Origin of the sequence: Pseudomonas sp. MF6776 (assembly GCF_016613125.1) — a bacterium.
GTDB classification, from domain to species: domain Bacteria; phylum Pseudomonadota; class Gammaproteobacteria; order Pseudomonadales; family Pseudomonadaceae; genus Aquipseudomonas; species Aquipseudomonas iridis.
In genome coordinates this window covers 1-372311 of sequence record NZ_JAENSQ010000003.1, presented here as the reverse complement: position 1 = coordinate 372311, position 372311 = coordinate 1, and the positions used below count along the sequence as shown (strand labels likewise).

Annotated in this window: 319 protein-coding genes, 4 tRNA genes and 12 pseudogenes; 175 read left to right on the top strand and 160 right to left on the bottom strand. The window is 59.0% G+C overall.

Annotation, left to right across the window (positions count from 1 at the left end; all coding sequences use genetic code 11):
• Nucleotides 1-245 precede the first annotated feature (245 nt).
• Complete coding sequence (locus JJD74_RS05450) at nucleotides 246-1814, top strand: sensor domain-containing diguanylate cyclase (RefSeq protein ID WP_115147318.1); 1569 nt, start codon at nucleotides 246-248, stop codon at nucleotides 1812-1814.
• A gap of 192 nt (nucleotides 1815-2006) precedes the next feature.
• On the opposite strand, the gene JJD74_RS05445 is transcribed toward JJD74_RS05450, so the two are convergent.
• Nucleotides 2007-2294 (bottom strand): hypothetical protein, encoded by a 288-nt coding sequence (locus JJD74_RS05445; protein WP_200612050.1) that lies wholly within the window; start codon nucleotides 2292-2294, stop codon nucleotides 2007-2009.
• Between the two features lie 178 nt (nucleotides 2295-2472).
• Between JJD74_RS05445 and JJD74_RS05440 the strand changes: the two genes are divergently transcribed.
• On the top strand, nucleotides 2473-2913 hold the full coding sequence (locus tag JJD74_RS05440; RefSeq protein ID WP_042560104.1) for a carboxymuconolactone decarboxylase family protein: 441 nt from the start codon (nucleotides 2473-2475) through the stop codon (nucleotides 2911-2913).
• Between the two features lie 46 nt (nucleotides 2914-2959).
• Here the strand turns inward: JJD74_RS05440 and JJD74_RS05435 are convergent, their stop codons facing one another.
• The gene (locus tag JJD74_RS05435) at nucleotides 2960-3724 is read right to left on the bottom strand and encodes an AraC family transcriptional regulator (protein WP_200612048.1); all 765 of its coding nucleotides are present in this window, start codon (nucleotides 3722-3724) and stop codon (nucleotides 2960-2962) included.
• A 98-nt stretch (nucleotides 3725-3822) separates the two neighbouring features.
• Between JJD74_RS05435 and JJD74_RS05430 the strand changes: the two genes are divergently transcribed.
• The 6 genes from JJD74_RS05430 to JJD74_RS05405 all read left to right on the top strand — a co-directional run bounded on the left by JJD74_RS05430 (nucleotide 3823) and on the right by JJD74_RS05405 (nucleotide 15593).
• On the top strand, nucleotides 3823-4956 hold the full coding sequence (locus JJD74_RS05430; protein ID WP_200612046.1) for a multidrug effflux MFS transporter: 1134 nt from the start codon (nucleotides 3823-3825) through the stop codon (nucleotides 4954-4956).
• Nucleotides 4957-5064: 108 nt separating this feature from the next.
• On the top strand, nucleotides 5065-6792 hold the full coding sequence (locus tag JJD74_RS05425) for a ShlB/FhaC/HecB family hemolysin secretion/activation protein (protein ID WP_200612044.1): 1728 nt from the start codon (nucleotides 5065-5067) through the stop codon (nucleotides 6790-6792).
• A 107-nt stretch (nucleotides 6793-6899) separates the two neighbouring features.
• A complete protein-coding gene (locus JJD74_RS05420; protein WP_200612042.1) occupies nucleotides 6900-11369 on the top strand; it encodes a hemagglutinin repeat-containing protein in 4470 nt (1489 codons plus the stop codon).
• A gap of 186 nt (nucleotides 11370-11555) precedes the next feature.
• Nucleotides 11556-12047 carry a sigma-70 family RNA polymerase sigma factor gene (locus JJD74_RS05415; RefSeq protein WP_047300659.1) on the top strand — a complete coding sequence of 164 codons (492 nt, stop codon included), beginning with the start codon at nucleotides 11556-11558 and terminating at the stop codon, nucleotides 12045-12047.
• Between the two features lie 37 nt (nucleotides 12048-12084).
• Entirely contained in the window at nucleotides 12085-13068 is a 984-nt protein-coding gene (locus JJD74_RS05410; protein ID WP_200612040.1) for a FecR family protein, read from the top strand.
• Between the two features lie 98 nt (nucleotides 13069-13166).
• Complete coding sequence (locus JJD74_RS05405) at nucleotides 13167-15593, top strand: TonB-dependent siderophore receptor (RefSeq protein WP_200612038.1); 2427 nt, start codon at nucleotides 13167-13169, stop codon at nucleotides 15591-15593.
• A gap of 911 nt (nucleotides 15594-16504) precedes the next feature.
• Here JJD74_RS05405 and JJD74_RS05400 read toward each other — a convergent pair.
• A complete protein-coding gene (locus JJD74_RS05400) occupies nucleotides 16505-17656 on the bottom strand; it encodes an MFS transporter (RefSeq protein ID WP_115147256.1) in 1152 nt (383 codons plus the stop codon).
• Between the two features lie 248 nt (nucleotides 17657-17904).
• Here JJD74_RS05400 and JJD74_RS05395 point away from each other — a divergent pair, with 248 nt between their 5' ends.
• Nucleotides 17905-18885 carry a diaminopimelate epimerase gene (locus JJD74_RS05395; protein ID WP_200612026.1) on the top strand — a complete coding sequence of 327 codons (981 nt, stop codon included), beginning with the start codon at nucleotides 17905-17907 and terminating at the stop codon, nucleotides 18883-18885.
• A gap of 152 nt (nucleotides 18886-19037) precedes the next feature.
• On the opposite strand, the gene codA is transcribed toward JJD74_RS05395, so the two are convergent.
• From codA to JJD74_RS05370, 5 genes are all read right to left on the bottom strand, one after another.
• Nucleotides 19038-20285 carry a cytosine deaminase gene (gene codA, locus JJD74_RS05390; protein ID WP_042560094.1) on the bottom strand — a complete coding sequence of 416 codons (1248 nt, stop codon included), beginning with the start codon at nucleotides 20283-20285 and terminating at the stop codon, nucleotides 19038-19040.
• Between the two features lie 14 nt (nucleotides 20286-20299).
• Nucleotides 20300-21571, bottom strand: a complete 1272-nt coding sequence (gene codB / locus JJD74_RS05385; RefSeq protein ID WP_200612021.1) for a cytosine permease — start codon at nucleotides 21569-21571, stop codon at nucleotides 20300-20302.
• Between the two features lie 295 nt (nucleotides 21572-21866).
• Entirely contained in the window at nucleotides 21867-22679 is an 813-nt protein-coding gene (locus JJD74_RS05380) for an alpha/beta fold hydrolase (protein ID WP_200612004.1), read from the bottom strand.
• 199 nt (nucleotides 22680-22878) lie between these two features.
• Nucleotides 22879-23235, bottom strand: a complete 357-nt coding sequence (gene queD, locus JJD74_RS05375; RefSeq protein ID WP_003223505.1) for a 6-carboxytetrahydropterin synthase QueD — start codon at nucleotides 23233-23235, stop codon at nucleotides 22879-22881.
• Nucleotides 23236-23320: 85 nt separating this feature from the next.
• A complete protein-coding gene (locus JJD74_RS05370; protein ID WP_200612000.1) occupies nucleotides 23321-24400 on the bottom strand; it encodes a patatin-like phospholipase family protein in 1080 nt (359 codons plus the stop codon).
• 261 nt (nucleotides 24401-24661) lie between these two features.
• Here JJD74_RS05370 and JJD74_RS05365 point away from each other — a divergent pair, with 261 nt between their 5' ends.
• From JJD74_RS05365 to JJD74_RS05350, 4 genes are read left to right on the top strand one after another with little or no spacing between them, the layout of a single operon-like run.
• On the top strand, nucleotides 24662-24970 hold the full coding sequence (locus JJD74_RS05365; protein WP_042560090.1) for a PepSY domain-containing protein: 309 nt from the start codon (nucleotides 24662-24664) through the stop codon (nucleotides 24968-24970).
• Nucleotides 24970-25281, top strand: coding sequence for a PepSY domain-containing protein (locus tag JJD74_RS05360; protein WP_200611997.1), 312 nt, complete (start codon nucleotides 24970-24972; stop codon nucleotides 25279-25281). The genes JJD74_RS05365 and JJD74_RS05360 overlap by 1 nt, the downstream gene beginning before the upstream one ends.
• 3 nt (nucleotides 25282-25284) lie before the next feature.
• Complete coding sequence (locus JJD74_RS05355) at nucleotides 25285-25953, top strand: response regulator transcription factor (RefSeq protein WP_200611976.1); 669 nt, start codon at nucleotides 25285-25287, stop codon at nucleotides 25951-25953.
• Entirely contained in the window at nucleotides 25950-27263 is a 1314-nt protein-coding gene (locus JJD74_RS05350) for a sensor histidine kinase (protein WP_042560087.1), read from the top strand. The genes JJD74_RS05355 and JJD74_RS05350 overlap by 4 nt, the downstream gene beginning before the upstream one ends.
• Nucleotides 27264-27378: 115 nt before the next feature.
• Here JJD74_RS05350 and JJD74_RS31350 read toward each other — a convergent pair.
• Nucleotides 27379-27972, bottom strand: a pseudogene (locus JJD74_RS31350) (methyl-accepting chemotaxis protein); the annotation flags it as partial.
• Between the two features lie 264 nt (nucleotides 27973-28236).
• Nucleotides 28237-29205, bottom strand: a pseudogene (locus JJD74_RS31345) (PDC sensor domain-containing protein); the annotation flags it as partial.
• A 577-nt stretch (nucleotides 29206-29782) separates the two neighbouring features.
• Here JJD74_RS31345 and JJD74_RS05340 point away from each other — a divergent pair.
• The 3 genes and pseudogenes from JJD74_RS05340 to JJD74_RS31335 all read left to right on the top strand — a co-directional run bounded on the left by JJD74_RS05340 (nucleotide 29783) and on the right by JJD74_RS31335 (nucleotide 32974).
• Nucleotides 29783-31099 carry a Na+/H+ antiporter family protein gene (locus tag JJD74_RS05340; RefSeq protein ID WP_042560084.1) on the top strand — a complete coding sequence of 439 codons (1317 nt, stop codon included), beginning with the start codon at nucleotides 29783-29785 and terminating at the stop codon, nucleotides 31097-31099.
• Between the two features lie 33 nt (nucleotides 31100-31132).
• Nucleotides 31133-32116: pseudogene (locus JJD74_RS31340) on the top strand (cache domain-containing protein); the annotation flags it as partial.
• 36 nt (nucleotides 32117-32152) lie between these two features.
• Nucleotides 32153-32974, top strand: a complete 822-nt coding sequence (locus JJD74_RS31335; protein ID WP_395593806.1) for a methyl-accepting chemotaxis protein — start codon at nucleotides 32153-32155, stop codon at nucleotides 32972-32974.
• Between the two features lie 114 nt (nucleotides 32975-33088).
• Here the strand turns inward: JJD74_RS31335 and JJD74_RS05330 are convergent, their stop codons facing one another.
• On the bottom strand, nucleotides 33089-34024 hold the full coding sequence (locus JJD74_RS05330; protein WP_200611968.1) for a LysR family transcriptional regulator: 936 nt from the start codon (nucleotides 34022-34024) through the stop codon (nucleotides 33089-33091).
• A 112-nt stretch (nucleotides 34025-34136) separates the two neighbouring features.
• On the opposite strand from JJD74_RS05330, the gene JJD74_RS05325 reads away from it, so the two are divergent.
• From JJD74_RS05325 to JJD74_RS05315, 3 genes are all read left to right on the top strand, one after another.
• Nucleotides 34137-34622 (top strand): DMT family transporter, encoded by a 486-nt coding sequence (locus tag JJD74_RS05325; protein WP_042560081.1) that lies wholly within the window; start codon nucleotides 34137-34139, stop codon nucleotides 34620-34622.
• A 3-nt stretch (nucleotides 34623-34625) separates the two neighbouring features.
• Entirely contained in the window at nucleotides 34626-35081 is a 456-nt protein-coding gene (locus JJD74_RS05320; RefSeq protein WP_042560080.1) for a DMT family transporter, read from the top strand.
• A 219-nt stretch (nucleotides 35082-35300) separates the two neighbouring features.
• Nucleotides 35301-35468 carry a metallothionein gene (locus JJD74_RS05315; RefSeq protein ID WP_080896040.1) on the top strand — a complete coding sequence of 56 codons (168 nt, stop codon included), beginning with the start codon at nucleotides 35301-35303 and terminating at the stop codon, nucleotides 35466-35468.
• Nucleotides 35469-35492: 24 nt separating this feature from the next.
• Here the strand turns inward: JJD74_RS05315 and JJD74_RS05310 are convergent.
• The 3 genes and pseudogenes from JJD74_RS05310 to JJD74_RS05300 all read right to left on the bottom strand — a co-directional run bounded on the left by JJD74_RS05310 (nucleotide 35493) and on the right by JJD74_RS05300 (nucleotide 37120).
• Nucleotides 35493-35764, bottom strand: a pseudogene (locus JJD74_RS05310) (hypothetical protein).
• A gap of 39 nt (nucleotides 35765-35803) precedes the next feature.
• On the bottom strand, nucleotides 35804-36031 hold the full coding sequence (locus JJD74_RS05305) for a DUF6555 family protein (protein WP_034154602.1): 228 nt from the start codon (nucleotides 36029-36031) through the stop codon (nucleotides 35804-35806).
• Between the two features lie 132 nt (nucleotides 36032-36163).
• On the bottom strand, nucleotides 36164-37120 hold the full coding sequence (locus tag JJD74_RS05300; RefSeq protein WP_042560077.1) for a nucleoside-specific channel-forming protein Tsx: 957 nt from the start codon (nucleotides 37118-37120) through the stop codon (nucleotides 36164-36166).
• Between the two features lie 439 nt (nucleotides 37121-37559).
• Between JJD74_RS05300 and JJD74_RS05295 the strand changes: the two genes are divergently transcribed.
• Entirely contained in the window at nucleotides 37560-48086 is a 10527-nt protein-coding gene (locus JJD74_RS05295; RefSeq protein ID WP_200611964.1) for an autotransporter-associated beta strand repeat-containing protein, read from the top strand.
• A gap of 134 nt (nucleotides 48087-48220) precedes the next feature.
• Here JJD74_RS05295 and JJD74_RS05290 read toward each other — a convergent pair whose 3' ends face one another.
• Entirely contained in the window at nucleotides 48221-48460 is a 240-nt protein-coding gene (locus JJD74_RS05290) for a DUF6124 family protein (RefSeq protein WP_042560075.1), read from the bottom strand.
• Between the two features lie 581 nt (nucleotides 48461-49041).
• Here JJD74_RS05290 and selD point away from each other — a divergent pair.
• Together selD and mnmH are read left to right on the top strand one after the other, a co-directional pair.
• Nucleotides 49042-50076, top strand: a complete 1035-nt coding sequence (gene selD, locus JJD74_RS05285; protein WP_042560074.1) for a selenide, water dikinase SelD — start codon at nucleotides 49042-49044, stop codon at nucleotides 50074-50076.
• Nucleotides 50076-51179, top strand: coding sequence for a tRNA 2-selenouridine(34) synthase MnmH (gene mnmH, locus JJD74_RS05280; protein ID WP_200611948.1), 1104 nt, complete (start codon nucleotides 50076-50078; stop codon nucleotides 51177-51179). Before selD ends, mnmH begins: the two co-directional genes overlap by 1 nt.
• Before the next feature lie 362 nt (nucleotides 51180-51541).
• Here mnmH and JJD74_RS05275 read toward each other — a convergent pair whose 3' ends face one another.
• Nucleotides 51542-52216 (bottom strand): histidine phosphatase family protein, encoded by a 675-nt coding sequence (locus JJD74_RS05275; protein WP_200611945.1) that lies wholly within the window; start codon nucleotides 52214-52216, stop codon nucleotides 51542-51544.
• A gap of 343 nt (nucleotides 52217-52559) precedes the next feature.
• Here JJD74_RS05275 and JJD74_RS05270 point away from each other — a divergent pair, with 343 nt between their 5' ends.
• Complete coding sequence (locus tag JJD74_RS05270; protein ID WP_042560071.1) at nucleotides 52560-53258, top strand: glutathione S-transferase family protein; 699 nt, start codon at nucleotides 52560-52562, stop codon at nucleotides 53256-53258.
• 245 nt (nucleotides 53259-53503) lie between these two features.
• Nucleotides 53504-54478, top strand: a complete 975-nt coding sequence (hemB, locus tag JJD74_RS05265) for a porphobilinogen synthase (RefSeq protein ID WP_047300672.1) — start codon at nucleotides 53504-53506, stop codon at nucleotides 54476-54478.
• Nucleotides 54479-54608: 130 nt separating this feature from the next.
• Here hemB and JJD74_RS05260 read toward each other — a convergent pair whose 3' ends face one another.
• Together JJD74_RS05260 and JJD74_RS05255 are read right to left on the bottom strand one after the other, a co-directional pair.
• Nucleotides 54609-56144 (bottom strand): FAD-dependent monooxygenase, encoded by a 1536-nt coding sequence (locus JJD74_RS05260; protein ID WP_200611942.1) that lies wholly within the window; start codon nucleotides 56142-56144, stop codon nucleotides 54609-54611.
• Nucleotides 56145-56230: 86 nt separating this feature from the next.
• Entirely contained in the window at nucleotides 56231-57106 is an 876-nt protein-coding gene (locus JJD74_RS05255; RefSeq protein WP_200611939.1) for a LysR substrate-binding domain-containing protein, read from the bottom strand.
• A 198-nt stretch (nucleotides 57107-57304) separates the two neighbouring features.
• On the opposite strand from JJD74_RS05255, the gene JJD74_RS05250 reads away from it, so the two are divergent.
• The gene (locus JJD74_RS05250) at nucleotides 57305-58072 is read left to right on the top strand and encodes an NAD-dependent epimerase/dehydratase family protein (protein ID WP_200611937.1); all 768 of its coding nucleotides are present in this window, start codon (nucleotides 57305-57307) and stop codon (nucleotides 58070-58072) included.
• Nucleotides 58073-58080: 8 nt separating this feature from the next.
• Nucleotides 58081-59289: an MFS transporter gene (locus JJD74_RS05245; protein ID WP_200611934.1), complete on the top strand. Its 1209-nt coding sequence runs from the start codon at nucleotides 58081-58083 to the stop codon at nucleotides 59287-59289.
• Nucleotides 59290-59557: 268 nt separating this feature from the next.
• Here the strand turns inward: JJD74_RS05245 and JJD74_RS05240 are convergent.
• Nucleotides 59558-59875: pseudogene (locus JJD74_RS05240) on the bottom strand (hypothetical protein); the annotation flags it as partial.
• A 167-nt stretch (nucleotides 59876-60042) separates the two neighbouring features.
• Here JJD74_RS05240 and JJD74_RS05235 point away from each other — a divergent pair.
• On the top strand, nucleotides 60043-61134 hold the full coding sequence (locus tag JJD74_RS05235) for a DUF1615 domain-containing protein (protein ID WP_200611931.1): 1092 nt from the start codon (nucleotides 60043-60045) through the stop codon (nucleotides 61132-61134).
• 86 nt (nucleotides 61135-61220) lie between these two features.
• On the opposite strand, the gene JJD74_RS05230 is transcribed toward JJD74_RS05235, so the two are convergent.
• From JJD74_RS05230 to JJD74_RS05215, 4 genes are all read right to left on the bottom strand, one after another.
• Nucleotides 61221-61817 carry a hypothetical protein gene (locus JJD74_RS05230; protein WP_200611928.1) on the bottom strand — a complete coding sequence of 199 codons (597 nt, stop codon included), beginning with the start codon at nucleotides 61815-61817 and terminating at the stop codon, nucleotides 61221-61223.
• A gap of 113 nt (nucleotides 61818-61930) precedes the next feature.
• The gene (locus tag JJD74_RS05225; protein ID WP_200611925.1) at nucleotides 61931-62623 is read right to left on the bottom strand and encodes an anti-sigma factor; all 693 of its coding nucleotides are present in this window, start codon (nucleotides 62621-62623) and stop codon (nucleotides 61931-61933) included.
• Nucleotides 62620-63147: a sigma-70 family RNA polymerase sigma factor gene (locus JJD74_RS05220; RefSeq protein WP_042560064.1), complete on the bottom strand. Its 528-nt coding sequence runs from the start codon at nucleotides 63145-63147 to the stop codon at nucleotides 62620-62622. The genes JJD74_RS05225 and JJD74_RS05220 overlap by 4 nt, the downstream gene beginning before the upstream one ends.
• 155 nt (nucleotides 63148-63302) lie before the next feature.
• A complete protein-coding gene (locus tag JJD74_RS05215) occupies nucleotides 63303-63824 on the bottom strand; it encodes a DUF3455 domain-containing protein (protein ID WP_042560063.1) in 522 nt (173 codons plus the stop codon).
• A 235-nt stretch (nucleotides 63825-64059) separates the two neighbouring features.
• Here JJD74_RS05215 and JJD74_RS05210 point away from each other — a divergent pair, with 235 nt between their 5' ends.
• Nucleotides 64060-64683 carry a glutathione S-transferase gene (locus JJD74_RS05210; protein WP_047300678.1) on the top strand — a complete coding sequence of 208 codons (624 nt, stop codon included), beginning with the start codon at nucleotides 64060-64062 and terminating at the stop codon, nucleotides 64681-64683.
• Nucleotides 64684-64752: 69 nt separating this feature from the next.
• Here JJD74_RS05210 and JJD74_RS05205 read toward each other — a convergent pair whose 3' ends face one another.
• Nucleotides 64753-65193, bottom strand: a complete 441-nt coding sequence (locus JJD74_RS05205) for a CBS domain-containing protein (RefSeq protein ID WP_042560061.1) — start codon at nucleotides 65191-65193, stop codon at nucleotides 64753-64755.
• Nucleotides 65194-65198: 5 nt separating this feature from the next.
• Nucleotides 65199-65498: a hypothetical protein gene (locus tag JJD74_RS05200; RefSeq protein ID WP_200611922.1), complete on the bottom strand. Its 300-nt coding sequence runs from the start codon at nucleotides 65496-65498 to the stop codon at nucleotides 65199-65201.
• A 121-nt stretch (nucleotides 65499-65619) separates the two neighbouring features.
• Here JJD74_RS05200 and JJD74_RS05195 point away from each other — a divergent pair, with 121 nt between their 5' ends.
• A complete protein-coding gene (locus JJD74_RS05195; protein ID WP_200611919.1) occupies nucleotides 65620-70347 on the top strand; it encodes an NEL-type E3 ubiquitin ligase domain-containing protein in 4728 nt (1575 codons plus the stop codon).
• A gap of 47 nt (nucleotides 70348-70394) precedes the next feature.
• Here JJD74_RS05195 and JJD74_RS05190 read toward each other — a convergent pair whose 3' ends face one another.
• A complete protein-coding gene (locus JJD74_RS05190; protein ID WP_200611917.1) occupies nucleotides 70395-73112 on the bottom strand; it encodes an RHS repeat-associated core domain-containing protein in 2718 nt (905 codons plus the stop codon).
• Nucleotides 73113-73294: 182 nt separating this feature from the next.
• Here JJD74_RS05190 and JJD74_RS05185 point away from each other — a divergent pair, with 182 nt between their 5' ends.
• The gene (locus tag JJD74_RS05185) at nucleotides 73295-75655 is read left to right on the top strand and encodes a DNA polymerase II (RefSeq protein ID WP_200611913.1); all 2361 of its coding nucleotides are present in this window, start codon (nucleotides 73295-73297) and stop codon (nucleotides 75653-75655) included.
• Here the strand turns inward: JJD74_RS05185 and JJD74_RS05180 are convergent.
• The 3 genes from JJD74_RS05180 to JJD74_RS05170 all read right to left on the bottom strand — a co-directional run bounded on the left by JJD74_RS05180 (nucleotide 75620) and on the right by JJD74_RS05170 (nucleotide 78276).
• The gene (locus tag JJD74_RS05180) at nucleotides 75620-76090 is read right to left on the bottom strand and encodes a DUF1810 domain-containing protein (RefSeq protein ID WP_200611910.1); all 471 of its coding nucleotides are present in this window, start codon (nucleotides 76088-76090) and stop codon (nucleotides 75620-75622) included. The two genes, JJD74_RS05185 and JJD74_RS05180, sit on opposite strands and share 36 nt — an antisense overlap.
• A 24-nt stretch (nucleotides 76091-76114) precedes the next feature.
• Nucleotides 76115-76936: an aldo/keto reductase gene (locus JJD74_RS05175; protein ID WP_047300682.1), complete on the bottom strand. Its 822-nt coding sequence runs from the start codon at nucleotides 76934-76936 to the stop codon at nucleotides 76115-76117.
• 191 nt (nucleotides 76937-77127) lie between these two features.
• Complete coding sequence (locus JJD74_RS05170) at nucleotides 77128-78276, bottom strand: aldose epimerase family protein (protein WP_047300683.1); 1149 nt, start codon at nucleotides 78274-78276, stop codon at nucleotides 77128-77130.
• Nucleotides 78277-78615: 339 nt separating this feature from the next.
• Between JJD74_RS05170 and JJD74_RS05165 the strand changes: the two genes are divergently transcribed.
• From JJD74_RS05165 to JJD74_RS05150, 4 genes are all read left to right on the top strand, one after another.
• Nucleotides 78616-79365 carry a hypothetical protein gene (locus JJD74_RS05165; protein WP_042560055.1) on the top strand — a complete coding sequence of 250 codons (750 nt, stop codon included), beginning with the start codon at nucleotides 78616-78618 and terminating at the stop codon, nucleotides 79363-79365.
• A 206-nt stretch (nucleotides 79366-79571) separates the two neighbouring features.
• A complete protein-coding gene (locus JJD74_RS05160; protein WP_200611907.1) occupies nucleotides 79572-80786 on the top strand; it encodes an MFS transporter in 1215 nt (404 codons plus the stop codon).
• Between the two features lie 1109 nt (nucleotides 80787-81895).
• Complete coding sequence (locus JJD74_RS05155) at nucleotides 81896-82681, top strand: sulfite exporter TauE/SafE family protein (RefSeq protein ID WP_042560052.1); 786 nt, start codon at nucleotides 81896-81898, stop codon at nucleotides 82679-82681.
• A gap of 9 nt (nucleotides 82682-82690) precedes the next feature.
• Nucleotides 82691-83017, top strand: coding sequence for a hypothetical protein (locus JJD74_RS05150; protein ID WP_200611905.1), 327 nt, complete (start codon nucleotides 82691-82693; stop codon nucleotides 83015-83017).
• A 34-nt stretch (nucleotides 83018-83051) separates the two neighbouring features.
• Here the strand turns inward: JJD74_RS05150 and JJD74_RS05145 are convergent, their stop codons facing one another.
• Nucleotides 83052-83522, bottom strand: coding sequence for a GNAT family N-acetyltransferase (locus JJD74_RS05145; protein WP_047300687.1), 471 nt, complete (start codon nucleotides 83520-83522; stop codon nucleotides 83052-83054).
• Nucleotides 83523-83728: 206 nt separating this feature from the next.
• On the opposite strand from JJD74_RS05145, the gene JJD74_RS05140 reads away from it, so the two are divergent.
• Nucleotides 83729-84298 (top strand): DUF4174 domain-containing protein, encoded by a 570-nt coding sequence (locus tag JJD74_RS05140; protein ID WP_047300688.1) that lies wholly within the window; start codon nucleotides 83729-83731, stop codon nucleotides 84296-84298.
• A 98-nt stretch (nucleotides 84299-84396) separates the two neighbouring features.
• Here JJD74_RS05140 and ampC read toward each other — a convergent pair whose 3' ends face one another.
• Entirely contained in the window at nucleotides 84397-85563 is a 1167-nt protein-coding gene (gene ampC / locus JJD74_RS05135; protein ID WP_200611903.1) for a class C beta-lactamase, read from the bottom strand.
• Nucleotides 85564-85723: 160 nt separating this feature from the next.
• On the opposite strand from ampC, the gene JJD74_RS05130 reads away from it, so the two are divergent.
• Nucleotides 85724-86590 (top strand): LysR family transcriptional regulator, encoded by an 867-nt coding sequence (locus JJD74_RS05130; RefSeq protein ID WP_200611901.1) that lies wholly within the window; start codon nucleotides 85724-85726, stop codon nucleotides 86588-86590.
• 117 nt (nucleotides 86591-86707) lie between these two features.
• Here JJD74_RS05130 and gudD read toward each other — a convergent pair whose 3' ends face one another.
• A complete protein-coding gene (gene gudD, locus JJD74_RS05125; RefSeq protein WP_115147281.1) occupies nucleotides 86708-88051 on the bottom strand; it encodes a glucarate dehydratase in 1344 nt (447 codons plus the stop codon).
• Between the two features lie 28 nt (nucleotides 88052-88079).
• Entirely contained in the window at nucleotides 88080-89426 is a 1347-nt protein-coding gene (locus JJD74_RS05120; protein WP_200611899.1) for an MFS transporter, read from the bottom strand.
• Nucleotides 89427-89794: 368 nt separating this feature from the next.
• Here JJD74_RS05120 and JJD74_RS05115 point away from each other — a divergent pair, with 368 nt between their 5' ends.
• Both JJD74_RS05115 and JJD74_RS05110 read left to right on the top strand, forming a co-directional pair.
• Entirely contained in the window at nucleotides 89795-90508 is a 714-nt protein-coding gene (locus JJD74_RS05115; RefSeq protein ID WP_042560044.1) for a FadR/GntR family transcriptional regulator, read from the top strand.
• A 92-nt stretch (nucleotides 90509-90600) separates the two neighbouring features.
• Nucleotides 90601-90831 carry a hypothetical protein gene (locus JJD74_RS05110; protein ID WP_042560043.1) on the top strand — a complete coding sequence of 77 codons (231 nt, stop codon included), beginning with the start codon at nucleotides 90601-90603 and terminating at the stop codon, nucleotides 90829-90831.
• Nucleotides 90832-90958: 127 nt separating this feature from the next.
• Here the strand turns inward: JJD74_RS05110 and JJD74_RS05105 are convergent, their stop codons facing one another.
• Nucleotides 90959-91861, bottom strand: coding sequence for a DMT family transporter (locus JJD74_RS05105; protein WP_115147284.1), 903 nt, complete (start codon nucleotides 91859-91861; stop codon nucleotides 90959-90961).
• A gap of 100 nt (nucleotides 91862-91961) precedes the next feature.
• Between JJD74_RS05105 and JJD74_RS05100 the strand changes: the two genes are divergently transcribed.
• Complete coding sequence (locus tag JJD74_RS05100; RefSeq protein WP_200611897.1) at nucleotides 91962-92825, top strand: LysR family transcriptional regulator; 864 nt, start codon at nucleotides 91962-91964, stop codon at nucleotides 92823-92825.
• 147 nt (nucleotides 92826-92972) lie between these two features.
• Here JJD74_RS05100 and trhP read toward each other — a convergent pair whose 3' ends face one another.
• The gene (gene trhP / locus JJD74_RS05095) at nucleotides 92973-94310 is read right to left on the bottom strand and encodes a prephenate-dependent tRNA uridine(34) hydroxylase TrhP (RefSeq protein ID WP_200611895.1); all 1338 of its coding nucleotides are present in this window, start codon (nucleotides 94308-94310) and stop codon (nucleotides 92973-92975) included.
• A 156-nt stretch (nucleotides 94311-94466) separates the two neighbouring features.
• On the opposite strand from trhP, the gene JJD74_RS05090 reads away from it, so the two are divergent.
• A complete protein-coding gene (locus JJD74_RS05090; protein ID WP_042560039.1) occupies nucleotides 94467-95528 on the top strand; it encodes an AI-2E family transporter in 1062 nt (353 codons plus the stop codon).
• On the opposite strand, the gene JJD74_RS05085 is transcribed toward JJD74_RS05090, so the two are convergent.
• The 3 genes from JJD74_RS05085 to JJD74_RS05075 form a co-directional block, all read right to left on the bottom strand.
• Nucleotides 95525-95707, bottom strand: a complete 183-nt coding sequence (locus tag JJD74_RS05085) for a hypothetical protein (protein ID WP_042560038.1) — start codon at nucleotides 95705-95707, stop codon at nucleotides 95525-95527. The two genes, JJD74_RS05090 and JJD74_RS05085, sit on opposite strands and share 4 nt — an antisense overlap.
• Before the next feature lie 102 nt (nucleotides 95708-95809).
• Nucleotides 95810-96004 (bottom strand): hypothetical protein, encoded by a 195-nt coding sequence (locus JJD74_RS05080; protein ID WP_016984641.1) that lies wholly within the window; start codon nucleotides 96002-96004, stop codon nucleotides 95810-95812.
• Between the two features lie 227 nt (nucleotides 96005-96231).
• Nucleotides 96232-96591, bottom strand: a complete 360-nt coding sequence (locus JJD74_RS05075) for a hypothetical protein (RefSeq protein WP_200611893.1) — start codon at nucleotides 96589-96591, stop codon at nucleotides 96232-96234.
• A gap of 255 nt (nucleotides 96592-96846) precedes the next feature.
• Here JJD74_RS05075 and JJD74_RS05070 point away from each other — a divergent pair, with 255 nt between their 5' ends.
• Both JJD74_RS05070 and JJD74_RS05065 read left to right on the top strand, forming a co-directional pair.
• Entirely contained in the window at nucleotides 96847-97665 is an 819-nt protein-coding gene (locus JJD74_RS05070) for a shikimate 5-dehydrogenase (protein WP_042560036.1), read from the top strand.
• 197 nt (nucleotides 97666-97862) lie between these two features.
• Entirely contained in the window at nucleotides 97863-98381 is a 519-nt protein-coding gene (locus tag JJD74_RS05065; RefSeq protein ID WP_200611891.1) for a cupin domain-containing protein, read from the top strand.
• 70 nt (nucleotides 98382-98451) lie between these two features.
• Here the strand turns inward: JJD74_RS05065 and JJD74_RS05060 are convergent, their stop codons facing one another.
• Nucleotides 98452-99099, bottom strand: coding sequence for a YceH family protein (locus tag JJD74_RS05060; RefSeq protein ID WP_047300698.1), 648 nt, complete (start codon nucleotides 99097-99099; stop codon nucleotides 98452-98454).
• Nucleotides 99100-99224: 125 nt separating this feature from the next.
• Here JJD74_RS05060 and JJD74_RS05055 point away from each other — a divergent pair, with 125 nt between their 5' ends.
• The gene (locus tag JJD74_RS05055) at nucleotides 99225-99734 is read left to right on the top strand and encodes a DUF1993 domain-containing protein (RefSeq protein ID WP_042560033.1); all 510 of its coding nucleotides are present in this window, start codon (nucleotides 99225-99227) and stop codon (nucleotides 99732-99734) included.
• A gap of 141 nt (nucleotides 99735-99875) precedes the next feature.
• Here JJD74_RS05055 and sstT read toward each other — a convergent pair whose 3' ends face one another.
• Nucleotides 99876-101108 carry a serine/threonine transporter SstT gene (gene sstT, locus JJD74_RS05050; RefSeq protein WP_200611889.1) on the bottom strand — a complete coding sequence of 411 codons (1233 nt, stop codon included), beginning with the start codon at nucleotides 101106-101108 and terminating at the stop codon, nucleotides 99876-99878.
• A 335-nt stretch (nucleotides 101109-101443) separates the two neighbouring features.
• Here sstT and JJD74_RS05045 point away from each other — a divergent pair, with 335 nt between their 5' ends.
• Nucleotides 101444-102607 carry an MFS transporter gene (locus tag JJD74_RS05045; RefSeq protein WP_042560031.1) on the top strand — a complete coding sequence of 388 codons (1164 nt, stop codon included), beginning with the start codon at nucleotides 101444-101446 and terminating at the stop codon, nucleotides 102605-102607.
• Here JJD74_RS05045 and nhaR read toward each other — a convergent pair.
• Nucleotides 102602-103501, bottom strand: a complete 900-nt coding sequence (nhaR, locus tag JJD74_RS05040; RefSeq protein WP_200611886.1) for a transcriptional activator NhaR — start codon at nucleotides 103499-103501, stop codon at nucleotides 102602-102604. The two genes, JJD74_RS05045 and nhaR, sit on opposite strands and share 6 nt — an antisense overlap.
• A gap of 136 nt (nucleotides 103502-103637) precedes the next feature.
• Between nhaR and JJD74_RS05035 the strand changes: the two genes are divergently transcribed.
• Together JJD74_RS05035 and JJD74_RS05030 are read left to right on the top strand one after the other, a co-directional pair.
• A complete protein-coding gene (locus JJD74_RS05035; RefSeq protein WP_042560029.1) occupies nucleotides 103638-103880 on the top strand; it encodes a hypothetical protein in 243 nt (80 codons plus the stop codon).
• Nucleotides 103881-103909: 29 nt separating this feature from the next.
• Complete coding sequence (locus JJD74_RS05030; RefSeq protein ID WP_200611884.1) at nucleotides 103910-104659, top strand: TerC family protein; 750 nt, start codon at nucleotides 103910-103912, stop codon at nucleotides 104657-104659.
• A 156-nt stretch (nucleotides 104660-104815) separates the two neighbouring features.
• Here the strand turns inward: JJD74_RS05030 and JJD74_RS05025 are convergent, their stop codons facing one another.
• On the bottom strand, nucleotides 104816-104983 hold the full coding sequence (locus JJD74_RS05025) for a hypothetical protein (RefSeq protein ID WP_200611882.1): 168 nt from the start codon (nucleotides 104981-104983) through the stop codon (nucleotides 104816-104818).
• A 179-nt stretch (nucleotides 104984-105162) separates the two neighbouring features.
• On the opposite strand from JJD74_RS05025, the gene JJD74_RS05020 reads away from it, so the two are divergent.
• The 3 genes from JJD74_RS05020 (at nucleotide 105163) to JJD74_RS05010 (ending at nucleotide 106400) form a co-directional block, all read left to right on the top strand.
• On the top strand, nucleotides 105163-105888 hold the full coding sequence (locus JJD74_RS05020; protein WP_200611880.1) for a peptidase C39 family protein: 726 nt from the start codon (nucleotides 105163-105165) through the stop codon (nucleotides 105886-105888).
• 89 nt (nucleotides 105889-105977) lie between these two features.
• Nucleotides 105978-106184, top strand: coding sequence for a DUF6021 family protein (locus JJD74_RS05015; RefSeq protein WP_200611878.1), 207 nt, complete (start codon nucleotides 105978-105980; stop codon nucleotides 106182-106184).
• Nucleotides 106185-106196: 12 nt separating this feature from the next.
• The gene (locus tag JJD74_RS05010; RefSeq protein WP_042560024.1) at nucleotides 106197-106400 is read left to right on the top strand and encodes a hypothetical protein; all 204 of its coding nucleotides are present in this window, start codon (nucleotides 106197-106199) and stop codon (nucleotides 106398-106400) included.
• A 55-nt stretch (nucleotides 106401-106455) separates the two neighbouring features.
• Here the strand turns inward: JJD74_RS05010 and pbpG are convergent, their stop codons facing one another.
• Both pbpG and folD read right to left on the bottom strand, forming a co-directional pair.
• Entirely contained in the window at nucleotides 106456-107394 is a 939-nt protein-coding gene (gene pbpG / locus JJD74_RS05005; RefSeq protein WP_042560023.1) for a D-alanyl-D-alanine endopeptidase, read from the bottom strand.
• Between the two features lie 230 nt (nucleotides 107395-107624).
• Nucleotides 107625-108479 carry a bifunctional methylenetetrahydrofolate dehydrogenase/methenyltetrahydrofolate cyclohydrolase FolD gene (folD, locus tag JJD74_RS05000; RefSeq protein WP_042559951.1) on the bottom strand — a complete coding sequence of 285 codons (855 nt, stop codon included), beginning with the start codon at nucleotides 108477-108479 and terminating at the stop codon, nucleotides 107625-107627.
• Nucleotides 108480-108754: 275 nt separating this feature from the next.
• On the opposite strand from folD, the gene JJD74_RS04995 reads away from it, so the two are divergent.
• The 4 genes from JJD74_RS04995 (at nucleotide 108755) to JJD74_RS04980 (ending at nucleotide 109233) form a co-directional block, all read left to right on the top strand.
• Nucleotides 108755-108831, top strand: a tRNA-Arg gene (locus JJD74_RS04995).
• 32 nt (nucleotides 108832-108863) lie between these two features.
• A tRNA-His gene (locus tag JJD74_RS04990) sits at nucleotides 108864-108939 on the top strand.
• A gap of 57 nt (nucleotides 108940-108996) precedes the next feature.
• Nucleotides 108997-109081 (top strand) — tRNA-Leu (locus JJD74_RS04985).
• Nucleotides 109082-109157: 76 nt separating this feature from the next.
• Nucleotides 109158-109233, top strand: a tRNA-His gene (locus JJD74_RS04980).
• 45 nt (nucleotides 109234-109278) lie between these two features.
• Here JJD74_RS04980 and JJD74_RS04975 read toward each other — a convergent pair.
• Nucleotides 109279-109491, bottom strand: coding sequence for a hypothetical protein (locus JJD74_RS04975; protein ID WP_042559950.1), 213 nt, complete (start codon nucleotides 109489-109491; stop codon nucleotides 109279-109281).
• Nucleotides 109492-109635: 144 nt separating this feature from the next.
• Between JJD74_RS04975 and tig the strand changes: the two genes are divergently transcribed.
• The 7 genes from tig to JJD74_RS04940 all read left to right on the top strand — a co-directional run bounded on the left by tig (nucleotide 109636) and on the right by JJD74_RS04940 (nucleotide 119485).
• A complete protein-coding gene (tig, locus tag JJD74_RS04970) occupies nucleotides 109636-110946 on the top strand; it encodes a trigger factor (protein WP_042559949.1) in 1311 nt (436 codons plus the stop codon).
• 92 nt (nucleotides 110947-111038) lie between these two features.
• Complete coding sequence (gene clpP / locus JJD74_RS04965; protein WP_042559948.1) at nucleotides 111039-111674, top strand: ATP-dependent Clp endopeptidase proteolytic subunit ClpP; 636 nt, start codon at nucleotides 111039-111041, stop codon at nucleotides 111672-111674.
• A gap of 113 nt (nucleotides 111675-111787) precedes the next feature.
• Nucleotides 111788-113071 (top strand): ATP-dependent Clp protease ATP-binding subunit ClpX, encoded by a 1284-nt coding sequence (gene clpX, locus JJD74_RS04960; RefSeq protein WP_200611876.1) that lies wholly within the window; start codon nucleotides 111788-111790, stop codon nucleotides 113069-113071.
• 162 nt (nucleotides 113072-113233) lie between these two features.
• Nucleotides 113234-115630, top strand: a complete 2397-nt coding sequence (gene lon / locus JJD74_RS04955) for an endopeptidase La (RefSeq protein ID WP_042559946.1) — start codon at nucleotides 113234-113236, stop codon at nucleotides 115628-115630.
• Nucleotides 115631-115777: 147 nt separating this feature from the next.
• Entirely contained in the window at nucleotides 115778-116050 is a 273-nt protein-coding gene (locus tag JJD74_RS04950; RefSeq protein ID WP_008077714.1) for an HU family DNA-binding protein, read from the top strand.
• 229 nt (nucleotides 116051-116279) lie between these two features.
• Entirely contained in the window at nucleotides 116280-118151 is a 1872-nt protein-coding gene (locus JJD74_RS04945; RefSeq protein ID WP_042559945.1) for a SurA N-terminal domain-containing protein, read from the top strand.
• Nucleotides 118152-118618: 467 nt separating this feature from the next.
• Nucleotides 118619-119485: a DUF2242 domain-containing protein gene (locus JJD74_RS04940; RefSeq protein ID WP_047302024.1), complete on the top strand. Its 867-nt coding sequence runs from the start codon at nucleotides 118619-118621 to the stop codon at nucleotides 119483-119485.
• Between the two features lie 358 nt (nucleotides 119486-119843).
• On the opposite strand, the gene JJD74_RS04935 is transcribed toward JJD74_RS04940, so the two are convergent.
• The gene (locus JJD74_RS04935; protein WP_042559942.1) at nucleotides 119844-120884 is read right to left on the bottom strand and encodes an AraC family transcriptional regulator; all 1041 of its coding nucleotides are present in this window, start codon (nucleotides 120882-120884) and stop codon (nucleotides 119844-119846) included.
• Nucleotides 120885-120887: 3 nt separating this feature from the next.
• On the bottom strand, nucleotides 120888-122015 hold the full coding sequence (locus JJD74_RS04930) for a carbon-nitrogen hydrolase family protein (protein WP_200611873.1): 1128 nt from the start codon (nucleotides 122013-122015) through the stop codon (nucleotides 120888-120890).
• Between the two features lie 208 nt (nucleotides 122016-122223).
• Between JJD74_RS04930 and JJD74_RS04925 the strand changes: the two genes are divergently transcribed.
• From JJD74_RS04925 to JJD74_RS04915, 3 genes are all read left to right on the top strand, one after another.
• Nucleotides 122224-124263, top strand: coding sequence for an NADPH-dependent 2,4-dienoyl-CoA reductase (locus JJD74_RS04925; protein WP_200611870.1), 2040 nt, complete (start codon nucleotides 122224-122226; stop codon nucleotides 124261-124263).
• A gap of 165 nt (nucleotides 124264-124428) precedes the next feature.
• Entirely contained in the window at nucleotides 124429-125349 is a 921-nt protein-coding gene (locus tag JJD74_RS04920) for a 1-aminocyclopropane-1-carboxylate deaminase/D-cysteine desulfhydrase (protein ID WP_200612059.1), read from the top strand.
• A gap of 369 nt (nucleotides 125350-125718) precedes the next feature.
• Nucleotides 125719-126324, top strand: a complete 606-nt coding sequence (locus JJD74_RS04915; protein ID WP_200611867.1) for a hypothetical protein — start codon at nucleotides 125719-125721, stop codon at nucleotides 126322-126324.
• A gap of 112 nt (nucleotides 126325-126436) precedes the next feature.
• Here the strand turns inward: JJD74_RS04915 and phnX are convergent, their stop codons facing one another.
• Nucleotides 126437-127264, bottom strand: a complete 828-nt coding sequence (gene phnX, locus JJD74_RS04910; protein ID WP_200611865.1) for a phosphonoacetaldehyde hydrolase — start codon at nucleotides 127262-127264, stop codon at nucleotides 126437-126439.
• A gap of 140 nt (nucleotides 127265-127404) precedes the next feature.
• Nucleotides 127405-128514: a 2-aminoethylphosphonate--pyruvate transaminase gene (locus JJD74_RS04905; protein WP_042559937.1), complete on the bottom strand. Its 1110-nt coding sequence runs from the start codon at nucleotides 128512-128514 to the stop codon at nucleotides 127405-127407.
• A gap of 112 nt (nucleotides 128515-128626) precedes the next feature.
• On the opposite strand from JJD74_RS04905, the gene JJD74_RS04900 reads away from it, so the two are divergent.
• Nucleotides 128627-129487, top strand: a complete 861-nt coding sequence (locus tag JJD74_RS04900) for a LysR substrate-binding domain-containing protein (RefSeq protein ID WP_042559936.1) — start codon at nucleotides 128627-128629, stop codon at nucleotides 129485-129487.
• A gap of 121 nt (nucleotides 129488-129608) precedes the next feature.
• On the opposite strand, the gene JJD74_RS04895 is transcribed toward JJD74_RS04900, so the two are convergent.
• Complete coding sequence (locus JJD74_RS04895) at nucleotides 129609-130481, bottom strand: LysR family transcriptional regulator (protein ID WP_200611863.1); 873 nt, start codon at nucleotides 130479-130481, stop codon at nucleotides 129609-129611.
• Between the two features lie 269 nt (nucleotides 130482-130750).
• On the opposite strand from JJD74_RS04895, the gene JJD74_RS04890 reads away from it, so the two are divergent.
• Nucleotides 130751-132076: an MFS transporter gene (locus tag JJD74_RS04890; protein ID WP_200611861.1), complete on the top strand. Its 1326-nt coding sequence runs from the start codon at nucleotides 130751-130753 to the stop codon at nucleotides 132074-132076.
• 73 nt (nucleotides 132077-132149) lie between these two features.
• Complete coding sequence (locus tag JJD74_RS04885) at nucleotides 132150-133541, top strand: FAD-dependent oxidoreductase (protein WP_047302008.1); 1392 nt, start codon at nucleotides 132150-132152, stop codon at nucleotides 133539-133541.
• Between the two features lie 61 nt (nucleotides 133542-133602).
• Here the strand turns inward: JJD74_RS04885 and JJD74_RS04880 are convergent, their stop codons facing one another.
• A complete protein-coding gene (locus tag JJD74_RS04880; protein WP_200611859.1) occupies nucleotides 133603-135018 on the bottom strand; it encodes a type VI secretion system Vgr family protein in 1416 nt (471 codons plus the stop codon).
• 221 nt (nucleotides 135019-135239) lie between these two features.
• Between JJD74_RS04880 and JJD74_RS04875 the strand changes: the two genes are divergently transcribed.
• Nucleotides 135240-135944 (top strand): YebC/PmpR family DNA-binding transcriptional regulator, encoded by a 705-nt coding sequence (locus tag JJD74_RS04875; protein ID WP_042559931.1) that lies wholly within the window; start codon nucleotides 135240-135242, stop codon nucleotides 135942-135944.
• A gap of 125 nt (nucleotides 135945-136069) precedes the next feature.
• Here JJD74_RS04875 and JJD74_RS04870 read toward each other — a convergent pair whose 3' ends face one another.
• The gene (locus JJD74_RS04870; RefSeq protein WP_200611847.1) at nucleotides 136070-137383 is read right to left on the bottom strand and encodes a leucine-rich repeat-containing protein kinase family protein; all 1314 of its coding nucleotides are present in this window, start codon (nucleotides 137381-137383) and stop codon (nucleotides 136070-136072) included.
• Nucleotides 137384-137509: 126 nt separating this feature from the next.
• Entirely contained in the window at nucleotides 137510-138640 is a 1131-nt protein-coding gene (gene zapE / locus JJD74_RS04865) for a cell division protein ZapE (RefSeq protein WP_200611844.1), read from the bottom strand.
• Nucleotides 138641-138713: 73 nt separating this feature from the next.
• Between zapE and JJD74_RS04860 the strand changes: the two are divergent.
• Nucleotides 138714-138875 (top strand): annotated as a pseudogene (locus JJD74_RS04860) (Csu type fimbrial protein); the annotation flags it as partial.
• 43 nt (nucleotides 138876-138918) lie between these two features.
• Here JJD74_RS04860 and JJD74_RS04855 read toward each other — a convergent pair.
• Nucleotides 138919-139674 (bottom strand): anti-sigma factor family protein, encoded by a 756-nt coding sequence (locus JJD74_RS04855; RefSeq protein ID WP_047301998.1) that lies wholly within the window; start codon nucleotides 139672-139674, stop codon nucleotides 138919-138921.
• A complete protein-coding gene (locus tag JJD74_RS04850) occupies nucleotides 139671-140177 on the bottom strand; it encodes a sigma-70 family RNA polymerase sigma factor (protein WP_042559927.1) in 507 nt (168 codons plus the stop codon). The genes JJD74_RS04855 and JJD74_RS04850 overlap by 4 nt, the downstream gene beginning before the upstream one ends.
• 269 nt (nucleotides 140178-140446) lie before the next feature.
• Between JJD74_RS04850 and JJD74_RS04845 the strand changes: the two genes are divergently transcribed.
• The 5 genes from JJD74_RS04845 (at nucleotide 140447) to JJD74_RS04825 (ending at nucleotide 145944) form a co-directional block, all read left to right on the top strand.
• A complete protein-coding gene (locus JJD74_RS04845) occupies nucleotides 140447-142027 on the top strand; it encodes an amino acid adenylation domain-containing protein (RefSeq protein WP_234451657.1) in 1581 nt (526 codons plus the stop codon).
• Nucleotides 142024-143358: a membrane protein gene (locus JJD74_RS04840; protein WP_042559925.1), complete on the top strand. Its 1335-nt coding sequence runs from the start codon at nucleotides 142024-142026 to the stop codon at nucleotides 143356-143358. The genes JJD74_RS04845 and JJD74_RS04840 overlap by 4 nt, the downstream gene beginning before the upstream one ends.
• Nucleotides 143359-143410: 52 nt before the next feature.
• Complete coding sequence (locus JJD74_RS04835; protein WP_200611830.1) at nucleotides 143411-144175, top strand: enoyl-CoA hydratase-related protein; 765 nt, start codon at nucleotides 143411-143413, stop codon at nucleotides 144173-144175.
• Between the two features lie 120 nt (nucleotides 144176-144295).
• Complete coding sequence (locus JJD74_RS04830) at nucleotides 144296-145402, top strand: catalase family peroxidase (protein WP_047301989.1); 1107 nt, start codon at nucleotides 144296-144298, stop codon at nucleotides 145400-145402.
• Nucleotides 145399-145944: a cytochrome b gene (locus JJD74_RS04825; RefSeq protein WP_042559923.1), complete on the top strand. Its 546-nt coding sequence runs from the start codon at nucleotides 145399-145401 to the stop codon at nucleotides 145942-145944. Before JJD74_RS04830 ends, JJD74_RS04825 begins: the two co-directional genes overlap by 4 nt.
• Here JJD74_RS04825 and JJD74_RS04820 read toward each other — a convergent pair.
• The 3 genes from JJD74_RS04820 to JJD74_RS04810 form a co-directional block, all read right to left on the bottom strand.
• Entirely contained in the window at nucleotides 145941-147140 is a 1200-nt protein-coding gene (locus tag JJD74_RS04820; RefSeq protein WP_200611828.1) for an MFS transporter, read from the bottom strand. The two genes, JJD74_RS04825 and JJD74_RS04820, sit on opposite strands and share 4 nt — an antisense overlap.
• 152 nt (nucleotides 147141-147292) lie before the next feature.
• Nucleotides 147293-148444, bottom strand: a complete 1152-nt coding sequence (locus JJD74_RS04815; protein WP_200611826.1) for a M14 family metallopeptidase — start codon at nucleotides 148442-148444, stop codon at nucleotides 147293-147295.
• A 468-nt stretch (nucleotides 148445-148912) separates the two neighbouring features.
• Nucleotides 148913-149251, bottom strand: coding sequence for a DUF6124 family protein (locus tag JJD74_RS04810; protein ID WP_042559920.1), 339 nt, complete (start codon nucleotides 149249-149251; stop codon nucleotides 148913-148915).
• Nucleotides 149252-149381: 130 nt separating this feature from the next.
• On the opposite strand from JJD74_RS04810, the gene JJD74_RS04805 reads away from it, so the two are divergent.
• A complete protein-coding gene (locus JJD74_RS04805) occupies nucleotides 149382-150041 on the top strand; it encodes a LexA family protein (RefSeq protein WP_200611823.1) in 660 nt (219 codons plus the stop codon).
• 39 nt (nucleotides 150042-150080) lie between these two features.
• Here the strand turns inward: JJD74_RS04805 and JJD74_RS04800 are convergent, their stop codons facing one another.
• The 4 genes from JJD74_RS04800 to JJD74_RS04785 form a co-directional block, all read right to left on the bottom strand.
• Complete coding sequence (locus tag JJD74_RS04800) at nucleotides 150081-152030, bottom strand: acetyl/propionyl/methylcrotonyl-CoA carboxylase subunit alpha (protein WP_200611820.1); 1950 nt, start codon at nucleotides 152028-152030, stop codon at nucleotides 150081-150083.
• Nucleotides 152030-152845: a gamma-carboxygeranoyl-CoA hydratase gene (locus JJD74_RS04795; RefSeq protein WP_200611817.1), complete on the bottom strand. Its 816-nt coding sequence runs from the start codon at nucleotides 152843-152845 to the stop codon at nucleotides 152030-152032. Before JJD74_RS04795 ends, JJD74_RS04800 begins: the two co-directional genes overlap by 1 nt.
• Before the next feature lie 118 nt (nucleotides 152846-152963).
• Nucleotides 152964-154568 (bottom strand): carboxyl transferase domain-containing protein, encoded by a 1605-nt coding sequence (locus JJD74_RS04790; protein ID WP_200611815.1) that lies wholly within the window; start codon nucleotides 154566-154568, stop codon nucleotides 152964-152966.
• Between the two features lie 104 nt (nucleotides 154569-154672).
• A complete protein-coding gene (locus JJD74_RS04785) occupies nucleotides 154673-155836 on the bottom strand; it encodes an isovaleryl-CoA dehydrogenase (protein WP_042559915.1) in 1164 nt (387 codons plus the stop codon).
• A 297-nt stretch (nucleotides 155837-156133) separates the two neighbouring features.
• On the opposite strand from JJD74_RS04785, the gene JJD74_RS04780 reads away from it, so the two are divergent.
• Nucleotides 156134-157831, top strand: coding sequence for an AMP-binding protein (locus tag JJD74_RS04780; protein WP_200611813.1), 1698 nt, complete (start codon nucleotides 156134-156136; stop codon nucleotides 157829-157831).
• Nucleotides 157832-158501: 670 nt separating this feature from the next.
• On the opposite strand, the gene JJD74_RS04775 is transcribed toward JJD74_RS04780, so the two are convergent.
• The 3 genes from JJD74_RS04775 to JJD74_RS04765 form a co-directional block, all read right to left on the bottom strand.
• Nucleotides 158502-159401 (bottom strand): hydroxymethylglutaryl-CoA lyase, encoded by a 900-nt coding sequence (locus JJD74_RS04775; protein ID WP_042559913.1) that lies wholly within the window; start codon nucleotides 159399-159401, stop codon nucleotides 158502-158504.
• A gap of 145 nt (nucleotides 159402-159546) precedes the next feature.
• Nucleotides 159547-159945 (bottom strand): MerR family transcriptional regulator, encoded by a 399-nt coding sequence (locus JJD74_RS04770; protein WP_150688774.1) that lies wholly within the window; start codon nucleotides 159943-159945, stop codon nucleotides 159547-159549.
• Nucleotides 159946-160142: 197 nt separating this feature from the next.
• The gene (locus tag JJD74_RS04765) at nucleotides 160143-161072 is read right to left on the bottom strand and encodes a LysR family transcriptional regulator (RefSeq protein ID WP_042559911.1); all 930 of its coding nucleotides are present in this window, start codon (nucleotides 161070-161072) and stop codon (nucleotides 160143-160145) included.
• 171 nt (nucleotides 161073-161243) lie between these two features.
• Here JJD74_RS04765 and JJD74_RS04760 point away from each other — a divergent pair, with 171 nt between their 5' ends.
• Nucleotides 161244-162473: an acyl-CoA dehydrogenase gene (locus JJD74_RS04760; RefSeq protein ID WP_042559910.1), complete on the top strand. Its 1230-nt coding sequence runs from the start codon at nucleotides 161244-161246 to the stop codon at nucleotides 162471-162473.
• Between the two features lie 131 nt (nucleotides 162474-162604).
• On the opposite strand, the gene JJD74_RS04755 is transcribed toward JJD74_RS04760, so the two are convergent.
• Complete coding sequence (locus JJD74_RS04755) at nucleotides 162605-163939, bottom strand: substrate-binding domain-containing protein (RefSeq protein WP_200611811.1); 1335 nt, start codon at nucleotides 163937-163939, stop codon at nucleotides 162605-162607.
• Nucleotides 163940-164128: 189 nt separating this feature from the next.
• Nucleotides 164129-164941, bottom strand: coding sequence for an exodeoxyribonuclease III (gene xthA / locus JJD74_RS04750; protein WP_042559908.1), 813 nt, complete (start codon nucleotides 164939-164941; stop codon nucleotides 164129-164131).
• A gap of 328 nt (nucleotides 164942-165269) precedes the next feature.
• Here xthA and JJD74_RS04745 point away from each other — a divergent pair, with 328 nt between their 5' ends.
• From JJD74_RS04745 to JJD74_RS04715, 7 genes are all read left to right on the top strand, one after another.
• Complete coding sequence (locus tag JJD74_RS04745; RefSeq protein ID WP_007912451.1) at nucleotides 165270-165920, top strand: GNAT family N-acetyltransferase; 651 nt, start codon at nucleotides 165270-165272, stop codon at nucleotides 165918-165920.
• A 66-nt stretch (nucleotides 165921-165986) separates the two neighbouring features.
• Complete coding sequence (locus JJD74_RS04740; protein ID WP_042559906.1) at nucleotides 165987-167714, top strand: autotransporter assembly complex protein TamA; 1728 nt, start codon at nucleotides 165987-165989, stop codon at nucleotides 167712-167714.
• Entirely contained in the window at nucleotides 167711-171385 is a 3675-nt protein-coding gene (locus JJD74_RS04735) for a translocation/assembly module TamB domain-containing protein (protein WP_200611809.1), read from the top strand. The genes JJD74_RS04740 and JJD74_RS04735 overlap by 4 nt, the downstream gene beginning before the upstream one ends.
• Before the next feature lie 261 nt (nucleotides 171386-171646).
• Nucleotides 171647-172129: a MarR family winged helix-turn-helix transcriptional regulator gene (locus tag JJD74_RS04730; protein ID WP_047301963.1), complete on the top strand. Its 483-nt coding sequence runs from the start codon at nucleotides 171647-171649 to the stop codon at nucleotides 172127-172129.
• A complete protein-coding gene (locus JJD74_RS04725) occupies nucleotides 172119-173588 on the top strand; it encodes an efflux transporter outer membrane subunit (RefSeq protein WP_200611807.1) in 1470 nt (489 codons plus the stop codon). The genes JJD74_RS04730 and JJD74_RS04725 overlap by 11 nt, the downstream gene beginning before the upstream one ends.
• Before the next feature lie 15 nt (nucleotides 173589-173603).
• Nucleotides 173604-174806: an HlyD family secretion protein gene (locus JJD74_RS04720; protein WP_042559902.1), complete on the top strand. Its 1203-nt coding sequence runs from the start codon at nucleotides 173604-173606 to the stop codon at nucleotides 174804-174806.
• 137 nt (nucleotides 174807-174943) lie between these two features.
• Nucleotides 174944-176473, top strand: coding sequence for a DHA2 family efflux MFS transporter permease subunit (locus tag JJD74_RS04715; protein ID WP_115147421.1), 1530 nt, complete (start codon nucleotides 174944-174946; stop codon nucleotides 176471-176473).
• Nucleotides 176474-176598: 125 nt separating this feature from the next.
• On the opposite strand, the gene lpxH is transcribed toward JJD74_RS04715, so the two are convergent.
• Complete coding sequence (gene lpxH / locus JJD74_RS04710; protein ID WP_200611805.1) at nucleotides 176599-177351, bottom strand: UDP-2,3-diacylglucosamine diphosphatase; 753 nt, start codon at nucleotides 177349-177351, stop codon at nucleotides 176599-176601.
• A complete protein-coding gene (locus JJD74_RS04705) occupies nucleotides 177348-177854 on the bottom strand; it encodes a peptidylprolyl isomerase (RefSeq protein ID WP_042559899.1) in 507 nt (168 codons plus the stop codon). The genes lpxH and JJD74_RS04705 overlap by 4 nt, the downstream gene beginning before the upstream one ends.
• Before the next feature lie 252 nt (nucleotides 177855-178106).
• Here JJD74_RS04705 and JJD74_RS04700 point away from each other — a divergent pair, with 252 nt between their 5' ends.
• The 3 genes from JJD74_RS04700 to JJD74_RS04690 all read left to right on the top strand — a co-directional run bounded on the left by JJD74_RS04700 (nucleotide 178107) and on the right by JJD74_RS04690 (nucleotide 182865).
• Nucleotides 178107-179804, top strand: coding sequence for a glutamine--tRNA ligase/YqeY domain fusion protein (locus JJD74_RS04700; RefSeq protein WP_042559898.1), 1698 nt, complete (start codon nucleotides 178107-178109; stop codon nucleotides 179802-179804).
• 21 nt (nucleotides 179805-179825) lie between these two features.
• The gene (cysS, locus tag JJD74_RS04695; RefSeq protein WP_042559897.1) at nucleotides 179826-181208 is read left to right on the top strand and encodes a cysteine--tRNA ligase; all 1383 of its coding nucleotides are present in this window, start codon (nucleotides 179826-179828) and stop codon (nucleotides 181206-181208) included.
• Between the two features lie 448 nt (nucleotides 181209-181656).
• Complete coding sequence (locus tag JJD74_RS04690; protein ID WP_115147419.1) at nucleotides 181657-182865, top strand: MFS transporter; 1209 nt, start codon at nucleotides 181657-181659, stop codon at nucleotides 182863-182865.
• 120 nt (nucleotides 182866-182985) lie between these two features.
• Here the strand turns inward: JJD74_RS04690 and JJD74_RS04685 are convergent, their stop codons facing one another.
• Nucleotides 182986-184824, bottom strand: coding sequence for a sigma-54-dependent Fis family transcriptional regulator (locus tag JJD74_RS04685; RefSeq protein ID WP_200611802.1), 1839 nt, complete (start codon nucleotides 184822-184824; stop codon nucleotides 182986-182988).
• Between the two features lie 383 nt (nucleotides 184825-185207).
• Between JJD74_RS04685 and JJD74_RS04680 the strand changes: the two genes are divergently transcribed.
• Genes JJD74_RS04680 through JJD74_RS04655 form a run of 6 tightly spaced genes read left to right on the top strand, consistent with a single transcriptional unit; the run spans nucleotide 185208 to nucleotide 191164 of the window.
• Nucleotides 185208-186302 carry an ABC transporter ATP-binding protein gene (locus JJD74_RS04680; RefSeq protein WP_200611799.1) on the top strand — a complete coding sequence of 365 codons (1095 nt, stop codon included), beginning with the start codon at nucleotides 185208-185210 and terminating at the stop codon, nucleotides 186300-186302.
• Nucleotides 186302-187417 carry an ABC transporter ATP-binding protein gene (locus tag JJD74_RS04675; RefSeq protein ID WP_047301953.1) on the top strand — a complete coding sequence of 372 codons (1116 nt, stop codon included), beginning with the start codon at nucleotides 186302-186304 and terminating at the stop codon, nucleotides 187415-187417. The genes JJD74_RS04680 and JJD74_RS04675 overlap by 1 nt, the downstream gene beginning before the upstream one ends.
• The gene (locus JJD74_RS04670; protein WP_042559892.1) at nucleotides 187414-188280 is read left to right on the top strand and encodes a carbohydrate ABC transporter permease; all 867 of its coding nucleotides are present in this window, start codon (nucleotides 187414-187416) and stop codon (nucleotides 188278-188280) included. Before JJD74_RS04675 ends, JJD74_RS04670 begins: the two co-directional genes overlap by 4 nt.
• A 9-nt stretch (nucleotides 188281-188289) precedes the next feature.
• On the top strand, nucleotides 188290-189090 hold the full coding sequence (locus JJD74_RS04665) for a carbohydrate ABC transporter permease (RefSeq protein WP_003232361.1): 801 nt from the start codon (nucleotides 188290-188292) through the stop codon (nucleotides 189088-189090).
• 10 nt (nucleotides 189091-189100) lie between these two features.
• Nucleotides 189101-189373, top strand: a complete 273-nt coding sequence (locus JJD74_RS04660) for a DUF2160 domain-containing protein (protein WP_042559891.1) — start codon at nucleotides 189101-189103, stop codon at nucleotides 189371-189373.
• A 48-nt stretch (nucleotides 189374-189421) separates the two neighbouring features.
• The gene (locus tag JJD74_RS04655) at nucleotides 189422-191164 is read left to right on the top strand and encodes an ABC transporter substrate-binding protein (protein WP_042559890.1); all 1743 of its coding nucleotides are present in this window, start codon (nucleotides 189422-189424) and stop codon (nucleotides 191162-191164) included.
• Nucleotides 191165-191292: 128 nt separating this feature from the next.
• Here the strand turns inward: JJD74_RS04655 and JJD74_RS04650 are convergent, their stop codons facing one another.
• The 4 genes from JJD74_RS04650 to JJD74_RS04635 form a co-directional block, all read right to left on the bottom strand.
• The gene (locus tag JJD74_RS04650) at nucleotides 191293-191670 is read right to left on the bottom strand and encodes a type II toxin-antitoxin system VapC family toxin (RefSeq protein WP_042559889.1); all 378 of its coding nucleotides are present in this window, start codon (nucleotides 191668-191670) and stop codon (nucleotides 191293-191295) included.
• Nucleotides 191667-192020, bottom strand: a complete 354-nt coding sequence (locus tag JJD74_RS30730; protein WP_395599707.1) for a type II toxin-antitoxin system Phd/YefM family antitoxin — start codon at nucleotides 192018-192020, stop codon at nucleotides 191667-191669. Before JJD74_RS30730 ends, JJD74_RS04650 begins: the two co-directional genes overlap by 4 nt.
• A 202-nt stretch (nucleotides 192021-192222) precedes the next feature.
• Nucleotides 192223-193629 carry a heavy metal sensor histidine kinase gene (locus JJD74_RS04640; RefSeq protein WP_047301951.1) on the bottom strand — a complete coding sequence of 469 codons (1407 nt, stop codon included), beginning with the start codon at nucleotides 193627-193629 and terminating at the stop codon, nucleotides 192223-192225.
• Entirely contained in the window at nucleotides 193626-194300 is a 675-nt protein-coding gene (locus JJD74_RS04635) for a heavy metal response regulator transcription factor (protein ID WP_042559886.1), read from the bottom strand. Before JJD74_RS04635 ends, JJD74_RS04640 begins: the two co-directional genes overlap by 4 nt.
• A 454-nt stretch (nucleotides 194301-194754) precedes the next feature.
• On the opposite strand from JJD74_RS04635, the gene JJD74_RS04630 reads away from it, so the two are divergent.
• The 6 genes from JJD74_RS04630 (at nucleotide 194755) to JJD74_RS04605 (ending at nucleotide 202103) form a co-directional block, all read left to right on the top strand.
• Nucleotides 194755-196002: a TolC family protein gene (locus JJD74_RS04630; RefSeq protein ID WP_200611796.1), complete on the top strand. Its 1248-nt coding sequence runs from the start codon at nucleotides 194755-194757 to the stop codon at nucleotides 196000-196002.
• A gap of 49 nt (nucleotides 196003-196051) precedes the next feature.
• Nucleotides 196052-197248: an efflux RND transporter periplasmic adaptor subunit gene (locus tag JJD74_RS04625; RefSeq protein WP_200611792.1), complete on the top strand. Its 1197-nt coding sequence runs from the start codon at nucleotides 196052-196054 to the stop codon at nucleotides 197246-197248.
• Nucleotides 197249-197263: 15 nt separating this feature from the next.
• The gene (locus JJD74_RS04620) at nucleotides 197264-200413 is read left to right on the top strand and encodes a CusA/CzcA family heavy metal efflux RND transporter (RefSeq protein ID WP_200611788.1); all 3150 of its coding nucleotides are present in this window, start codon (nucleotides 197264-197266) and stop codon (nucleotides 200411-200413) included.
• 212 nt (nucleotides 200414-200625) lie between these two features.
• Nucleotides 200626-200826 (top strand): co-regulatory protein PtrA N-terminal domain-containing protein, encoded by a 201-nt coding sequence (locus JJD74_RS04615; RefSeq protein ID WP_042559882.1) that lies wholly within the window; start codon nucleotides 200626-200628, stop codon nucleotides 200824-200826.
• Between the two features lie 68 nt (nucleotides 200827-200894).
• Nucleotides 200895-201224 (top strand): DUF2790 domain-containing protein, encoded by a 330-nt coding sequence (locus JJD74_RS04610; RefSeq protein ID WP_200611772.1) that lies wholly within the window; start codon nucleotides 200895-200897, stop codon nucleotides 201222-201224.
• A gap of 498 nt (nucleotides 201225-201722) precedes the next feature.
• Nucleotides 201723-202103 (top strand): DUF6124 family protein, encoded by a 381-nt coding sequence (locus JJD74_RS04605; RefSeq protein WP_042559880.1) that lies wholly within the window; start codon nucleotides 201723-201725, stop codon nucleotides 202101-202103.
• Between the two features lie 212 nt (nucleotides 202104-202315).
• Here JJD74_RS04605 and JJD74_RS04600 read toward each other — a convergent pair whose 3' ends face one another.
• On the bottom strand, nucleotides 202316-203641 hold the full coding sequence (locus JJD74_RS04600) for an OprD family porin (protein ID WP_200611768.1): 1326 nt from the start codon (nucleotides 203639-203641) through the stop codon (nucleotides 202316-202318).
• Between the two features lie 488 nt (nucleotides 203642-204129).
• Between JJD74_RS04600 and JJD74_RS04595 the strand changes: the two genes are divergently transcribed.
• Nucleotides 204130-204594 carry a GNAT family N-acetyltransferase gene (locus JJD74_RS04595; RefSeq protein ID WP_042559878.1) on the top strand — a complete coding sequence of 155 codons (465 nt, stop codon included), beginning with the start codon at nucleotides 204130-204132 and terminating at the stop codon, nucleotides 204592-204594.
• 280 nt (nucleotides 204595-204874) lie between these two features.
• On the opposite strand, the gene JJD74_RS04590 is transcribed toward JJD74_RS04595, so the two are convergent.
• From JJD74_RS04590 to JJD74_RS04470, 26 genes are all read right to left on the bottom strand, one after another.
• Nucleotides 204875-205801 carry an alpha/beta fold hydrolase gene (locus tag JJD74_RS04590; RefSeq protein WP_200611764.1) on the bottom strand — a complete coding sequence of 309 codons (927 nt, stop codon included), beginning with the start codon at nucleotides 205799-205801 and terminating at the stop codon, nucleotides 204875-204877.
• Nucleotides 205798-206766, bottom strand: a complete 969-nt coding sequence (locus tag JJD74_RS04585) for a class I SAM-dependent methyltransferase (RefSeq protein ID WP_200611753.1) — start codon at nucleotides 206764-206766, stop codon at nucleotides 205798-205800. Before JJD74_RS04585 ends, JJD74_RS04590 begins: the two co-directional genes overlap by 4 nt.
• Entirely contained in the window at nucleotides 206763-207995 is a 1233-nt protein-coding gene (locus tag JJD74_RS04580) for a YcaO-like family protein (protein ID WP_200611750.1), read from the bottom strand. Before JJD74_RS04580 ends, JJD74_RS04585 begins: the two co-directional genes overlap by 4 nt.
• A gap of 48 nt (nucleotides 207996-208043) precedes the next feature.
• Nucleotides 208044-208172, bottom strand: coding sequence for a hypothetical protein (locus JJD74_RS31120; protein WP_261736161.1), 129 nt, complete (start codon nucleotides 208170-208172; stop codon nucleotides 208044-208046).
• A 471-nt stretch (nucleotides 208173-208643) separates the two neighbouring features.
• A complete protein-coding gene (gene nuoN / locus JJD74_RS04575) occupies nucleotides 208644-210107 on the bottom strand; it encodes an NADH-quinone oxidoreductase subunit NuoN (RefSeq protein WP_042559875.1) in 1464 nt (487 codons plus the stop codon).
• Between the two features lie 7 nt (nucleotides 210108-210114).
• Nucleotides 210115-211647 (bottom strand): NADH-quinone oxidoreductase subunit M, encoded by a 1533-nt coding sequence (gene nuoM / locus JJD74_RS04570; RefSeq protein WP_042559874.1) that lies wholly within the window; start codon nucleotides 211645-211647, stop codon nucleotides 210115-210117.
• A gap of 39 nt (nucleotides 211648-211686) precedes the next feature.
• Nucleotides 211687-213540 (bottom strand): NADH-quinone oxidoreductase subunit L, encoded by a 1854-nt coding sequence (gene nuoL, locus JJD74_RS04565; protein ID WP_047301931.1) that lies wholly within the window; start codon nucleotides 213538-213540, stop codon nucleotides 211687-211689.
• The gene (gene nuoK, locus JJD74_RS04560) at nucleotides 213537-213845 is read right to left on the bottom strand and encodes an NADH-quinone oxidoreductase subunit NuoK (RefSeq protein WP_003223790.1); all 309 of its coding nucleotides are present in this window, start codon (nucleotides 213843-213845) and stop codon (nucleotides 213537-213539) included. The genes nuoL and nuoK overlap by 4 nt, the downstream gene beginning before the upstream one ends.
• Before the next feature lie 3 nt (nucleotides 213846-213848).
• A complete protein-coding gene (gene nuoJ / locus JJD74_RS04555; protein WP_042559872.1) occupies nucleotides 213849-214349 on the bottom strand; it encodes an NADH-quinone oxidoreductase subunit J in 501 nt (166 codons plus the stop codon).
• A 9-nt stretch (nucleotides 214350-214358) separates the two neighbouring features.
• Complete coding sequence (nuoI, locus tag JJD74_RS04550; protein ID WP_007920177.1) at nucleotides 214359-214907, bottom strand: NADH-quinone oxidoreductase subunit NuoI; 549 nt, start codon at nucleotides 214905-214907, stop codon at nucleotides 214359-214361.
• 11 nt (nucleotides 214908-214918) lie between these two features.
• A complete protein-coding gene (gene nuoH / locus JJD74_RS04545; RefSeq protein ID WP_042559870.1) occupies nucleotides 214919-215926 on the bottom strand; it encodes an NADH-quinone oxidoreductase subunit NuoH in 1008 nt (335 codons plus the stop codon).
• Nucleotides 215923-218637 carry an NADH-quinone oxidoreductase subunit NuoG gene (gene nuoG / locus JJD74_RS04540; RefSeq protein ID WP_042559869.1) on the bottom strand — a complete coding sequence of 905 codons (2715 nt, stop codon included), beginning with the start codon at nucleotides 218635-218637 and terminating at the stop codon, nucleotides 215923-215925. Before nuoG ends, nuoH begins: the two co-directional genes overlap by 4 nt.
• 135 nt (nucleotides 218638-218772) lie before the next feature.
• On the bottom strand, nucleotides 218773-220128 hold the full coding sequence (gene nuoF, locus JJD74_RS04535) for an NADH-quinone oxidoreductase subunit NuoF (RefSeq protein ID WP_042559868.1): 1356 nt from the start codon (nucleotides 220126-220128) through the stop codon (nucleotides 218773-218775).
• Nucleotides 220125-220622 (bottom strand): NADH-quinone oxidoreductase subunit NuoE, encoded by a 498-nt coding sequence (nuoE, locus tag JJD74_RS04530; protein WP_042559867.1) that lies wholly within the window; start codon nucleotides 220620-220622, stop codon nucleotides 220125-220127. The genes nuoF and nuoE overlap by 4 nt, the downstream gene beginning before the upstream one ends.
• A gap of 2 nt (nucleotides 220623-220624) precedes the next feature.
• Nucleotides 220625-222409, bottom strand: a complete 1785-nt coding sequence (gene nuoC, locus JJD74_RS04525; protein ID WP_047302093.1) for an NADH-quinone oxidoreductase subunit C/D — start codon at nucleotides 222407-222409, stop codon at nucleotides 220625-220627.
• Between the two features lie 73 nt (nucleotides 222410-222482).
• A complete protein-coding gene (locus tag JJD74_RS04520) occupies nucleotides 222483-223157 on the bottom strand; it encodes a NuoB/complex I 20 kDa subunit family protein (RefSeq protein WP_042559865.1) in 675 nt (224 codons plus the stop codon).
• A 10-nt stretch (nucleotides 223158-223167) separates the two neighbouring features.
• Nucleotides 223168-223581 carry an NADH-quinone oxidoreductase subunit A gene (locus JJD74_RS04515; protein ID WP_003223812.1) on the bottom strand — a complete coding sequence of 138 codons (414 nt, stop codon included), beginning with the start codon at nucleotides 223579-223581 and terminating at the stop codon, nucleotides 223168-223170.
• A gap of 581 nt (nucleotides 223582-224162) precedes the next feature.
• Entirely contained in the window at nucleotides 224163-225488 is a 1326-nt protein-coding gene (gene aceA, locus JJD74_RS04510; protein ID WP_010458877.1) for an isocitrate lyase, read from the bottom strand.
• Between the two features lie 474 nt (nucleotides 225489-225962).
• Nucleotides 225963-226715, bottom strand: coding sequence for a secretin N-terminal domain-containing protein (locus JJD74_RS04505; protein WP_200611748.1), 753 nt, complete (start codon nucleotides 226713-226715; stop codon nucleotides 225963-225965).
• Between the two features lie 243 nt (nucleotides 226716-226958).
• The gene (locus tag JJD74_RS04500) at nucleotides 226959-227384 is read right to left on the bottom strand and encodes a GNAT family N-acetyltransferase (protein ID WP_042559863.1); all 426 of its coding nucleotides are present in this window, start codon (nucleotides 227382-227384) and stop codon (nucleotides 226959-226961) included.
• Complete coding sequence (locus JJD74_RS04495; RefSeq protein ID WP_200611746.1) at nucleotides 227377-228546, bottom strand: ribosomal protein uL16 3-hydroxylase; 1170 nt, start codon at nucleotides 228544-228546, stop codon at nucleotides 227377-227379. The genes JJD74_RS04500 and JJD74_RS04495 overlap by 8 nt, the downstream gene beginning before the upstream one ends.
• An 86-nt stretch (nucleotides 228547-228632) precedes the next feature.
• Nucleotides 228633-230003 (bottom strand): adenylosuccinate lyase, encoded by a 1371-nt coding sequence (purB, locus tag JJD74_RS04490; protein ID WP_042559861.1) that lies wholly within the window; start codon nucleotides 230001-230003, stop codon nucleotides 228633-228635.
• 126 nt (nucleotides 230004-230129) lie between these two features.
• Nucleotides 230130-230753, bottom strand: a complete 624-nt coding sequence (gene hflD, locus JJD74_RS04485; RefSeq protein ID WP_042559860.1) for a high frequency lysogenization protein HflD — start codon at nucleotides 230751-230753, stop codon at nucleotides 230130-230132.
• Nucleotides 230750-231874, bottom strand: coding sequence for a tRNA 2-thiouridine(34) synthase MnmA (gene mnmA, locus JJD74_RS04480; RefSeq protein WP_047301920.1), 1125 nt, complete (start codon nucleotides 231872-231874; stop codon nucleotides 230750-230752). The genes hflD and mnmA overlap by 4 nt, the downstream gene beginning before the upstream one ends.
• A gap of 59 nt (nucleotides 231875-231933) precedes the next feature.
• A complete protein-coding gene (locus JJD74_RS04475; RefSeq protein ID WP_200611744.1) occupies nucleotides 231934-232380 on the bottom strand; it encodes an NUDIX hydrolase in 447 nt (148 codons plus the stop codon).
• 202 nt (nucleotides 232381-232582) lie between these two features.
• A complete protein-coding gene (locus JJD74_RS04470; protein WP_042559857.1) occupies nucleotides 232583-234808 on the bottom strand; it encodes an NADP-dependent isocitrate dehydrogenase in 2226 nt (741 codons plus the stop codon).
• Nucleotides 234809-235289: 481 nt separating this feature from the next.
• Between JJD74_RS04470 and icd the strand changes: the two genes are divergently transcribed.
• Entirely contained in the window at nucleotides 235290-236546 is a 1257-nt protein-coding gene (gene icd, locus JJD74_RS04465; protein ID WP_042559856.1) for an NADP-dependent isocitrate dehydrogenase, read from the top strand.
• Between the two features lie 80 nt (nucleotides 236547-236626).
• On the opposite strand, the gene JJD74_RS04460 is transcribed toward icd, so the two are convergent.
• Nucleotides 236627-236908 carry a cold shock domain-containing protein gene (locus JJD74_RS04460; protein WP_042559855.1) on the bottom strand — a complete coding sequence of 94 codons (282 nt, stop codon included), beginning with the start codon at nucleotides 236906-236908 and terminating at the stop codon, nucleotides 236627-236629.
• A 224-nt stretch (nucleotides 236909-237132) separates the two neighbouring features.
• Here JJD74_RS04460 and clpS point away from each other — a divergent pair, with 224 nt between their 5' ends.
• Together clpS and clpA are read left to right on the top strand one after the other, a co-directional pair.
• Nucleotides 237133-237516, top strand: a complete 384-nt coding sequence (clpS, locus tag JJD74_RS04455) for an ATP-dependent Clp protease adapter ClpS (protein WP_042559854.1) — start codon at nucleotides 237133-237135, stop codon at nucleotides 237514-237516.
• A gap of 30 nt (nucleotides 237517-237546) precedes the next feature.
• Nucleotides 237547-239817 carry an ATP-dependent Clp protease ATP-binding subunit ClpA gene (gene clpA, locus JJD74_RS04450; RefSeq protein ID WP_047301913.1) on the top strand — a complete coding sequence of 757 codons (2271 nt, stop codon included), beginning with the start codon at nucleotides 237547-237549 and terminating at the stop codon, nucleotides 239815-239817.
• Nucleotides 239818-240803: 986 nt separating this feature from the next.
• Here the strand turns inward: clpA and infA are convergent.
• The 3 genes from infA to aat all read right to left on the bottom strand — a co-directional run bounded on the left by infA (nucleotide 240804) and on the right by aat (nucleotide 242580).
• A complete protein-coding gene (gene infA, locus JJD74_RS04445) occupies nucleotides 240804-241022 on the bottom strand; it encodes a translation initiation factor IF-1 (RefSeq protein ID WP_002553999.1) in 219 nt (72 codons plus the stop codon).
• 112 nt (nucleotides 241023-241134) lie between these two features.
• Entirely contained in the window at nucleotides 241135-241842 is a 708-nt protein-coding gene (locus JJD74_RS04440) for an arginyltransferase (RefSeq protein WP_042559852.1), read from the bottom strand.
• 57 nt (nucleotides 241843-241899) lie between these two features.
• Nucleotides 241900-242580, bottom strand: a complete 681-nt coding sequence (gene aat, locus JJD74_RS04435; RefSeq protein WP_200611742.1) for a leucyl/phenylalanyl-tRNA--protein transferase — start codon at nucleotides 242578-242580, stop codon at nucleotides 241900-241902.
• Nucleotides 242581-243130: 550 nt separating this feature from the next.
• Here aat and JJD74_RS04430 point away from each other — a divergent pair.
• The 6 genes from JJD74_RS04430 to cysG all read left to right on the top strand — a co-directional run bounded on the left by JJD74_RS04430 (nucleotide 243131) and on the right by cysG (nucleotide 250662).
• Entirely contained in the window at nucleotides 243131-245539 is a 2409-nt protein-coding gene (locus JJD74_RS04430; protein ID WP_042559850.1) for a DNA translocase FtsK, read from the top strand.
• Between the two features lie 67 nt (nucleotides 245540-245606).
• Complete coding sequence (lolA, locus tag JJD74_RS04425) at nucleotides 245607-246227, top strand: outer membrane lipoprotein chaperone LolA (RefSeq protein ID WP_042559849.1); 621 nt, start codon at nucleotides 245607-245609, stop codon at nucleotides 246225-246227.
• Nucleotides 246228-246274: 47 nt separating this feature from the next.
• A complete protein-coding gene (locus JJD74_RS04420; RefSeq protein WP_042559848.1) occupies nucleotides 246275-247597 on the top strand; it encodes a replication-associated recombination protein A in 1323 nt (440 codons plus the stop codon).
• On the top strand, nucleotides 247597-247971 hold the full coding sequence (crcB, locus tag JJD74_RS04415) for a fluoride efflux transporter CrcB (RefSeq protein WP_042559847.1): 375 nt from the start codon (nucleotides 247597-247599) through the stop codon (nucleotides 247969-247971). Before JJD74_RS04420 ends, crcB begins: the two co-directional genes overlap by 1 nt.
• Before the next feature lie 15 nt (nucleotides 247972-247986).
• Nucleotides 247987-249267, top strand: coding sequence for a serine--tRNA ligase (gene serS, locus JJD74_RS04410; RefSeq protein WP_115147409.1), 1281 nt, complete (start codon nucleotides 247987-247989; stop codon nucleotides 249265-249267).
• Nucleotides 249268-250662, top strand: coding sequence for a siroheme synthase CysG (gene cysG / locus JJD74_RS04405; protein ID WP_042559845.1), 1395 nt, complete (start codon nucleotides 249268-249270; stop codon nucleotides 250660-250662). It abuts the gene before it with no gap.
• A 176-nt stretch (nucleotides 250663-250838) separates the two neighbouring features.
• On the opposite strand, the gene JJD74_RS04400 is transcribed toward cysG, so the two are convergent.
• The 8 genes from JJD74_RS04400 to JJD74_RS04365 all read right to left on the bottom strand — a co-directional run bounded on the left by JJD74_RS04400 (nucleotide 250839) and on the right by JJD74_RS04365 (nucleotide 255555).
• Complete coding sequence (locus JJD74_RS04400) at nucleotides 250839-251840, bottom strand: glutathione S-transferase family protein (RefSeq protein WP_115147408.1); 1002 nt, start codon at nucleotides 251838-251840, stop codon at nucleotides 250839-250841.
• A gap of 91 nt (nucleotides 251841-251931) precedes the next feature.
• The gene (locus JJD74_RS04395; protein ID WP_042559843.1) at nucleotides 251932-252933 is read right to left on the bottom strand and encodes a glycosyl transferase family protein; all 1002 of its coding nucleotides are present in this window, start codon (nucleotides 252931-252933) and stop codon (nucleotides 251932-251934) included.
• The gene (locus JJD74_RS04390; protein WP_200611740.1) at nucleotides 252930-253265 is read right to left on the bottom strand and encodes a TusE/DsrC/DsvC family sulfur relay protein; all 336 of its coding nucleotides are present in this window, start codon (nucleotides 253263-253265) and stop codon (nucleotides 252930-252932) included. The genes JJD74_RS04395 and JJD74_RS04390 overlap by 4 nt, the downstream gene beginning before the upstream one ends.
• Nucleotides 253262-253555 (bottom strand): sulfurtransferase complex subunit TusB, encoded by a 294-nt coding sequence (tusB, locus tag JJD74_RS04385; protein WP_200611738.1) that lies wholly within the window; start codon nucleotides 253553-253555, stop codon nucleotides 253262-253264. Before tusB ends, JJD74_RS04390 begins: the two co-directional genes overlap by 4 nt.
• Entirely contained in the window at nucleotides 253555-253911 is a 357-nt protein-coding gene (gene tusC, locus JJD74_RS04380; RefSeq protein WP_042559840.1) for a sulfurtransferase complex subunit TusC, read from the bottom strand. Before tusC ends, tusB begins: the two co-directional genes overlap by 1 nt.
• 1 nt (nucleotide 253912) lies before the next feature.
• A complete protein-coding gene (gene tusD, locus JJD74_RS04375) occupies nucleotides 253913-254305 on the bottom strand; it encodes a sulfurtransferase complex subunit TusD (protein WP_200611721.1) in 393 nt (130 codons plus the stop codon).
• 190 nt (nucleotides 254306-254495) lie between these two features.
• Nucleotides 254496-255200 carry a YoaK family protein gene (locus tag JJD74_RS04370; RefSeq protein WP_042559839.1) on the bottom strand — a complete coding sequence of 235 codons (705 nt, stop codon included), beginning with the start codon at nucleotides 255198-255200 and terminating at the stop codon, nucleotides 254496-254498.
• Between the two features lie 25 nt (nucleotides 255201-255225).
• Nucleotides 255226-255555 carry a DUF6388 family protein gene (locus JJD74_RS04365; RefSeq protein WP_200611718.1) on the bottom strand — a complete coding sequence of 110 codons (330 nt, stop codon included), beginning with the start codon at nucleotides 255553-255555 and terminating at the stop codon, nucleotides 255226-255228.
• A gap of 134 nt (nucleotides 255556-255689) precedes the next feature.
• Between JJD74_RS04365 and JJD74_RS04360 the strand changes: the two genes are divergently transcribed.
• Entirely contained in the window at nucleotides 255690-256040 is a 351-nt protein-coding gene (locus JJD74_RS04360; RefSeq protein ID WP_200611716.1) for a hypothetical protein, read from the top strand.
• A gap of 123 nt (nucleotides 256041-256163) precedes the next feature.
• On the opposite strand, the gene JJD74_RS04355 is transcribed toward JJD74_RS04360, so the two are convergent.
• Nucleotides 256164-256589 carry a GNAT family N-acetyltransferase gene (locus JJD74_RS04355; protein ID WP_115147403.1) on the bottom strand — a complete coding sequence of 142 codons (426 nt, stop codon included), beginning with the start codon at nucleotides 256587-256589 and terminating at the stop codon, nucleotides 256164-256166.
• A gap of 148 nt (nucleotides 256590-256737) precedes the next feature.
• Here JJD74_RS04355 and JJD74_RS04350 point away from each other — a divergent pair, with 148 nt between their 5' ends.
• A complete protein-coding gene (locus JJD74_RS04350; RefSeq protein WP_042559835.1) occupies nucleotides 256738-257175 on the top strand; it encodes a hemerythrin domain-containing protein in 438 nt (145 codons plus the stop codon).
• On the opposite strand, the gene JJD74_RS04345 is transcribed toward JJD74_RS04350, so the two are convergent.
• Complete coding sequence (locus JJD74_RS04345; protein ID WP_200611714.1) at nucleotides 257167-257325, bottom strand: hypothetical protein; 159 nt, start codon at nucleotides 257323-257325, stop codon at nucleotides 257167-257169. The genes JJD74_RS04350 and JJD74_RS04345 overlap by 9 nt on opposite strands.
• Nucleotides 257326-257396: 71 nt before the next feature.
• Here JJD74_RS04345 and JJD74_RS04340 point away from each other — a divergent pair, with 71 nt between their 5' ends.
• The 3 genes and pseudogenes from JJD74_RS04340 to JJD74_RS04330 all read left to right on the top strand — a co-directional run bounded on the left by JJD74_RS04340 (nucleotide 257397) and on the right by JJD74_RS04330 (nucleotide 259819).
• Nucleotides 257397-258032, top strand: a complete 636-nt coding sequence (locus JJD74_RS04340; RefSeq protein ID WP_042559834.1) for a lytic polysaccharide monooxygenase auxiliary activity family 9 protein — start codon at nucleotides 257397-257399, stop codon at nucleotides 258030-258032.
• Between the two features lie 43 nt (nucleotides 258033-258075).
• Nucleotides 258076-259077 (top strand): annotated as a pseudogene (locus JJD74_RS04335) (chitinase); the annotation flags it as partial.
• A gap of 151 nt (nucleotides 259078-259228) precedes the next feature.
• A complete protein-coding gene (locus tag JJD74_RS04330; RefSeq protein WP_047301891.1) occupies nucleotides 259229-259819 on the top strand; it encodes an NUDIX domain-containing protein in 591 nt (196 codons plus the stop codon).
• Nucleotides 259820-259893: 74 nt separating this feature from the next.
• Here the strand turns inward: JJD74_RS04330 and JJD74_RS04325 are convergent, their stop codons facing one another.
• Complete coding sequence (locus tag JJD74_RS04325; protein ID WP_200612056.1) at nucleotides 259894-260409, bottom strand: methylated-DNA--[protein]-cysteine S-methyltransferase; 516 nt, start codon at nucleotides 260407-260409, stop codon at nucleotides 259894-259896.
• 151 nt (nucleotides 260410-260560) lie between these two features.
• Here JJD74_RS04325 and ggt point away from each other — a divergent pair, with 151 nt between their 5' ends.
• The 3 genes from ggt to JJD74_RS04310 all read left to right on the top strand — a co-directional run bounded on the left by ggt (nucleotide 260561) and on the right by JJD74_RS04310 (nucleotide 263931).
• Nucleotides 260561-262288, top strand: a complete 1728-nt coding sequence (gene ggt, locus JJD74_RS04320; RefSeq protein ID WP_042559831.1) for a gamma-glutamyltransferase — start codon at nucleotides 260561-260563, stop codon at nucleotides 262286-262288.
• Nucleotides 262289-262354: 66 nt separating this feature from the next.
• Complete coding sequence (locus JJD74_RS04315; RefSeq protein WP_042559830.1) at nucleotides 262355-262894, top strand: cysteine hydrolase family protein; 540 nt, start codon at nucleotides 262355-262357, stop codon at nucleotides 262892-262894.
• Nucleotides 262895-263295: 401 nt separating this feature from the next.
• Nucleotides 263296-263931 carry a hypothetical protein gene (locus JJD74_RS04310; RefSeq protein WP_042559829.1) on the top strand — a complete coding sequence of 212 codons (636 nt, stop codon included), beginning with the start codon at nucleotides 263296-263298 and terminating at the stop codon, nucleotides 263929-263931.
• A gap of 42 nt (nucleotides 263932-263973) precedes the next feature.
• Here the strand turns inward: JJD74_RS04310 and JJD74_RS04305 are convergent, their stop codons facing one another.
• Nucleotides 263974-264519 (bottom strand): hypothetical protein, encoded by a 546-nt coding sequence (locus tag JJD74_RS04305; protein WP_200611697.1) that lies wholly within the window; start codon nucleotides 264517-264519, stop codon nucleotides 263974-263976.
• 104 nt (nucleotides 264520-264623) lie between these two features.
• On the bottom strand, nucleotides 264624-264923 hold the full coding sequence (locus tag JJD74_RS04300; RefSeq protein ID WP_200611694.1) for a DUF7693 family protein: 300 nt from the start codon (nucleotides 264921-264923) through the stop codon (nucleotides 264624-264626).
• Nucleotides 264924-265096: 173 nt separating this feature from the next.
• Between JJD74_RS04300 and JJD74_RS04295 the strand changes: the two genes are divergently transcribed.
• Nucleotides 265097-266542 carry a SulP family inorganic anion transporter gene (locus tag JJD74_RS04295; RefSeq protein ID WP_115147401.1) on the top strand — a complete coding sequence of 482 codons (1446 nt, stop codon included), beginning with the start codon at nucleotides 265097-265099 and terminating at the stop codon, nucleotides 266540-266542.
• 375 nt (nucleotides 266543-266917) lie between these two features.
• On the opposite strand, the gene JJD74_RS04290 is transcribed toward JJD74_RS04295, so the two are convergent.
• Nucleotides 266918-267430: a carboxymuconolactone decarboxylase family protein gene (locus JJD74_RS04290; RefSeq protein ID WP_200611691.1), complete on the bottom strand. Its 513-nt coding sequence runs from the start codon at nucleotides 267428-267430 to the stop codon at nucleotides 266918-266920.
• Between the two features lie 132 nt (nucleotides 267431-267562).
• Here JJD74_RS04290 and JJD74_RS04285 point away from each other — a divergent pair, with 132 nt between their 5' ends.
• On the top strand, nucleotides 267563-268378 hold the full coding sequence (locus tag JJD74_RS04285; RefSeq protein WP_042559824.1) for an AraC family transcriptional regulator: 816 nt from the start codon (nucleotides 267563-267565) through the stop codon (nucleotides 268376-268378).
• Nucleotides 268379-268381: 3 nt separating this feature from the next.
• Here the strand turns inward: JJD74_RS04285 and JJD74_RS04280 are convergent, their stop codons facing one another.
• Nucleotides 268382-269275 (bottom strand): DMT family transporter, encoded by an 894-nt coding sequence (locus tag JJD74_RS04280; protein ID WP_200611688.1) that lies wholly within the window; start codon nucleotides 269273-269275, stop codon nucleotides 268382-268384.
• 91 nt (nucleotides 269276-269366) lie between these two features.
• Between JJD74_RS04280 and JJD74_RS04275 the strand changes: the two genes are divergently transcribed.
• Complete coding sequence (locus JJD74_RS04275) at nucleotides 269367-270698, top strand: aminotransferase-like domain-containing protein (RefSeq protein WP_200611685.1); 1332 nt, start codon at nucleotides 269367-269369, stop codon at nucleotides 270696-270698.
• A gap of 81 nt (nucleotides 270699-270779) precedes the next feature.
• Nucleotides 270780-271166 (top strand): c-type cytochrome, encoded by a 387-nt coding sequence (locus tag JJD74_RS04270; RefSeq protein WP_042562127.1) that lies wholly within the window; start codon nucleotides 270780-270782, stop codon nucleotides 271164-271166.
• 228 nt (nucleotides 271167-271394) lie between these two features.
• On the opposite strand, the gene JJD74_RS04265 is transcribed toward JJD74_RS04270, so the two are convergent.
• Both JJD74_RS04265 and JJD74_RS04260 read right to left on the bottom strand, forming a co-directional pair.
• Nucleotides 271395-272246, bottom strand: a complete 852-nt coding sequence (locus tag JJD74_RS04265) for an NAD-dependent protein deacetylase (RefSeq protein WP_200611682.1) — start codon at nucleotides 272244-272246, stop codon at nucleotides 271395-271397.
• 88 nt (nucleotides 272247-272334) lie between these two features.
• Entirely contained in the window at nucleotides 272335-273381 is a 1047-nt protein-coding gene (locus JJD74_RS04260) for a class I SAM-dependent methyltransferase (protein ID WP_042562126.1), read from the bottom strand.
• A gap of 538 nt (nucleotides 273382-273919) precedes the next feature.
• Here JJD74_RS04260 and JJD74_RS04255 point away from each other — a divergent pair.
• Both JJD74_RS04255 and JJD74_RS04250 read left to right on the top strand, forming a co-directional pair.
• Complete coding sequence (locus JJD74_RS04255; protein ID WP_200611679.1) at nucleotides 273920-274759, top strand: HvfB family MNIO-type RiPP peptide maturase; 840 nt, start codon at nucleotides 273920-273922, stop codon at nucleotides 274757-274759.
• Nucleotides 274752-275501, top strand: coding sequence for an HvfC family RiPP maturation protein (locus JJD74_RS04250; protein ID WP_200611677.1), 750 nt, complete (start codon nucleotides 274752-274754; stop codon nucleotides 275499-275501). The genes JJD74_RS04255 and JJD74_RS04250 overlap by 8 nt, the downstream gene beginning before the upstream one ends.
• A gap of 129 nt (nucleotides 275502-275630) precedes the next feature.
• Here JJD74_RS04250 and JJD74_RS04245 read toward each other — a convergent pair whose 3' ends face one another.
• Nucleotides 275631-276932, bottom strand: coding sequence for an ATP-binding protein (locus JJD74_RS04245; protein ID WP_047301871.1), 1302 nt, complete (start codon nucleotides 276930-276932; stop codon nucleotides 275631-275633).
• Nucleotides 276929-277669, bottom strand: coding sequence for a response regulator (locus JJD74_RS04240; protein WP_047301869.1), 741 nt, complete (start codon nucleotides 277667-277669; stop codon nucleotides 276929-276931). The genes JJD74_RS04245 and JJD74_RS04240 overlap by 4 nt, the downstream gene beginning before the upstream one ends.
• Before the next feature lie 295 nt (nucleotides 277670-277964).
• Here JJD74_RS04240 and JJD74_RS04235 point away from each other — a divergent pair, with 295 nt between their 5' ends.
• Entirely contained in the window at nucleotides 277965-278228 is a 264-nt protein-coding gene (locus tag JJD74_RS04235) for a DUF2790 domain-containing protein (RefSeq protein WP_042559815.1), read from the top strand.
• A 73-nt stretch (nucleotides 278229-278301) separates the two neighbouring features.
• Nucleotides 278302-279513, top strand: coding sequence for a cytochrome c biogenesis protein DipZ (locus JJD74_RS04230; protein ID WP_200611662.1), 1212 nt, complete (start codon nucleotides 278302-278304; stop codon nucleotides 279511-279513).
• Between the two features lie 17 nt (nucleotides 279514-279530).
• On the opposite strand, the gene JJD74_RS04225 is transcribed toward JJD74_RS04230, so the two are convergent.
• On the bottom strand, nucleotides 279531-279992 hold the full coding sequence (locus JJD74_RS04225) for a GNAT family N-acetyltransferase (RefSeq protein WP_200611659.1): 462 nt from the start codon (nucleotides 279990-279992) through the stop codon (nucleotides 279531-279533).
• 208 nt (nucleotides 279993-280200) lie between these two features.
• On the opposite strand from JJD74_RS04225, the pseudogene JJD74_RS04220 reads away from it, so the two are divergent.
• Nucleotides 280201-281008, top strand: a pseudogene (locus JJD74_RS04220) (class I SAM-dependent methyltransferase).
• 150 nt (nucleotides 281009-281158) lie between these two features.
• Here the strand turns inward: JJD74_RS04220 and pcsA are convergent.
• Nucleotides 281159-281881, bottom strand: coding sequence for a phosphatidylcholine synthase (gene pcsA, locus JJD74_RS04215; RefSeq protein ID WP_042559811.1), 723 nt, complete (start codon nucleotides 281879-281881; stop codon nucleotides 281159-281161).
• 259 nt (nucleotides 281882-282140) lie between these two features.
• On the opposite strand from pcsA, the gene JJD74_RS04210 reads away from it, so the two are divergent.
• The 4 genes from JJD74_RS04210 to ligD all read left to right on the top strand — a co-directional run bounded on the left by JJD74_RS04210 (nucleotide 282141) and on the right by ligD (nucleotide 287977).
• On the top strand, nucleotides 282141-282893 hold the full coding sequence (locus JJD74_RS04210; protein ID WP_200611656.1) for a tellurite resistance TerB family protein: 753 nt from the start codon (nucleotides 282141-282143) through the stop codon (nucleotides 282891-282893).
• Between the two features lie 124 nt (nucleotides 282894-283017).
• On the top strand, nucleotides 283018-284394 hold the full coding sequence (locus JJD74_RS04205; protein ID WP_200611654.1) for an iron-containing redox enzyme family protein: 1377 nt from the start codon (nucleotides 283018-283020) through the stop codon (nucleotides 284392-284394).
• An 11-nt stretch (nucleotides 284395-284405) separates the two neighbouring features.
• On the top strand, nucleotides 284406-285359 hold the full coding sequence (locus JJD74_RS04200) for a methyltransferase (protein ID WP_200611652.1): 954 nt from the start codon (nucleotides 284406-284408) through the stop codon (nucleotides 285357-285359).
• A gap of 17 nt (nucleotides 285360-285376) precedes the next feature.
• Nucleotides 285377-287977, top strand: a complete 2601-nt coding sequence (gene ligD / locus JJD74_RS04195) for a DNA ligase D (RefSeq protein ID WP_200611651.1) — start codon at nucleotides 285377-285379, stop codon at nucleotides 287975-287977.
• Here the strand turns inward: ligD and JJD74_RS04190 are convergent, their stop codons facing one another.
• The 3 genes from JJD74_RS04190 to sodC form a co-directional block, all read right to left on the bottom strand.
• Nucleotides 287978-288379, bottom strand: coding sequence for a hypothetical protein (locus JJD74_RS04190; protein WP_196304164.1), 402 nt, complete (start codon nucleotides 288377-288379; stop codon nucleotides 287978-287980).
• Nucleotides 288380-288459: 80 nt separating this feature from the next.
• Nucleotides 288460-288774, bottom strand: a complete 315-nt coding sequence (locus tag JJD74_RS04185) for a DUF2388 domain-containing protein (RefSeq protein WP_042559656.1) — start codon at nucleotides 288772-288774, stop codon at nucleotides 288460-288462.
• Nucleotides 288775-288903: 129 nt separating this feature from the next.
• A complete protein-coding gene (gene sodC, locus JJD74_RS04180) occupies nucleotides 288904-289425 on the bottom strand; it encodes a superoxide dismutase family protein (protein WP_042559655.1) in 522 nt (173 codons plus the stop codon).
• A 244-nt stretch (nucleotides 289426-289669) separates the two neighbouring features.
• Between sodC and JJD74_RS31330 the strand changes: the two are divergent.
• The 3 genes and pseudogenes from JJD74_RS31330 to mqo all read left to right on the top strand — a co-directional run.
• Nucleotides 289670-290425, top strand: a pseudogene (locus tag JJD74_RS31330) (MCP four helix bundle domain-containing protein); the annotation flags it as partial.
• A complete protein-coding gene (locus JJD74_RS31325; protein ID WP_395602939.1) occupies nucleotides 290420-291283 on the top strand; it encodes a methyl-accepting chemotaxis protein in 864 nt (287 codons plus the stop codon). The pseudogene JJD74_RS31330 and the gene JJD74_RS31325, both read left to right, overlap by 6 nt.
• A gap of 539 nt (nucleotides 291284-291822) precedes the next feature.
• On the top strand, nucleotides 291823-293469 hold the full coding sequence (gene mqo / locus JJD74_RS04170) for a malate dehydrogenase (quinone) (RefSeq protein WP_042559653.1): 1647 nt from the start codon (nucleotides 291823-291825) through the stop codon (nucleotides 293467-293469).
• 81 nt (nucleotides 293470-293550) lie between these two features.
• Here the strand turns inward: mqo and JJD74_RS04165 are convergent, their stop codons facing one another.
• Complete coding sequence (locus JJD74_RS04165; protein WP_047301847.1) at nucleotides 293551-293979, bottom strand: nuclear transport factor 2 family protein; 429 nt, start codon at nucleotides 293977-293979, stop codon at nucleotides 293551-293553.
• Between the two features lie 510 nt (nucleotides 293980-294489).
• Here JJD74_RS04165 and JJD74_RS04160 point away from each other — a divergent pair.
• Nucleotides 294490-294936: an NUDIX hydrolase gene (locus JJD74_RS04160; protein ID WP_200611644.1), complete on the top strand. Its 447-nt coding sequence runs from the start codon at nucleotides 294490-294492 to the stop codon at nucleotides 294934-294936.
• Nucleotides 294937-294945: 9 nt separating this feature from the next.
• On the opposite strand, the gene JJD74_RS04155 is transcribed toward JJD74_RS04160, so the two are convergent.
• Nucleotides 294946-295128, bottom strand: coding sequence for a hypothetical protein (locus tag JJD74_RS04155; protein ID WP_042559650.1), 183 nt, complete (start codon nucleotides 295126-295128; stop codon nucleotides 294946-294948).
• A gap of 339 nt (nucleotides 295129-295467) precedes the next feature.
• On the opposite strand from JJD74_RS04155, the gene JJD74_RS04150 reads away from it, so the two are divergent.
• Entirely contained in the window at nucleotides 295468-301320 is a 5853-nt protein-coding gene (locus JJD74_RS04150) for a DUF3320 domain-containing protein (protein WP_200611642.1), read from the top strand.
• A 137-nt stretch (nucleotides 301321-301457) separates the two neighbouring features.
• Here the strand turns inward: JJD74_RS04150 and JJD74_RS04145 are convergent.
• Nucleotides 301458-302363, bottom strand: a pseudogene (locus JJD74_RS04145) (amidohydrolase family protein); the annotation flags it as partial.
• A 24-nt stretch (nucleotides 302364-302387) separates the two neighbouring features.
• Between JJD74_RS04145 and JJD74_RS04140 the strand changes: the two are divergent.
• The 3 genes from JJD74_RS04140 (at nucleotide 302388) to JJD74_RS04130 (ending at nucleotide 305121) form a co-directional block, all read left to right on the top strand.
• Nucleotides 302388-303110, top strand: coding sequence for a LysR substrate-binding domain-containing protein (locus JJD74_RS04140; RefSeq protein WP_200611638.1), 723 nt, complete (start codon nucleotides 302388-302390; stop codon nucleotides 303108-303110).
• Between the two features lie 121 nt (nucleotides 303111-303231).
• Nucleotides 303232-304728: a helix-turn-helix transcriptional regulator gene (locus JJD74_RS04135; RefSeq protein ID WP_200611636.1), complete on the top strand. Its 1497-nt coding sequence runs from the start codon at nucleotides 303232-303234 to the stop codon at nucleotides 304726-304728.
• A 135-nt stretch (nucleotides 304729-304863) separates the two neighbouring features.
• On the top strand, nucleotides 304864-305121 hold the full coding sequence (locus tag JJD74_RS04130; protein ID WP_200611633.1) for a DUF1652 domain-containing protein: 258 nt from the start codon (nucleotides 304864-304866) through the stop codon (nucleotides 305119-305121).
• Nucleotides 305122-305882: 761 nt separating this feature from the next.
• Here JJD74_RS04130 and JJD74_RS04125 read toward each other — a convergent pair.
• From JJD74_RS04125 to JJD74_RS04115, 3 genes are all read right to left on the bottom strand, one after another.
• Entirely contained in the window at nucleotides 305883-306650 is a 768-nt protein-coding gene (locus JJD74_RS04125; RefSeq protein WP_042559635.1) for an SDR family oxidoreductase, read from the bottom strand.
• A gap of 38 nt (nucleotides 306651-306688) precedes the next feature.
• On the bottom strand, nucleotides 306689-307756 hold the full coding sequence (locus tag JJD74_RS04120) for a phosphotransferase family protein (RefSeq protein WP_200611631.1): 1068 nt from the start codon (nucleotides 307754-307756) through the stop codon (nucleotides 306689-306691).
• Nucleotides 307757-307919: 163 nt separating this feature from the next.
• Complete coding sequence (locus JJD74_RS04115; RefSeq protein WP_115147370.1) at nucleotides 307920-308888, bottom strand: 2-hydroxyacid dehydrogenase; 969 nt, start codon at nucleotides 308886-308888, stop codon at nucleotides 307920-307922.
• Between the two features lie 289 nt (nucleotides 308889-309177).
• On the opposite strand from JJD74_RS04115, the gene JJD74_RS04110 reads away from it, so the two are divergent.
• From JJD74_RS04110 to JJD74_RS04095, 4 genes are all read left to right on the top strand, one after another.
• The gene (locus tag JJD74_RS04110; RefSeq protein WP_200611629.1) at nucleotides 309178-309351 is read left to right on the top strand and encodes a hypothetical protein; all 174 of its coding nucleotides are present in this window, start codon (nucleotides 309178-309180) and stop codon (nucleotides 309349-309351) included.
• Nucleotides 309352-309408: 57 nt separating this feature from the next.
• Nucleotides 309409-309603, top strand: coding sequence for a hypothetical protein (locus tag JJD74_RS04105; RefSeq protein ID WP_042559632.1), 195 nt, complete (start codon nucleotides 309409-309411; stop codon nucleotides 309601-309603).
• A gap of 24 nt (nucleotides 309604-309627) precedes the next feature.
• Nucleotides 309628-309810, top strand: coding sequence for a hypothetical protein (locus tag JJD74_RS04100; RefSeq protein ID WP_200611627.1), 183 nt, complete (start codon nucleotides 309628-309630; stop codon nucleotides 309808-309810).
• Between the two features lie 253 nt (nucleotides 309811-310063).
• The gene (locus tag JJD74_RS04095) at nucleotides 310064-311344 is read left to right on the top strand and encodes an HAAAP family serine/threonine permease (RefSeq protein ID WP_047301827.1); all 1281 of its coding nucleotides are present in this window, start codon (nucleotides 310064-310066) and stop codon (nucleotides 311342-311344) included.
• Between the two features lie 400 nt (nucleotides 311345-311744).
• Here the strand turns inward: JJD74_RS04095 and acnB are convergent, their stop codons facing one another.
• Entirely contained in the window at nucleotides 311745-314354 is a 2610-nt protein-coding gene (acnB, locus tag JJD74_RS04090) for a bifunctional aconitate hydratase 2/2-methylisocitrate dehydratase (RefSeq protein WP_042559629.1), read from the bottom strand.
• Nucleotides 314355-314824: 470 nt separating this feature from the next.
• Between acnB and JJD74_RS04085 the strand changes: the two genes are divergently transcribed.
• Complete coding sequence (locus tag JJD74_RS04085; protein ID WP_047301825.1) at nucleotides 314825-315295, top strand: DUF1289 domain-containing protein; 471 nt, start codon at nucleotides 314825-314827, stop codon at nucleotides 315293-315295.
• Between the two features lie 87 nt (nucleotides 315296-315382).
• Here the strand turns inward: JJD74_RS04085 and JJD74_RS04080 are convergent, their stop codons facing one another.
• Entirely contained in the window at nucleotides 315383-316246 is an 864-nt protein-coding gene (locus JJD74_RS04080; RefSeq protein ID WP_042559627.1) for a universal stress protein, read from the bottom strand.
• Between the two features lie 159 nt (nucleotides 316247-316405).
• Here JJD74_RS04080 and JJD74_RS04075 point away from each other — a divergent pair, with 159 nt between their 5' ends.
• The 3 genes from JJD74_RS04075 to JJD74_RS04065 all read left to right on the top strand — a co-directional run bounded on the left by JJD74_RS04075 (nucleotide 316406) and on the right by JJD74_RS04065 (nucleotide 319241).
• On the top strand, nucleotides 316406-317014 hold the full coding sequence (locus JJD74_RS04075; protein ID WP_042559626.1) for a tRNA-(ms[2]io[6]A)-hydroxylase: 609 nt from the start codon (nucleotides 316406-316408) through the stop codon (nucleotides 317012-317014).
• Between the two features lie 232 nt (nucleotides 317015-317246).
• Entirely contained in the window at nucleotides 317247-317954 is a 708-nt protein-coding gene (locus JJD74_RS04070; RefSeq protein WP_042559625.1) for a response regulator, read from the top strand.
• The gene (locus JJD74_RS04065) at nucleotides 317955-319241 is read left to right on the top strand and encodes an ATP-binding protein (protein WP_200611625.1); all 1287 of its coding nucleotides are present in this window, start codon (nucleotides 317955-317957) and stop codon (nucleotides 319239-319241) included.
• Between the two features lie 313 nt (nucleotides 319242-319554).
• Here the strand turns inward: JJD74_RS04065 and JJD74_RS31320 are convergent.
• Nucleotides 319555-319662: pseudogene (locus JJD74_RS31320) on the bottom strand (GFA family protein); the annotation flags it as partial.
• A 139-nt stretch (nucleotides 319663-319801) separates the two neighbouring features.
• On the opposite strand from JJD74_RS31320, the gene glsB reads away from it, so the two are divergent.
• Nucleotides 319802-320710, top strand: a complete 909-nt coding sequence (gene glsB / locus JJD74_RS04055; RefSeq protein WP_200611621.1) for a glutaminase B — start codon at nucleotides 319802-319804, stop codon at nucleotides 320708-320710.
• Between the two features lie 201 nt (nucleotides 320711-320911).
• Nucleotides 320912-322414, top strand: coding sequence for an aldehyde dehydrogenase family protein (locus JJD74_RS04050; protein WP_200611618.1), 1503 nt, complete (start codon nucleotides 320912-320914; stop codon nucleotides 322412-322414).
• A 93-nt stretch (nucleotides 322415-322507) separates the two neighbouring features.
• Here the strand turns inward: JJD74_RS04050 and JJD74_RS04045 are convergent, their stop codons facing one another.
• Both JJD74_RS04045 and cynS read right to left on the bottom strand, forming a co-directional pair.
• Entirely contained in the window at nucleotides 322508-323161 is a 654-nt protein-coding gene (locus JJD74_RS04045) for a carbonic anhydrase (RefSeq protein WP_115147428.1), read from the bottom strand.
• A 60-nt stretch (nucleotides 323162-323221) separates the two neighbouring features.
• The gene (cynS, locus tag JJD74_RS04040) at nucleotides 323222-323689 is read right to left on the bottom strand and encodes a cyanase (protein ID WP_042559621.1); all 468 of its coding nucleotides are present in this window, start codon (nucleotides 323687-323689) and stop codon (nucleotides 323222-323224) included.
• A gap of 121 nt (nucleotides 323690-323810) precedes the next feature.
• Between cynS and cynR the strand changes: the two genes are divergently transcribed.
• Nucleotides 323811-324698 (top strand): transcriptional regulator CynR, encoded by an 888-nt coding sequence (gene cynR / locus JJD74_RS04035; protein WP_200611615.1) that lies wholly within the window; start codon nucleotides 323811-323813, stop codon nucleotides 324696-324698.
• Between the two features lie 229 nt (nucleotides 324699-324927).
• On the opposite strand, the gene JJD74_RS04030 is transcribed toward cynR, so the two are convergent.
• The 3 genes from JJD74_RS04030 to JJD74_RS04020 form a co-directional block, all read right to left on the bottom strand.
• Complete coding sequence (locus JJD74_RS04030) at nucleotides 324928-325257, bottom strand: hypothetical protein (RefSeq protein ID WP_042559618.1); 330 nt, start codon at nucleotides 325255-325257, stop codon at nucleotides 324928-324930.
• A 509-nt stretch (nucleotides 325258-325766) separates the two neighbouring features.
• On the bottom strand, nucleotides 325767-326270 hold the full coding sequence (locus JJD74_RS04025) for a GNAT family N-acetyltransferase (protein WP_200611612.1): 504 nt from the start codon (nucleotides 326268-326270) through the stop codon (nucleotides 325767-325769).
• A gap of 48 nt (nucleotides 326271-326318) precedes the next feature.
• Nucleotides 326319-328265 carry a DNA topoisomerase III gene (locus JJD74_RS04020; RefSeq protein ID WP_200611601.1) on the bottom strand — a complete coding sequence of 649 codons (1947 nt, stop codon included), beginning with the start codon at nucleotides 328263-328265 and terminating at the stop codon, nucleotides 326319-326321.
• 278 nt (nucleotides 328266-328543) lie between these two features.
• Between JJD74_RS04020 and JJD74_RS04015 the strand changes: the two genes are divergently transcribed.
• A complete protein-coding gene (locus JJD74_RS04015) occupies nucleotides 328544-329950 on the top strand; it encodes a serralysin family metalloprotease (protein WP_200611599.1) in 1407 nt (468 codons plus the stop codon).
• 186 nt (nucleotides 329951-330136) lie between these two features.
• Nucleotides 330137-330505: a DUF427 domain-containing protein gene (locus JJD74_RS04010; protein WP_042559614.1), complete on the top strand. Its 369-nt coding sequence runs from the start codon at nucleotides 330137-330139 to the stop codon at nucleotides 330503-330505.
• 55 nt (nucleotides 330506-330560) lie between these two features.
• Here the strand turns inward: JJD74_RS04010 and JJD74_RS04005 are convergent, their stop codons facing one another.
• Both JJD74_RS04005 and JJD74_RS04000 read right to left on the bottom strand, forming a co-directional pair.
• On the bottom strand, nucleotides 330561-332183 hold the full coding sequence (locus tag JJD74_RS04005) for an MFS transporter (RefSeq protein ID WP_047301808.1): 1623 nt from the start codon (nucleotides 332181-332183) through the stop codon (nucleotides 330561-330563).
• 176 nt (nucleotides 332184-332359) lie between these two features.
• Nucleotides 332360-334006: a GMC family oxidoreductase gene (locus tag JJD74_RS04000; protein ID WP_200611597.1), complete on the bottom strand. Its 1647-nt coding sequence runs from the start codon at nucleotides 334004-334006 to the stop codon at nucleotides 332360-332362.
• 132 nt (nucleotides 334007-334138) lie between these two features.
• Here JJD74_RS04000 and JJD74_RS03995 point away from each other — a divergent pair, with 132 nt between their 5' ends.
• The 5 genes from JJD74_RS03995 (at nucleotide 334139) to JJD74_RS03975 (ending at nucleotide 338189) form a co-directional block, all read left to right on the top strand.
• Complete coding sequence (locus JJD74_RS03995; protein WP_200611595.1) at nucleotides 334139-335023, top strand: LysR family transcriptional regulator; 885 nt, start codon at nucleotides 334139-334141, stop codon at nucleotides 335021-335023.
• Between the two features lie 208 nt (nucleotides 335024-335231).
• The gene (locus tag JJD74_RS03990; protein ID WP_200611592.1) at nucleotides 335232-335579 is read left to right on the top strand and encodes a metalloregulator ArsR/SmtB family transcription factor; all 348 of its coding nucleotides are present in this window, start codon (nucleotides 335232-335234) and stop codon (nucleotides 335577-335579) included.
• Nucleotides 335580-335605: 26 nt separating this feature from the next.
• Complete coding sequence (locus tag JJD74_RS03985) at nucleotides 335606-336076, top strand: arsenate reductase ArsC (RefSeq protein WP_200611589.1); 471 nt, start codon at nucleotides 335606-335608, stop codon at nucleotides 336074-336076.
• 12 nt (nucleotides 336077-336088) lie between these two features.
• Complete coding sequence (gene arsH / locus JJD74_RS03980) at nucleotides 336089-336787, top strand: arsenical resistance protein ArsH (protein WP_047301804.1); 699 nt, start codon at nucleotides 336089-336091, stop codon at nucleotides 336785-336787.
• 142 nt (nucleotides 336788-336929) lie between these two features.
• Nucleotides 336930-338189: an MFS transporter gene (locus JJD74_RS03975; RefSeq protein ID WP_200611586.1), complete on the top strand. Its 1260-nt coding sequence runs from the start codon at nucleotides 336930-336932 to the stop codon at nucleotides 338187-338189.
• A gap of 14 nt (nucleotides 338190-338203) precedes the next feature.
• On the opposite strand, the gene JJD74_RS03970 is transcribed toward JJD74_RS03975, so the two are convergent.
• The 7 genes from JJD74_RS03970 to JJD74_RS03940 are packed head-to-tail and all read right to left on the bottom strand — an operon-like array spanning nucleotide 338204 to nucleotide 344501.
• Entirely contained in the window at nucleotides 338204-339574 is a 1371-nt protein-coding gene (locus tag JJD74_RS03970; RefSeq protein WP_200611583.1) for an ATP-binding protein, read from the bottom strand.
• Nucleotides 339571-340233: a response regulator gene (locus JJD74_RS03965; RefSeq protein ID WP_042559606.1), complete on the bottom strand. Its 663-nt coding sequence runs from the start codon at nucleotides 340231-340233 to the stop codon at nucleotides 339571-339573. The genes JJD74_RS03970 and JJD74_RS03965 overlap by 4 nt, the downstream gene beginning before the upstream one ends.
• Nucleotides 340234-340244: 11 nt before the next feature.
• Nucleotides 340245-340889 carry a tetratricopeptide repeat protein gene (locus JJD74_RS03960; RefSeq protein ID WP_200611579.1) on the bottom strand — a complete coding sequence of 215 codons (645 nt, stop codon included), beginning with the start codon at nucleotides 340887-340889 and terminating at the stop codon, nucleotides 340245-340247.
• Nucleotides 340886-341695, bottom strand: coding sequence for an SDR family oxidoreductase (locus tag JJD74_RS03955; RefSeq protein ID WP_115147359.1), 810 nt, complete (start codon nucleotides 341693-341695; stop codon nucleotides 340886-340888). The genes JJD74_RS03960 and JJD74_RS03955 overlap by 4 nt, the downstream gene beginning before the upstream one ends.
• Complete coding sequence (locus tag JJD74_RS03950) at nucleotides 341682-342356, bottom strand: TenA family transcriptional regulator (protein ID WP_042559603.1); 675 nt, start codon at nucleotides 342354-342356, stop codon at nucleotides 341682-341684. The genes JJD74_RS03955 and JJD74_RS03950 overlap by 14 nt, the downstream gene beginning before the upstream one ends.
• Complete coding sequence (locus JJD74_RS03945) at nucleotides 342353-343834, bottom strand: AMP-binding protein (RefSeq protein WP_200611568.1); 1482 nt, start codon at nucleotides 343832-343834, stop codon at nucleotides 342353-342355. The genes JJD74_RS03950 and JJD74_RS03945 overlap by 4 nt, the downstream gene beginning before the upstream one ends.
• Nucleotides 343824-344501 carry a thermostable hemolysin gene (locus tag JJD74_RS03940; RefSeq protein ID WP_200611565.1) on the bottom strand — a complete coding sequence of 226 codons (678 nt, stop codon included), beginning with the start codon at nucleotides 344499-344501 and terminating at the stop codon, nucleotides 343824-343826. Before JJD74_RS03940 ends, JJD74_RS03945 begins: the two co-directional genes overlap by 11 nt.
• Nucleotides 344502-344710: 209 nt before the next feature.
• Here JJD74_RS03940 and JJD74_RS03935 point away from each other — a divergent pair, with 209 nt between their 5' ends.
• The 6 genes from JJD74_RS03935 to JJD74_RS03910 all read left to right on the top strand — a co-directional run bounded on the left by JJD74_RS03935 (nucleotide 344711) and on the right by JJD74_RS03910 (nucleotide 349552).
• A complete protein-coding gene (locus JJD74_RS03935; RefSeq protein WP_200611562.1) occupies nucleotides 344711-345265 on the top strand; it encodes a cytochrome b in 555 nt (184 codons plus the stop codon).
• Nucleotides 345266-345435: 170 nt separating this feature from the next.
• Complete coding sequence (locus JJD74_RS03930; protein WP_200611558.1) at nucleotides 345436-345651, top strand: DUF4287 domain-containing protein; 216 nt, start codon at nucleotides 345436-345438, stop codon at nucleotides 345649-345651.
• A 13-nt stretch (nucleotides 345652-345664) separates the two neighbouring features.
• A complete protein-coding gene (locus JJD74_RS03925) occupies nucleotides 345665-346144 on the top strand; it encodes a GNAT family N-acetyltransferase (protein WP_200611555.1) in 480 nt (159 codons plus the stop codon).
• A 710-nt stretch (nucleotides 346145-346854) separates the two neighbouring features.
• Nucleotides 346855-347217, top strand: a complete 363-nt coding sequence (locus tag JJD74_RS03920; protein WP_200611551.1) for a DUF6124 family protein — start codon at nucleotides 346855-346857, stop codon at nucleotides 347215-347217.
• Between the two features lie 137 nt (nucleotides 347218-347354).
• Complete coding sequence (locus tag JJD74_RS03915) at nucleotides 347355-348896, top strand: phospholipase effector Tle1 domain-containing protein (protein WP_200611548.1); 1542 nt, start codon at nucleotides 347355-347357, stop codon at nucleotides 348894-348896.
• Nucleotides 348896-349552 carry a DUF2931 family protein gene (locus JJD74_RS03910; RefSeq protein ID WP_200611545.1) on the top strand — a complete coding sequence of 219 codons (657 nt, stop codon included), beginning with the start codon at nucleotides 348896-348898 and terminating at the stop codon, nucleotides 349550-349552. The genes JJD74_RS03915 and JJD74_RS03910 overlap by 1 nt, the downstream gene beginning before the upstream one ends.
• A 248-nt stretch (nucleotides 349553-349800) precedes the next feature.
• On the opposite strand, the gene JJD74_RS03905 is transcribed toward JJD74_RS03910, so the two are convergent.
• The 4 genes from JJD74_RS03905 to JJD74_RS03890 form a co-directional block, all read right to left on the bottom strand.
• Nucleotides 349801-350250, bottom strand: coding sequence for an NUDIX hydrolase (locus JJD74_RS03905; RefSeq protein ID WP_200612053.1), 450 nt, complete (start codon nucleotides 350248-350250; stop codon nucleotides 349801-349803).
• A 179-nt stretch (nucleotides 350251-350429) separates the two neighbouring features.
• The gene (locus JJD74_RS03900; protein ID WP_200611543.1) at nucleotides 350430-350909 is read right to left on the bottom strand and encodes a YbaK/prolyl-tRNA synthetase associated domain-containing protein; all 480 of its coding nucleotides are present in this window, start codon (nucleotides 350907-350909) and stop codon (nucleotides 350430-350432) included.
• A 16-nt stretch (nucleotides 350910-350925) separates the two neighbouring features.
• The gene (locus JJD74_RS03895; protein ID WP_047301774.1) at nucleotides 350926-351684 is read right to left on the bottom strand and encodes a sulfite exporter TauE/SafE family protein; all 759 of its coding nucleotides are present in this window, start codon (nucleotides 351682-351684) and stop codon (nucleotides 350926-350928) included.
• A gap of 3 nt (nucleotides 351685-351687) precedes the next feature.
• Nucleotides 351688-352773 carry a TauD/TfdA family dioxygenase gene (locus tag JJD74_RS03890; RefSeq protein WP_200611541.1) on the bottom strand — a complete coding sequence of 362 codons (1086 nt, stop codon included), beginning with the start codon at nucleotides 352771-352773 and terminating at the stop codon, nucleotides 351688-351690.
• A gap of 109 nt (nucleotides 352774-352882) precedes the next feature.
• Between JJD74_RS03890 and JJD74_RS03885 the strand changes: the two genes are divergently transcribed.
• The 12 genes from JJD74_RS03885 (at nucleotide 352883) to JJD74_RS03835 (ending at nucleotide 367556) form a co-directional block, all read left to right on the top strand.
• A complete protein-coding gene (locus tag JJD74_RS03885; protein WP_200611526.1) occupies nucleotides 352883-353815 on the top strand; it encodes a LysR family transcriptional regulator in 933 nt (310 codons plus the stop codon).
• Nucleotides 353816-354741: 926 nt separating this feature from the next.
• Nucleotides 354742-355257: an Hcp family type VI secretion system effector gene (locus tag JJD74_RS03880; RefSeq protein ID WP_007919523.1), complete on the top strand. Its 516-nt coding sequence runs from the start codon at nucleotides 354742-354744 to the stop codon at nucleotides 355255-355257.
• A gap of 128 nt (nucleotides 355258-355385) precedes the next feature.
• On the top strand, nucleotides 355386-358292 hold the full coding sequence (locus JJD74_RS03875; RefSeq protein WP_200611524.1) for a type VI secretion system Vgr family protein: 2907 nt from the start codon (nucleotides 355386-355388) through the stop codon (nucleotides 358290-358292).
• Complete coding sequence (locus tag JJD74_RS03870; RefSeq protein ID WP_234451642.1) at nucleotides 358289-362968, top strand: RHS repeat-associated core domain-containing protein; 4680 nt, start codon at nucleotides 358289-358291, stop codon at nucleotides 362966-362968. Before JJD74_RS03875 ends, JJD74_RS03870 begins: the two co-directional genes overlap by 4 nt.
• The gene (locus JJD74_RS03865) at nucleotides 362958-363434 is read left to right on the top strand and encodes a DUF4265 domain-containing protein (protein ID WP_200611523.1); all 477 of its coding nucleotides are present in this window, start codon (nucleotides 362958-362960) and stop codon (nucleotides 363432-363434) included. The genes JJD74_RS03870 and JJD74_RS03865 overlap by 11 nt, the downstream gene beginning before the upstream one ends.
• 358 nt (nucleotides 363435-363792) lie before the next feature.
• Nucleotides 363793-364389: a hypothetical protein gene (locus JJD74_RS03860; protein WP_200611522.1), complete on the top strand. Its 597-nt coding sequence runs from the start codon at nucleotides 363793-363795 to the stop codon at nucleotides 364387-364389.
• Between the two features lie 92 nt (nucleotides 364390-364481).
• On the top strand, nucleotides 364482-364799 hold the full coding sequence (locus JJD74_RS03855) for a hypothetical protein (protein ID WP_200611520.1): 318 nt from the start codon (nucleotides 364482-364484) through the stop codon (nucleotides 364797-364799).
• 79 nt (nucleotides 364800-364878) lie between these two features.
• Nucleotides 364879-365067 carry an immunity protein Imm33 domain-containing protein gene (locus tag JJD74_RS31315; RefSeq protein ID WP_442793277.1) on the top strand — a complete coding sequence of 63 codons (189 nt, stop codon included), beginning with the start codon at nucleotides 364879-364881 and terminating at the stop codon, nucleotides 365065-365067.
• A gap of 21 nt (nucleotides 365068-365088) precedes the next feature.
• Nucleotides 365089-365352, top strand: a complete 264-nt coding sequence (locus JJD74_RS03850) for a PAAR domain-containing protein (RefSeq protein ID WP_128614860.1) — start codon at nucleotides 365089-365091, stop codon at nucleotides 365350-365352.
• Between the two features lie 136 nt (nucleotides 365353-365488).
• A complete protein-coding gene (locus tag JJD74_RS03845; RefSeq protein ID WP_200611518.1) occupies nucleotides 365489-366484 on the top strand; it encodes an ankyrin repeat domain-containing protein in 996 nt (331 codons plus the stop codon).
• A 53-nt stretch (nucleotides 366485-366537) separates the two neighbouring features.
• A complete protein-coding gene (locus JJD74_RS03840) occupies nucleotides 366538-366933 on the top strand; it encodes a hypothetical protein (RefSeq protein WP_200611516.1) in 396 nt (131 codons plus the stop codon).
• Nucleotides 366934-367211: 278 nt separating this feature from the next.
• On the top strand, nucleotides 367212-367556 hold the full coding sequence (locus tag JJD74_RS03835; protein ID WP_200611514.1) for a hypothetical protein: 345 nt from the start codon (nucleotides 367212-367214) through the stop codon (nucleotides 367554-367556).
• Nucleotides 367557-367668: 112 nt separating this feature from the next.
• On the opposite strand, the gene JJD74_RS03830 is transcribed toward JJD74_RS03835, so the two are convergent.
• Nucleotides 367669-368010 (bottom strand): GGDEF domain-containing protein, encoded by a 342-nt coding sequence (locus JJD74_RS03830; protein WP_200611511.1) that lies wholly within the window; start codon nucleotides 368008-368010, stop codon nucleotides 367669-367671.
• 127 nt (nucleotides 368011-368137) lie between these two features.
• Here JJD74_RS03830 and JJD74_RS03825 point away from each other — a divergent pair, with 127 nt between their 5' ends.
• On the top strand, nucleotides 368138-369319 hold the full coding sequence (locus tag JJD74_RS03825; protein WP_200611508.1) for a hypothetical protein: 1182 nt from the start codon (nucleotides 368138-368140) through the stop codon (nucleotides 369317-369319).
• Nucleotides 369320-369608: 289 nt separating this feature from the next.
• Here the strand turns inward: JJD74_RS03825 and JJD74_RS03815 are convergent, their stop codons facing one another.
• Complete coding sequence (locus JJD74_RS03815; RefSeq protein WP_234451641.1) at nucleotides 369609-370787, bottom strand: IS1182 family transposase; 1179 nt, start codon at nucleotides 370785-370787, stop codon at nucleotides 369609-369611.
• Between the two features lie 124 nt (nucleotides 370788-370911).
• Between JJD74_RS03815 and JJD74_RS03810 the strand changes: the two genes are divergently transcribed.
• Complete coding sequence (locus JJD74_RS03810; RefSeq protein ID WP_200611505.1) at nucleotides 370912-371187, top strand: hypothetical protein; 276 nt, start codon at nucleotides 370912-370914, stop codon at nucleotides 371185-371187.
• 362 nt (nucleotides 371188-371549) lie between these two features.
• Here JJD74_RS03810 and JJD74_RS03805 read toward each other — a convergent pair whose 3' ends face one another.
• Nucleotides 371550-371846 (bottom strand): hypothetical protein, encoded by a 297-nt coding sequence (locus tag JJD74_RS03805; RefSeq protein WP_200611502.1) that lies wholly within the window; start codon nucleotides 371844-371846, stop codon nucleotides 371550-371552.
• Nucleotides 371847-372187: 341 nt separating this feature from the next.
• Nucleotides 372188-372311: pseudogene (locus tag JJD74_RS03800) on the bottom strand (IS30 family transposase); the annotation flags it as partial.

Sequence of the window (372311 nt, the reverse complement as noted above, 5' to 3'; positions counted from 1 at the left end):
TCAGGCCGGACGCGTAACTGGGAACCGATCGGCACCGTGTTGTTGAACCCGGATCGAGAGCAACAGAACGAGAAAATGGCGGCATAGTTAGACGGTTGACGCGACAACTACCTTGAAAAATGCCGATTGCGCCGATACAACTGGGCGGGAGCGGGGCGTTTGCCCCTTGCACCCCGGTGGACTAAGCTCACAATTCATAAGGGTTTCGGGCTCGCGCCCCTGTCGTACCTGCCCAGGACATGCTTTTGCCAATCCCCATTCACGATCCACATCAGGCTCCCGGCACGCTAAAGCGTCTGCCGCTGCGCAAAGCGGCGGTGCTGTTTATCGTTGCGGTGAGTTTGTGCCTGTTTGGTTTGCTGTACCTGCAACTTGAGCAGTCGCGGCGCCAGGATCTGGCGGTTGCGCAAATGGCCTCGAGCAACCTGACCCGGGCGATGGCACAGCAGGCAGAGGATACGTTTCTGGCGGCGGACCTGGTGCTGACCAGTCTGGTCGACTGGGTTCAGGACGACGGTTACGGTACGGCGCTAAAACCGCGCTTGCAGAAAACGTTCTCCCGACGGGTGCAGCAGCTGGAGCAGTTGCACGGCATGTTTCTGTTCGACGACCAAGGGCACTGGGTCGTTACCTCATTCCCTGATCTGCCCCATGGCAACAGCGTGGCTGATCGCGAATATTTCAAGTTTCATCAGCAGAACGTCTCGGCGGTAGCGCATATCGGCCCGGCGATTCGCAGCCGCGAGAACGGCGAATGGATCATCCCGATCTCCAAACGCGTCAACGATCGTGCCGGCAACTTTCAGGGTGTGTTGCTGGCCGGGATCAAAATGTCGTATTTCGAGCAGTTCTTTAAAAGCTTCAGCCTCGATGAAAACGGGATCATGTTTATCGGCCTGACTGATGGCACTTTGCTCGCCCGCCGGCCGTACGATGAATCCCTGATTGGCACTTCACTGGCCAAAGGCGAAATTTATCAGTCGCTGTTGCCCAATGCCTCTGCCGGAACGGCGATGTTCAAATCGGTCGTCGATGGTGTCACCCGTTTGTACGGCTACCGGCAACTGTCGGCGTATCCGCTGGTGGTGTCGGCCGCGACTTCGCGAGACACGATTCTCAAGGGTTGGTATGAACGCGCGTTTCAGTCCAGCGTGATTGTGGCGTTGGTGATGCTGGGTATCGGTTTGTTCGGCTGGGTGTTTATCCATCAGGTGCGCGACGGCGAGCGGATCGAGAAAAACCTGCGCAAGGCGCAACGGGCGCTGGAGCAGATCGCCACTCACGACAGCCTCACCGGGCTGGCCAATCGGCGCCTGTTCGAGCGATCGCTGGAGATCGAGTTTGCCCGTGGTGCGCGGCAGGTCAGTCCGGTCAGCCTGATCATGCTCGATATCGATTTCTTCAAGCGTTACAACGACGCTTATGGGCATGTGGCGGGGGATCATTGCCTGACGCAAGTGGCCCAGGTGCTTAAGAACTGCTGCCAGCGCAAGTCCGATCTGGTCGTGCGTTACGGGGGCGAGGAGTTCGCGGTTTTATTGCCCGACACAGACATCAATGGCGCATTGGCGATTGCCGGGCAGATTCGCCGCAGCGTGATCGACAAACGCATCACCCACAGTGGTTCGCCCACCGGTTATCTGACAGTCAGTTTGGGCTGCTACTCGTTTGTCCCCAGCGGCAATGACAGCATTGAAGTGTTTATCCAGCGCGCGGATGCGGCGTTGTATCAGGCCAAAAATGCCGGGCGCAATCGGGCGGCGGTGCTGTCTACGGATGACGGCACCGGTGAGCTGATGCGCTACGACCGCTGACACAAAGACCACCACAAAAACCTGTGGGAGCTGGCTTGCCAGCGATAGCGGTCTGTCAGCTTGAGAAGAGGCTGACTGTAGTGACGCCATCGCTGGCAAGCCAGCTCCCACAGGTTTTTTCAGCGAGCACAGATTGTGTGAATGTCTAGAGAGCACGTGGAAAGATTTTTACCACGGATGGCTCTTGTTCGTTCAGCCACCCGTGCCACCGCCCGCACCGCCGGTACCACCACCCGCCGAACCGGTGCCACCACCAGCACCGGAGCCCGATCCGGTGGCGCCGCCATTGGTGCCGGTGCCGTCGGCACCGTTACCGCCCGATGGCGCGCCCGGCGTGTTGTCCGGTGGCATGGTCGAGCCGCTGGTGGAACCCGATTTGGTGCCCGTTGCATCGACGCCGTCGTTGGCAGCGAAGCTGGCAGCCGATGCCGTGGCCAGCAGGCCAGCGAGCAGTAACGAGGTAAGTTTGCGCGTCATCATGGTACGTCTCCAAAGAGGGGATTTACCTGATATTGGTCTGAGGCCCCCAACGCTTTGTGCCGTCCGAGTGACGAGCGGTCGATGGAGTGGCCTACTGTTCTTCAGGAATATTGGCTATTTGCCGAGCGCTGCACCGGGGCTAACGTAGCCACACATTCACTTGCCCCGGAAAACCACCATGCAACCTCGTATCGATTTCTACACTGCTTCCCCGGACGCCCTGAAAGCGATGATCGCCCTGGAAACCGCCGTCTCAAAGCTGCCGCTGGAAAAAACCCTGATCGAACTGGTCAAGCTGCGCGCCTCGCAAATCAACGGCTGCGCTTTCTGTATCGACATGCACACCGCCGATGCAATCAAGGGTGGCGAAACTCCACGGCGCCTGTTCGCGGTGACCGCATGGCGTGAAGCGCCATTCTTCAGTGACCGTGAGCGCGCCGCGCTGCTGTGGACCGAATCGCTGACCCAGCTGAGCCTGACCCACGCGCCGGACGAAGACTACGACGTCGTTGCCGCGCAGTTTTCGCCCAAGGAAATGGTCGACCTGAGCGTCGCGATCAGCACCATCAACAGCTGGAACCGCTTGGCGGTAGGCTTCCGCAAAACGCCTCAGGCCTGAGGCCACATCACAATTTGCGTGGTGGCGTGCGACGGTCTTCAAATGTTTATTTGAGCCACTGGCCGGGTGTGCTGCCGGTCATGGCTTTGAAGAACGCGATGAACGCGCTGTCACTGGCGAAGCCCAGTTCGAAGCTGCAATAACTGAGGCTGCGTCCGGTGGCGAGCAACTCCATGGCGCGCATCAACCGCCATTGCTGGCGCCACTGCTGATAACTCATGCCGGTCTCGCGCTGGAAGATTCGGCCGATGGTGCGGCTGCTGGCGCCGATCTGGCGTTCCAGCACCTGCAGTTCCGGCGGCAATTGTTCCGGTGTTGCGAGCAGTGGCCGCAAACGCTTGTCCCGTGGCAACGGCAACAACATCGGTTGTTGTGCCGCTTCAACAATTTCGCTCAGGCACAAGCCAAGTAGATGGGCGAATTTGCCCTGTTGCCAATCAGTGTCGAAATCCGCCGTGGCCATGGGCTCCAGCACGGCGCGCAGCAGAGGGCTGACTTCGATAACGCAGACCTGTTGCGGCAGCTCGCGGCACAGTTCCGGGATCAGGTAAATAGAGCGGTAATCGACGCTTTGCTGCATCACCGCGCGATGGCTCACCCCCGCCGGAATCCACGCCGCGCGCGACGGTGGCAGCAGACACAATTGTTGCGCGAGGGTGATGCGCGTGCAGCCCTGGCGGGTGTACAGCAGTTGCCCGTGCAGATGCTGATGTTGTCCGGAATCGTGATCACCCAGTATTGCTGCGATGCCGATCACCGGCGCCGAGTAATGGTTTGCATCAAAGAGGGTGTGGGCGTCGATCCAGGCCATGGGTTGTCCGATTTGCGCGATAAATTGGCAGGATTGGGATAATACGCCAGCCAGCAGTTCTTAAACTCCCCGACGGTTTACTCGAGGAGTCATAAACAATGAACAACAGAAATCTGTTACCGCTGGCGATAGCGTTGCTGATGTTTCCGCAGATTGCGCAGACCCTGTACAGCCCGGCGCTGGGGGATATCGGTCGGGTGTTTAAAGTCAGTCCTGAGGCGGCAGCGCAGACTTTGTCGGTTTACTTTCTCGCCTTTGCCGTGGGCGTGGTGGTGTGGGGGCGATTGTGTGATCGCATCGGCCGGCGTCCGGTCATGCTTGTGGGGTTGGCGATCTACGCGGTCGCCACGGTTATCGCGCTGCGGGTCAGCAGTTTCAACGGTCTGCTGCTGGCGCAGGGTTTGGCGGCATTCGGCGCGGCGGTGGGCTCAGTGGTCACGCAAACTTTGCTGCGTGACCGTTTCAAAGGCGCAGAACTGGCGCAGGTGTTTTCCCAGGTGGGCATCGCGTTGGCGGCCAGTCCGGCGATCGGTTTGTTCAGCGGTGCCAGTCTGGTCGAAGCATTCGGCTATCGCGGCGTGCTGATTGCGCTGGTTTTAATCGCTGCGACGCTGTGGTTCTGGAGTTGCTACGCCTTGCCGGAAACCCGCCCTCAGCAAACGCCCCACGTTTGTGTGTGGGAAACCCTCGCTCGCATGCTGCGCGACTTGGGCGTCTGGCGCTCGGCGTTATGGATTGCTGCGTTCAATGTGGCGCTGTTCAGTTATTACAGCCTTGGCCCGTTCATTTTTCAGCGTCTGAATCTGGACGCAACATGGTTCGGCTACAGCGGCGTGATCCTCGCGCTGGGCTCAGGTTTTGGCGCATGGGCCAACAGGCGTTTGTTGCAGGCAGGGTGTGCCGCGATGCAGTTGATCCGGCTCGCCGCCGTCACCGGTTTGCTCGGTGGCATTGGCGTCTGGTGGCTGCAGGACAGCGGCGCGTTTGTGCTGCCGATGCTGCTGATCGTGCTGGCGTTCGGCATGGCAATCCCCAATATTCTTGGCCTGGCGCTGGTCAATTACTCGGATCGTCTCGGCACTGCCGGAGCTTTGTTGGGACTGATTTATTACCTGCTGATCGGCGCGGGCATGATGCTCGCCGGGTGGTCTCAGGCCCTCGGGGAAACCCTGATAGCCTGCAGTGCCGTGGCGTTGCTGCTAACAATAAGAGCAACAAAAGCAATTGTTTAAGAAATGTAAGCGCTGTAGGAAGCGTCTTGCATTTGTGTAGGAGGGCTCCGACTATCACGATCATTGATGATGTGGCATTACGCCATTCAATGATCGCAAGGATGTTGCGTGCCGTATTCGATTCGCGCTGTTTTTCCTCGTTATGTCACGGGTTGGCCGCTGTGGTCGGTCGTTGTGTTGAGCGTGGTTGCGTCCTCGCTTGAAGCGGCCGAACCTGTCGCACCGGGCCAGGAAGTGCTGCGCCAGCAGCAACAGCAACAGCGCGATTTGCAACAGCTGCAACTTGAGCAAAGAAAACGTCAGTTGGAGCGCGGCGCGTTCGGCCCGGCGCCGGTCACTCCGGCGATTCCCCAAACCGTTACTCCCGATGAGCGCTGCTGGCCGTTGAGCGGCACGCGCATCGGCGGCGTCACGCTGATCGACAGCGACAAACTCAATGCCCGCATCAAGCCGCTGCTCGCGCCGTGCATGGGCGTCGGCCAGATCAATCATCTGCTGGCGACCATCACCGCGATTTACGTCGAGAAGGGCTACATCGCCAGCCGTCCCTACCTGGTGAGTGCACCGGCGGCGGGGCAGTCGCTGGACATCCGGATTGACGAAGGCTACATCGAGTCCATCGAACTGGCCGATCAAAGCCTGCCGGTTTCCCTCGGTGGTGCGTTCCCGGGCATGCTCGGTGGGCCGTTGAACCTGCGCGATCTGGAGCAGGGGCTGGATCAGTTGAACCGCTTGCGCTCGGTTGACCTCACCGCCGACATCGCCCCCGGCAGCCAGCCCGGCGCCTCACGGATCATCCTGCGCTCGCGCACCACCGGGCACTCGCGCTGGGCCTTGAATGCAGGGATCGACAACCTCGGCAGCGCCAGCACCGGGCGCGACCGCGATACCCTCAGTCTGAGCCTCGACAGTCCGCTGGAACTCAACGACCTGTTGAGCCTCAGCGCCAGTGACACGTTGAATCAGGGCGACCGCTATAGCCGCAACGCCAGCCTGTATTACGCGATCCCCTACGGCTACTGGACCTTCAGCGTGTTCGCCAGCCACGCCGAATACCGCGCGCCGTTCAAATTGCCGAGCACGACTTTTCACAGCACCGGCATCACTGACCAGGTCAGCCTGCGCGCCGACCGCGTGTTGTGGCGCGACCAGAGCCGCCAGCTCAGCGCCAATCTGCAACTGGCGCACAAGGACGTCGACAGTTATCTGCAACATGTCCGTCTGGGCATCCAGAGCCCGACCCTGACCGTGGCCGAAGCCGGGCTCAATCTGTTCTGGCTCGACCGCGCGGTGTGGAATCTCGACGTCAATTACGCACAAGGCCTGCGCTGGTTCGGTGCCGATGACGATTCCCGACAGGCGATCAACAACCTGCCGAAGGCACAGTTTCGCAAGTACCGCGCCGGCCTCAGTCAATGGCGCAATGGCCAGTTCGGCGCGCAAGTCTGGCAATGGCAGAGCCAACTCAATTTGCAGTACAGCCCTGATCCGCTGCCAGCCATCGAGCAACTGCTGGGTACCGACGATTCGGCGGTGCGCGGTTATCGCGTCAGCAGTGCCTCCGGTGCCAGCGGTGCGATCTGGCGCAACACCTTGCGCCTGCCGCTGCGCAGCGAATGGCCGGTGCAGATGACCCCGCGTGTCGGCCTCGACCACGGCTGGATAAAGGCCGATCACGGCGCTCAGGGTCAACGCCTGAGCGGCGCCAGTGTCGGCCTGAATCTGGGCTGGAAGAACCTGCAAGTGGACGTCGATTACCAACGCGCCCTCAACACCCCAAACGGACTGCAACACGAGCCCGAAACCTGGCTGATGCGGGTCGGGGTGCAGATATGACTGATACGAACAATGCAGTGAACAAACAGCCGTCGGATCTGAGCGCGACAGCCACGGCCAACACCAAAACGCGCGACGTGATGCCGTACTTACATGGAGACGTTCTTATGCCAGCACCTACCTTTGCATTTCATCTTTCCCCACGGGGCAAATTGCGTTGGGCGATCGCCAGTCTGTTCTTCGCCGTGCACCTGCCGAGCGCTTTGGCCGGTGGTGTAGTCGTCGCTCCCGGACCGGGCGGCACCGCGCAATTGCAGACTCAGGGCGGTGTGCCCATGGTCAATATCGTCGCGCCTAACGGCTCGGGCCTGTCGCACAATCAGTTCCTCGACTACAACGTCGACCGCCAGGGTCTGGTGCTGAACAACGCCTTGCAGGCCGGGCAATCGCAACTCGCCGGGCAACTGGCGGCCAACCCGCAACTGCAAGGGCAAGCGGCGAGCGTGATCCTCAACGAAGTGATCAGCCGCAACCCGTCGGCCATCAACGGCGCACAGGAAATCTTCGGTCGCGCCGCCGATTATGTGCTGGCCAACCCCAACGGCATTTCGGTGAATGGCGGCAGTTTCATCAACACGCCGAACGCCAATCTGGTGGTCGGTCGCCCGGAGTTGAACGACGGCAAACTGCAAGCCCTGAACACCCGCGACGCCAGCGGCCAGTTGCATATTCAGAACGGCGGCCTGCGTAACGGCGAGGGCTCGATCAACCTGATTGCCCCGCGTATCGACAGCCAGGGCGCGCTCACTGCCCGCGATCAACTCAACCTCACCGTTGGCCGCAATCAGGTCGATTTCGCCAGCGGCCAGGTGAAGACTGTGGACCCGGCAGGCAACACCACCGATCAACGCATCGACGCCAGCCTGTTCGGGGCGATGCAAGCCGGACGCATCAACATCGTCAGCACCGCTGAAGGCGCTGGCGTGCGAGTTGGCGCGGTACAAGTGGCCGGGCGCGATGGCGTGCAGATTCGTTCTGCCGGCGACCTCAGTGTCAGCGGCGATGCAGTGACGAACAGTCTCGACGTGACGCGCGCGGGTATCCGCAGCAGCCAGGGCGATGTCGGCCTGCACAGCGGCAAGGACCTGACATTGGCCGCCACCGATGTCAGTGGTCGTGACGTTAGCGTCGATGCCAAGCGCAATCTGACCCTGAGTACAGTCGAAAGCCGCAAGCTCCAGGAAAAGCGCGAAAACTGGAGTAACAGCACCATCGGCATCACGTGGGAAACCTACGACCGTACCCAAACTGACAGCGAGTCGCGTCAGCACGGCAGCCAGATTATCGCCAGCCGTGACGCGACATTGTCGTCCGGCAAAGACACTCAACTGAACGCTGCAAAAGTCGAAGCGGCGAAGAATCTCAGCGTGCAAAGTGGCGGTGATCTGCGTCTGACTGCCGCCACCGAAAGCCACACCCAGGCCGATCAGGGCAATCACCGCAAACACTTGTGGAAAGCCAACTGGAACACCAGCAGCGAAGAGCAGCGCAGTGTCACCAGCCAGTTGAAGGCTGGCAATATCGCCCTGCAAACCGCAGCGCTGTTGCGTTCCGAAGGTGCCGAGTTGAACAGTTCGGGCGACCTGCAACTGGCCGGCAAACAGGTGGAAATCACCACGGCCACACGCACCGATCGCAGCAACGACAATCGCTATTCCGGCGATCTGGTGGGCGGTGGTTTCTTTGGCAAAACCGGTGATGCCGACAAAGGCCAGACCCAGCATCAGGGCAGCAAGGTCAATGCGGCGGGCAAACTGATCGTCAAGGCTGACGACGTACGCATCAGCGGCAGCCAGGTCCGTGGCGGCACCGACGCAAGCGTGATCAGCGACAAGGGTTCGCTGATCGTCGACGGCGTGCAAGACACCTCGCACAGCAACAATCATGACAAGGACAGCAAGTTCTTCGGCATCAGCAAGGACGAGTCGCGCCAGAACGCCAAGGACAGCACCACGGTGCGCAGCGAACTGGTGTCCGACAGCAACCTCAAGCTCAAAAGCGCCAAAGATATCGAAGTGGCCGGTTCGACCGTCAAGGCGGGCGGCGCGTTGACGGCGGATGCGGCGGGGGATGTGAACGTGCACTCCGCGCAGAACAGCCACGACAGCAGCGCCACGACTGAAACCCGTGGCTTCGATGCCTACGCCAAAGAGCAGACGCCAGAGCAATATCGCGCCGGGATTCATTACGAAGACAAGCAACAAACCGTGACCCGTAACGACGTGACCCAGCAAGGTTCCAGCCTCAGCGGCGGTAGCGTGCAAGTGAAGGCGGGCGGCGACGTGACCCTCAAGGGCGCGGACGTTAAATCCACCGCGGGCGACACGACGTTGAGCGGTAAAAACGTGTCGTTGCTGGCCGAGCAGGACAGTCACAAAACCTCCACCGACCAGTCCAGCACCGGCGGCGGTTTCTATTACACCGGCGGCCTCGATCGCGCCGGCAGTGGCATCGACTTCGCCCACAGCACCTCGCAGGACACCAGCAGCAAAACCACTGCGCAAACCACCAGCGTGCAGAGCAACGGTAGCCTGACGATCAACGCCGGCAAGCTCGCCACCGAAGGCGCGCAAGTGAAGGCTGGCAACGGTTTGAACATCGCGGCCAACGAAGTCGATAACCGCGCGGCCAGCAACACCGAAAGCAGCACCCATAACCAGAGCAACTGGTCGGCGGACATCGGTGCCAACGTCGAGTACAAAGACATCGCCCGGCCTATCGCTGGTGCGGTTAAAGATGTGCTGAACGCCAAGGTGCCGGACAAGGATGCACTGGCCAATCTCGGCCAGCCGAACGTCGGTATCGACGTCGCGGTCGGTCACGGCAGCGCCGAGAAAACCGAGCAAGCCAGCAACGCTGTGGTCAGTCGTTTTGACGGCGGCACTGTCGACGTGAACGTCGCCGGAACGCTGCACGACCAAGGCACGCAGTACAACGCCAGCGCCGGTAAAGTGAACATCAGCGCCGACAAACTGGTTGCCGATGCCGCGAGCAATACCCACGCCAGTACCGACAGTTCGGTGGATGCCAAAGTCGACGTGCGGGTCTACACCAAAACCGGCGAAGACGTGAATGTCGCCGGTAGCGGCGCGGGAGGCAGCAGCCAGTCGAGCAAGGACAGTTCCACGGCGGTGGTCGGCGCTTATGCCGGCAGCCAGGGTGTGAACATCAAGGTTGGTGGTGACGCGCAGTTCGAAGGCAGCCGTTTCGACGGCGGGCAGGGCGGCGTGAACATCAAGACCGACGGCGATCTTGCGCTCAATCAGGCCAACGATCGCCAGAACAGCAGTGATGCCAGTCTGCGCGGCAATGGCTCGCTGACGGTCGGCACCTTGCCGGGCAGCGATGGCACCAACGTCGATCTCGGCGCCGGGTTCCAGCTCGACCACACCGGCAAGCAGACCTCTGACACTCAGGCCCATGTCGCAAGCATCACCGGCAACGGCCCGGTACAACTGAGCAGCGGCGGCAATCAGGTCCAGCAAGGCACCACAATCGACAGCGCTGGCGCCATCGATCTGCATGCTGACGGCAAACTCGATCTGCAAGCAGCCACCGACACTCACACTGCCACCGGCAGCAATCTCGGCGGCGGCTTGAAGGGCGGCGGCAGCAAATCCAGCAGCGAGAAGAGCCGCGATCAGGGCGGCAATCTCAGTGGCAACTTCAACATTGGTCGGGTCAATGAGCACTCACAAACACTGACCGGTGGCCAAATCACCAGCCAGAGCGGGATCGCCCTGAGCGGTGACGCTGTTCACCTGCAAGGCACGCAAGTCAGTGCACCAAACGTCAACGTCGATGCACAGAAGGGCGGCTACGTTCAGGAGTCGGCACAGTCCACTGAAAGCCGTAACAACTGGAACGTCGCACTGAATGCTGGCGGCAACCTGAGCAGCAAGAAACCGACAGCCGCCGATGAGAAGGCCAGCAGCGATCACGGCTTCAATGCCGAGGCCAAGGTTGGCGTGGATTACCTGCAGAGCACCACGCAGCAGAACAGCCAGATCAAGGCTGACAGTGTGGTGTTGAACAGCGCAGGTGATGCAGAGTTGGCTGGCGCGCGAATCGATGCGAAGACTGTCAGCGGGAATATCGCCGGTGATCTGGCAGTCGACAGCCGTCAAGACTCGAAGACAAGCGCCAAGGTTGACGTGGATCTGGGCCTGACCGCCAAGAAGAACCCACCGAACGACAAGGAAAAACTCGCCGGCACCGACTACAAACCGACGCTGAAAGCGCAGGGCGAATACGCGCGAAAGAACAGCGTCGCGCAGGCGTCCGGCATCAGCGCCAGTCAAGGTGTAAAGCTGAATGTAGGCGGCGCGACACAACTGACCGGCGCGCGCATTTCGGCGAGTGACGGCAAGGTTGATCTGGGTGGTTCGAAGGTCAGCAGCACCGACCTGAACAATCGCGATTACGGCATCAAGGCTGGCCTGGATCTGCCACAAAAAACCGAGGAAAACGCGCCGAAGGTGTCGTTTGAGAACGGTGATCTGAAAGTCGGTCCTGTCACTTTGAGCGGGCATCTCGATACCCAAACCCTGCAGGCCGGAATCGACGAAAAAGGCTGATCCCGATAGTCCCGTGTAGGAGCTGCCGCAGGCTGCGATCTTTTGATCTTGCAAAACCAGGATCAAAAGATCGCAGCGTGCCGCAGCTCCTACAGGGGGATTTGCTTATGATCGGAATGATTTGCCGGTATTAATAGTAACCATTACTATTCGCGCTCATTTCCTCAGCACACCACCCATACCCCCATGCGTCCCCGCAGACCCGGCTTTTTCGAGCATTACGAAGAGTTGATCGGCACCTGGACTCGTCGCCTGCGCAATCGCGCGCAGGCCGAGGATCTGGCGCACGACACCTTTGTGCGTGTGCTTGAATCCGATTCGGCAGAGGTGCAGCAACCCCGGGCGTATTTGCACCAGACCGCGCGCAATATCGCGGTTGATGGCTATCGGCGGGAAGATCGGCGCGGCGCCATGGAGTCGGAGGCGATCGATCACAGTGCGTCGTCATCCGGCGACCCGGAGCATTACATGCATGCGATCCAGTTGGCTGACTCCATCGAACGGGCGCTCGCGGAGCTGCCAGTCAATTGCCGGAAGATTTTTGTCTGGCAGAAGATCGAAGGCCTGACCCAGGCGGAAATCGCAGAACGCCTGGGGCTGTCCAAGAACATGGTCGAAAAGTATATGATCCGCACCCTGCGGCATCTGCGTGATCGACTGGACGGGTTGCAGTCATGAGCAGCAACTTTTCATCCCCGGCCAAACAGGACATTCCATGATGGATACTCGTGATTGCGCGTGCGGGCAAACGACGGTGCGCGATGACGCGGCTCGCTGGTTTGTGCGTTTGCAGGAGCCGGCCGTCAGTGCCGACGAGCAGCAGCGCTTTGACGCCTGGCTGAATCAACATCCGCAACACCGTGATGAATTCCAGCTGCTGCAAGGGCTGTGGACGGCGGCTGACCTGCTGCCGGCGCCACGCCTCAAAGCCCTCGCTGAAACCCCACCGGCGCGCCGTGAGCGGCGTCCGCTGCTGCGTTATGCGGTGGCCGCCAGTGTGCTGGCGGTGGCGCTTGGACTGGGGCTGTTCAGCGGCCTCAATCACCCCGGCAGCTACAGCGCCGAGTTTTCTACCGTGCCCGGTGAGCGCAAGCATGTCGCATTGCCGGACGGCTCGGTGATCGACCTCAACAGCCGCAGTCGCTTGCAGGTGCATTATGAAAAGGATCGCCGGCTCATCGAGTTGAGTGAAGGCGAGGCGATGTTCAGCGTCGAGCACGACGCCTCGCGACCGTTTGTAGTCGAGGCCGGCAGCGGCAAGGTCACGGTCACCGGCACGCGCTTCGATGTGCGCCGCGACGTGACGCAGACACGGGTGGCGGTGGAGCAGGGCACGGTGAAGGTCCAGGGACACGATGCGCCGGACAACGAATTTATCAACCTGACCGCCGGCCTCGGCACCCACGTCGATGCGCAAGGCAAAGTCGCGGCAGCCTACGCGGTCAACCCGGCGGAGCTGACGGCGTGGCGCAGTGGCAAACTGGTGTTCAACAACGCCCGCCTCAGTGAAGTAGCCGCTGAAGTGTCGCGTTATCGCGAGCAACCGCTGACCGTCGGCAACCCCGGCGTGGCCAATCTGCGCCTCACCAGTGTGTTCAAATCCGACAACACCGACGCCTTGCTCAAGGCCTTGCCGAACATTCTGCCGGTGGCCATTCGCACTCTCGCGGATGGCAGCCAGGAAATAATTTCAAAATAACATTCAGGTTTTTTTCGAGTTCATCGTCTTCCTGTTCAACTGCAACTGGTTTGCATTAACAGCCGCACACTCTTGCGATCCACAGGACTACGTTCGACGTGAAAACCATCACTGCCAACAACAAAAAATCTCCTTGGTTGCCGCTGGCCCTCGCGCTGGCGGTCAACGCTGCCGTGCCTTTGGCGTTCGCTGCTGAAGCTATTCATATTCGCGCGCAGCCGCTGGGTCAGGCCTTGAGTGAACTGGGCCAGCAAACTTCGCTGCAAGTGTTTTTCAGCCCGGACCTGGTCGCCGGCAAACAAGCCCCGGCCGTCGACGGTGATCTCTCGCCAGAGCAGGCGCTGCGCCAATTGCTGCAAGGCAGCGGTCTGGATTATCAGATCAACGAAGGCTCGGTGACGCTGGCGCCCGCCGCGACTTCCACCGCCACCAGCGGCCCGCTGGAACTGGGCGTGACCGATATCAAAGTGGTCGGCGACTGGCTCGGCGATGCGAATGCGGCCGTGGTGCAAAACCACCCCGGCGCGCGGACGGTGATTCGCCGCGAAGCGATGGTCGAGCAGGGCGCGATGAACGTCAGCGACGTGCTCAAACGCGTGCCCGGCGTGCAGGTGCAGGACTCCAACGGTACCGGCGGCAGCGACATTGCTCTGAACGTTGGCGTGCGCGGTCTGACGTCGCGTCTGTCGCCACGCTCCACCGTGCTGATCGACGGCGTACCGGCAGCGTTCGCGCCGTACGGTCAACCACAACTGTCGATGGCGCCGATCTCGTCGGGCAACCTCGACAGTATCGACGTGGTGCGTGGTGCCGGTTCCGTGCGTTATGGGCCGCAAAACGTCGGTGGCGTGATCAACTTCGTCACTCGCGCAATCCCGGAAAAAACCACTGGCGAGATCGGCACCACGCTGGAAACCACCCAGTATGGTGGATGGAAGCACATCGACACGGCGTTCCTCGGCGGCACCGCCGACAATGGCATGGGCGTGGCGCTGTTGTACTCGGGCGTCAACGGCCACGGCTACCGCGAGCGCAACAACGGCAACGACATTGACGACGTGATCCTGAAGACGCACTGGGCGCCGACCGATCAGGATGATTTCAGCCTCAATTTCCATTACTACGACGCCAGCGCCGACATGCCCGGCGGCCTTACGCAGAAGCAGTACGACGACAATCCGTATGAGTCGGTGCGCGACTACGACAGCTTTACGGGCCGACGCAAGGACGTATCGTTCAAGTGGATTCGCCAGATCGACGAGCGCACTCAGGCTGAAGTGCTGACCTACTACACCGACAGTTTCCGTGGCAGCACCATCGCCGCACGCGACCAGAAAACCCTCAGCTCGTATCCGCGCTCTTATTACACCCTGGGCATCGAGCCGCGTGTGTCGCGCGTGTTCGACGTCGGCCCGACCACCCAGGAAGTCAGCGTCGGTTATCGCTATCTGAAAGAAGCGATGCACGAACAGTCGAGCCGACTGGCGCTGGTCAACAACCAGCCTGTCGTCACGCCGACTTCCGACGGCCACGTGTTCCAGGATCGTACCGGCGGCACCGAGGCCAACTCGGTTTACGTCGACAACAAAATCGACGTTGGCAACTGGACGATCACGCCGGGCATTCGCTTCGAACACATCAGCACGGATTGGCACGATCGCGCGGTGCTCGACACGGCCGGCAGACCGGTGCCAGAGAAAAACCGCAGCATCGAAAGCAATGAGCCGCTGCCAGCGTTGAGCGTGATGTATCACCTGTCGGATGCGTGGAAGCTGTTTGCCAACTACGAAACCTCGTTCGGCAGCCTGCAATATTTCCAGCTGGGGCAGGGCGGCTCGGGCGATAGCACCGCCAACGGTCTGCAACCGGAAAAGGCCAAGACCTACGAGATAGGCACGCGTTACAACGATGACGTGTGGGGCGGGGAAGTGACGCTTTTCTACATCGACTTCGACGACGAACTGCAATACATCAGTAACGACGTGGGCTGGACCAACCTCGGTGCGACCAAGCATCAGGGCATTGAAGCCTCGGTGCACTACGACATTGCGGCGCTGGATCCGCGCCTTGATGGTCTGACCGCGAATGCCGGTTTTACGTATACCCGTGCGACCTATGAAGGCGAGATTCCGGGGTTCAAGGGGCGTGATCTGCCGTTCTACTCACGTCAGGTGGCGACCGTTGGTTTGCGCTATGACGTCAATCGCTGGACCTACAATCTTGACGGTTTTGCCCAGTCGAAACAGCGTTCGCCGGGCACCGGTGTGAATGCGGACGGCAGCTTCAACGGCAACTACATCACTGACGGCACGGCGGATGGGCAGTACGGTGATATTCCGGGTTATGTGACCTGGAACGTTCGCGGCGGTTATGACTTCGGGCCGCAGGTGTCGAACCTGAAGCTGGGCGCCGGGGTGAAGAATGTCTTCGACAAGCAGTATTTCACCCGCTCCAGCGACAACAATTCGGGGATGTATGTGGGGGCGCCGCGGACGTTTTTTGTGCAGGCCAGTTTGGGGTTTTGAGGCTTTTGGGGGGCGGATCCGTTTTTTGGGTGAAGGCTGAGTAGGGTTCCGCCCTTACGGCGGGTCACTTTTGGCAAACGCCCCAAAAGTAACCAAAAGGTCTGTGCCCTGACGTTCGGCCCTCGCTGTGGCTCGGGTTCCTTCGCTCCGGGATCCATCCGGGGCATCGATTCCGGTTTGCTTCGCTGCACCTCCTTTCGATGTCCTCCCCGGATGAATCCCTCCACTCAGTCTTCCGACGGGCCTTCGAGATCAAGAGCTGCACTCGAGCTAACGCTCATTGTGTTGAGTGGGGCGGACTTCGCCGCATTGGGTGTTCGCAAATCAAAATTGTGGGAGCTGGCTTGCCAGCGATAGTGGCCTGCCAGCCGACCAGGCTCTGGCGGGTGTACTCGATCCCATTGTGGGAGCGAGCTTGCTCGCGACGGCGGTCTGACAGCCGACCAATCTCAGGCAGATGTAATCAACTCACCTGTAGGAGCTGCCGAAGGCTGCGATCTTTTGATCTGCTTGGCTTTGGCTTTGGCTTTGGCTTGGGTTTTTGATCTTCTGCCCCATCGGCAGGCCGAGCAAAGGTGTTCATCCGGGGGGTAGGCGCGTAGCGCCGTGCGGCGAAGCCGCATACATCGAGAGGAGGTGCAGCGAAGCAAACCGGAGGCGATGCCCCCGGATGGACACCGTAGCGAGGGAACACTGAGCCTCAGCGAAGTGCCGTACGCCGGGGCAAAGCCTTTTGGTTCCTTTTTGGCGTTTGAAAAAGGGACTCGCTGTAAGAGCGAAACCGCCAGCGGCAGCACCCGCACCAACGGATATGCCCCCAAACCCCAAACCCACCCCCCAAAAAACCAAATCAAAAGACCGCAGCCTTCAGCAACCCCCACACAGTTCGGGATCTGGCAGCTGCACTCGGTTCAGACTTTCAACACCTTCCCGCCAATCGCCACCGCCACCAACAACACCGCCATTAGCCCAAACGCGAAGCTCAAACTGCTGGCATGCGCGACAAACCCGATCACCGCCGGCCCCGCCAGAATCCCCGCATAACCCAGCGTAGTGATCGCCGGCACGGCAATGCTTTCCGGCATCACCGTCTGCTTGCCCACCGCCGTGTACAGCACCGGCACGATGTTCGAACAACCGGCACCGACCAGCGCATAACCGACCAGAGCGAGTTGCCAACTTGGCGCGAACGTCGCCAGGAACAAGCCTGCCGCCGCCAACAGACCACCAAACAGAATGATCCGCGTCGCCCCGACACTGCGCACAATCCGGTCGCCCATCAAGCGGCCGGCGGTCATGGTCAGGGCAAATGCCGCGTAACCCAAACCCGCATAGGCCGTGTCGATCCCGCGTTCCTGAGCGAGGAACACCGCGCTCCAGTCCAGCGCCGCGCCTTCGGTGAGGAACACGATGAAGCACATCCCGCCGATAAACAGCACGATGCCGTGCGGCACCGCGAAGGCCGGGCCCGAGCTTTCGCTGCCATACGGCAGCATGTGCGGGACGCATTTGAACAGCGCGCCGATCAGCACCGCAACCACCACCAGCATCGCACCCAGCGGCGACATACCAAGGCCGAGCAGGGCGCTGACGCCCGCCGCGCCGACAATCCCGCCGAGGCTGAACAAGCCGTGAAAACCCGACATCATGTTCTTGCCGCTGGCGCGCTCGACGATCACCGCTTGCAGGTTCACCGTCGAATCCACCGTACCCAGCCCGGCGCCGAACATGAACAGCGTGGCAATCAGCGCCGGAACCGACGACACCGTCGCCAGCAACGGCAACGCCGCGCAGATCAGTAACGTGCCGCCAGTTGCCACGCGTCGGCAGCCAAACCGCGTGGCCAGAATACCCGCCAATGGCATCGCCAGAATCGAACCGACGCCGAGGCACAACAGCAGCAATCCCAAGGTGCCCTCATTGAGCCCGGCGCGGGCCTTGGCGTACGGCACCAGTGGCGCCCACGCGGCAATACCGAGGCCGGCGATGAAAAAAGCGATGCGGGTGGACATCTGTTGCATGCGTCCGGGGACGAACGTGTCTTGGGGGGTGAGGCTGGTCATATCGATCCTTGGCAAAAATACATCGCGTCCTCGAGGGACAGTGATTGAGCGTCGAGGTTCGATCACAGGACTTGGTGGAACGCAGGAGGATATCGTTGCACAGTCCAACCCGTGGGAGCGAGCCTGCTCGCGAAAGCGGTGTGTCGGTAGACATATTCTTTGACTGAGCCCACGCATTCGCGAGCAGGCTCGCTCCCACAGGGGATTGCGTTTTACAGTGCCATTTTCGAAACGATGAAGGGCAGGTGATGACGCAGTTCTACGATGCTCGGGGCAACATCTATGGGGTGGTTTCTCCGGCGACGTTGCGTGAAGCGGGGATTGATTTGCCAGCGAGTGCGACCGAATGTGCGTCATCGCGCAAGGCATGGAGTAAAGCGGCCATCGCGCTGTGCTGCGACTGGCCGGAAGGTCAGCGCCCGCCGAACAGCAAATCCCACCGCAGCGATGGCCTGCTGATTGGCCCTTTCCAGAACTCGCCGCCGTTTGACGTGCTGATCGTCAACACCGACGGCACCCTCGCCGAGCGCAGTGGCAACGGCCTGACGATATTTTCTCAAGCGTTGACCGAACAGGGATTGATGCCGGAGCAGGGGGCGCGATTAAGCGTCCACCACGACAAGGGTGATGCGCTGCAAACTTCGGTGAAACCGGCCGAAGTCGAAAGTGTGAACGGTTTTTGGCTGGATCTCGGCCAACCCGAATTCGGCGCGGATGCGGTCGGAGCGCAGAACATAGAAAGCGGCGAGTTCAATGGGCGTGCCGTGAGCCATGTGCAGCTCTTGGCGCAACTCGATCCGACTTGGAGCCGCAGCCAGTTTGTACGCATCGGCAATCCGCATTGTGTGACGTTACTGACAGACGTTGACGCATTGCCGAGTAACGAGCAAATGCGCGAATCACCGCTGAGTGAAGGCTTGACCCGGATTGCTTACGCGATGCCGACGGGTGAAGGTGATCCTTGCCCGGCGGGCGTCAATCTGCAGTGGGCCGTGCGCGAGTCCGAGCAGCGAATTGTCGCGCGGGTGTTCGAACGCGGCGAAGGGCCGACCGCTTCCTCCGGTACCAGCGCCAGTGCGGTGGCGTGCGCGGCGTGGCGAGTCGGTTGGGTTGACGCGGGCGAGGTGCACGTCGTGATGCCAGGCGGCACCGCTCCGATTTTGCTTGAAGAAGAGCACGGGGAATTGGTCGGGGTCAGATTGTTCGGTACGGCGCAGTTGATGGGTTGAATTTGAAACCGCCATCGCTGGCAAGCCAGACTCCCACAGGTTTTTGTGCTGAGCACTGCGTCTGTGTACACAGCAGTCCTAGGCCAGACACACACACTGTGCTCACCGAAAACCCTGTGGGAGCTGGCTTGCCAGCGATGGGGCCCTCAGCCTCAGCTCAAACTGCTGCTGAACTCCACCACCGGCATCTGCCGCTTCATCAACACCTTGCCGCCGCGAATCGAATACAGCGGCAAGCCCTGGCTGCGAATGACCTCGTAATCGCTGTCCGCCGAGAGGATCAGCAGGTTTGCCGGTCGCCCCTGTTCCAGGCCATAGCGCTCGCCCAGATTCATCGCTTTGGCGCTGTTATCGGTGACCAGATCCAGCGCACTTTGCAGGTTGCGGTAACCGAGCATGTGGCAGATGTGCAGGCCGGCTTCAAGCACGCGCAGAATGTTGCCGTTGCCCAGCGGATACCACGGGTCGACGATCGAATCCTGGCCGAAACACACGTTCATTCCGGCTTCGAGCAGCTCATTCACGCGGGTTACGCCACGGCGTTTCGGGAAGTTGTCGAAACGCCCTTGCAGGTGAATGCTCTCGGTCGGGCACGAGACGAAACTGATCCCGGAATGGCCGAGCAGGCGGAACAGTTTTGCGCAGTAGGCGTTGTCGTAGGAGCCCATCGCCGTGGTGTGGCTGGCGGTGACGAGGGCGCCCATGTCACGGCTGCGTGCTTCTTCGGCGAGCACTTCGAGGAAGCGTGAGTGCGGGTCGTCGGTCTCGTCGCAATGCACGTCGACCAGGCATCCGGTGCGTTCGGCCAGGTCCATCAGAAACTTCACCGAACTCACACCCTGATCGCGGGTGTACTCGAAATGCGGGATGCCGCCGACCACGTCGGCGCCCATGCGGATGGCTTCTTCCATCAACTCGCGACCGTTGCGGAACGACTCGATGCCTTCCTGCGGAAAGGCGACGATTTGCAGGTCGATCAGGTGTCGACTTTCCTCGCGCACTTCGAGCATGGCTTTGAGTGCGGTGAGTTGTGGGTCGGTGACGTCGACATGGGTGCGCACATGCTGGATGCCGTGAGCCGCCAAGGTCTGAATGGTTTTCTTGGCGCGGGTCTTGGTGTCTTCTTCGGTGATGGTGACCTTGCGCTCGCCCCAGCATTCGATGCCTTCGAACAGCGTGCCGCTCATGTTCCAGCGCGGTTCGCCGGCGGTGAGGGTGGCGTCGAGGTGTATGTGTGGCTCGACGAAGGGCGGCACTACCAGATTGCCGCCGGCGTCGAGGTCGTCGGGGCCCAGGGTCGGGGCTTCGGTCTGGCGGGCGATGCTGCGGATCAGCCCGTCTTCAAGGTGCAATTCGTGCAAACCTTCCTGGTTGCGCAGTCGGGCGTTGATGATGTGCATCAGGCAAATCCTTCTTATAAGTCTTGAAGTGGCGCGCTGGCGCTGCGGGCGCCGAGTATGGCGGTGAAGATGACATACGTTAGCGCGGCAGCAGCGATCCCTACCAGCGGCGCGACCCACGGCGAGCTGAACGCCGCGACGGTGCCGATCCCGTAGGCCCCGAGGCCCGGCCAGTTGAAGGCCGGCAGCCGTGCGTCGGCCAGACGCGGATAGCGCCCGCGCCAGCGGTAGAAGAAGTCGGCCATGATCACGCCGCCAATCGGTGGGATCACCGTGCCAAGCAGAATCAGATAAGGCACCAGCATGTCGTACATGCCCAGCAGGGCGAGCAGGGTGCCGATCACCGCACCCGCCAACGTCACGGTCTTGCGCCGCCCGGTGCGCAGCAGGTTGCAACCGGCGACGGCGAAGTTGTAGATGGTGTTGTCCTGAGTGCTCCAGATGTTCAGCAACAGCATCGCCATTGCGGCCATGGCGAAACCCTGCAACAGCAGCACTTCAACCACGTCCGGTTGCTGATAGACGATGGCGCCATAGGCGCCGATCAGCACCATCAGGCCGTTGCCGATGAAGAACCCGATCAGGCTCGCCAGTACCGCAACTTTTGCCGAACGCGAAAAGCGCGTCCAGTTGGTCGCCTGCGTCGCGCCACTGACGAAAGTGCCGAACACCAGAGTGATGGCGGTCGACCAGCCCAGCGAACCAGTGGGCACAACACTCAGCAGTCCCTCGAAACCGCCGACTTTCACCGTCGCGGCCCACATCGACAGCATCAGCAGCAACATCATCGCCGGCACCGCGATGTACGACAGAATCTCCAGCCCGCGATAACCGACATACGCCGTGGCGCAGAACATCAGGCCGAACAACACCATCAACCCGAGAACCGTGGCCTCATCGAGGTTGAAATACTTGCCGATCACCACCGCCGCCGTCGCCGTGCCCCAGGCATACCAGCCGATCTGGGTGAAACCGAGGATCAGGTCGCTGAGCTTGCTGCCGACTTCGCCAAAGCAGAAACGCCCCATCAGTACCGAATTGAGACCGCTCTTGAAGGCGATATAACCCAGGCCCGCTGCGTACACCCCGAGCAGCAGATTGCCGACGATGATCACCGCCATCAACTCGGCAAAACCGAACGCCACGCCGAGCTTGCCGCCGGCAAACATGGTCGCGGTGAAGAAGGTAAAACCCAGCAACACCATCGCCGTGGAGGCCAGGCCTTTGCGCGCATGCAGGGGGACTTCGCTGAGGGGGTAATCGTTGCCGGAATCGTTTTGCGTCATGGGGCGGTCCTTGCTGAAAGAGGAAGACGCGAGGAGGGTTGCAGTGCTCGTGCCAAACCGGGCGCTGTGGCTATGTATAGACGAGACGGTGGTTTTCGGCGCGAAAGCGGTGCACCTGAACACAACCAGGCCCCATGTGGGGGCCAGCAGTCCAGCGCTCGCACAGTCTTGTGCTGACCCCCATCCAGGAGCTGCCGCAGGCTGCCATCTTTTGATCCTGTTTTTGCGGATCAAGAGCAAAAGATCGCAGCCTGCGGCAGCTCCTACAGAGGATGTTTGTGATCGTATTGTGGGGTCAGAGGAAGCGCAGGAGCGCGGCGACAATGGCTTCAGGGGCGTCTTCCTGGACGAGGTGGCCGGCGTTGGGGATTGGGTGGAATTGTGATCCCGGGATCATGTTGTGTAACGCTCGACCACGTTCGATGGGAATCCACTGATCTTCTTCACCCCAGAGAATCTGCAACGGGCAGCGGATGTTCGGGTACTGATTTTCAGCGTCACGGGTATAGCGCTCATCCATCTGCGCAATCTGCCGATAGAACGCCGCTTGGCCCGGATCGCCGAGCCAGGGCTGCACGTAGGGCGCCAATTCATCATCAGGAATCTCGCGGTGAATCGCCCCGCGAATGTAGGTCGGTACGATGGCGCGCTGAATGTAGTCGGGCAATCCGCTGAAAGCTGCTTCATGCAGGCGCACATGCTGCACAAACGGCGAACCCCAGGGCGTCAGCGCCACCGGATCGATCAGCGTCAGGCTGCGGTAGTCCTTGCCATCGAGCAGATGTGTGCGCAACGCGGTGGCGCCGCCGAAGTCATGGGCGACCACGTCGGGACGTTGGATATTCCAGTGATCAAGCAATTGCGCGAGGAGTTGGTTTTGTATGCCGAGGGACACATCCGCATCAGGTTGCTCGGAACGCCCGTAGCCGAGCAGGTCGAAATAATGCACCCGGTGCGTCGCGAAAAAATGCGGCGCAATGCGGTGCCATACGTAGGAAGAGAAGGGCGTGCCATGCACAAACACCAGCGGCGGGCCGTCGCCGCGCACGGCATGACGTACCTGTCGGCCATGGAAATCAAAGACCTGATCGAGCAGCCAGTCCGTCATGGGCCTGTCCTCTTGGCGGGGTTGAGCCAAGAAGCATAGGCGTAAAAAAACAGCCATGGCGGCTGTTCTCTATTTCCCTGGATAAACACAAATCCCCTGTAGGAGCTGCCGCAGGCTGCGATCTTTTGACTTTCTTTGTCAGGACCAAGATCAAAAGATCGCAGCCTGCGGCAGCTCCTACAGGGGGATTTGTGTTGAATCATTCACCGCGATAAATGCAACCGCTGGTGCAGGTCTCGTGAATGCGGATCGCGCTGAGTTCCGGCAGCAGTGGCTTCATTTCATTCCAGATGAATTTGGCCAATACTTCGCTGGTCGGGTTTTCCAGACCGGGAATATCGTTCAGGTAGTTGTGATCCAGACGCTCGTACAAAGGCTTGAAGATCGCCTTGATCTCGGAGAAGTCGCGGATCCAGCCGGTGTGCGGATCGAGGTCACCGCTGAGGTGAATTGCCACTTTGAACGAGTGACCGTGCAAACGCCCGCACTTGTGGCCGTCCGGGACGTGCGGCAGGCGGTGGGCGGATTCGAATGTAAATTCCTTGAAGATTTCCACAGTGTTTTCAGCTCTGTTCAGATGGCGTTCGCCGCAGCGATTCGGGCAGGCGGCGAGTTTACCAGCTTGTGTTTGGCCGTGCTGACTAAAGGGTCAGCAAGCGCTCGGCGAGGCGACCATTGGCAGCCAGTTCGAGAAACTCGTCGCCCAGTCGGCGGCTCTCGTCCATCGCCGCGTGCCAGTATTTCTGCCGGCTCGGTGCATCGCCCATGAAGCGCTTGAAGTCGTTGCGGTCGGGCAGTTTGCCGTAGGGCAGGCGCGCCAGGTATTCCTTCGAAGGCGCGAGCAACAGCACGTCCTGCAAGCGCTGCACCGAAGCACGGCGCCACGGCAACGTCTTGTCGAACCAGCCCGGAATCACCCGGTCGGTGAAGTGCGGATAGAGCACGATACCGTCGCCGTTGTAGGGCAGGTCGAGGTGATAGTCGAGCAGGCCACCGTCGCGAAAAGTCCCGGCACCGGCGCCCGGCAAATCACGCACGCCTTCCATGACCATCGGGATCGACCCCGACGCCAGCAGCGCCTGACGCAGATTGCCGGCATTGAGCGCGACGAAGCGTGACGGAAAGTCATTCAACGCATTGACCGGCGGTGCCAGGCGCGGATCGTGGATGATCAGCCGTTCGAAGTGCCGCGACAGCCGTGCGCGGCCTCGCAAGTTATCAGCAATCACGGAGCCCAGCGCCAGACCGAGACGACCACGATGATCATCGGCCAGACGCCCCTGGCTCTTCACCACCATGATGTTCAAGCGGTAATCGGCGTTGGTGAGGATGCTCGCATCGCGGCCGTCGAGCAGTTCGTTGAGCATGCGCTGCGAGCTCTGGCTGATCTCGGCCATGGTCACGCCTTTATTGAAATTCTGCTCGGCGTAGAGCTGGCCGAGGCGACGGATGCCTTCGGCGGCGTCCGGCAGGCAGGCGCTGGCGAAGCGCCAGGAACCGACCGATGCCCCGATCAGCGAACGCTCGCGCGGCGCACTTGGCAGCCACTCACCGAACAACGCCAGATCCAGCCCCTGAATCCCCAGCGCCTTCGGCCCACCGGCCGCGCCGGGCAGGGTGCCGACGTCGGCAGCGTTCAGGCCTTGCGCACGAATGCGCGCCATGGCCCGTGGGCCAGCCTTGAGGGTGAGGGCGGGAAACTTGATGTGGATGGCAGTCATACCGGTCTCGATCGTTAGCAAGCGAAGGATTATAAGCGTTTCCCCAAACCCTGTGGGAGCGGGCTTGCCCGCGATGACGGCGGCAAAGCTTGCATCCATTTGGCTGAAAGGACGCCATCGCGGGCAAGCCCGCTCCCACAGGGGTTTGCATGAATCTGCGATGTGGCGTTGCCATCAGCAATGATGGCCATTCAGTTTCAGTTAAGTTCATCCCGTTAAGGTGCCCTCCGTAGGCAACACATAAAAAATACGGAGATACCCATGAAAACCCTGACTGCCCTGTCCCTCGTCTCGATCATCGGCCTGACCGCCAGCCTCGCCCATGCCCGCGATTTGGGACCTGATGAGGCCCTGCGGCTGCGCGACGCTGGTACTATCGTCTCCTTCGAGAAGCTCAATGCCACGGCACTGGCCAAACACCCGGGTTCGACCATCACCGAAACCGAGCTGGAAGAGGAGTACGGCAAGTACATCTACCAGGTCGAACTGCGTGATCCTCAAGGGCTGAACTGGGATCTGGAATTAGACGCGGTCAGTGGGCAGGTTCTCAAGGATCATCAGGATACGTAATGAAGGTTAATGTTCGCGCCACCAGCCTTGCTGCGTTGGCGCTTGTGATTTTCTGGTCGTCGGCGATGGCTCGCGACCTCGATCAGGACGAGGCACTGAAGCTGCGTCAGCGCGGGGTGATCCTGCCGCTGGAGCAAGTGTTGCAGCAGGCCATGGATCGTTATCCCGGGGCAAAACTGCTGGAAGTCGAGCTGGAAGAAAAACACGACGTCTACATTTATGAAGTCGAGTTGCTGACGGCCGAGGGGGTGGCGCGCGAGCTGCACCTGAAGGCCGATACCGGTGAACTCGTGAAAGACAAGGAAGATTGATCGATGCGCTTGCTTCTGGTGGAAGACCACGTACCGCTGGCTGACGAGTTGATCGCCGGCCTGCAACGCCAAGGCTACGCGGTGGATTGGCTGGCGGACGGACGCGATGCGGTGTATCAGGGCAGCAGCGAGCCCTATGACCTGATCATCCTCGACCTCGGCCTGCCCGGTGTGCCGGGGCTTGAGGTGCTGGCGCAGTGGCGCGCGGGCGGGTTGGCGATCCCGGTGTTGATCCTCACGGCGCGCGACTCCTGGGCTGAACGCATCGAGGGCCTCAAGGCCGGCGCTGACGATTACCTGACCAAACCGTTCCACCCGGAAGAGCTGCACCTGCGGGTGCAGTCGCTGTTGCGTCGTTCCAAGGGGCAGGCCAATCAAACCACGCTCAAGGCTGCCGGCCTGCATCTGGACGAGGGCCGTCAGTGCGTGACGCGCGAGGGTGCCGATATCCAGCTGACCGCCGCAGAATTCCGTCTGCTGCGCTATTTCATGCTGCACCCGGAGCAGATCCTTTCCAAAAGCCACCTCGCCGAACACCTCTACGACGGCGAGACCGAGCGTGACTCCAACGTCCTCGAAGTCCACGTCAATCACCTGCGCCGCAAACTGGGCAAAAGCGTCATCGAAACCCGTCGCGGTCAGGGTTACCTGTTCGGCGGGCAAGCTTCATGAGGTCGATCCAGCGCCGCTTGAGCCTGGGTTTGATCAGCGTGATGGTGGTGGTGGGGCTGGTGTTGGCACAAACCAGTCTGTGGTTGTTCGAAATGGGCTTGCAGCGCTACCTCGAAGCCGGGTTGCGCAACGACAGCGAAAGCCTTTTGGTGGCGCTGGTGCGCGGCCCGCAGGGTTTGCAGCTGGATGAGCGCCACCTGTCGCCAGCCTATCAGCGGCCGTTTTCCGGGCATTATTTCCGCATCGATTTTGCCGACAGCCACTGGCGCTCGCGCTCACTGTGGGATCAGGATCTGCCGCTGCTCGAGCATCCGGGGCTGCACAGTAATCTGCAATTGGGCCCGGACGGCCAGAAATTACTGGTGCTGCGTTCGGACTATCGCCGGTTGGGCCAGTCGATCTCCATCAGCGTCGCGCAGGATTACACGCCGGTGAGCGACAGCTTCGAGCGCATGCGCCAGATCGGCCTCGGTCTCGGTCTGGCCGGTTTGCTGCTGATTCTGTTGTTGCAACGCCTCACCGTGCGTCGCGCGCTGCGGCCGTTGGAAAAGGCGCGTGAGCAAATCGCTCAGTTGCAGCAGGGCCAGCGCTCGCAACTGGACGATCAGGTGCCGGTGGAGCTGGAGCCACTGGTGGCGCAGATCAACCATTTGCTCGCGCACACCGAAGACAGCCTCAAGCGTTCGCGCAATGCGCTGGGCAACCTCGGCCACGCGCTGAAAACGCCGCTGGCGGTGTTGCTGAGCCTGGCGTCGAGCGAAAAACTCGACAGCCATCCCGAGCTGCGCAAGATCCTCAAGGAACAACTGGAACAGGTGCAGCAACGGCTCAATCGTGAACTCAATCGCGCGCGACTGTCCGGTGATGCGTTGCCCGGGGCGCTGTTTGATTGCGATGCCGAACTGCCGGGATTGCTGGCGACGCTGAACATGATCCACGGCGAGCATCTGGCGCTCAGTTACGTTGCGCCCAAAGGGCTGCAACTGCCGTGGGACCGTGAGGATTTGCTGGAGCTGCTCGGCAACCTGCTGGATAACGCCTGCAAGTGGGCGGATGCCGAGGTGCGTTTGAGCGTGGTCGAGAGCGCTGACGGGTTTGCCTTGAGCGTCGAGGATGATGGCCCGGGGATTCCTGCCGAACAACGCGCTCAGGTGTTCAGTCGCGGGACACGGCTTGATGAGCAGACTGACGGCCATGGCCTGGGGCTGGGGATTGTGCGCGATATCGTCGATACGTGGGGCGGGACGTTGGTGTTGGGCGAGAGTGAGTGGGGCGGGTTGAAGGTAGAGATTCAACTGCCTCGGCGATAACCTGAACCCTTGCACAAACCCTGTAGGAGCAGCCTTCGGCAGCTCCTACAGGGGGAGTGCGTTTCTGGGTGAACCGCTGTAGCTCGAACAAGCAAGCCGCAACAGGTTCTTCGAATCAGACGCGAAACTGATCCATCAAACTCTGCTGCTGATTCGCCAGGCTGTTCAGCGACTGGCTCACTCGCGCCGATTCGTTCGCTTGCCCGGACAGCGATTCAGTCACATCGCGAATCGTCGCCACGTTGTTGTTGATCTCTTCCGCCACCGCGCTCTGCTCTTCAGCGGCACTGGCAATCTGCAGGTTCATGTCGCTGATCACCGTCACCGCATCACCAATCTGACGCAGCGCCGTCACCGCTTGGCCCACCTGCTCGACACTGCCCTGCGCCTGACGATGGCTGTTGCTCATCGAGCCGACCACATCCTGCGTGCCGCTCTGCAACTGTTCGATGACCTGACGGGTTTCCTCCACCGACTCCTGCGTGCGGCGGGCGAGGTTGCGGACTTCGTCGGCGACGACGGCAAAACCGCGCCCGGCTTCACCGGCACGAGCCGCTTCGATCGCGGCGTTGAGGGCCAGCAGGTTGGTTTGTTCGGCAATGGCGCGGATGGTTTCCAGCACCGCGCCGATTTTCTCACTGTTGGCGGCCAGGCCTTCGACTTGCACCATTGCCGCGCTCATGTCGGCGGCGAGGGTGTCGATGCTGGCGGTGGTGCGGTCGATCACGGTCAGGCCCTGACGGGTGGCACGATCAGCATCCTTGGCCGCTTCGGCCGCCTGAGCGGCACTGCGAGCCACGTCCTGCGCGGTGGCGCTCATTTCGTGGGATGCGGTCGCGACCTGATCGACCTGACGGTATTGCTGTTCCATGCCGGCGCTGGTCTGCGTAGCGATGGCCGAGGACTGGTCGGCGGTGTTACGCGCGTCCTGCACCGAGCGTTTCACTTCGGCAATGATCGGCTGCAACTTGTCGAGAAACTTGTTGAACCAACCGGCCAGTTGACCGAGTTCATCCTGCTTGTCATACGCCAGTCGGCGGGTCAGATCGCCTTCGCCGCTGGCGATGTCCTCGAGCATGTGCGCCACGCCAAGGATCGGTCGGGTCACGCTGCGCGCCATCAGCCAGACCAGCACCAGGCCAATCAACGCCGCCAGAACGCCGAGGCCCAACTCGATCAACGTGCCGGTGTTGTTGCTCGCATCCAGTTGCTGCTTGAGCGCTTCGGCGCGTTCCACCAGCACTTTTTCAGGGACATCCAGCAACACTGCCCACGACGGCCCGCCGGGAATCGGCTGGAACGGCGACAGCACTTTCAACTGGCCGTTGCTGTGCAGGCTGCTGACACTGGTATTTGAAGCAAGTTGGCGCAGCAGTTCGGCGCCGCTGGTTTTATCCACGGCGTCAAGACGCTGGCTGAGTTTGCCGGCATCCGGGCTGTAGCCGGCGAGCAGGCCGACCGGGCTGATGATGCTCACGGCGGTCTGGCCGTCGTAGAGTTTTTTGCTGGCGCTCTGGCTGATCGCTTGCAGGCTGTTGAGGTTGATGTCGACCGACAGCGAAGCGATGACTTTGCCGTTCACCATCAGCGGGAAAACGATGCTGGTCATCAGCACGTTCTGGCCGTCGATCACATAGAAGTACGGTTCGATCACACAGGGTTTGAGCGTGGCGCGCGGGCAGGTAAACCAGGCGTTGGCAGCCTGACCGCTGGGGCCGGTGCTGGTGTCGGCCATGTCGCTTTCCGGCAGGGCCATCGAGGTGATTTTGCCCGGTGTCGGCTGCGACCAGTACAGGGCGAAACGGCCCTTGTCGTTACTGCCCAGCTCGGCTTGGCCGGCAAACAGTTCATCCTTGCCGTCCAGCGCGTTGGCTTCGAACACCAGCGACAGACCGAGCAAATCCGGGTTGGCTTGCAGCGCGGACTTGACCTGACGGGTCATGTCTTCGCGCAGGTCGAAGGCATCAAGGAAGCGCTTTTCGGCCTGCTCGCGCAGGAACAGCACCTGACGCGAGAAACCATGGCCGTATTGATAGGCGTCCATGAACTGCTGGCGAATGCCCGCCGCTTGCACTTCGCCCTGGGATTCGATGCGCGCCTGGGCCGATTCGGTGAGCATCTCCATGCTGGAGGCTTTCACCATTTCGGAGCTGTGCTCCATGCGATACAGCGAAAGACCCACCAACAGGGTCACGATACCGGCCAGGCAAAGCCCGGCGAGCAGGGTGATTTTCCATTGGATGGAAAGTTGTCTCAGCGACATGGACACGTCCTTATTCGATAAATATCTTAGACTTTGCACTGTAGCGGCCTGACAGCAGCTTTCTTGAGCTTCCAGCCGCAAGCTGCAAGCGAAAAAACGCAAAAGCTTGCAGCTTGTTACTTGCAGCCTGTCGCGGCTTCATTCACAGTGCGCGCCCTTCTAATAAGACCCTCTTTGCAATCCGCCGGTTAACCTTTGGCGGGCTCATCCTGTCTGGCGGTCGGTTTTCCACCGCAGTGTTTTTTGAGGTAGTGAAATGAATGCAGTCATAGCGGCGGTTGGCATCATGCTGATTCTCAGCCTGTCCCGCGTGCACGTGGTGATCGCTTTGATCGTCGGCGCGCTGGTCGGCGGCCTGACCGGTGGTTTGGGCATCGATGCCACGCTAAAGGCGTTCAACAGCGGCTTGGGCGGCGGGGCGACGGTGGCGTTGTCCTACGCATTGCTCGGCGCTTTCGCCGTGGCGATTGCCAAGTCGGGCCTGGCCCATGCGCTGGCCGACAAGGCGCTGGCGATGGTCGACCGCCAGCACAGTACCGGTGGCGGCAACGTCAAATGGCTGCTGATCGGCCTGTTGTGGGTGGTGGCGATTGCCTCGCAGAACATCCTGCCGATCCACATTGCGTTCATTCCGTTGCTGGTGCCGCCGCTTCTTTATGTATTGACCAAGCTGCAACTCGACCGCCGCTTGATCGCCTGCGTCATGACGTTCGGTCTGATCACGCCGTACATGTTCCTGCCGGTGGGTTTCGGCAATATCTTTCTCAATGAAATCCTGCTGGCCAACGTTGCGCGCAGCGGCGTCGACATCAGTGGCATTAACGTCACCCACGCCATGGGCATTCCGGCGTTGGGCATGGTGTTCGGTCTGGCGATGGCCTTCATCAGTTACCGCAAGCGGCGCGTGTACGACCTGGCGAAGATCGAGCAGGTAGAGCAAGCGGCGGTGCAGTACAACCCGCTGAGCCTGATGATTGCCGGTGTGGCGATTGCCGCAGCGTTCATCGTGCAGTTGCTGCTCGACTCTATGATTATCGGCGCGCTGGTGGGCTTCCTGATCTTCTCGGTATCGGGCATCGTCAAATGGCGCGACACCGATGATCTGTTCACCGAAGGCATGAAGATGATGGCGATGATCGGCTTCATCATGATCGCTGCCTCTGGTTTTGCCGAAGTGATGAAGGCCACCGGGCAGATACAGACACTGGTCGAGTCGTCGGCTTCGTTGATCAATCACAGCAAGGGCGTGGGCGTGCTGTTGATGCTGCTGGTCGGGTTGCTGGTGACCATGGGCATCGGTTCGTCGTTTTCCACGGTGCCGATTCTGGCGGCGATTTTCGTCCCGCTGTGCGTGCAACTGGGCTTCAGCCCGCTGGCCATCGTCTGCATTGTCGGCACTGCCGGTGCGCTGGGTGATGCCGGTTCGCCTGCCTCGGACTCGACCCTGGGCCCGACCTCCGGCCTGAACATCGACGGTCAGCATCACCATATCTGGGACACCGTGGTGCCGACGTTCCTGCACTACAACCTGCCTTTGCTGGCGTTCGGCTGGGTGGCCGCGATGGTCCTGTAACCGCTGAACCCTGTGGGAGCGGGCTTGCCCGCGATGGCTTCGACACATTCAACAATTATGTGGCAGACACACCGCTATCGCGGGCAAGCCCGCTCCCACAGGGTGATGAGGTGTCTGCTGACTCAACTTTTGCTATGGCGTGCCGTTAAAGCCTTTAACCACGCCAATAAAACCAAAAGAGTGAGTACCCCAATGCGTCTGAGCCTCAAGGCTAAAGTCCTCTCCCTTGCCGTCCTCCCGGTATTGCTCTTTGCGCTGGTCATCAGCCTGACCACGCTGTTCATTCTTCAGAAACAGGCGCGCGAAGAGGTCGAACAGACGCGCGAGCGCCTGCTCGGCGACGCCAAAGCCACTCTGCAAAGTTACGTCGCCGTGGCTATGACCACGATCAAACCGTTGTACGACGCTGCCGCACCCGGCGATGAAGCGGCGCGCGCGCAGGCGATCAAACTGCTGTCGGGGATTCGCTACGGCAAGGACGGCTACTTCTTCGGCTACGACTCCGAGACCGTGCGCCTGTTCAAGGCCAACGATCCCGAAGGCGTGGGCAAAAGCTTCAAGGACAACCGCGACCCGAACGGCGTTTACGTCAACCTCGGTCTGGTGAAAGTGGCGAAGGACGGCACGCATTACCTGCAATACAGCTCGCCGCTGCCGGGCAACGCAAAGGTGCTGGTGCCGAAACTCGGCTACACCGAATACCTGGCGAAGTGGGACATGGCGGTCGGTACCTCGGTCAACCTCGACGGCATCGAAGCGCAAGTGGCGCTGGTCGAAACGCAGGTGCAGGAACGCATGCAAGGCGTGGTGCTGAGCATCGTCGGCGTGGCGGTGGTGGTGCTGCTGGTGATTGCCGCGGTGGGAATGCTGCTGGCCAATACCATTTTGCGTCCGCTGACCCAGATGAAAGCCAACCTCGACGATATCGCGGCGGGCGAGGGCGACCTGACCCGCCGCCTGAACATCACCAGCCAGGACGAACTGGGTGAACTGGCCGGCTCGTTCAACCGCTTCGTCGACAAGATTCATGGCCTGGTGCGGCAGATCACCGAGATGACCACACAACTGACCGGGCTGGTGACGCAGGTTTCGGATCAGGCCCAGCGTTCGGATCAGGCGATGGAGCGTCAACGCCACGAGACCGATCAGGTCGCCACGGCGATCAACGAAATGTCCGCCGCCGCCCAGGAAGTCGCCAAGAGCGCACAGAACGCCGCTGTCGCCGCCCAGCAGACCGATGAAGAAGGCCAGAGCGCCAAACGCGTGGTGGCGGGCAGCATCAAACAGATTCATGCGCTGGTCGATGACATCCGCAGCAGCGGCGTGTCGCTCGATAGCCTGCAACAGGACGTCAGTTCGATTGTCGGTGTGCTTGGGGTGATCCGTTCGATTGCCGAGCAAACCAACCTGCTGGCACTGAACGCGGCAATTGAAGCGGCGCGGGCCGGTGAGGCCGGGCGTGGCTTTGCAGTGGTGGCGGATGAGGTGCGTGCGTTGGCCAGTCGTACGCAGATCAGCACTCAGGAAATTCAGGCGATGATCGATCGCTTGCAGGCCGGCACGCAAGCGGCGGTCGAAGCGATGCGCCGCTCCAGCGAGGCGGGTGACGGTACATCGGCGCAGGCCAATCAGGCCGGGGCTTCGCTGGACGCGATGGCGGAATTGATCGCGACCATCAACTCGATGAACGCGCAGATTGCCAGCGCTGCCGAGGAGCAGACGGCGGTGGCCGAAGAGATCAACCGCAGCGTGCATCAGATTGCAGTGGCGGTGGATAGCGTGGCGGATGAAACGCAACTGGGGGCGCAGACGTCGCGCAGTCTGGCGGATCTTGGCCAGCGGTTGGGCAAACTGGTTGGGCAGTTCCGAATCTAGGAGCCGTACGCAAACCCCTGTAGGAGCTGCCGCAGGCTGCGATCTTTTGATCTTCTGAAAAGCAAAATCAAAAGATCGCAGCCTGCGGCAGCTCCTACAGGGATGGTGCAGTCCTCAAGGTCTGTCCCAATAAGGCACTTCGCCAAAACACTCGACAAAGAAATCAATCACCGTCCGTACCTTCACCGACAACCGCCGGCTCCCCGGCCACAGCACCGCGATCTGCTGCGGTTCCAGACTGTTCGACACCTGATACTCCCCAAGCACCGGCACCAGCGTGCCTTCGCGCACCGCTTCACCAATCAGCCATGACGGAAACATCACCAACCCCAGCCCTTGTTCGGCCGTCTGGGTGAGGGTGTCGGCGTGGTTGCCGGTGATCGGACCCCTCACCGAATAGGGCGTCCAGTCGCCTTGATCCTGACGGAAAAACCAACGCTGCTGGCCAGTCGCACCTTTGTAGGCCAGACACTGATGGTGCACAAGATCGTCGGGATGTTGCGGCGTGCCGTGACGTTTCAGGTAGGCCGGGCTGGCAGCGACCTGAAAGCGGTGCGGCGCAATTATCCGCGCCTGCATGCTCGAATCGTGCAGCGGGCCGATGCGAAACAACAGGTCTGCCCCTTCCTGCAACGGGTCGACGTAATGGTCGGTTTGCTGGATGTCCAGTTGCAGCTTGGGATAACGCGCGCACAACTGACCGAGCCACGGCGTCAGATGCCGTTGACCAAACACCACTGGAGCGTTGATCCGCACAAGGCCGGTGGGTTCGCTTTGCTGTTCCTGCAAGGCTTGTTCGGCTTCTTCCAGTTGCACCAGCACCAGCCGCGCGTGGTGGCCGAGCATGCGTCCGGCTTCGGTCGGCGTCACCGCGCGCGTATGGCGATAGAGCAATTGCTGGTTCAGCGCTTGCTCCATCAACTGGATTTGCCGCGAGATGGAGGAGGGCGCCACGCCCTCGCGGCGTGCGACTTCGGAGAAGCTGCCGTGGTCGAGCACTGCGACAAACAGTCTGAGTGCCTTGAAACCGAGTTCATTGAGTCCGTGCATGGATCGTCCTGCTGTGCGAGTTACGCAAAAGTGTTGTCCGGATGCTCCCATTTATCGCACAGCGAAGCCAGCCGATAATCCGCGCCATCGTTTACTTGCACAGGTTTTGGTTATGCAGACGTTGGATGAGGTGAGTGTTAGCGCGCCAGTGGCCAAGCCGTTGTTGCGATTGTTGTTGCTGCCGCTGGTGATTCTGGCGGGCATGGGTTTGTCAGTGGAAGCGGGCTTGCTCGGGCCGTTGGGGGTGCAGGTCGGGCATCTGTGGGCGACCTTGAGCATCTTTGGCGTCGGCTCGGCGATTCTGTTTTTGCTGTTGTTGTTCGCAGGCCCGCAAAAGGGCCCTGCGCTCACCGATCTGCCACGCTGGCAGTTGATCGGTGGGTTTCTGGGGCCGATGTATGTGGTGGTCTTGACGTTGGCGACGCCACATATCGGTATTGCGATGACGATGATCGCAATTCTGTCCGGACAGGTCGGCAAGAGTGTCTTGATCGATCATTTTGGTTGGTTCGGGGCCACGCGCAAGAAGGTTAACGCTGAGCGCTGGCTGGCGTTGGGGTTGATTGTGGTGGCATTGGTTTTGATTGCGCGGGGGTGAGTGATGAGTCTGATCATTTTGTTGGCAGTGGTGGTATTGGCCGGCGCGGTGTTGAGTGTGCAGGCGGCGATCAACGGGCGTTTGGGTGAAACCGTTGGTGTATTGCGCAGCAGTTTGCTGACGTTTGTGGTGGGCGCGGTGGTGACCGGGTTGTTGATTCTGTTTTTTGAGCCGGCGCAGGCGGTGAGTCTGCTGGATGTGCCCAAGTGGCAGTTGATGGGGGCGCTGTTTGGGGTGGTTTATATGATGGTGATGGTGGGCGCGGTGCCTGTCGTGGGGACGGCTGTGGCGACGGTAGCTGTCATTGTCGGACAGCTTGGGATGGGAATGTTGATTGATAATTTTGGCTGGTTGGGGAATCCGGCGATTGAGCTTTCCTCCAGTCGGGTTTTAGCGATGGTTTGTTTGGGGTTGGCTTTGGTTTTTATGTATCGCAGTAGTGTTCGTGGGGTTGATTGATTTACTGACTGAGTACATATCCGTTGCTGCGGCAACGGTTTCCTATCGGCGTAACCCTTCAGCTCACCTCGGTCAGTCCCCTCTCCCTCGGGGCGGTCCGACGTTTCGGGAGGGCTACAGTGAGGGCTTTTGATCTATTGCCCCCTTCTGCAGCTCCTACACTGTTGTTTACGGCTCGCATTCGAGCCTCAGACAACCACAACCCAAGGAGTCTGTCCCATGCCTGATAGAAAATGCGATTGCCCCGGATGTAAATGCACCATCAAAGACGGCGAGCATGCGTACGCTGTGCACGGTAAGCACTATTGCTGTGAGGCCTGCGCTCACCACCACAAGGGGGGCGAGGAATGTTCCAGCAAGGGCTGCCAGTGCGCGCATCCCAAGTAAACGTACACCTAAAAAAAGTGGAGCCTAATCAGGCTCCACTTCCAGTTTCAGGCTGTCGTCATCCAGCCGCTCTATTGCCGCACCGTGCCTTGCAAGCGTCGGCCTTCGACCGTGACCACGACGGTTTTCGCCTGATCAAGATCTTCAGGTAACGGCGCCGGCACCCTAAGCGCGAAGCGAAACGGATCACCCTCGACGGCTTCAAGCCCTACCGCACAATCAACACTTTTGGTGATACGCCCGAACAAGGTGTTCAGGCCGTAATCCAGATGTGCCGGGCTCATGAGGTGGGTCATTGTGCGTTCCCCCGAATGATGTCGATCACTGTGCGCAGCTTAGCTTGTCGGTCGCCAGACAACGTTTTCCACGCCGAATTTTTCCGCCATCGGTTTACTGGTCTTCTGCACCTTTTCCCGGCCGAAACGCGGGATCCGACCTACGCCTGCGTCGCAACTCGCCCAATGCCAAGCTTCGGCGTTGTCCATCTTGTCCGAGCGGATAATGAAGGACTTGGGCGTGCCGTGAAGGGTGTAGTCGATGACATAAAGTTTTGCGTTGTTCATAAAGCCCGTATTCCTCCCTGTGGTAATAGAAGGATCGCGGCGCACCGGGAAAATTCACTCGGATTGTCCGACGGTATCTACCCTGATCTGATGGGCGCTACCGATGACTGCGATCCAGTGATCATTTACAGGTCAGAACTGATACCCGATCCCCGCGTAATACCCCCAACCATTCGAACGCGCGCGGAAATTACCGTCGCCGAAATTCAGCTCGCTGCCATCCTCCCAGTTGCCGCCGTTATGGAAATAACGCCCGACTAGGGTGAAGCGCAAATGGGTGAACGCGTAGAGCAACACGTTGGTCGCCACCGTCGCGTTGGCGGTGCGTGCCGGGTTGTCCTTGTGGATGTCGGAGCCGAAATCGAAGTTGGTGAAGCCGATGTAGGTGAGCGAGGCGCCGTTGCTGAATTTGTCGATGGGGATGATGTACTTGAGCTGTGCACGGTAGCCGTCCCAGGAATACTCGTTGCTCGCACCGTAGTTTTCCCACTGGTAGCGCCCGTACAGGTTGGCCGACAGGTTGACCCGCGAATGGGTGTCGATGTCGGTGCCGAAACCGCTGTAGAGGGTGTTGGCGCGGTTTTCTTTGCGGCTGCCGTGGTCGTAGATCCAGTCGAAGGCCACATACCATTCCTTGAACGGGCCGATAGCCAGGCTGCGGCCGGCGAGGTAGTCGATGGAGATCCGCGGTTCGTGCTCCATGAACACGGGCGAACCGTGGTCCCATACGCCTTTGTCGTGGCTGTTGCCGATGTTGAAGATTTTCGGCACGTCGATGTAGCCGTATAGCTCGAACGGGCCCTTGCGCCCGAAGTATTCATATTCCAGGTAGATGTCGTCGGCCGGTTGCGGGCCGAAGCTGATGTCTTTGCTGCCGATCAGGGTCAGGTCCTGGTTGTACCAGTCCGACAGGTACGCGCCTTTTTTCGGCGGGCTGGCTTCGGGGCTGAGGGTTTCGCCCTGGGCGGACTCGGGCAGGGCCGGTTGTGCAAATGCGCTTTGACTGAGAACTCCGGTAACGCCAGTCAGTAGCAAGGAAACAGCAAACGTGCGCGCGAGGGGGGCGCGAAGAAGGGAAGCGACGTGCATGCAAAGTCCTTTTTTTGCGGATCAAGGCCCGGAATCTGCGGGCCTGGCGGATGTGTGGCGAAAATGCCGTGATTGACGGCTCGCAAACGTTTGCATAAGCCGTACCAGTTTTCTTCCAGCGGCCCTGCAGGAGCTGCAGCACGCTGCGATCCTTTGATCTTGGTGCTTAAAAGCAACATCAAAAGATCGCAGCGAGCCGCATCCCCTAGAGAGGGATGTGTTACAGCAAATCCCCTGTATTCACAGGCTCAAAGCCCCGGTTTAGAGCGCCTAGTATTAAAGTATTAACACCATTTAATCCGCACCCATCTCCAATGCTCTACTAGCTTTGTCAGCAATCAACGGTTTTGTGATGACCGTCGCAGTCTTGATTGGCGTGCGAAACAGGCACGACTTCGCACGCCTTCAAGGAAGAATTGGCCACGACAAGGAGTAGCCTGTGCAAGTAAGGTCCGGTGTCGCCCTCGTTTCGCGTTTTTCCCCTCTTTCCCTTGCTGTGCACTTGAGCGTCGCCGGACTGTTGTTCGGCGCGGTGAGCACTCCGGCGCTGGCCACTTGCTCCACCGCCGGTTCCACAGTGACCTGTACCGGCGTGCCGAGCCTGCCGCTGTTTCTTAACAACTTCAGCAGCGCTACCAACGGCCTTACGGTCAACGTCAACAGCGGGGCGCAGATGAACGCGACCCTCGGCGGCCACGTGATGGACCTGACCGGGGTGAACATCAGCCTGAACAACTCCGGCACCCTCGACCCGGCACTGTTGGGGCTGGTGTCGGTGCTGAGCGGCGGCGCCTTCATCGGCACTGGCGCCACCAGCACGGTCAGCGTGCTCAACAATGCCAGCGGGATCATTCGCGGCACCGGCATGCTGCTCGGCCTCAACCTGACCAGCATCGATGGCTTGGGTATCGCGGTGAACAACGCGGCGGCCGGTACCACTACCATCACCAACAACGGCACCATCACCTCGACCGGGCTTTCGGTGGGTGGCATCACCCTGGCCGATACCCCGGTAGTCGGCGTCTACGGCGGCTCGCAAGTCAACATGACCAACAGCAGCACCGGTGTCATCAACGGCCGGATCGCCTTCGAGACCTCGGCTGCGGGCAATACATTTACCAACGCCGGCGCAATTACCGGCGGCGTGTCGATGGGCGCAAGCAGCACCAACACGTTCACGGCGATTACCGGTTCTACGGTGCAGGTCGGTGACGGTGTTCAGGTCAGCGTCGGTCTCGGTGGCCTGATCGGCATCAACCTGACCTTCGCCCCGACCGGCACCGTCGATGGCGGCGCGGGTGGCACCAACAGCCTGATCCTGCAAAACCCGATCGGCGTCGGCGGCGGTACGACCGGGACTGGAACGGCGTCCAGCGCGACCTACGTCAACTTCAACAACCTGACCATCAACAGCGGCACCTGGACCTTGCAGGGGCCGTTGGTCAGCGGCGCGACCACGCTCAACGGCGGTGTCGCCCAGTTCAACAACAACGCCACATTTGGCAGCGGTGTCCTCACCTCCAACGGCGGGATCCTGCAGGCGAGCAACGCCGGGTTGAACGTCAGCAATCTGATCTCCCTCGGTGCCGGTGGCGTGACGGTGCAAGGCACCAACGCCACCACCCTCAGCGGGGTGATTTCCGGCAGCGGCGGCCTGACCAAAGTCGGTTCCGGGCAACTGAGCCTCAGCGCTGCCAACACGTACTTGGGCAACACCACACTCAACGGCGGCACCGTGCAGTTGGGCAACAACCTGGCGCTGAGCACTGGCACCGTCAACGTCACTGGCGCGACAACCCTGAGTGCCCCCGGCACGATCAGCCTGAACAACGCCATCAGCCTCGGCGGCACATTGACGGCCGGCGGCACCGGCGCACTGACCCTCGGCGGGTTGATCTCCGGCAGCAGTGGTATCACCAAAACCGGCACTGGCAGCCTGACCCTCAGCGGCGCCAACAGTGCTTACACCGGCACGACCACCCTGAGCGCCGGCAGTTTGCTGGTGACCAATAACAACTCGCTGGGCAGCGGCGCACTGAACACGGCTGCCGGTACCAGCCTCGACAGCACCGCCAACGTCTCGCTGGCCAACAACATTGCCATGACTGGCGTGCTGAACGTGCTCGGCAGCAATGCCTTGACCCTGGACGGCATTTTGTCCGGCACCGGCGCCATCACCAAAAGCGGCAGCGCCAGCCTGACGCTGGCCGGCAACAACACTAACGCCGGCAACACCGCGCTCAACGCCGGCAGCCTGTTTGTCGGCAGCAACACCGCGCTCGGCACTGGCGCATTGAACGCGGCGGCCAACACCACGCTTGACGCGACCACGGCCGTGACGCTCGCCAATGCCGTAGCGCTGGCGGGAGGGCTGACCATCGGCGGCACGCAGGCATTGGGTCTGAGTGGCGTCGTCAGCGGCGCCGGTAACCTGATCAAGAACGGCACGGCGGATCTTACCCTCAGCGGCAACAACACCTTCGCCGGCGGTACCGCGCTCAATGCCGGCACGCTGATTGTCGGCTCCAACACCGCGCTGGGTACGGGTGCCTTGACGACTGCGGCAGGCACCGCGCTTGATGCCAGCACCACGGTCGCATTAAACAACGCCGTTTCCCTGGGTGGCGATCTGGAATTCAGTGGCAGCGCTGACCTGACCCTCGGCGGTGTTATCAGTGGCAGTGGCGGGCTGACCAAACGCGGTTTCACTAACCTAACTCTCAACGGCGCCAACACCTATCTCGGCGGTACCACGCTGGCCGCCGGCACCCTCACCGTGGGCAATGCTGCTGCGTTGGGCAGCGGTGCGTTGAACGTCATCGATGCTTCAACACTGGACAGCAACACCGCCGTCAACCTGACCAACAACGTCAACCTCAACAGCAGTGCCCTGACCCTCGGCGGCAGCAGTGGCCTGACCCTCTCCGGTGTGATCAACGGCGCCGGTCAGTTGCTCAAGAATGGCGCGGCCAACCTGACCCTCAGTGGCGCCAACACGTTCACTGGCGGTACCACGCTGAACGCCGGCAGTCTGACTGTCGGCAATGGCGCAGCACTCGGCACTGGCGCACTGACCGTGGCCGGGGCGGGCACCCTCAACAGCAGCTCGGCGGTGACGTTGAGCAACGCGATCACCCTCAACGCCAACCTCACCGCTGGCGGCGCCAACGCGCTGACCCTTGGCGGCGTAATCAGCGGCGGTAATGGCCTGATCAAGACCGGCGCCTCAAGCCTGACTCTCAACGGCAATAACACCTATACCGGCACCACCGCGCTGAACGCCGGATCGCTGATCGTCGGCTCCAACACGGCGCTCGGCACTGGTGCGCTGAACGCATCGAACGGCACCACGCTTGATGCCGGCACCGCAGCAACCCTGGCCAACAACGTCAACCTCGGCGGCACGCTGACTCTGGGCGGCACCAATGCGCTGACCCTCGGTGGCGTGGTCGCCGGTATCGGAGGGCTGGTCAAGAACGGCGCCGCCGACCTGACCCTCAACGGCGCCAACACCTATTTTGGCAACACCGCGCTGAACACCGGCAAACTGATCCTCGGCAGTAACAACGCGCTGGGCGCCGGCACATTGAACGCGGCGGCAGGCACTACGCTCGACGCCAATACCGCCGTGAGCCTGAACAATGCGGTGGCATTGGCCGGTGCCTTGAACATCGGCGGCACGGCGGATCTGACCCTGACCGGCCTGGTCAGCGGCGCCGGCAGTCTGGTGAAAGACGGCGCGGCCAATCTGATTCTCAACGCGGCCAATAATTTCCTCGGTGGCACGACCCTGAACGCCGGCACGCTGACCGTTGGCAACAGTTCGGCATTGGGCTCCGGCGCACTGACCGTCGCTGGCGCGGCAACACTGGACAGCAACTCGCCGCTGGTCAGCCTCAGCAACGGCGTCGCGCTCAACGCTGCACTGACCGTGGGGGGGACGCAAAACCTGACCCTCGGCGGCATCACTAGCGGCACCGGCCAATTGATCAAGAATGGCGCGGCCAACCTGACCCTCAACGGCAACAACACCTTCAGCGGCGGTACGACTCTGAACGGCGGCACCCTGACCCTGGGCAATGCCAACGGCTTGGGCAGCGGCGCGCTGATCGTCGGCGGCGCGGCAACCCTGGATAACAGCGCTTCCTTCGGAATCGGCAATGCGATCACGTTGAACGCCGGTCTGACCGTCGCGGGCAACAACGACCTGAGCCTCAACGGCGTTATCGACGGCGCCGGCAGCCTGACCAAAAACGGTCTGTCTGACCTGACCCTGGCTGGCAACAACACGTTCACCGGGGCGCTGAACATCGTCTCCGGCAGCGTCACGACGTTGAACAGCAATGCGCTGGGCAACACCGCAGGCGTGAACATCAGCGCTGGCGCCGGTTTGAATCTGGGCAGCGACGCCAGCCTCGGCGCGCTGACCGGCAGCGGCGACGTGCAGCTCACCGGCAGCAACACGCTGACCGTCGGCAGTGGCAACGTCACCAGTACGTTCGACGGCGGCCTCAGTGGCAGCGGTGGCCTGATCAAGGTCGGCACCGGCACTCTGAACCTCACCGGAATCAACGGCATCACCGGCGACACCGCGATCAACAGCGGCATCGTGAATCTCAGCGGTTCACTGGCCAGCGCGCAGATCAACGTCAATACCGGCGGCACCCTGAGCGGTACCGGTTCGGCGCTCGGTACCGTCAACGTCAACAGCGGCGGTCATCTGGCGCTGTCCTCGGGCAATCAACTGTCCGCCGGTGCACTGACCCTCGCGGCCGGCAGCAATGTTGATGTGGCACTGGGGACACCGTCGACCGCGTCGTTGATGAATGTCGGCGGCAACCTCACCCTCGACGGTAATCTCAACGTCACTGACGCCGGCGGTTTCGGGGTCGGTGTGTATCGCTTGTTCAACTACACCGGTGCGTTGACCAATCTCGGTCTCGACGTTGCCGGCGTACCGGTCGGCTACGGCCTCGGCGACTTGATCGTGCAAACCGGTGTGGCCAACCAGATCAACATTCAAGTGTCGGCACCGAACGTGAACATCCGTTATTGGGATGGCAGCCAGAACATTGCCAACGGCGTCGTCGACGGCGGCACCGGTACCTGGAATGCGGTCGGCACCAACTGGACCGATGCCAACGGTCTGGTCAATCAACCGTGGGCGGGCGACTTCGCGGTATTCCAGGGCACGGCGGGTACCGTGACGGTCAACGGCACGCAAGCGTTCACCGGCATGCAGTTCCTCACCGATGGCTACAACGTAGTGAATGGCACGGCGGGGCAACTGACTGCTGTCAACGGCACCGGGGGGACCACCGCGTTGCGCGTTGATCCGGGTGTGACCGCGACCATCGGCGTCAATATCGATGGCAGCGGCATCCTCAACAAACTCGATACCGGCACCCTGGTGCTCAACGGCGCCAACACTTACAGCGGCGGCACGCAACTGGACGGCGGCAAGATCATCGTTGGCAGCAACACCGCGCTGGGCAGCGGCACACTGACCGCCAACGCCGGCACGCAACTGGACAGCAATGCTGCGGTGACTCTCGGCAACGCAGCGACCCTTAATGGCAACCTCACCGTGGTCGGCAGCAATGCGCTGACGCTCAACGGCGTGATCGGCGGAACTGGCGGCCTGATCAAAACCGGTGTGGCCAACCTGACGCTCGGCGGCAACAATGCCTTCCTCGGCCCAGTCGCGTTGAATGCCGGCGGACTGATTCTGGCGTCGAACTCGGCGCTGGGCTCCGGCACCCTGAACGCGGCGGGCGGCACCACGCTCGATGCCGCCACCGGGGTTTCGGTGAATAACGCGGTCAATCTGGCGGGTAACCTCGGCATTGGCGGCACGGCAGACCTGACCCTTGCCGGCACGATCAATGGTGCGGGCAGCCTGAGCAAAACCGGCGCTGCCAACCTGACCCTGAGCGGCAACAACAACTTCCTTGGCGGCATCAACCTGGGCGCCGGCACCCTGACTGCCGGCAGCAACTCGGCGCTGGGGCTGGGCAACCTCACCGTGGCCGGCGCTTCGGCGCTGGACAGCACCAGTGCGCTGAGCCTGGGCAACAACATCGTGCTCAACGCCAACCTGAGCAACGCCGGCAACAACAACCTGACGCTCGCCGGTGTAGTCAGCGGCGCGGGCGGACTGATCAAGGACGGCGCGTCGAACCTGACCCTCAACGGCGTCAATACCTTCACCGGCGGCACTACCTTAAATGCCGGCACCTTGACTCTTGGCACCGCTGCGGCACTGGGTTCCGGCGCACTGAACGTGGCTGGCGCGTCGACCCTCGACAACAGCTCGCCGCTGGTGCTGGCGAACGACGTCAACGTCAATGCGAATCTGGCCTTGGCCGGTAACAATAACCTGACCCTGGGCGGCGTGGTTGCCGGGGCCGGAACGTTGAGCAAAAACGGCCTGGCCGACTTGACGTTGAGCGGCAACAACACGTTCAGCGGGACCTTCGAGGTGCTGTCCGGCAGCCTCACCACCCTGAGCGGTACAGCGCTGGGCAATGAAGCGACGGTCAACCTCGGTGCTGGCGCAGCCCTCAACCTCGGCGCATCGGGCAGTCTCGCCAGCCTGACGGGTAGCGGCACCGCGTTGATCGGCACCGGCAACACGCTGAGCCTGGGCAGCAATAACGTCAGCGGCACGTTCGCCGGCATCCTCAGCGGTGACGGCGGGCTGACCAAACTCGGCACTGGCAGCCTGACCCTGAGCGGCATCAGCGACCTCACGGGCGACACTAACGTCAACGCCGGCACCTTGCAGGTCAACGGTTCGCTGGCCAGCGCCAATGTGTTGGTCAACAACGGCGGCACACTCGGCGGCAGCGGCACGTTGACCAGTGCCGTGACCGTGGCCGATGGCGGACATCTGGCGGGTGTCACCGGCAGCACCTTGTCGGTGGACTCCCTGGTGTTTGGCGGCAACTCCAGCTTCGACGTCGGCCTCGGTACGCCGGTGTCGGGTGGCGGTAACGCGCTGGTCAATGTCGGCGGCAACCTGACCCTCGATGGCACACTCAATGTCAGTGACATCGGCGGTTTTGGCAGCGGCGTGTATCGCCTGATCAACTACACCGGTGGCCTGATCGACAACGGCATGCTCATTGGCAGCGTGCCGGGCAGTGTGTCAGTGGGCGATCTGCAACTGCAGACCGCGCAGGCCAATCAGCTCAACCTGCTGGTCACCGCGCCAGCCGTCACCGTGCAGTTCTGGGACGGTAGCCAACTGGTCGCCAACGGCACGGTCGACGGTGGCAACGGTACCTGGGGCACCGGGACCACGAACTGGACCGACGTCAACGGCACCACCAATCAGGGCTGGACCAGCAACTTCGCGGTGTTCCAGGGCGCGGCGGGCACGGTTACGGTCAACGGCGCGCAAACCATCACCGGCATGCAGTTCGTCACCGATGGCTACAGCCTGCAGAACGGCACGGCGGGATCGCTCAATCTGGTCAATGGTTCGCTGGGCAACGCCTCGGTGCGCGTTGATCCGAATGCCACGGCAACCGTCGGTGTAGCGCTCAACGGCGCAGGCACCCTCGGCAAATATGACACCGGCACCCTGGTGCTCAACGCTGCCAACGGCTACACCGGCGGCACTGCGCTCAATGGCGGTACGATTGTCGTCGGCAACAACGCGGCGCTCGGCACTGGTGTGTTAACTGCAGCGAACGGCACTGCGCTGGACAGCAACACCGCTGTCAGCCTCGGCAATGATGTGGTGCTCAACGGAGGATTGAGCGTCGCCGGCTCCAACGCCTTGACCCTTGGTGGCGTCGTCAGCGGCAGCGGCAGTTTGATCAAAACCGGTGCTTCGAGCCTGACTCTCAATGGCAGCAATACTTACTCCGGTGGCACCCAACTGAGTGGCGGCACGCTGGTTCTGGGCAACAACAGCGCAATCAGCAGCGGTGCATTGAGTGTGCTCGGCAACGGCACGCTGGACAGCACCTCGGCGCTGCAACTGGCCAACGCCATCAACCTGGGCGCCGAGCTGACACTGGCTGGCAACCAGAACACTACGCTGATCGGCGCTGTCACCGGCACCGGCAGTCTGGTGAAAAACGGCAGCGGCGACCTGCTGCTCAGCGGCGCCAACACCTACAGCGGTGGCACCACGCTGAACGGCGGTAGCACTCGAGGCGACACCAGCAGCCTGCAAGGTGCAATCGCCAACAACGCGGCGCTGACCTTCGAGCAAAACGCCGACGGCAGCTACACCGGCAACCTCACCGGTACCGGCACGCTGAACAAAACCGGCAGCGGTCAGTTGCTGCTGACCGGCAACAACAGCTTCACCGGCAACACCTCTGTGCAGGCCGGCACTTTGACCGTCAACGGTGTGCTCAACAGCGCCAACGTCAACGTCGCCAGCGGTGCGCAGATTGGCGGTGGCGGTCAATTGGGCGGTTCGCTGCAACTGGCCGACGGCGCGACCCTGGCCGGTGGCGGCACGGCGACACCGCTGTCGGTCGGTGCGTTGGCGTTGTCTTCGGGGACTGATCTGGACTTCAGCCTCGGGTCTGCCGCCAGCTCGACCACGGTGGTCAAAGTCGCCGGCAACCTGACCCTCGACGGCACGCTGAACATCAGCAACGCCGGTGGCTTCGGCACTGGCGTCTATCAACTGTTCAGCTACGGCGGCAGCCTGACCGACAACGGTCTGGTCTACGGCAGCCTGCCGGTTGCGCAAGCCAACCTGACCCTGCAAACCGCCATTGCCAATCAGATCAATCTGCTGGTGCAAGACTCGCCGGGTGAAGTGCAGTTCTGGAACGGCGGCACCACCAATCCTGATGGCAGCATCGGTGGCGGCAGTGGTGTGTGGGGGCCGGGGACCAACTGGACTGATCCGAGCGGCACCCAGGCGTTGGCCTCCAACGGGCAGTTCGCTGTGTTTGGTGGTCAGGCCGGCACTGTCACCGTGTTGGGTAATCGGAACTTCACTGGTTTGCAGTTCCTCAGCAATGGCTACAGCCTGGCGCCTGGCGCTGGCGGTACGCTGACTCCGGTCAACGGCGCAGACGGCAGTCTCGCACCGGTGCGGGTGAATGCTGGCGGCAGCGCGGAAATCTCCACACCGCTGGTGGGCACGGGCGGCATCGAGAAGCTCGATTCCGGGACTCTGGTGTTGAGCGGCGCCAACACTTACAGCGGTGGTACGACTGTCAGCGGCGGTACGTTGGTGGGTAATACCACCAGCTTGCAAGGCAACATCCTCAACAACGCTTCGCTGTTGTTCGTGCAGAACTTCAACGGGCAATTTAGCGGGTCGTTGCGCGGGCTCGGCGCCATGCTCAAACGCGGCACGGGCACCTTGCTGTTGACCGGTGATAACCCGTTCAGCGGCACCGTAGCGGTCGATCAAGGCGTGCTGCAAGTCGGCAGCCGCGCTGCTCAGGCCTCGTTGGGAGGGCAAGTCACTGTCGCCAGCGGCGCTGCGCTCAGCGGTAACGGTAGCGTCGGTTCGGTGGTCAACAATGGTCTGGTGCAATCCGGGGCCGAGGCGGGCACGTTGAGTGTCGCCGGCAACCTGACCAATGCTTCCAGCGGTGTGCTGGCGCTGACAGTCAGCTCGCCAACCGCTACACCGCTGGCGGTCGGCGGTACGGCTGCGCTGGGTGGCGGTCTGCAAGTCAACTCGCTTGCGCCGTTCACTGGCAACACCACGTATTCGCTGATCACGGCGGGCGGCGGTGTCACCGGTACCTTCAGCGCAGCGGATCTGCCGCAATACGCGTTCCTCGATTCGACTCTGGTGTACGACGCCAACGCGGTAAACCTGGTGGTGAGCCGCAACGACAACTCGCTCGCCGACGTCGCCGCCACGGGCAACCAGCGCAACAGCGCTTCGGCGTTGTCGCGCAATGGTGCGGCCGGCGCGGCGTTGCAGGACCAAATCGTCAACCTCAGTGCGGCGGGTGCACGCAATGCCTTCGACAGCCTGTCCGGGGAGATTCATGCGAGTACCGCCAGTGCGATCCTCGAGGATTCGCGTTACGTGCGCGAAGCCGTCAACGATCGCATGCGCCAGCCTTCGTGCAGTGCGCCGGATGATCCACGCCGTGCCTTGGCGCCAAGCGACAACCAGTTGAGCAGCAACGGTTGCCACGGCGAGATGGTCGGCTGGGCGCGCGCACTTGGCGCCTGGGGTGAGTCGGATGGCGACAGCAACAGCGCCAAACTCGACCGCAACCTCAGCGGCTTCATGCTCGGCACTGACAAGCAACTCGATGATCAGTGGCGCCTGGGCATGGCCGCCGGTTACACCCGCAGCGACCTCGATGCGCATGATCGTCGCTCGGATGCCACGGTAGAAAGCTACCACCTGGCGGCATACCTCAACTCGCAGTTCGATGCTTTGGCAGTGCGCCTCGGCGCGGCTTACAGCTGGCACGACATCGAGACCAAACGCGATGTCAGCGTCGGCACCTACAACGATCGTCTGGAGGCCAATTACGACGCTCGTAGCGCTCAGGTGTTCGGTGAAGTCGGTTACACAATGCAAGCTGCCGGCATTGCTCTGGAGCCGTTCGCCGGTCTGGCCTACGTCAACTACGACACCGACAAGGCCAAGGAAAAAGGCGGAGTAGGGCGTCTGAAGGCTGATGCCGAGCAGGACATCACCTTCTCCACCCTCGGCCTGCGCGCCGGCAAAGTCATCACCCTGGCCAACGGCGGGCAATTCACTCCGCGCGCGGCAGTGGGCTGGCGGCATGCCTTCGGTGACACCAAACCTGATGCCGACCTGACCTTCATCGACGGCGGCGCCTCGTTCAGCACCCAAGGCGTACCAATTGCCAAGGACAGCGCGATAGTCGAAGCGGGCGTGGACTTCCAGATCAGCCCGACCGGCAAACTGGGTATCGGCTACTCGGGGCAACTGTCGGATGACAACAACGATCATGCGATGACGATCAGCTTCAGCCTTGGCTTCTGATTTAGGGTCGAAGCACTTTTAACCGCCCGAAAGGGCGGTTTTTTTTGCAGGGGCAAAAGATCGCAGCCTGCGGCAGCTCCTACACGGGAATTCGCGTTTTCCTGGAGCTGCCGCAGACTGCGATCTTTCGTTCTTTACTGCTGCGGGTCGATATTGTCCAAGGCCCGGTTCACTGCAAGTTCACCGAGCATGACGATCTGGGCAATGCCCAGCACGATGCTGCGGTTAGGGCCATTCAGCACGGCGGCAAATTCAGTCAGCATCACTTTGGCAGACGCCAATGATTCACAGGTATTGGCGAGGAGAGATTCGGTGTCGATGTCGGGGGCGACCATGAACATGGTGCTGGGGGGATTTGGACTTGGCTTGATCATGATGAATCTCCGTGTGAATAAAGAGACCACCTTCTGCCGCCAAGCAGATTGGGTGGCGGACTACACAAGATTGGCGGACCGGCTCACACGAAAAACCGGCATTCCCGAGGGAATCCTTGTGCAACCCGCCATGACAGATGTGTGAGGACAAGAAAGCATCGCCACTCATTCAGGGTTGCTCGTATGAACAGGGAATCCGAGCCGCCAAGCCCGTTCGCTGAGATATTTTCAGAGACGGGCAAACGATAGAGGCCACCCACCATGCACACAAGCCGGCCGATTCTGGCGTTGTTGTAGGCAAAGACGCAACCTGCCGTAGCCCAAACATGTAACCAGTGAAATCGGTGTAGGAACTGTCGAGCAGTGGCGGATGATTTTTCATCAGGACACTTTCTGCGCTTTGCAATGAAGTGCTCATTGACTGCTCAATAGCCTTCGCGAACAGGCTCGCTCCCACAGTGGGTCTGAGCAATCTGAGGTGGGAGCGAGCTTGCTCATGACGGCACCCTGACAGTCAGCAGAAAAATTGTCAGCCGCGCTCTGCTAGAATCCGCCCCATTCCCTGCCAGAGACTCTTTCCCATGAGCGAGCCGATTCGCCTCACCCAATACAGTCACGGTGCCGGTTGCGGCTGCAAGATTTCCCCGCAGGTGCTGGAGGTGATTCTGGCCGGCAGCGGCGCGCAGAACCTTGACCCGAAACTGTGGGTCGGCAACGCCTCGCGTGATGACGCGGCGGTGTACGAGATCGATGCCGAGCGCGGTGTTGTTTCGACCACGGACTTCTTCATGCCCATCGTCGATGATCCATTCGACTTCGGGCGCATTGCCGCGACCAACGCGATCAGCGACATCTATGCGATGGGCGGTGATCCGTTGATGGCGATTGCGATACTCGGCTGGCCGGTGAATGTGCTGGCGCCGGAAGTGGCACGGGAAGTGATCCGTGGCGGGCGTGCGGTGTGCGACGCCGCAGGCATTCCGTTGGCGGGCGGGCATTCGATTGATGCGCCAGAGCCGATTTTCGGTCTCGCGGTGACCGGTCTGGTGGAAAAACGCCACATGAAGCGCAACGACACCGCCACCGCCGGTTGCCTGCTGTACCTGACCAAACCGCTGGGCATCGGCATCCTCACCACGGCCGAAAAGAAAGGCAAGTTGCGTCCTGCCGACGTCGGCGTCGCTCGCGACTGGATGTGCACGCTGAACAAACCCGGCAGCCGCTTCGGCAAACTCGCTGGCGTTACGGCGATGACCGACGTCACCGGTTTCGGCCTGCTCGGGCATCTGGTGGAAATGGCCGACGGCAGCCAGCTCACGGCGCGCATCGCCTACGACCGTGTGCCGCGTCTGGACAGCGTCGAGTATTACCTCGAGCAGGGCTGTGTGCCCGGCGGCACGTTGCGCAACTTCGACAGTTATTCGAGCAAGGTTGGCCGCGTGCAGGAGCTGCACAAGCGTGTGCTCTGCGACCCGCAAACCAGCGGCGGTCTGTTGATCGCGGTAACGCCTGAAGGCAATGACGAGTTCCTCGCCGTCGCCGCCGAACTGGGCTTGAACCTGGCGCCAATTGGCGAATTGGTCGAGCGACAGACGAACGCAGTCGAGGTGATTTGATGCTCCGCGACTGCACCGATTACCGCGATATTTTCCTCAACGATTGGCCGCTGATGGACGCTCGCGCGCCGGTCGAGTTTCACAAAGGCGCGTTCCCTGGCGTGATCAATCTGCCGTTGATGAATGACATCGAGCGGCAGAAAATCGGCACCTGCTACAAGCAGCACGGCCAGCAGGCCGCCATCGAGTTGGGCCATCAAATGGTGTCCGGTGCGGTGAAGGCCGAGCGCATTCAGGCCTGGGCGGATTTCGCCCGGGCCCATCCCGACGGTTACCTCTATTGCTTCCGCGGCGGGTTGCGTTCGCAGATCACCCAACAATGGCTGCGCGACGAAGCCGGCATTGACTATCCGCGCGTAGGCGGCGGTTACAAGGCGATGCGCAGCTTCCTTATCGACACCACTGAACAAGCCATCGCGCAGTGTGATTTCGTCTTGCTGGGCGGCATGACTGGCACCGGCAAGACTGAAGTGCTGGTGCAATTGCGTAATGGCCTGGATCTGGAAGGGCACGCCAATCACCGCGGCTCCAGTTTCGGTAAACGCGCCACCGCGCAGCCGTCGAACATCGATTTCGAGAACCGCTTGGCCATCGACATCCTCAAGAAGCGTGATGCCGGTATCGAGCAGTTTGTGCTGGAGGACGAGAGTCGGGTGGTCGGCAGTTGCGCCTTGCCGCTGGCGATGTATCAGGGCATGCAGCAGTACCCGATGGTCTGGCTGGAAGACAGTTTCGAGGATCGCGTGGAGCGGATTCTGCGTGATTACGTGGTCGATCTGTCTGCCGAGTTTGCATCGGTGCATGGCGAGGAAGGTTTTGCGCTGTTCGCAGAGCGGCTGCTGGAGAGCCTGAACAACGTGCAGAAACGCCTGGGTGGCGAGCGCCATCGGCGGCTGTTCGATTCGATGGAAGCGGCGCTGGCAGAGCAGGCCCGCAGTGGTGCGGTGGATCTGCATCGCGGCTGGATCGAGGGGTTGCTGCGTGAGTATTACGATCCGATGTATGTGTTTCAGCGCGAGAAGAAGGGCGGGCGTATCGAGTTTGCCGGGGAGCGTGAGGCGGTTATCGAGTATCTGCGCGAGCGGGTGAATCAGAAAGCCTGATGGCATGTTTGCCGGCCTCATCGCTGGCAAGCCAGCTCCCACAGTGTCGTGGGGGTACCGCAAATATGCGCATCACTCCAAACATGCGGGAGTCCGGCTTGCCAGCGATGAGGCCATCACTGACAGTAGAAGACTCAAGTCAGGCAAGTGTCCCAGCCATCATCCAGCCTTCCACAGCCTTCATTGTGCATTCAAAACCTGTGGGAGCTGGCTTGCCAGCGATGAGGCCATCACTGACAGTAGAAGACTCAAGTCAGGCAAGTGTCCCAGCCATCATCCAGCCTTTCACAGCATTCGTTGTGCATTCAAAACCTGTGGGAGCTGGCTTGCCAGCGATGAGGGCCGAATAGGCACCCGAAAACTCAAGTCGGGCAGGTGGCCTTGCCGTTATCCAGCCCTTGCTTGTAGCTGTGGCTCTGCAAACTGGCCTTGCCGTTGTGCCACGTCAGGGTCAGCACGTACAGCGAATCGAAGTCGCTGCCCGCCCAGTCCTCGGTGATGGACTGTGTTTCGCCGACGGCATTCCCGGCCACCTTGTTGATCAGTTCCGGCAAATAGCCGTGGGACCACGCGGTGTAGATGGTGGAGTTGTGATACTTGTCCTCCAGCAGTTCGCGCGCCAGATCGCTGGTGTCATTGGCCGAAAATTCGATGTTCACTGGCAGGCCGAGCTTGATGGCGGCGGGGCTGATGGTCATCAGCGGGCGAATATAGCTATAGGAGTTGTCCAACTCGCCTTCCTCGACATTGCGCGTCGGATTGGCGGCGAACACGTAGTCGGCAGCGCCGAATTTCTCCGGCAGCAACGTCGACAGGTCAATGGCTCGGTTCAAGCCCTGGCAATTGAGCTGGCCGAGGCCACCTTCAGGCTTTTCGGCGTGGCGCAGGAACACCAGGGTCTGGGTGCCGTCCACCGGTTGTGCACGGCTTTCGCTGGATTCAAGCGACAGAAACAACGCGCTGACCGCCAACAGGGAGGGCAGGGCAACGTAGGCGCGATGTTTGAAGCGTTTGGCGAAACTCATCAAATTCGACATGAAATAAAAAGGTCTTCAGCGTGTTCGGTTAAGGCTGACAAACCTTTACACCGCAGGCTCCCAGCACCGGGTGTTTTCCATGTCATAAAGCGCTTCCTCTGCAACAAGGGCATAGCTCAGAGTCCCCTGAGGCCCTTTGGTTCGATTCGCAAGCGTGCGCGGCACTCTAATGGCAAGCACTCACGGCATTGGCAGAGAATAATCACTGAATGTTACGGTTCCTGTAGGCGTTGCCGAAGGCTGCGATCTTTTGATCCTGGTGAAACGCTCAAGCTCAAAAGATCTCAGCCTGCGGCAGCTCCTACATTATGATCGGGCTTTAATTTGTGACTGGATGCTTCCCATGACCGATCTGTCCGCGTTCCCGATCACCCAGAAATGGCCGGCGCAGTACCCTGACTGGATTCAGCTCTATTCCTTGCCGACACCCAACGGCGTCAAGGTGTCGATCATGCTTGAAGAGATCGGCCTGCCTTACGAGCCGCACCGCGTGGGTTTCGATACCAATGATCAGTTGTCCCCGGAGTTCCTCTCGCTGAACCCGAACAACAAGATCCCGGCGATTCTTGATCCCCACGGCCCCGAAGATCAGCCGCTGCCGTTGTTCGAGTCTGGCGCGATCCTGATTTACCTCGCCGACAAGAGCGGCCAGTTGCTCGCGCAGGAGGGCACCTTGCGCTATGAAACCCTGCAGTGGCTGATGTTCCAGATGGGCGGCATCGGCCCGATGTTTGGCCAGCTCGGTTTTTTCAACAAATTCGCCGGCAAGGATTACGAGGACAAGCGCCCGCGTGATCGTTACGTCGAAGAGAGCAAACGTCTGCTCAAGGTGCTCGACGGTCGACTGGAAGGTCGCGACTGGATCATGGGCGAGCGTTACACCATTGCCGATATCGCGACGTTTCCGTGGGTGCGCAATTTGATTGGCTTTTATGAGGCCGGTGACTTGGTGGGCATCAGCAACTTCCCGAATGTCACCCGGGTGCTGGAGCGTTTTCTGGCACGGCCTGCGGTAATCCGTGGTTTAACGATCCCTTCCTGATTGACACACAACCCTGTGGGAGCTGGCTTGCCAGCGATAGCGGTGGAAATGGCAACATTCATGTCGACCCTGCCGCCGTCATCGCTGGCAAGCCAGCTCCCACAGGGTTTCAGGGTGTGCCTGAAAGATTATTACGCACTCAGTAATGCTGTCTTGATTGATCCAGGTTTGTACGCCAACGCCCGCAAGGCATAAGCTTCGCCCCCTACGACTTTCGTCTCATCTTCCGTTTTCAGGAAAGCCCCATGTCCAGTCAGTTCCCCGAAGCACGTCCCCGCCGTCTGCGCCGCAATGCGAGCCTGCGCAGTCTGTTCCAGGAAACCGAGTTCAGCCTGAATGATCTGGTGCTGCCGATTTTCGTCGAGGAAGAGATCGATGACTTCGTGCCGATCAAGAGCATGCCCGGTGTGATGCGTATTCCCGAGCGCAAACTGGCCAGCGAAATCGAGCGCTATGCCCGCGCCGGCATCAAGTCGGTGATGACCTTCGGCGTGTCCCATCATCTGGACAGCAACGGCAGCGACACCTGGCGCGAAGAGGGCCTGGTCTCGCGCATGTCGCGCATCGCCAAGGACGCCGTGCCGGAAATGATCGTGATGTCCGACACCTGCTTCTGCGAATACACCGATCACGGCCACTGCGGCGTGATGCACAACCATGAAGTCGACAACGATCAGACGCTGATCAACCTCGGCAAACAGGCCGTTGCTGCTGCCCGTGCCGGTGCTGATGTGATTGCGCCGTCGGCGGCGATGGACGGTCAGGTGCGGGCGATTCGCCAGGCACTGGACGCGGCCGGGTTCACCCAGATTCCGATCATGGCGTATTCGACCAAATTCGCCTCGGCGTTGTACGGCCCGTTCCGCGAGGCCGGCGGCAGCGCGTTGAAAGGCGACCGCAAAAGCTATCAGATGAACCCGATGAACCGCCGCGAGGCTCTGCGCGAATCGTTGCTCGACGAGCAGGAAGGCGCCGATGCGCTGATGGTCAAACCAGCCGGTGCGTACCTGGACATCATCCGCGACATCCGCGAGGCCTCGAACCTGCCGCTGGCGGCGTATCAGGTCAGCGGCGAGTACGCGATGATCAAGTTCGGCGCGCAGGCCGGAGCGATTGATGAGGATCGCGTGGTGCGCGAGAGCCTGGGCGCGATCAAGCGTGCGGGGGCGGATCTGATCTTCACGTATTTCGCGATGGATCTGGCGCTGGCCGGGATCTAAGCCACACGGCAACAAAAGGTGGGAGCTGGCTTGCCAGCGATAGTGGTGGTTCAGTCGAGACTGGTTTTGGCTGTGCTGACCTCATCGCTGGCAAGCCAGCTCCCACAGGTTTCTGTGGTGTTCGTGCGTCTCAGGAACAGGCGAAAAATGGCCGGATTCCTTGGTCGCGGAAGTAGCGCTCAATCACCTTCGGATCGGCGCTGCTATCGGCAATCGCCACGTAGGTGTCCGGGCGCAACAGGTAAAAACCGTTGCGCGCCAATCCTGCCGTTTCAAACGCCGGTCGCCAGTCGAACACGTGCAGCGGCAAATGATGTTCAAGGCACCAGGCGAGCATTTCGTCGCTGGTGTCGCCATACACATGCACCTGCCAGCACGGCTGGCGCAGTGGTTCGTAATTATCTCCCTCACCGTCATGTGCCCACGGCAAGCGATCGCCACCGTGGACATGGCCGGCCGTGCCTTGACTCAGCGGCATGCCACGATAGTTGAGGGTGACTTGTGAGACCGTGCGAAAAAGGAATTCGCGACTCGCCTCGAACGACGCCATCCTGGGAATCAGAAACGGTGCCAGCCGCGTGCGCAACAGATCGGCCATGCGCCCCTCGGCCGTGACGAAACTGAACACTTTGTCGGTGGTGGAGATCAGTCGCCGGGCGAAGGCGATGCGTTCGGTTTCGTAGCTGTCGAGCAGTTTCGCCTCGGCACCGCCACTGAGGACTGCAGCGAGTTTCCACGCCAGATTGATCGCATCGCCGATGCCGGTGTTCATGCCCTGACCGCCCGCCGGGCTGTGCACATGGGCCGCGTCGCCGAGCAGAAACGCCCGCCCGCCGCGAAAATGCTCGGCCACGCGGTGGTGCACGCGGTAGGTGGAAAACCAGTGGACGTCCTCGATGTGCACTTTCAGGTGTTCGATGGCGCGGCTGCTGACATCAGAAAACTCCAGCGTTTCGGCACGCTCCGCACGTTCGTCACGCACGGTGCCGATCAATCGCGCGCGGCCTTTGCCGGCCAGTGGAAACACCGCGAGAAAGTCGGCTTCGTCCAGATCCAGATGCAACTCGCCGTTGAGCGCCGGGCCGCTGGCCTGGACATCCGCCACATAGAAAATCTGCTGATAAGTGCCACCGGGAAAACCGGCGTCGAGGTTTTTGCGCACCACCGACCGCGCCCCGTCTGCACCTGCCAGATAGCAGGCCTGGCAGATTTCCTGCTCGCCATCGGGCAGGCGCAAATGGGCGGTGACGCCGTCGCTGGTTTCCTCGAAACTTTCCAGCGTGGTTTCGCGCTCGACGCGCACGCCATAGTCTTCGAGACGCTCGATCAAAAGCTGTTCATGTTGGTCCTGCGGGAAGATTTCGACGAAAGAGTAAGGCGTCAGGCCTTCGCCGATACGGTTAAGCGGCAACTGTGCGACCGGTTTGCCATTGACCCAGAAGTTTGCCGCCGCCACCTGATGACCGTTGCGCACGATGGTCTCGGCCAGGCCCAGTTGCCGATACAGCTCCAGCGTTCGCGCCTGCACCGCCAGCGCCCGGGAAGTGGTGCCGGGTGCGGCTGTCTTGTCGATGATGCGCACCTGCACGCCGAACTTGCTCAGCCACAGGGCCAGCACCAGCCCGGTGGGGCCGGCACCGATGATCAGGACGTCGCTGCGGTTCATGATGGCCACTTTCCGCGCAGGGCAGGGTGCAAAGGATGAGCTTTAAGTGAAGCCCATCGCAGCTGCTGACGCCAGTGCAGTGTTGCTCAGAAATCGACAGTCTTGATGAAGTCGATAAAGGCTTTTTGGCGCGAGGTGTACTGGTGCGCATGCGGCCAGAGCGCGTGAATCGGCGTGGCATTGGCCGAGTGCGCCAGCAACATGGGGGTCAGCCGTCCGTCAGCCAGCGGTTTTCGGATCGAGATGTCCGGCAGGCAGGCGATGCCCAGGCCTTTGAGGGCAAAATCGATGCGGGTATTGATGTCGTTGCAGACAATTGAAGTGGGCAAGTACAGCTCGCCGCAATCGTTGAGCGGCCATGGCTCGACCTTGCCGGAGTTGGGCGAGCGATAGTGCAACAGTTTGTGTTCAGGCAATTGTTCCGGTCGGGTAGGCGTGCCGTGCCGCTCCAGATAAGTCGGGGAGGCGACGATCAAGCGACGAAAGTGGCCCATCGGGTGTGCCCGCAGGTTGTTGTCGGCCACCTCGCCGACGCGGATGGCCGCGTCGAATCCTTCCTGGATAATGTCAACGTTGCGCTCGGCGTAGTCCAGTTCCAGCTCGATCTCGGGGTAGCGCTCGTTGAAATGCGCCAGATGATCGAGAAACACGTCACTGATTGGCGCCAGACTGATCTTCAGACGACCTCGGGGCAGGTCGGCGGCGCTGCTCAGCTCGGTCTGGATTTCCTCGATTTCATCAAGAATCCGCCGGCTGCGCTCCAACAGTTTTTCACCTTCCGGCGTCAGGGCGATGCTCCGGGTACTGCGCTGAAACAGCTGCACACCGAGGCTTTCCTCCAACCGCGAAATGCGTTTGCCGATCGCTGACGCCGAGACACCCAACGCTCTGCCAGCGGCGACAAAGCTGCGTAACTCGGCGACTTGCACAAACACGGAAAACGCGGCAACGGATTCGAGCATGACACTTCCTTGATTGCGGACATCAGCGACCGGACAGACCGGAACGGTAACCTGCTTTTTCCGCAATGCCTATGCCATTAACCTTCACAGCGCCTGCAATGTTGATCGGTCTGCGACAGCAAGGCAGCGCATCAGGGACGTGCACCGTTCATGGATGAACATGATTTTTTCTGGTTCAGGACGACAGGAGTCGCCATTTTGAAAGCATTTGTGACGGGCGTTACCGGTTACATCGGTGGGTCGATGGCCATGGCGTTGATCGACCGTGGATATCAAGTGTCTGGCCTGGTGCGTTCGGCACATCAGGCCAAAGAGGTCGGCCGACTGGGGATCATTCCGGTATTGGGGACGCTGTATGACACCGAAATCATCAAGAAGCAGGCACTCGCGGCGGATCTGATCGTCAACGCGGCCAACTCCGATAACGCTTACGTGGTCTCCACGCTGTTGCAGAGTTTGCGCGGCACCAGCAAGACCCTGATTCATTACAGCGGCACCAGCGTCATCGGTGATCGTGCCGAGGGGGCGGGTTCCGACCAACAATGGACAGAGCTATCGCAGCCGCGTCCACGCCTGGAAAACGTAGGCCGGGTGGCTATTGATAACGCGATCCGCATGGCCGGCCAGCAAGGCCTGCGCACCCTGGTGGTGTGCCCGACGATGGTGTTCGGTGAAGGGCGCGGGCTGCACAAGGATTCGATCCAGATTCCGCTGTTGACGCGTCTGGCGTTCGAACACGGAGTCGGCATCAGCGAAAAGCTCGGTTTCGGCGGTCGCACGCAATCGGTGTCTATGGAATACATCTTGAGTGAATGCTGCGCTCACGACCCGGAAGAAGCCGAATACGGTCTGGGCTCGAACATTCGGGTCTGCGGCCAGAAAGCCCGGGATTTTGGCTGGGAGCCACAACATTCCGATGTTCTTTCGTGGATTCGTGACAGTCACAGAGTGGGAGTTGCGCAATGAGCGTCGCCATGAATGCAAACCTGCGCAACAAAGATGAGCGCGTGATGAGTTGGCCGCTATTCGCTCTGGCCATCGCCGCTTTTGCAATCGGCACCGCCGAATTCATCATCATGGGCCTGCTGCCGCAAGTGTCAGCGGACCTTGGGGTTTCGATTCCCTCGGCCGGTTATCTGGTCTCGGGTTACGCCATGGGCGTGGTGGTCGGTGGCCCGCTGTTGGCGATGCTGGTCGGCAAGATGGAAGAAAAACGCGCGCTGCTGATCCTGATGGCGATCTTCACCATCGGCAACGTCGCCTGCATGATCGCGCCGGACTTCACCTCGTTGATTGTGGCCCGGATATTTACCGCGTTCAGTCACGCATCGTTCATCGGCATGGCTGCGGTGCTTGCGTCGCGTATCGCCCCGCCGGGCAAGGAAGGCCGGGCGATGACGCTGATGTTCACGGGCATGACGCTGGCCAACGTGCTCGGTGTGCCGGTGGGTTCGTTGGTGGGTCAGGTCTACGGCTGGCGTACCACGTTTTTGGGTGTGGTCGCGCTTGGTCTGATTTCGTTGTTGATGGTCTGGTACCTGGTGCCTGCGCGTGCGGGTGCCAACAAGCAACAGACGCGCGCCAATCTGGAAGGGATGAAGCGCCCGATCATCTGGTTGGGCCTGATGACCAGCGTGATGGCTTCGGCCAGCATGTTCGCGTTCTTCACCTACATCGTGCCGATCCTGCAAGACGTCACCCATGTCGAGCCCAAGTTCGCCAGTGTCGCGCTGCTGGTCTGTGGTGTCGGTATCACCATCGGCGGGTTGCTTGGTGGTCGCCTGGCGGACTGGAGCCTGACCCGCTCGCTGGTGCTGACCTTGCTGGCATTGATTGCAGCGCTGGTGAGCTTCTTCTGGACCAGCCACTTCGTTTATCCGGCCGTGATCAATATGGCGGTGTGGGGTTGTCTGTCGTTCTCGGTCGGCATGCTCCTGCAAGCGATGATCATCCGCGTGGCGGGCGAGTCGGCCAACTACGCGTCGACCTTGAACGTCGGTGCGTTCAACCTGGGTAATGCGATCGGTGCGTGGGTCGGTGGCCGAGTGATCGATGCCGGCATGCCGCTGAACTCGATCACCCTGGTGGCGGCGGGCATTTCCTTGATCACGCTGGTGATGGTGCTGGGTATGTTCCTGAGTCGCGACCGGCGCTTGTTGAGTTATTCGCCAGCCACTGTTTGAGCCTCGAATCACCAGGAATCGCTTGCGATTCCTGGTCCGGGTAAAAGCCTCAAGGACGGGCATTGCCGGCATATTTCCAGTGTCCTCGCATGGCAGTAATGTAGCGCCGCTGCGCAGTGCCCGGTGGCACGCTTTCGCATGCAAAACCCAGGGAAACTCATCAATGGACGATGAATCGAAACACAACCCGTCGGCACAGTGGCGGGTAAAGGGACAGGCTGTAGAGCATGAGAACCCCTGGTTTTCCGTGATCAGGCACGCCGTCCAGTTACATGATTGCCAGGGCATTGACTACTTTGGCGCTCATCATGAACGTCCGGCCGTGGGCATTCTGGCCCGACAACTTCGCCACGCGCGGCTCACCTTGCGTCAGATATCCACCCTGCGCCGATTCCCAATACATCTTGTTGGCCAGGTTCTCCACGCCCAGACGCACCGTCACGTCTTTCTCCGAGACCTTGAAGGCATAACGCGCACCCGCGTCAAAGCGGTTCCAGGTCGGCAGGCTGAGGTTGTTGGCCGCGTCGTCGTATTGCCCGCCGGTGCGCAGCATCCACGCGTTCAGCGCTACGCCTTGCAGGCCGGGCGAGGCCTCCGATGTGGTTGGCGTAGAACGACACGTAGTCCCACGGTTTGAACACGATGCCGTAGACCGGCGTGGTGATCGATTCGTCGTAGCTCGATAGGGGGAAGTGTTCAGATTGGGCTATTGAACGTATGGTGAACCCGCCTCAACGGACTGGATGAAGCAACATGCACACCCCTCGATTACTGATCACCCTCGCGGCAATGCTGGTGCTGGCCGGTTGCGCCAGCCAGCGCAATGGCGAGCCCGCCCCGCGTCCTGCGGCCGAAGTGAAGGCTGAGATCGTGCGCCTGATGCCGGCGAAAATCGCTGACCGCCAGGGCTGGGCGACTGATATTTACGTGGCATTCGCTGCACAGGACATCAGCCCGACCACGCAAAACCTGTGTTCGGTGCTGGCCGTTACCGAGCAGGAATCAACCTTTCAAGCCGATCCGACAGTGCCGGGCCTGGGCAAGATCGCCCGCGACGAAATCGACCGTCGTGCCGGCAAAGTCCACATCCCCGGCTTGCTGGTCAGCGGCGCCTTGCAGGTCCGCTCCTCCAATGGCAAAACCTACAGCGAGCGCTTGCAGGCGGCGCGCAGTGAAAAGGAATTGAGTGCCATTTTTGACGAGTTCATCGGCATGGTGCCAATGGGCCGCACGCTGTTCGGCGGCTTCAACCCGGTGCACACCGGCGGGCCGATGCAGGTCAGCATCGAATTTGCCGAGCAGCACGCCAAGGACTATCCGTACCCCGTCGACGGCACGATCCGCCGCGAAGTGTTCAGCCGTCGCGGCGGCATGTATTTCGGCATCGCGCATTTGCTCGGCTACCCCGTGAGCTACCGCGAGCCGCTCTATCGCTTCGCCGACTTCAACGCCGGTTGGTACGCCAGCCGCAATGCGGCGTTTCAGAATGCGGTCAGCCGCGCATCGGGTATCCCGCTGGCACTGGATGGCGACCTGATCCGCTACGACTCGATCATGCCCGGCGGCACGGAGCTGGCGGTGCGTACCCTTGGCAAGTCATTGGGCATGCGCAATCCGACCATTCGCGATCAACTGGAGAAGGGCAAAACCCTGGAATTTGAAGAGACCAAGCTGTACCGAGAGGTTTTTGCACTGGCCGAAAAGGCCGAAGGCAAATCGCTGCCAAGGGCGGTGCTGCCGGGGATCGTCCTGCAGAGCCCGAAAATCACCCGCAAACTGACCACCGCGTGGTTCGCCAAACGTGTGGACGAGCGCTACAAACGCTGCATGGCCAAGGCCGGATAACTTTCCCAGACATAAAAAAACCAGACATAAAAAACCCGGCTACGGGAGCCGGGTTTCTCTGGGTTGTTGCGATTAACGCCATTCATTCAAGCGTTACGAAGTTCGTTCAGACGATCTGCACCACCTTCAGCGACACGGTTGCCATTCAGGCGATCCGAACCATCAGCGGCAATGGTGTTGCCTTTGACACGATCAGCACCGTCAGCAGCGATGGTGTTGCCTTTGACACGATCAGCACCGTCAGCAGCGATGGTGTTGCCTTTGACACGATCAGCACCGTCAGCAGCGATGGTGTTGCCTTTGACACGATCAGCACCGTCAGCGGCAATGGTGTTGCCTTTGACACGATCAGCACCGTCAGCAGCAATGGTGTTGCCTTTGACGCGATCGGCGCCGTCAGCGGCAATGGTGTTGCCTTTGACACGATCAGCACCGTCAGCGGCGATGGTGTTGCCTTTGACACGATCAGCACCGTCAGCAGCGATGGTGTTGCCTTTGACACGATCAGCACCGTCAGCAGCGATGGTGTTGCCTTTGACGCGATCGGCGCCGTCAGCGGCGATGGTGCTCTGGTGCACACGATCTGCGCCATCAGCAGCGATCATCGTGTGAGCCGGGGTAGCGGCAAAAGCGTTAACTGCGAAAACCGAGAAAGCGATGCTGAGAAGAGTTTGGCGTTTCATGATGGTGTGCTCCGGGGTGTTATTGGGTTGGTATGGAGCAGATGTTACGCCGGAGATTTTTTAAGAGAACTTCATTGCCGTGATGGTGAACATCGACGGCAATGATGATTGATTCAGAGGACTTTGACTGCCCGGCCAATCGCCTGAATCGGCCCGGTCGGCTTGCCGATTGGCGAACCGTTCGCCCCTTCAAGCGTCAACTCGAACAGCTGATTCGCTTCCAGCGGCGGCAACTTGTCCAGGGGCACCGAGAGCGCCTGCCCCGGTTTGACCAACCCCAGCGATACCGGGCCTTGCCAGCCGTCAGCCTTGGTCCAGAACTCCAGCGCCTTGTCCGCGGGCACGTCCATCATACCCAAGGGAATCAGCTGGATTTCCCGCGAATTGCTCGCCTGGATCACCCAGCCCGGAGCCTTGTCCTGCGGCGCGACCAGCACCACCAGATAACTCGGTTTCGGTGTGGTCTGGGTCAGCAGCATCGCGCCCAACACCAATGTGGCGGCCAGGCCGGCAGCGCTCAAACCGCGCCACAGCGGCAGCAGGTTCCACCATGAGGTTGAAGGTGTTGGCTGCGTGAGTCGATCAATGCTGCGATTGATCCGCGGCCACAGCAGCGCTGACGGTTGTTGCGGCGAGGCGAAATCCGTCAGTTCCAGCAAGCGCCGTTCCCAGGCATCCACCGCCGCACGCAGATCAGGCTCATGTGGCAGGCGTTTCTGCACCTCGATTCGCTGTTCGGCAGAGAGCGTGCCGAGCACGTATTCTCCCGCCAGTTCATCGCGTTCCTGCGCCGATTCAGTGGTCATCCCATGCACTCCCGCAAGGCGTTGAGGCTGCGTTTGATCCAGGCCTTGACCGTGCCGAGCGGCGTGCCGAGGCGCGTGGAAATTTGCGCGTGGGTATAGCCGTCGACGTAGGCGTGGAGGATGCAGCGCCGACGCTGTGGGTCGAGTTGTTCCAGGCAGCGATGGATGCGCGCCGAATGATCCTGCGCGTTGAAGGTCTCGTCGAGCACTTCGTGGTCTTCGTCGAACGGCGTTTCCCGACGGTGATCACGCAGTTGATTCAACGCCAGATGCCGCGTCACGCTGTACATCCAGCCACGCGCTGAACCCCGTGAAGCGTCAAACCCCGCAGCACCGTTCCAGATCTTGATAAATGCGTCATGGACAATGTCCTCCGCCAGCGCCGTGTCGCGCACCAGCCGTTTGGCCACACCGAGCAGGCGCGGGCCTTCCTGCACGTACAAATCGCGCAGGGCAGAACGCTCGCCGCGGGCACAGGCAGCGAGACGGGCTTCATAATCGAATTCGGTTTCAGGCAAGGTCATGTGGTGCAATCTAGCTGACATTTAACTTCTGCACACAGAACCTTGTGGGAGCGGGCTTGCCCGCGATGGCGTCGTGTCAGCCAATTTCTACTTCACTGATCCACCGCTATCGCGGGCACGCCCGCTTCCACAGGTTTTGTGTCAGGCCTGTAACGTCAGTTCGCTGCCCAGAAAATGTAATCCGCCTGATACTTCACCACTTCCTGCTTGCCCTTGTTATCCGCCGTGCAGGCACTGCCTGGCGCCACGCCACCCTTGAGCGCGACGCGCTGGATGTAGCTGACGCCGGTCATTGCGCCTTTGCCTTCGGCAGGGTTGGCCTTGACCAGTTGATAGGGCAGGTTGCCCGGAGTCGACGGCGCCACGGCCAATTGCGTACCGGTGACTTTCGAACCGTCCTTGGCCTGCCAGGTGGCTGGCGGACCGAAATAGGTGCCGACCTGCTTGCCGCTGCGATCATTGAGCACCGCTTTCGGGCCGACGAAGGTCCACTCGGTCTGTCCGGCAGCGTTGGGCTTGTCGCGGCATTCGTAAGTGATCTCGCCCACCCCGGTGGTTTCCAACGCGATCTTGTGGCCTTCCGGAACTTTGATGGCGTCCGGATAGTTGCTTTGGGCGAAGGTCGTCGAGGTGACGGCGAGCAAACCGGTGAAGCAGATCAGCTGTGTGGTGTTCATCAGTGTCTTTCTCCAAAAAGGGTAAACCGCTGACAGCCGAGGAGGGCTGTTACAGGGACTACCCGTGACGGAGGGGTTTGGATGCAGTGACTGAAAAATATTTTTTAATCACCGCCAGCGCTTTCTTGCGAGGTTTGATTTGCAGGTACGAGTGCATGGGAAAATCGGGCCAAATCGGATACAACAGCTATAAATAGTGCTACATCAGAGGCCTGTCGGGGATTGAGGAGGGGATATGTATCAGCTCTACGGACATCGCAACTCAGGCGCAGCCGCCATCGAAGCGGCGCTGGAGTTGTGTCAGATCGCTTTTCGCTTCATTGATATCGAAGCCAGTACCGAAGCCGCCGAGGATCTGGCGAAGCTCAATCCCCTGAAGCAGATCCCGACCCTGCAATTGCCCGATGGCAGCGTGCTCACCGAGAGCGCGGCGATTCTGATTCATCTGGGCCTGACATTTCCCAAATCGGGTTTGCTGCCGGCCAAGGCGGACGAACGCGATCAGGCCATTCGCGGTCTGGTCTACATTGTCAGCAACTGCTACGCGGCCATCGGCGTCGTCGACTACCCCGAGCGCTGGCTGGTGATGCCCGACGAAGCGTCGCAACAGAACCTGATCGCCGGCGCTCGCCAGCGATTGCACTGGAGCTGGGAAGTGTTTGCCGACCAGTTTTCCGCCGAGCTGTACCTGGACGACGAAACACCGGGTGCGCTGGATGTGCTGGCGGCGGTGGTGACGCGCTGGGCGGGCAGCCGCGAGCATTTGCGTCAGACCCGGCCGGGATTTTATGCGTGGTTGCAGCGCATTGATCGACATCCGGTGCTGGCGCCGGTGTTTGCGCGGCATTGGCCCGTGTGAACACACGGTAAATCCAGTAGTAGGAGTGAGCAGGCTCACTCCTACAGGGGATCGTGGTGTTTCGGGAGATCACTCCCCGCGAATGTACTGCTCCAGTTGTTTGATCAGTTCGGCTTGTTCGGCAATCGCTTCCTTGACCAGGTCACCAATCGACAGCAAGCCAATCAACTTGCCGTTCTCCACCACGGGCAAGTGGCGCAGGCGCTTGTCCGACATGATGCTCAGGCAGGTGTCGACGGTCTGGTGGGTATCAACGGTAATGACGTTCGCCACCATGATGTCGCGAACCGGCGTGCCCACCGATGAGCGGCCATGCAGCACCAGTTTGCGCGCGTAATCGCGCTCGCTGATGATGCCGACCACGTTGTCGTCTTCCACCACCAGCAGGGCACCGACGTTTTTCTCGGCCATCTTCATCAGCGCTTCAAGCACCATGTGATCTGGCTTGATCTGGTGCACTTCCTGGTTTTTCTGATCTTTGAGCTTGAGCAGTTGGGCGACGGTCTTCATGGCGGTTACTCAGGTGTTGTCGTTGTTATCCAAGCATCGTAGACGCTGGCGCGCAGGGCAAGGTGGCAAAGCGGCAGATAGCACGCAAAAAACGTCATTTGGCCGTTTTTTTCCAAACGTGGCCGCTTCATTGCGTGTGCACGTCTTGATACAGAAGGGCGCGATGGCGTTTCTGCGTCTTGGATAGACTCGGGCATCTGAATTTCATGGATGAAAATTTCGATGCCTGGCTTGAATTTGAGCAACAAAAATATCGTGCCATCGCTGCCGGATTCTCTGGCTGGCAATGCCACGTTCAGCTTCATTGCCGGGAATGTTCCAGACTGGCTATTGAACAGCACCGCACTGCACAGGGACGCGTTAAAGCAGGCCACAGTGCCAGACCAGCCTTGGTTTCACTCTGCTTCATCAACGCAACGCGACCAGATGAAAAGCGCCCTTGCAGCGAGTTGGACTGCCCGGCAGGCAGTGGACAAGGTCTTCGCGCGGCTGACCGAAGTCGAAGCGTTTGCCCATGGGTTACTGACCGCTGCGCTGAAAGACCGTTATGACATCACCGTAGACGTCAGCTCGACGTGTCTAAGGCTTTACCGTTCGACCGGGATGACGGGGGGCTTCGAGGTGCGCACCCTGACCCTGCTCGAGTGCTGTCTGCACAATTTTGAATTGAAAGAGACTCGACCAGAATATTACGACCAGGCGAGCGGCTTTATTACCCGACCTTCGGCCTCCGGAGAATTCGACGTTGTGCCGATCAAGGCCAGAATGTCCGTCGCGGCTTTTACCGCGTTGTGCCGGGAGCTGGACGCAGGTGCTGCTTATCAGAAATATCTCGAAGACTTTTTCGATCAGGCCAATCCCGTTGCCAGCGCCGTCCTGAAAATAAAGGTCGAGGCTAACGAGAAGAGCACCCTGCGCCTGTGCAATGGGCTGGCGTTGCTCAAAGGCGATATTGATCACGACGCTCATCGCCTGGTAGAGAGGTGGGCTGCGGGAGATCGACGGTTTTTCTGGAACGGGCGGGCAGTCCACTGCCATGCATTGACGATGATGGGCGTCGAGTTGCCAGGGATTGTGCTGGTCTGCGCCGATCTTGAGCACAGTTCAACGACTGTTCCGGTCATTGCCTATGTCCCCCACCATCCCGAGCATCCGCTGAAGCGGTATGCGTCTTCGACCCAGTTCGTCGCCGAGCTGACACGACAGCTGCGCTCACCTGAGTACCAGCGATTCTTCAGCCGGTTCGTGCCGCATCAGCACCGAGGCCAGTTCTTTTTTCAGCTCAACAATCGGCTATCAAAACTGCAATGGCATGCACCGGTTCCTTTTCAGCAACTGCCGGCCTGGCGCCCAGCGCCTGTTCTGAAACCTGCTCTGCAGATCGGGTATGCGCGAATCAAGGGTGAGTTCTGGTTTCACCAGTTTCAGCAGAAGTTGAACACCTTGTTCGCCGATGCTCGAACGCGGGCAGTCCCCACTGGCGATGAGGACGCCAAAACACGCTGGGCTCGCTGGGACAGCTTCCTTAACGTCGCGCTGACCGTGCTGGAGGTGGGAGCATTTGTCGCCGCGCCGTTTGTACCTGGTCTGGGTGAATTGATGCTTGCGTATACCGCCTACCAGTTACTGGATGAAACGTTCGAAGGGATTGTCGAGTGGGCTCAAGGACTGCGTACTGAGGCGTTCGAACATGTGCTCGGCGTGGTGGAAAGCCTGATTCAGCTCGGTGCGTTCCTGGTGGGTGGTCAACTGGTGGGGGCGGTGGTCTCGCCCAAGGCGTCGCCCTTGATCGGCCGCATGAAAATTGTCGATATGGCGGATGGTCGCTCGCGGTTATGGGATTCGGATCTGCGGCGCTATTCACAGTCGGTGGACTTGAGTGAATCGGCCCGGCCTGACGCCATGGGCATTTATCGTCAGTCCGATCGGCAGGTGTTACCGCTGGAGGGCGAAACGTTTGTTATTCGCCCGGAGCCCGGATCGGATGATTACCGCATCCAGCATCCGCAGCGCAGCGATGCCTATGCCCCCCGACTCAGCCATAACGGTGCTGGCGCCTGGGTGCATGAAGCCGAACAACCTCAGGCCTGGCAGGGGAGTCAGTTGATGCGGCGTCTCGGTCATCAGGTCGACGGTTTTTCCGAACAGTCGCTGGAACAGATCCGCATCGTCAGCGGCGTGGATGAGTCGACATTGCGCAAACTGCACGTTGAACGTGAACAGCCGCCCGCGATGCTGGCGGCGACGATCAAGCGTTTTACTGCCGATCAGTCCATTGAAACGTTCATTGCACAGCTTGCCAGTGACGACTTGCAGATCCATGGGAAGGCCGATGTGCGGATGCAACTGCAGTTGCTGACGGGGCACAAACAATGGCCTGAAAAGCTCTCGCTGCGATGGCTCGATGAGCAAGGCAACGTGCTGTGGCAATCGTCATCACTGGCAGGTAAAACGCCGATCAATTTGCAGCTCGACCACGGCATCGTCGCAGACCTGTCCGCCACGCTGTTGTCCCTGTTGAGCGAGCAGGACATCAAAGTGTTGCTGGAAGAAGAGTTTGGTCGTGGCGTCATCGCTGCGAACGTGCGTGCTGCGAGGCTGCGCGCCTTGATCGTCGAGGCGGCAAGGACGCAAAGAACAGCGTTGGTGGATAGCCACGTCAAATGGCAGGAGGTGCCGACTGCCGTGCCTTCTGCCGAAAGCGTGTTGCTGCGCAACGAGTTTCCCCAGCTGCCGAACGAGCTTGTGAGCAATGTACTGACGGATGTCTTGCCAGCAGAAAAGCAGTTGGCCAGCGAGCAGGGACAATTGTCCTTGCGCTTGAAGCAGGCTGCCCGTGAAGCGATGCGTGAATGGCGCACGACCCGGGCCTGGGAGGGGCTGTACCTGCCGGCTAATGCCAATCTCGACAGCTACCGATTGGCATTGCACAGTCTGGAAAAGTTACCGGGCTGGTCGCCGCAGGTATTGATCGAAATTCGCAACCAATCGTTCGACGGACTGCTGATCGACAGCGTCGGACCGACCTCGGCACCCGTTCGCAAAGTACTGTTGCGCACGGTGCAGAACCAGTTCCAGCCCTACGACGCGCAGGGCAATAGCCTGCAAGGCGCGGGTGATTTTTATGACGCGGTGTTGCAGGCATTGCCGGATGCCGAACGCGACAGTCTGGGGCTTGGCATCGGTGAAGGTCAGCGCCTGCGCAGCAACCTTCAGCAATCATCCATAAACCGTACAGAACTGCGCGATCTGCTCGACGACTCACCGCTTAGAATCGCCGTCGAAAAACCCCAAAATCCAGGCTACACGTTGATCACTGAACGGCTATTAGGCACGGGCGGTGAGTCGAGTCCGGAGGATCGGTTCAAAAGCCTCTATCCGCGGGCCACCACGGCTAACTTCAATGAGTTTGTGCGAGCATCCGGAACACCTGCCGACGCTTTACGGCTCATCCGGGAGCGGGAATTGGCGTTCAAACATCTGCAGAAAACCCTTGATGACTGGGTGGCAATCGAGCGCGGCGAGTTGCTGCCGATGGATCAGCGTTTTCACAAACGGCGTTTCGCCAAGGCTCTCAGCCAATGCTGGCAGGCCGCTGAAACGGCGGGAGAGGGTGGCTACACGCTGGATCTGGATTTTCACTGGACCAGTGATTTTCTTGAGTACCTGCCGACGCTTGACGTTGAGTTTGCGCACGTCAGCGAGCTGCAATTTCGTCATGCGCAGTTGCGCATTGATATCAGCCAGTTCCTCGGCTACTTCCCCAAATTGAAGGTCCTGAACCTGAGCGAAAACTCCCTCACCGCGTTGCCTCGTCGGGTAGGCCATCTGCACGCTTTGGAAACACTGGATCTGGGCAACAATCAACTGACGCTGACGGCCGGAGACGTCACTGAACTCAGCCGTCTGACCCGCTTGCAGACATTGAGGCTGGGCGCGAATCCGATGCTGGCGCGGGCACCGGATGTCAGTGCGATGGCAGACCTGCAAATCCTCGATCTGCATGACACCGGGATTACCCAATGGCCGACAGGCCTGTTCACGGCACCGCGTTCAAGGGCATTTGATCTGGAGCTGCAAGGCAATCCAATCGAACAGGTTCCTCAGGTAGTACCCGGTTCGGAGCAGGCGCGATTGATAGCGCGCACCCGTTTGAGTCGTGACCGTCTGTCCGATCAGGGCCGCGAACAATTTCATGCCTATATGCGCTCAGTGGGCTACGACCCCGCCCGCAGTTATCCGCCGAAGGGCGAGCAGACCAGTGCGCATTGGCTGGAGGGCGTCACGGGCGAGCCGCGTCAGCGCAAGCAAACAGTGTGGGATGAGTTGGAGCACGAGCCTGATTCCCAGGGTTTTTTTGAAGTGCTGGAGAAAGTCGCGGAGTCAGCAGACTACATCGCCGACGAGGCGCGTCCGGCGCTGACCGAGCGAGTGTGGCGAATGCTGGATGCCGCGACACAGAACACGCAACTGCGTGAAGAGTTGTTCCGCATGGCCAGTAATCCTGACTCTTGCGCGGACGCCGGGGCACAGATTTTCAATGAGATGGGGATCAAGGTTCTGATCCATGAAGCCTGGCTGGCCGGCAGCCCCGAGCAGGTCGAGTCCAGTCTGGTGCAATTGGCGAAGGGCAAGTCTCGCCTGGACATGGTTAACGACGTTGCCCGCGCCAACATCCAGACCCGCCTGGAGGCTGGTGAAGCTTTTATTGCACTTGATGAGGACGGTGAATTCACGGGCAGCATTGATGAAGTGGAAGTCTATCTGGCATTTCAGACCGGTCTGGCTGATCGGCTCGAGTTGCCGTGGCAGTCACGGGGAATGTTGTTTCGCAGCATCGCTGAAGTCAGTGAGACGCAGATCGACGAGGCTTATCAAACGGTGTTGTCGCTTGAGGCGGGGGACGGATTGGTCAACCGAATGATCGAACAGCGGTTCTGGCGTAAATATCTGAAAGGGAGGTATACGCAGGCGTTTAAGCAGAATGCGCAGGTGTACGACGCGAAGGCGGAGGCGTTGCTTGATCGGTATTCGGCAGGCACCGTTTCGCAGCAAGTTTATGAGCGCGAACTTGTCGGATTAAACGAGGAACGTAAGGCTTTGCTGAAAGCATTGACGCGAGGCCTATTATCAAAGCAGTCGATAGCTGCATAAAAAAACGGCCTGTTTTCCGAAACAGGCCTTTTTTTAGTTCCTGAAACTTATAGCCACCCGGAGAGAGTCCTCTGTTGATTTGTCCAAAGTTCGTGGTCCTGATTTGTGGCTCCCGATAGTACGTTGAAGGGAACAATAGCGTCACCGTAAGTCGCGACCAACTGGCCGGTGCAGTTGTAGCACGCTTCAAATGCCTGTGCGTGCTTAGTTTGCTGCATTTTCTGGGTCACTATCGAGATCTCTGCCGGGTTAGTCGAGCCCGTAAGATGTTGTTGGATATAAAGAGCTGCGTTGGCTGCCTGCACTTCCGCATGAGCTCCTGGAAGCCCGCGACTCATGGGTATTCGGTTATTGCTGGCTTCTATGTGACGCTTCATGCGATCAAGTGTTACCTCATGGAGAAGAGGTACTTCATATTCCATTCCTTTGAGGCTTTGAGGCTCTGACGATTCCCCGTTGTAGATTTTTACAGCCAGATTCTTGTCCTCCAGCCGATTGATATAGAGCTTTGCCATGTAGCTTTTAAATTCGTTCAAGTCGTCAACCTGGAAAACCCCAAGTGAAGCGAGTTCGCTTGAGTCCAGATTGTTGTCAATCTGTCTTGTGATATGGAAGCCATGTTCCTTTTTTGTGAAATTCGCGCTTTCCAGCGAAATATTAAAAAAGTCAGTGACGATAATGTCTTGGTCTGAACTTGTGCCAGGTATCAGAGCTCCAGCATGGGCTACGGCTTGAGTATTCCTGTATTTTTTGGTGAACCGCCTATCAGGGTTTTCAAGTAATCGCCTCTTTTGCTTGGCTGGTCTGGAATCAACAGGTTCGTTTCCTGCACTTATCATACTCGTTGTTCGACTACTGACTCTTTCGTTCAACTTGTCATTCAACCCGAACTCATCAACAAAACTCACCGGGTTATTCCCCACCATCGCATACAGATTCCACCCATCCACCGCCCCCGCCGGATCGGCGCTTATCCAGCGCTGCAACCACGGTGCGTAATAGCGTCGCCCGTAATAATAAAGTCCGCTGTCATCCAGTTCCTTAGCCGAATAACGAACCGTTTTGTAGCTGACTTCCAGCTCCGAATTGGCGGCCAGTGAGGCCGTCCCCCCGAACGGGTAATAGTGTTCATGACTGATCAGGCGTGCGTTCTGGTCGAGTTCGATCAGGCTGGAGCTCTGGCTGTCTTCAAGGCAATAACGCAGTTGATCGTTGACGATTTCGCCTGGGCGGCCACTGAGCCAATGCAGGCAGCGGACGTTGCCGATCACGCTCGGCAACGTGATGACGTGCAACTCTTCACCCGTTTCGCGAGTGCGGATTTCGATGCCCGGCAGGTAACGTACCTGATGAAAGTGCGTCCTGGTTGAGCCCTGAGTCTCTTGGTGTTTGAAGACTCGGGCGCCACCGCTGTAGCGATAGATTTCCTTGTCGGGCAGCGCGGATTCGCGTTCGATCAACGTGACCGATGCCAGTTCATCCAGGACATTCCATTGCAAACCCTGGCCGGGTTGCAAGGCTTGCAGGTTGCCATGAGCGTCGAACTGCGTCGAGAAGTCGGGCGGTGAGTCACCTTCTTTCCAGCGCACGCCACGGTTGCTGTTCGGGTCAATGAACATGCGCTGGGTGTAGCCACCGATTGCTCGTGCGTGAACCAGTTTGACCAGGTTATCACCGGTGTCGTATTCGTAGGTCTGGGTGTAATTGAGGCGGTTTTTGGGATCGCTCGGTAATGGACGGCCAGGCATGCCGGTCGGGGGGAGGGCGTCATGTCCGGTAGCGCGGATCAGGCGATAGAGCGAGTCATAGCTAAAGTCGCGCTGGCCGTCGATCAGCTGGTTGGCAAAGAACACTGGGTCAACAGTGCGATCCAGAAGACTGATGACATTGCCGACCTTGTCGTATTTGTATTCGAGATTTTGCCGCAACGCCTCGCCGGGCAGACCTGCCTTGATGCCATTCAAGCGACCGTTGGCGCCATCGTATTCCCAATTGCACACCACACCGTTGCCCAGGGTTTGTTCGATTTTCTCGCCTTCGGCGTTGTATCGGGCGTGTTTGAGGATGTCTTTTACAGCATCGTCGCCGCTGATCTTCAGGGTCACCTGCTGGAGTTGTCCGCCGACGTCATAGCGTGAGCATTGCTGATGGCCGCTTGCATCCGTCTGGCTCAGTGCTGCGCCGTTGGCCCCGTAGCGCCAACGCGTGGTGTAGACACCGGCATCACGCAGTGTGCGGGTTTCCTCCAGAGGCAGGGCATTGAGGCTGAACGAGCTGTAATCCAGAGAGCCTGAGGCATCGACTTTGTGTAGCAATTGGCCGCGCAGGTTTTTCTCGGCATCTGCATCGGCGGCGCCATAGCGCATGGTCTCCATCTCAGGCCCGTCGTTCACTTTGATGCCCTGCAAGCGCAAACGATTGTCGTAGCGGTTGCTCCACCGATTCCCTCGGGCATCCCAACGCCGGACAACTTCCCCAGCCAAACCATGCAAACTCAGGCTCCAGCCAGAATCGACGCTGTTGAGCTGCAGCGATTGGCCTGCCATGTCATGAATGGTCGTCAAATTGGCTTTTGGCGCTGTTGCGAACAGTCGTGGATCCCAATGCTCTATTGCTCTGCCTGCGGCGTCGTGACGTTGCCGGGTGATCAACGACTGTGCGGCCGCCCCTGGCACCTTTCGCAAATAGGCGATCTGACGAACAGGAAGACCCCGGCCGTCGTTCACGCTGACTGACGGGGTTCGGCGATGAACGGAGAGATCCATTTCTCATTTCCTTCGACGCAAGGCATCGCATGGAGGCAAAGGTCAATCTAGCAACTCTGGCACGGTGTGTAACCTGTCAACTCTGACAGGTGTCGCACCGTTGCCAGCCATGCTTTGCGCGCCACCCAATGGTCGAATGCCGCGTAGAATGCCCCTCTGTTTCAATTTATGAGGTCGCAGTGGTGGATTTACAGCAGGGCTTCGTCCTGACCCGGCATTGGCGTGATACCCCCGCCGGCACCGAAGTCGAGTTCTGGCTGGCGACCGACGCCGGGCCGCGCCGTGTGCGTTTGCCCCATCAGCCGTCGGTGGCGTTTATACCTGCCGAGCAGCGTGAAGCGGCTGAACGTCTGCTGCACGACGAAAAAAACGTCGAACTGCGACCTTTGGCCCTGCTGGATTTCGAACATCGTCCGGTGTTGGGCCTGTATTGCCAGCAACACGGCCAGTTGATGCGCCTGGAAACCGCGCTCACCCGCGCCGGCGTCGATGTCTTCGAGGCCGATGTCCGCCCGCCCGAGCGTTACCTGATGGAGCGTTTCATCACCGCCCCGGTGTTGTTCAGTGGCACACCCGATGCCAACGGCATATTGCTCAACGCTCAACTGAAGCCCGACCCCAACTACCGGCCGAAGCTGCGGCTGGTCTCGCTGGACATTGAAACCACCGAAAACGGCGAGTTGTACTCCATCGCGCTGGAAGGCTGCGGCGAGCGTCAGGTCTATATGCTCGGCACGGCGAATGGCGATGACAGCATCGTCGACTTCGACCTTGAATACTGCGATTCACGCACGGTCATCCTTAAGAAGCTCAACGACTGGTTCGCGCTGCACGACCCTGACGCGATCATCGGCTGGAACGTCGTGCAATTCGATTTACGCATTCTTCACGAACACGCACGGCGCCTCGGCGTGCCGCTGAAAATCGGTCGTGGTGGTGAGGAGATGCAGTGGCGTGAACACGGCAGCCGCAATCATTACTTCGCCTCGGCGGCGGGGCGGTTGATCATCGACGGCATCGAATCCCTGCGCTCGGCGACGTGGAGCTTTCCCTCGTTCAGCCTGGAAAACGTCGCCCAGACCCTGCTCGGTGAAGGCAAGGCCATCGACAATCCGTACCAGCGCATGGACGAGATCAACCGCATGTTCGCCGAGGACAAACCGGCGCTGGCCAAGTACAACCTCAAGGACTGTGAACTGGTCACGCGGATCTTCGCCAAGACTGAACTGCTGACATTTTTGCTTGAGCGCGCCAGCGTCACCGGCCTGCCGGCGGATCGCAGCGGTGGTTCGGTGGCGGCGTTCACGCACCTGTATATGCCGCTGATGCACCGCCAAGGGTTTGTCGCGCCGAACCTCGGGACCAATCCGCCGCAGGCCAGCCCCGGCGGGTTTGTCATGGACTCGCAACCGGGCCTCTACGAATCGGTGCTGGTGCTCGACTACAAGAGTCTTTATCCGTCGATCATCCGCACTTTCCTGATTGATCCGGTAGGGCTGATCGAAGGCTTGCAGCACCCGGACGACGTTGATTCAGTCGCGGGTTTTCGGGGCGCACGGTTTTCGCGCACCCGGCATTGCCTGCCGTCGATTGTGTCGCGGGTCGCCGAGGGTCGCGAGACCGCCAAACGCGAGCACAACGCGCCGCTGTCGCAAGCCTTGAAAATCATCATGAATGCCTTCTACGGCGTGCTCGGCTCCAGTGGTTGCCGCTTCTTCGATACGCGACTGGCTTCATCGATCACGCTGCGCGGACACGAAATCATGCTGCGCACACGCAAGCTGATCGAAGAGCAGGGGCATGCGGTGATCTACGGCGACACCGATTCGACCTTCGTCTGGCTGCGTCGCGCCCATGGTCAGGAGGAAGCGGCGACGATCGGCCATACGCTGGTCAAGCACGTCAACGACTGGTGGCGCGAGCATGTGCGCGAAGAGTACGGGCTGGAAAGTGCGCTCGAATTGCAGTTTGAAATTCACTACAAACGCTTCCTGATGCCGACCATTCGCGGCGCAGAGGAGGGCAGCAAGAAGCGCTATGCCGGTCTGGTAACGCGCGCTGACGGCACAGATGAGATGGTCTATAAAGGCCTGGAAACCGTGCGCACCGATTGGTCGCTCCTGGCCCGGCAGTTCCAGCAGGAACTGTATGAGCGAATCTTCCAGCGCAAGCCGTATCAGGATTACGTGCGTGATTACGTGCGCAAAACCCTCGCCGGGGAATTCGATGATCGGCTGGTCTATCGCAAACGCCTGCGTCGCACCCTCGATGATTACGAACGCAACGTGCCGCCCCATGTGCGCGCCGCGCGGCTGGCCGACGAATACAACTCACAGCACGGCCGTCCACGGCAATACCAGAATGGCGGCTGGATCAGCTACGTCATCACCCTGGCCGGTCCGGAACCGCTGGAAGTGCGACGTTCAACCATCGATTACGATCACTACATCACCCGGCAGCTGCAACCGGTGGCGGACGCGATCCTGCCCTTCGTCGACGATGATTTCTCAACCCTGATCGGGGGGCAGTTGGGCCTCTTTTGAGTCCAGCAGTTGCAGCGTCCATTCGTCGGGAATGCCGTGGAAGTAGCGCTCGAGGGCCTGATTGAACAGGCTTTCGTCAGCGGCAAACTGGCTGAACAGCGTCATCGAGGAGTGAAATTTCAAGTCATCGGGATGCCCGAAAATCTCTGCAATCGAACGCTGCTCGGTATTCAGCACGAGCTGCGTGCAGGTGCGCAGTCGTGCGCCGAGCAATGGGTGATCGAGGTAGGCCTGGGTTTCTGCGGCTGACCCGATGGCGAAGCGTCGGGACATTTCACTGCCGCCAAGCCCTGCGAACTGCGGGAAGACAAACCACATCCAGTGGCTGCGTTTGCGACCCGCTTCGAGTTCACGCAGGACCCGGTCAAATACCGGGTCCTGCGCCTGGACGAATCGTTGCAGGTCAAACGGGTCGTGATGATCAGTGCTTCTCATACGGAACCTCGGCCAGTCGTCAGCTCAGACCATGGCCAGCCGCTGCTTGCGTTGTGGCGCTTGAAACACCTGGTCGAGCGCCGCCAGATCCCCGGCCTCCAGTTGTAGCTGCGCGGCTTGTGCATTGAGTTGCACGTGTTCCGGCCGCACAGCCTTGGGAATCGCAATGACGCCATCCTGACGCAGAATCCACGCCAGCGACACCTGCGCCGGGGTGACGCCGTGACGAGCGGCAATCTGTTTCAGCACCGGGTTGGCCAGCATCGCGCCGCCCTGACCGATCGGACAGTAAGCCATCAGCGGCAGGCGCTGTTGCTGGCACCACGGCAACAGATCGAATTCGACGCCACGCTCTTCAAGGTTGTAGAGCACCTGATTGGTCGCGCAGGCAGGAGACGCCAGTTCTTCGAGGTCATCGACGTCGAAATTCGACACACCCCAGCGACCAATCTTGCCCTCTTCGCGCAGGCGTTCGAAAGCCTCGACGGTTTCATCCAGCGGATACTGGCCGCGCCAATGCAGCAGATAGAGGTCGATGTAATCGGTATCCAGCCGACGCAGACTGCGTTCGCAAGCTTGCGGGATGCCTTTGCGGCTGGCGTTGTGCGGGTAGACCTTGCTGACCAGAAACACCTGATCACGCAAACCGGCGATAGCTTCGCCGACCACACTTTCGGCGCCGCCCTCGGCGTACATTTCGGCGCTGTCGATCAGGGTCATGCCCAGTTCGATACCGCTGCGCAAGGCGGCAACTTCGCGCTTGTGGGCCGAACGATCTTCGCCCATACGCCAAGTGCCCTGGCCAATCACCGGAACCTGCACGCCAGCCAATTCGAGGGTACGCATTCAAACCTCCTACCTGAAAGGGTCGATACCTTAGTGGGCAGCAGGATAGCGCAGGGGTTCCATGCGCTTCATAAAGCAACAGATCGCAGCCTGCGGCAGCTCCTACAGGTGGGGTTGGATTCACCGCCATTCAAACGGTGTACCCAAACAACTGGAGCTGCCGCAGGCTGCGATCTGTTGATCTTCAGCTTCTACTTCGCAGAAAACTTCAACACCACGCTATGCGCATAAGCCTGCCCCGGATCCAGCCGTGTGCTGGGGAAGTTCGGCTGATTCGGTGAGTCAGGATAGTGCTGGGTCTCGAGGGTAAACGCGCCCCAGTGCGGGTAGACCTTGCCACCCTTGCCCTTGACCGTGCCATCGAGGAAGTTGCTGGTGTAGAACTGCACGCCCGGTTCGCTGGTGAACAGCTGTAGATGCCGGCCGGACTGCGGATCGCTGACTTCGACGGCCAGTTTGCTCGCATCACCTTTGGTATCCAGCGCCCAGTTGAAATCGAAGCCACCCTGTTTCGGCTCGGCAAATTTCAGTTGCGGATGATCCGCCTTGATGTGCGCGCCGATGGCGGTCGGTTTGCTGAAGTCCATCGGTGTGCCGGCCACTGGCGCCAGCTCTCCGGTGGGGATCAGTTTGCCGGTGACCGGCGTGTAATGGCTGGCATGCAAGGTCGCGACTTGCTTGAGGATGTCGCCATTACCGGCGCCGGCGAGGTTGAAGTAGCTGTGATTGGTCAGGTTCAGCACTGTCGGTTTATCGGTGCTGGCCTTGTAGTCGATGCGCAATTCGTTGTTGTCGGTGAGGCGATAAGTCACCTCGGTGGTGAGGTTGCCGGGGAAACCCATTTCACCGTCCACCGACAGATAGGTCAGGGTTACGCCGACTGAATCCTTGTCTTTGGTTTCCTGGGCTTTCCAGACCTTTTTATCGAAGCCCTGAGTGCCGCCATGCAAGGCGTTGGACTTGTCATTCTGCGGCACTTGATAGCGTTTGCCGTCGAGTTCGAAAGCACCTTCTGCCAGACGATTGCCGAAGCGGCCAATGGTCGCGCCGAAGTACGCGGTGCCTTTCTGGTAGCCCTGCACATCGTCGAAGCCGAGCACGACGTCGTCGAACTTTCCGTTCTTGTCCGCCACTTGCAGCGATTGCAGGGTTGCGCCGTACGTGATGACCGTGGCTTGCATGCCATGGCTGTTGCGCAGGATGTATTGCTCGACGGGCGTGCCGTCATTGGTTTTGCCGAAGGCCTTGTGTTCGGCGCTCAGGCCGGCCGCGTTGGCAGAGAGGGTGGCGATCATCAGGGACAGTCCAAGGCCGGAGAGCAGGTGACGGGATTGAATCATGGTTGACCTTCCTTTTTGTTGTTGTTGTTTTCAGTAACCCCCCTGTAGGAGCTGCCGAAGGCTGCGATCTTTTGATCTTAAAAAAACAAGGTTAAAAGATCGCAGCCTGCGGCAGCTCCTACAGAGGCCGGGTAATAGTCATGCTATTTGGTATTCAGGTGAGAATTTATAGCGGAATAAACGTTTATTGCAAAAATAAAGTCGGACTAAATGGATCGCTGTGTCACGCCGAAGGTCGGGAAATACCGCCAGCACTGCACTTTTGCGCAATCAGCGGCTCTATCCATGGCCAGGATGCGGTGACTCCCGCCGCACAGGAATGTGCCTGTTCGAGAATTCATGCCGAGAGTGTTTAAGCTGATCAGCCGATTTGTCCGTCGCCCGTGCCTGTTGTTGGTGTGTTTGTCGTCGCTGTTGTTCAGCGGTTGTAGCCATCAGGACGGTAACGGTTTCATCAACCAGATCCGGGAAGGGCAGCCGCAGGAATTTCTGCAGACCAGCGTCGACCGGATGGCCACGCTGGCGATGCGTGACAACCTTGGCAGTCTTTATCGGTTGATGGGCAAGCTGTACCTGCGCAACCCGGACGAGTTGCGCAAGTCGGGTTTCCTCAACATTCACGCCGCCGTCAAGCAGGTACGACTGGCCATCGAGCAGCAACAACCATTGCCGGTGCTCGGCGGCAGAAAGGACCTCGCGGCGCTCAGCTATGCGATGAGCCCGGAGTTTCGTGGTGACCGCGTCGGCGCGTTCATTTATGCCATCGGCAGCATGCTGGTGACGGCCCATGGCAATCGAACCCAGTTCTACATGACGGACGCGATCAACCCCACGTTCGTGCATAACGCGGCGCGCAACATCGAAAAAGCCACGTGGATTCTGTCGCAGCGTCAGAACAAGGAAGGCCAGCCGCTGTTGTTTTCCAATGAGATCTCGGAGGAGGGCAGCAACCTGAGTTTTGCCGTGGAGTTCGGCAAAATCGTTGCGCGTCTGGATCTGCTGACGCAAATGCTTGATGAGCGCTATCGGCGGATCGGGCTCAATTACGCGCAGAGTTTGCTGTTCCTCAACTTCCTCCCGGTGCAATAAATCTGTGGATACGCTGCTGGCGCAATAAAGGAGCTGCCGCAGGCTGCGATCTTTTGATCTTGATCTTGAAAAACCAAAGTCAAAAGATCGCAGCCTTCGGCAGCTCCTACAGGGGGGGTGGTGTCAGCGGGATTGGGTTGATTGGTGACTGGATAACTTGTATACAATCACTCGCTAATTTTGATCCAAATGGAGCTGCATCCGTCATGACCGACCCCGCAAGCGCCGATTTCAGCCGTGTCGACCACGCCACCCGCGCCGACAAACTGCCCTATGCCGCGTTGCTGGCCTTCGCCATGACCGGGTTCATCGCCATCCTCACTGAAACCCTGCCGGCCGGATTGCTGCCGCAAATCAGTGCCGGGCTGAACGTCAGCGAAGTGCTCGCCGGGCAACTGGTGACGCTGTATGCGCTGGGTTCGATTGTTGCCGCGATTCCGCTGACCGTGGCCACCCGTGGCTGGCCACGGCGCCGGGTGCTGTTGATGACGGTTGGCGGGTTTGTGCTGTTCAACACCATCACCACGTTTTCCAGTCATTACGGCCTGACGCTGGCCTCGCGCTTTCTCGCCGGGATGGCGGCTGGGCTGTCGTGGGGAATCATGGCCGGTTACGCCCGCGGGATCGTGCCGGTGCATCAGCAGGGGCGAGCGCTGGCGATTGCCATGCTCGGCACACCAGTGGCGCTTTCCCTGGGAACACCGGCGGGGACGTGGCTGGGCCATCTGATCGGTTGGCGCGCCTCGTTCGGAATAATGTCGGCACTGGCGCTGGTGCTGGCGGCGTGGATTGTTGTGGCGGTGCCGGATCGCCCGGGGCAGGCCAGTGCCGAGCGTCTGCCGTTGATGCAGTCCCTGCGCCTGCCGGGTGTGCGCCCGGTGTTGTTGGTGGTGCTGACGTGGATGCTCGGGCACAACATTCTCTACACCTACATTTCACCGTTTTTGATGCAGGCCGGACTCGCCGGACGTGTCGATCTGGTGCTGCTGGTGTTTGGCGTGTGTTCGCTGGTGGGAATCTGGATCATCGGCATGCTGGTGGATCGCTGGTTGCGCTGGCTGACCCTGATAAGCCTCGCGGTGTTTGCCGTGACGGCGCTGGTGCTGGCCCTGGCGAATCCGTCGCCATGGGTGATCTACGGCTGCATGGCGGTGTGGGGGTTGTCCTTCGGTGGTTCGGCGACGTTGTTGCTGACGGCAGCGGCGGATTCTGCCGGTGATCATGTCGATGTGGTGCAGGCAATGCTGACGACTTCCTGGAACGTGGCAATCGCCGGAGGCGGGCTGTTCGGTGGGTTGCTGCTGGATCGAGCGGGGGCGATGTCGTTTCCGTGGGCGCTGCTGATTCTGTCCCTGATCGCGCTGGCCACGGTGTGGATCAACAGCACACACAGCTTCAAACCGGGACGACGCCAACACTGATCCCCCCTGTAGGAGCTGCCGAAGGCTGCGATCTTTTGATCTTTCTTATTGCGTTCGTCGTGGAGCATCTGAACGCCGGATTGGGATTGGGATCGGGGGTATATCCGTTGCTGCGGGTGTTGCCGCTGGCGGTTTCGCTCTTACAGCGAGTCCCTTTTTCAAACGCCAAAAAGGAACCAAAAGGCTTTGCCCCGGCGTACGGCACTTCGCTGAGGCTCAGTGTTCCCTCGCTACGGTGTCCATCCGGGGGCATCGTCTACGGTTTGCTGCGCTGCACCTCCTCTCGATGAATGCGGCTTCGCCGCACGGCGCTGAGCGCCTGACCCCCGGATGAACACCTACGCTCGGCCTGCCGAAGGGGCAGAAGATCAAAAGCCAGATCAAGAGCCCCTCACCCTAGCCCTCTCCCGGAGGGAGAGGGGACTGATCGCGTTGTTTGGGCGAGATGCGCCGACGTGGGATACCGAGTCGAATTCCAATTTTGAAAAGCGCAAAAATCGACCCCCTCTCTCTCGGGAGAGGGCTTGGCGGGCGGCGTTCCGATGAGGGGCGAACCCACCCCAAAACCAATGCCGACCGCATCGCTCTCCCACCACTCAACACAATGAGCGTTAGCTCGAGTGCAGCTCTTGATCTCAGAGCCCGTCGGCAGGCTGAGTGGAGGGATTCATCCGGGGAGGACATCGAAAGGAGGTGCAGCGAAGCAAACCGGAATCGATGCCCCGGATGGATCACGGAGCGAAGGAACCCCGAGCCCCAGCGAGTGGGCCGAACGTCAGGGCAAAGCCTTTTGGGTTACCTTTTCGGCGTTTGGAAAAGGTGACCCGCCGTAAGGGCGGAACCCTACTCAGCCATCACCCAAAAAACGGATATTCACACAGGCCCCCCAACAACCTGGTCGGCCCACAGGCCGCCAAGACACAAAAAAAACGCAACCAAAGTTCCCAAAAACCAGAAAGCGCGACCTTCAAAGGATCGCAGCCCTCTGCAGCTTTTACAGGGGGAGGTGGTGATTGGGCATAACGATAGACCGCATCGATATATGTGGTTATAAGAAAAATCGCTATGCTGCGGACCAGATTTTTCTCGTCGTTTTTCTGGACGTCTTAATGGAATTGGCAAATTTCGGCCTGGTGATTGCCGGGCTGGTGGTGGGTTTTATTGTCGGCATGACCGGTGTCGGCGGTGGTTCGTTGATGACGCCGATCCTGCTGTGGTTCGGCATCAACCCGGCCACGGCGGTCGGCACCGACCTGCTGTACGCGGCCATTACCAAATCCAGTGGCGTCATCGTTCACAAGAAGAACAAGAATATCGATTGGGCCATCACCGGTTGGTTGACCCTCGGCAGCGTGCCGGCGGTGGTCATGACCTTGTGGTTTCTCAGCACGCTGCACACCGCGCCGGACGCGATGAACGCCATCATCAAACAGGCCTTGGGCTTTGTGTTGTTCGCCACGGCGTTGGCGATCTTCTTCAAGAAACGCTTGCTGGAATTCGCCCACAAACGCGCTGGCGGCAACTACAACCCGAGCGGTTCGCGGCTGAACGTGATGACGGTGATCACCGGCCTGATCCTTGGCACCATGGTCGCCCTGACCTCGATCGGCGCCGGCGCCCTCGGCACCGTGGCCTTGTTCATCCTCTATCCGCTGCTGCCGACCCGCCGCCTGGTCGGCACTGAAATCGCTCACGCCGTACCGCTGACCCTCGTCGCCGGCCTCGGCCATGCGAGCATGGGCAACATGGACTGGAGCGTGCTGGGCTTTTTGCTGATCGGTTCGTTGCCAGGCATCTGGCTTGGCAGCCACCTGACCGGCCGCATCTCCGACGAAGTGCTACGACCCTGCCTGGCGACGATGCTGGTATTGATCGGCTATAAACTGGCGTTTTGATCGACAACCATGAGCGAAACCACTGTGCACTGCGATGGCCGTATCGCCATCACTGTCGAACCTCGCGAGATGCGCATGAGCCATTGGCTGTATGCGCCGCTGGTGGTTGATCAGCAGCGTCAGCAGGTTTTGCTGGATCTGAGCGACAGCGTATGGGATTTGATCGGCATAGCGCAGGAGACGGTCAGTGGCATCGACTTGCTGCTGCGCAAATACCCTGGCGATCGCTCGTCGGTGACGGTGAGCATTGATCTGGACGGCGGGGTAATCAGACTCGGCGAGCGTCTGATCGAATCCGCACATCTACTGGCGGCACTCGATTCGGCGCTGGACTGACGTCGCGCTAGATCCCCTCGCCATAGATATCTTCTTATGTTGGTTGCCGCGTGGTGTATTTCATGACGGTCACCGGCAAACTTTCGTAAACCATCTCCTCGACCACCTCCCAACCCAGCCGCGCATACAGCGACTGTGCTGCGTCGGTGTACAGGTACAGTTCCGGCACATCCAACGCCTCAGCCTCTTCAACAATGCGTTTGACCAGTTGCGAAGCAATCCCGCGGCCACGTTCTTCAGCCTTCACATAAACCCCGGCCAGCCAGGGCGTGAGTTCGGGGCGGACCTTCATGTCGCTGTCGATCAGCAGTGCGCCGCCCAGCAACCTGCCGTCTTCAATCGCTACCACGACGCTGGGGATCGCACCTTTGCCGCACGCCGCACGCATGCGTTCGGTGCGGGCAGCAAGGGTGTCGTCGGGACGAAAGCTACCCCACTCCTTGAAGTTGAGTTCAGCCAGTTCTTCGATCAATTCAGGGTGATCGCACAGGTAATCAATGTGCACGGGGTGACCTCCATTTCGTGAGCAGAACAGCCACCCTAATGCGCTCTTGAACGGTAATCAAATTGGCGTGGCAATCGCGTTTGTGCAGTTGCGCAATGTCGGGCCTGACCTAAGCTTCTGGCAGGGCGACAGATATTTGCCGGATACACCGGAACAATCGCCGCGATGCGCAATCATTAGAGCGTGGATATCAAAAGGAGATGCGCATGCTCATCAGGTCACTGACCCTGACACTCTTGCTGGCAGTTGCCGGCCCCCTGTTCGCCGCTGACAACGATTCGCCGATTGCCGCAGACATGGGCCGCGCCCGACCGCTGATCGTGATCGCGCAAAGCACCGCCGACCCCGTGTGGCTGAACCTGAAAAAGTCGCTGGACGACCCGGCCAACAAAAAGGGTGTCGCCGATCGCAATATCAAGGTTTACACCATCCTCAGTATGTCGGGTCAGCTCGACGGCAAGGACATGGGCCAGCAAGACACCATGGCCCTGCTGCGCTCACTGAAGCTGGGCGCCGGTGCTTATCCGAAAGTGTTCCTGGTGGGCAAGGACGGCGAGACCAAACTCTCCGCCTCGGGGGATGACGCGAAGGCCATCGACCTGAAGAAAATCTTCGACACCATCGACGCCATGCCCATGGCCGAGAAAGAAGCGGCCGCCGCCGCAGCAGCCCAGGCCCCGGCCGCTGCCGAACCTGAACCGGCCAAAGGTGCGAAAGGCGCCAAGCCGAGCAAACCCGCCAAACCGACCAAGCCGCCAGAAATGCCGAATGATTGATGGCGGGATCTGAATCAAAAAAATGGGCGACCTCTATAGGTCGCCCATTTTTATTGCCTGCAAGAAGGGCGCTGCCGAAGGCTGCGATCTCTTGATCTTTAGTTGGTCAGCGCACTGAAAATCTCATGCGCAATCTTCACCCGTTCCGCATTCGGGTAGTTCTTGTTGGCCAGAATCACGATACCAATATCCTTCGATGGCACGAACGCCACGTACGCGCCGAAACCGCCGGTTGCGCCGGTTTTGTTGTAAAGCACATTGGCCGGCTCAGGCTGTGGCGGGGTCAGCCATTTGACCTTGTGCGGCTCCATTGCCATCGGCGTCGAGTTGCCGGCCTGCAGCTTCTCCAGGCTGATCGGATAGTGATAACGCTCCCAGCCCAGACCCTGCGTCATATCTCCGACGGTGTAGTGACCGGTGTGGGTCGCGGCGATGGCTTTTTGTAGCGGCTGTTCAAGGTTCGCAGGCTTGAGGTTGGCCTCGACGTAGCGCAGCAGATCCGCCGCACTGGTCTTGATGCCATAGGCTTCGGCATCCAGTGCGCCGGGGCTGACACGAACCGGTTTGTCGTTCTTGTCGTAACCCTGCGCGTAGAGCTTCGCTTCTGAGGCGGGCACTTCAATGAAGGTGTGCTTGAGGCCCAGCTTCGGCAGCAAGGTTGCAGTCATGGCCTGAGCAAAGGGTTGATCGAGGCTTTTTGCCGTCAGATAGCCGAACAGCCCGAGGCTGGGGTTCGAATACAGGCGATGGCTTCCCGGCGAATAGGCCGGTTTCCACTGCTGGTAATAGCCCAGCATCTTGTCCGTTGAGTCCGCATCAGCGGGAAACTGCAGCGGCAAACCGCCCGCGCTGTAGGTGCCTAGTTGCAGCACGCTGATGTTGTCGAAGGCGCTGCCTTTTAGCTCCGGCCACAGCGTGCTGGCCTTGGTCGACAGGTCCAGTTTGCCCGTGGCCTGCGCATAACCGGCCAATGTCGCGGTGAAGGTTTTGCTCACCGAGCCGACTTCGAACAGGGTGTTTTCGCTGACATTCTGCCCGGTGTCCTTGGCGGCAACGCCGTAGTTAAAGTAATGCGGCTGGCCGTTGATGGTCAGTGCAACGGCCAGGCCGGCAATGTTCTGTTGCTGCATCACCGGTGTGACGGCGGCTTTGACGAGAGCTTGCAGTTGCTCATCGGTTTGCGGGGCGCCGAGGCAGGTTGCAGCGCCGAATAGCAGTCCGAACGCGCTACAGGAAAAGGCTTTGGTCAGGTTGATGGATGACATAAGTGAACCACTCTCCATGAGTGTTGATGGTGGTATCGCGCTACACTGCGGGCGATTTTTGTAATGGGCGGCTGATCAGCGCCGACAATTTAGGCAGTCCGACGTGAATCGACAAACGACGAAATCTTGGATTAGCCATTAGAAAAATTAGGGGCTGGGCATGATTCGACCGCAATTGCCGCTCAATGCACTGCGCGCTTTCGAAGCATCGGCGCGTCACTTGAGTTTCACTCGAGCTGCCGTGGAGCTGTGCGTGACTCAGGCTGCCGTCAGTCATCAGGTCAAAAGCCTCGAAGCGCAGCTCAACGTAACACTGTTCAAACGCCTGCCCCGCGGGCTGATGCTGACCAGTGAAGGCGAAACGTTGCTGCCGGTGTTAAGCACCTCGTTTGACCACATCGCGCAGATCCTCGAACGCCTTGCCGGTGGACAGTATCGCGAGATGTTGACCGTCGGCGCGGTCGGCACTTTCGCCGTGGGTTGGCTGTTGCCAAGGCTTGCGGACTTCCGGGCGAAACATCCGCTCATAGATTTACGGCTGTCGACGCACAACAATCGCGTGGATGTTGCCGCCGAAGGGCTGGATTATGCGATCCGCTTTGGCGCTGGCGCCTGGCACGGTATCGAGGCGATGCGCTTGCTCGATGCTCCACTATCAGTGCTGTGCGTGCCGGAGATCGCCCGGCAATTGCACACGCCGGGGGATCTGTTGCAGCAGACGTTGCTGCGTTCCTATCGCACTGATGAATGGCCCGCGTGGTTTCAGGCGGCGGGTCTGGCGACACAGGCCGCGCCGCCGCAAAGCATCATGTTCGACTCGTCGCTGGCGATGATGGAGGCGGCGTTGCAGGGCAGTGGCGTGGCGTTGGCCCCGCCGCTGATGTTTGCCCGGCAACTGGCGGCGGATGCGATCCGCCAGCCGTTCGTGATCGAGATCACGACCGGGAGTTACTGGCTGACGCGGTTGCAGTCGCGGCCGGAGACGGCGGCGATGAATGCGTTTAAAAACTGGTTGCTACAGCTCTGAAGCTGGCACAACGTCCTGTAGGAGCTGCCGAAGGCTGCGATCTTTTGATCTTGTCTTTTAAGATCAAAAGATCGCAGCCTTCGGCAGCTCCTACAGGGGATCAGTGTTTTTCGGAAATCAGCGCACCAGACACGGCCGCTTGTTATCGAACTTCCAGCCCGGAATCAGAAACTGCATCGCCACGCTGTCATCCCGTGCGCCAAGGCCCATGCCTTTGTACAGTTCGTGAGCCTTGGCCACTTGATCCATATCCACTTCCACGCCCAGCCCCGATGTCTTCGGCACCTGCACGCAACCGTCGACGATTTGCAACGGCGCCTTGGTCAGGCGCTGGCCGTCCTGCCAGATCCAGTGGGTGTCGATGGCGGTGATTTCACCCGGTGCTGCCGCCGCAACGTGGGTGAACATGGCCAGCGAAATATCGAAATGGTTGTTGGAGTGCGAGCCCCAGGTCAGTCCCCACTCATGGCACATTTGCGCCACGCGCACGGAACCCTGCATGGTCCAGAAGTGCGGGTCGGCCAGCGGGATATCCACCGATTGCAGCTGGATCGCATGCCCCATTTCACGCCAGTCGGTGGCGATCATGTTGGTAGCGGTTTTCAGGCCGGTGGCGCGGCGAAACTCTGCCATCACTTCGCGGCCGGAATACCCGTTTTCCGCACCGCACGGATCTTCCGCATACGCCAGAACCTGATGCTGGTCGCGGCACAAGCGGATCGCTTCCTTGAGTGACCAGGCGCCGTTCGGATCGAGGGTGATGCGCGCCTGCGGAAAGCGTTCGGCCAGCGCCGTGACCGCTTCGATTTCCGCGTCGCCACTGAGCACGCCGCCCTTGAGCTTGAAATCCTTGAAGCCGTATTTCGCGTGGGCCGCTTCGGCGAGGCGCACCACGGCTTCGGCGGTCATGGCCTTCTCGTGACGCACGCGGAACCAGTCGTTTTCGGCGTCCGGTTCGCTGCGGTAGGCGAGGTCGGTTTCGTGCTGATCGCCGACGTAAAACAGGTATCCAAGCATCTTCACTTCATCGCGTTGCTGGCCTTCACCGAGCAGCGCCGCGACTGGCACGTCGAGGTGCTGACCGAGCAAGTCGAGCAGTGCGGCTTCGAGGCCGGTGACCGCGTGAATAGTGATGCGCAGGTCGAAGGTTTGCAGGCCGCGACCGCCGGCATCGCGGTCGGCAAAGGTCTGACGGACTTGATTGAGCATCTTTTGATACGTGCCGATCGGGCTGCCGATGACCAGGCTGCGTGCGTCTTCCAGCGTCTGGCGAATGCGCTCGCCACCGGGTACTTCACCGACACCGGTGTGGCCGGCGTTGTCCTTGAGAATGACGATATTGCGGGTGAAAAATGGCCCGTGGGCGCCGCTCAGATTAAGCAGCATACCGTCGTGGCCGGCCACCGGAATGACCTGCATGTCAGTGATGATCGGGGCTTTGGCGGTGTCGTGTGCGTTCATTGTTTTTATCCTTTCGTATCTTTCAGAGTCAGGCGTGTTTCGGCGCAGTTTCAGCTATAGCAATATCCGCAGCCGGCCTAGGCTTGGTGCGGGCGAAGAAGACGATGATCGCGGCAATGATCGAGGTAGCGGCCAAGCCGTAGAGGCCACCCTGAATCGAGCCGGTGTGTTCTTCGAGCAGGCCGAAAGTGGTCGGCGCAACGAAGCCGCCAAGGTTGCCCACCGAGTTGATCAGCGCGATCACGGCGGCGGCAATTCGCGCATCCAGATACGCCTGCGGTATCGGCCAGAACAGCGACGAAGCCGACTTGAAACCCAGCGCCGCAAAGCAGATCGCGACGAAGGCGAAGATCGGCCCACCCGTGGTGGACATGAACATCCCCGCTGCAGCGATCAACAGCGCAGCGGCGACCCATGCCTGCTGGTGTTTCCATTTGGTGGAGAGGGAGGCGAAGGCATACATGCCGACAATCGACAGCAGCCACGGAATCGAGTTGAACAAGCCGACCTGCACATCGCTGAGTTCGCCCATCTTCTTGATGATGCTCGGCAGCCAGAAGGTCGCGGCGTAGATCGTCAACTGAATGAAGAAGTAGATCAGGCAGAACAGGATGATCTGCCGGTCCTTGAGCAGTTTGCCCATCGATGGCCGGATCGGTGTGGCAGCTTCGCGGGCCTTCTGTTCGTCGTCGATGGCCGTGACGAGCGCGTCCTGTTCGGCGCGGCTCAGCCATTTTGCATCGTGAGGTTTGGCGTCGAGCCAGAACCAGACGAACACGCACAGGCACACCGAAAACATCCCTTCAATAAAGTACATCCATTGCCAGCCGTGCATGCCCAGCCCGTTGATTTGCAGGAGCAGGCCGGACAGCGGGCCGGAGATCAGGGACGCAATGGCCGAGCCGCTGAGGAAGATCGCAATGGCTTTACCGCGTTCCGCGCCGGGCAACCAGCGGGTGAAGTAGTAGATCACCCCGGGAAAGAATCCGGCCTCGGCGACGCCAAGCAGGAAACGCAGGATGTAGAAGTGGGTTTCGTTCTGGATGAACGCCATGCAGGTAGCGACCACGCCCCAGGTGAACATGATTCGGGTCAGCCAGATGCGTGCGCCGACCTTTTGCAACAGCATGTTGGAGGGGACTTCGAACAGCGCATAACCGATGAAGAACAGACCGGCGCCAAAGCCGTAAGCGGCGGCGCCGATGCCCAGGTCATGTTCCATGTGGGTACGGACGAAACCGATGTTCACCCGGTCAATGTAATTGACGATGAACATGATCACGAAGAGCGGCAAGACGTGGCGTTTAACTTTCGAGATGGCGGACGCCAGCGTTGAATCAACGCCCTCGTTCATCCCGGAGACGGAGGTTTTCACTAGGTTTTCTCCCACTGATTATTTTTATGCGGGGTAGGGCTGGGTGCTGCGTTGTTGATAGACATCATACAACTAGGTTTTTTTGTCCTACAAGTGGCAAGGACCGACTAAATTCTTTGGAGAGGCAGATTTCTTATGCTTTTTTTGGTTTTTAAGTCCGTATTTACTGGTTTTATCTTGTGTTGGGCGGTCGTGTCTTTTGAGCGGCTCCGCATTTTATTTCAGCGGAACGCTTAATTCATGAACGAGTTTTTTCGCGGAAAACGAGTGTTGTCATACAAGTTGGTCAATCCCGAATGAATTAAATCGACCTTGTCACCCATCCCCGCAGTGCTACGATCCGCAAGCACCGTTCACCGGAACCGACCATGCAAGAAGACCTCGACGCCCCCGCGCGCAAACGTGCGCACAACCTGGCCCATGACCTGGTGGAGAAGCTCACCCAGAGCATCCTGCTCGGGCAAATGTCCCCCGGCGACAAATTGCCGTCGGAGAATTCCATCGTTCAGGAATACGGGGTCAGCCGCACAGTGGTGCGCGAGGCAATTTCCAAATTGCAGGCGTCGGGGCTGGTCGAGACCCGGCATGGCATCGGCACGTTCGTGATCGAGCGGGCGCCGGAGCAGGGGTTGCGGCTGAACGTCGACACCGCGCTCGGGGTGCGCAGCATTCTTGAATTGCGCATGGGGCTGGAGACGCAAGCCGTGGCGCTGGCGGCGCAGCGCCGCAGCGAGCAGCAAGTGCTGCAGATGCGCCAGGCGCTGGATGACTATCAACGTCTGTTGGCCAACAACGACAGCTGCGTCGAGGCCGATCGGCGTTTTCATCTGTTGATCGCCGAGGCCACCGGCAATGTGTGCTTCAGCGAGATCATGCAGCACTTGGGCAACGCGATGATTCCGCGGGCGCGGGTCAATGCAGTCGAGCGTGGGGCGGCGGATTTGAGCAAGCTGGGGCAACTGGCCAATCTGGAGCACGAGGCGATCTTGAATGCGATCAAGCGCCAGGATCCGGATGCAGCGCGGGCAGCCATGTGGCTGCATCTGACCAACAGTCGCGACCGGTTCCTGGCACAGGATTGAGCGCCGTTGGTCTGTTCGATGGCACGCCGTTCCCGGGGCCGCTTCCAAACTGTACGGCCCGGGTTTTCCGGACCTCTTTGGTGAGGTGCGTCATGGCTAACGACTTGCTGTTTCAGGGGGGAGTGCTTCCCACCGACCCGACCCTCCCGGTGCCCGGCACCGATGAGCCGTCACTGGGCGATCACGATGCACCGCCAGGGATGACCCCGGGGCGCGATCCGTTGAGTGACGCCGATCGGCCGGAGGACTGGAAGGACCCACCGGCGGATGAAGAAATGCCGCCGGCGGATGAACCGACGCCGTTGTCGGATGATCGGCGCTGATGGGTAGCTGGCTCTATTGATGTGATGGCTCCCACAGGTTATGCGGGTGTGCAGCAGAACCTTTGCACAACCCCGAACTCTGTGGGAGCTGGCTTGCCAGCGATGGCGGCATCCGTCTCACTCGATATCAATGATTAGCGCACGCAGTCCGCCCCAGCCAAAACCGCCGCTCCAGATTCAACGCCAGCACACTGACCAATACCACCGCCGAGCCCGCCAGCATCAACAGGGTCGGCCGCTCGCCCAGCCCCACCGACGCAATCCCCATCGCCGTCGGCGGAATCAGGTAGAGGGTCATGGTCGCCCGACTCAAATCCACATGCCTGAGCACAAACCCCCACGCCAGATAGGCCAGGGCACTTGGAAACACACCCAGCGCCAACACTGCCCATTGCACCCGCAGCGGCGCTTTCATCACCGCGTCGCTCAACCCGGGCAGGTAAATCAGCAACAGCAATGTCCCCGACCACACCGCGTAGCACGTCAGGCTCAAACCGTCATAACGCCGGGCGTGATGCTTTTGCAGGGCGAAATAAATGCTCCAGGAAACCGCCGCCAGCAAGATCAGCAAGCCATGCGCGTCGATCTCGCGCACACCACGATCACCGCTGACCACAATCGCCACGCCGACCAAACCCAGCAATACACAGCCCCAACGCCAGACACTGATCTGATCCTTGAACACGAAGCGCGCCAGTAAAGTGCTGAACAGTGGACTCGATTGCGCCAGCACGCTCGACGCCCCGGCGCTGACGCTTTGCTGGCCGATGTTCAGCGCGACGTGATGCAGGCTGACCGCGAAGAAACCCAGCGCGAACAGCAGTGGTACGTCCCTCACGCGAGGGAGTTGCAGACCTTTGAACGCGGCGATGACCGCCATGAACACCGACGCCAACAAAAACCGCAGCAACGCCAGATGCCCGGGATCGTAAGCTTGCAGGCCGATGTGGATGCCGGTTGGCGAATACGCCCAGCAGCCGACGACAAACGCCATGGCCAGTAACATTTTCAGCGAAGCAGGGGACGGCATGATCGAGCACCAGTAGGCATGATGCGCCGAGTATCCGGGTGCGCAATCATTCGCCACAACTGACTTATACTGCGCTGAATGTTCACTCAGAGTGATGAGTATGGAGCTGGCACAAATCCGTATGTTCAAGACCGTGGCCGAGGAAGGCAGCATCGCCCGGGCGGCGGAAAAACTGTTCTGCGTGCCGTCGAACATCACCGCGCGGATCAAGGCGCTCGAGGCGGAGTTGGGTGTTGCACTGTTCGTGCGCCAGGGGCGTGGGCTGCGGATCAGTCCGGCAGGGCAGACTTTTCTTGCCTATGCGCAAAAAATTCTGGCGCTGACGGCGGAGGCCAAACGCGCAGTTGATCCCTCGGCCGAGCCATCCGGGCCGCTGCGCATCGGCGCCATCGAATCGTCGGCCACCGGGCGTTTGCCACGGCTGCTTGCGAAGTTTCACAAGCGTTATCCGCAGGTCGCACTGGAACTCACCACCGGCACCTGGGGCCAGTTGCTCGACGACACGCTGAACCATCGCCTCGACGGCGCGATTGTCGCGGTGGACGTTGAGCGCTCGCAGCTCAAGCGCACACCGATGTATCGCGAAGAGTTGCTGCTGATTGCCTCGACGTCGTTCGGGCCGGTGCGCGGCATCGATGATCTGCAGGACAAAACCGTGTTCATGTGGCCGCAAGGCTGTCCGTATCGGGCGGCGCTGGAGCACTGGTTGTTGCGTCAGGGGCAGGCGTTGCCGATTGTCAGTCTGGCCAGTTACGGGGCAATTGTCGGGTGCGTCAGTGCGGGGGCGGGCGTGGCGTTGGTGCCCAAAGGGGTGTTCGAGCAATACGCCAAAGGCGCGGGGTGTGTGGGCTATGAGTTCCCCGAACTGACGGCCATCGAGAATCTGTTTTACTGGCATGAAAACGCCAGGGTGCATCCGGCGCGCGAGGCGTTTGTGGCGATGTTGCGCGAAGAATTCACCTGACCCAGCCGCCCTTTGTGCTCCGAACACATCACCCCTGTAGGAGTTGCCGAAGGCTGCGATCTTTTGATTTTGCTTTTTTTAAATCCAAGTCAAAAGATCGCAGCCTTCGGCAGCTCCTACACGGGTTCGTGTGGATGATGGAGCTGGTTAGTTTGGCTTGAGGTCGCGCATCAACAACCCGAAGCGCAAATCCACCCCGTCCGGAATCGGCACGAACACCGTGTGCCCATCCCCCGGTGCCACCTCGACAGCGTCACCCTTGAGGTTGCGCAGTTCCTGCAAATCAAAATGAAAGTTGCCCCCAGGCGTCATCAATTCCAGATGATCGCCCAGCGCAAAACGATTCTTCACCTTGACCTCGGCCAATCCGTCACGCCGCTCGCCGGTCAACTCCCCGACAAACTGCTGTCGCTCCGACACCGAGCTGCCATGCAGATAATTCTGGTACTCGTCATGCACATGGCGACGCAGGAAACCCTCGGTGTAGCCGCGCTGGGCCAGTGATTCCAGATCGCTCATCAGGCTGCGATCGAACTCGCGCCCGGCCATCGCATCATCAATTGCCCGGCGATACACCTGCGTGGTGCGCGCGCAGTAAAAGTGCGATTTGGTCCGGCCCTCGATTTTCAGTGAATGCACGCCCATGCGGGTCAGGCGCTCGACGTGCTGGACCGCGCGCAGATCCTTGGCGTTCATGATGTAGGTGCCGTGCTCGTCCTCGAAGGCGGGCATCAATTCGTCAGGGCGATTGGCTTCCTGCAGCAGAAACACCTGATCGGTCGGCGCGCCAAGACCCAGGGTTGGCTCGGGCTGAAAGGTCTGGACGATCTCGCCCAGCTGATTCTCCGTGGCCTCCTGCGCCGAGTATTTCCAGCGGCAGGCGTTGGTGCAGGTGCCCTGATTGGCGTCACGTTTGTTCATGTAGCCCGAGAGCAGGCAACGTCCGGAATAGGCCATGCACAGGGCACCGTGAACGAACACCTCCAGTTCCATGCCCGGCACTTGCTCGCGGATTTCGGCGATTTCTTCCAGCGACAGTTCGCGGGACAGGATGATCCGGCTCAGGCCCTGTTGCTGCCAGAACTCGACGCTCGCCCAGTTCACCGTGTTGGCCTGCACCGAAAGGTGGATCGGCATCTGCGGGTAATGCCGGCGCACCAGCATGATCAGCCCCGGATCTGACATGATCAGCGCGTCCGGCGCCATCTCGATGACTGGTGCCAGGTCCTTGAGAAAGGTCTTGAGCTTGGCATTGTGCGGCGCGATGTTGACCACCACGTAGAAGCGCTTGCCCTGCGCCTGCGCTTCACGAATACCCAGTGCCAGATTGGCGTGATCGAATTCATTGTTGCGCACCCGCAGGCTGTAGCGCGGCTGGCCGGCGTAAACCGCATCGGCACCGTAGGCGAAGGCGTAACGCATGTTTTTCAGGGTGCCGGCGGGGGCGAGCAATTCGGGGGCGGCGAGAGTGAGGGTGGGAGTCATGGCGGCAGCGCTCGCAAAAGCGCGGCAGGGTAGCGCGGTTGTCTGCGGGGTTTATTGATCTGGATCTATGCTCCTTGAATAAAGATGGCACTCGCGCGGTTGGCGGCTGACTAAGTTGGGCTGGCGTGCATGGCGCCTGACTGACATGGACTGGACATGAACCAAAAAAGTATTCAATTCAAATCGCTGACGGTGTTGCTGTTACTGGTGACGGTGGCCTTCATCTGGATTCTGTTGCCGTTCTATGGCGCGGTGTTCTGGGCGGTGATCCTCGGCATTCTGTTTGCGCCGATGCAGCGCCGGTTGCAGGCCCGATTCGGCTGGCAGCGCAACCTGACGTCGCTGTGTACGTTGAGCGTCTGCCTGGTGATTGCGATTTTGCCCGTGATCATCATCAGCGTGTTGCTGGTCCAGGAAGGGGCGATGGTCTACAAGAACATCGAGAGTGGCGAGCTGGATGTCGCGGCTTATCTGGCGCAGTTCAAGCAGAGTCTGCCGCCGTACTTCCAGCATTTGCTGGACCGTTTCGGCATGGGCGAGCTGAACGGCTTGCGCGACAAAATCGTCAAGTCGGCGATGCAGGGCAGCCAGGTGCTGGCCACTCAGGCATTCAGTTTTGGCCAGGGTACATTTGAGTTTGTGGTGAGTTTCTTCATCATGCTCTATCTGCTGTTCTTCTTTCTGCGAGACGGCCCGGAACTGGCGCGCAAGATACGCACCGCCGTACCGCTGGAAGAGAGTCACAAGCGACGCCTGCAGCTGAAGTTCAACCGCGTGGTGCGGGCAACGGTGAAGGGCAACCTGGTGGTCGCGGTCACGCAAGGCGCGCTGGGCGGCGCGATTTTCTGGTTTCTCGACATCCCCAGCGCGCTGCTGTGGGCGGTATTGATGGCGTTTCTGTCGCTGTTGCCCGCTGTCGGAGCCGGGATCGTCTGGGCACCGGTGGCGGTCTATTTCCTGCTCAGCAACATGATCTGGCAGGGTGTCGTGCTCGGTTTGTTCGGCATTTTCGTGATCGGGCTGGTCGATAACGTGCTGCGCCCGATTCTGGTCGGCAAGGACACGCGCATGCCCGACTACCTGATCCTGATCTCGACCCTGGGCGGTCTGGCGGTATTCGGCTTGAACGGGTTCGTGATCGGGCCTTTGATTGCCGCGCTGTTCATGTCCAGCTGGGCGCTGTTTATCGAGACCAAGCCCAAGGTGCAGTTGCCTTAAACCTGGAACCGCGCGCCGGCGACCTGTTGCGACAGTGCCTGCGCTGCCGGCAAGGACGTGAGCGGGCCGCTGATCGGCTCGCCGTCACGCACCAGATACCAACAGGCGAGCAATCCCAGCTCTCTGAGTGAGGCGGGAACGGCGCTGCCAATAACGGACATGATTTGAACCTGAGCCATGACAAGGAACTCCATCAATCGATGGCGCTACCTTAGGGACTCGGCGTTCTCAGGGACAATCAACGCTTTCGATAGTGGTCATTGATAACAGTGAGGGCTGTTTCAATCGACCACTTGATCAAGCATGTGCATCACTTCACGCTCATTGAGCAGCCCTTTGTGCACGAGGTTCTCGGCCAGCAGCGAAAGAAACTTGGCGCAGCGGTGGCCTTCCAGGTGCTTGAGCTCGGTCAGCGCGCTGTACACCTTGCTGGAGGTGCACAAGCCGACGATGCGGTGCGGATTTTGTGTTGGCATGGAGTCGTCCTTGTTGTTATCAACCTGTTGTTTACGGACGGATTCAGCTTGCGGTTCCGTCATGACAAATAAATGACCGTTCGATGTTTCCCCAGCGGTCAAATCCATCATGCCGACTTTAGCTGTTGAAACTGTCCTCACAGCGACCTTGGCGAGATTTTTTCAGACGCTGGCCGACAGACGGTCACAAAAAAGCCCCGCTATCAAGGCGGGGCTTTGTGTTTCGGTTACCAGCGTGGGCCACCGTAGTAACCGTGTGGCCGACCGTAATAACCGCGAGGCGGGCCGTAATAGGCGGGCGCCTGTTGGATATATACCGGTTGCTGCACATACACCGGTGCCGGTTGGTAATAAACCGGTGGGGGCGGCTGTTGCACGTAAACCGGTTGTGGCTGAACGTAAACCGGTTGTTGCTGGACATACACCGGTCGATCCTGATTGATCAGCGCCGAGCCGATGATGGCCGAGCCGACGATCGCGCCAAACACCGCAGGGCCTTGCCAGCCATGGCCACCACCGGCTTCTGCCTGTCCTGTGACAGCGAGTGCGCCAATCAACATTGCCATGATGGAGAGTTTACGAATCATGATAATTCCTCGGTTCTTCGACCCGGCGGCAGGGCCTGCACCAGGCCCGCAGTCGTCGCGGGGATACTTCTAAGACAGCGATTTTTTGAAATTCAGCACAGCCGCCAGGTAAATTTTGTGTAAGGTCTGTACCGTTTTCTTTACCGGACGCTCAACGCTAACGTCATCGCGTTCAGACACGCCGATATGATCGAACAGAACCCGATGGGCTGGCTAATCCCGCCCATCCGAAAGTGCGTTTGAAGGAGAAGTTTCATGCAGATGAACCCGAACAAAGACACCCAGCTGTGCATGTCCCTGTCCGGCCGCCCGGGTAACTTCGGTCTGCGTTTTCATAACCATTTGTATGAGCAGTTGGGCCTGAATTTCTACTACAAGGCCTTCGCCAGTAAGGATCTGACCGGCGCAGTCAGTGGGATTCGCGCGCTGGGCATCCGTGGTTGCGGAGTGTCGATGCCGTTCAAGGAGGCCAGTATTGCGCTGGTCGATGAGCTGGACGCGTCGGCGGCGGCGATTCAGTCGATCAATACCATCGTCAACACCCATGGCCATCTCAAGGCTTACAACACTGACTACATTGCCATCGCACAGCTGCTGGAAACCCACGCGGTGCCCAAGGAATCGACCTTCGCTCTGCGCGGCAGCGGTGGCATGGCCAAGGCTGTGGCCAGTGCCCTGCGTGATGGTGGCTACAAAAACGGCTTGATCGTCGCCCGTAACGAGCGCGCCGGGCGTGCACTCGCAGACTCGCTGGGTTATCGCTGGCTGGCAGCATTGGGCGATGAGCGCCCGCAGATGCTGATCAACGTCACTCCGGTCGGTATGGACGGTGGCCCGGAAGCAGGGCAACTGGCGTTTGAGCCTGAGGTGATCAACGCGGCGCAGACTGTGTTTGATGTGGTGGCGATTCCTTCGGAAACGCCGCTGATCGTGCGCGGAAGGGCTGAAGGCAAGCGAGTGATCACCGGGCTGGAGGTGATTGCGATCCAGGCGCTGGAGCAGTTTGTGCTTTATACCGGGGTGCGGCCGACCGAAGAGCAGTTTCAGGCAGCGGTGGAGTTTGCGCGTAGCTGAAAGTCATGCGGTGAATGAACTGGCCCCATCGCTGGCAAGCCAGCTCCCACAGGGATCTCGGTGAGCACAATACCTGCGTATCACCAAGACCCAATGTGGCTGGCTTGCCAGCGATGGGGTCACTGCGGTGTTTCGGGTTGCCTATACTGCTTCGCCAGCAAGCCCAGACTTGCCCACCCACAAAAACCGAGGTCAGCATGCACCCGCGCATTCTCAATCTGCATCAGGTCAAACTCGAACCGCTGCCCGAAGCCCTGTCCCCCGAAGGCGAAACCGCCGCACGTTACCAGCAACGCTCAGCGCGGATTGGCCAGCAACTCGGTGCACAGAAACTCGGGTATCGCCTGTATGCACTGCCGCCGGGCATGCGCGGCAGCCCGTTTCACAGCCATCGGGTCAATGAGGAAATGTTCTACGTGGTGGCCGGGGAGGGCGAGGTGCGTCTTGGCGCCGAGCGATTCCCGATCCGGGAAGGTGATGTCATTGCCTGTCCGCCGGGCGGCCCGGAGATGGCGCATCAGATCATCAATACCAGCGCGGGCGAACTGCGCTATCTGGCAGTCAGCACTCAGCAGCAGCCGGATATTTGCGAATACCCGGATTCGAATAAATATGCGGTGATGGACAATTTCACGGTCGATGCCGAAGGCAATGCGTCAGGCTTTGTCGCTGTGGCGCGACAGGCGGATGGGGTGGATTACTGGGATGGCGAATAACACGCACGTCTTAAGGTCGGATATTTCCTGTGGGAGCTAGCCTGCTGGCTCCCACACTGATTTCAGGTGTTTATTCCAGCCGCGCCAGGCGCTCTTCCAGCGCCGCAATCCGCGCCTCAAGCTCTTCGATACGCTCCACCGAAACACCGCTAGCCGCGCCGCGCTCCTGAGGGTTGTGCCGCGCCGCCAGAATGACCTCGATATCCGCCGGATCACCCAGCGCATGGGTGTAACGATCTTCGCGCTGCCCGGCCTGACGTGGAATCAACACCGCCAGCCCGCGAGCAATCAGGCGCTCAAGCTGATGCAACACCTGCTCGGCATCTTCGAAATCATGCATGCGCCCGCTGCGGGTCAGCAGTTCGTTGATGGTTTGCGGGCCGCGCAGAAACAGCAGCCCCGTCAGGATCACCTGCGCCGGCACCAGTTCCAGCGCCTTGTCGACCTTGTGCTCCCAGCGGTCGGCACGACTGCCCATGACAAGCTTGGCAAAACCGCGACCTTCCAGAGCGCGCAGGCTCTGGCCAACCTGGCCCTGGGTCAGGTTCATCACCGGTTCACGGCTGGTTTTCTGATTGCAGGCGGTGACCAGTGCGTTGAGGGTCAACGGGTAGGTTTCCGGGCTGGTGGCCTGTTTCTCGATCAACGAACCGAGGATACGGATTTCCGTGGCGTTAAGCCGTGGCTCGTCAAAGGTGGATTCTGGTTCGGTGGTCATCGCGCGTTCCCTCAGCAGTCGAAGGCGCCTAGCGTAATCCTTGCCAAACAAAAGGCAAGCCGTGTGGTCATCAAGCATGGCTATAATCGCCCCCATGTTCCACCCAGCCACTACACGAGACTGCCATGACCATTTCCCTGTACGCCGCATCCGTCCCGGTTTTTCAACAAATGCTCAACGCCCTGAGCGATGTCCTGAAAAAGGCTGAAGCCCACGCCACCGAGAAAAACATCGACCCGAACGCCTTCCTGCAAGCGCGCCTGTACCCGGACATGTTCCCGCTGACCCGTCAGGTGCAGATCGCCGTGGACTTCGCCAAAGGTGTTTCCGCGCGTCTGGCTGAAGTCGAACTGCCGAAGTACGACGACAGCGAAACCACCTTCGCCGAGCTGCAAGCCCTGATCGCCAAGGTCCTGGCCTTCATCGGCGAGATCAAGCCTGAGCAGATCGATGGCAAGGAAGGCATCGAAATCGTTACCCGTCCAGGCACGCCGAAAGAGAAGCGCTTCAGTGGCCAGTCCTACCTGCTGACCTACGGTCTGCCGCAGTTCTTCTTCCACGTCACCACCACTTACGCCTTGCTGCGTCACAACGGTGTTGAAGTGGGTAAACGCGATTACATGGGCGCGTTCTAAATCGCCAAGAGCCCCTCACCCTAACCTTTCCGAAACGTCGGACCGCCCGGGGGGAGAGGGTTGGGGTGAGGGGGCGCGATTTCAGCCACAAAAAAGCCCGCCAAGGTTCACACCTTGGCGGGCTTTTTATTGCAGCGAAAATTACGCGGTGCGTTGGGCTTTCTCTTCCTCACCCAGGCACGCCGCTGCGGTAAACAGCACGTCGGTGGAGGAGTTCAGCGCGGTTTCGGCGGAATCCTGCAGCACGCCAATAATGAAACCTACCGCGACCACCTGCATGGCGATCTCGCTTGGAATGCCAAACAGGCTGCACGCCAGCGGAATCAGCAACAGCGAGCCACCGGCCACACCCGAAGCGCCGCAGGCGCAGATCGCGGCGACGACACTCAGCAGGATCGCCGTCGGAATATCCACGGCAATGCCCAGCGTGTGCACTGCGGCCAAGGACAGCACGGTGATGGTAATCGCCGCGCCGGCCATGTTGATCGTCGCGCCCAGCGGGATCGATACCGAGTACGTGTCTTCGTGCAGGCCCAGACGCTTGCTCAATTCCAGGTTGACCGGAATGTTCGCCGCCGAACTGCGGGTGAAGAATGCAGTGATGCCGCTTTCGCGCAGGCACTTGAGGGTCAGCGGATATGGGTTACGACGCAGCTTCCAGAACACGATCAGCGGATTCATCACCAGCGCCACGAACAGCATGCAGCCCAGCAGCACCGCCAGCAGGTGCGCATAACCGACCAGCGCGCCGAAGCCGGACGTTGCCAGCGTCGAAGCGACCAGGCCGAAGATCCCCAGTGGGGCGAAGCGAATCACCACGCGCACGATTACCGTGACACCGTTGGACAGATCACCCAGCACTTCGCGGGTAGTGTCGCCGGCATGACGAATCGCGATGCCCATGCCGATCGCCCAGGCCAGAATGCCGATGAAGTTGGCGTTCATCAGCGCACTCACCGGGTTATCCACCACGCTGAGCAGCAGGCTTTGCAGCACTTCACCGATACCGCCCGGCGCGGATACCGCAACGTTCTCGGTGGCCAGTACCAGATTCGACGGGAACAACATGCTCGCGACCACAGCCACCGCTGCTGCGGAGAAGGTGCCCAGCAGGTAAAGGAACAGAATCGGACGGATGTGAGTTTCCTGGCCGTGCTTGTGGTTGGCGATCGACGCCATGACCAGCACGAACACCAGAATCGGCGCCACGGCTTTCAATGCCGAAACGAACACCTTGCCGATAAACGCCGTCGATTTCGCCGCTTCCGGCGCGAACATCGCCAAGACGATACCGGCAATCAGGCCGATCACGATCTGCGTGACCAGGCTCAGGTTTTTCAAGCGTTGCAATAGAGAAGGGGATGAAGCGGTCATGACGGCATCTCTGTTTTTTTATTGGGTACAAGGTTGCGTGAGGCGGTGGCAAAACCAGGGCAGACCACCACCACGCAGCGAAAGTGTTGACGCAAATTCAACGTCCTTAAACAGGCCGCTGAACGGGTGTACGTTTTTCAGGGCGCGGACTTTATCACAGCGTAGGCCTTATCCTTCAGGCATGTGACGATCTGCCACCCGATCTGTCAGCAAGATAGACAGGTTTGTGCAAGTCAGTCCGGACACACTCTGTTAAGATCGCGCATCCTCATTTTCAAGTTCTGCCAGCGGGCCTTCCGGTCATCGCTGGTGTCGTCGTTTCGTTGGAGTTTCCCATGCTGTTTCCCATCCTTCTGTTGTCCGCCGCCGGTTTCACGGTGCTGACCACGGAATTCGTTATCGTCGGCCTGCTACCGGCGATAGCCCGAGACCTTGAGGTCACCATCCCGCAGGCCGGCCTGCTGGTGACTCTATTCGCTTTTACCGTGGCGATGTTCGGCCCATTCTTGACCGCGTATTTCGCTCGCTTCGAGCGGCGCAAGCTGTTTATCAGCATCCTGATCATGTTCGGTCTGGCCAATACCGTGGCCGCACTGGCGCCCAATATCTGGGTGATGGCGATTGCCCGGTTGATCCCGGCGCTGGGGCTGCCGGTGTTCTGGGCGCTGGCCAGTGAAACGGCGGTGGACATCGTCGGCCCGGACTTTGCCGGTCGAGCCATCGCCAAGATCGGCTTCGGCATTGTCTGCGCCACGGTGTTCGGCATTCCGGTCGGCACCTTGATATCCGATGCGTTCGGCTGGCGCAGCGCGTTTGGCATTCTGGCGGTAATCGCCTTTGCCAAGGCATTGCTGCTGTTTGTGTATCTGCCGAAAACCGATCTGCACCAGCATCAGGTCAGCTTCAGCTCGCAGTTCAAGATCTTGCGCAGCCCGCTGATGATCGGCCACGTCGTGTTGTCGATTCTGGTGTTCAGCGGCATGTTCACCGTTTACACCTATCTGGCCGACATCCTTGAACGCCTCGCCGGTTTCAACGGCACAGTGGTTGGCTGGTGCCTGATGGGCTTCGGCGCGGTCGGCTTGATCGGCAACTCGTTGGGTGGTCGTGCAGTGGACCGCCATCCGCTGGGAGCGTCGGTGTTGTTCTGTGCGTTCATGATTGCCGGCATGGTGTCGCTGGTGCCGAACATTCATTCGCCGCTGGGTTTGACGGTTGCAATGGGGATCTGGGGCGTGACTCAGGCGGCGTTGTTCCTGGTCAGCCATGTGCGCCTGATGAAAGCCGCGCCTGAAGCGCCGGCCTTCGCCGCATCGCTGAACATCGCCGGCGCCAACCTGGGAATCGGTCTGGGCGCGATGGTCGGCGGCCGGGTCATCGACAGCGCAGGTCTGGGCTTCCTCGGGTTTGCCGCCGCAGGGTTCATTCTGCTGTCGGTGTTCCTCGCCATGGTGCTGATGACGCTCAAGCCGCGCGACGTCTGCGCCGAGGCTTCATAACGCGGTAAACAGCTCGCGTCGGGCACCTTCGGTAATCGCAACGATGCCGGGGTGCTTGACCTTGCGCTCCACGGATATGGCATAGAACGACTCGGTCACCGCGTCGGTCTGGCCGATCAGCTGAACGCCGTACTGGCGCTTCACTTCCTCGGCAATCACGCTGGGGCCGATAAAAATCCCGCTGCCCGATTGGCCGAAGGCCTGCATCAAGGCACTGTCATCGAACTCGCCGACGATTTGCGGCTGGATCTGCTGCTCGGCAAACCAGCGCTGCAACCGACTGCGCACCACGGTTTCCTGTCCGGGAATCAACAGCGGTGCGCCGTGCAGACTGCGCGGAAAATCCTGACCGAAGCGCGCAGCCAGCTCGGCGGTCGCGAAGAAACTGATCCCGCACTCACCGAGTTTCTGGCTGTAGCCCTTGATGTCGAGGTGTGATGGCATCGGGCTGTCGGAAATCACCAGATCCAGGCGCTGGATCGCCAGATCCGCCAGCAATCGCTCGAGTTTGTCTTCGCGGCAGGTGATGCGCAGTGGTTCGTTCAGCTCCATGGTTGGCGCGATCAGGCGATAGACGATGGATTTCGGCACCACGTCTGCAACACCAACGCGGAACAGGATCTGCTGTTCGTTGGGCTGGGCGCGCAGCATCAGTTCCAGTTCGCCGCCCAGTTGAAACATCTGCTCGGCGTAGGGCAGGGCCTGACGCCCGGCCTCGGTGAGCTCCAACTGCCGGCCAACCCGTCTGAACAATTCAATACCGTAAGTTTGCTCGAGCAGGGAAATCTGCCCGCTGATAGTCTGTGGCGTCAGGTTCAACTGCTCGCAGGCACGCACGATGCTGCCGGTTTTGGCGACCACCCAGAAATAATGCAGTTGTCGGTAATTGAGCATTAGCGGCTCCGTCAGTTCGTAAAAACCGAAGTATAGCCGCTAAAAATACGAATTTTCCTGAAGTGTTTCGCTCCCTAGAATGCCCAGCCATCGAGGGTCGGTCTGTGACCCTGACTGTTTATTCCAAGGAAGCCTCATGAAATACACATTCCCTGTGTTGATGTTTACGTCTTTACTGGTTCTGACCGGTTGCGATCAGGCCGAGAAAAGCGCTCAGCAGTTGATGGGCAAAGCGGCCGAAAGCGCCAAGCAAGCCATCGATGACACCCACAAGGCTGCCGAGCAAGCAATCAGCGACGCCACTGGCGGGCTGATCGAGAAAAAAGAACCATCGGAAAAAGACTCGGAAACTTCCGAATCTTCCTCCAAGACCATCTAAATCGTCTTACACAGAGTCAGGACTGACCCATGGAATATCTGTTAGAACTCGCCGCCAGCCCCACCGCCTGGGTTGCCTTGGCCACACTGGTCGTGATGGAGATCGTGCTCGGCATCGATAACCTGATCTTCATTTCGATCCTGACCAACAAGTTGCCTGAGCAGCATCGCCAGAAGGCGCGGCGCATTGGTATCGGCATGGCGTTGATTCTGCGTCTGGCGCTGTTGAGCACTATCGCGTTCATCGTGCAGTTGACCGAGCCGGTGATTGACATCCTCGGCCAGGCTTTCTCCTGGAAGGACATGATCCTGATTGCCGGTGGTCTGTTCCTGGTCTGGAAAGCCACTACCGAAATCCATCACAGCATGGACCCGGCGCCGGAAGACCCGAAGTCGGCCACCTCGACGGTCACGCTGGGCTTTGCTGCGGCTATCGGCCAGATCCTGGTGCTCGACATGGTGTTCTCGATCGACAGCATCATCACTGCGGTCGGCATGACCGAACACTTGCCGATCATGATCATCGCGGTCGTGGCCTCGGTACTGGTGATGTTGTTGGCTGCTGATCCGCTGGCCAAGTTCATCAACGACAACCCGACGGTGGTGATGCTGGCCCTGGGCTTCCTGATCATGATCGGCATGACGCTGATCGCCGAAGGCTTCGGCGCCCACGTACCGAAAGGTTATGTGTATGCGGCCATGGCGTTCTCGGCCGGGATTGAAGTGCTGAACATGCTGTCGCGTCGTGCCAAGCAGAAGAAGCTGGCCGCGCAGGCGTAATAGCTGAAAGACAAAAGGCCGCTTGAACTCCTGGAGTTCAGGCGGTTTTTTTTCGACTGAAGATTTGTGGTGTCTATTCGAAACCGCCCGTCATCGCGCCGCCCGCCCAGAACTCTCACGAGGGAGAGGGCCAGGGTGAGGGGCTTTCAGCATTTTTTAATGCGCTGTGGCGTGACGTACGCGATGCTTTTCAACCTTATCTACCGGCGTGGTCTGAACCGGATGATGATGGCGCCGCGCAATCCGCAGCACTCCCCAAAGCATGGCGGTGGCCACAGCCAGCCAGCCGGCAATCAACATTACGATGGTCATGGTCAGGCTCATCAGTGCCTCCTCTTTGCCCTGCATCGGGCGCCCACTTTTCAGTTCGCTCTGTCTCAGTGACAGTCTAGTCACTGGGGTGTTTCAAGCTATTGACCAAAGGTCGGTGATGACCAATCAGTTTGCTCTATGCAATCGATGTGTCTGCGGTTTAAGGCTATACCGCAGCCTTGCGGCGTCCTATGATCCTTGACCTTGCCGGAACACGACGACCGGCGTCTGAACAGAGAGTGACAAAGGTGCAGGTATTTTCTCGAATTCGTGCGGCGCTGGTGGTGGCCGGATGCGCAGCCGTGATGGTTGGGTGTGCGAGCACTGTCGCGCCGCAGGTCAAGCGACTGCCGGAACGGGTCGAGCTGAGCGGCACGTTCTATCGGGGCGAAGCCAATCAAAGCGGCCCGCAGGTGTTGGCCAGTCTGTTGTCGCAGCAAGGCATCGTGATCACGCCGGGCTTGCTGGAAAAACCGCTGCACCTGCCGGGTGCCGAGGACAAGCTGCAACAGAACATCCAGAACGTGGCCCGAGAATACGGCATGGTTGTGTATCCGCTGGACAAGAGCTTGCCGGTCTTGTTGACCCAGGTTGCGGCAGGGTTCCCGGTGATGGTGCGGTTCAGCGAAGGTTCGGCATTCTGGGCTGAGCCGCGTTACGCGATTCTTTCCGGTTACGACCGCAATAAACAGAAGGTGCTGCTGCGCGCGGGCATGAACCGTCGCGAGCTGATGAGCTTCAGCGCTTTTGAATCGGCCTTCGAAAAGTCTGGCGGCTGGGCCATCCTGATCCAGAAACCTGCGCAGATTCCTGCGGACGTGGATCGCCAGCGCTGGCTCAAGGCTGCCGACGAGTTGTCCCAGGCAGGTCAGGAATCGGAAGCGGCGCAAGCGCGTAAGGCACTGGCCGCGCACTGAGTCTCCGTTCGTCATCTGCCGGGCACGACTGCGCTCGGCAGGCCTCTGAAGATGACAACCCGTTGTTCACGGGTGAACAAGGAGGCGACATGACAGATTCTCGATCCCCGCAAAGCCCGCATTCTTCCGAGCATTCCTCAGGCGATGACCTGGGGTTTGATCCGGATTCGCCGGATGTCGCCGATCCACAAGTTGATCCTGTAGGTCCCGCCAAGGCACCGCTGGATGTGGAGCCCGGTGAAGAAGAAAAGAAACCGGCCAAACCCTACGATCCTTTAGCCAATCTGAAACCTTGATGTGAGGTGCGTATGAGTACCGATTCAAGCTTCGATGACCAAAAGCCCGACAGCGTGCCGACGACGCCTGAGGAAGGCGTTGATCCAGTGCTCGATCCGGACAGCCCGATGCGCGACCCAATGGCCCGGCCCTTGGTAGCCCCTGGGCTTACGCCGGATGTCAGCAAGGGAGATGGCATTCCTGACGATGACAAGATGCCATTGCCTAACGACTGAGGCGTGTAGATGAAAAAAAGCCCCGAAAATTCGGGGCTTTTTGTTTGGGTACCTTTTACTTGGAGGCTTCAACCACGCCACTCTGGCGGCTCTTGAGGTTTTTATCGGCCTTGTACTGTTGAGCCACCGCTGGAACGTTGGCGCTCTTGCCCGTCTCAACCCAGCTGCGGATACGGCTGGCATCGGCAAAATGTGTGTATTTGCCGAATGCGTCAAGAATCACCAGCGCTACCTGACGATTGCCCATGCTCGTCACCAGCACCAGGCAATGCCCGGCCTGATTGGTGAAACCGGTCTTGGTAATCCTGATGTTCCAGTTGTCCTTGCTCACCAAATGGTTGGTGTTACGAAAACCCAGGGTGTAGTTGGGTTTGCGGAACGCTACGGTTTTTTCCTTGGTGGTGCTCAACTGAACAAGCAACGGTTGCTTTTGCGCAGCTATGAGCAATTTGCTCAAGTCGCGCGCGGTGGATACGTTGCGCGGCGACAGGCCAGTCGGCTCGACAAAGTGAGTGCTGGTCATGCCCAGTGCTTTTGCCTTGGCATTCATCGCCGCGATAAACGCTGCGTAGCCACCCGGGTAGTGATGCGCCAGGCTTGCAGCTGCGCGGTTTTCCGAAGACATCAGGGCAATCAGCAGCATCTCGCGGCGCGGCAGTTCACTCTTGAGTTTGACTCGGGAGAACACGCCTCTCATTTCCGGCGTGCTGCTGATATCGACATTGATCCATTCGTCCATGTTCTGTCGGGCTTCAACCACTACCAGTCCAGTCATCAGCTTGCTGACGGAAGCGATCGGAACGATCACGTCAGGATTGCTGGAGTAGATGACTTTGTTGGTCTGCATATCCATGAGCAGGGCGCTGCCGGAAGCGATCTTCAGTGTCGAAGCGTCACGTGGGGCGGCGGTGGTTTCCGCAGCGTTGATCGTTGGCGTGATGAATGCGCCTGTAAATGCAAAAAACAGGCTCAGAATCGAATGACGAATTTTCACGCGGGCGAACTCATAAAAGTTGGATATTCCGTTAGTTTGTAACGGGTTATTTCTTAAAAGCGTCGCATTCTAGAAGTATGGCTGAACATCTGTCGATGGTTGTTTGAATGACCTGAAAATCTCGTGAAAAGACCTGTAAAAAGAGGGGTTTCCGGCGAACGGTTAGTGTTTTTTCTCACGCATGAAAAACCCCGCACGAGGCGGGGTTCCAATGCTGCGAAAAAACCGACTTAAGCGTGCAGGGTTTCTGCCGCGTAGAGGGTGTTTTCCAGCAGGCAGGCGCGAGTCATCGGGCCAACGCCGCCCGGCACTGGAGTGATCCAGCCGGCGCGGGGCAGGGCGGTTTCGTAGACAACGTCACCGACCAGTTTGCCGTCTTCCTGACGGTTGATGCCGACGTCGATCACGATCGCGCCTTCCTTGATCCACTCGCCCTTGACCAGGCCCGGCTTGCCGGCGGCCACGACCACCAGATCGGCACGGCCAACGTGGCCGGCCAGATCCTTGGTGAAGCGGTGTGTCACGGTCACGGTGCAACCGGCCAGCAGCAGTTCCATCGCCATCGGACGACCCACAATGTTGGAGGCGCCGACAACCACCGCATCCATGCCATAAAGATCAGCACCGGTGCTTTCCAGCAGGGTGATGATGCCTTTTGGCGTGCATGGGCGCAGCAGTGGGATGCGCTGGGCCAGACGGCCGACGTTATAAGGGTGGAAACCGTCTACGTCTTTGTCCGGGCGGATGCGCTCCAGTAATTTGGAGGCGTCCAGATGCTCGGGCAGCGGTAGCTGCAACAGAATGCCGTCGATGGCCGGATCGTCGTTAAGACGGTCGACCAGATCGGTCAGCGCTTGCTGAGTGGTGTCAGAGGGCAGGTCGTAGGCTTGCGAGAGGAAGCCGACCTCTTCACAGTCTTTACGCTTGTGCGAGACATAAACCTGAGAGGCAGGATCGCTGCCGACCAGGATCACCGCGAGGCCGGGAGTGCGCAGGCCTTGCTGGCGACGCTCGGCAACTCGTTTGGCGATCTGCTGGCGCAGGCTGGCGGCGATCGATTTGCCGTCGATTAGTTGTGCAGTCATTGCGCGTGATTAACCATCGAGAGGGGAAAAAAAGAGAACGCATTCTCGCATGTCGGGCGGTGAGGGCAAAGGCGCTTGGTCAGCAAATTCCCCTAACTCCTTTAATTAAATGAATTTTTTTCAAAAAGGATTTGACGACCTTTGGAGCGCTCTATACTATTCGTCGCACTTGTCGGGCACAGCCTAGCACTGGTTAAGAAGGTAAAGCGGAATCAACGTTCCGCGGCACTGGAAAGCACTTAGTTTGTAGTCCTTTAAGAGTACAGATTAATAAGGCGCCCGTAGCTCAGCTGGATAGAGCATCCGCCTTCTAAGCGGATGGTCGCAGGTTCGAGTCCTGCCGGGTGCGCCATTAGGCAGCTTTGGCACAAGTAACGCGATATGGTGGGCGTAGCTCAGTTGGTAGAGCACGGGATTGTGACTCCCGTTGTCGTGGGTTCGATCCCCATCGTCCACCCCATATTTCGAAAAGCGCCAGATTTAACGGTCTGGCGTTTTTGTTTTAAAAGCTTCATCCGCGGATGTGGTGGAATTGGTAGACACACTGGATTTAGGTTCCAGCGCCGCGAGGCGTAAGAGTTCGAGTCTCTTCATCCGCACCAATTAAAGCTTCATTTATGCCTTTGGGCTGGTGAGGTTCAACAAAGAAGTTGTTTGGCTTTTTTGTTACGCAATATGGTGGGCGTAGCTCAGTTGGTAGAGCACGGGATTGTGACTCCCGTTGTCGTGGGTTCGATCCCCATCGTCCACCCCATATTTCGAAAGGCGCCAGATTTAACAGTCTGGCGCCTTTTTTGTTTTAGCGATTTGAAAAGTCGGCGATTGCCGCTTTCGAGTCGCAAGAGCAGGGCGCTTCGTCGAATTTATGTTGCTCGATGATGCTGTGCTGCTCGTCGAGCTTGCTTGCAAGGTCGGCCGTCAGGGAATGATTGGTCGCCGCTTCTATATATAGAAGAGGTCGGCGCAGAGCCCTGGCGTGATTGGTTGTATTCGCCTCGGGGGCGCGACGCATCCGTGCATCGGCTCCTATAAATTGCCTGCTGTTTTTTTACCCGTTTTCAGTAGGGTGACTTCTTGAGTTTGACCCACTAGAATGCATGCCCTTGATTCTGGGGTCGGAAACGGCCGGCTAACGTCTGTGCAACGAGGAATATCCATGCAAGTTTCTGTTGAAAATACTACTGCTCTTGAGCGCCGCATGAGCGTCACCGTGCCGGCTGAGCGCATTGAGAGCCAGGTCAACAAGCGTCTGCAGCAGACTGCCCAAAAGGCCAAGATTGCTGGCTTCCGTCCAGGCAAAGTGCCAATGAGCGAAATCAAGCGCCGTTTCGGTGCTGATGCTCGTCAGGAAGCTGTTGGTGATGTCATCCAGTCCTCCTTCTACGAAGCTGTGGTCGAGCAGAAGCTGAACCCGGCTGGTTCGCCTGCAATCGAGCCAAAGTCGCTCGAAGCTGGCAAGGATCTGGAATACGTTGCCGTATTCGAAGTGTTCCCTGAGTTCACCGTTGCTGGTTTCGAAGGTATCACCGTTGAGCGCCTGAGTGCTGACGTGGCTGACGCTGACCTGGACAAAATGCTCGACATCCTGCGCAAGCAGAACACCCGTTTTGAAGTGGCCGATCGCGCTGCCCAGAACGAAGACCAGCTGAACATCGATTTCGTTGGCAAGGTCGACGGCGAAGTGTTTGCTGGCGGCTCCGCCAAGGGCACTCAGCTGGTGCTGGGCTCCGGCCGCATGATCCCGGGCTTCGAAGATGGCCTGGTTGGCGCTAAGGCGGGCGAAGAGCGCGTTCTGAACCTGACCTTCCCAGAGGACTATCAGAACCTGGACCTGGCTGGCAAAACCGCCGAGTTCACCGTGACTGTAAACACCGTTTCCGAGCCAAAGCTGCCTGAGCTGAACGAAGAGTTCTTCGCTCAATTCGGCATCAAGGAAAGCGGTATCGACGGTTTCCGCACCGAAGTTCGCAAGAACATGGAGCGTGAACTGCGTCAGGCGATCAAATCCAAGGTCAAGAATCAGGTAATGGACGGTCTGCTGGCCACCAACCCGATTGAAGTGCCAAAGGCTCTGCTGTCCAACGAAGTCGACCGTCTGCGCGTGCAGGCTGTTCAGCAGTTCGGTGGCAACATCAAGCCTGACCAACTGCCGGCCGAGCTGTTCGAAGAGCAAGCCAAGCGCCGCGTCGTGCTGGGCCTGATCGTGGCTGAAGTGGTCAAGCAGTTCGACCTCAAGCCTGACGAAGCCCGCGTACGCGAAATGATTCAGGAAATGGCTTCTGCTTACCAGGAACCTGAGCAGGTTGTGTCCTGGTACTACAAGAACGACCAGCAACTGAACGAAGTTCGTTCGGTTGTGCTGGAAGAGCAAGTTGTGGATACTGTTCTGCAGAAAGCTAGCGTGACCGACAAATCGGTCTCTTACGAAGAAGCGGTCAAGCCGGTAGAAGCTCCAACAGCCGACTGATTGTTTTTGCGTTAAGAAGTGCTCACATAAGCCAGCTCTCGAGCTGGCTTATGCGTATTCAAGACATAACTATTTGGGAGTGACTGCAGAGCATGTTCCGTAATTCGTATATTCAGCAGAACTCTGATATCCAGGCCGCAGGCGGCCTGGTTCCGATGGTTGTCGAGCAATCTGCTCGTGGCGAACGCGCCTATGACATCTACTCGCGCCTGCTCAAGGAGCGAGTGATCTTTCTGGTTGGTCCGGTAGAGGACTACATGGCCAACCTGATTTGCGCGCAACTGCTGTTCCTTGAAGCGGAAAACCCGGACAAGGACATCCATCTCTATATCAACTCCCCGGGCGGTTCGGTGACAGCGGGCATGTCGATCTACGACACCATGCAGTTCATCAAACCCAACGTATCGACCACTTGCATCGGCCAGGCCTGCAGCATGGGCGCATTCCTGCTGACCGCAGGTGCTCCAGGCAAGCGTTTCTGCCTGCCGAACTCGCGTGTGATGATTCACCAGCCACTGGGCGGTTTCCAGGGCCAGGCATCGGATATCGAAATCCATGCCAAGGAAATCCTCTTCATTCGCGAACGTCTGAACACGTTGATGGCCAAGCACAGCGGTCACACTCTGGAAGAAATCGAGCGCGATACCAACCGCGATAACTTCATGAGTGCAGAAGCTGCGAAGGCATATGGCTTGATCGACGAAGTGATCAACCAGCGCCCAGCGTAAAAATAAGCAGCTCAAAATAGGCTTGGTCGGCTGGTCTGATCAGCGGCGGGCTTGAAAAAGCCCGCAATAGCCTTCATCTTGTGTTGCAAGCCTATCGGATTTGGATCGAACGAATGACTGACACCCGCAACGGCGAGGACAACGGCAAGCTGCTCTATTGCTCCTTCTGTGGCAAAAGCCAGCATGAAGTGCGCAAATTGATTGCCGGCCCCTCGGTCTTTATCTGCGACGAGTGCGTCGACCTGTGCAATGACATCATCCGCGAGGAGGTGCAGGAAGCCCAGGCCGAAAGCAGCGCGCATAAATTGCCTTCGCCTAAAGAAATCAGCGGCATCCTTGACCAGTACGTCATTGGTCAGGAGCGTGCAAAAAAGGTTCTGGCCGTAGCGGTGTACAACCACTACAAGCGCCTTAACCAGCGTGACAAAAAGGCTGACGACGTCGAACTCGGCAAGAGCAACATCCTGCTGATCGGCCCGACAGGCTCCGGTAAAACCCTGCTGGCCGAAACACTGGCCCGCTTGCTGAACGTTCCGTTCACGATCGCCGACGCCACCACCCTCACCGAGGCCGGTTACGTGGGTGAAGATGTCGAGAACATCATTCAGAAACTGCTGCAGAAGTGCGATTACGACGTAGAGAAAGCCCAGATGGGTATTGTCTATATCGACGAAATCGACAAGATTTCCCGCAAGTCCGACAACCCGTCGATCACCCGGGACGTTTCCGGTGAAGGCGTGCAGCAGGCCTTGCTCAAGTTGATCGAAGGCACGGTCGCTTCCGTACCGCCGCAAGGTGGCCGCAAGCATCCGCAGCAGGAATTCCTGCAGGTCGACACCCGTAATATCCTGTTCATCTGCGGTGGCGCTTTCTCGGGTCTCGAGAAGGTCATCCAGAACCGTTCCACCAAGGGTGGCATCGGTTTCAACGCAGAAGTGCGCAGCAAGGAAGGAGGCAAGAAAGTCGGTGAATCCCTGCGTGAAGTCGAGCCTGACGATCTGGTCAAGTTCGGTCTGATCCCGGAGTTCGTCGGTCGTCTGCCGGTCCTCGCGACGCTGGACGAACTGGATGAGGCTGCGCTGATGCAGATCCTCACCGAGCCGAAAAATGCTCTGACCAAACAGTATGCCAAGCTGTTCGAGATGGAAGGCGTCGATCTGGAATTCCGTGCCGATGCACTGAAATCAGTCGCTAAACGTGCCCTGGAACGTAAAACCGGTGCTCGTGGCCTGCGTTCGATTCTCGAAGGTGTGCTGCTCGACACGATGTATGAAATCCCCTCGCAGTCTGAGGTGAGCAAAGTCGTGATCGATGAAAGTGTGATCGAAGGCAAGTCCAAGCCACTGTATATCTACGAAAACAGTGAGCCGACTGCCAAGGCAGCGCCGGACGCATAAGCGTCCACTCTGCCGGAATAAAGAAGGGGCCTTCGGGCCTCTTTTTTTTATGTCGTTTTTTACATCCGCTTTGCGCTTGTTTTTTTTCAAGGCAGCCCCCATCTTGGTTTCAAGCTTAATTCCATCTGATTACGGCCATATGGCCGCCGTAGAGGCGAAATCATGAAGACAACCATCGAATTGCCTCTCTTGCCATTGCGTGATGTCGTGGTTTATCCGCACATGGTTATCCCGCTGTTCGTGGGGCGCGAGAAATCCATCGAAGCCCTCGAAGCTGCGATGACGGGCGACAAGCAGATTCTGTTGCTGGCCCAGAGAAACCCGGCTGATGATGATCCCGGTGAAGACGCTCTCTATCGCGTAGGTACCATCGCTACCGTTCTGCAGCTGCTCAAGCTGCCTGACGGCACCGTTAAGGTGCTGGTCGAGGGTGAGCAGCGCGGTACCGTTGAACGCTTCAGTGAAGTCGACGGGCACTGCCGTGCCGAAGTCTCGCTGATCGAAGAAGTCGAGGCTGTCGAGCGCGAATCCGAAGTGTTCGTGCGCACGCTGCTTTCGCAGTTCGAACAATATGTACAGCTGGGCAAAAAAGTCCCGGCTGAAGTCCTGTCTTCGCTCAACAGCATCGATGAGCCGGGCCGCCTGGTCGACACCATGGCTGCACACATGGCGCTGAAGATCGAGCAGAAGCAGGAAATTCTCGAAATTATCGATTTGTCGGCACGGGTCGAGCACGTCCTGGCATTGCTGGACGCCGAGATCGATCTGCTGCAAGTCGAAAAACGCATCCGTGGTCGCGTCAAAAAGCAGATGGAGCGCAGTCAGCGCGAGTACTACCTGAATGAGCAGATGAAGGCCATTCAGAAAGAACTGGGTGACAGCGATGAAGGCCACAACGAAATCGAAGACCTGAAAAAGCGTATCGACGCTGCGGGTCTGCCGAAGGACGCCTTGACCAAAGCCACTGCCGAGCTGAACAAGCTCAAGCAAATGTCGCCGATGTCCGCCGAGGCCACCGTGGTGCGCTCGTACATCGACTGGCTGGTGCAGGTGCCGTGGAAGGCGCAGAGCAAGGTGCGTCTGGACCTGGCTCGCGCAGAAGACATTCTCGATGCCGATCACTACGGCCTCGAAGAGGTCAAGGAACGTATCCTTGAATACCTCGCCGTGCAAAAACGCGTGAAAAAAATCCGTGGCCCGGTGTTGTGCCTGGTTGGTCCTCCTGGTGTGGGTAAAACCTCGTTGGCAGAGTCGATTGCTCATGCCACCAACCGCAAATTCGTGCGCATGGCCTTGGGTGGCGTGCGTGATGAAGCGGAAATTCGCGGTCACCGCCGGACTTACATCGGTTCGATGCCGGGAAGATTGATTCAAAAAATGACAAAGGTGGGCGTCCGTAACCCGCTGTTCCTGCTCGATGAAATCGACAAAATGGGCAGCGACATGCGTGGCGATCCGGCATCTGCTTTGCTGGAAGTGCTCGATCCGGAGCAGAACCACAACTTCAACGACCACTATCTGGAAGTCGATTACGACCTTTCGGATGTGATGTTCCTGTGCACCTCGAACTCGATGAACATCCCGCCGGCGCTGCTCGACCGGATGGAAGTCATCCGTCTGCCGGGCTACACCGAAGACGAGAAGATCAACATCGCGGTCAAATACCTGTCGCCTAAGCAGATCACCGCCAACGGTCTGAAGAAAGGCGAACTGGAATTCGACGCCGAAGCAATCCGCGACATTATTCGTTACTACACCCGTGAAGCCGGTGTTCGTGGCCTCGAACGTCAGATCGCCAAGGTCTGCCGCAAGGCGGTGAAAGAGCATGCGATGGAAAAACGCTTCTCGGTGAAAGTGACAGCTGAGCTGCTGGAGCACTTCCTCGGTGTGCGCAAATTTCGCTATGGCCTGGCCGAGCAGCAGGATCAGATCGGTCAGGTCACCGGCCTTGCCTGGACGCAGGTTGGCGGCGAATTGTTGACTATCGAAGCCGCTGTCGTACCTGGCAAAGGTCAGTTGATCAAGACGGGCTCGCTGGGCGATGTAATGGTCGAATCGATCACTGCTGCCCTGACCGTTGTGCGCAGCCGTGCGAAGAGCCTGGGCATTCCTCTGGACTTCCACGAGAAGCGCGACACGCACATTCACATGCCGGAAGGGGCGACCCCGAAGGATGGTCCTAGCGCCGGTGTAGGCATGTGCACGGCATTGGTGTCTGCGCTGACCGGTATTCCGGTGCGCGCTGATGTCGCCATGACGGGCGAAATCACACTGCGTGGTCAGGTACTGGCAATCGGCGGTCTGAAGGAAAAACTGCTGGCGGCACACCGCGGCGGAATCAAGATTGTGATTATTCCGGAAGAGAACGTGCGCGATTTGAAGGAGATTCCTGACAATATCAAGCAGGATCTGCAGATTAAACCGGTTAAATGGATTGACGAGGTCCTGCAAATTGCGCTGCAATACGCGCCGGAGCCCTTGCCGGATGTGGCTCCGGAGATAGTTGCCAAGGATGAAAAACGTGAGTCTGACTCTAAGGAAAGAATTAGCACGCATTAATCGTTTTTGACTGGGTGGCTTCCTTGACAGCTTTTTAGAGCCCTTGTTATAAAGCGGCTCTTAAGTGTTTGTAGGCCATCCAGCACTCGTTTTTGCTTTCACCAAAAAACTTAGAATCATCTCAAAATAGATATAAGGGGACTTAGAGTGAACAAGTCGGAACTGATTGATGCTATCGCTGCATCCGCTGATATCCCGAAAGCTGCTGCTGGCCGTGCGCTGGACGCTGTAATCGAATCCGTCACTGGCGCTCTCAAGGCTGGCGACTCCGTAGTTCTGGTTGGTTTCGGTACTTTCTCCGTAACTGATCGTCCAGCTCGCGTTGGTCGTAACCCACAGACCGGCAAGACGCTGCAAATCGCTGCTGCTAAAAAACCAGGTTTCAAAGCCGGTAAAGCACTGAAAGAAGCGGTTAACTAAGTTTTCAGGTTTTTACCCATCCGGGTCGGGGTTATGCCTGACTTGGCAGCGGAGCGGTAGAGCAGGTCGCTGAAACAGCTGCCTGTAACGCCGGGATCTAGGGTTCGAGCCCTGTCCGCTCCGCCAGTTACGAGAAGGCGCATCCTCGGATGCGCCTTTCTTCTATCCGGATTTTACCCACGCTCCACGGTTGCCTAAATATTGAAATTCAACCGTTTCTGGGGGACGCATGCTGCAGAATATCAGGGACAATTCACAAGGCTGGATTGCCAAGACTATTATCGGGATCATCGTTGTATTGATGGCGTTCACGGGTGTCGAGGCCATTTTCCAGGCTACGACCAACAGCCAGAATGCGGCCACGGTCAACGGTGAAGACATCAGCCAGAATGAGCTCAGCCAAGCCGTTGATATGCAACGCCGTCAACTGATGCAACAGCTGGGCAAGGATTTCGACGCTTCGTTGCTCGATGAAAAAATGCTCCGCGAATCAGCCCTCAAGGGTTTGATTGATCGCAAGCTGCTGCTGCAAGGTGCGGACGAAGCGAAATTTGCTTTCTCCGAAGGTGCCCTTGATCAGGTGATTCTGCTGACGCCTGAATTTCAGGTTGACGGCAAGTTCAGCTCCGAGCGTTTCGACCAGGTAATCCGTCAACTGGGTTACAGCCGTATGCAGTTCCGCCAGATGCTGGCTCAGGAAATGCTGATCGGCCAACTGCGCGCCGGCGTTGCAGGCAGCGGCTTTGTGACCGACGCCGAAGTACTGGCTTTCGCCCGTCTGGAAAAACAGACCCGTGACTTCGCGACCCTGAACGTCAAGGCCGATCCGGCTGCAGTCAAAGTAACCGACGATGAGGTCAAGGCTTACTACGACGAACACGCCAAGGAGTTCATGACTCCGGATCAAGTCGTCATCGATTACCTGGAGCTGAAGAAGGCCTCGTTCTTCGACCAGGTTACTGTCAAGGATGAAGACCTGCAGGCGGCGTATCAGAAAGAGATTGCCAACCTGTCGGAGCAGCGTCGCGCGGCTCACATCCTGATCGAAGTGAACGACAAGACCACCGAAGCTCAAGCCAAAGCGAAGATCGAAGAAGTCCAGGCGCGTCTGGCCAAAGGCGAGAAATTCGAAGCGCTGGCCAAGGAGTTCTCGCAGGATCCGGGTTCGGCCAACAATGGCGGTGACCTCGGTTACGCAGGTCCTGGTGTCTACGACCCAGCCTTCGAAAAATCGCTGTACTCGCTGGCCAAAGATCAGGTTTCCGAGCCGGTTCGCACCGATTTCGGTTTCCACCTGATCAAGCTGCTGGGTGTTGAAGCACCTGAAGTGCCGTCCCTGGCCAGCCTGAAAGACAAGCTGACCCGCGATTTGAAAGCGGCGCAGGTCGAGCAGCGTTTCGTCGAGGCGACCAAGCAACTGGAAGACTCCGCGTTTGAAGCGTCTGACCTGGCTCAGCCAGCAGCAGATTTGAAGCTGACCGTTCACACTTCCAAGCCATTCGGCCGTGAAGGTGGCGAAGGGGTTACGGCCAACCGTGCCGTAGTCACTGCTGCATTCAGCACCGAAGTGCTCGATGAGAGTGCCAACAGCACCGCCATTGAGCTGGATCCGGACACGGTGATCGTGCTGCGTGCCAAGGAGCACTTGAAGCCTGCTCAACTGCCTCTGGAAAGCGTGAGTGCGGCCATCCGCACTCAGTTGACCAAAGAGCATGCCAGCGCTGCAGCCAAGACCAAGGCCGAGAAGCTGATTGCTGATCTGCGTGATGGCAAGGCTCCTCTGGACAAAGCAGTTGACGGTCAGGACTGGAAAACCACCGGAGCGGCCACCCGTGGTCAGGAAGGTGTTGAACCGGCGGTGCTGCAAGCACTGTTCCGCATGCCGAAACCGGCTGCCAAGGACAAACCGACGTTCACCAGTGTGACGTTGCCGGACGGCAGTTTGGTGATCGTTCGCCTCAATGGCGTGAACGAAGCGGCTGCTCCGACGGATGAAGAGAAGGTTCAGTACCGTCGCTTCCTTGCGTCGCGTGAAGGTCAGCAGGACTTTGCGGCGTATCGCAAGCAGTTGGAAAGCAAGGCTGACATCAAGAAGTTCTGATGGCGGTTTGAGCTGTAGTACAAGAAGCCCCGGCCTGTGTGCCGGGGCTTTTTTCTTAGTGTTGTTTTTTCGCCTTGGCGGTCTGTCGGCCGACCACGCTCTTGGGGGGGGAGTGGGGCGCACATTAAAACAGTGGGAGCCAGCCTGACCGCCGACCAATATCGTCGGAGTGCACGCAGTCTGTGTGGGACCTGGCTTGCCAGCGATGGCAGGTCGATAGGCGACGCATTGGTTGCTGATGCTCTCTTCTGTAACTAACCATTCGGTTTGGGGTGTTGCTGTCGTCGCTTTTAGCCGAGAACTGATTATGGATTTTGCTGGATTTCCTTCATTGAGTTATCAGCGCGACCTTTTTCCGCAATCTGGGGTCGATAGGCTTGTAACCGTTTCAAGACACTAATCCATACGCCGCGAGGGCGCGTTCTGTTGCACAATACGCCCCGGACTGTTTTCCCTCAGGATGTTTAATGTTGATTTCCACTCCCCTGCGTGTTGTCGGGTTGGCGCTGTTGTTGGCCGGTGTTGCCGGTTGTGCGAAAGACAAGCCGATGTATGAGCACGAGAGCTTCGATGACTCCGGTACGTTTTCGCGTAATTACCCCGTGACCGACGTTGTCAGTTGCGAAGCGGCGCGTCGTGCGTTGCTGAGTCAGGGCTACATCATTACCAGCAGCGATTCGAAACTCATCAGTGGCCACAAGAGTTTTCAGCAAACCGGCGATACGCACATGGAGATCAGCTTCAATGTGGTCTGTGCCGATGACGGCAGTGCCGGGCACCACGCGACGATGTTCGCCAATGCCTTGCAGGATCGTTATGCGCTGAAGAAGACCAACAACTCGGCCAGTCTCGGTGTCGGCGTGTTGGGGTCGGTATCGATGCCGATCGGCTCGTCGGACGATTCGATGGTCAAGGTCGCCAGCGAGACGGTGACGGCGCAGAAGTTCTATGAGCGCTTCTTTACCCTGGTCGAACAATTTCTGCCGGCAGAAACCAAGAAAGCTGCACATATCGAGGAAAAGCCGAAGACGGATCTGGGCGTGCCTGAGGCAAAAGTGGCCCCCGCGAGCCTGACGCCGGCCGCAGAGCCCGCTCCAGCACCTGTTACAGCGCCTGTACCAGCACCGGAGCCAGCCGTGACCGCGCCTGCGCCCGCTGAACCGGCACCGGTCAGTTCCGAGCCGGTAGTGCCTCCTGCGGAGTCGACCCCGATTGCTCCGGCATCCAGTGCAGAACCTGCCCCGGCTACCGAAACCATCACGCCACCGGCCAATCCGACGGACATTCCGCCGCCGTCCGAGCCGATTCCGGCAATGCCAGCCTCCGGCCAATAATCCCACGACTCGACTCGTCCCCTGTAGGAGCTGCCGAAGGCTGCGATCTTTTGATCTTGAAATCATCAAGGATCCAGCCTTCGGCAGCGCCACAGAGGAATATCTCGTTACATTCCCCTGACAAAAATCCCGCGATAAATTCCTGACCGCCTGCTACGTTTTATTCATGAAGGCCAAGCTTCACTTTTCCTTCACACGGGCACGTTATGCTCGAGGCACTGGGCATTTGCTCAGGCCCATTCAACAGAGCAGCAGGGGGATTACGCGATGGATGACTATCAGGAAGAACTGCTCGAATACCAGGCCTACGAACTGGATTCGCCAGAGCCGGCGGAAGACGCTACCGAGCTTTAAGGTGTCAGGCTGTTTTACGATGACTGCGGCGGAATTCGCCCGGCGTCTGGCCGCTCCAGCGTTTGAACGCTCGCTGGAATGCTTCGGCTGAAGCAAAGCCGAGCAGGTAAGCGATTTCGCCGAACGCCAGTTCCGTATCGCGGATGTAGGTCATCGCCAGATCACGGCGAGTGTCGTTGAGGATCGCGCGAAATTGCGTGCCTTCCTCAGTCAGTTTGCGTCGCAAGGTCCATGTCGGCAGCTTCAGGCGTGCCGCCACTTCTTCCAGGTCGGGTTCTCGGCCACCATTCAATAACGGCCCAAGCAGTTGCGTGATGCGTTCGCGCAGGCTACGAGTGCGGGTCAGTTGCTCCAGCTCTCTTTCACACAGTTGCAGCAGATGCCGCCAAGTGCTCGGGCAGTGCTCAGGGTTGCGCAGGGCGAGGCTGGCCAGGTTCAGGCGCAACTGGTTGCGCTCGGCGCCGAACTGGATCGGGCAATCACCCAGGGCAGCGTAAGCGTCGCGATAATCGGGCGCGTCGAATTCGATTTCAACGCGTTCAGCCCGCAGCGGTTCGCGGCTGACACTGGACAGTTGATGCAGCCAGCCGGCGATGATCGAATCCACCACGAAACGGTTATAGGCGTTGTACGGGCTGATCGAATAGAAACGCAGCCATGCGCCAGTGGCGTCCTCGTGAAAGCTCGACTGGCCGCGGTAATTGGAACCGTACAACGGTTCGAAGCGGATCAGGCAGCGAGCGGCCTCACGTACGGTAGGCGCCTGTGATGCGGTGACACCGGCCAGTCCCGCCTGGCTCAAGCGACTGAGCTGGCCCATGCGCAGGCCGAGGGCCGGATCCCCGGTCAATTGAATCGCGCCATGCCCCAATCGCATGTAACGCGGAATCGACAGTCGTGCCCCGGCCTCGGCCAATCTTGCCGCATCCAGTGCGTATTGCTCGAGCAGCGGCTGTGGGTCGGCGCCGTGACTGCGAACCGCATCGGCGAGGCTATGAACGAAACCTACCGACAGATCCCCAAGGCGCATCGGCAGCGGCTTCATCGCTTACAACCAGATATTCAGCATACGTGCGCCACGGGCTTCACCGTCGGCGAACTGCTGGCCGTTGCTGTTGAGGAAGCTTTGGCCTGCGCCTGATTTATCCCAGAACTGCCCACGCAGAAACACACTCATGCCGGCGACTGCATGGCTGCTGGGCGGTTGCGCGGTCAAGGTCAGGCGATGCCAGGCCTGGCCTTCGCTGACTTCGCCAGGCTTGAGACTGACGGAGCTTGGTGTACTCGAACTCTTATAGCCACGCCATGGCTGATCCCATGCACCCTGACCGAATACCTGCGCCGGCACGGCAATCAATTGCGCGCCTTGTTCGTCGAGTTTGCGGTAGTTGTCCGGATACCAGCTGTCGCTGCCGATGAGTACGCCAAGACGCCCGGCCGGGGTATCGACAACGTTGATCGTCTTTTCATTGGCCTGGATGACATCACGCTGGCTGAATACCGGGTGCAGTTGTCGCTGCGGCTGGCCGAGCGGTGCACCGTCGCGACCGAAGACCACGCTGCTGTTGTACAGCGCACCGCTGCCGGGTTTGAGCTGACCGTCACGGATGCTCGGCTCGGGCAGAACGATTGAGCCGGCCACCAGCGTCACGTGAAATTCCTTGGCCAGGCCGCCGAACAGCGCCTGGTAGTCCTTGGCCATGGTGCGCGATTTCATGCGCAGGTGAGCATCGTCGAGACGGTCTTTGCCCTTGGCGCTCAGCCAGGCACGGGCGAACAACAATGGATTGCTCGCCGCCAGCCAATTCATCGCCTCGGCGAGGGTGGGGGCTTGATAGAGCTCGTCTTTTTCGCCACTGATCATTAACCAGGTGCCAACATGTTCCGGCAACACCACCACGGTCTTGTCGTTCAACAAGCCTTGATCCTGCGCTTGCTGCAAGTAAGCCGCGAGTTTGCGACGCAGGCGCGCGGGGCTTTGGTAGTCGGTGGGGAACAGTTCCGGCTGGATGCCCAGCAGATTACCTCGGTCGGCGGGCGTGCCCTGATCGACCGCCAGTTTGATGCGCAGGTCCGACAGGTAATGCCCCGCAGGCCGGTCTGCCGCCCACATGGCGTAGGTGGTGAGGACGGCAACGAGGGCCATGGAAAAAAACAGGTACAAAAGTTTGCGCATGAAAACCAATAACGACCGGGTACAGGGTATGGCGACTAGGGTAGGGCCCAGGGTCTGGCTTGCCAAGGGGCGCTGCGCATTTAGATCATTAACTTGTCAGTTACGGTCATTGAGTGACAGCGATGCGACTCTTAGTCTGTCGAACATGACTGACGGGGGACGCAGAGCTCCCGCACTTTTTCCGTGATCGCTCGTTGTGGAGTTACCGATGACCGCCGCTCATTACCCGCACCTGTTGGCCCCGCTGGACCTGGGATTCACCACGCTGCGCAACCGCACCCTGATGGGCTCGATGCACACCGGTCTTGAAGAAAAGCCGGGTGGCTTCGAGCGCATGGCAGCGTATTTCGCTGAACGTGCCCGTGGCGGCGTCGGCCTGATGGTGACTGGCGGGATCGGCCCGAACGACGAGGGCGGTGTGTATTCCGGTGCAGCCAAACTGACCACCGAGGAGGAGGCGCTCAAGCATCGCATCGTCACCCGCGCGGTGCACGAGGCGGGCGGCAAGATCTGCATGCAGATCCTCCATGCCGGCCGTTATGCCTACAGCCCGAAACAAGTCGCGCCGAGTGCGATTCAGGCGCCGATCAACCCGTTCAAGCCAAAAGAGCTCGACGAGGAGGGCATCGAGAAGCAGATCAGGGATTTCGTCACCTGTTCGGTGCTGGCGCAAACCGCCGAGTACGACGGCGTGGAAATCATGGGTTCGGAAGGTTATTTCATTAACCAGTTCCTCGCCGCGCACACCAACCATCGCACCGACCGTTGGGGCGGTAGCTACGAAAACCGTATGCGTCTGCCAGTGGAAATCGTGCGCCGCGTCCGTGAGGCGGTCGGCCCCAATTTCATCATCATCTTCCGTCTGTCGATGCTTGATCTGGTCGAAGGCGGCAGCACCTGGGACGAGATCGTCATCCTCGCCAAAGCCATCGAGCAGGCCGGGGCGACCATCATCAACACCGGCATCGGCTGGCACGAAGCGCGTATTCCGACCATCGCCACCAAGGTGCCGCGTGCGGCATTCAGCAAGGTCACGGCCAAGCTGCGTGGCTCGGTGAGCATTCCGCTGATCACCACCAACCGCATCAACACGCCGGAAATCGCCGAGCAGATACTCGCCGAAGGCGATGCCGACATGGTCTCGATGGCGCGGCCGTTTCTTGCCGATCCGGACTTCGTCAACAAGGCTGCCGAAGGTCGCGCTGACGAGATCAACACCTGCATCGGCTGCAACCAGGCCTGCCTCGACCACACCTTCGGCGGCAAGCTCACCAGTTGTCTGGTCAACCCGCGTGCCTGCCACGAAACCGAGCTTAACTATCTGCCGGTGCAGCAAATCAAGAAAATCGCCGTGGTTGGCGCCGGCCCTGCCGGGTTGTCCGCCGCGACCGTGGCTGCCGAGCGTGGCCATCAGGTGACGTTGTTCGATTCTGCCAGCGAAATTGGTGGCCAGTTCAACATCGCCAAACGCGTGCCGGGCAAAGAAGAGTTTTTCGAAACCCTGCGCTACTTCAACCGCAAGCTGCAAACGACTAACGTCGAGGTGTGCCTGAACACCCGCGTCGACGTCGCGAAACTGGTTGACGGCGGTTACGATGAAATCATCCTCGCCACGGGTATTGCACCGCGCACTCCGGCGATTCCGGGCGTGGAAAATGCCAAGGTGCTGAGCTATCTCGACGTGATTCTCGAGCGCAAACCGGTTGGCAAACGCGTGGCGGTAATTGGTGCGGGCGGCATCGGTTTCGACGTTTCCGAATTCCTCGTTCACGAAGGCGTTGCCACCAGTCAGGATCGCGCCGCGTTCTGGAAGGAGTGGGGCATCGACGCCAAACTCGAAGCCCGTGGTGGCGTGGCCGGGATCAAACCTGCGCCGCACGCGCCGGCTCGCGAAGTGTTCCTTTTGCAGCGCAAGAAAACCAAGGTCGGCGACGGTCTGGGCAAAACCACTGGCTGGATTCACCGTACCGGGCTGAAGAACAAGCAGGTGCAGATGCTCAACAGTGTTGAATACCTGAGCATCGACGACGAAGGCCTGCACATCCGCATCGGCGAAACCGGCGAGCCACAGTTGCTGGCGGTGGACAACATCGTGATCTGCGCGGGGCAGGACCCTTTGCGTGAACTGCACGATGGCCTGGTAGCGGCCGGGCAAAACGTGCACCTGATCGGCGGTGCTGATGTGGCGGCGGAGCTGGATGCCAAGCGTGCGATCAATCAAGGGTCGCGTCTGGCTGCAGAGCTCTGATCAACCGCTATCGGTAACGGACCAAACCCTGTAGGAGCTGCCGAAGGCTGCGATCTTTTGACTTTGTTTTTCAAGAACAAGATCAAAAGATCGCAGCCTGCGGCAGCTCCTACAAGGGTTTTTTTGGCTGGTAGACTGTGATCTTTTTCAGGTCATGCGGTGCTTATGTTTTTGCCTGCGCAAGCTCCTCTTGAACTCGTGCAACTCGACTGGCTCACCGCCGCCAATGTTGAAGTCGCCATCCTGCGCCTCGATCAAATCGACCCACTGATCAGCGGTAACAAGTGGTTCAAGCTCGTTGAACATCTGAAAGCCGCCGATCGCAACGGTGCCAAAGGCATCATCAGTCTCGGCGGCGCGCACTCCAATCATTTGCACGCGCTGGCGGCGGCGGGTAAACGGCTAGGGTTCAAAACGGCAGGGCTGCTGCGCGGTCATCCACAACAAACGCCGACTGTCGCTGATCTGCAAGCGTACGGCATGCACCTGCATTGGCTGGGTTATGGCGGTTATCGGGCGCGACATGATCCGGGGTTCTGGGAGCCGTGGCAGGCGCGTTATCCAACTCTGCATGCGGTGCCGGAGGGCGGTGGCGGATTAGCCGGGGCGCTGGGTTGTGCCGCAATCAAGGCGCAGGCCGATGCGCAATTGAGCCATTTGGGTTGGAACGATTATCACGGTTGGTGGCTGGCCTGCGGCACCGGGACAACGTTGGCCGGGCTGGCACTCGCCGAGGCGGGGGCGCATCCGGTTTACGGCGCGTTGGCGGTGCCTGAGGATCACGGCGTGGCGGCGCAAGTCGAGTCGATCCTGCAGGAATCCGGCCGGCGCAGGGCTGACTATGAGTTGATCGATGCCAGTCGCGGTGGTTTTGCCAAGGTTGATTCGGCATTGCTGGCGTTCATTGCACAGACCGAGCTGGACAGCGGCGTGCCGTTGGAACCGCTGTACACCGGCAAGGCGTTGCTGGCGCTCAAACAGCAGGTCGAGGCGGGTAAATTTGCCAGCGGCACACGCTTGGTCTTCGTGCATACAGGTGGATTGCAGGGACGACGGGGGTTCTCCCACAACCTTCTTGTAAGTTGAGCTTTTGTGGGCAGGGGATCTATCGATGGCCAAAGAGAGCCGCTGCTGTGTCTCGGCCGGGACCACCCCTGCCTGGGCTCAACCCGATGGCGCGTTTTTGCGCTGAGTGGTCTGAGTTTTGCTCAATGTACTAGTGCGATTTGGATGTGTTCTATGGCGATGCGTGAAGTGGCTGAATTTAATGGCTGTTAATTGTTTTTGAAGTTTGGGTTTGATGGCTGAGTGTTGGTGTTACGGCTTGTTGTTTATATTCTGTATTTGACTTCGGATTGCCTGGTTATGTCGTGCTGTTTATTGTGTGGGCAAGTCCTCGGGTAAAAGTAATTGCTTGGGGTGTTAATATTGTTTGATTTTTCAAGTGGATTATTTATGTTTTCTGATAAAAATAAAAACGCTCATGTTATTAAAAAGGCCATGGCCAAACGACCTGTCTCCAAACCGAAACCAGTGGGCAAGCCAGTTCCGCTCAAACCTGTAGTGCCGGTCAAGCCTCTCATCAAGCCTGTTAAACCACTCAAACCAATCGTCAAGCCGGTCAAGCCGATTGGGCCAGTCAAGCCCGTTAAGCCCGGCTCGCTCACCAAACCTGTAATTACCGGCGGCACTGTCGGGCCTGTTGTAACGAAAAAGCCACCCATGCCTTGGCCGACCATCAACTTCAATATTGATCCGGTTGCTCTGGCGACACTTATTATCAGTTTGGGCGGAATCCTCAATACTGATGGCTCTGCGTCCCTTCCCGATGGCAGTCTGGTCAATACGAATAAGAACTTGCTCAAGGGTCCCGATGGCGTTATCCATCACCAGGACGGCCGTGTCGAGTTTCCTGATGGCCGCATTATCTGGCCGGATAATACGATCGAACATCCGGATGGCCGCATTGTTTGGGAAGATGGAACAGAACAACTTCCTGATGGCAGTATCAAGTATCCGGACGGCCTGACCTACGATGCGCAAGGTAACCTTGTCTCGTAATAAGTTGTGGGGTTGGTCATATTGTAAAGTTTCGTGATGCTCTGCGTCTCGATCAGTAAAACAGAAACACCGCCGACTGGCTCTCAAGTCGGCGGTGTTTTTTTATTGCAAGTTAGCAGGATTGCGGCATTTCACCGTTGGCCAGACGTTTGTTGATGTCGGCAATCACTTCCGGCAGATCGCTGATAGTGTCGACCATGTAATGCGGGCGCGAGCTTTCGAACAGCGCATGGATACGCGCGCGTTCGCTGGCCAGTTCATCGCTGCCCAAGGCACGGAAGCCCTCGTAATCCAGGCCCAGCGCGTTGCCTGAGCAGATCAGCGCCACGGTCCACATTCCGGCGCGGCGACCTTCGAGGATGCCCGGGACGGTGTCGTCGATCTTCACGCAGGCGCCGACGTCGTCGATGCCCAGCGCGATGACGTTGGCCAATGCCTGTGCTGGCCAAGGGCGGCCGTTCGGCACTTCGTCGGTGGCGACCACGTGGTCGGCGATGTAGCCGTTGGTGGCGGCCAGTTCGACGACTTTCTCCATTACCTGTTTCGGGTAGCCGGAGCAGGAGCCGATCTTGATGCCTTGCTGGCGCAGGTTGGCGATGGTCTCCAGGGCACCGGGAATCAGCGCCGAGTGTTCAGCGATTTTCTCGATTTGTAGCGGCATGAAGCGCTCGTAGATGGCGGTCACGTCATCGTCGGTCGGCGTGCGGCCGAACGCTTTGCGGTAACGTTCGGCCACCTGCGGCTGATCGCACAGGGTGCGGATGTGATCCCACTTGCCCATGCCCATCGGGCCGCGGGCCTCTTCAATGGAAACCTGAACGTCGAATTCGGCGAATGCTTCGACGAAGATCTGCGTCGGGGCGAAGGAACCGAAATCGACCACGGTGCCGGCCCAGTCGAGGATGGCGGCTTGCAGCTTGGTTGGGTTGGTGTAATTCATGATGTTGAAAATCCTGTGTTGGCAATGCAATTCAAATGTGGGAGCGAGCCCGCTCGCGAAGGCGTCAGATCAGTCGATATCAATGTTGAATGTTCAACCGCATTCGCGAGCAGGCTCGCTCCCATAGGTATTAGGGGGGGTTAGATTTCTAACACTTCCATCTCGCGCAATACTTCGCCCACCGCCGCCACGGCCTGGCGCATTTGGTCCGGGCTGACATGACCGATGCAGCCGACGCGGAAGGTTTCGACCTGAGTCAGTTTGCCGGGATAGAGGATGTAGCCCTTGGCCTTGACCCGTTCGTAGAAATCCTTGAACTGATAACGCGGGTCATTCGGCGCGTGGAACGTTGCGATGATCGGCGCCTGAATCGCTGCTGGCAGAAAGCTGCGCAAACCGAGTTTGCCCATCTCTTCCATCAGCGCCTGGCAGTTGGCGGCGTAGCGCGCATGCCGCGCCGGCAGGCCACCTTCTTCGTTGTACTGCAGCAGGGCTTCGTGCAGCGCCGCGACCACGTGGGTCGGTGGGGTGAAGCGCCATTGCCCGGTCTTCATCATGTAGGCGTGCTGGTCGAACAGGTCCATCGCCAGTGAGTGCGAATTGCCGGCGGCTGCGGCCAACGACTCTTTGCGTGCGAAGACAAAACCCATCCCCGGCACGCCTTCCAGGCACTTGCCTGACGCGGCGATCAGCGCATCGAATGGCACTTGCTGCGCATCCACCGGCAGCGCGCCGAAGGAGCTCATGGCGTCGATGATCAGGCGCTTGCCGTGTTGCTCGACGACGTGAGCGATTTCCGCCAGCGGATTAAGAATGCCGGTGCTGGTTTCGCAGTGGATCAGCGCGACGTGAGTGATAGTGCTGTCGGCGCGCAGCAGACGGTCGACGTCGGCGGCGGTGGTCGGTTCGTCTTCAGCGGTCTCGAAAGTGCTGAACGAGCGGCCCAGCACTTCGCAGATTTTTGCCAGTCGCTTGCCGTAGGCGCCGTTTATCAGCACCAGTATTTTGCCGTCGCGTGGCACCAGTGTGCCGATCGCTGCCTCGACCGCGAAAGTGCCGCTGCCTTGCAATGGCACGCAGTGGTGGGTCGCGGCGCCGTTGAGAATCGCCAGTAATTGCTCGCAGAGGCTGGCGGTCAGTTGATTGAAGCGGTCATCCCATGACCCCCAGTCGACCATCATCGCCTGGCGGGTGCGGGCCGAAGTGGTCAACGGGCCGGGAGTGAGCAGGATGGGTTCGGCGGTACTCATTCGTGTGTCCTCGGATAGCGCTGTGGGATGAAGCTACGGGGCCTAAGTTGCAATTTGCCGTTGCATCAATCAAATTGTTTGTTGTTATGCCAGCCATCAGTGAGAGTTATTCATGAACCTGTTTCAGCTGCGCGCCTTCGATGCCGTGGCGCGCGAGGGCAGCTTTACCCGCGCCGCCGCACGGTTGTTCATCAGCCAGCCGGCAGTGACCGGGCACATCAAGGCGCTGGAGGAGCATTACCAGATCACGTTGTTGCGACGCACCGCGCGACGGGTGGAGTTGACTGAGGAAGGCACCAAACTGGCGGCGATCACTCGCGCAATGTTCGGTTTGGCGGAAGAAGCGCAAACCATGCTGGAGGCCAACCGCCAGTTGTTGACCGGGCGGCTGGAAGTGGCGGCGGACGGCCCGCACATGGTCATGCCGATGCTGGCCAGTCTGCGTGCGCGCTATCCGGGGATCACGGTGAATCTGCGTTTGGGCAATGCCCAGGAAACGCTGGCGGCGTTATTGTCGGAACACGCCGACGTCGCGGTGCTGACCGAAGTCGAGCCGCGCAAGGGACTGCATCTGCAAGCACTGAGCGAGTCGCGGATTTGCGCACTGGTGCCGGCGGGGCATCCGTGGGCAGCGCGCGCCACAGAGGTGAAACTCAAGGAACTGGATCAGGTGATCATGGTGTTGCGTGAGCCGAGTTCGATTACCCGGCGCACATTTGATCTGGCCTGCACGCAGGCGTCGATTCATCCGCGCGTGTTGCTGGAGCTGGATAGTCGCGAGGCGGTGACCGAGGCGGTCGCCGCGCAGCTGGGCGTTGGCGTGGTGTCATCGGTGGAAGTCAGCCACGACCCACGGGTGGTGGCGATTCCGATTGTCGGGGAGGGCTTGGTCAATCGGCACATGATCGGTTGCATGGAGCGGCGGCGGGAGTTGCGCTTGATTCAGGCGTTTTTTGGATTGGCGCCAGCCTGATAAACCGTGGCGCCCTCATCGCTGGCAAGCCAGCTCCCACAGGGTTTCAGCCTTTAACAAATTGTGCGTACACCAGAGAAACCTGTGGGAGCTGGCTTGCCAGCGATTGGGCCTGCGCCGTTCACACAAGACTCTCGCGAACCATATCCAGAAACGTCGCCACCACCCGCCGCGAACCCTGTTCGCGCAAGCACACCAAAGTTTCGGTCAAGCGTCGGGTGCAGTCGGTGATCGGCAACGCGCAAACCCTTGAGTCGGCGCCAAACTCAGCCGCTGAAACCACGCCCACACCAATCCCCACCACCACCGCCTCGCGCGCCGCTTCCCGGCCTTCGACCTGAATCGCCGGACGAATGCGAAACCCCGCCCGAGCCATTTCCTCTTCAAGCGTTTGCCGGGTCACCGAACCGTGTTCGCGCAATACCAGCGGCGTGTCATCCAGGTCCGCCAGGCAGATCGACTCGCGCTCGGCCCACGGGTGATTGCGCGAAACAAACGCCACCATCGGATCGTTGCGCAGCGGTACGCACAACAAGCGTTCATCGCTGACATCACGCCCCAGCAGCGCCAGATCGGCCTGATAGTTAAACAGGCGAAACAATGATTCGTCGGTGTTCCCGGTCTCGATTTTCACGTTGATGCCTGGAAAGCGCTCGCAGAACCGCGCGATCTGCGGCAGCACATGCACCGGCGCATCAACCGCCAGAATCAGGCTGCCAGTCTGCAACGCCTGGGATTCCTGCAATAACTCCTGTGCTTCCGCTTCAATCACAAACAGGCGCTGGGTGATCGCGAGCAAGCGTTCGCCCAGATCGGTCAGGCGTACCGAACGTTTGTTGCGATGAAACAGCAAAACCCCAAAGCGTTCTTCGAGTTTGCGCACTTGGTCGGAAATCGCCGGTTGCGTGAGAAAAAGACGCTGAGCGGCTTTGGTGAAGCTTCCATGCACGGCCACGGCGTGGAACGCTTTGAGTTGGGCGTGGGAAATTGACATGGTCGCTCCAGTTAAAAGCTGAGCTTATGTGTGAAATACGATAAATCGATTTTATTTATTAAACAGTAATTGCTTTGATCGGCTCACGCCACCGCCGACTGCTCGATCGAACAGCGGCGCTGGCCATGAGCCTGTGCGTGCAACAGCAGGACTCATCTGACCGGTATCGCCATAGGGATGGGGTGATATCGCAGTGCTCAACAATAAAAAACACAGGCGTTTACTTAACGATTCTGCCGGCACACTCACACCCTGAGGTCAGAACCACAATGAACAAGCACATCGGCACCATTGCGCGTTGGCGCATGCAGATTTTTGCTATCACATGGCTCGCGTACGCCGCTTTCTATTTCACTCGCAAAGCATTCTCGGTGGCCAAACTGGGCATCGGCGAAGATCCAGATTTCATGCTCGACAAAATGACCATGGCCAACCTCGATGCCATCTATCTGGCGGCATACGCCATCGGGCAATTCACCTGGGGCATGCTCGCTGACCGCTTCGGCCCAAGGGTTGTTGTGTTCGGAGGCTTGCTGATTTCTGCAGCAGCGGCACTGGTGATGGGCAGTTTCGCCACGCTGCCGATCTTCGCCACCTGTATGTTGATTCAAGGGTTGGCGCAGTCCACGGGATGGTCGGGGTTGTGTAAAAACCTTGGCAGCTTCTTCCCGTCCAAGCAGCGCGGGCGAGTGCTCGGCTTGTGGAGTTCTTGCTACGCATTTGGTGGGCTGGTGGCGTCGCCGTTCGCCGGTTGGTGGGCTTACACGCTCGTCGGCAGCTGGCACGCGGCATTTTTCTCCAGCGCGGCAGTGGTGGCGGTGGTGGCGGTGTTGTTCTTTATCTTCCAGCGCGATAAACCGGAAGATGTCGGCCTGCCGGCGGTGGAACCGGAGCCTGTGTTAAGCGCCGAAGAGACCGAAGCCAACAGCAAGCTCAGCGTTTGGGAGCCGTTGAAGGAAATCCTGCGTAATCGCACGGTGCTGGTGCTGGGCCTGGCGTATTTCATGTTGAAACCGGCGCGTTACGCGATCCTGCTGTGGGGCCCGGTGATCGTGTTTGAACAGATGCCCAGCGTCGGCAAGGTGGGTGCGGCGATCATCCCCACTTCGTTCGAGCTGGCCGGGCTGCTTGGGCCGATCATGATCGGTCTGGCGTCGGACAAATTGTTCGGCGCTCGGCGCATGCCAGCCTGTGTGATCAGTCTGCTGGCGCTGACGGTGACGCTGGCGCTGTTCATGGCTGCCTTGCAGAGCGGCAGTGTTTTGCTGGTTGTGGCATTGCTGTTTGTCATGGGCCTGACCCTGTACGGACCCGACTCGATGATCAGCGGCGCGGCCGCCATCGATTTCGGCAAAGCCAAGGCCGGGGCCACCGCCGCCGGATTCGTCAACGGCTGCGGCTCGGTCGGCGCCGTGCTTGGCGGCTTGCTGCCGGGCTACTTCGACACGGTGACGGTGTTCATCGTCTTCGCCGGTTGCGCACTGTTCTCGGCGCTGGTTTTGATTCCGCACTGGAACAGCCGTCCGGTCGGTTTCATGGAGCCGCGCGCGTCCATCCCCAACTGCCCCTTGACGATCAAACCTCTGCGTAACTGAAACCCCTTTGCCTCGCGGCCTGCTGCGGTGTTCGCGGCAGGCTGTGTCGTGGCCAACTGACTGGAGAAAACCCATGAGACCGTTTTGGCTGGAGCAGGCCCTGCAGGCCGACACCTCCGAAACCTGCCCGCCGCTGCAGGGCGAAGTGCGCACCGACGTGTGCATCGTCGGCGGTGGTTATACCGGGTTGTGGACGGCGATCATGCTCAAGCAACAAAACCCCGAACTCGATGTGCTGCTGATCGAAGCCGACATCTGCGGCGCCGGCGCCAGTGGGCGTAACGGTGGGTGTGCGCTGTCGTGGTCGGCCAAATATTTTACGCTTGAGCGCTTGTTCGGCGTTGAAGAAGCGGTGCGTCTGGTCAAGGAATCCGAACGCAGCATTCATGCGATCGGCGAGTTCTGCGAGCAGTACGGCGTCGATGCCGACTACCGGCTCGATGGCACGCTTTATACCGCGACCAACCGTGCGCAGGTCGGTTCGACTGACGCGGTAATCGCTGCGCTGGAGCGCAACGGGATCAACTCGTTTACTCAACGTCCGGTCGCTGATGTGCAGCGCATGGCCGGTTCCAGCAAGCATCTGGAGGGCTGGTTTTCGCCGGCAGCAGCCAGTGTGCAACCCGGCAAACTGGTGCGCGGGTTGCGCCGTGTAGCGCTGGAGTTGGGCGTGAAAATTCACGAAAACACGGCAATGACCGGTTTGGAGGAGGGCCGACCAGCCCGCATTCGCACGGCCAACGGCAATGTGCAGGCAGACCGCGTGGTGTTGGCGATGAACGCGTGGATGGCCCGCGCCTTCCCGCAATTCGAACGCAGTGTGGCGATTGTTTCCAGCGACATGCTGATCACCGAACCGCGTCCGGATCTGTTGCAGGAAATCGGCTTGACCAGTGGGGTCACCGTGCTCGATTCACGGATTTTCGTGCACTACTACCACAACACCCCGGATGGCCGGATCATGCTCGGCAAGGGCGGTAACACCTTCGCTTTTGGCGGGCGGATGTTGCCGGTGTTCGATCAGCCATCGCCGTACGCGGACCTGCTCAAAACGAGCCTGGGCGATTTTTTCCCGGCGTTTGCCGATGTCAAAGTCGACGCGACCTGGAACGGCCCGTCAGATCGCTCGGTCACCGGTTTGCCGTTCTTCGGGCAGATGAGCAGCAGTGGCAATGTGTTTTACGGTTTCGGCTATTCCGGCAGCGGCGTCGGCCCGTGTCACATGGGCGGGCAGATTCTGGCGTCACTGGTGCAGGGGCTGGACAATCCGTGGACGCGCTCGCCGTTGGTCAACGGGCCGATGGGTTATTTCCCGCCGGAGCCAATCCGCTACCTGGGATCGTTGATGGTGCGTAACGCCATCCGCCGCAAGGAGCGCGCCGAAGACCATGGCCACCGGCCCCGGCATCTGGACGTGCGCCTGGCCAAATTTGCCGCGGCGGCAGGCAAGGCTGACAAGGGCTGATAACCGCAAAACACCCAAATCTTGTAGGCGCTGCCTTCGCCAGCTCCTACAGAGTTTCAGGTCACAGGTGGGTACCGTTGAGCAGCCAGTCGAGCAACAGACTGCTGTCAGTCGCGGACGGTGTTTCGCGGGGTGTGGGATTGCGTGTGTTGCCCAGGCACAGGATCGGTCGGTCCGGATCGCTGTCGAGAAAACTCACCCACACTTCACTGCCTACGCTGGGCAATTCATCTGGCGCGATTCGACCGTTGGCCCGGGTCATGGCGATGGGTAGCCAGATGGCTTCGGTGTCGGTGTCGGTGTCGGCGACGGGGGGCGATTGCGGTTGCGATGGCCACAACCTGACGGCGATCCGCCCTTGCGCATCGAGCCGCGCAGGTTGCCCCGGAGTTCCCAGCACTTGCGCCAGGTGATAGCCCGCAATGCTCGGCCGCGGTTGCTGAAGTGGCGGGCGATAGTCGGTTGACCACGGTTGGGCGGTGAAATCGTTGTAGTAACGGTGCACCGTCGCTGCCGGGTCCAGAATCGATGGATGTTGCCCGTGATGGCGCAGGCGGGTGATCCGCCATTGTTCGTTGAATTGGCTGATCGGATGTTCCGTCACCTGCAACAAGTGCCCGCTGAACAAACCGATGCAGTCACTGCGGCCATTGATTGACCGATGTTGGCAACGTTGTCGTTCCAGATGGCGACGACTGCGTTGTTCACTGTGGCGTTGCTGCGGCGAAGGCATCGGCAGTGACGGTTTTGACGGGGGCTGATTGGCCGCATCCCCGTCGGCAGTCTGTAGCCCTCGATTGCGCACGGCATGCAGCGTCGGGATGGGCGCGGCGTGGTGGTGCTGGTACAACGAGCTGACACAGGGCGAGGACGCTTGTTCATCCTCCATGAACGGCACCAGTGACGGTTCTTGCGGCAGACTCAGGCTGTCATCGGCGAACACGACAAGGTGCCCGTCGGTGCTGTGCTCGAAGTGATAGTGGATGCCTTCTTCTTCGCAAAGCCTGTGTAGCAGCGCCAGATCGCTTTCCTCGAACTGCACGCAAAATGGACGCACCGGATACTGACCCACGGTCATTTCAATTCGGTAACTGTCGGCCGGCAGGGCGTTTTCAGCGAGCAACCGTTCAAGAATCTGCGGCACGCTCAGTTGCACGAACACCCGCCGTTTGCTCGGCTGCGCCATCCGTTGCAGCGCCGGGGCCACGATCAGTCGATAACCGATGCGGTGCGCTCCGCGATGTTCGCAACTGGCACTGTCGATCATGCCGTGAATGCCGTGATGGTCGTCCAGACGCAGAAATATCGGCTGCTGCACCAGCGTGCCCGGCGTCACGGCGGGGGCGAGGCCGATCAGTTCGATGTCGAAGCGGTAGGGTTGGTTGAGCGCTTCCTCGCCATTGAAACGCACCACCGGCAGGCATAATCCACTGTCGGTCAGGGTGAGGGTAAACGGACTTTCCTTGTCATTGAGCATTCGCACAGGCTCTGTCAGGCGATACGGGCCTCAGAGGGTACGAAACCGCAGCGCTGAATGGTCATGTCAAAGGTGGTTTTCAGAATCGCCCTACAAGGTCCGGCGAAGATGTCGATTCAACATTGGATTTTTTTGGTCGATTGCCGACTTTAGGCCGTATAAACTTGGCGCCACGCGTCGGCCAATAGATGTCTCGGCGCCACAGATCAAGAGAGTGAGTAATGGGCGCACAGTGGAAGGTTAAACACAAAGAAGCGGCATCCAATGCCAAGGGCAAGATCTTCGGCAAACTGGTGAAAGAAATCACCATTGCTGCGCGTAACGGTGCCGATACCGCGACCAACGCGCACCTGCGTCTGGTAGTCGAACAGGCCAAGAAAGCCTCGATGCCGAAAGAAACCCTCGACCGCGCAATCAAGAAAGGCGCGGGCCTGCTGGGCGAAACCGTGCAATACCACCGCGTGACCTACGAAGGTTTCGCCCCGCACCAGGTGCCGTTGATCGTCGAGTGCGTCACCGACAACATCAACCGCACCGTGGCGGAAATTCGCGTGGCGTTCCGCAAGGGCCAATTGGGCGCTTCCGGTTCGGTTGCCTGGGACTTCAACCACGTCGGCATGATCGAAGCCTCGGCAGACACTCCGGACGCCGATCCGGAAATGGCAGCGATCGAAGCCGGTGCCCAGGATTTTGAGCCGGGTGAAGAGGGCGCGACCCTGTTTATCACCGATCCGACCGACCTCGACGCGGTGCAGAAAGCCCTCCCGGAACAAGGCTTCACCGTGCTGTCGGCCAAGCTCGGCTACCAGCCGAAAAACCCGGTCAGCGGCTTGAGCGATGAGCAGATGGCTGAGGTTGAAGCGTTCCTCGAAGGCCTCGACAACCATGATGACGTGCAGGATATGTTTGTGGGTCTGGCTGGCTGATTTGTTTACTCAGTAGAGCCGCCACACAGGCAAGCCCGCTCCCACAGGTATGGCGTCGTGCACACACTATGTGATCGCCATATACCCTGTGGGAGCTAGCCTGCCAGCGATTGACCGTACAGCGGTCACAGCTGTTGCAATACCTCAATCACCTCACTGAACCCCGGCCGCCCCAGCACATCGGCCTGAGAGCAACGCCGCGCCAGCTCTTCAAGCACCTCACGTCGCTCATTACTCAGTCCCGAGTCGATCCGCGCCAGCAATTCCCCCAGCAAGACCCCGAACGCCCGTACTTCGATGCGTTGCAGGGCCCGCGTTTCCATGCTGTCGGTGGTGGAATGAAACGACGCTGCGCCGAAATCCCCCAGTAAACAGTCACCCTGATCGTTCAACAGAATGTTGTGTCCGTAGAGATCACCATGGGTGATGCCTTGTTGATGCAGATGCTCCGCTGCCGACGCAATGCCCATGGCAATGCGCAGTGCAACCTGTGCGCTGAAGCGGCGATCCTCGGCATAGACATCCCGCGAGCAGGACGCCAGGCTCGGCAGTCCTGCCAGGTTGGCAAAGCTCGGATCGATCAGTTGCATGACCAAACCTTGCTGGCCGTCGGGATGGCCGTGGATGCGACCTTCAATTCGAATCAGATTCGGGTGCAACCCGGCCGTGATGCAGGCGTTCATTTCATGCAGTGGTGAGCCATCGCTGGTCATTTCGCCTTTGTACAGCTTCACCGCAACCGGCGTCACAGCACCATCGGCGCGTTGCCAGGTCGCACGGTAAATGACCCCGGAGGCGCCTTCGCCCAGTTGTTGCTCCAGACGCAGCGCCGACCAGTCGATCTGCGGCGTGGCTTCAAGCGCCGCGGCGTCGGCTTCGGTTTCCAGCGGATTGCCAGCGTAGGCCAGCCACGTCAGGCTCGGCAACGTCAGCAGCCAGTGTGGCAACTCGGTCAACTGGTTGGCGGCGATGCGCAGCAGTTCCAGTCGGTGGCAATTACTCAGCGACGACGGCAGCGATTGCAGGCGATTGCCGGCCAGCATGAGTTTTTGCAGGTGCGCACGTTCACCCAGTTCGCTTGGCAAGGTGTCGATGCAGTTGTCCGTCAGGATCAGCCAGCGCAGCAGCGGTGGCAGGGCGGCGCCAGGGACGTCGGCGATGCGGTTGGCCTTGAAGCCAATCATCGTCAGCGCCGTGCATTGGCCAAGGCAGGCGGGCAGCGCGGTGAACTGGTTGTCGGAGCAGAACAGCACGCGCAATCGAGTCAGACGATGCAGGTCATCCGGCAGGCAACTCAAGGCGTTGCCGCTCAGATTGAGGATTTCCAGGGTGTCGGCCAGATCGAAGATTTCTGCCGGGAACTCGGTCAGGCCGCAGGACAGGTCCAGCCGCGTGATGCCCGACAATTCGCCGGCGCGCAATTGAGCAAGGGTATGCATGAAGGAATTCGCAAATAGAGGGTCGCTGGGAATGGGCGACATGATAGCGGTAAAGCTGTGGTTTGAAATTTTATCGGATCTTGACTCGGCTTTAATGGTGGGGGTCCCACAGGGAATTGATGCCGGTCAGTCCGTGCTGTGTTCTTCCTGCAACTGCCCCAGCCGGCTGCGGGTGCGGGCCAGATCGATAACCTGACCCGCCAGGCTTTCGCCCAGTGGCAACCGACCGAGCAAGGTCAGGTGCTTGTCCTGGTCGTAGAGCACGTCGATCAAATTGATGAACCGCTGCTGTGCGGCAATCGAGCATCCGCCCAGCTCCGGCAGCCCGTCGATGATCCAGTGGTCGAAGCGTCGGCACAATTGCAGATAGTCCATGACCGCCGTCGGCTGTTCACACAGGTCAGCGAAGGTGAAGCCGACGCGGCGATCCTCGCAAAAACGTGCGCGAATCGGCCGGGTGCCAACGGTTAACGAAATGGCTGGTGCATCTTCCGTCGGCAGGTTCAGCGCCTCACGCTGAGCGGGCGTGGCTGGCCACACGTAGCGTCCCTGAGTGAAAACCTGATGCGCATGGTTGCGCATCTGACTGCGGTAGTCGTGAGGGCCACCGACCTCCATGACCTGCATGCGCGAGTTGATCAGCTCGATCACCGGTTTGAATCGCGCATGGTAAAGCGGATTGGGCAGCAGGCCTTCGGGCGGATAGTTGGAGGTCACCAACAGCAGAATCCGCCGCTGGAACAGCGCTTTGAACAGGCGGGTGATAAGCATTGCGTCGCCAATGTCATGCACATGAAACTCGTCGAAACACAGTACCCGACAGTCCAGCAGTAGTTCATCCAGCGTTATGGCCAACGCATCGTCCTGTTCGCGATGGCTGAACATGCCTTGATGCAACTGCGCGAAAAACTCATGGAAATGCAGGCGGCGTTTCTGCGTGATCGGCAGCGCCTGAAAGAAGCCATCCAGCAGCCAACTCTTGCCGCGCCCCACGCTGCCGTGCAGATACAGGCTCGGTGGGGTTGGCGCTGTTGCGTCGAACAACAGACTGGCCTGCTGCGCCATGCAGTCGATCACTCGCAGCTGGCTGTGGCTGAGGGTGTAACCCTGGCCGTTGGCCTTGTGGCGGAAGTAATCGCGGATCAACTGGGCGCTGGCGTCATGGCCTGCTTTGGCAGGCGTGCCTTTACCGAACAAACGGCGCAGCACCGGCCAGCGCTGGGTCAGTCGCGATCGTTTCGGCGGATGGGCGGGCACTTTGGTTTACTCCGTGTTCAGCGAGCCGGCGCCCAGGAGCGCCGCGGCGTAGTTTAACCGGGCGCGCCGCTGGCCTGCTACCGTGCGCGTCGATGGCATTTTGCACGGCGGCGTTGGTGAGGTTTGCTACACGGCTGGCAAGGTGGAGCTGCCGCAGTACGCGCGGATCAAAAGTCTGGCCGAAGTGCCACGGGTCAGTCGCTATTCGGATTTGCTGGACGTCATGGTCACGTGGTGCTGGATGTGGGCTTTTGAACCGACCACTCCTGCGTTGATTTTCAGAATTGCAGCGATTGCTTGAGCAGTGGTGCGGCCGGCGTATCAACCGGGCTGACCATCGCATAGTTGTAACCACCGCCTGACCAGTAGTCCGCCTGCAAATCCCCATCACTGCGACTGCCCTTCGGCAAGAAAGTGTTTTTCGGCCCAGGCGGTCGCACATAAAAACTGACCTTGTGCCCACTCGCATCTTCATACATCACCATCGCCGCCGGCCCTTCATCGGTACTCAGCAAGCGCCCGCTGACGGGCTCAAACCCCGCCGCCGTCAAATCTGGCAAGCGACTGACCTGAGTGAAATAACGATCAAGCCAGCGCTGCATGTCGCCAGCACCATCGACCTTGTAATCCGCGGGCAGCATGCCTTGCTGGGCAATCAACCGATAGGCCTGCAGGGCGTCGGTCATGGGTAACGCGGAGGTTCGCACGAGGGTCAATTCCCGTGCCTGCCAACCGCTGAAACCACCGACGCTCACCGCGATCAGTAGCACCGCCGCGCTGGCCAGATGGCGGCGCGACTGACGCTGGCGGCGCAGACGAATCATCGCCGGATCAAGCGCCGGATTGGCCGGTTGCTGCAATGCACCGCTCAGTGCCGCACGCAGTTGCTGGGCGTCCTGTTGCCAGCCACGAACCTGCGCGGCTTCGTCTGGATGGTTGGCCAGCCAGGTTTCCAGCACGCGCCGGTCGGTGTCGCTGAGTTGGTGGTCGACGTAGGCGTGCAGGTCACGCTCGCTGGGAGGCATGCTGATCATTTGAGTATCCGCAAAGAAGGACTGATGATTTCGCCGTCGCTGAGTTGGCGCAAAGCCTGGCGGGCGCGGGACAGGCGCGACATCACGGTGCCGATCGGGGTGTCGAGAATCTCGGCGACCTCTTTATAGGAAAGGCCCTCAACCGAGACCATCAGCAGAAGCGCGCGCTGTTCGCTGGGCAGTCGGTCGAACGCTTGCAGGGTCGATTGGGCGATCACGGTGCGCTCTGTCGACGGTTCGGCATCGTCGCGACCGGTGAAAAACTCAAGCATCCGCGCGTGACGGCGCGAGCGGCGATGGGCATCGAGAAACTGCCGGTAGAGGATCGAAAACAGCCAGGCCCGCAGATCACCGTCAGCGCGCTTGCCGCCCCAACTCGACAGGGCCCGCTCAAGGCACGCCTGCACCAGATCGTCGGCGCTGCTGCTATTGCGCGTCAACGAAACGGCAAAGCGCCGTAGCCTGGGGATCAGTTCACGCAGTTGTTCGTCTAGCTCGTTCATGGCGAGGGGCTGCTCTTTGCCGAAAGGCGATGTTGAGAAGAAAGACGTCCCTCAAGGATGGTTATTCCATCCGCCGATTTGAAAATTTTTTCTCCCTTCTTCGTAGGATAGTTCGCTGCGATTTGTAAGCCGTGTAATGGATTCAACTTTCCCTGCTCAACCCATTTGTCAATCACGTTGGCTATCGGCGCAACCCAAGGATGCGGAGCCGAACGTGAAAAAAGAAATCGTTGAAAAAAGGAAAGGGAAATCTCATGCAAGCATTTGCGATGAATAACCGGTCGACATCGAACGCGGAGCCGAATCCGTTCGTTGAGTCCAACCCATGGCAACGCTTCGGCTGCGGTCCGAGCGTCCAGCCTGACGCTACGTTGATCCATCGCGCAATCGAACTGCAAGCAACTGGCCGGCCTGAAGCAATCGCGGCCGAATATCAGGGCCAGTCCATCACTTACGGCGAGTTGAACCGTCAGGCTAATCGACTCGCCACGACATTGCTCAAGCAAGGTGTGGGCCCGGGCGATCATGTGGCGCTGTTTGTCGAGCGTTCGATCCCGATGCTGGTGGGCATGCTGGCCGTGCTGAAAACCGGGGCGGCCTATATTCCTCAACACGTCGGCATCACCCCCGCAGCGCAGCTGAGTCATATCATGGCGGTCGCTCAGGTTCGGGTCGTACTGACACTGTCCGAACTGGCGCGGGCGATTCCTCTGACCACGGATCAACAGTGCATCCACCTGGATGAATTCATTCAGGTGCCGAGTGTCGCCAGCGACGACTTGAATAGGTGTGGCACGACGTCATCGCCGGACTCACTGTGCTTTGTCCTGTTCACCTCGGGCACAACCGGACTGCCCAATGGCGTTCGCGTGACGCAGCGTAACGTGTGCAATATTTTGCTCACCGAGCCCGGCAATCTGGGTATGCGGCCGGGCCTGAAGGTCGGCCAGATCCTGAACATCGCTTTTGATATGGCGGCCTGGGAAGTGCTGGGTTGTCTGGCCAACGGAGCAACGCTGTTGATCCGCGGCAAAGACATCGCGCAAACCGCCGAGCGCTGTGACGTGTTGATTGCGACACCGTCGATTCTCGCTACGCTCGATCCTGCCCGTTGCCGTCAGGTAAAAGTGGTTGCTCTGGCTGGCGAGCCCTGCCCACAACCGCTGGCGGATCGTTGGGCGGCGTTTTGCACTTTTTATAATGCCTGTGGGCCGACCGAGACCACCATCGTCAATACCATGCAGCACTATCGCGGCGCGGGTGCGTTGACGATCGGCAAGCCAACGCCCAACAACACGGTTTATGTACTCGACGACGCCGGCCAGCTTTGCGCTCCGGGCGAGCAGGGAGAGATGTGGGCGGGCGGTGACTGCGTGACCGCCGGTTATCTGGGAAATCCGCAACTGACCAACGAACGCTATCGGCCCGATCCGTTTCTGGGGCAGGGACGTTTGATGTTCCGTACCCGGGATCTGGGACGCTGGACGGCGGACGGTGAGCTGGAACACCTGGGGCGTGTCGATGATCAGGTCAAGGTCAGGGGGTTTCGGGTGGAACTTGACTCGGTGTCAGCGGCACTGGAGTCTGCGCCGGACTGTGAGCGCGCGGTCACCCTCAAGCTCGACAGTCGCCATCTGGTGGCCTTCGTCTATCCCGCCATCACAGACGTTGAAGTTGCGCGAAAACGTTGCGAGGAGCGCCTGGCTTATTATTGCGTGCCATCGTTGATTCTCGCTGTGGATCATATTCCGCTGACATCACGAGGCAAGGTCGACAAGCGCTTGTTGCTCCAGTGGGCCGTAGCACATCAGGTACAACACGCTCGCGCCGAGCAGCAGGTGCAGGCATGAACGGCACCGATTCGACGATCGTGTTACCGGCCCGGCGCGCATTGTGGCGACGTTTGGGAACGCTGCCGATGTTCTCGCATTACAACCGTCTGGTGTTGCTGGTGTTCGCCGGCAACATTGCAGCCCTGGTTTACGGTTTGAACATCGGGCGGTGGTGGTCGACTTCAGGCGTTGCTTTGCAAACGCTGTCCGGGTTGGTCGTCGCGAACTTGTCGATGGCGATACTGATTCGGCAGCAGTACGTCATCAATGGCTTGTTCTGGCTGGCGACCCGGGCGCCGACGTCCTGGCCGCTGGCGATTCGCCGGTCGTTGGCCAAGGTCTACCATTTCGGTGGTCTGCACAGCGGTGGCGCGATGGCAGCCATTGTTTGGTTTGCGCTGTTGTTCGGCTCGATGGTCTGGCTGAAATTTGAAGGCCCGGGCGGCGTTTCGTTGACCCTGATCGTGCTGAGCGGCGGCTTGCTCGTGCTGCTTTTACTGGTGGCGATCATGGCGCTGCCGATCATTCGCGCGCGTTTTCATAATGCTTTCGAGCGCACCCACCGCTTCGCCGGTTGGGCCGCGCTCGCGATGTTCTGGGCGATGACACTGGTGTTTCTCAGGGAGCAACATCCCACGGCTGCGCTGACGGATGTCCTCTTGCGATCTGCCTCGTTCTGGATGCTGTTGCTGGTGACATTCAGCATTACTTTGCCGTGGCTGCGGTTGCGCCAAGTCCCTGTCAGTGTGGTGCCGCTTTCCTCCCACGCGGTGATAGCCCGGTTCGATCACCACACACCGTTTGCCGGTTCAGCCACTGCGATCAGTCGCAACCCACTGTGGGAATGGCATTCGTTCGCCAATATTCCTGCGCCGGGGGAGGAGGGTTTCCGACTGATCATTTCCCGGGCGGGCGACTGGACGGGCGATTTCATCGAGCAGGCGCCGACCCACGTCTGGGTCAAAGGTATTACGACCGCAGGGGTGGCGCACATTGAAACGTTGTTCAAAGCAGTGGTGTATATCGCCACCGGCAGCGGGATTGGCCCGGTGTTGCCGCACTTGTTGGCCAAACAAATACCCATCCGCCTGATCTGGTCGACCCGAAGTCCCAGAGCCACTTATGGCGACGCATTGGTGGACGAAATTCTCGCGGCGCAGCCCGATGCACTGATCTGGGACACCGATGTGTCAGGGAAACCGGACCTGGTGAAGCTGGCGTATTGCGCGGTGCAGTCGTTCGGCGCGGAGGCAGTGATTTGCATATCCAATCAGACATTGACGGAACGCGTGGTCGAGGAAATGGAAGCCAGGGGTATTCCTGCTTACGGCGCTATTTGGGATTCCTGACACCGCGTCGATATTTTTCTTAGTGTTACTTAATCCAAGGAAGGCAATGAACATGAACATATCGATCGAAAAACTGGGACGCGTTGTGCTGATCCGGCTCAATCGCCCACGAGCCCGCAATGCCCTGAGCCAGCAAATGATGGGTGAACTGCTCGATTCCCTGAGAGGTCTGGACAATGATCCCGGTGTCGGTTGTTTCGTTATTACCGGTACGAATGAGTACTTTGCTGCCGGCGCTGATATCAAGGAAATGTACGCAAAGACCTGTCTGGAAATGATTGAGCAGGACTATTTCGCCGGTTGGGATGCCTTCGCCGGGTTCAAGACTCCGAAAGTAGCTGCAGTGGCGGGGTATGCCTATGGCGGCGGCTGTGAGTTGGCCATGATGTGCGATGTGCTCATCGCCGCCGAGTCAGCGCAATTTGCGTTGCCTGAGATCACGCTCGGCGTCATGCCGGGCATGGGCGGAACCCAGCGTCTGACACGCGCTATCGGTCGGGCAAAAGCCATGGACATGATTCTGACCGGACGCTCGATCAGTGCTCGGGAGGCCGAGCAGGCGGGGTTGGTGTCGCGCGTGACAGCCGCCGATGACTTGCTTGAACAGGCGCTGGCGGTTGCGCAGCAGATTGCCGGGTTTCCACGAACGGCGACATTGGCCGCGCGTGAAGCGGTGGATCGCGCTCAGGAAGTCGGGCTGCGCGAAGGCATCCTGTTCGAGCGTCGAGTGTTTCACGGCTTGTTCGCCACACCGGGGCAAAAAGAAGGCATGCAGGCATTTTTGGAGAAGCGCACGCCACGTTTTGAGCAGATTTAACCTGCTCAACGCATCAGCAAACGCAGTGACCTGAAAGAAACTACAGTTCAAAGGGAATAATCCTACGAGGCGTGCGTCTCATAGCACCTTTCCCTATGGCCGATGGCCCTGGAGTCTTTCATGGTTGATCGCAGCTCACCCAACGCGGCACCACCCGGCGGGCCGCAGCGCCCGCCATTAAGTGCCGCGAGCCTGGTATTGCGTCTTGGCGCCATTGCCGTGGTAGTCGCCGCCGTGGCCGGGGCTTTTGCCTACGTTAATGGCACCTTTGACCCACAACGTCTGACGCCCAAAGCGCTGGTCGATGTGTTGGAGAAGAACAACGGCGTGCATCCCGGGTTTCGCCGTAATCACGCCAAAGGCGTGTGCGTGATCGGGCATTTTGAGAGCAGTGGCGAGGCGCGAGTGTTCTCCACCGCGCAGGTGTTCAATGATCCGCGCACGCCAGTGGTCGGGCGTTTCGCGCTGCCGGCGGGCAATCCTTATGCACCGGACAGCAGCGTGCCGATCCGCAGCCTGGCGCTGCGATTCACTCAGGCCAATGGTCAGCAATGGCGCACCGGGATGAACAGCATGCCGGTGTTTCCGGTTGGCACGCCTGAGGCGTTCTATCAGTTGCAACAGGCACAGTCGCCGGATCCAGCCACCGGCAAACCGGATCCGACCAAGGTGCCAGCCTTTTTTGCAGCGCACCCGGAAGCCGTGCCGTTTCTGACGTGGGTGAAGACCGCCAAGCCGTCCGCCAGTTACGCCACTGAAACGTATAACAGCGTCAACGCGTTCTATCTGGTGGACGCCAGTGGCAAAAAACAGGCCGTGCGCTGGAGCATGAAACCCTTGGCGCAGGACGCTGCGGGTGCCACTGCGCCTGAGGGGGGCGATTTTCTGGAGAAAGACCTGGTGCAACGATTGGCCTCCGCACCGTTGCGTTTTCAGTTGAACATTACCTTGGCCAATGCCGATGACCCGGTGAACGACGCCAGCAAAGCCTGGCCAGAGGGGCGCAGGGTTCTGAACGCCGGCACTTTGGTGCTGGAGCGAACCCAACCGCAACTGAGCGGCGAGTGCCGCGACATCAACTACGATCCGCTGGTGCTGCCTGCCGGGATTCAAGGTTCCGACGATCCGTTGCTTGCGGCTCGCTCCGCCGGTTACGCCGATTCCTACCTGCGACGCACCAGCGAAGTCAGCCAGTTGCCCGCCGCCAAACAGGAGGCTCGTCCATGAGCACTCAACCGACTCATTTCGCGCTGCTGGCGCGGCTGCTGCATTGGCTGATGGCGCTGATGATCATCGCCATGCTGTTTATTGGCGCCGGCATGGTCACTTCGGTTTCCGAGCGGCATGAATGGCTGATCCATCTGCACAAGCCATTGGGTATTGCGATTCTGGCGCTGGTGATCGTGCGTCTTCTGGTGCGGTTTTCCACTCGGCAACCGCCGCTGCCCGCCGATTTGCCGAACTGGCAAGTGATGGCGGCCAAGGCATCGCATGTATTGCTGTATGCGCTGATGCTGGTGTTGCCGTTGCTCGGGTGGGCGATGATCAGTGCGTCGGGCGAACCGGTGATGCTCAGCAGCTCGCTGCTATTACCGTCAATTGTGCCGGCCGATGCGCAGTTGTTTGCGTTGCTGCGCAAGGCCCATGGGTATCTGGCGTATTTATTGTTCCTGACGGTGCTGCTGCACCTGGCGGCGGCGCTGTTCCATGGCTGGGTGCGCCGCGACGAGGTACTCGACAGCATGTTGCGCGGGCGTGATCGCCGCTAGCCTGCCTGAGCGGCGCATTGTGAAGATGCGCCACTTCTCAGCGTCAGGTACCAGTACGCCAACGCCAGGGCATTGATGCCCGCGCCCAGCCAGCACACGCCGATCCATCCGGCCCACGCATACATGGCGGTAGAGCCGATCGAACCCAGCGCGCTGCCGATCGAATAGAACAACATGTAACCGGCGGTGAGGCGGCTTTGTGCTTCCGGGCGCACGCTGTAGATCATGCTTTGGCTGGTGACGTGCACGGCTTGCAAGCCCAGATCGAGGGTGATTACGCCGAGTAGCAACGCCCACAGCGAAGATTGGGTGAGGGCGATCGGCAGCCACGAGCCGAGCATCAACAACAGCGATAACCCACTGACCCACTGGCCGAGACCTCGATCAGCCAAATGCCCGGCGCGGGCGGCGGCCAGCGCGCCTGCGGCACCGGCAAGTCCGAACAAGCCAATTTCGCTGTGGGAAAGTGACAGCGGCGGGGCGGCTAGCGGCAGCACCATCGGCGTCCACAGCACCATGGCGCTGGCGAAAGTCAGCAGGGCGAGCAGTGCGCGCTGACGCAGAACGGGCTCTTCCCTGAACAAACCAAAAACCGAGATGATCAATGCACGATAGGTTGTCGTCGGCTGCGGACGTTCTTTTTTGGGCAGCACGTGAAACAGCAGTAAAGCGATCAACAACGTCAGCCCCGCCGACAGCAGATAAATTGCCCGCCATCCAGCCAGATCGGCCATGGCGCCTGCGACCGTGCGCGCCAGCAAGATGCCGACCACGATGCCGCTGGTGACCACGCCAACCACGCGCCCGCGTTGTGCCGGGATCGCCAGCGTCGCTGCATAAGCCACTAATACTTGCGTTACCACGGCGAGCAGACCGGTCAAGGTCATGCCGATCAATAGCCACAGGCTGGTGGGTGCCAGCGCGATCATCAGCAACGCCGCGGCCGATAGCAGCGTCTGTGCGACGATCAATCGTCGTCGGTTGAGCAAATCGCCAAGTGGCACGAGCAATACCAGGCCGACGCCGTAACCGACCTGAGTCAGGGTAATCACGATGCCAATGGTTGCCGGCGACATGGCAAACGCTTCGGCCATCGCGTCGAGCAGCGGTTGCGCGTAATACACATTGCCCACGGCCAGACCACAGGCAACGGCAAAGAGCAGTATCACGCTGTTGTTGAGTGAATGAGGTTTCATACCCGGCTTCCTTTTAGGTTTCAAATTAAAACCAGAATCACGGTATGTAATCTGGTTTCGTTTTGCAACCTGATCGAGCGAGGCTGTGCATTGCACAAAACAAAAGATCGCAGACAAGCTGCGATCTTTTGCGGATTACCGAGAGCGGGGGATCAACGCAGTGTGTCGACCATGTCAGCAATGGTGGTCAGCACATCTTTGCCCAATTGCTTGGAGCGTTTGCCCGACCAGCCGGTGTGTTGATCTGGATGGTCGTCGTGATCCTTGAACGGCATTTCCAGCGTCAGCGACAGGCAATCGTACTTCTGACCGACGCTGTTGCACGCCAGGGTCATGTTGGCTTGGCCCGGTTCGTCGCGGGTGTAGCCGTACTTGGTCTGGAAGTCTTTGGTGGTGTGCTTCAAGTGATTGCGGAAATGTTCTTCGAGCTTCTCGATCCGTGGTGTGTAGCCCGGATTGCCTTCACAACCGGCGGTAAACACGTGCGGGATGGTTTCATCGCCATGGGCGTCGAGAAACAGATCGACACCGTATTTTTCCATTTGCTGTTGCACGAAAAGCACTTCAGGGCTGACCTCCTGAGTGGCGCTCTGCCAGGCGCGGTTCAAGTCCTGGCCCATGGCATTGGTGCGCAGGTGACCATGGAACGCGCCGTCCGGGTTCATGTTCGGCACCAGGTAAAGATCGGCGCTGGCGAGCAATTTGTTCATGACCGGATCATCATGTCTTTCCAGGCGCTCGATCACGCCTTCCATGAACCATTCGGCCATGTGTTCACCCGGGTGTTGCTGGGCGATGATCCAGATTTTGCGCTGGCCTTCGGCGCCTGTGCCTTTGCGCAGCAATTGGATGTCGCGGCCTTCGACGCTCTTGCCGGTGGCCAGCAGTTCGGTGCCGGCTTTGGTCAGGGCCTGCTCGATCAGCCAGTCGTGACGGCCACGGCTGTAAGGTTCGAAGTAGGCGAACCAGGCGTGGGTCTGGGTGGCTTCAAGGGAGAAACGCAGGCAGTCGCCTTCGAAGATCGTCGGCACACGGAACCAGTTGACGTGATCGTAGGAGGCCACTGCCTGATAGCCTGGCCAGCCTTTGCTGTAAGTCGATTGGCTGGCGTTGTTCAGGCGAAACCAGTGCTCCTGGCCGACATGCAAACCGCTGGCCTTGAAGTGAAACCACTGGAAATGCGCGCTGCGGGTGTCCGGGCGGATGGCCAGAACCGGGTTGAGCGGATTACTGATATCGATGACTTGGATATTGCCGCTGTCGAAATTGGCACTGATGTCGAACGAAGATTTGGCCACGGTCATAATCGGTTCCTGAATATGATTTTTATGGCCGTTACTTTACACACAAGATGGACGTGAAACCGAGTGCAATTGTGGTGTGGAGGCGGGGGCGTCCTCCATGACGCGGATGCAGCTTAGAGTGTATGCGATTGATTCTCAAGTGCTATCTGTTGTTAGTTTTCCCCAATGCAGCCGGGCTTGTCTTGCCAATCGATATTCTTTTGATATTATCCGCGCCATCGAATTTGCAGCATCTAAAGACTTCATTAGCCTGAAGCTATAAGCCCAAAAAATGGGCAAAAAAAGACCCGGCAAAAAGCCGGGTCAAAAACCGTGATTAGCCTGATGAGGAGATAGTCCAGAAGACCGACCTAAGGTCTCTGGTCCATCGACTGATCTCGCGACCAGCTGTATGCAATAATAATCATTATCATTTGCAAGTCAAATGTTTTCATCTGCACGATTGGAAAATTCTTTCCTCTCGCGCCTTCAGGTTTCCTCGCCATCAAGCGAGTGGTCGACCATCGCCCGCGCCATATCCACCATATGCACCACCGAAAATGCCAGGTCGCGGCTCGCGCCCTGCAGGTTTTCTGCTGCCTTGAACGCGGTGGCTGCTGCGCATCGCAGTAGATCCGAGGCGTGCACCAGCGCTTCCTCGCCGCTGAGATGGCGCCTCACATCGAAGAAGCGCTCATCGACTTCGGGCTCTGACACAGCCGGTTTCAAGTAATAGTCCAGTGCTCGCTGTGCTGCGGCATTGCCTTGTGGCGAGGTGAACGTGGTGTCCATTTGCAGATCGGGCAAGTCTTTGCTGCTGATATTCATGATGACGGCCACTCCTTGTTCGATTGAAAATCCGTGCTTTCAGAATAGTACGAAGTGTAGTTGTGACTAAAAATTAAATACTACAATTTGTGTTTTGTTGTGCGGAAGGCCTCCGCGTAAGGTGCTGCACATGGATAAATGGATTGAGTTGGTCAAGGCTAAGATGAGTGAACTCAAAATCACTCAAACAGTGCTCGGAGAGCGCGTCGGTATGTCCCAGGGAGGGATCGGTCATTGGCTGAACAAACGTAGGGAACCGGGCATCACTGAAATGAATCGCGTGCTGCATGCGCTGGGCATGGAATATCTGGAAGTGGTGGTACTGATCCGCGAGCAGCAGGAGACGCCGCAGGATGAGATGCCGCTGGCGCAGAAGTACAACCCGTACTTCCGTTACCCTGTCAGTGACTGGCGAGCGCCGTGCGAGGTGCGCGAAAGCGGACAGCCAGCCTATGCGCCCGCGCCCGATAAACAACGCTTCGAATTGACGGATTACCACGCCCGAGGTGCTGCGTTCTGGCTGACGGTGACGGGGGATTCGATGACCGCGCCCAGTGGCATAAGCATTGCTGAAGGCATGCTGATTCTGGTGGATCCAGAGGTGGAGGCGGTGCCCGGCAAGCTGGTGATCGCGCAGTGGCCGGGAAGCGACGAAGCGATTTTTCGAAAACTCGACGAAGAGGGCGGCCAGCGCTACCTGGTGCCGCTCAATCCGACCTGGCCGAAAGCCCTGTTTACCGATGAGTGTCGAATTATCGGCGTAGTGGTTCAGGCAACGGCGCGTTTTTAGTCAGATCGATCCTCGCCAGGCGTAGGATCGATCTTCATTTCACACAGCTTCCAGCTCAACCAAAGCGCTGCCTTCGCCAACCATTTCGCCTTCCTGGCAATACAGCGCCTTGATCACGCCGGCGTGTGGTGCGCGGATGCTGTGTTCCATTTTCATGGCTTCCAGCACCACCAGTTGCGCCCCGGCCTCAACCGATTGACCCGCTTCAACCAGAACCCGCACGATGCTGCCGTTCATTGGCGCAGTCAGTCCGCCTTGATGACTGTGGCTGGCTTCGACAGCGCTGATCGGGTCGTACGACTCGATACGCCGCAACTCGCCTTCCCATTGCAGATACAGTGAATCGCCCTGACGGATAGCGCGCAAGTCACGACGCCCCCCGTCGTGCTCGACAATCAGTGCTTCACCCAACAGTCTGGCGGTGCTACCTGCACCCAACGTCAACGCGCGATCCTGGCCCTCGCAACTCAAGTGCAGGGTGATTTCCGGCGGCAGACCCGCGCGCAAACCGCTATTGCGAGCCCATGGCGAATTCGGGTCATCAGCCCGCGCAAAGCTCGGCAGGCTCTGCGCAAACGCCTGCGCCGCCACATTCCAAAACGCATCACTCAGCTCGCCCGGAGCCGGCAACAGTTGCTCCTGATAACGCGGAATAAAACCGGTATCCAGTTCCGCCGCCGCGAACGCGGGGTGAGCGATGATCCGCCGGAGAAAATTGATATTGGTTTTCAAGCCGCCAATCGCGAACTCATCGAGCATGCTCAGCAGCCTCAGACGCGCCTGCTCACGATCTTCGCCCCAGGCAATCAGCTTGCCGAGCATCGGGTCGTAGAACGGCGAAATCTCGTCACCTTCTGCGACGCCGCTATCCACCCGGCGTCCCGGGCCGTCGGCTGATTCGCGATACAGGGCCAGACGTCCGGCGGCGGGCAGGAAGTCATTCGACGGATCTTCGGCATATAACCGAACTTCAATGGCATGGCCATTGAGCGGCACTTGCTCCTGAGTGATCGGCAACGCTTCACCACGCGCAACGCGGATCTGCCACGCCACCAGATCCAGGCCGGTAATGGCCTCGGTCACGGGATGCTCAACCTGCAGTCGTGTGTTCATCTCCATAAAGAAGAATTCGCCGCGAGCATCGAGCAGGAATTCCACGGTGCCCGCGCCAACGTAGCCGATCGCCTGCGCCGAACGCACAGCCGCTTCACCCATCTCGCGGCGCAGCTGCGCGGTCAGCCCCGGTGCCGGCGCCTCTTCGACAACTTTCTGATGGCGGCGCTGAATCGAGCAATCACGCTCATTGAGATAAAGGCAGTTGCCGTGCTGGTCGGCAAATACCTGAATTTCCACATGGCGTGGCTTGAGCAGGTATTTCTCCACCAGCATTCGCGAGTCGCCGAACGATGACTGTGCTTCACGTTGAGCGGAGGCGAGGGCTTCGGCCAGTTGGCTGACGTCCTCGACGACTTTCATGCCTTTGCCGCCACCACCGGCAGTGGCTTTGAGCAGCACCGGATAACCGATGCGTTCACAGGCGTCGCGGAAGGTGTCGAGGTCTTGCGCTTCGCCGTGATAACCCGGCACCAGCGGCACGCCAGCTGTTTCCATCAGCGCTTTGGCGGCGGATTTGCTGCCCATGGCGTCGATGGCCGAGGCGGGCGGGCCGAGGAAGATCAGACCCGCGGCTTCGATGGCGCGAGCGAATCCGGCGTTCTCGGAAAGAAAGCCATAACCCGGATGAATCGCCTGGGCGCCGCTGGCCTTGGCCGCTGCGATCAGTTTGTCGATTTGCAGATAATTGTCGGCCGCTTTGCTGCCGCCCAGATCAACGCGGATATCTGCTTCACGGCTGTGTCGCGCATCACGATCGGTAGCGCTGTGCACCGCGACAGTGGTCAGGCCCAGCGCCTTGGCGGTGCGCATGACCCGGCAGGCGATTTCGCCACGATTGGCCACCAGCAGGGTGGTGAGAACAGGTGCGCTCATCAACGCGGCTCCTTGGTGGTGGTTGCGGCTTGCCAGTTCGGCGGACGTTTTTGCAAAAAGGCGCGCAAGCCTTCCTGACCTTCAGGGCTGACGCGGATGCGGGCGATGGCGTTTTCGGTGTAGCGGCGCAGGGCTGGAGTCAGCGCGCCATTGCCGACCTCCCGCAACAGATCCTTGCTGGCGCGCATGGCGGCCGGGCTGTTGAGCAGCAGATTGTCGATCCATTGCTCGACCTGTGGCTCAAGCTCTGCGCTGGGATAGCTCTCGGACAACAAGCCGATTTCCCGCGCACGCTGGCCACCAAAACGCTCGGCGGTCAGGGCATAGCGACGTGCTGCGCGCTCGCCGATGGCCTGCACCACAAACGGACTGATCACCGCTGGCGCCAGGCCAATACGCACTTCCGACAGGCAGAACTGCGCATCATCGGCACCAATCGCCATGTCGCAGCAACTGATCAGACCCAACGCGCCGCCGAATGCTGCGCCTTGCACCACGGCCAGGGTCGGAATCTTCAGTTTGGCCAGGTTGTACATCAACTCCGCCAGTTCCCGGGCGTCGTCGAGGTTGGTGTGATAATCGAGTTCGGCCGATTGCTGCATCCACGCCAGATCGGCGCCGGCGCTGAAATGCTTGCCGCGCCCGCGCACCAACAGGAAACGCAGGCTGGCGTCGCTGGCCACCTTGTCGAGGGCGAGGATCAGTTCGCGGATCATTTCGGCGTTGAAGGCGTTGTTCTTCTCCGCACGGTTGAGCCACACAGTCGCAAAACCCCGTGGGTCGCTGTGCAGTTCGAGGGTGTTGAAATCGCTCATATTCATCCGTCTCCACGGTTCTTGTGGGAGCGAGGCTGCTCGCGAAAGCGGTTTATCAATCGACTTCTCTGATTCCTGACAGACCGTTCTGCGAGCAGGCTCTCGCCCACAAAAAGCATCACATCCGGAACACGCCGAAGCGGCTCGGTTCGATAGGCGCGTTCAACGACGCGGACAAGGCCAGGGCCAACACATCGCGGGTCTGCGCCGGGTCGATGACGCCGTCGTCCCACAATCGTGCGCTTGAATAGTAGGGGTGACCCTGTTCTTCGTACTGGTCGAGAATCGGCTGCTTGATCTCGGCTTCCTGCTCGGCGCTGAACGCCTGGCCGCTGCGTTCAGCCTGTTCGCGTTTGACCTGTACCAACACGCCGGCCGCTTGTTCGGCGCCCATCACGCCAATGCGCGCGTTCGGCCACATCCACAGGAAACGCGGATCGTAGGCGCGACCGCACATGCCATAGTTACCGGCGCCAAAGCTGCCACCGATGATCACGGTAAATTTCGGCACCTTGGCGCACGCCACAGCGGTCACCAGTTTTGCACCGTGCTTGGCGATGCCGCCGGCCTCGTATTTCTGGCCGACCATGAAGCCGGTGATGTTTTGCAGAAACAGCAGTGGAATGCCGCGTTGGCAGGCCAGTTCGATGAAGTGCGCGCCTTTCTGCGCGGCTTCGGCGAAGAGGATGCCGTTGTTGGCGAGGATGGCGATCGGGTAGCCGTGCAGATGGGCGAAACCGCAGACCAGCGTAGTGCCGAACAGTGCTTTGAATTCGTCGAACACCGAGCCATCGACCAGCCGCGCGATCACTTCACGGACATCGAACGGCTGCTTGGCGTCGGCCGAGACCACACCGTACAACTCGTCGCTGCTGTACAGCGGAGCGATCGGTGTGCGCTGCTGCACTTCGCCGAGCTTGCGCCAGTTGAGATTGGCGACGCTGCGGCGGGCGAGGGCCAGGGCGTGCTCGTCGCTTTCGGCGTAATGGTCGGCCACCCCGGAAATCTTGCAGTGCACATCGGCGCCGCCCAGGTCCTCGGCGCTGACCACTTCCCCGGTCGCGGCTTTCACCAGCGGCGGGCCGGCAAGGAAAATCGTTGCCTGGTTGCGCACCATGATCGCTTCGTCGGCCATCGCCGGCACGTAAGCGCCACCGGCGGTGCACGAGCCCATGACCACAGCGATCTGTGGAATGCCCATCGCGCTCATGTTGGCTTGATTGAAGAAGATCCGCCCAAAGTGTTCGCGGTCCGGGAACACTTCGTCCTGACGCGGCAGATTGGCACCGCCCGAATCCACCAGATAAATACACGGCAAGCGGTTTTGCTGGGCTATGGTCTGGGCGCGCAGGTGTTTTTTTACGGTCAATGGATAGTACGAACCACCTTTCACCGTCGCATCGTTGGCGACGATCATGCATTCGACGCCTTCAACCCGGCCGATACCGGCGATCACGCCTGCGGCCGGAACGTCTTCGCCATAGACACCGTGGGCGGCCAACTGGCTGATTTCCAGAAACGGCGAGCCCGGATCGAGCAGACGGTTGATGCGTTCACGCGGCAGTAGTTTGCCCCGCGAGGTGTGGCGTTCCTGTGCTTTCGCGCCGCCACCTTGCGCGACCTGGGCGAGCAGTGTGTGCAGGGCGTCGACCTGTTTGAGCATCGCGGCGCTGTTGGCGGCGAATTCCGCTGAACGAGGATTGAGCTGAGTGTGCAGAATCATGTGCTACTCCGTAGCAGCTTCAAGTTTCAAGCAACGAGCTGCAAGTTGAGGCGAGAGCGCATGTCTCTTGCCACTTGACGCTCGCAGCTTGCCGCTGACGAAATTCATTTCGTTTCGTTGAACAGTTCGCGACCGATCAGCATGCGACGAATCTCACTGGTGCCGGCGCCGATTTCGTACAGCTTGGCGTCGCGCAGCAGACGACCGGCGGGGAATTCGTTGATGTAACCGTTACCGCCGAGAATCTGGATCGCGTCGAGGGCCATCTGCGTGGCACGTTCGGCGGTGTAAAGGATTACGCCGGCAGCGTCCTTGCGTGTCGTTTCACCGCGCTCGCAGGCCTGGGCCACTGCGTAAAGGTAGGCGCGGCTGGCGTTGAGTTGGGTGTACATGTCGGCGACTTTGCCCTGGATCAGCTGGAATTCGCCGATGCTCTGGCCGAACTGCTTGCGGTCATGGATGTACGGGACGATCAGATCCATGCACGACTGCATGATCCCGGTCGGGCCGCCCGACAGCACGACGCGTTCGTAATCGAGGCCGCTCATCAGCACTTTCACGCCGCCGTTGAGCACGCCGAGGATGTTCTCTTCCGGCACTTCGACGTCATCGAAGAACAGCTCGCAGGTGTTGGAACCGCGCATGCCGAGCTTGTCGAACTTGTTGCTGCGGCTGAAGCCTTTCCAGTCGCGCTCCACAATGAATGCAGTGATGCCGTGCGCGCCTTTTTCCAGATCGGTCTTGGCGTAGATCACGTAGGTGTTGGCGTCAGGGCCGTTGGTGATCCAGGTTTTGCTGCCGTTGAGGACATAGCGGTCGCCACGTTTGTCGGCGCGCAGTTTCATTGAAACCACGTCAGAACCGGCGTTCGGCTCGCTCATCGCCAGCGCGCCGACGTGCTCGCCGCTGATCAGCTTCGGCAGGTATTTGGTTTTCTGTTCGTGGTTGCCGTTACGGTTGATCTGGTTGACGCACAGATTGGAGTGCGCGCCGTAGGACAACGCCACCGAGGCCGAGCCGCGGCTTATCTCTTCCATCGCCACCACGTGCGCCAGATACCCCAGGCCTGCGCCGCCGTACTCTTCCGGCACGGTGATACCGAGCAGGCCCATGTCACCGAATTTGCCCCACATGTCGGCAGGGAACAGGTTGTCGCTGTCGATTTGCGCCGCGCGTGGGGCGATCTCTTTAGCGACGAAGGACTGAACCTGATCGCGCAGCATGTCGATGGTTTCACCGAGGGCGAAGTTCAGGGATGGGTAGCTCATGGGTCACCTTTTGGCTTTTTTGTAGGGTGGGGAGGGCGGCGGTTCAGCTCTCACCTTGACGTTAACGTAAGCCTGCGATGAGTGACTGTCAATCACACTTTACGTTAACGTCAACTTAGGCGAGAGTAAGGGCCGTTCAAGATTGAAAACGGACTGTCCCATGTAGGAGCGAGCTTGCTCGCGAAGGCGCCAGGCCAGTCGACACGGATGTCGAATCAGATGGCCGCTTCGCGGGCAAGCTCGCTCCCACAGGGATTTAATCCGGCAAACCCGCTAATAAAGACAATAGGGGTCGTCATGGATCAACCCAGTGCAAATCCGCAGCGCAGTTACACCCGAGGTTCCCAGGACAAAGCCTTGCTGGCGATGACCATCGGGCAGATGTTCGACCAGACCGTCGCGCAATACCCGGACGGCGAAGCGTTGGTGGTGCGCCATCAGCAGCTGCGCTACTCCTGGCGACAGCTCGCTGACGCAGTGGATCTGCATGCCAGGGCTTTGCTGGCGTTGGGATTGCAGGCGGGCGATCGACTCGGTATCTGGGCCCCGAATTGCGCGCAGTGGTGCATCACCCAATTCGCCACCGCGAAGATCGGGGTGATCCTGGTCAACATCAACCCGGCCTACCGCACCTCCGAACTCGAATATGTCCTCAAGCAATCGGGCTGCAACTGGCTGGTCTGTGCCGGAGCATTCAAGACCTCCAACTATCACGGCATGTTGCAGGGACTGGTGCCGGAACTGGCGGAGCAATCCATCGGCCAATTGCGCAGCGAGCGTCTGCCGGACCTGCGTGGCGTGATCAGCCTCGACGCACAACCGCCGTCGGGGTTCCTGCCGTGGTCGCAACTGGCCGATATGGCCGCCAGCATCGCCCCGCAACAACTGCATGAACGCAGCGACAGCCTGCACTTCGATCAACCGGTGAACATCCAGTACACCTCCGGCACCACCGGTTTCCCCAAGGGCGCGACCCTCAGTCACTACAACATTCTCAATAACGGTTACATGGTCGGCGAAAGTATCGGCCTGACGCCGCTTGATCGACTGGTTATCCCGGTGCCGTTGTATCACTGCTTCGGCATGGTCATGGGCAACCTTGGTTGCATTACCCACGGCAGCACGATGATTTATCCCAACGATGCCTTCGATCCGTTGCTGACCCTGCAAACGGTCGCCGAAGAAAAGGCCACCGGCCTGTACGGCGTGCCGACCATGTTCATCGCCATGCTCGACCAGCCACAACGCGGCGAATTCGATCTGTCGAGTCTGCGCACCGGCATCATGGCCGGCGCCACTTGCCCGATCGAAGTCATGCGCCGGGTCATCAGCGAGATGCATATGAGCGAAGTGCAGATCGCCTACGGCATGACCGAAACCAGCCCCGTTTCGCTACAGACCGGTCCAGCGGATGAGCTGGAACTGCGTGTAACTACTGTCGGCCGCACCCAACCGCAACTTGAAAGCAAGATCATCGACGAGGCCGGCAACCTGGTGCCGCGCGGCACCATCGGCGAACTCTGCACCCGTGGTTACAGTGTGATGCTCGGCTACTGGAGCAATCCGCAGGCCACCGCCGAGGCCATCGATGAGGCCGGCTGGATGCACACCGGCGATCTGGCGAGCATGAATGACGATGGCTACGTGAACATCGCCGGACGTAACAAGGACATGATCATTCGCGGTGGCGAGAATGTTTATCCGCGTGAACTGGAGGAGTTCTTCTTCACCCATCCGGCCGTGGCGGACGTGCAGGTGATCGGCATTCCGTGTTCGCGTTACGGTGAGGAAATTGTCGCCTGGATCAAATTCCATCCCGGCCACAACGCTTCAGAACTGGAGCTGCAAACCTGGTGCAAAGAGCGCATCGCGCACTTCAAGACACCACGGCATTTCAAGTTTGTCGAAGAGTTTCCGATGACGGTGACCGGCAAGATTCAGAAATTCAGGATGCGGGAAATAAGTATCGAAGAATTGAAAACCATCGAGCGTTAACCGCAACCATTGTGGGAGCGAGCCTGCTCGCGAAGGCGTCAGGTCAGCCAATATCTTTGTTGATGACACACCGCTTTCGCGAGCAGGCTCGCTCCCACAGGGGATAAGCGGTGTTGCAAAGAGGAATCACAGAAAGCACAAAGGGGAGCCGAGGCTCCCCTTTAATTTTGTCGTCGCGTGCTCTTTTTTTATTATTGAGGGTCGGTCTATTGTTGTTTTTGGCAACCGTGGCCCTTTACCGCTGTTTTTGGCGACCCCCATCCGGGGTCAAGAGCAAACGTATTTTTTTGAGCGCTGATCTGCTTTCTCGTTAAACGATCCAACCGATTCGGGAGCTACCTGAAGGTAGTTTTATTATTCTCTGCCCGGTTGCGGGTCACTCCTGAGAGCACCCTGAAAAACACACCTTCTCCAAAAAAATCTGTTAGCTGCGTCTCTGCCGTGTTGTTTTTGTTATGTCAGAGTCGTTACGTCTTATTTTTATTGGTTTGCCGCTTTTTATTCTTGTTATGCCATAGAGATAGCAGGACGCGTGCCAACTTTAAAAAGTACTTATAAATCAGTGGTTTGATATTTTTGCGGATTTTATCGACCGGTCAAAGCCAGACAATTTGTTTCCGTGTTACTCGCTCGTGCCCACTTTGCGGACGCAGCGGTAACACCCTTGGCCTCACTGTGCGTTACGGGCCTTGGCCACGCGCGAGCCGCTCGGGCGACCGAGCACCGCGCTGATTTGCTGACCCGCGGCAATCAAGGCGTCCAGGTCGATTCCGGTGTCGATCCCCAGGCCGTTGAGCAGGTAAACAACGTCTTCGGTGGCGACGTTACCGCTCGCACCTTTGGCGTACGGGCAACCTCCGAGGCCGGCGATAGAGCTGTCGAACACCGCGATGCCTTCGAGCAGACTGGCGTAGATGTTGGCCATGGCCTGGCCATAGGTGTCGTGAAAGTGCCCGGCGAGTTTTTCTCTTGGCACCTGCGCCGAAACCACTTCAAACAGGCGACGAGTCGCGCCTGCGGTGCCGGTGCCGATGGTGTCGCCGAGCGACACTTCATAACAGCCCATCGCGTACAACTCGCGCGCAACCATGGCCACTTGCTCCGGCGCGACGGTGCCCTCGTAGGGGCAACCGAGCACACAGGAAACGTAACCGCGCACGGTAACGCCGTGCTGTTTCGCCGCGTCCATGATCGGCGCAAACCGCGCCAGGCTTTCACTGATCGAACAGTTGATGTTGCGCTGCGAGAACGCTTCGGATGCAGCGGCGAACACCGCGACCTCCTTGACCCCGGCAGCGACAGCATCTTCAAAACCCCGCAAGTTCGGCGCCAGTGCACCGTAGGTCACGCCGGGTTTGCGCTGGATCTGCGCGAACACCTCGGCGGACCCGGCCATCTGCGGCACCCATTTCGGTGATACGAAACTGCCGACTTCTATATAGCCAAGACCTGCGGCGCTCAGGGCGTCGACCAGTTGCACCTTGTCAGCCACGCTGATCGGTTGGGCTTCGTTCTGCAGGCCATCGCGCGGGCCGACTTCGATCAGGCGTACTTGGGAGGGGAGGGACATGGCGTTGACCTGCTTGAATTTTGATTCGTTGAGAGTCCTGTGGGAGCGCGCTTGCCCGCGATGAAGTCGGGTCAGTCAACATGAATGCTGGATGCTCCGGCCTAATCGCGGGCAAGCCCGCTTCCACAGGGGGAAAAGTTGACTCTTAAAGGGCTTGCTGGCTCTTGAGCGTCTGCTCCAGCGCCTGCACGCAGCGTTCTTCGGCGGTATCGAGTTCCAGCTTCATCTGCTCGATGTCGAGCAATTGCTGCTCCAGTTGTTCCCGACGCTCGCTGATTTTCGCCAGCATGCTGTTGAGTTGTTTGGTGTTACCGCTGGACGGGTCATAGAGTTCGATCAGTTCGCGGCATTCGGCCAGCGAGAAACCAATGCGCTTGCCACGCAATATCAGCTTCAGGCTGACCTTGTCGCGGGGCGAATAGATGCGTTCCTGGCCGCGACGCTCAGGGCTGAGCAGGCCTTGCTCTTCATAAAAGCGAATTGCCCGGGTGGTGATGTCCAGCTCGCGGGCAAGGTCGGAAATGCTATAGGTCTGGCTGCTCATGAAAGCGCTCGATAAAAGGTCTTGGCGCTAAGCTAATGGCAGGTTGACGTTTACGTCAAGCGGGATGATTTTTGGTGTATTTGATGGCCCCTTCGCGAGCAGGCTCACTCCCACATTCGACCGCATTAATTCAGTCAGAGAGCAATCCCCTGTGGGAGCGAGCCTGCTCGCGAAGAACGATAACGCGGTGTAATTTTTTACACCTTATCCAGCTTCTTCTCATGCGCCGTCACCTGCTGGCACAACTCGATCATCTGCTCGCGCATCCAGCGATTCGCCGGGTCCTGATCGGTGCTCTCATGCCAATACAGATGCGTCTCCACCGGCGGCACATCGTTGACCGGCAGATTAAACGCATGCAGTTCATGGCGACGGGCGAAACGCTCCGGCACGGTCATGACCATGTCGGTCTGCTGCATCACCTGGGACGCCATCAAATAATGCTGCGAGCGCAATGCAATCTTGCGCTGAATGCCCATTTTTCCAAGTGCCAGGTCCACATAGCCGAGGCCACTGCGACGGCTGGAAATATGGATGTGCGTCAACGACAGATAGTCATCGAGGGAGAATTTTTCCTTGCCCGCCATCGGATGGCCCTTACGCATCGCGCAAACGTAGCGGTCTTCCATCAGCTTGACGTGACGCACCTGCGGGTCGGTGTTGAGCGGCGCATCCACGGCAAAATCCAGACGTCCGGCCGCCAGTTCCTTGGTGGTCTCGCGACGTTTGGACAGGAAGCTTTCAATGATTACCGTCGGCGCCAAACGGCGCAAACGCTGGAACAGCGGCGGCAGAATCACTGCCTCGGTGAGGTCGGTCATGCTGATGCGGTAGGTCTTGACCGCTTGCGCCGGGTTGAAAATGCGACTTTCCTGAACCGATACGCGCAATAGCGACAGCGCGTTGCGCACTGGGCCGATGATGTTCTGTGCCATTGGCGTTGGCACCATGCCCTGAGCCGTGCGTACGAAGAGCGGGTCGTTAAACGTTTCGCGCAACCGCGCGAGCGCGTTGGACACCGCCGGCTGCGTGATGCCGACAATCTGCCCGGCACGGGTCAGGTTTGCTTCGGTGTAGATCGCGTCGAAGACGATGAAAAGGTTGAGGTCGACCTTGCTCAGATTCATAACGCGGCTTCTCTTGTTTTAAGGGCAAGTGTTTTAGGGGCTGACAATCAGCCGATCATATATCGGTGATGAATGTTAATACACGTCGAGAATAGGCTAGGTAAATTATCAACGCTGTTCTAGCATCGATTGCATGACTTAAACAACCTCTGCCCAAGAAGGTAATTGCTCATGGATTTCGCTTATTCGCCCAAGGTGCAAGAACTGCGTGAGCGCGTGACTGCGTTCATGGACACTTACGTTTACCCGGCCGAAGCCGTGTTCGAACGCCAGGTTGCCGAAGGCGATCGCTGGCAGCCGACGGCGATCATGGAGGAGCTCAAAGCCAAGGCCAAGGCACAGGGGTTGTGGAATCTGTTTCTGCCGGAATCGGAGCTCGGCGCCGGTCTGACCAACCTCGAATACGCACCCCTGGCAGAAATCATGGGGCGCTCGTTGCTCGGGCCAGAGCCGTTCAACTGCTCGGCTCCGGACACCGGCAACATGGAAGTGCTGGTGCGTTACGCCAACGAAGAACAGAAACAGCGCTGGCTCGAACCGCTGCTGCGCGGCGAGATCCGCTCGGCGTTTGCCATGACCGAACCGGACGTCGCTTCGTCCGACGCCACCAACATGGCCGCCCGCGCCGTGCGTGATGGCGACGAGTGGGTTATCAACGGCAAGAAGTGGTGGACTTCCGGCGCCTGCGATCCACGCTGCAAAATCCTCATCTTCATGGGCCTGAGCAATCCTGATGCGCCGCGCCACGCGCAGCACTCGATGATCCTCGTGCCGGTTGACACCCCCGGCGTGAAAATCGTCCGTCCGCTGCCGGTATTCGGGTATGACGACGCGCCGCATGGTCACGCTGAAGTGCTGTTCGACAACGTACGCGTGCCGTACGAAAACGTCCTGTTGGGTGAAGGACGCGGCTTCGAAATCGCTCAGGGTCGCCTTGGCCCGGGCCGAATTCACCACTGCATGCGATCGGTCGGCATGGCTGAACGTGCCTTGGAATTGATGTGCAAACGCTCGGTGAGCCGCACGGCATTCGGCAAGCCCCTGGCGCGTCTGGGCGGTAACGTCGACAAGATCGCCGACTCGCGGATGGAAATCGACATGGCGCGCCTGCTGACGTTGAAAGCGGCCTACATGATGGACACTGTCGGTAACAAAGTGGCGAAGAGCGAGATCGCACAGATCAAGGTTGTCGCGCCGAACGTGGCACTTCGCGTGATAGATCGGGCGATCCAGATGCATGGCGGGGCAGGGGTGTCTAACGATTTCCCGCTGGCCTACATGTACGCCATGCAGCGCACCCTGCGCCTGGCTGACGGCCCGGACGAAGTGCACCGCGCGGCGATCGGCAAGTTCGAAATCGGCAAATATGTGCCGAAGGAAATGCTGCGTAGCGGTCAGTAAGACCGCGTCGCCTGCTTCGCGAGCAGGCTCGCTCCCACATTCAGCCGCATTCCATCAAAAGAAATGCGATCAAATGTGGGAGCGAGCCTGCTCGCGAAGGGGCCCATACATTCAACACATCTACATCAAGCTCAATAAACCCAAACCTCAACCCTCCGATTCTTGATCCGACCTTCATCCGCGCTATTGGCTGCCACCGGCATCTGCGCGCCAAACCCGCGTACCTCGCGCAGCACCACGCCGTTTTTCACCAGCTCACGCCGTACGGCCATCGCCCGCAATTTGGACAACAAGTCCGCCCGCGCCGGGTCGTCCTTGATGTCGCCAAATCCCACCAGCGTTACCGCACGATCGGTTTTGTCGTGGCGCTTTATATAGTCGAATACCCGAGCCAGATCCTGCCGAGCCTTGTTGTCGAGGCTGGCACTGCCTTCCTCGAAACGGAAATTGACTGTCAGACGTTGGGCGTGACGGCTGAGGGATTGATACCCCTCAGGCATCAGCGCATTCGGTGCAACCGTCATCGCATGCACGGTCTGACTGATGAAGCCGTTGGCCGCGACTATCGCTTGGCCCTGACGACTTTGCGCGAACGCCACCAATGCCTTGGCCCACGGGTTTTGACTGTCGGGCGGCAGATAGAAGAACAATCGTCGCGACAGCGGATAGTCTTCGGTGGCGATCAAGCTGTTGAGTGGCAGCATCGATTGCGACGCGCCATCGGCTATCGCCACCGCTTTGGCCTGCCGCACGTACGGCAAACCGATGAAGCCGATACCCTGTGGATCGTTGCTGACGGCGTCGGATAACTGCTCGCTGGATTCAAACCGTTTCGCCGCGTTACTCAGACTTTTCCCACGACGATTCAAGACCAATTCCTTAAACGTGTCGTACGTCCCGGACTGATCATCCCGCGCATATAAATGAATGACGCCACCACGCCCGCCGAGGTCTTCCCAGGTTTTTAGCTCGCCACTGAAGATCCGCGCCAGTTGTTCGGTATCCAGTTGCTGCAATGGATTATCGGGGTGGAGGATGATCGCCAGGCCATCGATGGCAATGACTTGTTCGGCGCCTGGGCTTTTCAGATCGCCGAGTGATTGCAGTGTCTGTACCTCACCATCCTTGATCTCGCGGGAAGACGCGGCCAGATCGGCGCTAGCGTTTTTCAATGCGACGAATCCGGTACTCGAACCGTGGGCCGCAACTTCCACGACAACGCGTTGGCCTTGCGCGGTCTGGCCAACGATCCGCAGTTCATTGGCGGTGTCCGCGGTTTCGCGGTGAATCTTCAGCAGACCTTGCTCTCGCAGCAATCCTTCTACCAGTGCCGGGCCGAGTTCGGCGCCAATGGTGTTGGACCCCTGGATACGCAGTGCCGGACCGTTTTGCGCGATGGGCAGGGCAGCGGCGTAGACCTTCAGCCATGCGCCCAACAGAAAAACCAGTAAAACACGCAGGGTCATGCCGGCACCAATTGAAGCCAAGGGGATTGCCGGGGAGATTAAGTCAGGCGTGTGACCAAAACATGACAGCGATTCAGTGTGGGAGCGAGCCTGCTCGCGAAAGCGGTGTATCAGAAACATTTTCGCAACTGACACACCGCTTTCGCGAGCAGGCTCGCTCCCACAGGGGGATTTCAGGTGATTTGAGGATCAGCTCAGTTCAAGCCAGATCGGCGCATGGTCCGAAGGCTTTTCCATGCCGCGCAATTCATAGTCGACCCCCGCCGCTTTTACCCGGGGCAGCAAGCCGTGGGATGCCAGGATCACGTCGATGCGCAACCCGCGTTTCGGTTCATCTTCAAAGCCACGGCTGCGGTAGTCGAACCAGCTGAACATGTCGGTCACGTCCGGGTTCAGGTGGCGGAAGCTGTCGGTCAGGCCCCAGTTTTTCAGGCGGGCCATCCACTCGCGTTCTTCCGGCAGGAAACTGCATTTGCCGGTTTTCAGCCAGCGCTTCATGTTGTCCGGGCCGATGCCGATGTCGCAGTCTTCCGGGGAAATGTTCACATCGCCCATCACCACCACTGGCTGTTCGTTGCTGAACCGGCTTTCCAGCAGGGTTTGCAGATCGCTGTAAAAACGCTGCTTGGCGGGGAATTTGGTTGGGTGGTCGCGGCTCTCACCCTGTGGGAAATAACCGTTCATGATCGTCACCGGCACGCCATTGGCGTCAGCGAAAGTGCCCCAGATGAAGCGGCGCTGGGCGTCTTCTTCGTCAGTCGCGAAACCTTTGTGGATAGCAATCGGCTCCTGACGCGAGAGCATTGCCACGCCGTAATGGCCTTTCTGGCCGTGGAAATATACGTGGTAGCCAAGGGCACGTACTTCTTCCAGCGGAAACTGATCGTCGTGGACCTTGGTTTCCTGCAGGCCGATCACGTCCGGCTGGTGTTTTTCGATCAGCGCTGCCAGCTGATGCGGACGGGCGCGCAGTCCGTTGATGTTGAAGGAAACAATCTTCATGGTCGGCAGTCCTGGCAAAAGGGCGATGCTAGCTGACATGTGGGATGGGGGCCAGTGTTGGGGGAGGCAGATTCGGTTTGGTCTGTGGGATTTGTGCTGTCTGCAATGGCGCCATCGCTGGCAAGCCAGCTCCCACAGGGATTTCCAGCGAACACAAATTCTGTGAACACCCGAGAAACCTGTGGGAGCTGGCTTGCCAGCGATGGCGTCCGTTCAGTCGATGAAGATCCCGCTTTGGTCTATACCTGTGGGGAACTGCGCCACCCGCAAAAGGTTCGTACCAACAAGAGCCCCGCCATTCAAGCGGTGCCAGGGGAGAATCACTGACATGCCTGAAACCCAGACCGCCATCGCCGACATTCATATGCTCGACCGCGGTTATTCCCGCGAAGCCAGATCCCTGCTCTATCAGGCCTATCGCCACGAGCCGACCTTCGGTTATCTGTTCGAAGCCGAACGCCCCGGATACGAACAGCGGGTGCGCGCGACGGTGCGCGAACTGGTCAAGCAGCACTTTCTTCAGGACTTGCCCGCCATTGGCTTGCTGGTCAACGACCGCCTGATCGGCATTGCTCTGATCGCGCCGCCGCAGCGCCGTTTGGGCATCACCGAAAGTTGGGCCTGGCGCCTGCGCATGGTGCTCAGCACCGGTTTTCGCTGCACCCGGCGCTATCTGGAATATCACGATGCCGTCGCCGCGTGCGTGCCGAGTGATTCGGTACACATGTTGCCGCTGCTCGGCATTCATCCACAGTTCCAGGGCAAGCACTTCGGTGAGCAACTGCTGACGGCCGTACACAACTGGTGCGCGGTGGACGAAACGTCGCAAGGTGTGGTGCTCGACACCGGCAATCCGCGATATCTGGAATTTTACAAACGACAGGGTTACGAGGAGATCGGCGAAGTTGCCGTCGGCCCAGTGCGCGAGCATGTGTTTTTCCATGCCAATCCGCAGGTGTTACAAACTGCGACCGCATAATCATCGAACTTTTCGAGACAAGTCAGGTTCTATCAGGCTCTCAAGCTCGTGATAGCATCCGCGCCTATGAATTTTCCAGGAAGATTTACCAGTGGCGTGCTCATGCTGTTATCCAGCTGCGCGGCGCTGGCGCAAAGTGAATTGGATGTGCGGATCAAACCGTCCAACGATGAACTCAAGGCCAATATAGAAGGCTATATCGGCAGCCTCGGTGACCGCGACGAAGAAGCCTTGCTGCGCTTCAGTCGTGGTGCCGAAGAGCAGGCGCGCAAGGCGGCCCAGGCGTTGGGCTACTACCAGCCGCAGATCGACAGCGACGTGAAGGGCGGTGACAAGCCGCGCCTGGTGCTGAACATCGATCCCGGCGAGCCGATTCGCCTGCGCAACGTCACCATCCGTGTCGACGGCCCGGCTGCCTCCTTTAAATCCTTTCGTGTACCGAAAGCCGACGTGCTCAAGCCCGGCGCGGTGCTCAACCATGGTCGCTACGAAGACGCCAAGCGACTGATCCAGAATCAGGCCTCGCGCTTCGGTTATTTCAGTGGCCATTTCACCAGTCAAAAACTCTTGGTCGACCCGCGCGCAGGCGTCGCCGATGTCGAACTTATTTATGAAAGCGGCCCGCGTTACGCGCTGGGCAAAGTCAGTTTCGAAGGTGATACGCCGTTCGACGAAGACTTGCTGCAACGCATGGTGCCATTTAAACCGGGCGAGCCTTACGACTCCGAACTGATCGCCGAACTCAACCGCGATCTGCAATCGAGTGGCTATTTCGAAGGCGTGCGCGTCGACGCCGCGCCGACTGCCGCAAAAAATGACGTGATCCCGGTGGACGTCAAACTCGATACGCGCAAGCCGCGCACCATGGGCCTGGGTCTCGGTTATTCGACCGACGTCGGCCCACGGATCAAAGCCAACTGGACGCGCCACTGGGTCAATCCGCAGGGCGACAGCTATGGCTGGGAAGCCGAACTCTCGGCGCCGCGGCAGAACGTCGGGCTGTTCTACGACATCCCGCTCGACCCGCCGCTGACCGACAAATTGCGTTGGGCCGGCGGTTATCAATTCGAAGACATCGAAGGTTCCGACACGCTCAGCAAACTGCTGACCTTCGGCCCGGAATGGCACAGCAAGTTGCCCAGCGGCTGGCAACGGGTGATCTCGCTGAAATGGCAGCGCGAGGAATACGAGCTTGGCGACGACTCGGGCTTGAGTACCTTGCTGATGCCCGGCATCAGTTACTCGTACCTGAAAAGTGACAACCGCATCGACCCGCACAACGGTTATCGCCTGACCTTTGAAAGCAAAGTCGCGAAGGAAGGCGTCGGCTCCGACACCAACCTTTTATATGGCACCGCGCTGGTCAAGGGCTTGACCACGGTGTTCGACAAACACCGTCTGCTCGGTCGTGTGCAGGTCGGCGGCAGCGCCACCAACGGTTACAAATCGGTCCCGCCGTCGCTGCGCTTCTTTGCCGGTGGCGATCAGAGCGTGCGCGGTTACGACTACCAGAGCCTGTCCCCGGAAAACTCCGATGGCGACCGCATCGGTGGCCGCTACATGGTTGCCGGCAGTGTTGAATATCAATACTCCGTCGCCGAGAAATGGCGGGTCGCGACCTTCGTCGATCAGGGCAACTCTTTCAACAAACTCGAACTGCCGAACCTCAAGACCGGGGTCGGTATCGGTGTGCGCTGGGTCTCGCCGGTAGGGCCGATACGCCTCGACCTGGCCCATGCGCTGGACGACGATGGCGGCATCCGGCTGCACTTTTCCATGGGGCCTGAGCTGTGAAGCGTGGTTTGAAAATTACCGCACTGACGTTGTTGGCGTTGGTGTTCTTGATCGTATTGAGTGTGGCCGTCGTACTCGGAACCAACTCCGGTAGCCGCTGGGCGCTGGGTTTGGTGCCGGGCTTGAGCACGGAGAATTTCCAGGGTCGCCTCGGCGGGCAATGGAGCGCCGATCATCTTGTCTGGCAGCAAGACAGCAGCCGGGTCGAACTGGACCAGGCAATCTTCGCCTGGTCGCCGCTGTGCCTGACGCGTATGACGCTATGCATCGATCAACTCAAGGCTGATCGGGTTGTTTTGCAATTCCCGCCGAGTGAAGAAACCACCGAAAGCGGCCCGATCAAATTGCCGGATCTGCAATTGCCGCTGGGTCTCGAACTGGGTGATGTGCAGGTTGGCAGTTTGCTGTTCAACGGCAGCGAACAACTCAAAGGCCTGCAACTGGCGGCCCACTGGACCGCTAAAGGCTTGCAGATCGATAGCGTTAAATTGCAACGCGATGAGTTGAGCCTGAACCTGTCCGGATTGCTCCAGCCCACCGGTAACTGGCCGCTGAACATTGCAGGGGATCTGACCCTGCCGTCTCCGGGCACCGATCCCTGGACGCTGGCGTTGAAAATCGACGGCGATCTGTTGAAGACCCTGAACCTGCACGCCGACAGTCGTGGCTACCTGGACGGTCAGTTGAGCGGCGAACTGCAACCGCTGGCGGAAAACCTGCCGGCCAAGGTGCGTATCACTTCTGAGGCGTTCAAACCGAGCGCTGATCTGCCGGATACCCTGCAACTCAATCAACTGGTATTGACCGGCGAGGGCGACCTGAAGAACGGTTACCAGTTGCTTGGCAACGCCACGCTGCCGGCCGATAAAGGCCCGGTGGCGTTGTTGCTCAAAGGCAAGGTCGACGCCAGTGGCGCGCAAATCGCCGGCCTCGACCTGACCGCCAACGACCAGCAGAGCCTCAAGCTGACTGGCAGCGTCGACTGGAGCAAAGGCATCACGGCTCAAGCCAACATCAATTGGCAAGACTTCCCGTGGCATCGGCTCTACAACGAAATCGACGAGCCGCAAGTCGCCTTGCGTACTTTCAATGGCGAAGTGTCTTACACCGACGGTCAGTACATCGGTAATTTCGCCGCTGCGCTGGATGGCCCGGCGGGCGCATTCAGCCTGAGCAGTCCGTTCAGCGGCAGCCTTGAACAGATCGCTTTGCCGCAATTGAAAATGGAGGCCGGGCAGGGCAAGGCCGAAGGGCACGTTAACGTGCAGTTTGCTGACGGCATTGCCTGGGACGCGGCGCTGGATCTGTCGGCGCTCAACCCGGCGTATTGGGTTGCAGAACTGCCGGGCACCCTGGCGGGGCCGTTGAAAAGCCAAGGCGAAATGAAGAACGAGCGCTTGAGCCTGACTGCCGATCTCGACCTCAAAGGCAAACTGCGCGGCCAACCGGCGATCCTCCAGGCCAAGGCCGACGGCGCTGGCGAACTATGGAATCTGAATGCCCTGCAAATCCGCCTCGGCGACAACAGCATCAGCGGCAAGGGCAGCCTGCAACAGAAACTCACCGGGCAGATCGACATCAAGTTGTCGCGTCTGGCCCAGCTGTGGCCAGAACTGCGTGGGCAGATCAACGGTCAGGTCAACGTCGCCGGCACATTGAAAGCACCGCAAGGCAAGCTCGGTCTGCAAGGTTCGCAACTGGCCTTTCAGGATAATCGCCTGCAAGGCCTCAATCTCGACGCCACCCTCGACAGCGCACAGCGAGCGAAGATCGATCTGAAAGGCAGCGGCATTCAGGCCGGCGAAACGAATTTGGGCACCCTGACCGCCAGCGCCCAAGGCGACATCAAGAGCCAGAAACTCAATCTCGACCTGCTTGGGCCGAAACTGAAACTGGCCCTTGGCCTGGACGGCAATCTGGACAAGGGCAACTGGCGCGGGCGCCTGGCCAGCGGCGATATTCAGGCCGGCGGCCAGGATTGGAAACTGCAAAACCCGGCCAGGCTCGAGCGCCTGGCGGACGGCAAAATCAATTTCGGCGCCCATTGCTGGGTGTCCGGCAGCGCCAGCTTCTGCGGTGAAGATCAACGGCTGATGCCCGAGCCAAAACTGCGATACCACCTCAAGCAATTCCCGATTGAAAGCCTCGCGCAGTGGTTGCCGAAAGACTTCGCCTGGCAAGGCAAGCTCAATGCCGATCTGCAACTGGACCTGCCGGCCAGCGGCCCCAATGGCGTGGTCAGCATCGACGCCAGCGGCGGCACCTTGCGTATGCGTGAGAAGGATCAGTGGCTCGACTTTCCGTACCAGACACTGAAACTCACCAGTAAATTGACCCCGAAACGCATCGACACGGACCTCAACTTCGTCGGCGGCAAACTTGGCGAGCTGATGGTGCAGGCGCAGCTCAATCCGCTGCCGAAAAACAAACCGCTGAGCGGCTCGTTCCGCCTGACCGGGCTGGACCTGTCCGTGGCGCGTCCGTTTGTGCCAATGGTCGAGAAACTCACCGGGCGCCTCAACGGCAGCGGCACGATCTCCGGTGGCCTGCTCGCCCCCCTGGTCAACGGCACCGTGCAACTCAGTGATGGCGAAGTGTCCGGCGCCGAGTTGCCGATGGAACTGCAGGATCTGCAAGTCAAAGCGATGATTGCCGGTGAGTCGGTGCGTCTGGACGGTGGCTGGAAAAGCGGCAAGAGCGGGCAGGGCAACCTGAACGGCAACATCACCTGGGGCCAGGCGCTGGTGGTGGATTTGGCCCTCAAGGGTACGCAATTGCCGGTCAGCGTCGAACCCTACGCCAAGCTCGAAGTGGCGCCGGACCTGAAGATTTCCATGGCCGGCGATGAGCTGAAAATTGCCGGCAAAGTGCTGGTGCCCAAAGGCGAAATCACCGTGCGTGAATTGCCGCCATCGACGGTGAAAGTCTCCGATGACACGATCATCGTCGGCGCGCAGACCGAACAGGGCAAACCACCCATAGCCATGAAAATGGACATCGACGTGGTGGTCGGGCAAGACAAGTTGAGCTTCGCCGGTTTTGGCCTGACCGCCAATCTGCAAGGGCAGGTTCACATCGGTGACAACATGGACACTCGCGGCGAACTCTGGCTCAACGACGGGCGTTACCGCGCCTACGGTCAGCGCCTGACGGTGCGGCGTGCGCGTCTGCTGTTCGCCGGTCCCATCGATCAGCCGTATCTGGATATCGAAGCGATTCGCCAGACTGACGACGTGATCGCCGGTATTCGCCTGAGCGGCAGCGCGGAACAACCGACCACGCAGATCTTCTCGGAGCCGGCGATGAGCCAGGAGCAGGCGTTGTCCTATCTGGTGCTCGGCCGCCCGTTGAGCACCAGCGGTGAAGACAACAACATGCTCGCGCAAGCGGCGTTGGGCCTGGGTTTGATGGGCAGTTCCGGAGTGACCAGCGGTCTGGCCAAAGACCTCGGCATTCAAGACTTCCAGCTCGACACCCAAGGCAGTGGCGACGCCACCAGTGTGGTGGCCAGCGGCAATATCTCCGAGAAGCTCAGCCTGCGTTATGGCGTCGGCGTATTTGAACCGGCCAGCACCATTGCCCTGCGGTACAAACTGAGCAAGAAGGTTTACGTCGAAGTCGCCAGTGGCGTAGCCAGTTCGCTGGATATCTTCTACAAGCGCGATTTCTAGGTCGCGCTTTCACCTGAACCGAGTCGCTTCAATCGCTGGCAAGCCAGCTCCCACAAGTCTCTCTGGCACACCTGAATGGTGTGCCCGGCAAGGACCCTGTGGGAGCTGGCTTGCCAGCGATGGCGTCCGAGTGCGCAACGCAAAACCCCCGCCCATTTGTCAGCTAATTACCTAGCCTGCTAACGATTTCGTTGACATTCGCTGCCTAGGCAGTAACATCTTGACATACATTCACTGCCTAGGCAGTTATTAGGTGAGCAAATGAAGCATTTCACCCCGGACGAATTCAAACACTGCCATCTCGGCCTGTTGCTTGGCCGTGCTGCGCTGCTCAAGGACCGGATCATCGACACCCACATGGAACCCCACGGCATCACTGCCGCGCAGTTCAAGGTGTTGATCATCATGGCCCAGTACGGCGTCGATACGCCGGCCGAGCTGTGCCGGCACTTGTCGCTCGACAGCGGTTCGATGACGCGCATGCTCGATCGTCTGGAGCAGAAAGGCTTTCTGGTTCGCCAACGCAGCGAAGGCGATCGCCGTCAGGTGCAACTGAAACTGACCGAACAAGGCCAGCAACTGGCCGATCGCCTGCCGCACATCGGCGCCGATGCGATGAATGAACTGGCCGGCGCCGTCACTCCGGACGAGTTGAAAACCCTGGAATACATCCTCAAAAAAATTCTGCTGGCAGCCGGTGACCCGATCACTATCCAGCGGTTAGGTGAACACAATGAGCGGTAAAACCTTGCGCAGCAGCCTCACTTTGGTGCTGTCGGCGATGATTCTCGCCGGTTGCGCCAACTACAGCGGCCTCGACACTCAAGGTCAGAGCCTCGATGCGAAAAGCCTCAAAGTCGGTCAGTCGCTCAATGGCGTCACGCTGTCGCCGGCGGCCTGGCCGAAAAGCGATTGGTGGACCAGCCTCGGCGATCCGCAACTCGACGGCTTGATCCGCGAAGCCCTGCACGACAGCCCCGACATGCAGATCGCTGAAGCCCGCGCCCATCAGGCCAGCGCCGCCGCGTATGCCGCCGATGCCGAACGTTATCCGACGCTGGACGCCAGCGCCGGCATCAGCCGCTCGCGCCTGGCCAAGGATCAGGATCCGCGAGGGCAGGGCGATGCCTATTCCACCGTGCGTAACGTCAGCGCCGGCTTCAATTACAACTTCGACCTGTGGGGCGGCCAGCGTGATGCGTGGGAAGCCGCACTCGGTGAGGCCCGTGCCGCCGAAGTCGACCGTCAGGCTGCGCAGTTGACCCTCGCTGCCGACGTCGCCCGCGCTTACAGCGATCTGGGGCAGGCGCACATCGTTTATGACCTGGCCAACGAAGACCTCAAACGCACCAAGCAGATGCTCGAACTGAGCCAGCGCCGCTTGAGTGCCGGCATCGACAGTCAGTACCAGTTCCAGCAAACCCAAAGCCTTGAGGCCAGCTCCGAAGCCAGTCTGATCGATGCCGAAAAACGTCTGAACAGCGCGAAAATCGCTTTGGCGGTGCTACTCGGCAAAGGCCCGGATCGCGGCAACGAAATCGCCCGACCGAAAATCCTGCAGGCCAGCGCCGTCGCCGTACCGTCGGTGTTGCCGGCGGAGCTGCTCGGTCGTCGTCCGGATCTGGTCGCGGCCCGCTGGCGCGTGGAAGCCGCGAGCAAAGACATCGACTCGGCGAAAACCCGGTTCTATCCCAACCTGAACCTCACGGCCTCGGCCGGTGCGGAATCGTTGTTGGGTGATGCGATGTTCGGTTCGGCCAGTCGCTTCTTCAACATAGCCCCGACCATTTCGGTGCCGATCTTTGACGGTGGACGCCTGCGCGCCAACCTCGATGCGCGCGACGCCGATTACGATCTGGCGGTGGCGCAGTACAACAAAAGTCTGGTGAAAGCACTCGGCGATGTCAGCGACGCGATCAACCAGTTGCGTGACATCGGCCGGCAGATCGGTGCGCAGCAACACGCCACCGCCATTGCGCAGGACTCTTACAACACCGTCGTCCAGCGTTACGGTTCCGGCATCGGCAACTACCTGGACGTGCTCAGCATCGAGCAGCAATTGCTCCAGGCCCAACGTCAGTTGGCCAACCTCAATGCCGAGCAGATCGACCTGTCGATTCAACTGATGCAAGCGCTGGGCGGCGGCTTCCAGGGGCAAACCCTGACCGCAGCCAACGCCCGCCCAGCCACGCCGCACAACTAATTCAAGGTATTTGTCATGGCCACTGCCGAAAACACTCAAGCTCAAGACAACACCCCGGACACCGGCAACCCGCGCAAACGTAAAGTGATGCTGCTGACGTTGGCCGTCGTGGTGATCCTCGCCATCGCCGGCGTCTGGGCGTATCACGAATTCATCGGGCGCTGGAGTGAAAGCACCGACGACGCCTACGTCAACGGCAACGTCGTTGAAATCACCCCGCTGGTGACCGGCACTGTGGTCAGCATTGGTGCTGACGATGGCGATCTGGTTCACGAAGGTCAGGTGCTGATCAACTTCGACCCCAACGACGCTGAAGTCGGCCTGCAAAGTGCTCAGGCGAAACTGGCGCGCACTGTGCGTCAGGTGCGTGGCTTGTACAGCAACGTCGATGGCATGAAAGCCCAGGTCAACGCCCAGCAAGCTGAAGTGCAGAAAGCCCAGGACAACTACAACCGCCGCAAGAGTCTTGCTTCGGGCGGGGCGATTTCCCAGGAAGAACTGTCCCACGCTCGCGATGACCTGACCTCGGCACAAAACGCCCTGGCCAACGCTAAGCAGCAACTGAAAACCACCAGCGCACTGGTCGACGACACCGTGGTTTCGTCGCATCCGGACGTGATGTCGGCCGCCGCCGATCTGCGTCAGGCCTATCTGACCAATGCCCGCAGCACCTTGATTGCACCGGTCACCGGTTACGTCGCCAAACGCACCGTGCAGCTCGGTCAGCGTGTGCAACCGGGCACGGCGTTGATGGCGGTGATCCCGCTGGATCAGCTGTGGATCGACGCCAACTTCAAGGAAACCCAGTTGCGTGACATGCGCATCGGCCAGCCGGTGGACATCGAATCCGACATCTACGGCAGCGACGTGAAATACAGCGGCACCATCGACAGCCTCGGCGCCGGCACTGGCAGCGCGTTTGCCCTGTTGCCTGCGCAGAACGCCACCGGTAACTGGATCAAGATCGTCCAGCGTGTACCGGTACGGATTCACATCAACGCTGAAGAACTGGCCAAGCATCCGCTACGTGTCGGTCTGTCGACCAACGTCGAGGTCAATCTGCACGACCAGAGCGGCCCGGTACTGGCCCAGCAGCCGCCGCAAAAGGCCTCGTTCAGCACCAATGTCTACGACCGCCAACTGGCCGAAGCTGACGCGATGATTGCGCGGCTGATCCACGACAACAGCGCCGCGGCCAGCAAAACCGCACAACGCTGAATCTTTCCCCTGTGGGAGCGAGCCTGCTCGCGAATGCTGACTGACATTCAACTTGGAAGTTGTCTGACACACCGCTTTCGCGAGCAGGCTCGCTCCCAGAAAGGGCACGGCGTCAACCTGGTTTCAAAGGATTCACGATGAGCAATAACGCCTCTTTTACGCCGCCCAGCCTGTTGCTCAGCACCATCGGCCTGTCGCTGGCGACGTTCATGCAAGTGCTCGACACCACCATCGCCAACGTGGCGCTGCCGACGATTTCCGGCAACCTCGGCGTGAGTTCGGAGCAGGGCACCTGGGTGATCACCTCGTTCGCCGTCAGCAACGCGATTGCACTGCCGCTGACCGGTTGGCTCAGCCGCCGGTTCGGCGAGGTGAAGCTGTTTCTCTGGGCGACCATTCTGTTTGTACTGGCGTCGTTCCTTTGCGGTATCTCGACGTCGATGCCGGAACTGATCGGTTTCCGTGTGCTGCAAGGTCTGGTCGCCGGGCCGCTGTACCCGATGACACAAACATTGTTGATCGCTGTTTATCCCCCCGCTAAACGGGGGATGGCGCTCGCGTTATTGGCGATGGTCACGGTGGTCGCGCCGATTGCCGGGCCGATCCTCGGTGGCTGGATCACCGACAGTTATAGCTGGCCGTGGATCTTCTTCATCAACGTGCCGATCGGCATTTTTGCGGTGATGGTGGTGCGTTCGCAACTGGCCAAGCGTCCGGTGGTGACCAGTCGCCAGCCGATGGATTACGTCGGGCTGATCTCGCTGATCATCGGTGTCGGCGCGTTGCAGGTCATCCTCGACAAGGGCAATGACCTGGACTGGTTCGAGTCGAACTTCATCATCATCGGTGCGGCGATTTCGGTGGTTGCGCTAGCGGTGTTCGTGATCTGGGAAATGACCGATCAGCACCCGGTGGTCAATCTGCGCCTGTTCGCCCATCGCAACTTCCGCATCGGCACGATTGTGCTGGTGTTGGGTTACGCCGGGTTCTTCGGTATCAACCTGATCCTGCCGCAATGGCTGCAAACCCAGATGGGCTACACCGCGACATGGGCCGGGTTGGCTGTGGCACCGATCGGCATTCTGCCGGTGCTGCTGTCGCCCTTTGTCGGCAAGTACGCGAACAAGTTCGACCTGCGCTTGCTGGCCGGGCTGGCGTTTCTGGCGATTGGCCTGAGCTGCTTCATGCGCGCCGGGTTTACCAACGAGGTGGACTTCCAGCACATTGCGCTGGTGCAACTGTTCATGGGCATTGGTGTGGCGCTGTTCTTCATGCCGACGTTGAGTATCTTGATGTCCGACCTGCCGCCAAGCCAGATCGCTGACGGCGCAGGCCTTGCGACGTTCCTGCGCACTTTGGGCGGCAGCTTCGCGGCGTCGCTGACCACATGGATCTGGATTCGCCGCGCGGATCAGCATCATGCGTACATGAGCGAAAGTATCAGCACATATGAGCCGACAACGCGTGAGATGCTGAACTCATTGGGCGGCGCCAGTCAGCCGGCTTATGCGCATATGGATCAGATCCTGACCAGTCAGGCGTACATGCTCTCCACCGTGGATTACTTCACGCTGTTGGGTTGGGGCTTTATGGGGTTGATATTGATTGTGTGGCTGGCGAAGCCGCCGTTTGCGGCGAAGGCGGGGCCGGCTGCTTCCGGCCACTGATCTGCAACACCATCCAATGTGGGAGCGAGCCTGCTCGCGAATGCAGTGTGTCATTCAACACTGAGGTGTCTGATACACCGCTTTCGCGAGCAGGCTCGCTCCCACATTGGTTTTTTGTTCGGTCTTTAGATTGCGGGGGCGGGCAGGGCAGGAGGCGGGGCAAAGTCGAACGGCGCCAATGCATACCCGTTCTCATCCACCTGCAACGCCCAGCCCTGACGATCCCAATCACCCAGCACAATCCGCTTCGCCGCCTGCTCACCAAGTTGCAGCTTGTGGATCGCCGGACGATGGGTGTGGCCGTGAATCAGGGTCTTTACGCCAAATGCCTGCATGATCCGCGGAATCTCCTCGGGCGTGACATCGACGATGTCATTGGCCTTCATCCGCGTCTGCGCCCGGCTCTCGCTGCGCAGTTTGCGCGCCAGTTTATGGCGAGTGCGCAGTGGCAGGTGCCGCAGGACAAACAGGGTGACCGGATTGCGCAGATAACGACGCAGCTTCATATAGCCGACGTCGCGGGTGCAGAGGCTGTCGCCGTGCATCAACAGCACTGACTCGCCGTAAAACTGCACGACACTCGGGTCCTTCAATAATGTGCAGCCGGCCTGTTTGCAAAAGGCCTTGCCGAGCATGAAGTCGCGATTGCCGTGCATCAGAAATATCGCCGTGCCGCTGTCACTTAATTCGCGCAGGGCCTGGCAGATGGAACGCTGGAAAGGTGTCATGGCATCGTCGCCAATCCACGCTTCGAAGAAGTCGCCCAGAATGTACAACGCACTCGCCGAGCGGGCGCGTCCGGCGAGCAAATCCAGAAACGCCCGGGTTATGTCCGGGCGCTCCTCTTCCAGATGCAAGTCTGAAATCAGCAATATCACGCTTCGATGATCTCGGCTTTCTCGATGATCACGTCGTCTGCTGGTACGTCCTGGTGACCTGCCTTGGACGTGGTGGAAACGCCTTCGATCTTGTCGACAACGTCGAAGCCCGCAACCACTTTACCGAATACCGCGTAACCCCAACCCTGAGCGGTCTTGGCGGTGTGGTTGAGGAAGCCGTTGTCGGTGGCGTTGATGAAGAACTGTGCCGATGCCGAATGCGGGTCCATGGTGCGAGCCATGGCCAGGGTGTACTTCTCGTTCTTCAGACCGTTGTCAGCTTCGTTCTGAATGCTTGGGCTCTTGTCTTTCTTTTCCTTCATGCCAGGCTCGAAACCGCCGCCCTGGATCATGAAACCTTTGATCACACGGTGGAACACGACGTTCTCGTAGTGACCTTTTTTAACGTATTCGATGAAGTTGGCCGCGGTGATCGGGGCTTTTTCTTCGTTCAGCTCGATGACGATGTCACCGAAGTTAGTGGTCAGTTTTACTTGAGTCATGATCGCTACTCTTTATAAGGAATTCGTGGGTATGGGCCATTTGCACCCTTTACCGGTTCAGCCCTTGAAGGCCGAGGTGCGCAGTTTAGCGTGACAGGCGTGAATTTCGAGGCAGTTTTTCATTTCCGTGCGATTAAATGCACGCCTTTATAGGGCCTGCTCTGTCAGCCCCTTGACAGCATCGGCTATGATAGCGGCTTTGTTTTGTCTGGCCCCTCTTCTGCGGCCGCGCACATGTAAGTCAAGGATCCTATGAGCAAGCCCACTGTCGACCCTACCTCGAATGCCAAGTCCGGCCCCGCCGTGCCGGTCAACTTCCTGCGGCCGATCATCCAGGCAGACCTGGACTCGGGCAAGCACACCAAGATCATCACCCGTTTCCCGCCTGAGCCCAACGGCTACCTGCACATCGGCCACGCCAAGTCGATCTGCGTGAACTTCGGCCTGGCCCAGGAGTTCGGCGGCGTCACGCACCTGCGTTTCGACGACACCAACCCGGCCAAGGAAGATCAGGAATACATCGACGCGATCGAAAGCGACGTCAAATGGCTGGGCTTTGAATGGTCCGGCGAAGTGCGCTACGCCTCGCAGTATTTCGACCAGTTGCACGACTGGGCCGTCGAGCTGATCAAGGCCGGCAAGGCCTACGTCGACGACCTGACACCCGAGCAAGCCAAGGAATACCGTGGCAGCCTGACCGAGCCGGGCAAGAACAGCCCGTTCCGTGACCGTTCGGTTGAAGAGAACCTCGACTGGTTCGCCCGCATGCGCGCCGGTGAGTTCCCGGACGGCGCCCGTGTGCTGCGTGCCAAGATCGACATGGCCTCGCCGAACATGAACCTGCGCGACCCGATCATGTACCGCATCCGCCACGCCCATCACCATCAGACCGGTGACAAGTGGTGCATCTACCCGAACTACGACTTCACCCACGGTCAGTCGGACGCCATCGAAGGCATCACCCACTCGATCTGCACCCTGGAATTCGAAAGCCATCGTCCGCTGTACGAGTGGTTCCTCGATGCGCTGCCAGTGCCGGCGCACCCGCGTCAGTACGAGTTCAGCCGCCTGAACCTCAACTACACCATCACCAGCAAGCGCAAGCTCAAGCAACTGGTCGATGAAAAGCACGTCAATGGCTGGGACGATCCGCGCATGTCCACGCTGTCGGGCTTCCGTCGTCGTGGCTATACGCCGAAATCGATCCGCAACTTCTGCGAAATGATCGGCACCAACCGTTCCGACGGCGTGGTCGACTTCGGCATGCTCGAATTCAGCATCCGTGACGACCTCGATCACAGCGCCCCGCGTGCCATGTGCGTGCTGCGTCCGCTCAAAGTCGTGATCACCAACTACCCGGAAGGCCAGGTCGAGAACCTCGAACTGCCGCGCCATCCGAAAGAAGACATGGGCGTGCGCGCTCTGCCGTTCGCCCGGGAAATCTACATCGACCGTGAAGACTTCATGGAAGAGCCGCCGAAGGGCTACAAGCGTCTGGAATCGGGCGGCGAAGTGCGTCTGCGCGGCAGCTATGTGATCCGCGCCGACGAAGCAATCAAGGACGCCGACGGCAACATCGTCGAGCTGCGTTGCTCCTACGACCCCGAAACCCTGGGCAAGAACCCGGAAGGCCGCAAGGTCAAAGGCGTGATCCACTGGGTGCCGGCCGCCGCCAGCATCGAGTGCGAAGTGCGTCTGTACGATCGTCTGTTCCGTTCGGCCAACCCGGAGAAGGCCGAAGACAGCGCCAGTTTCCTCGACAACATCAACCCTGATTCGCTGCAAGTGCTGACCGGTTGTCGTGCTGAGCCATCGCTTGGCAATGCACAGCCGGAAGACCGTTTCCAGTTCGAGCGCGAAGGCTACTTCGTTGCCGATATCAAGGACTCGAAACCAGGTCAGCCGGTATTCAACCGTACCGTGACCCTGCGTGATTCGTGGGGCCAGTGATTTAGCGTCAAGGAAACCAACGTGCTTACGATTTACAACACGCTCACCAAGAGCAAAGAAGTCTTCAAGCCGCTCGATGGCAACAAGGTGCGCATGTACGTCTGCGGGATGACCGTGTACGACTACTGCCACCTGGGCCACGGTCGCAGCATGGTCGCGTTTGACCTGGTGACCCGCTGGTTGCGGTTCAGCGGTTACGACCTGACTTACGTGCGCAATATCACCGACATTGACGACAAGATCATCAATCGTGCCAACGAGAATGGCGAATCGTTCGAAGCGTTGACCGAGCGCATGATCGCCGCGATGCATGAAGACGAAGCGCGCCTGAACATCAAGAAGCCGGACATGGAACCGCGCGCCACGGATCACATTCCGGGCATGCACGCCATGATCCAGACCCTGATCGACAAGGGCTATGCCTACGCCCCGGGCAATGGCGACGTGTACTACCGCGTCGGCAAGTTCATGGGCTACGGCAAGCTGTCGCGCAAGAAGATCGAAGACCTGCGCATCGGTGCGCGGATCGAAGTTGACGAAGCGAAGGAAGATCCGCTGGACTTCGTGCTGTGGAAAGGCGTCAAGCCGGGCGAGCCGAGCTGGGCATCGCCGTGGGGCGACGGGCGTCCGGGCTGGCACATCGAATGCTCGGTGATGTCGACGTGCTGCCTCGGTGAGACTTTCGATATTCATGGCGGCGGCAGCGACCTCGAGTTCCCGCATCACGAAAACGAAATCGCCCAGAGCGAAGCGGCCACCGGCAAGACCTACGCCAACGCGTGGATGCATTGCGGCATGATTCGCATCAATGGCGAGAAGATGTCCAAGTCCTTGAACAACTTCTTCACCATTCGCGACGTGCTGGAAAAGTACCACCCGGAAGTCGTGCGTTACCTGCTGGTATCGAGCCACTACCGCAGCGCGATCAACTACTCGGAAGACAACCTCAAGGACGCCAAAAGCGCACTCGAGCGTTTCTACCACGCGTTGAAAGGCCTGCCGAACGTGGCGCCTGCCGGCGGCGAAGCGTTTGTCGAACGTTTCACCACGGTGATGAACGACGACTTCGGCACGCCGGAAGCCTGCGCGGTGCTGTTCGAGATGGTGCGTGAGATCAACCGTTTGCGCGAGAGCGATCTTGATGCAGCGGCCGGTCTGGCTGCCCGTTTGAAAGAACTGGCCAGCGTGCTGGGTGTGTTGCAACTCGAAGCCGACGACTTCCTGCAGGCTGGCGCCGAAGGGCGTGTTGACGCGGCTGAAGTCGACGCGCTGATTGCTGCGCGTCTGGCGGCACGGGCGGGTAAGGATTGGGCTGAGTCCGACCGTATTCGTGACCAGCTCACCGCGATGGGTGTGGTGTTGGAAGACGGTAAGGGTGGGACTACCTGGCGTCTGGCTGACTGATTGCCATACCTGTTACAAACAAAACCCGCCTTGTGCGGGTTTTTGTTTTTTAGAATCAAAAGATCGCAGCCTTCGGCAGCTCCTACATCGAGCGCGATCCTGTAGGAGCTGCCGAAGGCTGCGATCTTTTGATCTGTGCCTCCAACCCTCGACCTGTCACGAAGAAGAGCCCCTCACCCAACCCTCTCCCGGAGGGAGAGGGGACTGATTGGGGGATGTTTAAAAGATGCGCCGACTTGAACGTGCTGCTTTGAATCCATAATCGACTGGTTTTTTCAGGTCGATGTAAAACGTCAGACACCTCGGTCGGCTCCCTCTCCCTCCGTGAGAGGGCTGGGGTGAGGGGGTTGCTTTTGCTCTACGCGTAGGTCTTGATGTCTGACTCCGCCAACATGGGCGGCAGCGCGTTCCGCAGGATGCAGCTCAGCGACGAATAAATGGAGGAACCATGGCCAATCACTATCGCGAACTGTTCACGACACCCGGCGCCACCGGGTTAGTGCTCGCGAGCTCTATTGCCCGACTGCCACAAGCAATGATCGGCATCGGCATCATCACCATGCTGGTCCAGCAAACCGGTGTCTACTGGCTGGCCGGCGCCGTCGCCGGGACGTTCACCCTGGCCAATGCGCTGCTCGGCCCGGTCATTTCGAGATTCGTTGATCAGCGTGGCCAGAGTCGAGTGCTGCCCATCGTCACGGCATTCAGTGTGGTCATGCTGCTGGCGCTGATCTTCGCCGTCTACATGAGGGCTCCTGCCGCCTTGTTTTTTGTTCTGGCGGCACTGGCGGGGACGATGCCCAGCATGCCGTCCATGATCAGGGCACGCTGGACGCAGTTGTTCCGCGGCAAGCCGCAGTTGCACACGGCGTTCTCACTGGACACGGTCCTGACCGAACTCGCGTATATCATCGGCCCGCCACTGGCGATCGGTTTGAGCGTGACCTTCTTCGCCGAAGCCGGGCCACTGGTTGCGGTCGGGCTGCTGGCCATCGGGGTGACGGCGTTTCTCATGCAGCGTCAGACCGAACCGAAAGTGGTCGTCGGCAACCGCAGCAACACCGGTTCCACTTTGCTGATTCCCGGCGTTCGCACCATTGTCCTTGCGTTGTTGGCGATGGGGGCCATTGGCGGCGCCATCGATGTCGCCGTCGTGGCTTTTGCCAATGATCAAGGCTGGCCAGCGTCTGCCACCTTCATCCTCGCCGCCTATGCGTTGGGCTCGCTGGTGGCGGGTCTGACGTTCGGTGCGTTGCGGCTAACCTTGCCGATAGAAAAACAGTTCTTTATCGGCATATTGGTCACGGCAATCACGGGCGTATTGCCGGTTTTCGCAACAGATGTTTATGTCCTGTCAGCGATGCTGTTTATCGCGGGCATATCGTTTGCGCCCACCATGGTCGTGGTCATGAAGTTGGGGACGATCATCATCCCTGCGTCCAGGATGACAGAAGGGCTGACGTGGATGACCACTGGCATCAGCATTGGCGTAGCGCTTGGGGGCATGCTCGCGGGGCCGGTGATTGATGCTTATGGCGCGCGTGCGGGGTTCGGCGTGGCGATTGGTGCGGGGGTGATGATGATGGTGGTTGTGTTGATTGGGTTGCGTACGTTGGCTGCTGCTTCAACGACAAATATTGAGTCGGCGTATTCGTAATGCGCACTGCTTTTATAGAGCTTTCAAAGTCAAAAGATCGCAGCCTTCGGCAACTCCTACAGTGGCATTGCGTACACCGTGTAGGAGCTGCCGCAGGCTGCGATCTTTTGATCTTCGCTGTTAACCGCCCAACTGCCGCAACCGCTTGTAAAGCGTATTGCGACTAACCCCCAGCCGCCGCGCCAGATGCGAAATATTCCCCCCGGCTGCTTTCAACTCCCGATTCAACGCTTCAACATCATTCAAATCCAACCCCAACGGCTGCGCGCTCGCAACCGGCTCCATCTCCAGATCGACAAAGAAATCATCCGGCAAATGTTCCGCCCGCACCGGTTGCTCTTCAGCCATGGCCAGTGCCACCTGCATCACGCTACTGACCTGGCGCAGATTCCCTGGCCACGGATGCTTGTCGAATAATTCCAGCACCTCTGGGCTCAAACCCGCCCACTGCGTCGGCTCTCGATGTTGCTCCCAAAGCCGTTTAAATAGCGCTTGTTTATCACTGCGCTCGCGCAGCGGCGGCAGTTCCAGCGTCAGGCCACCAATGCGGTAATACAAATCCTCGCGGAACCGTCCCAGTTGCACCTGCTCGCGCAACGAGCGGTTAGTCGCCGAGATAATCCGCAGATCCACCGGGAACAACTCACTGCTGCCCACCGGTTGCACGCAGCGCTCCTGCAACACCCGCAACAACCGCGCCTGAGTGGGCAGCGGCATGTCGCCGATTTCATCGAGGAACAACGTGCCTTTGTCAGCCTTGCGGATCAGGCCGATGCTGCCTTTCTGGTTGGCACCCGTGAACGCGCCTTTCTCGTAGCCAAACAGCTCGGATTCGACCAGTTCGGCGGGGATCGCTGCGCAGTTGACGGCGATAAACGCTTGTTTGCTGCGGGTGCTGGCCTGATGCAGGGCTTTGACGAACACCTCTTTGCCGACGCCGGTTTCGCCGTGGATCAGCAAGGGGATGTCTTTTTCCAACAGCCGTTCTGCTTGCCGAACGGCTTTTTCCACGCGGCTGTCGCCGAAGTGCAGGGTGTTGAGACTGATCGTCGTTGAAACGACGGGTTTAGCTTCTGCAGTGAAAACCCGTGCCTGAACCGGTGCCTGTTTCGGCCGCTTCAACAAGCACTGAAACCGGTTGCGCCCCGAGGTCTGCAACGCAAACGGCAAACCGTCTGGCTGATTGATCAACTCCAGCAACGACACCTTGAACAGGCTTTCGACGCTCACCCGCGACAAACGCACGCCGAGCAGATTGTCCGCCCGGCGATTGGCCGACAACACCTGGCCGCTCTCATCAAAGATCAACAACCCTGCCCACTGACTGTCGAGGTTGTTCAACCCGGTGTTGAAGGTCAGTTGAAAGTGCTGGCCGTGGAACAGGTTGAGGATCAGCCGGTTCTCCACGGTCTGGCTCATCATCTTGACCATGCCCAGTGTGTGCGACGGCGGCAGATAGCTGTCGCTGGAGACGTCGAGCACCGCAATCACCTTGCGCTCGGCGTCGAAAATCGGCGCAGCGGAACCGGTCATGAAGCGGTTGGCTTTAAGAAAGTGTTCGTCGTGTTCGATATGCACGGCCTGCTCACAGGCCAGCGCCGTGCCGATGGCATTGGTGCCGCTGCAGCGCTCCATCCAGCTCGCCCCGGCCTGAAAACCCCGCGCCAGATTCGGCTCGATAAAGCGTTGCGTGCCCCACGAGGTCAGCACCTGGCCCTGGTTATCGGCGAGCATGATCAGGCAATTGGAATTGCTGAGGATGTTCTCGTAATAGGGCAGCACTTCCTGGTGGGTGGTCTGCACCAACGAATGTTGACTGTCGAGTAGCCGCGCAATGCTCGCGGCAGGCAGTTGATCGAAAGCCGGGGTGCTCTGGTGGTCAAGACCGAACGCGCGACAGCGTTGCCAGGAACTCTGGACGATCGCGTCGTGGGACAACGGCGGGGCAGGTGCGGCCATGGCGGTCAGCCTCTGATGCAGCGATTTTTATTATTGTTATGAACCCAAATCCTGAGGACTACAGGCATCCCCTGTGGGAGCGAGCCTGCTCGCGAAAGCGCCGGGCCAGTCAATAAATTCGTTGAATGACACGCCGCCTTCGCGAGCAGGCTCGCTCCCACAGGGATCTAAATCGTATTCAGGATCGGGCAAAAAGCATCCATAGAGTGTTGTTCACTATTGTTCATTGTCAATCGTCCAACTGTTCAAATGTGTTCAGCATTGAATGCCTCTTGGCGACGTTTTCAGCGATTTTCACGACAAATCAACAGCTTGCCATTTTTGGCACGAAAGTCGCTCCAGTGCACAGGTCGCTTGACTCCAAAAATAAAAAAGGCCGAGCCATGTCACTCACCCTGGAGCACGTCAGCCGCACCGTCGAGGGCCAGATCTGGATCGATGATGCCTGCCTGAAATTCGAACCCGGTTCGTTCAACGTATTGCTCGGCCGCACTCTGTCCGGCAAAACCAGCCTGATGCGCCTGATGGCCGGCCTCGACAAGCCAGACAGCGGCCGCGTGCTGATGAACGGCGTCGACGTCACGCAACGCCCGGTGCGCTTGCGCAACGTGTCGATGGTCTATCAGCAGTTCATCAATTACCCGACCATGACCGTGTTCGAGAACATCGCCTCGCCACTGCGCCAGGCCGGTGTCTCGAAAGAGATCATCCACAGCCGGGTGCAGGAAACCGCGCGAATGTTGCGCATCGAGAAGTTCTTGCAGCGTTATCCGCTGGAGCTCTCGGGTGGTCAGCAACAACGCACTGCCATGGCGCGGGCGCTGGTCAAGGATGCCGAACTGATTCTGTTCGATGAGCCGCTGGTCAACCTCGACTACAAACTGCGCGAGGAACTGCGTCAGGAAATGCGCGAGCTGTTCAAGTTGCGCCACACCATCGCCATCTATGCCACCACCGAACCCAACGAAGCCCTGGCGCTGGGCGGCACCACGACGATTCTTCACGAAGGCCGGGTGGTTCAGAGCGGGCCGTCGACCGAGGTGTATCACCAGCCGCAAACGGTGCTCGCCGCCGAATTGTTCTCCGAGCCACCGATCAACCTGATGCCCGGGCGGATTGCCGGCAACGAAGTCAGCTTCGCCAATTTCGTGCACTTCCCGTTGAACGTCGATCTGCGTCCGGTGGGCGAGGGCGAGTTCCGCTTTGGCGTGCGCCCCAGCCATATCTCGCTGGTGCCGAGCAACGATGACGACCTTGAGTTGGCGGTCACCGTCGAAGTCGCCGAGATCAGTGGTTCGGAAACTTTTCTGCACGTGCGCAACGAACATTTCCTGCTGGTGCTGCACCTGCCGGGTGTCCACGAATACGACGTCGATGCGCCGATCCGCATCTATATCCCGACCCATAAACTGTTTGTCTTCGATGCGCAGGGCCGTCTGGTGCAAGCACCGGGCCGGCGTGTCGCGAGGGTTGCCTGATGGCCGAAATCCGCTTGCAACACCTCGCCCACAGCTACAGCAAAACCCCGAGCGGCGCGGAGGATTATGCGATCCGCGAGATGGATCACGTCTGGGAACAGGGTGGGGCCTATGCGCTGCTCGGGCCGTCGGGTTGCGGTAAATCGACGTTGCTCAACATCATTTCCGGTCTGCTCAGTCCCTCGCAAGGACATGTGCTGTTTGACGGCAAAGCGGTCAACGACCTCACGCCGGAGAAGCGCAACATTGCTCAGGTTTTCCAGTTTCCGGTGGTCTACGACACCATGACCGTGTTCGACAACCTCGCGTTCCCCCTGCGCAATCAGGGCATGGCCGAGGCGAAAGTGCACAGCAAGGTGCAGGAAATCGCCGAAGTGCTCGACCTGCAAAACCTGCTGAGCAAGAAGGCGCGCAACCTCACCGCTGACGAAAAACAGAAAGTCTCCATGGGCCGTGGTCTGGTGCGCGATGACGTCTCGGCGATCCTCTTCGATGAGCCGCTGACGGTGATCGACCCGCACCTTAAATGGAAGCTGCGGCGCAAGCTCAAGCAGATCCACGAGCAGTTCAACATCACCATGGTCTACGTCACCCACGATCAACTGGAGGCCTCGACCTTCGCCGACAAGATCGCGGTGATGTACGGCGGCCAGATCGTCCAGTTCGGCACGCCACGGGAATTGTTCGAGCGGCCTAGCCACACCTTCGTCGGCTACTTCATCGGCAGCCCGGGGATGAACCTGATCGAAGTGCAACCGCAGCCCGGTGGCGTCGGTTTCGCCTCGACGCACCTGCCGTTGTCCGACGGCTTGCAGCGCCATATCGAACACGGTCAGTGGAAAAATCTGAAGGTCGGCATCCGTCCCGAGTTTATTCATGTGTGGGACGAGCCGTTTGATGACGCGATGCAGGCCAGGGTCGTACACGTCGAAGACCTCGGCACTTACAAGATCATGACCCTCGACCTCGACGGCGCACCGTTGAAAGTTCGTCTGGCCGAAGACAAACCGGTGCCGCAGGGCACGGCCTACATCAGTTTTCCGGCGCAGTGGCTGATGGTCTATGCCGACGAATTCCTCCTCGAAGCCAGCGAAAACAGCGAGGTGCAGCCATGAACAAGGTGCAGAACAACAAGGCCTGGTGGCTGGTGTTGCCGGTGTTTCTGCTGGTGGCGTTCAGTGCGGTGATCCCGATGATGACCGTGGTCAACTATTCGGTGCAGGACATCTTCGACCAGTCCAGCCGCTACTTTGTCGGCGCAGACTGGTACAAACAGGTGCTGCTCGACCCGCGTCTGCATGACTCGCTGCTGCGCCAGTTCATCTACTCGGCTTGCGTACTGTTGATCGAAATTCCGCTGGGCATCGCTGTCGCCCTGACCATGCCGACCAAGGGCCGCTGGTCGTCGGTGGTGCTGATCATTCTGGCGATTCCGCTGCTGATCCCGTGGAACGTGGTCGGCACCATTTGGCAGATTTTCGGCCGTGCCGACATCGGTTTGCTCGGTTCCAGCCTCAACGCCATGGGCATCAGTTACAACTACGCGGCCAACACCATGGACGCCTGGGTGACGGTGCTGGTGATGGATGTCTGGCACTGGACCTCATTGGTGGCGCTGCTGTGTTTCTCCGGATTACGGGCGATTCCTGACGTTTATTACCAGGCCGCGCGCATCGACCGTGCTTCTGGATGGGCGGTGTTCCGGCACATTCAGTTGCCCAAGCTGAAGAGCGTGCTGTTGATCGCGGTGATGCTGCGTTTCATGGACAGTTTCATGATCTACACCGAGCCGTTCGTGCTCACCGGCGGCGGGCCGGGTAACGCTACGACCTTCCTGAGTCAGACGTTGACGCAGATGGCTGTAGGCCAATTCGACCTGGGTCCGGCAGCGGCTTTCTCGCTGGTGTACTTCCTGATCATCCTGTTGGTGTCCTGGCTGTTCTATACCGCCATGACGCACTCCGACGCCAACCGCTGAGGCCCGGCCATGAGCAAGAGAAAGCTGATTCCGCTGCTGATCTACATCCTGTTCCTGCTGGTGCCGATCTACTGGCTGCTGAACATGTCCTTCAAGAGCAACACCGAAATCCTCGGTGGCCTGACGCTTTTCCCACAGGACTTCACGCTGGCGAACTACAAAGTGATCTTCACCGATCCGAGCTGGTACACCGGTTATCTCAATTCGTTGTACTACGTCAGCCTGAACACGGTGATTTCCCTGAGCGTGGCGTTGCCGGCCGCGTACGCGTTTTCACGCTATCGGTTTCTCGGCGACAAGCACCTGTTTTTCTGGCTGCTGACCAACCGCATGGCGCCGCCGGCGGTGTTCCTGTTGCCGTTTTTCCAGCTCTATTCGTCGATTGGTCTGTTCGACACGCACATCGCTGTGGCGCTGGCGCATTGCTTGTTTAACGTACCGTTGGCGGTGTGGATTCTTGAGGGGTTCATGTCCGGCGTGCCGAAAGAAATCGACGAAACCGCCTACATTGATGGCTACAGTTTCCCGAAATTCTTCGTGAAGATTTTCATCCCGCTGATTGGCTCCGGCATCGGCGTCACGGCGTTTTTCTGCTTCATGTTTTCCTGGGTCGAACTGCTGCTGGCGCGCACGTTGACCTCGGTAAACGCCAAGCCGATTGCGGCGGTAATGACCCGAACGGTGTCGGCCTCCGGTATCGACTGGGGCGTGCTGGCGGCGGCGGGGGTGTTGACCATTCTGCCCGGCATGCTGGTGATCTGGTTTGTTCGCAACCACGTGGCCAAGGGCTTTGCCCTCGGTCGAGTTTGAGGAGCTGATGATGGAATGGATGAGTTGGACCACCCCCACAGCGACATTCTTCATCGTCATCGGCCTGATTCTGGTGGGCATGACCACTTGGGAATTGCGTTCGCCGAGCATTCTACGGCGAGGGTTTCTGCCGATTGCCACCACCCGTGGCGATCGCTTGTTTATCGGTCTTCTCGGCAGCGCCTACCTGCATTTGCTGGTAATCGGCGCCACCGACTGGAGCATCTGGGTCGCGTCCGCGTTGTCCCTGGTGTGGCTGTTGGCTGTGATGCGTTGGGGCTAGTCGAATTGATCGGCAATCGTGCTCCGAAATCCTAAACAGGAGGTCTCTATGTTCGACAAAAACAATAAGCTGCGACATAGCATTTCATTGGCAGCCATGCTGGCACTCAGCGGTTTGAGCGCATCTGCCTGGGCCGATGCCTACGAAGATGCTGCGAAAAAGTGGATCGGCAGCGAATTCAAACCGTCGACCCTGACGGCCGAACAGCAGCTTGAAGAATTGAAGTGGTTCATCAAGGCGGCCGAGCCGTTTCGTGGCATGAACATCAAGGTCGTTTCCGAGACCCTGACCACCCACGAATATGAGTCGAAAGTGCTGGCCAAGGCCTTCACTGAAATCACCGGGATCAAGCTCACCCACGACCTGCTGCAAGAAGGTGACGTGGTGGAAAAGATGCAGACGGTGATGCAGTCCGACAAAAATATTTATGACGGCTGGGTCAACGACTCGGACCTGATCGGTACGCACTTTCGTTACGGCAAGACCGAATCGATCACCGATCTGATGGCCAACGAAGGCAAGAATTTCACCTCGCCGACCCTCGACCTCAAGGACTTCATCGGCATCTCGTTCACCACCGCGCCGGATGGCAAGATCTATCAACTGCCCGACCAGCAATTCGCCAACCTGTACTGGTTCCGCGCTGACTGGTTCGAGCGTGCCGACCTGAAAGCCAAGTTCAAGGAAAAGTACGGCTACGAGCTGGGCGTACCGGTGAACTGGTCCGCCTATGAAGACATCGCCAAATTCTTCAGCGAAGACGTCAAGGAAATCGACGGCAAGCGCGTTTACGGGCACATGGACTACGGCAAGAAAGACCCGTCGCTGGGCTGGCGCTTCACCGATGCCTGGTTCTCCATGGCCGGTGGCGGCGACAAGGGCTTGCCCAACGGTTTGCCGGTGGACGAGTGGGGGATTCGCGTCGAGGACTGCCATCCGGTCGGCTCCAGCGTGACCCGCGGTGGCGACACCAACGGCCCGGCGGCGGTGTTTGCCACCACCAAATACGTCGACTGGCTCAAGGCCTACGCGCCACCGGAAGCCGCGGGCATGACCTTCTCCGAGTCCGGCCCGGTGCCATCGCAGGGCAACATCGCCCAGCAGATCTTCTGGTACACCGCGTTCACCGCCGACATGACCAAACCCGGCCTGCCGGTGGTCAACGCCGACGGCACGCCGAAGTGGCGCATGGCGCCGTCGCCTAAAGGCCCGTATTGGGAAGAGGGCATGAAGCTCGGCTATCAGGATGTGGGATCGTGGACGTTCATGAAATCCACGCCTGAGAAACAGAAACTCGCGGCGTGGCTGTACGCGCAGTTCGTGACCTCGAAAACTGTTTCGCTGAAGAAAACCATTGTCGGTCTGACACCGATTCGCGAGTCGGACATCAACTCGCAGGCCATGACCGATCTGGCGCCGAAACTCGGTGGTCTGGTCGAGTTCTATCGCAGCCCGGCCCGCGTGCAATGGTCGCCGACCGGCACCAACGTGCCCGACTATCCACGTCTGGCACAACTGTGGTGGAGCCACATCGCCGAAGCGGCGAGCGGCGAGAAGACTCCGCAGCAGGCGCTTGATGGCTTGGCCAAGGATCAGGACGCGATCATGACGCGCCTCGAACGCTCCAAGGCCCAGGCCACCTGCGCACCAAAAATGAACCCGGAACGCGACGCGCAATACTGGTTCGACCAGCCGGGCGCACCGAAACCGAAACTGGCTAACGAGAAGCCGAAGGGCGAGACCGTGAGCTACAACGAACTGCTCAAATCGTGGGCGGATGCGCGCAAGTAAAAGCTGAAATGTGAAAAGCGAACGGCACCGAAAGGTGCCGTTTTTTTTCCTGTCTGACCCACAGCTTTCGCGAGCAGGCTCGCTCCCACAGGTTTCAGTGGTGTTTCCCTGTCTTTTTTGTGCCCGAACTAAACCAGAACAGCCAGATCTGTGTACCGGGCAACCAATGGGTCAGCAGTGAGGAGTTTCATCGGTTCGGTCATTGCGGTTGCAACGATAAGGCGGTCGAACGGATCACGATGATGGTGCTCAAGATCTTTCACGGCGATTGCGTGTTCAGACGTTACCGGTAGTTCTATAAAGCCACTCTCGATGCAGTACTGCCGAATTTCCTCGAGATCAACGTTCAGCTTTCCGAGTCCGACCTTGATTGCCATTTCCCAGAAGGTAGCAGCACTGATGTAGATATCGGCAGCGTTTTCAATCAGCTTTCTGGCTTTGCCGGAGAGTCTGGCGTCATCACTGAGTGTCCAGAGCAGAATGTGCGTGTCCAGCAGAATCCTCATGACTGCGTGCCTTCGAAAGAATCGAGCATGTCGTCAGGTAATGGGGCGTCGAAATCTTCGGGTAGCACCAGTTTTCCTTTCATTGCCCCTATACGTTGGCCATTGGATTTTCCCATAGGGACGAGGCGTGCCAGCGCACGACCATGTTTGGCAATCGTGATGACCTGTCCCGCTGCCGCGTCATCGACGAGTTTGGATAGATTGTTTTTGGCTTCCGCCAGCGGAACGATGATCATTATTTCTCCCCCGTATTCTGGACAAATATAGCCAGAATATTCCAGGGCCGCAAAATCGCGCCAATGTTCCGCGCAGACAAGTGAGAGGGCAGCACGACCATAGGTGTAGGGCATTTGCCTGGTTTTGCTCTGCCGGCTGGCAGCCATGGTGTCGGCGCCCTCAACCAACTCCCAAAAAGTATCTCGTTTCATGATCCTTACTCGCTCCGATATTCCCTCCCGAAGGCATCCACGATAGAGCTATTCACTGTTACTGGCTGTAGGACGAAACGGAGGTTGCGGCGAGAGTTTTCGGCGTTTGTGGGAGGATGGGTGCCTATACGGATGACTCAGCAGTCGGGAAACCGAGGCGGAACACGGTCATCGCCCCCGGCAAACTCCTCACATCGGCCACGCCCTGATGCAGGCTCATGATCGAGCGCACGATTGCCAGTCCCAACCCGGTGCTGCCTTGTGAGCGTGAGCGGCTGCTGTCGACGCGGTAGAAGCGATCGAACAGATGGGGCAAATGCTGCGCCTCGATCCCCGCGCCTGGATTGCTGACCAGCAGTGAGGCCTGTGTCGCGCCTTGTTCAATCAGCAACGTCACGGTTTTGCCGGACGGACAATGGCGCAGTGCGTTGGACAGCAGATTCGAGATCGCCCGCTGAATCATCAATCGATCCCCCATCACCGCTGCGCTGCCGAGCACATTCAGATGAATCTGCTTGTCCTGTGCCGACAGCGAAAACATCTCCGCCACCTTCAGCGCTTCCTCCTCCAGCGCCACCGACTCAAAAGGTGCCAGTGCCGACGGATGACTGACCTGCGCCAAAAACAGCATGTCCGAGACAATCCGTGCCACGCGCTCCAGCTCTTCAGTGCACGACACCAGCACATCCTTGTACTCATCCACGCTGCGCTCGCGCGAAAGCGTCACCTGCGCTTTGCCCATCAGGTTATTGATAGGCGTGCGCAGCTCATGGGCCAGATCATCGGAGAATTGCGACAACTGCTGCACCCCGGCATCCAGTCGATGCAGCATGAAGTTGATGCCCTGCGCCAGTTCGCTCAACTCCTGGGGCATGTTCACCACTGACAGCCGATGATCCAGATCCTGGGTCGAGACCATCGCGGCCACTTTACGAAACTCGCGCATCGGCGCCAGCCCACGCTGTACCGCGCCCCAGGCACTCAGGCCGATGAACACCAGCAATAACGGCAAGGCAATCAGCGTGGAACGCAGATAGGCACTGAGCAACGCCTGATCATGGGCGTTGTCCATCGACAGCAACACCGGCACGCTGCTGCCATCCTTGAGGCGGATCAACTTGGAGGCAGTGAGAAACTTTGCGTCTTGCGCGTCGGTACTGTCGCTGTAGCTCAACTGATCGGTGGTCGCCCGAACCGCTTTCAGTTCGACCCGCGGATCGGCCAGACCCGAGCCGGATTTGAGCCGTGGCGAACGCAGGTTTGAGCGGTCGTAAATGGTCAGTGTGAGGTTGTCGTGCCCCATCACCTGATCGAGCAGGATGTGCGGTTTTCCGCTGATTTCGCCAACATCGGCGTACAGCGACAGGCTGTGCTCAACCTGCGCCATTTTCTTTTCCAGGCTGTCTCTGGCCAGTGCATTCAGTTCATGGGTCAGGGCGAAATACGCCAGGATCGCCAGAAACACCACCAACAGCGCGCCGAGAATACTCACCGTCAAACCCAGGCGCATCGACAGGCTGGCTGGCTTCATTCCCGCGCCTCCAGCACGTAGCCGACACCGCGCAGGGTGTGGATCAACTTGTGCTCGAACGGATCATCGATCTTCGCCCGCAAGCGCCGGATCGACACTTCGACCACATTGGTGTCGCAGTCGAAATTCATGTCCCACACCAGTGAAATGATCTGCGTGCGGGTCAGCACTTCGCCGGACTGGCGCATCAGCAGATGCAGCAGGGCGAATTCCTTGGTGGTCAGGTCGATGCGTTGCTCGCCGCGAAACGCGCGATGACGCCCGGGGTCGAGCTCCAGATCAGAGACTTTCAGCACCTGTGGCACCGGGATGTTTTCGCTGCGGCGCATCAGGGTGCGCACCCGCGCCAGCAACTCGGGGAATTCGAATGGCTTGACCAGATAGTCGTCGGCGCCCAGATCGAGCCCGCGAATCTTGTCTGCCAGACGCCCGCGCGCGGTGAGCATCATCACCCGCGTGGAATGAGTGCGGCGCAGTTGTTCCAGCACGCCCCAGCCGTCCAGTTCCGGCAGATTGACGTCGAGAATGATCAAGTCATAAACCTGTTGTTGCGCCAGATGCAGTCCATCGGCGCCAGTGCTTGCGTGGTCGACGATATAACCACTTTCGGTCAAACCCTGATGCAAGTATTCGGCAGCTTTAAGCTCGTCCTCGATCACAAGGATTCGCATGATCTATCACCACTTTTATTTAATGGATATTTAATTAAGGGTGGCCGGGAAAGTTGTTGTTTTTGTAAGGGCTTCCGGACGGGTTTTATTAGCGACTAAAAATATTCCTACAGAGATTTCTCTGCGTGCAGACGTGCAAGGTAAAGGCTGTAGTAGCTACAGAGTCAACGAAAAACCTCTCGATGAGGCCTTGAATAGAGCCACTGCGGCAGCCTGCCGCAGGGCGATAGGGCACATTCATGAGAACTCGTTTCAGGCAAGTGCTGTTCGGCAGATAACTTCGGTGTATTTGTTTCCGTGTATTACATAATTGAATGTCGCACTTCGCATGCTAGTGCAAAACAACTTCCCGCAACCGTGGATAACGGATTTGTAATCTTCCAGTCACCTTGTCGATAAGTTCAAAACCCTACCGTGGCGGCATCAAAGATTCTTGATTAAAGGAAGTCTTCCATTGCCCGGTTTAACAGAACTGATGGCGCGATCACGCCTGAAAAAAATAGCCGGCGGCATGCTGTTGCTGGCCACTGCAAACCTTGCGGTCGCATCGACCCTGACCCTGGAGCAGGCCCTGCAAACCGCGTTCGCCGGCAACCCCGATCTGGCCGCTGCCCAATGGGAAATCGGCATCGCCGAGGGCGACCGCAAGCAGGCGGGCCTGATCCCCAATCCCGAAGTCTCGTGGGAGGCCGAGGACACCCGCCGCGATTCACGCACCACTACGGTAATGCTCAGCCAGCCGATTGAACTGGGCGGCAAACGCGGCGCGCGCATCGATGTTGCCAGCCGTGCGCAGGACGCTGCCGGCATTGAACTTGAGCGCAAGCGCAATGCCTTGCGCGCCGATGTGATTCAGGCGTTCAACAGCACCCAGACTGCGCAGCAACGCTTGCAGTTGTCGCGACAGTCGCTGCAACTGGCCGAGCACGGTTTGCGCGTGGCGCAGGGCCGCATCGAGGCGGGCAAATCTTCGCCGGTCGAGGGCACGCGGGCGCAGGTGCAGCTCTCCGAAGTGCGCCTGGAACTGAGCCGCGCCGAACGCGATCAGGCCAACGCTTACCAACAACTGGCACAGGTGATGGGCGCACCGTTGCCGACCTCGATCAACGTACAAGCTGCTACGCAGAACCTCGCCACGGTGCCGCCACCCAGCCGTTTATTGGAGCGTCTGAACGAAACCGCCGAGCTGCGCCTGGCCAACCTGCAGATCGATCAGCGTGAGGCTTCGTTGGGGCTGGAAAAGTCCCAGCGCATTCCCGATCTCACCGTCAGCCTCGGCAGCCAGTACAGCGAAACCGAGCGCGAGCGGGTCAACGTGGTGGGGCTGTCGATGCCGATTCCGCTGTTCAATCGCAATCAGGGCAACGTCCTGGCAGCGGCGCGCCGAACCGATCAGGCGCGGGATCTGCGTAACGCCACCGAGCTGCGTTTGCGCACGGAGATCCAGACCAGTCTTGAGCAATGGCAGACCGCCAATGGCGAAGCCCAGGCCTTCAACCAGACCATCCTGCCCGCCGCGCAAAGTGCGGTGGACAGCGCCACACGCGGCTTTGAAATGGGCAAGTTCGGCTTCCTCGACGTGCTCGACGCCCAGCGCACCTTGATCAGCGCCCGCAGCCAATACATCCAGGCCGTCAGCGAAGCGACAGATGCGCGTGTGCGCATCGAACGGATCTTCGGCGACCTCGCCGTCAGCCCTTGAATTTCACTTATCAAATCACTGCGCGAAGGCACGGCGCAGAGGAGTTTCCATGGATAAAAAACTGATGGTGGTCGCGGTGGCGACCTTGGCTTTGGGCATCGGCATCGGCTCGATGTGGCCCGGCAATGCTTCTATCAACGCGCATGCCGATGAAGCGGCGGAACATGCCGATCACGCTGAAGAAGGCGCCGCCGCCGCCGACGGCGACCACGGCGAAGAAGGGCACATTGAATTGAGCGCCGAACAGATCACCGCTGCGGGCATTCAACTGGCCGAAGCACGGGCGCAAACCATCAGCCTGGGGTTACCGTTCCCCGGCGAAGTGCGATTCGACGAAGACCGCACCGCCCACGTCGTGCCACGCGTGCCCGGCGTTGTCGAGTCGGTGTCGGTCAACCTCGGCCAGTCGGTGAAGAAGGGCCAATTGCTGGCGGTAATCTCCAGTCAGCAGATCTCCGATCAGCGCAGCGAGCAGGCGGCGGCGCAACGCCGTTTGGCCTTGGCGCGCACGACTTATGAGCGCGAAAAAAAGCTGTGGCAGGACAGGATTTCTGCCGAGCAGGATTTTCTCCAGGCGCGGCAAGCCATGGAAGAAGCCGAAATCGCCGTGAACAACGCCCGGCAAAAAATCAGCGTGCTCAGCGGCAGCGTGGTCGCCACCGGCGGCAATCGCTATGAACTGCGTGCGCCGTTCGACGGTGTCGTGGTGGAAAAACACCTGACGCCGGGGGAGGTGGTTGATGAAACCACAGCGGCTTTCATGCTCTCGGATTTGTCGCGAGTGTGGGTGACGTTCGGCGTTTCGCCCAAGGACCTGACCAAGGTGCAAGTGGGCAAAGCCGTGACCGTCAGCGCGCCGGAATTGAATGCGCAAGTCACCGGCAGCGTGGCCTATGTCGGCAGTCTGCTTGGCGAACAAACCCGCACGGCGACTGTGCGCGTCACCCTGGAAAACCCGCAAGGTTCGTGGCGTCCGGGGCTGTTCGTGACCGCACTGGTGGCCACCGACAGCCGTCAGGCGCAAGTCGCGGTGCCGGAAACCGCGATCCAGACCGTCGAGGACAAACCCACGGTGTTCGTGCGCACCGACGACGGCTTCAAGGCGCAAGCGGTGGAGCTGGGCAGTCGCGCGGCGGGGCAGGTGGAAATCACCCAAGGCCTGGAGGCCGGCGCGCAAGTCGCCAGCGCCGGCAGCTTCGTCCTCAAATCGGAACTGGGCAAGGCTTCGGCCGAGCACAGTCATTAATTCTGGAAGGTCCCCATGTTCGAACGCCTGATCCAGTTTGCCATCGAGCAGCGCATCATCGTGCTGCTCGCCGTTCTGCTCATGGCCGGCCTCGGCATCGCCAGTTATCAAAAACTGCCGATCGACGCCGTGCCCGACATCACCAATGTTCAGGTGCAGATCAACACCGGCGCCGCCGGGTTCTCGCCGCTGGAAACCGAGCAGCGCATCACCTTCCCGATTGAAACCGCCATGGCCGGTTTGCCGGCATTGGAGCAGACCCGTTCGCTGTCACGTTCGGGGCTGTCACAGGTCACCGTCATCTTCAAGGACGGCACCGACCTGTTCTTCGCCCGGCAATTGGTCAACGAGCGTTTGCAGATCGCCAAGGAGCAATTGCCCGAAGGCGCTGAAGCCGTCATGGGGCCGATTTCCACCGGCCTCGGCGAGATTTTCCTGTGGACGGTCGAAGCGCAGGAGGGCGCGCTCAAGGACGACGGCACGCCCTACACGCCGACCGATTTGCGGGTGATTCAGGACTGGATCATCAAGCCGCAATTGCGCAACGTGCCGGGTGTGGCCGAGATCAACACCATCGGCGGTTTTGCCAAGGAATACCAGATCGCCCCGGACCCAAAACGCCTCGCCGCGTACAAGCTGACCCTCACCGATCTGGTCACGGCGCTGGAGCGTAACAACGCCAACGTCGGCGCCGGTTATATCGAGCGCAGCGGCGAGCAGTTGCTGATTCGCGCGCCGGGGCAAGTGGCGAGCACCGAGGACATCGCCAACATCGTCATGGCCAATGTCGACGGCACACCGATCCGCATCAAAAACGTCGCCACCGTGGAAATCGGCCGCGAACTGCGCAGCGGCGCGGCCACCGAAAACGGCCGTGAAGTGGTGCTCGGCACGGTGTTCATGCTCATCGGCGAGAACAGCCGCACCGTCTCACAAGCGGTCGCCGGCAAGCTTGAGCAGATCAACAAATCGTTGCCCAACGGCGTGATCGCCGTGCCGGTGTACGACCGCACGCACCTGGTCGACAAGGCCATCGCCACGGTGAAAAAGAACCTCATCGAAGGCGCGATTCTGGTGATCGCGATCCTGTTTCTGTTCCTCGGCAACATTCGCGCGGCGTTGATCACGGCGATGGTGATTCCGCTGTCGATGCTGTTCACCTTCACCGGCATGTTCAGCAACAAGGTCAGCGCCAACCTGATGAGCCTCGGCGCGCTCGACTTCGGCATCATCGTCGACGGCGCGGTGGTGATCGTCGAAAACACCCTGCGCCGACTCGCTCATGCGCAGCAGCACCATGGGCGATTGTTGACGCGTGCCGAGCGTTTCAAGGAAGTGTTTGCGGCGGCCAAAGAGGCGCGGCGACCGCTGATTTTCGGCCAGTTGATCATCATGGTCGTGTACCTGCCGATCTTCGCCCTGAGCGGCGTTGAAGGGAAAATGTTCCACCCGATGGCGTTCACCGTGGTCATCGCTTTGCTCGGCGCGATGCTGTTGTCGGTGACTTTTGTGCCGGCGGCGATTGCGCTGTTCGTGACTGGCAAGGTCAAGGAAGAAGAGGGCGCGGTGATGCGCGTCGCGCGTCGCGTGTATGCGCCGGCATTGGCTTGGGTGATGAGTCACCGTGCCGTTGCGGTGGGCGCGGCGGTGGGCGTCATTGTGCTCAGCGGCGTGCTGACCAGCCGCATGGGCAGCGAGTTTGTGCCGAGCCTCAGTGAGGGCGATTTCGCCCTGCAAGCCTTGCGCGTACCGGGCACCAGCCTGACGCAATCCGTCGATATGCAGCAGCGGCTGGAGACGCTGATTCTGGCCAAGGTGCCGGAAGTCGAGCGCGTATTTGCCCGCACCGGCACTGCGGAAATCGCCTCCGACCCGATGCCGCCGAACATCTCCGACAGCTACGTGATGCTCAAGCCCAAGGATCAATGGCCAGACCCGGGCAAGTCCCGCGACACCCTGATGGTCGAACTGCAGGCGGCGGCCGCCACATTGCCGGGCAGCAACTACGAGCTGTCGCAGCCGATTCAGTTGCGCTTCAACGAATTGATTTCCGGCGTGCGCAGTGACGTGGCGGTGAAGGTGTTTGGCGATGACATGGATGTGCTCAACGCCACGGCGGCGAAGATTGCGGCGGCGATGCAGAAGGTCAACGGCGCGTCCGAAGTCAAAGTCGAGCAAACCACCGGGTTACCGGTGCTGACCATCAACATCGATCGCGACAAGGCGGCGCGTTACGGGCTCAACGTCGGTGATGTGCAGGACACCATTGCTGTGGCGGTGGGTGGGCGTCAGGCCGGCACGTTGTATGAGGGGGATCGGCGTTTCGACATGGTCGTGCGTTTGTCCGATGCCATGCGCAAGGACATCGACGGCTTGTCGGCGCTGCTGATTCCGGTGCCGGCGGTGAATGGCGCGGCGAATCAGATCGGTTTTATCGCCCTGCAAGACGTCGCCAGCCTCGACCTGGTGCTGGGGCCGAATCAGGTCAGCCGTGAAAACGGCAAGCGGCTGGTGATCATCAGCGCCAACGTGCGTGGGCGCGATATCGGTTCATTCGTTGCCGAGGCGGGCGAAGTGATCGAACGCGACGTGCAAGTGCCGCCCGGTTACTGGACCAGTTGGGGCGGGCAGTTCGAGCAACTGCAATCAGCGGCCAAGCGCTTGCAGATCGTGGTGCCGGTGGCGTTGCTGCTGGTGTTCGGGTTGTTGTTCATGATGTTCAACAATCTGAAGGATGGCTTGCTGGTGTTTACCGGGATTCCGTTTGCGTTGACCGGGGGCGTCATGGCGCTGTGGTTGCGCGATATTCCGCTGTCGATTTCGGCGGGCGTCGGGTTTATTGCGTTGTCCGGAGTGGCTGTGTTGAACGGCTTGGTGATGATTGCGTTCATTCGCAATCTGCGGGAGGAGGGGCGGTCGCTCACTGAGGCGATCAACATCGGTGCGCTGACGCGATTGCGGCCAGTGTTGATGACGGCACTGGTGGCGTCGCTGGGCTTCATTCCGATGGCGCTGGCGACCGGCACGGGGGCTGAGGTGCAGCGGCCATTGGCGACAGTGGTGATCGGCGGGATCCTGTCTTCGACGATTCTCACGTTGCTGATATTGCCGGCGCTGTACCAACTGGCCCATCGCCGGGATGAGGAGGCTGTTCCAACTAAATAGGTAATCCCCCTGTGGGAGCGAGCCTGCTCGCGGAGGCGATCTGTCAGTCAACAACGATGTGACTGAACCACCGCTTTCGCGAACAGGCTCGCTCCCACAGGGTTTCCGTGCGCTGATCCGGGAGATAACGGATATGTAATTTCCCCGCCACCGTCCCGATAGGTTCGGATTGTTACCTTGATCCCGTCAGCTACTTAAACGAGGAATCAAAGATGAAATTTGCCCAAATCAGTGCCTTCACCGCAGCCCTGGCGCTGTCTTCCCTGGCCATGGCCGAAGGTGGCGGCGACCGCACTTTCAAAAAAATGATGACCGCCAACGACCGCTCCGTAGAGCTGTACGTTGCCCGCGAACAGGCCCGCGATCCGGTCGTCGTCAATGACAAGAAAGACGACAAGACTCAAGACCTGTAAACGCAGCCGTGCTGGAACAAGCCTGTCATCGCGCATCGATGCCGGGCTTTTTTATGGAGGAATTGAACATGAAATTGATCAAGTGGATGGTGTTCACCGGGGTGATGGCGATGTCCTTGAATGTGCTGGCCGAGGGCGGTGGTGACCGCACGTTTGAGCGCGCATTCAGTGCCAACGCCAAAGCCATGGAGCAATACGCCGCCAACCAGGGCAAAGCGCCGCCAGTGGTGAAGGAATACGAGTACGGGATGAAGCTGGATGTGGTCAAAGTCGTAAGCGTCGTCAAGCCGCCGGCGACTTGCGCCGTCGTCCCCACCGCCATGACCTACGAAGACTCGAAGGGTCAGCTCAACACCGTTAAATACACCGTGGCCGGCGATTGTCGCCAGCGCGGCTGATCTGCCCCAATCAAAACGCGACCGCCCCGTAATGATCAAAACGCGGTCCCCTGTAGGAGCTGCCGCAGGCTGCGATCTTTTGATCTTGGTCTTTAAAATCAAAATCAAAAGATCGCAGCCTGCGGCAGCTCCTACACGGGGGGGCTTTGAATATCACGATGTGTATTTCGATTCGGGATGTTTAACGGTGTAGGTCAATCGCAGAACCTTCCCACAATGTTTTCAGGTTGTCCGTCGGACGTCGGCTCTCTAGGCTGTGAACGTCGCTGCCCAATCAGCGATCGGGATTGGAACCCCGGAGAACGTATCAGCGCCAAAGCGTCTTTCATGACGTATGCTTGCGCACCTTCATGGTGTGCACGCTGTTATGGCGGCTGTGCGCGGGAGACTTCGAGTCTGCCGGGTTTCTCCGTTCCCCGGGTTCCAACCTGCGTACAGCTGCCACCCCTTCGCGTGGAACCGAATGGGTCAGCTCCAACGTTCAGAAGGAGAAACAACATGAAAAAGCCAACACCCAATCCGCCCGAAACAACCGTCCCTGCAGACGCCAATACAACGTCCCCCTACGTTTGCGAAGACACTCGCAAACTCCACGAAGCCGCCGACCGCGCCCTCGACTTCTACCTCAAACCCACGGCCGCCATCATGGCCACGCCCTACGTCCAGAACCAGATGTTCCAGGTCAATCCGAAGGCCGACACCGAATCCCTGCTGGCCAACGCCAGCGAATCCCTGGGCTCGGCCAGCGTCATGCTCGGCGACTTCGCGGCGCTGCTGCAAGGCACGCATCGCAAGACCCTGCTCGGTATCGCACAAGTGGTGATGCTTGGCGAACTCGCGGTGAACAGGGCGCTGGATAACGTCGAGCCCACCGCATAATCGTGTGGGAGCGAGCCTGCTCGCGAAAGCGGTGAGTCAACCGACGATGGCGTTGGCTGTGCCGACGTCTTCGCGAGCAGGCTCGCTCCCACAGGTTTTGGCGTTGCGTTGAAGTCCGGACATAAAAAAGGCGCCCCAAAGGACGCCAAAAAATTCACCTCTTTCCAAAGGAGCAAGGAGCTTCTAAAGGTGAATGTGCATTGCTCGTGAACTCAGAGAATCGCCAACGGATACTCGACAATCACCCGCACTTCATCAAGGTCCGACTCGAACGCCGTGGCGCGAGTGGTGGCCTGGCGCAAGCGCAGTGACAAGTCCTTCAACGAACCGCTCTGCACCACGTATTTGACTTCGATATCCCGCTCCCAGCGCTTCTGATCGGTCAGCGGATTGCCTTCAGCATCGCGGCGCATGTACACGGCGTTGGCGTTGGAATAATCGGCGTCAGTGCCGCGCGCATAACGGGTCATGAACGACAGACCGGGCACGCCATAGGTGGTCATGTCGAGGTCGTAACGCACCATCCATGAACGTTCCTTGGGCGAGTTGAAGTCGCTGTACTGGATGGAGTTGTCGAGGAAGATCGAGTCGGACTGGCGCAGGTAATCGAAATCGTCGTTGCCGTTGTTGCGCTGGTGGGAGAGGGCGACGGAATGCGCGCCGAGTTTCACCCCGACACGGCCGCTCCAGATGTTGTTGTCGAACTCGCCGAGCAGTTGTTTGCCTTCGTCGACAGCCTTGTAGTAATTCAAACCACCAAACAGCGACAAGTCATCCGACAGCGGATACGTCCACGCGGTGCCAGCGTAGTACTGGTTCCAGGCGTCCTTGAGACGACTGGAGTACAGGCTGAAACTGAGATTTTTGTTCAGCACATAATCGCCGCCGCCATAAGCGATCCACGGTGAATTGACCGGGCCGGCATAGAAGGTCGCGAAGTTCTCGCGCATGTCGCTGGACACCGGTTGGCTCATCGCGTGCAGTCGACCACCCTGAACTGACAGACCTTCAATACTGGTGTTGGTCGCTGTCACGCCGCGAAAGCTTTCCGGCAGCAAACGCGAGTCACCCGCCGCCACTACCGGGTTGGCCGGGAATACATCACCGACCCTGACCTCCGTATCGAACGCCCGCACTTTCGCGGCGCCACCGACCTTGGTGTATTCGTCCCGCGCCTCGCCGTCACTGTTGACCCGCAGTACATCAAACGAACTGCGGCCACCGTTGCGCCCGTCACCGGTGTCTAGTTTCAAACCGATCATGGCAAACGCATCGACCCCGACCCCGACGGTGCCTTGGGTAAAGCCGGATTCGAACTTGCTGATCACCGCATGCGACCAGGCTTCGGAGTAACCGTTGCCGGTCGGGCTGGACTGGCCGTTGCGGTGCTCACGATTGAAATAGAAATTACGGTTGAGCACCGTCAGGCTGCTGCCTTCGATAAAGCCTTCGGCTTTTTCTTCTGCAAACACCATGGACGGCCCGGAGCCAACCACCACCGCTAAAGCGGCCATCGACATTTTTGTATTGTTAACCATCAAACACTCCTTGGGTTCGGCAGAACGGGAACGTGCTTCGGCGTGGGTTTTATTGTTCGACGGGCAAGCGCCCGCCGGCATCGTCGCCGGGTAACATCGTTACAAGCTGCGGATAACGCCGAGGTGATGGCGCAATTACAATTTCGTCATGTGGGCGTACCTGGAGTTTGTGAATTCCACACAAACCTGTGGGAGCGCGCCTGTTCGCGGTAGCGGAGTGTCAGGCACTGAGGATGGTGGAAGTGCCGAGGCCTTCGCGAGCAGGCTCGCTCCCACCAAGAGACTTCGCGATTGACGTATCGGAACAACTCACAGCACTATCGCCCCATGAACACCCAATATCGAATGACCATGATGTGCTCCTGCATGACCGCTTCCGGCGGGCCATAAGGTCATACGTGTTTGTCATTTGACGTGTACCCGAAGCCCCGCCAGAAATGGACGGGGCTTTTTTATTTCCTGTCAGCACATGGCTCATGGAGAGAGAAATGTTAGAAATCAGAAAAGCTGGCGCGAATGACGCCCAAACCGCATTCGACATACGACGCTTGGCGATCAGGCATCAATGCATCGGTGCTTACACCGAGCAGCAAATGCATCACTGGACCCAGGGCTCGGCTGAGGACGGTTACGACACGCTCATGGAAAAGCATTTCTATCTGGGCTGGGTTGAGGGCGAGCCAGTGGCAACTGGAATGCTTGATGTGGAGCACCGTGAAATCGGTGCAATCTTCATTCATCCGGATTTCATGCAACGGGGATTGGGCAAACACGTTTTGCACTTTCTCGAAGATCTGGCGAGGGTGCTGGGGCTGACAGAGGTCTGTCTGGACGCGACGTTGAACGCTGCCGATTTTTACCGGCGCTGCGGTTACATCGGGGAGGGGAGTGCGATTTACCAATCGTCTTCGGGTCTGCAACTGGCGTGCGTGCCAATGGTGAAGAAACTGTGATGCGATTGTGGCGAGGGAGCTTGCTCCCGCTGGACTGCGCAGCAGGGCCCGCTTCCGAGTCCAAGGCGCTGGCCAAGATCTTCACTGAAATCACCGGGATCAAGCTCAGCGATATTGGCTGACCTGACACCATCGCGAGCAGGCTCACTCCACTTCTTTTCAAAGGCGCAAGGAGCTTCTACAAGTAAATTCGTATCAACCGCGCTGGTTGATCGGGGACACGGCGCCCCAGCCTTGGTTTAGTTAATGCGCGTGAGGGTGATTGGGAATTGCAATTTCGTCATCTGGGCGGCTTTGCCAGATCGGTTCGGTTCAAGGTTGCAAGGGGGACTACGGTTGGGGGAAAAGCGTCTGACGCGCATTCACGTTTCAACGACTCGCGTACGGTTTTCAATATAGGCCATTCGAAAGCGTTGTGCCCGGCGCGCAGCAGGCGGCTTTGCACGGGCTGGCGCTGCCGTAACCAACGCAGGCTGGACATGCCGAATGTGTCTTTGACGCCCTGGATTATCAGGGTGTCGGAATTGAGCGAAACGTCTTCGCTATCGGCACTGAAGAAGTAGCGATTGACGTGGTAATGCAATTCCAGGCGGATGGCGAGAATGGCTTCTTCATCGGCAAACCTGCCGAGAGCGTCCATTGGCATTGTCTGCCCGTTGAGTCGTAACGAAGCCTGCAACCAGTTGATGGCGGCCTGGTGCTGTTGCTCATGACAGCCATCATTCAATATTTGGTGGATGTCGCGCGTGGTACCGCCACCGGTATGGCGCAAGGCTGCGTTGATTGCTTCTTCATAGGCGTAAGTGTTCGCTGCAAACGGAACGAACACAGACACCAATGTGGTTTTCAGCAAAGTGGCGGGGTACCGCTGCTGGTATTGAATGGCCAGCCAGGTGCCCCAGGAGACACCCAGCAGACTGATGCGCTGCAAACCAAGGTGCAGGCGCAAGGCGTTGATGTCTTCGACGTTCAGGGTCGTGTTGTTGTCTCGCGTCTGCCCGTAAGGGCGCGATCGACCACATCCGCGCTGGTCAATCAAAATCACGTCGAAGCAACGCAGGTCCAAGAATTCCAGATGATGACGGCTGCAGCGCCCACCCGGGCCCCCGTGCAAGAAGAACACGGGCTCACCACCGCGTGTTCCGTGGCGCTCCCAGTACAGTTGGTGGCCGTCAGCGGTGAGAAGGTATCCGTTGAGGCGGGTCATGCGGTGGGAAGCGTCAGGCGGTAGAACTGGAACAACTCTTGCCGCCCGCTACGCGCCGCCACACTGGAAATAATCGCCAGACCAAAGGTGTGAGCCAGCCAGCGCATGGCAAGCAACACCGGGGTATGACCAAACACGAGGATTGTGCCGCCGGGGTTCACGCAGCGCACCAGGCTATCAAACGCGCCGTGTGCTTCGCGGCGGGTCATGACTTCGGCATTGAGGAAACGAACAATCAGCACGTCGCAGCGAATAGAGGCGTCGACGCAGGCTGTCGCCTCCATCACGCGAAACTGCGCAGTGGACGTAGCGTGACGTTGTTGCGCATATTCAATCATCGAGACCGAACGGTCTGTGCCCAGATAGCGGCCGTCGGTGAGTTCGGCAGCCAGATGGGCGATGAAGTCACCCGTCGAGCAGGCCGGGTCGTAAATCAGGTCGTCCGGTTTGAGCAATGGCCGCAGTACGCTCACGCAGTGTTCGCGAAAGTGGAACTCGTCGGCGTTCAGTTGCGCAGCCAGCGATGGGTTACCTTGCCAGTAATCGGAGGGGCAAACAGCCTCGTCACCGCGTTCATCGATGACCGCGTAGGGAAAATGAATCTCGCTATCTGGACAGTTCAGCGCGGCGTCAAAGGCTTCAGTTCTTTCTTTCAACGTTGAGGTTTGAAAGTAGATCGACACGCCGTCGTTGCCCCATTGCGACTGCCTGTGGGGGCCGAGCAGCATGGTGGGGTTCAACAGGCTGCTCAGGCCCCAGCGATTGCAAGGGTCTCGCTGCAAGACTTTGCGGCCGACCCAGTCCTGGTCGCGGACTCGCAGAATAAATACCTGATGCAGGCCGTTGCGAGTCGATTTGACGAAACAACTGATCGGGCCTGCGCTTGTGATGTGGTCGGACAGGTTTTCTGCCAGTTCCAGTTCCAGTTCACGTTCCTTTGAGCAGACAATGGCTGGGTTATTCATGGGCTCACTCCGTGATGCTGTTTGCCCAGCCTTCGACCTCGTGCGTGGGGAATCACCACGTTGCCGCTGGACACGACAAAAAACCGTTCCAGCCCGGGTATCACCACATTGACCAGGCTGGTGCCAAGGCTGGTTTGATGCACCGTGGATACGCCGAGGCGGCGCCCGTGTCGTTGAAGGTTCGTGGTCAACTGTTCAATCTGCAGTGGCAACGGTCTTTGCGCGCTGGCCTGGGGCAGGGTCACCGTGGACTGAGCGCAGCGATGCAGCAGATCCTCAGGATTGAATAGCAGGCAGCGCAATAGTCGGGGGAAGGGACTTAAGTGACGCTTCGCGTTTAGCAAATGCTGCGTGTATTCAGGCCCCTCTGCGACGTGATGCAACTGCGCCAGTTCCGTCAGCGCGCGCCAGGCACCATGGCGTGGGTCCAGGGAGCAACCTGAACCGAAAACATGAATCCGGTCACCGGATGCGGCGCAAAACGCCAGGAAAGTGTGCGCAGCGAATTCGGTACTGATATCCACCAGCACGACCTCCGCGCCGATTTCCCTTTCGACATCCGTCCACAGTTGGCCCAGGGTATCGCCATTGCCGGGGCGGGCGATCCGGCGCAGTGGCGGTTGATTCCGATAATAAAAATGATCCAGCAAAAACAACGAAACTGCGTCCCGTTCGATGCATTCATTGATGGCATGCAGCAGGGCCTCGTCGTAACTGGCGCCGATGGCGGTGCCGCTATTGCTCGAGTATCGGCGCAAGGCGCGGCAGTCCGCGGTCTGCTGATCAAAAAACTGCTGTGTGTTGGGCGACGTCAGCGCGAGCGGGTAATAAAAAGGGTCGTGTCCTTGAGGACAGGTGTAGCGTCGGCAGGCGATTCGGCGGTTCTGCTGGCTGGAAAGGAGTCGCACCGGGTCTTGGTTGAAGATCGCGTTGTCTGCGAAGTAGTCCACGGGAATAGCGTGGGCATTCTGCACCGAGAGCGAGTCTGTCCAATAGTGTTCAAGCGTTTCGTAGAGCGCACCGATGGCTGCCTGAACTGCATAACCTTTGCCGGCGCCGCGCGCGACAGGCAGACCATTGCTGTCAGTAAAGGTCGCCTGTACCGCAACAACGTCCTGACCCAAGGTGAGCGTAGCGGGCGTCATTCCCAGCCGACTCAATTCAGTTTGAATGCGCTGGCAGGCCTGGTCCGCTGTCAGTTCTCGCTCGATCATCCAGTTACTGTCCATGATTTCCATCCTCCAAAAGAACGGGGGCTTTCACCCCCGTCCGTTCACTCACTGCGCATCGAGTTCGGCTAGCTCTTCCTCACTCAGTTGCAGTGCTTCGATGTGCTCCGGATCGCGAGCTTGCTCCTCGTCCAGTTCAACGATTTTGTTGGCGTTCCAGCTGCTCATGTAGCCCATGGATCAATTCCTTTTTTTGTGGATGAAGGTGCTTTTGATTGCACGGATCGAATCTATTAGGCGGGCTGTGAACGGTCAAAAATGTCCGGAAGTTTCAGTTCCGGGAGTGATGGGAGGTTGAAATACGTACACATCATCTTGTGATTGAACCGCGGGACGTCAGGAGCCAGCCGCTTTTGTCCGGGGGAGTTCTTGTGATGTGTCTGAGGGATGTGGTGTGCTTGCCAGGGTTTCTTGCGCGGAGGGTGTGGGATATTTCAGCGAGTCTTGTGAGAGACACAAATCTGGCAATCATCTCCTGGGAATTTTCCATCGCATGAGATGAGTTTTCCCTGCGTTGATTGAATGCGTTCCTACAACCACAGCAAGGGCAGGTATCCGGCGGAGAGGGGACAGGCGCTGCACATATATCCAAAAAAAACGGCACCCGAAGGTGCCGTTTTCATTTGTAGCTTAAATCCAGCCGGGCAATCAGCCCGCCAGACCCGCCTGCTGAACCAGTGTCAGCAACGGCTGCGGGTAAACGCCGAGGAAGAACGCAACCAGGGCGATGGCCAGCAGCATGACGCCGCCCGCCTTTTGTTCCCAGTGCAACTCGGCATCGTGGCGACGCAGGTTAGGCTCGATCAGGTACAGGGTGACCATCACGCGCAGGTAGTAGAAGACGCCAATGGCGCTGCCCAGCACCAGCGAACCTACCAGCCACCATTGGTGCGATTCGACACCGGTAGCGATGATGTAGAACTTGCCGATGAAGCCCGCGGTCAGCGGGATACCGGCCAGGGACAGCATCATCACGGTGAGTACGGCGGTCAGGTACGGACGGCGCCAGAACAGGCCGCGGTATTCGTACAGGGCATCCGCGTCACGGCCGTTGTACGGCGAGGACATCAGGGTGATCACGCCGAAAGCGCCGAGGCTGGTGATCACGTAGGTGACCAGGTAGACGCCGATGGCTTCCACCGCCAGACCCTTGCTCGCCACCAGGGCGATCAGCAGGTAGCCGAAGTGCGCGATGGACGAGTAACCGAGCAGACGCTTGAGGTTGCTCTGGGTCAGGGCCAGCAGGTTACCGAACAGGATCGAGGCGACAGCAATTACGCTCAGCACGTCGCTCAGTACGCCACTGCTGGCAGCAGGGGAGATCTGGAACAGACGCACCATCACCGCGAACACGGCGACTTTGGAAGCGGTCGCGAGGAACGCGGCGACCGGTGCCGGAGCACCTTCGTACACGTCCGGCGTCCACAGGTGGAACGGTACCAGCGACAACTTGAACGCCAGACCGATCAGCATCATGCCCAGGCCCAGTTGTGCCAGCGGGCTAGGCAGGCCAGTGGCAGCCAGTGCCTGACCGATACCGGTGAAGCTCAGCGAACCGGCGTCTGCGTACAGCAGCGCCATACCGAACAGCAGGAACGCGGAACCGGCGGCCGACAGCACCATGTACTTGATGCCGGCTTCCAGTGAACGCTTGTTGAAGAAGGCGTAAGCCACCAGACCGTAGACCGGCACCGACAGCAGTTCCAGACCGATGAACAACCCGGCCAGGTGCTGCGCGCTGACCAGAACCAGACCACCGGCGGCGGCCATCAGGATCAGCAGGTACAGTTCTTCACGGTTGCCCGGGTAACCCGAACCGCCGTCGCCCAGATAGGCGTGGGCGAGGGTGACGCAAGCGAGGGTGGCGACCAGGATCAGCGCCATGTACAGGCATGCGAACGCATCGATCTGCAGCAATGGGGTGACGGCCAGAGGCGCGACTTTCAAGGCAGGCAGGATCGACAGCAAGGCCAGGTTCAGACCCGCCACCGAAATCAGGAAGGTCTGCGAGTGGTTGCGGCGCCAGGCGATTGCCAGCATCACCACGATAATGGTGAGGCTGGTGATCAACAGTGGCGCAAGCGCAATAAAGTGTTGAATCGTGAATTCCATAGCGCTCTTACCGGGCCGAAGCGAGTTGAGTGAAGGCGGTGCCGAGCCACTGCTGTACGCCATGCATCGTGGCGGCAGAAGTGTCGAGGAACGGTTGCGGGTAGACGCCGAGGTAAATCAGCAGCACCGCAAGGCCTAGCACCATGATCAGTTCGCGAGCGTCCATACCGTGCAGGACCGCATCCGATTTGGACGGGCCGAAGTACGCACGGTGGATCATGATCAGCGAGTAGACCGAACCGAACACCAGACCGGACGTGGCAATCGCAGTGATCCATGGCCAGCTTGCAAAAGAGCCGATCAGGATCAGGAACTCGCCGACAAAGTTACCCGTGCCCGGCAAGCCCAGCGACGCGGCTGCAAAGAACAGGCTGATCGCCGGCAGGTAAGCAATACGCGACCACAGACCGCCCATCTCACGCATGTCACGAGTGTGCAGACGCTCGTACAACTGACCGCTGAGGATAAACAGTGCCGCGGCAGACACACCGTGCGCCAGCATCTGAATCACTGCACCTTGCAGGGCCAGTTGGCTGCCGGAGTAGATGCCGATCAACACGAAGCCCATATGGGAAACGGAAGAGAAGGCGATCAGACGCTTGATGTCGGTTTGCGCGAACGCCAGGAACGCACCGTAGAAGATCCCGATCAGACCGAGGGTCATGGCGATCGGCGCGAACTCGGCCGAAGCATTCGGGAACAGCGGCAGGGCGAAACGCAGCAGGCCGTAGGCAGCGGTTTTCAGCAGGATACCGGCGAGGTCGACGGAACCTGCGGTCGGTGCCTGGGCGTGCGCATCAGGCAACCAGGAGTGGAACGGTACAACCGGCAGCTTGACCGCGAAGGCGATGAAGAAGCCGAGCATCAGGATGTACTCGGTGGTCATCGACATCTTGGTTTTCAACAGGTCGGCGTAGTTGAAGGTAATCACGCCAGTGTTGTTGAAGTTGACCAGTACCAGACCGAGGATCGCCACCAGCATGATCAGGCCGGAAGCCTGAGTGAAGATGAAGAACTTGGTTGCTGCGTAGATCCGGGTTTTCTTGCCGTCCGAAGAACTGTGACCCCAGAGCGCGATGAGGAAGTACATCGGCACCAGCATCATTTCCCAGAAGAAGAAAAACATGAACAGGTCGAGGGCGAGGAACACGCCGACAACACCGCCCAGGATCCACATCAGGTTCAGGTGGAAGAAGCCAACGTGACGTTGAATCTCTTTCCACGAGCAGAGTACCGAGAGGATACCCAGCAAACCGGTCAGCAGGATCATCAACAGCGACAGGCCGTCGAGGGCCAGGTGCACGCTGATGCCGAAACGCGCGATCCAGATGTGCTTGAACTCAAGCGCCCAGGTCGGATCGGCGCCAGGCGCCGGGGCAAATGAATAGTTGCCGGTTGCCCACAGCCAGAGGCCGATCGCGAGCAACAGGGACATGGTGATCAGCGCAATCCAGCGGGGCAGGGTAGCGCCGAAGCGCTCACCCATCCAGCACAGCAGGCCGCCGATGAAGGGGATCAGGATTAGCCAAGGCAGAATCATGACGGGCTCGTTTCCTTTCGCAAATTCGCAAGGTTCATATCAGACCGCTACCAGCACGATGGCGCCAATAACCAGCACGGCACCAGCAGCCATCGAAGCAGCGTACCAACGCAGTTGACCGGTCTCGGTGCGGCTCAGGGCAGTGTGACCACCCTTGGCCATACGCGGGATCAGACCGATGGTCTGGTCGAGCGGGTCTTTGCGCAGGATGTGGCTGATCGCAAGGTACGGCTTGACGAACAGTTTGTCGTAGATCCAGTCGAAGCCCCAGGCAGCGAACCACCAGGCCGACAGGAAACGCCCGACGCCGCTGTTGGCAATCGCCGTCACGAAGCGACGCTTGCCGAGGAACAGCAGGGCCGCCAGCAGGATACCGGCCAGAGCGATGGCGCCCGAGGCGATTTCCAGACTGTGCTTGGCTTCGCCACCGGCATGGCCAACGCTTTGCGGCAGTACGCCGTGCAGCGGCGGCACGATCATGGCGCCGACGAACGTCGACAGCACGATCAGCACCGACAATGGCAGCCAGTGAGCGATGCCGTGACCGGCGTGGGCTTCAGTCTTGGCTTCACCGTGGAACGCGATGAAGATCAGGCGGAAGGTGTACAGCGAAGTCATGAACGCGCCGACCAGACCTGCGTAAAGCAGACCCTGGTTGCCGCTGGCGAACGCTTCCCAGAGGATTTCGTCCTTGGAGTAGAAGCCCGCGGTCACCAGTGGCAGGGCAGACAGAGCCGCGCCGCCGACGATGAAGCTGGCGTAGGCCAGTGGCAGTTTCTTCCACAGGCCGCCCATCTTGAAGATGTTCTGCTCGTGGTGGCAGGCAACGATCACCGCACCGGAGGCAAGGAACAGCAGCGCCTTGAAGAAGGCGTGGGTCATCAGGTGGAAGATCGCGCCATCCCAGGCACCCACACCCAGCGCCAGGAACATGTAGCCGATCTGGCTCATGGTCGAGTAGGCGAGGATACGTTTGATGTCGGTTTGAACCAGAGCGGCGAAACCGGCGAGTACCAGCGTCACACCACCAACGATGCCGACCAGGTGCAGGATGTCCGGCGCCAGGGTGAACAGACCGTGGGTACGCGCAATCAGGTAAACACCAGCGGTAACCATGGTTGCGGCGTGGATCAGTGCCGAAACCGGGGTCGGGCCGGCCATCGCGTCCGCGAGCCAGGTTTGCAATGGCAGTTGTGCCGATTTACCGACAGCGCCGCCCAGCAGCATCAGGGTCGCCAGGGTGATCCAGAAGTCGCCGACCTGGAATTTCTGCGGTGCCAGCACCAGCAGTTCCTGGATGTTCAGCGTGCCCACTTGCTGGAACAGGATGAACAGGCCGATGGCCATGAACACGTCGCCGATCCGGGTCACGATGAAGGCCTTGAGTGCGGCGTTACCGTTGTTGCGGTTGCTGTAGTAGAAACCGATCAACAGGTACGAGCACAGGCCCACGCCTTCCCAGCCGAAGTACAGGAACAACAGGTTATCGCCCAGGACCAGGAACAGCATGCTGGCGATAAACAGGTTGGTGTACGAGAAGAAGCGCGAGTAACCCGCTTCACCGCGCATGTACCAGGAGGCGAACAGGTGGATCAGGAAACCTACGCCCACCACCACGCCGAGCATGGTGATCGACAGGCCGTCGATGTAGAGGGCGAAGTCAGGCTTGAAGCCTTCCACTGCCATCCACTGCCACAGCACCAGGGTGTAGTGACCGCCTTCGGGAGGCGCGACGTTGAATTGCCAGATGACGTAGGCGGTGACAATCGCCGACAAGCCAATGGAACCCACGCCGATCAGCGCCGAGAGGTTTTCCGACCAGCGTCCACGAGAGAACGACAGCAGCAGGAACCCGATCAGGGGGAATACGAAAGTCAGAAAGATTAGGTTCATCCGCGCATCTCACTGGCAGCGTCGATATCGAGCGTGTGGAAGCGGCGATACAGTTGCAGCAGGATCGCCAGACCAATACTGGCCTCGGCAGCTGCAAGGCTGATCACCAGGATGAACATGATCTGTCCATCCGGCTGGCCCCAACGGGCGCCTGCAACGATGAAGGCCAGTGCAGAGGCGTTCATCATCACTTCCAGACTCATCAACACGAACAAAATGTTGCGACGAACCATCAGGCCGACGAGGCCGAGGCAGAACAGGATGCCGGCAACCGCCAGACCATGCTCAAGAGGGATAGCAGGCATAAGTTACTCCGTCGCCTCGTTGCGGCCCAAATGGAACGCCGTGACGGCTGCGGCAAGCAGCAGCATCGAGGCGAGTTCGACCACCAGCAGATACGGGCCGAACAGGCTGATGCCCACGGCTTTTGCATCGACGGTGGTGTGGCCGATGGCCTGGCCGCTCTGGTGAGCGAACAGCACATACAGCAATTCGGCCAGCAGCAGGCCGGCGAGAATCACCGGCCCGGCCCAGATGCCGGGCTTGAGCCAGACGCGTTCCTGCTGAACCGCGGCGGGGCCGAGGTTGAGCATCATCACCACGAACACGAACAGCACCATGATGGCGCCAGCGTAGGCGATCACTTCCAGCACACCGGCGAACGGTGCGCCGAGGGCGAAGAAGGTCATGGCCACGGCGATCAACGAGATGATCAGGTAGAGCAGGGCGTGCACAGGGTTGGTGTTGGTGACCACACGTAGCGTGGCCACGACAGCGATACCCGATGCGAAATAGAAAGCGAATTCCATCGTTCTTCCTTAAGGCAGCAAGCTCTTCACGTTGATCGGTTCGGCTTCGTTCTGTGCGGAGCCTTTCGGCTTGCCAGCGATTGCCATACCTGCAACACGATAGAAGTTGTAATCAGGGTTTTTGCCGGGGCCGGAGATCAGCAGATCTTCTTTCTCGTACACCAGGTCCTGACGTTTGAACTCGGCCATCTCGAAATCCGGAGTCAACTGGATTGCGGTGGTCGGACAGGCTTCCTCGCAGAGGCCGCAGAAAATGCAGCGCGAGAAGTTGATACGGAAGAAGTCCGGGTACCAGCGACCGTCTTCGGTTTCAGCTTTCTGCAGCGAGATGCAACCCACCGGGCACGCCACGGCGCACAGGTTGCAGGCTACGCAGCGTTCTTCGCCATCGGGATCGCGGGTCAGGACGATGCGACCACGGTACCGTGGTGGCAGGTAGACCGCTTCTTCCGGGTATTGCAGGGTATCGCGCTTGCGAAAACCATGGCCGAAGACCATGACCAGGCTGCGCAACTGGGTACCGGTACCCTTAACGATGTCGCCAATATATTTGAACATGGGTCAAATCCTCACTGAACCGCAACCGCGGGCGTGTTCAACAACACAACCGCAGCGGTCACCAGCAAATTGATCAGGGTCAGTGGCAGGCAGAACTTCCAGCTGAAGTCCATCACCTGGTCATAACGCGGACGCGGGATAGAGGCGCGCAGCAGGATGAACAGCATGATGAAGAACGCGGTCTTCAGGGCGAACCACAGGAACGACAGTTGCGGCAGGATGCCGAACGGACCGTGCCAGCCACCGAAGAACAGGGTGACCAGCAGCGCCGAGATCAAGATGATGCCGATGTATTCGCCAACGAAGAACATGCCCCATTTCATGCCGGCGTATTCAATGTGGTAACCGTCAGCCAGTTCCTGTTCCGCTTCCGGCTGGTCGAACGGGTGACGGTGAGTCACGGCGACGCCAGCGATGAAGAAGGTACAGAAGCCGAAGAACTGCGGAATGATGAACCACAGGTTCTGCGCCTGGTACTCGACGATGTCGCGCATGTTGAACGAGCCGACCTGCACCACGATGCCCATCAGGGCCAGGCCCATGAACACTTCGTAGGACACGGTCTGCGCCGAGGCACGCAAGGCACCCAGCAGGGCGAACTTGTTGTTACTCGACCAGCCGGCGAACAGCACCGCGTAGACCGACAGGCCGGCCATGGCGAAGAAGAACAGCAGGCCGATGTTCAGGTCCGCGACACCCCAGGTCGGGGTGATCGGGATGATCGCGAACGCAATCAGCAAGGCCGACATGGCCACAACCGGTGCCAGGGTGAAAATCACCTTGTCGGCAAACGGTGGCGTCCAGTCTTCCTTGAAGAACATCTTCAACATGTCGGCGGCGATCTGGAACATACCAAACGGACCAACGCGGTTCGGACCGTAACGGTCCTGCCACCAGCCCAGCAGGCGACGTTCGACAAAGCTGAGCAACGCGCCCGCGACCACAACGGCCAGCAGAATCACGATGGCTTTGACGACCGTCAGGATCACATCGATCACTTCAGGGGTGAACCAGGTCATTGCGCTGCCTCCTGCAGACCGTCGACGGATACGCCGGCGAATGCCGGTGGAATGCCGGCGATGCCCGCAGGCAATGCCACCAGACCTGCGCCCAGTTCTTCATTGATGCGCAGCGGCAGACGCAGGGTCTGACCGGCCACGTTCAGGCTCAGCAGCGCACCTTCGTTGACGCCCAGGCGATCCGCTTCGGACTTGGCCAGTGCAACGTAAGCCGCCGGAATGCGTTCCTGAACCGGAGCGGCTTTCGAAGAGGTTTCTTCGCTGCCGAACAGGTGGAAGAACGGCACGGCTTGCCAGGTACCCGGCATCGGGTTGAACGCACGCGGCGCGGCAGCGAACCAGTTCAGCGAATCGCCAGTGCTTTCGATCAGGCGGGTGCCCGGATCGCCAGCGCGCAGGTGACCACCGACTTCGTCCTGGAACTTGTTCCAGGCTTGCGGCGAGTTCCAGCCCGGCGACCAGGCAAACGGCACTTGCTGACGCGGTTCGGCAGAGCCCGAGTAACCTTCCATGGAGAAGGCGAACGCGGTGTCTTTGTCTTGCGGGGTGCGAGGTTCGTGAACGCTGATGTCGGCGCGCATCGCGGTGCGACCGGAATAACGCAGCGGCTCACGCGCCAGTTTCAGACCCTTGATACGGAACGCCGCGGACGGTGCAGCGTCGACAATACGCGCCAGTTGCGCGGTGCTCGAAGCAACGGCAGCGGTCACGTGGTCGAGTTGCGTCCAGTCGATTGGCTGATTCAGCAGGGTGGCGCGCAGGGCGTGCAGCCAGCGCCAGCCTTCGTGCACCAGAATGCTCGCGTCCAGGTATTGCGGATCGAAAACCTGGAAGAAACGCTGGGCGCGACCTTCCTGGCTGACCAGCGTACCGTCGCCTTCAGCAAAGCTCGCGGCTGGCAGAACCAGATGCGCGCGATCACTGGTAGCGGTTTTCTGATGGTCAGCGACGATCACCACTTTCGCGGCGTTCAGGGCTGCATCGACCTTGTCTTTGGCGGTGCGGGTGTAGAGATCGTTTTCCAGCACGACGATAGCGTCGGCCTTGCCATCAATCACTGCTTGCAGCGCAGCATCAACCGATTCGCCACCGAGCATCGCCAAGCCGAGGCTGTTGGCTTCCGGCACGATCAGGCTGATGGAACCGTTCTTCTCACGCAGCTTCAGAGCCTTCGCGATATTGGCAGCAGCCTCGATCAGCGCTTTGGAACCCAGCGAAGTACCGGCGATGATCAGCGGACGCTTGGCGGCGAGCAGGGCATCAGCGATGCGCTTGGCCAGTTCCAGTGCTTCAGCGTCCAGGCCTTCAACAGCCGGTGCGCTGGCATCCAGTGCGTGAGCCACAGCAAAACCGATGCGCGCCAGATCGTCCGGAGCTGCGTGAACGCATTCTTCGGCGATGTCGTCGAGCTTGGTTTCAGCCAGGCTGGCAATGAACAGCGGGTTCAGCGCGTGCTGACCGATGTTCTTCACCGCGGCATCGAGCCATGGCTGGACGCGCATGGCGTCGGCCATTTCTTCGGCTTTGCCCTTGACCGACTGACGCAGCGACAACGCCATACGGGCGGCGGTCTGGGTCAGGTCTTCACCGAGCACGAAGATGGCGTCGTGGTCTTCGATGTCACGCATGTTCGGTACTGGCAGCGGGCTGTCATTCAGCACTTGCAGAACCAGACGGATGCGCTCCAGTTCGGACGCTTCGATACCCGAGTAGAAGTGTTCGGCGCCTACCAGTTCACGCAACGCGTAGTTGCTTTCGAGGCTGGCACGCGGCGAACCGATACCGACGATGTTGCGACCGCGCAGCAGATCGGCGGCTTTATCCAGCGCAGCGTCGAGGCTCAGCTTGGTGCCGTCGGCCAGCAGCGGCTGACGTGGACGGTCGGTGCGGTTGACGTAGCCATAACCGAAACGGCCACGGTCGCACAGGAAGTATTGGTTCACCGAACCGTTGAAACGGTTTTCGATGCGACGCAGTTCGCCGTAACGCTCGCCCGGGGAGATGTTGCAACCGCTCGAGCAGCCATGGCAGATGCTCGGCGAGAACTGCATGTCCCACTTGCGGTTGTAGCGCTCGGAGTGAGTCTTGTCGGTGAACACACCGGTCGGGCAGACCTCGGTGAGGTTGCCGGAGAACTCGCTTTCGAGGGTGCCATCTTCGACGCGACCGAAGTACACGTTGTCGTGGGCGCCGAACACACCGAGGTCGGTGCCGCCAGCGTAGTCTTTATAGAAACGCACGCAGCGGTAGCAAGCGATGCAGCGGTTCATTTCGTGGGAAATGAACGGGCCCAGTTGCTGATTCTGGTGAGTACGTTTGGTGAAGCGATAACGGCGCTCGTTGTGGCCGGTCATCACTGTCATGTCTTGCAGGTGGCAGTGACCGCCTTCTTCGCACACAGGGCAGTCGTGCGGGTGGTTGGTCATCAGCCATTCGACAACACTGGCGCGGAATGCCTTGGACTCATCATCGTCGATGGAGATCCAGGTGTTGTCGGTGGCGGGCGTCATGCAGGACATGACGATGCGACCACGGGTGTCGTTCTCGTCGGTGTACTGCTTGACCGCGCACTGGCGGCAGGCCCCGACGCTACCTAGCGCGGGGTGCCAGCAGAAATATGGAATGTCGAGGCCCAGCGACAGACATGCCTGTAACAGGTTGTCTGCCCCGTCGACTTCGAGCGCTTTGCCGTCTACGTGGATAGTGGCCATGGTTCAAAGGTCTTCGTTGGCCCGGTGTCAGCGGGCGTGGCTAATGGAATCTTGTTATCCGTCCGAATCCAGTCAGCCCCGAAAGGCGTCATCGGACGAAAGGCGAAGGGCACGGACCCTTCGCCTTTTAAGCGTTTACGCGCCGATTACGATCGGCCTTGCCAGAGGCGGGACGGCGGCGCTTGCAGGCGCGATACCGGCTTCGAACTCTGGACGGAAGTATTTGATGGCACTGCCCAACGGCTCCACGGCACCCGGTGCGTGAGCACAGAAGGTTTTGCCCGGGCCGAGGAAACCGACCAGACCCAGCAGGGTCTCGATGTCGCCTGGCTGACCCTTGCCCTGTTCGATGGCCATCAAGAGCTTGACGCTCCATGGCAAGCCATCGCGGCACGGGGTGCAGAAACCGCAGGATTCGCGGGCGAAGAACTGCTCCATGTTGCGCAGCAGCGAGACCATGTTGACGCTGTCATCCACCGCCATGGCCAGACCGGTACCCATACGGGTGCCTACTTTGGCAATGCCGCCGGCGTACATTTGTGCGTCGAGGTGTTCTGGCAGGAGGAAACCGGTACCGGCCCCGCCTGGCTGCCAGGCCTTGAGTTTGAAACCGTCGCGCATGCCGCCGGCGTAGTCTTCGAACAACTCGCGACCGGTGACGCCGAATGGCAATTCCCACAGACCCGGATTCTTGACCTTGCCGGAGAAGCCCATGAGCTTGGTGCCCATGTCTTCAGAGCCTTCGCGAGCCAACGATTTGTACCAGTCAACGCCGTCGGCAATGATCGCCGGCACGTTGCACAGGGTTTCGACGTTGTTCACGCAAGTCGGCTTGCCCCACACGCCGACGGCGGCAGGGAAGGGCGGCTTGGAGCGCGGGTTGGCGCGGCGGCCTTCGAGGGAGTTGATCAGTGCGGTTTCTTCACCGCAGATGTAACGCCCGGCGCCGGTGTGGACGAACAGCTCGAAATCGAAGCCTGAGCCCAGAATGTTCTTGCCCAGCAGGCCAGCAGCCTTGGCTTCTTCCACGGCACGGTTGAGGTGCTTGGCGGCGGTGGTGTACTCGCCACGCAGGAAGATATAGCCACGGTAGGTTTTCAGCGCGCGCGCGCTGATCAGCATGCCTTCGATCAGCAGATGGGGCAGTTGCTCCATCAGCATGCGGTCTTTCCAGGTGTTCGGCTCCATTTCATCCGCGTTGCACAGCAGGTAGCGGATGTTGATGGATTCGTCCTTGGGCATCAGGCCCCACTTGACGCCCGTGGGGAAGCCTGCACCGCCGCGACCTTTGAGGCCTGCGTCTTTCACGGTCTGGACGATGTCGTCCTGGCTCATGTCGGCGAAGGCTTTGCGCGCTGCGGCGTAACCGTTCTTGGCCTGGTACTCGTCGAGCCACACGGCTTCGCCGTCGTCACGCAGACGCCAGGTCAGGGGGTGGGTCTCGGCCGACCGCTGAATGCGGTTGGCAGGACCGAAAGATGTCAGGGTCATACGTAGCCCTCGAGCAGTTTGGCGACGCCGGCAGGCTGCACATCACCAAAGGTGTCGTCGTCGATCATCAGCGCCGGTGCCTTGTCGCAGTTGCCGAGGCAGCAGACAGGAAGCAGGGTGAAACGACCGTCGGTGGTGGTCTGACCCAGGCCGATGCCCAGATTGTTCTGGATTTCGCTGACCACCGACTCGTGGCCACCGATGTAGCAGACCATGCTGTCGCAGACGCGAATGATGTGACGGCCGACAGGCTGACGGAAGATCTGGCTATAGAACGTCGCCACACCTTCAACGTCGCTGGCCGGGATGCCGAGCATCTCGCCGATGGCGTACAGGGCGCCATCCGGCACCCAGCCACGTTCTTTCTGAACGATCTTCAGGGCTTCGATCGACGCCGCGCGCGGGTCTTCGTAGTGATGCAGCTCGTGCTCGATGGCCGAGCGCTCGGTTTCACTCAAGGTGAAACGGTCTGTCTGGATAAGCGTGCTGTTCATGCTTAGCGGTCCACGTCGGCCATAACGAAGTCGATACTACCCAGGTACGCAATCAAGTCCGCGACCATGCTGCCTTTGATCACCGAAGGGATCTGTTGCAGATGCGGGAAGCTTGGAGTGCGGATCCGGGTACGGTAGCTCATGGTGCCGCCGTCGCTCGTCAGGTAATAACTGTTGATGCCCTTGGTCGCTTCGATCATCTGGAAGGATTCGTTGGCCGGCATGACCGGGCCCCACGAAACTTGCAGGAAGTGCGTGATCAAGGTTTCGATGTGCTGCAGCGTGCGCTCTTTGGGCGGCGGCGTGGTCAGCGGGTGATCCGCCTTGTACGGGCCCTCCGGCATGTTGCGCATGCACTGGTCGATGATCTTGATGCTCTGGCGCATTTCTTCAACGCGCACCATGCAGCGGTCGTAGGCATCGCCGTTGGCGGCCAGCGGCACTTCGAACTCGAAGTTCTCGTAGCCCGAGTACGGACGCGCTTTACGCAGGTCGAAATCGCAACCGGTCGAACGCAGGCCGGCACCGGTGACGCCCCATTCCAGGGCCTCTTTGGTGTTGTAGGCGGCAACGCCGATGGTACGACCCTTGAGGATGCTGTTCTGCAGGGCAGCCTTGGTGTATTCGTCGAGGCGTTTTGGCAGCCATTCAACGAAGTCTTTCACCAGTTTTTCCCAACCGCGTGGCAGGTCGTGGGCAACGCCACCGATGCGGTACCAGGCCGGGTGCAGACGGAAACCGGTAATGGCTTCGATCACCGTGTACGCCTTCTGGCGGTCGGTGAAGGTGAAGAACACCGGCGTCATTGCGCCAACGTCCTGGATGTAAGTACCCAGGAACAGCAGGTGGCTGGTGATCCGGAAGAACTCGGCCATCATGATGCGGATGACGTCGACCTTCTCGGGCACCTTGATGCCGGCCAGCTTCTCGACCGAGAGCACGTACGGCAGGTTGTTCATCACGCCGCCGAGGTAGTCGATACGGTCGGTGTACGGGATGAAGCTGTGCCAGGACTGACGCTCGGCCATCTTCTCGGCGCCACGGTGGTGGTAGCCGATGTCCGGAACGCAGTCGACGATTTCTTCACCGTCCAGTTGCAGAATGATACGGAATGCACCGTGAGCCGAAGGGTGGTTCGGGCCCAGGTTGAGGAACATGTAGTCCTCGTTCACGCCGGAACGCTTCATGCCCCAGTCTTCAGGACGGAAGCGCGCGGCTTCTTCCTCAAGCTGTTGCTTGGCGAGGTTGAGGCTGTACGGATCGAATTCGGTGGCGCGCGCCGGGAAGTCCTTGCGCAGCGGGTGACCTTCCCAGGTCGGCGGCATCATGATGCGCGACAGGTGCGGGTGGCCTTTGAAGTCGATGCCGTACATGTCCCAGACTTCACGCTCGTACCAGTTGGCGTTCGGCCAGATGCTGGTGACGGTCGGCAAGCTCAGGTCGCTCTCGGACAAGGCGACCTTGATCATCACGTCACTATTACGCTCAAGCGACATGAGGTGATAGAACACGGTGAACTCGGCGTCCGATGGCAGCCCTTGACGCTTGGTGCGCAGACGCTCGTCCACGCCGTGCAGGTCATAGAGCATGACGTACGGCTTGGGCAGGTTGCGCAGGAAAGTCAGGACTTCGACGAGTCTGGCACGCGCCACCCACAGCACCGGCATGCCGGTGCGGGTTGGCTGGGCGGTGAACGCCTCTGGGCCAAAACGGTTGTTCAATTCAACGACCACATCCTGGTCGTCTGCCTTATAAGGCGGGATGTACAGAGCGCTGCCTGTAGTCATGGTTATTTTTTCGCTTTCGGTCAACGTAAAGAATGAAGCCAGCTTCTCGTTTCTTGGTAAGAACAGATCTGGATCAGACTTCGTCAGGGCTGCGCAGGTTAGTCACTGCGATTCGCTGTTCGCGGCGCTGTTCCTTCTGCGAAGGCATGTCGGCGCGATAAACGCCTTGATCACCAACGACCCAGGAAAGCGGGCGACGCTCCTTGCCAATCGATTCCTGCAACAGCATCAAGCCTTGCAGAAATGCTTCTGGACGGGGCGGGCAGCCAGGTACGTAGACGTCCACCGGCAGGAACTTGTCCACCCCTTGAACCACAGAGTAGATGTCGTACATGCCGCCGGAGTTGGCGCACGAACCCATGGAGATAACCCATTTCGGTTCGAGCATTTGCTCATAGAGACGCTGAATGATCGGCGCCATCTTGATGAAGCAGGTACCGGCGATAACCATGAAGTCGGCCTGACGCGGCGATGCCCGGATAACTTCGGCGCCAAAGCGCGCGATGTCGTGGGGTGCCGTGAAGGCGGTGGTCATTTCCACGTAGCAGCACGACAGGCCGAAGTTGTACGGCCACAGGGAGTTTTTACGTCCCCAGTTGACCGCGCCACTCAGCACGTCTTCGAGCTTGCCCATGAAAATGTTTTTGTGAACTTGATCCTCTAACGGATCGGAAACGGTTTCCCGTTCGCCGATCGGGTACTGATCGTTAGGAGCATCGGGGTCGATCCTGGTGAGATTGTATTGCATTGCCAAAGCCTCATTGTTTCAGCTTCGCCTGCCGCTTGCGACGAGCTTCCGGAGCCCAGTCAAGGGCGCCCACTCGGAACAGGTAGACAAGACCTGCCAACAGAATTGCTATGAAAACGAGAGCTTCGACGAATCCGGTCCAGCCGCTTTCGCGGACGGACACAGACCATGCAAAGAGAAAGAGGGCTTCGATATCGAAGATCACGAAGAGCATCGCGACCAGATAGAATTTGGCTGAGAGCCGCAAGCGGGCGCCACCGGTAGGTAGCATGCCAGACTCGAACGGCTCGTTTTTGCTGCGGCCCCAGGCTTTTGACCCGAGGAGGCTGGAGACACCAAGCATGAAGGCACACAGGCCGACGACACCCAAAAGGAAAATGGCAAAGCCCCAGTTGTGGGCCATGAGTCCTGTCGCTTCGGGCATGCTGGTAATCCTTAACAGAGAGCAAAGGTCTCTGAGCTTGATAAAGAAATAGGCAGTGACGATATGTCGCAGCAATCAATCGCGCTGATTTTATGGCTAAACACCCAGCAAGTAAAATTCCTATAGCGAAATTATTTATTGGAATAAGGACATAGCGCACCTCGAATGCCCTGAGGCCCATGCGTTGCGGGCATTAGCCGGGTTTCAATGAATAATGTTTTGTCGTGGATGTAACGAACATAGTTGTGACTGAATGATAATTAATATCGTTTGGGATGGTTTTGTAACTATTTAGCGGCGCAGTCGTTGGGAAGTTGTCTTATATACCCATTACTGCAAGTAGCGGCGGCGTCCGTTTTAGCTGATTTTCCTGGCGCGAATGCCGATCTGGATCAATGTTTTGTCTTGCAGGCTGAAGACGACACCTGTGGGAGCGAGCAGGCTCGCTCCCACAAGAGGTCTGTGGCGTTTGAGGAATCGCAGGCGAAAAAAAACGCCCCGAACCAGTCGGGGCGTCAGATGTGCAGCGCTGCGGTTAGCTTTTAATCGTTGCGCAACGGCCGTTTACTCAGTGAAGTCGATCAGTGGAACTGTTCTTCTTCGGTCGAACCGGTCAGCGCGGTTACCGAAGACGTGCCACCTTGAATCACGGTGGTCATGTCGTCGAAGTAGCCGGTGCCCACTTCCTGCTGGTGCGCCACGAAGGTGTAACCCTTGGAGGCGTCAGCGAATTCCTGCTCTTGCAGCTTCACGTAGGCAGTCATGTCGTTGCGGGCGTAGTCGTGCGCCAGGTTGAACATGCTGTGCCACATGTTGTGAATGCCGGCCAGGGTGATGAACTGGTGCTTGTAGCCCATGGCGGACAGTTCGCGCTGGAACTTGGCGATGGTCGCGTCGTCCAGGTTTTTCTTCCAGTTGAAGGAAGGCGAGCAGTTGTACGACAGCAGTTGGTCCGGGTATTCCTTTTTGATCGCTTCAGCAAAGCGACGGGCTTCGTCCAGATCCGGCTTGGCGGTTTCGCACCAGATCAGGTCGGCGTACGGTGCGTAAGCCAGGCCACGGGCGATTGCTTGGTCCAGACCGGCACGAACCTTGTAGAAACCTTCCTGAGTACGCTCGCCAGTCACGAACGGCTGGTCGTACGGGTCGCAATCGGAAGTCAGCAGGTCAGCAGCGTTCGCATCGGTACGCGCCAGAATGATGGTCGGTGTACCGGCAACGTCAGCAGCCAGACGTGCAGCGGTCAGCTTCTGTACGGCTTCCTGAGTAGGAACCAGTACTTTGCCGCCCATGTGGCCGCATTTTTTCACGGAAGCCAGTTGGTCTTCGAAGTGAACGCCGGCGGCGCCTGCTTCGATCATGCTCTTCATCAGCTCGTAAGCGTTCAGCACGCCGCCGAAACCGGCTTCGGCGTCAGCCACGATCGGCGCGAAGTAGTCGATGTAGCCTTCGTCGCCCGGGCCTTTGCCGGCTTTCCACTGGATCTGGTCAGCACGACGGAACGAGTTGTTGATGCGCTTGACCACGGTTGGAACCGAGTCCACCGGGTACAGCGACTGGTCCGGGTACATCGATTCTGCGGAGTTGTTGTCCGCAGCGACTTGCCAGCCGGACAGGTAAATGGCCTGGATACCGGCCTTGACCTGCTGAACAGCCTGGCCGCCGGTCAGGGCGCCCATGCAGTTGACGAAATCTTTGTCTGGACGGAAGGACGGCTTGGCACCCTGGGTGACCAGGTTCCACAGCTTCTCGGCGCCGAGTTTTGCAAAAGTGTGCTCAGGTTGAACCGAGCCACGCAGGCGGACGACGTCAGCAGCGGAGTAAGCGCGGGTCACGCCTTTCCAGCGCGGGTTTTCAGCCCAGTCTTTTTCGAGGGCTGCAATTTGCTGTTCGCGTGTCAGTGCCATGGAGATAAACCTCGTCGCGTCTTTTATGAAAAGTTGTTCTGCGGTGGAAAATTCCTGCGCTCGCTGACCAGAAGCTTAGGCGGTCAAGTCGGATTCGGCGGGGTAGGCGACGGGATGAACGATGGGCTCGAGGGGAAGTGAGCAGGTAAGGGCGGACTGCGGGCGCATTCGGGCGTCGTGGGCCTTTGTACGAACTACAGCGTGAAGCCGGGTTACCTAATTACGCTTCCGTCCCTCGGGACAACTTCGTTCCAGTCGGCAACCTCGTCAAACACACCTTGTGGGCGGTACAGACACGAAGCGGTTCGCGGGGTAGATGCGAACATCGCTTCGAAGACCCTTGCCAGGGCCTCTGATTAGCGGGAGCGAGGCCATCATGCCTTCGCTTTTTTGCCTCGTCAAACGTTTTGTAGTGCTTTTTTTCAAGCACTACATCTTTCGTCTAATACGACTAATCAGTCAGTTTTCGGTGGTTTAGTCCAAGGCTTCGACTTTTACCTTCAAGGTCATGTCATCCCGGCCTTGAGTCGAGTAGCTGCGGGCCAGGCCCTGTTTGTCGGCCTGAGTCTGGCGATTCACGCCGGCCAGAGTGATCCACTCGCCGAGACGTCCGCTGACGGTTGTGTCGGTACTTTGCACGTTCACTACATCGGGACGTTCCTGGCTCATACGGTCGCGATTGGTCGTGATTGCCACGTGAACGATGTCGCCGGTGACGCTGGCGGTGACGTAGAAACCCTGGGTGACGTTGCGGTACTCGGTCTGGCTGCTGTAATCGCCGTAGGAGTTGCTCTGGCTGCTGGTGATCGGCACGCTCTGGCCGACCTGGATCAGCGCCGGCATGCCGTCGGTGGCCTGGACTTGCTGGACGCCGCCGTCACGGCTGGAGGTGCTGCGGCTGATGATGCGGGTCTGCGCACCATTGACCGAATAACCTTCATCGCCACGGCCGTTGTTTTCATTGGTGTCGACGGTGATCAGCAGGCGTTTTGGCGCCGTGTCGAGCTGAGTGATCAGCGCCTTTAGTTCCTCGATCTTGTCCTGCTCGGCTTTGACGATCAACTGGTTGCCATAGGCGCTGACCTGGCCGTCCTTGCCGATGAAGTCTTGCGCCATCGGCAGCATGTCGGCGCTGGTGCGGTACTTGAGGGGGACGACTTCTGTGGCTGCCATCACCGAAAAACTGCAGCCGAGCAGCAGGGTGGTGAGCAGGGTGCGTAGGGACATGTCCGTTATCTCCGCTTTCGAAAGGCTTGATATTGCCAGTTTGTCGGCCTGGGGTGGGGCAAGTTGAATCGTAGACAGCAAAACGCCCCGGCATCGTGGGATGTCGGGGCGTTTTACAGTGTGCTTCATGGCCTCTTCGCGAGCTAATGCTCGCTCCCACAGTGGTTTTCTGTTTGACACAAATCTGTGTCCACTGAGGTTCCCTGTGGGAGCGAGCCTGCTCGCGAAGGCCACGCCTCGGTTTTAAGCCGAATGGCGAACCATATCGACGTGCGGAATCCCTGCTTCCAGGAACTCTTCACTGACCAGGCTGAAACCCAGGCGCTCATAAAACGCCGTAGCCTGCACCTGAGCGCTGAGCATCTGCTGCTTCAGACCGCGCGCTTCAGCTTCAGCGATGACCGCTTGCATCAGCGCATCACCGACCTTCATGCCGCGCCAGTCTTTGAGCACCGACACCCGGCCGATGTGCCCGTCGGGCAGCAGGCGCGCAGTGCCGATCGGAAAGTCGCCTTCAAAGGCCAGAAAATGCACCGCGCTTGCGTCATCCGCGTCCCACTCCAGCTCAGGTGGCACCGATTGCTCAGCGATAAATACCGTCTCACGAATGCGGCGGATCTCGGCGATGTCCTTTTGCCAATCTGCGACACGTACGCGAATCTTATTCATCGGCGAACCCCAGGCTCCCTTGCTTGACCAGTTCGCACAACAGGCCACGACCGTCTTCGTCGTTCAGCCACTCGCCAAGGTTGTCGACATGCAAGGCATCGGCGGCGCAGATCAGTTTCAGCAGCTCACGCAGTTTGCCCGGCAGGTAACGGCTCTGGCCGCTGGCGAACAGCAGCAGATCGTCATCGACTTCCGACCACGCCAGACGTGCGCTTGGGTTGCGGATCAGCACGGCGCCATCCTGCAGGGCGCTGAGGAAGTCTTCTTCTTCGACTTCTTCCGGGCCGACGACCAGTTCCGGGTAGCGCGGCTCGGTCATGTACTGGCCGAACCAGGTCAGCAACAGGCGCTCGTCGCTCATGTGCTCGGCGAGCAGGCTCTTCAGGCGATCCAGTGCGTCGTGTTGAATCTGATGCGGATCGACCGCTGGCTGCGCGTCGGCATCGGTGTAGCGCTCTTCGTCAGTCAGGAACTGGCTGAGAAAATCGGTGAAGTGGGTCAGCACTTCGGATGCGCTTGGTGCGCGGAAACCGACCGAGTAGGTCATGCAGTTATCCACGGCGACGCCGCAGTGAGCCAGGCGCGGCGGCAGGTAAAGCATGTCGCCCGGTTCCAGAACCCACTCTTCAGTCTGTTCGAATTCAGCGAGGATGCGCAGGTCTGCGTGTTGCAGCAGCGGGCTCTCGGAATCGCACATCTGGCCGATTTTCCAGTTGCGCTTGCCGTGACCTTGCAGCAGGAACACGTCGTAGTTGTCGAAGTGCGGACCAACGCTGCCACCTGGTGCGGCGTAACTGATCATCACGTCGTCGACGCGCCAGCTCGGCAGAAAGCGGAAGCTTTCCAGCAGCTCGCTGACTTCCGGCACGAACTGGTCGACTGCCTGAACGAGCAGGGTCCACTCTTTTTCCGGCAATTTGCTGAATTCGTCTTCAGCGAACGGACCGCGACGCAGCTCCCATGGGCGCTCGCCGTGCTCGATAACCAGGCGCGATTCAACTTCTTCTTCCAGGGCCAGGCCGGCCAGTTCGTCGGCGTCGATCGGGCTTTCGAAGTCAGGAATCGCCTGACGGATCAGCAGTGGCTTTTTCTGCCAGTAGTCGCGCAGGAATTCGCGCGCCGTGAGGCCGCCCAGAAGTTGAAGAGGAATATCGGAATTCATATGTAACCTATTGAAAAAAAGCACTTTTCAGACGGGAATAAAAACGCCCGGCGCGGCCGGGCGTCTCAAACGGGTCAAGCGGTCAATCAGATGCGTTTGGCTTGCGCTACAGCGTTACCGATGTAGTTGGCCGGGGTCAGCAGTTTCAGCTCGGCTTTCGCTTCGGCTGGCATGTCCAGACCATCAATGAAAGTCTGCAACGCTTCAGGGCTGATGCCCTTGCCGCGGGTCAATTCTTTCAGCTTCTCGTACGGGTTTTCGATGTTGTAGCGACGCATCACGGTCTGGATTGGCTCAGCCAGAACTTCCCAGCAAGCGTCCAGATCAGCGGCGATCTTCTGCGCATTCAGCTCAAGCTTGCTGATGCCTTTGAGGCTGGCTTCGTACGCGATCACGCTGTGGGCGAAGCCGACACCGAGGTTACGCAGTACGGTGGAGTCGGTCAGGTCGCGCTGCCAGCGGGAGATCGGCAGTTTGCTCGCCAGGTGCTGGAACAGCGCGTTGGCGATGCCCAGGTTGCCTTCGGAGTTTTCGAAGTCGATCGGGTTGACCTTGTGCGGCATGGTCGACGAACCGATTTCGCCAGCGATGGTGCGCTGCTTGAAGTAACCCAGGGAGATGTAGCCCCAGATGTCACGGTCGAAGTCGATCAGAATAGTGTTGAAGCGCGCAATGGCGTCGAACAGCTCGGCGATGTAGTCGTGCGGTTCGATCTGCGTGGTGTACGGGTTGAAACCCAGACCCAGCTCGTCTTCGATGAAGGCGCGGGCGTTGGCTTCCCAGTCGATCTGCGGGTAAGCCGACAGGTGAGCGTTGTAGTTGCCGACAGCGCCGTTGATCTTGCCCAGCAGCGGAACGGCAGCGACTTGAGCGATTTGACGCTCGAGGCGGTAAACCACGTTCGCCAGTTCTTTACCCAGAGTGGTCGGGGAGGCTGGTTGGCCGTGGGTGCGCGACAGCATCGGCACGTCGGCGAAACGGATTGCCAGCTCGCGGATGGCGTCGCAGGTCTGACGCATCAGCGGCAGCATTACATCGTCACGGCCTTCGCGCAGCATCAGGGCGTGGGACAGGTTGTTGATGTCCTCGCTGGTGCAGGCAAAGTGGATGAATTCGCTGACGGCGGCCAGCTCGGGCAGTTTGGCGGCTTGCTCTTTGAGCAGGTATTCGATCGCCTTGACGTCGTGGTTGGTGGTGCGCTCGATCTCTTTGACGCGCTCGGCGTGCTCCAGCGAGAAGTTTTCAGCCAGTTCATTGAGAACGGCGTTGGCCTCGGCGGAGAACGCTGGCACTTCAGGGATACCGGCGTGGGCGGCCAGGCGCTGGAGCCAGCGCACTTCAACCAGAACACGGGCACGGATCAGACCGTACTCGCTGAAAATCGGGCGCAGGGCCTGGGTTTTGCCGGCGTAGCGGCCGTCAACAGGGGAAACCGCAGTGAGCGAAGAAAGCTGCATGGGGTGTTCTCGGACAGTCGGGCAACGAAATGGGGCGCGTATCATACATGAAAAAATCCGCCGGTCCGTTGCCAACTGACCGGCGTATTACGCGTTACAGACTTCAAAGCGTTTGTTGCGGGCGATTTACTCGCTGCGCATCAGCGGATACAGCTCTTTGAGCAGCTTGCGTCGGCTGATCACCAGCTGCCAGCGATGGCCGCCGAGCTGACGCCACAGGCGCGCCGAGCGAATCCCGGCGAGCAGCAGGGCACGAATCTTCGAGGCATTGCTCGGCTGTTGCAGGTTGCGCATGTCGCCGTGCACCTGAATGCGTTGGCGCAGCGTGCTCAGGGTGTCCTGATACAGCGCGCCGCATGCGGCAATGACGTTTTCGTGCGCCGGGCCGAAATGCTCGACCTGGGACTGGATCTGCGGCAGACGCTTGCCGATCGCATCGAGCATGTCGTCGCGCTTGGCCAGTTGCCGCTCGAGACCAAGCATCGACAAGGCATAGCGCAACGGTTCGCGCTGCAACGTGCTCGGATCGCGTTCAAGGGCGCCGATCAGTGCGCGATAGCCTTCGCGCAGATTGAGGTCGTCGCCGCCGTATACGTCCAGCGTGTCTTTCGGGTCGCGTACCAACAGACTGCCGAGCATGCAGGTCAGGCCGGCTTCGCTGGTCTGGCCGCTTTTGGCGATCCGGTCGACCAGCACGGCGGCGAGAAATACGCCACCCAGGGCCGTCAGTTGCTCCTGAGTCGGGCTCATGCCTGACCACTCCATGGCTCGGCGACTTCGATCACGCCGCCGCCGAGGCAGATTTCACCGTCATAGAACACCACGGATTGGCCCGGTGTTACCGCGCGTTGCGGCTCATCGAACACGGCGCGGTAGCCGGTTGCAGTCTGCTCCAGCGTGCAGGCCTGATCGCTCTGGCGATAACGCACTTTGGCGGTCAGGCGACGTGGCTGGCTCAGGTCGACCGGGTTGACCCAGTAGATTTCCGAGGCGAGCAGGGCGCCGGAGAACAACCACGGATGGTTGTTGCCCTGGCCGACGATCAGTTCGTTGTTGTCCAGATCTTTGCGCAGCACGTACCACGGCTCATCGCCGGCATCTTTCAGGCCGCCGATGCCCAGGCCCTGACGCTGACCGATGGTGTGGTACATCAAGCCGTGGTGACGGCCGATGACTTCGCCTTCGGTGGTCTTGATCTCGCCCGGCTGTGCCGGCAGGTACTGCTTGAGGAAGTCGCTGAAGCGCCGTTCGCCGATGAAGCAGATCCCGGTGGAATCCTTCTTCTTGGCGGTCGCCAGTTCGTATTTCTCGGCAATTGCGCGGACTTCAGGTTTTTCCAGTTCGCCGACCGGGAACAGGGTCTTGGCGATCTGTTCGCCGCCGACGGCGTGCAGGAAGTAGCTTTGATCCTTGTTGGCGTCGAGGCCTTTGAGCAGCTCGGTGCGGCCATCGACGTCGCGGCGGCGCACGTAGTGGCCGGTGGCGATCAGGTCGGCACCGAGCATCATGGCGTAGTCGAGGAACGCCTTGAACTTGATCTCGCGGTTGCACAGGATGTCCGGGTTCGGCGTGCGCCCGGCCTTGTATTCGGCCAGGAAGTGCTCGAACACGTTGTCCCAGTACTCGGCAGCGAAGTTGGCGGTGTGCAGCTTGATGCCGATCTTGTCGCAGACAGCCTGGGCATCCGCCAGGTCGTCCATGGCGGTGCAGTATTCCGTTCCGTCGTCTTCTTCCCAGTTCTTCATGAACAGGCCTTCCACCGCGTAACCCTGCTCGATCAGCAGGAGAGCGGAAACGGAAGAGTCCACGCCGCCGGACATGCCGACAATGACGCGCTTCTTGGATGTGTCAGAAGGGGCTGGATCACGCATAGGGATTCAATGAGTGTCTTTAAAAAGGACGCGATTCTATCAGGCTCGCGGCCTCAAGGCTAAAGAGAAGGGCGGATCAATTCGAGGCCGAAGTGATGGCCGGCCAGATAATCATCGATGCAACGGATGATCAGCTCGCTGCGCCAATGCTCGCGCTGCTCGATTAATTCGTCGCGGGTCAGCCACTTGGCGCCGACAATGCCGTCGTCGAGCTGATAATCCGGGTGATGTTTCAGTGCTTTGGCGACGAAGCAGATGCGTTGGTAGGTCACGCCGTTGCTGGGTGCGGTGTACAGATAAATGCCGACCACGCCGGTGGGTTTGACGTCCCAGCCGGTTTCTTCGAGGGTTTCACGAATGGCGGCATCGATCAGGGTTTCGTCAGGGTCGAGATGACCGGCGGGCTGGTTGAGCACTTTGCGGCCGGCCTTGTGCTCTTCAACCATCAGAAAGCGACCGTTGTCCTCGACGATGGTGGCGACGGTGATGTGGGGGAGCCATTCCATAAATCTTCCTCAATCTATTGGTTGAAACCCAGTCCCTGAGGGAGCTGGCTTGCTGGCGATAGCGGTGGGTCAGTCACCCTTCATGTTGGATGATAAGCCGTCACCGCTGGCAAGCCAGCTCCCACAGGGGTTTATGGTGATCATAAAACCCGGAAACACAAACCCCGGCACAAGGCCGGGGTTTGTTTACAGCACTACAACCTTAAACCAGCGCAGCAATCGCCGCGTTGAGGGTTGCGCTTGGGCGCATGGCCTTGCTGATCAGCTCGGCATTGGCGTGGTAGTAACCGCCGATGTCGACTGGCTTGCCCTGAACGGCGTTGAGCTCGGCAACGATGGTTGCTTCGTTCTCGGTCAGAGTCTTGGCCAGAGTCGCGAACTGCGCTTGCAGTGCAGCGTCTTCGGTCTGGGCTGCCAGAGCCTGAGCCCAGTACATCGCCAGATAGAAGTGGCTGCCGCGGTTGTCGATGTTGCCGACTTTGCGCGATGGCGACTTGTTGTTGTCGAGGAACTGGCCAGTGGCCTGATCCAGGGTCTTGGACAGCACCAGTGCTTTCGGGTTGTTGTAGTTCACACCCAAATGCTCAAGCGAGGCTGCCAGGGCAAGGAACTCACCCAGCGAATCCCAGCGCAGGAAGTTTTCTTCAACCAGTTGCTGCACGTGCTTTGGAGCCGAGCCGCCGGCGCCGGTTTCGAACAGGCCACCGCCGTTCATCAGCGGCACGATCGACAGCATCTTGGCGCTGGTGCCCAGTTCCATGATCGGGAACAAGTCGGTCAGGTAGTCGCGCAGTACGTTGCCGGTCACCGAAATGGTGTCCTTGCCTTCGCGGGTGCGCTGCAGGGTGTACTTCATGGCATCAACCGGCGCCATGATCTGGATGTCCAGACCTGCGGTGTCGTGATCCTTCAGGTAAGCCTGAACTTTCTCGATCACTACGCCATCGTGAGCGCGCATTGGGTCCAGCCAGAAAATAGCCGGAGTGCTGCTGGCGCGAGCACGGTTGACGGCCAGTTTGACCCAGTCCTGGATCGGCGCGTCTTTGGTCTGGCACATGCGGAAGATGTCGCCGGCTTCAACAGCCTGTTCCATCAGCAGGGTGCCTTTGCTGTCGGTCACGCGAACCACGCCGTCAGCCTTGATCTGGAAGGTCTTGTCGTGGGAGCCGTATTCTTCGGCTTTTTTAGCCATCAGGCCAACGTTTGGCACGCTGCCCATGGTGGTCGGATCGAAAGCACCATTGGCTTTGCAATCTTCGATCACGGCCTGGTAGATGGTCGCGTAGCAGCGATCCGGGATCACAGCCTTGGTGTCGTGCAACTGACCGTCAGTGCCCCACATCTTGCCGGAGTCACGGATCATCGCTGGCATCGAGGCGTCGACGATAACGTCGCTCGGCACGTGCAGGTTGGTGATGCCTTTGTCGGAGTTGACCATCGCCAGCGACGGACGAGCAGCGTAGACCGCCGCCATGTCGGCTTCGATCTGCGCTTGTTGCTCGGCCGGCAGGGCTTTGATGCGAGCGTACAGATCGCCGATGCCGTTGTTCAGGTTGAAGCCGATCTGGGCCAGCACGTCAGCGTGCTTGGTCAGTGCGTCTTTATAGAACTCGGCAACGATCTGGCCGAACATGATCGGGTCAGAGACCTTCATCATGGTCGCTTTCAGGTGCACCGACAGCAGCACGCCTTGAGCCTTGGCGCTTTCGATTTCAGCAGCGATGAACGCACGCAGGGCGTTTTTGCTCATCACGGCGCAGTCGAGAATCTCGCCAGCCTGAACGGTGGTTTTTTCTTTCAGGACGGTAGCGGTACCGTCTTTGGCGATCAGCTCGATTTTCACAGCGTCAGCGGCGTCGATCAGGGCAGCTTTTTCGCTGCCGTAGAAATCGCCGGTGCTCATGTGAGCGACGTGGGATTTGGAGTCTTTGGCCCAGGCGCCCATTTTGTGCGGGTGCTTGCGCGCATAGTTCTTGACCGACAGCGGTGCACGACGATCGGAGTTGCCTTCGCGCAGAACCGGGTTTACGGCGCTGCCCTTGATCTTGTCGTAACGCGCCTTGGCGTCTTTGTCGGCGTCGCTGGTCACGGTTTCCGGGTAGTCCGGCAGGTTGTAACCCTGAGCTTGCAGCTCTTTGATCGCGGCTTGCAGCTGTGGAACCGAAGCACTGATGTTCGGCAGCTTGATGATGTTGGCTTCAGGCGTAACGGCCAGGTCGCCCAGTTCGGCGAGGTGGTCGGCTACGGCTTTGTCACCCAGTTGCTCGGGGAAGCTGGCCAGGATGCGCGCTGCAAGAGAGATATCGCGGGTTTCCACGGCGATATCGGCCGAGGCAGTGTAAGCCTCGATGATCGGCAGCAGGGAATAGGTGGCGAGGGCTGGGGCTTCGTCGGTGAAGGTATAGATGATCTTCGAGCGGGTGGGCATATTCGGATTAACTCTCTCTTCTTTGCTAAAGCGTGCGCAGAAACTCGAGGGGCGCCGGGTAAGCGCGTTCGTTCAAAGTCATCCATGAACCGAATGTCGAGATTCTTCGCGGTGATGTTGGGTGCATCAGTAGAGCGTCAAGCAGTCGGGCCGCGGTAACAACCCGACCAATCAGGCGGAAAGTCTCGTTCTAGAGAGGCCAGCCGTCGTGACCCTTTGGTCAGCGGGCGGCATTATACATAGGTAGCTGGCAATCTGCCGATGGTTCATATGCAACGATTCTCGTCCATTGGTCTAAAGGTCGCAGGGCAGGGTGGGGCGTAGAGTCGTCGCGAATGCTTGAGTTTGGCGCTTTTCCCTTTGCTTTCAGGCTTGTACGAAACCAGATGTGCCTGCGCCGCGAACAGAGGGTTTGCGTGTTGATTTAACTGGGTTACGCTCGAACCAAGCCAGATGTTCAATCCAAACAATGGAGTTCAGCATGGGTTACAAGAAGATTCAGGTTCCAGCCGTCGGCGACAAAATCTCCGTCAATGCAGACCATTCTCTCAATGTTCCTGATAACCCGATCATCCCCTTCATCGAAGGTGACGGCATTGGTGTCGACATCAGTCCGGTGATGATCAAGGTTGTCGATGCTGCAGTTCAAAAGGCATACGGCGGCAAGCGCAAGATTTCCTGGATGGAAGTCTACGCCGGGGAAAAAGCCACTCAGGTTTACGATCAGGACACCTGGCTGCCTCAGGAAACCCTGGACGCAGTCAAGGATTACGTGGTTTCCATCAAGGGTCCGCTGACCACCCCGGTCGGTGGCGGCATCCGCTCGCTGAACGTGGCCCTGCGTCAGCAACTCGACCTCTACGTCTGCCTGCGCCCGGTGCGCTGGTTCGAAGGCGTGCCAAGCCCGGTGAAAAAGCCTGGCGACGTCGACATGACGATTTTCCGCGAGAACTCCGAAGACATCTACGCCGGTATCGAGTGGAAGGCCGGTTCGCCGGAAGCGACCAAGGTCATCAAATTCCTTAAAGAAGAAATGGGCGTCACCAAGATCCGTTTTGACGAAAACTGCGGCATCGGCGTCAAGCCGGTTTCCCTGGAGGGTACCAAGCGTCTGGCGCGCAAGGCTCTGCAATACGTGGTCGACAACGACCGCGATTCGCTGACCATCGTGCACAAAGGCAACATCATGAAGTTCACCGAAGGTGCCTTCAAAGAGTGGGCCTATGAGGTGGCGGCTGAAGAGTTCGGTGCGACGCTGCTCGACGGCGGCCCGTGGATGCAGTTCAAAAACCCGAAAACCGGCAAAAACGTTGTGGTCAAAGACGCCATCGCCGACGCCATGCTCCAGCAGATCCTGCTGCGCCCGGCCGAATACGATGTGATCGCGACCCTGAACCTCAACGGTGATTACCTCTCCGACGCCCTCGCGGCGGAAGTGGGCGGTATCGGTATTGCGCCGGGCGCCAACCTGTCCGACACCGTGGCGATGTTCGAAGCCACCCACGGTACAGCACCGAAGTATGCCGGCAAGGATCAGGTCAACCCGGGTTCGTTGATTCTTTCGGCAGAAATGATGCTGCGGCACATGGGCTGGACCGAGGCGGCGGATCTGATCATCAAGGGCACCAACGGCGCCATCAGCGCCAAGACTGTGACCTATGACTTCGAGCGTCTGATGGACGGCGCCAAGCTGGTTTCGTCTTCGGGCTTCGGTGATGCGCTGATCTCGCACATGTAACAGCAACACCCTGCAACAAGAACCGCCCCGCTCGAGATGATCGAGCCGGGCGGTTTTTTATGGCTGAAGGTATCAGGGCGTCAACTGGTAACCTTTTGTTCTCTGGCGACGACGGGGGTCGTTTCTTTTTTGGCGTCAACGGCTTCAATCTTCAAGGCATGCAAGCCTTTCGGGCCCTGCACGATGTCGAATTTCACCACCTGCCCTGCCTTGAGGGTTTTGTAACCCTCCATCTCGATAGCGGAATAATGCGCAAAGAAATCAATTTCTTCGCCATCGTCATCGCGACCTTCGCGGGAGTCAGTATTAATGAAGCCGAACCCCTTGACATTGTTGAACCATTTCACCTTGCCGACAGCCATGCTCAAATCCCTCTGCAACAGACTCCATCGCTGGAGTATCATCCAAGTCATCCGCAATCTAATTCGTTAAAAGAATTGACTCCGCGGATCTTTTTTACCCACTGTGGGCTCTATTGGTTGTAACACCGTTTTCCCGATAGTCAAGGTGACCGGGCAGTCGGAGTTGAAAACGTGGACAACCGCCCCCACCACTGTATTTGCACAACTGACGAACCTTTCTTTCCATGCATGCAATCAGCCAGATTCGACTAACATTCAATCAGGATCGCCCGACTCTCCAAAAGGATCACCCGGAGGAGCGCGACGACGATTCGGCGGGCGTTGCTGTTCAGGAGGCAAAGCCTGCGTTACAGGCGCCGCCGATGTACAAGGTGGTTTTGTTCAATGATGACTACACACCGATGGATTTCGTCGTCGAAGTGCTCGAGGTGTTTTTTAACCTGAATCGCGAGCTGGCGACCAAGGTCATGCTGGCCGTCCATACAGAAGGGCGGGCAGTATGTGGAGTGTTTACCCGCGACATCGCCGAGACAAAGGCCATGCAGGTCAACCAGTACGCCAGGGAAAGCCAGCATCCGCTACTCTGTGAAATCGAGAAGGACGGTTAATCGCCGACCACTTGGGTATGAGGTGAAGCTATGTTAAACCGCGAGCTCGAAGTCACCCTCAATCTTGCCTTTAAGGAGGCTCGTTCGAAACGTCATGAATTCATGACCGTCGAACACCTGCTGCTGGCCCTATTGGACAATGAGGCTGCCGCCACCGTTTTGCGTGCCTGCGGCGCGAACCTCGACAAACTCAAGCACGATCTGCAGGAGTTCATCGACTCCACCACGCCATTGATCCCCGTCCATGACGAGGATCGCGAAACCCAGCCAACCCTGGGCTTTCAGCGTGTGCTGCAACGTGCTGTTTTCCACGTGCAGAGCTCGGGCAAACGCGAAGTGACTGGCGCCAACGTGCTGGTTGCAATCTTCAGTGAGCAAGAGAGTCAGGCAGTGTTTCTGCTGAAACAGCAGAGCGTTGCGCGCATCGATGTCGTCAATTACATCGCGCACGGCATTTCCAAAGTGCCGGGGCATGGCGATCACTCTGAAGGTGAACAAGATATGCAGGACGACGAGGGCGGTGAGTCTTCTTCTTCAGGCAATCCTCTGGATGCTTATGCCAGCAACCTCAACGAACTGGCGCGTCAGGGTCGTATCGACCCGTTGGTCGGACGCGAACTGGAAGTCGAGCGCGTCGCACAGATTCTCGCGCGTCGGCGCAAGAACAATCCGCTGCTGGTAGGCGAGGCTGGCGTGGGTAAAACCGCGATTGCCGAAGGCCTGGCCAAGCGTATTGTCGATAACCAGGTGCCAGACCTGTTGGCTGGCAGCGTTGTTTATTCCCTTGATCTCGGTGCTCTGCTCGCGGGCACCAAGTATCGCGGTGATTTCGAGAAGCGCTTCAAGGCGCTGCTCAATGAACTGAAGAAACGTCCGCAAGCCATTCTGTTCATCGACGAAATCCACACCATTATTGGTGCCGGTGCGGCGTCGGGTGGCGTGATGGATGCCTCGAACCTGCTCAAGCCTTTGCTATCGTCTGGCGACATTCGTTGCATCGGTTCGACTACGTTCCAGGAATTTCGCGGCATCTTCGAGAAGGATCGTGCGCTCGCACGACGCTTCCAGAAGGTCGATGTCGTCGAACCGTCGGTGGAAGACACCATCGGCATCCTGCGCGGCCTGAAAGGGCGTTTCGAAGCGCATCACAACATCGAGTACAGCGATGAGGCGTTGCGCGCCGCTGCCGAACTGGCTTCGCGCTACATCAACGACCGGCACATGCCGGACAAAGCCATCGACGTCATTGACGAAGCCGGCGCTTACCAGCGCCTGCAGCCGGTCGAGAAGCGCGCCAAGCGTATCGAAGTGCCGCACGTCGAAGACATCGTGGCGAAGATTGCGCGGATTCCGCCGAAGCACGTCACCAGTTCCGACAAGGAACTGCTGCGTAACCTCGAGCGCGATTTGAAGCTGACGGTATTTGGTCAGGATGCGGCGATCGATTCGCTGTCGACTGCGATCAAGCTCTCCCGTGCAGGCCTCAAGTCGCCAGACAAGCCAGTCGGTTCGTTCCTGTTCGCAGGGCCAACCGGTGTTGGTAAAACCGAGGCCGCACGGCAATTGGCCAAGGCGCTGGGTATCGAACTGGTTCGCTTCGACATGTCCGAGTACATGGAGCGCCACACCGTATCGCGTCTGATCGGTGCGCCTCCAGGCTATGTCGGCTTTGATCAGGGCGGTCTGTTGACCGAAGCGATTACCAAGCAGCCGCATTGCGTATTGCTGCTCGATGAAATCGAGAAGGCGCACCCGGAAGTCTTCAACCTGCTGCTGCAGGTGATGGATCACGGCACGCTGACCGATAACAACGGGCGCAAGGCGGATTTCCGCAACGTGATCGTGATCATGACCACCAACGCCGGTGCCGAAACGGCCGCGCGTGCTTCGATTGGTTTCACTCATCAGGATCACTCGTCTGATGCGATGGAAGTGATCAAGAAGAGCTTCACGCCGGAATTCCGTAACCGTTTGGACACCATTATCCAGTTTGGTCGCCTCAGTCATGAGGTCATCAAGAGTGTGGTGGACAAGTTCCTTACCGAGCTTCAGGCGCAGCTGGAAGACAAGCGGGTGCTGTTGGAAGTTACCGACGCGGCGCGCAGTTGGCTGGCGGCCGGTGGTTACGACTCGGCAATGGGCGCACGTCCGATGGCGCGTCTGATCCAGGACAAGATCAAGCGTCCGCTTGCGGAGGAGATTCTGTTTGGCGAGTTGGCCGAGCATGGTGGCGTGGTTCACATCGACATCAAGGATGGTGAGATGACCTTTGACTTCGAAACCACGGCTGAGATGGCCTGACGGCCTGTTGTAAGCGAAAGGCGCCTTCGGGCGCCTTTTTGTTGTCAGGCGTTTTTGGGTGTATATCCGTTGCTGCTGTGATGGCTTATTACGGTTTCGCCCTTACGGCGATTCACTTTTTTCAAGCGCGGTACATGTCAAGGTACCTGTCGCCTTGGTCTTACGGTTGCTAGCCCATTGCGTCCTTTATTTCAGGGCGCTCAGGATTTAAATAAACGGCATTTGCCAGCTTCCAGTTGCGTGTGCGAGCGCTGCACCTCCTCTCGCTGTGTTTGGCTTCGCCAAACGGTCGCTGCGCTCCCACCCCCGGATCAATCCCGGAACGAAGCCTGCCGACGTCGCCTGTGGATCAAGATCAAGAGCTGCAGCCGAGCTAACGCTCATCCTGTTGAGTGGTGAGGAGCACAGCGTGGTCGGCTTTGGATTTGTGGTGGATTTGCCCCTCATCGGAACGCCGCCCGCCAAGCCCTCTCCCGGGGGAGAGGGGGCCGATTTGTGTGCTTTTCAAAGCCTGAGTTCGACTCGGTATCGCACGTCGGCGTAGTTCGCCCAAGCACCCCGGTTAGTCCCCTCTCCCTCCGGGAGAGGGCTAGGGTGAGGGGCTTTTGATCTTGCTTCGGCTTTTGATCTTTTGCCCCATCGGCAGGCCGAGCGAAGGTGTTCATCCGGGGTTAGGCGCGCAGCGCCGTGCGGCGAAGCCGCATACATCGAGAGGAGGTGCAGCGCAGCAAACCGTAGGTGATGCCCCCGGATGGACGCCGTAGCGAGGGAACGCTGAGCCTCAGCGAAGTGCCGTACGCCGGGGCAAAGCCTTTTGGTTCCTTTTTGGCGTTTGAAAAAGGGACTCGCTGTAAGAGCGAAACCGCCAGCGGCAACACCCGCAGCAACGGATGTACACCTAAAATCCAAAGCCCCAAAGAACCCAAATCCCAAACCCCAGACACAAAAACGCCCGGCATAAAGCCGGGCGTCTTGTATTGACTTGATTAGCGAGCGCGGTAAGTGATGCGCCCTTTGCTCAAGTCATAGGGCGTCAGCTCGACGCGCACTTTGTCACCGGTAAGAATACGAATGTAGTTCTTGCGCATCTTGCCGGAAATATGCGCGGTTACGACGTGCCCATTTTCCAACTCCACACGAAACATGGTGTTGGGCAGGGTGTCGACGACAGTGCCTTCCATTTCGAAGCTGTCTTCTTTCGACATGCAGTAAAGCCCTCGGTATCCAATGAATGGCCCGGTGCAACTGCGCCAGGCAAAAGCGGCGTGCATTGTGCCCGAAAAATGGTGTTTACGCCAAGGGGTTTACGGCTTGTCGTTAGTTCAGGATCACCCAGCGCTGATTAATCAGCAGTTCGATGGGGCGATATTGGGTCTTGTAGTTCATCTTTTTGCAATTCTTGATCCAGTAACCAAGGTAGACCGCTTCAAGTCCTCGGCGCTGACTCTCGGCGATTTGCCACAGAATTGCGAAACGTCCAAGGCTGCGCCGTTCTTCGGCCGGTTCGTAAAAGGTGTAGACCGCCGACAAGCCGTTCGGCAGCAAATCGGTCACGGCTACCGCCAGCAACCGTCCGTCGAGTCGGAACTCGTAAAAGCGTGAGAAGGGCAGATCGCGCACCAGAAAAGTCGAGAATTGATCACGGCTTGGCGGGTACATGTCGCCGTCGGCGTGACGCTGTTCGATGTAGCGCTGGTACAGTTCGAAGTATTCTTCACTGAACCCCGGTTTCGCCGGCTGTACCTGCAAGTCGGCGTTGCGCTTGAAAATCCGCTTCTGCTGACGATTGGGGGTGAACTGCGCCACCGGAATGCGTGCAGGCACACACGCATTGCAATTCTGGCAATGGGGGCGGTACAGATGATCGCCGCTGCGACGAAAGCCCATTTCCGACAGGTCTGCGTAGACGTGCACATCCATGGGCTGACTAGGGTCGAGAAACAGGGTTGTGGCCTGTTCCTCGGGCAGATAGCTGCAAGAGTGGGGCTGAGTGGCATAGAACTTCAAACGCGCCAACTCGGTCATGATCAACCCTCGGGATAAGCTGGTGAATTAAGTGTAAGCCACGCGCGCAAAAGTCGCTCAGCAAACCCAGGTGGCGTGATTGGGCTGATCCAGATGCCTTGCCAGATAGCCTGAGAATTCGTGGCGGGGAATCGCCCGGGCGCCGAGGCTGTGCAGGTGGTCGGTGGGCATCTGGCAGTCGATCAGCACGAATCCTGATGCTTGCAGGTGCCGGACCAGCGTGGCAAAGCCGTACTTGGAAGCATTGTCGGCGCGGCTGAACATCGATTCGCCAAAAAACAGCTGCCCCATCGCTAGCCCGTAAAGGCCGCCGACCAGTTCGCCCTGATCCCACACTTCCACCGAATGAGCGAAGCCGCGCCGGTGCAGTTCAACATAGGCGTCTTGCATGGCCTCAGTGATCCAGGTGCCGTCGGCGTAATCCCTTGGCGCGGCGCAGGCGCGGATCACGGCTTCGAAGTCCTGATCGAAAGTCACCTCATAGCGCTCCTTGCGCAGCAATTTGCCCAGACTGCGTGAAACATGCAGTTCGTCGGGAAACAGCACGGTGCGAGGGTCAGGCGACCACCAAAGAATCGGCTGACCTTCGGAAAACCACGGAAAGCAGCCATGGCGATACGCCTGAATCAGGCGGTCGGCGGAGAGGTCGCCGCCGGCGGCGAGCAATCCGTTGGGTTCGCGCATGGCCTTTTCCAGCGGTGGAAAAGTCAGGGAATTACGTTGTAACCAAGTCAGCATGGCATCCAGGCTTGCAGAAGGGGAGGGCGGTGCGGGCTACTCGGCCCGCGATAAATTGTGCCGCGAAATGCTGCGAATGTCGTGCCGATCCTGCTCGACGTTCGCGGTGTTGCAACTTGGCGCGCTGGATGCGGTCGTAAGCGAGCACTGCGCGCCGGCCCGCGACATCTCTGCATTGGGCCTTGCAGGCAGTCTGCGACCGTTCGCAGGGGGCAGGTGTCAATGCTTCGCTACGTTCATCAAATACACCTCATAAGCCTTTGTCACAAAAGACAATGCATGGTCAAATTGGATCGCGGGTTTTGCGCGCTTGGCTATGCTCAATGCTGCGGGTCTGAACCATGGCATCGGACGTACAAACCCGTACAATGCCGGGCTGTTACACAATATTTGCCGGTTAGAGTGTTTATAGCTGTGTATGTAAAAGCTGCCGCTCAGTGTTAAAAGTAGTCCCAGTTGTGCCCGTCAACTTTTTTACCTGCCTGGATTGGGCAGTTTTTTATCGTCATTCAATAGATGGACGCGCCTCGGGCGCAGGAAAAGTAGCGTTTTGAAGAAATCCACCGAAGCACCAAAAACAGTCGTTCCGCTCTGGCGCCAACAGTTGCACTACCGGCTCAAGGAAGGTGCATTGATCGCCATCGGCGCGCTGTGCCTGTTCCTGATGATGGCTTTGCTGACCTACGGCAAGGACGATCCGGGCTGGAGCCACAACAGCAAGATCGACGACGTGCAGAACTTCGGCGGCCCGGCGGGCTCCTACAGCGCCGACATCCTGTTCATGGTGCTCGGTTACTTCGCCTACATCTTCCCGTTGCTGCTGGCGGTCAAGGCCTATCAGATCTTCCGTCAGCGCCACGAGCCATGGCAGTGGAGCGGCTGGCTGTTCTCCTGGCGCCTGATCGGCCTGGTATTTCTTATTCTTTCCGGTGCGGCGCTGGCGCATATCCATTTTCACGCTGCAACCGGTCTGCCGGCCGGTGCCGGTGGTGCGCTGGGCGAGAGCCTCGGCGACCTGGCGAAAAACGCATTCAATATTCAGGGCAGCACGTTGCTGTTCATCGCGCTGTTTCTGTTCGGTCTGACGGTGTTCACTGACCTGTCGTGGTTCAAGGTGATGGACATCACCGGCAAGATCACCCTGGACCTGTTCGAACTGTTCCAGGGCGCGCTAAACCGCTGGTGGTCGGCCCGCACCGAGCGCAAGCAACTGGTTGCGCAACTGCGTGAAGTCGATGACCGCGTACATGATGTGGTCGCGCCGACCGTCACCGATAAGCGTGAACAGGCCAAGGTCAAGGAACGCCTGATCGAGCGTGAGCAGGCGTTGAGCAAGCACATGTCCGATCGCGAAAAACAGGTGCCACCGGTCATCGCTCCGGCGCCGACCAAAGCGCCCGAGCCGAGCAAGCGCGTGCAGAAAGAGAAACAGGCACCGTTGTTTGTCGACAGCGCGGTGGAAGGCACCTTGCCGCCAATCTCGATCCTCGATCCTGCGGAAAAGAAACAACTCAATTACTCCCCGGAGTCGCTGGCAGCGGTCGGCCACTTGCTGGAGATCAAGCTCAAGGAATTCGGCGTCGAAGTCACCGTAGACTCGATCCATCCGGGGCCGGTGATCACCCGGTACGAAATCCAGCCGGCTGCGGGCGTCAAGGTCAGCCGTATCTCCAACCTGGCAAAAGACCTGGCGCGCTCCCTGGCAGTGACCAGTGTGCGGGTGGTTGAGGTCATTCCGGGCAAGACTACCGTCGGTATCGAGATTCCCAACGAAGACCGGCAGATCGTGCGCTTCTCCGAAGTGCTGTCGACGCCCGAGTACGACAACTTCAAATCGCCGGTCACCCTGGCGCTGGGTCACGACATTGGTGGCAAACCGGTCATCACTGACCTGGCGAAGATGCCGCACTTGCTGGTGGCCGGTACGACCGGTTCCGGTAAGTCCGTGGGTGTGAACGCGATGATCCTGTCGATCCTGTTCAAGTCCGGCCCGGAAGACGCCAAGCTGATCATGATCGACCCGAAGATGCTCGAGCTGTCGATCTACGAAGGCATTCCGCACCTGCTGTGCCCGGTAGTGACCGACATGAAGGACGCCGCCAACGCCCTGCGCTGGAGCGTCGCCGAGATGGAGCGTCGCTACAAGCTGATGGCGAAGATGGGGGTGCGAAACCTGTCCGGCTTCAACGCCAAGGTCAAGGAAGCCCAGGACGCTGGCGAGCCACTGAGCGATCCGCTGTACAAGCGCGAAAGCATTCACGACGAAGCACCGTTGCTGCAGAAGCTGCCGACCATCGTCGTGGTTGTCGACGAATTCGCCGACATGATGATGATCGTCGGCAAGAAGGTTGAAGAGCTCATCGCCCGTATCGCCCAGAAGGCGCGTGCGGCGGGTATTCACTTGATTCTTGCGACACAGCGGCCGTCGGTGGACGTGATCACCGGTCTGATCAAGGCCAACATTCCGACCCGTATGGCGTTCCAGGTGTCGAGCAAGATCGACTCCCGGACCATCATCGATCAGGGCGGCGCCGAACAACTGCTCGGTCACGGTGACATGCTCTACATGCCACCGGGTACCAGTCTGCCGATCCGGGTTCACGGTGCGTTTGTGTCCGACGAAGAAGTCCACCGTGTGGTCGAGGCGTGGAAACTGCGCGGCGCCCCGGAATACAACGACGACATCCTCAACGGTGTCGAAGAGGCGGGCAGCGGCTTTGAAGGCAGCAGCGGTGGTGGCGACGGCGACGATCCTGAGGCAGACGCACTGTATGATGAAGCCGTACAGTTCGTGCTGGAAAGCCGTCGCGCATCGATCTCCGCTGTACAGCGCAAGCTGAAAATCGGCTACAACCGCGCGGCACGGATGATCGAAGCCATGGAAATGGCCGGCGTCGTCACATCAATGAACACCAACGGTTCGCGTGAAGTCCTGGCGCCTGGCCCGGTACGCGACTGATTGCAAAAGCAAGAGGCGGGACAATGATGTGCCGCCGCTCTCCTAACGAGTATTCAAGAGGACTCCCATGCGTCTTATCCGCATGCTGCTGCCAGTACTGGCTCTGACCACACTCACGGCCCACGCCGATGACAAGGACGTGGCGCGTCTGACCCAATTGCTGGAAACATCCAAGACCCTGAGCGCAAACTTCTCGCAGCTGACCCTTGATGGCGGCGGCACGCAGTTGCAGGAAACCACTGGCAACATGACCTTGCAGCGTCCGGGCCTGTTCTACTGGCACACCAATGCGCCGGCCGAGCAGACCATGGTTTCTGACGGCAAGAAAGTCACCCTGTGGGACCCGGATCTTGAGCAGGCAACCATCAAGAAACTCGATGAGCGTCTGACCCAGACCCCGGCGCTGCTGCTGTCCGGTGACGTGTCGAAGATCAGCCAGAGCTTCGACATCAGCGCGAAAGAAGCGGGCGGCGTGATCGACTTCACCCTCAAGCCGAAAACCAAGGACACGCTGTTCGACAACCTGCGCCTGTCGTTCCGCAACGGTCTGCTCAACGACATGCAACTGATCGACAGCGTTGGTCAGCGCACCAACATCCTGTTCACCGGGGTGAAGGCCAACGAGCCGGTGCCAGCGTCGAAGTTCAAGTTCGATATCCCGAAGGGCGCTGACGTTATCCAGGAATAAACGCTCCCACAGGAGTTGCTGTTCTCACTGAGGTTTCATAGGTAGTGATGGATCTGTTTCGCAGTGCACCGATTGCCCAGCCACTGGCCGCGCGTTTGCGTGCGACCAATCTGGATGAGTACGTCGGTCAGGAGCATTTGCTGGCTCGCGGCAAGCCTCTGCGTGAGGCGCTGGAGCAGGGTGCTCTGCATTCGATGATTTTCTGGGGCCCGCCGGGCGTGGGTAAAACCACGCTGGCGCGTTTGCTCGCGGAAGTCTCGGATGCACACTTCGAAACGGTGTCGGCGGTGCTCGCCGGGGTCAAGGAGATCCGTCAAGCCGTTGAAATCGCCAAGCAGCAGGCCGGCCAGTACGGCAAGCGCACGATTCTGTTCGTCGATGAAGTGCACCGCTTCAACAAGTCCCAGCAGGACGCGTTCCTGCCGTACGTTGAAGACGGCACGCTGATCTTCATCGGCGCCACCACTGAAAACCCTTCGTTTGAACTGAACAACGCGCTGTTGTCGCGGGCCCGCGTTTACGTCCTGAAAAGTCTCGACGAGGCGGCGCTGCGCAAGCTCGTGCATCGCGCGCTGACTGAAGAGCGCGGCTTGGGCAAACGTAACCTGACGTTGAACGACGAAGGCTTCCAGATGTTGTTGTCCGCCGCCGATGGCGATGGCCGGCGTTTGCTCAATTTGCTGGAAAACGCCTCCGACCTTGCCGAAGACGACAGCGAGATCGGTACCGAGCTGCTGCAAAGCCTGCTCGGCGACACCCGTCGGCGTTTCGACAAGGGGGGCGAGGCGTTCTACGACCAGATTTCCGCGCTGCACAAATCAGTGCGCGGCTCCAATCCCGACGGTGCGCTGTACTGGTTCGCGCGGATGATCGACGGCGGTTGCGATCCGCTGTACCTGGCCCGGCGCGTGGTGCGTATGGCCAGCGAAGACATCGGTAACGCCGACCCACGCGCCCTCAGCCTGTGTCTGGCTGCATGGGAAGTGCAGGAGCGCCTCGGCAGCCCGGAAGGCGAGTTGGCGGTGGCCCAGGCCATCACATATCTGGCTTGCGCGCCAAAAAGCAACGCGGTGTACATGGGCTTCAAGACCGCGTTGCGTGCTGCCGCCGAAAACGGCTCGCTTGAGGTGCCGCTGCACCTGCGCAACGCGCCGACCAAACTGATGAAACAACTGGGCTACGGTGACGAATACCGTTATGCCCACGACGAGCCGGACGCTTACGCTGCGGGCGAAGACTATTTTCCGGAAGAGCTTGAGCCGATCCCGTTTTATCAGCCGGTGCCCCGAGGCCTTGAGTTGAAGATCGGCGAAAAGCTCAATCACCTCGCGCAACTCGATCGTTTAAGCCCAAGACAGCGGAGAAAATAGTGATTCCATTGATTATTGCGGTGTCCGCTGGCGGGGTCGCCGGCACGTTGTTGCGCTTCGCTACCGGCAATTGGGTCACCGCCAATTGGCCGCGGCACTTCTATACCGCGACGCTGGCCGTTAATATCGTGGGCTGTCTGCTGATTGGCGTGTTGTACGGCCTGTTTTTGATACGCCCGGAAGTGCCGATCGAGGTACGCGCCGGGTTGATGGTTGGCTTCCTCGGGGGGCTGACGACTTTTTCATCCTTTTCACTGGATACGGTGCGCCTGCTGGAAAGCGGGCAAGTACCGCTGGCCCTGGGCTATGCGGCACTCAGCGTATTCGGCGGGCTGCTCGCAACGTGGGCTGGCCTGTCTTTGACCAAACTTTGATAACGAGAAACCGACATGCTCGATTCCAAACTGTTACGTAGCAACCTTCAGGACGTAGCGGACCGCCTGGCTTCCCGTGGCTATGCCCTGGATACCGCGCGCATCGAAGCGCTGGAAGAACAGCGCAAGACCGTCCAGACCCGCACCGAAGCACTGCAGGCTGAGCGTAACGCGCGTTCCAAATCCATCGGTCAGGCAAAGCAGCGCGGCGAAGACATCGCGCCGTTGATGGCGGACGTCGAGCGCATGGCAGGCGAATTGAGTGCCGGTAAAGTGGAACTGGACGCGATCCAGACCGAACTGGACTCGATCCTGCTCGGCATCCCGAACCTGCCGCACGAATCCGTTCCAGTCGGCAAAGACGAAGACGACAACGTTGAAGTGCGCCGCTGGGGCACGCCGACGGCGTTTGATTTTGAAGTCAAAGACCACGTAGCCCTGGGCGAGAAGTTCGGCTGGCTGGATTTCGAAACCGCCGCCAAGCTGTCCGGCGCACGTTTCGCCCTGTTGCGTGGCCCGATCGCCCGTCTGCACCGCGCACTGGCGCAGTTCATGATCAACCTGCACGTCAACGAGCACGGCTATGAAGAGGCCTACACGCCTTATCTGGTCCAGGCTCCGGCGCTGCAAGGCACCGGTCAACTGCCGAAGTTCGAAGAAGATCTGTTCAAGATCGCCCGCGAAGGCGAAGCCGATCTGTACCTGATCCCGACCGCCGAAGTGTCGCTGACCAACATCGTTGCTGGCGAAATCGTCGATTCGAAACTGCTGCCGATCAAGTTCGTTGCGCACACGCCGTGCTTCCGTAGCGAAGCCGGCGCGTCGGGTCGTGATACCCGCGGCATGATCCGTCAGCACCAGTTCGACAAGGTTGAAATGGTCCAGATCGTTGAGCCGTCCACGTCGATGGATGCGCTGGAAGGCCTGACCGCCAACGCCGAGAAAGTCCTGCAGTTGCTGGGTCTGCCTTACCGCACCCTGGCGCTGTGCACTGGCGACATGGGCTTCAGCGCGGTCAAGACTTACGACCTCGAAGTGTGGATTCCGAGCCAGGACAAGTACCGCGAAATTTCGTCGTGCTCCAACTGCGGCGACTTCCAGGCCCGCCGCATGCAGGCGCGTTTCCGTAACCCTGAAACCGGCAAGCCTGAGCTGGTACACACCCTGAACGGCTCCGGCCTGGCGGTTGGTCGTACTCTCGTTGCCGTGCTGGAAAACTACCAGCAGGCCGACGGTTCGATCCGCGTGCCGGACGTACTGAAGCCGTACATGGGTGGCCTTGAGGTCATCGGTTAAATGAAATATCTGCCGCTGTTTCACAACCTGCGCGGCAGTCGTGTGTTGGTCGTCGGTGGGGGGGAAATTGCCTTGCGCAAATCCCGCCTGCTGGCCGACGCCGGTGCGCTGCTGCGGGTGGTCGCACCTGAAATCGAAACGCAACTGCGTGAACTGGTCGTTGCCAGCGGCGGCGAGTGCCTGTTGCGCGGTTACGCCGAAGCGGATCTGGACGGCTGCGTGCTGATCATCGCCGCCACCGACGACGAAACGCTGAACGCACAGGTCTCCACCGATGCTCATCGGCGTTGCGTGCCGGTCAACGTGGTCGATGCGCCTGCCTTGTGCAGCGTGATCTTCCCGGCCATCGTTGATCGTTCGCCGCTGATCGTCGCGATCTCCAGCGGCGGCGATGCGCCGGTGCTGGCCCGTTTGATCCGCGCCAAGATCGAAACCTGGATTCCGTCCACCTACGGCCAATTGGCCGGTCTGGCGGCGCGTTTCCGCAATCAGGTGAAAAACCTGTTTCCGGATGTGCAGCAGCGTCGCGGGTTCTGGGAGGACGTCTTTCAAGGCCCGATTGCCGATCGGCAACTGGCCGGCCAAGGCACTGAAGCCGAACGTCTGCTGCAAGCCAAGATCGACGGCGAAGCGACCATCACTACCGGTGAGGTGTATCTGGTCGGCGCAGGGCCGGGTGATCCGGATTTGCTGACCTTCAAGGCTTTGCGTCTGATGCAGCAAGCCGATGTGGTGTTGTACGACCGTTTGGTCGCTCCCGCGATTCTTGATCTGTGCCGTCGCGACGCCGAGCGGGTATATGTCGGCAAGCGTCGCGCCGATCATGCTGTGCCGCAAGATCAGATCAATCAGCAACTGGTCGATCTGGCCAAGGCCGGCAAGCGTGTGGTGCGGTTGAAGGGCGGCGATCCGTTTATCTTCGGCCGAGGTGGCGAAGAGATCGAAGAGCTGGCGGCCCATGGCATTCCATTTCAGGTGGTGCCGGGGATTACCGCGGCCAGCGGTTGCGCTGCGTATGCCGGGATTCCGCTGACTCACCGCGATCACGCGCAGTCGGTGCGATTTGTCACTGGCCATTTGAAGGACGGTTCCACCGATCTGCCTTGGGTCGACCTTGTCGCGCCAGCGCAGACGCTCGTGTTCTACATGGGCCTGGTGGGTTTGCCGGTGATCTGCGAGCAGCTGATCAAGCATGGTCGCTCGGCGGATACCCCGGCGGCGTTGATTCAGCAGGGCACTACGGTCAATCAGCGGGTCTTTACCGGCACGCTGGCCGATTTGCCGCGTTTGGTGGCGGAGCATGAAGTGCATGCGCCGACATTGGTGATTGTCGGCGAAGTGGTGCAGCTGCGCGAGAAACTGGCGTGGTTTGAGGGGGCTCAGGCGCAGGTCTGAACACCGAGTCGCCCCAATCGCTGGCAAGCCAGCTCCCACAGGTCTTGTGTTGAAGCTGCATTCTCCAGCATCACCCCTGACCTCAGGTTTTGGAGTGATGCTCAGTCTCCTGCATCACGAAAATCCCTGTGGGAGCTGGCTTGCCAGCGATGGGGCCCTCCAAGCCTCTACAAATGTCAGCCCCGGCGCCAAACCTCTTTCCCACCCAACCGCGCCCGGTCATGGGCCACAGTGAAATCCTGCTCCGGCCCCTTTGGCACAACCCCTGTCGGGTTAATCGTCTTGTGGCTGCCGTAGTAGTGATTCTTGATGTGCTGAAAATCCACCGTCTCGGCGATCCCCGGCCACTGATACAGCTCACGCAGCCAGTTCGACAGATTCGGGTAATCGGCGATCCGTCGCAGGTTGCACTTGAAGTGGCCGTGATACACCGCATCGAAGCGGATCATCGTGGTGAACAGACGAACGTCCGCTTCAGTCAGGTATTCACCCGACAGATAACGATTGGCATCCAGTACCTGTTCCAGGTGATCCAGTTCGGCAAACACCTCATCGAACGCCTCTTCATAAGCCTGTTGCGAGGTGGCGAACCCGGCGCGATACACGCCGTTGTTGACTGCCGGATAAATCCGCTCGTTCAAGGCATCGATCTCGCTACGCAGCGGGGCCGGGTAGAAGTCCAGATCATTGCCGGTCAGATCATCGAACGCGCTGTTGAACATGCGGATGATCTCTGCCGATTCATTGCTGACGATGCGTTTGAGTTTTTTGTCCCACAGCACCGGCACGGTGACGCGCCCGGTGTAGTCCGGCGTATCGGCGGTGTAGCGTTGGTGCATGAAGTCGAAGTGATCGAGCTTGTCGCCGGTCGAGCCGAGCGCGGTGTCGAAGGTCCAGCCGTTCTCCAGCATCAACCAACTGACCACGGAAACGTCGATCAGGTTTTCCAGGCCTTTGAGTTTGCGCAGGATCAGCGTGCGATGTGCCCACGGACAGGCGAGCGAAACGTAGAGATGATAGCGCCCGGCCTCGGCCGCAAAGCCGCCTTCACCGCTCGGGCCTGGCTGGCCGTCAGCAGTGACCCAGTTGCGCCGTTGCGCTTGTTCGCGCTGGAACGCGCCGTCCTTGCTGCTTTCGTACCACTTGTCCTGCCAGCGGCCATCAACGAGTAAACCCATGATCAAGACTCCGTAAACCAATAAACGTTGGAGTCGAGTCTATTCCGATGAGTTCGAACAAAAAGCGCAAAGATCGGGCGCGAATGATCGGTTAAATCGATTTGTCCCGCGCCGCCCAGAATTGCTCGGCTGTTTCGAATGCCTGCTCACGGGGCTGGCCGAGACCGCGTAACGCCAACGCCATGGTCGAAATCAGGGCCATTTGCGGATAGCTGTCCACCACATCGCCGCGCCATACGGCTTTCAGATGCTCAACGTCCAGCGAGGCCGGTTTGACGTGGCGTTGCGCCGACAATTGCGGCCATTCCTCGTCCCAGCTCTCGCCACCCGTGGTGCCGTAGAGATGGCTGTCGGCATCCGGGTTGATTTCTATCTCACCGCCATCACCCTTGACCACAATCGCCGTGTCGCCGAGCAGGCCGCTGGCGTCGCGGTGCACGGCTTGATAACCGGGGTGGAAGATACTTTGCAGACCGCAGCGCGCGCCCAGCGGATTGAGAATCCGCGCCAGCGAGTGGATCGGCGAGCGCAGGCCCAGGGTGTTGCGCAAATCGATCATCTTCTGCAATTGCGGCGCCCAGTCCACCAGCGGCATGAACGCCAGACCGCCGTTGTCCAGCGCTGTACCGACTTGCTGCCAGTTGCGGCACAACGCAATACCCAGTTCGCCCAGCAGTTGCTCGCTGTACAGACGCCCGGCAGTGTGCGCGCCACCACCATGCATGAAGATGCGCACGCCGTTCTGCGCCAGGCACTTGGCCGCCAGCAGATACCACGGCAGATGCCGCTTCTTGCCCGCGTAGGTTGGCCAGTCCAGATCGACGTTCAAGGCTGGTGCCTGCAGACGCTCACGCAGTGCTTCGGTAAAACCGGCCATTTCCTCGGCGCTTTCTTCCTTGTGCCGCAGCAACATCAGAAAAGCGCCGAGTTGGGTGTCTTCGACCTTGTCGTCGAGCACCATGCCCATTGCTTCCCGGGCCTCGACGCGAGTGAGGTCGCGAGCGCCGCGCTTGCCCTTGCCAAGGATTCGCACGAACTGGGCGAATGGATGCTCGGCAGGCGTTTCGAGGGTCAGCGCTGGATAATCGGTCATAGGCAATTCGTCGGTTTGGGCAGGCCCGCCAGTTTTGCGGCGAGTTTGGCAGGGGTGCCTTTGAACAGTCGGTTCAGGTGCAGGCTGTTGCCTTTGTCCACGCCGAGCTTCAGCGCGGTGTACTTGATCAGCGGCCGCGTGGCCGGGGACAGCTGGAATTCTTCATAGAAGCTGCGCAGCAGCTCGAGGACTTCCCAGTGTTCGGGGGTCAACTCGATGTCTTCGGCGGCGGCGAGGGCACCGGCGACGTCGTGTGACCAGTCGCTGAGGTCAACGAGGAAGCCGTCCTTGTCCAGTTCGATGGCGCGGGCGCCGACGGTCATGGAATTCATAGCCAACTGTTGACCTTGTCGTGGTGGATCGACAGCTCGACGAAGGCCGGATAATCGATGGCTTTGGCCCAGTCCGGCGCTTCGATGGCGCGAGCCTCCATATCTTCGGCCAGAACGAATAATTTGATTTGGCGGCTTTGCAGTTCGGTAAACGGCGCGGTACCCGGTTGCAACCCATAGACCGCATCACCGGACAACAGCAAAGCGTCGGCACTGCCGATGACACGCAGGCAACTCGTCAGACGATCATCGCCGAACGGAGAATGAGACAACACATGCAAAGTCGACATCAGAGGGTGATCACTTGGTCGTAACGGTCAATAAGGGCGGTGATTTGCTCGGCGGCGAGCGGTGCTGCTTCGTCCAGCGAGAATTCGCCAAGGCCGCGAGCGCTGGCACTGTCGGCGCAATAGAACAGTTCTTCGACGCCAAACATCGGCAACGCTTGCAGGTTGGCACTCAGGTCTTTCTGTTGCACAGCCCTGGCGTTTTGCCCCGCGGCCAGTTGCAGCACGCCGTCATCGAGAAACAGCAGGCCGATCGGCAGATCGAAAGCGCCGCCGGCCAGCACGATGTCCAGCGCTTCGCGGGCAGCAGGGCCGGACCACGGCGACTGGCGGCTGATGATCAACAAGGATTTGGCCACCTCACGCACCTCCGAAGCAGATCAAGCGGTCGGCGTCTTGCACCGCGTCATGCAACTGACCGAGGCCGGACAATTCCCAAGGTGTGCTGACGGATACGGCATCTCGCTGATAGCGCTGGGCCTCTTCGCCATTCAGCACCCCGCGGCGCAGGGCTGCGGCGATGCACACCACGCCATCGAGTTGTCGCTCGCTGATGAATGCACGCCATTGTTTGGGCAGGTCCAGTTCGTCCTGCGGCGTGACCACCGCGTCGGAGGCGTTGTAGACGCCGTCCTGGTAGAAAAACAGCCGGACAATCTCATGCCCGCCGGCCAATGCAGCCTGCGCAAACAGCAGGGCTCGGCGCGAGGAGGGCGCATGGGCGGCGGAAAACAGCGCAATGGCGAACTTCATGACGGACTCGATCAGCAAAACTGCGGGCATGATAAAGCTTTATCGGGGTATCCGCGAAATCCAGGTTATGCATATAACCCTGTGGGAGCGAGCTTGCTCGCGAAAGCGTCTTGTCAGGCGCCGAGATGTTGAATGTGAAGGACCCTTCGCGAGCAAGCTCGCTCCCACAGGGATAGGTGTCAGGCATCAGTCAACGGGGCATGTAGCCTAATTGCCAGCGTCGGGGAATTGTCAGGGATAGCAACCCCACCACTGCCGCCAGCAAACCGCTGACGAACATCGCCCTGAGTCCCAAATGGTGTTCCAGTACCGCCCCAAGAATCGCGCCGATAAACATCCCGCTCCACGGCACCAACTGCACCCGCCAACCGCCGCGGCGTTCGCCGAGCATCCAGCGGCCCAGTCCTCGTCCGAATCGCGACAGCGCGCCGGTCACGTAGGTCAGCCCGACTGGAAGGCCGTTCACCTCCTCGACCGCGGCGTTAAGCATGCCCATCGCGATGATTGCCGCCAGCAGCGCCGGCAGTTGTGCATCAATTGGTAACGCTGCCGCCATGCAGAGCAGGGTGGCGATGCACAGCAGCAAGGGTAGCGTGCGCCGCCCGCCAAGCCGTGCGACCACCACGCCCAGGGCATTACCGATGACAAACGTGGCCACCAGGATGACCAGGCGTAACGTCAGCCCCATGTCGCCATCACTGATCGCCACGGCCAAGCGTGTGGTATTGCCGCTCATGAACGAGACGAAATCGCCGCTGGCCATAAAGCCGATTGCATCCGTCATCCCGGCCAGCACCGACAGGCTGGCGACCAGCGCGAGACCCACACGACCGCGCCATTTCTGCTTGTGCAGATGGCCGGGACTGGCACGGTGGGTCGAGGTTGAGGGCAGCATCGGTGCGGATATCCTTGAGCAATGATTACGGTTCTATGCCATACAGATCGCAGTATTCCAGCCACTCCATCCCGGCCATTTCCGCGACTTCGCGATGCACTTCCAGACGTTGCGCCTGATACTCTTCAGGCGTTTCGGCCGTCAGTTGCAAGGTCAGTTCCCAGGCAAACAAGCCTCGACTTTCCGCCTCGGCCTCAAACGCCTCATGCAAGCGTTCCTCGCGATACTGCGCCTGGGTTTCACCTTTGGCCTGGGCCAGCAATGGATTGAGATGGTCGAGGGTTTCGCGCAAGTCGGGGTGCGCGTCGAGAAACAGTTTCAGAGCGTATTCATGTCGCTGGTCGGTAGGCGCCATGTGTTTTCCTTGTGAGGCTGATGACCTTAGGTTGCCGCAGCTGCCCGCGCGTGTCGCGCTATAAATGCAGTAAAGCAGAACGATTCCCGCTGCTGCGGTGATACAGTCCGCTTTTTTGTGAATGAGCGAATGCAATGCGAATTCTGATGGTGGCGCTGGCCGCAACGATGCTGGCCGGTTGCGCGGGTTCGGTGATGGACAATGCCCGCACCCAAACCCCAAACAAGGTTCTGACCTCGAACAAACCCGAAAAAATCGTGGCCCAGTGCGTGCAGTTCGCCTGGCAGGACGAAGCCGTGTTCGGCGTCGATGCCGGGGCTTATCTGCAGCCGGGCAAGAAGGGCGGTTCGACGGTGTACACACGTTCGGCGGAGTCGTTTGTCGATGTGAGTACGGATGCCTCCGGTACGGTGTTGAATTACTTCGCGCAGAAGGATGATTTTGTCGCCACGCGACGGTTGGCGGCGTTGGCGACTTGTCTTTAAGGTCAGTCAGTTGCCCTATGCGGTGACGTCAATGGCTCCATCGCGGGCAGGCCCGCTCCCACAGGCTTTGTGAGCGACACATTCACTGTGGCAGCGAGCTTGCCCGCGATGGGGCCAGTCGACTCAACCCATCAAGCGCTTCTGGAAATAATGCCGTCTATGCCCCGGCGGATAGTCAACGATCTCCCCGAACTGGCTGAACCCAAGTTTCTTGTAGAACTCCGGCGCCTGAAAACTGAAAGTGTCCAGCCAGATGCCCAGGCAGTTCTTTTCCTTCGCCATCGATTCGGCCATGGTCATCAGCTCCGAGCCGACTCCCTGCCCCCGACCCTGCTCCGGGACTGACAGCAATTCAATGTACATCCACTGAAAAATCACCCGACCATACAATCCGCCGAGAATCGCGTCGTGCTCATCGCGCACCATCAGGGCGAAGGGCTCCGATTTCGAGCCACCTGTCTGGGCGTCGTTGTAGGCGATCAAGGGTTGGAGAATGGCCTGACGTTGTTCTTCCGTAGGGTTGTGCGACAACTCGATGCGCAAGTTCATGCAGGACTTCCTTGTGGTGTGAGCCCCCAGCCTATCCTGCGCGAGGGGTGTCTTCCAAGTCCCTGTTCAACCCCGTGGAACCGTCGCTCCCGCGTTGCGGTCTAGCTTTGACAGCGTCATTTCAGAACGCGGTTGATGAGGACCCCCCATGAATATTTTCGAAGCCCTTCGTGAAAGCCATGATCGCCAGCGCAGCTACGCCGAAAACCTGATCAAAACCAGTGGCGATACCCCTGAAAGAGCAGAGGCCTACAAGCAGCTCAAGGCCGAGTTGCAAGCCCACGAAACTGCCGAGGAACGCCACTTCTATATCCCGCTGATGGCGTTCGACAACGGTGTTGACCTTAGCCGGCACGCCATCGCCGAGCACCATGAAATGGACGAAATGATGGAAGAGCTGGACGAGACCGAGATGTCCAGCCCGGCATGGCTGGCGACCGCTAAAAAGCTTTCGGACAAGGTCCATCACCACCTCAAGGAAGAGGAGCAGAAGTTCTTCCAGATGGCCGGCAAGTTACTCAGCGAAAAGCAGAAAGAACAGTTGGCCGGGGAATACGAAAAGGAGTTCAACGCTCAGTTAGGCTGAGTTGAGCATGGCGACTTTTGCCGCGTCGGCGTGTAGTCCTTTTGCCATAAGCGAGGTGGGCTTTTTCTTAGGGTGCTGTATATCCATACAGTATTTGCTGGTGTTTTGAGCGCGGCTGACGATGAGTGCGACAAAACCGCCGATGGACAAAAAAATCACCTCCGTTAGCTTGAAGGCCTCTCCTCGGGAAGGAGAGTTCTTTAATCAACGGAGTGAAAAACATGAATCAAGCAAACCCTGAAACCCCACTGCGACATGGTCGTGTCACCTCTCCAGCAAGCCGTGGCTCGGTCGTCATTGATCTAGGGCTGCTGGGCGACTGGCAGGTCAATGAAATGGAAGGCGGCAAGAACTTTCCGGCGCTGGTTGCCGGACCGTTTCCGCCACCCTACGAAACCGACACCGCCAGTGTCGCCCCGCCCGCAGACGGCTACATTCTCAGCGGCGGCAAGACTGATGCGCGTGATTGCGTGAACTTCACCCAGGAGGAAATGAGCAAGAAACTCAATCGTCCATTCACGTGGCCGCTGCTCAATGTCACCCCGGGTCAGATCCTCGAGATCAAATGGGCATACACCGCGCCGCACACCACTCGTGGCTATCGCTGGCTGATCACCAAGGACGGCTGGGACCCGAAGCAACGCATCACCCGCGCGCAACTCGAAGCACAACCGTTCTTTGAGGACTTCTACACTCAGGTGCCTTACTACAGTCATTCGGCAGAGCTCAAAGCCAAGGTCAACCACTCGGTGAAACTGCCGGCGAGCAAGAAAGGCCATCACGTCATCGTACTGATGTGGATCGTTGCCAACACCGGTAACGCCTTCTATCAGGCGTTCGACGTCGATTTCAAATAACGGCGCAGTGTCGTCAAATTCACAGGTTCTGAAGGATTAGAACATGTCAGATATCGATTTCTCATTGATGCAAAACGCAGCGAGTGATGCGGCTTCGCTGATGCCGGGCATTGCCGGCAAAAAAATCCTCATGGGCTTTTGGCACAACTGGCCAGCGGGCCTGAGCGACGGTTATCGGCAAGGCCGGTTTGCCAGCATCGCTCTGGAGGATGTACCCAGGGAATACAACGTGGTCGCGGTGGCCTTCATGAAGGGCAGCGGTATTCCGACCTTCAAGCCGTTCAACGTCTCCGATGCCGAGTTCCGCCGTCAGGTCGGCGTGCTTAACAGTGAGGGGCGGGCGGTGCTGATTTCTCTCGGTGGCGCCGATGCACACATCGAACTGCATAGCGGTCAGGAGCAACCGCTGGCCAATGAAATTATCCGCTTGGTGGAAACTTATGGCTTTGACGGGCTGGACATCGATCTTGAACAGAGCGCGATTGATTTCGCCGCCAACAAGACCGTCCTGCCGGCCGCGCTCAAACTGGTCAAGGATCACTACGCAGGCCAGGGCAAGCATTTCATCATCAGCATGGCCCCTGAGTTTCCGTACCTGACCACCAACGGCAAGTACGTCGGCTATTTGCAGGCACTGGAAGGCTACTACGACTTCATCGCACCGCAGTTTTACAACCAGGGCGGCGACGGGGTCTGGGTGCCGGAGGCCAATAGCGGTGCCGGCGCGTGGATCGCGCAGAACAACGATGTGCTGAAAGAGGACTTCCTCTATTACCTGACTGAAAGTCTGGTGACGGGCACTCGAGGTTTTACCAGGATTGCCGCGGATAAATTCGTCATCGGTCTACCGGCCAACGTCGATGCCGCCGCCACCGGTTACGTTATCGACAAGACCGTGGTGGGCAATGTGCTCAAGCGGCTGGCAATCAAGGGGCATCCTATCAAGGGGTTGATGACCTGGTCGGTGAACTGGGACAACGGCACCAATAAGGATCGCGTGCCGTATGACTGGGAGTTCTGTCAGCGTTACGGGCCGTTGATTCACGGCGCCCGATTGACCGGGCAGGAGATCGAAGAGACGGTTGCGTATTCCGCTCTTTAGCTGCAAATAAACAAGCCCGGTAGCGCTGCCGGGCTTTTTTTGTTGGCGCGATTATTCGACCATGGCAGCCTTACGATGGAAAGGATCAGACGTCATGACCGACACAGCCGAGCGGGTCAACATTGTCGACACTCAGGTGTTGTCCCACGATTGGTATCTGCTGAAGAAAATCACCTTCGACTACCAACGCAATAATGGTGAGTGGCAGCGTCAGACGCGCGAGGTGTATGACCGCGGTAATGGCGCTGCCATTTTGCTGTTCAACCGACAGAAGCGCTCTGTGGTGCTGACCCGGCAGTTCCGCTTGCCGGTGTTCGTCAACGGCCATGACGGTCTGCTGATCGAAGTGGCGGCAGGCTTGCTGGAGGGGGCCGCACCGGAACAGCGGATTCGCGATGAGGCCGAGGAAGAAACCGGCTATCGCGTACATGACGTGAAGAAGGTATTCGAGGCCTACATGAGCCCCGGTTCGGTGACCGAGAAACTGCACTTCTTTATTGCCGAGTACGACTCGGCATCGAAGGTCAGCGACGGTGGCGGTCTGGAAGAAGAAACCGAAGAGCTCGAAGTGCTGGAGTGGTCATTCGATGAAGCGCTGGCAGCCTTCCATCGAGGTGAGATCTGCGATGCCAAGACCATCATGCTGCTGCAATACGCGGCGATGAATAACCTGTTCAACCTGTAAAGCAACGGCCGCAGCCTTCGGTGTTCCCTGTAGGAGCTGCCGCAGGCTGCGATCTTTTGATCTTTCTGCGCGTACTAAAATAAATCTCCCGTTTGACCCGCTCCCGACCAATCACCACCCTCGAGCCTCAACAACCGCTCCTTCGCCTCAAGCCCCCCGGCAAACCCGGTCAATTTCCCGGACGCGCCAATCACTCGGTGACACGGCGCAACAATCGAAATCGGGTTGCGCCCATTCGCTGCGCCCACTGCCCGTACGGCGGTGGGTTTGCCGATCTGTTGGGCAATCTGGCTATAGGTGCGGGTCTCTCCGAACGGAATGGTCAGCAACGCCGCCCAGACCTGTTTCTGAAAATCCGTGCCGACAAAATCCAGCTCCAGCTCGAAGCAATTGCGTGTCCCGGCAAAATACTCTTCCAGTTGCCGAGCGGTTTTCAGCAGGGCCGGATTGTCCGGTGCTTCAGTCATCGGTCCAAGACGCACGCGGTTCGGTCGGTCGTTTTCCCAGAGGATGGCCGCCAGTCGCGAGCCGTTCGCGACCAGCTTCAGCTCGCCAACCAGCGAGGGCAGGGTGATGAAGGTAAACGACATGCGAGCAAACTCCGATTCGGTGCGGCGACAGCGCCCAGCATACTGGTTGAACAGGGAGGCACAAAACGCAAACCCGACCATACTGCTTCTTGCTCTTGACGCGTTCCCCTCTGTTTTGCACAGACCCTGAAAACAAAAAAGAGATCGACTCATGAAGTACGAACCTTTGGCCAAATCGCTGATAGCGACCACGCTGGCACTCAGCTGTCTCATGGCTCACGCCGCCTCGGTGGCACCGGTTGCCGCGGAAAACGGCATGGTGGTCACCGCGCAACATCTGGCCACGCATGTCGGTGTCGACGTGTTGAAAAGCGGTGGTAACGCCGTGGATGCGGCGGTCGCGGTAGGTTATGCGCTGGCGGTGGTCTATCCCGCTGCGGGCAACCTCGGTGGCGGCGGTTTCATGACCATTCAATTGGCGGACGGACGCAAGACCTTCCTCGACTTCCGCGAAAAAGCGCCGCTGGCGGCGACCGCCGATATGTACCTCGACAAGGAAGGCAACGTCATCCCTGAACTGAGTACACGCGGCCATTTGGCCGTCGGCGTGCCGGGCACTGTGTCTGGTATGGAGCTGGCGCTGAGCAAGTACGGTACCAAGCAGCGCAAGGAAATGATTGCCCCCGCAATCAAACTGGCTGAAGACGGTTTTGAGCTGGAGCAAGGCGACGTCGAGTTGCTGGAGTACGCCACCGACGTGTTCAAGAAGGACATGCGCGATTCCGGCTCGATCTTCCTCAGCAACGGCGAGCCGATGCAGGTCGGCCAGAAACTGGTGCAGAAAGACCTCGGCAAAACCCTGCGAACCATTTCCGAAAAGGGCGCTGACGGCTTCTATAAAGGCTGGGTGGCCGACGCCATCGTGACCTCCAGCCAGGCGAACAAGGGCATCATCACCCAGGCCGACCTCGACAAATACAAGACCCGCGAACTGGCCCCGGTGGAGTGCGATTACCGTGGCTATCACGTGGTCTCGGCGCCGCCGCCAAGCTCTGGTGGCGTGGTGATCTGCCAGATCATGAATATTCTCGAAGGTTATCCGATGAAGGACCTGGGCTTCCATTCGGCCCAGGGTATGCACTATCAGATCGAAGCGATGCGTCACGCGTATGTTGATCGCAACAGCTATCTGGGCGATCCGGATTTCGTCAAGAACCCGATCGAGCACCTGCTGGACAAGAACTACGCAACCAAACTGCGTGATGCCATCCAGCCGCAAAAGGCCGGTGTCTCCGCTGAACTGAAACCCGGCACAGCACCCCATGAGGGCAGCAACACCACTCACTATTCGATCGTCGACAAGTGGGGCAACGCGGTCTCGGTCACCTACACGCTCAACGACTGGTTCGGTGCCGGTGTGATGGCGAGCAAGACCGGGGTGATCCTCAATGACGAGATGGACGACTTCACCTCGAAAGTCGGCGTGCCGAACATGTACGGCCTGGTGCAGGGCGAAGCCAATGCCATCGCTCCGGGCAAGGCGCCGCTGTCATCGATGAGCCCGACCATCGTCACCAAGGATGGCAAAGTGGTCATGGTGGTCGGGACGCCGGGCGGCAGCCGCATCATCACCGCGACTTTGCTGACCATGCTCAACGTCATCGACTACGGCATGGGCTTGCAGGAGGCGGTCGATGCGCCGCGTTTCCATCAGCAATGGATGCCGGAAGAAACCAACCTCGAAGACTTCGCCGCCAGCCCCGACACGAAGAAGATTCTCGAGAGCTGGGGCCACAAGTTCGCCGGGCCGCAGGACGCCAACCATATCGCCGCGATTCTGGTTGGCGCACCGTCGCTGGGCGGTAAACCGGTCGGCAAAAACCGCTTCTACGGCGCCAATGATCCACGGCGCAATACAGGGTTGTCATTGGGTTACTGAGAGGCGTAAAAAGGGGGCGGACTCACGTCCGCCCCTGTCTCAAGGACTGATCAAGGAAGGCTCATCATGACCACCGCATTACTGATCATCGACGTCCAGCGCGCTCTGTGCTCGGGCGAATACCAATGCCACGACATCCACCGCGTGATCGACACCATCAACAACCTCAGCAACCGCGCGCGCAAGGCTGGGGTGCCGGTTGTGTTGATTCAGCATGAAGAAAAGGACAGTCCACTGGCCCACGGTGCCGAAGGCTGGCAATTGGCGGAAGGGCTTGAGACGGCCCCGAAAGATCTGCGCGTTCGCAAAACCACCCGGGATTCGTTTTACCAGACCGATCTGCGCAAACTGCTGCCGAGCGAAGATTTCGAGCGTTTGGTGATCTGCGGTCTGCAAACCGATTACTGCGTCAATGCCACCGTGCGCCAGGCCCATCAATTGGGTTACGACGTGGTGCTGGCGGCCGACGCCCATTCCACCGTCGACAACGGCAACATGAGCGCCGAAGACATTATTGGCGAGCACAACAAGGATCTGGCGCACCTGACCGGGTCGGTGGCGCGGATCGATGTAAAACCCGCCGCACAAATCCATTTCCAGCCGTAATCAATGTGGGAGCTGGCTTGCCAGCGATGACAGAGTGTCAGCAAATAAATCAGTGTGCTGACGCCGCTCAGCCCTTCAGTTGGGACGCAACCTGGCCTCAGCTTCACGCCCATCAACGGCGTGCTGGAGATCTCGCAAGTCGGGGCCGGTGTCTATTGCAGTGCCTGGAATGAACGCATGAAAAACCACCATGATCGCCCCGTGGATTTTATGCCCTGACCCCAACGGCCTGAGCGGCAGCATCCAGCCTCTTCGATTTGCGGCACTGCTGAGCGGAATATTTTTCACGAATTGCCCATTTCAGTCTTTCCTCCGACGAGCACTCTCTCTAGAATCCGCCCGGCTTCCGTGATGGAGGCGCATTGCCATCATCTGGCACTGTTCACAAAGGGACGGACATCATGCAATTCGGGAAAATTCTGGCGCTGGGCCTGGTGCTTACGCTGGGCGGTTGTGCCAGTTTCACCAAAGACGAAGTGGCGCCGGTGACAATGCCGTCGATGGCCAACTACGCCAACAAGCCAAACGTTTATGTCGATTTCGACTTTTACATGGGCGAGCCAAAAAGCGCTTCTGCCGTAGAAGTGCCGCAGGGGCGCGATCAACTCAAGCCGCAACTGCAGAAAATCCTCACCGATTCAGGCTTGTTTGGCCGTGTCACCCTGGACGAATTCCAGAAGCAGCCGGGCGACTACAATCTGCGCCTGAAGGTCTACAACCATCCGCCTAATGCAGGCTCGATGGTGCTGGCGTTCATCAGCGGTTTCAGCATGATGGTGATCCCGGCTTACGGCACCGATCAGTACACCATGAGCCTGGAGGCCGTGGATGGACAAGGTCAGGCACTGACGACCGCGAGCAATCACGATGCGGTCGGCACCTGGATTGGCATCTGGTTTATCCCGCTGATGGGCAACACGACGAATAAGGCGGTGACCGATACGTTCACTCGTCAGGTCAACGCGCTGCTCAAGCAAGTGGTCGAGAGCAACAGCCTGAAGTACTCGGCACTTGAAACCCGCATCCCGCGGGCCTGAAGCCAAAAAAAGAGCCGCAATTGCGGCTCTTTTTTTTAACGGTTACTTCAGCGCCTGGATGAACTGCGGATCGCTATACAGTTCCTTCAGCAAGTCACGCAACATTGGGTTGTAAGCATTAACCGCGTTCGGGATCGCAATGAAACCGAAGAAGCTGCTGGCCCACTGGCTGCTGACAGTCTTGGTCGCGTCGTACACCACGTCGTTGCCGTTGAGCAGGGTGAAGCGCGCAGCAAGATCACCATCGCCACTCCCCATGCCGGCGGTCATCTGGTTCTTCACCACCAGCACTTTCAACTGACGCTGGGCCTGCGGATCGAGCAGGCCGGCCTTGCGCAGTTCTTCGGTGATCGCGTCCTGGATGTGCGCCGGGATGCTGCCGGACGGCGAGCGGATCGGGTTGGCGCGTACCATCAGCGAGCCTTCACCGGTTTCGGCAGTGACTTGAGGATTGCTGATCGCGTGCAACGGCGGGGTTTGCTTGAGCTTCTGGACGTTTTCATAGCTCGGCTCGTAACGCAGCATGGTCATGCCACAGCCTTGCAGTAACAGCGCCAACATCGGGATCAACAACAGCGACTTCTTCACGGCAGTTCCTTGCGTGGAAATATGAGGGCGCGAATTATGGGCAGAGTGCCATCATTGAGCAACCGGTTCGTGAGAGCGGCTGAAACACCGTTCGTGCCTTCGTATCAGCCTCGCGCCATAAGCAATTTCTCGATCTGCGCCAATTCCCAGGTACTGAGCAGACTCACCGGATCGGTGCCGAAGCGCTGCCAGCTATCGAGCGCACCTTCATCGCCATCGCAGTTGCGGGCGTATTCACAGTGATGCAACCGTTCGCCTTCAAAATCCAGCACAAGGCGCCAGCCGTCGATATCCACCGTGACCAGTCCGGCCTCGGTGCGTGCCTCGCAGCTGAACGTCAGTACGCCCAGCGCAGCCTCGCGCAGTCGCTGGCAAACCTCACGGGCGCTCAGAAATGCAGACATGTTTGGACTCGATGCGTACAGGAGCGCGCCAGCATAAGGCGTGAGTTGCAATGTGTCAGCGTATTGCTGGATCGATGTCGGACAATTCCGTAATATCCGCAACCCTCTTTATTCGCTGCACTCTTTTCAGCAACTCCGCGGCCGTGCACGGCGGCCGCTCAGTCAGGTATGCCATGAAACCGATACGTCTGCGCGCCGATGTCCTGGCCGGACTCACCACCTCGTTTGCCCTGTTGCCCGAATGCATTGCGTTCGCGCTGGTGGCCCACCTCAATCCGCTGATGGGCCTTTATGGCGCTTTCATCATTTGTACGCTGACGGCATTGTTCGGCGGTCGCCCGGGGATGGTCTCCGGTGCGGCGGGGTCGATGGCGGTGGTGATTGTGGCGCTGGTGGTGCAGCACGGCGTGCAATATCTACTGGCGACCGTGTTGCTGGGCGGGTTGATCATGATGGTGTTCGGGCTGCTACGCCTGGGCAAACTGGTGCGCATGGTGCCGCATCCGGTGATGCTCGGCTTCGTCAACGGCCTGGCGATCATCATTGCGATGGCGCAACTGGAGCATTTCAAAAACGGTGAAGACTGGCTCAGCGGTACGCCGCTGTACCTGATGACCGGGCTGGTGGCGCTGACCATGGCCATCGTCTACATCCTGCCGCGCCTGACCCGCGCAGTGCCGCCGGCGCTGGTGGCGATTCTCGGCGTGGGCCTGCTGGTTTATCTGTTCGGCCTGCCGACCCGCACTCTCGGCGACATGGCGCACATTGCCGGTGGCTTGCCGACCTTCGCCTTGCCGGACATCCCGTGGAATATGCAAACCCTGGGCATCATCGCGCCGTACGCGATTCTGATGGCGCTGGTCGGTTTGCTGGAAACCCTGCTGACGCTGAACCTTACCGACGAAATCACCGAAACCCGTGGTTACCCGGATCGCGAGTGCGTGGCGCTCGGCGCGGCGAACATGGTCTCCGGCGCGTTTGGCGGCATGGGCGGTTGCGCGATGATTGGCCAGACCGTGATCAACCTCAGCTCCGGTGGTCGCGGGCGTTTGTCGGGCATCGTCGCGGGCGTGTTGATTCTGCTGTTTATCCTGTTTCTGTCGCCCCTGATCGAGCGTATTCCGCTGGCGGCACTGGTCGGCGTGATGTTTGTGGTGTCGCAGCAGACCTTCGCCTGGGCGTCGTTACGGGTGGTGAACAAAGTGCCGCTCAACGATGTGTTGGTGATCATCGCCGTGACCACTATCACCGTGTTCACCGATCTGGCCACGGCCGTGCTGTGCGGCATCATCATCGCTGCGCTGAATTTTGCCTGGCAGCAGGCTCGTGAGTTGTATGCCGATGAGCATCTGGAAGCTGACGGCAGCAAACTTTATCGACTGCACGGCACACTGTTCTTCGCCTCGACCACGCCGTTCCTCAACCGCTTTGATCCGGCCAATGACCCGGCGCGGGTTACGCTCGATTGTCAGCATTTGAGTTTTGTCGATTACTCGGCCATCGCCGCGCTGAAAACCCTGCGCGAGCGTTACGCCAAGGCGGGTAAGCATTTGCAGGTGTTTCATTTGTCGGAGCGCTGTAAGAAGTTGCTTAAGCGCGCTGGTGTTGATCACGATTAACGGTGCATATCCATTACTGCGGTAACGGCTTTTTGCGGTTCCGCCCTTACGGCGGGTCACTTTTTCCAGACGCCGGAGTGCCGGCCCAGCGAAAAAATAACCAAAAAGGCTTTGCCCTGACGTCCGGCCCGACGGGCCTTCGAGATCAAGAGCTGCACTCGAGCTAACGCTCATTGTGTTGAGTGGTGAAGAGCGACTCGGGTCGGTGTGTTGCTTTGATTTGCTTTTCATCGACTCAAACTCGCGGCCCAGCCGCGATACCTTGTGGGAGCTGGCTTGCCAGCGATGAGGCCGGCACAGTCAATATTGATGTTGATTGACCCACCGCCATCGCTGGCAAGCCAGCTCTCACAGGGTTTTCGTGTGTGGCCAGGTTTAGATCGTCGGGAAATCGATATCGGTCAGCGCCACGTTGTTCAGGTAGTTGGTCAGCGTTTGCACGGCGACCAGTGCGATCACTTCAATGATTTTCACGTCGTCGATACCGGCAGCGCGGGCGGCGGCGATTTGTTCGTCGCTCAAGTGGCCGCGGCTTTGCGTGAGTTGATGGGCGAGGGCGGCGTAGGCGTTGAGTTCGCCTTCACGTGCCGCGACGATGTCCTGCGCCGACAGTCCGGCCTTGCCGGCAAACAGGGTGTGCGCCGCCAGGCAATAATCGCAACCGTTGACCTGTGACGTGGCGAGGTAGACGGCTTCTTTCTCCTTGGCGCTCAATGAGGTTTTACCGAGGATGGCCGAGGCTTGTACGTAGGTCTCAAGCGCTACGGGCGCCTTGGCCAGGGTGGTGAAAAGATTGGGCAGGAAGCCGATTTTCTTTTTCACGCCTTCCAGTACCGGGCGGGTGGTGTCGGTGGCGGATTCGAGGCTGATGGCGTTGATGCGGCTCATGGTGATTCTCCGAAGATCCTGTGCGAAGTGCACCGGCGATGGAGGTGATGTTAATCAGCGCTATTGGTGCTTTGGCGTCAAATCGTCGAGGATATGCGGCAGATCGTCCAGATATTCGCTCGGGAGTTGCCCATGGATCGCCTTTCCACGTTGCTCAGCCATTTCGCTGTGCATGCCGGTACGTTTCACAGCGGCGACTTTTGCGGCGTCAGTGTTCATGAGGGTGAGCCGAGTGGGCACGTGCATCTGTTGCAGGCGGGTGAGTTGCTGCTCAAGCCTGGCAATGAACGCGAGATCCGCCTCGATCAGCCGTCGCTGATTTTCTTCCCTCGACCCTTCGCCCATCGCATGATTGCCGACGCGTCCATGGAGACCAGACTGGTCTGCGCAACGCTGACGTTTGACGGCGGTTCGGGTAATGCATTGGCGGCGGCGCTGCCGGATTATCTGGTGCTCGAACTCACCGATATTCCAGAGTTGAGCAGCACCCTGGAGTGGCTGTTCAAGGAAGCCTTCGAAGGTCATTGCGGACGTGTGGCGGTGATGGATCGGTTGTTCGAGTTGTTGGTGATCCTGCTGTTGCGCCACCTCATCAGTAATCGTGATCAAGCCCCCGGGATGATGGCCGGGCTGGCCGATCCGCGCCTGTCCCGCGCCTTGAACCTGATGCATGAACAGCCCGAAAAGCCCTGGAGCGTGGCCGATCTGGCGACGGCTGCCAACCTGTCTCGCGCAGGATTTGCCGAGCAGTTTCACCGTGTTGTCGGGCAGACACCGGGCGATTATCTGCTGAGCTGGCGGGTCAGTCTGGCGCAGAAACGTCTGCGCGAAGGACGGCCGATTGCGTTGATCGCCGAAGAGGTCGGCTACGAAAGTCCTTCGGCGCTGGCTCGCGCTTTTCGCCGCAAGACCGGGCTCAGTCCTCGGGAGTGGAAGGCTGGGATTTGAGGGTTATTTGGCGAATTTCTTCGCCCCGGCGACACACAAAATCACTCCCAATGTCACCGCAAGCATGCCGATGCTGACCTGTTCATGCAGCAACGTCGCCGCCAGCGCCAGGCCGAAAAACGGTTGCAGCAGCTGCAATTGCCCGACCGCCGCGATGCCGCCCTGCGCCAGTCCGCGATACCAGAACACGAATCCGATCAACATGCTGAACAGCGACACATAGGCCAGACACAGCCACGCCGACAGGCTGATGTTGCTGAACGAGGCGGGCGCCAGCCACAGACTCAGCAACGCCATCAGCGGCAGGGACAAAACCAGCGCCCAGCAGATCACCTGCCAGCCCCCAAGGGCGCGCGAAAGCTTGGCGCCTTCAGCGTAACCGAGGCCGCAGACCAGAATCGCTGCGAGCATCAACAAGTCGCCGGTGGGCGAAGCAGTCAGTCCCTGGGACAGCGCGAATCCAACCACCAGAGCGCTGCCCAGAATCGAGAAGAACCAAAACACCGGTCGCGGACGCTCACCACCGCGCAGCACGCCGAAAATCGCCGTGGCCAATGGCAGCAATCCTACGAAAACAATCGAATGCGCTGACGTCACGTGCTGCAACGCCAACGCGGTCAGCAGCGGAAAACCCAGCACCACGCCCATCGCGACAATGAACAGCGAGAGCCACTGACTGCGCGCCGGACGCCGCTCGCGAAACAACCACAACAATCCCAACGCCAATACCCCGGCGATGGCCGCGCGCACCACGGTAAGAAACACCGGGTCGAATTCCAGCACCGCTAGGCGCGTGGCCGGCAGCGAGCCGCTGAAGATCACCACGCCGATAAAACCGTTGATCCAGCCGCTGGTTTTTTCCAGTGCCGGGTTACCCAGGTTCGAAGTCCGTTCCATACGAGGTCGCGCTCAAAGGTGGGGTTGCGTGGGTTTAATCCTAGGGGCGAGAATCAGGACAATCAAAAAATTGTCATGGATACATCTCCACATGCCACGTTCTCGCTACAAGACCCTCGTTGATACCTATGCGGCAGATATCCGCTCGGGCCGTCTCGCGCCGGGCACGCGACTGCCGACCCACCGGCAACTGGCCGTGAGCGAAGGGCTGGCGCTGGTCACGGCCTCGCGGGTGTACGCCGAGCTGGAGGCGATGGGCTTGGTAAGTGGCGAAACCGGTCGCGGCACCTTTGTGCGGGAAACCTCGTTGTCGGCGGGACAGGGCATTGATCAAAAGGATGTCGCGGTCGGCATGATCGACCTCAATTTCAACTACCCGTCATTGCCCGGTCAGGCTGAGCTGTTACGCACGGCGTTACGCCAATTGGCGCTGTCCGGTGACCTCGAAGCGCTGCTGCGTTATCAACCACACGCCGGCCGCCAGCACGAGCGCGCCTCGGTTGCGCGGCATCTGCTGAGTCGCGGGGTGAGCGTTGAGGCCGGGCAAGTGCTGATCGTCAACGGCGCCCAGCAAGGGCTGGCAGTGACGCTGATGGCACTGCTCAAACCGGGCGATGTGATTGCGGCAGATGCGCTGACTTATTCCGGGTTCAAGGTGCTGGCCGAAGCGCTGCATCTGGAAGTGGTGGCGATTCCGATCGGTGACCACGGGCCGGATCTGGCGGCGCTGGATAAACTCTGTCGCAGCCGCTCGGTGCGCGCCGTGTACAGCATGCCGACCCTGCACAATCCGCTGGGCTGGGTGATGCCGACTGAGCAACGCGAGCAGCTGATATCGATTGCCCGTCAGCATGATCTGACGATCATTGAAGACGCGGCATACGCCTTTCTGGTGGAAAACCCACCGCCAGCGCTGGTCGACATGGCGCCCGAGCGCACGGTTTATGTGTCGGGACTTTCCAAGAATATCGCCACCGGTTTGCGCGTCGGTTTCATCGCTGCGCCGGAGGCCAAGGTGCCGGCGCTGGAGCGAATCATCCGCGCCACCACCTGGAACACTCCCGGCGTGATGACCGCCATTGCTTGCGCCTGGCTCGACGACGGCACTGTCACCTTGCTTGAAGAACAAAAGCGCAGCGACGCCAAGGCTCGTCAGGCACTGGCCGCCGAGTTGCTCAAAGGGTTGCCCTATTTCGCACATCCATCCTCGTATTTCTTGTGGTTGCCGCTGCCGGAAGATGTGCGCGCCGATCGGATTGTCATGGAATTGATGCACGAACAGATTTCGGTCACCAGCGCCGAGCCGTTTTCGGTGGCGACGCATACACCGCATGCGATTCGGTTGGCATTGGGTTCGGTGGATATGAACGTGTTGCGCCAAGCGTTGATCACCGTCAGAAACGTCGTCGGCGCTTATCTGTAGAACCGTTGGCGAGGAAACAAGCTCCCTGGCCACAAAATGTTAGCCTTGGCGCATTCGCATCAAATCGCTTTGGATCGCCTGATGAAAAACACCGCTTCACTGTCCCTCGCCCTGATACTCACCGCTGGCCTGCTCGGCACAACCGCCCACGCAGCAGGCGATCCCGAGGCCGGCGCAAAAATCTTCCCGCGCCTGTGCGGCGGCTGCCATCAAGTCGGCGAATCCGCCCGCTCGGGTTTCGGTCCGGAACTCAACGGCATCATCGGCCGCCCGGCCGGGACGTCGGCGAACTATGTGTATTCCGATGCGATGAAAAACTCAGGCGTGACCTGGGACCACGAAACGCTGAAGGCTTACCTGAAAGATCCGAAAGGCGTGGTGCCGGGTACTCGGATGATTTTCTGGGGACTGAGTGATGAGGAGAAGCTTGAGAATTTGCTGGCGTACCTGCAAACATTTCCGCGATAACGCCAGCTTCTAAAGTGGTATTGAGGCAGTGGCCTGCCAGGCGAATCATTGCATGATCAATTGTTCGCCAGAGCAATACGTCACCGATCCCGAGACATTGCGCAAGGCATTTACCCATGTGTCTGACTGGGTCATGAACAAACTGGTCGATGATCTGAAACAGTAGCCAGCGCCGACTTTCAAGGGTTGCCTGGGCTGCTGAAGGCTTGTCGCAATGTGCTTCAACGCCTACATCGATTCAGTCGTCAGGTGTTGTGTCAGCAAGGGCAGCAGTTGTTCGCAAGCCCCCTCAATCTTCAAATCCAGCAAATCATCCGCCCGTGTCTTGCCCATATTGATTGCAATCAACGGCTTGCCGCGATCTGCGATCACCCGGCACAGGCGAAACGCCGAATAGGCCATCAACGAAGACCCCACCACCAGCATTCCCGCCGCCGTCTGCGCTGCATCCATGGCCCGAGCGGCGGTAGGTTGCGCGACGTTTTCGCCGAAAAAAACCACGTCCGGCTTCATCCGCTCGCCCGCGCAAAACGGGCAGTGTGGCACCTGAAAGCGTGCTTCGAATGCCGGGTCAAGCAGCGTGTCACCGTCTGGCGCCTGCACTGCATCGACGCCGGCCAGATACGGATTCTGCTGTTCCATCAGTTGCTGAATCGAATCGCGATCGCTGCGCTGGCCACAATCCAGACACAGCACGCGGTGCAGGCTGCCGTGCAGTTCGATCACATCATGACTGCCGGCCTGATCGTGCAAAGTATCGACGTTCTGCGTGATCAAGCCGCTGATCCTGCCATGCCGCTGCAAACTGGCCAACGCCTCATGCGCTGCATTCGGTTGCGCTTGACGCACCCGAGGCCAGCCCAGCATCGCCCGCGCCCAGTAGCGGCGGCGTGACTCGGGGGCGGCGAGGAACTCCTGATACATCATCGGTTGCCGGCCACGTCGCACGCCGTCGCTGTCGCGGTAGTCGGGGATGCCCGAGGGGGTGCTGATGCCGGCGCCGGTGAGCACCAGGAAGTCGCCATCAATCATCGCCTGTTGCAGCGTGTCGAGGTGTTCGCGGATCGGGCTGTCGAGCATGGCTGGCATTCCATTAGCGATGAGTGCCATGCAGGTTAGCACTGACCTCCGTGATGAGGGAGAGAGCTCCCTCGCCACAGATTCGCGGTTATTTGCGAGCCTCCAAAATCAGGTTGAACGGCGTCTGCGTGGCGCGCCGGAACTGCTTGAATCCGGCTTCGGTAAACACTTTGCGCAGGCGTTTTTCACCGGCCTGCGCACCGAGGCCCAGGCCGACTTCCTGGGACAGCGAGTTCGGCGTGCAAATGAACGTCGATGCTGCGTAGAAAAGCCGTCCCACCGGGTTGATGTTGTCATCCAGCGCATCGTTGGCGAAGGGCTCGACCAGCAACACCGTGCCGTCGTCCTTGAGCGAGTCGTAGGCATGACGCGCGGCGCCCACCGGGTCGCCCATATCGTGCAGGCAATCGAAATAGCAGATCAGGTCATAGTCATTGCCGGGGTAGTTTTTCGCTGAGCCCTGAAGGAACGTCGCCCGACTGCTGACCCCGCCTTCTTCGGCGCGCTGGTTGGCGACGGTGATCGACGGTGCGTGGAAGTCGTAGCCGACAAAACGCGAGTTGGGATACGCCTGGGCCATCAACACGGTCGAGGCGCCGTGGCCGCAGCCGATGTCGGCGACTTTCGCGCCTTTCTCGAGTTTGGCCACGACACCTTCCAGCGCCGGCAACCATTCGGCGATCAGGTGGCCTTTGTAGCCAGGGCGGAAAAACCGTTCGGTACCACTGAACATGCACGGATGGTGATCGCCCCAGGGCAGGGCGCCGTTGCCGCGCATGGCTTTGACCAGTTTGTCCTTGTCGTGGAAAAACGACGCCACCACCCCCAGACCGCCGGCGACGTAAACCGGCGAGTCCTCGACGGCCAGCGCCATGGCCTGTTCTTCTGGCAGGCGAAACTGCCCGTCGCGGTGCTCCATGTAGCCGGAGGCGGCGTGAGCGCTGAGCCATTCGCGCACCAGGCGCGGGTTACAGGTGGTTTTTGCTGCGAGGGCTTCGGGGCTGATCGGCTGACTGTCGGCCATCGCCCGGTACAGCCCGAGTTCTTCGCCGACGATGACATTGGCCAGCATTGCCGCGCCGCCCATGTCGTTGACCAATTTGCCCATGAATTCGTTGAGTCGAGCCTCGTCCATCATGTGTGCTCCTGAAACAGGATCACCGTCCGGCGCCGTTGAGCGTCGAGGCATGCGCCACCGGGCGGTGGTCATGGAAACAGGCAGGGCACGGCAAAAGTCCTGCGGCCCCCTCGACTGGGTCATGAATGAGTCTAGCCCGGATTCTTTGATCGACGCGGAGCAAATGTGGGAGCGAGCCTGCTCGCGAAGGCATTGTGTCAGCCGCTGCATTCATTAACGGACACACCGCTATCGCAAGCAGGCTCACGCTTACAGGAAAGCTGTATGGATTGAGGAGCGGTGATCACCGCTAATCCCTGTGGGAGCTGGCTTGCCAGCGATGAGGTCGGCACAGTCGATCATGATGTTGGCTGTGCTGACGCCATCGCTGGCAAGTCAGCTCTCACAGGTTTTTTCAGCGAGTTCAAAGGGTGTGTATCGCTGTGTATCGCTGTCGCGGAGGGATACATGGGGCAGCAAATATCGGGTGGGTTGAACACAGCGTCGATACAGCCACCGGTTGAACTGCGTGGGTCAACCACCGAGGTGAGCCACCATGCAAACCCCTCATGTATCAAGGCAACCCAGCGTAGGGCTGGGCCTGCGCCGTGGGCTGTTGAAAGATCTGCAAGCCGCCCCCGCCGGCGATTTCGACTTTCTGGAAGTCGCCCCGGAAAACTGGATCGGCGTTGGCGGTGCCCACGGCGCGGCGTTACGCGAACTGGCCGAGCGTTATCCGTTGTCCTGTCACGGTTTGTCGTTGTCGCTCGGCGGCCCGGCGCCGCTCGACAGCGGTTTTCTGCAGGAAGTGCGGGGTTTTCTCGATCATCACCGCGTTGAACATTACAGCGAACACCTGAGTTACTGCAGCGACGACGGCCATCTCTACGATCTGTTGCCCTTGCCGTTCACTGAGGAAGCGGTGCACTACGTCGCCGCGCGTATCCGCCAATCCCAGGACATTCTCGGTCGCCGCCTTGCCGTAGAAAACGTCTCCTACTATGCCGCCCCGCGTCAGGACATGGACGAAGTGACCTTCACCAACGCGGTATTGCGCGAGGCTGATTGCGACTTGCTGCTGGACGTCAACAATGTCTACGTCAATGCCATCAACCACGGTTTTGATCCGCGGGATTTTCTGGCCCGGATCGAGCCGGGCAGGGTGGTCGGGATGCACGTGGCCGGGCATTTCGATGAGTCCGACAGTCTCAAGATCGACACCCATGGCGCCTCAGTGAAACCGCAGGTGTGGTCGTTGCTGGCCGAAGCCTACGCACGGTTCGGCGCGCAGCCGACGCTGCTGGAGCGTGATTTCAATTTCCCGGCATTTGCCGAACTGGTCGCCGAGCTACAGACCATTCGCCGTCTGCAAGGCGAAGGAGTTCAGCGTGGATAACCTTGAGCAGCAACAACGGGCGCTGACGCGTTATCTGCGTGATCCCGACAGCCACGTACCTCCTGCTGAAATGAACACCACGCGGGTCAATGTGTACCGCGATCTGCTGTTCAACAATCTTTCGCAATTGTTGAGTGGCACCTTTCCTGTACTGATCCGGATCATCGGCGATCAACGCTGGCACACGCTGATTCGCGGTTTTTTGCGCGATTACCGTGCGCAAACGCCGAAGTTTTCCGAGATTGCCGAGACGTTCCTCGACTATCTCGCCACGCAGCCTGCGGTGTTGAGCGAGGAGGATTGGCCCGCGTTTTTGCTGGAGCTGGCGCATTACGAATGGGTAGAGATGGTCTTGCAGCAATCCGATGCTGATCCCTTGCCTGCTACGGATAAAGGCTTGTTGCTGGAGCGGCCATTGCGGATCTCGGCGCTGGCCTGGCCTTTGGCTTACACGTGGCCGGTGCAGCGCCTTGGCCCGGATTATCAGCCTTCAACCGCCCCGGCGCATCCGACGCTGTTACTGGTACGGCGGGAGGCGGATTTCAGCGTGAAGTTTTCGCAGTTGAGCCCGTTGGCCTGGCGGTTGCTGCAGCGGATCGGCGAGTTGCCGTCATTGACCGGGCGGGAGCAGTTACAGGGCTTGGCACAGGAGGCTGGGCAATTCGCAGACGAGTCGTTCATGGCCAGTGGATTGGCGTTGTTGCAGCAAATGCACGAAGACCGGGTAATCGGTATTACTTGAGCACATCAAACCCCCTGTAGGAGCTGTCGAGTGAAACGAGGCTGCGATCTTTTGATTTTGATCTTTAAAAACAACATCAAAAGATCGCAGCGTGCCGCAGTTCCTACAGGGGATTTGTGGTGGGCAGGTTTAGAGTGGCAGCTTCAGTTCAGCACACAACCCGCCGCCCTCGCGGTTGCTTAAGGTCAACGAGCCGCCGAGGGCTATTGCCAATTGCTGGGCGATGGCAAGACCCAGACCCGTGCCGCCAGTGCTGCGATTGCGCGAGTTTTCCACGCGGTAGAACGGCTCCATCACTTGCGCCAGATCGGCTTCGGCGATGCCCGGGCCGCGATCCATGACGGTGATCGACAGCTTTCCCTTGTTCGCTGCGACCCACACCTCGGCACCACCAGCGAATTTCAAGGCATTGTCGGTCAGGTTCACCAGCACCCGGCGCAACGCGTGCGGACGGGTCTCGACGACTACATCACTTTTTCCGATCAGTTGTACTTTTTTGCCCATGTCCTGATAGTCGAACACCAGGCTCTCGAGGAACGAATCCATGTTGGTGCGCCGACTTTCTTCGGTCGAGCCATGGATGCTGCGGGCGTAGGCCACACCTTCGCGCACCAGGTGTTCCATTTCGCCGAGGTCGTTGCACAGTTTTTCCTTCTCTGCTGAGTCGTCCATGAACTCGGCCCGCAGTTTCATCCGCGTGATCGGGGTTTGCAGGTCATGGGAGATCGCGGCCAGCAGTTGCATGCGTTCCTTGAGATAGGTGGCAATCCGCGCCTGCATCGTGTTGAAGGCGCGGGCGGCGTAGACCACTTCGTTCGGACCTTTCTCGTCCAGTTGAATCGGGTGCGCGTTGGGATCAAGGGTTTCCACGGCGTTGGCCAGCCGCGTCAGGGGCCGGATGGCGATGCGCACGGCCAGCCAGGTGCAGGCGATCATCAGCGCCAGTTGCCCGAGCAGCACCACTGGCAGCCACGGCGACAGTGGCGTCATCGCGGGCCGCACGTCGATGGTTACCGGGCTGCCGTCGCTCAGGCGCAGGTGGCCTTGAAAATGCTTTTTCGGGCCGGGAATATCGGTGAAGGTCAGGGGATATTTATCGCCCAGGACCTCAGTGATTGAGGTGACCGCAATGGGCACGTCGGCGGACTTGATCGGCGTACCGCCGTCGCCTTCGCTCAGCAGATAGCCGTAATTGTTGCGCGCCAGGCGCTCGAGCCAGGCCGGACGCTCCTCGGCCGGCAGGCGATCAAGAATCGCAATTGAGGTCGAGACGTCGGTTTGCAGATTACCGAGCATGGTGCTTTTTGCACTCTGATAACGCTCGTAATACTGCGCACCAAACGACAGCGCCTGGGCGAGAATCAACCCGACCAGAAAAATCAGCGACAAGCGCGAGGCCAGTGTGCGCGGCCAGTGCAGGTTAAGTGTCATGCCGGGGCACCGAGTAACTCGACCGGCAGTGAGAACACGTAACCTTCGCTGCGCACGGTCTTGATGTAGGCCGGCTCACGGGCGTCATCGAGCAGGCGCTGGCGCAAACGGCTGACCAGCAAATCGATGGAACGGTCGAACAGATCCGCGTCGCGGCCTTGGGTCAGGTTGAGCAATTGATCGCGGCTGAGTACCCGTTGCGGATGATCGAGAAACACCCGCAGCAAACGATATTCGGCGCCACTGAGCGCCACCATGGTGCCGTCCTTGTCCAGCAGGTGTCGGGCTGAGGTGTCCAGTTGCCAGCGACCGAACGCCAGCAAACGACCGGCTTCGGTGACCACCAGATTCGGCGGCAGCATTCGCGTGCGGCGCAGTACGGCGTTGATCCGCGCCAGCAGTTCGCGGGCGGCGAAGGGTTTGGTCAGATAGTCGTCCGCGCCCATTTCCAGACCGATGATGCGGTCGGTTTCGTCATTGCGTGCGGTGAGCATCAACACCGGCGTCGCCTTGTGCTTGCCCACGCGCAATTCGCGGCACAACTGCAGGCCATCGTCGCCGGGCATCATGATGTCGAGCACGATCAGGTCGACCGTGTTGGTTTCGAGAAAGCTGCGCATCTGCCGGCCATCGGCGACGACGGTGGTGCGCAGACCGTTCTTTTTCAGGTAATTGCCGACCAGCTCGCGGATCTCGCGATCGTCGTCGACGATGAGAATGTGATCGACATGTTCCATGGGGCCTGGCCTCTGGCAAAGGGGAATGTCACGCAGTCTATCGAGCCTTCGGGTGCTCGCCTGCCTGCCTTTGTATTGCAGTGTATCTGGCGTTACAAGCGATACACGCAGACGTAAAAAAGCGATTTGTTCAGGGTTTTGTATCGCTGTGTATCTCCGGGCGGCGCAGATACACAGCGAGGGTTAGCCGCCATTTCCCGACACATGCGCGATACCTCGTGAGCCTCAAATAGGCTCCATCGAGGCACTCCATGACGCCTCGGCTCAAACCCTTTGCAGCCATGAGGAACACGCCATGAAAAACTCGTCCGTTATCGCCGCCTGCCTGTTTGCCGCCCTGAACATCTGCACCCTGTCGGCCCGCGCCGAAGCCGAAGTCACCGCGCAAACTTACAACTACGGCACCCACCTGGATATCCAGAAAGTCATTTCGCTGACCCAGGACAACTCGGTGACCTGCGGGATTGTCGATGCGCGCATGACTTATCTGGATTCGGCCGGCAAAACCCGCGTACTCGATTACAGCAAATTCGCTGACGGTTGCAACGACGGCAACTGAGTATCACTTGTTTACAGGCAGAACCTTATGAACAACGTCCCTCGGTTCCCTCCCGCCAATCCAAGGTGATTTTATGTACTTGATCGCGTTTCTCGGCGGCCTGTTGACCGTCCTCAGTCCCTGCATCTTGCCGGTGGTGCCGTTCCTGTTTGCCAACGCCGACCGTAAACGCTCCTCGATCCTGCTGACCCTCGGCGGCATGACCCTGACCTTCGCCCTGATCTCAAGCCTGGCCGTGGTCAGCAGTGAGTGGGTGATTCAGGCCAGCAACACCGGCCGCCACATCGCCTTGATCGTCATGGCGCTGTTTGCGCTGTCGCTGATCTCGGCGCGCGTGGGTGACTGGCTGGCGCGACCGTTTGTGTTGCTCGGCAACCATCTCGACCCGGACGCCAGCAAGAAGGCCGGGCCCATGGGGTCGGTGATGATCGGCGTGGCCACAGGGTTGCTCTGGGCACCCTGCGCCGGGCCGATCCTCGGCGTGATCCTCACTGGCGCCATGCTGCAAGGCGCCAACGCCCAGACCAGCCTGTTGCTGCTGGCCTACGGCGCGGGGAGTGCGCTGTCGCTGGGGACGTTGATTTTCGCCGGTCGTGGCGTGGTCAATCGCTTGAAACCTTCGATTCCGTTCACCGGGTGGTTTCGTCGCGGCGCCGGTGTTGCAGTGCTTGCCGGCGTGGCAGTGATATCCACCGGCGCCGATAAAACCTTGCTGGCCGGCACGTCGTCCGAAGGCGTCACCAGCGTCGAGAGAAACGTGCTGGAGAACGTGCCGAAAGTGGTCGACTTCCTCGTCAGCAAAGTCAGCGCAGATTCGAGGATGGACGAGAGTAAAGGCGCCATGCCGTCGCTGTCCGGTGCCGTGCAATGGCTCAATTCACCGCAACTGAGCGCCGAATCCCTGCGTGGCAAAGTCGTGCTGGTGGATTTCTGGACCTACGACTGCATCAACTGCCAGCGCACCCTGCCGTACGTCAAAGACTGGGCGAAGAAGTACGAGAAGGATGGCCTGGTGGTGATTGGCGTACACACCCCGGAATACGGCTACGAGCGGATCATCGACAATGTTCGGGACCAAGTGCAGAAACTCGGCATCACCTACCCGGTGGCCATCGACAACAACTATGCGATCTGGCGCGCCTTCGACAATCAGTACTGGCCGGCGCACTACCTGATCGACGCCAAGGGGCAGATGCGTTACAGCCACTTCGGCGAAGGTCGCTACGAAGCGCAGGAGCAAATGATCAAGCAGTTGCTGGAAGAGGCCAAGGCCCCGGCTGCCTGATCAAACAACTCAATGGCTCAGAGGTCACGCACCATGAGCCATTGTTCGTTGTCCCAGGCGCGAAAGCGTTCCAGTACTGCCCAGCCGCGTTTGGCGTAGTAGTCCTGTTTGTTCTGCGTGTGCAGATACAGGCGGGGGAGGCCGCGGTTTTTTGCTTCCCGACAAACCCCGTCGATCAACTGCTGTGCCAGACCTTGCCCGCGAACCTCTGGGTCGACGAACACGCAGGCCAGCCACGGGCCGAGATCCTGCCGATGTTCGAGATCATCGCGGGCCAGCGCCGCACCACCGACCAAGCGGTCGCCGTCCAGTGCGATCAGACAGGACCAGTCGCCATTGCTTTGGCCCTCGGCAAATTCACGCTGCCATTGAGCCAAAGGTTGATGGGCGTATTCGTATTGAAATTGCTGGTGGATCCATGCGGCATAGGTGTCGCTGTGCTGCATGTGGCTGGCGAGCCATTCGAATTGCACGGGCATGACTGAAGTCCGTTCAGAGGGCGAGCGGGCATCAGAAACCAATCGCCGGATTCTGGCAATGCCGTGAGTGTTGCGCCCGCTTAACAAATGTCCACCACTTATCGGCAAAGCGGCGGTTTTATGGGGCTGCCGGACGATCGGCGGAGACGCCAAACAGGCTCGGCGCGATAGTGGACAAGCCGCCTAACAGCAAACGGAGCTCGAATTCATGAGTACCCCGATTGATCTCACTGCCTTGAAGGAACGCCAGAAAGTCGCCTGGGCCAGTGGCGACTACGCCGTGATCGGCACCACGCTACAAATTGTCGGCGAAAACCTCGCCGAAGCCTGCGATCTGCGCTGCGATGAAGAGGTGCTGGATGTGGCTGCCGGCAACGGCAACGCGACCTTGGCAGCGGCGCGGTTGTCTGGTGACCTCGACCGATTACGTTGCGATGCTGCTCGAGCGCGGCCAGGATCGCGCCCGCGCCGAACATCTGGAAGTGACTTTTCAAGTCGCCGACGCGGAAGCCTTGCCGTTCGCCGATGGCAGTTTTGCCGCGGTGCTGTCGACGTTCGGGGTGATGTTTGCCCCCGATCAGGACAAGGCCGCTGCCGAATTGGCGCGGGTCTGCCGGCGTGGTGGGCGGATCGGTCTGGCCAACTGGACGCCGGAAGGATTTGTCGGGCAGATGTTCAAGACCCTCGGCCGGTATCTGCCACCGCCGGCCGGCGCGCAGCCGCCGTCGAACTGGGGTACGGAGGCGTGGCTGCACAAACATTTCGATGATCACGATTTTGTCGTGCAGGTCGCGCGGCGCGAATTCAATTTCCGCTATCGTTCGGCAGCGCATTTCATCGACATCTTTCGGCACTGGTACGGCCCGGTGCACAAGGCTTTCGCGGCGCTGCCACCGGAAAGCGGTCAGGCGCTGGAAAGTGATCTGGCGGATTTGCTCAACCGGTCGAACCGCGCGGGGGAGGACTCGCTGGTGGTGCCGAGTAAGTATCTGGAGGTGGTGATCAACAAGCGCTGAGTTAAACCTGATCCTTCAGCTCGGCGCAGATCCTTGTGGGAGCTGGCTTGCCAGCGATAGCGGTCAACCGGTAAACAACTCTGTTGACTGACACTGCGCCATCGCTGGCAAGCCAGCTCCCACAGGGTTTCGCATTGGGATTGCCGGAGTTTATTTCACCTGCGACCGATCAAACCATTCCAGCGCCGTGCGCCAGATGCAGATCCCCAGAAAGTAAGCCGACATCAGCAACCACAAACCCATCACCAATGGGTTGATCACCGGATGGTTGAGCACCAGCGACAGACTGCAAAGCAGCCAGATCGCTGTCACGGCAATGTTGATCGGCATGAACCGACGCACACGGAACGGATGCAGGAATTTCATCCGTGTCACGGTCAGCAACGCCAGGCCGATGACGGTCAGAAAGGTGATCCATGGCCCAGGGCCGATGATGTAGAGGCACAGTGCGACCACGTTCCACGCAGCAGGGAAGCCGACGAAGTAGTTGTCCTTGCTCTTCATGTTGACGTTGCAGAAACAGAACAGTGACGACACCAGAATCAGCGACACCGTCAGTAACAGCGTGTAATCCGGCAGCGGAATATAGCGATAGATGAACAGTGCCGGGATAAACACGTAAGTCAGGTAATCGATCACCAGATCAAGGACCGAGCCGTCGAAACTCGGCAGCACCGACTGCACATTGACCTTGCGCGCCAGTGCGCCGTCAAGGCCATCGACGATCAGGGCCACCCCCAGCCACATCAGGCAGTGGGTGGGTTGGTTTTCCAGCAGGGCGAGGGTGGCCAGAAATGCAGTGACCACGCCGGTCGCGGTAAAACCATGGGCGCCCCAGGCTTTGAGCCTGGCTATGTGGACGGTGGATATCACGGGGGCGTTCTCCAGAAATTAATGCCAGCCGGGTATTACCCTTGGACAGCAAGGGCGCCGGCAAACCGGTTCGGGTTGCAGCTATCGACCGGTCGGGCCGGGATAAGGTTCACCCACCCTGAATCTTAGCTGGCCATCGAAAAAACAGGCGAGTGAAATACATTAGCAGTTTCGGCATCGGCCAAACGGTGCTGGCGCAACGCCCGCAGCGGTCTATCGTTGCCAGACGCAATAAATTTCAATGCTTGAGGATGACGCCATGAACACCAGCGATTTGCTTGAACAACTGCTGCGGGGCCAGGGCTCGGCCGGTCAGCAAAGTGGTGCGGCGGCCGGTGGCGGTTTAGGCGGCCTCGGTGGATTGCTGGGGGGCTTGCTCGGTGGCGCGGATTCTACAGGCACACGTGGTGGCGCTGCGGCTGGCGGCCTTGGCGGGTTGGGTGGCTTGCTCGGCGGGCTGCTCGGTGGCGGTGGCGGTGGGTTGGGCGGCGCACTGGGTGGCGGCACGCAAAGTCGTTCCGGCGGCAATAATTATGCGGCGCTGGCATCGTTGGGGATGATGGCCTATCAGGCGTATCAAGCCTGGCAACGCAACCAGGCCAGCACGGCGGCGCAGCAAACGCCGCAGACGGCCAATCTGCTCGCCGGCCCGGAAATCGAAGAGCACAGCCACGCGGTGTTGCGCGCCTTGATCGCAGCGGCCAAGGCGGACGGGCGCATCGACGAAACGGAAAAACATCTTATAAGCAGCGAAATCGGCAAACACACCGATGACCCGCAACTACAGCAATGGCTGGACGCCGAAGTCGCCAAACCACTCAATGCCGCCGAAGTCGCACAAGCCGCAAACAACGACCCGGCTGTGGCCGCCGAGATGTACCTGGCCAGCATCATGCTGGTGGACGACCAGCAAGATGCTGAACGCGCTTATCTGGACGAGCTGGCGGCGGCGCTGGGGATTGATCCTGAGTTGCAGGTGCATCTGGAGCAACAGGCCAACGGCACAGCCTGAGATCAGAGGTTAAACACCGTCCGTCAGGGCTTTTTTGAGGTCGATTGAATTTTTGGCACGCGCAGCCCCTCTGCTGCTGTAGAGGCGCGAAACAGCGCCGTACCAATCGACCGAGAATATTGCCATGACTGTCCTGACACGTTTGCAATCTGTGCCGGCCCAAGCACAAGCGATCACTCCCGCCGGCAACCTGCGTGGCATTTACGAAACGCTATTGCGCGAGGAGAACTCGCAAGGCCTCGCGCAAACGTTCTTGAACGAACAGCTGCGACGCGCCGCCGCGTTGCCCGAGGAACTCCCTCACGATCCATCGACCTGGCACGACTGGGTCGCCGAGCACTGCGCCGATGTTGCCCGCCAATACGCCGATTACCTGCAACAACGCAAGGCAGGTGGGCCTCGGCAATTTTTTACCAGCAAGGCTCATGCGCTGTACTTTCTGCAAGCGGTTGCACCTACCAAACTGGTCGATGGTGCGTGGCTGTATGGGTTGTTGCAGCATTGGCGCGATCCACGCTTTAGCGGCTTGCTGTGCACCTATCTGGAAGAACTGGGCGAGGGTAATCCGGCGCAAAACCATGTGGTGATCTACCGCAAACTGCTGGGCGAGCACGACCTCGCTCATGCCAGCCCCCTGGAAGACGGCCGCTATCTGCAAGGCGCGCTGCAACTCGCGCTCGGTGCCTGCGGCGATGATTTCCTGCCTGAGGTGATCGGCTACAACCTCGGCTATGAACAACTACCGCTGCATTTGCTGATCAGCAGTTACGAACTCAGCGAGTTGGGCATTGATCCGTACTACTTCACCCTCCACGTGACCATCGACAACGCCAGCACCGGCCATGCGCAAAAAGCCGTGCAGGCCGTTCTGGATCTGTTGCCACTTGAGGCTGATCGCGCCGACTTTATGCGTCGGTTTTCGCTGGGTTATCGGCTCAATGATCTTGGGCAGGGCAGCCGCGCAATCATCGAAGGGTTCGACCTTGAGCGCGAATTGCTGGCGATGCTGGAGCGCAAGTGCCCATTCGCTCAGCACATGCACTCGGACTATTGCCGCTTTGAAGGGAAAACCGTCAACCAGTGGCTGGCCGAGCCCGAGCATCTGCCCGGCTTCCTGCAAGCCTTGCAGAACAAAGGCTGGATCAAACGCCACGAAGACCCGCAGGCCAGCCGCTTCTGGCAGTTGATCGACGGCGATGGCGCGGCCATGTTCGGTGTGTTCAGCGCCTACGAAAAACAACTGGTGCGTGACTGGATTGCCGGTGACTGGAAACCCGCGAACAAACCCACCCCGTTACGTCGGCACGCCCCCGCCAACTCACCGATCGAGGTGCCTGAACAGGACCCCGATGTGCAGCAGCTCAACGACACGCTGCAAGGGCAGGATGGCCACGCCCAAATGGCGTCGCTCATCCCATGGCTCGCGCCGGCCCGGCATGCGCACCCGGCCGGTCTGCTCGCGACCCGCCGCTTCATCGAACTCAAATCCCGTTTGCCTTAAGGAAATCGTCAATGACTCAGGAAGATCAACTGTCCACCCATGACCTCGCGCTGCTGCAATTGGGCCGGCGCTTGCAAGCTGACGGCTACCGTTTCACCACCCCGACGCCGCTGACCCACCAGCGGGTCAACCAGCGCGATGAAGGTCAATTCGCCGACTCTTTGCGCGATGTCTTTGGCTGGTCACGGCCCTTTGAACCGGGCTTGTTGTCCGCCGATGAACAGCAGCAACTGCTGGAAGCTCAAGTCATCGACACGTACGAAGGGCACCTGAAGAGTCGGGTGCGCTGGTCGAGTCTGGACGATATGTTGTTTGTGCATTCGGCGTTTCCCACGGATGCCGCCGACTCGGTGTTTTTCGGCCCGGACACCTACCGTTTCGCGCAGTTGATTCACGCACATTTGCAGCAGAACTTCGCGCCGATCCACCGCGCAGTCGACATCGGCTGTGGCGCCGGCGTCGGCGCGATCCTGATCGCCCGTGCCCGCCGCGAAGCGCAAGTGCTGGCGCTGGATATCAACCCCGCTGCACTGCGCCTGACCACAGTCAACGCGGCACTGGCGGAAGTGGCCAACGTCGAAGCGTGTAACAGCGACATTCTGCAAGGCGTCGACGGCGATTTCGATTTGATCGTTGCCAACCCGCCGTACATGGCTGATCCGGCCGCACGCGCCTATCGGCATGGCGGCGGCACACTGGGCGCCGGGCTGTCGTTGCGTATCGTCGAGCAGGCACTCAATCGGCTGACACCGGGCGGTTCCCTGGTGCTGTACACCGGCGTGGCGATGGTCGATGGTCGCGACCCGTTTCTCGATACCGTGCTGCCACGACTCGATGAATCGCGCTTTGGCTGGACGTACCGCGAGCTCGACCCGGATGTGTTCGGAGAAGAACTGTTGAACCCCGGTTATCAGCGAGTCGACCGGATTGCCGTGGTCGCCCTGACCGTGACCCGTATTGGCTGAAACAAGGCAGGTGCGCCATGAGCAGGAACCTCGATGACTACAACAGCATGCGCGATTTCTCGGCAACCTCTGAACCGGCGGCAGTAAAACGTTCGGGCAAGAAAACCGCCGGCGATCACGCCTTGCAGTTCTGCATCCAGAAGCACGACGCCTCGCACCTGCATTACGATTTTCGCCTCGAACTCGATGGCGCGCTGAAGAGCTGGGCGGTGCCGAAGGGGCCGTCGCTCGACCCCAAGGTCAAACGCCTGGCGGTGCATGTCGAAGACCATCCGCTGGATTATGCGACGTTCGAAGGCAGTATTCCTGAAGGGCATTACGGCGCCGGGGATGTGATTGTCTGGGATCGCGGCGTATGGATTCCGCTGGAAGATCCGCAAAAGGCCTACGCCAAGGGCAAGCTCAAATTTGAACTGCAAGGCGAGAAATTGGCCGGCGTCTGGAATCTGGTGCGCACGCACATGCCGGGCAAAAAGGAAAACTGGTTTCTGATCAAACATCAGGACAGCGCCGCCCGCCCGCAGAACGACTATGACGTGCTGGTGGCGGAGCCGGACAGCGTGCTCAGCGAGCGAACGTTGGTCGACAAACCGAAGCTTGCGGCCAAGCAGGTCAAACCGCTGGAGAAGGCAGCCCCCAAGACCCGCAAAAAGGCTTCGGGTACGTTGACCGGCGCACACAAAGCGAAGATCCCCGCGCAGCTCAAACCGGAGTTGGCGACCTTAGTCGACAGCGCACCTGCAGGCGAGTGGAGTTACGAGATCAAGTTTGACGGCTACCGGATCATGGCGCGGATCGATCATGATCAGGTGCAGTTGTTCACGCGCAATGGTCACGACTGGACGCACAAGTTGCCGAAACAGGCCGAAGCCCTTGCCGCGCTGGGACTGGAATCGGCCTGGCTCGACGGTGAAATAGTGGTGGCCAACGAGCAGGGCGTGCCGGATTTTCAGGCGCTGCAAAATGCCTTCGATTCCGGCAGCAGCACCGACATTGTGTATTACCTTTTCGACGTGCCCTATCTCAACGGCGTCGACCTGCGGGAAGTCGCCGTCGAAGAGCGCCGCGCAGCACTGTCCACGGTTCTCGGCGCCCATGAGCAGCCCTTGTTGCGGTTCTCTGAAGCCTTTGATGAGACCCCGGATGCGCTGCTCAACAGCGCGTGTCAGATGCAAATGGAAGGCCTGATCGGCAAACGCCTCGGCTCGCCCTACGTGTCGCGGCGCAGTGGCGACTGGATCAAGCTCAAGTGCAAACATCGCCAGGAATTCGTCATCGTCGGCTACACCGACCCAAAAGGTGCGCGCAGTGCGTTTGGCGCATTGTTGCTGGGGCTGCATGACCGCGACAGTGGTGAGTTGCGCTATGCCGGCAAGGTCGGCACCGGTTTCAATGAAACGACGCTGAAAAGCATCCTCGCTCAACTCAAACCGTTGCAGGTCAAGACCGCTGCAGTGGTCAATCCACCCAGCGGTTTCGAGGCCAAAGGCGTGCACTGGCTTAAGCCGAAGTTGCTGGCAGAAGTCGCGTTTGCGCAAATGACCAAGGATGGCTCGGTGCGCCACGCAGTGTTTCATGGTTTGCGCGATGACAAACCGGCGAAGGACATCACCGAGGAGCGAGCCAAGCCCGTGAAGAAGTCAGAGAGCAAAACCACCGCGAAGAAACCGGCGAAAAAAGCCGTTGCGAGTAAACCTGCACCGGCCGAAACCGCGCCCTCACAGCTCGGCCTGGCCAATGGCAAAGTACGCATCACCCACCCCGATCGAGTGATCGACGCCGTCAGTGGCACCACCAAAATGCAGTTGGCCGAGTATTACGCCAGCGTCGCCGAATGGATTCTGCCGCAACTCAAGGATCGCCCGGTTGCCTTGGTACGCGCGCCGGATGGCATCGCCGGCGAATTGTTCTTCCAGAAAAACGCCGAGCACTTGGCAATACCCGGTATTACCACGCTGGACAAGGAGGTTACCGGTCAACCGGTGATGCTGATCAACAATGCCGAAGCGTTGATTGGCGCGGTGCAGATGAGCACTGTCGAACTGCACACCTGGAACGCCACCACGGTTGACCTGGAAAAGCCCGACCGCTTCGTTCTCGACCTTGACCCGGACCCGGCGCTGCCGTGGAAAAGCATGGTCGAAGCCACTGCGCTGACCCTCACGGTGCTGGATGAGCTGGGGCTCAAGGCTTTCCTCAAGACCAGCGGCGGCAAGGGCATTCACCTGGTGGTGCCGCTGACGCGCAAACTGGGGTGGGACGAGGTCAAGGATTTCAGCCACGCGATTGTCAGTCATATGGCCAAGCTGTTGCCGGATCGTTTTTCCGCGGTGTCCGGGCCGAAAAATCGCGTCGGGAAGATCTTCATTGATTACCTGCGAAATGGCCTCGGGGCCACGACCATATGCACTTATGCGGCGCGTACTCGCGAAGGTCTGCCGGTGTCGGTGCCGCTGTTTCGGGAGGAAGTGGCCGAGATCAAGGGCGGTAATCAGTGGAACATCCACAACGTCCATGAGCGGCTGGCCGAGGTCGGCGACGAGCCTTGGGCGGATATGAAGAAAACCCGCCAGAGCATCACTGCCGAGATGCGCAAACGAGTGGACATGAAGAAGTGATCAGGTACCGCGCAGCAAGTCGTGGGCGTTGAGCAGTTCGAAGGCGATCTGCGGGTTATTGCTGAGCCCCCGGCGAATTGCTGCCGGTATCGACTTGCGCGTCTTGCGGCACAGCCCCGGAATTTTCTCGATCTGAATATCGATGCCCAGCATGGTGCGGACTTCGTGAAAGCCTGGCGATATGTCGACACGAATCCCCAACTGCTCATACATGCGGTTTTGCAGATGCCGGAGATCGGCGAGGTCTTTGAGCGTTTCCAGTCGTGCGAGCAAGACTTTCTCTTGCTCGCGGGTCAACAGCAGGATGCGCAAATCCGCATCTGACATTTCCACCAACAGGTCGCGCCCGCAATCGCAGGCGCCGGGTGGGCAGGGTGAGCGCATTGGCGCAGGAGTCGTCATGGCCTCCATCATAGAGGCCGTCGGACAATTTTGCCTATGCGCCTTCAGCTGCCGTCCATCGGCGGCTTCGTCCGTGACAGCTACTGATTCAACCCTTCGTAATGCACCAGAATCGCGTTGGCCAGGTCTTCATCGCTGGCATTGATGCCGGGATTGTCCTGACGAACCTGTTGCAGCACCGATTCAAGATAAACCCCACGAATGGCCCCGCCACTGGCGACAAATGCAGACAGGTCGTCACGAGCCGGAATCACCATTTTGTGATCCTTGAAGGTCGAATACAGCGACGCGGAGACACCTGCAGAGGTCGCGACATCTTTGGCATCAACTCTGGCCAGAGCAGTACCCACGGGCAGGCATAAGAGTAAAGAAGAAACGAGCACTAACTTGCGCATGACGGTATTCCTCCACAAGCGCGAAGCAAAAGGGAAGTACTACATAGGTGAGAGGGGCGCGAGGGGCGGGAGTTCCCTAAGGGGGCGCGGGTGACGCGGTCGCGAGTCACCCGGCCTGATGAAGGGTGTTCAGATGACGCCGCACGCCATGCGATCGCCGCCACCACCCAGAGGTTTGGGCATGTCGGCATGGTTATCGCCGCCGGCGTGAACCATCAGCGCGTGGCCTTTGATCTCGGAGATTTTCTTCAGGCGCGGCGCCAGCACCGGATAATTGGCGATACCGTCAGCGGTCACGTAAACCGCCGGCAGGTCGCCCAGATGACCGTCTGCATAGGGCCCGAGGTGTTTGCCGGTTTTCTGTGGATCGAAGTGGCCACCAGCAGCCAGTGCAGCACCTTTGACGCCGTCCTTCATGCCGGCCTCGCAGCTACCGTTTTCATGCACATGAAAGCCATGAACGCCGGCCGGCAAGGATTTCAGATCCGGTGTAAACAGCAGGCCATAAGGCGTCTCGCTGATCGTCACCGCACCGATTGCCTGGGGTGCACCGTCAGCGCTAACCAGATTGATGGTGACTTTTTCAGTTGCCGCCTGAGCGGTACCGATGGCCAAGGTGCCGAGCAAACCCAACCAGATTGCGCGTTTCATAAGCGTTTCCTTTTGCTACACGATTTTCAGAAGACCGAATCAATGACCTTTGCGCATTAACGGGCGATGAACGCTGGATTCGGCTACGTTGCAAAATGAGACTCGTCGCACATTCCGAAAGTTTTGTCGGGGTTGCGTCTGCACGCTGACAACTGCTGACACGTTCTGGCGTAGCAGAACGGCGCAAACAGGCTTAACTGAAGGACTAACGGGCTTTTTCAGCGTACCCAGAGAGGATTTCACCGTGTCGATCAAACTGCGTTTAGTGTTGCTGATTGTTACCAGTCTACTGACGGCATTGATCGTCAGTCTGGTCAGCTACGTCGGCAACCTGCGGATGGCTACGGCCGTCAGCGACAACGCGGTCAGCATGAGCGCGCTGCGCAACCACATGGAAGCCGACATGATGCACGACGCCCTGCGTGCCGATGTCTACTCGGCGATGCTGGTAGGCCTGGGCAAAAGCACCAGCACGGCGGCCGAAGTACGCGCGTCGATTGGTGAACACGCGGGGCATTTCCGCGAAGTGCTTGAGGAGAACATCAAGCTGCCGATCAACCCGGCATTGCGCACGGCGCTGGAGCAGATCAAGCCCAGCCTCGACACGTATATCGACGCCGGTGAGCGCATTGTCCGGCTGGCGCTGGACAATCCAGAGGCGGCGCAACAGCAACTCGGCAGTTTCAACAACGTGTTCGGTCAGCTCGAAGAGCAAATGGCTGCGCTGAGTGAATTGATTGAAACCAATACGGCGCAAACCAGCCAAGGCACTGAAGCGGCGATTCGCAATGCCAATATCGCACTCGGCGTTGTGTTGGTCGCCAGTTTGCTATTGCTGCTGGCGCAAGGCCGCTCGGTGATCCTGAGCATCATGGGGCCGTTGAAGGCCGCTAGCCGTATCGCCGAAAGCATTGCTCACGGCAACCTCAGCGAGCCGATCGTCGAGCCTTCAGGCAAGGACGAGGCCAGCGTCTTGATTCGCACGTTGGCAACCATGCAGCGGGACCTGCGGAACATGATCGATGTGGTGCGGCGCAATGCCCAAGGCGTCAGCGGCATGAGCCAACAACTGAGCCACGGCTGTCATCAGGTTGCCGACAGCAGCCAGCAGCAAAGCGCCGCTGCCGGGACCATGGCCGCGGCCGCCAGCCAGATGACCGCGAGTATCGAGGACATTACCCGCCACGCCGAACGCGCTTTGGGCATGGCCAATCAGGCGCAGTCCCTGGCGAAGAATGGTGGCCAGGTGATCCACCAGGTGGTGAGCGACATGGACGATATCGCTCGTTCCGCGCAACAGTCGGCGCAGGTGATTCGCACGCTGGATCAGGAGTCCGAAGGTATTTTCAACATCATTCAGGTGATCAAGGGCATTGCCGACCAGACCAACCTGCTGGCGCTCAATGCCGCCATCGAAGCGGCCCGGGCGGGCGAGCAGGGCAGGGGCTTTGCGGTGGTGGCTGACGAAGTGCGCAGTCTGGCCGCGCGAACCAGTGCATCAACCCAGGAAATCGCCGCCATGGTTGCGCGCATCCAGCACAGCACGCGCGAGGCCGTCAGCAGCATGGAGGCGGGCGTGGCGCAGGTCGACAAGGGCATGGCGGTGACAGCTGACGTCGAGCGGGCGATTCGCGAAATCCTTGAGGCGACGTTGAGCACCACGCAACTGGTCAACGATATCACCCGCACGATCGGAGAGCAGAGCCTGGCCAGTAACGAAATCGCCCATCAGGTGGAAATGATTGCGGGGATGTCCGAGGGCAATAGTCGAGTGATTGGTCAAACGGCGAATACCACGGATGAGTTGTCGAGCCTTGCGGGGCAGTTGGCGCAGTCGGTGGATCGGTTTCGGTTGTGAGAGGGTTGACCGTGGATTTGTGGAGTCTGGTCGGCCGTCATCGCGGTCAGGCTCACTCCCACAGTTCTGATCCGCGCCAGACACCCTGTCCGCATCCAGCACAAATCCCTGTGGGAGCTGGCTTGCCAGCGATAGCGGTGGACCAGTCGACATCGATGCTGATTGTGCCGGCAGGGTCATGTTCGGCGCCCGGCTGCCGATAAGTCCCTGAGCGGAAAAAGACTCTCAGGTCGGGAACAGACGCGCGGGTTTGCCATGACGTGATATTCTGCGCGCCAACTTGGTTTGACCTCATTCAGTTTGCTTGCCTTACGGGCGGGCTGACGGAATCCCTGTCGCTCAAGTAGCTGAGCCAATAATGATAAGAAGTCAGTTCAGAAGGGACATTAACTGAGGTCGATGCGGCATGTCGGCCTTGTGTGCCCACCCGTCAAAATTGAAGTGTGCCGCAATCCCAGACGCCAGCCTGAGCGTCATCAAAGCGGATCGCATGCAGATAACAGAGGCGGGCGGAAGGCGTTTTATCATAGGTGCAACAGATGTTTAAGAAAGTGAACACGGCCTTGCTAGGGCTGGCTTTGTCGATGGGGCTGACCTCCGTTCATGCGGCAGAGGCCAAGAAAGTCGACGTACTGCTGATCGGCGGCGGCATCATGAGCACCACCCTGGGTGTGTGGATCAATGAGCTGGAACCGACCTGGTCGATGGAAATGGTCGAGCGCCTTGATGGCGTCGCCCTGGAAAGCTCCAACGGCTGGAACAACGCCGGTACCGGTCACTCGGCCCTGGCCGAGCTCAACTACACCCCGGAAGACGACAAAGGCAACGTCACGATCCCGAAAGCCGTCGAGATCAACGAAGCGTTCCAGGTTTCCCGTCAGTTCTGGGCCTGGCAGGTTCAGCAAGGCGTTCTGAAGAACCCTCGCTCATTCATCAACACCACTCCGCACATGAGCTTTGTGTGGGGCGATGACAACATCAAGTTCCTGAAAAAGCGTTACGAAGCCCTGCAAGCGAGCCCGCTGTTCGCCGGCATGCAGTACTCCGAAGACCCGGCTGTGATCAAGAAGTGGGTCCCGCTGATGATGGAAGGGCGTGACCCGAACCAGAAAATCGCGGCCACCTGGAGCCCGCTGGGTACCGACATGAACTTCGGCGAAATCACCCGCCAGTTCGCCGGTTACCTGCAGACCAAGCCTAATTTCGACTTGAAACTGTCCAGCGAAGTGCAGGACATCACCAAGAACGAAGACGGCACCTGGCGCGTCAGCTACAAAAACCTGAAAGACGGCACCAAAACCGAAACCGACGCCAAGTTCGTGTTCATCGGCGCGGGCGGCGGTGCACTGCACCTGCTGCAGAAGTCGGGCATTCCAGAAGCCAAGGAATATGCTGGCTTCCCGGTTGGCGGCTCGTTCCTGGTGACCGAAAACGCGACCATCGCCGAGCAGCACCTGGCCAAGGCCTACGGTAAAGCCTCGGTTGGCGCACCGCCGATGTCCGTCCCGCACCTGGACACCCGTGTCCTGGACGGCAAGCGCGTCATTCTGTTTGGCCCATTCGCGACCTTCAGCACCAAGTTCCTGAAGGAAGGCTCGTACCTGGACCTGCTGACCAGCACCACCACCCACAACATCTGGCCTATGACCAAGGTCGGCATCAAGGAATACCCGCTGGTCGAGTACCTTGCCGGTCAACTGATGCTGTCGGATGAAGACCGTCTGGACGCGCTGAAGGAATACTTCCCGAACGCCAAAGCCGAAGACTGGCGCCTGTGGCAGGCCGGCCAACGCGTGCAAATCATCAAGCGTGATGAAGCGGCTGGCGGCGTGCTGAAACTGGGCACCGAAATCGTTGCCTCGCAAGACGGCTCCATCGCCGGCCTGCTGGGCGCATCGCCAGGCGCGTCGACCGCTGCACCGATCATGCTGAGCGTGCTGCAGAAAGTCTTCAAAGACAAAGTCGCGACCCCAGAGTGGCAATCCAAGCTGCACCAGATCGTTCCAAGCTACGGCACTCAGCTGAACAGCGATCCAGCCAAAGTGGCTGCAGAGTGGGCTTACACCGCTAAAATCCTCGAGCTGCCGACGCCTCCAGTGATCGGTCAGGTTGCTGCTCCCGCGGCGCCTGCAGCTGAAAAAGCTGAAGCACCAAAGGAAAACGCTGCACGTGACATGGCTCTGTAACTAGACCCCTGACACACAAAGCCCACTGAACCGGCGACGGTCAGTGGGCTTTTTTGTGCCTGCAGGCAATTGCGGTTGATATCAGGCTTTGGCGGCAGCCAAGTAGACACCGAGGCGTCGGCCCATTTCTTCGCCCAGCGCTTGCAGCCCGCTGAGTGGTCGCACCATCACCTCAAACTCGACGATCTTGCCGCGCTCATCGAAGCGAATCATGTCGATACCTTTAAGTTCCTTCGCGCCCACCTTGGCACTGAACTCCAGAATCACATTCAAACCGTCAGCCGTCGCCAGTTCGCGGTGATATTCAAAATCCTCGAATACCTCAAACACCGTGTTGAGAATCATCGCCACGACCTGCGCGCCAGGGTAAGGCGTGTGCGCCATCGGCGAGCGGAATACGGCGTTGGCATCAAGTAGCGCGGGCAGGGCGCTCAGGTCACCGGTACGGATCATCTCGTGCCAGCGGTTCAGGGATTCGGCGGCACCGGGTTGCAGGTTCAGATCAGTCATTTGCACCTCTGGATTTTTGTTGTTCTTGGACTCTAGATCAAAGGGCCGGCAGGGCAAGTTTAATGTCGCTGCCTGATATCGCTCTATGACATTCCCTGTAGGAGCTCTCGAGCGAAGCGAGGCAGCGATCTTTTGACCCTGTTTTCAAGATCAAAAGATCGCAGCGTGCCGCAGCTCCTACAGATCAGATCTCATCTGATACGCTTTTTTCGTTTCCATCTGCCTCTGTATTCGGTTCAGATGCAGGATCAAACTGCCCCCGCAGTTCGGTCACTCGCGACAGTCCTTCATCCCGAAGCGTCCAGTGCACCGCAAGCTCAGCATTAAGGAGAGCAACATGAACAAGATGGCGTATTTTCTGGGTGGGTTTTTAATTCTTACCGTTCTGATCGGCATGCTTGCGACGATTTCTCCTGTCTGAAGCGATGTGCTTCATATGACGGCCACAGGTGTGCGGCGCGAATCGTGTTTAAATGCCGCGCCTCACACCTGTAGATGGATTTACCCCCCATGGCCGAACCGCGTATCCGCGCCCTCGCACTCTGCGTTTTTCAGCACAACGGCAGAATTCTGGTTAACGAGTTTCGTGACCCAGTCAGTCAGCAAACCTGCTTTCGGCCCATCGGCGGCGGGATCGATTTCGGCGAGACCAGCGCCGAAGCGATCGTGCGCGAAGTGCAGGAAGAGTTGGGCCAGTCGATAACGGACCTGCGCCTGCTCGGCACGCTCGAAAGCCTGTTCATCTATAACGGCAAACCGGGACACGAGATCGTTCAGGTCTACGACGCGTCGTTTACCGACCCAAGCGTGTACACGCATGCGCAGATCAAAGGCCACGAAAGTGACGGCGCGCCCTTTACCGTGAGCTGGCATGACAGCTCAAGCTTCAGCGAGCAGGCGCCATTGGTGCCCAAGGGATTGGGCGATTTGCTGAAAAACGCCGGTTTGCTGGATTGACCTAAGCCCTCAGCGCTGGCGACGTTCGGTGCCTTCAGGGTTGCCAGTGTCGAGCAATCTTCTTTCCACCAATACGTTCTCCAGCGCCTGACGCTCGACGGGCTTCATTTGGTGTTCGCGCTTTTTCAGCTCCAGCAGGATGGGACTAGACCAGGTGCGATAGGTCTGTTCGATGTTGCGGCGGGACATCATCAGTCTCTCCTTGATTAAGAGCCCGGTATTACTGGCAGGGGCTCTGTCCGATGAGACATTGACCTTAGACGACAAACCGGAAAGCCGCTAATACCCTGGGTTCAGTGGGAGCTGGCTCGCTTCAGGTGGACTCTCCAAATAGTTGCGACTAAGCGCTAAATGAACAGATTTCCTGTTTGCTAGTGTGGTAGGCCTACAGACACGACTTTAGGAGCGGACTTGTCTGTACCTATAAGCGAAAAAGCAGTTTCAAAATCTATCCATGTCGGTGAGTATGGCCCCTGTTTTTGTAAGCATTCCGAAGTCGTTTCGTCGAATTTTCAATGGAGAAAATGGTTCATGACCATCAAGATCGAGGGAGTGATTGCCAGCAAGGTTGGCTTTGCTTCTCACCAGAATGCTGTCCCGGTCCTCCGAGAACTGACCGTACACAACGATGGTGAAGCTGATTACAGCGATCTTGAGCTAGAGCTTGTCGCAGATCCTCCCTTCCTTGAGGGAAAAATTTGGCGTCTGGATAGATTAAATAAAGACTCGACGCTCCATATTTCAGAACGCAACTTGAAGCTGAATGCCGCTTTTCTCGCCGATCTGACGGAAAGTCTCAGCGCGACCCTTGTCCTGCGCCTTCGTTGCAACGATGAAGTCCTCAATAGTCAAATCTTCCCGGTTGAGCTTTTGGCAAGAAATGAGTGGGGGGGCGTTAACTCCATGCCAGAGTTGCTGCCTGCGTTTGCAATGCCAAATGACCCTGCGGTAGATCGGATACTCAAATCTGCTTCTGATGTTCTGCGTCGAGCTGGCAAAGCGGATGGAATCAACGGTTACGAAAGTAAGTCCAGAACCAGAACTTGGGAGCTCACTTCCGCAATATGGTCTGCAGTCTGCGGGCTTAAATTGAGCTATGCGCTACCGCCGGCAAGCTTTGAGGCTTTCGGCCAGAAAGTCAGAACTCCCAGCCTCATATTGGAAGGCGGTGTTGCAACTTGTTTGGACACGGCATTGCTTTTTGCTGCGGCGTTGGAGCAAGCCGGACTAAACGCACTTCTGTTGCTGACGAAAGGTCATGCTTTTGCAGGTGTTTGGTTACAGCCTCAGGAGTTTTCTCAACTGATTACAGATGAGGCTTCTGCAGTACGAAAGCGCATCGACCTGAAAGAGGTCCTCGTATTTGAAACCACTCTGGCAACGCAATTTCCTGCGCCAGGTTTCAGTCAGGCTATTAGTACAGCTGAAAGGCAGGTCAACGATGATGATTTCATTATGGCCATTGATATGCATCGAGCACGCATGCAGCGCATTCGTCCTTTGGCAACGTCAATTTCAACGCCGAAATCAGATGTGATTCAAGAGTCGGAGGTGCCACTCGATGCGTTGGAGCTCGCGCCACAATTACCGGGCTTTGACGTAGAGATACTTACCGAGTCAGAAACACCTGCCGGTAAGCTAACTTTGTGGCAACGCAAGCTTCTCGATCTGACGACTCGAAATCGACTACTACATCTACCTGATAGTGCTAAAGGCATTCGCTTGATTTGTCCTGAGCCTGCTGAGCTAGAAGATCAGCTAGCCAGCGGCAAACGCATTAGGATCGTGTCGATACCGGATCTGGAGGCTGGAGGTAGAGATGCGGCACTTTATGAGCAACAAAATCGAGAGTCGCTCAGAGATGAATACGCTCGCAGTGCATTGTCTCGTGGTGAGGTATTGGCCACCCTTGAGAAAAGTAAGCTCGAAGTAGCGCTAATCGACCTGTACCGGAAAGCTCGAAGTGATCTTGATGAAGGTGGAGCAAATACTCTCTTTCTTGCGCTCGGGTTTTTAAAATGGAAAAAATCAGCAGATGATCCAAAAACCTATTCCGCTCCTTTAATTTTGCTACCGGTAAAGCTGGATCGCAAAAGCGCATTGTCCGGTGTGACGATGACTTTGCTTGAGGATGAACCTCGCTTCAATTTGACTCTGCTCGAACTATTACGGCATGATTTTGAACTCGTAATTCCAGGGCTTGAAGGCGAACTTCCCTCCGATGAAAGTGGCATTGATGTCACTGGGATCTGGAATACAGTACGACGTGCCATCAGAGATGTGCCGGGTTTCGAGGTGACCACAGAACTCGTGTTGGGAACGTTCTCTTTCGCGAAATATTTGATGTGGCAGGATCTGGCTGCTCGCTCTGAACAGCTCTTGAAAAGCCCGATGGTCAAGCACTTGCTGGATAGAAGTGTCGGCGGTGAAGGCTTCGCTATGTCGGGAGATTTTCCGCAGCCACATGAGTTGGATAGAAAAGTCCGCCCGTCCGATCTGTTCACACCGTTGCCAGCGGACTCCTCCCAGTTGGCAGCAGTCGTTGCCTCAGCCAGTGGTTGTGATTTTGTCCTTGATGGGCCTCCCGGCACGGGTAAGTCTCAAACGATCGCCAACATGATCGCCCACAATCTCGCGTTGGGGCGCAGGGTTTTGTTCGTCGCGGAAAAAATGGCAGCTCTGGATGTTGTATATCGTCGGCTTGAAGAAAAGGGGCTAGGCGAATTCTGTCTTGAACTGCACTCCAGTAAAACCTCCAAGGTGGAGGTACTTAAGCAACTGGAGCGTGCTTGGGATGTTCGCGATGCGTTGACTGCTGAAGATTGGGCTTTAGAGACGGAAAAACTGCACAAGCTGCGAAACCGATTGAATGAAGTCGTGGAAACGTTGCATCGTCGGCAACCTAATGGATTAACGGTACATCAGGCTATAGGTCGTGTCGTACGAGATGGACACGCTGTGTTACCGCGTCTTGACTGGCCACACGGAACATCTCACGACGCGCAGGACTACGCGCGGTTGCGAGATCTTGCCAGGCGTCTTGACCTGAATAGTCAGGCTGCCCGCGATCTGTCAGCTGAATTCTCGCTCATCGCTCCGACAGAATGGTCAAACGGCTGGCAAGATTCGATCGCTGCTGTATCCAGGGAGCTGCCGGGAGTAATCGAACGGCTGAAGATTGCCTGTAACAACTTGTTGAGAGCCACCGATCTTCCTCTAGCAGTTACGAGCGGGGAGGACATTGAGCGTTTTTGCCAGTTTGTTGCACTGTTGGTAGATACGCACGGTATCGATCTCTCTTTTGCATTCACGTTGAATGCAAGTGCCAAGATTGTTGCAGCAAAGAAAGCTGTTCAGATCCTCACAAGTTACGAAGAGCTTGAGCAGTCTCTGTCGGTGCGTTACGCATCAGAGGCCTGTCGTACCATCAACCTCGAACAACTCAAAAACGACTGGGATATTGGCAAGACCAAATTTTGGTTTCTCGCTACATTGGCCAAGAAAAAGGTGGGTAAAAACCTCGCGAGTCAGGGCGGAGCGGCGGGACTTCCAAACGTTGAACTGGATCTCGCCAGACTCTTCGAAATGCGCGACTTGCTCATTTCGCTGGACAGCTTAGCTGCAGATATAAATGCTGTGCCTGGATGGAGCGGGGTATCTAGTGATCGATCCGCGATGGCGGTAGCTTGGGAGCTCGCGGAGCGCTTGCGGACGTTGATCAGCTCGAACGCAGAGTCCCCTGAAGATCTTATTGCACTGCGGGGGGCCACACAAAAGCTTGTCGTTGAAGCCAATGAGCTACTAGGCGGGGGTGGTTTTATCGCCGCAGCGCTTCATCAGTTAAAAGATGCATTGGTTGAGTTCAGTCATACCAGTAAACGCTTCAATGAACTGAGTAACCGCACTGTAGAGGGAAAACTAACAATTGAGTCATTGCTCGATGCGTCTTGTGCGATCTCTCGACAAGAGTCGAAGCTGAAAGCCTGGTGCGATTGGTGTCGGGTACGTGAAGAGGCGATAGCCGCGGGGCTTCAACCATTAAGTGATGCATTGGCAGTTAAAGGTTTGCCAGAGGGCGGGACTGTAGATACGTTCGAAACATCTTATGCGCGTTGGTTTGCAAGGGTGATGATCGACGCGGAACCGCTGCTGCGTAATTTCGTGCCAGCAGAGCACGCCAGCGATATTGAAGCTTTTGTACGTCTGGATGAGGAACTTTCCAAGCTAACAGTTCGATATATTCGAGCGAAGCTGTGTGGGTTGATTCCGTCGAAAAACGAAATCGGCAAGCAAGGCGGTTTCGGCATTTTGAAGCATGAGCTGCAAAAGTCTCGTCGTCACAAACCCGTGCGACAACTTGCGGTTGAGATGGGGGACGCCATGTCAAAACTCGCTCCTTGCATGCTGATGAGCCCTCTTTCTATTGCACAGTATCTTCCAACGGATCTCGCACTTTTCGACTTGGTGATATTCGATGAGGCTTCGCAAATTGCTCCGTGGGATGCCATAGGTTCAATCGCCAGAGGTAAGCAGGTTGTCATCGCGGGCGATCCGCGTCAGATGCCACCAACCAACTTTTTCAATCGCGCCGCGTCTGCCGCAGAGGATGACACTGCGGAGGATATGGAGAGCATTTTGGATGAGTGTCTGGGAGCAGGTATCCCAAGCCATAGCCTCAGTTGGCACTACCGGAGTCGCCATGAGAGCTTGATCGCATTCTCAAACCACCGTTACTACGACAGCAATCTCATCACCTTTCCTGCAGCTGAAACTCGTGCAAGCGCCGTGGAGTGGCGACGAGTTGATGGCGTCTACGCAAAAGGCAGGGGCAGGCACAATCAGGTCGAGGCCGAGGCCATCGTTACCGAGACTGTGAAGCGTTTGATGGATCCTGCGTTTGTTTCGAGCGGTCATACCATTGGGATCATCACACTCAATAGCGACCAGCAAAGATTGATCAACGATCTGCTGGATAGGGCGCGGCAACAGTTTCCGCAAATCGAGCCATTCTTCCAGCATGATATTGCCGAACCCGTCGTCGTAAAAAACCTGGAGACAGTCCAAGGCGATGAGCGCGATTTGATCATGCTTGGCATCGGGTATGGCCCAACTGAGCCAGGCGCGCAGGTTATGTCCATGAACTTCGGGCCATTGAACAAAGAAGGCGGATGGCGTCGTTTGAACGTTGCTATAACGCGTGCACGCAGAGAAATGATGGTTTTCTCATCGTTTGATTCTTCAATGATTGATTTGAATCGCACCAACGCTCGAGCTGTTCGCGATCTGAAGCACTTCATTGAATTTGCTCAAAGAGGGCCAAGAGCTCTTGCCGAGGCTGTGCAGGGTTCAGTGGGCGGTTACGACTCGCCTTTTGAGGAAGCTGTTGCTCAAGAACTGAGACGAAAAGGCTGGCAAGTAGTACCGCAAATAGGGGTATCTCGTTTCCGAATTGATCTAGGCATTGTCCATCCAGACAGACCTGGCGATTATCTGGTTGGTGTTGAATGTGACGGTGCGACCTATCACAGTGCGGCTACTGCCCGAGATCGCGACAAAGTTCGTAGCGCAATCCTTCAAGGGCTGGGGTGGAAGCTGATTCGGCTCTGGTCTACAGAGTGGTGGATTGATAAGTCTGGCGCGCTGGATCGGTTGCATGCATCTCTTGAAGCTCTCTTGGAAGAATCCCGTGCATCTGCTCTTGTTAGCAAAACTGTTGATCAGGAGTCATCAATACCTCATTTGTCATTAGTCCACAGCGCGCCATTGGAAAATGACGTAGAGAAAGAGGAAATCTCTGCTGCATCTGAGGGTGGAGCTACTGACGAGCTACCTCCCGAACTCAAGATCGCGAAGTCGTTTGCACTGCAAGTCTTACCAGCAATCAAAGATGAATATCGCGTCACTGACTTTACAAGCGTGGGTCATAGAATCAATGCAGAAGCGTTTTACACGCCTGAATATGATGCAGTTCTTGCTGAAATGATTTCACATGTGTTGTTGCAGGAGGCTCCTATCCTCGATTCAGTGTTAGTACAGCGTGTAGCCCGGGCACATGGCTTTCAACGCTCTGGGCGCCTCATTCGAGAGCGAGTTCTTGATCTGACAGAACAAAACCATCATTTGAAAAGTGATCCAGTGGATGGTCAATTTGTTTGGCATTCTGAAAATGATATTGCCGGTTGGAACAAATATCGGATACCGGCGACCTTGGATGACGGCAGATCGGTTGAGGAGATCGCCGCTGAAGAGCTACTGATCGTTGCCTCTTTAATCTCTGCTGGCGACATGCCTTTGGAAATCGCCAAAACTTTCGGTGTGAAGCGTTTGACCAGTGCCGCACGTGAAAGGATAGAGCTAGCAATTAAGTCGATGTCTGATTTGTGATTTTTTGAAGCGGTGCAACGAAAAGGAGAGCGTGGCGGTTGCCAGTTCTCCTTTTTTTGCTCGTTATTGATCGGTTGACTGACAGTCCGCCATCGCTGGCAAGCCAGCTCCCACAGGGTTCCCCGCTGCGCAGGAGATCAGTCGTCAACCCTCATCATCGCCTGCACCCCCTCCCATGCCTCGGCGCGCATGCGTTCAATATCCAGCCCCGGAATCACGCCGTTATCGACGACGATCCGCCCGCCCACCAGGCTGTATTTCACCGTGATCGGTTCACCCGCCACCACCGGTGCGACGGCGCTGTCGTGGAAGCCGTAGAAGCGTGGGCGGTCGAGGCCGTAGACCACCAGATCCGCCGCTTGGCCGACTTCCAGCGTACCGACGGCGCCAAGGCCCAGCACCTGCGCGCCGCCCGCCGTACCCCAGTGGATGACATCTTCTACAGTCGTCGCCGAGGCGCCTTGTTCGGCACGGTGGATCAGCCATGCGGTGTTGGCTTCGCCGACCATACTCCCGGATTCGTTCGAGGCGACGCCGTCGACGCCAAGGGAGATCGGCACGCCAGCCTCGTACATCTGCGGCACCGGGGCGACGCCACTGCCCAGTCGTGCATTGCTCACCGGGCAGTGGGAAATGCCGGTGCCGGTTTGCGCGAGCATGCGGATTTCGCCGGGTTGCAGGTGCACGGCGTGGGCGAACCAGACTTCAGGGCCGAGCCATTCGTGTTCGGCGACGAACTCCACGGGCAGGCAGTTGTATTTTTCCCGGCAGAAGTTCACGTAATTCTGCGTCTCCGACAGGTGCGTGTGCAGGCGCAGACCGAGGCCGCGCGCGGTGTGGGCCAGTTCGCGCAGCAGGGTGGGCGGCAGCGAGAAGGTCGGCGTGGTGGGCGCGACCACGACACGACGCAATGCGTCTGGCGTGTCCTGGTGATACAGCGACTTCAACCGCTCGATGTCGCCGACCATCTGGTCGAGGCTTTCCGGTTGCAACGCGGTTTTCGAGAAACCCGGATGGGCGCTGGCCGACTTCAGCGCTCGACACCGCTGAGTCTGGGGTAAGCGGCCATGGATCTGCGTCTGCTGCGGTATTTCATGGCCCTGGCCGATGAACTGCATTTCGGCCGTGCCGCCGAACGGCTGCACATCTGTCAGCCGCCGTTGAGCCAACAGATTCGTCTGCTGGAAGAGGAACTCGGCACGCCGCTGTTCGAGCGCAGTCATCATCGCGTCGAGCTGACTGCAGCGGGGCAGATGCTCAAGGAGCAGGCGCCGCTGGTATTCGAACAGCTTGAACGCGCCTTGGACCTGACCCGGCAAACCGGGCGCGGGCAGCTCGGTGAGCTGGAAATCGGCATGATCAGTTCGGTGATGGTCGGCGTGCTGCCCAAAGCGCTGCATCTGTTTCGCGAGCGCTATCCGCAGGTCACCTGGCGTTTGCATGAAATGACCCCGGCGGATCTGGCGCTGGAGCCGTTTGTGGCGCTGGAGTTAAAGCAGTCACGGTTTGCCAATTTCCTCTACCAGTGCTGCATTCAGGCCGGCTTCACGCCGCAGATCCGCCAGCAGGTGATCGAGGTGCAGACCCTGCTCAGCCTGGTACGTGCGGGTTTTGGCGTGGCGCTGTTGCCAGCGTCCATCGAACAGCTGGCGCCGGCGGGCCTGGTGTTCCGCAACCTGACCCCGGCGTTGCCGGAGGTGCCGCTGTACGTCACGTATCGCGCGGACGATGCTTCGCCGGTGCTCAAGCTGTTTCTCGATACCCTGCGTGAATTGCGCGTAAACCCCTAAACTCCTACAGGGGTGTCTGTCGTGCGAATACGGAGGATGTGCGTAGCGCAACGTCGCGGCGCACGATCTCGGTGCCGCGCGGTCGTAACCTTCACATGGGCGTATCACTTGTGGAGATCCAATGAGCCAGGAAGTCCTGACCCGCGAAACCAATCGTCGTCAGTTGCAGCAGATCATCGCCGGGCTGTCCGACGGTGTGATTTTGCTTGAGCTCGATCAGAGCATCCTCTGGGCCAACGAAGCGGCGCTGGCCATGCACGGCGTTAGCCGGATCGGCGAGTTTGGCGCGAATGCCGACGAGTACGCCAAGCGCTTCAGCCTGCGCTATCGCAACAATCATATGGTGCCGCCCGAAAACTATCCGATCAGCCGCGTTGCGCGTTGCGAAGTCTTCAGTGACGTATTGATCGAGGTGTTCACGGTAGATGATCCGGAGCGCGTCTGGGTTCATAGCGTGCGCAGCATGGTGCTGACCGACCGCGAAGGGCAGCCAGAGTCGCTGGTGCTGATCATGAGCGACGTCACCGATTGGGCCAACGCAGAGCTGCGTTTCGAAAAAACCTTCAACGCCAACCCGGCGCCGGCGGTGATCTGCCGTCTCAGCGACTTGCGTTACATCAAGGTCAATCCGGGGTTTCTGGAGATGACTGGCTATACCCGCGACCAAGTGATCGGCACTTCGGCCTATGAAATAGACATTTTCGAGCAGGCCGAGAAAAGAGATCTGGCCATCCAGCGCCTGCGCGACGTGGCGACCATTCCGCAGATGCAGGCCGAGTTGCGCCTGCCCGATGGCAGCAGCAAGCAAGTGATTGTCGCCGGGCAACCCCTGTTGCTCAACGATGAGCAATGCATGCTGTTTTCCTTCGTTGACGTGGAACTGCGCCGCCGGGCTGAGGTGGCGCTGCGCCAGAGCGAGGAACGCTTCGCCACGGCTTTTCGACTGACCCCGGTGCCGATTCTGATTTGCACGGCCGACGATCAGCAGATCATGGACGTCAATCAGGCTTTCCTCGATTCCCTGGCCTATACCAGCGAAGACGTATTGGGCAAAACCGTGACGCAACTGGACTTCATCGACGACGAGGGCGCCCGGAACCGCTTGCTGACGGCGTTGGCAAAAAGCGGTCGGGTTGACCGGGTGGATTTGCGCGTGCGCAAAAGGGATGCCGATCTGCTGGAATGCGCGGTGTCCGCCGATACCGTCAACATTCACGACGTGCCTTGCTACTTGCTGGTGCTGATGGACATCACCGAGCGCAAACGTACCGAGCTAGAACTGGTGTCTGCGATTGAGGAGGTGATGAAAGACGCCTCCTGGTTCAGTCGTACGCTGATCGAAAAACTGGCGAATGTGAAGAAGATCAATTCACCGCAACTGCCGAGCGTGTCGTTCACCGATCTGACGGCACGGGAGCGTGATGTGCTTGGCCTGATCTGTGAAGGCCTGGCGGACAAGGAGATTGCGGCGCGCTTGAAACTGGCGCCGAACACTGTGCGCAATCATGTGGCGACGGTGTATTCCAAGCTCGATGTGCATAGCCGCAGCGAGGCGATTGTGTGGGCGCGGGAGCGCGGGCTGTTTTCCGGTGAGTGGCGCACCAAGGGGCAACGTTAGGTGCAAATGCACTAGTGGGCAGGGTGCAAATTGATGTGTTGGGGCGAGGACTCTTTTTTTAGTCTGTTGAGGTGCGGTACAAGCCTTTTCGGCTTGGGATCGCGTCCCTTCGATACAGATTAAGGAACGGCCTCAATGATCAATCTTGCGCAGTTGCGCGCCCAGCTTGAGCACAGTTTTACGCCGCTGGCGTGTGAGTGTTCGGTGGATGGCGATCATTCGCTGACGGTAAAGCTTTATCACCCGGTGTCGGGGCAGGTCGATCTGGTGATCAGTGGCTTGAAGCTCAATGCCTTGCGTACGCCTGAGTCGGTGGCGGCTTTGATCGATGAATTGCGGTATGAGTTGGAGAGTAATTCTTTGCGCTCTTCTCGGGATACTGATCTGGCCTAGGCATTTGCTTGGGTGTGGAGCTGGCTTGCCAGCGATGGCGGCCTGACGGCCGGCCTGTGTCTGGCTGGGCGCATGCAATTCAAAACTGTGGCAGTCAGCTTGCCAACCGAGCCATTTCTTTCAGGTGTATGCCGACCGTGTGGGAGCTGGCTTGCCAGCGATGGCGGCCTGACTGGCGACCGGAGATTTAAGTCTTGCGCTCTCGAATCCCAACGTAAAATCGACAGCCAATGGCCCCGCACACCTGCGGTTTACTGGCGCTCGCGAAGGTCTCGTCTATAAAGAATGAGTGGTCAGGTTTTCCGTGGGCGTTTTGCTCGCGGAAGTTTGTCTCCCCTTTATCGCGGGTCGTCCTATGAACAGTCTTGGGAAACGCGTGTGTTTGCCGTCGTTACTGGCTTTTTGCGTGGCGTTGTTGGCCGGTTGTGCCAGTCCGCCGCCGCCTCCACCTGTAGCGCCACCTCCACCGCCGGAACGTACTTGTCAGGTCATCGAGACCACTGAGGTGGCGGGGGATGCTTATGTCGACGAGCAGGTGACTCGACATATCACTACTACCCGTTGCGTCACTCAATAACACCGGCGGGGCGCAAGTCTCGGGTTGTGCTGGCAATTGCCCAAAGTGCTTGATGAATGAAATACATACCTTGTGGGAGCGAGCCTGCTCGCGAAAGCGGTATCTCAGTTAACCAATAGGTTGACTGACACGGCCTCTTCGCGAGCAGGCTCGCTCCCACAGGGTCAGCTGTTTGCCTCGAGTATCAGGACAGGAAACCACCATCCACGTTCAGCGAAACCCCTGTGGTGTAGCTCGACGCATCACTCGCCAGATACAACACCGCCCCCGCCATTTCACTCGGATCCGCCACGCGCTTGAGCGGGATCTGCGTCAATGCTTGCTTGAGAATCGCATCGTTTTTCACCAGTGCCGAGGCGAATTTGGTGTCGGTCAGACCCGGCAGCAGGGCGTTGCAGCGGATACCGAATTGCGCGCATTCCTTGGCGAAGACCTTGGTCATGTTGATCACCGCCGCTTTGGTCACCGAATAGATGCCCTGGAACACGCCCGGCGAAATACCGTTGATCGACGCGACGTTGATGATGCTGCCACCGCCGTTTTCGCGCATCAGCTTGCCCGCTTCCACGGACATGAAGAAGTAGCCGCGAATGTTCACATCGACGGTCTTCTGGAAAGCGCCGAGATCGGTGTCCAATACGTTGCAGAACTGCGGGTTGGTCGCGGCGTTGTTGACCAGAATATCCAGGCGGCCGAACTGTTCCTTGATCCCGGCGAACACCTGGCTGATCTGCTCCATTTCCCCGATGTGGCAGGCAACCGCAGTGGCTTTGCCGCCAGCGGCGATGATCGCGTCGGCGACATGTTGGCAGCCGTCGAGTTTGCGGCTCGAGACGATCACGTGGGCGCCTTGCTGGGCCAGCAGTTTGGCGATGGCTTCACCAATGCCACGGCTGGCGCCGGAGACGAAAGCGATCTTGCCGTCGAGGTCGAACAACTGAGTCTTGGACATGGGATTCCCTTGTGAAAATTCTTGTTGGAGGGCCTGGATCAGAGGCTTGATTTCTGGATGACCTGCAAGCTCATCTGCTCCAGCAGTTTGTTCATGTGAATGAACTGCGCGAAGCGTTTGTCTTGGGTCTGGCCATGGTAGAAGCGGTAGTAAATCTGCTGCACGATGCCGGCCAGGCGGAACAGGCCGTAGGTGTAGTAGAAGTCGAAATTGTCGATCTGGATGCCCGAACGCTCGGCGTAGTAGTCGACGAATTCGCGGCGGGTCAGCATGCCCGGTGCGTGGCTCGGCTGGCGGCGCATCAGTTGCACTGGCGCCGGGTCGCCGGCTTCGATCCAGTAGGCGAGGGTGTTGCCCAGATCCATCAGCGGATCGCCCAGGGTGGTCAGTTCCCAGTCGAGTACGCCGATGATCTGCATCGGGTTCTGCGGGTCGAGGATGACGTTGTCGAAGCGATAGTCGTTATGGACGATGCTTGAGGTCGGGTGATCGGCTGGCATCTTCTCGTTGAGCCAGGCTTTGACCGCTTCCCAGTGAGGCGCGTCCGGGGTCAGGGCTTTTTCGTAGCGTTCGCTCCAGCCTTTGATCTGGCGGGCCACGTAGCCTTCGGGTTTGCCCAGATCGCCCAGGCCGCAAGCGTTGTAGTCGACCTGGTGCAGTTCGACGAAGCGGTCGATAAAGCCCTTGCACAGCGCTTCGGTTTTCGCCGAATCGAGGCCCAGCTCCGGCGGCAGTTCCGAGCGCAGGATAATTCCGTTGACCCGCTCCATCACGTAGAACTCTGCGCCGATCACCGATTCGTCGGTGCAGTGCACATAGGCTTTGGGGCAATACGGGAAGCCGTCGCGCAACTGATTGAGAATGCGGAATTCGCGGCCCATGTCGTGGGCGGATTTGGCCTTGTGGCCGAACGGCGGCCGGCGCAAGACGAACTCCTGCTGCGGGTATTCCAGGAGATAAGTCAGGTTCGACGCACCACCGGGAAACTGGCTGATCGCCGGGGAGCCGCTCAGGCCCGGAATGTGTGCCTTGAGGTACGGATCGATCAGGCTGGCATCGAGTTCTTCGCCAGAGCGGATACGGGTGGACTGGTCAGTAAGCGCCATGCTTATCCCTTCTGCTTATTTTGGAGGCCAGACATCATTGGCTAATCTAATGGCGCGCCGGGACGGCCACAAGCGCGCTGCGGTCTTATAGGTTAGCGTGTTGCCCGATAATCACCTGTGGGAATGTGCAGGGCGGGGTGGGTAAATGGCGGCGCGTGATCCTCTAGTGCACGCGTTGATTGCTGATTTTCGGCGGCAACTGAATCGGCGTCAGCACCGGTTGCCCGGAGAAGAATGCCACAAGGTTTTTCCCCACCAGCTCCACGGTGCCTTGGGTGGCTTCCGGTGACAGACCGGCGACGTGCGGGGTTAGTAGCACGTTGCTCAGGGCTTTCAACGCATCCGGTACTTGCGGTTCATGGTCGAACACATCCAGCGCGGCGCCGGCAATGCGCCGTTGTTCAAGGGCGGTGATCAGATCCGCCGTGGCGATCACACTGGCCCGGGCGATATTGACGATAAAACCTTTAGGGCCCAGCGCGTCGAGCACGGGACGGGTTACCAGATGCTGCGTGCCGATCCCGCCCGGCGTGGCGACGATGAGGAAATCGGACGCCCGCGCCAGTTCGTTCGGGGTTGAGCAAAACGCGTAAGGCACCTCGCTGCGCACCTGACGGCTGTGATAGCTGATCTGCATGTCGAACCCAAGGCTGGCACGTTTGGCGATCGCCAGACCCACCGCACCGAGGCCAAGAATGCCCAGCCGTTTGCCAGACAGGGATGGACGCATGATCTTCGGCCATTCACCCCGACGCACAGCGGCATCGCAGCGCGGAATATCGCGCACCAACGCCAGCAGCATCGCCATCGCATGATCAGCCACCGACGAGGCGTTGACCCCGGCGCCGTTGGTCACGGTAATCCCGCGATCACTGGCGGCTTGCAGGTCGACCTGTTCGTAACCGGCACCGATCACCGTGATGATTTTCAACGCCGGCAGCGCGGCAATTTCATCGGCGGTCAGGCCTAACGGACCACGGGTCAGCACTGCATCGATCCGCGTGCCGTGGGTGGCAATGGCTTGCGCACGTTCGGCCGGCGTGGGAGCGAGGATCAGGTGAAAGCCCTGGTGCTCGAGAATCGGCAGGTAGTCATTGATGGTTTCAACCAGTACCAGAACGGTGGCGGGCATTGCGCGGCTCCTTTGAACAATGGCGGTTCAGTCGCGAAGTCGTAGCAGAGTGCTGATTCCTGAGCGGATTGGCAATGACTGAGCGCTGCCCCGTTTCAGCCAGTGTAGGAGCTGAAACGGGGAGCGCGCGGGCACTTCGTCAGAAGGCCGGTGCGGGGCAATAACTCAGCGAAAAGCGGGATCGGGGTTTTGTCTGATGTCGAGGCGAACGAGGGGCGTTGGCAGACTCCATGGGGCAGGGGAGTCATTCACGCTAGACCCTGTGGGCGGGATTGAAAGGATCCGGTGTTTGGAGCGACGCGTTCGCGACCAGGCTTTGGCTGAGCCGGCGGCCAATCAATTGCTCGATAACTGGGTGCCGCCGCGGTTTCCACTGCGACTCGGTATGAGCCAGCCTACCCAACTCGCGGATTTTGCCTACGAAATCGCCGGATTCATCTGCTATCTGGGAAGGGATGAATAGGAAATCATAGGGCACAAAGTAGCTCGGGCAGTCAGTGCCAATAGCCAAGGACGGCGCATGCTTCAGGACGATCGCGAAAATCTGGAACTTGAAAAGCTTCAAAATGAAACGCGGAAACTGGTTGTTGAGAGGCTCAAACTCATGGCGGAGGAAGGCAAGTTAAAGCGAGAAAAATTCTGGTACCCAGTCGCTGTAGGAACCGGGGTTTTAACCGCTTTTGCTGCCGTATTAAGTCTTTTGGTGAAGTTTTAAGTTAACCCACAAAGGAGAATAATCATGACCCTGGAAGAACGCGTTGCCAGAATTGAACGTCTGTATCGAGAGGGCGCCGAGCTTGCCGAAAAGGTGCCAGACCTGTCCCCGGCGGAAATTCGCTCAGAGTTGTTCAGGTTCAGCATGGGGGCACTATTTGCATTGGTGATGCTGACCCTCGGCACGGTAGTTCTCCGTTGGCTCTGAAGCGACTCGGTGAACGACTTCGGCGCGAAAGTATATTCAAAAACGACACCGCACATACCTAGAGCCGACAGCTAATTTCCCAAAAACGACACCCCTCTCATCTGCTCCGCACAACCATTCCTCAGCTAAGTCTTTGCTTCTGCTCATTTATCACGGAGAATCGCGCCCCTGTTTCGGCCGGAGCATGTCTGTCGGTTTTTTCCGACGCGTCCTGACCGAGTGGCAAGTGACCGGAATGCGGAGATCCGACCGGATGAATGATCAGGCCAAAAGCGTTGATCAACGCTTTGATGCAGCAGCACCCGCTGAACTTTCGAGCTGGAATCGCCAGGACACCACCTGGATGTTGGGACTGTTCGGGACGGCCATCGGCGCCGGCACCCTGTACTTGCCGATCAACGCAGGGATCGGTGGCTTCTGGCCGCTGGTGATCCTCTCGCTGTTGGCCTTCCCCATGACGTTCTACGCACACCGCGGTCTGACCCGGTTTGTGCTGTCCGGTCGCGAAGGCGCCGACATCACTGACGTGGTCGAAGAGCATTTCGGCATCAAGGCCGGCGCGCTGATCACACTGCTGTATTTCCTTGCCATCTTCCCGATCCTGCTGATCTACAGCGTCGGCCTGACCAACACGGTCGCCAGTTTCCTCGAACATCAACTGCACATCACGCCGCCGCCGCGCGCGCTGCTGTCGTTCGTGCTGATCCTTGGTTTGCTGGCTGTGGTGCGTTGTGGCGAACAGGCGATCGTCAAGGCGATGAGCTTGCTGGTCTATCCGTTTATCGTGGCGCTGCTGTTCCTCGCGGTGTACCTGATTCCGCACTGGAACGGCGGCATCCTCACCACCGTGTCGCAAGTCCCCGCGCCGTCGGAGCTGCTGCACACGCTGTGGCTGGCGATTCCGGTGATCGTGTTCTCGTTCAACCACTCGCCGATCATCTCGGCATTCGCGGTCGATCAAAAGCGCCGTTACGGCACCCACGCCGATGAGCGCAGCTCGCAAATTCTCTGCCGTGCGCACCTGCTGATGGTGGTGATGGTGCTGTTCTTCGTGTTCAGCTGCGTGCTGACACTGTCGCCAGCTCAACTGGCTGAAGCGAAGGACCAGAACCTGTCGATCCTGTCGTACCTCGCCAACCACTTCAGCAACCCGACCATTGAGTTCGTGGCACCGCTGATTGCGTTCGTGGCGATTTCCAAGTCGTTCCTCGGTCACTACATCGGTGCCAGTGAAGGCCTGAAAGGTCTGATCATCAAGAGCGGCAAGCGTCCCGGCGCCAAGGCGCTGGATCGCATCGTGGCAGCTTTCATGCTGGTGGTGTGCTGGATCGTGGCGACGTTGAATCCGAGCATCCTCGGCATGATCGAGACCATCGGTGGCCCGGTTATCGCGGCGATCCTGTTCCTGATGCCGATGTATGCAATCCGCAAAGTGCCGGCGATGGCGCGCTTTCGTGGTCAAGCGTCCAACGTGTTTGTCACCGTGGTAGGTCTTGTGGCGATTTCGGCGGTGGTTTACAAACTGACGATGTAAAGCAAGATCAACAGAAAAGCCGCTGCACACGATGTGCGCAGCGGCTTTTTTTCGTCTGGAAAGACGATGGTACCTGACACGCCGCCATCGCTGGCAAGCCAGCTCCCACAGGGATTTCAGTGTTTGCACGATGGTGGGTGTCACGCAAAACATTGTAGGAGTGAGCCTGCCCGCGATAGCGGTGGCTCATTCAAAAATGATGGTGGCTGACACGCCGTCATCGCTGGCAAGCCAGCTCCCACAGGGATTGCGGGTGTTTGCGCATTGGTGGGCATCACACAGAACACTGTGGGAGCTGGCTTGCCAGCGATGAGGCCGGAGCATGCGGCGACTCTTCTGCAGGCATAAAAAAACGCCGCTCATCTCGCGATGGGCGGCGTTTTTTCATGGCGTTGTAACGTTAGGCTTGAACGACCGGGATGTTGGCGTTCGCAGCAGCTTCACGGAACTCGGCGATCTGGTCGAAGGACAGGTAACGGTAGATATCGGCCGCCATGCTGTCGATCTTGCCAGCGTATTCCATGTACTCCTCGACGGTCGGCAGGCGACCCAGGATCGAAGCAACCGACGCCAGCTCGGCCGAGGCCAGGTAGACGTTAGCGCCGTCGCCCAGACGGTTCGGGAAGTTACGGGTCGACGTGGAGACCACGGTGCTGTTCGGCTCAACGCGTGCCTGGTTACCCATGCACAGCGAGCAGCCTGGCATTTCCATGCGCGCGCCAGCCTTGCCGTAGATGCCGTAGTAGCCTTCTTCGGTCAGTTGGTGAGCGTCCATCTTGGTCGGCGGCGACAGCCACAGACGGGTTGGCAGCTGACCCTTGACCTGATCCAGCAGTTTACCGGCAGCGCGGAAGTGACCAATGTTGGTCATGCACGAACCGATGAACACTTCGTCGATCTTCTCGCCAGCAACGCTGGACAGCAGACGGGCGTCGTCCGGATCGTTTGGTGCGCAGAGCACAGGCTCGCTGATGTCGGCCAGGTCGATTTCGATGATTTCGGCGTATTCGGCGTCAGCATCGGCTTCCATCAGTTCAGGGTTGGCAACCCAGGCTTCCATCGCTTGTGCGCGACGTTCCAGAGTACGTGCATCGCCGTAGCCTTCGCCGATCATCCAGCGCAGCAGGGTTATGTTGGAGTTCAGGTACTCGGTGATCGACTCTTTCGACAGCTTGATGGTGCAACCGGCAGCCGAACGTTCGGCCGAGGCGTCGGACAGCTCGAAAGCCTGTTCCAGCGTTAGACCTTCCAGGCCTTCGATTTCCAGAATGCGGCCGGAGAAGGCGTTTTTCTTGCCTTTCTTCTCGACAGTCAGCAGACCGTTCTGGATAGCGAAGTAAGGAATGGCATGAACCAGGTCACGCAGGGTGATGCCAGGTTTCATTTTGCCTTTGAAGCGCACCAGGATCGATTCCGGCATGTCCAGCGGCATGACGCCGGTGGCAGCGGCGAACGCGACCAGACCGGAACCGGCCGGGAACGAGATGCCCATCGGGAAACGGGTGTGCGAGTCACCACCGGTACCCACGGTGTCCGGCAGCAGCATGCGGTTCAGCCACGAGTGGATGATGCCGTCGCCCGGACGCAGGGAAACGCCGCCGCGGGTCATGATGAAGTCAGGCAGGGTGTGGTGGGTGGTCACGTCGATCGGCTTTGGATAAGCCGCGGTGTGGCAGAAAGACTGCATCACCAGATCAGCGGAGAAGCCCAGGCACGCCAGGTCTTTCAGTTCGTCACGGGTCATTGGACCGGTGGTGTCCTGAGAACCTACGGTGGTCATCTTCGGTTCGCAGTAGGTGCCAGGACGAACGCCTTTGCCTTCTGCCAGACCGCAAGCCTTGCCGACCATTTTCTGCGCCAGGGTGAAACCCTTGGTGCTTTCAATTGGAGCATCCGGCTTCTTGAACAGATCGAACGGTGGCAGACCCAGTTCGGCGCGAGCCTTCTCGGTCAGGCCACGGCCGATGATCAGCGGGATACGGCCGCCAGCGCGAACTTCGTCCAACAGCACCGGAGTCTTCATTTCGAAGGTGGTCAGGACTTCGTCGGTGCCGTGTTTGCAGACTTTGCCAGCATGCGGATACAGGTCGATCACGTCGCCCATGTGCATGTTGGAAACGTCGAATTCGATTGGCAGTGCGCCGGCATCTTCCATGGTGTTGTAGAAGATCGGAGCGATTTTGCTGCCGAAGCAGAAACCGCCAGCGCGCTTGTTCGGCACGTAAGGAACGTCGTCGCCGAAGAACCACAGTACCGAGTTGGTTGCCGATTTACGCGACGAACCGGTACCGACCACGTCACCGACGTAGGCGATCGGGAAGCCTTGACCGCGCATTTCTTCGATCTGCTTCATCGGGCCGATGGCGCCCTGCTGATCAGGAACGATGCCGTCGCGAGCCATTTTCAGCATGGCCAGGGCGTGCAGCGGGATGTCTGGACGCGACCAGGCATCTGGAGCCGGGGACAGGTCGTCGGTGTTGGTTTCGCCGGTTACCTTGAAGACGCGCAGGCTGATCTTGTCGGCCAGGGTCGGGCGGTTCTTGAACCACTCGCCGTCAGCCCAGGATTGCAGCACGGCTTTGGCGTGAACGTTGCCGTTCTTGGCTTTTTCGGCCACGTCGTGGAACGCGTCGAACATCAGCAGGGTGTGCTTGAGTTGTGCGGCAGCGACTGGCGCCAGCTCGGCGTCGTCCAGCAGGTCAACCAGGGTCACAATGTTGTAGCCGCCCTGCATGGTGCCGAGCAGTTCTACAGCGCGCTTCTTGTCCAGCAGAGGGGAGGAGACTTCGCCCTTGGCCAGAGCAGACAGGAAGCCGGCCTTTACATAGGCAGCTTCGTCCACACCTGGTGGAATGCGATTGGTGATCAGGTCAACGAGAAAAGCTTCTTCGCCAGCCGGAGGATTCTTCAACAGCTCGACCAGGCCGGCTGTTTGTTCGGCGTTAAGCGGCTGGGGAACGATACCCAGTGCTGCGCGCTCTTCGATATGTTTGCGGTAGGCTTCAAGCACAGTTATTACCCTCATCAGTGGTCCCAAATGGGTGTCCGGGACGCTCGTCGCGAAATGCTCGTACTCATGCGCTGCGTGGCGTTGTGGGCCACTTAGCCAGAATTACCGACCATTCCTTACAGAAGCTGCTTTCAAAGTTTTACGCCTGCAGAGGGGGAGCTGATGAGGGTTGGCGTTGGGCTTTTCCCCGCTGGAAAAACCCGTCGCCAACACCGCTCTGAAGGAACGACTGTGCTCGTGACGCTTTGAAAACAGCTTCTAACGGACATTTGCGCCTTAAAAGGCTGGCTGATTCTACGGCAAAAAAAATTTAAAGGTAAGTCGGGCTCTATTGGACTTTGGTGGCGTTGTGCGCGGCCGGGCCAAATACCGGGCCGGTGCTTGCCCCTGACGTTTGAGGGGTGATCAATGCCTGACAAAGGGCTAACATGCCGACCTGTTCCGCGTTTCAGTGCCTTTGCCTACCTTATATGCCCAATCAGACCATCAAGACCCCCTGCGTCGGCCTCTGCTCCACTGTTTACGGTGATCTGGTGTGCCGTGGCTGCAAGCGTTTCCATCACGAAGTGATCAATTGGAATGGTTACGGCGAGGAGGAAAAGCGTGCGGTGTGGCTGCGTCTGGAGCAGTTGCTGTCACAGGTGATGGCGAGCAAGGTCGAGATTTTCGACCCGGCGCGGCTGCGTCAGCAGCTCGAACAGCGCAAGATCCGCTTCGTGCCGCATCAGTCGGAATATTGCTGGGCGTATCAACTGATTGCCCGTGGCGCGCGGGTGATCATTAATCTGGAAGCCTACGGCATGGTGTTGCTGCCGGAGTTTCGCGACTGGGGTCTGCCGCAATTGCGCGATGCCATTGATCGGGAATTCTTCCTGCTTTCGGAAGCGCACTATGAGCGCTACATCGCCCCGGGATTTCTCAAAGACGCCTTCGGCGCCTGAAAGTCAAAAGATCGCAGCCTTCGGCAACTCCTACAGGTAGGACGCATTCCCTTGTAGGAGCTGCCGAAGGCTGCGATCTTTTGATCTTTATTGTTTTACCGCCAACTCCACCAGATGATCCTCAACCTCCTGCGGCTTGAGCACCAGCACATCACTCTCCAGCGCATCCAGTATCACTTCGGCCGTATTCCCGATCAACGCACCTGACAATCCGGAACGCGCGACGGTGCCAATCACCGTGACCGCCGCTTGTAGCTTGTGGGCCATAAACGGAATCAACACATCTGCCGGACCTTCCTCGATATGCAGGTGCGCGTCATCAACGTCGAACTCGGCTTGAAATGCCCGGCATTGCTCGCGATATCGCGCTGCGATGGTTTCGCTGAGCTGCAATGTCGGGTCGGCCGCCGACAGCATCGGCGACGGGTGGGCGCTGATCACGTGCAGATGCGCCTTGGCCAGGCTGGCAATGTCATAGCCGTGATCGATGATCGTCGTGTGCAGATGCCGATGCTCCCCATCGGTATTTCCTACATCGATCGCTGCCAGAATCACCTTGTCCTTCCACGAAGTTGAGGTTTTCACCAGCAGCACCGGTGTAGGGCAGTGACGCAGCAGTTTCCAGTCGGCGGGTGTCAGCAGCGCTTTTTTCAACGAGCTGTCGGGGAAATGCTGTTTGATCACCAGCCCGCAACCTTCGGCTTGCTGCACATCGATGATGGTTTCGTGCAGGCTCTCGTTCCATGCCTGTTCGGTGGTCACGCTGTAACCGTCCGCCAGCAGCGCGGTTTTGAGCACGCTGAGCATGCCGGCGTGATCATGCTTCCTGTCGCACACCAGCAGGTGCAAATGGGCCTGGGTCACGCCAGCGATCAGTTTGGCGCGCTTGAGCGCCAGGCTTTCCGAATGTTCGGGTTCGATGACCACCAGAATGCTGCGAATGGCTTGCATGAGCGGAGTCTCCAACAAAGAAAAGGCACGGCGTTGCACAACTATAGTTGCTGCTTGAACACCTGCGACTTGATGCATATCAACGCCAGCCGCTGGTGGTCTGTCCGCAGGCCGGTATAATCGGCGCCCTTCGCTCGAACACCTTTTGCCGTGAGCCCCATGATCCTTCCCGAAATCCACGAATTCCTTGGCTGCCGCACCCCTGATGCCTGGGTCCAGGCCGCACTGGCCGATCAGGAAACCCTGCTGATTGACCACAAGAACTGCGAGTTCAAGGCTGCCAGCACCGCGCTTAGCCTGATAGCCAAGTACCATTCCCACGTCGACCTCATCAACATGATGTCGCGTCTGGCCCGGGAAGAACTGGTGCACCACGAACAAGTCATGCGCCTGATGAAACGCCGCAAGATCGAACTGCGCCAGCTCCACGCCGGCCGCTACGCTTCGAGCCTGCGCAAAGTGGTGCGCAGCCACGAGCCGGTGAAGCTGGTGGATACCCTGGTGGTCGGCGCGTTTATCGAAGCGCGCAGTTGCGAGCGTTTCGAAGCACTGGTGCCGCATTTGGACGAAGAACTCGGCAAGTTCTACTTTGGTCTGTTGAAAAGCGAGGCACGGCATTTTCAGGGTTATCTGAAACTGGCTTATCAATATGGTGAGGCGAAGGATGTTGCGCAGGTGGTCGAAAGAGTTCGCGCCGCCGAGCAGGAGTTGATCGAATCGCCGGATACGGAATTCCGCTTCCACAGCGGCGTGCCTGCCGCTGTGTGAACCCGTCTATGTAGGAGCTGCCGAAGGCTGCGATCTTTTGATCTTGCTTCCAAAATCAAAAGATCGCAGCCTGCGGCAGCTCCTGCAGGGAAACTGTTAAAAACTCTTAAGAGTATGAAACATCGCCGAAAACCGGCCCCCGCGGCCGGTTTTTGCTGCCCGCGATAAACGTCTTGCCCCTGAATGCCGCCATAATGCCGCCCACTTCACAGACGGTTGGCAGATGGTCGTTATGGATAACCTGGGTTTTGGCAAAGTCCTGCTGGTGGAAGACGATGAGCGCCTCGCCACGCTGATCGCCCACTTCCTCGAACAACATGGCTACGAGGTGCGCACGGTGCATCGCGGTGATCTGGCCGTGGCGGCTTTTCTGGAGTTCAGACCCAAGGTCGTGGTGCTCGACCTGATGCTGCCGGGGCAGAGCGGTCTGCATGTGTGCCGGGAAATACGCAGTGTGTCGGACACGCCGATTGTCATCCTGACGGCCAAGGAAGACGACCTCGATCATATTCTCGGCCTGGAGTCCGGTGCTGATGACTACGTGATCAAACCGATCAAGCCGCCGGTGCTGCTGGCCCGATTGCGCGCCTTGCAGCGCCGGCAGGTACCGGACAGCAGTGTGGTGCATTTCCTTGAATTCGGTCAGTTGAGCATCGATCGCAGTTGTCGCGAAGTGCGATTGGCGGGCGAGATCATCGAACTGACCACCATGGAGTTCGAGCTGCTGTGGCTGCTGGCCAGTGCCGCCGGCAATACGCTGTCACGCGATGACATCCTCAATCGCATGCGCGGTATTGCCTTTGATGGGCTTAACCGCAGCGTCGACGTGTACATCAGCAAGCTGCGCAACAAGCTCAAGGACAACCCCCGCGAACCGGTGTGCATCAAGACCGTGTGGGGCAAAGGTTATCTGTTCAATCCGTTTGCGTGGGAGTTGTAGATGCTGCGGTTATTCCTCGGGCTGTTTCTGGTGATGACGGTCGGTCTGGTGCTGGCGTTGCAGACAGTCGAACACACTTTCAACGCGTTGCTCGACAACCAGATGCAGGCCTACAACCGCGAGGCTGTGCGCGGTCAGGCGTGGTCATTGGTGGACCATTTGCGCGGACGCCAGGGCGCCGATCGTGAGCAGCAACTGGAGAGCTTGCGGCCACATTACGGCCTGTCACTGAAACTGGTCGAGGCCGATCAACTGGCCCTGACGCCAGAGGAAAAAGCTCAGTTGGCGCAGAATGTGTTGGTGATCCGCGACAGCTACACCCAGTTCATCAGCAACATTGACGGCGGTACGCAGGTGCTCAGCATCAAACTCCCGCCAGAACCGAGCCTGATGCCGTTCTACATCGCCGCGGCTTACGGGATGCTGGCGGTGTTGATCGGCATCGTCCTGTTTTTCTGGGTGCGCCCGCACTGGCGTGACCTGGAGAAACTGCGTCTGGCGGCAGAGCGTTTTGGCGACAACGATCTGTCGGCACGCATTCAGTTGTCCAAACGCTCGAACATCCGCGATCTGGCCGAGCACTTCAACTTGATGGCGGCGCGCATCGAAGGCCTGATCGCCAATCAGCGTGAACTGACCAACGCCGTCTCCCACGAGCTGCGCACGCCGATTGCACGGCTGTCGTTCGAACTCGACCAGCTCAAGCAGTTGCCGGACGCCAGTCAGAACCGCGAACTGATTGCCGACATGTACGCCGACCTTGGCGAGTTGGAGGAAATGGTTTCGGAGCTGCTCACCTACGCCAGCCTTGAGCGGGGTGCGACGGTGATCAAGCGCGAGAACATCCAGGCGGCCAATTGGCTTGATAGTGTCGTCGGCAGCGTGGCGCTGGAGGCGGAAGCAGCGGGGGTGCAGTTGTTGATCGGTGAGTGCCGGCTCGACACGGTGCGCATCGAACCGCGCTTCATGGCGCGGGCGGTGATCAACCTGCTGCGCAATGCCATTCGCTATGCCGAGCAGCGCGTCGAAGTGACGTTGGTGCGCACCGGGGACTGTTACGAAGTGCGGGTCAACGACGACGGGCCCGGCGTACCGGTCCATGGCCGGGAGAAGATTTTCGAACCGTTCTCGCGGCTGGATGCCAGCCGCGATCGGCGTACCGGTGGTTTTGGATTGGGGCTGGCGCTGGTGCGGCGGGTGTCGCAGTCCCATGGCGGACAGGTTGAAGTCGGCGATTCGCCGTGGGGCGGAGCGTCGTTTCGGATGACGTGGGCGCATCTGGATTAATGCTGTTGGCTGTACTGGCCTTATCGCTGGCAAGCCAGCTCCCACAGGATTTGTAGGTGTATCGGGATGGCTTGGGTGCCTGTGCTGACCCCGTCGCGAGCGGGCTCACTCCTACAGTTGAAACGCGGTCCCCTGTGGGAGCTGGCTTGCCAGCGATGAGGCCGGGATCTGCAACATTGATGTCGACTGGTTCACCGCTATTGCTGGCAAGCCAGCTCCAACAGGGGATAAAGGCGACTTCCGGAAATATTTATTGGGTCAGCCCGAGGCGTTCATGCCAGTGGGCGATGGACTCTTCAGGGTAACGCTCGAATTGAATCTTGCGGCAGATCGAGCAATAGCAGGGTTGATAAGGGTAGGGGTGGGCACTGGTGAGGCTGAATGAAACCTCGCCGCAATGGCAGGAGCCTTCGAGGTGCATGGGTGCTCTCCGATAGCAGGGTTGAGCGCTTGAGCCTGGATCATTCTGCCGGGTGCCTGCCGGTGTGATTCGACGCGTGCCCGCAGCGTCTAGCCCCTGTGTCCCCGCAATCCCATGGGGCGAGACTTCGGAACCCGGCATGCAAGCGCTGTTGAACGAGATCCTTGACGCTGTCCGGCCGCTGATCGGGCAGGGCAAGGTGGCTGACTATATTCCCGCCCTCGGCACCGTGCCGGCCAATCAATTGGGCATCGCCGTGTACGGCAATGATGGCGAGATGTATTGCGCTGGCGACGCCGAAACGCCGTTTTCGGTGCAGAGTATTTCCAAGGTGTTCAGCCTGGTGCAGGCCATCGATCATTCTGGCGAAGCGATCTGGGAACGCCTTGGCCATGAGCCGTCCGGTCAGCCGTTCAACTCGCTGGTGCAGCTGGAATTCGAGCGCGGGCGCCCATGCAACCCGTTCATCAACGCTGGCGCGCTGGTGATCTGCGATATCAACCAGTCGCGTTTCGCCGCACCGACCCTGTCGATGCGTGACTTCGTCCGGCGTTTGTCGGGCAACCCTCAGATCATGATCGACGGTAAAGTCGCCGAATCCGAATATCAGCATCGCGCGCGCAATGCGGCGATGGCTTACCTGATGCAGTCCTTCGGCAATTTCCACAACGACGTCGAAGCGGTGCTGCGCAGTTACTTCAGCCACTGCGCCCTGCGCATGAACTGCATCGATCTGGCCCGGGCGTTCTGCTTCCTGGCCAATGACGGTTATTGCAAGCACAGCGGTGAACAGATTCTGACTCGGCGTCAGACTCAGCAGGTCAACTCGATCATGGCCACCAGTGGTCTGTACGACGAGGCGGGCAACTTCGCCTATCGCGTCGGTCTGCCGGGGAAAAGCGGCGTCGGCGGCGGGATCGTCGCGGTAGTGCCGGGGCAATTCACGGTGTGCGTGTGGTCGCCTGAGCTGAATGCCGCGGGCAATTCGCTGGTGGGGATGGCGGCGCTGGAGATGCTCAGTTCGCGGATTGGCTGGTCGGTGTTTTAACCCTATGGCACGAACGCTGAAAAACCCTGTGGGAGCTGGCTTGCCAGCGATGGCGGCGGATCAGGCAACATCAATTTTGAATGTGCCGGCCTCATTGCTCGCAAGCCAACTCCCACAGGGTTAGTCATGTTTGCAGAAGGTGTATTTCAGCGAAGAATCCTATACATTTTCCGACCGCCCTCTGCATGGTGAATCCGCTTCATGTCTCTTGCGCTCGAACGTCTAGTCGCTGGCACGCCGATCCCTTTCGCTGGTAACCGCGTCACTGTGGTCAGCCCCGAACTGGCTGCGCGTTTTCAGCCCGGTGACCACCTTTTGGTGGAGCAGGTGAGTGGCGAGTTACTGCTGATTCCGGTGGTGGATCAACAAGCGGCTTCTGTTGCTATCGAGCGCGCGGCTGCGGCGTTTAGCGCATTGTCGGCGGTGTCGGACGAGGCGATCAGCCAATTCTTCGATCTGTTCGCGCAACGTCTGGAAACTGCCGAATGCTGGGCGCAGATCGAAGCCGCCAACCTCACCGATATCGAGCGTGCCAAGGCTCGCGGACGCTCCACTACACGGCTGCTCGCCGATGAGCGCATGCGCCGCGACATGATTGCCGGTCTGCGGGCCTGGCGTGATGCGCCACCGACGCGCGGCAAAGTCATCAGCAGCGTCGAGCACGACGGCTGGAAGGTCGAGCAAGTGGTTTCGCCACTGGGCATTGTCGCGTTTGTCTTCGAAGGTCGCCCGAATGTATTTGCCGATGCTGCCGGGGTTCTGCGCACCGGCAACACTGCGGTGCTGCGCATTGGCAGTGATGCGTTGGGCACGGCGCAAGCCATCGTCACCCACGCTTTGAACCCGGCGCTGGCGGCGGCGGGTCTTCCGGCCGGGGCGGTGTCGTTGGTGGAGAGCGTCAATCACGCAGCCGGTTGGGCGATGTTTGCCGATCGGCGCCTGTCGCTGGCGGTGGCTCGCGGATCGGGGCGTGCGGTCAGTCAGTTGGGCAGCATTGCGCAGCAGGCGGGGACTGCGGTCAGCCTGCATGGCACCGGCGGTGCGTGGTTGATTGCCGATCGAGAGGCTGACGCTCAGCGCTTCGCGGCAGTGGTGCGCAACTCGCTGGATCGCAAGGTCTGCAACACCCTGAATGTCTGCCTGATTCAGCGCGAACGTGCTGCTGAACTGGTGCCGCTGTTCCTTGATGCGTTGCAACAGGCCGGCAACGCACGCGGGCAGGGCTGCAAGTTGCACATCGTCGAAGGCAGTGAAAACTGCCTGCCGACCGAATGGCAGAGCGCGACGGTGCAGGTTTATCGCGCCGAGGGGTATCAGACTGAAGCGCTGGCCGAACCACTGGCGGAATCTGCGTTGGGTCGCGAGTGGGAATGGGAGGAAACGCCGGAAGTCAGCCTGATGATCGTTGAAGATCTGGATCAGGCGATTGCGCTGTTCAACCGTTATAGCCCGCAATTTACCGTGTCGCTGATCAGTGAAAGTGCGCAGGTTCAGGAGCGTTTTTACAACGCAGTCAACGCACCGTTCGTGGGCAACGGCATTACCCGTTGGGTCGATGGTCAATACGCCCTGAACAAGCCGGAACTGGGGCTTTCGAACTGGGAGAGCGGGCGGTTGTTTGCGCGCAGTGCGATCCTTTCGGGGGATGGCGTATTTACTGTCCGCAGTCGCATGACTCAAACGGATCTCACCGTAAAACGCTGAACGGCATACCTTGTGTAGGAGCTGCCGCAGGCTGCGATCTTTAAAGGCCAGATCAAACGATCGCAGCCTTCGGCAGCTCCTACAGGCGTCTATTCAGGCAGCGGCTTTTGCTTGAACTGCGCAAACTGCCGGTTGCTCGGCCAGCGGTACAAAGGTGCGGCGGTCCGAGGACAACGCATCAATCGAGCCGGTCTCGATGTCGTACACCCAGCCATGCAAATTCAGCAGGCCTTTCTCCTGCGCCAGGCGCACGCTCGGATGGGTCTGGATATTCGCCAATTGCGCGATCACGTTTTCGCGCACCATCGAACTCAATTTCGCCGCGTCACTGGCATGCGGCCGCGCCTCATTCACCACTTTCGCCGACTCGGCATGCTGCAGCCAACCGCTGACAGCGGGCAGGTGATCCATGCATTTGCACTGGGCAATCGCCGTCATCGCACCGCAGTCAGAATGGCCGCAGATCACAATGTCGGTGACGCCGAGCACCGCCACGGCGTATTCCACCGTCGCCGAAACCCCACCCGGATGCGGGCTGTAGGACGGCACGATATTGCCGGCATTGCGGATCACAAACAGTTCGCCGGGTTCTTGCTGGGTCAGCAGTTCCGGCACGACACGGCTGTCGGAACAGGTGATGAATAATGTGCCGGGCTGTTGGGTGGTCGCCAGGTGTTTGAACAGTTCGGTGCGTTGCGGGAAGGCTTCGTTCTGGAACTTCAGGAAACCGTCGATCAGGGCTTTCATGTGCATGTCCTCTTCAATGGAGATCGGTGGGCCCGCACGCGAGGTGCGGGCCGGGGCGCATCAGAACGGGCGCAGGGGCAGGAACTTGCCGTCGAGGGTGACCACGGCGCGGGAACCGCCTTCCGGGTCTTCGACTTTCTTGATGTCCAGTTTGAAGTTGATCGCGCTGATGATGCCGTCGCCGAATTGCTCATGAACCAGGGCTTTGAGGGTGGTGCCGTAGATCTGGATCATCTCGTGGAAACGGTAGATGGTCGGATCGGTCGGCACACCGCTGAGGCTGCCGCGCAACGGGATGATCTGCATCGCCGATACATCGGCTGCATCCAGCTCAAGTTTGTCGCCGACGACTTGGGCAGCGTTTTCCGGCAGTGGGTGCTGGCCGAGCAGGGCGGCGGTGACGAACGCCAGGCTCAGGCCGGTGCCGTCGGTGAGATCCTGCCATGACAGATTTTTGCGTGCCTTGGCGTCGAGAATGCGGGTGGTCAGGGCCAGGCTGGTGTCGTTGTAGGCGTGGGACTGTTGCATGGTGTCACTCCTTTCAGGGGTTGGCTTGCTGTGTGGGATTGATCTTCTGCCGATTGGCCCATAGCGTCCAAGACCCATATACAATGCTTTACATAAGTCCTGCCTATAGATGGTCCGCCCGATGCTGTTAAGACATTTGCGTTATCTGCTCGCCGTTGCCGATCACGGCGGCTTCACCCGCGCTGCTGAAGCGCTGCATGTCTCGCAGCCGACGCTGTCGCAACAGATTCGCCAGCTCGAGGAAACCCTGGGGGTGAACCTGTTTGATCGCACCTCACGATCGGTCAAGCCGACCGATGCCGGCGAGGCTTATATCGAATGCGCGCGGCGGGTGCTGGTGGAGCTGGAGGCGGGCAAGCGGGCGCTGCATGACGTGAAGGATCTGTCGCGTGGCACCCTGCGTCTGGCCATGACGCCGACGTTCATGGCGTATCTGGTCGGGCCGCTGGTACGCGACTACATGGCGCGATTTCCGGGGATTCATCTGGAAATTTTCGAGTTGTCGATGGATGACATTGAGGCGGGTCTGGCGGATGACTCGCTGGATATCGCCATTGCCTTCACCCCGGTGCGCAATGCGGATATTGAATGTATTCCGGCGTTCACCGAAGCATTGGGAATCATGATCGGGCGCGAGCACCCGTTGTACGACAGCACGTTGAGGCTGACGCCGGATGACATCGCACAGCTGGATTTTGCCTTGCTGGCGCCGGACTACATCACGCGCTTATCGGTGGATGAGTATTTCCGTCAGCACGGCATCACGCCCAAGGTGCGTATTGAAGTGAATTCGGTCAGTACGCTGCTGGAGGTGGTGCGACATTCGCCGATTGCGACGATGTTGCCGGAGGCGATTGCGACTGAGGATCGCGCTTTGCGCAGGCTGCGGGTAGAAAGCGAAGCGCCGCAGCGAGGGGCGGCGTTGTTGCGGCGCAGGAATAATTATCACAGTGCGGCGGCGGTGGCGTTTGTGGAACTGGTGTTGAGCATGGGAAGCCCCTCACCCTAACCCTCTCCCGGAGGGAGAGGGAACTGACCGAAGTGTTGGTGGCTAATGCAGCGACCTGAAATATTGAAGTTTGTATATCGCAAGCACGCTCGAGATCGGCTCCCTCTCCCTTCGGGAGAGGGCTGGGGTGAGGGGATAGATTTAACTAACACCACAAAGCTTACGCCATACACAAAAAAGGGCCTGCTCCATCGCTGGAAGCAGGCCCTCTTGTTATTTAAGTTGTAAATCAGCAGAACCGATCAATCACCCGAACTTCATTCTTGTTCTGCATCGAGTCCCACGCTTGTTTCAGCGTCTGCAGAACATTACCGATGAAGTCCTTGTCGGCCGCGGCTTTTTTGCCGACATAACCTTGGCCGCGGCGGTACATCTTCAGGCGGGCCAGCAGGTTCTGATTGTTGCGGTCGAACTCTTCTTCGCCAGCGTGTGGCGCCAGGCAGTCGATGTGCACTTGGCCCGATTTGCTGATCCACAGAATATGGCTGTCGAGGCTGTCTTTTTGCGCAGCGAACATACGAGCCAGTTCTTCGATAGTAGGTTGATTGTTCAGATTCATGATTTTGCCCCTTGACCAGTTTGGTGATCTTTCTAAGTTGATTCGCTAATACAGGTAGCCCATCGGTTAGTTGATCCCTGGCACCGAAACCAGGACGTCAGCGGTCGCCCGTTTGAAATACGGGGTCGTGCATCTGTTGCATGTAGTCGTGTTGAATAACTGCTACGCGATAGCGTCACAACGAGGAGAAGCAGCGAAAACCGGGAGGCCCTTGTCGACGTTTTCAGGGTCGACCACAAGCGTCTTGAGAATTTTCGCCAGCGCTTCTCGTCCTTGTACTGGACGTTCAGGCCAGGTCAGCTTCTTCAATCTGCCTTGTGGGCAGCGTGTATCCGGAAAAAACAACTCGGCGGTCAGACGAGTTTGCTCAAGCGTGTTACCCGTGTTCCCGATCGGGGAACGTCTTCATCATGCAAAAGCAAAACGACGCCGTCAACGGTTTTGTAGTGATTATTTTTGAGCACTACATATTGTCGGACAAAGCTGTTTTGGAATGAGAACGGATCCGTTCAGGCAACGGAAACGGGGCTGCGCAGGGTGTAGAAGGTGCACGGGTAACCGTCTACATCGCGGTGGCTCAAGGTGAATTCGACGCCGACCAATTCCGGCATCAGCCTGGCCCAGAAGCGTTGTGCAGGCAGGTTGGCGTCGATATGGAAAATCTGCCACCGACCGGGGATTTGGCTCAAGAGGGCAGAGACGACAAACTGCGCGACGCCTTGGCCACGCATGCGCCGGGTGACGAAGAAGTAGCCGATATTGAATTCGGCGCCGTCGATGTGGGTATCTTCATCCACCGTGATGAAGCCGGCGAGTTCGCCATCGACGCGGATAAGAAAGGGTCGGGTGGCCGGATGGCGCCAGTAAGCGTCTTTTGGCTGGAGGGCGAAGAAGCCATGCCCGGCGAGCTTCAGCGGTAGCCATTCGCTGAAGTCGTACATGTAGAACTGCATCAGGTTTTCGATGATTTGCAGTTCGTCACGCTGGGCGGGGTGGAGTTCGATGTCAGGCATGCTTTGGGTTCCTGAGGGTGATGAACCTTTCAGGAACAGTAGCGCGTTTTACTTTTTGGCTGCCGGTTTCGCCGTGCGTTTGGTTGTGCCGGTTGATTTGCTGCGCGTCGATTTGCGCTTGTTCTTCCACGGCGTAGCAGCCTTGCCGGCAGGCGGTGGGCCGCTGATGGTCAGGCTCAGGCCGGAACAGCGAGTCACCTGCTTGCTCATCCACGCCGCTTGCTTGGTGACGAATTCTTCCAGACTCATCTCACCGCTCTGCACCATGTCCAGCGCCTGCTCCCAGATCGCCGTGGTGCCGGGGTCGGCAATCGCTCGGGGGACGGCGTCGATCAGACTGAACGCCGCCGGTGTAGCCGCAAGTGCCTTGCCGTTTTTCACCAGATAACCGCGATCGAGCAAACCCTGAATGATCGATGCACGGGTGGCTTCGGTGCCGATGCCGGTCGTGTCCTTGAGCTTTTGTTTGAGCAGCGGATCTTCCACCAGTTTGGCAACGTTTTTCATCGCCTTGATCAGATCGCCTTCGGTGTAGGGCTTGGGTGGCTGCGTCCACAAATCCTTGAGCTTTACATCAGCAACGGCGCAATCGATACCCTGGCCAAGCGTCGGCAAGGTCTGCGGTGCCGGCGCTTCACGGCCCTTGGTCGGTGCCAGTGCCTCGGGCAGTGCGCGCTTCCAGCCCGGTTCGATGATCTGTTTGCCGACGGCACGCAACGCTTCACCGGCGCAATCGAAATCAGCCTGGGTGCGGTCGTATTCATGGTTGGGTAGAAACTGCGCCAGGTACCGCGCGCGGATGAGTGTGTAAACCGCGCGGTGCTTGCCCGTCAGGCGTTCAAGGTTCTTCGCCGCAGCGGTCGGGATGATGCCGTGGTGCGCGGTGACTTTGCTGTCGTTCCACGCCCGGGAGCGACGTTGCGGCTCTAGAAAGCCTTGCAGCGCTTCGAGACTCGGGTCGGCCTGACGCAGTGCCGCGAGAATCCCCGGTGCCTCACCGTGCTGGCTCAGCGGCAGAAAACCGCAATCGCTGCGCGGATAGGTGACGACTTTGTAGGTTTCGTAGAGTGCCTGGGCGATGTCGAGGGTTTCCTGCGCCCCGAGGCCGAGTTTTTTCGAGCAGACTTCCTGCAACGTACCGAGGTCGAAAGGCAGGGGCGCCACTTCACGCATGCGCTCGGTGCGCAGCTTGACGACCCGAGCAGTGGCGGCGCTGGCGATCGCGGCGGCTGCTTGTTGCGCGAGTGCCTGATTCAAACAACGATCCTGATCATCACAGACGTCCGACGGCGCGCGCCATTGCGCGGTGAACGGCGTGCCGTTGTGCAGCAGTTGCACGTCGATCGCCCAAAACGGCACCGGCACGAAGTCGGCGATGCTGCGATCGCGATCCACCACCAGGCGCAATGTCGGTGTCTGTACTCGACCGACCGGCAACACACCTTGATAGCCCGACTGCCGACCGAGCAGGGTGAACAGGCGGCTCATGTTCATGCCTATCAGCCAATCCGCCCGGGAGCGACCCAGTGCCGAGTGATACAGGCTGAACGTCTCGGCACCTGGCTTCAACGCGGCCAAGGCCTTGCGAATCGACGCCTCGTCCAGTGCCGACAGCCACAAGCGGCGGATCGGCCCGCGATAGCGGCAATGCTCGACCAGTTCCCGGGCAATCATCTCGCCCTCACGGTCGGCATCGGTGGCGATGATCAGTTCGCTGGCCTCGCCGAGCAGGCGTTTGACGGCTTTGTACTGACTGGCGGTTCGCGGCTTGACGGTCATTTTCCATTTGTCCGGAATGATCGGCAGATCCGCCAGTACCCAGCGCTTGTAGCGTGCGTCGTAGGCGTCCGGCGGAGCGGTTTCCAGCAAATGGCCGATGCACCAGGTCACCGTGACTTCTGTTCCCAGCCAGCAGCCGTCGCCCCGGCGCTTGGCACCGAGGACGGCCGCAATGTCTTTGGCCTGGGAAGGTTTTTCACAGAGGTACAGCCGCATAACTACCACGTCGATCAATGTCCGAAGAGGTGCACAGAATGGCCGCACTTACGCCCAGGGGCAACTTTTATCTGTATGGATATACAGATAAAAAGGATTGCCGGAAATGACGGGCTTTCCGGGGACGGGTCCAGCACTATCGAAAAATCGATTAGCGCCCTGTCTGTGCCTGTGTCAGGTTTTTTGGCGATTCAACCACGCGAGTGACAGGACGATCTCGCCAGAAGATCGCCGCGGTCTGTCGGAAACTGACTACTCTGAAACAAGGAAGTCCATCCATGGCTCAAGCCAAATCCAAAACCAGCAGCGCCTACGACCAAATCGACACCTTCAGTCATCTGTACGACCGTGGCGTCGGGCTGATCAATGGCAAACCCTCGTTCACTGCTGATCAAGCTGCTGACGAAATCCTGCGCAAAGGCATGTCGTGGGGCGATAAAAACGCTGACGGCAAGATCGACCTCAGCTACACCTTTCTGACCGAAAAACCGGCGAACTACAATCCGAAGCTTGGCAATTTCGGCGAATTCAGTGCCCAGCAGAAAGCTCAGGCCGTGCTGGCCATGCAGTCCTGGGCCGACGTCGCCAATGTCACGTTCACCGAAGGCAAGGGCGGCGAGGGCCACATGACGTTCGGCAATTATGACGTCAGCACCGGTGGTGCCGCGTTCGCTTACCTGCCGAGTGGCGGCAGCTATGACGGCCAATCGTGGTATCTGATCAACAATCAGTACCAGGTCAACAAGACGCCGGATAACGGCAACTATGGTCGCCAGACCTTGACCCACGAAATCGGTCACACCCTCGGCCTGTCGCACCCCGGCGGCTACAACGCCGGTAACGGCAACCCGACCTACGGCGACGCTAAATACGCCGAAGACACCCGCGGCTATAGCCTGATGAGCTACTGGAGTGAAACCAACACCGAGCAGGACTTCAGCAAGGATGGCAGCGGTGCCTACGCTTCTGCGCCGTTAATGGACGACATTGTTGCCGTGCAGAAACTGTATGGCGCCAACTATGAGACTCGCGCCGATAACACCACGTACGGTTTCTACTCCAACACCGGGCGTGATTTTTACAGCGCGACATCGGCGTCGTCGAAGCTGGTGTTTTCGGTGTGGGACGGTGGCGGCGATGACACGCTGAACTTCTCCGGTTTCACCCAGAACCAGAAAATCAATCTCAATGAGGGCTCGTTCTCCGATGTCGGAGGATTGGTGGGCAACGTTTCGATCGCTTACGGCGTGACGGTGGAAAACGCCGTTGGCGGTTCGGGCAATGACCTGTTGATCGGCAACGCAAAGGCGAACTCTCTGTTTGGCGGTGCCGGCGACGACATCCTTTACGGTGGCGGTGGTGGCGATAGGCTGGTAGGCGGAGAGGGTGCAGACACTTTCGTGTTCGGGGCTGCCAGTGATTCGACCAATAACCAGCCGGACTGGATCATGGATTTCAAAAGCGGCCTGGACAAGATCGACCTCACGGGGATCGCCGAGTTTGCAAGTGGTGCCGCCACGTTGAATTTTGTCAGCAGTTTCACCGGCCATGCGGGCGATGCAATCCTGACTTACCAAGCGCAGCACGGTCAGACCGGACTTCTGGTTGACTTGACCGGGCAGGGGCAGGTCGATTTTGCTGTGGGCATGGTGGGGCAGGCGGTAATGACGGATATTGTTGCTTGATCTGAAGTAAAACGGGCCAGTCCCGAACTTGTGGCGGGGGCGCTTGCTCCCGCTCGGCGGCGAAGCCGTCGCAAACTCAGAAATCGCGTTATACCTGACACACTGCGATTGCTGATTTTGGGGCCGCTACGCTGCCCAGCGGGAGTGAGCTCCCTCGCCACAGTTCATTTGTCCTTGGAGAAACCCATGAAAAGCTCAGGCCCCAGCCCCGTTATCTCCCTCGAACAACTTACAGGTTGCCTGCTGGTGAAATTCCACGGCATCCAGGTCGCCGCGTCCTCCCACGTGCTGGTACTGAACGAAGCCAACTATCCGCCCGTGTACTACGTTCCCCGCGAAGACATCGACGAAAAGTATTTCGCCCGCACCGACCACACCAGTTACTGCCCGTACAAGGGCGACGCCAATTACTTCAGCCTGCAGGTGCCGGGGCATGAGGGGGCGAATGCGGTGTGGACTTACGAGAATCCAAAAGTCTCGGTGGCGCCGATCCGCGACTATGTGGCGTTTTATCCGGATCAGGTGAAGTTTGAGGTGATCAAGGCTGATGCCTGAAAAAAGGGTGGCGAGAGAGCAAGCGCTCTCGCCACCGATGGTTCTGGCGTTAACTTCAGTTCTTGTCCAGATCGATATTCTTCGTCTCCCGCAAAAAGATCAGCCCCACCACCAGGCTCACCCCGGTAATCAACACCGGGTACCACAGGCCATAAAAAATATCCCCGGTGTACACCACCAGCGCGAACGATACCGTTGGCAGAAATCCTCCGAACCAGCCGTTGCCAATGTGGTACGGCAGCGACATTGAGGTGTAGCGGATGCGGGTCGGGAACAGTTCGACCATCAGCGCCGCGAGCGGGCCGTAGCACATGGCGGAGATGATGATCAGCGCTACGATCAGGGCGACGATCATCGGTTTGTTGGTCTGCTGCACATCGGCTTGTTGCGGGTAGCCGGCGAGGGTGATTGCGCCGCGCAAGGCAGATTCATCGAAGCCGTCGATTCTCACGTCGCCAACACTGACCTGCACGGCGCTGCCGGCCGGTGCGGCGGCGCTGGAGTAGGGCAGGCCTTGTTTGACCAGGAAGGTTTTGACCTTGTCGCACGGGCTGTCAAATTTCGCCTTGCCCACCGGATCGAACTGGAAGGTGCACGTCGCAGGGTCAGCCAGCACCGTAATCGGTGCCTGACGGCTGGCCTGATCGATCGCCGGGTTGGCGTAATGCGCGAGGGATTTGAAAATCGGGAAGTACAGCACCGTCGCCAGCAGCAGGCCGAGCATCAGTACCGGCTTGCGTCCGACCTTGTCCGACAGCCAGCCAAAGAAAATGAAGAACGGCGCGCCGATCACCACGCTGATAATCAGCAGGGTGTTGGCCAGCGCCGGATCCATTTTCAGAAACTGGGTGAGGAAGAACAGCACATAGAACTGCGCCGCGTAGAAGGTCACCGCTTGCCCGGCGTTGATGCTGAACAGCGCGATCAGCACGACTTTGAGGTTTTCCCATTTGCCGAAGGATTCGCGGATCGGCGCCTTCGAGGTTTTGCCTTCCTCTTTCATCTTCAGATAGGCCGGCGACTCGTGCAGGCTCAGGCGAATCCAGGTGGAAATGCCCAGCAGCACAATCGACAGCAGGAACGGAATCCGCCAGCCCCACACTTCAAACTGATCGCCAGTGAAATAACGGCAACCGAGCACCACCAGCAGCGACAGCAGCAGGCCGAGGGTCGCGGTGGACTGAATCCAGCTGGTATGGAATCCGCGTTTGCCCATCGGCGCGTGTTCGGCCACGTAGGTTGCGGCGCCGCCGTACTCGCCACCGAGCGCCAGGCCCTGAAGCATGCGCAGCACCACCAGAATGATCGGCGCGGCGATGCCGATGCTGGCGTAGGTCGGCAACAGCCCGACACAGAACGTCGCCACGCCCATCAAAATGATGGTCGCGAGGAAGGTGTATTTACGCCCGATCATGTCCCCCAACCGACCGAACACCAGTGCCCCGAACGGCCGCACGATGAATCCGGCGGCAAACGCCATCAGCGCAAAGATGAACGCCGTGGTGTCGTTGACTCCGGCGAAAAACTGCTTGCTGATCACCGCCGCGAGGGCGCCATAGAGGAAAAAGTCATACCACTCGAACACCGTTCCCAGTGATGAAGCGAAGATGACTTTGCGTGTATCCGGGCTGGTTTGCGCGCTGTAGGCGGCGTCCAGAGGCTGAGCGTGTTCTGACATATCGGTATCCCTCACAGTGATTGTTTTTGTTGTTCCACTGGTGTTGCCTGTCCGGGTGATGCTTGATGCCTTGAATTAACGCGGCTCCCTGTAGGAGCTGCCGAAGGCTGCGATCTTTTGACCTTGCTTTTGACCTTGAAAAAATAAAGTCAAAAGATCGCAGCCTGCGGCAGCTCCTACAGGGTTTGGGCCAGTTCCGAAGTTGGTGTGTAGATCCTGGTCGGTGGGTTGATGATCAGCTGCGCGGCCTTCTCGGCAATCATCAGCGTAGGCGAGCAGGTGTTGCCCGAGATGATCCTCGGCATGATCGAGGCGTCGGCAATGCGCAAACCGGGCACGCCGTGGACGCGCAACTGCGCATCGACCACCGCCTCGCCGTCATTGCCCATGCGGCAGGTGCCGACCGGATGGAAAATCGTCGTGCCGATCCGCGCCGCCGCTTCGTGCAGTTGCTCTTCGCTTTGCAGGCTGTCGCCCGGCAAATACTCGACCGGTTTGAACGCTTGCAGGGCAGGGGCGCTGACGATACGTCGGGTCAGGCGGATGGCGTCGGCGGCCACGCGCAGGTCTTCGGGGTGGCTCAGATAATTGGGTTGGATCAGCGGCGCCTCTTGCGGATCCGCCGAGCGAATGTCGATGCGGCCACGGCTCTGCGGACGCAAATCACAGACCGACGCGGTGAAGGCCGGGAAGCTGTGCAACGGCTCGCCAAAGCGCTCCAGCGACAGCGGCTGCACGTGGTATTCAAGATTTGCCGACGTCTGCTCCGGCCCCGAGCGGGCAAATGCGCCCAACTGACTCGGCGCCATCGACAACGGCCCGCTGCGGTCGTACAGATAACGCAGGCCCATGCCCATCTTGCCCCACACGCTGCCGGCGATCTGATTGAGGGTGCGGGCGTTTTCCAGTTTGTAGATCAGGCGCAGTTGCAGGTGATCCTGCAGATTACCGCCAACCCCCGGCAACTCATGAATCACGCCAATGCCGAGGCGTTCCAGTAATGGTCGCGGGCCAATCCCGGAGCGCTGCAGAATGCTCGGCGAGCCGACCGAACCGGCGCACAACACGATCTCCTTGCGCGCCTTGAAGCGTTTCACCTGACCTTCATGACGCGCGCTGACAGAAGAGGCGCGACCGTCCTTGAGCAAAACACGATCGACCTCAACCCCGGTCAGCACCGTCAGATTCGCCCGGTCACGTATCGGTTTGAGAAAGGCTTTGGCCGCGTTCCAGCGCACGCCGGCCTTCTGATTGACCTGAAAGTAGCCGCAACCCTCGTTGTCGCCCTCATTGAAGTCCTCAACAGAGGCAATCCCACTTTGTTCAGCGGCGCTGCGAAAGGCATCCAGAATCGGCCACGACAAGCGCTGTTGTTCGACCCGCCATTCACCCTTGGCACCGTGAAACTCTGCGCTGCCGGCAAAGTGATTTTCGCTCTGCTTGAACAGCGGCAGCACGTCGTTCCAGGCCCAGCCCGGATTGCCTTCCGCCGCCCAGCCGTCGTAGTCGTTGGCCTGGCCGCGCATGTAGATCATGCCGTTGATGGAAGAACAGCCGCCAAGCACTTTTCCGCGCGGATAGCTCAGGCTGCGACCTTGCAGACCGGGTTGCACTTCAGTCTTGAAGCACCAATCGGTGCGCGGGTTGCCGATGCAGAACAGGTAGCCAACGGGGATGTGAATCCAGGCATAGTTGTCGCGTCCGCCGGCTTCGAGCAGCAACACGCGCTGCTGTGGATCAGCCGACAGCCGATTGGCCAGCAAACACCCGGCGGGACCTGCGCCGACCACGATGTAATCGTATTCATCGAGGGAAGTCTGCATTCCCTGACCTCGCTTTTTGTTTTTATTGTCGGACACTCTAGTTGTTAGCTTTCGTTAAAAGAATGTTAGTTTTTGCGCAGCTGCTGTGCGTTTTCGAACAGCCTTGATGACCCTCGCTGACAAGGACACGCCATGTTCGACTGGAACGACCTGCGGTTTTTTCTCGAGCTGCAACGCAGCGGACGCTTGCCCACCGCGGCCCGCCGACTGAACACCACCCACGCTACGGTCGCCCGCCACATTGAGGCCATCGAAAAAAGCCTTGGCACTGCGCTGTTCGTTCAGCACGCCCAAGGCTATGAAATGACCCCGGCCGGGGAGGCGCTGCTAAAGCACGCCGAAGCCATGGAAAACGTCGCGTTGCTGGCTCAGGAAGAAATCACCCAGTCCACCGCGCCACTGGGCAAGATTCGCGTCGGTGTCACCGAAGGTCTCGGCGTCAAGTTCCTCGCCAGTCGCATGATCGGTCTGTTCGAGCGTTACCCGGGCCTGGAAGTGGAGCTGGTCGCGGTGCCGCGCTTCGTCAGCATCCTCAATCGCGAGGCGGAAATCAGCATTCATCTGGAGCGCCCGGCGGCGGACATGCTAGTCACCCGCAAACTCACCGACTACCGCCTCGCGCTGTATGCCAGCCAAAGCTATCTCGACAACGCGCCGCCATTGCACAGCCGCGAAGACCTCGGGCGGCATGCCTGGATTGGCTATGTCGATGATCTGCTGTTCAGTCAGGAACTGATGTTCCTCAACAGCTTCTGCCGCAGCCCTCGCGTGGTGTTCCATAGCACCAGCGTCATCGCTCAGCAGGAAGCGGCGCGTTCGGGGTTGGGCATCGCCGTATTGCCGTGCTACATGGCGGCCCCCGACCCGGACCTGGTGCCATTGCTGCCGGATGAGAGCATCGAGCGCAGTTACTGGATCAGCACGCGAAGGGAATTGCACAAGTCGGTGCGGTTGCGGGTGGTTTGGGATTATGTGGTGGGGTTGTGTGAGGCGGAGCAGGGGTTGTTGCTCGGATAGTTTTGCCAGCATCAAACCCTGTGGGAGCGGGCTTGCCCGCGATGGCGGACTGACATTCGACATCGGCTTTGCCTGACCCACCGCTATCGCTGGCAAGCCAGCTCCCACAGGGGGCATCGGTGTTTGTGGGTCAGGTGGGATCATTCCAGGGTTGATTAATATATGGATATCCGTATATTCGGATCTCCATATGTACGAAGCCTATCCCATGATCACGCCCACCGATGTCTTCAAAAGCCTGGCTGACGAGACCCGCGTCCGCGCCACCCTGTTGATTGCCGATCAGGGTGAGTTGTGTGTTTGCGAGCTGATGTGCGCCCTCGACGACAGTCAGCCAAAGATCAGCCGTCATCTGGCGCAACTGCGCAGCAACGGTCTTCTGCTCGATCGCCGTCAGGGGCAATGGGTTTATTACCGCCTCAATCCGGACCTGCCGGATTGGGTGCACGAGATCCTGCAAGTGACGTGCAAAGCCAATGCCGATTGGCTCAAGGACAACGCCTCGCGTTTGCAGAAGATGGATGGACGTCCTGTCCGCGAAGCGGCGTGCTGCTAAATCATTAATATCTGCTGGAGCGACCCATGCGAATCCTGTTCATGTGCACGGCCAATAGCTGTCGCAGCATCCTCAGTGAAGCTATGTTCAACCACCTGGCGCCCTCGGGATTCGAGGCGCTGAGTTCCGGAAGTTTCCCCAAAGGCCAGGTCTTGCCGCGCAGTCTCTTGACCTTGCAGCAGGCCGGCATTGCCACCGATGGCTTGTACAGCAAGGGTAACGACGCCTTCGAAAGTAACCCGCCGGACATCGTCATCACCGCCTGCGACAAGGCTGCCGGTGAAACCTGCCCGGTGTACTTCGGCCCGGCACTGAAGGCCCATTGGGGGCTGGAAGATCCGTCCGAAGTCACGGGCGACGAAGCGGCGATCGACGCTGCTTTCCGCGCCACGTTGGCGCGCATCGAGCAACGCTGCAAAGCCTTCCTCGAACTGCCCTTCAATCGCCTCAGCCGCGACGAACTCAAACTCGAACTCGACCGAGTCGGTACGCTTTAAGGAGGCATGACAATGTCAGAGCACTTGCCCAATCTTGATCCAACCCTGTTCGAAGGCTTGCCAGCCTCCGCCTCGGGCGAGCACAAACCACGCATCCTGTTGCTCTACGGATCGACCCGCGAGCGCTCGTTCAGTCGCTTGCTGGTAGAGGAGGCCGCGCGCCTGCTCGAGCACTTTGGCGCCGAGACGCGCATCTTCAATCCGTCCGGTTTGCCACTGCCCGACGACGTCCCGGTCGACCATCCGAAAGTGCAGGAATTGCGTGAACTGGTGTTGTGGTCGGAAGGCCAGGTCTGGTGCTCGCCGGAACGCCATGGCGCGATGTCGGCGGTGTTCAAGGCGCAGATCGACTGGGTTCCGCTGGAGCTTGGCGCGGTTCGCCCGACTCAGGGCAAAACCCTGGCAGTGATGCAGGTTTGCGGCGGCTCGCAGTCGTTCAACGTGGTCAATCAACTGCGCGTGCTGGGTCGCTGGATGCGCATGTTCACCATCCCCAACCAATCCTCGGTGCCGAAGGCCTGGATGGAGTTCGACGAAGCGGGGCGGATGAAACCTTCGCCGTATTACGACCGGGTCGTCGATGTGATGGAGGAACTGGTGAAGTTCACGGTGCTGCTGCGCGACCGCCAGGACTTTCTGGTTGATCGCTATTCGGAGCGCAAGGAAAGCGCCGAGCAACTGATGGCGCGGGTCAATCAGCGCTCGATTTGACCGCGAACCTGGCCCGCCCGGTATTTGCCGGGCGGGCTTTTTCATGTCCGTCGGGCGGTGAAACTAAAACATCTGGCCAGGGGTCACTCAATCTACGGAGGTCAATTCAACCCGAACGACCTCGACCCTCGAAGACGCTGCCGTGGCCACACACCTGGATCGCCGAAACAACCTGTCGTTGGACAGCCTGAATTTCTTCCTTGCCGACGTACGCGACGGCCTCGGTCCCTATCTGGCGATTTACCTGCTGGCGGTTCACCACTGGGACCCGGCCAGCATCGGCCTGGTGATGACCATCGCCGGGATCGCCGCGCTGATCACCCAGACACCGGCGGGCGCCCTGGTCGACAACACGCGCTACAAGCGGGCATTGATCGCGATTGCCGCGTTGCTGGTTACCGGCAGTTGCCTGCTGCTGCCGTTCGTTGCGTCATTCAGTCTGGTGACATTGACTCAAGCCCTCAGCGCCGTCGCCGCGTCGATCTTCGCGCCGGCCATCTCGGCGATCACCTTAGGCATTACCGGGCCACGCGCCTTCACCCGGCGCACCGGCCGCAACGAAACGTTCAACCACGCGGGCAACGCCTGCGCCGCCTTGCTGGCCGGATTGTTTGCCTACCTGTTCGGCCCGGTGGCGGTGTTTTACCTGATGGCGGTGATGGCGTTGGCCAGCATTATCGCGGTCGCCTTTGTCTCGCCGGCGGCCATTGACCATGACCTGGCACGGGGCCTGGATCCCGGCGGTGCCGGGCATGGCGCGCAGCCCTCGGGGTTCTCGGTGTTGCTCAAGAACAGGCCGCTGCTGATGTTCGCCGTGTGCTGCGCGTTGTTCCACCTGGCGAACGCGGCCATGCTGCCGCTGGTGAGTCAGAAACTGGCACAGGCCAATCTGCAGATGGCCACGCCGCTGACTTCGGCGTGCATCGTCGCCGCGCAACTGGTAATGGTGCCGGTCGCCTTGCTGGTCGGGGCCAAGGCCGATGTCTGGGGGCGCAAGCCGTTGCTGCTTGCCGGGTTCCTGATTCTGCCGTTGCGCGGCGTACTTTACGTGCTGTCCAACGACCCTTGGTGGCTGGTTTCGGTGCAGTTGCTCGATGGCATCGGCGCCGGGGTTTTTGGCGCGCTGTTTCCGGTGGTGGTGAAAGACCTGACCCTCGGCACCGGCCACTTCAATATCAGCCTGGGTGCGTTGTCGACGGTCTTTGGCCTCGGCGCGGCCTTGAGCAATGGTCTGGCCGGATTTGTGGTGCAGGCCGCCGGCTACAGCGCCGCATTCCTGACCCTGGCGGCTGTGGCCGCAGCGGCGCTGATGCTGTTGTGGCTGACAGTGCCGGAAACGTTGCCGCGCTCGACTGTGCAGGATGATCTGCAGGAAATGCCCCCGCCGCTAATCGTGCCGTGAACCTGGCAGCCGGATCATTGGCCGTCAGGAATCGACAGCGTCGCGTGCAACCCACCTTCTTGCCGATTGACCAGGGTAATACGTCCGCCCAAGCGCGTAGCAATGGTGTTGACGATGGTCAGCCCCAATCCCGCGCCCTGTGCATTGCCCCGGCTGTAGAAGCGTTCGAACAGTCGGGCGCGATCCGCCTCATCGATTCCCGGCCCCTGATCGTCGACGCTCAAATGACAGAAGCCGTCGGCTCGGGTCAGGGTCACGGTGATGATGCCGTGCTCCGGGGAAAAGTTGGCTGCGTTGGTGATCAGGTTGTTCAACGCGATGTCGAGGGCGGCGGCGCTGGCCATGACGTGGAACGGTTCGGCGCTGTCCTCGAAGGTCAGTTCCAGCTGTTTGCTTAACAGCCACGGCGTCAGTTGCACCAGGCTGTTGCGCACGGTTTCGCTGAGGTCGATGCGTTGCAGCGGCGGCGGATCGGATTTCGGTTCGAGGCGTGCCATGGTCAGCAATTGGTTGACCAGACGGCTGGTGCGGTCGACGCCGGAGATCAGAAATTCCAGGGATTCGCGGCGCTCCTGCTCGGTGCCGGCCTCCAGCAGGTTTTGCGCATGCACGCGCAGCACCGCCAGCGGAGTGCGCATTTCGTGGGCGGCGTCAGCGATGAAGCGGCGTTCGCGGCCAAGCACTTCCTGAATCTGCGCGAGCATGCGGTTAAGGGCAGCTTGCATCGGCTCCAGTTCGCTGGGTAGCGGCGTGAGTTGCAGTGGCTCCAGCGAACCACTGTGGCGGGCGCGCAGGGTGGCGGCCATGTTAGCCAGTGGCTTGAGGCCCCAGCCGATGGCGAGCCAGATCATCGCCGCCAGAATCAGGCTGCCGAGCATGTTCGGCCACAGCGTATGCCGCACGATGCGGTCGACCAGATCGGCGCGCACATCATCGCGCTCGCCAACCCAGATGCGCAGGCCGTTCTGCTTGTCTTCCAGCATGAACGCCCGCCATTGCCGGCCTCTCAAATCCACCACGTCGCTGAAGCCCGGTCGGGTCGGTGGTGCGGTGAAGGAGGGCGCGCTGGCGGTGTGTACCAGCACTTCACCTCTGGGGTTCCATACCTGAAAGGCGATCTTGCTTTCGTAAGGATGGCCATCCACCCGTGGCTTGGCTTCGCCCAGGGCCTGATTGAACGCTTGATACAACTGCGCGTGTTCGGTACTCGCCATCGGCATGCGCATCACGCCTTGCAACAGACGCGCGTTCTGCGCCAGTTGAGCATCGTAGACTTCAGCGATTTCGTGGTTGCTGTCATGCACATTGAACGTGCTGAGCACTGCCAGGCCGGCCAGCAGCAGGCCGATGATCAGCGTCAGCGTGCGGCGCCGGATTGAAGTCATCGACGCTCCTCCACCAGATAACCCACGCCACGGATGGTGCGGATCAGGTCGGTGGAGAACTTTTTGCGCAGGTGATGGATGTGCACTTCCAGAGTGTTGCTTTCGGCTTCCTCGTTCCAGCCGTAGAGCAACTGAATCAGTTGATCGCGGGTCATCACCCGACCTGGCGGCGAGAGCAATTCGTGCAGCAACTGATATTCCTTGGGGGTAAGCGCCACAGGTTGGCCCTGATAACTGACCTGCTGGGTACCGGGGTTGAGGCTGATGCCGGCGTGTTCGATCAGTGCCTGAGCGCGCCCGGCACTGCGCCGCAACAGAGCGCGCAATCGCGCCTTGAGTTCAGCCAGATCGAACGGTTTGACCAGATAATCGTCGGCCCCGGCATCGAGCCCGGCGATGCGGTCTTCGGTGGCATCGCGTGCCGTAAGAATCAGCACCGGCAGATTCGAACCGCTGTCGCGCAAACGGCGCAGCACTTCGAGGCCGTCCATGCGCGGCAGACCGAGATCGAGTACCGCCAGGTCGAAGGTTTCACTGAGCAGTGCATGCAACGCACTGCTGCCGTCCTTGAGCCAGTCGACGGTGTAACCCTCACGCCCCAGCGCCTGATGAATGCCTTCACCGAGCGCGACGTCATCCTCAATCAGTAATAAACGCACGCGCACTCCTTTCAGTCGAGTTTCTTGTTGACGTCCACCAGCAGGGCGGCGATCTCTTTGCGGCGCCCGGCGTCAGCGCCTTCGCGGCCTGGGCGCGGTGCGGCTTGCAGGGCTTTTTGCAGCGCTGCCTTGGCTTCAGCGTAGCGTTTTTCACGGTAGAGGTGATCACCCCAGAAGTACAGGCTGTCGATGCCGTTGGGGTTCAGTTGCAACGCCTGCTTGAGCAATTGCTCGGCCTTGTCGCTGTCACCAAAACCGATCGGCCAGCCCGGCACCCGGTCGTACAGCGCGGCGAGGCTGGTGTAGGCCGAGCCATTCAAGGCTTTGGGATCCAGGGTCAGGGATTTTTCCAGGTCAGCCTTGGCGTCCTTGGCTTTGCCCAAGGCGCCGAGCCCACCTTCGGCACCGGCCCAACTGCTGGTGACGATGCCCTTCCAGATCCACGCTTCGGCCACGGCGGGGCGTTGCGTGGTAAAGGCAGTGGCCTCGGTTGAGAGCTGTTCGAAGGCAGCGGCGCGCTGTTTTTCCGCGACTTCATATTGGATGTGTGCCCAGCTCTGCTGGATCCCGGCGAGGCGTTGTTGATCGGCGGCGTCCAGCGCCCAGACGGATTGGCTGAGGGCACCGAGCAGCAGGCAGGCGAAGATTTTTTTCATGGTTTGAGGGTCTCGTTGTCGGTTTTTTCGCTGAAGCGTCGGATCAGCGGCAACTGCTTGCGCAGGCCACGATCCACCAGATGCGGCAGTAAATTGTTCAGGCGTACGAAGAACCGCTCCGGCCACCCCAGATACAAATCGCGGCGATCGCCGGCGATTGCGTGGATCACCGCCGACGCCACGGTTTGCGGATCGTCGACGTTGGCCTTGAGCGCATCGTTCAAGGCTTGCGCGGCCGAGCTGTTCATCGACGTGCGGGTGGCGCGCGGCGCGACGTAAAGAACGCTGACCCGCGTATCAGCCAGCTCCCGGCGCAGCGCTTCGGAGAAACCGCGCAAGGCAAACTTGCTCGCGCAGTAACTGGCATAACCGGCATAACCGATCGAGCCATAGGTGGAGCCAACATTGACCACCATGGCGCTGTCCGCCTGCTTGAGCAGCGGTAACAGCAGTTTCGTCAGGCAGATCGGCGCACTGACATTCACCGCCAGCATGGTGTTGATGTCGCTGTCGTCCAGCTGTTCGAGCATGGCGAAGTGGTTGACCCCGGCCGCGTTGATCAGCAGGTTGATACCGCCGATGCCCTCGGCGGCGGCCAGCACTTTGCGCCGGTCGCTGAGGAAGGTCAGGTCGGCGCCGACCCAATACAGATTTTGCGGATACCGCTCAAGCAACGGCAGCAGCGCTTCCTGATGCCGGGCCACGGCCAGTACCCGCGCACCGGCAGCGCACAAGGCACCTGCGATGGCCATGCCGATACCGCCACTGGCGCCGGTCAGGACAACACGCGCTTCATGCAGCTGCATGTTGAGCCTGCACTTCACGCGGCAAGCCACGGAACATATCGGTGTACAGGCGATACACGACTTTCGAGGCGTGGATCACGGCGGCCTGGTCTTGCGGGTCCTCGAGCTGGTTCATCAGGCGGCGATAGGTCTGCATGTGCTCGATGTCCAGCGAGCCGTGGGAACTGAGGTAGCTGAACGCCGTTTCCGGCAACGCCAACCGCTCGCGAATGCTGCCCGCCGCGTGGGTGGCCAGGGCAATGCTGGTGCCTTCAAGCACATTGACCATGCCGAACAACCCCACCGGATTGCCCCGGGCGATCAGGTCGTACAGAAAACTGACCATCAACTCGATCGACAGCGACGGCTGACCATCGCGCACCGCATCACGGTCACCGCCACACGCGGCAATATCGTTGAGCACCCACTGTTCGTGGCCGTATTCTTCTTCGATGTACTCGCACACGGCTTTGCGCAGCCACTCAAGGCGTGTCGGCAAACGCGCGCCGCAAGCCATCATTAACGGCACCGTGTGGCGCACGTGGTAATAGGCCTGGGCGAGAAATTCCCGATAGCTCTCAAGGCTGACCTTGCCTTGCAGCGCATCAACGATGATCGGCAGGTTGAACAGCTCGTGGCGTTCCCGTTGTGTGGCTTCTTGCAGGGTGTCGAAAAAACTCATGATGCGGATGCCTCGCAGATAACGGATTCGGTTAATTGGGTGTGGTAATGCGCGACGATGGCTTCGCGGCGCGGGCGGCCATTGGCGGTGAGCAGGCCATTGGCGGCGGTGAAGGGTTGCGGTAGACGTGTCCAGCGATGTACCTGGGCGTAATCGGGCAAGGCTTCGTTGGCTTCGGCGACGGCCGCAGCCAGATCAGCGTCGCTGCAATCGGCGCGATGCGGCCAGAGCAGGGCGTGGTTGTGCGGCATCGCTTCGCCGTAGACGAAGGCCTGGGCGATGTGGCGGCGCTGGGTCAGCTCCGACTCGACCCATTCCGGGTTGACGTTGCGCCCGAAACTGGTAACGAACTGATGCTTCTTGCGCCCCTTGAGAAAGAGGAAACCTTCCGGGTCGAACTCACCCAGGTCGCCGCTCGCCCACCATTCTTCGGCGTACGGCGCATCCCCCAAGTAACCCAGCAGCGGCGAACCCTTGATCAGCACTTCGCCGTCCTCGGCCAACCGCACTTCGACATGCGGCAGGGGCCTGCCGACGCTGCCTGGGCGCCGGGCACCGGGGCGATTGAGGCACACCACCGACGCACATTCGGACAAGCCATAACCTTCATAAACCGGCAGGCCGACACGTTGCGCCCGGTGCAGCAGATCCTCGGAAACCCGCGCGCCGCCGACGGCGGCAAAACGCAGTTTTTGTGGATCGAAGGCTTTTTGCTCGGCGGCGCTGACCAGCATCAGCAACAGCTGCGGCACCAGAATCAGGCTCTCCGGTGCACGGCTGGCCAGATAGCCCAGCAGGCGCGGCACATCGACGCCGCTGGCGCCCTGAATGCCGAGGGTTTTCTGGCTCGGCAGGCTCAACATCGCACCGGCATACAGCGCCGCATAACAACCGAGGTTTTCCAGCAGAATCGCCAGCGGTAACAGCGCCAGATGATGCGCCGGACCGGTTGGCTCGCTCGCCTGATCCAGCTCGCGTGCAACCCGCAGTAAGCTGTCGGCGCTCAGGCATACCCCTTTGGGCGTGCCGGTGGTACCGGAAGTGAAGGTCAGTTTGGCGGTGCTGGCGGGCATGCGGCTCGGTCCACTGAATGTGCGGCACCAGAACTCGCCGTTCTTCACGTAACCGGCGCCGAGCAACTCGGCCTCCAGTTCTGGCTCGGCAATCACCCGTTCAGCCTGACTCAGCTCCAGACAATGGGCGCGTTGTGCCGGGCTGAAAAACGGCGGCAGCGTCACACACGTCAGGCCTTCGAACAGCACCGCCAAATCCCAGAGCATCGCGTCGACGCCGTTATCCAGCACCAGTGCGACCACTCGCACGTGTTCATCGCGCAAACGCTCCTGGCGATACAGCACCTCGGCGTAGAGGGTCGTGTAATCGATTTTCAGCGTATCGCCCCACAACGCGACCGCGTTGTCATTGCGCCCGGCATGGCTGCGCAGGGTTTCCTGAAAGCGTTGCAGTTCAAGCGACATGGAAAGCTCCTTCAATCGAAGTCGGCAGTCCCAGCCGGTTGAACAGTCCGATATTGCGCAAATGGATAAACCCGGCGCGGATATTGCCGACGTGAACCCAGGGTTTGCTCTCGTAATAACTGCCCCAATATTGACGCTCGTCACCCAGTCGCTCCGGGTCTGCGGCGCATAATGTCACTGGCTTCAGGCCGAGACGATGGAAGCTGTTGACCAACCCGATGTTGCCGGTGAACGTCACCCATTCCAGACCGCCCATGGCCAGTAAGTAAGTGATGGCGATGATGCTCAGACGCGCACTGCCAGTGTCGCTGGCGGCAAGGTTGCCGACTTCGACGATGCCGTTGCGCGTCACCGGGCGATCCGCCGCCGCGCTGATCAGCGGCTCGATCGGTTCATCCAGGTAGCGCTCAAGAAACAGCGGCTGCAAATGGGCGCGACGGACACCGGCCACCGCGCACAGCTCACCTGCGGCGTTGTGCATGCCGAACAGCTCGGGCATGAAATGGCGGATGTCAGCGCCGTGGGCTTTGCGAAAACGCTGCTGAATAAACGTCTCGAATGCCGACCGTTGCCCGTCATCCGGCAAGGCATTGGTCAGCGTCATCTGCGGCGTATCGGCTTGGCCGAAGTGCAGAGGCAGGGGGATGTTCCAGTCGAAATCGGGCATGGGCTGAACGCCTCCCTCAATAGGTTTGAGAGGAGTATCCAAGCCATTTCTTAACGAAGTCTGAAGGTGAAAAAAGGTTAACCTGTGAGCCGATCTTCAGACTGTCTTAAGACTGGCCGGGCAGGCTCACACCGTCGGTTCGCCCGGCCCAAGGAACGTGACCGTCGAGCGCATCGACCGTCACTCACGACAATCACGAGGCGCTACTTATGACCCGCGACAACGCCGTAAACCGTTATGGAAAACTTTCAATCACGATGCACTGGCTGATGCTGGCGCTGTTCGTCGGCGTCTACGCGTGCGTCGAAATCAAGGGCTACATGCCCAAGGGCAGCGAAGCGCGCGGCCTGCTGATGGGCTTTCACGGCCTGTTCGGTGCCAGCATCTTCGCCCTGGTATGGGTCCGCCTGCTCGGTCGCCTGACCCCGCGCCCACCAATCACCCCCAAACCCCCAGCGTGGCAAACCGGCATCTCGCACCTGATGCACCTGGCCCTCTACGGCCTGATGATCGCCACCCCGATTCTCGCCTGGCTGATGCTCGCCGCCGGCGACAAACCGTTCCCGTACTTCGGCTTCCACGTACCGGCCCCGGTCGCCATCGACCCAGACTTCGCCAAACGCCTGAAGTACTGGCACGAACTGATCGGCAGCACCGGCTACTGGCTGATCGGCCTGCATGCGTTGGCGGGGTTGTTTCACCATTACTGGGTGCGCGACAACACGCTGGTGCGGATGCTGCCGGGGCGCACAGGTTCACGCTGATCATCTTCCACCCCAATCCCTGTGGGAGCGAGCAGGCTCGCTCCCACAGTGTTTTGCAGTGTCCGGTAGAGCAGGGCAGTTGCCGGATCCGCACTTCGCGTCCACGCTTAGGCCTTGCCGACAAGGAGCGTCCGCCGACCCTCCGTCGCGAGCCCAACGGAGCGTGCAGCATGAGCGAAGACAACAAGGTAAAAGGCCCGGCGTCCTACTTCCCCTCCATCGAAAAGAAGTACGGCCAACCCATCGACCACTGGCTGACCCTGCTCGCCAGCGTCACCGACAAAAAACACATGGAACTGGTGGCGTGGCTCAAGGAAGAACACGGCATGGGCCACGGGCATGCCAATGCGTTGGTTGCGCATCATCTGGCCAGCGGCAAAAAGTGAGGGCAGGGCAGTGATGAACTTTACCCATCGGCCGGTTCAGGCCACCGACGTCAAAACGATTTGCGGCTTTCCCCAAGGCGAGCAAGAACTGTTTTTCATGTTCCCGAAAGCGCACTTCCCGCTGACGGAAGAACAACTGCACACCGCCATCAGCCAGCGCTTCGACTCCACGGTTTTCGAAGATGATGGTGTAGTTGTCGGCTTCGCCAATTTCTACCGCGCCGAACACAACGGTATCTGCTGCATCGGCAACGTCATCGTCGCGCCCAGTGCACGCGGCCAAGGCGTGGCCGGCTTCATCGTCACGACCATGACGGCACTGGCGTTCGAAAAGTATCAAGCCGACGAGGTGCAGATTTCCTGCTTCAACCAAAACACCGCCGGCCTGCTGCTCTACCCGAAACTCGGCTTCGTCCCGTTCGGCATCGAAGAACGCCCGGCGCCAAATGGTGGACGATCAGCCCTGATCCAAATGACACGCCGCCGAACCTGAATAGCCCGCAAACCTGTGGGAGCTGGCTTGCCAGCGATGACGCCGGCCCAGTCACCACCTGAATCCCAGACCAGCCCCAAAACCTGTGGGAGCGAGCCTGCTCGCGAAGAAGCCAGCCCAATCACCAAATATCCAAAACCAGCCGAAACCCCTGTGGGAGCTGGCTTGCCAGCGACGGCGCCGGCCCAGTCACCACCTGAATCCCAGACCAGCCAGAAATTCTGTGGGAGCGAGCCTGCTCGCGAAGACGCCAGCCCAATCACCAAATATCCAAAACCAGCCTAAACCCCTGTGGGAGCTGGCTTGCCAGCGATGGCGCCGGCCCAGCCACCATCTGAATCCCAGACCAAAATAAACAGACAATTCCGATGCTGTTTAAACGAAGCCTCCAGTAACGACCCAAGCCCTACAACGTCTTGCGCCATCGCCTACGACTACGCCAGAATCCGCCGGCTTGTGCGCCTGGAACTCCCCCCGTAACTTGATTCCCGTCACTGCTCATCAGTGATCGGGTCTGCAAGCCCGCCGAAACCAGTCGCATAGCCCTGCCAAGGGACACTCATTTGTGTCCACTCAATGGCGGCTTTGTGCGGGAGACCCTCGGGTCTGCCGGGTGCCTGGTTTCCCGGTCTTGCAGACCCGCGCATAGCTGCCACCCATCATCTGCAAGTGATGTTGGTAGCTCCTATTGAAAAATCAGGAGTTTCACCATGTTCAAACCAACACCCAACCCGCCAGAAACCGACCCCACATCCCCCTACGAATCCCCCGATTCCAGGAAGTTTCACGAAGCCGCCGAACGCGCCCTCGACCACTACCTCAAGCCTGCCGACCAAATCATGGCCAGCATCAACGAGCCTGATCGCATGTACTTCGCCAACCCGAAGTACGACACCGAATCCCTGCTAGCCAACGCCAGCGAAACCCTCGGTTCGGCCAGCGAAATGCTCAACAACTTCGCCGCCATGCTGGACATCTCCCACCGCAAAACTGCCCTGGGAATCGCGCAGGTCGTAATGCTCGGCGAACTGGCCGTAAACCAAGCGCTGGACAACGTCGTAATCACGAAATAACCCCCAGGTCGACGAGGGGAAACCCTCGTCACATCTCGCGGTCTCAACCGGGCTGGCACACGGCCACGCCTTGCGCCCCCAGGCCTCGGCTGTCACCCTTCGGGCCGTTCTCAAGGATCAGAGCAAGGAATCAAGGATTGAGCGGCTACGTCCCCAACCCCCCGAAAAATTATCGCTACGAAGAAGCCAAACCCGTCGATATCCACGCCCAGCGTTGGGCTGAATACGAAAAACACGGGAAAGAACCCGCACCCGAGCCTGAGAAAATCGGCATCGCGTTGCGGATTGGCGTGTTCTTTGATGGCACTGGAAATAATGCGAATAACACGGCAGCTGGGTTGCTGTGTGGTGCGCAGCATCCGATTGCGCCTGAGGATATTCCTGCTAGTTGCATGCCGTACATGAGTGATCCGGACAGCAGTTACGGTAACGACATTAGCAATGTGAAAAGACTGAGCGACTTATATGACGCTACACCAGAGGCGGTAGGCGAGGGCTCGCAAAAGAGCACCTCGCGCGTCGTCTATGTCGAGGGTATCGGCACACGATCCGGAGAAGAGGATAGTACGTTCGGAGCGGGCACTGGGCGCGGAGAAACGGGTGTTGCTGGAAGAGTCGAATCCTCTTTTCCAATCATTCAACAAGCTATCAGTCGGGTGTTAATCGATAACCCTGGAAGTGAAATTACGTCCCTGACCTTCGATACTTTCGGATTCAGTCGTGGCGCGGCGGCGGCTCGCCATTTTGCCAACGAGATAGTCCGCACCAGTCGCGGACCACTTGGCACCGTTCTGCGCAACTTGCCGAGAGCCTTCAGTTCCAAATTCAACGACCAATATAAAAGCGACATCAATATGGGCTTTATCGGCTTGTTCGATACTGTCCCATCGATTGCCGGCTGGTCTAATTTTGGGAACATCAAGAGCTCCGTGGCGACGGGCGTCAAGCTTTACCTCGACCGGCGATTTTTTTCAGACGTAGTTCAATTGTCCGCCCGTGATGAGTGTCGAGCCAACTTCGCACTCAGTCGCGTCAAAGCCGATCATCTGGAAATAACCCTTCCGGGCGTGCACTCTGACATCGGAGGCGGATACCTCGAAGAGGCGCAAGAATGTGTTCTGGTCACTCCCATGCAAACACTGACCGTGGCTCTGAATACTGATGTCACTACCACCTCGATCTACCGCGATGCTGTTAGCGCCAAGAGCCAATGGTTGGCCAAAGGCTGGCCTGCGGACATGCTCGAAGTTGTGACCCCAGACGCGCATCCGATGCCAAATAGCCCGCAAGACAGGCTCAGCCCAAGTCAAAAGCGCGTGTACGCCGCACTTCAACTCAAACGCCCGGTGAGCGGCCTGTTGTCCAGGGTGTATTTGCGCGTGATGCACCGTTTGGCGAAAGAAAAGGGTGCTCGTCTCAACGACATACCAGACACTCCGGATCTGGCAATACCCTCAGAGCTTCAAGCCTTATGCGATAAATTCCTGGCCGGTGACTACACCGTCACAGAGCAAGAAGACCAACTTCTGAAACTGAAGTACATTCACACGTCCGCCAACTGGAACCATCCCCTCGGTCGAAGAGATGGCAGCGGCATCAGGGCTGTTTACATCAACGCCCCGACGGAAGACTCGATCCGCGTGCAACACCCACACGTTGCTGACTGGAAGCTTTGGTAATGAAAGTTCTTGTAACACTGCTGTGCGTACTGATCATGGCCGGCTGCCAAGCTGCTGACCCCCTTTCAGCCAAAAACGATCCCAAATCCAAGTCGTGGGAACTCGCGTTTACCGAGCCCTATTACATGAAGGTGTGGGTTGAGGATAGTGCCGTCGAAGACATAAACGGCAAACTGTTCAAACGCACGGGAGGAGGTACGGCCGCCGGCGGGGAGCCAGAAAATGGTAAAGAGTCTGCGCGAGGTTGGCACGCTGTAGGGGCAGCCGCAAAAGCTGTGATCGGCGCAGATTTGCCCAAGCGCATTTACGTACGCTGGCAATCCATTGTAGAGCCACAGACCTATCAGGTTTGGGTGGATGTGCCCGAAGAAGCGAGACAACTGATGGCGGCTTCCGTTAATCAGCGATGCCCTGAGACTCCAGATGAACAGGCCAGCTATAGCGCGTCTATTTACTTGGGCCTGGCTCCCGGAGGCGTCGTGCAAATATTTGTTCGAGATTCCTGCCACCGTCCGGTCAAAGTGGGCAAAGCCAAAGCCGAGATCGAACCGTTAGGCCCTAGTCAGGGCAAGAACCAAGGGCGTTACGCATACCCGGTCAGTGAAAAGTCCAAGCGCTATATCGAGAAGTACGGCATTCCTTACGGAAGTTGGTAAGCGGTGGACCAATAAAGCTACGCACATTGTTCTTGGCCGGATGCCAATCTTCAGATCCGCTATCAGGCAAAACCGATCCCGAATCCGAGTCGTGGGAGCTCGAGTCTACCGAGCCCGTATACATGAGGGAGCGGGGGAGGACAGCGCCGTCAATGATCCAGGGCGATCAGTTTATGAGCGTGTTTACACTCTCTGGCCTCGATGCGGCCGCTCGAAAGCCGCCTGAGAATATCAAGTCAGAGTTTGGATCACGTGTTTCTGCTTTGATCGTGAGCCAACACATACCCTTTCGCTGTCAACTTGGCAGTCAGGAACCGTAATGCTCGACGGAAGACCGGATGGCAGTCGGCATAAGGTAAATTATCGAATGGAGCCCAAAAAAAGCTGAAGCTATGGCCATGGTCATCGAGCGTGAGATGGTTCCATTGCTGCGGCAAATTTTCCTGCGTGAAACACAGTTGGAATGACCATATCTGGTCGAGATGCTCTGCATCCCAGCAACCCATGTCGCTGACCAGCGAGGCAGCCCCTATGCCCGATTCTTCGCTCAATTCACGCAGCGCGGTCTGAGCTGGAGTTTCACCTGGCTCAATTGTCCCTTTTACCAGTTGTACACCTGCTGTTGGATGGCGGAACAGAAGGATATGGGTGGCAGGAAAACTGGAGAGGATGACGGGACAGGCCTTGTTCGGTGACATGGCGATTTCCTTATCGGCAACGATGCTCACATTTTTCGGCCTCATCCTCTGCGTGGGTGGGCCAGATATTCTGATGTTGGCTAATGGCGATGGCTGCCACCCAGGACAGGAGACTGATCTATTTTCAAGATCCGTTTTTTAAGAAGTATGAAAATAAATCCGTCCCTGAAAACATCTGCTCAAGTCTGGCTGATATCCAGCAATCGAGGCGTGGCGATCGCCAGATAATCCTTCGTATCGAGCACCATCGACGCATCCAGCCGCCCCGCGTTGAAGGCAATTTCAGCGTAGCGTGTGGTCAAGGCCGGATCGACGATCAATTGAATCCGGTCATCGAAAACAAAGGGAGGGATGGCGCCGATCCGGCACCCGGTCAGTTCCATGGCGGTTTCGGCCTTTACCAGCTCGGCTTTTTTCCCGCCCAGGGCCGCTCCGACTTTCTTCATGTCCAGCTTCTGGTCGCCCGGCAGGATCGCCAGTGCATAGGGGCCGGCCTGACCCTTGAGTGAGCAAAGCATGGCCTTCGCGCCTTGGCCGGGCTCGGTGCCACGGATTTCGGCGACGCGCGCCGACTGGCCCTCGGCATCGTGCATCAACACCCGGTAGGAGGCTGAGCGGGCATCGAGTAGTGCCACGAGGCGATCGAACATGGGGTGCATGTAGTTTTCCTCTGGTTTACAGGAACAGGTCGTAGGACAGTTTGCTGATCAGAATCACCAGCAACACCAGGAAGAGAGCCCGGACAAATGGCACGCCTTTATGAACCGCCAGCCAGGTGCCGGTGAGCGCGCCCAGGATGTTGAATGCCGCCATGGGGATTGCGATCAGATAGAGCACGTTACCCGTCGGAATGAAGAACATCAGTGCCGCTACGTTGGTCGCGATGTTCACTAGCTTGGCCGATGCCGAGGCATGAAGAAAGTCGAAGGCGAAGCAGCGGATAAACAGGAAGATCAGGAAGCTGCCAGTGCCGGGACCGAACAGACCATCGTAGAAACCGATAGCACCGCCGATGACGATCGCCAGCAGTTTTTCCTTGGTACCGATGTGCATGGGTTTGTGCAGGGCGCCGAAATCCTTTTTCCAGAAGGTGTAGATCGCCATCAGTACAATCAACACCAGCACTGCCGGCCGGATCATCGACTGGGGTACGAACGACACCGTCGCGGCTCCGAAGAAGGCCATGACAAAAGCCGCGCAGGCGGCGGGGATTACAAGCCCCCAGTCGATCACCACTTTGCGCACGAAGGACCGGGCCGCGAATGCGGTGCCGCAGGCGGCCGCGACCTTATTGGTACCCAGCAGCGCCGCCGGTTGAGCGGTGGGCAGCACGTTGAACAGCGCGGGAATCTGGATCAGTCCGCCGCCGCCCACCGCCGCATCGATCAGGCCGGCGGCGAAGGCGAACACGCAAAGGATGACAATATCGACCATGAATCAGGCTCTGACTATATAGGGTTGATGAGGGGCCAGCGGCATCACGCGTGCCGGATCATTGACCCCGAAGACGCGCAACATCCAGCGATCACGGCCGTCGTAGCGGGGTGTAAAACCATCCCGGGCATGCAGGGTTTGCTGGTTCTTGAAGATCAGCATGTCGCCTGGTTGCAGCAATATGTGGTGCACGACATCGGCATGATTGGCGGCGGCGGCGAACAGTTGGAGGGCGAACTGCGCATTGGCGCAGGTCGTTTCGACACTCGCTTTGTTGTAGCGGCAATACAGGCCATCGGTTGCGCTTCTGTACAGCAAGGGGACGTTTTCCAGCACATTCCCCTGTTTGCCGAAGGAGGCCGGTCGGCGAACGATGAATTTCGGTCGTGACAACTCTTCTTCGACCCAGGTCGGCAGAATGGCCAGCACCTCGTCAATGGCGACGATGCGCGTCGGCACGTCGAGCTCGCAGCGCAGGCCGGTCAGGGACAGGTACTCCGGACAGGCCGACAACTGCGAGACGGGTTCGCAGGTCAAAGGCAGGTGAGGGTTGTCGACATGCATGTCCAGATCCGCGCGCGAGCCATAGGAGCTCTTTTCGGTTTCTCGCTTGTGCTTGGGCGATACGTGACGGAACACGGTGTCGCTGCTTTCACCCTCGTACGCCAGCGGACGGGTTTGCAGCGTTTGCAGCACGGACAAAATAGCTCCGGCCAGAGTCGACAAGTTCTCGATACCCGGCTCTAGGTCATAGGGCGTGGCGGGCAGTTGCGGGTCCAGCGGCAGCCCCCTGACGATCATCGCCACTTCACGGGACTTTGGAAAATTGCGTAGCTGCTGGATTTTCTCGGTGCACAGGACACTTTCCAGCAACTGCCCCAGAACCGGCATGTGGCGGATACCCGAGGCGCTATCGGTCACGTCCAGCGATGCCAGACCGGCCTGAAGTGTGCGTTGTTCTTCGAGCGACAGATGAATTTGCGGTATCTCCCGTCGGATCGAAGTCACTGATTGTTTTTCCAGCCATTCATGAATGACTTCATCAACACAAGCTGCGGCTTTCCCGATTTCTTTATCCAGCTTCGACACGTCCTTGCGCTCCTGTTTGCCCAATCCTTGTGGGTTGAACGGGAAGGTTAACGGAAGGGACTTTTTTGTGTTGCAATGCCGCGTTGTGAAAAATGCAATGAGGTGGAGAGTGGCGTTGAATATGTTGGGGGAACTTGAAGCCTTCGCGACCGTGGCTCGCAAGCGCAGCTTCGTCGCCGCCGCACGGATTCTGGGGCGCTCCCCCAGCGCACTGACCCGCGCCGTTCAAGCCCTGGAGGAAAGTGTGGGGCTCAAGTTGTTCAATCGCTCGTCCAATGCCGTGAGCTTGACCGAAGCGGGTGAATGCTTATTGCCCCACGCGTACAAAATGCTCGATCTGCAACGTGAGGTGGATGAAGACCTGGCCGGTCTCAGCGGCCTGGCCTCCGGCTGGATCCGTTTTTCCGCCCCCGAGTTTCTCGGAAACGGGGTATTGCCCCGGTTGATCGCGCAATACTGCGAGCGTTATCCAGACGTAAACATCGATGTGATTTTCACCGATGAGATCATCGATCCGGCCAAGAGCAAACTGGACTTCTCGATTCGCGGCGCGTTTCCACAATCCAGCGAATTGATCGGCTTTGCGCTCTGGAGCTACTCACGCTATCTGTATGCCAGCCCCGACTACCTGGAGCGCAACGGCATGCCCGACTCCATCGAAGCACTGGAGTCGCACTCGCTAATCCTGCATACGGCGCCACGGATTCTCAAGGAGTGGAATTTTCGCAGTGAGGAGCAAGCCATCAGCTTTCGGGTTCACCCCAAATTTCGTTTCAGCTCCGGTCTGGCGGTATTCCAGGCAGCCCTGGCGGGCGTCGGAATCGCCCGCTTGGCGGACTGGATGGCGGAGCCCGAAGTGGAAGCGGGGCGCCTGTTGCGGGTTTGTCCGGAGTACAAACTCACCTCCAGCAGCGGCGAGAGCCCACAGATGCACGCGGTTTACCCGGCCGGAAATTTGCCGCAGCGGGTGAAGGCATTGATGGAGATGATCCGTGGCTTGGGTGAAAGCCTCGAATGTAAACGCGGGTCAGCACTGATATGAGGTTAGGGGGCGTTTAGCCCTGTCCGCTCACTATCGAGAGCACGCTGGGTTTTGATGTTTACCGGACGACGTCATGAGTGCTTGGCCGATTGTGGCCTGTTACGAATGGCTGTAATCGGCCGATTCTGTTGAAAAAGTCGGCCATGGTTGCCACGGCAGAAAAGTAAGCGCCTGAGATTGAAATCTTCACTTTGGGCAGAGGCTTCCAGGCTCGGATTTCACGTAGCAGCGTGTAAAAAAGGCGTTTTCACCGGCCAATATTCAAACCATTTGGGCGAACCGACTTTCTCAACAGAATCTGCAAAAAGCCGCTTTTGAAACGGCACGTTCGCTCAATCATTCGTTGATGAGCCTGTCGCCGCAATTGGCACCACAGCTCGCTGCTCTGTCTGATCCATGGGAGGTGGAGCGGCAGCTGACCGCTGCATTGCGCCAGCGGCTCAATGAAATGGCCCAAGTCTCAAGTGACGATTTTGGCTTTGAATTGTAGGACTGTTGAGGATAGCCATTGGCTTACGGTTTGTTATGGTTTGTGTAAAGGTCTGCTTCTAATGTTTGTCGATCTAAAAATGCTGTGTTGACTTAGTGCTATGAAGAAATCAGTCATTGATGTGTTGAGTGACCTTTTTTGAAAGTGCGCAAGAAGTTGCGCACATGGTCATAATATTTTGCCTTTAAAATCGCTACAGCCCATATGCCACGTGGTCTGTAGCCAAGTGCGCAAAAAGTTGCGCAGTACTGCGCAACTTTTTGCGCACTTTCCTCCCTTTATCTCGGTGAAAAACGAGCTGAGTGACGATCCATGCCGTTCTCGGTCCCGGTTCCCGGGCACTTCGAAAAACCTGGCACGGTCCTTGATGGCAGTCGGCCACCCATCGGGCGATTTCGCCTCCGGGCACTCTCAATTTCCAGCAAGGAGCACACCCATGGCTACACCAGCGTACATGTCGGTTACCGGCGAAAAACAAGGCCTGATCACTGCAGGCGCATTCACCGCTGACTCCGTTGGCAACACCTACCAGGAAGGCCACGAAGACCAGGTCATGGTTCAGGCTTTCAGCCACGACGTAATCATCCCGCGTGACCCGCAATCCGGTCAGCCAACCGGTCAGCGCGTTCACAAGCCAGTTGTGATCACCAAGGTCTACGACAAGGCTTCGCCTCTGCTGCAAGCCGCTCTGACTTCCGGCGAGCGCATGAGCGAAATCGTTATCCAGTGGTTCCGTACTTCGGCTCAAGGTACTCAAGAGCACTACTACACCACCAAACTGGAAGACGCGATCATCGTCGCCATCAACAACAAGATGCACAACTGCCAAGATCCAGGCAACTCGCACTTCACCCACCTTGAAGAAGTGCAGTTCACCTACCGCAAAATCACCTGGACTCACGAAGTATCCGGTACTTCGGGTTCCGATGACTGGCGTGCTCCAGTCGTTTAATCGCAGCTGATGGTTTTACTACCTCGGCCGGTTTCGTCGGTCGAGGCACACTCACTACTTAAAGAATTTTTCGCCAATAGCCCTTCAACGGGCTGTTGCGCGTCGCAGCATTGCGCGAGGAACAAGGGATGTTCTCACCGGCCAACCAGCCTCATTTCAACCTGACCGTCGATGGCGTGGAAACCGATTTCCAGGTCTTGTCGTTTACCGGCCGGGAGGCACTCAACACCCCCTTCGAATTCGAGCTGGAACTGGTCAGCGAAAAGGCTGCGATCAACCTCGAAAGCGTGCTGCATAAACTGGCGTTTCTTCAGCTGTCGCCGACCGGTACCGGCATTCACGGGCTGGTCTACAGCATCGCTCAGGGCGAGGCCGGCAAGCGTCTGACGCGCTACAAGATCTCCCTGCGCCCGCAACTGGCGTACCTCGCGCACCGGGTCAATCAGCGGATCTTCCAGCAGATGACCGTGCAGCAGATCATCAGCAAGGTGTTGGAAGAACACGGCATCCTCGCCAGCGATTATCATTTCCAGCTCAGCGCGATTTACCCCGAGCGCATCTACTGCGTGCAGTACGACGAGTCGGATCTGGATTTCATCCAGCGTCTTTGCGAAGAGGAGGGGATTCACTACCACTTCCAGCACACCGCCAGCGGCCACAAACTCACCTTCGGTGATGACCAGACGGTGTTCCCGAAACTCGCGCCCGTGGCCTATCAGCAAGATTCCGGACTGGTCGCCGACAGACCGGTGGTCAAACGTTTCGGCCTGCGTCTGGCTACCCGCACCAGCCGCACTACGCGACGCGATTACGACTTCGTCAAACCGAAAATCGAGCTGGAAAGCGATGCCAAAAGCAGCGCTCAGCCGGACCTGGAAGATTACGATTACCCGGGCCGATTCGTTGACCGTGACCGCGGCAAACATTTGTCTAATCGCGCGCTGGAACGTCATCGCAGCGACTACCGTCTGGCCGAAGGCAACAGCGATCAGCCTATCCTGGTCAGCGGGCATTTCCTCGCCCTGACCGAACACGCAAACCCGACGTGGAACGACCTGTGGCTGCTCACTGAGATCTTCCACGAAGGCAAACAGCCGCAAGTGCTGGAAGAGTCGGTGACCAGCGACACCACGGACAACAAGGACGATTTCCACCAGGGCTACCGCAACCGCTTCAGCGCGATCCCGTGGGACGTGCCGTACCGTCCGCCGCTCGATCACCCGAAACCGAAAGTCCTCGGCACCCAGAGTGCCGTGGTCTGCGGCCCGGAAGGCGAAGAGATCTACTGCGACCAGTATGGCCGGGTCAAGGTGCAGTTCTTCTGGGATCGCGAAGGCAAGCACGATGACATGACCAGTTGCTGGATGCGCGTCGCGTCGAGCTGGGCCGCCGAAACCTTCGGCTCGATCAACATTCCGCGGGTTGGTATGGAAGTCTTGATCACCTTCCTTGAGGGCGATCCCGACCAGCCGCTGATCACCGGTTGTCTGTACCACGGCGCCAATCTGCCCCCTTACAAACTGCCGGACTTCAAGACCTTGGCCACGGTCAAGAGCAAGGAATACAAGGGCAGCCGCGCCAACGAACTGCGCATCGACGACACCACCAGCGAGATCAGCATCGCGCTGCGCAGTGACCACGGCGCCAGTGCGATCAACCTCGGCTACCTGACGCATCCACGCCCAAGCGGTGGTCAGCCGCGTGGCGAAGGGTTCGAATTGCGCACCGACCGCCACGGCGCAGTGCGTGCCGGGGCCGGCCTGCTGATCACCACCGAGCCACGTCCGAACGAATCGAAACATCACAAGGATCTGCCGGAAACCGCCGAACGCCTCGCCACCGCGAGCGATCAGCAGGACGGTTTTGCCGTGCAGGCCAAAGAGCTGCAAGCGCAGGAAGCGGGCGATCAGGACGACGTGGCGAAGGCACTGCATACTCAGCATCAAGGCGTGCTCGGCAGTGCCCCGGCGAACATGACCGCCAATGAGTTCCCGGAATTCACTGAACCGCATCTGGTACTGGCCAGCCCGGCAGGCATCGCCCTGACTACTCCACGATCCAGCCACATCGCCACCGGCGAACACCTGGCGCTGAGCAGCACCGGGCACACCAGCCTGTCGATCGGCAAACGCCTGCTGGCCAGTGCCAGTCGCGGCATGCGCCTGTTCGTGCAAAGCATGGGATGGCGCCTGGTAGCTGCGTCCGGTGACATCGACGTGCGTGCGCTCAAGGACAGCATCAACCTGCTGGCCAAACTCAACATCACCGCCAATGCCGACCGCATCACCATCACCGCCAAAACCGAACTGGTGATCCAGGGTGGCGGCAGCGCCACGACCTATAACGCTGGCGGCATCACCCACGCCACCAGCGGCCCGTACACGGCGCATGCGGCGAACTTCGCCTACACCGGCGCGAAAAGTCTGGCGGGGGTGTTCCCGGAACCGCCGAAACCGGGCAAGGGCAATCTGGAACTGTTCAATCAGTACGCCGGGCGTCAGGGCATCAAAGAGGGCGATTACGAAGTCATCGACGCTTTGGGCAAAAGCATCAAGGGCAAGCTCGACGCCAAGGGTTTCGCCAGCGTCTCTGGCGCCGCACCGGGGCCAGCGCGTGTGTTGTTCGGCAAGGATCCGGCAGACACGTGGAGCGATGGCAGCTACATCGGCAAGCCGCAATGGCCGTTGAATCCGCCGGGCGCGGAAGACGTACCGAGTCAGGTGCAAGCAATGGTCGCTCAAGTGTTGCCGAGCAAGAACTGGGACATGCTGGAGAAGGGTAAGGACATGGCACAAACAGGGATGAGTGCGATGCAGACTGCGCAGGGCGCAATGCAAACGGCGCAGCAGGTCAAAGGCGCAGTGCAGGGCGGGGTGGCCGGATTGCCGAAGCTGGCGAGTGCTGCGATGCCTAGTGCGTCAAGCATCCTCGGCGCAGCAAGCAAGGGCGGACAGCTACCGACGCTTCCCGCGCCAACGCTTCCAAAACCTTCCTTGAAAACCCCAGGCCTGTTGGCGGGTGAGATGCTGTCATGAGCACTGAAATCGTAAAACGTGAACCACAGGTTGCCATCGTTCCACTGAACGCCATCGACATCCAGGACGTTGCCAGCGGTGCGGCAACGTTCGATGCCTGGCTTCAATCGGCAAGCGGTGGCGTGGTCACCCTCGACCGGATCAAGAACGTCGCCGGTGCCTTGCCGGTGGTGGGCAACATCATGGCGCTGGTCGATGCGCTGGGTGACATCGTTACCCTGTCCGACGCGCAGAAACGCGATCTCCTAGCGTGGGCCAGTCTGGGCATCAACCTGATCGGTGTGCTGCCACTACCACCGGCCATGGCAGCGGCACGCATGACCTTGCGTCCGACCTTGTTCCTGGTACGCCAAGAGATGAAGGCCACCAGCAAAATGCTGCTCAGTGCATCCGTGATCGAGGTTCTTGTCGGTCACCTGAACGCCTCTATCATCGGCACCCTCGACGACTTTGTTGAACAGGCCAAAGGCAAGTTGCCCGGGATTCTCGCGGACGCTGGCAAGCTGGGCGAAGACGTTATTAACGAGATCGCCAAAGGTCTCGAAACCGTTGCTAACGGTAAGCTCGACGCCAAGGGGGACGTCCAGGCCGCCAGTCAACAGATCAGCGCGGCGGGGGATCAGTTACTGAACGACCCTCTCGCGGCAATTGGCAACATTTTCGGGGCTACCGCGAGTGCTTATAAAGCGGCTGGCAAGGGGCTGGCCAACAGCGCAGCCGATCATCTGCTACCCGACGAGATCAAAAAACAGGTTGCTACCGAGACCGCAAAACTGCGCGCCATGGGCCCGGAACTGCGTACCCAGTTGAGCAAGTTGGACGACGAATCGGTTCAGAACTCGATTGGCTGGTTGCTGCTGATTTTGTCCAGTGCAGTAACTCTTTGGCGTAAGCGAAATGCTCATGGCCAAAGTGCCGGGGTCAAGCCTGACAAGACCAGTCAGACCAAGCGAACGGCCTCGGAAGGTGAGCTGGGTGCAACTAGCCATCAAGCTCCAGCGACGCATGCGGCCGATCCAAAGAAAAATGCCACTTGTACCAGCACCTGCCACAGCATCAATTTTGCTTTGGGTTCAGAAAGCCTCAGCCATACCGATTTCAGCTTGCCGGGCCCATTCCCGCTCGATTGGACGCGCACCTATAACTCGCGCCTCGACGCCTACGATCAGAGCGAAATGGGCGCCCGCTGGATCAGCGAATTCACCACACGGTTTGACTGCGTGGACGATGGCTTGACGTTCTACGGCTCCGATGGCCGTGACCACACCTATCCGCTGCCCAAACTCGGTCTGTTTCACTACGACGCCATCGAAAACATCACACTGGTTCGCAGTGGCGAAGACCAGTTGCTACTGTGCCGTGGCTTCGAACGCAAGGAAAGCTACGTCCGCCATGGCCAGCGCTTTGTGCTGACCAATATTTCGCTGCGCAACGGCGCCGGGATCATGCTGCATTACGAGCATCGCCATGGTGAACAATCGTTGCTCTCCGACCTGATTACCTACCAGGAAAACGACATCAGCAAGGTGCACCTGCACCTCGGCACGATGATCGACGATCACGGCCGACTGATAGGCCTTTGGCAAATCGTTGACGGTGCCCCACTGCGACAACTCTGTGCTTACCAGTACGACGCCTATGGCGACCTGATTCGGGCGCAGGATGAGAACGGCGCAGTCTGGTTGTATCAATACCAGTATCACCTGATTACGCGTTATACCGACCGCACCGGTCGCGGCATGAATCTGGAGTGGGACGGCCAAGGCGCCAAGGCCAAAGCCGTGCGCGAATGGGCCGACGACGGCAGCTTCGACACACGTCTGGAGTGGGACGAAAACATTCGTCTGACCTACGTCACCGACGCGCTCGGTAACGAGACCTGGCACTACTACGACATCCTTGGCTACACCTACCGAATTCGCTACGCGGATGAGCGCTCAGAGTGGTTCTTCCGCGACGACGCGAAAAACATCGTGCGTCGCGTGAATGCCGATGGCAGCACGGATCGCTACTTTTACGATGAGCGCAGCAACCTAGTCGAACATATTCGCGCCGATCACACGGTCATGCATTACGCCTACGACGATCAAGACATGCTGATCAAAATCAGTGATGCCGAGGGTGGTCAGTGGCAGCGCGCCTATGACGATCAAGGTAATCTGGTTGAAGCGCTCGATCCGCTCGGCAACAAAACCGAATACGCCTACAACAAGGCCGGCCAGCCCACGGCGATCAAGGATGCCAACGGCAACGAAAAGACCCTGGATTACAACGACGCCGGGCAACTGGTCGAGTACGTCGATTGCTCAGGCAAGACCAGTGCCTGGGAATACAACGAACTGGGGCAGATGATCTGCTTCACCGACGCCGCCGGGAACGCCACCGAATACGAATACAAGGCTGGCCAACTGGTGCTGATCAAGCACCCGGACAAGACCGAGGAACGCTTTGAACGCGACGCCGAAGGTCGATTGTTGGCGCATGTCGATGGTCTGGATCGCTGCACGACTTGGAGCTACAGCGCTGCCGGATTGATCTCTGAGCGGATTGATGCCGCCGAGCAAACTTTGCGCTACCACTGGGATCGTCTTGGTCGCTTGCAGGCACTGGAAAACGAAAACGAACAACGAACGCACTTTCACTATGATCCGGTCGGACGCCTGCTGGAAGAACGCGGCTTTGATGGCCGCAGCACGCGCTATCAGTACGACCCTCTAACCGGTCGCCTCGCCCAATCCATCAATGGCCAGCGCGTGATCTCTGTGAGCTTCGACCCGATGGGCCGACTGACCGAACGTCGCGCCACCCTGGGCGACCAGTCACAGAGCGAGACCTTTGCCTACGATGGCAACGGCAATCTGGTCATGGCTAACAACGCCGATAGCCGCCTGCAATGGTTCCACGACCCGGCCGGCAATCTACTGCGTGAGCATCAACACTACTTGGGCCTGCAAAAGCCAATGGTTGCTGTTTGGCAGCATGAGTACGACGCGCTTAACCAGTGCATTGCCACTACTCGTCCGGATGGGCATCGGGTCAGTTGGCTGACCTACGGCAGCGGGCATTTGCTCGGAATGCGCCTGGATCAGCAAGAACTTCTCAGTTATGAGCGCGACGACCTACACCGCGAAGTTGCTCGCCATCAAGGTAACCGTCTGCTGCAAACCCAAAGCTGGGATCCAGCTGGTCGCTTGCAGGAGCAGCTACTGGGCCGTGGCGATGACAGATCCACGTTGCTGAAGCGTGAGTACAAATACGATACCGCTGGCCAGCTAACAGACGTTCATGACAGCCGTCGAGGCCCGTTGGCTTACCGATATGACCCTGTAGGTCGACTGGTTAGTGCTACTAGCCGCTTAGGCGTGGAAACCTTCGCCTTCGACCCGGCCGGCAACCTGCTCGACGACAAGGCGATAGAGACTCGCCGACCACTGGATCTGACGCCACCGAGAAGCAAACTGGTCGACAACCTATTGCGTGAATATGCGGGCACTCACTACGAATACGACGAGCGCGGTAACCAGATTCAGCGTTGGCAGAATGGCAGTTATAGCCGTATGCAATGGGATCTGTTCGACCGACTGGTGCACTTCGACGATACGCGTCTAGAAGTAGAGTATGCATACGATGCCCTCGGCCGTCGTCTGCACAAGAACTCTACCGCCCACTATAAACAACGACCTGAAGCAGGTTCTCTATGGAATCGGAACGAGCACGCTCGTAAACAACGCGAACATGGCTGCGGCTTCACCCTGTACGGTTGGGACGGTGACAACCTAGCTTGGGAAAGCAGTCCTGCACAGGCTGAAGGTGGGACAGGCCGAACCGTCCACTACATCTTTGAACCCGGAACTTTCATCCCGGTAGCTCAAGCCCTGCGGCATAGTCCGATCCATCTGTTGGGGCAGCCAGATTACAGTGGTGACTACAGCATCGACGATGACCCGCTCTGGGGGACTGCTCCGCCACCGCAGCCGTTCGATACACTGGCGTGGTATCAATGCGACCATCTGGGTACCCCGCAAGAACTTACCGACCAAAATGGTGACATTGCGTGGAGCGCCCAGTACAAGGCATGGGGCGAGGTGCGTGAGCAGCGCTCGGCATTTGCACAGCAACAAGGTTTGACGAACCCTATTCGCTTCCAGGGGCAGTACCACGACAAAGAGACTGGGCTGCATTACAACCGCTATCGATACTACGACCCCGGAATCGGGCGATTTATTTCGAAGGATCCGATTGGATTAGCGGGCGGCATAAACCTGCACCAATACGCGCCCAACCCTATAGAGTGGGTTGATCCACTTGGCTTGGCCAAGAAGGCACCTTCTAAATTTGCACGTAAAGATGGTGACGGCGCGACAGCAGATGAGATTGCAGCAAGTAAGGTTAATGGAGGGCATCGACGCGGACAATCAGCATGCCGAGAGAAAATGTTGGAGCAAAAACCAGTCGGAGGGTATCCATGCTGGAGGTGCGGACAGACTTCAACCAATCCTGATGACATGCATTTGGGACACAAAAATGTTCCTACCGCAAAAGGAGGCAATCTAGAGCCTGTCAACGTAGCCCTTGAGGGGGCATCGTGTAACCTCAGTGCTGGGAGTAGTGGTTACGTCAAAGAAGGGATGTCCTGTGTCGAACGTGGAAGTTGTGGAGCGCCATATGGCCGATGAAATAGAAATTGAAGTTTACGCCGGGCCCAGTAGCACCGGGCCGGTTTTTGAGAAACTGCATGCACGAAAAGTTGGTGAAGATACGTACGAGCTACTCTCGTCACCTGGTCTTACACTGAATTTGGCAATGGGAGACATTGTCTCGATAAAAAACAAGGAAAAGCCTGCAGAGGTATTGAAGAGGGGGGGGAATTTTTGCATCCAAATATATTCAGATTACATGCCGCAAGAATATGTTGCGGAGTTAGATCTTGAAGTTAGATCTGAGTTGGGCGGTATATTGGACGGTAGATACATGGGGAATCTGTCGTTGACCGTCCCTTCAAAAAATGGAATGGAAAAGATTAGCAGGTTTTTTAACAAATTCAGCGATAAAACCGGGATTCAGTGGTATTACGCAAATATTTATAAAAATCTTGAAAATGACGATGATGAGACTTTGCTATATTGGTGGCTGGATAGCTAACAATGGGGGGTTAGAGAAGACTTTTCGCTTTTTAGGGAGAAAATGAATCACTTTTATCGAGTTGCACAGATAAAAAGCCTACCAAAATTGGTGATGCCGTCGATAGTTTTTGTCACTGCATGGCATGATTCGATTGGTTAGAATGAAACCGATCTGGTGCGAACTAATCTAGGCTCAGGTGTTATTGAGTATTTTTATATGCGTGTATGGGGAAACTATTCAAGCTTTGACGCTTAGCAAGAAATCACACTTCCGTTGGAAGTAACTTTTTTGCAGTTTTTACTTCTGTGGGAGAGCTTGGTGGATATGCAAGCTTAATTGACTGATATTGTCACCAATAGGTTGGTGGAGAGTGCAGATGTTTAAGCAGTTGGTTTTTTTCCAAGAATCGCCTATGAAAGCTGATGCATATTCAGGCGGAGGAGCCTATCTGCCAACTGATGTGATGTGGCCTAAATCGATAGATGGACAGCCACTTACACATTTGATCTCTTTTCCTGGCACATGGTTTTTAGATGCGCCAATGGGCGAGAATTATTGGATCTCGGTATTTATACCGTACCTGCCGAGAGAGGTAGGACATTACAGAAAGTTAAGAGCTCTCAATGGAGTGTCCGAAGCTGTGGTTATGGGATATGTCCGATCAAGCGAAGAACGGAATGAAGCGTCGAATAAAATACTGGATTGCGGAAAAGTCCTGCTTTTGTCAAATCCGGACTCTGATGATGATGAAAATTTGGCGTCTAAACTTGATGGTATAGATGCTTGGTTGCAGGCCCCCATATCATCAAGTATCGGACGCAGACGGGTGTCTATTTATGGTGGGGATTTAGATGTTTCTCTCCCCAATAACAAAGGCGTACTTTCAGATGGTATGGGTTATCTTTTCCTGGATGATGAACTCTCAGGGAAAAAAGGAGCCGGGTGCGGTGGTTTTTTTCTCCAGCTAGGTTAGTCGAACGGTTTGAAAACCACCATGACGGCTAGCCTTCGCTGCGCCGCGAATTCGGCCAATTTACCTGCCGTTCGAGGGAGACCACGCGGATCATGAGTTATGAATACAAATTAGTGTTTGGTGATAGTTCTACAGCCCAGCATGTCATCGATGAAGTCAAAGAGAGTAGTAGTTGTGTCCGCTCGCACAATGGTGATCTCTATCTAAAGGATCACTCGCTAAACAGCAGTGGAGATTACGATGCTCGTCTGATTTATGAAGATGAGAGGTCTCTTTGGCTCCAAGTGAACTTCCAGTCAGCGGCACTATACGCTTTACTCAAGGCGGCACTTGATGGTAGAGATTTTAGGTGTTTTGAAGATGGTGGCGAGGATGAAGAGGTTGATCTAAATGAAGCTTTCCGCGTCTAGATGGATCATTACTCATGGCGCAGTAGAATAGCCTGTCTGTTGGCGCTAATACGATTTTGATCCAAACGGCTGATTTTGAATGACCCTCTGCAGCCTCTGCGATATCAAGCAAGGCCATCGCCTAAGGAGCATTCGGGTGGATCAATGGACTCCAGCAACTTGGGGCAAAATATCATCAGCGCCAATAATGAAGTATCTATGTCTGCCAACAGGTGCAAAATTCATTATCGATACTCAAGGGTACGAAGACGTTTGGATGGCTGAGTAACTTGGTCAAAGGAGTGACAACATGAAAGACGCAATCCGCTTGGGCGACTCCACCACACACGGTGGCAAGGTGCTCGAAGCTTTCTCCCATACCGACCTCAACGGCAAACCGATTGCCGGGGTTGGTCACAAGGTCAGTTGCCCGTTGTGCAAAGGAATATTCCCGATTGCCGAAGGCAGCAGCACCTACACCGTCGATGGCGTGCCCATCGCGCTCGACGGCATGAAAACCGCTTGTGGTGCTGCGCTGATTGCCAGTGGCCCAAAAGGGGCGGTTGTCAGCTGAGTCCACATTTTGTGCATTGATTGCCTATCTCCATGGCGCGGGCTCCCGTCGTCCGTTCCATGGCTGAAGCGCGAATGAAGTCGTTCTTTCGGCATTGTCTGAATGTAGATGCTTACTACCCAATCATGAGTTTTATATGCTGAAATCAAATTATGTTTTTAAGCGCCTGTGGATTGCATGTGTCGCAGGTATTTGCTTCTGTAGCACGAACGTAGCGCAAGCGCAGCCAGTTGACGCCTATCAGAAATTGAATACTGCAGTGCTTCAATACGCGTATTCAAAAGAACAGAAAGATCTAGACAGCGTAAACAAACTGCTTGCAAGCGGCGCGAAGCCTGACGCGCTTATTCTATGGCATGCAGCTTATTACAGGAGCCCAGTGCTGGTAGATCGGCTTCTCGAGTTTCCTATCGATGTCAATCAACCAATCAGCGATAACGGTGAAACAATATTGTTATCCGTATTGGGGCATATGGGTGATCCAGAAGACATGAAGGACTCAATGCCCATTGTGCAGAGCCTGATCAAAGCGGGCGCCGACACCAATGTGATTGCTCAAGGCGGAACCAATACGCCACTTATTGCCGCCGTGGGCATAGAAAATCCGTCGTCGGTTGAAGTGGCAAAGTTACTGCTGCAGGCAGGTGCCGACGCCCGGATGCTGACGCCTCAGGGGTTTTCTCCATTGATCGGCAAAGGTGCGAACAATCTGGAATTGATCAAGCTATTGATCGCTGCCGGTACCGATCCCTATGGGGTCAGCAAGGTCGGTGCAACCCCGTTACATTACGTTTGCGAGCGCGCCTATGCGTTGAACGATCAACCGGATCCACAAGCTGCACAGCGGATTGCCCTGCTACACAAGGCTGGCACTTCCGTTGATGCTTTTGCACCTCAACAACAGGCATGGCCTGTTGGAACTCCATTGCTGGAAAGTGCAATTCGTAGGAACCCTGACTGCACGAAGGCTTTGCTGGCTGCCGGCGCTAATAAGGATGCACCGGCGTACCCTCCAGAGTATGTGGCACAAGATCCAGATGCGCAGGGTCAGACCGTCCGTCAAAACATACTCAAATCAGTAAAAGATGTACCGGATTTGTATTCTGAATCCATTATCAAGTTGTTCCAGTAAAAACAATCAAGCCAAACAGAGCTCAATGCTCTTTGAAATTTAAAGGAATAAATATGAAGATCGCTTCTTTGATTCTCGCCATGGCAGCAGCTTTCGGCGCCTGCTCCCTCGCCCACGCAGAAGGACAGGATGCCGCCACCCTGAAAGGTGTGTACGACAACGGTCGCAACATGTCAGGCCTGATCAAAGGCTGTGTCGACAAGGGGATCCTGAAAGCAGACAGCGCCGAGAGCGCCAACAAGATGGTCGCTTTTGTTGACAAGATGCCAGGTGATTTCGATAAGCGTGACGGCGACAGGAACGAAGAGTTTGGCCGTAAAGGGAAAGCGTTGGTCAACGGGGAATACAAGAGCTTGGAAAGCAGTTTGCCGCCGAACATCACTCTCAAGCAATGGTGTGAGCAGGCTGATCAGGGCATGCGCCAAGGACTGAAGCGTATGGGGCTCTAACCTAGACAGTTCTGAAGTCCAGCTTTGAATGACGCCCGCTGATCGCGGGCGTTTTTCGCTAGCCCACAAGCGTAGAGCTTTTTTGTCGCTTGGCGTCTTGCAAAATTGCGGCAGGGGAGATGGCATCGTTTCTTCGGGCGGCGCCCGGCTGATTATTTGACGGTAGGAAAGCTCCTGAAGTAAACGTCTGGGGTGCCCGAGGTATTACTGGCATAACGCTGAGGAATGTGGCGTTACTCCAGCTGGTTATAATCAAAATATGAGCCTTTTGAGGGGTTATGGAAGCAACGTTAGCTGACATCGATAGAGATGGCTGGGAGTTGGACGACGCCGAAGCCATCCACAATGAATTCCCTACAAGCTTCTGGCTCCCACCGAGAAATGCTAGAAATAGCCTCCAAGCACAACAGCTTGTTAAGCTGATTTTTAGAATCGTTGCTACCGATGAGCGCGGAGCAGAAGAAGTCTGCGTCGAGCGCATGTGGGTTATCGTCAAGGGTCGAGTCGGGAATCTGTATGTAGGGGAGCTCGATAACGCCCCTTATTGCACTGATAGAATTCAGGCTGGTATGGAGGTCTGTTTTCTGCCAAATCACGTTATCTATATTTATGAACAACGGTAACCATAGGTAAGGGTCGTACCTGCGACGGCGATCTGTTGATTGCCGAGGGAACTGAGAAGCGAATTCGCAAGTTTTTCGGCCTTCTCCAGTGATGTGAATGGGCAAAGGATAGCTAGCTCTTCACCCTAATTCGGCAAAACACGTCACTGGTAAGTAAGCGCTGGCGGGTTATTTTGCATGTTTGCCTCAACACCATGTCGCCGACGTCGTGGCCGTAACTGTCATTGCTGGATTTGAAGTGATCCAGGTCTAGCCTGATCAGGGAAAAAACGACGGTGTAATGTTTGGCGGTGGCCACCAGTTGCTCAAGCGAACTCATAAAACGGCGGCGATTATAAATACTGGTCAACTCATGGGTAATAGTTAGGTCTGGCTGCTTCCCTTCGCGATCCTTGAGCTCGGTTATGTCAGTGAATGGATACGGCTTGCTTTTTAGCAGCCGCTCCTTGCGCATACCTCCACCTTATTTCCTTTGGCTCTCACCCATAAACCTAATTATTCCATCGCTCCAGCCCTTTGCCACTAAGCTAGCTTGCAGTTGAAGGATCACCCAACCGCAGCACCAAAAGGAGCAACACGTCATGCTGTCTCTCGCCCATGCAATTCGTAAAAGTTCCGGCTCTCTCGCTCAAGTACAAAATGATTACAAACAGAACGTAGTTGCGGTCAATACCGTAATGACGAGTGTCTTGGGGTCAAGCCTGCCTACCCTCCATCAAGTGCCTCCGGATTGGCAATCCTTTGTCAGCGCTTTTGAAGCGGCCAATGGCGACGCGCTGAATTGGGTCAATACAGTTATGGCTCGTTTGCTGAACGTTCCCCAAGAGGTGATCGGTTACAACGCAGTGATCAGCCAAGTTCTTCAGGATGCCAAAAGCCAAAGCGAAACACTTGTCGCTCAGCCAACAAATCAAATAGCACTGGCTACGCTCAATCAAGATCTGACTACGCTCACGAACCAACTTGGCCTGGTAACCTCGTTCATCAGCGGAGCAATCGTCGCCTTACAAACATCACGTGATACGCTTCCGGATATGGCCGTCCAGCTACAGAGCATCGCTGATAAGTCGACAGTCGATGCCAATGCTGACCAAGCTCAAATTGACAAGCTCAATGCTCAAATTGATCAATTGAAGGCCGACATCAAAAGCCTCACAGCTGCCATTATTGCGCTTGGTATTGCTGACGGCGTTGCATTGACATTGGGGACGGTTGCGACAATTGCACTCTGGCCCGTTGGCGCGCTTGTATGGTTTATGCTTGGCCCAGCGATAGTTGTTGCCAGCACTTATATTGCGCTGGACGCCAAACAAATAGAGGCTGATCAAGCGAGCATTACTTCGACCCTTGCCACCATCCAAGGTATAACTGCCGATGTTGCAACCTTGCACGTGTTAGCGCATAACTTTTCCGATCTGGCGACGCAGTCGGTAGCTATCGAGACAAATCTCCAGGCAGTATTGGCTGAATGGCAAACGCTGGAAAATGATGTAAACGCTGCGGTAACTGACATCAAAACAGCCATTTCTGACGCCAGCTCTACCAATTTCACGGCAGTGCTTAATGACGTTAATGAAGCCATAAGCGAATGGAACGACTCCTATGCTCAAGCTGGCTCGTTACAGCTTGATCTGCAGGTGAACGATGCCAATCTCCAATATGGCATGACTTCTGCCCAAGTGCAGTCAGCGGTGGCCGGAGCTAAAACAGTGGATTTGATCACGTACTACAACCAACTGTCGCAGCAAAGAAAAGTTGCCTGAGTTTGATAATTGCCCCGCACGTGCGGGGCTTTTCAAATAGGGTTGAGCTGATAGCGGTCAGTCGAGTCTGCTTGACCGCGCTGCCAGAGCTCAAAAATCTATTGTCTCGTCCCTCTGGGCAATGCCCGGCTCAAGATGGCTTCTTAAGCCGCGCTACACCCTGTTTGATGTGCCCGGCATTCTCACCAATCGCCCACAAAGCTCCCCGAACGCTGTCCCCAACCTCAGCGTTCCCAGAAGCTTCGTAAGCGCTCCATAAACCCCACCGACTTCAAGATGGGTGGTGCGCTTAGCTAGGCGACACCGGTGAGCAGTTCCACGGCAACAGCGCTTCGTAATCTTCAACCGAGGTCGCCAGTGGCAGCCGTTCTAATGCGTGGCGCAGCCACGCATAGGGCTCTTGGCCGTTGGCTTTGGCAGTTTCGACCAAGCTGTAAAGTTGAGCACTGGCCGTCGCGCCGTTGGGTGTGTCGCTAAACAACCAGTTCTTTCTTCCGATGACGAAGGGCCTGATCGCACGCTCGGCGGTGATGCCTGCATCGTGGCAAGCCAGGATTTCTTCGCTTTTGAAGTAACCTCGGTCAGCCACTACCGAAAGCGTTTCTGACGCCATCGCTTCGCGGGCCTGCTTGGCCATCGCGCTGAGTTGATCACGGTCGGAACCGACGTTGGTAACCTCATGGGCAACGATCAAATGGTGCTGGGTATCGACCGCTGTCTGCACATTGTAACCGACGATTCCAGTGCCGCGCGTCATCATGGAACGGGCGTCGGGGGCGGTCAGTGAGACCTGTTTATCCGGTGATTCGTTGAGCTGAGTTTCAATGACCTGTAACTCTTTCATCTGAGCTTTGAGCTTGTCGATTTTCTCTTGCAGACGGGCAGCCTTGGGCTGAACGATCGAGGGTTCTTGCCGATCGGCTTCGTCGAGCGCAGTCAGGTACCGATTGATACCCGATTCAATTTCTTCCATCCGCCGCTTCAGCTTGGCGCTGGTGAAATTGCGATCGCGGTTGTTGACGGCCTTGAATTTACTGCCGTCGATGGCGACCAGATTTTCTCCGAACAGTCCCAGCTGCTGGCACAGCACCACGAATTGGCGGCAGACGCCTCGGATGGCTTTGCTGTTGTCTTTTCGGAAGTTGGCGATGGTCTTGAAATCGGGTATCAAACGCCCGGTCAGCCACATCAGCTCGACGTTGCGTTGGGCTTCTCGTTCAAGACGCCGGCTCGATGGAATGCGGTTTAGATAGCCGTAGATGTAGATCTTCAGCAGGATCGCGGGATGGTAAGCCGGCCGGCCAGTATCAGCCGGTATGGCGCCCTCGAAACCCAGTTTGACCAGGTCGAGTTCGTCGACAAAGACGTCGACTACGCGCACCGGATTGGTATCGCTGACGTAATCGTCGAGGCTCTCCGGAAGGAAGGTACCTTGGCCTCGATGATCACCTTGGATAAAGCGCTTCATGGGCGGTCCCTGCGATGAAATCCTCAGAAATCATAGCAAGGGTTTGCGAAAGCGTTTTTACACACTCTGGGCCAGAAGCGGACGGTTGCTTTATATTCACTCTAGAGGAGGCAAAAGGGGGCTGATGTCAAACCTATCGATTCTCAGTCGGCTGGAGGACTCGCTGGCAGCCTACAGCAATGGAACGCTGGCTCGCGGTGTCTTCGTAGCCCTCCTTAGCAACAGCATTTGTGCGCTGGAAGGTGTACCGCTTAGCGTTACCCATGAACTTCGAGAACATGAATACGCCATCGAGATGGAAGGTTATTTTGACGACGAAGGGTTCGAGTCCCAACTAAATTTAGCTCAAGAAAGCCTGTTTGACTGGATACAGGAGCTCAAGCGTATTTACGGAGCCTAATGTCTAGAACGCGATGAGGTCGTGTCCCGAATACGATGCAGCTTCGCCGCTGTATTCCTATCGACGCGGCTCTCGTGTCAGCTGTTAATCTCGCGGCCACTTTTTTAATCTCATGCTTTATAAAGCAGCGCTTAGGTTGACCGACCTAAGCCTTAGAACAACGCAAGCGTTCACATCGTTTCCAGGTCGACAGTGACCAGCCTCGGCCGGCTAGCTCCAAATCTATCGACCGCTTCTAACTGCTGCTATGGGTCGATGCCTGCCTGTCATGACTGGCAGGAATCGTCCCCTAACGGCCGGTCATGTTTGACAGACATTTACCAAGTGATCGAAGTGACCGATTTTAGCGCATAGTTAGGCTATTAACTGCCATCTTCGCAAATTGCTTTTAGTCCAAGGACTGTGGTCGGAGTACTGCCAATTTGAGTTGGAGTGGCGATGACCATATTAGCGCCTGAGTCACCTTCCAGATGATAAGACTTTCCATTACAAACCTTTGCGGCTTTCTGATTTATGTTTTCTAACAAGCCTTCTCTAGAGTTGAAAATACTACCATGGCTTGTGATCATGTATTGACCAGGACCAATTTCATTGGCGCCCGTAAAGGTGCAGCCAGTTAAGACAAAGGTAATACATCCGGTTAATATTAGTTTTTTCAAGTGCACGATCTCATATAAGGCTAATAACTATTGTTGGGTGACATGACATGCCATGCCGAGTTCGAGCGCGACAGGCTGTTGCATAAATGACCTTGTTAATTATCAAGGCGTTCGCGATAAACACGACATGCCCAAAAGGAAACGAGACAAAGGTGACAAGAGCCATTGTCGAGCATTTATGTCGAATGCTATCGTTTTGCCAGCATTGTGTCCATCGGACTTCTGGCCGATTGCTGCTTGTCGCGAGAAGCTGCCCACGAACCAAAGCGGATGCTAACGACTGTGCAAAGAGCGTGCATCAGAGCCATCATTATGCGAAAGATTACTTACGATGCCTGAATTCAACACATAAGTGCAACGCTCACCCCTGTATGCACTTCGTACGGCGTCTTCCAGCCCAAGCGCTTGCGCGGGCGTAGATTGATCCTCGCTACTGTCCGATTGACGGCTTCGACGGTCAGCTTG

Bases quoted from the DNA above. Each gene is read 5' to 3' on its own strand.
- JJD74_RS05445 (WP_200612050.1), bottom strand. From the start codon at position 2,294: ATGATGACGCGCAAACTTACCTCGTTACTGCTCGCTGGCCTGCTGGCC.
- JJD74_RS05440 (WP_042560104.1), top strand. From the start codon at position 2,473: ATGCAACCTCGTATCGATTTCTACACTGCTTCCCCGGACGCCCTGAAA.
- JJD74_RS05435 (WP_200612048.1), bottom strand. From the start codon at position 3,724: ATGGCCTGGATCGACGCCCACACCCTCTTTGATGCAAACCATTACTCG.
- JJD74_RS05430 (WP_200612046.1), top strand. From the start codon at position 3,823: ATGAACAACAGAAATCTGTTACCGCTGGCGATAGCGTTGCTGATGTTT.
- JJD74_RS05420 (WP_200612042.1), top strand. From the start codon at position 6,900: ATGCCAGCACCTACCTTTGCATTTCATCTTTCCCCACGGGGCAAATTG.
- JJD74_RS05415 (WP_047300659.1), top strand. From the start codon at position 11,556: ATGCGTCCCCGCAGACCCGGCTTTTTCGAGCATTACGAAGAGTTGATC.
- JJD74_RS05410 (WP_200612040.1), top strand. From the start codon at position 12,085: ATGATGGATACTCGTGATTGCGCGTGCGGGCAAACGACGGTGCGCGAT.
- JJD74_RS05400 (WP_115147256.1), bottom strand. From the start codon at position 17,656: ATGACCAGCCTCACCCCCCAAGACACGTTCGTCCCCGGACGCATGCAA.
- JJD74_RS05395 (WP_200612026.1), top strand. From the start codon at position 17,905: ATGACGCAGTTCTACGATGCTCGGGGCAACATCTATGGGGTGGTTTCT.
- codA (WP_042560094.1), bottom strand. From the start codon at position 20,285: ATGCACATCATCAACGCCCGACTGCGCAACCAGGAAGGTTTGCACGAA.
- codB (WP_200612021.1), bottom strand. From the start codon at position 21,571: ATGACGCAAAACGATTCCGGCAACGATTACCCCCTCAGCGAAGTCCCC.
- JJD74_RS05380 (WP_200612004.1), bottom strand. From the start codon at position 22,679: ATGACGGACTGGCTGCTCGATCAGGTCTTTGATTTCCATGGCCGACAG.
- JJD74_RS05370 (WP_200612000.1), bottom strand. From the start codon at position 24,400: ATGACTGCCATCCACATCAAGTTTCCCGCCCTCACCCTCAAGGCTGGC.
- JJD74_RS05365 (WP_042560090.1), top strand. From the start codon at position 24,662: ATGAAAACCCTGACTGCCCTGTCCCTCGTCTCGATCATCGGCCTGACC.
- JJD74_RS05360 (WP_200611997.1), top strand. From the start codon at position 24,970: ATGAAGGTTAATGTTCGCGCCACCAGCCTTGCTGCGTTGGCGCTTGTG.
- JJD74_RS05355 (WP_200611976.1), top strand. From the start codon at position 25,285: ATGCGCTTGCTTCTGGTGGAAGACCACGTACCGCTGGCTGACGAGTTG.
- JJD74_RS05350 (WP_042560087.1), top strand. From the start codon at position 25,950: ATGAGGTCGATCCAGCGCCGCTTGAGCCTGGGTTTGATCAGCGTGATG.
- JJD74_RS05340 (WP_042560084.1), top strand. From the start codon at position 29,783: ATGAATGCAGTCATAGCGGCGGTTGGCATCATGCTGATTCTCAGCCTG.
- JJD74_RS31335 (WP_395593806.1), top strand. From the start codon at position 32,153: ATGACCACACAACTGACCGGGCTGGTGACGCAGGTTTCGGATCAGGCC.
- JJD74_RS05330 (WP_200611968.1), bottom strand. From the start codon at position 34,024: ATGCACGGACTCAATGAACTCGGTTTCAAGGCACTCAGACTGTTTGTC.
- JJD74_RS05325 (WP_042560081.1), top strand. From the start codon at position 34,137: ATGCAGACGTTGGATGAGGTGAGTGTTAGCGCGCCAGTGGCCAAGCCG.
- JJD74_RS05320 (WP_042560080.1), top strand. From the start codon at position 34,626: ATGAGTCTGATCATTTTGTTGGCAGTGGTGGTATTGGCCGGCGCGGTG.
- JJD74_RS05315 (WP_080896040.1), top strand. From the start codon at position 35,301: ATGCCTGATAGAAAATGCGATTGCCCCGGATGTAAATGCACCATCAAA.
- JJD74_RS05305 (WP_034154602.1), bottom strand. From the start codon at position 36,031: ATGAACAACGCAAAACTTTATGTCATCGACTACACCCTTCACGGCACG.
- JJD74_RS05300 (WP_042560077.1), bottom strand. From the start codon at position 37,120: ATGCACGTCGCTTCCCTTCTTCGCGCCCCCCTCGCGCGCACGTTTGCT.
- JJD74_RS05290 (WP_042560075.1), bottom strand. From the start codon at position 48,460: ATGATCAAGCCAAGTCCAAATCCCCCCAGCACCATGTTCATGGTCGCC.
- selD (WP_042560074.1), top strand. From the start codon at position 49,042: ATGAGCGAGCCGATTCGCCTCACCCAATACAGTCACGGTGCCGGTTGC.
- mnmH (WP_200611948.1), top strand. From the start codon at position 50,076: ATGCTCCGCGACTGCACCGATTACCGCGATATTTTCCTCAACGATTGG.
- JJD74_RS05275 (WP_200611945.1), bottom strand. From the start codon at position 52,216: ATGTCGAATTTGATGAGTTTCGCCAAACGCTTCAAACATCGCGCCTAC.
- JJD74_RS05270 (WP_042560071.1), top strand. From the start codon at position 52,560: ATGACCGATCTGTCCGCGTTCCCGATCACCCAGAAATGGCCGGCGCAG.
- hemB (WP_047300672.1), top strand. From the start codon at position 53,504: ATGTCCAGTCAGTTCCCCGAAGCACGTCCCCGCCGTCTGCGCCGCAAT.
- JJD74_RS05260 (WP_200611942.1), bottom strand. From the start codon at position 56,144: ATGAACCGCAGCGACGTCCTGATCATCGGTGCCGGCCCCACCGGGCTG.
- JJD74_RS05255 (WP_200611939.1), bottom strand. From the start codon at position 57,106: ATGCTCGAATCCGTTGCCGCGTTTTCCGTGTTTGTGCAAGTCGCCGAG.
- JJD74_RS05245 (WP_200611934.1), top strand. From the start codon at position 58,081: ATGAATGCAAACCTGCGCAACAAAGATGAGCGCGTGATGAGTTGGCCG.
- JJD74_RS05235 (WP_200611931.1), top strand. From the start codon at position 60,043: ATGCACACCCCTCGATTACTGATCACCCTCGCGGCAATGCTGGTGCTG.
- JJD74_RS05230 (WP_200611928.1), bottom strand. From the start codon at position 61,817: ATGAAACGCCAAACTCTTCTCAGCATCGCTTTCTCGGTTTTCGCAGTT.
- JJD74_RS05225 (WP_200611925.1), bottom strand. From the start codon at position 62,623: ATGACCACTGAATCGGCGCAGGAACGCGATGAACTGGCGGGAGAATAC.
- JJD74_RS05220 (WP_042560064.1), bottom strand. From the start codon at position 63,147: ATGACCTTGCCTGAAACCGAATTCGATTATGAAGCCCGTCTCGCTGCC.
- JJD74_RS05215 (WP_042560063.1), bottom strand. From the start codon at position 63,824: ATGAACACCACACAGCTGATCTGCTTCACCGGTTTGCTCGCCGTCACC.
- JJD74_RS05210 (WP_047300678.1), top strand. From the start codon at position 64,060: ATGTATCAGCTCTACGGACATCGCAACTCAGGCGCAGCCGCCATCGAA.
- JJD74_RS05205 (WP_042560061.1), bottom strand. From the start codon at position 65,193: ATGAAGACCGTCGCCCAACTGCTCAAGCTCAAAGATCAGAAAAACCAG.
- JJD74_RS05200 (WP_200611922.1), bottom strand. From the start codon at position 65,498: ATGAAGCTGAACGTGGCATTGCCAGCCAGAGAATCCGGCAGCGATGGC.
- JJD74_RS05195 (WP_200611919.1), top strand. From the start codon at position 65,620: ATGAAAAGCGCCCTTGCAGCGAGTTGGACTGCCCGGCAGGCAGTGGAC.
- JJD74_RS05190 (WP_200611917.1), bottom strand. From the start codon at position 73,112: ATGGATCTCTCCGTTCATCGCCGAACCCCGTCAGTCAGCGTGAACGAC.
- JJD74_RS05180 (WP_200611910.1), bottom strand. From the start codon at position 76,090: ATGAGAAGCACTGATCATCACGACCCGTTTGACCTGCAACGATTCGTC.
- JJD74_RS05175 (WP_047300682.1), bottom strand. From the start codon at position 76,936: ATGCGTACCCTCGAATTGGCTGGCGTGCAGGTTCCGGTGATTGGCCAG.
- JJD74_RS05170 (WP_047300683.1), bottom strand. From the start codon at position 78,276: ATGATTCAATCCCGTCACCTGCTCTCCGGCCTTGGACTGTCCCTGATG.
- JJD74_RS05165 (WP_042560055.1), top strand. From the start codon at position 78,616: ATGCCGAGAGTGTTTAAGCTGATCAGCCGATTTGTCCGTCGCCCGTGC.
- JJD74_RS05160 (WP_200611907.1), top strand. From the start codon at position 79,572: ATGACCGACCCCGCAAGCGCCGATTTCAGCCGTGTCGACCACGCCACC.
- JJD74_RS05155 (WP_042560052.1), top strand. From the start codon at position 81,896: ATGGAATTGGCAAATTTCGGCCTGGTGATTGCCGGGCTGGTGGTGGGT.
- JJD74_RS05150 (WP_200611905.1), top strand. From the start codon at position 82,691: ATGAGCGAAACCACTGTGCACTGCGATGGCCGTATCGCCATCACTGTC.
- JJD74_RS05140 (WP_047300688.1), top strand. From the start codon at position 83,729: ATGCTCATCAGGTCACTGACCCTGACACTCTTGCTGGCAGTTGCCGGC.
- ampC (WP_200611903.1), bottom strand. From the start codon at position 85,563: ATGTCATCCATCAACCTGACCAAAGCCTTTTCCTGTAGCGCGTTCGGA.
- JJD74_RS05130 (WP_200611901.1), top strand. From the start codon at position 85,724: ATGATTCGACCGCAATTGCCGCTCAATGCACTGCGCGCTTTCGAAGCA.
- gudD (WP_115147281.1), bottom strand. From the start codon at position 88,051: ATGAACGCACACGACACCGCCAAAGCCCCGATCATCACTGACATGCAG.
- JJD74_RS05115 (WP_042560044.1), top strand. From the start codon at position 89,795: ATGCAAGAAGACCTCGACGCCCCCGCGCGCAAACGTGCGCACAACCTG.
- JJD74_RS05110 (WP_042560043.1), top strand. From the start codon at position 90,601: ATGGCTAACGACTTGCTGTTTCAGGGGGGAGTGCTTCCCACCGACCCG.
- JJD74_RS05105 (WP_115147284.1), bottom strand. From the start codon at position 91,861: ATGCCGTCCCCTGCTTCGCTGAAAATGTTACTGGCCATGGCGTTTGTC.
- JJD74_RS05100 (WP_200611897.1), top strand. From the start codon at position 91,962: ATGGAGCTGGCACAAATCCGTATGTTCAAGACCGTGGCCGAGGAAGGC.
- trhP (WP_200611895.1), bottom strand. From the start codon at position 94,310: ATGACTCCCACCCTCACTCTCGCCGCCCCCGAATTGCTCGCCCCCGCC.
- JJD74_RS05090 (WP_042560039.1), top strand. From the start codon at position 94,467: ATGAACCAAAAAAGTATTCAATTCAAATCGCTGACGGTGTTGCTGTTA.
- JJD74_RS05085 (WP_042560038.1), bottom strand. From the start codon at position 95,707: ATGGCTCAGGTTCAAATCATGTCCGTTATTGGCAGCGCCGTTCCCGCC.
- JJD74_RS05080 (WP_016984641.1), bottom strand. From the start codon at position 96,004: ATGCCAACACAAAATCCGCACCGCATCGTCGGCTTGTGCACCTCCAGC.
- JJD74_RS05075 (WP_200611893.1), bottom strand. From the start codon at position 96,591: ATGATTCGTAAACTCTCCATCATGGCAATGTTGATTGGCGCACTCGCT.
- JJD74_RS05070 (WP_042560036.1), top strand. From the start codon at position 96,847: ATGCAGATGAACCCGAACAAAGACACCCAGCTGTGCATGTCCCTGTCC.
- JJD74_RS05065 (WP_200611891.1), top strand. From the start codon at position 97,863: ATGCACCCGCGCATTCTCAATCTGCATCAGGTCAAACTCGAACCGCTG.
- JJD74_RS05060 (WP_047300698.1), bottom strand. From the start codon at position 99,099: ATGACCACCGAACCAGAATCCACCTTTGACGAGCCACGGCTTAACGCC.
- JJD74_RS05055 (WP_042560033.1), top strand. From the start codon at position 99,225: ATGACCATTTCCCTGTACGCCGCATCCGTCCCGGTTTTTCAACAAATG.
- sstT (WP_200611889.1), bottom strand. From the start codon at position 101,108: ATGACCGCTTCATCCCCTTCTCTATTGCAACGCTTGAAAAACCTGAGC.
- JJD74_RS05045 (WP_042560031.1), top strand. From the start codon at position 101,444: ATGCTGTTTCCCATCCTTCTGTTGTCCGCCGCCGGTTTCACGGTGCTG.
- nhaR (WP_200611886.1), bottom strand. From the start codon at position 103,501: ATGCTCAATTACCGACAACTGCATTATTTCTGGGTGGTCGCCAAAACC.
- JJD74_RS05035 (WP_042560029.1), top strand. From the start codon at position 103,638: ATGAAATACACATTCCCTGTGTTGATGTTTACGTCTTTACTGGTTCTG.
- JJD74_RS05030 (WP_200611884.1), top strand. From the start codon at position 103,910: ATGGAATATCTGTTAGAACTCGCCGCCAGCCCCACCGCCTGGGTTGCC.
- JJD74_RS05025 (WP_200611882.1), bottom strand. From the start codon at position 104,983: ATGAGCCTGACCATGACCATCGTAATGTTGATTGCCGGCTGGCTGGCT.
- JJD74_RS05020 (WP_200611880.1), top strand. From the start codon at position 105,163: ATGATCCTTGACCTTGCCGGAACACGACGACCGGCGTCTGAACAGAGA.
- JJD74_RS05015 (WP_200611878.1), top strand. From the start codon at position 105,978: ATGACAGATTCTCGATCCCCGCAAAGCCCGCATTCTTCCGAGCATTCC.
- JJD74_RS05010 (WP_042560024.1), top strand. From the start codon at position 106,197: ATGAGTACCGATTCAAGCTTCGATGACCAAAAGCCCGACAGCGTGCCG.
- folD (WP_042559951.1), bottom strand. From the start codon at position 108,479: ATGACTGCACAACTAATCGACGGCAAATCGATCGCCGCCAGCCTGCGC.
- JJD74_RS04975 (WP_042559950.1), bottom strand. From the start codon at position 109,491: ATGCGTCGCGCCCCCGAGGCGAATACAACCAATCACGCCAGGGCTCTG.
- tig (WP_042559949.1), top strand. From the start codon at position 109,636: ATGCAAGTTTCTGTTGAAAATACTACTGCTCTTGAGCGCCGCATGAGC.
- clpP (WP_042559948.1), top strand. From the start codon at position 111,039: ATGTTCCGTAATTCGTATATTCAGCAGAACTCTGATATCCAGGCCGCA.
- clpX (WP_200611876.1), top strand. From the start codon at position 111,788: ATGACTGACACCCGCAACGGCGAGGACAACGGCAAGCTGCTCTATTGC.
- lon (WP_042559946.1), top strand. From the start codon at position 113,234: ATGAAGACAACCATCGAATTGCCTCTCTTGCCATTGCGTGATGTCGTG.
- JJD74_RS04945 (WP_042559945.1), top strand. From the start codon at position 116,280: ATGCTGCAGAATATCAGGGACAATTCACAAGGCTGGATTGCCAAGACT.
- JJD74_RS04940 (WP_047302024.1), top strand. From the start codon at position 118,619: ATGTTGATTTCCACTCCCCTGCGTGTTGTCGGGTTGGCGCTGTTGTTG.
- JJD74_RS04935 (WP_042559942.1), bottom strand. From the start codon at position 120,884: ATGAAGCCGCTGCCGATGCGCCTTGGGGATCTGTCGGTAGGTTTCGTT.
- JJD74_RS04930 (WP_200611873.1), bottom strand. From the start codon at position 122,015: ATGCGCAAACTTTTGTACCTGTTTTTTTCCATGGCCCTCGTTGCCGTC.
- JJD74_RS04925 (WP_200611870.1), top strand. From the start codon at position 122,224: ATGACCGCCGCTCATTACCCGCACCTGTTGGCCCCGCTGGACCTGGGA.
- JJD74_RS04920 (WP_200612059.1), top strand. From the start codon at position 124,429: ATGTTTTTGCCTGCGCAAGCTCCTCTTGAACTCGTGCAACTCGACTGG.
- JJD74_RS04915 (WP_200611867.1), top strand. From the start codon at position 125,719: ATGTTTTCTGATAAAAATAAAAACGCTCATGTTATTAAAAAGGCCATG.
- phnX (WP_200611865.1), bottom strand. From the start codon at position 127,264: ATGAATTACACCAACCCAACCAAGCTGCAAGCCGCCATCCTCGACTGG.
- JJD74_RS04905 (WP_042559937.1), bottom strand. From the start codon at position 128,514: ATGAGTACCGCCGAACCCATCCTGCTCACTCCCGGCCCGTTGACCACT.
- JJD74_RS04900 (WP_042559936.1), top strand. From the start codon at position 128,627: ATGAACCTGTTTCAGCTGCGCGCCTTCGATGCCGTGGCGCGCGAGGGC.
- JJD74_RS04895 (WP_200611863.1), bottom strand. From the start codon at position 130,481: ATGTCAATTTCCCACGCCCAACTCAAAGCGTTCCACGCCGTGGCCGTG.
- JJD74_RS04890 (WP_200611861.1), top strand. From the start codon at position 130,751: ATGAACAAGCACATCGGCACCATTGCGCGTTGGCGCATGCAGATTTTT.
- JJD74_RS04885 (WP_047302008.1), top strand. From the start codon at position 132,150: ATGAGACCGTTTTGGCTGGAGCAGGCCCTGCAGGCCGACACCTCCGAA.
- JJD74_RS04880 (WP_200611859.1), bottom strand. From the start codon at position 135,018: ATGCTCAATGACAAGGAAAGTCCGTTTACCCTCACCCTGACCGACAGT.
- JJD74_RS04875 (WP_042559931.1), top strand. From the start codon at position 135,240: ATGGGCGCACAGTGGAAGGTTAAACACAAAGAAGCGGCATCCAATGCC.
- JJD74_RS04870 (WP_200611847.1), bottom strand. From the start codon at position 137,383: ATGCATACCCTTGCTCAATTGCGCGCCGGCGAATTGTCGGGCATCACG.
- JJD74_RS04855 (WP_047301998.1), bottom strand. From the start codon at position 139,674: ATGATCAGCATGCCTCCCAGCGAGCGTGACCTGCACGCCTACGTCGAC.
- JJD74_RS04850 (WP_042559927.1), bottom strand. From the start codon at position 140,177: ATGAACGAGCTAGACGAACAACTGCGTGAACTGATCCCCAGGCTACGG.
- JJD74_RS04845 (WP_234451657.1), top strand. From the start codon at position 140,447: ATGAATAACCGGTCGACATCGAACGCGGAGCCGAATCCGTTCGTTGAG.
- JJD74_RS04840 (WP_042559925.1), top strand. From the start codon at position 142,024: ATGAACGGCACCGATTCGACGATCGTGTTACCGGCCCGGCGCGCATTG.
- JJD74_RS04835 (WP_200611830.1), top strand. From the start codon at position 143,411: ATGAACATATCGATCGAAAAACTGGGACGCGTTGTGCTGATCCGGCTC.
- JJD74_RS04830 (WP_047301989.1), top strand. From the start codon at position 144,296: ATGGTTGATCGCAGCTCACCCAACGCGGCACCACCCGGCGGGCCGCAG.
- JJD74_RS04825 (WP_042559923.1), top strand. From the start codon at position 145,399: ATGAGCACTCAACCGACTCATTTCGCGCTGCTGGCGCGGCTGCTGCAT.
- JJD74_RS04820 (WP_200611828.1), bottom strand. From the start codon at position 147,140: ATGAAACCTCATTCACTCAACAACAGCGTGATACTGCTCTTTGCCGTT.
- JJD74_RS04815 (WP_200611826.1), bottom strand. From the start codon at position 148,444: ATGACCGTGGCCAAATCTTCGTTCGACATCAGTGCCAATTTCGACAGC.
- JJD74_RS04810 (WP_042559920.1), bottom strand. From the start codon at position 149,251: ATGAATATCAGCAGCAAAGACTTGCCCGATCTGCAAATGGACACCACG.
- JJD74_RS04805 (WP_200611823.1), top strand. From the start codon at position 149,382: ATGGATAAATGGATTGAGTTGGTCAAGGCTAAGATGAGTGAACTCAAA.
- JJD74_RS04800 (WP_200611820.1), bottom strand. From the start codon at position 152,030: ATGAGCGCACCTGTTCTCACCACCCTGCTGGTGGCCAATCGTGGCGAA.
- JJD74_RS04795 (WP_200611817.1), bottom strand. From the start codon at position 152,845: ATGAGCGATTTCAACACCCTCGAACTGCACAGCGACCCACGGGGTTTT.
- JJD74_RS04790 (WP_200611815.1), bottom strand. From the start codon at position 154,568: ATGATTCTGCACACTCAGCTCAATCCTCGTTCAGCGGAATTCGCCGCC.
- JJD74_RS04785 (WP_042559915.1), bottom strand. From the start codon at position 155,836: ATGAGCTACCCATCCCTGAACTTCGCCCTCGGTGAAACCATCGACATG.
- JJD74_RS04780 (WP_200611813.1), top strand. From the start codon at position 156,134: ATGGATCAACCCAGTGCAAATCCGCAGCGCAGTTACACCCGAGGTTCC.
- JJD74_RS04775 (WP_042559913.1), bottom strand. From the start codon at position 159,401: ATGTCCCTCCCCTCCCAAGTACGCCTGATCGAAGTCGGCCCGCGCGAT.
- JJD74_RS04770 (WP_150688774.1), bottom strand. From the start codon at position 159,945: ATGAGCAGCCAGACCTATAGCATTTCCGACCTTGCCCGCGAGCTGGAC.
- JJD74_RS04765 (WP_042559911.1), bottom strand. From the start codon at position 161,072: ATGAATCTGAGCAAGGTCGACCTCAACCTTTTCATCGTCTTCGACGCG.
- JJD74_RS04760 (WP_042559910.1), top strand. From the start codon at position 161,244: ATGGATTTCGCTTATTCGCCCAAGGTGCAAGAACTGCGTGAGCGCGTG.
- JJD74_RS04755 (WP_200611811.1), bottom strand. From the start codon at position 163,939: ATGACCCTGCGTGTTTTACTGGTTTTTCTGTTGGGCGCATGGCTGAAG.
- xthA (WP_042559908.1), bottom strand. From the start codon at position 164,941: ATGAAGATTGTTTCCTTCAACATCAACGGACTGCGCGCCCGTCCGCAT.
- JJD74_RS04745 (WP_007912451.1), top strand. From the start codon at position 165,270: ATGCCTGAAACCCAGACCGCCATCGCCGACATTCATATGCTCGACCGC.
- JJD74_RS04740 (WP_042559906.1), top strand. From the start codon at position 165,987: ATGAATTTTCCAGGAAGATTTACCAGTGGCGTGCTCATGCTGTTATCC.
- JJD74_RS04730 (WP_047301963.1), top strand. From the start codon at position 171,647: ATGAAGCATTTCACCCCGGACGAATTCAAACACTGCCATCTCGGCCTG.
- JJD74_RS04725 (WP_200611807.1), top strand. From the start codon at position 172,119: ATGAGCGGTAAAACCTTGCGCAGCAGCCTCACTTTGGTGCTGTCGGCG.
- JJD74_RS04720 (WP_042559902.1), top strand. From the start codon at position 173,604: ATGGCCACTGCCGAAAACACTCAAGCTCAAGACAACACCCCGGACACC.
- JJD74_RS04715 (WP_115147421.1), top strand. From the start codon at position 174,944: ATGAGCAATAACGCCTCTTTTACGCCGCCCAGCCTGTTGCTCAGCACC.
- JJD74_RS04705 (WP_042559899.1), bottom strand. From the start codon at position 177,854: ATGACTCAAGTAAAACTGACCACTAACTTCGGTGACATCGTCATCGAG.
- JJD74_RS04700 (WP_042559898.1), top strand. From the start codon at position 178,107: ATGAGCAAGCCCACTGTCGACCCTACCTCGAATGCCAAGTCCGGCCCC.
- JJD74_RS04690 (WP_115147419.1), top strand. From the start codon at position 181,657: ATGGCCAATCACTATCGCGAACTGTTCACGACACCCGGCGCCACCGGG.
- JJD74_RS04685 (WP_200611802.1), bottom strand. From the start codon at position 184,824: ATGGCCGCACCTGCCCCGCCGTTGTCCCACGACGCGATCGTCCAGAGT.
- JJD74_RS04680 (WP_200611799.1), top strand. From the start codon at position 185,208: ATGTCACTCACCCTGGAGCACGTCAGCCGCACCGTCGAGGGCCAGATC.
- JJD74_RS04675 (WP_047301953.1), top strand. From the start codon at position 186,302: ATGGCCGAAATCCGCTTGCAACACCTCGCCCACAGCTACAGCAAAACC.
- JJD74_RS04670 (WP_042559892.1), top strand. From the start codon at position 187,414: ATGAACAAGGTGCAGAACAACAAGGCCTGGTGGCTGGTGTTGCCGGTG.
- JJD74_RS04665 (WP_003232361.1), top strand. From the start codon at position 188,290: ATGAGCAAGAGAAAGCTGATTCCGCTGCTGATCTACATCCTGTTCCTG.
- JJD74_RS04660 (WP_042559891.1), top strand. From the start codon at position 189,101: ATGGAATGGATGAGTTGGACCACCCCCACAGCGACATTCTTCATCGTC.
- JJD74_RS04655 (WP_042559890.1), top strand. From the start codon at position 189,422: ATGTTCGACAAAAACAATAAGCTGCGACATAGCATTTCATTGGCAGCC.
- JJD74_RS04650 (WP_042559889.1), bottom strand. From the start codon at position 191,670: ATGAGGATTCTGCTGGACACGCACATTCTGCTCTGGACACTCAGTGAT.
- JJD74_RS30730 (WP_395599707.1), bottom strand. From the start codon at position 192,020: ATGCCCTACACCTATGGTCGTGCTGCCCTCTCACTTGTCTGCGCGGAA.
- JJD74_RS04640 (WP_047301951.1), bottom strand. From the start codon at position 193,629: ATGAAGCCAGCCAGCCTGTCGATGCGCCTGGGTTTGACGGTGAGTATT.
- JJD74_RS04635 (WP_042559886.1), bottom strand. From the start codon at position 194,300: ATGCGAATCCTTGTGATCGAGGACGAGCTTAAAGCTGCCGAATACTTG.
- JJD74_RS04625 (WP_200611792.1), top strand. From the start codon at position 196,052: ATGGATAAAAAACTGATGGTGGTCGCGGTGGCGACCTTGGCTTTGGGC.
- JJD74_RS04620 (WP_200611788.1), top strand. From the start codon at position 197,264: ATGTTCGAACGCCTGATCCAGTTTGCCATCGAGCAGCGCATCATCGTG.
- JJD74_RS04615 (WP_042559882.1), top strand. From the start codon at position 200,626: ATGAAATTTGCCCAAATCAGTGCCTTCACCGCAGCCCTGGCGCTGTCT.
- JJD74_RS04610 (WP_200611772.1), top strand. From the start codon at position 200,895: ATGAAATTGATCAAGTGGATGGTGTTCACCGGGGTGATGGCGATGTCC.
- JJD74_RS04605 (WP_042559880.1), top strand. From the start codon at position 201,723: ATGAAAAAGCCAACACCCAATCCGCCCGAAACAACCGTCCCTGCAGAC.
- JJD74_RS04600 (WP_200611768.1), bottom strand. From the start codon at position 203,641: ATGGTTAACAATACAAAAATGTCGATGGCCGCTTTAGCGGTGGTGGTT.
- JJD74_RS04595 (WP_042559878.1), top strand. From the start codon at position 204,130: ATGTTAGAAATCAGAAAAGCTGGCGCGAATGACGCCCAAACCGCATTC.
- JJD74_RS04590 (WP_200611764.1), bottom strand. From the start codon at position 205,801: ATGACCCGCCTCAACGGATACCTTCTCACCGCTGACGGCCACCAACTG.
- JJD74_RS04585 (WP_200611753.1), bottom strand. From the start codon at position 206,766: ATGAATAACCCAGCCATTGTCTGCTCAAAGGAACGTGAACTGGAACTG.
- JJD74_RS04580 (WP_200611750.1), bottom strand. From the start codon at position 207,995: ATGGACAGTAACTGGATGATCGAGCGAGAACTGACAGCGGACCAGGCC.
- JJD74_RS31120 (WP_261736161.1), bottom strand. From the start codon at position 208,172: ATGGGCTACATGAGCAGCTGGAACGCCAACAAAATCGTTGAACTGGAC.
- nuoN (WP_042559875.1), bottom strand. From the start codon at position 210,107: ATGGAATTCACGATTCAACACTTTATTGCGCTTGCGCCACTGTTGATC.
- nuoM (WP_042559874.1), bottom strand. From the start codon at position 211,647: ATGATTCTGCCTTGGCTAATCCTGATCCCCTTCATCGGCGGCCTGCTG.
- nuoL (WP_047301931.1), bottom strand. From the start codon at position 213,540: ATGAACCTAATCTTTCTGACTTTCGTATTCCCCCTGATCGGGTTCCTG.
- nuoK (WP_003223790.1), bottom strand. From the start codon at position 213,845: ATGCCTGCTATCCCTCTTGAGCATGGTCTGGCGGTTGCCGGCATCCTG.
- nuoJ (WP_042559872.1), bottom strand. From the start codon at position 214,349: ATGGAATTCGCTTTCTATTTCGCATCGGGTATCGCTGTCGTGGCCACG.
- nuoI (WP_007920177.1), bottom strand. From the start codon at position 214,907: ATGTTCAAATATATTGGCGACATCGTTAAGGGTACCGGTACCCAGTTG.
- nuoH (WP_042559870.1), bottom strand. From the start codon at position 215,926: ATGACCTGGTTCACCCCTGAAGTGATCGATGTGATCCTGACGGTCGTC.
- nuoG (WP_042559869.1), bottom strand. From the start codon at position 218,637: ATGGCCACTATCCACGTAGACGGCAAAGCGCTCGAAGTCGACGGGGCA.
- nuoF (WP_042559868.1), bottom strand. From the start codon at position 220,128: ATGACCCTGACATCTTTCGGTCCTGCCAACCGCATTCAGCGGTCGGCC.
- nuoE (WP_042559867.1), bottom strand. From the start codon at position 220,622: ATGAACAGCACGCTTATCCAGACAGACCGTTTCACCTTGAGTGAAACC.
- nuoC (WP_047302093.1), bottom strand. From the start codon at position 222,409: ATGACTACAGGCAGCGCTCTGTACATCCCGCCTTATAAGGCAGACGAC.
- JJD74_RS04520 (WP_042559865.1), bottom strand. From the start codon at position 223,157: ATGCAATACAATCTCACCAGGATCGACCCCGATGCTCCTAACGATCAG.
- JJD74_RS04515 (WP_003223812.1), bottom strand. From the start codon at position 223,581: ATGCCCGAAGCGACAGGACTCATGGCCCACAACTGGGGCTTTGCCATT.
- aceA (WP_010458877.1), bottom strand. From the start codon at position 225,488: ATGGCACTGACACGCGAACAGCAAATTGCAGCCCTCGAAAAAGACTGG.
- JJD74_RS04505 (WP_200611748.1), bottom strand. From the start codon at position 226,715: ATGTCCCTACGCACCCTGCTCACCACCCTGCTGCTCGGCTGCAGTTTT.
- JJD74_RS04500 (WP_042559863.1), bottom strand. From the start codon at position 227,384: ATGAATAAGATTCGCGTACGTGTCGCAGATTGGCAAAAGGACATCGCC.
- JJD74_RS04495 (WP_200611746.1), bottom strand. From the start codon at position 228,546: ATGAATTCCGATATTCCTCTTCAACTTCTGGGCGGCCTCACGGCGCGC.
- purB (WP_042559861.1), bottom strand. From the start codon at position 230,003: ATGCAGCTTTCTTCGCTCACTGCGGTTTCCCCTGTTGACGGCCGCTAC.
- hflD (WP_042559860.1), bottom strand. From the start codon at position 230,753: ATGAGCCCGACTCAGGAGCAACTGACGGCCCTGGGTGGCGTATTTCTC.
- mnmA (WP_047301920.1), bottom strand. From the start codon at position 231,874: ATGCGTGATCCAGCCCCTTCTGACACATCCAAGAAGCGCGTCATTGTC.
- JJD74_RS04475 (WP_200611744.1), bottom strand. From the start codon at position 232,380: ATGGAATGGCTCCCCCACATCACCGTCGCCACCATCGTCGAGGACAAC.
- JJD74_RS04470 (WP_042559857.1), bottom strand. From the start codon at position 234,808: ATGCCCACCCGCTCGAAGATCATCTATACCTTCACCGACGAAGCCCCA.
- icd (WP_042559856.1), top strand. From the start codon at position 235,290: ATGGGTTACAAGAAGATTCAGGTTCCAGCCGTCGGCGACAAAATCTCC.
- JJD74_RS04460 (WP_042559855.1), bottom strand. From the start codon at position 236,908: ATGGCTGTCGGCAAGGTGAAATGGTTCAACAATGTCAAGGGGTTCGGC.
- clpS (WP_042559854.1), top strand. From the start codon at position 237,133: ATGCATGCAATCAGCCAGATTCGACTAACATTCAATCAGGATCGCCCG.
- clpA (WP_047301913.1), top strand. From the start codon at position 237,547: ATGTTAAACCGCGAGCTCGAAGTCACCCTCAATCTTGCCTTTAAGGAG.
- infA (WP_002553999.1), bottom strand. From the start codon at position 241,022: ATGTCGAAAGAAGACAGCTTCGAAATGGAAGGCACTGTCGTCGACACC.
- JJD74_RS04440 (WP_042559852.1), bottom strand. From the start codon at position 241,842: ATGACCGAGTTGGCGCGTTTGAAGTTCTATGCCACTCAGCCCCACTCT.
- aat (WP_200611742.1), bottom strand. From the start codon at position 242,580: ATGCTGACTTGGTTACAACGTAATTCCCTGACTTTTCCACCGCTGGAA.
- lolA (WP_042559849.1), top strand. From the start codon at position 245,607: ATGCGTCTTATCCGCATGCTGCTGCCAGTACTGGCTCTGACCACACTC.
- JJD74_RS04420 (WP_042559848.1), top strand. From the start codon at position 246,275: ATGGATCTGTTTCGCAGTGCACCGATTGCCCAGCCACTGGCCGCGCGT.
- serS (WP_115147409.1), top strand. From the start codon at position 247,987: ATGCTCGATTCCAAACTGTTACGTAGCAACCTTCAGGACGTAGCGGAC.
- cysG (WP_042559845.1), top strand. From the start codon at position 249,268: ATGAAATATCTGCCGCTGTTTCACAACCTGCGCGGCAGTCGTGTGTTG.
- JJD74_RS04400 (WP_115147408.1), bottom strand. From the start codon at position 251,840: ATGGGTTTACTCGTTGATGGCCGCTGGCAGGACAAGTGGTACGAAAGC.
- JJD74_RS04395 (WP_042559843.1), bottom strand. From the start codon at position 252,933: ATGACCGATTATCCAGCGCTGACCCTCGAAACGCCTGCCGAGCATCCA.
- JJD74_RS04390 (WP_200611740.1), bottom strand. From the start codon at position 253,265: ATGAATTCCATGACCGTCGGCGCCCGCGCCATCGAACTGGACAAGGAC.
- tusB (WP_200611738.1), bottom strand. From the start codon at position 253,555: ATGTCGACTTTGCATGTGTTGTCTCATTCTCCGTTCGGCGATGATCGT.
- tusD (WP_200611721.1), bottom strand. From the start codon at position 254,305: ATGAAGTTCGCCATTGCGCTGTTTTCCGCCGCCCATGCGCCCTCCTCG.
- JJD74_RS04370 (WP_042559839.1), bottom strand. From the start codon at position 255,200: ATGCTGCCCTCAACCTCGACCCACCGTGCCAGTCCCGGCCATCTGCAC.
- JJD74_RS04365 (WP_200611718.1), bottom strand. From the start codon at position 255,555: ATGGCGCCTACCGACCAGCGACATGAATACGCTCTGAAACTGTTTCTC.
- JJD74_RS04360 (WP_200611716.1), top strand. From the start codon at position 255,690: ATGCGAATTCTGATGGTGGCGCTGGCCGCAACGATGCTGGCCGGTTGC.
- JJD74_RS04355 (WP_115147403.1), bottom strand. From the start codon at position 256,589: ATGAACTTGCGCATCGAGTTGTCGCACAACCCTACGGAAGAACAACGT.
- JJD74_RS04350 (WP_042559835.1), top strand. From the start codon at position 256,738: ATGAATATTTTCGAAGCCCTTCGTGAAAGCCATGATCGCCAGCGCAGC.
- JJD74_RS04340 (WP_042559834.1), top strand. From the start codon at position 257,397: ATGAATCAAGCAAACCCTGAAACCCCACTGCGACATGGTCGTGTCACC.
- JJD74_RS04330 (WP_047301891.1), top strand. From the start codon at position 259,229: ATGACCGACACAGCCGAGCGGGTCAACATTGTCGACACTCAGGTGTTG.
- JJD74_RS04325 (WP_200612056.1), bottom strand. From the start codon at position 260,409: ATGTCGTTTACCTTCATCACCCTGCCCTCGCTGGTTGGCGAGCTGAAG.
- ggt (WP_042559831.1), top strand. From the start codon at position 260,561: ATGAAGTACGAACCTTTGGCCAAATCGCTGATAGCGACCACGCTGGCA.
- JJD74_RS04315 (WP_042559830.1), top strand. From the start codon at position 262,355: ATGACCACCGCATTACTGATCATCGACGTCCAGCGCGCTCTGTGCTCG.
- JJD74_RS04310 (WP_042559829.1), top strand. From the start codon at position 263,296: ATGCAATTCGGGAAAATTCTGGCGCTGGGCCTGGTGCTTACGCTGGGC.
- JJD74_RS04300 (WP_200611694.1), bottom strand. From the start codon at position 264,923: ATGTCTGCATTTCTGAGCGCCCGTGAGGTTTGCCAGCGACTGCGCGAG.
- JJD74_RS04295 (WP_115147401.1), top strand. From the start codon at position 265,097: ATGAAACCGATACGTCTGCGCGCCGATGTCCTGGCCGGACTCACCACC.
- JJD74_RS04290 (WP_200611691.1), bottom strand. From the start codon at position 267,430: ATGAGCCGCATCAACGCCATCAGCCTCGAATCCGCCACCGACACCACC.
- JJD74_RS04285 (WP_042559824.1), top strand. From the start codon at position 267,563: ATGGATCGCCTTTCCACGTTGCTCAGCCATTTCGCTGTGCATGCCGGT.
- JJD74_RS04280 (WP_200611688.1), bottom strand. From the start codon at position 269,275: ATGGAACGGACTTCGAACCTGGGTAACCCGGCACTGGAAAAAACCAGC.
- JJD74_RS04275 (WP_200611685.1), top strand. From the start codon at position 269,367: ATGCCACGTTCTCGCTACAAGACCCTCGTTGATACCTATGCGGCAGAT.
- JJD74_RS04270 (WP_042562127.1), top strand. From the start codon at position 270,780: ATGAAAAACACCGCTTCACTGTCCCTCGCCCTGATACTCACCGCTGGC.
- JJD74_RS04265 (WP_200611682.1), bottom strand. From the start codon at position 272,246: ATGCTCGACAGCCCGATCCGCGAACACCTCGACACGCTGCAACAGGCG.
- JJD74_RS04260 (WP_042562126.1), bottom strand. From the start codon at position 273,381: ATGGACGAGGCTCGACTCAACGAATTCATGGGCAAATTGGTCAACGAC.
- JJD74_RS04255 (WP_200611679.1), top strand. From the start codon at position 273,920: ATGCAAACCCCTCATGTATCAAGGCAACCCAGCGTAGGGCTGGGCCTG.
- JJD74_RS04245 (WP_047301871.1), bottom strand. From the start codon at position 276,932: ATGACACTTAACCTGCACTGGCCGCGCACACTGGCCTCGCGCTTGTCG.
- JJD74_RS04240 (WP_047301869.1), bottom strand. From the start codon at position 277,669: ATGGAACATGTCGATCACATTCTCATCGTCGACGACGATCGCGAGATC.
- JJD74_RS04235 (WP_042559815.1), top strand. From the start codon at position 277,965: ATGAAAAACTCGTCCGTTATCGCCGCCTGCCTGTTTGCCGCCCTGAAC.
- JJD74_RS04230 (WP_200611662.1), top strand. From the start codon at position 278,302: ATGTACTTGATCGCGTTTCTCGGCGGCCTGTTGACCGTCCTCAGTCCC.
- JJD74_RS04225 (WP_200611659.1), bottom strand. From the start codon at position 279,992: ATGCCCGTGCAATTCGAATGGCTCGCCAGCCACATGCAGCACAGCGAC.
- JJD74_RS04210 (WP_200611656.1), top strand. From the start codon at position 282,141: ATGAACACCAGCGATTTGCTTGAACAACTGCTGCGGGGCCAGGGCTCG.
- JJD74_RS04205 (WP_200611654.1), top strand. From the start codon at position 283,018: ATGACTGTCCTGACACGTTTGCAATCTGTGCCGGCCCAAGCACAAGCG.
- JJD74_RS04200 (WP_200611652.1), top strand. From the start codon at position 284,406: ATGACTCAGGAAGATCAACTGTCCACCCATGACCTCGCGCTGCTGCAA.
- ligD (WP_200611651.1), top strand. From the start codon at position 285,377: ATGAGCAGGAACCTCGATGACTACAACAGCATGCGCGATTTCTCGGCA.
- JJD74_RS04190 (WP_196304164.1), bottom strand. From the start codon at position 288,379: ATGACGACTCCTGCGCCAATGCGCTCACCCTGCCCACCCGGCGCCTGC.
- JJD74_RS04185 (WP_042559656.1), bottom strand. From the start codon at position 288,774: ATGCGCAAGTTAGTGCTCGTTTCTTCTTTACTCTTATGCCTGCCCGTG.
- sodC (WP_042559655.1), bottom strand. From the start codon at position 289,425: ATGAAACGCGCAATCTGGTTGGGTTTGCTCGGCACCTTGGCCATCGGT.
- JJD74_RS31325 (WP_395602939.1), top strand. From the start codon at position 290,420: ATGCAGCGGGACCTGCGGAACATGATCGATGTGGTGCGGCGCAATGCC.
- mqo (WP_042559653.1), top strand. From the start codon at position 291,823: ATGTTTAAGAAAGTGAACACGGCCTTGCTAGGGCTGGCTTTGTCGATG.
- JJD74_RS04165 (WP_047301847.1), bottom strand. From the start codon at position 293,979: ATGACTGATCTGAACCTGCAACCCGGTGCCGCCGAATCCCTGAACCGC.
- JJD74_RS04160 (WP_200611644.1), top strand. From the start codon at position 294,490: ATGGCCGAACCGCGTATCCGCGCCCTCGCACTCTGCGTTTTTCAGCAC.
- JJD74_RS04155 (WP_042559650.1), bottom strand. From the start codon at position 295,128: ATGATGTCCCGCCGCAACATCGAACAGACCTATCGCACCTGGTCTAGT.
- JJD74_RS04150 (WP_200611642.1), top strand. From the start codon at position 295,468: ATGACCATCAAGATCGAGGGAGTGATTGCCAGCAAGGTTGGCTTTGCT.
- JJD74_RS04140 (WP_200611638.1), top strand. From the start codon at position 302,388: ATGGATCTGCGTCTGCTGCGGTATTTCATGGCCCTGGCCGATGAACTG.
- JJD74_RS04135 (WP_200611636.1), top strand. From the start codon at position 303,232: ATGAGCCAGGAAGTCCTGACCCGCGAAACCAATCGTCGTCAGTTGCAG.
- JJD74_RS04130 (WP_200611633.1), top strand. From the start codon at position 304,864: ATGATCAATCTTGCGCAGTTGCGCGCCCAGCTTGAGCACAGTTTTACG.
- JJD74_RS04125 (WP_042559635.1), bottom strand. From the start codon at position 306,650: ATGTCCAAGACTCAGTTGTTCGACCTCGACGGCAAGATCGCTTTCGTC.
- JJD74_RS04120 (WP_200611631.1), bottom strand. From the start codon at position 307,756: ATGGCGCTTACTGACCAGTCCACCCGTATCCGCTCTGGCGAAGAACTC.
- JJD74_RS04115 (WP_115147370.1), bottom strand. From the start codon at position 308,888: ATGCCCGCCACCGTTCTGGTACTGGTTGAAACCATCAATGACTACCTG.
- JJD74_RS04105 (WP_042559632.1), top strand. From the start codon at position 309,409: ATGCTTCAGGACGATCGCGAAAATCTGGAACTTGAAAAGCTTCAAAAT.
- JJD74_RS04100 (WP_200611627.1), top strand. From the start codon at position 309,628: ATGACCCTGGAAGAACGCGTTGCCAGAATTGAACGTCTGTATCGAGAG.
- JJD74_RS04095 (WP_047301827.1), top strand. From the start codon at position 310,064: ATGAATGATCAGGCCAAAAGCGTTGATCAACGCTTTGATGCAGCAGCA.
- JJD74_RS04085 (WP_047301825.1), top strand. From the start codon at position 314,825: ATGCCCAATCAGACCATCAAGACCCCCTGCGTCGGCCTCTGCTCCACT.
- JJD74_RS04080 (WP_042559627.1), bottom strand. From the start codon at position 316,246: ATGCAAGCCATTCGCAGCATTCTGGTGGTCATCGAACCCGAACATTCG.
- JJD74_RS04075 (WP_042559626.1), top strand. From the start codon at position 316,406: ATGATCCTTCCCGAAATCCACGAATTCCTTGGCTGCCGCACCCCTGAT.
- JJD74_RS04070 (WP_042559625.1), top strand. From the start codon at position 317,247: ATGGATAACCTGGGTTTTGGCAAAGTCCTGCTGGTGGAAGACGATGAG.
- JJD74_RS04065 (WP_200611625.1), top strand. From the start codon at position 317,955: ATGCTGCGGTTATTCCTCGGGCTGTTTCTGGTGATGACGGTCGGTCTG.
- glsB (WP_200611621.1), top strand. From the start codon at position 319,802: ATGCAAGCGCTGTTGAACGAGATCCTTGACGCTGTCCGGCCGCTGATC.
- JJD74_RS04050 (WP_200611618.1), top strand. From the start codon at position 320,912: ATGTCTCTTGCGCTCGAACGTCTAGTCGCTGGCACGCCGATCCCTTTC.
- JJD74_RS04045 (WP_115147428.1), bottom strand. From the start codon at position 323,161: ATGAAAGCCCTGATCGACGGTTTCCTGAAGTTCCAGAACGAAGCCTTC.
- cynS (WP_042559621.1), bottom strand. From the start codon at position 323,689: ATGCAACAGTCCCACGCCTACAACGACACCAGCCTGGCCCTGACCACC.
- cynR (WP_200611615.1), top strand. From the start codon at position 323,811: ATGCTGTTAAGACATTTGCGTTATCTGCTCGCCGTTGCCGATCACGGC.
- JJD74_RS04030 (WP_042559618.1), bottom strand. From the start codon at position 325,257: ATGAATCTGAACAATCAACCTACTATCGAAGAACTGGCTCGTATGTTC.
- JJD74_RS04025 (WP_200611612.1), bottom strand. From the start codon at position 326,270: ATGCCTGACATCGAACTCCACCCCGCCCAGCGTGACGAACTGCAAATC.
- JJD74_RS04020 (WP_200611601.1), bottom strand. From the start codon at position 328,265: ATGCGGCTGTACCTCTGTGAAAAACCTTCCCAGGCCAAAGACATTGCG.
- JJD74_RS04015 (WP_200611599.1), top strand. From the start codon at position 328,544: ATGGCTCAAGCCAAATCCAAAACCAGCAGCGCCTACGACCAAATCGAC.
- JJD74_RS04010 (WP_042559614.1), top strand. From the start codon at position 330,137: ATGAAAAGCTCAGGCCCCAGCCCCGTTATCTCCCTCGAACAACTTACA.
- JJD74_RS04005 (WP_047301808.1), bottom strand. From the start codon at position 332,183: ATGTCAGAACACGCTCAGCCTCTGGACGCCGCCTACAGCGCGCAAACC.
- JJD74_RS04000 (WP_200611597.1), bottom strand. From the start codon at position 334,006: ATGCAGACTTCCCTCGATGAATACGATTACATCGTGGTCGGCGCAGGT.
- JJD74_RS03995 (WP_200611595.1), top strand. From the start codon at position 334,139: ATGTTCGACTGGAACGACCTGCGGTTTTTTCTCGAGCTGCAACGCAGC.
- JJD74_RS03990 (WP_200611592.1), top strand. From the start codon at position 335,232: ATGATCACGCCCACCGATGTCTTCAAAAGCCTGGCTGACGAGACCCGC.
- JJD74_RS03985 (WP_200611589.1), top strand. From the start codon at position 335,606: ATGCGAATCCTGTTCATGTGCACGGCCAATAGCTGTCGCAGCATCCTC.
- arsH (WP_047301804.1), top strand. From the start codon at position 336,089: ATGTCAGAGCACTTGCCCAATCTTGATCCAACCCTGTTCGAAGGCTTG.
- JJD74_RS03970 (WP_200611583.1), bottom strand. From the start codon at position 339,574: ATGACTTCAATCCGGCGCCGCACGCTGACGCTGATCATCGGCCTGCTG.
- JJD74_RS03960 (WP_200611579.1), bottom strand. From the start codon at position 340,889: ATGAAAAAAATCTTCGCCTGCCTGCTGCTCGGTGCCCTCAGCCAATCC.
- JJD74_RS03955 (WP_115147359.1), bottom strand. From the start codon at position 341,695: ATGCAGCTGCATGAAGCGCGTGTTGTCCTGACCGGCGCCAGTGGCGGT.
- JJD74_RS03950 (WP_042559603.1), bottom strand. From the start codon at position 342,356: ATGAGTTTTTTCGACACCCTGCAAGAAGCCACACAACGGGAACGCCAC.
- JJD74_RS03945 (WP_200611568.1), bottom strand. From the start codon at position 343,834: ATGTCGCTTGAACTGCAACGCTTTCAGGAAACCCTGCGCAGCCATGCC.
- JJD74_RS03940 (WP_200611565.1), bottom strand. From the start codon at position 344,501: ATGCCCGATTTCGACTGGAACATCCCCCTGCCTCTGCACTTCGGCCAA.
- JJD74_RS03935 (WP_200611562.1), top strand. From the start codon at position 344,711: ATGACCCGCGACAACGCCGTAAACCGTTATGGAAAACTTTCAATCACG.
- JJD74_RS03930 (WP_200611558.1), top strand. From the start codon at position 345,436: ATGAGCGAAGACAACAAGGTAAAAGGCCCGGCGTCCTACTTCCCCTCC.
- JJD74_RS03925 (WP_200611555.1), top strand. From the start codon at position 345,665: ATGAACTTTACCCATCGGCCGGTTCAGGCCACCGACGTCAAAACGATT.
- JJD74_RS03920 (WP_200611551.1), top strand. From the start codon at position 346,855: ATGTTCAAACCAACACCCAACCCGCCAGAAACCGACCCCACATCCCCC.
- JJD74_RS03910 (WP_200611545.1), top strand. From the start codon at position 348,896: ATGAAAGTTCTTGTAACACTGCTGTGCGTACTGATCATGGCCGGCTGC.
- JJD74_RS03905 (WP_200612053.1), bottom strand. From the start codon at position 350,250: ATGTCACCGAACAAGGCCTGTCCCGTCATCCTCTCCAGTTTTCCTGCC.
- JJD74_RS03900 (WP_200611543.1), bottom strand. From the start codon at position 350,909: ATGCACCCCATGTTCGATCGCCTCGTGGCACTACTCGATGCCCGCTCA.
- JJD74_RS03895 (WP_047301774.1), bottom strand. From the start codon at position 351,684: ATGGTCGATATTGTCATCCTTTGCGTGTTCGCCTTCGCCGCCGGCCTG.
- JJD74_RS03880 (WP_007919523.1), top strand. From the start codon at position 354,742: ATGGCTACACCAGCGTACATGTCGGTTACCGGCGAAAAACAAGGCCTG.
- JJD74_RS03875 (WP_200611524.1), top strand. From the start codon at position 355,386: ATGTTCTCACCGGCCAACCAGCCTCATTTCAACCTGACCGTCGATGGC.
- JJD74_RS03870 (WP_234451642.1), top strand. From the start codon at position 358,289: ATGAGCACTGAAATCGTAAAACGTGAACCACAGGTTGCCATCGTTCCA.
- JJD74_RS03865 (WP_200611523.1), top strand. From the start codon at position 362,958: ATGGCCGATGAAATAGAAATTGAAGTTTACGCCGGGCCCAGTAGCACC.
- JJD74_RS03860 (WP_200611522.1), top strand. From the start codon at position 363,793: ATGTTTAAGCAGTTGGTTTTTTTCCAAGAATCGCCTATGAAAGCTGAT.
- JJD74_RS03855 (WP_200611520.1), top strand. From the start codon at position 364,482: ATGAGTTATGAATACAAATTAGTGTTTGGTGATAGTTCTACAGCCCAG.
- JJD74_RS31315 (WP_442793277.1), top strand. From the start codon at position 364,879: ATGACCCTCTGCAGCCTCTGCGATATCAAGCAAGGCCATCGCCTAAGG.
- JJD74_RS03850 (WP_128614860.1), top strand. From the start codon at position 365,089: ATGAAAGACGCAATCCGCTTGGGCGACTCCACCACACACGGTGGCAAG.
- JJD74_RS03845 (WP_200611518.1), top strand. From the start codon at position 365,489: ATGCTGAAATCAAATTATGTTTTTAAGCGCCTGTGGATTGCATGTGTC.
- JJD74_RS03840 (WP_200611516.1), top strand. From the start codon at position 366,538: ATGAAGATCGCTTCTTTGATTCTCGCCATGGCAGCAGCTTTCGGCGCC.
- JJD74_RS03835 (WP_200611514.1), top strand. From the start codon at position 367,212: ATGGAAGCAACGTTAGCTGACATCGATAGAGATGGCTGGGAGTTGGAC.
- JJD74_RS03830 (WP_200611511.1), bottom strand. From the start codon at position 368,010: ATGCGCAAGGAGCGGCTGCTAAAAAGCAAGCCGTATCCATTCACTGAC.
- JJD74_RS03825 (WP_200611508.1), top strand. From the start codon at position 368,138: ATGCTGTCTCTCGCCCATGCAATTCGTAAAAGTTCCGGCTCTCTCGCT.
- JJD74_RS03815 (WP_234451641.1), bottom strand. From the start codon at position 370,787: ATGAAGCGCTTTATCCAAGGTGATCATCGAGGCCAAGGTACCTTCCTT.
- JJD74_RS03810 (WP_200611505.1), top strand. From the start codon at position 370,912: ATGTCAAACCTATCGATTCTCAGTCGGCTGGAGGACTCGCTGGCAGCC.